Genomic DNA, 461,373 nt, shown 5'->3' with positions numbered 1-461,373 from the left:
CTATGTGATCGCCGGTTTCACCGCATCACTGGAAGGGTTACGCCAGATTTTGCCGGATACGGCGACACCTTCGGACCTTGTGGATGCTCTTTTCTCGGAAGACATCGGAACCGATCCGCGGTTGATGCTGGCCTATCAGGCGCTGGTCACGACAGTCCCGGATCGCCCGGACTTGCGGCAGGGACTGATGGACAGCCTCACCGAGTTTTTCGACGTAGTCGAAGCGATCCTGCGTCGCGCGGCGCCCATGGCCCCGGACACAAGCATTCACGCCGTGACACAGGGCATTTCGGCCATCTTTGTCAGTATGGACGCCCTTTCCCCACTGGACCCACCCGAAGCTTGGCGGGCTGAATTGAAACTGGCAGCTTCTCTGTTGGCTTCGACGTTGGAGGCCAGATCATGAGCCCGACGCGAACAGCCAACTACATTGCCCTGCCCATCCTATTGGTAGCGACAGCGCTTGGTCTCTACTGGGTTTGGGGGATGCTTTTTGTCTGGTGGATCGTCCCAACCATCATGAACGGACAAGCCTTTCTGGTGTTCGAAATCAACCGCGACGACGACCCGGTTCTGTACTGGGCCATCGTCGGCCTCTGGGCTGTGTTGGGCCTAATGATGATCGCCGCCAGCCTGTTTCCCCAATATGCCCATCTTCTTGCCTGAGGTACTCTGATGACCAAAATGTATCACCACCTACCGGTCGAGGCTTACACCTCGCGGGACTGGTTTGACCGCGAACAACGCCAGATTTTTTCACGAACCTGGCGTTTCGCCGGGCTGGTCGAAGATATCGAGGGGCCGGGGCATTACCTGTCGGTTCAGGCCGGGCTGAACAATCTGTTCATCGTCATGGGGCGCGATCACCGGCTGCGCGCCTTTCACAACATTTGCCGTCACCGCGGCACCCAGTTGATCCGCGCGGTCGGCAAGACACAAAAAGCGCTGACCTGCCCCTATCACGACTGGACCTATGATCTTGAGGGCAACCTGATCTCGGTCCCGGATGAGGCATCTGAATTTCCCGGCGGCGTCGATAAATCCTGTCTTGGCCTCAAACCGGCCAGCGTGGATGTCTGGCGCGGCATGCTGTTCGTGCATCCGGACCCTGACGCCCCCACCCTTGCCGAATGGTTCGGAGAGGTCGATCCCCTGTTGGGCCCGCACAAGCCCGAGGAACTGGTCGAGTATACCGACGGGCACAACAATTATGAAATCAAGGCCAACTGGAAGATCGTTGTCGAGAACTACATCGACGTCTACCACCTGAGCCATCTGCATTCGAATACACTGCACATGTATGACCATGCCAAGGCCGAATACGGATGGAAGGGGCCGCATTACCACTTTTGGGAACCCCCGTCCCAGGCCTATGCGAAGGATCACGAAGCCAATATTCCAATGCCCCGCACGATACCCGAACCCCATACTGGTGCATGGGTTCCGATGCTGTTTCCCGGAATTGGTATTGGGGCCAGCGAAGAAAGCTGGAATCTGTTCATCATCACTCCGCTGGCCCCCGATCTGACCCGGATCGAGAACCGCACAAAACTCGCCAATGCATCGGACTGGGCCTTTCAGAAACAACAGTGGAAAAGCTGGGGCTTCTGGAAGGATTTCGGCGGTCCGAAATATCAAGGCGACGATGCCGCAGGCGCAGATGATCCGATGGCCTCGGGCGATTTCACGACCGAGGATATCTATGCCTGCGAGCAACAGCAGAAGTCGCTGAAAAGCCCGTATCTGGAAATCGGCCCGGCCGGAATTGGCGAAAGCCCGATCACCCAGCACCAAAAGGCGGTGCTGGATTTCATGCAAGACAGCTGAACGCCGCGGAGGTTGATCATGAAACCAGTTCAAGCCACCCTGATCGGCGTCGCGCTTGCATCGGCTCTGGTGCTGACGGCGCAAGCTGACGCGCCAGAAGACATCGCCGCGCGTATCCTACAAGCGCAGGATGAACAAAGCCTGCTTGCCACCTGGAGCGATTGGCACCCCGACGCCACGCATCAGATCATCCTCAAATACGGGATGGGGCAGCCGGACGACGTGTTCTCGTACCGTGTCGGGGATGACACCGACGCGGAAGACCCCGAGATCGCGAGGGCGTTGGAAGGTTACTCGGAAACCGCCCGATCGGCGCCAGTGATTTCATCGCGCACCGAGGATGGCGTGTCGCACGTCACCGCCGTGACCGATGTCGACTATGATTGGCAGGGATACAGCGGCAGAATGCGTCAGACAGACGCCTTTGTCTTTGCGCCCTATCTTGGCGGGACGGTGATCCAGTCCTTGACCACGACCTATGATTACCGATGACGGGACCTTTTTATGCAACGTGACTTTCATACCCTGACCGTGTCTGACACCCGTCAAGAAATCGGCGGCGCGGCCACCAGTGTCATTTTCAACGTCCCGCCCGATCTGACCGACCTGTTTCAATGGACGGCCGGGCAACATCTGACAGTCAGATTCCAGATGGCCGGTGCGGAGCAAAGGCGCAGCTACACCATCTCAAATCCTCCGGGGTCTGCGCTTCGCATCACGGTCAAACGTGTGAAGGATGGGATCGTTTCCAACCACATAGGGGATACCTTGTCACCGGGTGACTCAGTTGAGGTTATGCCCCCATTCGGACATTTCACATTACAGCCCGGAGCCCTGAAACGCCGCACCCACTATTTCTTTGGAGCCGGCAGCGGTATCACGCCGCTTTACGCGATGATCAAAGCAGTTCTGGCCGATGAACCTCATTCCTCGGCGCATCTGATCTTTGGCAATGCCAATGCGAACAGCATCATTTTCCGAGATGAGCTTGAGCAGATGCAGGCGCAATATCCGAACCGGTTCACCCTGCGCCATGTCCTGTCGCACCCCTCCGTGCTCAGCTGGTTTTCACCGTGGCGCACGGGGCGGTTGGACGCAGATACCATTCAGGCGGCAATCACTGAAACGCCCCCCGTGGCGCAAGACACTCATTATTGGATCTGCGGCCCCGGCAGTATGAATACGGACATCCGGACGGCGCTGCGGAATCTGGATGTGCCAGACGATCGCATCCACATGGAAAGCTTCGGCGGAGACGCCCAAGACGACCTGAGCGAACCCGGCATGGCCGCAACCGCCCGGATCAGGCTTGGCGGCAAGGTCTCGGAAGTGCCTGTCGCTGCAGGGCAAACCATCCTCGAAGCGGCCATTGCGGCCGGACTGAACCCACCGTTCAGTTGTCAATCTGGTGTGTGCGGTGCTTGTGCCGCCCAGCTTGAGGGCGGCACCGTTCATATGCGCAATCGGATCGCTCTGGAGGATCGTGACGTCGAGAAAGGGTTGATCCTGTGCTGTCAAAGCGTCGCGACACAAAAGGAGCTGTCACTGCGGTTCGAAGATTAGGTTAAGTCAGGGCGTTTTGACGGAACCCATCTTATTGGAAGGTCAGATCAGGTGCGCCGCGTGTGACGTCTTGCGTGCGGCTTTTGCCAGCTTGATCAACCCGAACAGCCAGCTTTTCAGCCGTCGGGAATCGTTCGAAATATGCAAAGTGGATGGCCTCAATCACGTCGATATTCTTGCATCTTATCAGGTATTCAGCCTGAAATTCGTTTGTGTCATCACCATCCGTCCGCGTGGTGTCTGTGTCTTGCCCCAAACCTATGGCTGAAAGTGTGACATTGGCCATCGCGGCAAAACACTCGGCCTCTTCGGGCACAACAAACAACTCCAGAGGTTTGGACAAGTCGGAAATGGCGACGGCAATAGACTCCCGCCCTTCATCGTTTTGTGCAGGCTTCTCGGTGCCAAGAATGCCGGCGGCGGGGACTGCCAGTGACAAGGTGAACTCGGCCCCGGAAACCGCAATGTCCAGATCACCTGCGGCATGATCCTGCGCGACAGCGGTATGAGCCTGCGACACAAAAACCGCAGAGATCAGGATCAGGACGAAAGCTGCGCTTTTCATAAACAGGCACCACTAACCAAAGAATCACACGGATTATTCTAATATGTTTCAAATCCCGCGCAATCTTGGCCCCACGCATCGCGCCCCACCAATATTGGGGAGTATCGGGGCGACCAATATTATCCGACTATAAAACTCAGGTTGACATAGGTGACTAATTCACTCAGTTAATACATCATACGCGCCACATAACCGGCGTATGAAAACTTTTTTTCTGACTGGAAAGTGTCACCCCCATGACCCGATTTTTCACCGCCACCAGCATCCTTACAATTGGTGCTGCCACCGCAGCTTTTGGAGCTGACGCACCCTCGAGAGCCGATGTTCTGAATACCTACGCAAACATCGCCGAAGCCAAATATGACGACAGCCTGATCGCGGCCAAAGCGCTGCAAGAGGCCGTATACGCCCTGATCGCCGAACCGTCCGATGCCACCCTGAACGCGGCCCGCGCCGCCTGGGTCGCCGCGCGCGTGCCCTATCAACAGACCGAGGTCTACCGTTTTGGAAACGCTATCGTTGATGACTGGGAAGGCAAAGTGAACGCCTGGCCGCTGGACGAAGGCCTGATCGATTATGTCGATGCCTCCTATGGCGGACCCACTGATGAAAACGAATTTGCCGCGCTGAACGTGATCGCCAATCCAAGCTTTGAGTTGTCGGGCGAGGCCATCGACGCCAGCGAAATCACCCCCGAACTGCTGGGCGAAACCCTGCATGAGGCTGACGGGATCGAGGCAAACGTCGCCACCGGCTACCACGCCATCGAATTCTTACTGTGGGGTCAGGACCTAAACGGTCACGGTTCCGGCGCGGGCAACCGCCCGTATACCGATTATGTTCAAGGTGACGCCTGCACCGGCGGCAATTGTGATCGCCGCGCCCAATACCTGAGCGCTGCAACCGCCCTGCTAGTCAGCGATCTGGAATGGATGGCCGCACAATGGGCCGAAGGTGGTGAGGCGCGCGCTGCACTGAACGCGAATGAAACCGCTGGCGTCAGCGCGATCCTAACCGGCATGGGTTCGCTGTCTTATGGCGAGCAAGCAGGTGAACGTATGCGCCTTGGCCTGATGCTGAACGACCCCGAGGAAGAGCATGATTGCTTCTCTGACAATACCCACAACAGCCACTACTATGATGGCTTGGGCATTCAGAACGTGTATCTGGGCAGCTATACCCGCATCGACGGCACCCCGGTTTCGGGCGCTTCGCTATCGGACTTGGTGATCTCCTCCGATCCGTCGCTGGACGCCGAGATGAAGGTCAAGCTGGCCAATACCATGCAGGCCCTGGGCCGTCTGAAGTCGACCGCCGAGGCCGGTTTCGCCTATGACCAGATGCTGGAACGCGGCAACGAGGGTGGCGAGCAATTGATCATGGGCGGCGTCAACGGTCTGGTCGATCAGACCAAGACGATCGAGCGTATCGTGACCACTCTGGAACTGGATCAGATCGAGTTCGAAGGCTCCGACAGCCTGGATAACCCTGACGCGGTTTTCCATTAAGCAAACCCGGATCGGGGGCGTGTGCAAATTCACGCCCCCGGCTTTCCTGTCAAGCAAAATTGTGATTTGCAGCTGGACCCGGAACAAATAACTTACTAATTAAGTAAGAAATTTATCGAGCACAGATTCGCTATGATCGTATGTCACTGCACAAACATAACTGACCATGATATCCGCACCGCGATCGATTGGATGCGGACAGCAGATGCGCACACGATCATCACCCCCGGCAAGGTCTATCATGCCCTTGGAAAATCGGCGGATTGTGGCGGCTGCATGCCGCTTTTTCTGGACACAATGCGATCGAACGATAATCTGGAAGTCCCCATGCAGCTCCGTGCCCTACGCACCAGAGCAACTCAGGAGAAAGCAGATGAAGGGCGACCCCAAGGTAATAGAATACCTCAACAAATCTCTGCGGCATGAACTGACAGCCGTCAGCCAATACTGGCTCCATTACCGCTTGCAGGAAGATTGGGGCCTTGGCCACATGGCCAAGAAAAGCCGTGAAGAATCCATCGAAGAGATGGAGCATGCCGACAAGCTGATTGAACGGATCATTTTTCTGGAAGGCCATCCCAACCTGCAGAAACTGGACCCGCTGAGAATTGGTCAGAACCCCAAGGAAACACTGGAATGCGACCTGGCAGCTGAGCAGGACGCGCGCGCGTTGTACGTAGAGGCGCGGGATTACTGCAGAGAGGCACAAGACTATGCCTCTATGTCACTGTTCGAAGAATTGATCCGCGATGAGGAAAGTCATATCGACTTTTTGGAAACGCAGCTCGACCTGTACGAAAGGATTGGCGACGCCAATTATGCGCAACTCAACGCATCGAAAATGGACGAGGGCGAGTAGCCTTTTCATCCTGTCGGTGGCCGCCCTTGCGGCCACCCAAACCCCAGCCGCCGAGCTGCGGGACTATCACCTGAATTTCGAACCCAGAACCAAGGATGAGCGTACGCGTATCGACCGTGTCACTGCTGCGCCCACTGATTTCAGCGCGCCCCAAAGGTTCGAGGAATTGCCCGCCGGGGCGGCCACCGTTCGCGCCCGTGCCGACGCCGACGCATTTTCGCAGCCCTCGGGCAACCTGAGCTTTGAACAAGAGCTGGATTTTAAGGTTGGAAACGGGCTGTTCAAGAAAATCTGGGTATCTTCGCCGGCCTCTACGCTGGCCTCGGATGGGCTGGGGCCGCTGTATAACGCCCGTTCGTGCCAGCGCTGCCATATCAAGGACGGGCGCGGGCACACGCCCAACGGTCCGGATGACAATGCAATTTCGATGTTCCTACGTGTCTCGATCCCCGGCGGCGGTGGATATGATGAGATCGAGGATTACATCGCCACCCAGCCTGAACCGAATTACGGCGGCCAGATGCAGGATTTGGCACTGCCCGGTCATCCGGCTGAATATCGCCTGGATATCACCTACGAAGCCGTCCCAGTCACTTTGTCGGATGGCGAAACCGTCACTTTACGCAAACCGACCTACGCGGCGGCTGACCTTGGATACGGGCCGCTGCATCCAGAGGCGATGCTCAGTCCGCGTGTGGCGCCGCAAATGATCGGCCTTGGATTGCTCGAGGCGATCCCGGTCGAAGATCTGCTGGCCAATGCAGATCCCGAAGATGCAGATGGCGATGGGATTTCCGGGCGTCCCAATATCGTCTGGGCGATGGAATATGGCGCCCCGATGATGGGTCGGTTCGGACACAAAGCCGGTATGCCCACGATCATGGAACAATCGGCGGCAGCCTTTGCCGGTGATATAGGCATATCAAGCCCACTTTACCCCACCAGCCACGGCGATTGCACGGACGCTCAGGTTGGCTGTGTGACTGCCCCGCATGGGGACGGTGACGTGCGCGAGCTCGAGATCGACCAGATCGGCATGGACCTTGTTGCCTTTTACAGCCGCAACCTGGGCGTTCCCGCCCGGCGGGACGTGGACGACCCTCAGGTGCTGCACGGTAAGCAGATGTTTCACGACACTGGCTGCGCGTCCTGCCACACGCCTGCCTTTGTCACCCATCGCATGTCAGACCGGCCCGAACAGAGTTTTCAGCTGATCTGGCCCTATTCCGACCTGTTGCTGCACGATATGGGCGAAGGGCTGGCTGACAACCGCCCCGAGGGCCGCGCCACAGGGCGCGAATGGCGCACGCCACCGCTTTGGGGGGTCGGGCTGACCGAACAGGTTTCAGGCCGCACCCAGTACCTGCATGACGGTCGCGCGCAATCCTTGCTGGAAGCCATCCTCTGGCATGGGGGTGAGGCACAGGCCGCCCGCGATACGGTCGTTGCCATGCCCAAACCCGACCGCGATGCCCTGATCCGTTTTCTGGAAAGCCTCTGACCCATGCGTATCCTTGTTGCTGCTGTTGCATTGACGCTGCCCCTAACTGCGCTGGCGCAGGACCGTGGGCCGATCTTGTCGGATGCGGTCGAAGGGCACATCCTTCCCGGCTTTGCCTCGCTGGCTGAAACGACCGGAGTGTTGGCGCAGACAGCACAAACCGATTGCACCCCGACCTCACCCGAATTGCGGGCCGCCTATCACGCGGCCTTTGACGGCTGGATCTCGGTCAGCCATCTGCGCTTTGGCCCTTCCGAGGTGAACGACCGCGCCTTTGCGTTGGCCTTCTGGCCCGACACCAAAGGGTTCACCCCCAAAGCCTTGTCTAGCCTGATCGCGGCCGAGGATGCGGCTGTGGAAAGCCCCGAAAGATTCGCCGAGACATCCGTCGCCGGGCGTGGCTTCTTTGCGTTAGAACAGATGCTTTATGAGCCCAAGTTTGCGGATCAGGGCAGCCACACCTATCGCTGCGCGTTGATACGGGCCATCACCACCGATATCGACGGCAATGCCCGCGCGACAAACGCGGATTGGAGCAGCTTTGCAACCGCCCTGACGCAACCGGGCGACAACAGCCCCTACCGGTCCGACGATGAGGCCATGCAAGAGCTCTACAAGGCGTTGGTCACAGGCCTTGAATTCACCGGAGACACGCGTCTTGGTCGACCGATGGGCACCTTCGACCGCCCACGCCCCAACCGGGCCGAGGCACGCCGGTCGGAACGCTCACTGCGCCATGTGGAACTGTCCCTGATCACCCTGCGCGATCTGGCTGCGCGCCTATCGGCTGATCACCCCGAGATTGCCGCTGATCTAGCCAGCGCCTTTGACAAGGCCATCATCCGCGCGCAATCGCTGGACGACGCGGCGCTGGCCGGGGTCGCCACCCCTCAGGGCCGCCTCCGGGTCGAGGCGTTGCAGCAGGCAATCAACGATATCCGTGCGATTGCCTCGGCCGAGCTGGGTCCGACGCTAGGCATCAGCGCCGGGTTCAATTCATTGGACGGGGACTGACCCGTTGCCCAGCCGTCGTCATTTTCTGGCCGGTCTGGCCGCCACCAGCCTTTCGCCGTTACAAGGCTGGGCCGCAGTTGGTTCGCCCGACTATCTCGCCGCTGCCCTGTTCCCGGATGGCAGCTATCGGCTGGCCGGTCTGGAAACGGGCGGAAACATCCTGTTTTCCATACCTCTACCTGCGCGCGGCCACGCGGCTGCAGCCCATCCGCACCGCGCGCAGGCTGTGGCTTTTGCCCGCCGCCCCGGGACCTTTGCGGTGGTCATTGACTGTGCCTCCGGCACCGAAGTCACCCGATTGAACGCCCCCGCTGGCCGCCATTTCTTTGGCCATGGCGTCTTTTCCCGCGACGGTTCCCAGTTGTACACCACCGAAAACGACTATGAATCCGGAGCCGGCGTTATCGGCGTGTGGAACACAGACAATTATGCACGCCGGGGTGAGTTCCCCTCGGGCGGGATCGGCCCCCATGACATACGGTTGATGCCCGATGGTCAGACGCTGGTCATCGCCAATGGCGGCATCGAAACCCATCCCGAGACAGGGCGCACCAAGCTGAACTTGCCAACCATGCAGCCGCGGCTGACCTATCTGGATTTGTCCGGCACGGTTTTGGAGCAGGCGGCACTGCCACACGCGCTGCATAAGAATTCGATCCGCCATCTGGCGGTACGGCGAGACGGGCTGGTGGCATTTGCGATGCAGTGGCAGGGAGACAAGACGCAACACCCCCCACTGCTGGGCCTGCACCGTCGGGGGGAGGCTCCACTTCTGCTTTCCGCCTCTGAGGCCGCGCAAAGCACATTGCAAGGTTATGCCGGCAGCGTTGCCTTTGCCGGCGATGGGAGCACGGTTGCCATCACCTGTCCGCGCGGCAACGCCTTGCACCGGTTCAACGTCTCGAGCGCCCAACTAACTGGCAATTTCCCGTTGGAAGACGTCTGTGGCCTTGGCCCTGGTCCTAAAGGGTTTGTCTTTACCACTGGCACCGGGATAGTCGGAGAACTGATATCTGCCCCCAGCATTTCGGCCCGGCCGGACTGTCATTGGGACAATCACCTGATCCCAATTCGCAAGCCTGCATAAACTCGGCAAATCCCATCGCATAGATTACACTTGGAAGAATCAAACTGCTGCCGTATTGGCGGGCGCTAAACCGGCACTTAACCGCAAGGACTGACCTGATTGAAACAGACGCCCGACGCACCGCATTCTATCTACGGGGTTGAGAAATGGGGCAAAGGCCTCATTGAGGTGACGGAGCAGGGCGAGATCGGTCTGCGCAATCCCCTGGTGCCCGAGGCGGCGGCAATCAGCCTGCCCGGCATTCTGCACGATCTGGACGAACGCGGTATCAAGGCCCCGATGTTGCTGCGCATCAGCTCGTATCTGGAAAACGAGATCGCGCATATCAACGAAAGCTTCCGCGATGCGATTGCACGTGTCGGCTACAAAGGCAGCTATCGCGGCGTCTTCCCGATCAAGGTGAACCAGCAGGCTCAGGTGGTCGACCGGATCGTCGAGTTCGGTAAAAAGTACAACTACGGGCTCGAGGCTGGGTCCAAGCCCGAATTGGTCGTCGCATTGGCGCACCGTCTGGCCCGCGAGGCGCTGATTGTCTGCAATGGCGTCAAGGATGCCGAGTTCATCCAACTGGCCATCCTCAGCCGCAAGATCGGGTTCAACACGGTCATCGTTCTGGAAAGCCCCAAAGAGGCGGACACGGTGATCGAGGTCTATAACGAGCTGGGCATCGAACCCCTGATCGGTGTGCGGGTCAAACTGACCAATCAGATCAGCGGCAAGTGGGAAGAAAGCTCGGGCGACCGGTCTGCTTTTGGCATGAACACCGACCAACTGGTCGCCACGGTAGACAAGCTACAAGCGGCTGGCCTGCTGCACTGTCTGAAGCTGCAGCATTCGCATCTGGGCAGCCAGGTACAGGACGTTAACGACGTGCGCCGTGCCGTGGGCGAGGCATGCCGGTACTACACCGAACTGACGCGCGAGGGCGTGCCGCTGACCCATCTGGACCTCGGCGGCGGCATGGGTGTGGACTATACGGGTGAGAAAAAGGCCGCCGAGAACTCGATCAACTACACGGTCGAAGAATACTGCGCCAACGTGGTTGAAACCGTGGCCTACGCGATGGACGAGGCCGAGGTCGAACATCCAACGCTGGTGACCGAAAGCGGCCGTGCCGTGGTGGCGACGTCGTCGATGCTGGTATTCAACGTGCTGGAAAGCACTTTGTATGACGCACCGAACGGCCCCGAGGTCGAAGCGGACGATCACCATCTGGTCTCAGACCTTGCCGCGATAAACGGGTATCTCAGCACCGAGCGTTTGCAGGAATGCTGGAACGACGCCAATTTTTACCGCAACGAGCTGCGCGCGCTGTTCCGCCGCGGCTATGTCGACCTGCGCCAAATGGCCCGCGCCGAACGCATCTATCTGTCGCTGATGGCCCGCCTCAAGGCGCTGGCAGCAAGCGATGGTCTGGAAACGGATGTGGATGACCAGCTTGAGAAAGTGGCCGATATCTACCACTGCAATTTCTCGCTGTTCCAGTCGCTGCCCGATGTCTGGGCCATTGACCAGTTGCACCCAATCGTGCCTCTGCAAGGTCTGAACCAAACTCCGGACCGCCGCGCGGTCCTGTCCGACATCACTTGCGACAGCGACGGCAAGATTGACCGGTTCATTCTGGCCGACGGTGTCTCACCCAGCTTGCCGGTACATTCCCTGCCCGAGGACCAGGAATACCTGATGGGCGTGTTCTTTGTCGGTGCTTATCAGGAAACACTGGGCGATCTGCACAACCTGTTCGGGGACACCAATGTCGTGACCATCGACCTGCGCGCTGACGGTGGCTTTGACCTGCTGCACGAACAAGAGGGCGACACCATCAGCCAGGTCCTGTCCTATGTCGAGTTCGACCCCAATGATTGCGTCGCCGCCTTCCGCAAAATGGTGGACGAGGCGATCTCGACCGGTACTCTGATGGCCAAGGACCGCAAAACCCTGATGAGTGCCTATCGCGACTCGATCAACGGCTACACCTATTACGAATAACCCCAGAGAGGAGATTACCCCCATGGGAACTTTGAGTGGCAAAACACTGGTTGTCGGCGCGGGCGGCGTATCCCACGCTGCCGTGCATAAGATGGCGATGAATTCGGATATCTTCACCGAAATCACTCTGGCCAGCCGGACCAAATCGAAATGCGACGCCATCGCCAAAGCGGTGAAAGAGCGTGTGGGCGTTGATATCGCCACGGCGGAACTGGATGCCTACAAGGTTGAAGACACGGTCAAACTGATCAAGGAAACAGGGGCCGAGATTCTGGTGAACCTCGCCCTGCCCTATCAGGATCTGGTGCTGATGGACGCCTGCCTTGAGGCCGGGATCCACTACCTCGACACAGCGAACTATGAGCCCGAGGATGAGGCCAAGTTCGAATACCACTGGCAATGGGCCTATCAGGAACGGTTCAAAGAGGCTGGCCTGACCGCCATTCTTGGTTCGGGCTTCGATCCGGGCGTGACCAGCGTCTTCGCCAAATGGCTGAAGAAGCACAAGCTGGACACCATACGCCAGATCGACGTGTTGGACGCCAATGGCGGCTCGAACGAGCAGGAGTTTGCCACCAACTTCAACCCCGAGATCAACCTGCGCGAAGTGCTGGCCGAAGTGCGCCATTGGGAAAACGGCGAATGGCACCACAGCCCGGCGCTGACCAACAAGGTTGAATACGACTTCCCCGCCATCGGGCGGAAAAACATGTACCAGATGTATCACGAGGAACTGGAATCGCTCTCGACCCACTTCCCCGAGATCGAACGCGCACGCTTCTGGATGACCTTCGGCGACGCCTATATCAAACACGCGACCGTACTGCAGAACGTCGGCATGACCCGCATCGACCCGGTGATGCATGACGGCAAGGAAATCATCCCGATCCAGTTCCTGAAAACCCTGCTGCCTGATCCCGGCGATCTGGGCGCGGAAACCAAAGGCAAGGCTTGCATCGGTGACATCGCCACGGGTCAGGCCAAGGACGGCTCGGGCGAGAAGACCTATTACATCTACAACATCTGCGACCACGAAGAATGCTATGCCGAGGTCGGCAGCCAGGCCGTCAGCTACACCACCGGCGTCCCCGCCATGATCGGCGCGGCGCAGGTGATCAAAGGCAATTGGTCCGAGCCCGGCGTGTGGAACATGGAACAGCTCGAACCGGATAACTTCATGGACATGCTGAACGAGCACGGCTTGCCGTGGCAGGTCCACGAACTAGACGGCCCTGTCGAGTTCTGATCCGCATAGCTTCATCTGGCTACAAATACCTTGGGGGTCCGGGGGCAAAGCACCCGGCCTCTCGACTCAACGGAGACGCCGGACATGTCCGAAATGATGACAACCCAAGCCGGAGACGCCGGAGCTTTCCGCAATTTTGATCTCAGCCGCGTACCGACCCCCTGCTTCGTAGTCGATGAAAAAGCGGTCGAGCGAAACCTGACCATCCTGTCAGATATTGGGACCCAATCCGGCGCACACATCCTCAGCGCGCTCAAGGCGTTCTCGATGTTCTCGCTGGCCCCGCTGGTGCGCGAACACCTTGGCGGCACCTGCGCCAGTGGCATTTTTGAGGCTCGCCTTGGCCGCGAAGAATATGGCGGCGAGGTCGCTACTTTCTGCGCTGGTTATAGGGACGCAGACATGGACGAAATCCTGTCGCTGTCCGATCACATCATCTTTAATAGCCCGGCGCAAAAAGATCGGTTTCTGGCCAGGGCACAGGCCGCGGGCGTGCGGGTCGGACTGCGCATCAATCCCGAACATTCCGAAGGCGAAGTTCCAAAATACGACCCTTGTGCGCCGTGCTCTCGTCTGGGCACCCCCGTCAGTCAGCTGAGCGCAGGGGTCCTGAAAGGTGTCGATGGCCTGCACATGCACACGCTCTGCGAACAAGGCTTCGACCCCTTACAGCGTACATGGGCTGCCGTAGAACCAAAAATTGCGCCCTATATAAGTCAGCTTAAGTGGCTGAATTTCGGCGGTGGCCACCACATTACCCGCGACGATTATGACCGCGAGGGGCTGATCGCTTTCATTAAGAACATCCGTGAAACCTATGGCATCGACGTCTATCTCGAACCCGGCGAGGCAATCGCCCTGGATGCGGGGGTTCTAGTCGGAGAAATCCTCGACCTGCCAACCAACGGCATGGATCTTGCCATCACCGATATCTCGGCCACTTGCCACATGCCCGACGTGATCGAAGCCCCCTATCGTCCCGCGTTGATGGACGAGGCCGCGGCAGGGCACACCTACCGTCTGGGCGGGCCGTCCTGTTTGGCCGGTGACGTGATCGGAGACTACACATGGGACAAACCGCTGGAGATCGGCCAGCGTTTTGCCTTCCTCGATCAGGCGCATTACTCGATGGTCAAAACCAACACCTTCAACGGTGTGCCCCTGCCCACCATCGCGCTTTGGAACAGCGAAACGGACGAACTGAAGATCATCAAACAGTTCGGCTACGACGACTTTAAGGACCGACTCTCATGAGCATTTTCCTCGAAAGTGAATTGACCGTATCTGAGCGCACTGAGGATGCCCGGTTCCGCGTGATCCCCGTGCCGCTGGAGCGCACGGTGTCCTACGGGTCGGGCACAGCCAAAGGCCCCGAGGCCATCATCGAGGCCAGCAATGAGCTGGAGCGTATCACCGGCCACGCCGAACCCTGCGTCGAAGGCATCTACACCGAAGACCCCGTCGACTGCTATGCGTCGCTGTCCGAGATCATGGAGCGCCTTGCCAAACGCACCGAGGCCGCCATTCGCGCGGGCAAGGTGCCGGTCACTTTGGGGGGCGAGCATTCGCTGAGTTACGGCGCTGTGATGGGTGTGGCTCGCGCCTTGGGTCAACCCATCGGCATTGTCCAGATCGATGCCCATGCCGACCTGCGCAACGCCTACCAAGGGGAAAAACACTCCCACGCATCGGTCATGCATTTGCTGGCAGAAGAAGGTATCCGATTGGCCCAGTTTGGCGTTCGCGCCTTTTCGACCGAAGAGGCGCAAAGCCGCCTGAAAAATCACGTCTTCCACGTGGATGCCGAGGAGTTGGTCACCGGCAATATCCACGCCGTCGACCTGCCCGAGGATTTCCCCGAACTGGTCTATGTCAGTTTTGACGTGGACGGGCTGGATCCCGCCATCATGCCCGCCACCGGGACACCGGTGCCCGGCGGGCTGGGCTACTATCAAGCGCTGCGGTTGGTCGAACATACCCTGAAAGGCCGCAAATGCGTGGGCTTTGACGTGGTCGAACTGGCCCCCAACGGCAATGCCGCCTGGGACTTTACCGCCGCGCAAATCGTCTATCGCCTGATGGCCGCCTGTTAACCCTCGGACGTTTCGTTCAACTCCATATGTCCTTCGCCCTTGTTCAGGACGCGGCGCAGCATGGGCTCGAAAAACTCGAGCGGTCTGGTGGGGTAATCCGGATCGAACGCCTTTTGATCGTATTCATGGCAGAAATAGCGGCAGTCCTCCCAATAGGGGCTGTCTCGATACTTGTCGCGGGCGTTGCGGTCGCCGCCTAGATGATGGTTATAGTAATAGCCCTGAAACACACAGTGATGTTTAAGAATCCAATAGGTTTTCTCACTGACATATGGCTTCATCATCGCCGCTGACAGCTCACCATGATTGTAGGGGGAAAGGATATCGCCGGTGTCGTGGATCAGTGCTGCGACCACGATTTCCTCATCCGCGCCGTCTTCATATGCGCGCGTTGCAGCCTGCAGGCTATGCTGATAGCGGTTCACCGGATAAGGCGTCCAGTCTTCGTCCAGTGACCGGATCGCATCCAGAATGCGATCGGGCAAGGCGGCATTATACGCCTCTTCATACTCCATGACGGCATCCCAGTCGGCCTTGGTGGCCTCTTCGAAACTGGTCCAGGTGGGTTTGTGGCTTTTGTCCAGCATAGCGCGGTCCTTTGGCTGATCTGTTGGGACCAGAGTAACCCATGCCTTCTACTCAAAAAAATGAATTGATTTTATCATTCCGATGAAAAAATACTATCGTCATGCAACTCAAAGCAATCGAGACCTTTCTATGCGTGGCCGAGACTGGGGGCTTCCATGCCGCCGCGCGCAAACTGAACGTGACACAAACCGCCGTCAGCGCCCGTATCCGGCTGATCGAAGAAGAAACCGGCAAGGCGTTATTCACCCGCGGTGCAGGCGGCACCAGCCTGACTGAATTCGGGCAACAGTTCCGACCATATGCCGAACAGATGCTGTCGCTTTGGTCATTTGCATCGCGCGAACTGCCAGCCCAAACGCAGAACCGGATCGCGCTGCGTCTTGGTGCGCAGTTGAGCATCTGGGACCCGTTGCTGGTCGATCTGGCGGTTCAGTTCGAACAGCTCCTCGGGCAGCTTTTATTGACGTTGAATTATGACCACGATCTGAACATGGTCGACGCGGTCGCCACCCATGTTCTGGACGCTGCACTGACCCACGAGACGCCCAACGATCCGCGCGTGCAATCGCGCGAGTTAAACCCCGAGCGCCTGTTGCTTGTCAAAACTCCGGAAACGGATGATCCGGTTTTCGTCAATCTGGAACTGGGCGAGGTCTATCAGGATCACGTCCGCTCGGCCGCGCGGCAGGCCACGGGACAAACGGTGTTTCTGGGCAATTGCCTGATGGCCCTGCGCTATGTCCTGCGGCGGGGTGGAACCGGGTATTTCCCGGAATACGTTATCCGGGATCATCTGTCCGCGGGCCAACTGACCCCAGTGACCGGCGCCATTGACCTGCTGCTGCCGCTGTATCTGGTGACCCGACGTGACAGCACAACCAGCGACGATGTCCTGACCTGCCTGACCGAATTGCGCGCAGCTTAAGCCTGAGAGATCCCGCCCGACGCATCCCTGTGGCGCCTGCGTAGTAATGGCCGCCCAGCAACCAGCAAGAACAGACAAGCAACCGCGATGCCGATGACCGCCGGCAGATACAACAGTATCCACAGCTTCGGTTCTTCGATTACAACGGGCGAAACAAAGCCCCGCACACCTTCAAGCACGACCAGAATCGAAAAGGCCCCCAGGATCTGCGGCCACAGGCCAAATCGCGAAAAACTACCCAACATCAAAGTGGCATACCCCGCCAGGGCCACGGCGATACAAATGGCAACCCAGGAAAATCGCTGATGCAATTCGTCGACCAATTCTCCGATGGGAAAACCTTCGGCGACGCTGATGGCAGTGCGGTCTCGCAAAAGTTCAATGGTGGGAATGGCTTCGAGGCTACGCTCGGCCATGATGTTCGAATTCGTCAGCGCGGAAATGTCATATGAGGCGTCCTCGAACAGCGTCGAAGACAAGGTTCCGCCCTCTTGATCCAACCGCAGCGCGATACCGTCCAACATCACCAGGTGAATACCGTTTTCATTGTTGACCAGATAGGCAGTCTTCGAGGAATAGCTGACAGGGTTCAGCGCATCCCGCCGGTCAGAGACGAAGACCTCGGACAGCGTGCCGTCCAGATCAATCTTGCCGATATAGACCGTGACGCCATGCGCCGGATGCAGGAACTCGCCCTCATTCAGCAATTGCGCGGTGACGTCTCCTGCAACCTCGGCCTGGCGCTGCTCAAGCTGTTCCACCGAGGCGGGGCGCAAAAAGACGCTGATGACTGCCATCATCAACCCGGCGACCAACCCAAACAGGAATACGGCACGGGCCAGCCGCCACGGGCTGGAGCCAGTGGCCAGCATCACCGTCATCTCGCTTTCGCGGCTCAGGCGGTTGGTGGCATAAACAGCCGCTGCAAACACCGCCATCGGCATCACCGTGCGGATCAGCGTTGGTAATGTCAGCGCCGAGAATTCCAGAAACACCATGGCCGATTGGCCACCGCTGATGACCCGGTCAAACAGGCTAACCGATCGGGTGATCCAGAACACACCGACCAGAACCAGGGTGAAAAAGCCGAACAGAATCAGCAATTGCCGCAGGAAATATCCATCAAAGCGCGACATGGGTCCTCTTACGTGTGTTCGTGGTGGTCGGACATTATGTCATTCCGTCGCTGTAGGAAACCGGGATTGGCCAATTGTCACCACCACGAAAAGCGCGGCAATGGCGTGGCTTGCTGAACCCTAGACTGTGACGTGGCCGATTCACGCGGACTATGCCTCTGGAAACTCTTATATTCGGGTCAAGGTGTGTCCTCCTTACCCGCCTGTCCCGCTGTATCTCGGCGCTGTGTATCTACCTCTTCGAATTCTTGCTAAACATAAACAAAACAAAAAACACCCTTGAGCAGACGAGCAGATGAGAGGTCTAATCGCAGCGTTGGCTGCGCTCATACTGATGAGCGCGCCATTGTCATCGAAAGAGATACAGGTTGGTAACGATCCAGGCGGGCGGATTCTGGACCGCAAGGTTCAGATCGAAATCGCCAACAGGACCAACGCGCGCATCCACATTGTCGGGGATTACTGTAACTCCAGCTGCACCATGCTGTTGGGGGCGGACGATGTGTGTGTATCCTCTGAAACCCTTTTCGGGTTTCACGGCCCGTACCAGGTGAACCGGACAAAGATGACCGAAAAGGAATTCGACCAGAAAAGCTCTTCGCTTTCCACGTACTACCCGCGTCCGATAAGAAACTGGTTCATGTCCAAGGCAAGGTATGTGGGCCCGGATGAGTTTCTGTATGTGTCCGGCGCATATCTGATAAGTATCGGCGTGCAAGAGTGCGCGTAAGACTTCTGCAGTCTGTCACTTTTCCTGTCATCCAATCGGCAAAACGCACGACGTTTGACGTCATTTGCGCATCCATTGAAACAGCGATTTGAGTGGAATGGCAGGGGCAGCAGGGTTCGAACCCGCGACCTACGGTTTTGGAGACCGTCGCTCTACCAACTGAGCTATACCCCTAAGGTGCGCCTCAGATATGCCAGCCGCGCGGCGGACTCAAGAGGCTTTTTCAGATTCTGCGCGACTTATGCATCCGACAAACAAGTTGCGTGCAGCGTTGAGTTCTATAAGACACGGTTTGGTCAGTACGAGGGACCCCATCCGTGAGTATCCGCAAAAAGATCGCCGACAGCGAAGCCGTTCTGAACTGGGCTGCGCGCCGCATCGCAAGCTATATCCGGATGGTCAACCGCAACACCAAATGGCAACGCATCGGATACGACGAACTGGACCAGTTGGTCGAACAGGGTGAGCCGGTGATCGTGGTGCTATGGCACCAAAGGCTGGCGCAATCCCCCTATTTCTTTCCCTTGGAGAAGGGACGGATCTGTTCGATCACCTCATCCGCAAGGGCGGGTAGTATGGTGGGCCGAGTGCAAAAGCTGTTCGGCATGGATACCATCGCCATGACCAGCAAAAACGCAAATAACATTGCGATATCGCGCCAGGTGATCGGCAAGATCAAGCAGGGCATTTCCATTGGCATCGCTGCTGACGGTCCGCGTGGTCCCGAACGGGTACTGTCCACAGTGCCTTTGGTGTGGGCACGCACCTCGGGCAAGCGGGTGTTCGGCATCACCTTTTCGGCAGAACATGGCCGCGAGGCGGGCACATGGGATCGTCTTTTGATGCCACGCCCCTGGCGGAATAAGGGTGTCTTTCTGTGCCGGGAATGGACTGAAACCGTGCCGCGCAAAGCCTCGGAAGAACAGATCGAAACCCTGCGCCAAAGCCTTGAGCAACACATGAACGACATCACCGCCGAAGCCGACCACATGGTCGGGCGCGAGCCGTGGTCGCCTAAGGGTTAACCGCCCCTCAGCCGTTGCATCAGATAGATTTCGCTGCCTTCGGGGATCGGTTCGGTCAGTCCGCTGGCAATGACCCGCCCGTCGATGGCGATGGACACCCCGGCATCAATCGGGGCTTGCAATTGCGGATGGACCTTCACCAGTTCTCGCAGCAACTCGCCTGTGGTCTTGGCCTCAACCTCCACCACCTGTTGGCCCCCGGTCAGTGACCGGAGGCCGGACCAGAGATGAACCTCAACCATTGTCCTTAAGCGCCGCCAGAATGCGGGGCGGTGACATCGGCAATTGCTTCATCCGAACGCCCGCCGCGTGCGACACCGCATTTGCGATGGCGGCCAAAGGCGGCACGATGCCTGTCTCACCCACACCACGCACGCCAAACGGATGGCCGGGGTTGGGCACTTCGACAATCACCGTGTCGATCATCGGCAAGTCACTGGCGACCGGGATGCGGTAATCGAGAAAGATCGAGTTCTGCAGGCGACCGTCATCGCCATAGATGTACTCCTCATTCAACGCCCAGCCGATGCCTTGTGCGGCACCGCCCTGATATTGGCCTTCCACATAGGTAGGATGGATCGCCTTACCGGCGTCCTGAATGACCGTATAGCGGGTAACCGCAGTCTTTCCGGTTTCCGGGTCGACCTCAGCATCAACGATATGGGTCCCGAACGAAACGCCTGCGCCTTCGGGCGTGGCCTCGAAATGGCCCGAAATAGGCCCGCCGGTCTGCCCCATATGGGCGGTGATATCGGCCAGTGGGCGCGGGTCAAAGTCGCCTGCATTGGGGCCCGAAGGCACAGCACAGCCGTTTTCCCATTTCACCGCATCCGCCGGAATCCCCCAGCTGGCCGCGGCCCGTTCGCACAGCTTTTCAACCGCATGTTTCGCCGCCTTGATGGTCGCCAGACCGCTGGCATAAGTCACGCGCGATCCGTGCGAAACGTCGTTATAGCCCAGCGTCGCAGTATCGGCGATGGTCACACGGATGTTCTCGTACGGAATACCCAGAACCTCGGCCGCCATCAGCGCCATCGACGCCCGCGAGCCGCCGATATCGGGCGTTCCCACCATCAATTGTGCCGAGCCATCCTCGGACAGCGCCAGCGACACTGACGTTTCACCCCCGTGGTTGAACCAGAACCCGCAGGAAATCCCACGGCCCTGCCCCGGCTTCAGCGGGGCCGAGTAATGCGGGTGGGCCTTCGCCGCCTCAAGCGTTTCCACCAAACCGATCCGCTCATACGTCGGGCCATAGCTGGCCTTGGTACCTTCATGGGCGGCGTTTTTTAGACGAACTTCTATCGGATCGAGGCCCAGCTTCTTGCACAGCTCGTCAATAACGGATTCAACCGCAAAGGCTCCCATCGGGGCGCCCGGCGCGCGGTAAGCGGCCTGTTTCGGTCGGTTCGCCATAACGTCAAACCCAATTTGGCTGACATTGGTCAGGTTATAGGGTGCAAAAGCACACATGGCGGTCATATCGCCCGGTGCACCTGGAAACGCCCCACCCTGCAGGCGGAACACGCCCTGGGCCGCCGAGATGGTGCCGTCCTTCTTCATCCCGATCTTGATGTCCATCGACGCCGAGGATGTCGGACCAGTGGCCCGGAATACTTCGGACCGGGTCATCACTACCTTGACCGGCCGGTTCGCCTTGCGGCTGAGCGCCAGCGCGACAGGTTCGATGAACACGGTGGTTTTACCACCAAACCCACCGCCGATTTCCGACGCGGTGACGCGCAGCTGCGAGGTTTCGATGCCCAGCAACGCCGCGCAGGTCTTCTGTGCGATCCAGTGGCCTTGAGTGGTACACCACAATTCGCCTTTGCCGTCGTTGCCCAGCATGCCAAGACAAGCATGCGGCTCGATATAACCCTGATGGGTCGCTTCTGTAACAAAGCTGTCTTCGATGACCAAATCGGCCTCGGCAAAGCCAGCCTCGACATCACCGTGCCCACTTTCGTGATACCGTACGACGTTCGGGTGCATCCCTTCCGGGACGGAGTAATCCGCAGCACCTTCGCGTATGACCGGCGCATCCGGCTCCATCGCCTTATCCACGTCGGTGACGTGTGGCAGCACCTCGTATTCAACCTCGATCAGCTTGAGCGCATCGCGGGCCGCCAAGGCCGAGGTGGCCGCTACGGCTGCTACAGCGTGACCGTCATACAGGGCCTTTTCACCCGCCATAACGTTTTCCAGAACGTTCCAGAATTCGCCCTCAAGCCCCGGTTCGAACGGCACATCGGCAAAATCCGCGCGGGTGACGACGGCTTTGACGTCCTTGTGCGCTTCGGCCTGCGAGGTATCGATCTTCACGATCCGCGCGTGGGCATGGGGCGAGCGCAGGATCGCGCCGTGCAGCATGCCCGGTGCGGAAATGTCCGCCCCAAACTTGGCGCGGCCAGTGACCTTGTCCAGACCATCGGGCCGATCCGGGCGCGTTCCAACGAAGGTGAATTGTGTTTTACGATCGTCGAGTGCCATTACGAAGCCTCCCGCAGTTCTTCGGCCGTTTCCATCACAGCGCGAATGATCTTGTCATACCCCGTACACCGGCAAAGGTTACCCGCCAGCCAATACCGGGTCTCTTCCTCGGTTGGGTTGGGGTTCTTTTCCAGCAGCGATTTGGCCGCCACCAAAATGCCCGGCGTGCAGATACCGCATTGCAACGCGGCGTGTTCGATGAACTTCTTCTGCAGCGGATGCAAAACGTCACCCTCCGCGATGCCTTCGACGGTTTCGATCTGCTTGCCTTCAGCCTCGACCCCCAGCATCAGACAGGCACAGACCAAACGGCCATCAACAGTGACAGAACACGCACCGCAATCGCCGGTGCCACAGCCCTCTTTCGCGCCGGTCAGGTTCAGCTTGTCGCGCAGACAATCCAACAGGGTCTCGCGCGGATCGCAGAGGTATTCGACCGTGTCCCCGTTGACGGTGGTGGATACGTGGAACTTGCTCATGCTTGCTCTCCCTTGGCGCGGGCAAAGGCGATTATCGCGGCGCGCTTGGCCAGAACGCCAGCGACTTCGGTGCGGAATGCGATAGTGCCGCGCTTGTCGTCAATCGGGTTACAGGCGGCGGACGCCGCAGCGGCCAACGCGTCCAGCGAGGCCTCGTCCAGCGCGCTGCCAATGATGGCTTTGGCGCAGTCCTCAACCAGCAGCACGGTCGGCGCGACAGCACCCAGTGAAACGCGCGCCTCGGTGATGATGCCCCCATCCAGACGCAGGCTGACACCGACGCCAACCACGGCAATGTCCATTTCAGTGCGCGGAATGAAACGCAGGTATGCGTCCCCGCCATTCTCGCCCCGTGCGGGGATGTGGACGGCCGAGATCACCTCGCCCTTCGCCAGTAACGTTCTGCCGGGTCCGGTTGGAATGTCTTCAACCGCTACCTCACGGTCACCGTCCGGGCCGGTCACCGTGACGGTTACACCCGCCGCGACCATCGCCGGCACCGAATCCGCCGCCGGAGAGCCATTGCAAAGGTTCCCGGTCAGCGTCGCGCGCCCCTGAACCTGGGTCGATCCGATCAGGTCCATCGCCTCAACCACACCAGGCCAGTCGCGGCCCAGGTCGGGGTGTTCGCTCATCTCGGCGCCGGTGGCGGCGACGCCCAGCGTCCAACTGCCGTCGGCGTTGCTTTTGATATCGCGCACGCCGTCGATCTTCTTGATGTCAATCAGCGTATCGGGCGTCACAAGTTCTGATCGCAGTTGCACCAGAACATCGGTGCCACCTGCCAGAAACCGTGTGATGCCCGTCGCGTTTGCGGCCAGTGCCGAAGCTTCGGCAAAGCTGGCGGGGCTGTGATAATCCATGAAATACCTCGCACCTGTTGATCAGGATTCACTGGGTTCAGAGGGGACGTTAGTGCAGCAGCATGGCCGCGTCCATGGCAGGAGCGACCAAATTTCATGTTACCCGATGTCGTTTCCAGACCTGAGGTCAGAGGTCGATCTCAATCACACCGTCTGGCTGCGCCGCGCGACTTTGGCAAAGGATCATCGCATCCGCGCGCTGCTGGTTCGACAGAACGAAATCGCGGTGTTCAATGTCACCCGAAATCACACCGCATTTGCAGACCCCGCAAATCCCGTCCGAGCATTTGACGTCCACGTGAATTCCCGCCTCGGTCAACACCTGTGCGGCGTCCTTTTCTACAGGTACGATCAATTCCCGGCCCGATTTTGCCAGCCGTAAGGTGAACGGATGGTTTTCATATTCAGGCTGTTCAGGGACCGAGAAATATTCCAGATGCCGCGCGTCTTCGGGAAAACCCTGCGCTTCGGCGGCTTGTATCACACCGTCCATATAGCGGTCCGGCCCACAGGTGTAAACGTGCCAACCCGGGTGATAGCCCGACAGAATCGCGTCCAGATCGGCGCGCGTGCCTTCGTCCGTGAAATGAAAGTGCACGTGTTCTGCCCAGGGCATCGCGGCCAACTCGTCCAGAAACCCCGCACTGGCGCGGGTGCTGGCGGAATAATGCAGCGCGAACGGCTTGCCCAGCGCGTGCAGGCGATGGGCAAAGGCGATCATGGGGGTAACACCGATCCCGCCACCCATCAGGAAGGTCTTGGTGGCCGTCTCATCCAGTTCGAAATGGTTGATGGGTTTCGAAATGAAGACTTTGCGCCCTTCGTTGAAAATGCGGTGCAACAGGGCGGAGCCGCCGCGCCCTTCATCCTCGCGCAGCACGCCGATCTGATAGACAGACGGATCAGACGGGTCGCCCGACATTGAATACTGTCGCAGGAATTCCGGCGCGACCAGAACGTCCAGATGCGCACCCGCGGTCCAGTCGGGCAAGGGTGCGCCATCGAGGGCTGAGAATTCGTATTTGGTCACATCCGCGGTCATCTTATCGACCTTACTTAAGGCAACGCGCATCACCGGTGCGTCGCCCGCGATGGTATAGCGGTGAATCACCGACATATCCCCGGCTGCCTTACGGGTCTTGTATTCCTCGGCCGTGACCATGGCCCGATAGGCGGCAATTCCGGCCTCACGGTCCATGGCAAAAGGATAAGGCCAGGGGTGCGGCGCCAGATAGGCGGGGTATACCGCCAAAGTCTGATCTTCGTATTTCAGGTCCAGATCTGTTTGCAGACCACGGCGGTTCAGCGGGTGAACGGTGGGGCGATAGGCGCCGTCAGCCTGCAATTCGATATCCCACCACCATTTCTTGGTGTCGTTCAAACCGCCATTTCCGACCGCATCATCCAGTTTTGCCAATACAGGCGCTGCTTTCGGCAGGTTGATCGCGGCCCAGCGAAAGGGGCGCTCCTGGAAAATACCCTCAAGGTTCCACGGGCAGGTTTTCATGCACCGTCCACACATGGCCCCACCGGACGTGCCGATCCGGTACGTTGCACATTTCTGGCTGTCGGATTTCCAGATTTCATAGCCGTTGAACATCAGCTTCGGCCCGGCCGTGATCGCCCCCGAAGGACATTCCCGCGCGCATTTTTTGCATGCCTCACAAAATCTCTGCAGGCCGAAATCAATGGGCTTGTCGTGGCTGACAGGCATATCCGTTGTCACCACACCGGATTTCAGGCGCGGACCCAGATAAGGGTTCAGGATCACCTCTCCAATCCGGCTAACTTCGCCCAGCCCAGACAACAGCAACAGCGGCGGTTGCAGCACTTCGCCGTCCATGACGGTATGCGCTTTGGCCTTGTATCCGAGGTTACGGATTTGCTGCGCGATCACGCCGCCAAGAAGGGAAAACCGCAAGTAAGCCCGCATGGACTGACTGACTGCGATCCAGTCGTCACCACTGGACCCTTCCATGGTTTCACGCCCCTGGTCGATGATCATACTGATCGCCTGATCATGCGGGGGGTTGATTTCCTCACCAGCAGCGTCGTGGGAATACCAGCTCCATTCAGGGCACCGGCTAAGGCCGACGGCATCGGCACTTAAAAAATAGCTTGCTGCCTTGATATTCGCGGTGTTGCGCGCTGCATCGGTGGGCTGCGGTACCTCAGCGCTTTCACCATCCTGTAACAGCACAAAGGCCCCAAGCGCCCGGCGCTGCGCAAAGCTGGGGGCAGACTTTCGAACATAATGCCCGCCCTTTGCCGCATCCTGCAGCGGCTTGCCCATATCGCCAAACAGCGCACGGGCGAACATGTCAGCACGCTTTGGGACGCGGGCGACGTTTTCTTCGTCGATGTAAGTTGTTGGGCTTTCAACGCGTTTGAGTTTTTCGAATGGATGTGCGCCGTCCACATAGCGCCGTTTGGCGTATACATCGCGGTTCAAGGCGTTCTTGGCAAACCCTGCACCCAACCACCAGGCCGGACCCTGTGTGTGAAACCACGGCTGTTGCGCCATGGGCAACAGAGGCTGGTCATGCGTGATCTCCATTTCGGTCGTCACAGCGGCCAAACCGAACCGTCTGCCCAGCCACGGGGCCACTATGTCGTCGCCCTCAACCGTGGCTAGACCCGCCGCCACTGCCACCCGCCCCAAATAAACCTCGGACGACATCGCGGTGTGCGCCCGTGCGTCATAACCCAGCAAGCGGATGTAATTGGCGATCACCACCGCGTTCTCGGTGGCCAGCAGACAGGCGCGGTGATCCTGCGCGTCTATGATCCACTCGGCCCCCGGCTCGGCAGGGTCTGGGTCACGGTTGTGTTCATACAGAAAGACGATGGCATGACGATGCGTGTCCATCGGTTTGGGCGCGGTCTCCATGCTTTCCTTCAGGTCGGCCATGATCAGGTCGATCCCCGAGGCCAGCGTCTTGGTCTGCCGCGTCTTCAGCGCATTGGCCAGCCGGTCGATATCGGGGTTGCGACTTGGCTCTGGCAACAGCGCCTCAGACGGCAACGGGCCGCAGCCCATCATCGAGGCATCATTGAAATAGCCAAATGCCTTAAGGTGATTGGCGCGCTCGGACGGGTCCGCCGGAATCTCTGATCTCACCGGATTCACGAACCCATCGCGGATGGCGTCCATCATCGCCTGAAACTCACCCATCGCGTTGACGATGCTTTCGGGCTGGTCCGGTCGGCGAAAACTCAGCTTTGGCATCGGGGGCACCACGGACAGGTCCGACATCTTGGTCTGCCGCTCCAACCGCTCCAGCGGAAACCGGCCCATATGGACCGGTCTGTTCTTATCCGAGAAAAAGCGGATTCCCATTGCGCGCCTCCTGTTGCTGAGTGTCACCTAATGCGCGGTAGACAGCAAATCCATTCATGAATAGTCATAGATGATATGAGCAAAACTGATTTCATCGACCTGGACGGCAAGGTCCTGCGCACCTTTCTGACGATCCTCGAGGAAAGCTCGGTCTCAAAGGCCGCCGACCGGTTGGGGGTGACGCAATCGGCAATCAGCCACACGCTGGCCAAGCTGCGGCAGGTTCTAGGCGATCCGTTGTTCGTGCGCTCGGGTCAGGGCCTGACCCCGACCGAGCGCGCCTTGTCGCTGAAAGAACCGGTACAACAGGTGCTGGACGGCATGCGGTCGCTGACTGACGAGCGCCCGTTTGATCCGCTGGCCGATGAGATCAGCATCCAGATCGCCACCAACGACATGCCGCGCGACCTGATCTTTCCGCCGTTGCTGCGCGCGCTTCGAACCGAAGGCGTTCGCTTGCGGCTGGGTTTCATCCCGTCCGGCGTCCCCGACCCCGACCTGCTGCGCACCGACCGGTGTCAGTTGATGCTGACCCCGCTGCCGCCCGATGGGCCGGATATTTTTCAAAAACGTGTACTGATCAGCCCGCTGATGGTTTTCTACGATGCCGATCAGCGCAATCCGCCAGACAGTTGGCAGGCCTATTGCCAGTCTGAGCATATCGAGGTGCGATTTACCGACGGGCGCAGTTCCCGCGCTGTGATGCGTGGCGTGGATCAAAGCCAAATCCGGCCACCAACCGTCACCCTGCCGCATTTCCACGCGATTCCGTCCTTTGTGAAAGGCAGCGACCTGATTTCAACCGACACTGTGCTGATGAAACACGGGCCGTTGGCGGCACTGGACTGCGCGCCATTGCCGTTCGAGTGCGCGCCGGTCTCAATCTACATGGTCTGGCATCAACGTTCGGCGAACGACCCGGCCCATCGCTGGTTGCGCGCACGGATCGAGGCCATCGCCACAGCGTTGCAGAATTGATCATCGGGGCGGTCCGGGATCAGAACCGTGCCTTGATCAGATGCATCAACGTCGCGCCAGTTTCGAAATAAGCACGGCGCAGGCCCGTCCAGCTTTCGCGGTATTCAGGCACCGCGGGGACAGGCAGAAGGTCAGGGTCGTCCTGCAGCAGGCTTTCTACCATCAAGCGGCCAAAAACCGTACCCGGACCGATGCCCCGTCCAGAATATCCGTGTGCTGAAAGGGCATTGGGACCGATCTGCGTGATCTTGGGGATGTGGTCCGAGGTCATGGCGATGCGCCCATGCCATCCTTCGGTCAACGACTGACCGGAAAGTTGTGGAAACAGCTCGGCCAGCTTGCGCCTGCACCAAGCCGCGTGAACCGTACGGCCTGCCTGACCCAGATCGCCCATGCCCCCAATAATCAGCCGCCCTTCGGCATCCATACGGAATGAAGTCATGACTAACCCGGTGTCCCAGCACCCCTCCCCGCCCGGCAGAATGCTGGCCCGCAGATTGTCCGACAACGGCGCGGTGAAGAACTGGAAATAATAGACCGGCACATAGTCCGGGGCCGTAGCTTGCAGACCCTGATGATAGGCATTGGTGGCCTGGATTACCAATTTCGCCCGCACCAAGCCATGTGGGGTTTTCAGCACCCATTGACCGTTGTCGTACTGCATCGACTGCACCGAGCATTGGGTGACAATCCGCGCCCCGGCCTCGGCAGCGGCACGGGCCAGACCCCGCACATAGCCCAATGGCTGAATCGTTCCCGCGCGCGGATCAAACAGCGCGCCATGGAACGCCGCGCTGCCGGTCCTACGTGTTGCTTGATCAGCCGATAACAATTCAACTGGGGCGCTGGTGGCGGTCAGCTGTGCGTGACGCCTTTGCAAATCCTGCAGGCCCGAGGCAGAATGCGCGCAGTGCAACGTCCCATTGCGCACAGGATCACAGTCGATGCCATGCCGTTCGATCAGGTCAAACACATCCGCGGGTGCTGCGGCCAATAGATCGATCAACCGATCCCCGGCCTGCCTGCCCAGATGCGCGCGGATATCCTCGGGCGGCAACCACAGTCCGGCATTCGCCAAACCAACGTTACGGCCTGAACCACCGTGGCCAATGCCTTGTGCCTCAAGCAGGCAGACCGACGCCCCGGCCTGCGCTGCCGTCAATGCCGCGGAACAGCCGGTATAGCCACCGCCGATCACGGCCAGATCAACCGTTAGATCACCGTTTAGGGGGTGGTCTTCCAAATGTTCGCGGCAGGTTTTCAACCACAGGGATTGGTCGCGGTCACTCACGCTGGGCTCCAGAATTTTGCGCGGATCATTGCGGCGGACTCAGCCGGTTGCAAGTGCCCTTTGATCATCACGACCCATGGCGATCAGAAAAGGATCAGCCTGTTGTTGCGCCTGAAACGCCGCCTTGTCCGACATACCCTTCCAATCGGCCAGAACCAGCGACTGCGCCACGGCACCCCCCAGTGTCGCGCCCGGGCCTGTTACAATGAACAGGTCCGGGGCGAACTCACGCGCGGCTGTCTGAATGGCGCGGGTAAAGTCATAGGTCTCGGTCACCTGATGGCCCAGGGTATAATCCCACAGTGCCTGCGTATCGGTCGCGCCAGGCCACCAGATTTTGCCGCGCCCATCGATCAGCGGGAGATCGGGCTGCGCAAACAGATCCGGTGCCAGTCGCGCACACCCTTCCGCAGCAACCGGCGCCTGCAAGGATGTATGAAACGCCGCGTGGTTCGCCAGCCGCATCGGAAAGCGTTCCTGAACAACGGGCTGAGAAGCTTCGAACGCCTTCAACCCCGCTTCGTTCCCGGCCAGCACCAACATCCCGCCCAGATCGATGGACAGCGCCAGATCGCACCCGTCGGTTGCGTTGATCCGCGCCACATCCGCCAGCAATTCGGCCTTGCGCGCCGGAGCGTCCCGCCAATCGTCGCCCGTGTAGGGATAGACAAGCTGCCCGCCGATAAGCTGTTCCTGCATCAGCGTGCCCATCGTGTTCACCACACGAAACCCATTCTGCGGCGACAGCGCACCACCAGCGCCCAGGGCAATATACCAGCCCATCGAATTGCCGGTGACCGCGACAACCTCGATATCATCGGCCAAAGCCTGCGCATCGGCCAACGAGGCTGCGTAGATCAAGGGCGAAGCCACATCCCCCCGTGAATACTTGGACATCGTGTAGCGGACTGCACCATCCAAGGCGGTCACGGCGTCCTGTCCCGTCTCGGCACGGATGGCGTCGAAACTGTGGAAAAGGTCCATCCGCTGCGCGTGACAGCGATGCAGATAGCCCAGCTCGGGCTTGTTATAGGTGCCCCGACCGGGGCAGATGACGACGGCTGTGCGGGTCATTGGCGGCCTCCGGTCAGTTTCAGCGCGGCGGCAACGATACCGTCCTTGGATGGCAGCGGGGCGGCATAGGCCGGACCGGTTGCGATAAAGCAATCCTCGGCCACAACGCGTGCGGTTGGCGCTGCGGAGCTTTCTTCGGTGAAGAACGCCATCAGCGCCTCGGACTGGCTGCCTGTGCGGCGGCATTCATCCACGACCAGAACATGTGCGCAGGGTTTGGTGGCCTCGCGCAGGGCCTCGACTGGCAAAGGCGCTAGCCAGCGCATGTCGATGATGCGCGTCTTTATCCCGGCGGCCTCCAATTCCGGGACCGCCTGTTGCGACAGATAATGCCCGTTGCCATAGGTCACGATGGCCAGATCGGTGCCATCCCCATACACGCCAACCTCACCCAGCGCGATACGTTGATCCGGCGATGGATAAGTGGTCATCCATCCCCCGTCCTGCGCCCCGTGCAAATCGCGCATCGGATAGAGCGCGATGGGCTCCAGAAACACCACCACCCGCTGCTCTTCCCGCGCCAGCCGCACGCATTCGCGCAGCATTTGTGCCGCATCCGCGCCCGAGGACGGGCAGGCAATGATTATGCCCGGAATGTCGCGCAGCACTGCCAGGGAATTGTCGTTGTGGAAATGCCCACCGAACCCTTTCTGATACCCCAGCCCCGCAATTCGCAGCACCATCGGGTTCGTAAACTGCCCGTTCGAGAAGAACGGCAGGGTCGCGGCCTCGCCCCTAATCTGATCCTCGGCATTGTGCAGATAGGCCAGGAACTGAATCTCGGGGATCGGAACAAAACCGTTGTGCCCCATGCCGATGGCTAACCCCAGAATGGATTGTTCATCCAACAACGTGTCGATCACCCGATCCGGGCCAAACCGCTGTTGCAATTTCTGCGTCACACCATAGACGCCCCCCTTGCGGCCCACGTCTTCGCCCATGCAGACGATTTCACCATGTTCCAGCATCAGATCCGTCAGCGCCCAGTTGATCAGACGGCTCATGGGCTGAGGATCACTCATCGCCCGCAGATCCCCTCCAAAGGCCTTGGCGCGCGCCTCGGCGCCCGGACCGTTGGTGGGTTTGCAAGAACGTTTCGGCGGGATCAGGCTGGCCATTACCTCGGCGGCGTCGGACAGGTGCGGTCGAGTGGCAGCCTCGGCGGCGACGCGATCTGTGCGGGCGCAGGTGTCATTGTAAATCTTCAACGCCTGATCCGGCGGCAACGCGCCCGCTTGATCCAACAAACGCACAGTATGCAGCAGGGGATCATTGGCCTCATCAGCTTCAACCTCGGTTTTCGGCAGGTAGGTGGTCGGCACATCCGCCCCGGCGTGACCGTACAGGCGTACGGTTTTCAGGTGCAAAAAGGCGGGTTTACGGCGCATGCGCACATAATCAGCGGCTGCCTTCGACACGGCGTAGGTCTCAAAGATGTCTAACCCATTGGCCTGAAAATACTTGACGCCCGGTCGATGCTCCATCGACGATTGAATCCAGCCCTTCGGCGTCTTCACCGAGATTCCAATCCCGTTATCCTCGCACACGAACAACAGCGGCAATGGCGTCGACTGTACACTGGTCCAACCAGCCGTGTTAAACGCCCCTTGCGCGGTGGAGTGATTGGCCGAGGCATCCCCAAAAGAACAAACGGCAATCCCGTCCAAGGGCAATTCGCGGTGTTCCGGGTCATGCCGCCGCGCCGCGCCCAGGCTATAGGCCGCGCCCACCGCTTTGGGCAGATGGCTGGCAATGGTCGAGGTCTGCGGCGGGATCGTCAGCGCCTTGGATCCCAGCACCTTGTGCCGCCCGCCCGAAATCGGGTCGTCTTTTGAACAGGCAAAGCTAAGCAGCATGTCCCAGGCGATCTGCTGGCCCGGCACCTGCTCGGCCCGAGCAATCTGAAACGCTGCATCGCGGTAGTGCAGAAAGGCAATGTCAGTCGGACGCAGCGCATGGGCGACGGCCGCCATCCCCTCATGCCCCGAAGAGCCAATCGTATAGAACCCCTGCCCCGCCTTTTGCATCGCACGGCTGGTGCGATCCAGCGCCCGGCTGAGGACTTGCGACCGAAACAACGAAACTGCGTCTGTATTGCTCAGACCCGGTCTGGGGGCGGCCCCGTCGGGTAAATCGCGCTGTGAGACTCGGGTCAGGAAATTCTCGTGAACGATCTGAGCGCGATCCATGGCCTTTTCCCTGATCCTGAGTGACTTAATCCGGAGTGTTGCCGCAGCAGCACCCCCCTTTCTTGCAGGCTTTCGAGGGCAGAGGCAAAAGAAAGCCGCAAGCACCCCGGAACTAAACCTCCGATCCGATGCACAGGCTTACAGGCGCATACCCTGAAGAAATACCTGCATTTGTATCGGGCTGGCGCGCGGCAAAAGCCAGTGATATTCCTTTCGAAAGGTATGAGGATTTGTCATATGATCGCCCCGCGCCGCTTTTTGCCCTCAATCCCCTCTTTGCTGGCGCTCGAAGCCGTTGACCGCCTTGGCAGCGCCTCTGCCGCCGCCGAAGAGCTGTCGCTGACCCAAAGCGCGATCAGCCGTCAGCTCAAGACGATGGAGGAACAACTTGGCGTCGCCCTGATCCAACGCAGCCAGATGCGGTTGCATCTGACGCCTGCGGCAAAGGAATACGTGCAAGTCGCCCGCACGGCGCTGAACCAGCTGGCGCAGGCGTCGCTGAAGCTCAAGGCCAATCCGACCGGCGGTTCGCTTAACCTGTCGATCCTGCCTGCATTTGGCATGCACTGGCTGGCGCCGCGCCTGCAGGACTTCGCCCGCCGCCATCCAGAAGTCACTGTAAATCTGAATACGCGGCTGCGGCCATTTGATTTCGATACGGAACAATTCGACGCTGCGATCCACTTTGGTCAACGCGACTGGGCCGGTGTGAATTACCTGCCCATCATGCGTGAAGACGTGGTGCCCGTTTGCGCACCTGATATGTTGCCCGATAACAGCGATGATATCGAGTGGCTGATCAAAGCGCCCCTGTTGCATTTGGAAACGCGCCCCGAAGCCTGGGAAAAATGGTTCACCGCACAAGGCCGCGCGGTTTCCGGGATACAGGGAATGCTATTCGATCAATTCTCGACCATGGGACAGGCCACTATCCATGGGTTGGGCGTGGCATTGCTCCCAAGCTATCTGGTCGAGGCTGATCTGGCAGCGGGGCGGCTTGTCCTAGCGTGGCACGGTCCGGGCGTTAGCCTTGGGAATTTCTATCTGGTCTGGCCACAATCGCGGGCGGAATCCGAACCACTCAGATCATTCCGATCATGGCTGCAAGGCCAGATTGATCAGACCCCCAACACGTAAGCCAGAGGTGCAATGCGGCTCTGCGCGGCCTTCGGCCTTGCGTCCAGCGGAAGGCGGGGGGGCCAGGCAGGCGCGGGCTATGCCCGCGCCTGCCTGGCCCAACGGGAGGAGAAGTTTCGTCAGAAACATTGACGACGGGCGGGAGTACCCGGTCCGGCTAGGTATCCAGGGATCGGGCAATGAGTTCCTTCATGATTTCATTGGTGCCGCCATAGATCATCTGAACACGGGCGTCCGCGTAAAGGCGGGCAATCGGGTATTCCATCATGAACCCATACCCACCAAACAGCTGCAAGCATTCGTGCATGATTTCGTTTTGGACTTCCGACCCCCAGTATTTCACCATCGAAGCCGTCGCCGCATCCAGCGTGCCGGCTTCAAGCCGCGCAATGCAATCATTGACGAAGCTGCGCAAAACCTCGGCCTTGGTCTTGCACTCGGCCAGCTTGAAGCGGGTGTTCTGGAAATCCATCACCCGCTGACCAAATGCCTTGCGCTCTTGCGTGTACTTCACCGTTTCGGCGATGGCGAAATCTATTGCGCCCAGCGCCCCAATGCCAATCGTCAGACGTTCCCAGGGCAATTGGTTCATCATTTGGTAGAACCCCTGCCCCTCTTCCGCGCCCAGAAGGTTTGTCATGGGCACCTTAACGTCTTCAAAGAACAGCTCGGCCGTGTCGTTGGCCTTCATCCCCAGCTTCTTGAGGTTACGCCCCTTGCGAAAGCCCTCTGCGCCCTCGGTCTCGACCCCAATCAGTGAAACACCTTTTGAGCCCAGCGCCTTGTCCGTCTTGCACGCCACAAGGATCAGGTCTGCCGATTGCCCGTTGGTGATGAATATCTTGGATCCGTTCAAACGGTAAGAATTCCCATCCTTGTCGGCAGTCGTGCGAATGGCTTGCACATCCGACCCGGTTCCGGGCTCGGTCATGGCAAGCGCACCGACCATCTCGCCCGACGCCAGTTTCGGTAGCCAGTTTTGCTTTTGATCCTCGCTGCCATAGGCGCTGATATAGTGGATAACGATAGATTGGATCGCATACCCCCACCCGGAATCCCCGTGCGAGGACTGCGCGTACATCGTAACCGCGTCAAAGCCTATGCCGCCACCCACACCGCCATGAACTTCGGGGATCGCGCCTGCCATCAGACCCACTTCCCCTGCCTTTCGCCACAGGTCGCGATCCACGACACCGTCTTCGATCCAGCGGTCCACGTTTGGCGCCAATTCATCGTCCATGAACCGATCTGCCATTTCAGCAAACATCCGGTGTTCTTCGGTTACCCAACCGGCGGTCGTAGTAAATAGCGGCATGCGGTGTCCTCCCCAAATCTTCCTTTCATCAAGGTAACTTTGGCGACATCGCAATCCAATCCATCCAACGCTTTGCAACGCAACGTTCTTTTGACAAATTAAGCCCGTTCAGGCCAGCTCCGTGTCCAGCAGGACCCGAGCAGCTGCCTTGGCATCCCCTGCCGGGTCACAGGACTTCAGGAACACAGCCGTCACAATCGCGCCTTCCTGCAACAGAACGATCTGGCAGGCCAGATGTTCCGGGTCCTGGGCACCAGCCTTCCGTGCCAGATCGATAAAATGATCCAACAAAATGCGCTTGTGCTCAGCGGCTTGCTTGTGGATTGGGTGATCAATTTCCTGATACTCCGCCCCCGCTTTGATGAACATGCAGCCGCGGTATTCTTTCTCATCGAACCACTCGCCCAGCGCGTCAAAACTGGCAAGCAATTGACCGGCGGGGGTATCTGCAAGCTCCTCAATTCGAGAAAAGAAGTCTTTTCGGAAGTTCTCATCCCGCAACTGTAAGGCAGCCAGAATCAGCTCTTCCTTGGTGCGAAAGTGTTTGTACATCGAGGTTTTTGAAACACCCGTTTCCACCACCAGCTTGTCCATTCCGGTGGCGTGAAATCCGTCACGATAAAAGACCTGCAAAGACTTGCGGACCAGTTCATCGCGTTTGTTTGGGCGCATGTGTCACCTCCTCGTGTACAGATCAGTACATAATGCTGCACAGCCCCTACGGCAACCGCAGAGTGCGCAGTGGTGAAACTTCGAAATAAGACTTGCAAAAGTTTACAGATCGGTACACATTGCCAATAAGATGTACCGATCAGTAAACCTTGGAGCGCTCAGATGAGACACCATGCCAGTCTTTTCCCACCCCAGTACGTCCCTGTTTTTTTGACCTTGGCAATGCTTGCAGCCCTATTGACATGAAAGACCACGCAATGAGCCGACCCCCGCTGCCCCCGTTCACATTGGAAACCGCCAAACAGAAAGTCCGAATGGCGGAAAACGCTTGGAACAGCCGCGACCCGGATGTGGTCACTCCGGCCTATACTGATGACAGCCAATGGCGGAACAGGGCAGAGTTCCTGAACGGTCACGCCGAAATCCACGCCTTTTTGACCCGAAAATGGGGCAAGGAACTGGACTATCGTTTGATCAAGGAACTGTGGGCCTTTTCCGGCAACCGTATCGCAGTGCGCTATGCATACGAATGGCGGGATGACAGCGGGCAGTGGTTTCGGTCCTATGGCAACGAGAACTGGGAATTTGCAGAAGATGGGCGGATGGCCAAACGCTACACCTCACTAAACGACTTACCAATTTCCGAGGATGACCGCCTGTTTCATTGGCCACATGGGCCCCGTCCCGATGATCACGCCGGGCTATCTGACCTGGGTTTGTAAAAGGGTAAAAACATGCCACGCGCCTTTTCCGAGCTGACATTTACTCCTGCCGTCCGTGCGCATCAGGAAAGGATCGGCTCAGCCAAGACTTACGCCAAGTTTGTTGACGGCGGTCAGCAGCAAGGCCATCAGATCGGACCGGTCGAAAAGGCCTTTATCGAAGCGCGCGACGGGTTCTATCAGTCCACTGTTTCCGAAACCGGTTGGCCTTACGTTCAATATCGCGGCGGACCGATTGGGTTTCTGAAGGTTCTGGGCCCCCAGACCATCGGATATGCCGATTTCACTGGGAATAAACAGTATATTTCGCGCGGGAACCTGGATGGAAACGACCGCACCGCCCTGATCCTGATGGATTATGCCAACCAAAGGCGTCTCAAGGTTTTGGGTCGGGTGGAGTTTGCCGAAGGCGCGGCCGCCGCCGCCGACCTTTATCCCGAAGGTGCAAAAGCCCCCGCCGAACGCGCCGTCCTAATTCGGGTCGAGGCGCTGGACTGGAACTGCCCCAGCAACATCACACCCCGCTTTACCGAAGCCGAGTTGCGCCCGCATCTTAACGCGCTGGGCCAGCAACTGGCTCAGTTACAGGCCGAGAACGAAAAACTAAGACAGCAACTAGCGCAACGGTCCTGACCCCGTTGCACCCAAAATTCGCAAACTAAATCAGATAATAGGGTCCACAACCATGCTACGCTTTGCCTTGAATGTTGTTCATCTCGGCCTGATTGGGGCACTGTTGCTGGCTATGGGCCTTGCGTTGGCGTTTTTTGCCTCGCCTGAATCCGTGCGTTCCCCTCTTCCCTTTTCGCACGATTCCCTTTTGCTTGATCAGCTATCGAACAATTGATCTGCGCTGCGGAATTCTTCGGAAATCTGACATGGCCCCTTGACCTTCCCGTGACTGGAACCCTCATTTGGAGGGTAAAAGTGACTATAGGATGAGTCGGATGGCTGCGCCACAAACAACTCAGTTGAAAATCTCTGGCATGGAATGTGCCTCTTGCGTCGGTCGGGTGGAAAGCGCCTTGCGGGAAGTGCAGGGTGTGTCTGACGCATCGGTCAATTTTGCGACGGAAACCGCGCAGGTTACCTATGACGGTCAGGTCAGCGGTTTGATCAACGCACTGTCGCATGCCGGATATCCCGCTGCGACCCGGCAAACGACTCTGAAGATCGCCGGTATGAGCTGTGCCTCGTGCGTCTCTAAAATCGAGCGCGCGCTGAAAGCTGATCCGGCAGTGGTCGACGCTCAGGTCAACATGGCCACGGAAAGCGCGCAAATCACCTTTGTCGACGGCGTGACCGATCCGCAGATGCTGGCGAAACGCTGCGAAGAGGCCGGGTATCCGGCGCGTGTGGCAGACACTGCCAATCCCCAGGTGGACCAGGGCAAAGCCGAAGAAGCCCATGCGCTGACCCGCGCCACCATGTTTGCCGCCATCCTGGCCCTGCCCGTGTTCGTGTTAGAGATGGGCGGGCATATGATCCCGGCCTTCCATCACTGGGTACATGGCACCGTCGGCACGCAAACCAGCCATCTGATCCAATTCGCGCTGACCTCAGTGATTTTGCTGGGCCCCGGGCGGGTTTTCTACGCAAAGGGCATCCCCTCGCTGCTGCGCGGATCGCCGGATATGAATGCGCTTGTAGCTTTGGGCACGGGTGCGGCGTACTTGTTCTCGGCCACGGCCACCTTTGCGCCGCAAATCTTGCCGCAGGGCAGCGCAAACGTGTATTTTGAGGCCGCCTCGGTCATCGTGGTTTTGATCTTGCTGGGTCGCGTGATGGAAGCCCGCGCGAAGGGCCGCACCGGGGCCGCAATCCGCAAACTGGTAGGCTTGCAGCCCAAAACCGCGCGGGTCGAAATGGACGGTCGTTTCATTGACCGTCCGATCGCCGACATTACTGTTGGGGACATCTTGCAGATTCGCCCGGGTGAGCGGGTTCCTGTGGACGCAGATGTGCTTGAGGGCACCTCCTACGTGGATGAAAGCATGATCACCGGTGAGCCCGTTCCTGTGGGCAAATCCCCAACCGATCAGGTTGTTGGCGGAACGGTCAACGGAACCGGCGCGCTGCGTCTGCGCGCCACGCGGGTCGGGGCTGATACGGTTCTGGCGCAGGTCATTCGGATGGTCGAACAGGCGCAAGGGGCCAAGCTGCCAATTCAAGGGCTGGTCGACCGCATCACCGTGTGGTTCGTGCCGGTGGTTATCGCTGTTGCACTGCTGACGATTGTCGTCTGGCTGATCTTTGGCCCCGCGCCTGCGCTGCCGATGGCACTGGTCACCGGGGTCTCGGTCCTGATCATTGCCTGTCCCTGCGCCATGGGGCTGGCGACGCCGACCTCGATCATGGTAGGAACCGGGCGCGCGGCAGAGTTGGGTGTGTTGTTTCGCAAAGGCGATGCGCTGCAGCAATTGCAGCAGGCTAAGGTCATCGCGCTGGACAAGACCGGAACCCTGACGTTGGGGCGGCCCGAACTGGAAAGCGTCACCACCACGAACGGCTTTGACCGCGACACCGTTCTGCGATTGGCCGCAGCGGTAGAGGCACAGTCAGAACACCCCATTGCCACCGCAATCACCCGCGCGGGCCCGGACGATCTGCCCGCAATATCCGCGTTTGAATCCCTAACCGGGCTGGGCGTTCAGGCGACGGTCGAAGGACACGATCTGTTGATCGGGTCGCCGCGGCTGATGGCGCAGAACGGGGTGGATTTAAGCACACTGACTGTCGAGGCTGGTCTGCGCGCCAGCGAAGGTGCCACGCCCCTTTTCGTCGCCATTGACGGTCAGGCGGCAGCGCTATTGGCGGTCTCTGACCCGGTGAAGCCTGGCACGCAGGACGCGTTGGAAAGACTACACGCAATGGGCGTGACGCTGGCGATGGTAACCGGCGACAATGCCCGCACCGCACAAGCGCTGGCCGGAAGGCTTGGCATCGACCATGTCACGGCCGAGGTTTTGCCGGACGGTAAACTGGCCGCAATCACTGCGCTGCGTGAACAATTCGGCACGCTGGCTTTTGTCGGCGACGGTATTAACGACGCACCAGCGTTGGCGGCGGCGGATATCGGCGTGGCCATCGGAACCGGCACTGACGTGGCGATTGAAACGGCAGATGTGGTGTTGATGTCCGGTGACCTGCGCGGTGTGGCCAATGCGGTCGAGATCAGCCGCCGCACCATGCGCAACATCCGCCAGAACCTTGGCTGGGCCTTTGGTTACAACATCCTGCTGATCCCGGTGGCCGCTGGGGTGCTGTTCCCGTTCAGCGGGCATCTGCTATCCCCTGCCCTCGCAGCCGGGGCGATGGCGTTGTCCAGCGTCTTCGTGGTCGCCAATGCGCTGCGCCTGCGCCGTGTCCGTGCTGCGCTGCCCGAAACATCTCAAGCCCACACATCCCAAACGGTGACGCTATGAATATTGGAGACGTTGCAACCCAGACCGGCCTGCCCGCCAAGACGATCCGGTATTACGAGGATATCGGTCTGATCAAGCCTATGCGGGACGACAACGGCTATCGCCGGTTCCGTGAACAGGATGTGCATAAGCTGAACTTTCTGGGCCGCGCCCGCGCGCTGGGGTTCACGATTGAGGATTGCCGCACGCTGATGGCTCTATACGAGGATGAAACCCGCGCCAGTGCCGATGTCAAAAAGGTTGCCCGCACGCATCTGGCGCAGATCGAAACCAAGATCGCCGATCTTAACGCGATGCGCGATACGCTGGGCCACCTGATCGACGCCTGTGCCGGAGATGACCGGCCTGATTGTCCGATCCTGCAGGATTTGGGTGGCAAACCCTGACACGGGGTTGCTCTTTGCGCGCGGCTTTGCTTTGTCTCTGCCTGGCAATCCGGCCCGCCAAATGAAATGGCCCGGACAACAGAGAGGATCACAATATGGCAAACGTTGCGTTTCTGGGTTTGGGCGTCATGGGCTATCCAATGGCCGGTCACCTGCAGGCGGCGGGTCACGAAGTAACCGTATACAATCGCACTGCCGCAAAGGCCGAAGCCTGGGTTGCCCAGCACGGTGGCGCGATGGCAACCACCCCGAAAGAGGCCGCCCAAGGCGCGGATTTCGTCATGGCTTGCGTCGGCAACGATGATGACCTGCGGGTGGTCTGCACGGGTGAAGATGGTGCCTTTGACGGAATGGCCGACGGCACAACTTTCGTCGATCACACCACCGTTTCCGCCAAGGTGACCCGTGAGCTTTATGCGGCGGGCCAAGGCAAGGGTATCGCATTTGTGGACGCACCGATCTCGGGCGGTCAGGCGGGGGCTGAGAATGGCGTTTTGTCGATCATGTGCGGTGGTGATCAGGCCGCCTATGACGCGGCTGAACCGATCATGCAGGTCTATTCCAAGATCTGCCGTCGGATCGGCGACAGCGGCGCAGGGCAGATGACCAAGATGTGCAACCAGATCGCCATTGCCGGTCTGGTTCAGGGTCTCAGCGAAGCGTTGCACTTTGCCGAGAAAGCCGGTCTGGACGGGCGTTCTGTCGTCGAGGTGATCAGCCAGGGCGCTGCGGGCAGCTGGCAGATGGCGAACCGCTTTGAAACCATGCTGGACGATCATTTCGAGCATGGTTTCGCGGTTGACTGGATGCGCAAGGATCTGGGGATTTGCCTTGAGACGGCGGACGACACCGGGGCGTCTCTGCCGGTAACGGCGTTGGTGGATCAGTTTTACAAGGATGTGCAAAAGCTGGGTGGCGGACGGTGGGATACGTCTTCGCTGTTCAAGCGGCTGCGCGCGTTGGACTGATGGCATTTGGCGGGCGGTCTGCCCCCCATCGCGCTATGGCGCGATTCCCCCCGAAGATATTTTTAGCCAGATGAAGGGGATCCTGGTGACAAGACAGCAAGGCATCGGATGAGCGACTTGACCGTATTCTGGGCGGATGCCCTGCGCGCCCATTGGGGGCTGGACGCCAAGCTGACGCGGCTGGATGGCGAATATGATCTGAACTTTATGGTGCGGGCCACCAATGGTCAGGATTATGTGCTGAAAGTCATGCGCCCCGGATGCGAAGCAGAGTTCGTTGATCTGCAGGTCAAGGCATTGGCCCATATCGCGGGTGAGGCGCCGGGGCTGCCATTCCCTCAGGTATATCCCGACCTGACCGGGGTGCAGCTGCCAGAGATTGCCGATCAGCAAGCGCAGATGCGGCTGGCCTGGTTGCTCGAATGCCTGCCGGGGCAATGTTACGCCAAGGCCGCGCCCAAATCCGAGGCGTTGATCCTGAAATTGGGCCGCGCGCTGGGTGCGACCGACAAAGCGTTGGAGCGGTTTACCCATGACGGGCTGCATCGCACAGATTTCAAATGGGACCTGACGCAAGCCGGTTGGATCGCCGATCGGCTGGATGCGATCACTGATCCTGCTCGTCGGGTTTTGTTGTCCGAGATATGTGACCACTTCGCGGCGATCTCGGGTCCGTTGGCGGAGCTGCCGAAACAAGCCATCCATAATGACGTCAACGACTACAACATTCTGGTTGAGGGCGAACTGGGTCAGCGTCAGAGTATCTCGGGCCTGATTGATCTGGGCGATATGTGCGCTGCGCCGCGTATCTGTGATCTGGCGATTGCGGGGGCCTATATCGTTCTGGATCACCCTAAGCCGGAACGCGCACTTGCCGCTCTTGTACAGGGCTATCACGCGGCTAATCGGCTGCGCCCCGATGAGATTGATTTGATCTGGCCTTTGCTGCGGATGCGGCTGGCGGTGTCCGTAGTAAACTCGACCCTCATGGCGATCGAGAACCCGGACGATCCTTATGTGACGATCAGTCAGGCCCCCGCATGGCGCTTCCTTGAGAATGCAGGCGTGAACGGTGACCTGATGGCGGCGCGGCTACGAACGGCCTGCGGTTTGCCCGTCACTGACGGGGCCGAACGCATCCACGCCTATCTGTCTGAGCATCGCGGCCAGTTCGCCCTGATGTTCGATCAGGACCTGAGCGATGCGCCCATGGGCTCGCTGTCGGTTGAGAACTCGACCTGGCCGCAGAACCCGTTCCACATGCCACTGGAAGAAGCCGCGCGGGTGGGTGAGGAATTTGGCCAAGGCCTGTGGCTGGGCTATTACAACGAACCGCGCCTGATCTATGCCGAACCTGGGTTCCGCAAGGGGCCGTGGAAAGCCTCGGACCGGCGCACCGTGCATCTGGCGGTGGACGTATTTGCGCCAGCAGGCACCGTACTGCATGCACCGATGAGCGGTCGGGTCGAGGCAGTCGAGAACCGCGACGCCCATCTGGATTATGGCGGCGTGGTGATCCTGCATCATGAAACGCCTGAAGGTGACCCATTCTATACGCTTTATGGTCATCTGGACCCCGAGGTTTGCGACCGGCTGAAACCCGGCGATCCGGTGGCGCAGGGTGCGGCCTTTGCCCGGCTGGGGGACGCCAGCCAGAACGGCGGCTGGGCCCCGCATGTGCATTTCCAGCTGGCCCTGACCACAGATGGAATGCAGACCGACTGGCCCGGTGTTGGTGATCCGGATGAGATGGAGCTGTGGCATGCCGTCTGCCCCAACCCTGCAGCGTTGCTAAACTTGCCGGACGAAAAGGTGTTCTATCGCCCCACCGACAAGCAAGCGATCCTGCAGGGGCGGCACGATCATTTCGGCGGCAACCTCAGCCTGACCTATGATGATCCGGTCATGCTGGTGCGCGGTTGGAAACATCACCTGTTCGACGAATGGGGGCGACCCTATCTGGACGCCTACAACAACGTGCCCCATGTGGGCCACGCGCATCCGCGAATTCAGGCGGTGGCGGCGGATCAGCTGAAGCGGATGAATTCAAACACCCGTTATCTGCACCCCGCCCAGACGGCCTTTGCCAATAAGATCCTGTCAAAACTGCCCGATCAATTCGAGGTCTGTTTCTTCGTCAACTCTGGTACCGAGGCGAACGAGCTGGCGGTGCGTCTGGCGCGTGCGCATACCGGGGCAAAGGGCATCGTTACTCCGGATCATGGCTATCACGGCAACACCAACGCGGCTGTTGCGATCTCGGCCTATAAGTTCAACAAACCCGGTGGCATCGGTCAGGCAGATTGGGTCGAGCTGGTCGAGGTGGCCGACGACTATCGCGGGTCGTTCAAGCGCGACGACCCGGAGCGCGCTACAAAATTCGCGAATTTTGTAGACCCTGCAATCGCTGCTCTGCAAGACAAGGGGCACGGGATCGCAGGTTTCATCGCCGAAACTTTCCCCTCGGTCGGGGGGCAGATCATTCCGCCCAAAGGTTATCTGCCAGAGGTTTATGAGAAAATCCGCGCAGCGGGCGGCGTTTGTATCGCGGATGAGGTGCAAACAGGACTTGGGCGACTGGGCGACTACTATTTCGGCTTTGAACATCAGGGCGCGCTGCCGGACATCGTTGTCATGGGCAAACCCATCGGTAACGGCCATCCGCTGGGTGTGCTGGTCACGACAAAGGAAGTCGCCCAGAGCTTTGACAACGGGATCGAGTTCTTTTCAACCTTTGGCGGCTCGACCCTGTCGTGCCGCATCGGCAAAGAGGTGCTGGACATCGTCGATGACGAGGGCCTGCAGAACAACGCCCGCGATATGGGCACGCGCCTGATGGATGGTCTGCGTCAGCTTGAATCCGATTTCGGATGCGTTGGCGATGTACGCGGAATGGGCCTGTTTCTTGGGGTTGAGCTGATCAACCCGGATGGGTCCGAGAGCACCGATATCTGCAAATACGTCAAGAACCGGATGCGCGATCATCGTATTCTGATTGGCAGCGAAGGCCCCAAGGACAACATCCTGAAAATCCGCCCACCGCTGACGATCGAGGCCGAGGACGTCGACATGATCCTCTGGGCGCTGCGGGATGTTCTGACCGAGGTGGGTGATTTCACCCCTGCCCCGGCCTGCGATCACGAGCATCACCATGCTGGGTGCGGGTGCTGCTAAAAAATAAACCCCGGCCTAGGGAGGGCCGGGGTTCTGCGCCACGCTGCTGCTTAATGCAGCAGGGCTGCGGGGGGTTGGTGCCCGGTTGTGGGCAGCGGAATCGACGCGGTCATACGACGCAGCGCCAGTCCAAGTTCTTCGGACAATGAAGCCAGCGCGGGGGCAAAATCCGGCCGCACGATAAGGGACGCCATCATCATCGCGTCTTCACGGGACCCTTCAGAGGCCGCCGCGATCATCTGCGCAAAGCAATTTTCGTCAGCGCCCAAACAAGAACACCCCAATCCGTGACGGATCAACGGGCGGCGTCCGTGATGCGCGCACAGCGAACACAGACGGTCCAGCGACATCATCGCAGCACGCCCGCAATCTGCGCCCAGCGCTATTTCAAAATCACTGGCAGCATCTGCACGGCCCTGCGCCCCGTCGGCCCAAAGCCGCAAATACATCACTGCTCCGGCTTCGACGGGGCCAAGGTCTTTCAGACGACCAACAGCCGCCCCACCCCGAGAAGAAGAAGTGCTCATTTCGTCAGGATCAATTTGCCAGCGCGGGTGATGCGCAGCGTGTACAGCTGGTCGCCCAGTTCGATATGGGCCAGGTTGCCGCCATTGGTCAGTTCTTCGGCCTTATGCGATGGCAGCATGGATACAGCATAGGATTGGCTGGGATTCGGGGTCTGCATATTCATCAGGAAAACTCCAGAGGGGGCTGGGGCGAAATGCCTTAATCTGTTCGCGTTTCACTTGATCTGGCTGACCCTGACAGGGGTTGGCTATGGACTTGAATAATAATCTGATTAAAATAGTCAGGTATGTCAAGGCCCGTTCTTGCAAATTCTCCAAACCTGCACGATTGCACCGGAAATTCAGGCAGGGTACGACTTTCGCAGAATACCAAACCAAGGGGGCAGCCAATGGCCGCGACTATCATGTTTGACCTGGACGGAACGCTGGTAGACAGCCTTCCTGACCTTGCCGCGGCCACGAACAATATGTTGCGTGACACCGGCGTGTCGCCCTTGTCACAGGACCAAATCCAACAATTTGTGGGCAATGGGCTACCCAAACTGGTCGAGCGCGTGATCAAGCATTGCGACCTGCCGATGGACCAGCACGAAGATCTGACCCGGTTGACGCTTGCCCATTACAACGCCGCCTCCAGCGATAAAACCGTGGTCTATCCTGGTGTGCTGCAGGCGCTGGAGCATTTGCGTGACATGGGTTGCGTTCTGGGGGTCTGCACCAACAAACCCGAAGCCCCTGCTCGCCATGTGCTTGAGGCGATGGGGATTGCCCCCCATTTCGATGCCGTCCTTGGCGGTGACAGCCTGAACACCCGCAAACCCGACCCAACCCATCTAAAGGCCAGCTTTGCCTCCGTCACCCCAGCCGGTCCGCAACTGTTTGTCGGAGACAGCGAGGTAGACGCCGAAACCGCCCAACGCGCGCAAGTGCCATTTCTTCTGTTCACCGAAGGTTACCGCAAATCATCGGTCGCAGACATTCCGCACACCGCCAGCTATGTCCAATCGTCCGAATTGCCCGCATTGGTCACGCAAGTGCTGCAATCTCTGGAGCAAAGCGCCTGAGAGCCTTTTTCTAGGGGGGATCGAAACGGGTCGCGGCCAGTGACTGAGGGGCCGGCCGAGGGGGTAAGTAGCCAGCCCCTCACAGGGGAAAAGTGGTATCGTCCGATATGACCCGTTCGATAAAACACAGTTAACGAATCGGCCTGAATTTCGATATAGGGGGTTTCCCGTAGCCCCCCGGACTGTGTTGAAATTACAGTAAATTTTTTTGCCCATTTCGGGGTAACCGGGTCTTTTATCCTGAAAACAGTCAAACAAGCGAACCCTTACCTCGCTTGTAAGGCAGGACCGTGCCGCTGTCTGTCCTACCGGAGCAAAGGAAGTTGGATGGTACAGTTCACCACCCTGGCGTTGACCTGGAAGATACGCTGGATTCACAGGCTTGTTTGGACCACCGCGCGGCTGTGGTCGAAATATCCGCCGGTTCAGCGGCCATTCATCTTCCACTCTATACATCCGGTTCGTCTCTCGGTAAGGAGCGTGCTTCGACGATGATCCGTGTGTTGGACGCTCTGAGGGTGACCGCATCACCCAAGAGAGCCGAGCTATGAAACAGACAATCGCAGATGCGCTGAAGCGCAAAGGATATGACACCCTGACCCCGGTCCAAGAGGCCGTGTCCGCGCCAGAATTGCAGGGAAAAGACCTGCTGGTGTCGGCCCAAACCGGATCGGGGAAAACCATCGGGTTCGGCCTGGCCATCGCGCCGACCATTTTAGGCGAAGCGCAGGTTTTCGACGCCGCGGATGCGCCCTTGGCGCTGGTGATCGCGCCAACGCGAGAATTGGCGATGCAGGTCAAACGCGAATTGGGATGGCTTTACACCGACGCCGGGGTTTTCATTGCCTCATGTGTTGGCGGAATGGATATGCGCGACGAACGCCGGGCTCTGTCACGTGGGGCGCATATCGTGGTCGCGACACCGGGGCGCTTGCGCGATCATATCATGCGCGGGTCGATTGATCTGACGGCCGTGCGCGCCGTGGTTTTGGATGAAGCCGACGAAATGCTTGACCTTGGGTTCCGCGAGGATCTGGAGTTCATTCTGGATGAAACGCCCACAGACCGCCAAACGCTGTTGTTTTCCGCCACGGTTCCGCGCGCTATTGCCACCCTCGCCACCCGGTATCAACGGGACGCCGAGCGTGTAAGCACCGTCAGTGAACGGGCGCAACACGCCGATATCGAATACCGTGCGATGAATGTGGCCCCGCGCGATGGTGAAAACGCGATCATCAACGTGCTGCGCTATTACGAGGCCCCGAACGCCATCGTCTTCTGCAACACACGTGCGATGGTTGCGCGCCTGACTGCCCGCTTGTCGAACCGTGGGTTCTCGGTTGTGGCTTTGTCCGGTGAACTGACCCAAAGCGAGCGCTCAAATGCCCTGCAGGCCATGCGCGACGGGCGTGCCCGCGTCTGTGTGGCGACCGATGTGGCCGCGCGCGGGATTGACCTTCCGAACCTGGATCTGGTGATCCATGCCGAACTGCCCAACAGTCACGAAACTCTTCTGCACCGGTCAGGTCGAACTGGACGCGCAGGGCGCAAGGGGGTCAGCGCCCTGATCGTCGCGTCGGCTTCGTTCAAAAAGGCCCAACGGCTGTTAAAATTCGCCAAACTGACGGCTGATTGGGGCGCAGCACCTTCCGCAGACGCGGTCAACGCACAGGATCTGCAGCGGATGTTCGGCTCGGGCGACTGGCAGGTGGATCTCGTCGAAAGCGAGCGCACATCGGTCGACGAGCTGGTGGCCAGATTCTCGCCGGAACAACTCGCCGCAGCCTATGTCCGTCAATACAAACGTCAGCATTCTGCTCCGGAAGAGTTAAGCGACGTCAAAACCGCAGGACCAAAGTCAGAGGTACCTTTTGGCCCGAGTGTATGGTTTTCGCTGTCGGAAGGACGCAACGATAACGCGTCTCCGCGCTATGTTCTTCCCATGGTGTGCAAGGCCGGGAACATCACCAAATCCGATATCGGCGCGATCCGTATCGCTGACGATGTGACCTATATCGAAATTCGCGAAAGCAGCGTTTCCGGATTTTTGGACGCAATCGGACCTGAGATGAAGGTCGATGGCACAAAAGACATCGTGCGGTTGGACACAGCCCCCGACTTACCGAAACCGACAAAAACAGGGCCAAAACGAGCTGTGAAAGGCAAGAGGGGTCCGGATAAGACCGGGCAAAGACCGCCTCGCCTTGTCGATCCACAGCCTGCGAAGGCGCGAAAAAAGACGGCATCAAAGCCGCCTGAGAAAACCAAAGTCGACACTAAGCCCAAGCGCGATGGCGATAGCCTCAGCAGTAAAGGCAAAAAACCAAACCGCGGCCCAAAGGGCCCGCCGCCGCCCAAGGGTAAGCCAAACAGCAAGAAAAATCGCGCACGCGCTGCCGCAGCAAAGGGCGGCAATTCTGTACCGAGACGTTCTAAGTAAGCTGAAACGTTCCCTCGGCCCGAATTCGCCTGGGTCCGTTTTTGGGTGGCAAACAAGCCGCACTGAAAAAGCAGCTTTCCTCGTTCTGTCAGAAAAGGTTTAATCCACCCGTTCGAAGCTTTTGCTGAATGGGTCAATGGCATGAATATTGCAGACATCGTCGACTTGGGGCGTTACCCCCTGGGAAATGCAGATTTCGGTACGAAGGCAAGATCGTCACTGAATGAAAACGGTGTCTTGGTCCTTGAGGAATTCATCCGCCCCGAGGCGCTTGCAATGATGCAAGCTGAGGCTCTGACTGGACAAGACCAGGCATATTTCTGCACCCAAAGCCACTCGGTCTACCTAACGCCGCCGAATCCAGAGTTTGACGCATCACATCCGACAAATCGGCAAGTGGAGTCGTCCAAGGGATGTATCTGCGACGACGTGGTATCGCCGACATCGCCCCTGCGCATTCTGTATAACGACCCATCCTTTCAAAGCTTCATCAAGCAGGTCACGGGCGAGGCTGAATTGCACCCTTATGTCGATCCGCTGTCGTCTATCAACATTCACTACGCAACCCGAGGGCAAGAACTCGGCTGGCATTTCGACAATTCCTCGTTCGCAATCACGTTGCTGATCCAGAAACCCGACGCAGGCAGCCGTTTCGAATATGTAAAGGACCTGCGGGACGCGAGCGCGGGCGACATGAACTATGAGGGTGTCAGGGCCGTTCTGGACAAAGAATTAAGGCCACAAGTTTTGAACATGGATCAAGGAACGCTGGTTTTGTTTCGCGGTCGAAACTCTATTCACCGTGTTTCTCCGAATGAGAGTGACAAGACAAGAATGCTCGCCGTTTTGGCCTATAACTCGGAACCTGATGTGCAGCTGTCAGAGAGTGCCCGCATGACATTTTACGGTCGATTGAACTGACGTTGGCTTACTGCAATGCAGTACAAACATGCGCGGGATGGGACCTAAAAGGCCGCCAGTTTTTCCACTGAGTCCAATTCTGAAGTGGCTCTCGGATGTGCCGTCTCGAAATTTAAGATATTGATTTAAAATCAAAATGACGTGGGAACATTGACTGCAATACAAACAAGCAGATTTTCAAAGCCTCTTGGGGTTTGAAGATATCTGAGTGCAAATGGAAGTCGGTCCAGAGCCCTTCCAGCAAAGCAATCAATGCATCTGTTGCAAGTTTGGCATCTACGTCTTTGTACCCACCTTCGCTTATGATTTGCTGCAACAGCTCAAGGATCACTGCCCGGAAACTTTTGTCCCGTGAGTCGATGAAAGGAAATATGTCGGGATTCGAGAGCGCTTCGGCCCGAAATGAAAACCAGATCGCAACGTCCCGTGCGTTCAGGACCAAAGGGTCGAAATCCGCCTTGAGGATTGAGATCAGCTTGTCCGCAGGGCCTAATTCCGGACTGTCCGCGATAGATTTCCACTGCCCTGCATAGCGCGCCGACAACTCCTCGGCCACGGCAAGCAGCAGCTTCTCTTTGGAGCCAAAATGGAGGTTCACCATCCCCCGCGACAGCCCGGACAATTCCTGGATTCTGGCCGAGGTCGTGCCGCGAATACCGTATTTGTGAATGGCGTCCGCAGCCGCCTGAATCAGCTGCTGTCGGTTCTGCAACTTACTCAGATCGCGGGCATTGGTCGGAGTATCGGCCTCGAGAGTAATCTTGTTTTTCCTTCGCTGGGTTACTCGCCTTTGCTTTCTCGCATCTAGTGAAGCGGAAGTTCAAGGATTGACATTGAATGAATGTTCGTTCATTTTGTGATGTATGTTACACTTAGGTGCCCCATGACACTTTTCAACTCCGACTTTCCATCCGTACGTGACTGGGACAACGAACACTTCCTGCATCCCTGGGAGGGGATGTCATCCTTGGGTCAAAATGAACGAACCTTCGCCGAAAGTGGCCAAGGCGTTCACATCGTGACAGAGGACGGAAAACGCTTGATGGATGGGCCTGCGGGGATGTGGTGCGTTCAACTGGGCTATGGAAACGCCGAAATTGCCGATGCAATGGCCCAGCAAGCGAAAGAGATGGCATATTTTTCGCCCTTCAACAATGCCAACTCAGCCCCGGCCCGGTTGGCACATGAGATTGCCAAAAGAACACCGGGTGACCTGAACCATGTGTTCTTTACAACCGGCGGCTCAACAGCCGTTGATAGCGCCCTGCGGTTTGTACAGTTCCGCAATAACCTGCTTGGCAAACCTGAAAAAAAGATCGTGATATCGCGGCAGAAAGCTTATCACGGATCGACTTATTTAGCGGCCACAGTATCTGGAAAAGAGCGCGACAAAGGGTGGTTGGACCAGGCCTCTCACCTGACGCGTTTTCTGCCGAATGTGAACCCATACACGCGCCGCGCCGATCAAACGGTTGAAGATTTTCTAGACGAAAAAATCGCTGATCTAGAGAACATGATCCTGGAAACCGGCCCTGACAAGGTCGCGGCGTTCATCGCTGAACCGATCCTATGTTCTGGTGGGGTCATCGTGCCGCCGCAAGGGTATCATCAGCGCTGCTTAGACATCTGCCGGAAATACGATGTCCTGTATATTTCAGATGAGGTTGTGACTGGTTTCGGGCGGCTTGGGCATTGGTTTGCCTCCGAAGACGTATTTGGCATTCAACCCGATATCATCACTTGCGCCAAAGGAATGACGTCTGGCTACGTCCCCATGGGGGCCTGCATCATCTCTGACCGTCTGATCGCAGAAGTCAGTGGTGAAAACGCGCAGGACGCTACGTTTTCAAACGGGTTCACCTATTCGGGCCACCCGGTAAGCGCCGCGGCCGGTTTGAAGACCATCGAAATCATGGAGCGCGACGGTATTCTGGAACATGTCCGCGCGCTCACGCCGCTGTTCGAAGAACGCCTTCAGGCTCTGGTGGCCTTGCCGTTAGTCGGTGACGCCCGTGGTATGGGGTTGGTTGGCTGCGTCGAATGCGTTGCCGATGCCAATGCTGATAATCTTTTGGACCTTGATAAGTCTGTTGGCGCATTGATTGACCAGCATTGCCAGGAAAACGGGCTGATCCTGCGACCGATCATCAATATGTGTGTGTTTTCCCCACCGCTGATCATCACCGAAGGCGAGTTGAACCAGATGTTCGATATACTTGAGAAAGGCATCCGGGCAGCGACTGAAGACCTGACACGGCAGGGTGCGTTTAAGGCTTAGGAATCGTCTTGATGCGGCATCGTAATTTTGCAGGTTGCGATGCCGCATCGCCGTCCGCTGTCCTCAACCCGCTCGCATCGCCTCAGGCGGCAATTTTATCGGAAACTTGGCCCGCACCTCTGCATCCGCCTTGCTGCCAAAGTAGTTCGGATAGTGGTTGGATAGGATATCGTTGACCACCGACCGGCTGCGCTCAAACATGTCCTGTCGACCTGCCTTTTCCCAAGTATCGGTCAGTTCCCGATCCAGGAGGGTCGGGTAGACATATTCCGTCTCCATGTATTGCAAGGTCTGCGCGTTGCCGAGGAAGTGGCCGGGGTCAATAGCGCATTCATGGATAACGTCGATCGAAAGCGTGTCGTCGCTCACCTCGATCCCGCGCAACGTGCGCGAGATCATGCCCGCAGCCTCGTTGTCGATGACCATAGACTCAAAGCTGCAGCCCATCAGACTGCCAAGCATACCGCCAAATTCACAGAGCCTGTTGGCACCGGCATGGGCCGCCAAGGCAAAGGTCAGCGCCTTTTCCAAACCGTATTGCGCATCCGGGATTTTGGAATCCGTCATACCGCACCCAACGCTGGTTGGCAGGTTATAGAAATTGCCCATCTGGATGGCCGCAGCTGAAATTAACGCCTGTTCGCCACTGCCGCCAGTAAAGGACCCAGTACGCAAGTCGGTGATGAAAGGCCAAGCTGCGAAGACGACCGGAGTGCCCGGATTGATGAGGTTCGCAATAGCGACGCAAGACAAAGTCTCAGCGACCGCTTGCGCCAAGGTTCCTGCCAAGGGCGCCGGCGAAGTCGCCCCGGCCTGTGGGGGAACGGCAAGATCGCAGACCAGACCCATCTTTGCGGTATCGATCAGGATCTCCAGATTTTCGCGCCCGAACCTAAGCGGGGATACGATGGGACAGCCTCCAAAGATGACCGAGGGCTTTTCAAGGAACTTCCCCTCGCCACCCGATGCCAGATCGAACAGATGGATCGCATCCTGAATGTGCTCGCGGGTTCTGAAGGTCAGGCAGGAAGGTTTTTCGCTGCCTGCCAGAATGGCATAGAGCATGCTCATGTCATGCTCATAATCCTGCGGCACATCCGTCGCCAACACCGTGTCGCCGGTCATGTGAATATTGTCGAGCCGGTCGACCAAGCGGGTGAAGTCGTAAATATCCTTGAGCGTTGATGGCCTGTAACTGCGGGTTTCGGCATCAAAGGTCGTCACAGCCGTGCCCGAATTTGCGTAATACACCTTGTCCTTGGTGCAGTGCATGTCATCTTTACCGGCCCGCGATCCGCGTGCGTGGACATAGAATTCACTGGCGGCTTTGGCCAACAAATCTTCCATCAAGGCGCGTGGAAAGCACAACCTGCCATGCGCGTTCAGTGTCGCCCCTTTTGGCACCACAAGATCGAGAACTTCCTGCGTTGGGTCCCCTACGCCTGTGCGCTCCAGAATGCTAAGCGCGGCCTCGTGAATACGCGACATGTCCGCGTCTGATAGGGGCTTGTATCGCCCACCCGAAATGCCCGGCCAGATTGCTTGCGAGGCCGCATTGCTGGTTCGCACGGCTGCGCGTGCCTCACGCCCGCCCCCGCGCCGTCTTGATCTGCGCTGCGTTAGCTCTGTCATGTTTCTTCTCCGAATTTTGCGCGTCTCAGATCATGCTGAAGTAATTGCGATAGAAGCCCGAAATGCTCCATTCCATCTCGGACAGCGGTCCGGGGACGAAATGGTGCGAGTTCACGCCTACCTGATTGTGTCGGATGATCCGTTCGTCATCGAGCGACGTTACATGCCATAGCCAAGTCAGGGCATCCTTGTCATAATCGCGCCCTTCTTCGGCATCGCCTCGCACGTACCAGACGATCTGAATATCGGTGTCTTGCAAGGCGCGCGGCACGAACCGATACCCGACAACGTGATCGGCATAGACGAGGAAATAGTTTAGCGTACCGATCCCCAGATCGGTGGCCCCGCCGTCCTGCCCTTTGAGTTCACCCAATGGCGGCGCCAAGGGCGCGCCATCCTTGCTGCCGGTCTGGTAGCCGGGGAACAGTGGGTAGCGCCGCCAATAGAGATCTGCGCCCGGTGCGACTGCGTTTTCTCCAGTCAGATCAAGCTCCTCAAGGGGAACCCCGGCTTCTTTCATCCGCTCGTGCAGTGCCCCGCTGAACTCAAGAACCTGGGCCGGATCTTTCAAGGAATGGCTGCGCGAATAGTCCTGATGAGACGGCGCGCAGTGATAGCATTCCAAGTAATTCTCCAGAGCAAGCTTCCAGTTCGCAGGAACCGGGTATGAGGCCTCATGTGCAATCTTCAGATTCTCAAAACCGAACGGCTTTGACAGCGGGGCCAGCCTATCCAAAGCGGCGTCCAGCGGCGGCGCGTCTTCGGCCGCGCAAACAAAGATCAGACCCTGAAATATCTTTACCTGAACCGGGAACAACCCGTACTGGCCCGGGTCAAAATCCGCCCCCATTGACCGCCCGTTTCTGAGTTTACCGCTCAGGTCAAAGGTCCACGCGTGATAGGGACAGATGAAGTTTCGCGCCTTGCCTTTCTGTTCAATGCAAACGCGCGATCCCCGATGGCGGCAAACGTTGAGATGCGCGCGCACCTCACCCTCGCGATCCCGAACGATGATGATGGATTCAGGCCCGTAATCGAACAGGAAATAGTCGCCCGGCTCGGCAATCTGGCTAACATGTCCGACCCAGATCCAGTTGCGGTTCCAGAACGTGCTGATATCGTTTTCATATACCGCCTGAGACGTATAGAAATGACGCGGCAAGGCGAACCCTTCCCGCTGCGCTTCCATCAAGTCGCGCATTACTTGCAAGTCATCTTTTGGCATAGCGCACCTCACACAGTTTCAAGGGAAACGATTTCCCGACGGAAAAATTCACGGTCGATATCGCCCGCGTCACGTTCAAAATTCCGGGCTGCCATGTGACCCGAATATACAGCGTCAGCGATCAAACCGGGGTTTGCCGCATCACCGATCAGTTCCAGACTTGTCAGCGGGTTGTCAGGCAAATTACGCAGTTCCTCATAAAGGGCAGTCTCTCTCGCGCGCTGCGTGACCAAAACAACTGATGCGCACTCGACGCTTTGTTCGCGTCCCGTATAAGCGCATTGAACTTTCGCCAATCCGGGCGTGATTTTGACAAGGGTCTGGGACAACACCAGCCGAACACCTTTTTCCAGCAAGCTGCGTTGCACTTTGACCTGTTCCAGCGTCAGTTCAGTGAAAGGCGAAACCATCGAGGCCGGGGTTACAAAGACAACCTCTTGCCCGGCTTGAACCAAATGATCCGCCAGCACACCGCCCAGATAGGCCTGATCATCGTCATAGACCAAAATCGGACCATCCCCGGGAATTACCCCTGACATGATGTCGTCTGGAGTAAATACCTGCGAACCTGAACCTATTGATATGCCGCGAAAGGCAGACTTCCCGCGACCATCTCGCCGCCATATTGCGCCGGTGGCCAGAAAGACATTCGGAATACCTAGCTCGACAACCTCGCTTGCTGACAAGCGACTGTCGGTGAACAGTTGAACGTTCCCGCGTTGCTGCAAGTCATAGATCCTGTGATCTGTCACGCGCTTCCATGCAGATAGCCCGGCCAGACCGGATTCCAGCAACACGCGACCACCAAGCTCTTGCCTGCCTTCGGCCAGGGTCACGTCATAGCCCCGACGCGCCAATTGCATGGCGCATTCAAGCCCGGCGGGACCGCTGCCGACAACAAGCGCGGCTTCTTCTTTTCCCCTGCCCTCTATGACTTCAGGATGCCATTTCCGGCGCCACTCCTCCCCCATCGTCGGGTTTTGCGTACACCGGATAGGAACGCCCAGCGCGTCGGAGGACACGCAGATGTTGCAGCCAATACACTCGCGAATTTCCTCGATCCGACCTTCCTTTATTTTGTTGGGAAGAAACGGGTCGGCGATGGATGGTCGCGCTGCGCCGATGAAATCAAGGATACCTTTCCTGACAAGTGACACCATCAAGTCCGGAGAGGTAAGACGCCCGACACCCACAACAGGCTTGGACGTCACCTGTTTGACGAATTCGATATATGAAGTTTGGAAACCGTCACGGGGCTCAAACCGTGTTGTCGCCGAGTCATTGCTCCAATCCGCGACGTTGACGTCCCAAAGGTCTGGTAGGTCTGCCAGCAATTCGACTACGGCACGGCCTTCTTCCTGCGCCTGCATCCCGTCTGATCCCAGCATTTCATCGACTGCGAAACGCAAGGCGATAGCACACTCATCCCCAATCTCTTCTCTGGTTTCTTCCAGAAGCTCTCGGGTTAAGCGCACCCGGTTCTCCAACGAGCCTCCGTATTCATCCGTTCGATCATTGAACTGAGGCAGCAGAAAATGATGCGGCAGGGTCATGTGATGACCGGCATAAACATATACGATGTCAAAGCCCGCCTCGCGCGACCGCCGCGCCGCCGCGCGGTGCCATTTGCGAAATTCGCGAATGTCCGCCTTGTCCATCGCCCGAGCTTGTTTGGGATACGCTGTTTGCAAGGCAAGTTCTGACGGGCCTAGCAAAGGCGCGCGGCTCAGGTGGTTCTGCGCATGGTGGCCGTTATGTGCCAATTCAATGGCCGCCAACGAATCCTTGGCATGAACAGCATCGGTCATCAGGCGCAGCGCTGGAATATCCCGTTCGTCCCAAAGCCGGTTTTCGGCAAAGGGGGACAGGTCAGACGTTGGGTGAATTTCCGTCTCTTGATTGGACACAACGGCCCAACCGCCTTCGGCCTTCATTGCCCGCATGGCAGCTTCGGCCTGCGGTCGCAGATGCCCCATGCCGTTGCAGTGGGGCACCTGATAGAACCGGTTTCGCGCCCTCACGGGCCCGATCTGAACCGGTTCAAAGAGAACAGAGTATCCGTCAGCGCCTGACATTGCCGCGCTTCCTCCAGAAAATTTGGAATTGGTTCTGTGGGATCGGCAGGGTTTCTACAGACCCACCAATCCCAGTTGTGTCGTTAGATGGTTTTAAAAGCCCGCTTTGATGCGCTCGAACTCCTTCAACATCTTGGCTTCAAGCTCTGGGTTGACCGCATCAAAAAACAGGCTGCCGTCAAAGAAGCTATCCACATCCGAGAACCCGTAGGTTTCGATCAGTGCCGGGTCGGCTTGCGCAAACGCGTCTTCGTTGGCATGGGCGTATCCCCAGCTTTCGATGATGTACTTACCGCTTGCGGCAGAGCTGAGCGCGTTGAGCATGTCATAGACCTGCTCATCCGATTGCTTGGCGGACTTCAGATGCACATACCCGCAGACCCAGGTGGCGATGCCCTTGTCCACATCCCGCATCATGACCGCCGGAGTTTCATTCCAGATCAGGTTCAGTTCCGATTGGTTCCAGCCCCAGCCGAGCGTCACCTCACCGCTGGCAATGGCCTGATCCAGTTGACCCGCATCAGACCAGTAAAAGCGCACATTCGGATGAATTGCGCGCAGGTAATCCGCCGCTTTTTGGAATTCTTCGTCGCTCATATCTGTATAACTCGAGGCACCGGTCGCCAGTGCAGCCATGGCAAAGGCACTGGACGCCGCATCCGGGACCGCAACCTTGCCCTGATAGGCCGGATCTGCCAGCAGTTGCAGCGAGACATCGTCTGCCGAAACCATATCGGTGCGATAGATCAGGCCGGTGTTGCCCCACTCAAACGGTACCATATAGGTCTGCCCGTCGATCGTTATGCCATCGACCTCTTTGATCTTAGGCATCAGCTTGTCCCAGTTTTCCAGCTTGCTGGTGTCGATCGGCTTGATCATATCCGCCGCAACCCATTTCCTTAGGGCGTCTGTGCAGGGATGGGCCAGATCGGCCTCAAACCCGGATTGAAGCTTGGTAAAGGCCTCTTCCACGCTGCCGAAATAGGTGTAGCTGGGTGCGCCGCCATACTTTTCGACATAGTCGCCGTAAAAGCCCTGATCCTCATACCCTGACCAGTCAAAAACGGTCAGATCAGCTGCATTGGCCAGCGCTTGGCTGGCGGCAAAGGTGGCAACCACTGCTGCCGTAAGTGATGCTGTTTTATTCATGTGTCTCCTCCCAAAGATTCACGTTTGCCCAAGTCGATCACCGAGGCGCTTTGAACGCCGAGCCAGACAGTATCGCCCCGGCTGTGATCAACTGTGTGAAAGTAGTTTGGCACCGCAACGGCGATGCTTTCCGGTAACCCGTCGACGCGCACATAATAGTGGACGCTTTCGCCATAGAAGGCGACGTCCGACACCTTGCCCTGAACATGCGCGTCGTACCCATCCGGTTTTTCTGCGCTGATTTCCAACTGCTCAGGCCGAACGCCGACCAGCAGATCTTTGTCATGCACCTGAACATTCGGGTTCACCCCGATTGTCATCGGCCCAAACCCTTGAACATTCACGTCCAGCGTGTCGGCGTTCTCAGCAGTCACTTCGGCCTTCAGAAAGTTCATCCCGCCGATGAAAGAGGCCACTTCCCGGTTGCAGGGTTGGGAATACAGAACCTCGGGCTTGTCGACTTGCTTGAGCTGCCCAGCAAACATGACCCCAATGCGGTCGGACATGGTCATCGCCTCGTACTGGTCATGCGTGACCATGACGAAGGTAATGCCAAGCTTTTGCTGCAGGCGGCGCATTTCCAATTGCATCGCTTCGCGCAGGTTTTTGTCCAGCGCGGACAAGGGTTCATCCAGCAGTAACACCTTGGGCCGCATGACCAGTGCGCGGGCAAGCGCCACACGCTGCCGTTGCCCGCCTGACAACTCATTGGCCTTGCGGTCTTGCAAGCCGCCGAGTTCCACCATCTCAAGCGCCTCGGCTATGCGTTCCTTGATTTCATTTCGGGACAGCTTTGTCTTACGCAAGCCGAACCCGACATTGTCACCCACATTCAGGTGCGGAAAGATCGCATAGCTTTGGAACACCATGTTGGTGGGCCGTTTGTTGGCAGGCACCTCGCCCATCGTCCGACCATCAATCCGTATTTCACCCTCTTCGTGATCCTGAAACCCCGCAATGATGCGCAAAGCCGTTGTCTTTCCACAGCCCGAAGGCCCAAGCAGCGAAAAGAACTCTCCCTCTTTTAAGGTCAAGTTCAAGTCGGACACGGCCACAAAGGAACCAAAGCGTTTTTCGACGCCCTGTATTTCGATGATGTTCTGTTCGCTCATCAGGTTGGTTTCCTTTGGCTTCAATCTGAGGATTGGATGGAACGGCGGCGGAAATATTCGGCAATCAACAGCAGCAGAACCGAGGACAGCAAAAGCAGCGACCCCAGCGCCAGTGTATTAGGCAGCTTTGCCGGAAAGCGGATCTGGCTCCAGATATAGACCGGCAATGTCGGGCTGTTGCCGGACAGGAAGAAGGCCAGAACAAACTCGTCGAATGACACCGTGAACGTGACCAAAAGACTGGCGATGATGCCCGGTGCAACGATTGGCAGAGTGACACGCCAAAAGGTTCCCACAACGCTTTCGCCCAGATCAAACGCGGCCTCTTCCAACGACTGGTCGAAATCGTCAAAGGCCGATTTCATGATCGACACGGCAAAGGGCAAGGCCACAAAGACATGGCCAAGGATCACTGTCGTCAGCGATGGCTTCAGCCCGACGCTGATGAACAGCACCAGCATGGAACTGGCGACAATGATACCGGGAACGACCAGCGGAAGCATGACCAGACCTTCGGAGAATTCCCGCCCTCTGAAACGGTACCGAACATAGGCGCGCGCGGCGAACAGACCCAGAGACGTCGCCATCAAGGCAGTCACACTGCCGACGATTAACGAGTTCACCATGGCTTGAAGCAGCGTGTCTTGCTGACCCAGTTGCGCGTACCACTTCAACGTGAACCCCTTGAGCGGGAAGGCCACGATGGTTCCATCATTGAACGAAAACAGCGGCAAAAGCAGAACCGGCAGGTAGAGAAACACCAGGTAGGCGATCGCGTAAACAAGCAACCATGGGATACGAATGGCCTTGGTCATCTGATCCTCCGCCCCAGAGCGGTGACGACCATCACGAACAGGATCGCGACGCAGCCGACCGAAAGCATGGCAAGCAGAGACAGGGTTGCACCCAAGGGCCAGTTGTTGGCAGCGCCAAACTGAACCTGGATTAAATTGGCCACCATTTTCCCCTGCGATCCACCGACCAGGGCCGGCGTGACGTAGTCGCCCACCGTGGGGATGAAGATGATCAAGCAGGCGGCGATGATCCCCGGCACCGTCAGGGGCAAAGTCACGCGCACAAACCGTTCCAGCTTGCTGCACCCAAGGTCGGTTGCGGCCTCTAACAGGCTGCGGTCGATCTTTTGTAGCGACACATAAATCGGCAGGATCGCAAACGGCGCCCAGGCATGTGCAAGTGTAAGGACAACGGCAAATTCATTGTAGAGCAGGAAGGTCAGTGGTTCCTGTATCAGCCCCAGCGAAATAAGGGCCGAATTCATCACCCCATTAAAGCCTAGGATCAGTTTCCAACTGAACACCCGCAGCAGGTAGCTGCTCCAGAAGGGAATGGTGATCAGCAATAGCCAGAGGGTCTTTTTCTGCGTCCGAAATGCGATGAAGTAAGCAATCGGATAGGCCAGACCGACTGTCGCCAGCGTCACCGCCCCCGCTATCGCAACCGATCGGATCATAAGATGCCGGACCAACGGATCGGTGAACGCCTCTTGGTAATTCGCCCATGTCAGCGTGCGGTCAATCTCGACATAGGTCTGGGTCCAAAAGCTGTAGGCGACAAGAATGCAAAGGGGCACGGCCACAAGCAGACCGACATAGAGCGTCGCAGGCGCACTCAGTGCCAGGCCCTTGCCCGTTTCACTTCTAATGACTCCAGCCATGCTTCCCTGCTGAACTTTGCTTTCGGTGGCGCGACAATATCGATCACAAAATGGACAATCGTCCATTTAAATCTGGAATTTTAGGGCTAGCTGTGTCAACTGATATTTTCACAACGGGAGCTGGCCAATTTCCCATAGGCCATTAGTAGAACCCGCAAGAGGCTGAAAACAAACAGAACCACCTGATCAAATGACTGGAAGACGACAAGAAATTCGAGAACGAAACCGCCTATCACTGATCGAGGCGGTACTCGACTCGGTCGCAGAAAAGGGGATTTCCGAGACGTCGGTCAGCGAAATCATTCAACGCGCCGATTTATCCCGTGGCATGATTCACCTTCATTTCGGGGGTAAGGACAACCTTGTCGACGAAGCAGCGCGCTATTCTTCCGAGCAATATTACAACGGCATCTATGCCATGCTGGAAACGACCGGACAGACAGGCCAGGAACATATTGAGATGATTGTTCGGGGTGACTTGAGCGAAGCCATTCTCAATAAGAAAAACGTCGCAATTTGGTACGCGTTTCGAGGTGAGGCCAGGAACAGAGCGGCAATCGCTGCGTTTTCAGATACCCGCGATGCTAAGCTTCGTAATTTGGTTTTCAATTCTTTCGCCCGCATAGCGAAAGAGGCCGAAATCGAACACCCAAATCAAGTTGCGCGCGACGCCACCCACGGCACGCTCGCCATGTTGGAAGGCATGTGGACTGACTACCTGCTTCACCCGGATTCATTTGATCGCGACGAAGCAATGCGAATTGTCTTTCGGTTCCTGAGGGCAATGTTCCCCAAACATTTCGACCTTAGTGGCGCCCGGTTATATCACTGAAGCTTGCGACACAGTGCCTGTCTGGCCACTTTAGCTTGGGATGCCCGACAAGGTTTGCGCTTTCCTTGTTGTGTTGCAGTCGCAAGACTGACTGAACGCGCCAGGTTTCCATACATAAGATTGCCTACAGCAATAAGCGTCCTACGGTGGTTCGTCCCTGCCCTCATCAGGATTCAGTCGGCGCATAGCTTCCGTCTTTGCGATGCACTTCGCGCCCGCTGAGCGGCGGATTGAAGACGCAGACAAGCCGCAAATCAGCGTCTGTGGCGCGAACGATGTGCCGGTCATGTTGATCCAATGCATAGAGAGTAAATGGCTCAAGGGAATGCCAAGTTTCATCACCCGACGCCCTGATCTGACCCTTACCTTCAATACAATAACACGCCTCTAGATGATGGGTGTATTCAAGCTCAAGCATTTCACCCTTTTTGATGATCGTATCCGTAAGCGAAAACCCCATGCCATCAGACGCCAGCAACAGTCGTCTGCTATTCCAGCCCGGACCGGAAACATCCCGATCTGTACCTAGGATTTCTTTGAGTGCCCTAACAATCATATTTCTGCCTCGTTGCTACCGAACCGCGCGGTTCATCCCGCCGTCGGACAATATACTCTGACCGTTAATATACCGGGCTCCTTCGCTGGCAAGAAAGACACAAGCCTGTCCAATTTCTTCAAATGTTGCTGGCCGCTGAGCGGGGATTTCGCGGCGGGCCCGTTCGGACAGGTTTACGTTCTCGCAGAAGCCGGGCAGCAGGTTATTCATGCGAATATTGTAACGTGCATAGCGATCCCCATAGAGCTTTGAGAAACTGTGCAAAGCGCCGCGCAGCATGCTCATGGGATAGGGCGCACGTGGTTCGATTGTGTTCATGGACGAAATATTTACGAAAGCGCCCCCGCCTTGTTCAATCAAGATGGGCGTAACGATACGAGCAATCTTGACGACGTTTAGCACATACATGTCCAGACTTTCGTGCCACAACTCATCGCTCAGCTCCAAAAGCGGTCCGTCAAAGTCGGGGTCGAATCCCACTGTCTTAATGGCTTCGGGCACCGTTCCGCCGTGACCCATGTTGCTGACGATTGCATCAATCCGCCCAAATTTGCTCATGGTGTCGTCGATCATTGCTTGCAGATCATCGACATCCAATACAGAGCCGCGTCGGCCAATACCCCCAAGCTCCTCGGCCAGTTCGATCGAGCGATTGGACGGGGACATCAGCGAGACCTTGTAGCCTGCTTTTGCCATTTCGACCGCACAGCCCCGGCCAATGCCTTGTCCTGTACCTGTCATCAGCGCGACTTTGGATTCGGGCATGGGAATTCCCTTCTTTAGGCAAGCAAAGTGTGAGATTTTTTGTGTTTAGATCAGTCTAACTTCTTACAATTAAGCGCACCTATCGAATTTTTGGCACGTTACTGTTAGATTTTCTCACATGATGGAAAATCTCAGACACCTTCGTGCCCTTCAGGCGTTTGACGAAACTGCAACACATTCCAGCCTGACCAAGGCAGCGGGTGTGCTGAACGTCACCCACGGAGCGATCAGCCGACAAATAAAGTTGCTGGAACTGCACCTTGGGGTGACACTCTTTCATCGCCGCCCCAACGGCGTTGAATTGACCAAAGCCGGCGAACGCCTGCACCAATCAACACGCGGGGCATTTTCTGCATTGCAGTTGGGCGTGATGGAGGTGAAGCGATTACATCACCGCCAGTCGATTACAGTGTCTTTATCCACATCATTGGCGCTCAAATGGCTTGTGCCGTTACTAAGTTCGTTTCAACAAGAACATCCGGGTATCGCGCTATTGCTGGACACAAATGATGCCTTTGCCGATTTCGATACGTCCGAGGTTGATGTAGCCCTGCGATTTGGAGAACCGGGTTGGGACGGACTTTATCACGAGCAAATAAGACAGGAGGAGCTGGTCGTCGTGGCCGCGCCATCGCTTGTCGAGAATACACAACTGCCAATGCGTGCCGCTGACATCGCCGATCTTCCATTGTTGCACGATGCCTTCAACGTCGGCTGGGAAAGCTGGGCCGCGCAAGTTGGTCTGAACGCGGATCAGATCAACTCGCAGAGCATCAAATACGTGGATAGCGCTGTGCTTTTGGAGGCCGCGATTGACGGACAGGGCGTGGCCTTGGCAAGACACCTCTTGGCGGCGCGAGACTTGGGATTTGGTCGTCTGATCCGTCTGGACGAAAGCCATGTTCCGCTGGATCGTGGGCTCTACTTTGTCTGTCGACCCAGCGATCAGGATCGTGTTTCAGTGAGAATTTTCAAGAAATGGCTCATGTCGAATTGTCGTGCGGATTTCATCAAAGCCCCTTAGACTGATACGGCCTGCAACACCTGATCACGTGAAAGGTTATCTCTTGTGCCTTTGATCATGACTTCGCCACGTCGTAACACGACAAGCCTGTCAGCAAGGTCATAGGCAAAGTCGAAATACTGCTCGACCAGAACAATTGCCATTCCACTTGTCGTTCTGAGGTGCCGGATCACTTCGCCAATCTGTTGGATGATGTTCGGTTGAATGCCTTCGGTTGGCTCGTCAAGCAGCAACAGGTTCGGCTTTGTGATCAGTGCCCGCGCGATGGCCAGCTGTTGCTGCTGGCCGCCGGAAAGGTCACCGCCGAGCCGGTTCTGCATCTGTTTGAGGACCGGGAACAGGTCGAATATCTCATCCGGGACGAAATGCTCACTGACAGGCAGGCAAGAGAACCCCGTTTCCAGATTCTCGCGAACTGTCAGCAAAGGGAATATCTCGCGCCCTTGCGGGACATAGGCCACACCTTTCCAGGCCATCCGATGCGCAGGTAAGACACCCAATTGTTCCCCGTTAAGCTCCAATTTTCCACCGGAACGCGGATGCGTGCCCGAGATTGCCTTCATCAGGCTGGTTTTCCCGACACCGTTGGTTCCCATGACGCAGGTCACTTCACCTTGCCTGGCTTCCATGGAAATCCCGTTAAGGATTTGTGAGTGCCCATAGTGCAAAGTCAGATCGGTCAGCTTCAGCATTGTTTAGCGCCCCAGATAGACATCGATGACGTCCTGATTAGATGTCACGTGATCAAGACTGCCCTCGGCCAAAACTGATCCTTCGTGCAAAACCGTGACCTTGCAGTTCAGGCGCCGCACAAATTCCATGTCATGCTCAACAACCACAACAGCGCGGGTTTTTGCAGCCTGAACAAGCAAGTCTGTGGTGTGTTCACGCTCTTGCGGCGTCATGCCTGCGGCGGGTTCGTCAACCAAGAGCAGGCGTGGGTCTTGCGCAAGCAGCATGCCAATTTCCAACCACTGTTTCTGCCCGTGGCTCAACTCACCGGATTTGCGGCTTAGTTCCTCATGTAGACCAATTTCGGTGGCCAGATCTTTGACTTTCTGCAGATCATATGTCGAAGGGTGATAAAGCAGCACACCCAGCCAACCACGTTTGTTTTTAAGTGCCATCAGCAGGTTTTCCTGTACGGTCTGATCTTCGAAGACGGTTGGTTTCTGAAACTTCCGCCCGATCCCTGCCTGCGCGATTTTTGCCTCGGTCATGTCCAACAAAGAAATGGACTTCTTTCCCCAGATAACCCGCCCCTCATCAGGTCGTGTCTTACCTGTGATGATGTCCATGAACGTGGTCTTGCCTGCACCGTTAGGGCCGATTACAGCGCGCAATTCGGCATCACCAATTTGGAACGACAAGTTATTGATCGCGCGGAAACCGTCAAAAGTGACCGAGACGCCGCTCACCTCTAGCAGAGTACTCATTCAATGGCCTCCTTTTCACGCAACGCACCGTCATCGGGGCCCAGGTTGGCACCGTGGCGATCCGGGTGTCCCCGGTCGCTCCATAAGTCGAATAATCCGCCTATACCTTGCGGAGCGAACAGAGTGACCAGCACGAACGAGGCGCCCAGCAGCACCTGCCACCAGTCGACCCATTTGATGGTGTAGAAACCCAACGGAATGTTGGGCGCTTGCCCGCCGGTGAACCAGGTGCTGAGCAGGCTTACAAACGCCGCACCGATCACGGCACCATAGAGACGCCCGCGCCCACCGATGGCGACCCAGACGGCCAGATAGATAGACGCGATGGGGGCCATCTCCTCGGGGTTGATGATGCCTGCCTGTGGGTAATAAAGCGCACCCGCGATGGCGGCTATGCAGGCGGTAAGAGTAAAGACGGTCAGCTTGTAAACCTCGACCGAATATCCAAGAAACCGCACCCGCGCCTCGTTATCGCGGATCCCGCGGATGACCGAGCCAAACTTACCCGAAACGATCCACGCCGCCAGCATGTAACCCAGTCCCAGCGCCAATGCCGAAGCCCAGAGGAACCAGATCGACACCACGTCCTGCGAGGTGGTCACGCCGGGCAAGTTCTGCAAGCCCGACAGCCCATTGTTGCCACGCAAACCGCTGTCGTTTTGGAACAGATACAGCGCCAAGGCCAATGTCATCGCCTGAGTCAGGATCGACAGGTACACACCAGTAACGCGACTGCGGAAAGCCAACCAGCCAAAAATCAGCGCCAGCAGACCGGGCACCAGCACGATCAGCGCCAACTGCAAAACCAAACTGTGCGAAAATGCCCAGATCAGCGGGAATTCCGATGATCCGACGACGCCGAAAATCTGCGTCCCGATGGCGTCCACGACCTCGGACGGTGTTGGCGGGATGTCGGCCTGCGACAACGACTCGACCACGATCAGGCGGGTGCGTTCGTACATCAGCCACATGCCGATCATGTAGCCGCCCAGCCCGAAGAAGGCGAAGTGGCCCAGCGACAGGATACCGGTGAATCCCCAGACCAGATCCATCGCCACTGCGATCAGGCACAGGCATAGGGTCTTGCCCAATGTCTTGACGAAACTGGTTGAGATTACTCCGATCCCGAACCCTTCGGACAGGATTGTCACGCCCAATGTGAACAATGACAGGATGGCCAGAAAGACCAGCACGGACGGGTTCTTGGCGACGAAGCTGCGTTCCATGTCTCAATCCCCCGCCGCGCGACCTTTGAGGGCGATGATGCCCCTTGGTCGGAACTGGATGAAAACAATGATGAAGACGATCATGTAGGTTTGTGCCGCAAGGGTGTTCGAGGGGTTCATCCACTCGATCCCTTTTTGCAGGAAGCCGATCATCCCCGCCCCGGCCAGTGCCCCCCAGATGTTGCCGACGCCGCCTACGACCACGGTCATGAAGCTTTGAACGATATAGTCGCTGCCCAGATCCGACGTGACCTTGGCAAAAAGGCCAATGGCGACCCCTGCAATCCCGGCGATGCCGGAACCCAAGCCAAAAGTCAGCATATTCACCCGCCCGGGATTGATACCCATTGATCCAGCCATGCGTGGGTTCTGCGTAACCGCGCGCATCTCAAGCCCCAGCCGTGTGCGTTTCATGATGTACAGGAACAGCCCCAGAAAGATCAAAGCCAGCACGAAGATCGCGATGCGGATATAGCTGATCGAAACCACATCATTCAGCACCCACGCCCCATCCAGCCAACCCGGCGCTGTCAGTGGACGGGCTTGCGTGCCAAAAATGTTCTTGGCCAGTTGTTGCAGGGCAATTGAGATGCCGAATGTCGCAAGAAGCGTCTCGAGCGGGCGGGCATAAAGCCAGCGGATCACCAACCGCTCCATCGCGACACCCATGGCGAAGGTGACGGCAAAGGCCATCGGGATCGCGACGATAATCGACAGAGTGTGGTCGGGGATGAATTGCTGAACGACATAGCCCGTATAGGCGCCCATCATGATGAATTCGCCATGGGCCATATTGATCACGCCCATCACCCCAAAAGTGATGGCCAAACCGATGGCCGCCAGAAAATAGATTGATGCCAGTGAGATCGCGTCCAGCGACAGGTCGAGTGTCTGGTTCAACCCGACCTTGAATTCAATATGATCCAAAGCCTTCTCGGCAGCGGCAGTTACCGCAGGCGAGGCCTCGCGATAGGTTTCAAAGAAAACATGTTTGCCCAGCGCGTCATCGATATCCGCCTCTGTTACCGACGTGGAAACCGCCCCCGTTTCAGCCAAGGCGGCATATGCTTGAGTGCGAGCGGTTTCGTTGTTCAATTGTGCAACCGGGACGCCACCGACGCGACCTCGGTCGATATTCGCTGACAAAGCAGTGCGGATGTCGTCCTGAGACACACGCGGAGCTGCAAGGTTGCTGGCGACCAGCAAGTCATATGCTTCGTCCCGCGACAAGGCCTCTGATCCGGGTTCTAGAAGGACAGCGATATTCTCATCCGTCGGCAGATTCGGCGCGACCATTCGTGTGGTCACCACCAAAGGGCTCAGCGCCGCGCGCACGTCGACACCCAAGTCGTTTGACATTTCCTCAACCGCAGCCACGCGAGCCGCGGTGTCTGCGTCGTACCCAATGGTCAGCAATCGTTCGAGCCGCTGTTTCTGCGCCTTCAAATCTGCATCCGTTTCATCCTCGATCGAGGCGCGCAAAGGTTCAAGCAGAGCGCCTTCGGGGTCACGTTGAATAGATTGCAGAGCGGCCAGGCGCCTTTTTCGATCCTGATCGGTCAGTTGGTACTGCACCAGAGCGGTCCCGATCATGGCGCGGACGCCGCTGTTGGGTTTCAATTGTTTCAGATCGGATTTCTCGTAGGTGCCGATTACCTCGCCTGTGTCGAAATCGGTCAGCTCGTATGACCGCCCTTCAACCTTTTTTCCCGCAAAGAACAAACCATCGGATTTGCGCATCCACATGTCCTTGGCGGCCCATGTTTCAAGCATCACCTGCGCTTGTGGTAACCCACTGGCCGTAATCGCATCAATCGCCGGTTTGATCGTCTTGCGCGAGCTTTTGACGATGATCTCCTGATGGTTTTGCAAAATCGGCTCCAGGCCAGCCTCTTGCGCGTTGGCGGGCAGGCAGGCGAATAGAATTGCGAGGCCCGCAAGGAATAGTCGAAACATGTGGTGAAACCCGTGTGTCTTGGCGGCAAGGCGGGCGATTACGCCCGCCTTGCTTGCAGATTAGTAGTTCGACAGGGTCTGAACGCACGTCTTGGTTTCGGTGTTGTACATGCCGCAACCAAGATCTTTCCAATCCGATTTCAGGACTGCCGATTCCGGCAGGTAATCGGTCCAGGCGTCGCCTGGCACAACATCTGTCTCGCTAATGATGTCGAACTGGCCGTCTTCCTGAATCTCGCCAATCAGAACCGGCTTGGCGAGGTGGTGGTTCGGCAGCATGACAGCAGTACCACCGGTCAAGTTCGGGAATTCCTGCCCGTACATCGCGGCGCGCACAGCGTCGACTTCGGTTGAACCGGCCGCGGTCGCGGCGTTCACCCACATGTTAAAGCCGATGTAATGCGCCTCCATCGGATCGTTCGTCACGCGCCCGTCACCCATGGTGGCTTTCCAGGTGTCAACGAATTCGGCGTTCTCATCGGTATCGGCCGACTGAAAGTAGTTCCAAGCCGCTAGATGGCCGACAAGGTTGGCGGTATCGAGACCCGACAATTCCTCTTCCCCGACCGAGAAGGCCACAACCGGGATGTCATCCGCCGATACGCCGGACGCGGCCAGTTCCTTGTAAAAGCCGATATTTGCATCACCATTGATGGTCGAGATCACGCCAACCTTCTTCCCTTCTGCGCCCAGCGCAACCACGTCAGCCACGATCTTGGACCAGTCGGAATGGCCGAAGGGCGTGTAGTTGACGAAGATATCGTCATCCGCGATGCCCTTCTGCTTCAGATAGCTTTCCAAAATATTGTTCGTGGTTCTGGGATAGACATAATCGGTGCCCAGCAACGCAAACTTCTCGACCCCCAGTTCATCCAGGAAATAGTCGGTCGCAGGGATTGCCTGTTGGTTTGGCGCGGCGCCGGTATAGAACACGTTTTTCGAGCTTTCTTCGCCCTCGTACTGAACCGGGTAAAACAAAAGACCGTTGAGTTCTTCGATCACCGGCAGAACCGACTTGCGACTGACCGATGTCCAGTTGCCAAAGATCACATCCACCTCGTGAACAGTCAGCAACTCACGTGCTTTTTCCGCGAACAAGGGCCAGTCCGATGCGGGGTCCACGACGACCGCTTCAAGTTGTTTACCCAACAGACCGCCCTTGGCGTTTTGCTGATCGATCAGCATGAGCATGGTGTCTTTCAGCGTCGTTTCCGAGATTGCCATCGTGCCCGAAAGCGAATGCAGCACTCCGACCTTGATTGTATCTTCGGCCGACAATGCAGCAGTAGCCATGGCCGCAAAGACAACCGATCCGGCGAGCGTGGATTTGAGCGATTTCATGTAACCCTCCTGGCGGGGCCGGGAGAGAGGGCTTGCGCAAAGGCACGTTTCTCTTCTACCTGATCCCCGCAACTGTTGTTGCGTTTACGTGTGGCGGTTGTGTTCGAGGTCCAATTCGCGCAACCGTCACACACCCCCGAGTCATCTCCGCGGTGGCACCTATACGGTTTCTGCATTGCAGCAAGATTGGCAACTTACCTCTAACCCAATTTGCGAAATCAGCCAGAAGCGCCCAATTTTTCATCCAAGACTAAGGTCACTGTCTAAAAATTAGACGCACGATATGGAAACAAGCAGTTTCCGACACTACAAGTTAGTGTTCTGACCCTTCAACAGAGAAACAAGAGGCACCAAACCACGCGCTAAAGGTGCCTTATTACCCAAGTTTCAGCCATATTACCCACGCTCAGTGCGGTGCCGCCGCGTGCTGCTGGCACCGTCAGTTTGAGCACCAAGAAATTGGGCGACAGAACGGTTCTGGACAAGTTTCGCCACTCGGGGTCCTTTAAGTGCCTGTTTCCCAGAACCACGACGCCTGATCTTGATGCCGTTTTGTTGAACACAGCAGGTGGCGTGACCGGAGGCGACACATTCCGGTTTTCCGGCAAGGCAGCGGAAGGCACGGCGCTGACATTGACAACACAAGCCTGCGAACGCGCTTACAAGGCTCAGCCCGAAGAATGCGGCCAGATCACCAACCGTCTGACAGTCGAGACAGGCGCCCGGCTGAAATGGTTGCCGCAAGAAACCATTCTGTTCAATGGCTGCACTTTGGACCGACGCCTCAGGATCGACCTGTGCCCGGATGCCGAGACGCTGATGGTAGAGCCGCTGGTCTTTGGGCGCGCGGCCATGGGCGAAACACTGACCGATATCCGCCTAAGTGATCGGATCGAGATACGGCGCGAAGGGGTGCCGGTGTTTCTGGATGCAATCCGGTTCTCTGGCGATTGGCACGCGCATATGTCCAAGCCGCATATCGCAAATGGCGCAGGGGCGATGGCGCTGATCGTCTTTGCCTCAAGGTCCGCCGCAGGTCAGTTGGACCCTGTTCGCGAAATGCTGCCCGAAACCGCCGGTGCAACCCTTATCCGGGACGACCTGCTGGTTATCCGTGTTCTGGCCAAAAGCAGCTTTGCCCTTCGCCGCGCATTGATGCCGCTTTTGCGCAGACTGAACAAAGACACGTTACCCCGATGCTGGATGCTCTGACATGAACCTGACCCCTCGTGAAAAAGACAAGCTGCTGGTCGCCATGGCAGCCGAGGTCGCCCGAAAACGGTTGGCCCGCGGCGTCAAGCTGAACCACCCCGAGGCTATCGCCCTGATCACCGATGCCGTGGTCGAGGGCGCGCGCGATGGTCGTTCGGTCGCCGATATGATGCAAGCCGGGGCCGAAGTGATCACCCGAGGCCAATGCATGGAAGGCGTGCCCGAGATGATCCACGAGGTACAGGTCGAAGCCACCTTCCCGGATGGCACCAAGCTTGTAACAGTCCACAACCCCATTCGCTAATTACCAAAGGAGATACAAATGAACCGCATGCTCTTTCCCGCTCTTATTCTGGCTGGTCCGGCCATGGCCCATACGGACACTCATGTTCATGCCCACGGCAGCGATTACGCCGCATTGGCAGCTGGGCTGGCCTTGATCGCCGTCATCGCCATCACCGTGATCTTGAAGCTGCTGAAATGATCCCAGGTGAGATCATACCTGCCGAAGGGTCACTGACGCTCAACGCCGGTCGCAGCAGCCGTCTTGTTGTTGTCGCCAATACTGGTGATCGACCAGTTCAGGTCGGTAGCCACTACCACTTTGCCGAAGCAAACTCTGCCTTGGATTTCGACCGCTACGCGGCCTTAGGGATGCGGTTGGACATCCCAGCAGGCACCGCTGTGCGATTTGAGCCGGGTCAAATTCGCGAAGTTATGTTGGTGCCATTTGAGGGGCGCCGGCACATCTACGGTTTCAATATGCACATCATGGGGGCTTTGAAAGATGCCGGGCAAGATCAGCCGGAGTGACTATGCCTCTATGTTCGGCCCAACGGTCGGCGACAAAGTACGATTGGCGGATACCGATCTGATCATAGAGGTTGAAAAAGATCTGATTGTGGAACGCGCAACAGCTGCACGGTTCAGCGAAACCGGGCACCGCGAAGATGTGTATGGAGAAGAGGTCAAGTTCGGCGGTGGCAAAGTCATTCGCGACGGGATGGGCCAATCTCAGGCCACACGCGCCGAGGGGGCCGTTGACACGGTCATCACCAACGCGCTGATCGTTGATCATTCCGGAATTTACAAAGCGGATGTGGGGCTGACGGACGGGCGTATCGCCAAGATCGGCAAAGCCGGAAACCCGGATACGCAGCCTGGCGTGGACATTATCATTGGCCCTGGAACCGAGGCAATTGCAGGCGAGGGCCGCATCCTGACGGCGGGCGGGTTCGACAGCCATATCCACTTTATCTGCCCACAACAGATCGAAGACGCCTTGCATTCTGGCCTGACGACAATGCTTGGCGGTGGTACCGGCCCGGCACATGGTACTTTGGCGACTACTTGCACCCCCGGCCCTTGGCATATCGGTCGGATGTTGCAAGCTGCGGATGCCTTTCCGATGAACCTTGCCTTTGCGGGCAAGGGCAATGCCTCACTACCCTCGGCGCTGGAGGAACAGGTCAAGGCCGGGGCCTGCGCGCTGAAACTGCACGAGGATTGGGGAACGACCCCTGCCGCCATCGACTGCTGCCTGTCAGTGGCCGATGCGATGGATGTTCAGGTGATGATCCACACCGATACGCTGAACGAATCCGGATTTGTCGAGAATACCGTGGCTGCCATGAAAGGTCGCACCATCCACGCCTTCCACACCGAAGGCGCAGGTGGTGGTCACGCCCCAGATATCATCAAAATCTGCGGTGAGAACCATGTTCTGCCGTCCTCGACCAACCCGACGCGACCGTTCACCGTGAATACGGTCGAAGAGCATCTGGATATGCTGATGGTCTGCCATCACCTCGACAAATCGATCCCCGAGGACGTGGCCTTTGCCGAAAGCCGCATCCGGCGCGAGACCATTGCCGCCGAAGATATCCTGCACGACATGGGGGCGTTCAGCATCATCGCCTCCGACAGTCAGGCCATGGGCCGTGTGGGCGAGGTGCTGATCCGTACATGGCAAACGGCTGATAAGATGAAGAAACAACGGGGCCGGCTGCCCGAGGAAACCGGGGACAACGACAACCTGCGCGTCCGCCGGTACATCGCGAAATACACCATCAACCCGGCTATCGCCCATGGGCTCAGCCATCAGATCGGCAGTATCGAAGAAGGCAAACGCGCTGACCTGGTGCTGTGGAACCCGGCGTTTTTCGGCGTGAAACCCGAAATGGTTCTGCTGGGCGGCACGATTGCCTGCGCGCAGATGGGCGATCCCAATGCCTCAATCCCGACACCGCAGCCGGTCTATAGCCGTCCGATGTTCGGGGCCTATGGCCGCTCGGTCGAGCATTCGGCGATCACATTTGTTTCTGAGGCCGCACAGACCGACGGGATTGGTGATTCACTGGGCTTGGCGAAGCAAACTGTCGCCGTGTACAACACGCGGAATATCGGCAAACGCGATCTGTTGCTGAACAACGCAACACCCCAGATCGATGTCGACCCGGAAACCTACGAGGTCCGCGCGGATGGTGAATTGCTAACCTGTCAGCCAGCCGAAGTTCTACCGATGGCACAGCGATACTTCATGTTCTGATTAAAAATTACGCTGCAATGCAGCAAGCGCATCCCGGGCATGACCAATTGCCCACTACTAAGCGAGTGCAATATGACAGATATTATCACGCAAGGGAGGACCAACGTCTCGCAAGCATACGAGGGTCCCAATGGCACACACAGAAAATCAACCGCATTCCGGTTTTTCCGTATTCGGTCTGTTCTCGACGATTGGTTCGTCGATCTATTCGGCTCTTGCTCGATTGGCCGAAGCACGATCGCGCAGCGATCAAATCCAGTTCCTGCAATCGCTGAGCGACGAAGAACTGCGCAAACGCGGCCTGTCCCGCGACCGTATCGTACAACACGTTTTCGCGGGTTCTATCTGGTAACAGCTGCCCGTTCCACAGAGGGGGCGTTGGCATGACCATCCTCCTTTGTACAGCACGGCAATATTCTGATCATTTACTCGGCGAGCCTGCGGACGCCCTGTCACTGACCTATGATGACCGTTTTTTGCGCCGCAAGGTTCTGACCTGCGAAAGTGGCGAACAGATTCTTGTCGATCTGGTGCAAACGACGTCGTTGAACCACGGCGGCGCTTTGGTTCTGGATGACGGCCGCGAAGTAGAAATACAAGCTGCACCCGAAGCGTTGCTGGAAATAACAGCCCCGGACCTGACGCGCGTCGCTTGGCATATCGGCAACCGCCACACGCCTTGTCAGATCGAAAAGGATCATCTGCTGATCCAAGTCGATCACGTCATCCAAGACATGCTTTTGAAAATCGGGGCTTCGGTGCGGGAAGTGCATGAACCGTTCACCCCCGAAGGCGGGGCCTATGGCCATGGCAGGACTCATGGCCACGCCCACTGACGCCGATATCCTGACGTTGGCGCAATGGTTGTCCCCGGCATATCCAGTGGGAGGCTTTGCCTATTCTCACGGGCTAGAGACCGCAATTGACGAAGGGACCGTCACCGATTCACGAGACACCCAAGCCTGGATCTCAGATGTGCTGGAACATGGTTCTGGTTGGAACGACGCTCTGTTCGTTGTTTCGGCATACAACGCGCAGGATAAAGATGAACTTATCGGCGTCGACGTTACTGCACGGGCCTTTTGCGCGTCATCCGAAAGAAAAATGGAAACCGAGTTGCTTGGACAGGCATTCGGGACAGTGACTGGAAATGTCTGGGATTTAGACCTTCGAAAGTACTCCTATCCCGTCTCACTAGGCCACGCCGCGCGTTTGCAAGGCCTTCCCCTGTTGCTGACGACAAAGATGTTTCTGCAAGCCTTTGCAAGCAACCTGGCCTCTTGCGCAACACGCCTTGTGCCGTTGGGCCAGACCGCGTCTCAGAAAGTGATCCGAGAATTGACACCGCTATGCGCCCGTATTGCCGAAACGGCGCAAAAGGCCAGCCTGGATGATTTGAACTCGACCGCGTTCCTGACAGACATCGCGTCGATGAAACACGAAACACAGTATTCAAGGATGTTCCGAACATGAGCAGTATGAACGGCCCCCTTCGCGTTGGCATCGGTGGTCCGGTGGGCGCCGGAAAGACCACTTTGACCGCAGCGTTATCCGAAGCCCTGCGCGATGTCTGCTCAGTGGGCGTTATCACCAATGACATTTACACGCAGGAGGATGCCGAAGCGCTGATGCGCATGCAGATCCTGCCGCAGGACAGGATCATTGGCGTGGAAACCGGTGGGTGCCCACACACAGCGATCCGCGAGGACGCCTCGATTAACTTGGCTGCAGTCGCTGAAATGCAAGACCGCCATCCCGATCTTGATGTGGTTCTGATCGAAAGCGGCGGGGACAATTTGTCGGCTACGTTCAGTCCGGAACTCGCAGACCTTACAATCTATGTTATCGACGTCGCCGCCGGAGAGGAAATTCCACGCAAAGGTGGACCGGCGATTACGAAATCGGACATTCTTGTCATCAACAAAACCGACTTGGCGCCGCATGTTGGTGCTTCGTTAGAAGTTATGGAACGTGATGCGCAAAGAATGCGCAAAGGACGGCCGTTTTTGTTCTCGTCCCTTCGTCGCAGAAAAGGGGTCGACGCAATTGTAGACCTGCTTGTGAAAGGCGGAGGTCTAAGGATTTCGCAAGCGCGTTAGGTCGCCAGCAAAGATGGTAAGTTGTCGCCACACAAAGCCGATGCTGGACATCGAGTGAAGGGGTCAAAAGAACAATCGTATTTTTCGCGCTATTCTGGAAGCGACCTAAGATTGGTGCGCACGATCATCGGGTGCGCACCAAACTCAACAGGTGCGGACTACAACTCTACAACCACTTTCCCGACCGCAGCACCGTTTGTCAGGTGCGCATAGGCTGCGCCGACATCGGCCCACCCAAACTTGTGTTCGTCAACAATAGGTTTGAGGCCTCCTGCATCCGCCAGATCCGCCAATGTCTTGAGGATGTCACCATGGGTTTGCCGCCCGACATCATGCATCATCGGGATCAGCATGAAGACGACGTGCAGGGACAGACCTTTGAAATGCGCGGGCGTCAAATCAATCTCGACCATCGCAACGGTTGAGGCGACATGGCCGTTGAGCTTGGCCGCTGCGAACGAGTTTGTCATGTTCGGCCCACCAACGCTGTCGAACACCACATCAAAGCCCACGCCATCAGTGTGCGCAGCCACGTAGTCTTCAACCTTTTGCGTTGTGAAATCCAATGGACGCGCACCCAGCCCCTCAATCAGAGCCATCTGATCCGCACCGCGACCTGTTGCGGACACGCTTGCGCCAAGGTGACGGGCGATTTGCACGGCGACATGGCCAACGCCTCCGGCGCCGCCCTGTACCAGCACGGTCTGCCCATCGCCTACACCAGCACGGGTCAACCCTTCGTAGGCGGTGATACCGACGAGGGGCAGCGCTGCGGCTTCCCGCATGCTCAGCGATTTGGGTTTGTGTGCAATCAGGCGGGCATCAGCGTTTATGTACTCAGCCAGAGTGCCAGGAAGGTCCATCAGACCACCGGCGCAACCGTACACCTCATCACCTAGGGCGAAGTTTGTCACTCCGTCGCCCAATGCAACGACTGTACCTGCAAAATCCATGCCAAGTACGGCAGGCAGCGCGGGGGACAGGGGCAGTTCTGCCCCCATGCTTCGGATCATCGTGTCGACTGTGTTGACGTTGGTGGCCGCCACCTTGACCACCACATGTCCGGGTGCCGCAACCGGGTCTGGCATTTCTGCGGGCTCAAACTGTGCGTCGGGACCATAGGTATTCAGAACCATTGCTTTCATTGGGAAATTCCTTTTCTAGCACCACGCTGGGGCGCGCATCGAGATATCGGGCGCCTGGACGTAATTATTTTGATGGGGGTTCAGTTGATATCTTGCACCTGCATAACCAGGTCGCCCCACTTACGCTGATTTTCGATGTCGTGTTCCAAACCTTGTTCATCCGCGATGGCAAACCGTTTGACAGCCGGGGTTCTGCTGGTGGCCTGATAAAGCCAATAGGCTTCGGCCTTCAGTGCCTCATGAATGGGTTTGTCGATGGATTCATAGACCATCTGCTTGCAGGCGTTGATCGACTCTGCCGGAAATTGCGCGATCCGTTCGGCCAGCGCGGTCACATATGGGCCAATCTCATCCGGCTCCAAAGCCTTGTTGATCGTGCTCAGACGCTCTGCATCATCCGCGTCATAATCCTGCGCGCTCAGGATGATCTCAAGCGCTTTGCCAAGGCCGGTTTGACGTGCCATCCGCGACGCGCCACCCCCGCAGGGCAGGATGCCCATACCGACCTCCATCTGCATGAACTTGTACTTTCCCCGCGCGGCAAAACGCATGTCGAGCGCCAGTGCCAATTCGTGCCCGCCACCGCGTGCGAACCCTTCCAGCTTAGCAATAGTGGCCTGCGGCACCTTGCTGATCCGTTCGCAAACCGATTGCAGGTCCAACAGCTGTGCATCCTCGCGGGATACCGCCTCGGTCGACATGTCTTTGAGAAGATCGGTGTCGTAGTGGCAAACCCAGATTTCTGGGTTGGCGGATTGGAAGATCACTACTTTGGTGTCGCGGTCGCGCTCTAGCCGCATAGCCAGGCTGTTGAGGTCGGCCAACATTTCCTGGCCTTGCACGTTCACGGAACCGAAATTGAATGTCACCGTGGCGATACCTTTTTCAACGGCAACCTCAAAAGTTTGGAAGTTTTCGTATTTCATCAGGCAGTCCTTTCTTGGGCCTCGACGCGGCACGCGTGAGGGGTGATAGGAGGTAAAGGTGGATGTGTGTTTGGGGCGGCCGCGCCGCCCGGATCAGCCTGTCTTTCTGATCAAGCCCTTGATTGTGTTCATGACGTCGGCCGCGTGATCATTGTCGAGCGCTGCGGCATGTGGATCAGCGAAGGCCCCACTGTCATTGTCAAAATAGGCACCTGACGCGTCAGCAAACCGCCCGCCCAGGGCCGCATCCATCAGTATATCAGCGCCAATGCTCATATCGTTCCCAGAAACGCCAAAGCCCTCTTTCACCATCTTCGAGGCCAAAAGGGACCCGGGATTCACCGCCACCATCACCGGCCCATTAGGTAGTAATTTGGCCCATTCCTTGGTCCAGATAGTGATGGCCAATTTGCTTTGGGCATAGGCGTCCATGTCTGTCAGCGGCACCTTACCCTGCATGGCCTTGACGTTTACCGGGGCCTGCGCCGCCGATGACAGGTTCACAACGCGCCCATCGGAGGGAATGATCGGCAACAACAATTCGGTCAGCAGATAGGGCGCAAGTGTGTTCACGACAAAGCGAATGTCCTGCCCATTCCCAAGCACCGTTTGCGGGGCTTTCAGCACACCGGCGTTATTGATCAACACGTCCAGTTGGTCATATTTGGCACGTATGGTTTCGGCCAGTTTTCGAACCGCGGTCAGATCGCTTAGATCAGCGGTATAGGTTTCGACATTGCCACCGACTTCGGCGGCGGCGCTCTCCAATTTGGGTGCGCTGCGCCCGTGCAAAAGCACTTGGTGCCCGTCAGCAGCCAGTTTCTTTGCTGTCAGCAAGCCAATGCCGTCAGTTGAACCGGTGATAAGAACAGTCTTGGTCATCAGTTTTATCCTTTAGGAAAAGTCAGGCAGCACAACGTCCGCCAGACGTTCAAGTGTTGTGTCGATGGGTGCTTGATTGAACCTTAAGTTCAGCGCCACGTGATTGACCCCAAGGGTTTCAATCTCGCGCAGATAATTGCACAGGAAGTCAGTTCCGGACTGAAACCCAAGGTGGATCGGGCGCGCAGGTGCAGCCGGATCGGCAACGACATCGACATAAAGCGATTGCATCACCGGCTTGTCCGGTTGCCCCGCCGCATTCGTGCGTGTTCGAAATTCCGCAATGACCCGCCCTTGGGTTGCGGCGTTGCGTGGATAAGTTATCCAACCGTCCCCGTTCTGTGCCAGCCAATCGGGGGTTTGCTGGCTGCCGCCAGTGATAAGCAACGGCAAACGCGTGCCATGCGGCTTTGGCAACAGATCAATGTCGCCAGACAATGTGCCCTGCCCGCTTTCATGCGTGGGATAGTCCGATCCGACCGCGCGGATGTACTCAACACTATCGCGGAACCGTGCCCCCCGATCGTCAAAGCCCTGGCTCATCGCCGGGTACTCCTCGGGCCGGTCACCGGATGCAACACCCAAGAGCAACCGCCCGCCCGATAGCACGTCAGCCGTCGCGGCCGCCTTGGCCACATGGGCGGGGTGACGCAATGGCAGGATCACACTCGACGTTCCCAGCGCAATCCGCTCTGTCACCGTTGCCAGCGCACCCAGATAGACAAATGGGTCGAAAATCTGTCCGGCATCACCGAAGCTTGGGACATTGAAGGGCACGTCACGCAGCCATAGTGCTGCAAACCCAAGATCCTCCGCCCTACGTGCGGCCTCCAGATGGCCCCGCATCGTCGGCTCAGCGCCCACTGCATAGGATTCAAGCGGCAACACAAGGCCGACACTCAGCCGTCCCGGGCGAAACACCCGGTTGTAGGCTATATTTATCTGGGCAAACTCGGTGGGCTGTATTCTGTTCAACATATCTGGGCACCCCATTAATAGCGCACCAAAGTGCGGCTCTCGATGCTTTTGCGAATGGTGGTGACGTTTGGATCCTCGACCATATCAAGCGCACTATGTGCCACCGACGGCAGCCCGTGACTGTCGTAGATGTTGAAAAACGCAACCTCGTCCGGCGTCATCTTGGATTGATAGACCCATTCATGTTCAGGGTTTCCCACCAGCCCCATGATTTGCCCTTTGCGGTCGGGATAGATCAGGTCCAGCAGAATCCAGTCAGACGGGTCAACTGAAGACGGCCGAACAAAGCCCAGCGGGGCGGAATTGATCGGATGTCCCACAGGACGCCACACATTGACAAAGGCAAAGTGACCTTGCGCCCATTCAGCTGCGGTCTCGGCCTCCAGCAGATCGACTAGGCGCTGCTCAGCCCCCTCCTTGCTGTAGTCACTGTGGACGTTACGGGCGGGCTTGCGCGTGGCATAGGGGTCGTCCACCCGAACGGTGTGATCAAAAATTACAACTTCTTGCGCACTCAGCCTGTCCAGAAGCATCCCGGTCAGTTCCGCATCATATGTCTGTTTCCAGGCGTCACCCGCAAAGTCCCGGACCTGCGATTTCAGCGATGTGAATTCTACGGCATCAGATGCAAATGTGACTGACGTTGCCCTCGTGCGGGTATCCGCCAGCGCAACAGTCGTTGGCGCCAGTTCCGGGGAAATCAGGTTGCCCGCAACCCCACCTGAATCAAGTTCAAAGGCTTGCCGATAGGGCTTGTGAACATGGTAGTTGACTGTGGCTGTCCGTGTCATCTGCGCCTCCTGCCTAGGCCCTTTTGCGTCTACGAAAGGGATTTAATGTCGATCAAATTGCAGATAAACTGCCAATATCAGGATTTATAATTCGGGTTTTGAATATAATGAGCCTTGATACAGATGCGCTCCGATTGTTTGTAAGGGCGGCAGAAATGCTCAACATCAGCGCTGCCGGGCGCGCGTTGGGTATGGCCCCGGCAGTCTCCAGCGCAAAACTTGCCAAGTTGGAACAGAGCCTGGGCTCTGAACTTTTGCACCGCACGACCCGCAAAGTGTCGCTGTCTGTCGAAGGGGCCGATTTCCTGCCTTTTGCCCGCGAGATCATCGCGCAGGAAGAGGCCGCGCTTGCGGCCCTGGGCAAGCAGACGACAACGATCCGGGGCACATTGCGCTTTGCTGCGCCAAGCAGCTTTGCCCAACTCTATATCGCGCCGATCCTACCGACGTTTCTTAAACAGCACCCCGACCTCACGCTGGACTTGCGCCTTTCGGATGTTCAGTTCGACCTGATCGAAGGCAGCTTTGACCTTGCACTTAGGAACGCGCCGCTTGTCGACACCAGCCTTAAAGGCCGCAAATTGGCCGATGACCAGCGCATCCTTTGCGCCGCGCCGCACTATCTCGACACGCACGGAACCCCCAATACGCCCGCCGAACTGGCAAACCACCGTCTGATCGCCTTCCAAAACCGTCAACCGCGCCCGCTGACAGGCCCGGCAGGCGAACGTGCTATATTCGACCCCGCATCTGCCAAAGGTCAATTGATTATCGACGACGGCCAAAGCCAAGTCTGCGCCACGCTGGCCGGGGCCGGAATTTCCTTGAACGCTTTATGGAGTGTGCATGACCAACTAAAGTCTGGCAGGCTGACGCGGGTTCTGCCGAACTTTGAGGCCGCAGAGGACAATGTCTTGTGGTTGATCTATCCCAAGTCCAACGTGCTATCCCCCAAAGTGCGGGTGTTCATGGATTTTCTGATCGCAGAGATTGGCGCTAAACCACCGTGGGAAAAATGATTCTTAAAAGATCGGTCGCCGGCGTGTGGGCGCAGATCGGGTTCTAAAGCATCATGCCCTGCTGGATTTGCCAAAACCGCCAACTTGGGCCGGGTGTTGCCGTGCACGGCTTAACGTCGAACGAACCAATGAAGTCCTTGACCTACTATGAAACAGAGTTCTTCATTGAGCGGAACACAATCAGAAAGTTCTACAAAAACAACAATTGTACGACGGGTCAAACCAACAAGGAGACGCATGCTGGTAGGGCGCAGGCGATAGTTCTGCTAAGACGGCAAGCAAAAATGTAGATGTCCGATATAGCATCTTGGCTAAAAAAACATGGTTTGTCCAAGTATGCTGCTGCCTTTGCAGAACACGAAATCGAACATGGTGATCTTTCTGAGTTAACGGACGATGACCTTGTAACAATCGGCCTCCCCCTCGGACCAAGGCGGCGTTTCATGAAGGCTGTGCGCTTCGATGCAGAGGCAGACCTTGACCCACACAACACCGGTACCGGCCCCGAGATCATCGCGGAACGGCGACAGCTTACCGTCATGTTCATTGATTTGGTCGGATCAACGGAAATTTCACAACGCGTCGATCCGGAAGATCTGGCCGATGTTCTTCGGCTCTTCAAAGAAACATGTGCTGCGTCGGTTGCTGCGTTTGATGGCCATATTGCCAGCTATTATGGCGATGGGATTATGGTCTTTTTTGGATTTCCCCATGCGCATGAAGATGATCCAGAGCGGGCAATTCGGGCGGGCCTGCGCATCATGAATGAAATGCCGAATATTCGCACCCACGCGAAACTTAACGTCCGCATCGGGGTTGCGACCGGATTGGTTGTCGTCGGCGATCTGCGTGGCGAAAACATGTTTGAGGACGGGACGGCGATGGGTGAGACGCCGAACCTGGCCGCGCGCCTTCAGGCAATGGCGGATCCAGGAACAATGATCGTCGCCCCCAGCACGCATCAGTTGGCCTGTGATACCTTCGAATACGTTCTGCGAGGCGCGTTCAAGCTCAAGGGTTTTGCTAAAGAAGTCGAAGCTTGGCAGGTGACGGGTGAGCGGCAAACTGTCAGCCGTTTTTTGGCAATAGACGATGTGTTGCTTAAACCGTTGGTGGGTCGCTCCGCAGAATTAGAGACACTCAATGACAAATGGACGCTTGCCAGCGGTGGTCAGGGACAGGTTGTGTTGGTGTCGGGCGAGCCTGGAATTGGCAAGTCGCGGCTGGTGGAAGAATTCAGGCAAAATTCTTCGGATCTGCCCGGCATCCAGATGCGATATCAGTGTTCTCCGTACCATTTTGCGACTGCGTTCTATCCTGTCATTCGACAACTTGAGAATGTCGCCAAGCTCCGTTCCGAAGACTCAAACGAGACAAAGCTTGAAAAAGTCCGCGCTGTTCTGGACGATCATTCCAACGATGCATTGAAGCTGGCCGCGTCCCTTCTGTCCATCCCCTTCGAGGATCAATTGGGCCCCCTGAACCTGACGCCTCAGCAGCTCATGGATCAGTCATTAGACCTGCTGCTAGGCAATCTCACGTCTGAAGCAAGGGAGCAGCCGGTTCTATTCTTGTTTGAAGATGCGCATTGGATTGATCCAACGACCAAGCTGCTTTTGGACCGAATAGTGGAGCGAATTCGCGACCTTCCGGTTCTGGTAGCCATGACATTCAGGCCCGAGTACGACCCGGGCTGGACGCTGCAATCGAACCTCACGAAAGTTGTTTTGAAGCAGTTGGATTTTCAAGAGGTGAAGAGCATTGTGGACGAAGTCGCCAAAGGTGAGGTGATCTCGGACGAGATGTACGACGCGGTCGCGGCGAGATCTGACGGAGTGCCGTTATACATAGAGGAAGTGACCAAAGATCTCCTTGAATCGGGTATTCTGACCAAAGGCAGAGACACTTACACGTTGGGTGGGGCCTCTCCGGCCAACTCGGTCCCCAGCACGTTACATGATGCACTTATGGCGCGCCTTGATCGTTTGAGTTCTGCCAAGGAGGTGGCCCAGATAGGGGCCGTAATCGGGCCGCAATTCAGCTATCCTTTGATCTCTAAAGTGGCCGGTATAGGCGATAGAGCGCTGCGCGCGAATCTAGAACTATTGCTAGAGGCAGGCATTGTTACCGTTTCTCGCTCTGAAGATTTTGAAACCTTCAGCTACTGTCATGCCCTCATTCGTGACACTGCCTACAACAGCCTATTGAAGCGGGAACGTCGCGTTCTGCACTCTCGCGTAGCGCAACAACTTGATGACACTTCGACGCACACAGGTGATGCCAGCCCAGAAGTTCTGGCCCATCATTACACTATGGCTGGCATGCGTAAGGAGGCCGTCAATTACCGGTATCTTGCCGGTCAACGTGCTGTCCAACGATCCGCGAATACAGAGGCAAACACGCAGCTTTCCCTGGCGATCGAACAGTTGAGTGAACTGGAACAAAGCACTGAGCGAGACCGCAAAGAAATTGAGATTCAGGTTCTGAAAGCAGGCGTTCTACGATCAACCGCGGGGATTGCAGCGGATGAGACCGGCTCGGTCTACTCAAGGATCCGCGACCTGTGCGAACGCGTTGAAGAAACCGATCATCTGTTCCCGGTTCTGAACGGTTTGTACTCCTTTCATTTGGTGCGCGCCGAGTATGATTTGGCCAAGAACGTTGCCAAGCAATTGCTGGAATTGGCGACTACGACACGCGAGACGCAGCACCAAATGGTGGCACATCGCGCCATGGGCGCCGTGTTGTTTCATATCGGGGAATTGGGTTCAGCATACGAGCATTTGAACAAGGCGTTAGAACTCTACAGCCGGAAACGTGATGGCCATCTCGCGTACATTTACGGGTCCGACCATGCAGCCATCACTTCGTGCTTTTTAAGTTTGGCCATGTGGATGCGCGGAGATCCAGACAATGCTCTTGAAGTTCAGACGCAAGCGGTGGCGGGCGCAGAAGAACTTGAGCATGCCCACAGCATTGCGCAATCGCTGACCTATCTGTGCATGCTTTTCCTACTGCGACGTGAACCTGAAAACGTCCTCGCGGCTGTTGAAAAGCTTGAGGCGCTTTCAGTCAAACACTCATTCACGTTCATGTCCTTGACTGCGACCCTCTGGCGAAGCTGGGTGAATGCGTATCTTTCGCCAAACCAGGAAACGATCCTTGTGTTACTGAAAGCTTCAGAAGCTTGGTGGGCAAGCGGGGCGGGAAACTATAAGCCGTTCTTTCTTACTCTGATTGCCGAACTCACACTCAAAACCGGTGATCGGGAAGGTGCCTTAAGCTTTTTGGCCCAGGCACGTGGATTCCAAAATCAAACCAATGAAGGATGGGCCCAATCTGAGACGGATCGGGTCTATGCAATTGCGCGGTGCGAGAATGAAGTGGCCGAACAAGAGTTTCGTGAGGCTTTGAAATCTGCGGGGCGGCAGAAGGCAAGAATGCTCGAGCTTCGCGTGTCGGTAGATTACATCAAGCAATGCAATCGATTTGGACAGGCGCAATGTACCGCTTTTGATCTGCGCACTGTATTGGAGGAGATCACAGGCGGTGAACATACGACCGACGTGAGTGATGCTTTGAAGCTACTTTCTGGTTCCACCACCCGTAACCCACAAAGTTTCTGATTCAGAACGACAGGAATGGGCCGCGCTTTCTTTCCAAATGATGGCCAGTCAGGAATTGGGTCTTTGTTCCGAAGATCCTGCGGGCTCATCCAGATCCAACACTGCGGGGTCGATCATGCGTTCATTCGCGCTCATCCGGACAGATTTCCGCATTGCCTCACTGCGCCGGAGCAATCGCCGGAAACGCGCTTCGTCGAGCATTAGGAGTGTCGAGGGGGCCAACGCCCGCACGTTTACGCGACGGGGCCGTTTCATTAGCATGGCCAATTGCCCAAACATTTCACCACGGCCTAACCGCGTAGTATGTCTGCCAAGCTCAACTTCGACGGCCCCAGAGGCGATAAAGAAAACACTCCCCGCGAATTCGTCTTTGGATATGATCGTGTCACCTGCGTTGGCATATCGGGTGCGCAACGCTCTGCTGAGTTTCCTCAAAGACGCTTTGTCGAGATCAGAAAATAGTGGAAATTGCCGGACCAGATCCCGTCCTTTAAGGGCAATGTCCAATACTGGACGCCCTTCGGACAAAGCACGTCGCGCCGCCACTTCCTGCATCAGCACCGAATAGAGCTCTTCGCCCACAAGCCCGTCCTCGCGCATGACCGCGTATTCACGCTCTTCCAGCCGCAGCGCTGTCCGCCGGATGAAGCGTCGCTCCAGCTTTTCGGCATAGCCAGGATATTGGAGCCGCAACCCGTCAAGCGCTGCCTCAACCGCCTCGGATCGGCGTGCCAACAGGTCGTCAAGCAATTCCGCAACCCTGCGGCCATGGATTCGACGTATGCGGCCCCGGACAAATCCATCGAGATCCCGCAGGATCAGGCGCTGCATGAGCAGTCTTTCAAACCGATCCGTTGTAATACGCGTGAGTGGAAACGAGATCCGAAGCCGGTTGTGCAAAAAAACCGCGATCCGGAAAGACCTGCCGTATACGACAGATCGATTTGACGCACGCTGATAGCCGAGCCGCCCTCCGGTCCGTGCGCCTTCAATGAGGCGATCCGCGTCGGACAGAATTTTCTCACTCAGCACAGATGACATGGTGCGCTCTCGCATCCGGGCTAGCACGGAATCCCGCTCTGCCCCAGCCAGCGCAATAAGGCCAAGTGTGATCCGGTCGCGATCAAGGATCTGCGCGCTGTCTTCAGCAGCGTTTACGGCCTCGTCAAGGCGTTCGCTGAACTGTTTGGCTTCGTTTCTGACGATATCGTGGGTCAAGTCGTAGTTTTCTGCAATGCGAGACACGTCCTCGCGCACCGATTGCAAGGCGACGGCGACCACTTGGCGTGACAGTGCCGTATCAAGCGGAGAGAGCCTATCGAGCCCCAGTTTTGTGATCACTGCGCGCAAGGTTGTTCCCTGCACAATCAGTGTAAACAGCGTAAAGCCAGTGGCCAGGATGCCGACCAGTCGCTTGGTCTCAAGCGGGATATGCGTGCTTTCGGTGACTGCCAGCGCCAGCGCCAGTGTCACGGCACCCCGCAGCCCGCCCCACAGCATCGCGGTACGATAGGGGCGTTCAACAGCTGGCGACAGACCGATTGTCGTAAGCAATGGCAACAAGCCGAACAGAACCGCCGCCCGTGCGAATGCTGCAGCAATAACCACCACGGCCAACAGGCCGAAGTCAGACGGCTGCACCCCTTCCAACAATCTTGGAATCAGCAAGGCCGCAAGAATAAAGATCAGCGCGCCTGCCCAGTGAGCCAGCAGGTCCCATACTTCTTGAAGATTTGTCCAACCAGCCGGTGACAAACGACCGGGACCCGTGAGGTTAAGCGTAAGACCTGCGGCCACCACGGCGATAACACCAGAAGCCCCAATGCTTTGTTCCGCAACGATATACGCGAGATAAGGTAGCGCAACGGAAATAGAAATTTGTGCCATATCCCAGCGGTCGACGAACGCCATCACCCAAACAGCCATGCGCGCCATGAGCCAACCGGTGAAGGCACCTCCTGCGATTAGCAGCGGAAATTGCCCCACAGCTTCGCTTAGCAATGGGTCGGGTCTTCCGAGCATGACAAAGCTCATGAACAGCCCGAAAAGAGCAATGGCAGCGGCATCGTTAAGGAGGCTTTCGCCTTCGATAATTCGCGACAGCCTGCGGGGCGCGGAAATCGATCGAAAAATGCTGACAACCGCTGAAGGGTCAGTTGTCGACACAATTGCGCCGATCAACAGACAGGCGGCCAGTGGCAGCGTACTTACCCAACTGAGCGCATAGCCAATGGAAAGTGTAGCCACGATCACTGCGACAACCGCCATCATCAGGATGGGCATCCAATCGTCCAGCATCCTGCGCAGGTTCATGCCAAGTGTCGCCTGAAAGAGCAATGTTGGCAGGAAAACATAGAGAAAGACGTTAGACCGGATCGGCAGGTCAATAATCGCTTGCGCTCCCGGGTTCAGCGCATCCGTCAGGTCGGTGTTAAGGAAGAATGCCGCGCCAAGCCCAATCACTATCCCAAGAACGGCGAGGATAACACTGTAAGGCAAGCGCAATCGCGCGGCCAGTGGTTCCGCCACGCCGATTACAACAAAAAGAGAAGTGATGATGGTCGTAATGACGACGATATCCATCCATACGTATTACCTGAGAACTCAACCTAATGGAATCCACCCTTAACACCGCATCGATCACATCGGATTAAAGTGTGAAATTACTCTGGCCCAGGCTGTGCAGTTGCAGCTCATGCCAGGAATGACGGGTACTTATTGCCTCTAATGCTGAACGTCCGGAATGTGCGTGTCGCAGGGTGGCAACCCGGAGCGCGTTTTTATCCGACACTCCGACGTCACGGTTCAGCGTACGAAAAGGCAAAGGTAAGGCCAGCACCCCACTTTCTGTGCCTTTTCGTCAGTTACAAGCCGACTGGCCTGCATACATTCCAAGCCCGGCACCAGCCGCCGTTGCAAGGGTCTGGCCCGTGCCCGAACCAACCTGATTGCCTAAGACGCCACCCAAGGCTGCACCCCCCAAAATCCCAGCGGCACATCGGGCGTCGTTTTGTGCTTGAGCCTGAGTTGGTGTTGTCGGGGCTCCACATGCTGCCAAGAGCAACGTGCCACCAAGCAGGCATACTACTGCTGTCTTCTTCATGTCGGTTTCCTTACGTTCACGCGTATGTCTTAGATGCTTGTTTCTGGACATGTAGGGTCTGCCCAACTGCTCTCCAACCCGTGGCCGATTCAGACGCGAAAACCCGCCTAGTGGCGCGGTGTTTCGCCAATTGAGCATTCTCGTCGCACAGCACTGGGGTGAACCACGCAGTTCATCAAGGCTTCCGGATTTGTTCCACTTTAGCCGTCGTGGGCCGTTGTGAAGCACATCGGCAATCTGTCACTGACCTGCCCCGTCTGGGTGCAGGGTTGAGGAGACGTCTTTAACCACATCTACAAACTCCTCCACCATTTTCGAGTTCGCCGTCGCCCGTCGCGCGACGTAGAGTTCGATGCGTTGGCTGTCCGTCTGATACGGGATGCAGATCAAACCCGCAGGTGCCAGGGCGCGGATCCAGGCCGGTGCCAGCCCGATGCCAACCCCGTGCGCCACCAGCTGCAACATGGTGGATTTGTCGATGACTTCGCAGGCGATGTCCGGTTGCCATCCTTGGGCGCGAAAGCTGTTCCACAGCAGGTCATGCAGGATCGGGCGCGCGCGTTTGGGAAACCCGATAATCGGGTGATCCCGGATATCCGCCGCTGACAGCAATGCTCGGCCCGCTAGCTCGGATGCGGAGGGCAGCACCACAACGGCACCCTGGTGATACAAAAGATCTGCCTGCAGAAACTCGGCCTCAGGGGGTTTGCGGACAAAAGCAATGTCGGTCCGGTGTTTTGCAAGTTCTTGCGTATGGTAGTCCGAAGACGAAATCTCAAGAATATCCACATGCACCGAAGGTTGCCGTTTGCGGAATTCTATCAGCGCCGGCGGCAACAGCATCGAGATTGCTTCGTCAACGCCGCTGACCCGCAGCGTTTTCAGCCCGCTGTCGGCCGTGTGTCGGGCTTTGGAAACGGATTTGTCGATATCCGCCAGAATACGTTTGGCGTCGCGCAGAAACTCAGACCCCGCTTGCGTCAGGCTGACCTGTCGGGTCGTCCGAAAGAACAGGGCTAATCCCAACTCGTGTTCCAGCGCAGATATACGGTCGGACAAGGCAGGCTGGCTGAGACCAAGGCGTTCGCCCGCCTTTCGAAAATGCAACTCTTCGGCGACCGCCACAAAGCACTGAAGTTGGCGAAGTTCCAAGTCAACCTGTCCTGACTACTGTATGACACGCACTCTTTGCTGATCGCCCAGCCTGCTTTCATATTTGCGGATCGCATCGGCAAATTCCAGCGAATTCAGGGTGTCGTCGCGCCCCTCAAGATGGGCGGCCTGCGTCGCGTCGTCCATTTCAAATGGCAGCTTTTCCTCGCCGTGTCTGATGACCCGGTTTTCGATATCAATCGTATAGCTGGCACCATCCTCATGCGTCGCCGCCTGCATCAACTGATCCCGCACCTTGGGACTGACAATGGGCAAGGCAAGGCCGTTTTTGCGCGCATTGTCATAAAAGATGCCTGCAAAGCTGGTGCCGATGATGCCCTGAATGCCCAATTGAACCAGTCCCCAGACCGCGTGTTCCCGGCTGGATCCGCAGCCGAAATTGTCGCCGACAATCAGAATTCTGGCCTCGTGCCAGGGATGAGTGTTCAGCACAAAATCCGCGCGCGGCGTATCATCGTCGTGAAAACGCAGGTCGGCGAATGTACCATCCGCCAGCCCTTCGCGCGTGATGGTGATCAAAAAACGTTTGGGCATGATCACATCGGTATCGACATTGGCAAGTGGCAGGGCGGCAGCCAGCCCGTGAACAGTTTTTGGCATCTATTCCACTCCTTCGCTCAGAAACTCACGCACATCCGCTATACGACCATGGATGGCGGCGGCGGCCACCATTTCCGGGCTCATCAAATGGGTGCGTGCCCCGCGGCCCTGCCGACCTTCAAAATTGCGGTTGGTCGAGGACGCAATCCGCTCGCCATCCATGGCGATATCGTCATTCATCGCAAGGCACATCGAACAGCCGCTTTCCGGGCGCCAGTCAAAGCCCGCCTCGATAAACACCCGGTCGATCCCCTCAGCCTCGGCCTGCAGGCGGGTAAAGGTCGAGCCCGGAACGACGATGGCATTCACCGACGTGGCAACCTTTTTGCCTTTCAGGATTGTGGCGGCGGCGCGCAGATCCTCGATACGGCTGTTGGTGCAAGATCCGATAAAGGCGCTGTCGATTTCAATATCGGTCATCGCCTGCCCCGCTTTCAGGTCCATATAGCCCAGCGCCCGGTTCAGCGCTTCGCGAGCCTTGGGTGTCATCCCTTCGGTCTCGGCGGGGATTGAGCCGTCGACCGGCACCGACTGATCCGGGCTGGTGCCCCAGCTGACAAGCGGGGCAATATCGGCGGCGTCAATCTCGAACACCGTGTCATACTCTGCGCCGGGGTCCGCTTTCCACTCCAAACCGCCAAAATCCAGCGTATCGCTATGCGCGCGGCCCTTAATCTTCTCAAGGGCCTTTTCGTCGGCACCGATCAGGGCGGCCCGTCCGCCCAACTCGACCGCCATGTTGCAGATGGTCATCCGCCCGAACATTTCCTGCGCACGGATGGCCGACCCGGAAAACTCGACGGCATACCCATTGGCGCCGCCTGCGCCGACCACCTGGACAACCTTCATGATGATGTCCTTGGCTGTCACACCGGGGGCAAGATCGCCATCGATATTGACCAACATGGTTTTCAGCCGCTTATAGCGCAGGGTCTGCGTCGCCAGCACATGTTCGACCTCGGATGTGCCGATACCAAAACCCAGCGCCCCAAAGGCGCCGTAGGTCGTGGTATGGCTGTCGCCGCAGGCGATTAACATCCCCGGTGCGACAAGCCCCTGTTCGGGGACGACAACATGCTCAATCCCCTGCCGGCGGTCGCCCAGACCATAGAAGGCGATGTTGTGCTTTTTGCAATTGGCTTCCAGATTGTCGATCAGCAGCTTAGACGCCGCATCATGCGGATCACGCTGCCGCGTGGCATTCACGTGGTCGACCACCGACAAATGGGCCTCGGGCCGCCAGACAGAGAGCCCTTTCTGATCAAGCCCCGAAAAGGCCTGCGGGCTGGTGTATTCATTCATGATATGGAAATCGACATAGATCAGCATGTCGCCGTCCGGCAGATCGCAGACTTTATGTGCGTCCACCAGTTTGTCGTAAAGCGTCCTGCTCATTCGGCAGCATCCTTCCGTTCGGTATGGCACCGGAAAAATGCGCGCATTCGGCTGGCTATTTCGTCTGGTATTTCTTCGGCCATGTAATGCGTGGCATCAACGGCCTCGCCCTCAACGCGGTGCGCTCGCTCCTGCCACAGCGCCATCGCATCAAAGCAGGTTTCGATCACCCCGCGCTTGGCCCATAGAACCATGAGCGGTTGTTCTATCTTCCGCCCGTCGTCCTGATCGTCGTGTTCGATATCGATGGTCGCCGCGGCACGGTAATCTTCGCAAGTGGCATGGATGGCCTCGGGTGTGCTGAAGGCCGCGATGTATTCGTCGAGCGCCTCGGCGGTAAAAGAATTTTCACCCTTGGCCTGATTGAAGCATTTGAGTTTCCAGAACTGCGCGGGATCATTGCCGATGATCTGTTCCGGGACGGGGTGTTTCTGAATCAGAAAGAACCAGTGCCAATAGGCGGTGGCAAATTCCTTTGAGGTATCGCGATACATTTCGCGCGTCGGCGCAATATCCAGCAGGACCATCGCCCGGACATTCTGCGGGTGATCCAGAGCCATCCGATGGGTGACCCGTGCGCCGCGATCATGGGCACCGACCAGAAACGACTCATGCCCCATCTGAGACATGGCCGAGACCATATCCTTTGCCATTTCGCGTTTCGAATAGGGCGTATGCCGATCATCTGAGGTGGGTTTGGACGACCGACCATATCCGCGCAGGTCAGCGCAGATGACATGGAATTGGTCTATGAGCTGCGGGGCAACGGCATGCCACATAGCCGACGTCTGTGGATAGCCATGCAACAGCAAAAGGCCCGGACTGCTGGGGTCGCCACCGTGGCGAGCAAAGATCATCTGCTCATCGACGTTCAGTGTCAGTTCCTCGAAATCCTGAAACATACCGGGCGCTCCGCGAAATGGGTTTGCTATTCAGGATACCCGACTTTTAAACCTAGATTGATCGAAATTACTGATCAATTGTTCCGAAAAATCATCACCTTCAAAGCAAGCACTCTCGCTCAGCATATTTGAACGGATCAGACCGGCCTGACAAAAAGGGCGGAGGCAGCAAGGCTCTGAATCTTCGAGCAGCCGTTCCCGTTAAAGAAAATCGAGGCGGTCGATGCGTTCCAGGCCTCGGACGGCCCGCCTTTGGATAGCCCATCACGCCCAGGCTGAGAAAAGCAGTTTTTGCCCTTACAGTTTCCTGGTCTACAAAAGGTCGCGTGGTGTTTTTCCGGCAAAGAAAGCGTCTAAATTGTCCAAAGCGCGAAAGCCCATAGCGTCCCGGGTTTTAGTCGTGGCGCTACCTATATGAGGCAACATGAAGATGTTTTCGTGCGCTGCGAACTTTGGATTGCCGCCCGGTTCTGTTTTGAAACAATCAAGCCCTGCGGCAGCCAGTTTTCCACTTTCAATGGCTTGCAGCAGCGCGTCTTCGTCAACGAGAGCACCGCGAGCTGAGTTGACGAGTATTGCATCGTCAGGCAGCGCAGCCAGCCGTTCGGCATTCATAAGGTCCAGAGTTTCGGGCGTCGCAGGACAGTGAAGCGATAAAAAGTCGGCCACTGGCAAAAGAGTGTCGATGCTTGCGTGATAAATTGCCCCCTGCTCCTTATCAGGCGACAGGCGGGTGCGGTTGAAATAGTGAATTTCCATATCAAACCCGCGTGCTTTTGTTGCAAATGCCCGACCCACGCGCCCCATTCCTACAATGCCCAGGCGCGCACCCGTGAGTTGCTTGCCAACCATGAAAGACGGGCTCCAACTGTCCCAGGTGCCTGTACGCATAAGGCGATCGCCTCGAACAGTGTGTCGCGCCGCGCCGAGCATAAGCAGCATTGCAAGTTCCGCCGTAGCGTCAGAAAGGACATCGGGTGTGTTTGTCACCACGATCCCTCTTGCTGCCAAGGCCGGCAGGTCACAGTGATCTACACCGACAGAGTGGTTCGCGACAATTTTTAAACGCGGGTCAAGCTTTGACACAACCTCTGCCGAAAAGTGTTCCGAATGGCAGGGCATGATTGCGTCCACCTTGGAACTCATCTCAATGATCTCTTCTGACGTGCCCGGAGTATCGGCTTCGTTCAGGATCACGTCATAATCCCTTCGCGCACGGGCAATGGTTGCGTCGGACACGCGGCGCGGCAGCCAAAGGACTGGTCTGTCACTCATGCGTTCAGTCCTTTTTGACGGCGTCTTCCCAGAAATTATAAAGCGCAAGCGCAATTACAAAGACCGCAATACACAGGAAAGGCAAACCACCCCAAAACCCGGCAAAGCCGGTTGAAATGCTGTGTGCAAGGCCAAGAACAAAAACCATCATCAGGCCGGTGCCGATAATGCCCATAAGAATGTTTGTAAGTCGCGACATCGTTTAATTTCCTTACTGTTCCTGTTCAGCGAGCCTGCGTTGGACCCATGATGCGGTGCGCAGAAGCCGGTCATCTTCCTCGACCGCGCCAATCAATTGCACACCGATTGGCAGGTCATTCTGTCCAACCAGCAAGGGCAAGGTAAGGCACGGCAATCCCGCCAGCGTCCAAGTCAGGCAAAAGACTGAATCGCCAGTATGCCCTTCTGTCAGTGGCACGGCCTCTCCTGAAGCCGCAGGGGCTAGGATTGCATCGAATTCGGTGAAGTATTCTGCGAAAAAGCTTTGAGCAGAGGTCATGACAGCCAAGGCATCTTCATACTGCGCCAGGCTTATTTCTGTTCCTCGGCTGATTGCTGACTGCATCTCAATACTGAGTTCCGACCAGTGGCCTTTGGATATCTCAGCCATGTTCTGGCGAATTTCGTAATCGTAGATCGTTTTGTGAACGTTGATGAGATCAGCCATTTGAGGGGATGCCGAAAATCGCTCGACCCGGCCGCCCAAGCCATCGATAACGGCATTAAGGCCTTCGACGGTATCCACATCCAAACGATCATCGAACGGAAAATCCAGCCAGGCGATGTTCGGTTCGACAGGCACCTCTGCCCGCGCGCCTTTCAGCATGTTAGCCCGCGGTCTGGCAAAGCTGGCGGGATCGGCTTGGTCATAGCTAGACAGGACGTCTGTCAACAACGCGATGTCTTCCAGAGAATTCGCAAATCCACCGACGTGATCTAGCGACGCAGATGTGCGGAAGACACCGCTGCGCGAGATTGTTCCGCGAGAGGGTTTGAAACCGTATACGCCACAATACGAGGCCGGGCGTATCACCGAACCACCGGTCTGGGTTCCAATCGCCAATGGAACGTGCCTAGCCGCAACTGCAGCGGCAGATCCGCTGGATGACCCGCCCGGAGTTCGGCTCTGGTCCAAAGGGTTGGTGGTGTCGGCTGGATTCATGAAGGCAAATTCAGTGGTCTTGGTCTTGCCCATGATCACCGCTCCGGCTTCACGAAGATGCTCAACCAATCTAGCGTCCGTCTTAGGTTGGCGGCCTGAAAAAATTACCGATCCGCGTTGCGTAGGCATGTCTTTCGTATCGACAATGTCTTTCAGTCCGACCGGTAAACCATGCAGCGCCCCTATCGCCCGCCCTGCCTTGCGAATACGATCCAGCTCACGCGCCTGATCGAGTGCCACGCCAGCGTCCAGGTATACCCATGCCCGAACCTTGTCATCCGTTTCCTCAATTCGCGCCAAGCAGGCCTCAACCAATGCTTCGGATGAAATGCGTCCGGTTCGGATAGCCTCGGCAGATTGAACCGCCGAGAACAGTGACAGATCATGCTTGGTCATGGCACCCAAACCCCAAACAGATAATCAGGCAGCCACAGGGCGATCCCCGGGAACTGATACATCAGCACCATGCACAGGATCACAATAGCCAAGTAAGGCATCAGACCTTTGAAGATCTCCATCAACTGGATCTGGTTCTTCAGAACCCCTTTCAGGTAGTAGGCCGACATGGCCATGGGTGGCGTCAGGAATGAGGTCTGTAAGTTCAGTGCAACCAGCATCGCGAAGAAATACGGATTGACCCCAAACGTATCCAGCATCGGCAGAAAGATCGGCACAAAGATGATCAAGATCTCGGACCACTCAAGCGGCCATCCGAGCAGAAAGATAATCAGCTGAGCAAGGACCAAGAACTGCCAGGGTTGAAGGTTCATGCCGACGACCCAATGCTCGATCACATCGTGCCCGCCAAGATAGGAAAAGATCGAGGCGAAGGTCCAAGAGCCGACGAACAACCAGCACACCATGGCAGTTGCCTTGGCCGTGAGGAAGACACTCTGCTTGACTTTGTCCCAGGTGAGCGATCGATACAGCACCGCCAGAACCAAACCGCCCAATGCGCCCATTGCAGCCGCTTCAGCAGGAGTGGCCAGACCACCAAGGATGGAGCCAAGCACCAACATGATCAAAACGGTCAAAGGCACAAACGAAACCAGCAAATCCATATAAATCTGCCGTTTCGGAGGGATGTCTTCCTCTTGCGGCTTCGGTGCCAGCGACGGGTTGATCCAGACGCGCACCATCACATAGACGATGTATAACCCCGCCAACAAAAGACCCGGGAAAACAGCCGCAGCATACAGGCGCAACGGTGATAGCTCTGCAATGGCGGCATAGACGATCAGCATAATCGACGGTGGGATCAGAATTCCCAAAGTTCCGCCCGCACAGATAACGCCAGAGGCGAAGCTGCGCTGATACCCGGCATTCGCCATCGCAGGATAGGCAAGCAGACCCATCAGAGTAACAACCGCACCAACAATACCAGACGCGGTCGAGAAAACTGCGCAGGTCAGCAGCGCCGCAATGGCCAACGAGCCCGGCAGATTTCGCGCCGCCATGTAGAGCGAGAAGAACAGGCGATCGACGATATTCGCCCTCTCGACCACGTATCCCATAAATAGGAATAATGGGATGGCAACTAACGTATCATTCTCCATCACCGAGTAGGTGTTTTGGTTCAGAAGGTAGAAGATGTTGTTATTGAAGATGTCCGCAATGGTCTCGGGCGCGGACTGGTAGTAGGCGTAGTACCCAAACCCAACCCCCATAGCCAGCAACGTGAACGCAATGGGAAAGCCCAGCAGCACCAAGAGAATGAAGAGGCTGAGCATCAGGATGGCGACTTGTGGATCAGTCATCGCTGCGACCTCCTTCTTGAGTGCCAGTTGTTCGAATTTTGTCGATGGTATTTTCCATCAACATGTCTTCGGTTTCGCGTACGTCATCGAGCCGCTCGAGCCAGACGCCGTTTCGCATCGCCAACCAGCACCGGGCCATTTCGGCAAGGCCTTGAAGCATCAGCAGGAAACCAGCGACCGGGATCAGGGTTTTGAAAAAATAAATCTGGATGCGCGCGGGGCTGTTCCAGCTGACCTCTTCATAACGCCAGCTGTCTTTTGCGATCTCCCACCCGTACCAAAACAAAGCGAACATGCCGGGAAAGAAGAACAGAATGTATAGGACAAAATCGACCCGAGCCTGCCAGCGGACAGAGAACAGCCGGTACAGAACATCGCCGCGGACGTGCGCGTCTTGCGCCAACGCATAGGCCCCGGCCATCAGAAACAACGCGCCATACATCTGGACCATCATGTCGAACGCCCAGACGGTTGGCTTGTTCAGCACATACCGGACGAACACTTCGTAAGACACAGAAAGTGTCAGAATTAGGATGCACCATCCAAAGGCTTTGCCGACCCATTGGCTTAGCCCTTCGATGGCGTGGATTGTCTTGATCAAGGTCAGTTCCTCGCCTGTTCTGCCCGGAGTTCAAGAGGCCGCGCCACAACGCGACCTCCTCATTTCAAAGGTATTCAGGCCTCAACCGAAGTAGTGCTTGTACGCAAGCTTGTAGTCCGGTTGGTTCAGGTTGAGATAATTCATCACGGTCTTCGCATAGGCCTTCTGGCTTTCGATTACCTTTGCGAAAAACGGATCCTCGTTGGCAATCCGTTCAACGACCACATCCCAAGCATTCAGCTGTGCCTGCATCACGCTGTCAGGAGTGCGATAGACGTTGACGCCCTGCTCCTCTGCCAGTGTGACCAGGTCCTCGGAATACCGCTTGGTGTTGTTCCAGTAGAAGTTGGAGTTTTCGGCTTCTGACGCATACTTCAAAATAGCCTGAAGCTCTGGCGCAAGGGCGTTGTATTTGTCCTTGTTGAACGTGACCTCGAAGAACTCCTGGCTCTGGTGGAACGACGCAAGGTGATAATGCTTGGACACATCCTGCATCCCAAAGTCGCGGTCCGACGTTGGATTGTTGAATTCTGCCGCGTCGATCAAACCTGACTTCATTGCAGGCTGAATTTCACCACCCGGCAGCTGTACGACCGACATTCCCATCTCAAGCAAGACATCTGCCGCAAGTCCAACGGTGCGGTACTTCAGACCATTCATTTGGTCTGCGCTTGTTATTTCTTCTTTGAACCAGCCAAGCGGTTGAGCCGGCATTGGTGAGTTGAAGAATGACACGACGTTGAGGCCCAGAATCCCCATCAGTTCGTCGAATAATTCCTGTCCGCCACCATAGTTCACCCAACCCAGAACTTCCTGACTGGACCAGCCAAAGCAGGGGCCAGTTCCAAAGAGCGACGCTGTCTTCGACTTAGAGTACCAATAGGCAGGCACGTAGTGCGCGGCATCCAGAACGCCGCGGTGTACAGCATCTTGCATCTGGCTTGTTTTTACGACGGAGTTCACGGGCAACAGTTCGATCGTAAGTTTCCCGCCGGACATTTCGTTCACGCGGTTAACATATGACTGCGCGTTTTCCAGAAAAATACCGCCTCCCCAGGCGGCCTGCATCTTAAGGTTGGTTCCTTCCTGAGCATGGACAGCCGGAGCTGCAAGCGCGCCTGCGCCCACAACGGCAGAGCCACGCAGAAAATTTCTGCGGTTCAAAGATTTTGTCATGTTTCCTCCCTTAACTGGGCCTTGACCGATTTTGCCTCGGCATTGGCACCAATCCGCTCTCCAGCGGATAAGAGTAACGATAAGACAGTTTCCGAATATTTCAAAATATTTTGGAAAACTCTTGAAACCTGGACAACAAATCCAATCAAACCATTGATTATTCTATATTTTTATTTTTCATTTTTTTACTTCGCCGAACGAGCTAGAATCTTTCAGCAAGAAACTGAGCATTGGTTGCCCTGAGTATGAATGAACAAAAAACCCCGCTTCGCCGAGGACGCCCGCGTCTAAAAGCGAATGAGGAGAAAGCCGAAACATCGCCCGTTGTTGCGCTGGATCGTGGCATTCGCGTGCTGATCGCTCTTTCGGATACGCGCTGCGCGACACTTGCGGAGCTGGCCAGAGTCACGGCAATCCCAGTTGCGACGGTACACAGGCTTCTGACCACGTTGCAGCAGCGAGGCATGGTTGTTCATTATGCCGAGCAAGGCAAATGGCGAATTGGACCGCAGGCCTATCGGATCGGCAGCACGTTTGAAGATGGATCAAATTTGCTCGAAGTCGCGCCGTCAGTGATGCGCATTCTGTCAGAAGACACTGGTGAGACAGCAAATCTGGCAATCGAAGAGTGCGGACAGCTACTGTTTCTCATTCAGGTCGAATCCGATAATCCAATCAGGGCTTCTTTTAAAAACGGAACTGCGGCGTACTTTCACACATCCGGTGTGGGAAAAGCTATGATGGCATTTATGGAAGAGGCCGCGGTAGAGACCCTTTTGGCTCCACAAACACTAGTCCGCCAGACGCCCAATTCCATTACAGACCTGCAAGAACTTAAGTCAGAACTCCGCAAGTCCAGACAGCGTGGATGGGCCTTGGACGATGAAGAACGATTTTTGGGTATGCGTTGTATTGCTGCGCCTATCTTCGACTCGCTGGGCAAAGTTGTTGCGGGCGTTTCGGTCTCTGGTCCAGTTACAAGATTTCCCGAAAACAAGCTTGAAGTTTTGGCGGCATCGGTTGTCCAAGCTGCCAAAACCATTTCAGAAAGGCTCCAAAATTCACCAATTGGAAGCTGATTGCATAAACGCCGCAGGTGTTTGAAACTTGTTGCGACTTTTGAATTTTCGGTGGAACGCCGCAGCACTGGATGGGTTTTTTTAGGGACAGTGCCGCAAAAAATGCTGTGGAATGCGCTAAATCTCGGCTTGGGACAACGATTGACATTGTGACCCTCAACCAATGGCTCTGGCCATTACAACGTCAATACAAAAGATAAATTCTCTGTGATGTGATACAATAAGCCCGAAAAACCTGAGGGGGGCAACGTGGATCAACGGTTGCGTGCCTGGCTGAGTCGCCTAGGATTGGAGAGCTATGCTTCGTTGTTGGAAGAAAACGACGTCGACATTGAGACTCTGCGCCATCTGAATGACGAAGACTTGAAAGACCTTGGCTTCAGCCTTGGACACCGTCGTCGCCTACTTGCGGCTATTTCGCCAGCTGCTCAGGCCGTAAAGAAAGACGCGATTGACAATGCAGCACCCGAGCGGCGGCTGCTTACTGTTTTGTTCGTTGATATTGTGGATTCCGTTGTCCTCTCAAGACAGCTGGATCCCGAAGAGATGCGGAATCTGGTCACAAAGTACCAGTCGGCAGTTGTATCAGCTGTTCTTCGGTATCAAGGCTATGTCGCCAAGTTTCTCGGAGATGGCGTTTTGGCCTATTTTGGGTGGCCCGAAGCCCATGAAGATGAAGCTGAACGAGCCGTTAAGGCAGCAAAAGATGCCTTTGCAGCAATCCAGGAAATTCACTCGCAAGACGGACGGCAACTCCAAGCGCGTGCAGGTGCAGCTAGCGGAGAAGTTGTTATTGGAACAATAGTAGGCGATGTCATGAATGATGACGCCGCCGTCATCGGGGCAACCCCCGGCTTGGCTGACCGGCTTCAACGCTTGGCGAGGCCATACGAAATTGTTGTTGGCCCACTAACCCGTCAACTCTTGGGCCGCCGTTTTGAAGTGGAAGACATTGGCCAACATGAATTGAAAGGGTTTGACGAGCCTGTTCAAGCCTGGCGCGTGGGCACGGAAACAACCGTCGAAACACGTTTTGAAGCATCCCGGTTCCAAGGTTCAACGCCATTGGTTGGCCGAGCTTCGGACCTGCAGACTATTCGTGAAGCATGGCAGCAAGCAAAAGCAGGATCCGGTCAGGTTGTTTCATTGACCGGAGATCCGGGCATCGGCAAATCGCGATTGGTGGAAGAAATGCGGCACGAAATCTCTGGAGACAGGCGTTTCGGCTATCGTTATCAATGCTCTCCTCATCACACCAACGATGCCTTTTACCCACTGGTCACTGGAATGCGGAGAGCCGCCGGGATTGCAGAACAGGACTCGGTAGCGGCGCAACTTGAAAAACTAGAGAACATACTGGGGCTGACGGATATCCCGTTGACCGAAAGTGTACCTTTGATCGCGTCACTTTTAAGGGTTGAAACTAAAGGGCGCTACGATGCCCCCGATCTCCCTCCGGTGCAATTGCGCCGCGCGATTATTCGGTGCCTGATAGATCAAGTGCTGCGTATGAGCGCGCAGCACCCGATCATAATAGTTATTGAAGACATCCATTGGGCCGATCCGTCGACGCTGGAACTGCTGCAAAACATGATTTCTGAGGCCGCCGAAGCGCCAATCATGTTATTGCTAACGTACCGACCGGAATTTCAGCCTGATTGGAGCGACTGCGGCTATTGGCGTGAGATTGTCCTTAGTCGGGTCGGTCGTCGGCAATCTTTGCGGATTTTAACCTCCGTTTCAGGGGGAGACATGAGTGAGGAAGCCGCCGCGCAAATTGTCAAACGCGCCGATGGCGTGCCGCTCTACATCGAGGAACTGACCAAGGCATTTCAAGAGGCGGGGTTGAGCAGTGGGGATGTGGTTCCCGCCACGCTTCACACATCGCTTTCAGCACGCCTGGATCGGCTTGGGTCGGCAAAGGCGATTGCTCAGATTGGGTCCGTCATTGGGCGTGAGTTCGATCACAAAGACATTGTGGACTTGTCGGTTGAGATCGACATGGACTGCCTGCAAGCGCTTGAAAAGCTTGTTGAATCAGGATTGATACTGCGCATGGGCGTTCCGCCAACGGCAAGCTACATGTTCAAGCATGCTCTCGTCCAAGATGCTGCCTATTCCACCCTGTTAAAGAGCCGACGCCACGAGTTGCACTCAGCATTTGCCGATCTACTTGAAAGAAAAAGTTCTGATAACAATGGCGAAATCGCAGGAATTGTGGCCCATCACGCCTTTCTTGGCGAGGATTGGCCGCGTGCTTTCCGAGAGTTTCGCAGAGCAGGCGAAGACGCGGTTGAACGCTCGGCGCTGCGCGAAGCAGCAGGCCAGTTCCGCAGGGCGCTCGAGGCTCGCAAAAAATTTGAAATGGATGCCGAAACTGCGACCGCAGCAATAGATACGAAATTTGCTCTGCGGAATGTTCTTTGGGCACTGGGCCAGTTCGCCGCTATTCTGGAGCCACTTGACGAAGCCGAGAAGTTATCGCTCACGTTGGAAGATGATGTGCGTCTCGGTTGGGTTTCCGTTTATCGTGGCGCAAGTTTGTGGCAAGTCGGACGCTCGGCGGACTCCAAGGCGGCCGCCGAACGCGGGCGCGATATTGCTCGGAATTCCGGTGATCGGTCGTTGGAAGTTGCGGCTGATTTTTACCTTGGTTGCACATTTGTCACCTCTGGTGAGTTGCGCACAGCCGAGAGGTACTTTGAACGTGTTGTTTCAAGTCTGCCAGGCGATGCTGCGCTTGAAAAGTGCGGGCTGCCTTTTGCACCTGCGATTATCGCCCGGTCCTGGCTGGTCTGGTCTTACGCCGAGCGTGGCGAATTTGAACGTTCTTCACATCATGCAGAACAAGCCGTCGCGCTTGCGGATCTTCAAGACAATCCTTTCAACCGCGCGCATATCGGGTACGATATTGGCTATTATCAGATTGTACGTGGTGACATCGCAGATGCGCTTGCGACTCTTGGCAACGCGAGTTCGATCATTGACGTTTGGGGCCTCACCTATCTATCCCCCTTCACCAACGGGTTTCTTGGGTTTGCAGAAATCCTGACCGGAGAGGTTGAGAAGGGCCTAGCAAGGCTTGAACAGTCTTGTCAGTTGTATGATGACATCGGGCTTGGTTTGTTCAAGTCCCTGGTATTTACTCAGCTGGCCTTCGGATATCTTAAAGCTGGTCGCATCGAAGACGCATCCAAACGTCTCGGTCGCGCACTCGAAATAGCGCGCAGTCGTGGTGAACGCGGTCACGAAGCCTTTGGTTTGTTTGTGATGGGCGAAGTCTTAAGTAACGCAGGCGCAGGTGAGGAATACGACGCGATGAAATGCTATGAGCGTGCCTTGGAGATTTCCAGTGAGCTGGAAATGCGCCCATTAGCGGCACAATGCGGACGCGGGCTGAGCCGAATTAAATCCAAGATGGGGCATACCGATGCCCAAGATCATATGAGCCGAGAAAATAAGTTTTTTGATGGACTTGGTCATCCCAAGCACAAACGAACCTAGGCGAATGTTGAACAACGGTGTGAGGCTGGAAGAAGCCACTCACCTTCTGGGGCATGCATCCATTGTCCAGACTCAGAAATTCGCCAAGCTCGCCAAGAAGGAAGTGGCTGATAGAGCGCGGCAAATGCTCAACAAACGCAACGCTGCCTGGACAAAAAGACGTGGCACACTGTCGGGATTATTTTGGTGCTACTGTACAGCTAATGGCACACGAAGCGTCGCATAAGCTGGTGATTTTGATGGATATGTGGAACGTCACTGATCTTTGACTCAATCGACAGTCAAATTCTCAACAAATCAGTGAAACACGTCGTTCAATTCTGACCCAAACGTCAGGCACATCTGACCCAATAACGGTAACGGTCATTTATAACGCTGCGGCCAAGACCCTTATTAAACCCATTCCGCAAAATGACGCGCGTATGCCGAATAACCAAAGTGTGTTCAAGGATGGCATGGCTATTGTGCAAGTATCGCCTCGTTAGGCTCTCCCTTGCCGAACCCCCTCCGCTTTGCCAATCTGGCTGGGGCCGTCCAAAATGTTCCCGCTTACTTCCGGACTTAGAAATTGCCTTTAAAATACTCTGACATCTATCCCTCTGAACCGCTTCTCAACAGCGAAGCGATGGACCGTCCTTCGGCGGCAGGGCTTATGTCAGTGCGATACTTTCAAGCCGAACCGGACCGGATGCCAGAAGAGGTGTTTGAAGAACATCACGTGCTTCTGAACCTTAATCCCAATCCGCATCGCGTGCAGAATTGGCGGGATGATGAGTTGCGCGATTTCACGTTCCTGATGGACGAGATTGTTGTTACACCGGCTGGGATGCGATCCGGCTGGCGATGGCATGACAAGTCGGATGTGATCGTAATCACACTAGACCCCGCTAAGGTCGCACAGTTTGCGCAGTCCGAGCTTGGCATGTTGCTGGACCCCCAGCAATTTCGGGATTTACCGCAGTTTTCCGACCCTGATCTCTGTGCCGCCGGGGTCATTCTGCGGGACGCGCTTGAGGCGGATGATATGTCTTCGGCCGTGATGTTCGAGGCGATGAGCCGTGTGTTTCTGGTTAAGTTGCTTCAGAAGTACGGGAAACGCCGCACGAACGAGGTCGAATTGTCGGCGCGCTTCACATCCCGGCACTATCAACGGGTTCTGTCCTATGTACAAAACCGGCTGGATCAGACGATTACGGTGGATCAACTGGCCGCAGAAGTTGGCATGAGCCAGTCTCATTTCGCCCGCGTGTTCAAAGAAACGCTGGGGTCAACGCCCATGCAGTATGTTATGGCGTACCGGATCGAGCAGGCCATCAAAATGATGGAAGACGCAGAGCGTCCGCTCGGTGACATCGCCCTGGCTTGTGGCTTTGCCGATCAAGCGCATTTCACACGCAGTTTCAAGCAGGCCGTGGGCCAAACCCCTCGGGCGTATCGGGCAGCAAAACCCGCCTGAAGCAGAATCTTTCAAAAACTCGGCAGTCAGGTGCAATTAATCCTGGCAGGGGCGTCGTATCTCTTTGGTCATCGGGCTTGAGCCCAAAGTGAACAACGGAGATTTGACTATGAAACTGACTTCTCTGACCGCCGCCGCCGGGCTACTGGCCTCTACCGCCGCCATCGCTCAGGTTGAAACCCGCACCGTGACGTTTGAAAACGAAGGTGCCATCCTGTCTGGCACGCTTTACCTGCCGGAAGAACGCGGCGACGCGCCGCTGCCAACTGTCGTTGTGACCGGCGCCTGGACTTCTGTTCAGGAACAGATGCCTGCCAACTATGCCCGTGAAATGGCCGAACGTGGTTTTGCCGCCTTTACTTTCGATTTCCGCGGCTGGGGCAAATCGGGCGGTCTTCCCAACAACGTGCGTTTCGTAGAAAGCCCCGAAGCCAAGACCTCGGACATCATGGCTGCATTTGAATTTGTCGCAACCCTGCCCGAGGTCGACGCCGATCACATCAACGGTTTGGGAATCTGCGCCTCGGCGGGCTACATGGTGGACGCTGTGGCAGGCAACCCGTTGGTCCAACGTCTTGGCTTGGTGGCCCCTTGGCTACAGAACCAGGAGATTGTTGAGGCCGTTTACGGTGGTGAAGACGGCGTTGCGGGCCTGATCGAAGTCTCGCATGCCGCCGGCGCCGAGGGGGGCGAAATCATCCCCGCTGCGGGACCCGAAGGCGCTAAAGGCGTGTTGATGCCGATCGGTGGCTACTACTATGAAGCCGACCGCGGTGCGATCCCGGAATATGACAACAAGTGGAACAATGCAGGCTGGGAAGGCTGGCTGACCTATTACCCCGCCGACAACCCACAGCGTTTGGATAAGCCGCTGGCCATCGTGCATTCGCAAAGCGCGGCCATCCCGCAAGGTGTGCAAACCTTTCTGGCAGGCTTTGCAGGAGAGGCAACTGCGCAGTGGCTGGAAGGCGTGACGCAGTTCGACTTCTACGACAACTCTGACGACGTGACCCGCGCCGCCGACACCGTGGCTGACCATTTCCGCATTGGCCTTGACGGCTGAACCGAACCTGTAGGTACCGGGCCACCCTGCCCGGCTCCCCCTTATCCCGAAGGAAACCCAGTGACCCGCAAAACTCTCGCAACCCTTGCAACCGCAACCCTGATCGGAGGCTCCGCCATGGCCGAAACACCCAAGGATAACATGAAGGTCGTCCAGGACTTCTTTGCCGCTTACGGCGCCAATAATCTCGATGAGATTGCCGCCGTTATGGACGAAAATGTGAAATGGCACATTCCGGGCCGACACCCCCTCAGCGGCACCAAGAATGGCCGAGACGAGGTTTTGGCGTTTTTTGCACAGCTCGGCGTGGCCGGATTTCAGGCCGATCCGATCTATTTCGGTGCTGACGATACCCATGTGGTGGACATCCACCGGGGCTGGTCCAATGCCGAGGGCAAACCGAATGTCGATACGATCTGGGCGCTGGTCTACCGGATCGAGAATGGCAAGATCGTCGAAGCAACCAACCTCAGCGCCGATCAAGATGCAGCCAACACCTTTTTCTGGTCGCAATACCAATTGGCTCCCGTGCCCGAGCGCTTGGCCAGCGAATAAGCAACGCTCGTCACCCGCCGCGAACAATCGCCCTCTCATTCGATGAAAGGACACTGAAATGACCCGTGGATTTATCACAATCTTTGCTGCCGCAACCCTAATCGGAGGAGCCGCCCTGGCTGACCAAACCGAGATCACTCGTACCCTCACCGACATCGCTGCTGGCGCAGACCGACACGATTGGGTGCGAGTGCGCGATGCTTTGGCCGATACAGTCACCACCGATTACACCGGACTGTGGGGCGGTGAACCCGTCACCCAGTCTGCCGATGAACTGATCGCCGGGTGGGCTGCCTTCCTACCGGGCTTCGATGTCACCCACCACATGGTGACCAATCACACAGTGACCGAGTTGACCGACACAACCGCCAAGGCCGAGGCTGACTTTACAGCAACTCACCGGATCGAGGACGGGTTCTGGGTGCTGGGCGGGCGCTACAGCTATGACATGGTGAAATCGGATGACCGCTGGCTTGTTACATCCATGACCATGACAGCACTTTGGGAAACCGGAGACCGCGCCCTTGTCGCACAGGCTGGCGAACGCGCAGCCGCAAAGTGAAAGAACACCCAATGACCTACCAACCTATTGCCCTTGTGACCGGCGCCAATCGCGGGATTGGGAAAGAGGTCGCTCGCCTACTGGCCGCTGACCACGGAATGAAAGTGCTTGTCAGCTCACGCGATCTGAAGAAGGGAGAAGCTGCGGCGCAACAAATTGGGCGAGGTGCAGAAGCCCTACAACTGGATGTGTGTGAACAGGCCTCGGTCACAGCCGCCTTTGCTAAGATCGAAGCGGAACATGGTCGGCTGGACATACTCGTGAACAATGCAGGCGTGGACTACGACACCGACCAACAGGCGCATACTGCCGATCTTGCTCGCGTTCACCGCGCGTTTGAGACCAACCTCTTTGGTCCTTGGGCCATGACAATCGCGGCGGTGCCACTTCTGAAACGGGGTGAAAGCGCCCGGATCGTGAACGTGTCTTCCGGCGCTGGGTCGATCAACAGCATGTCCTCGGGCAACCCGGGTTACGGTATCTCGAAGGCGGCGTTAAATGCGCTGACCTTAAAGACCGCAGCGGAGTTGAAGCCGCAACGCATCCTCGTTAATGCGGTTTGCCCCGGTTGGGTAGCAACCGACATGGGGCGCGGTGGCCGTCCGGTGTCCGAAGGCGCCGAAGGGGTTGTTTGGGCCGCAACCCTGCCCGATGCGGGTCCGACAGGCGGGTTCTTTCGCGACGGGAAGCTGATCGACTGGTAACCTCAGCCGGACGCCATGTGATCGATCAGCCTTCTGACCCGCTCCGGCAAGGCATCGTCAAATGTCGCTCCTTGTCAGAAACAGAAGAACAAGCGGTCATTGACTAATGCATTGCCAAACAGGCCGAATATCTCGACGCCTCAGCATGGTAGAAGGCCCACGACCTATTCATCTACCTGAGACGCTCGGGTCCCAAACGTGTGACGCGACTGCAAAGAGAGCACCACCCCAATTCGAGTGAACTTCGGTTCAACTTTTGCGGATAAAATTAAACCATCTTTTGTCAGTCTGCCTTTGGTAAGCAGCAGTTTTGATCAGCTTTTTTCTTCAGCCATGCGGGTGTGGCAATGTGAAGAAGTATCCCCCATCAGTGCCAATACCCAGCGAGGAAGTTTCACGTGTTCGCTAATCACTTCGTCCAGCGACATCCAGCGTCCCCCGCCGAAGACGAAACTGAGGATTAGAACAGACCAGAGCACCGGGTACTCCCATCCTCCTCCGGGTGACGCCCAGATGAAACCCAGTAAGAAATGGTGTCCCATTATTGTAGCGACTATCAAATAAACCACCGTCAGAACGGCCGCGAGGCGTGTGAACAGTCCAAGTCCAACGCCAATGGCAGCCGAGAACTCAATAACCCCGGCCAGCAAAACAAATTGCAGAGCGTCGGGTACGCCAAGCGCCTGAAAGGAATGCACGTCCCCACTTCGAACTGCTGGTCCAGCAAAGAGCTTTTCAGTGCAATGCGGAACTAGATCCAACCCGATATAGAGCCTTATGAAGGCAAGTTGGACACTCGAGTAGCTGGTCTGAGGACGACCCCCTGTTGCCGGCGTACGCAATCCGTGAAGAACCAAAACCGCGAATATAGCGAGAAAACCGACAAACGCGCAGGCACATAGAATGTTGATGGCTCCCATCCCCGTCAGCGCCGAGATACGCCAGCCGACCAAAAGGGGAAACAACCCCAGCAGAAAAACCAACCTCGGTATCGCGATAGGTGCCAACAAAGTCAGCGCAACGGACAGGCAAAGAAAACCGATCAGAAAGTAAATTGCAGATGAACTCTTGATCGCCGAAACTGCTTCATCACTTACTCCAAAATGCGACAAACCTAACCAGATGAGAATGGCGAGCAACGCTGCAATACCGGTAAGCACGGCAGACGAAACGCGAAGCGTCTGTATCATTCGAGGATAGGTCAAAACCGCGCCTCCAAGTCAGATCATCTTTTGTCGAACGAGCGATCAGGTTCTCCAACCAGACAGTTCAATACCCACGGGTAGATTGTCGTGACATAGTATCCGTACTGGCCATCCACAGTCATACCATTGCACTTATCTAGATCGCCAGCCCCAGTGAATTCATAGTCGTCGATATATGTCCCGTCCGGAGTACCACCCGGCCCGTTAGGCGGCGCAGGCCGAGGCGTAGTTTTGAGTTGGTAGCCGGAAATCGCAGGTCTTATCGTACCATCCCTGTCTTTGAATATCGTCCCGTAGATCGGAAAGCCGTCAGCGGCGAAGCCAATAACTGGTGACGGCTTATCAAGGTCGTGATCCAAAAACAGAGCATTTGGATTGGAATGGTAATGATACCTGCCATCGGGCTGGGCATGGGCATTGTGCAGATCTACACCAAAATACTGATCGTAGGACGGCGGATCGAGCAACCATGGATCAGTATCTCGACACCCCGCCAATACATTGCCGTTCTTGTCTGCTCGCGGGCCGCTCGGGCGATAACACCCAGCCGAAAGCAAATCGACCGGCACGCCATTCAACAAAATGGCATCATAACTTCGTTGCGACAGCTCGGTTTGGTTGCGGGCCTTTTCCGGATTTCTGGGAATCCGAAAAGTGCCAGGCAATTCGCGTACATTGTTAGCGAAGTTGGCTGTAGGCCCGTTGAAATCATGGTTGGGAATGCCATTGGTCTTGAGGGTGCAGTGCTGGCTATTTGCCGAGATTTCGATTTCGGAGTTAAACCGTTGTTGACGCGTGACGTCCTCCACTGAAGCGGAATACACTCCTGCATAATCCGCGCAGTCTCCAGATCGGTTGCTGAGCAAAAGGTTGGTGATGTCCTGGGCTTCGTTTTGCGCATGAGCCTGAACGGTAACAAAACCCAGCAAAAGCGCGCTGATTGCCAAATATACCAATCGCATGGTTCAATCTCCTAAGGGTTTTCGAAATTCCAAAAATAAGTCACTCGATGAAAGGTTAGGCCAAGCGTCCAATCGTCAGAAGGCGACGCGGTCTCCCCCTTTCAAATCAAGAATTTCCCTGGCTTCATCAGGCGTCGCCACCTGACTGCCCAGATCTTCTACGATACGCCGAATTTTGGCGACTTGCTGAGCGTTGCTTTCGGCCAACTTTCCACGCGAGATGAACAAGCTGTCTTCCAGGCCAACGCGAAGGTTGCCGCCCATCTGACTTGCAGTGGTAGCAAGCGACATTTGCGCACCGCCGGCTCCGAGAACGGACCAGCGGTAGTCATCGCCAAACAGGCGATCTGCAGTGCGTTTCATGAAGATCAGGTTGTCGACCTCGGACCCGATGCCGCCGAGTATACCAAAGATGAACTGAATAAAGATCGGCGCTTTGAACAGCCCGATATCCATGCAGAATTTCAGGTTATACAAATGGCTCACATCGTAGCATTCATGTTCGAACTTGATGTCATGCGGCGCAAGTGTTTCCGCCGCCTCGCGAATGTCCCGGAACGTGTTGCGAAAGATGTTCTGATCGGAGTTCGCGACATAGTCCTTCTCCCAATCAAATTTCCAATCGTCATCGCCATACCGGTTGGCCAATGGGTGAAACGAGAAGTTCATCGAACCCATATTCATTGAGCACATTTCGGGGCTGAAAGTCTTGGCCGGGTTGATCCGGTCCTGAATGGACAAAGTCAGCGATCCACCGGTCGATAGATTCACAACAGCGTCAGTCGCCTGTTTTATGCGGGGCAGGAAAGGCGCAAAGTCATTCGGGTCGACCGATGGCGACCCATCCTCAGGGTTTCGCGCATGCAGATGTAGTATCGACGCTCCGGCCTCGGCGGCCTCGATTGCCTGCCGTGCGATGTCATCATAGTTGTACGGAAGTGCATCCGACATGGTGGGCGTGTGGATTGCTCCTGTCACAGCGCATGTGATGATCGTTTTTTTCTGGCTGGCCATTGGTTCAGTTTTCCTTGGATTGTCCGATGTGCTTTACGCGATAGCCCAACGGGAACAGTTGCAGATCATAGCGGCTGCGGATCACGCCCCAGATGCCTTTCGGTGCCTTGAGCATGACAACGATTGCGACCACACCGAGCACGATCAGGTAAGTAGTGCCAAGGTCCGCCAGCGTTTCGCGGAGCGCAAAGAAGACGAGAGTGCCGATGATCGGCCCCTCGATGGTTCCGATACCGCCGATTACCACGATGAAGATAACGAAAGCAGTCCAGTCATTGACGCTGAACGCCGCATCCGGTGATATGCGCAGCTTTTGCAAGAAGATCAGCGCGCCGATCATTGCCGTGAATGCCGATGTGACAACGTACACGATGAACTTTGTGCGCCAGATATCGATGCCGAGGCTTCCGGCAGCCAGTTCGTTGTCGCGAATTGCCGTCAGCGCCAACCCTTGGCGCGAGCGCAGAAAGAGATATACGGCCGTCACCACCAGCACAGCGGCTCCGAGCGCCAGCCAATAGCTCAGCGCCTCTCGCATCGCGCGACCGGACGCCAAAGATTTGACGATGGCGACGGGTAGCGAAGATCCCGATCCCCCGCCAAGCGCAGAAATTTGTGCGAAGCTCAGCCGAAAGACTTCAGCGATGACCCAGGTACCTATTGCAAAGTAAGCGCCGCGAAGTCTGAAGATCAGAACAGCCACCGGAATCGAGATCAAAGCCCCCAGCACGCCTGCGGCTGCAATGGCAACCAGTGGGTGCAGACCGCCCAGCATCGTAAGTGCGAAGAGCATATAGCCGCCAAAGCCCACGTAAGCCTGTTGACCAACCGAGACGAGGCCGGCATAGCCCGCCATGAGGTTCCAAAGGGTGGCGAGGGACAGGTAGAGAAACAGCTCGCCCATCAAGCGCATGTCGGCGCGGCCTGCCCACCAGGGCGCTGCAATCAGAACAAGCAAACCGATTGCGGCCAGGATTGCAGCAATCCGCGCTGCTTTTGATGATCGAGATACAGAGTAGTCCTGCAGGTTCATCCGGAAACCCTCGGGAAGAGGCCGTTCGGACGAACGGCAAGAATGACAAGGAAAGCGATATGTCCGGCAAGCACCTGCCAGCCCGGATCAATCTTGGCTCCGATGGTTTGCGCGACCCCAAGGATGACGCCGCCAATCAACGTGCCCCAAAGGTTGCCAAGCCCACCGATAATGACGGCCTCAAAGCCAAAGATCAGGCGACCGCCACCGATGGAAGGATCAAAGCTTGTCCGAATGCCAAGCAGGATACCGGCGATTGCTGTTACGCCCAGCGCCAGAGCCATAGCCAGCCCAAAGATGTGCCGACGATTAAGGCCCATGAGCTGCGCGATGTCTTGATTGTCGGACACGGCCCGAAACGCGCGACCAAGCGCGGTGTGATAAAAGGTCCATTGCAGCCCCCAGATCACAGCGATGGCGATCCCGAAGGTCAGTAGCGGTAAGATCCCGAGGGTCACACCGCCTACCGCAACGCTGGCTGTTTCCAGCGAACCAGCATTCAATGTTTGGGGGTCGGCCGTGTAGACCTCCAGCAACCCGTTCTGGATAATCACACTCAGTCCGAAGGTGACAAGCAGCGGTGGAAGAATATCATCGCCCAGAGTTTGGTTCAGTAGGCCGCGTTGAAGGGCATACCCAATCAGCGCCATGGCGGGAACGACGATCACCAATGCGGCCATCGGATGCATCCCCGTCGCGGTTGTCACGGTCAGCCCCAGATAGGCCGCCAAAACTATCAGATCACCGTGGGCAATATTGACGAGCCGCATGACTCCAAAAATCAACGACAGACCTGCGGCAAACAGCGCGTATAGCCCACCCAGTAAAGTTCCCTGCACGATAGCGTTCAGCCATTCCATATTATTCGATCCCGAAATACGCGCGCGAAATATCTTCGCGCGAAACGGTTTCAGACGCGCTTTCTAGCGAAACGCGGCCTTCCTGCAGACAGTAGACCCGGCTCGAGACCGACAGTGCCTTGGTGATGTCCTGTTCGACGATAATCGCGCTCATACCCTCGCCGATGATGCCGGGCAGAGCCTCGTAGATGTCTTTGATGATGATCGGCGCCAGTCCGAGGCTGATTTCGTCGAAGAGGATGAGATCTGGATTGGCCATCAGTGCACGTCCGATGGCGACCATCTGCTGCTGACCGCCCGAAAGCGATGTAGAGGCCTGATCTTTGCGCTCCTCAAGGATCGGAAACAGATCATAGACAGCTTTCAGATCCCAAGGACCTGCGCGACCAACTTGGGCCCCGATCATCAGGTTTTCTTTGACCGACAAAGACGGGAACAATTGACGACCTTCCGGAACCATAGCGAGGCCAAGTTCTGCAACCTCGTCTGCGCGAAGCCGGCTGATATCCTGACCTCGGTAGTGAATCTGAGCCGCTCCGTTCGTTAGCAACCCGGTGATAGACCGCATCAGGGTCGTCTTGCCTGCGCCGTTCGCACCGATGATGGCAAGAACTTCGCCTTCGCCAACCTCCAATTCGACATCGTACAGTGCTTGGAAGTCGCCATAGTGCGCGTTCAGCCCGCGTGTCTGCAGAATTGGATCAGGCATCGGCTTCGATCCCCAGATAGATTTCTTTAACTTCAGCGCTTTCCATGATTGCCTGCGGCTCGCCCTCGGCGATCTTCTTTCCGAAGTCGATAACGATCAGCCGGTCGACAACAGCCAGAAGCGCATGAACGACATGTTCGATCCAGATAATGGTGACGCCAGACGCGTGGATGTCCCTGATGGTCTGAACCAGTGACTTGCACTCAGCTTCGGTCAAGCCACCTGCAATCTCATCCAACAGCAGCAGTTTGGGCTTAGCGCAAAGCGCGCGTGTCAATTCTAGGCGTTTGCGTTCCAACAAAGTCAGACTGCCCGCTAAAACGTTTGCCTTGGGCAGCAGCTCCGTTTGATCCAGAACCTCCAGACAAAAGCGCTCAGCCTGGTGTCCATGCATGTCGGCTGATTGCGTGGCGGCGATCATTGCATTCTCAAAAACCGTCATACCAGAAAACGGCTGCGGAACTTGAAAAGAACGCGCAATGCCTGCGTGGCTGCGCTTTGCAGCGCTCCATTTGGTGACGTTTCGCCCATTGAATTCTATCACCCCGGAGTTCGATCTAAGCGTCCCTGTGATCAGATTGAACATCGAGGTTTTACCGGCACCGTTGGGGCCTATTACCCCAAGTGCCTCGCCTTGCTGGACCTCATAGCTCATAGCATCGGCGACCGTGACCGCGCCAAATGCTTTGCTCAGGTCTTGGAGTCTCAAGATTGTCGTCATGCTTCTCTCGGATGGAGGGATCGGCGCCAAGATCGGCGCCGAACGTCTGGTCAACCCAGCAGTTTCATGTCTGCCGTCACCGGAACTTCAGGCGCTGTGCTGTTTGCAACGATCTGCAGCTCGTACGCGTCACCTGACTTCTGCCACTGGCCACCGACCAGCGGTGTTTTCGTGACATTGTTCATTGGCCCATCACCCCAGTTCACCGGCCCGACGATTGTGTTCAGGTTGGTGGACGTGATTGCCGAAATGATCGAAGACGGGTCTTCCAGGTCATCAGCCCGTTTGATGACATCTGCGACGACCTCAAACAGGGCATGTTTAAAGCCAAGGGGTTGAGTCCAAGGTCGACCCGACTCGGCGGTATAGCCTTCGGCTAGGTCTTTCGAGGAAATGCCGGTCAACGAGGACGCGAACGGATGATGCGGGGACCACCAGACCTCGGTCGACAACCCGTCACCACGGTCGCCCAGTGATTCAATGACGGATGGGAACAGAAGTGCTTTGCCAATGGTCACGACCTTCGGGTTGAACCCTTGCTGGGCAGCCTGGCTCCAAAACGTAGCAAAATCTGGTGGGATCATGTTGCCAGTGACGATTTCGCAACCAGCAGCCTTGAACGCTGCGATTTGGTTTGAGAAGTCGTCGGACAGAGGCTGATAGCGACCGGGATCTGTCAGCGTGTACCCGGCGGCAGCGAGCGGTTTAGGCAGGCCCAGCTCCGCATCACCCCAAGCATTACCGTCGGCATCGTTGGGGAAAAGACCGCCAACAGTCTTGGTCACGCCAGTCTTGTCCCACATATCGAGGAACGCTGCGATCACATCCTCCAAACCCCAGAAGAAGTGATAGGTCGTTTCAAAACCCTCACCCGGAACGCCGTTGCGGCCAAAGAAATAGGGCTGCCAAGGACAGTCGGTCGTGATGCAGGGAACTTCGTTGATCTCTGCCTGATCAGCGACAGGGTTCACCGTGTCCGGTGTTGAAGCCGCAACGATGATATCGACCTCATCGCCCAAGATCAGGTCAGCGGCGACCTCGGCTGCGCGGTTGGGGTTGGACTGGCTGTCTTTTGAGATGATCTCGACATCCCATGTTTTGCCGTTGTTTTCCAAACCCGCCGAAAAGACCTGCTGAATGGCTTGAAGCACGTACTCGTCAGCCTCCGCGAAACCGGCCAGTGGACCGGTGCGTGGGCTGACATTGCCTATCCTTAGCGTCGGGTTTGCCGCATAGGCACGCGTTGCCCGGAGGATGGCCGGAGCAGCGATTGCTGCTGTTGCCCCGGCAATAAAACTGCGCCTCGTGGCCGTCTTAAAAGTCTTTGTCATTGCGTCCTCCCTTCACCGGCCTCCCGCCAGTGTTTGATTGATCTTACAAAGTCTTCTCGAGATTTTTCAGATGTTTCGCGACACGTTGACGAACCTGATCCGCCTCGCCCTCGGCCCATTTCCTGAAACCTTCGCCGGATTTCATGCCAAGCTTACCTGCATCAACAAGCGACTTGAGATAAGATGAAGGTCCCTTATGCGCTTCGAGATCGTGCAGTACGTTTTCGTGGATATCGAGCGTCAGGTCGGTGCCAACCAGATCTGCGTTCTCCAAAGGCCCGAGGACTGCCAGCCGGCGCCCAAAGCTGGACTTGATCACAGTATCGACGGCTTCCGCGTCGCAAATACCGTTTTCCACCAGACTGACCGCTTCGCGCCACAGCGCATGCTGAAGGCGGTTGCCAATAAAGCCGGGCACGTCCTTCTCGACCATCACCGGAGTCTTTCCGGCATCCTTCAACAGATCGAACATTGTCTGTGCAATCTCAGGGTCTGTCCACTCAGTCTTGATGACTTCGACCAGCGGGATCATATGCGGGGGATTCCACCAATGTGTTCCCAAAGCTCGGTTTTTCAGCCGCAAACCGGACATAATCTGAGTGATCGGCATGACCGACGTATTTGAAGCGAGTATGCAGGTCTCTGGCGCATGCGCCTCAATCTCAGCAAAGATCGCTTGCTTGAGCTCCAGCTTCTCCGGTGCCGCTTCGAAAACAGCATCGGCGTTTCGAACCGCACCTTCAGTCGTCGCAAAGATCTCAATCATCTTGAGAGTTTTTGTGATTTTGACCTCTTCGTCCCCCATCGCGGCCAAGCTGGCGCGGATGCGGTCAGTCACGGTGGCTCGCGCCTCTTCAACGGGGTCTGTGATGGCGACGTATTGACCTGCTTTTGCCAAGGTCAGGGCGATACCGTGCCCCATAAGCCCCGCGCCAATTACTGCTATCTGCTGTTTCTTGCGCACCATTCTTTAACCCGCCGTATATCCGCCGTCGGCATGAAGGATATGCCCGGTGTAAAAATCAGATGCCCGCGACGCGAGAAACAGGAGCGGACCTGCCAGGTCTTCCGGCTCACCCAGTCGTCCTTTGGGAACACGGGTTAGGAAGCCATCGCGCACCGCCTTCGCTTCGTCGGTTTCTTCGAACATCCAAGCGGTCAAAGGCGAACGGAATACTGTGGGCGCAATCGCGTTGACGGTAATCCCTGTTGGACCCAGCTCACATCCCAAGGCTTTAGTAATACCGTTCACGGCCGCCTTTGACGCGCAATATGCTGTGTAGCCGGCAGGGTGCCCCAAGATGCTGCGCGCAGAACTGACGAAAATGATCTTGCCATATTCGCTTTGCTTCATGTGTACCGCCGCCGCGCGCGCCAACAACCAGCTTTGGTTCACGTTGGCATCCATCACTGCGTCAAAGGTTTCCGGCGCCATTTCGTTGATCGGCGCAACTTTGTTCATACCGGACGCGACAACGAGAATGTCGAGCTTACCAAAGTTGTTGACGGCTTCGTCGACCAATGCCTCACATGACGCTTCATCAGTCGGACGTGTGTTTATTGCTAGGACGGTGGCACCAAGTGCCTCGCACTCTTTGGCAATCTCATCGAGCGCATCTTGGTTTCCCGCCGCCAGAACGAGGTTGCAACCAGCTCCGGCCAAGACGCGGGCAGCAACCATTCCAAACGCACCCGAGGCTCCGGTGATCAGCGCGACGTTTCCATTAACGTCAAACATCTTGAGTGGATCAGACATTCTTTTCGTCCTTAGCTTTCTGGCGGATACGGAATGACCACCAGCATTTTGCAGGTGTAGTTGGTGCGGTTTTCAATTTTGCGTATTTCGCCCGGCGCGATCGTGCAGCTATCCATGGGCCCAAGAATGGCTTCTATGCCGTCAACGATGACGGTCAGTTCACCTTCCAGAACGACGTAGACTTTTTCAAAAGGGGTAGAGTCCGGCCCTGCGCCACCGCCCGGTAGGAACTGGCTGAAGCCGATCCACTGATTTGTCGGCCCACCCTCTTCGAACCCTTGCAAGCGAAGCCCATGACATCCAAAATGGTTCGGTGCTTCGTAGGGTTGGGCGTCTTGAAAACGCTTCAGATGCATGTTCGTCTCCGCTCAGATCCAATGGCGGCCACCGGAGAACCGGCGATCGGTCCGTGAGTGTTCAGAAATCTTCGCCAGCCTCGATGCGGTAGGACTGGTTCTTGTCGATCATCGCAACCAATCGGATAATGCAGCCGTCGCCACGGTCCCAATTCCAAGGGAAGAACGCGAAGGTACACCGTTTGCCGGTCACCGCATCCAGGTCACCACCGACGTTTTCGATACCGAGAATGCCCTTTGAGAAAAGCATGTTGTGAACTGGCTCCCACTCGGGGAAATCAACCTCCCACGGCGTCCCGCCTGACCACTCAAGATACTCTTTTTCAAGATGAGGCAGGATCGGACCGTTTCGCTGCGGACCGATGGCGGTTGCCAGCGGGTGATCGTTCGCCTGGGTATCGTGGCCAACGACTTTCACACCTTTCTCGATCATCCACTCAGCAGCGGAAGGAACGAGACCCGGGCAATAAGCAAAGTAGTCACCGTCTTCATATTGCTTGTGCCAACCGGTGTTGATGATCAGCACATCTCCTTTGCGGATTGCATGGCCACAGGCCTTTTCCAGATCATCTCCGGTGATTTGCTCCCATTTCTTTTTGGGCACGGAAACCACCAGGCCAGAGCCGAAAAAATGGGGGAGCGGGACCTCGTCGATAAACGGCGTTCCCTGAACAACATGCGCTGGCGCATCAATATGCGTGGTCACGTGCATCGTCGTGGTAATCGTCTGAGACAATACGCCGGACTTGGCCATATAGTGCTTTCGGTCGATCTGGACGTCCTTGAAATACGGCCAGTTGGGGCACTGAAACCCGTATCTGTGGCTCAGGTTGTAAAACTCAAGCCCCATGTCATTGTCGGTGTTTGCCTGAAACTCAATGCCGCGGATTTCGACCATTGGGCATATCTCCTCTGTTCGCCGACAACGCGGCGGTGTTCGCTTTTCAATTGTCTGGGGGCTTCCCCATCTGTCCCGTATGATGATGCATACGCACCGCATTACGGTCAACTAAAAACTCACTATACGGTTGACTTGCACCGCATTGTGGTACATCACTAATAAATTACCAGGTATCCGAATTTACGATGCCAGGACAGGATGAGGTAGGTTAAATGTCTGAAAAAGCGGATAAAGGTGGCATTCAGGTCATTTCCAGAGCGGCCTCGATTTTGCGTGTTCTGAAAGAAAATCAATCCGGAATGAGCTTGGGGAAAATTGCCGAGCGTGTTGACCTGCCCCGCTCTACGGTACAGAGAATCACAAGCGCGCTTGCTGAAGAAAAACTTGTCATAGCAGATGCAAACGGAGGTGGCTTGAGGCTCGGCCCCGAACTAAGCGCTCTCGCGGGCGCCGCACAGTACAGCATCGTCGAACACTGCCGGCTGCTTTTGACGGAACTGACCCAAAAGACCGGGGAAACCACAGACCTCGCCGTCATGCGCGGTATCGGCATGGTTTTCTTAGATCAGGTCCCAGGCGTTTATCGATTGACTACGGTTTCGCAAGTGGGAGAGGTTTTTCCGTTGACCACCACTGCAAATGGCAAAGCTTGTCTAGCTCAACTTGGTAGAGAAGCAGCGACTAAACTCATCCAGAACGAATGGGAACGGAATGGTATCCAAAGGAATTTGGATGAGTTCCTTTCCGAACTGAATACGGTCCGCGAACAGGGCCTTGCATATGATTTGGACGAGCATTCTGCCGGTGTCTCAGCTATCGGCTTTTCTTTCGTAGACTGGGTCGGAGACCTGCACGCGATCTCAATTCCAGTGCCAACGACGCGATTTGTGCGACAAAGAGCAACCATCGAACAAGCGCTTATCGAGACATCCACAAATATACATCAAACCTTCCAATAAGCTTGTGAAGCTGACTTGAGGCAGATTGGGTCTCACGACCGACCTTGTCTGGCAGCCCGCGCTTCCAACGGAAAAAGTCCATACATTGCACTCAACGGATTGCGGCTAGTTCCGCATGGTCGCGAAGGTTGACATTCGTGTTGAATCGCAAGTTTTGCATTCATTGGATGTTTGTCGACATCGTAACGAACCGCGAACATCGCAGTATGGGTGTTATGTGAACCGACTTCTGGTTGTATCACCACCCACCCTGGCTCTCATCACTCCAACGACCCATATCATAGATTCCCTGTTTCTTCATACGACGTATAAAAGCAAGGTAGTTAATCACCCGGTCGACCTCATCCATGTCTCCAGTGGCGTATGCGTCCGCAATCATTTTGAACTGGGCTTGAGGATCTTCCGCAACTTTTTCGTCACGCCGATCCGGGCTATTTTCGACCCCCAATGAAGCGGTACGTGTTCTGCCTTCTTCGCCACAGATATCATCTAGATAGGCCTTCACATTGAGCTCAGGATTGTTCTCAGCTAGCTCGCCCACGGCCTCCCATATTGGTTTGAGCCGTTCAAAAATATCCTTTCGACCGTTGGTCATATCTCTTTTCCTCGCAGATTAGTAATTCCATGTAGTTGGCCCGAACGAGACCCCACCACTACTATTGGTGAGAATGCGCGGCGGAGCGTTCGCTTGGTCCAGCGCACGTATTGGTTCAACTAAATGATGAGCTTAGTGGGGTGGGTTGCCCTGTTTCGACTATCGCCAGGTCACGAACCAGGTTCCGAGTCATTTTCGGGTACGCAAAGGTTAAATTCAACTGATGTCCAACGTTGGGGGCGCCTTCTGATGTCGAACGTTCACTGCTTTTCTGGTCCAACTGTGACGGTTGGGTCAGGCTCGTGTGACGTTAAACAGGTGTAGGGCGACACATAGTTTTGCCATTCAACGACAGCTAAGTCTTTGATTTTGAGTCATTCGATTTTTCATGGGTGCACGGGTTTTGCCATTTGCGACTCAAAGGTTTTCCATCGCGTTGGAGCAGCCGAAAAAGTCTATTCTGGTTTTTAATCACCCTCATCCGTACAGATCGTATCTAATTCACTCAAAATTCCAGCCAGTTCTTCTCTGACAAGCTTTAGCCGTGCTACCGATATCGCTTCGCTCCGTCCCGCCAATTCGAGCACGACCGCAAAAACTGTGTCTGAATGCTTCATCAATGCTATCAGGTTCTCGCCTGTTGGTCCGTATAAGCCAGATATCCAGTTCTTAGCCGTTCGTTCACTTGCTCCAATCCACCGCATCGTTGATTTTGTAGCTCGCCCTGCCCCACCCCGCTCTTGAGACAGAGCGTCGCTGATCGCCTACCTGTATTCTGACGCCGATACGCGCTCGTCGCACTTTCGATGAAACGTGTTGCCCTTTTTATGAAACATGTTTCCGGACCTCTCCCTTTAAGATTGAGAAAGGAATCGCAAAGTTCCCGTACAGGTTTACAAATTTGAGTGGTGGGAGCCGCAGCATTGAGTTGGCCGAAGAACAAGACAGACAGGGAAAACCGCCGGAACGCTGCACAGTACGTTCGTATGTCGACAGAACATCAGCGCTACTCGACCGAAAACCAGGCCGACGCCATCCAGCGCTAGGCCGATGAACGCGACTACAGAATTATCCGGACTTATTCTGATGCAGGAAAAAGCGGATTGAGAATTCAAGGCGGCGCAGCTGGGTTCGGCTTCGGTCGCCTTAACCGTTTTGCGGCGCGTCAGAGGAGACATTCGCCGCAAACGCGAAACTGGGACGCGAGTGTTGGTCTGGAGCACGGACGAAGCCATCGTCTGACCAAGTTGTTCGAACCGGTTAGGAAGGCCCAATTTGATCTGATCTATAGATGAATGGAACCTGCGCTGGCTTTGAAACCAATCATAGCGGACCGCAGTACCGTTCAAAAGAACCTTGAATCTACGCGGATTGTTCTTGCCGGCAGTTCTTCTGTTTGTTGCGGATTGATTTCGAATGCTCGGTGAGCAAGTCTGCCAACTCTGGCCGGCAAGACCCGCAATTCGTTCCAGCCTGAAGGGCATCTCCGATATCGTCCACACTGATCATATGTTGGTCATGAATGGCACGGATGATGGTTTTTAGCCCGACTTCGAAACAGGAACAGACAATTGGTCCGCAATCTTCTGAAGACGCAGAGGAACGGCCAGACAAAATCTGCTGAGGCGTCACCTTGGGAAAGCTTGCCAAATAGTCTCGCATCAGTGTGATAGGTTGGCGCGAGACGAAGAGCGCTGCCAATACGCGCTGCCCGTCTGTCAGCGCTATTCTGTACGAGCCCCTCTTTGGATCTTCTACTACGGTGGCCTCGGCATCCGGTAGCCCAAACCATTCGCGGGCAGTGCTTTCCCAATTGTCTATGATCTGCATGCCTGCCAACTCCATCCTGTAGCCGTTGGGTGTTTTGGCAGTTGCCCAGTACTCTGAGCCAGGGGCCGCCGCGTCAACTGAAACGGCAAAGCCGTACCACGCGGCATGCATAGGTTTTACAGATACCGCTGTTGACTTACTTTCCGGCTGTCCTGAAATCGGATCAGTCACACTTGGAACAAGCGCATCCACACAGGCTGATGGGGCCGTTTCGGCCGTCCAGTGAATTGGCGCAAACACTTGACCTGGTGCCACAGACTCCGTGATGCGAAGCCGAAATATACCGCTTCCAACTGAGCTGTTGAGTTCAACCAAATCTGCGGCACTAAGGCCCAATCGATCAACGTCGTTGGGGTTAACGTCAACATAAGGCTCGGCAAGATGAGCAGACAGGCGCGGCGACAACCCGGACCTTGTCATGGTGTGCCACTGGTCCCTGTTTCGTCCCGTGTTCAAAAGAAACGGAAATTGTTCAGAAGTCGTCGCCTTAGGTGGACGATGGGTAACAGGCACAAAACGTGCTTTACCATCAGGATGAAAAAACTGCCCATCGCCGAAAAAACGGCCATCTGATTTACGAGATGTCGTCGGCCACCGTGTTGCGCTCAGCGCTTCATAGTCTTCGTCATCAAGGTCCGAAAAATTTGTAATATCCAAATCCTTGCCAAATGATACGGCGAGCGAAGTCATCTTAGCGTATTCTCGAAAAACCTGTGCTGGGGTTTTATAGCTGAATGCTTCTTTCCAGCCCATGCGGCGGCCCACTTCGGCCAAAATATCCCAATCCGCGCGCGCTTGTCCCGGAGGCGCCAAAACGGCGCGTTGTCTGCTGATCGTGCGGTCTGAATTGGTCACTGTACCACTTTTTTCGCCCCAACCCGCTGCTGGCAGCAATATGTCTGCGACACGCGCGGTATCTGTTCTGGCGGTCAGGTCGCTGACAACTGTGAATGGACAGTTTTCGATGGCCGCCTTCACGCGGTCTGCATCTGGCATAGTGGCCGCCGGATTAGTGTGGATGACCCACAGTGCTTTGATCTGGCCGCTTTCGACAGCGCGAAACAAGTCGACCGCTTTGAGCCCCTGCTTCTGTGGCATATTGGGTGCCTTCCAGAAATTCCGGACGGCTGCATTGTGGGCTTTATTCTCGATATCCAAATGGCACGCGAGCATATTGGCTAAGCCGCCCACCTCTCGACCACCCATGGCGTTTGGCTGACCCGTGACTGAAAACGGACCCATTCCCGCACGACCGATCCGTCCGGTGGCTAAATGGCAGTTCAGGATCGCGTTGACTTTGTCGGTTCCGCTGGAAGACTGGTTCACACCCTGACTAAAGATCGTCACAACGCGCTCAGTCCCGATCCACGTATCGCAGAAAGCTTCAATCTCATCAGGGCTCAGCCCCGTCTCATCAGGATCGTCAAGCTGTGCCAGCTCAACCGCTTCATTGAACCCAACACTGCGATCCAGAAAATCCGCTGACACATGCCCCGTTTGGTGAATTCTAGCCAACAAGCGGTTGAACAATGCGACGTCGCTGCCCGGTTGAAGCGCCAGATGGAGGTCGGCTTGATCGCAGCTCGCTGTTCGACGCGGGTCAATCACCACAATCTTCGCGCCGCGCGCCTTACGCGCAGCTATGACCCGTTGATAGAGAACGGGATGGCACCAAGCGAGATTCGAGCCGACCAGCACAACCAAGTCAGCCTGATCCAGATCCTCATAGGTTCCAGGAACCGTATCGGTACCAAAAGCGCGTTTGTGTCCGGCCACGGTCGAGGCCATACAAAGCCGAGAGTTGGTGTCGATATTCGCCGAGCCCATAAAGCCCTTCATTAGCTTGTTGGCGACATAGTAATCCTCGGTCAGCAACTGCCCCGAGACGTAAAACGCGACGCTGTCCGGCCCGTGTTCAGCTATCGCGGCAGAGAACCGGTCTGCGACCAGTTGCAACGCGTTATCCCAGTTGGTGTCGTGACCAAAGGCGCGAGGAGCCAGCAACCGGTGTTCCAACCCCACGGTTTCACCCAAAGCCAACCCTTTCGAGCACAAACGACCATGGTTCGCTGGATGATCCGGGTCGCCCCGGACAGTCAGCCCTCCAACTCCATCAGGTCGCAAAAGCACACCGCAGCCAACGCCGCAATACGCGCAGGTCGAGCGAACTTCGGGCAGACCGCTTCCGTCCATCAGGCCGCGCTCCGCCGGGAAACCGCGCTGTCGTCCAGTAGGATACGACCGCCTTCAAGACGCACCGGATAGGTCGTGATGCGGCCATCATCCGCGCCTTTAGCTTCGCCCGTGTTCAGGTCAAAGACCCAGTTGTGTAGCGGACAGGTGACTGACTGGCCGTGGACGATGCCCTCGGACAATGGGCCGCCCTTATGCGGACAGCTGTTGGTCGCGGCGAATACTTCCGCCTCGGCGGTGCGGAAGACGGCGATACAGCCGATATGGGTTTTCACCAGACGCGCTCCGCGCACCGGCACCTCATCAATATGCCCGATGTCGATCCAGCTCATTCCGCGGCCTCCAATGTAAAATCTGCAATCGGCGCGTAGGTCTGCGCTTTTTCTTTGACGTGTTCGGCCCACGGGTCTTTGCGGTAGATGCTTTGCGACAGTTCGAACCGGGCGACCAAAGCAGCGCGGTTTTCAAGATCGTCCACGACCTGAGCTTTGACCCAGTCCATGCCAACCTTACCCAACCATTTATACAGGCGATCCAAATACTTGCCGCCCTCGCGGTAGGCCTGGGTCACGGCCATCACGACCTCGATCGCGTCGTCTTCGGTGGGGACCTGACACAGTAGTTCGGTTTCTTTGACATCCATACCGGCGGCCCCGCCGATGCTGATCTGATAGCCTGAATCCACGCAAACCACTCCAATATCCTTGCACGTCGCCTCGGCGCAGTTGCGCGGGCACCCGGATACGGCCAGCTTAAGCTTATGGGGCGTCCACGACCCCCACAGGATTTTCTCCAGCTTGATCCCCAGGCCTGTACTGTCCTGTGTGCCAAACCGGCAATGATCGGTGCCCACACAGGTTTTGACCGTGCGCAGACCCTTGGAATAGGCATGGCCCGAGACCAGACCGGCCTGGTTCAGATCCGACCAGATGGCGGGCAGGTCCTCGCCCTTCACCCCCAGCAGGTCGATCCGCTGCCCACCCGTGACCTTGACGGTCGGCACGTCATACTTGTCGGCCGCATCTGCGATGGCGCGCAGTTCTTCGGGGGTGGTGATGCCGCCCCACATGCGCGGCACAACGCTGAAGGTGCCGTCTTTCTGGATGTTGGCGTGTTTGCGTTCGTTGACGAACCGACTTTGTGGGTCGTCCTGATAGTCCAGTGGCCAATCCGCCAGCAGGTAATAGTTGATCGCCGGACGGCAGACATGGCAGCCGTTAGGCGTGGACCAGCCGAGTTCCTGCCAAACAGCCGCCTGGCTTTTCAGCCCCTGCCCCTTGATCAGACGACGTACATCCTCATGCGTCAGATCGGTGCAACCGCAGATCGATTGCGCGGCAGGCATTTGAAAGTCGTCGCCCAAAGTGACCTGCAATACCTGTTCCACCAGTCCAGTACAGGTGCCGCAGGACGCACTGGCCTTGGTGCCTGCACGAACCGCGCCCAGATCGTCGGCCCCTGCGTTGATCGCCTCAATGATATCTCCCTTGCATACGCCGTTGCAGCCGCAAATCTCCGCCTCAGGCGGCAATGCTGCAACGGCTGAGAGAGGGTCCGCAGTGTCGCCTCCCTGATAGGCGGGTCCGAAGATCAGCGTCTCACGCATCTCGTCGATGCTGGTGCCGTCCTTGATCAACCCGAAGAACCAGCTGCCATCGGCGGTGTCGCCATACATGACAGCACCAACCAGCCGATCCTCTTCGATAACGAGGCGCTTGTAGACGCCGCGCGAAGGGTCGCGAAACACGATATCTTCACGCCCCGGCCCGTCAGCGAAATCGCCGGCACTGAACAGATCGCAGCCCGTGACCTTCAGCTTGGTCAAGAGGGTTTTCCGCGCGAATGCGGCGTCTTCTTCCAACAGAGCACGCGCCGCCACTTTCGCTTGATCGTAGAGCGGAGCGACAAGGCCAAAGATCTCTCCGCCATGTTCGACGCATTCACCCACGGCATAGACATCCGGGTCCGAGGTCAGCATTTGATCGTCCACATGGATGCCGCGACCGGTGGCCAGCCCGGCCTCATGCGCCAGCGCCGTGTTGGGACGGATACCCACCGCCATAACCAGCAGGTCACAGGGCAGTTCGGTCCCGTCATCCAGCAGCAGTGCGCGAACCTTGCCATCTTGCCCCAGAACTTCCTTGGAATTCGCCTGCAGGCAGATCTTGATGCCTTTGTCTTCCAGCGATTTCTTCAGCAAGTAGCCTGCGGCCTCGTCCAACTGACGCTCCATCAGGTGGCCCATGATATGCACGACGGTGACGTCAACACCATGCGCGGCCATCCCCGCAGCGGCCTCGAGCCCCAGCAAACCGCCGCCGATTACGACGACCTGGTTTCCCGAACCCATGCCCATCATCTGCTGCGTGTCTTCCAAATCGCGATAGGCGATCACACCATCCAGATCATGCCCTGGCAAAGGGATGATGAACGGGTTCGACCCGGTCGCGACGACCAGCTTGTCGTATGGAACATGTCCGTTCTCGCCCTCGACCACCTTCATCTCACGGTCGATCTTGGCCACCTTCTCACCAAATCGGCAGGAGATGCCCCGCTCGGCATACCAAGTGTCGTCATGGGTGACGATCTCTTCATAGGTCTTCTCACCCGACAGAACCGGGCTGAGCATGATGCGGTTGTAGTTCCCGCGCGGCTCAGCGTTGAACAGGGTGATTTCGAATGCATCCGGTGCGGCGTCGGTCAGGTGTTCCAGCACCCGACCCGAGGCCATGCCTGCGCCTATAACAACTAGTCTTTGCTTCATGATTTCACTCCGCTGCAATCGCCTTTGGGGCGGGTGTTTTGGGCTTGGCGCCATGTTCGTATTCTTCAAGGAAATCGAGAACCTCCTGCCGGTAGGCGTAGTAATCTGGGTGCTCCAACAAAGCTTTGCGCGTGCGTGGCCGCGGCAGATCAACCTTGGTGATCTTACCGATGGTCGCTTGCGGGCCGTTGGTCATCATCACCACGCGGTCGGCCAGCAGGATCGCCTCATCCACGTCATGGGTGACGCAGATCGCGGTCACTTTGGTGCGGGACCATACCTCCATCAGCACTTCCTGCAATTCCCAGCGCGTCAGGCTGTCGAGCATGCCAAAGGGTTCATCCAGCAGCAGCAGTTTGGGGGACAGGGCAAAGGCGCGGGCGATGCCGACTCGTTGCTTCATGCCGTTCGAAAGATCGCTGGCGGATTTGTCCATCGCGTCAGCCAGACCGACGCGTTCCAGATAATATTCAACGACATCCTGCCGCTCGGCGACGCTGGCCTTGGGATAGACCTTATCGACCCCGATCGCGACGTTTTCCTTGGCACTGAGCCAAGGGAACAGGTTGGGCGATTGGAACACCACGGCACGTTCAGGGTCAGCGCCTTCGACGTGGCGGCCATCCAATTTGATCGCACCTTTAGATATCTCATTCAGCCCTGCCGCCATGGTCAGAACCGTGGATTTGCCGCAACCGGAATGGCCAATCAGCGAGATAAACTCACCTTTGTCGATCTTCAGATCAAAGTCCTCTACTACGGTCAACGACCCCTTGGGGGTCGGGTAGATCTTGTGCAATTGCGAGAAGTTGAGGAAGCGGTTCTGAATCATCCCCTTCTGAGCCTTAGCAACCGCTGTTGGCACGCCGTGCATTGGCGTTACGTTGGGCAGGATGCGTGAACCTTCGACCTTGGCCTCGATCCCCACATCCATCAGGTATTTGGTGACGTCCGCGCGCAGGCGTTTGAAGGTTTCATCATTATTCATTGCCCCTCGATCACGCGGTCGAGGGATCGAAACGCGGAACTCCTGCCCCAACGTGCCATCCGGGTTAAGGGCAATGATGCGGTCGGCCAGAATGATCGCCTCATCCACATCATTGGTGATCAGCACGCAAGTCTTTTTGTCGGCTTCCCAGATATGTTCGATCTCATCCGCCAGATTGGCGCGGGTCAATGCGTCTAGCGCAGAGAGTGGTTCATCCAGTAACAAAACCTCTGGGTTCATCGACAGCGCACGGGCCACATTGACCCGCTGGCGCATGCCGCCGGACAGTTCGGCCGGGCGACGCGTTGCAGCGTGGCTGAGGCCAACCATCTTGATGTAATGTGCAACCTTCTCGGCTTTCTCGGCCTTGCTGAGACCCGGAAAGACAGTATCAACCGCCAGCCCCACATTGCAGCTGACTGTCAACCACGGCATCAGCGAGTAGTTCTGGAAGATCACGCCTCGTTCCGGGCCCGGGCCCTTGATCGGGACGCCCTTGAACCTGACCTCTCCGCCGGTCGGGGAGTCCAGCCCAGCCATCAGGTTGATCAGGGTGGTCTTTCCGGAGCCCGAAAAGCCCAGGATCACCAGAAACTCGCCTTCCTGCACGTCCAGATCGATGCCTTTCAGCACTTCGGTGCAAGCGGTGCCTTCTCCGAAGGATTTGGAGGCGTTATTGAAGCTCAGAATACTCATCGCGCTCACCGATTGTTTGTAAAGGTGAAGAGGGATTGCAGCGCATACATCACCCGGTCCAGCAGGAAGCCGATAATGCCTATGGTGAAGACCGCAACCATGATCTTGGCAAGTGAACTGGATGAGCCGTTCTGGAATTCATCCCAGACAAACTTGCCCAGACCGGGGTTTTGCGCCAGCATTTCAGCCGCAATCAGAACCATCCAGCCAACGCCTAGAGAAAGGCGCAAACCGGTGAAGATCAGCGGCAAAGCCGAGGGGAGCACCAGCTTGGTGATCTTGGTATAGGTGTTCATTTTCAGAACTTTGGAGACATTCACGAGGTCCTTGTCGATGGACGCCACACCGAGCGCCGTGTTGATCAATGTGGGCCACAGCGAACACAAAGTTACGGTGATGGCCGAGATCAAAAAGGATTTCGCGAACCAGCCATCATTGGTGACGTAAACGGCCGAGACGATCATGGTCACAATCGGCAGCCACGCCAGTGGCGAGACCGGTTTGAATATCTGGATCAGTGGGTTCAGCGCGGCATTTGCCGTTGGCGAAAGACCTGCGGCGATGCCCAGCGGGACCGCAAGGGCAGTGGCGATCAGAAAGCCAAAAAACACAGTTTTGATCGAGGTCCAGATCTGTTGGTAGTAGGTCGGAGCCCCGGTGAAAGCGACGTCTTTCACCTTCTCCGGCTGGCCGGCATCAATAAACTTTTGATTGCGCGTCTCGACCATGGCTTCGAACTTGGCGCGTTTTGCCGCTTTAGCTTTGGCGTCCTCATTCAGGCTGACCATCTCCGCCCAAACCTGCGCTGGCCCGGGGACCGCGCCCAGCGAGGTCTGTACCTTGGGCGCCAGCGTGCCCCACAGAAGCAGAAAGGCGAAGATCGACAGCAATGGCACGATCAGCAAGCGCCAGATCTCGGCCATCTGAGCGCGGGGATTGTCTCCGGCGGCGGCCTTCAGAACAGGCGTGGCCCAGCTGAGGCCCAACACTTGGAACCATTTGTCGGCTGCATTGATGCGGGTGAAAAGGCGGGTGCGACGCTCCTGGCGAGCGGCGTCTGCGTTGAATTCGGGGTCGACGGTCGTCATCTGATGTGTCCTTGCGATGGCGGGGCACTTGTGAAGCCCACGCCCGACCGTGGCCGGACGTGGAGCTGAGGAATTAGCCTTGAACGTCCGAGCCGACGATCTTCTGCTCGCCCTTCAGGCCAATGGACATGCTTTCGAGATAGGCGTTGGGTGTGCGGCCGTCATAGGCGATCCCGTCAATTATATCCTCGGCAGGCGTTGGTGCCTTGTAGCCGTCACTGTCCCAGGGGAAATCGGCCTCATCCGCCAGACCTTCGTCAACCAGCAGACGGGCAGCCTCCAGGTAGATCTCGGGCTTGTAGACCGACTTGGCCACTTCGTCATACCAGCTGTCCGGCTTCGCGTCTGCGATCTGACCCCAACGACGCATCTGGGTCAGGTACCAGACAGCGTCCGAATAGAACGGATAGGTCGCGTTATAGCGGAAGAACACGTTGAAATCGGGAACCTCGCGCTTGTCGCCTTTCTCGTATTCAAACGTGCCGGTCATCGAGTTGGCGATAACGTCATAATCCGCGCCAACATATTCCGCGCGGCTCAGAATTTCGACGGCTTCGGGACGGTTGGCGTTGTCGTTTTCATCCAACCACTGCGCGGCACGGATCAGCGCTTTGGTCACTGCCAGAGTGGTATTCGGATATTCCTCGGCAAACTCGGCAGTGATGCCGAAAACCTTCTCGGGGTTGTTCTTCCATAGCTCGTAATCGGTGACCACGGGAACGCCGATGCCCTTGAACACGGCCTGCTGGTTCCACGGCTCACCCACGCAGTAGCCATAGATCGTACCGGCCTCCAATGTGGCGGGCATCTGCGGCGGAGGTGTCACCGACAGGAACACATCCGCCCCGATCTGACCGGTGACGTTGTCCGGGCTGTAGAACCCCGGATGCAGCCCTCCAGCGGCCAGCCAATAGCGCAGTTCGTAATTATGGGTCGAAACCGGGAAGACCATGCCCATGTTAAAGGGCTTGCCTTCGGATTTGTATTTCTCAACAACCGGCGCCAGCGCTTCGGCGCTGATCGGATGTTGGGGGCGGCCATCATCCATCACCGGGATATTCGGCTTCATCTCTTCCCAAATCTCGTTGGACACGGTGATGCCGTTCCCGTTCAGATCCATTGAGAAGGGCGTGACGATGTGCGCTTCGGTTCCGTATCCGATTGTGGCGGCCAAAGGCTGCCCGGCCAGCATGTGCGCCCCGTCAAGCTGCCCGTCAATCACGCCATCCAATAGGATTTTCCAGTTGGCTTGTGCTTCCAGCGTCACGAACAGGCCTTCGTCCAGAAAGTACCCATTCTCATAGGCGACAGCCAGCGGTGCCATATCGGTCAGTTTGATAAAGCCAAAGGTCAGTTCGTCTTTTTCCAGTTCCAGTTCGGCCAGTGCCGGAGACACAAGCGCCGTCGTTGCGGCCAGGCCTAATAGTAGCTTTTTCATCTCGATCCCTTTCGGTTCAGCCCAACCCCTTGGGCAAACAAAAAAGCCGCCGACACAGTCCGCCGGGAGGAGGTGGCGGATGGTCGAGCGGCTTTGCTCTTGTAAGGTGCCCTGAAGTTATGGGCGAATTCCGTCGGTGGGCGTCGTTGCCTTCCGATGACCCGATTAAGTCAGTCTCGCAGCGGGACGTCATCAATTTTCGGCGTTCTCACCCTGATAATTCTGCGATGCAGCGAAAATGAATGCTGCGCTGCAAAATTTTTGTGCAAACTTACCCCGTAGGGTCGAAAATGCGTCGGTCGAAAAACACGTTCCGAGACAGAATCAGGCTGCCATTGGCAGAGGCAACCGCCGTCGACTCAGGCAAAGCGCCTTCTAGTTTCTCGGATGCGCCGGGTGTTTCGACCTCCAGCCCCTGCAATTCACGGCGATAGAGATCACTGCGAAAGACCTTGGCGGCCTGTCGTTCCGCAGTCCCAGCGTCCAGTCCGTTTCTCTGCGCCAATTGATGCGCGACCCATTTCGCCTGACTGCGCCATGGGAAGGTGGCAGCGCCGTCAAAGAACTCGACAAACCCATCCACGTGGCGTTGCTCGCCGCGCGCCGAGATCGTGAATTCGCCCATCAATGCTCGGTCGATTAGTTCGGGTGAGACGTTGAGGTAGCTTTTGCGCGATAGCATCTCGGACGCGGTTGTTCGGCTGTCCGTGTTTGAAAGCCAACGCCCCGCGCGCCAAACGGCTCGCATGAGGCTGCCCAGCAGGTGCGGCTCGGTTTCGGCCCAGTCGTTTCTAACCGCCAACACCTTTTCAGGTGCGCAGGTCCAGATCGCCTTACCGGGCAGCAGCAAAGTGCCAACATTGTCATCCACGGCGAATGAGCCCCAAGGCTCGCCCACGCAGAAAGCATCGATCTCGCCACCCGCAAGCGCCTGCGCCATAAGAGGCGGCGGAACAGTGCGGATTTCGACCTGTTTCGACGCCAGTTCGGTTCCCGCAACCCAATAGCGCAGCAGTTCAACATGCATCGAAAACGGAAACGGCACGCCGAACACCAAAACGTCACCAGCAGCCTTTGCCAGTGCAGCCCCAGCCGCAGCGGCATCAGTGAAATCGAAGCCATAGCCCTGATCGGTCAGACGCCCGGCCAATTGAGTTCCAACACCTATGACGTTGCCATTCAGGGAAAGGACGGACACCGCAGAAAGCGGCGTCGCGATACCGCCCAAACCCAAGGCCATTGCGACGGGTATAGGTGACAGCAGATGCGCAGCGTCCACATGCCCAAAAGCCAGCATATCGCGCAAAGATGACCATGACGGGGCCGGTCGCAGATCCAAAGAAACGCCTTCGGCATGGTCAAACCCCATCTCGCGCGCGACAATCAACGGGGCCGCGTCAACCAAAGGCATATAGGCGACAGGCAAGGTTACAGTTCTCATGACAACAAACCCGAAGCCGTGACCAAGGCTTCAGCCACATCTGCAACCCGGCGGTTCTGATTCATCGCTGTTTTGCGCAGAAGTGCGTAGGCCTCGTCTTCAGACACACCCTTGGCTTTCATCAACAACCCTTTGGCGCGATCAATCACTTTGCGTTCTTCCAACGCACGGCGGGTCTCGGCCAGTTCGGTCCTCATCTGGCGTAGTACCTGAAACCGGGCGACGGCGGTATCGATCACGGGTTTGATGCGCTCGGCTTGCAATCCATCGACCACATAAGCTGATACCCCGGCCTCAACCGCGGCTTTCGCTAATCCGCCCGCAGCGCCCGAGACGAACATGGCCACCGGTCGCTCCATCGGGCCGGAGGCAACGGTCAACTCTTCCAGCATATCCCGCGATGGATTGTCTATGTCGATCAGAACTATGTCTGGGCTATGCATTGCGATTTTACGTGCCAGCCCAGAGACATTGCCGATTACAGAAACGTCTACGTCCCCAGACTCTTTCAAAGCATCCACAATTGCAATAGCACGTTCTTGATTCTGCTCGACGACAACGACGGTAAGGTGTTGTTTCATAGGCACCCAAGTGAGCCCAAGCTTCATCGATCGCAACTCCAAGGCCACTAAGCGTTTCATCAAGCTGCCAGTTTGCCTATTTTATCAGCATATTTTTACATGCAACGGAATGCCTGCACAGTTTTTCTACATGCCATCAAAGAAATCTGGCATTAGCGCTGGCGTGGCGCAATTGTTCGGCCCTTTGGATTTTCATTTGGGCCAATCTCTGGATCTGGGTGGTCGAAATGTAATTTCCTCGTCGATGCGAAATCGAAGGTCCGCTTTGACGGCAAGAACCACGTGATTCCGCGATCGCTGCGAAAGTCCGTTTTCCGCCCGATTCATTAGAATAACAACGCGTTCTGGCGCAAAAAGTACCGGCGCGGCCTGCACCGCCGCACTTGTTTCGGGGGCCGCGGGATTTGGACAAGCCAAACGCCCCTGGCCATCAGGGGTAAGACGTTGCCTTCCCCCTCGGGCAACCCCAGTAGACAACACCGTGTCCTCGGCTGAGCCTGCGGGCCGCACCACTATTGTCGAATAGCATTGCCTCGCCCCCATCCGCGTTCGCCACGTGGCAGATCAGCAGGAACAGGCGCCTTCGGCGTCTGATCTGCAAATCAGCCCTAATTTTCCCAAAAAGGGAAGTCAGGATCATTGAAATCGGTCTAGGTGCTGGATGAAGGAAGTGAGGCGAAAATGGCAAGGTTCTGTCGCTGGTGGCAGAACTATGTGTCGCCTGACATCAAAGGTGTGGAACGTCACTGATCTTTGACTCTTTCGGCAGCCAAAACCTAAATAAATCGGTGAATCACGTCATTCAATTCTGACCCAAACGTCAAGCCTTTCTGACCCAATATAAATGGCGGCCGTTCATCGACGCTGCAGCCAATATCTCAAGGAAAGCACTACAACACCAAGAGACCCCACAGTGCTCTGGGCTATCGCCCACCAGCCCCGTAAACCATCATCCCAATGGATCAAAGGCCAACAAAGCACTAACAATCAAACTGGACCAGTCAGATGAGGCTGCTCGGAAATCCACGCATTGAGCCACTCGTTCTTTCAGCCGTCGCCGCTTAGGACTTGGTTGGGATCACCACCCGACCACTTAAACCTCCTAACGCGGCAGATTTTCCCAAGTCGAAGTGCGCACCGTATGCATTGAGAAGATCAACCGCGATTGCCAGCCCCAGCCCGCTGCCTCTCACCGAAGTGTCAAGCCGTCCACCAGAGCGTAGCGCTTCGCGTATTGCGTCCTCTGGGATACCTGGGCCATCATCTTCGATACAGATCTCGACACAATCTTTGTGACGTTTTGCGGTCAGTCTTACTTTGCCACGACACCATTTGACTGCGTTATCCAGTAAGTTCCCAAGAACCTCTTCGATATCCTGAGTATCCATGCGCACCCAAAGCTCAGGGTCGCTTTTGACTTCCAGTATTTTATCCTCTCTCTCAGCGATCGTTGTAAACAACCGTGCGAGACGTTCGACTGAGTGTGAAACATCCGTGCGCGAATGGGTCAACTCAGCCGTATTTAGAGCCCGGATTCGCGCGAGTGACCGACCGAGTTGAGAGTCGATCCGATCCAAAGCTTCGTCAGCGATATCTGTGTCGACACCGGACTGTGACATAGCCTGTAGTTCATTTCTCAGAATAGTAGCTGGCGTTTTTAAAGCATGTGCCAGATCAGCGGCTTGCCTGCGCGAGCCGGATACAATGTCCCGATTGCGATGCAAAAGCTGATTCAGATCATCGACCAAAGGCGCCACTTCGTCCGGGTAATCCGTGGGAGTCAGATTGTCGTCCGTGTCCCAACGATGGGCGACATCCGCACGCAATTTACGAAGAGGACCCAGAATTGCGGACATCAGCATCAATGAACTTGCAACGCCGATCAAGCCAACCAACCCAAACACCGGTAGAAGACTGCGCTGTGCCGCCCGTCTTTCATTGACCAACTGCGCCTGGCTTTCCGCGACACTTATTCCCCAGACAGTTCCATCTTCGAAGGAAATTTTTTGGTATGCGCTGCGCAACGCTTCCCCCTCGGGGCCGGCAGTGTTCCAAAGGGTTGTGTCTTCAGAGATGTCGGGTGGTTCTGCGATTGTTTCGTCAAACAAAGACGCCGACGTGTAAACCTCGCCGTTGCCGGTGGTAACCTGCCAGTATCTGCCGGAATATGGCGCGCTGTATGCCGGATCAAACATGAGATCGCGCAGGGCATCCGGCTCTTGTGTCGTAACGCTCAACCCAACAACAAGCTGAGTGTGGCGATCTCGAAGCGTAGCGTCGAACCTGTTTGAAATTCGGGCATCGATAAACGAAAAAACAGCCAGAGTGCCCACGGCAACAGACAAGGCCCCGGACGCAATCCCCCCAAGCAATGCCCGTTGACGCAATGACAACATCAGAGTGAATCGATCATGTATCCGCGACCCCGAACCGTCGTGATCAGGTCAGGTCCCAACTTGTTACGCAGCCGGTTTATGAAAACCGCGATGGTATTCGAGTCCCGGTCACCATTGTATTCGTAGATATGCTCTGAAAGCTCGGATCTGGGGATCAGGCGACCGGCGTTATGCGCCAGGTAAGTAAGAACAGCAATCTCCTGGGCGGTTAAGTCGATCGGAACACCATCAACAGTCACCCGTCCATTGCGTGTATCAAGAATGACGTTGCCCATCTCGATAATGGGGTTCAGCTGCCCACTCTGACGGCGCAAGATGGCGCGGACACGCGCGGCCAGCTCGGGCAAATGGAATGGTTTGGTCATGTAATCATCCGCACCAGCATCCAACCCATCGACCCGTTCGCTCCACCCATCACGTGCCGTCAGTATCAATACCGGAGTTTTTACGCCTGCGCTGCGCCAGTCGCGCAAAACCGAGATGCCATCTCGTTCCGGAAGCCCGAGATCGAGGATGATCATATCATATGGTTCGGTAGTTCCCAGATGCTGGGCATCAATGCCATTGTGGACGATATCGACCACTCGGCCTTCAGCGTTCAGCAGCTTTTTGATCTGTTCGCAAAGGTGCGGTTCGTCTTCTGCGAGTAATACTCTCATACTTTGTTTCTATAGGCCTGCTAATAATTTTTTAACCACTATTTTCTGCCACCGCCATTACCGCCGGAGTTGCCGTTACCGTTGCCGCCGGAGTTGCCATTCCCATTGCCACCGGAATTGCCGTTACCATTACCACCGGAGTTGCCGTTACCGTTGCCACCGGAGTTGCCGTTACCGTTGCCGCCGGAGTTGCCGTTGCCGTTGCCGCCGGAGTTGCCGTTGCCGTTGCCGCCGGAGTTGCCGTTGCCGCCACTATTGTTACTCTGATTGCCCTTACTGCTGGTCTGGCCTTGTGAGTTGGATTTGGCAGAATTGCCCGGTGTCGATTTGGCCGCATTGGAAATCTGGCGTCCGATATTTGAACGATTGGGCACAACTACGCCGGTTTGGGCATTAACAATAACGCTGATAATCCTACCATTGGGTTTCTTCACAAGGATCCGATAGTAGACCTTGTCAGTCTGGAACGCGCGCGCATCAACCGGCTTTCCACCAAAGACTTTTTCAACGCCTTTTAGAACCCTCTTTAACCTGATGGTGCTGCCCGACGTTGTCACTTTGCGCAATTCGGATTGCTTTAATTCGCGCACGGCAGCGTGCCCTTCCCCAACCTGGAGAAAGGCGAACAGACAAGCGATGATAAAAAGCTTTCTCATCCTCTGTACTCAATATCGCGTAATCGCGCCTCAATTCTACAGATTTTAAGATGAACTGGCGATGAACGGTCGGTTCGTCGCAGGTTCAACGATAATGGGCTTAAATCTGTCAGTTAGTTCCCGATTCCGACACGCGCACTCGTGCTGTCAAGTTTCCACGCATTGCCCTGTGTGCCGAAATGCGCGTTCAACAAACGAGGACCGTCATGAAGATCAAAACGACCGGCCTAATGAAAGCTTCAGCAATCGCAATCGCCTTGCTGGGATCCACGGCAATTGTTGGCGCATTCACGTTCCCCGATGCCGCCTATGCCAAGCAAGGCAAAGGAAACGGCGGTGGCAACGGTAATGGCGGCGGCAACGGTAATGGGGGCGGCAATGGAAATGGGGGCGACAAAGGCAACAGCGGTGGTAAAGGCAATGGCAACAGCGCGAGTAGCGGAAAAGATAAAAACAAGGGTAGCGGGTCAGCCGCATCCACGAGCGGAGCAAACAAAGCTGCCGGAAAATCTGGCCACAAGTCAAAAGGCTCCGCTGGGGTCAATTCGAGATCTTCCAAAAAGGGTCAATTCTCTCTGAAAGGCTTGCTTGGCGGCAATAAAAAGCAAACTGCCAAAAAAACGCAAAGGAAGGGAATTGTTGGCCTGTTCAAAGGTGGCAAGCCAGTAGCCACCACAAAACGCACAAAGACTACTTCGGTCAAGCGGTCCTTGCGCCCGCCGAGCAGAAAAGCAGCGGTTTTGGAAGATAATACGCTTGCGCTTGAACCGCGCAATCTCGGCAAGCTAAACGGCGCCATTAATTCCAGCCCCAAAGCAAAGCTCGCGCATATTGCAAACGGTCAGTATAAGAAAGGTACCGGGCCGGTCAGCCTTGCAGCAGGCCTTGCCGTCGCGGACGCCGAATTCAATCACATCATGGGTGAAAACAACACGTTAAGCCCCAAAGACGTGAAAGAAATCAACGCAGCGCTGGACTATTTGGACGAAGCCCCTTTGTCCCTGGAAGAAGCTGAGGATGTCCTCGCCAATGAGGAAGCCAATCCCGGGTCGACTGATCCTAGTACACTGGATGACGCGCAGGCGGTCAAAGATGCGCACGACTTAACGACGGATGACGATGGAAATCCGATTGATCGCCCTACAAAAGATCAGTTGGCCGCAGCTGAAGCCGTACATCAGGCAGAAGCCGACATTTTGGGTCATCACAAGGGTGGTTTTTCAGAAGATGAAGCCATCGCGGCGGAACAGCAAGACAATGTTCTCGGCGCTGTACGAGCATCCAATCCGGACGAAGAAGCCGTCAAAACCGCGCTTGGCAGTTCGTATGGCGAAGACAAGTATGATGACGACGATCACGATGAGGATGAAGCCAGTACAGACCCGGTCGATGGCGATCAGACGCCTGAGGGAGAACAAGAGGAAGAACTTGTTAGCAATGGCTAAGTTTTCTGCCAACGTGATTCCTGGCGTCGCTTTTGCTTTGCATTCGTTTACCAAGAACCAGAAAAGTACCTTAGCCCTGAACCCTAACTCCGCACTCAAAAAAGCCCGCTCGGATTGGAGCGGGCTTTTGCATTTGTGTTTTCCCGGGTAGGACGTTTCCCGGGAAAACTACAGACGTCAAGATGTAGGGTCAGACGTCCTTCTTGCTCTTTCAAGCTGCTCATTCCTTGCGATAGCTTTCAGAGCAATTTCGACAGGCGGGAAACGCCCGCTTCTGGATTTCGTGCTGTTAGACAAGTGTTTGCGCGCGGTGGAACGTGATGGTTCCAAGTGTACAGGAACCTGGTCCATAGCGCTTTCAGTGGCAGACTTAATCATGCAGTTCCCCTTCCAGGGAGCCAAGCACCCTTAACTGTCTCGGCTCGGTGGAAGGAGTATGCGTGATGCCTGTTGAACACCACGAGAACACATTGTTCACCTTTGGTTAAAGTTGTCGCCGAAGCGTAAACAATGTGTTGAATTGCTCTTCGCCGCTTGTAACCCAACTATAAATTTGGGTTGCTCTAAATTTTATTCGAACAACATTAGCCATGCTCGGCTTTGTGCCATAGTTTAGCCGTCGAACAGACCGAGGGCGACTTGCTCGGTTTTATAGCTAACCAGGCGCGTTGCAGAACTGGCATTCCATTACTGTCAACCGAAGTGAGCTGTTTCAGCGTCTCTGGACCTGCGGCCTGCTAGAATTTTTCGGTTTAACAAGTGCAACAGTTCGACTTGATTAGAGGTGCCCGTCTTCGAAAATACCGAACTGAGATGCGAACGAACAGTTGTTGGGCAGACAGTCAGGGCTTCTGAAACCTTTTTAACTGTCATTCCCTCCTTCAGCATAGCGCAAACCCGAAACTCGCACCGGCTAAGCCCTGCTGGATTTTGAGGGCCCAGGATCGGAACACGCTCGGTATCAGAAACTTCTCTCAGGTTATGATTGCGACCCTTTTCCAAATACGAGGAGATTGAACCAGGCGTTCGCTTGCACCAACCTGACGCCAGTGTCGGCGCCAACATGACTAGTAGGTCCAGCTCATATTGGGCAGGTTTGTGCCTGAAATGCAGCTCGATGTGATCCACATGCCCGCCGGTTGTATCAAGCGGAACCACGATCACCTCGCCCAACGCCTTTAAGTTGCCCTCAAAATGACGAGGTGTTGCTGTGTTCCCCGCAACCAATGCGTCTGACAACGTCCAAACTGAGCCCACCCGTGCCGTCAGAAAACTATCACCCAGAACCCGTTCCACCAGAGTTTGAGGTTGAGAGGGCCAAACCTTTCCTTCCTCGCTGCAACACCGGGCAACATATTTTACTTTTCGTTCCACCTTAAGTGTACGTGCAATTAATGCGGCATCCGCATTAACCAACTTTATTAGCTTATTTAAAACCTGTGGAATGGAGTTTTCGCTTGTTAAAGCATGCGTCCATTCCATAACAAATTTGAAACTATTTTGCGCCTGGGCGCTCTTGGAGAAACTGATACTCATTACTCTACTAACCAAAACAACAAACGTTGCGAGGCAGAACTTCCTGCCGCGGCCCCCACCGCAATTACAAACTTGTTCAGGGTTGATGGGTTCAGCAACTGATTTTAAGGTCACGCTTAGAGATTCAAAAAAGGGCGGGCGATTTCCAGTGTTCATCTAACCATTTGTAATTATGATATAAAACTTAGACACCAAAAGACAAAATCCCGACACTTGGATGCCTCAAAGGAAAGATTTAGTGACGAATTTTACTTAGCTTTTCAGCTACAGTTGCGCATCGAATCGCCACATTGTTTCCAGATTGACTGATTCGATTGAAGTTTAAAGCCTTGTTAATGCAGAGTTTATTTTTATCTCCTTTAAGGGGTTTATTCTATAATCTAATCAATCTTAACGTGTATTCTTCCTATTTTTTGCGGAAGGCGGAAGTTTTTATCACCGCTACCGTTATTTCAGAGCCAATGCGAAATGCCTGGCTTGCGCTGTGACAAATGCAGCGTGGATTTCAATTTAACCTTTCGGGGGAAATATGACCAAATTTATGAAGAAGTTTGTCAAAGAAGAAAGCGGCGCGGCAATTGTTGAATATGGCCTTGCCCTTTTGGTTGTCGCGTCAATTGCGGTTGGTGCGTTCTCTTATCTTGGCACCACTACAAACACAAACGTAACGGGTGCTTGCGCAGCTCTGGGCAGCGCAACCTGCTGAGCCGTTGGTTCCTTGCGATTTGCAAACCACAACAAAATTCTGTGCCGTCTCATTCGTGTAACGGCGCAGAATATACCGCCGGGAATTTCGAAATCACAGTTACGAAGTTTCGATTTTTTTGAGCGTAACCTTTGGAGACAGAGATGCGTATCAGACCAGTTATTACCACACTATTTGGAATTGCGATTGCTTCAGGCTCTGTGTTCCTGGCGAAAGATTACATCCAATTTAACACGACTGCACCCAGTGCTACGACGAACGCCGATCTCGTTGAGATCTACGTTGCGCGCTCAGAAATCGCATTTGGTCAAACAATAGAAAGTCATCACGTCACAACTCATCTATGGCCACGCGAAGCGCTACCTAACGGGGTTTTTACCGAGTTAGACGTACTTGTTCCGGATAGTCGCCAACAGCTGCGTCGCGCTAAGGGGCGGTTCTATCCCGGTGAAGTCATGCTTCTTTCGAAAGTTTCGAATTTTGGCGAAAAGGTCACGCTGGTTCAAAAGCTGGGTGAAAACACGCGCGCCATGGCGATCGAAGTCGATGCCGTTACCGCGGTTGGTGGATTTGTTACTCCGGGTGATTGGGTAGACATCGTTTTGACACAAGGCGCGAAAATGGATTTGCGCGCTGTGACCATTTTACAGAAAATTCGCGTTATTGGTGTGGATCAGCAGTCCGAAGAACTGAGTGATCAGCCCGAAATTGCCCGTACGATCACAGTAGAAGTGACCCCTCAGCAAGGTCAGCGCCTGGCTTTGGCCCAAAAGGCCGGCACCTTGAGCCTCACACTCAGAACGTTGGACGGCGTCGAGGATGAACCGATGGAAATGGTTCGCCTGCGCGATCTTCTGCAAGAGGAAGGTCCGGTTGAAAAAGTCGAAGCGCAACCGACAATCATCGTAAATCGCGGCACCGAATCCGAGGTTGAAGTCATACAGAGAAGCTCTCGTGGAGCCGACGACGCGACAGAAGTGGAAGCGGCTCCAAATGCAGAGTCCCGCGATCAAACGGACGCCCAGTCGACACCGGCAGCCATCAACTCTGGCACCAAGCCGAAAGCCCGCTCGCTCAAAGTCAGCCAGAACACTGCACAGTAAGTCTGCGCCATGTATTTGAAAGCCAACATATCATTCTTTGCTAAGGACGAGCGCGGTACGGTCGCGATCCTTTGGGGCACTGCATTTGTTGCATTTCTCGGGTTCTTTGCGATCACGCTGGATGTAGGCCGATTGAACTCGACCCACGCAGAGTTCCAATCCTTCGCGGACAACGTAGCCTTGGCAGCCGCTGGTGAGCTGGACGGACAACCTGACGCCATCACCCGCGCAACCAATGCGGCGGCCAACTTGATCAGTGACAGCCAGACATTTGCCAATGGGTCCGCCACGCTCTCAGGATCGTCGGATTATTCGCTTTCGTTTCATTCCGCCCTGCCGGTTTCGGACCTCACGCCGTTGGGCGCAGATGTCACGACCAACCCAAGAGAAGCCAAGTTTGCGCAGGTCGTGCTAACGCCCAAATCCCTTAGCATGAACCTTGCTTCGGCTTTGGACCGGATGCTTGGCGGAAGCGGCATATCGGCCAGCGTTTCGGCCGAGGCCGTCGCAGGGTATTCCAAAGCGGCCTGCGATATCTCGCCTTTGATGTTCTGTCTGCCGCCGAACTGGGAAACTACGCTGACCGTCGGCGACCAAATCCTGCTGCGCAGCGGAGGCAATGGAACTGCCTGGGGGCCGGGTAATTTTGGTTTTATCGACCTGGCGACCTTTGAAGATGCCTCTGGCGTATGTGCGGATGAAGGCGGGAATAAACTTGCCTGCCTTATCGCGGCACAAAGCCAGATCACGCAATGCGTGCTGACCAATGGTTTGGACACCGAGCCGGGTCAAAAGGTCGGGATCACCAATGCGGCGTTCAATGTCCGCTTTGATATTTTCCGTAGTGTACTTAACGGTGAGAAAAACAACCCCGACTTTGCGCCAGCCCCTAATGTCATCAAAGGGATACAGAAAAAGGGTGGTGGTTCCTGCATTCAGGGAAACGAAGAAGTCACGCCTGATACGATCGCACTTGGTCGCGACACTTGCATGGCTGCGGGAACCTGCGGTGGGAACAACCGGTTTGGGGACGGTGTCTGGGATCGCGAGGGGTATCTTAACCGGAACCACGATGTTTCCCATTTAGATAACTTGGCAGATGGAATTGGCACCGATGCACACCTGCCGCCTTTGACCGGAACGAATACGGTTTTCGCTAATACTCGGTACGGAATGTACCTGAGGGAGATCGCTTACGGAAACTCTCTTACAAATACCAATGCGCCAGATATCCTAGATTCGAGCCTCGCCGAAACCGGTCGCCCGATGTGTTCGAACCAAATGTCGACTAACCCGGCGCGTCGCGTCGTCACCGCGGCAGGCATCGATTGCGCTCAAAACCCGGTCTCCGGCTCGACCACAGGTGTTCCGGTCACAAAGTTTGTTGCTGTCTTTCTGACCGAACCGGTCGGGGATGATGGCGGCTCACCGCCCAGCTTTGACATCCATGGCGAAATTGTCGGCTTCCCTGACGTTTCAGGTGTCGGCAGCGGTGGCAATGGGTTCGGCGGTATCTTTCGCGACCTCGTACAGTTGTACCGTTGAGGGGGCGCAGGATCATGAAAACCCGCCTGGCAGGACCCCTAAGACGCTTTATAAAAAAAGATGATGGCGCGATCCTTGTGGAATTTGGCCTGGTCATGCCACTCATGCTGTTGCTGCTGGCTGTTACGCTGGAATCGGCGCGCATGATGTGGTCATACCAATCGGTCATAGCAGGCGTGCGTGATGCCAGTCGCTATCTGTCCAGAGTGACACCCGCAGATATCTGCACCTCTGGTGGTTCTGTCGCGGGGCTCACGACTACATTGAAAGGCATCGTCGAGGACGACAAAAATGCCAACAGCCTGTTCCCGCCCAGCATAACGGTCAATTCGGTGACACCCAGCCTGTCCTGTGTATCAGGAACATATCGAGTCAACCCGGCGCCCGTCGGTACGGTCAGCGCGAACATTACCATCCAATTTCCTTTGGGCGGAATACTGTCTCTCTTTGGCAACGGGCTGTCGTCGGTGACGACTGACGTCTCGGACACGTCTCGGATTTTCGGGCAATGAGGGCTCATCTGCATATCCGTGCGCAGCTGCGCCGTTTGGCATGCAACGTTAAGCGGGATCAAAGCGGCGGTGTTCTTGTCGAGTTCGCCATTGTCGTTTCCCTGTTTCTGTTTCTCTTCATGGCGTTACTGGATTTCGGCCGCATGTCCTATAGCGTTGCGAATGCTCAAAAAGCCTCGCAACTTGCTGCGCGCATTGCAGTCGTTCGACCGCCTGCATGCCCCGGAGTGCCCACGACGCATCAGCGAGGCACATCTACTTCGTCGCCGCGATTTGGCACGTCCTGCAGTGCCTCGGCCGGGGTTTGTGCGGATCCGCTTACGCCCACGTGTGCGGGTGTCGCGACCAATGCCACGGCATCGGAGATCTGGACCCGGATCAGCCCACTTTTGCCCCCGGATGCCACAATAGACAACTTACAATTTCACTATGACTTCAATCCAAATTTAGGCTTCCTGGGTGGCCCATATACACCCATGGTCACAGTCGAATTGAATCTTAACGATTTTCAATTCGTGTCACCGCTGACCGCGCTGGCAAACGCCGCGGGTGCGACGAACAGCACAATATCTTCGACAGTCGGTTACTCAAATTTCAGCGTCTCGCTGCCTGCTGAAGACCTTGCATTAGGAGAGTCAGGATGAGAGATCAGAATGTTTTCACACCGAAATCACACGCAATTATGCTGGTATCGGAAAATGAAGAGATCGCGCAGCTGGTTGCTGACGTCTTTCCCGCAAATGAGGACAATAAAGTCACCAGGAACGGGACGTCGTTTCAGGTATTGAACGGTACTGCCCTTGATCTTGCGTTCAAGCATGATCTGGTGATCTTTGAAATTGACCCCGATGACACAGGAGAGCTTCTTGCCATCGAATCCGTCCTGACGCACCGCGACGATGGCACTTTGTTTGTTGCGCTCACTCAGAATGACCTGTCGATCACCAAAGCGCGTGAATTGTACAAGATCGGCATTGATGAGGTTTTGCCGCTGTCGATAGATGGCGAAGGTCTGAAAGCCGCTGTCAGTGAAAAGCTTAATGCACGCGCGGTTTCACGAACCACTATTTCAGATGGTTCTTCGGCGTTGGGCAAGGTTGTACCGGTCGCAAAGGCGCGCGGCGGCATCGGGGCTTCAACAGTTGCTGTCAACCTTGCGTGCGCGCTTGTCGGTGGCAAGGGATCTTTCTTCAGGAAGTCCACAAAAAACCGAGTAGCCCTTTTGGATTTTGACCTTCAGTTCGGAAACTCGAATGTCTTTCTGGACATCGAAGACAACGGCGGTTTCCTTCAGCTAATTGAAAACTCCGAAATTCCTGATGATCACCTTTTGTCTTCAATCCTGCAAGAACATGGGCTTGGCGTCGACGTGTTGTGTGCACCTGCGCCAATGGTGCCGCTGCAATCGATGCGGCCTGATCTGATCGAAGGGATGCTGGACCTTCTGCAACGGCGCTATGATTATATAATCATCGACCTTCCCTGCGCCGTTGTTGAATGGGTTGAACCGATTTTCAAACGGGCCACCCAATTGGTTTTGGCTACCGATACCACAGTTCCCTGCGTGCGGCAGGCACGGCGATTGATTGATTTCTACCGCGAGGCAAATGTCGGCCTTCCAGTTGAGATTGTGGTCAATAGAGAGCGGAACACTTTGATCAAGCCTTCGCATGTCCGCGAGGCCGAGAAGGTATTGGAAAAAAGCCTGAAACATTGGCTACCAGACAACCCGAAAGTTGCCAGAAATTCCGTAGATCTTGGACGGCCGGTTGTGGACATGAAACCGCAATCGGATCTTGGAAAAGCCTTGGCAAAACTGGCCGCTGCCGTTTCGGCTGACACTCAGCCCATGGCAACGAAGAAAGCATAAAAGGAGATCACCGTGTTCAACGAATTCAGATCACGCAAGGTTGCTTCCAAATCGAATGTACTGACTTTGGATCGCCCCATCGACCTACCCACCAAATCCAAGGTGACTCCTGATCCAGTGGACACCGACCTGCAGGCGCATCTGGAACTCAAAAGTCGCCTGCATGGCGAGCTTCTAGACCGGCTCAATCTTTCAGTCATCGACAAGGTCGAACGGTCGGAATTGAAACGCCAGATCGCATCTCTGGTCACCAGTCTGATCGAAGCCGAAAACCTACATATGCGATCCGAAGCTTTCACGGCGCTGGTGGACGAACTGATCCACGAGGTTATGGGGTTGGGGCCATTAGAGCCGTTGTTGGCGGACCCCACCATCAACGACATTCTCGTAAATTCCTATGACAAGGTTTACGTCGAACGTTTCGGCTTGCTGGAGCATTCAAACGTGCGGTTCCGTGACGAGCGCCATCTGCTGAGGATCATTGACAAGATCGTCAGCAAGGTGGGCCGGCGCATCGACGAATCCCAACCCTGGGTCGATGCGCGCTTGGAAGATGGAAGCCGTGTCAACGCAATCATTCGACCATGTTCGGTCGATGGACCCGCTTTGTCGATCCGAAAATTCTCTCGCAACCCACTGACAATAAGTAAGCTTGTTGATCAGGAAAGCATGAATGGTCAGGCGGCAAAACTCCTTGAGGCACTTGTCGAAGCAAGACTGAATATTCTTATTTCGGGCGGCACCGGCACGGGTAAAACGACAATGCTGAATGCGGTGTCATCCTTTATCGACGGCAAGCAACGTATTGTTACCATCGAAGATGCTGCCGAGCTTCAGCTTCAGCAAAGCCATGTGGTTCGTCTGGAAACCCGCCCCCCAAATTCGGAAGGACAAGGTGTAATCACCCAACGCGATCTGGTTCGCAACGCTCTGAGGATGCGACCCGACCGCATCATCGTCGGCGAGGTTCGTGGTTCTGAATGTTTTGACATGCTTCAAGCCATGAACACGGGTCATGACGGGTCGATGACAACAGTTCACGCGAACTCGGCGCGGGATGCCCTAAGCCGGGTCGAGCAGATGGTGACAATGCTTGGTGCTGACTTGCCGATCAGAACCATCCGGTCGCAGATAGCTTCGGCCATACAAATCGTACTCCAACTCAGCCGCCTTAGCGACGGCACCCGCAGAGTCGTTAGCATTTCCGAGATTACCGGCATGGAAGATGACACGATCACGATGCAGGACATTTTTGTTTTCAAACGTCGCGGCAAGTCAGAGGACGGACAGGTACTGGGAGAGTTCTTGCCTACCGGCATTCGTCCAAAATGCTTCGATCAGCTGATCGCCGCCGGGATCGATGTAGACACCAACATGTTTATTCGCGGGGTCATGCCGTCATGATTGACCTGCAACCAAACACCTTGAACATTCTGTTCTACATTTCGATTTTCCTTGGAATCCTTCTTGCTTACGAGGGTTTACAGCAACTTTTCCTGCGCAAGGAATCTATCAGCGAGGCCAGAAATCGCCGTATGAAGCTGATCCAAGGGGGGGCCTCAACCGACCAGGTTTTGCAATTGCTACGTGACCCTGCGATGACGGCCCCTGGCGAAAAACCCAGTTTGATCGCCCGCTTTCGTCGTCTGCTTGTCCAGGCCGGACTGACGATCAGCCCGATCTGGGTGGTCCTTGCAGCCACCTGTCTGGCCATGGCGGCCTTCGTCGCAATATCCCGGTTCCTTGCCCCGGAAATTGCCGCAGCTCTAGGCGTCCTTCTGGCTGTCGTCCTGCCGCTGCTGGTACTGATCGCCATGAAGGATACCCGGGCCAAAAAACTGACGAAACAGTTACCGGATGCATTGGACCTTATGGCCCGTGGCCTGAAAGTCGGGCACCCCGTGGCTGTAACTGTCGGGAACGTGGCAACAGATCTTCCGGACCCGATAGGCAGTGAGTTCGGCATTATTCAAGACCAGATTAACTATGGCGACGACGTTGCAACGGCGTTTCAGGATTTTGCAAAACGTGTAGGAACAGAGGATGCGAACTATCTTGCCGTCAGCATCGGTATTCAGCACGGCACCGGCGGCAACCTTGCCCGTGTCCTAAGCATTCTGTCCCAGGTCATCCGTGACCGGCAAACCATGCAAAAAAAGATCAAGGCCATCTCTGCCGAAGGGCGTCTTAGCAGTCTAATTCTCACAGTCTTGCCGGTGTTCATCTACTTCTCAATCGAGATGTCCACACCTTCGTTCTACGGCGATGTTCGAAACGATCCGCTGTTCCCATATTTTGCGAGTGCGATAGTCGGTCTGACGATTGCCCAAGGACTTATCCTGAAGCGGCTCGTCAAATTCAAATTCTGATTGGGAGCGAAAAAATGGAATTTATTCAAAATGTTCTAAACGGCCAAGACCTTCCCCTTCAGTATCTTGTGCTAGGTGGGATTGCCGTAAGTGTTTTCTTTGTAATCCTCGGAATCTCTGGCATGACCGCAACCGATGACACGGCCGCGCGCCGGATGCGGGTCGGATCAATTTCTCGGGGGCACGGAACAGATTTTGACCTCATACAGGGGGATGACAGCGACCCGCACGGACTGCTTAAGGCATTTGTGCCCTCGTCGAAACGCGAACGTTCCCGAATTGGCAGAATGCTTAAGCAAGCTGGTATTCAGCGCAAACATGCCGTCCGATCATTTTATCTTTTCCGTTTGGTGATGGGTTTTGTGCTTCCAGCCGCTTTCGTAGTGGCTTTGTCGTTGCCGCTTGAAACTCAGGTTCAGCTTGGGATTGCTGGCCTATTGCAAAGCATCACCTGGGTGAACGCATTGCAGATTGTCACCGCTTTGATGGTAACCGGTTTCTACGGTCCAGCACTCTGGCTGCGGCACCGTATAAGAAAGCGCCGCCAGGCCATCGAACACAGCCTTCCAAATGCGCTGGACCTGTTACAGGTGGCGATTGAGGCTGGGCTCGGATTTGACGCCGCAATGGTGCGAGTGGCGAATGAGATGGCGCATGCGGCACCGGAGATTTCGCAAGAGTTCACGATACTCCAACTGGAACTGCAAGCCGGCAAAGAACGTCAGGCCGCCTTTATGGACATGGCGGAACGCGTCGGCATTGACGAGGTCAACTCTTTCGCGAACGCCTTCCTGCAATCCAATCAATACGGCACCAGCATTTCTGCTTCTCTACGGAGGTTTGCCACCGACATGCGAGTGGATCGCGAACTTCGGGCACAGGAAAAGGCCAACAGGCTGCCAGTGCAGATGTCAGCTGTTATGGCCATGTGTATGATGCCCGTTCTTCTGCTGATCTGCCTTTCACCGATGGTGATCCGATGGATCAACATGTTTGGGTGATGGTTGGGTGTAGTCTGAGAGGATGTCGGGCGACACATAGTTTTACCATTCAATGACAAATAAGTCTTTGATTTTGAGTCATTCAACTTTTCATGGGCGCACAAGATTTGCCATTTGCGACTCAAAAGACTTCCATTGCAATTCAGCATTCGAACCGTAACCTTGGCTACCAAATGCCGTAGCTTTGCTTTGCCGGGGTTTACCTTCCTCCATTCACATTCAAGAAAACTGAATAGAGCGAGCTGGTCGCCGTTACAAAGAGCCGATTGAGCTTCGCGCCACCAAAGCAGACATTCGAGACAATCTCAGGAATATGCACTTTCCCGATCAAAGCTCCTTGGGAATTGATGCAATGCACGCCATCAGCGGCTGAGCTCCAAATACGGCCATCGCGGTCCAGCCGGAACCCGTCAAAAAAACCGTTTGTACATTCGGCAAAAACATCGCCTCCGGAAAGGGTTTTCCCATCTTCGCTAACCGAGAACTTGCGGACATGCGCCGGACCACCCGGTGTATGAGTACCCCCAGTATCCGCCACAAAGAGTGTCTTGCCGTCACGTGAAAAGGCCAGACCGTTTGGTTTCACAAAATCCGTCGCGACCGCTGTCACCTCTCTCGTGTCGGGATCGACACGATAAACATGGCAGGCACCAATCTCGCTTTCGGCGCGCTCTCCTTCATAGTCCATCATGATCCCGTAAGACGGGTCGGTGAACCAGATTGAGCCATCTGATCTGACAACGACGTCATTCGGAGAATTGAGCCGCTTGCCTTCCCAAGCATCTGCTAGAACGGTGATCGATCCATCATGTTCTGTGCGGGTCAACCGGCGGGTCAAATGCTCGCAGGAAACCAAACGTCCCTGCCCATCAACCGTATGGCCATTGGAGTTGTTTGCAGGCTCGCGGAACACCGACACCGAACCATCCGTATCATCCCAGCGCATCATCCGATTGTTGGGAATATCGGACCATACGAGATAGCGTCCAGCAGCAAACCAGGCAGGCCCTTCAGTCCAGCGCGCACCTGTCCACAGCCTTTCAACGCGGGCATGGCCGATGAAACAGCTTTCAAACTCTTTTTCGATGACCTCGAACCCGGTGCCTTCCAAAACGCCAAACACTATTCTGCTCCTTCGCTTGAGGGGTTTTCCAATTGGTCGCCGGGCCGGACAGTACCCCATCCCATTTTTGCTCTTCTGTTACCTGGCAATGATGGGTCCGGCCCCCAAATTGCCTGATATGTATCATGCGCCCTTCCAGAGCGTTGCAGGAAAATGGCAACGGCAATCAAAAGAAGCCAATATCCGGTGATCACAATCCACATCCAACGCGGAGCGTTCGTCGACCAAAACCCGCTGAGGATCGCGAGCGCCGCCAAAAGCAGCGCAAGATATCCCAAAACGCGGTGAATATGCTCAAACGCGACCCGCCACGCTGTCATATCGTAGTGATCACCCGACAGGCTGCCATCGCATGCAGGTGCCGTGGGGCCGCCCTTGCTGCCTCGGAAAACACCGAGAACAACCTGTGCGGTTCCCAGACCAAGAACCGTATAGCCCAGAGCCTTATGCAACCACGCATCAGAGCGTGCTCCGGCACTCGCAAGGATCAGCCCCAGCCCGACAAGTGACAGCACATAAGCAAAGGTCTGTCCCTTCCAATGGCACAACCACCAGAACCGGTTGTCTAGCTCATGCGGCCAGTTCTGGCCCGGCAGGATTTTGAAGTACCGCGCGGCCAAGATCGCGGCCGGGCAGATCACGCCCCAGGCAATCACCATAGATCGGGCATGCCAGGAAACCAGAACACCGACGTCATGCCCTCGGGTCGGATCAATTGGTGAAAGCAGCCACTCGATCATCAGCCCTTCACGGCCCCCGCTGTCATGCCCGTGATGATCTGCCGTGATGCAACGAATGTGAAAATGATCGGTGGCACGGCTAGCAACATGCCCGTGGCCATGATCACACCCCAGTCGATGTCATATTCGGTGATTGAGTTCACGATGGTGACAGGCACCGTCCGCGTCGATCTGCCAAGCAGAGCATTGGCCAAAAGGAACTCGTTCCAGGCGATGCGGAAGGTGAAGATCGCCGCAGCAGCGAGGCCGGGTTTGATGATCGGCAGAACAACCAGATAGAACACCTGAAACGGATTGGCGCCATCCATGCGCGCCGCCTCTTCCAGCTGTATGGGAACCTGTACGATGAAGCTCTGCAAGATCCAGATGACAAAGGGCAGGTTCATCGCCGTGTAGACCAGAATGATCCCGGCATAGGATTGATCGAGGTGGTACTGAAAGGTCCAGATGCCAAACACAGGAACCAGCAAGACGGCGGGCGGGACCATCCGCATCATCAGTGTTGTCATCGAAACGGCACCACGGCCCATGAAGCGAAACCGGACCAGCGCATAGGCCGCCATACAGCCAATCAGAAGCGTAATACCTGTCGAGATTGTCGCCACGATCAGAGAGTTACGCAGAGCCCGCCCGAAGGTGGGATCGCAATATTGCACGTGACCCGGATCGTACCACAGCACGTCGCACAAGACCGTTTCGTAGTTTCTGATTGTCGGGGTGAAGAAAAAGGCTGACACGCTTTCATCATATATGTCGACATTCATTTTGAAGGACGTCGCCAGCATCAAAAGGATTGGCCCCGCTGACATGACAACCAGGGCCGCCAGCAAAGCATAGAAAGCCGGATTTTGTTTTTCGGTCTGACTAGCCATGATCTTCAGCTTTCCGTTTGTTCGGCGGCGGCACGCATTCTGGCGGCCCGCGCCTCTTGAACCTTGGTGTACATGAACATCCCCACGGTCAGCCCCATCAGCATCAGCAACAGGACATTCGACATCGCTGCGGCCTCACCCAGTTCCTGAAACTCCTGAGCGGTGCGGAAGATACGCAAGGCGATGATCTCGGTAGACAGGCCAGGGCCGCCATTGGTCAGAACCAGAATGACCTCAAGCACTTTGAACGCATCAATCAGGCGCAACAGCAGGGTCACAATCAAAACCGGCATCATCAGCGGTATCTTGATCATTGTGATCTTCTGCCATTCGCTTGCACCGTCGATCTCGGCAGCTTCCAATGCGGACCGTGGCAGCGACTGCATGGCCGCCAGAGCGAGAATGAAAATAAAGGGTGTCCACTGCCAGACATCGGCAATCACGACCGCAATAAACGACCACGTGCTGTCCGACAGCCATGGGATACCTTCGTCAAACCCCAGACTTTTGATTGTGCGGTTAAAGATGCCGACTGTCGGGTGATACATATAGCGCCACATCAGGCCGACCACGATGGGGGCGATCATCATGGGCAGAATGAAAACAGTCCGCAGCATGGACATGCCGCGTATGTTTCGATCCAGCAGCAAAGCCAGACCAACACCCAGAGCCATCTCCAGCGTCACCACGATGAAAGCAAATTTGATCGTAACCCAGAAGCTTTCGTGGAACGCACTGTCATGCAGAAGATTGATATAGTTCTTTAGTCCAACAAACTCGGCCTGACCAATGCGCTGGCTGGGACTCCAGTCAAGGAAACTGGCGTAGATCATATACCCGATCGGATAAAGCAACGCGAAGATCAGCACGATCGCTGCAGGCGCAAGAAACAGATATGGGGTGAGCCGATTGGCCCGTGCGACAGCGCTCATGACTGCGGCCCTTTGACTTGTTGGAGTAACGTCTTGGGAGGCAGTGCCCGAGCAAAAACTCCGGCACTACCTCAGTGGAGAACCTATTGCTGCCAGGTGTAGTAGCCGGCGTCATCCATGATCGCTTTGCTGCGTTCAGCCACACCATCCAGCGCTATCTGAATATCCAGGTCTTCGGTTAGAACCTGGCTGAGCGTTGTCCCCAGATCAGCATTGATCTTACCCCAGACCGGGATGATCGGTCGCCAGTCAGGATCTGCATGTTTGAGCGCCTCGCCAAACACCTCAAGATGCGGTTGCTCGGCCAGTACATCCGGATCGGAATGGGTCGAGAACCGAGATGGGTTACCTCCGGCAATCGCGATTGCCTTATCCGCCTCTTTCGACGTCAGCCATTGCATCAGCAGGAAAGCTGCATCCTTGTTCTGGGCGTTTGTCGGGATACCAATGCCAAACCCACCGGTCTGGCTGCCACGGCGCGCGCCTTCGGGATGCGGAGCCCAGCCGATTTGACCCACAACCTTTGATCTCTCCGGATTGTTGACCTGACCGGCAAAGACGGTGGAGTCGAGAAACATCGCCGAATTGCCCTGCAGGAAAGATGCGCCCGCTTCAGCGAACCCGAAGGTCTCGGCCCCCTCTGCGCCACAATCGACAATTGTCTTCAACGCTTCGGCGGCTTTGACCCCCTCAGCGTTGTTCATAATCGGGTTCCAGTTCTCGTCGAAGATGCGACCGCCCAGAGGAGCAAGATGCAGCAGGTAGGCGTGCGATGCGTGATGCCCCGAGGCCGCGCGCGATGCCAAGCCACCCATGCCGGGTTCCAGCTCAGGAATCTTACACGCCAATTCCAGCAGCTCGTCGTAGGTTTTGGGAACCTCAAGCCCATGCTTTTCGAAAATGTCCTTGCGGTACCCAAGGATTGATGTCTCTGATCCAAAAGGGACGCCGAACAGCGACCCGGTTGGTCCCGGCAGATATCCTTTGCTGCCGCCCGCGACGCCAATGTTGCCAACATAACCATCAATCAGATCATCCGCGTCATAGGCCGGATCTGCGAGCGCGGGATTCATGAAATATTTGGCAAGGTTCTCCAACTGGTCGGCATAGACATAGTCAGCTTTGGAAAACACCACATAGGCGATCAGGTCATAATCACCTTTGTTTTTGGTCAGTTCCAGTGTCTGCTTCTCGCGCATTTTCAGGTACTGAAGCTGATCGACTTCCACGCGAATTCCGGTTTCTTCCGTGAATTTCGGCAACACCTGCATGACCGCATCAAAGTGCGGATGGGCTGGGAAGTTAACAACCAAAGTTGTGCCTTCGTAGGGTTCGTACGGATTGGCGATGGCCAACCCGGCCGTCAGTGTCAGGGCCGCGACGCCCGCACCGGTTTGTTTGAGTAAGTTCAGCATTTGCTCCTCCCATGCTGGTCTTGGGCCGCTGTTACAGGGCGACCTCCCTCTCGCGATCAAAGAGATGAATTGCGTCTGCGTTGACTTCGAACCGAAGAGTTTCACCCAAGGCGATGGGTGTGTCTGACTTCAGTTCGACTTCGACTTTCTGACCTGCACAGTCGCAGATCAGAACCGACTGCGCGCCGATGTATTCAGACACCACAACTTTCAGGTCCAAACTGGCAGCTTCCGGGGCATCCGGGTTGTAGCTCAGGTCAGAAGGTCGGATACCAAGGATGACGTTGCTCAGGTCAGCGCTCGACAGGGTTTTCTGACGTTCCTGACTGAGACCGATGGCGAAGCCTGCCCCGGTTACAAACAACTGGCCACTTCGATCTTCGACCGTTGCATCCAGAAAGTTCATTGGGGGCGATCCGAGGAACCCGGCGACAAACTTGTTGGCCGGGCGCTTATACAGTTCTTCCGGTGTGCCTTGCTGCTGAATGTACCCGCCATGCATCACGACGATCCTGTCCGCGAGTGTCATCGCCTCGATCTGATCGTGGGTGACGTAGATCATGTTTTTCTGCACCTGTTGACGCATCAGCGCCAGCTCAGCCCGCATCTGCCCGCGCAATTTGGCGTCCAGATTGGATAGCGGTTCGTCGAACAGAAAGGTGCTGCTGTCGCGCGTCAGCGCCCGCCCCATTGCAACACGCTGGCGCTGTCCCCCTGACAACTCGCCCGGCTTGCGATGCAGATACTCGGTGAGGCCCAGCATCTTGGCGACCTCGCCCACCTTCCTGTCAATCTCCGCCTTTGGAACTTTCTGCAGCCGCAACGCGAAGGACATGTTCCGCGCCACGTCGAGATGCGGATAGAGCGCATAGTCCTGAAACACCATTGCCAGATCGCGGGCCTTGGGCTCCAAATGGCTGACCGGTTTATCATCAATGAAAATCTCACCGTCCGAGACCGTCTCAAGCCCGGCGATCATGCGAAGTGTCGTGGACTTCCCGCAGCCGGACGGCCCGACAAAGACCGTGAACTCGTTCTCCTCCATCTCGAGGTCAATTCCATGCAGAACCTCAAAGTCCCCGTACCGTTTCACGAGGCCTTCCAACCGTATCCGGGGCATTGTTCCTCCACCCTTTGTTACCGGTCACAATATCACCCATGTGACCGGTCACATAGTAAATTATATTTATTCTCATCAAGGGTTTATAAATTTAAAGGGGCTTGCAGCTTTCGCGAAACTCGACGCGCGGTGTCAGCGTTACGTGGCAAGGCGAATCTGTTGAGCTTTCATCCTCGTCCAAAAGGCGCGAAATAAGCTTGCCGGTTTGCCGCCCGATCTCGGTCGGATCGACAACAACGGTGGAAATCGAGGGGGAACTGAACCGCGAAACTTCAAAGTTCCCGAACCCAACGACAGAGATATCTTCGGGCACGGATTTACCAATTTGCAGAAGACGGCTCTGAACGCCAAAGGCCGCCATGTCCGATACGCAAAACACGCATTCCACCTGCGGATATTGCTCCAAGATAACGTCTACAGCAGCGGCACCATTTTCGATGGTTAGCGGCGGCGTTCCCAACATGATCTGCGCTTTTGAGTCCAGCCCCGCACTACGCATGGCCTGCTCAAAACCGTCCCGGCGTGCTGCGCCTCGGGTCCAGTCATCCTGGCCCTCGCCAAGAAAAACAATGTTCTTGAAGCCACGCTCAATTAGCGCCTTCGTCATGTCATAGGCGGCTTTGGAGTTCGAAAACCCAACCGTGTGGGCAATGGGATGTTTTGGTTTTTCCCAGATTTCCACAATGGGCACCGATACGTCGGCCAGCAAATCAAGCGTGCGCTGTGTATGACCGTCGTAGGAGAGAACGATCGCTTCCGGGCGGCGGCGCAACATGGTTTCGACCAACTGCTCCTCGCGCTCGGCCGAATAGTCCGTGTGCCCAAGCAGCAATTGCAGACCCACCTTTTCCAACTCTTCCGTCAGGCTTTGAACCGTCAACGCGAAGTGCAAGTTATTCAGAGAGGGCAATAGCACCGCAACAAAGCCGGATTTCTTGGTCGTCAGAGAACCCGCCATCTGGTCAGGCACATAATTCATCTGCTTGACGACTTGCAGGATATAGTCCCGGGTTTCTTTGGAAATAGGGCTGTTTTTCTTCAGTGCCCGACTGACTGTCATCCGCGAAACGCCTGCCGCTTTGGCGACGTCTCGCATCGTAACATGCGTGCGACCGGGAATCTTGTTCGTCATGCAACCACCGCCTTTGGGCAGAAGTTAGACCACCTTGTTCCCGGTCACAATCTTAGAACGTCAGCCCTGCAATTCGCTGGGCAAAAGCGCCGCAGGCATATTCTGATAGCTTACAGGTCGCAGCCAGCGCACGATGGCCAGGGTACCAACCGATGTGGCGCGAACATCCGTGCTTGCCGGATAAGGCCCGCCATGCATCATCGCGGAACACACCTCGACGCCGGTCGGGAAACCGTTGGCCAGCAAACGGCCTGCCTTTTCTTCCAGCACCGGCATCAGGTTGCTGGCAAGTTCTGCGTCTGCGTCATCCAGGTGCAAGGTCAATGTCAGCTGACCCTCAATGCACTCAGCAACCGCCCGCATCTCGTCAATGTCGTCACAGCGGACGAGTATGCCCGCCGCCCCAAAGACTTCGTGCTGCAGCTTTGGATTTGCCATCCATTCCTTGGCACTGACTTTGAACAGCGCCGGAACAGCCGCGCGATTGCCGGTTGCCGCCCCGCAAGACGTGACCTCGACCATCAGGTCGCGGAATTCCCTAACGCCTTGTTCAAAAGCCCCGTGGATGCCGTCGGTCAGCATTTTCTGTTCAGCCGTATCATTCAGCGCAGTCGCACAAGCCAATTCCAGCGCGTCAGACTCAGGCCCGGCCAGCATGACGGCGACGCCGGGATTGGTGCAGAATTGACCCGCGCCCATTGTCAGGGACGCGGCCCAACCTGTCCCGATTTCAACGGCGCGGGCGGCCATTGCGGCAGGCAAGCAAAACATTGGATTGACCGAGCCCAACTCACCATAGAATGGGATTGGCTGCGGTCGCGCATGGCACTGATCATAGAGAGCACGCCCCCCGGCCAGCGATCCGGTAAAGCCAACCGCCCGAATTTCAGGATGCTGAACAAGCGCAGACCCAACCTCACGGCCGGAGCCTTGTACCATCTGGAACGTGCCCGAGGGCATGCCGCAAATCTCGATCGCTTTTGCAATTGCTTGCGCCACAAGCTCGGCGGTTCCCGCATGGGCGCTGTGGCCCTTGACGATCACAGGGCATCCAGCGGCCAAAGCCGAGGCTGTATCCCCGCCCGCCGTAGAAAAGGCGAGCGGGAAGTTCGACGCACCAAAGACGGCTACTGGGCCGATGGCTTTGTGCGTCAGGCGCAGATCAGGACGGGGGAGTGGCGTCCTGTCAGGAAGTGCGCCGTCTTTGCGGATATCAAGATATCCGGTCTCTTCGATCAGGTCAGCGAACATGCGCAATTGTCCGGTGGTGCGCCCACGCTCACCCACCAGACGCGCTTCGGGCAGGCCGGTTTCGGCCATCCCGGTCTGGGTGATTTCATCCCCCAACACATCCATTTGGTCCGCAATCGTGCGCAGAAACGCGGCACGCTCGGCCCGCGACTTGCCGGAATACGCACGGAAATCGCGGCGTGCGGCCTTGCAGGCCTCGTCCACCTGCGTCGCTGTCGCTTGTGCAAAGCTCTGCCCGTCCAGATCGTCTGAAGCACGCGAATTGGCTGATCCGACCCATTTGCCGTCGATCAGGTTTTGTCCAAGGATCATCTTATTTTCCCCATTTCAGGACCATCGGGTCCAACGGTTTCAAAAGGTCTATCAAACGGTCGCGAATGGCCGGTTGCAGCGGATCAATCGGGTGGCGGCAAATCTCGGATCGGATGACTCCGCCTTCGACCATTGCGGCTTTGCACGATTGCCAACCGCATTGGCGGTTTTCATGATTGATCACCATCGCCACACGCCCATAGGCCACAGTTGCGTCTGCCACGCGACCCGCATGGTGATGTGTAAGGACCGGCTTGATCTGATCAACAATCATGCCCGAGGTCATCGATCCTGTGGCGCCTGCATCCAGATCGGCCAAAAGGGTAATGCCCTCTTCACCATCAAAGGGTGCTTCGATGGCGTCACCGCCTTCCGCGATCAGCGCGCGCAGCTTGTTGGCGGCGCGCGGGCATTCGATCTTGAACAGTTTCACCATGTCGATCTCTTGCGCCATGCGCACCAGCAGCGGCACCGGCAGATCGACGCCCGACAATGGCGCGTCCTGCACCATGATCGGAATGCCAACCTCGCCCACGGCTGCAAACTGTTCGAATGTCTGCTGAGCGTTCCCTTTCAGAAGCGCCCCATGATAGGGCGGCATCATCATCACAATGTCCGCGCCCAGATCCTTGGCGAATTTCGCGCGCTCTACCGCGATCTGTGTGGCAAAATGGCTGATCGTCACGATCATCGGGACACGACCGGCGACATGCTCAAGGCTCAGCCGCGTCAGGATTGCACGTTCTTCGTCTGAAATAAGGAATTGTTCCGAGAAGTTGGCCAGAACGCAAATCCCGTCCGCGCCCTGATCGATCAGACAATCCAGTACGCGCTTCATCCCCTCAAGATCGAGCGAGCCGTCTTCATTGAATGGCGTCGGCGCGACGGGCCAGATACCGGTGTAAGTCATGGTTTACTCCGTTATCTCAAAATGTTTCAGGTGCTTGTCAGTGATCTCGATTCCCAGACCGGGCTTGTTGTCATCCAGGTCCAGCATTCCGTCTACGGCATCCGGATCGCCTTCGAAGATGTAGTAGAACAGCTCATTTCCGACCTCGACATCGAAGACCGGAAAGTATTCGCTGATCATGCAGTTCGCGTTGGCCATGGTCAGATGGTAGTTATGCATCTGGCCCGCATGCGGGATGACCGGCACCTGAAAAGCCTCGGCGATGGCGTTGATCTTTTGCGCCGCCGTGATGCCTCCGACGCGATTGGTGTCATATTGAAGGACACTGACGGCTTTTTTCTCGATCAGGTCCTTGCAGCCGATGACCGAAAACTCGTGCTCACCCCCCGAGATCGGCACGATGTTCATCGCGTTGAGTTCGCGGTACCCTTCAACGTCATCAGCAATGACCGGTTCCTCCAGCCAACGCGGTTCATATTGGACCAGCTTTGGCAGCATCCGCTTGGTGTAGTCGAGGTTCCAGCCCTGGTAGCATTCCAGCATAAGGTCCACATCGTAGCCGATCACCTCGCGCACCGCTTCAACCCGTTTGAGGTTCTCGCGCATACCCGCCATGCCGTCCTTTGGCCCCCAGCCAAAGCGCATCTTGTATCCGGGATAGTTGTTTTTCTTGGCCTCTTCCGCCTCGGCCTGCATAGCCTCAATAGGGCCGGAATAGAGCTTGGAGTAATAGACCGGAATCTTTTCCTTGGTGCGACCGCCCAGCAATTTGAACACTGGTTTGCCAGCCAGTTTGCCCATCAAATCCCAGATCGCCAGATCCACGGCCGAGATCGCCGTCATACCAATGCCTTTGCGGCCCCAGGCGTGACTGCGCCGGTACATCTTTTCCCACAGATAGGCATAGTCGAACGGGTCTTCGCCGATGACCATAGGCCCGAACCAGTCATCAATCGCCTTCTTGACCACCGTGGGCGCAAGCGCAGCATTGCCGATGCCGATGGTGCCGTCCTCGGTCTCAATTTCGCAGGTCAGCCACTGGTGGAACCGGAACGATGACATTGCATCGCCCTTATCCCAAAGGACATCCGATGCATTGGTGCAGAAATTGCCGGTGGGTGGCACAGTCGGCCCGGTCCAGTTCCAGACGCGGGTGCGCACGGATTTGATTTTGGTCATCTTGGTCTCCTCAGTCCGCGCAGCGTTCTGCGCGATGCGTCTTTGCCATACGCACCAACAGGTCGAACGCCTGCCGTGTTGCGCCCGGATTGGCCTTGTTCTGTCCGGCAATATCGAAAGCGGTGCCATGGGCCGGGGTCGCCACCGGAATGGGCAACCCACCGGCAACGGTCACGCCGCGCTCAAACCCCAAGAGCTTGATCGCGATCTGACCCTGGTCGTGATACATGGTCACAACCGCATCGACCTCACCGCGCTGCGCCTTCAGAAACACCGTGTCAGACGGCCATGGCCCCGTCACGTTCAACTGTTTCTGTTGTGCTTTGCGCACGGCGGGCTCCAGAATGTCGATCTCTTCCCGCCCGAATTTTCCGTTGTCGCCGGCATGGGGATTCAGCGCGGCTACCGCGATGTTGGGGCGGGCTTTCCCGGCCTTTCGCAGCGTGTCATTGGCCAAATTAACAGCTTTCAGTATTCCGTCTTCGGTGATATTGGCGGCGACATCTTTGAGACCAATGTGAGAGGTGACACGTGTTGTCATCAACTCGTCCAGAACGTTGAGTTCCGAGTGGTATCCATCATGGCCCATATAGCGCGCCATATAGCGGTGTTCATCCTCGGCATTCAGGCCTGCCGCTGTCATCGCGGCCTTGTTGAACGGTCCAAACAGGATGCCATCGACCTGTCCGGCCATCGCCAGATCCATCGCTTGGTCGAGACAGCGAAGCGATGTGGTTCCGCCCTCAACGGTGACCTCTGCGATCTTCACGTCCTCGGATGCGATCGTATCGAGCTCAAGATGCGACAGACCCGGTTGATCTGCCACCGCATCCACTGTGTTTAGCGGCACATCCAGTTCGGCCTGTTCCGCGCCGCGCTGCCAGAGGTGACTGTCACCCACCAGAACAATATCTGCGGCCTCCTGCACGCCGTTCTGATTCAGCAATTTGGCAATCAGTTCTGGCCCGATCCCGGACGGGTCGCCAGGTACGATAGCGATACGCGGTTTCGTCATGCCGCAGTCTCCCAATAATTTGAATATCCATCGGGCAGGATCACCATCACATCCGGTTCCTTGCCCGTATCAAAGGTCTGCACCACCTCGAACGTGTCGAGGTTGAACCGCAGCACCTGTTCGCAATCAATGGCGATATAGGCGAATGCGGCCTCGTCATCGATACACAGCGCCAGCGGGTTCGCAGGTGTTTTCTGTTCGTGCAGCATTTCCCCCGTTGCCTCGTCAAAGACGGAAAACGAGCCGCCGAAATGGTTCATCGTGACCAGCCGATTTCGTTTCGCATCGTAGTAGATGCGGCAGGGGTCATCCGGCGTCGGAAAGCTGCGCTCGATATCCAACGTGTCCGTGTTGATCACGGCCACCGTGTTGGAAATTCGCTGAGACGTGTAAAGCGTATGCGCCTCTTCGCGCAGGCAACGTCCTTCGGGCTTTTGTCCGGTTTTTATCGAAATCGGAACAACGGATACATCATAGGGGTTGAACACCGTCACATCGCCCGAGTTCAGGTTCATCGAATAGGCCGTGTGCCCGTCCTTGGTCAGAGCAAACAGATGGCATTTGGTGCCGCCGGTGGGGGTAATGTGATCCCAGCCCTGATCGAAGGCGCGCGGGTTTTCCTTGACCAGTAGATGTCCGGTCCATTCCGAAAGCACATAAAGCCGGCCCTGTCCGTCAAGACCGATCCCATGCGGGCGGGCGTGCTCGCCCAGATCATAGGTGTGAACGATTTCCTGCTTGCAGATATCAATCACTATGACCGAGCGGCCATCGGTGCCGTCGATGCCTGAATTCTGAACACCGTAGTGACCGACATAGGCATAGTGAAAGTCGTCATCGACCACGAATTCATGGGGAAAATGCGGCAGATCCAAGCGGCCCTGACGGGCCCCTGTTTCAATATCGTACCAGCTTACGCAATGGCTGCATTTTTCGATCAGCATCATGGATTGCGCCATCTTGGATCCCTTTCCACATCATCTTTTCACCCTATGTGACCGGTCACATCGTTATTAACCGCAGAAGCAATCGTCAATCCCAATTCGGCTTGAACCAGGTGGGTTTGGGCGGGAAAGCCCCGCCCAGCCCGTTCAACGCTCCAGTGCACCAACGCCCGAGAACCGGAACGCTTCCTGTTCCAACGCGTCCAGTTCTTCAGCACTCATCTGGTCATGAGCGACAGTGATCCGACCAAGGAAGACAAACGGCAGTTCGTCCTGGCGGCCTTCCATATGCGCCTTGATCGCCTCAGCTGTGGCGGCGCCGACGTCATCACCCATGCGCATAGGGGTTGCATCCAGCTCGCCGCGACGGATTGCATCCAGCTCAAGGCCCGTGCCGCCCCAACCGGTCGAGAACACATCCTTTTCCTTACCGACGGCAACCTGTGCTTCGACCGACCCCATGGCCATCGCGGTGTTGGCGTTGTGGATGATCGTAGCTTCGGGATAGGCCTGCAGGATCAGACTGGTGCCTTCGAAGCCGCCTTCACGCTGGTACTCGCCATAATGTTCATAGGCAGTGGTCCAGTTTCCCTTCTCCTCAACGCAGGCTTTGAAATCGCCCGAGCGCTGATCGTCGGTGATCCCCGGAATTCCGCGGTTCATCGCCATGGTCACATCACTGCCCAGACGTTCCAGCATATAGTCGCACATGGTTAGTGCTCCGGCGGCCGAGCTGAAATCGAACCAAGCATCCGGCTGGTTTGCCAGTTCCTTGGGTGGCGTATGGAAGGCCCAGACAAAGGTCGCAAACCCCTCGTTGCCCGCCATCTTGTCGATGTTATCCGCCTGAATTGCCAGTTCCGACGGGCCGAAGATGACAAAGTCATAAAGGTCCGAATCCTGCACCACCTGATTGGCATAGGTCGATTGCAGGCTGTGTTCGATCTGACGGCTGGCGAACTCGGTGGTCTCGTATTCGATACCCAACTCGTCCAGACGCTTAGTCATCGCCAGATAGTTGCGCGCCCAGAAATCCGACGTGTCGGCGGAGGGGTAAATCAGCGCGATCTGCAGCGGCCCGTCCTGCGCGCCCGAGTACTTGACCGCCTCGGCCCCCGTCATGGCTTGCAATGCTTCCAGCTTGCCATCGGCATTCACCTCACCGGGAACCCAATAGTCGCGCTCTTCGATGCCCGGCAGCTCTTTCAGCGGCAGTTTTCCGTGCCCGTCGGCAAAGGCCGCAGTGGCACACATGCAAAACGCGCTTGTCGTCAGTAGTGCTTTGTTGAATTGTCTCACGGTAAGTCCTCCCTTTCGCGAACATTGTGGGGTCTTGCAGGTGCGCCGGGACTCCTACCTCCCGGCGCACCACCTTTATTGCCTTAGCCGCTTGGCGCAGGCTCGGTTGCCAGCCCGGCCCCAAGGGCCAGCAACAGGATGAGTGCTCCGATCAGCGCTGCGGAAAAACGGATCAGTTTCTGCGCCTCTTTGGTGCGTAGCCCGGCCAACAGGCTGCGTGCGCCATCGCGATCTTTCTTTTGCATCCACGTGTAGAGCGCAACCGAGCTGACAATCACCACGCCCGACGCGACGGATTGCCAGAAGAACTCGATCCGTAGCGTGACCAGCGCGTTGATCATCATCGAAAGCAAAAGCACACCGGCTAGCGAGCCGAGCATTGAGGCGCGCCCGCCAAACAGCGAGGTGCCGCCCACCACAACTGCCGCAATGACGTGCAGGTTGAAATACGGGGCCGAGGTCGCCTGAATGGCATTCAGCTTACCGGTCAGCATGACACCCGCCATCGCTGCCGCAGCACCCATCAGCACATAGGCGTAGATTTTATGGCGATCGACGGCCACGCCTGTCATTTCACTGGCCTCCGGGTTGGAGCCGATCGCAATCGTATAACGGCCAAAATAGGTTCGGGTCAGGACCACATAGCCAATGGCCATCGTGATCAGGCCCAAGACCACTGGAACCGGGATAAAGCCGGGAATCTGGCCGCGCCCGATCTCGGTTATCAGCTCGGGAAAACGCGCCAGAACCAAACCTTTTGCAATGACCAACGCCAGTCCGCGATAGACAAGGTCCATCGCCAGTGTGCCTATCAGATCCGGCACCTTGAACCGGGTGATGACCAGCCCGTTGATCAGGCCCATGATCGCGCCAAGGACAATCGCCAGGGGCACGGCCACCCAGGCCGGGAAACCATATTGCTTGACCAGAAAGGCCATCAGGATCGCGGACAGGGCCGCAATCGAGCCAATCGACAGGTCAATCCCACGCTGTGTGATGACAAAGGTCATCGCCATTGCCATCGGCATGTACAGCGCTGCATCCAGCAGGATCAGGTTCAGGTTGGTGAGGCGGAAATACCGCGCCGGTTCCGCAATCCCCATGAAGATGAGGATTGCCAGGATCATGACCATGGGGCCGATGAATGCCAGATATGGTTCAAGCCGCTCCATGAATGTCTTGTGTTCGGGGTTTGTTGTTGCTGCGCTCATGTCTATTTCTCCTTCACGCAGCCGCATCCTGGGCACCGACAATCAGGCCCAGAACATCTTGGACGGAACTCTCCGCAGTTTTGACAACGCCAACGGCGCGACCCCGGCGTTGCACATGCACGCGGTCCGCGACCTCAAAGACGTCATCCAGCGAATGCGAAATCAGGATCACGGCAAGACCCTGTTCGCGCAGCGTCTTGATCAGTTTCAGCGTCCGCGCGGTTTCCTGCGGACCCAAAGCTGCCGTGGGTTCGTCCATGACCAACAAGCGCAGATCTTCGTGATAGACCGCGCGCGAAATCGCGACCGCCTGCCGCTGGCCGCCTGACAGGCTTTCGGTCATCACATCCATCGACCGAAGCCGGACGCCCAGGCGATCTTCCAAAACCCGGGCGGCCTCGGTTTTCATACGCTTGTTGTCCAGAAACGGAATTCCAAAAACGTTCTTGGTCAGCTCATTGCCCAGAAACATATTGGCCGCTGGTGACAGGTGATCAGCAAGTGCGAGGGTCTGGTAAACCGCATCAATCCCGTTTGCGATTGCGTCAGAGTGGCTGGCCATCTCCAACGGTTTTCCATCCATCAGGATGTGACCTTCGGTGGGTTGATACACTCCGGTCAGGATCTTGATCAGGGTGGATTTACCCGCCCCGTTGTCCCCGACGATGGCGAGTACTTCTCCTGCATGGGCCGTCAGATCGACGTCCTGCAGCGCGGTCACCCCACCGAAGCGTTTGGTTATTCCCAGCATTTGAACCAATGGCTGTTCGCTCATGGTTTCCTCCTTTGCGCAAAGCTCCGCCATGGCGGTCGAAAGACCGCTGAGGTGGGTTTGCGCTGTGTCATCTTTTCGAGCGGGGCCTTTGCCAACTCAGGCAAGGACCACCGGATCGGTTACTTGCCCCAGATCTTTGCGTAGGCTTCGCGATAGGGGCTGTCAGGGTCAAATTGGTTGCTGTCGCCCAGCTTGGCCAGACCTTCTTCGGTCACCAGTGCCGGTGACGTGACATAGCCCGAGCATGCCTCGCCCTGAATGGCGCGGTTCAATTCGTCCACCAGTTGCCAGCCTTGCAGGTTGAGTGGCTCGGCCACGGTGATGGTCTGGTAACTGCCGCTGCGGATACGCTGGAATGCGGCCTCGGACCCGTCTCCGGCGGACCCCGCTTGCGGGCCATCTGCCGAGGAAATACCAGCCGCTGCAAGCGCCGGTCCCATGAAGTCGAAATACAGATCGTTGATCGCAAGCGCGTGCGTCCACTGATCGCCATACTTCTGCAACAGGCTGGTGGTCAGCGGGCCCATTCGGGCCGAGGTATCAGCGATGGGTGTGTCGACATATTCCAGCACCGTGCCGCCTGCAGCTTCGATGGTTTCTTTGATCCGGTCCGCCTTGTCGATAGCGATCTGATAGGTTGAGTCGGTGAAGATAATCGCTCCCACACCGTTGCCGCCATCATCCATCGCCCATTCCGCAGCCACCTCAGAGACGGTCATTGCGTCGGTTGAGACATTGGCAAAGATACCCCCGGGCGCGTCACATCCGATCTTAGGACCGGAATGCCAGGCCACCATCGGGATGCCCGCGTTTACCACGCCTTCCAGCGCGGCCTGCTGTTCGATGGCGTCAAAACCGTTGATGATGATCCCGTCTGGCTGCAGAGCCAGCGCCTGACCAATTGCCCCGGTCCGCCCCTGAATGGAGCCGGCACCGTCAAGTACGCGCACGTCCCAACCAATTGTACCGACCGCTTCTTCGACACCGTTGGTAACCCCAAGAATGCCGCCGTTCTTCAGATCACCTGCCACGACAACTATGGATTTGCCTTCGACGGCCTTTGGTCCGCTAGTGGGCCCGTCAAACGCGGTCTCGGCAGTCGCCGACACACCTAAACCCGTCAAAAGTGCGGCGGCGGATACCGTCATGAAAGTCCGTTTCAGCATAATCTCCTCCCTTATGCTGTTTACTTTTTGGCGCCTTTGCGACGCTGGGCGTAACCGGCAATACCGATTGCGATCAGCAGCGTGACACCGTTGAACATCGGCTCGACCCAGAAGGATCCACCGAATTGCTGAATGCCCGAGATACCAACAGCCAGGATCGCGACACCCACGACTGTTCCCCAAACATTCACGCGTCCCGGCTTGATGGTCGTGGACCCAAGGAAGGCTCCGACCAAAGCAGGTAACAGGAATTCAAGACCGACCGAGGCTTGGCCGATCCGCAATTTCGACGCCAGCAACACGCCCGCAAAGGCGGTGATCAGTCCCGATGACATGAACGCACCGATGACGAATTTTCGTGTCGGAATACCGTTCAGCTGCGCGGCGCGCTGGTTTGCACCTATCGCATAGAGATACCGGCCAATCGGCGTGTACTCCAGGATCAGCCACATCGCGACAGTGATCGCCAGCACATAGAACCCGGTGATTGGCAGGCCGAAGACAAAGGTGCCGTTGATCGCATAAAAGCTGTCAGGCAATGCCCCGACCATCTGACGCCCACCTGTGTGCCACAGCGCCAGCGCATAGAGCACCGTACCCGTCCCCAAGGTGGCGATGAAGCTGTCGATCTTGGCAACCTCGACCAGCAATCCGTTCAGGAATCCCGTCAGCAGACCCAGCGACAGGACGATAGCCACCGCGATAGGCCACGGGATGCCATAGATTGTCTGCAATGAGATCGCCAGAATATGCCACAGCACGATCCCGTACCCGACCGTCAGGTCGATACGCCCTGCGGCCATCGGGATCATCGCCCCCAAGGACAGCAACGCTATGATAGCCTTGTCCGAGATAATCGCCCGCAGGTTCAGAAGCGTTGGAAACGTGTTCGGCAGAAGGATTGAAAACAGGATGATCAGAAAGCCTGTCAGCAGGACCAGACCATAAACCGGCAGAAACCGCAGAATACGTGTTTTGACCGAGGCACCTTTCAACTCGGCCTTGGTGGGTTCCAGCGCGTTGGATTCAAGCGATTGCATAGTCGTATTCCTTAACTCGCCACTGCGTTCGACGCCGAAGCAGCCTGTATCAGGTTTTCAGTTGTCAGTTCGGTGCCCGTCAGTTCGCGTACGATCTGACCCTGACTGAAGACAATAGCGCGATGACAGATGGCCGCGACTTCCTCAAAGTCTGTCGAGACGACAATGATGCCAACACCGTCCTCCATGGCGCGGTTCAGCAGGGCGTAGATTTCCGCCTTGGCACCAACATCCACACCCGCGGTCGGATCTTCACAGATCAACAGCTTGCGTTTGGTTTCAAGCCAACGCCCGATGACAACCTTTTGCTGGTTCCCACCCGACAAGCTTTCGATCGCCATGCTTTGATCATTGGGAGACAGAGCCACATCCGCACCAATACGCGCGGCACTTTCCGTTTCAACCCGATGGCTCATGAAGGACAGCAACGACCGCCCTATAGCCGCAGGGTTCAGGAACGTGTTCTCGCGGATCGTCAGCGACATGGCTACAGATTCCTCGGTTCTGTCCCGCGCGACCAAGCCGATCCCGGACGCCATTGCGGTTTGTGGAGAGCTCAGGTCAGGCGTCTCACCATGCAACGAAATCTGACCGCTAAACGCTTCCGACCCGAATAGCGCACGCGATACGTTCTCGTGCCCTGCGCCGCGAAGGCCCACAAGACCGACGATCTCATTGGTCTGCAGTTGAAAGCTGACATTATGCGCTGCTTCCATATTCAAGCCGAACACCTCAAGCAGCGTATCGCCCGGCGGGATGTCCGGCTTCATCACCTGCCGAGTCTTGCGACCGACAATCATATAAACCAGCTCTTCCGGCGTCGTATGGTCAATGCTGCGAAGACCAACCATCTCGCCGTCCCGCAGAACAGCCACCCGGTCGGCAATCTGAAAAATCTCATCCAGCCGGTGAGACACATAGATCATGCCGACGCCCTGTTCCTTCAAAGGACGTAGCGCCTCAAACAACCTCTCAACTTCATCGGCCGGAAGCGACGCCGTCGGCTCATCCAAAACCAGATAGTCGCAATCCACCGCCAACGCGCGCGCGATTGCGACCAGAGATTTCTCGGTGCGTGACAAGTCCTGCACCCGCGTGGTCGGATCAAACTCGCACCCCACCTTATCCAGGGCATCCTGCGCAAAGCTGTCGACGGACTTCCAGTTGATCAGCCCGCTTTTGCGTGAGTAGCCGAGGGCCAGCGCAATATTCTCGGCCACCGTCATCCATTCGATCATGCCCAGATCCTGGTGGATGAAAGCAACGGACTGACGCTCTCCAAATCCGCCTGGACGATGTTCGTAAGGCCGACCATTGATCAGAACCCGACCTTCGTCAGCTTTGTGTATGCCGCCAAGGATTTTGATGAGGGTCGATTTGCCTGCCCCGTTTTCGCCCAGCAGGGCGACAATCTCACCGCGTTCGACATTCAGAGACACGTCGCGCAACGCATAGGTGCCTCCAAAATGCTTCTTTATCCCGTCGAAGAATAAATTGTTTTGCGCAGTGCTAGGCACAGCCGCCTCCTCCCAGACCTAGGAAACCCCAATGCTCCTCAACATCGTATTGAGTTACCCGTAACGTTACGCTAGCATTCGCACAGGTCAGCCTATTGTCAACAAAAAAGAGTTACCCGTAACGTAAATGAGCAGTGACCCTGATAAAACAAGTAAAAACAATAAGGTGAGCCTCGCAGAAGTGGCAAAGGCTGCAGGCGTTTCCAAGATGACGGCCAGTCGAGTCTTGCGCGATGAAGGCGGGTTTTCGGAAAAAACGCGTGCCAAGGTTATGGCCGAAGTGGATAGGTTGGGCTACCTGCCGAATCGCTTGGCGACTGTTTTCGCGGGCGACAAGAAGTCTACTTTTGTCGGCGTAAGCATCCCGGAACTGGGCAATGAAATCTTCGCGCAGGTTCTGGAAGGCATCGACCGCAAGCTTGGTGCGTTCAGCCATCAAACCGTGCTGGGTTTGACCGAGCATGAAATCGACCATGAGGAAAAATGGATCGAGACCGTTCTGTCTTGGCAACCTGCCGGGCTGATCATCACGGGACGCTCGCATAGCCAGAAGGCAATCCAAATGCTGCGCGGTGCGGGCATTCCTTTGGTCGAAATCTGGGATTTCAATTCCAGTCCCCTTGATATGTGTGTTGGGCTGAACCACTTTGACAGCGGCTATAGCATGGGCCGCTATCTTGCCGGAATGGAGTACCAAAAGTTTGGCTACGTCGGCACGTCTCATGATGTGGCAAATGCTGCTACCGCGCGGCTTCATGGGTTCTCGAAGGCTATTGAAGACGCAAACGGGCGACTTGAAAAACAGCTTCTTCTCAAAGACACGCCAGGTTTTTACACCGGGTTTTACGGCACCGAACAATTGCTGGCGGCGCATCGCGACGTTGAAGTCATTTTCTATCAAAATGACAATATGGCAATCGGCGGACTGCAATACGCTCAGAAAATCGGCCTGAGCGTCCCCAGCGACATCGGCATCGCAGGATGGGGCGACCTACCAATTTCGGCGATACAACCCTATCGGCTGACATCAATCGCGGTCCCTCACCTCAGAATTGGCCAGATCGCTGCCGAGATGGTGCTGGCACAGATCAATGGTGAACCGACAAAATCCACAAAGGACGTCGGGTTTCGGCTCATTCCCGGAAGTACAGTGAGGAAAGCCAGGTCGAATGAATAGCCAGGCTTCTTGCCTTCACCAGCTTCATTTTTCATACCAAACTCTTCAGAGAGTTTGCGAGGTGGAGCAACTAGCCTCAATTCCTTAAAACTCTGCAAAAGACAATCGATGCACGTTGTTATACAACCTCGGGTGTTCACTACTGCCAAACCAAACTGTGAACATCCTTGAAGCGGTGTTATGTGACGCGATCTCTGGTTGAGTGATGGCCGTTCAGTGGAACAAGTAAGAAAGGCTGTCTCGGGGACTTTGCTGCCGTTGACTGGAGTGATGACGATAGCCGCTGCCAGCCCGAAGCTGACATTCGGGGAATCCTAATTGCAAGGCCCGGTAGGGTTCGGAATCGAGTTGCGAAGAGAAAGAAATCTCATATCCGTGCCCTTGATCAGTTGTCCGATCTGAGGTTGGATGTGAAGAATAACAGCCAACTGCGGCACAAAAAAAGCAATGAGTGCGTTAAATGGGAAAGCAGTTTGTCGTGATCACAGTACCAAAGATGTGGTTGCTTGAGCGTGCGTTAATCCAAATTAAATCTATCAAAGATAGGCGACCAATCCACGAATCCTAATGAGAATTTTTGCAAGGATTTCGAAGGGCCCTGCTTCAGGGCTGTAAACCGTGGCCGAGCCAACCATGCCAAGCTGCGCGGCGTGGTCGGGCAAGTCCTCAGGCCAGTCCAGAATAACCAGAACTTCGGAAGTCGAGCCTATGGACGCCGCTGAGAGCAGATCCGAGCTCACCGGGATCTGCCCGCCTGATGTGCCTGGTGAGATTTGAGAAACTCTGGAGGTCAGGATTTTTCCCGGCGCCGCATCCAGCACAATTTCTGCTGGCATCCCCGCCGTTAGGGCGACCGACCCGTTCTGGCTGAACACACCGACCAGACGCAATGAATCCGTTTCGATGAACGGCATCACGCCAGCCGAAGAAGTGACCTGATTGCCGGGTGACAGGTTTACGGCTGTGACGATCCCGTCCATTGGTGCAACCACGGTAGTGTCTTCGAGGTCGATTTGTGCGGATTGTAGCCGCGCCTCGGTGGCCTCCAGCGCCGCGCGACTTTCGTCCAGATCCTGCTGCGAGACCGACAGTCCTGGATTTTTGTCAAATACGGTTTGCTGCCGCCGTAGAGTCAGGGATGCAATTTCCACAGATGCCTTGGCCTCGTCGACAGCGGCCTGATACGGAGCTGGATCTATTTGGAAAAGCACTTCTCCGGCTGCCACAGACTGGTTGGGTGTCACTTGAACCGCCGTAACTTCTCCGCGCACCGATGGTGCAATTTCCACGACCACGCCCATGACGGCAATCCGACCCGAAGGCGTCGTTGTGTTTAGCTGGGCAATGACGTACAGGCAAATTCCCAGACCGACCAGGGCGGACATGGCCTTGCTGGGCCGGTTCCATGGCAGCAGCTTCAGCTTGAAAAAAACGAGCCATAGAAGTCCAAAATAGATCAGAAGAATAATTATCACTTTGTGCTCCTGGTTATCTGAGTTTCATAAATCTTGATCATACTATTTGAACAAACTCTGCCCGCCTGACCACCCAGACCTTCGTCCCAAACAGGAGCAGTACGTTTGGCGGCGTCGCAGGATCTGGACATTTTTCGTAGTTGCAAACCATTCAGGTTGCGGAGGCAAATGCCGAACTTTGCAAGTCGCGAAATCGAAGCCCAACTCCGACCACCACACGGCGGCTTGGAGCGCATACTTTCCAATGCTGCGGAACAACAGAAAGTCCACGTTCTTTCACAGGCATTCGTCACTTCATGCGTCATTGCAATGACCTCAAGCCAGCGTGAAATAAACTTCGGCAATTCGCTGAAAGGTCCAAAAGCAGGCGATAGCCGCACATCCACCAGCTAAACCGACTCGTATAGACATCCACAAACTGGAATTCACGCGCCGACAGATTATCAAGGCAGGCCAGAGCGCCAGAATAATGGCGACCTGGCCAAGCTCGACGCCAAGATTGAATGCAAGCAAGCTCTGCCAGATGTTTGGCGATGTAACCTGCAAGATCTTGTGCAACACAAAGCTAAACCCAAGCCCGTGCAAGAGACCAATCAGCGTTGTCAGAAGCACCATCGTGACCTCAGAACGCGCGTTGTCCTTAGAAGTCAAAAACGCCGCTGCGGCTGCAAAAATGATAGAAAGCGCGATCCCGGTTTCAACGGCAGGAACAAACCAAGCGCCCGATGGCACAAACCCGAAAAAGCCCAGCGACAGCGTTACACTATGCCCAACGGTAAAACCGGTTGCACGCAGCAATAGCGCCCTGAGTGTCTGTGCTCCAATGACCAAACACACAACAAAAAGAACATGATCTAAGCCTTCGAGGATATGTCGTATGCCTTCCCAGACAAAACTCAGGAATCCTCCATACCCCTCTTGCTGAACCACCAATGGTTCAGTCATCAGACCCCGAGATCGGAATATCTGCGGTGTGTCCGACGCGTAGTCGAGAATGAGGTTGGCCGTTTGGTCCTGATCCGGCAAGCCGGGGTCTAGCACGTTAGAAATGCTGTACGATTGGACCGGGCCGTCAGTGTCGTAATACAGGACGAGATCGATAATTGTGTCACCAACAAAAAGCGGCGGCATGAGGGCCGTTTCGGTGTCCACGGCCTGTTGAGCTTCGGCCAAAGTTGCAAATCCGGGCTCATTTCCAACTCGATGCAAGCGAACGGCCTGAACTGTTCCTCTTAAGCGCTGATTGTCGACCAACAGATGCAACCCACCTTCGGCGATTTGCCCTAGCCCATTGGGATCGCTCATGACAGCCTGCAAGTCGACAAAGTGGACCAACTGACCGTCGCTCATGGCATTAGTCGTGAATGGTGCAGCTTTCGGCAAGGCATCACCATCCTGATCACCGACCTTGTCTGCAACCAGATAAGGCATGGGCGTACGGATGTAGACACGCAGACCGTCTTCGGAATGCTCGACATGCGAAATTCGAACGTTGAGGTTAAGCAAAAAATGTGCCGAGGCTGACAGCGTCAGTGACAAAAACACACCGACAAACATAGTGCCGAAAGCAAAAACCTTTGGTCTTAAACACTTACGCATTTGGATCGCGAGCCTCGATTACAGTTAATCCATCCAGCTTCCATCGCCCTGACTCAGGTATGACCTCGGCCAGCACCCTAAACGTAACGGCGCGTATGTGGGCGTGCCCCCAATGACCGCCTTGGGCTTTCACTGTCCATTTGGCCAGAGTGCTAAATCCACCCGGTTTGAGGGTCGGGTCAACGCGCTCTAAATTCAGGTCTCTAATTTCGGTAACTGTAGCAAGACTGCCTCCTGGCGTTCGGATCACGAGACCACGTTCAACCTCTGTTGCGATGTCACTCAGAGACGCTTCCGTTACAATGTGTGCCAGCTCTGACTTTCTTGCGGCCGGTGAAATTTCCAGAGACACCGTGCTCAAATTCTCGACCATTGAGCGCAGTATATCTTCCGCAGCCTGCAGCTCAGGGGGATCAGACTTCTTCCAAGGCAAGTCCGGCAAATATCCCGAAAATGCGACTGTTTCCGATGTTGCGGCAATCATTGTTACGCAACTGATGCGCTTTGCAACTTTGCCCCTGCACAGCAGGAAGAAACCAAGTGAGGCGGCACTGATAATCCCGAAGATCAAAGCCATTGCCGGGTTCTGTCTTGTCTGCTGCTCAACTGGAATCTGAGTAACAGATGCTCTTTCGTATTGGAGCAAGCGGTTCTGCCAATGAAATTGAGGGTCTGCCGGTGTCACAGCTCCAAAGAATGGCCCGGCGATATCGTTTGAAATGGTCGCAACGCGAGAAATTTCCTCGTCAAACATATCCCATGTGACCGTCACCTGATCGGGAAGGTCTGCCGATGAGAAAGACAGGATAGCCCCGATAAACGCGTTGTTCACGGACACTTCCTTTCCAGGCTCGACAACCTGAAAACCCTGCGATGTCAGCTCCAGGAGTTTGGCTGTCGCGTTCGACGGTTGCACTAATTTGCCATCAATTGACACCGGGTTACGAGAAGCCAGGAAGACCGCTGCTTGGTTTACGATCAAGGCGCTACGCTGTGGCGAAAGTGTTTGACTGACTTCGGTAGTTTCACCAATCCAAGGCGCCAGTTCACGCAAACGGATCAACGTCTCATGCCGAACTTCACGAGGTTCGATGTAGAGAAAGGTGGATGTCCCGTCCTGAGCTTTTCGATTCAGGCTTTCAGCAGAAAAGCGGCTATCCCACGGATCAGGCCAGTGAATCTTTAACTCTGCGGGCTTTGCCAAGAAACTGAAATCCGTGACCGGAACCTCTCGGTCAAAAACCTGCATCCCGATTGTCACCAGTGGTTCGCCATCCTGCGATGGAGGCATTATGGTCAGCTCGTTGGGAACTGAGTTTTGAAACGGAAAGAACACTTCGACGAACAGAACACGCGGATCTTTTGGCGGGCTGGGAACAATTTGACCCGAGAATGGATCGCGCTGACCTGCAAGCGGCGAGGCCCGGTCGATGCGCGTTCGGTATTCTAACTTTCTGATTTCAGCGTGTAGGGGCTGTTCGTCCCTTGCAACAATAGACAGCGCCCGACTTTTGGCTTGGGCAGAACCTTGATCGGACTCTTGTTCAAATTCAGGCCCACCCTCGACGAAATCGGATGACAATCCGATTGGCAGCATATCCGCAAACAAAGGAATATCTTCGACATAGACCTCAAGGTCGACGTAAACCCCATCATCTTTGACATGAAGGACAGCAATATTGGGTGCGACTTCCGAACCGTTTGTCAAAACGACATCTGCTGAAACGGCCTGTGCACCCGAGGCCATCACGCTCAGCATCAAGAATAGTCGGCACAGATACCGCCAAATTGGAATTTTGTTCACCCCTGAACGTTAATTTTCCGGCATTGGCGGTGGCGTGTAACCATCCCATTTGCCGGCTTGAACCTTTTCAGAAGGCTCTTTTTCTTTTGAACGCGGTGCATTGATGTATTCGTCGCTCACAGCTGGTGGCAGCGCATAGTCGTCAACACTCGCTTCCCGAACAACGATCTGATTCTTGGTTACGTTTATCACCTGTAGATCTCGCGCCAGCGTAAGCGGTCCATCGTATGTCGAACGAACACCTTCCAGGATTGCCTGATAGTTTTCGGGCGAAAGAACAGAGTGATACCCTAGGGCCATGCGTGGCTCGACAGCGGACATAACTTTGCCGAAAGCCGCAGGTTCCGTATGAACGCGCGTAGCTACGTAAGTCGCCTGTTTCATGTCCCAGCCAAAATAAGGGGCTAGCGCATCCGGTGGTAGAAACGCCTCGTGAGAAGCGAGGTCCGCCCCTTTGGCATATTCGACATACCATTTGTTCGGGTATGTATCGCCACCAAAGACGTATTTCAGCCCATTCCATTCTAGAGAGTAGCTTACCGAGCCATCTAGACTGTGGATCGCAGGCCAAGAACGGATAGTTACGTCGTTCTCCTCATAAACGATCTCGTTTTCCTGCATGTAATCGAATTCAGTGACTTCGAGCTTGGCGCCATCATCCGGCAGCGCCCCCGTACGTGTGGCCAAATCCCAAGCATAGGCTTTGGACATGCCATCAACATAGGCTTTGGTGCCCAGTTCATCTTCTGATCCGGACGGGCCGAAGATGCGGAGCGGGGTATACCTGCCTGAAAGCCACCCCCCAACGTGGAGGCCCATGAAATCTCCAACGTGGTCAACATGTAAATGGCTGAAAAAGACCTTATCGACCTTTGCAAAGTCCGGTCGCAGCGAGAACAGGTTGCCCGTTGCGCCAGTTCCTACGTCAAACAGAAAGACGTCCCCATTCCCAAGTTCCACATAAAACGAAATCGAAACGGCTGCCTTGGTTTGGTTTGGCATCCCCGTACCCAATGCCGTGATACGCATCTCATCCTCGCCGAGGATTTCAGTGTTGGGAAAGTAAGACGCGGGATATACACCGTTTTCGATTTCAGTGGCACTCCGACCCGTCGGCAAGGCGTTTTGGGCCGTGGCAGTGCCAGCCAGTGTCACGCCTAGTGCCATCAATGTACCAGCTGCGGTTTTCATTAAGTTATTCATTGATCCCCCCTTCAAAGCGAAGCCTCGTAAGAGAACACGAAACCGTGAACCTCTCGTTCACCATAGACATCTCTACGGTAAGTCCATAGACTGCTCTATGTCAAATAAAGAATGCTGTAATCTGAATGTCAGAATCTATCGCTCGAAACTCACCAAAAAACGCCGCGACCAAGGAAGACTGGATATTGCTGGCCTACAAAGTACTCAATGAGGGCGGCGTTTCCGCGATAAAGGTCGTGCCAATGGCAAAGCGACTGAACCTGACAAGCGGCAGCTTTTACTGGCATTTCAAGAACGTCCGTGAGCTTTTGGATGAGGTTCTCAGATATTGGGAGCAGGAACTGACTGACAAAGTGATCGCAAAGGCAAAGACATTTGGCGGCCCCCCGGAAGACCGCATTCTTCTTCTTATGAAAAAGGTCATTGAAGAGGACGCCGCCTTGCCAGATCACGCTGTCTCAGTGTGGGCGAATACCGATGAGAAGGTAAGAGAAGCGTATCAAAGAACCATCGGCAAACGATTCCAGTTCGCCGCCTGGATGTTTGAGCAGGCCGGGTTTTCGAAAGAAGAAGCGAAAGCGCGTGGAAGACTGATGGTTACTTCGCTAATGGGAGACTCTTCGACCGGTCTGAAAGCGCAAGGCGATTGGGAAAAGGTTATAGAGCGGGAACATGCAATTCTTGTCGGACAGTAGAAGATAGAAGAAGAATGTTGCCCGGCATTGTAAGTTTGCTCGAAACGGACTGCCAGTTTTCAATCGCCCTGTAGAAACAGCTTACGCAACAATGCCAGAAGCCGACGTTCAGTCTGTGACCATCAAGGTCCGCTTCGTCCGCACAGCTGACTTTGAGCGGTTTCTCCCAAATGACCGATGTGCGGACAAAGCGGCCCTTTATCACAAGTCTGCGAATGACGCTTTGTCACTTTTTGGCGAAGCGCGATAGCGTGCGCTAACGTAACTGTAGCCCCCCGATACTCTCCCATTTGCAAGTGGCATCCTTCAAGCAGGCGTGTACCGCAGCTTTGGTTTGCGGATCGTAAACATCGGTCCTGTCACCCGCAAAGTGACCTGCATTCTTCATTAATTCTTGAATATCCCAGATCACACTGTTGTCGGCTACCGCCAAGGCTTCATCCCATATAACCTGCGCTTCAACCAACCTGCCTTTTTCCTCATAGATGGCGGCAAGGCGAAACAGCGCTTCAATGAACGGTGGGGAAGTTGCATGGCCTGCATCGTAGTTTTCTGGCCGCGCCAATCGGATGGCTTCCTTGTAGCTCGCCTCTGCTTCCTCCAAACGATCTAATTGTTCGAGAATTTCGCCTTTCGTGGTCCAAGGCATATGCTCCTGGCGCCCATTTTCTATTAGCCTGTCCACTGAAGTTAAGGCGCCCGCCCAATCCTCCACTTCCATTTGTGCGTTCACTTTGAGTCGCAACCCATCGCTGTAAACAAAATAGAAGTTTGAATTGTGCCCACTAAACACATCGGCCGCACATTCATTTCCGGCGGCCCTTAATTCAGATATTTGCGCTCTGAATCCCTCACCTAATTGCTCGTAGAGTTCCGGGCCTTGTGTCAAATACGACAGCTCCTCTAACGCTGCCTCGTATTGCTCAATCTGCATGTTCTGTCTTGCGCGCAACAGCATCAGGTACTCGGGACGATCAGTTGATTGTATCAACAGGTCCAGCGCATTCAGCGCCCCCGCTTGCGGTCCATCCGCATAGTTGGCCAAATGGTTTACGAAAGCCATATCCGGGTTGTTGGGACTCTTGCCTTGTTCTCTTTTTAGGATCTTGTCCAGTGCCGAAGGGTCACGCCCCCCAACCTTCCAGATCACCCACGTCATATACCCAAGTCTCCGGCTTGGTGCGCAATAAAGAGGGTCTAATACCAGAGCCTGCCGGTAGTCAGAAATCGCGGATTCCAAATTCCCAGCCGGCATGCTCAGTCGTCCTCGCCAATACCAAGCCCAAGCCGAGTTCGGATTGAGCTCTAGAGCTTTGTTGATATCCGACATGGAACCCGCGTAATCACCCATAATCCCTTTGAGCCACGCTTGGTCCTGCCAAGTATGATCAATGTGATCGTCAGTTGGGTATTTCGAAATCGCCTTGTCGTGCGCAGCCAGCGCCTCGGCGCAGATTTCGACCTGCTTGTCCGTATGGCGGGCGCTCTTGCAAGCAGCCAGCGTGGAATCGACGCGCTCAAACGCCATAGTTTTGAATGATTTGTAGACGATCAACCCAACTCCAGACGCAGCCACAATAATGGCGAGCAACCGAATTCTATTACGCAAAATCATTTTGTATGGGCATCAGTTTTTTATGAGAAATGCAGCTTTTTGTGTACTGATGCGCGGAATGTATGGCTGAATTAAGGCAATTTGTTTGAAGCGTCTCGCCATCGGACGTTTGTCCAAAGTGCAGCATCGGTTAAAATGGGCTCGATACAGGCGTTCGGCAGAATTCAGTGAATGTCTGATACGCGGACGAAACGGACATTCCTGGCGATTGTATGTGGTTGTCATTTTCCTGCATAAGATCACCTGAGCGGACAATCAAATCGTTCGCCGTGTAGCAGAAAGCCGTCACATAACTCGCATTTATCTGACATGCGATCTGTCTGCAAATTGTCGAAACGGCTCCCAACATTTGTTGGGAGCCGCACTTGTTGAAAATGAACGGAGTTGGAAAGTCAGGCGTGTCCACCACCGATCAAGCCGATACCCGAAGTCAGACCGAACCAAGCTTTGACCCGCAGACCAACCGCCTTGATGATACCCATTGCCTGGATCCCGTGGGCGACAAGTGTTCCTTCCATGTCACCTTCAAAACTGGTGGTGTAGGATTGGACGATGCAACCACTCCCTGGAACCAAAAGTTCGCGGTGTTCTGGGTGCACCAGATCGAGATGCACAACGATCTGACCCCGTTTCGCCTTTTCACTGGGCTCAATCAGGCGACCGCTGGGCGCAAGCTGACCGGAAGAAATCTGCTCCTGAATACGTACAATCCTTGCAGGGAGAACGGTATTGCGCATCGAGATGTTGAAGTTGCTTTCGCAAGCCACCTCTGCGGCCATACCTTCGTACAATTCAGTGCGAGAAACCTGCGAGAAACCGGCAACGATACGTCCTTTCTCAGCATCTTTCCGATCGGGCACGATCAGCATGGCGGGGCTCATTGCGGCTTGTGCTGCGCGCGATCCGACATTCAGGGTAACTTGTTCAACTACACCATCGACAGAGCTGAGCGTCAGGGTCTTTGAGAGTTCCACCTGAGCCTGCTGTAACGATGCACGCGCCGATGCAAGTTGGGCGGGCAGAACAGCCGTTGCCTGAACTTGCGCCACACCAAGTTGCGTTTCAGCAGCCTCAACCTCAGCTTCCCGAGTGCTCAAGGTTGCTTGAGCGCGCTCCAGCTGGCTCACTTGAAATGCTGCAGAGCCCTTTGCTTGAAGCGCCTCGTGATCCATCAGCACCAGCTCAGCCTGTTCTCTAGCGGTAACTGCGGCATCCACCACGGCCTGCGCGGTCTGGACCTGCAACTCAGCGGCCAGTTTCGCGCTTTCAATCTCTTCAACTTTGCGCATCGCGAGGTCTACAGCGGCTTGTTCCGACGCGTTCTCGACGGCAAAAAGCGGATCGCCCGGTTCTACACGATCACCGCCCTTTACATAGACATCGGTCACTGTTCCGCCGTTCTCAGCGACGACTGGAACGGTTCTGAAGGGCACAAGACCTGTGTAGGATTTTGGGTAGTAGTAGAACACGGCAAAGAAAACGATCAGTGCCAGGACGAACCACATGAAAAGCGCCCGGTGAACATTGTACAGGGTGACTGGCAGCCCGCGCCATTTCAGGTAAATAACGCGCAAGACAAACGGAAAAGATGTGACGAGCAGCTCGATCATTTTACAAACTCCTCTTTCGAAGGACGCCACCAAAGCATGAAGTCGCGGGCGATTGCGGTCAGGATTAGGGCGCCCGGCAGTAGGCTGCTGAAGTGACTCAGGGCTGGCATCAGCTCATACGCCAAGGCTACGGTGAGCATCGTCGGAATAGTTGTACGCAGCGGAGTACCGATTGATTTGTGTTCGGTGTAGCGTTCAAAACGCGCATAGAGATGTACGACTAACAGGATCGCAAGGGCGAGAACGACCAAGCCGACCCATGCATAAGTGTCGGTTTGATTGGGAGCGACCCACCATCTGGGATCACCGCCAGCAGCAAAGGCAGGAGTTGAGATGAGGCCAAGTATAGGCACCATCAGGAACGCGGGTGGTTTCATTTTCATGTCCTTTTGTTGCGCAGCCAAGCTGCGCGCGTAGATTTTGAGTCTCTTGAGAACGTCAATTCTCGGTTGGTTGTTGTGCAGGTTCTGAGGGCTGTTCCTGCGGGGAGTAGGGTGGATCCCAACGACGCCCGTTCGGTGTTTTCTCGCCAAGTGGCGAAGTGCGCAGACCGCGAATGTTCCCCCCGGACCACTCTTGTTTGGCGGAGTTTTGGATTGCCCTCAGTACACGGTAGTACCTTGCGAAGTAGATCATGGTCGTTTCCTTTCTGATGACCCGGACCTAACCGTCATCGCGCCTACGATCCTGAGGGTTCTGGACATTTGTTATTGGCTTCTGGACAATTGCAGGGACTGCAGGGAGTTGCGTGCAAGTCAGGGGAGGACGTAACAGTGCCACGCATTAGCGCTTACAGACTGCAAAATGTCGGGCTGCGTTATTCGCAAGAACCCGACGCGCGCATTCCGTTTCCTGAAGTCTTGGAAATGGCAGGGGCACCCATTGATATCGGCGGCAGCCCCGACGCCACTGTCGAGCTGCTACACGAGGCGGGTGCAGTTGAAACTGCGTGCCGGGTTTTGGAAGATAAAACCTTTGCCGCGCGCGTCGGGCTATCGGCGCAAGGTCCCGGAACGCTTCTGGCTTACATCGTGCGGGCGGCCGAAACAGTCGAAGACGCGCTGGCCTTGACGCAGCGCTTTTATGCTATGCAAGATCCTGACTTGCGTCTTGACGTATTGGGGGCGCCCGAAGAGCCAAAGATCACTCTGGAGAGCAGTGTGATCCCGGCGCATCAATATCCTCGCCACCGTGAAATGCTGATATTCGGTCTTTATAAGCGAGTTCAACAAATCACCTCTGGCGGGCTTGCCCCGATCTCTATCGAGTTGGAAACGGACGATGCCGAGCACTGCCGGCTGCTGGCGGATTTGGCGGGATGTGAAGTCTTAGGTTTCAAGTCCGGATACGCCTTGGCCCTGCCCACAAACGGCATGAGTTTTAAGATACCAACGGCAGACCCCACCTTATTGGGACATTTACGAAGGCACGGAGAAGAGCAACTGAAGGCGCAGCCTGATGCAGTCCGTAGTCTGTCCGACCGCATAATGGATATGCTCGGCGAACGTCTTCCCGGACCGATACCAAACGGCGACGATATAGCCGGAGAACTTGGCCTGACGCGTCGGACCATGACACGGCACCTGTCGGCCGAGGGAACAAGCTTTAAGGCTCTTCTGGAAGGTGTGCTGTGCGACCTGTCCAAACGCATGCTGCGTAGCGGTGAGGGTGTTGCCCGTGTTGCCTTCATGCTTGGATTTGCGGATCAGGCCGCCTTTTCGGTGGCGTTCAAGCGCTGGACAGGTGAAACGCCTGCCAGATTCCGTAAAGCTGGCCGCTAGAGGGACTGGCACCGGGGATCGAAAGATGTCCAAGATCCACAAAACCTTGTCCCGTCTCCAAAAGAAAGCGGGCCATCGGGGCACCTAGTTCAATGGCACACAGCAGCCACGGTGGTTGCTGACCCAGAACAAGGATGAACCCTATGAAGACCTCGAAGAAATTCATTATCGCCCCGATCTCAGGCGCACTTCTGATCACCATGGCGGCAACAGCTCATGCTGACTACGTCACCGACAAAGCGATCAAAGGCGCAGTTGTCGGCGCCACTGTCGCCGGTATCGCAGGCGAAAGCATCGTAGGTGGCGCGGCCGCTGGTGCCGCAGTCGGAGCCGTAGGCGGTGCGATTCAGAAGGACAATTTTGAAGATGCGCAGGACGAAGCTCAAGAGCGTCGCGACGACTTCAAAGAAGAACACAAAGACTGGAACGACTAAACCTCGGCCGTCAGCGAAACAGAAATAGGAGAAACACAGCCGAACAAACCCGACCGGTCAGCATGCGCTGTTAGCATCCAGACGCAGTTTGACTGACCATCCCGCACAGAACTCGCACAGTTTCTGATAGGTTGCCATTCGGCTCGGGAAACGAGCCGGGTGGCAACTTTGTTTTGGACCCCCAAACGTCGCACGTTTGCGGTAGCAGCGGTTCCGAACTTCAGTCGCCAATCTCGCCCCCGGTTTTGTCCAAAACCCAAAAACAACCGTCCAGAAACCAAACGAACTGTAACCGGCAACAACCCAAATCGGGCTCACCTGAATGACATCGACGAGCCGGCAGCCGAGGTACTTCTGTTCACTGCCGCACTTTGCAACCCAATGCCAAAGGAAACGGCAATGAACCTATTCGCAAACTTCGACGCAGAGACCCTGGCACGCATCCAGTTTGCCTTTACTGTGTCGTTTCACATTATCTTCCCGGCCTTTTCCATTGGCTTGGCAAGCTTCTTGGCCGTTCTCAATGGCCTCTGGCTATGGCGCAAGGACAAGGTCTACCTCAAACTCTTCAACTACTGGAAAAAGATCTTCGCCGTAGGCTTTGCCATGGGCGTCGTGTCCGGCATCGTGATGTCTTACCAGTTCGGCACGAACTGGAGCCTATTCTCGGACACCGCGGGCCCTGTGATTGGTCCCTTGATGGCCTACGAGGTCATGACCGCCTTCTTTCTTGAGGCTGGGTTCCTCGGCATCATGCTCTTTGGTCGCGAACGCGTCGGTCCCAGCTTGCACATGGCGGCGACGGCGATGGTCGCACTAGGTACGCTGATATCGGCCACGTGGATCCTGTCGGTCAATTCCTGGATGCAGACGCCGGCCGGGTTCGACATCAACGAGCTGGGGCAGTTCATTCCCGTCGACTGGTGGTCGATAGTCTTCAACCCATCCTTCCCCTACCGCCTGACACATATGGTCCTTGCCGCATATCTCACCACTGCTTTTGTGGTGGCCGGGGTTGCGGCCTGGCACTTGCTGCGACGCAATCGCACGGCTGAGGTCACCCGAATGTTCTCAATGGCGATGTGGATGGCCGTTCTGGTCACCCCTGTGCAGATCGTTGCCGGCGACCTTCATGGTTTGAACACGCTGGAGCATCAGCCGCAGAAAGTGATGGCGATGGAAGGTCACTTCGACAGCCATCCCGGAGGTGCACCGCTGATCCTTTTCGGCATTCCGAACGAGGATGAAAAGCGCGTGGACTATGCCATCGAAATCCCGAAACTATCTTCGCTGATCCTGAAGCATGATCCCAATGCGCCGCTTGACGGGCTGGACACTATCCCCGACGACGAAGAGCCTCCGGTCGCGATCGTATTCTACAGCTTCCGCATCATGCTCGCCGTCGGCTTTGCCATGCTGGGTATCGGCTTGTGGTCTCTTGTTCAGCGGGTTCGCGGCCGCCTCAACGACGATCGCTGGTTGCACCGGACCTCCGTCCTGTTGGCGCCCAGCGGGTTTGTGGCGGTACTGGCTGGTTGGATCACCACCGAAGTGGGGCGCCAGCCGTACACGGTGTACGGGCTGATGCGGACATCGGACTCACTGTCACAAGTGGATGCACCTACTGTTGCCGCGTCTTTGGTAGCCTTCATCGTAGTGTATTTCGCCGTGTTCGGAGCGGGCACGTTCTACATGCTGTGCCTCATGGGGAAACCACCTGTCGAAGGTTCCCAGCAAAGTCACAAACCCCTTGAAATCTCTACTTTGGCGGAGGCAGCGTAATGCTTGAACTCTCGACAATCTGGGCAGGTATCATTGCCCTTGCTGTTCTGACTTATGTGATTCTGGACGGGTTCGATCTTGGAATTGGTATCCTATTTCCATTCGTGAAAACCGACAAAGATCGCGATGTCATGATGAACTCGGTCACGCCTATATGGGACGGGAACGAGACCTGGCTGGTCATGGGAGGCGGAGGTTTGTTTGCTGTTTTCCCGCTGGCTTATTCCGTGGTGATGCCAGCTATCTATTTGCCCGTTATCGTGATGCTTCTTGCGCTTGTCTTCCGCGGTGTTGCCTTCGAATACCGCTGGCGAACCGTGCACGGGCGCTGGCTGTGGGATGTCGCGTTTCACGGTGGTTCAACCGTGGCTACCTTCTGCCAAGGCGTCGCGCTTGGCGCGCTGGTCCAGGGTATCCCGGTAGAAGATCGGCTGTACGCAGGTGGACAATGGGATTGGTTGACGCCGTTCTCTGTCATGACGGGTGTGGCCTTGGTGATCGGGTATGCCTTGCTGGGAGCAACCTGGCTCAATATGAAAACCACGGGCGAGATACAGCGCCGGATGCGTTCTTATGCCCGCCCGCTGATGCTGATGACGGTTGCGTTGATCGGTCTGGTCAGTCTTTTGACCCCATTCCAAGACCCCATCTATCTGATCAGATGGTTTTCGTGGCCCGGTATTGTTTTCTCTGTACTAGTGCCGGCTATCGTTGCTGTCATTGCATGGATGCTTGATCGCAGCCTGAGGGAACAGCGAGACTATCAACCCTTCTTCTGCGCCATTGCCTTGTTCGTCGTCTGCTTCATCGGCATTGGGATCAGCTTCTATCCCTATATGCTACCCCCAAGCCTCACGATTGCTGAAGCTGCAGCGCCGGACAGCAGTTTGGCTTTCGCTCTGGTCGGAGCCGTCATTCTGCTGCCTGTGATCCTGACTTACACCGCCTACACGTACTGGGTTTTCCGCGGGAAGATCGATCCAGAGGAGAGCTACCATTGACACTACTAAAGCAAGTTTTCTGGTTCGGTGCGATCTGGCTCGGCAGCGTCTTGTGCCTAGCGACTGTCGCTTACGTGATCAGGTTGTTCATCAGCTGAAATGGCAAGGATACCAATGCTCGCCCGTCAGCATGTCTAGCTCGCGAAAACACTAGTCCAAGCGCCGAAAGAAACCCCGTTCCAGCTTACCAGATTGCCAATAACTCGCGGCTGGCTGGGTCGCCTCAAATTTAACAATTCAAGGGGGCTGTTATGCTTTCTCGTACAAAACCAATGCCCGTGCACTGGGATCAGATTGATCCGGCTCTACCCACTCTACCTAAGCAACCAAACCGGGGCCGCAGCCACTCGTCCGGCATGTTGTCCAAGTTGTTCACAGGGCTCCTTGCTGCAGGGCTTGCGACCTTCGTTCTATTGCCCTTCACTTCGGCCCTTGCAGGGACTGTCACGAAAGACCTGTCCCCAATTGTGGACATATTGCTCGTTCTTCTCTCTGCACTTGTCGTTTTTGCTGCCACAGCCGCAATAGTACTAAAAGGATCAACACTGCGGGCCGTCCTCGGGCGAGGGTTGGCCTCCCTCGGCGCAGCGCTAATCATCTCACCCGTAGGGCTTTCGATCCTGTTCGCATTATACCTGAAAGACTGGGTATCGATCGTAGTAGACACGTCTATCGAGCAGGCGGGAAGAACCGCGATATCCCTGTTTGGCGGTATCTTCGTTGCCAATGCCCTCGCTATGGGATTGGCGTTTGGATGTTTGTCTCTGCTACTTGGGATCAGGCTAATGCAAAATCGTCCTAAACCACTCGTTTCGCATTAGGCGAGTGAACTTACATTTTGGGCTCGAACCGAACCACTGCTGCGGTGCGGCCTTAGGTCTGGTCTGGATTGGCGAACGGCAAATGCTACCCGCCAACATGGTTCAAATGTCGATCTGCTCAGCGATGCTCAACGCATCTTCAAGTTCGACGCCAAGATATCTGACAGTGCTGTCAACCTTTGTGTGTCCGAGCAGCAGTTGAACAGCCCTGAGATTTCCGTTCTTCCGGTAGATCTCCGCCGCCTTGGTCCGTTGCAGCGAATGGGTGCCGTAGCCGCTGGGCTCCAACCCAATCGCAGCAACCCAATCACGCACAAGTCGGCCATATTGGCGAGTCGAGATATGCGGGCGGTCATGAAATCGGCTGGGAAACATGAAACGACAGCTGATCATTTCCGGCGACTTGATCCATTCGGCAATGGTATCCCGCATATTTTCAGAGAGTTCGAACTGAACGGGTCGCCGGGTTTAGCTCTGGATCACGGACACCCTCTCGCGAACGAGGTCATCTCTGACCGAATCGCTGACGGACAGTTTCACCAAGTCGCATCCGCGAAGCTTGCTATCAATCGCCACGTTGAACAGCGTGAGATCACGCAGATTTCTGGCCAATTCGAGCCGCGCGCGGATTGCCCACACTTGTTTCGCCAACAGTGGCCTTTTCTGGCCGACGATCCGACCCTTGTTCTAGGCTCTTCGTTTCGGGGTGACAGCGGGAAGTTGAACTCTTGGCATATTGGGCCCTCCAATCCTCCCGCCCTCCCAGACATCAGCACCGCGCTGACACCTGAATTTTACCGTTGGTTTGAATGGCCGTTGGCCGATTGCTTGTTCTTCGAAAAACGCTGCGGGTGCATTGGGCTGCTCTGAGCCGAGGGTGTGTGAAAACTCCGGCCCATGAGTTCTCTCGTCGCGCTCGTTTTCGGCACTTGTGCAAAAGCTCTCTCAGAAGTGCGAGAGAACGCACATATAGGCTGTTTTCGGCATATTGCGCTGGACAGTCAGAGTTTTCACACAGCCTCAGCCCAATGCAGACATTCAAAAACGAACTTTGCAATTCCGACTTTTCGAAGCAATGCACCCTGACAGACGGCTACATTGACGGTTGCTTCTAGCCCAGTCGAACCTTGCACAAATGCTTCACAGAACAAACTTGCAATCACCCGTCTCTGCGTAGTCATCTAGGATACGGGGATGGAGGAAGCTGATGACGCGATGGCAGCTAGTGGTCTGTATTTTGTGCACGGTGACCCTTGTCGCTTGCGCTCCAAAAACTCGCACATATGAAAAGACCGTATCAGCTGCGCTGCCGGTAAATTCGGGCACAGGTCTGGGTCAGGCCGCCAATCGCCTTGGGGACCCCAAAGACGGTCGGTCGGGTGTCAAGCTGATCAGTGACGGCGAAGAAGCTCTTGTATCAAGGCTATTACTTGCTGCTGCGGCCGAGCGAACGATAGACGCGCAATACTACCTTCTGCACGACGACCCAACGGGCCACCTATTCGCTGCCAGTCTTTTGCAGGCAGCAGATCGGGGTGTTCGTGTCCGATTGTTGCTTGATGACATGGATACGTCCAGCTATGACGCGATGACGGCCGCATTGGACAATCACAAAAATATTGAGATCCGGCTGTTCAATCCGTTCTGGCGGGAACAAAGCCTTCTGATCGCAGGTTTGACAGATTTCAAGCGCATCAATCGCCGAATGCACAACAAATCCATGACCGCCGACAATGTGTTCACGATTGTGGGTGGGAGAAACATCGGCGCCGAGTATTTTCTCGCACGGGAAGAAATGAACTACGCTGATCTGGATGTTCTGGCCGCAGGCCCGGTTGTCCGCGAAGTGTCGCGAAGCTTTGACACTTACTGGAACAGCGAATTCGCCGTTCCAGCTCGGGTGGTTGTTGGAGAACCTCAGGAATTTGACCTTGGTGATGCGCGAGTCAGGTTGAACGAACTGGTCGAGGAAGCGAAGCAAACGCAGTATGGCGCAGCTCTCAGAAAGTCAGCACAAGAGAACTTCACAGATGGAGCCCTGTCACTGGATTGGCTGCCAGCGAAGCTTTATGCTGATCCGCCGTCAAAAGCCGCCGGTCTCGAGAACTCAGGTCCCGTCCTGGCATCTCAATTGCTTCCGTACTTTGAGAATGCCAGCAGTGAGGTGAACATCGTCTCCGCCTATTTCGTGCCGCGTGACAACGGAGTGAAATGGTTGACCGAATTGGAAAGCCGCGGCGTCGACGTAAAGGTTGTAACCAATTCACTTGCGTCTAACGACGTCGCACCCGTCTACGCGCACTACGCCAAGAAACGCCGCGCACTTCTACGCGGTGGAGTAGAACTCTATGAGCTGCGACCGGACGCCTATCAGGTCCAACGCCGCGGTATTAACTGGGCTCAGTCCAGGTCAGGCCTGCATTCCAAGGCATTTGCAGTTGATGACCGATACTTGTTCGTAGGGTCGTTCAATTGGGACCCGCGATCTGTCAACATCAACACCGAGATGGGAATTCTGATTGACTCGCCAGCATTGACTATACAGACCATGGGTGCCTTGGACGACGCACTACCCGCATACACATATAACGTGACGCTCGAGAAAGCCGGTCAGCTTAAATGGACGACAAGAGGCGATGATGGCAACGTTCTTGAGTACAAATTCGAGCCGACAGGATCGGCTTGGGATCACTTAGTTGCTGGTTTTCTAAGTATTTTGCCAATTGGGTCCCAGCTTTAGGTTTTTTTACACATAGCTCGCGCTACCAGAAAACTCAGGCCTACAAAACGGCAGCCTTGGGGCGAAAATGTCTGCGGATCGTTTCCAGCCGGTCGTTTGGTTTGTCCGCTAGCCAGAATTTGCAAACGCCGCTTTCAGCGCATTGCCGACGTTCTTAAATCCGGATGCTGCGTGGCAGCGAATTGGAGTTCTGTCCCGCGACTTTAGCCTCGCCCTCTAAGTGCTAGCTGCGCCATGAACGAATGGCAGGTTTTTCCGCTGCCTAGCAACGCCGAGAACCACGCAAACGCAGCAATTCTCGTGCTGCGAGCGCGCGCTGCGAAAAAACTACACTCACAGGTTGGGCTCAGGGCGGTCATTCGCAGTATTTTCGTGAGCGTCTGCCACGCGGACTTGGCAAACCTTTGAACTCAGTCAAAATAACTTCCCGAGCAGAGTTATGCTATGGTGCCTTCAATTGTGGAGGAAAAATTGTTTCGCTATGTTTTGCCAGCAGCTCTCATTCTGGGGAGCCCAGTCTTAGCTCAGGACGCAATAAATCCGTCAGGCCTTTCCGGCCCTTCCGGTCGACCTTATTCACCTTACGCTGAACGCGCATATCCAACTCAAGTCTATTTTGGTGACACTCACGTTCATACTGGTCTTTCCGGGGATGCTGGTGGAGGCGGTACGCGCCTAATGCCGCGTGATGCCTATCGGTTTGCGCGTGGAGAAGAAGTTGTGTCGAACACGGGGCAACCTGTAAAGTTGTCGATGCCTCTCGATTTCTTCATGATTACAGATCATTCGGATGCGATGGGTGCTATCACCGACATCATTGGGGGTGCTCCCAACATATTGGCGGATGAGCAAGGCAGGTATTTCCATGAACAGTTCAATAAAGGCGGGGAATCCGCCTTAGCGGCTGCGCTTGAACTTACTGCGGCGTTTGCTCAAGGGCAGGTTTCGCCAGCGTTAAATTATCAACCAGGCAATCCCGCGTACGCGCGTGTTTGGGACGACATTATCGATGCTGCGGAAGAATACAATGATCCGGGCGTGTTCAGCACCTTTATCGCCTATGAATGGACCTCTCTCGTTGCAGGGAACAATTTGCACCGAAACGTGGTCTTTCGCGACGGCCCTGAGCTCGCAAGACAGATACTGCCTTATACAACAACGCCACCTGTGGGTTCACCTAACCCTCGTGATCTTTGGAAGTGGTTGGAGCGCTATGAACAAACGACAGGCGGGCGTGTTCTTGCTATTCCACATAATGGGAACTTGTCTAACGGCTGGATGTTCCCGTTGGTCGATGACTTCGCGGATGGGGTGCCGTTAGATCCCGCATACGCAGAAGCGCGAAACAAATGGGAAAGACTATACGAACCAACGCAGATTAAGGGAGATGGTGAGACCCACCCGTTCCTATCACCTGATGATGAATTTGCTGACTTCGAAACATGGGATTACGGCAATCTGGATGCTTCGGTTCCGAAAGAGCCAGCAATGTTGCACGGTGAATACGCTCGATCCGGGTTACTTCGAGGCTTATCTTTGGAAAAGGCTTTGGGAGTAAACCCGTTCAAGTTTGGCCTGGGTGGGGCCAGTGACACACACACAGGTTTAACGGCTCCAAATAACGACAATTTCTTCGGGAAGTTCACCGGTTACGAGCCCAGCGAAGAGCGCAGCCAACATGTCAGTAAGACCTATGCTGACGGGGCTGTTGCGCTGCTTTCGTCGCAATACATTACTGGCGGTCTGACCGCAGTATGGGCGCAGGAGAATTCCCGAGAAGCCATTTGGGATGCGATGCATCGGCGTGAAACCTACGCAACAACAGGGCCCAGAATGCGCGTCCGTATGTTTGGAGGATATTCTTTTACCAAAGAAGATGCCTTACGGCGCGACTTGGCGCTTGTGGGATACACCAAAGGTGTGCCGATGGGTGGCGATCTTGACCCTAGTGAAAGCGCACCTTCCTTTCTGGTATATGCGCTTCGTGATCCGATGGGAGCAAACCTGGATCGAATCCAGATCGTAAAGGGCTGGTTAGATGCAGAAGGAGAGCAACGGGAAAAAGTCTACGACGTGGCCTGGTCTGGTTCTCGCGAACCAGATACCGCTGGTAAGTTGCCGTCAGTAGGCACCACAGTGGACCTCTCTATCCCCTCGTGGACCAACACAATTGGAGCCTCTGAGCTCGGAACCGTGTGGGAAGACCCGGATTTCGATCCCTCGGAAAGCGCATTTTATTATGCCCGGGTTATAGAAATTCCGACCCCTCGCTGGACGGCGTATGATGCAGTGAAGTTCGGAATAGACATGCCGGATGGCGTCAGTTTAACAACGCAGGAACGCGCCTACACTTCGCCGATTTGGTACTCGACACAACAGTAGTTCGATTTACGGTGTCGGTCCGTTATAGGCTCGAAGCGGTCATCCGACTGGTTCGGTCGAACGACTGTTTTGTTTCGGTGAGTAGTCGGTGCCCAATCAATGGATCAAATTCTGTAGCTCCCTATCGGTGCGGATTATGTCGTTAGGGTCAATATTCATAACCAATAGATGACGGTTGCTGCGAGGGCGATGGCAGAAAGGAAGACTTTGGGGCAGCGGTCATAGCGGGTTGCGACGCGCCTCCAGTCCTTGAGTCTGCCGAACATGATCTCGATCCTGTTGCGGCGTTTGTAGCGGCGTTTGTCGTATTTGACTGGGGTCTTGCGTTGCTTACGGCCGGGGATGCAGGCGCGTATCCCTTTGTCTTTTAACGCGTCTCGGAACCAGTCAGCATCATAGCCGCGATCCCCGAGCAGCCAGTCCGCATTTGGAATACTGCTGAGCAGAGCCCGAGCACCGATGTAATTGCTGACCTGCCCGGCGGTAACGAACAGGTTGAGCGGACGCCCTTGGCTATCACAGATGGCGTGCAGCTTGGTGTTCATGCCCCCCTTGGTTCTACCGATCAGGCGGCCACGCCCCCCTTTTTTGCGGCCATACTGGTCGCGGTGCGGTGTGCCTTGAGATAGGTCGCGTCGATCATTACCGTCTTTTTCTCGCCGTGCTCAGCGGCTAAACCGACCATCATCCGAGCGAAGATACCCTTCTCACTCCAACGCTTCCACCGACTATAAAGCGTCTTGTGCGGTCCGTATTCAGAAGGTGCGTCCCGCCAGCGCAAACCATTGCGGTTGATGAAGATAGTCCCACTCAACACCCGCTTATCATCAACCCGAGCCTTGCCGTGCGACTTCGGGAAAAATGGGGTAAGCTTGGCCATCTGTTCGTCGGTTAGCCAATAAAGGTCGCTCATGTCATCGCTCCGTTTTCGGAGCCGTGAATCACGCAGCGCGGTGGAAATCAATGCATCCTGACCCTAGCCGCACCAACGCGTTTGTCAAAACTTTGCAACAGATCGGATCGAACTGCATCTGCCATACTCAAGCGGTAGATTTGAACCGTCTAGCGGGTGGATGTATCGCGAGTTTGACAGTGTGATGGTCTGCTTGACCCCAGACTATGGCAACGGAGGTTGGGGCGAGAGCACTCCCTGAAACCCCAACTACATCTCGGCCGCGACACCCGGCGGAGAGCCGAGCTCATTCATGCCGGATGGTATCGCAGTTGAACAAGACCACCGTAAAAAAGTGGCGGGTTCGTCCAATACTCTGATTGGGGAGACCCAACCATCTCCTGGTGATGCGGCACGCTGCCGCGTGTCGCCGGAGGAAAAGTTTTTAACGATCTACCGGAGAAAGCCCGCTTCTTTCAGCTGTCATGTACGGTTCCCGGTAAATCAAGTATTCGCGCAAACTTTTCTACCCGACCCTCCATTTATGATTGAACAATAAGTCATCCGATCTTATTTTTTTGCAGATGAGGGGTAACCCCAAAATGCGCGCGGTACACTCTCGCGAAATGGCCTGGATTCTCGAAACCGCAAGCAAATGCGACTTCTGTGACCGAAGCTTCTGTCTGCAACAGCAGCTTGCGCGCTCGGTCAAGGCGCATATCCATAAAGTACTTCTTGGGGGACGCGTTCAGATACTTGCCAAACAAACGTTCCAGTTGACGCGTTGATATCCCGATTTCCGTTGCGATTTTGGACGGTGAAACTGGCGCTTCAATAGACTTTTCCATAATATGGATCGCCTTGGCCAAATGGGCATTGCGCATTCCGTTTCGAGACTGGATCGACACGCGTTGTTCCGCAGAAGCATTGCGAACGGCATTATAGACCATCTGGTCGGAGACCGAGACGGTAAGATCATGACCGTGGTGCTGCTCAATGAGATGAAGCATCAGGTCCGCTGTGGCCGTTCCTCCGGACGCAGTTATGAATTTCCCATCAACTGTAAACACGCTGCGCACCAGATTGACCTCGGGAAAAGCCTCCATGAAACTGTCGTGATACTCCCAGTGGATTGCCGCGTCGGAGCCGTCCAGAAACCCCGCTTCCGCCAGCAGCCAAGCACCAGAACACAGCGCTCCGATCTGAGTGCCACCGGCACGTTCACGCCTGAGCCCAGCTAGCAGTGAACGCGATACGTGCGCTTGCATGTTAATGCCTGACAGAACAAACAGGCGGTCACATTTGGGGATACTCGAAATACCGCCATCCACCACTGTTTTAATGCCATTGGAACAGGTGACGGTTTTCCCGTCTTCCGACAGAATTGACCATCTGTATAGCTCTTCACCTTGCACAAGGTTTGCAATGCGAAGAGGCTCAATCGCGCAGGAAAACGCCAGATGAGAGAACTCTTCAATGAGCAGGAAGACAAAGTGCTGTGGGTTGGACATGGTGGCCTACGTTTTAAAAGCAAAACTGCGCGGGACGAACCGCGCAGTCTCAAGTGCAGGGATATTCCCTAGAGGTTACTGCGCAGCACTGCGAGCAGCGTCCAGCCAGCTATCATAGGCAGCCTGATTTGCCGCAATCCACTCATCGACATGCCGGTCGATGTCATCTGAGCTGTCTTCGCCGTCCGCGATCTTCTTGTTTTGTGCCGAAATGTCATTGATGTCAATTTTGGCGACTTCAAACAGTTTGGCAGCGGCCGGATTTGCCCCCAGGAACTCATCAGTTGCGACAACCCGGATGCTGTCGACAGCAAAGCCCAAATCCTTGCCTTCAAAGGTGGTCTCAGCTGCGGCGTCATCCGGCAGCGACGAATAGGGAACAGCCAGGAATTCAACATTCTCGCCCGGAACCAGAACACCAGATACCCAGTACGGGGTCCAAGTGTAATACAACACGTTCTCGCCGCCTTCGCTGCGGGCGATAGTGTCAGCGATGATCGCGTTATATTCACCTTGGTTGTGATTCACCGTGTCACGCAGACCGAACTCATCCAGTTGATGCTCGATCACACGCTCGCAGCCCCAGCCGGGCACACACCCCGCGAGATCCGCTTTGCCGTCACCATCGGCATCAAACAGTGCAGCCTTCTCGGGGTCTTTCAGATCGCCCAGATTCTGAACGCCTGCGTCATATGCGGCCTTGTTGATCAAATAGCCTTGCAGCGCACCATCAATCAGCGTGCCGACTTTTTCCAAAACTTCATCACCGCCCGATTCCTGAAAGAAGGTATCGTGCAGGCCGTTCCAATGTACCGCTGTGAAATCCGCATCTCCGGTGCCCAAGGCCAGATGCAGCGTCTGTGCCTGTACCTCTTCGGGCTCAGCCACGTCATAGCCCAGATCGTTCAGCGCCCGGAACAGGATACGGTGCTGGAAAATCTCTTCCGCAATAGGTTGGATAACCGGGCGGACAGTAACGCCTTCACCAGGTTTGTCACTGGCAGCAAGGGCCGATGTGGCCAGGATTGTTGTGGCGGCAAACGCGGCCAGAGTTGATTTGACGAACATTATGAATGGTCCTCCCAATAGATCAGTTCGCTTTTTGAGGTTCGGGTGTTTCTTCGGATCGAGGTTTTTTGATCAGGCGCAGAACGGCACCGACCGGCCCGCCTTCGTACCAATGTCGGTGTCCGCGTTCGCGACCCGACTGGCCCATGCCTTGAGTGATACGGTCCAGCACGATAGCCAGGATCACGATGCCGAGGCCGCCCACCAGCGCCTTGCCTGCGTCCAGACGGCCCATTGCGCGCAGTACCTCGTTTCCAAGCCCTTTGACTGAGATCATCGAGGCGATCACAACCATCGACAGCGACAACATGATCGTCTGGTTAACCCCAGCCAGAATGGTGGGAGTTGCCAACGGCAGCTCGACCTTGAACAACACCTGCCGGGGGTTGGCTCCAAAAGCACGGGCGGCCTCAACCACCGAAGGGTTCACCCCCCGGATGCCCAACGAGGTCAAGCGGATCAACGGCGGCAGCGCGAAGATGATCGTGACAACAACACCCGAGACATTACCGATGCCGATCAGCATGACGACCGGAACCAGATAAACGAAGGCTGGAATAGTCTGCATCGTGTCCAAGATCGGGCGAATGGCGGCTTCGAACCGATCATTCTTGCCCGCCAGAATGCCCAGCGGCAGACCGATGAAGAAGGACAAGATCACCGCCGAGACAACGATGGCCAATGTGGTCATCGCCAGCCCCCAAGCGTTTGGCGACAAAAAGCCCAGAGCGGTCATCAAGATGCCGACCAGAATGGCAGTACGACGCCCTGCCGCCTGCCACGCGATCAAGATCAGAATGACCAGCATGATCAACGGCGGTACCGCGTTCAGTGCTGTGTCGATCCCAACGATCATTTCGTTGAAAAAATTCTTGATGGGTTGAATGATACCCCGGTTCGCGATGGCCCAGCCCTTTACGCCATCAGCGCTTTCGGCGATGCCCAGATCCACAGACGAAAAGGGATCGAGAATGCTGAATTCAGTGTCTGCCATGATGCCCTCTCAGTGTTTCATTGACGCGGGGTCGTCGACCTCGCCCTGAATGCCGCGCAACAGCGCATTCTTGGTGACGATGCCGATTGGCTTACCATCGGCTTTCACCACAACGGGGTGCTGAGTAGCGATCGAGAGGTTTACCAAGTCGTCCAGCGAATGATCGGGGTGTGCTTCGGGCCATTGGTCGTGATCGACCGGGCCTTGGCGCTGCTCAAAGGCCTCGACCGGCTCCATGATTTTGCCAGCTGAGATCAGCTCTAGCTTGGATATGCCCGCAACGAAGTCTGCCACGTAGTCATCAACCGGGTTGGTTACGATGTCTTCGGGCGTACCGACCTGAACCAGCGCACCGTCCTTCATAATGGCGATGCGGTCGCCTATGCGGATCGCCTCATCCAGATCGTGGGTAATGAAAAGGGTGGTTTTCTTCATCTCGGCCGACAGCGACATGAACTTGTCCTGCAATTGGCGACGGATCAGTGGATCAAGGGCTGAAAACGGCTCGTCCATCAGCAGGATCGACGGATCCGCCGCAATCGCCCGGGCCAGACCGACACGCTGCTGCATACCGCCGGACAATTCGTCGGGGTACTTTTGATCCCAGCCATTCAAGTCCACCGCATCAATAGCGCGCATAGCGTTTTCATGACGCTCGTTCACGTCATGACCGCGCACTTCCTGACTGAATGAGACATTGTCCAGAACGGTGCGATGAGGCATCAGAGCCATGTTCTGGAAAACCATACCGATCTTCTCGGCCCGAACCTCCCGCAGGTCGCGTGCGTTCAGCTTGTTGACGTCCTGACCTTCGATAAATAGCTGACCGGATGTCGGCTCGATCAGGCGGTTTACGTGACGAATCAGTGTGGATTTGCCCGAGCCGGACAAGCCCATGATGCAGAAGATTTCACCCCGCCCAACGGTAAACGTAGCGTCCTGAACACCTACGACGCAATCAAAGCGATCGCGCACTTCGAGCTTTCCAAGCCCCTGTTCCTGCACGGCTTTCATGGCTTCTGCGGAACGCTTTCCGAAGATCTTCCATAAATTCCGGCAATCGATGACGGCGTCATCTTGAAAGTTTTTCACCGGCTCCTCCCAACCCAAAATTCTCGTTGCATACTGCACATTTTTTTATTGTGTACAATTTGTATTTTTTTATTATATGTCCAATCAGTGGATTCACAGCGGTGATTCAGTCATCTCTATGGCGCGAAGGATCCAACAGGAGATCAAACATGAAAGACGCGTCACGACGCAGAAAACAGCAACTCTATGAACACCTGAAGGTGGCGGTCATGACCCTTGAGTTGCGCCCAGGTGTCGATTTGGACGAGGCGACTCTGTCGGAAGAATTCGAGTTGTCGCGCACGCCGTTGCGCGAAGTGTTCCGCCAGCTGGCAGGTGAGGGCTATCTTGACCTGCGAGAGAACCGCGGCGCGCGCGTGTCAGAGATGTCTTACACCACGCTGCGAGATTTCTTTTTGGCGGCGCCGATGATCTACGGCGCCATTCTTCAGTTGGCTGCCAAGAATTCCAAACCTGCACAGATTGCGCGCTTGAAAGAAGCGCAAGAGGCATTCAAAGCCGCGTTGCGGTCGGGTTCGAGTGCGGATCGGGCGATGGCCAACAACCTTTTCCACGAGATTACCGGCGATATGGCCGATAACATCTATCTGCTGCCGTCGTTCAAACGGCTGCTGATCGACCATGCCCGAATTGGCATGACCTTCTATCGGCCCAAGGATCAAGTCATGGCCGACAATCTGTCTGTTGCCAGCGCTCAACACGACGCCATTATCGCCGCTATAGAGGCGGGTGATGAAGCGGCTTCAATGCAGCTGGCCATCGATCATTGGAACTTGTCCCGCGACCAAATCGAGCTGTTTGTCACGCCCACTGGGCTTGACCTGCCGCTGGGAACTATGGCGCGAAAAACCCCAGCATGAGGACCTAAATGAACCCCCTGTTCAATTTTGATGGGATCTATACCCCGGTAGTGACCCCTTATCACGACGATGGCAGCGTCAATTTCGATGCCCTGTCGGACGTGATTGAATACCTGATCGAAAACGGTGTGCACGGGCTCATCTCTGGCGGCTCGACGGGCGAGAACTATGCCCAGACGGTAACTGAACGCCTGGAGCTGGCCAAATTCACCCACGAACGGTTAAAGGGACGCCTGCCGTTGGTTGTGGGCACAGGCGCATTGATGACGCCGGATTCGATTGCGTTGGCCTCTGGTGCACGTGAGATCGGGGCAGATTCAATTCTACTGGCCAGCCCGGCCTATTCGGTTCCTACAGACCGCGAAAACGCGTTGAACGCACTGGCCATCGACAAGGCGGCTGATCTGCCGGTGATGCTGTACAACTATCCGCACCGTACCGGCACCATGATGGGCGAGGAATTTTTGAATCGCGTTGGCCGCAGCCGCAACTTCTGCGGCATCAAGGAAAGCTCGGGCGATATTAACCGTGTACATCTGCTAGCCCGCGACTATCCGCATATCCAGCTGGGCTGTGGCATGGACGACCAAGCGCTTGAATTCTTCGCCTGGGGTGCTCCGTTCTGGGTTTGTGGTGGATCGAACTTCCTGCCGGCCGAGCATGTAGCACTGTACAACGCCTGCGTCGTCGAAGGCGATTTCAACAAGGGCCGCCGTATCATGTCGGCCATGCTGCCGCTGATGCATGTGCTGGAACAGGGCGGCAAGTTCATCCAGACCATCAAACACGGCGTCACCATGAACGGGATTGACGCGGGCATCATGCGCCCTCCGCTGAAGGGCCTGAACAAGGACGACAAACGCACGCTGGAACAGGTGACGCGCGTGCTGAAGACAACAATCGCTGAAATTGTGGCGGAGGGCTAAGGCATGGAATTACTGACACAAGACGAATACCAATCCATCGCCGCGGGTCTGACCTTGCCGACCGGAGCTTTTATCGACGGGGCATTCCGTCCAGCGATCTCGGGTAACACCTTCACCACCCTGAACCCTGCCACCGGTGAGACACTGACTGACATCGCAGCCTGCGGCGCGGCCGATGTGGATTTTGCTGTTGAAAAGGCGCGTGAGGCCTTCGACGACGGGCGGTGGAGCAAAATGCATCCATCCGAACGCAAGGATGTGCTTATCCGATTGTGTAAGCTGATGACCCGAAATGCCCGCGAACTGGCCGTGATGGAGAGCATCGACAGCGGCAAGACCATCTATGACTGCGAAACCGTGGACGTGCCCGAAACCATCCACTGCCTGAAATGGCACGCCGAGGCGATTGACAAAATCTATGATCAGGTCTCGCCGGCCAGCGATGATCACATCGCCATGGTGGTGCGTGAACCCATCGGGGTTGTCGGGCTGGTGCTGCCTTGGAACTTTCCCCTATTGATGCTGGCGTGGAAGATCGGGCCTGCTCTGGCGGCGGGCTGTTCCGTGGTCGTGAAACCGGCGGCTGAGACGACGATAACCGCATTGCGCCTGGCCGAACTGGCAATGGAAGCCGGCCTACCACGCGGCGTGTTGAACGTCGTGCCCGGTGGCGGCGCGGACGTGGGCGAGCCGATTGGCCGTCACATGGATATCGATATGGTGTCCTTTACCGGCTCGACTGTCACCGGCAAACGGTTCCTGACCTACTCGGCGGAAAGCAACGCCAAGGAAGTGGTGCTGGAGATGGGCGGAAAGAACCCCGCCATCGTAATGGACGATGCCGAAAACCTCGACCGTGTGGCTGCGCACGTGGTGAACGGAGCGTTCTGGAACATGGGCGAGAACTGCTCAGCCTCGTCCCGGTTGATCGTGCATAAAGATGTGAAGGCGGAGCTGCTGAAACGGGTGGCGCATCACGCCAAACAATGGAACATCGGCGATCCTCTGAATCCAGAAACCCGCATGGGTGCGTTGGTCAGCGAAAGCCATTTCAAAAAAGTTTGCGGTTATCTAGATCAGGCCGAGAATGTGCTGATCGGCGGCAAGGCCGAAAAAGGCTTTGTCGAGGCCACGGTCGTCGAAGTGCAGGGCAACGACGCCACCTTGGCCCGGGAAGAAATCTTTGGTCCCGTCCTGTCGGTCATCGAGGTTTCGGGCTTTGACGAAGCAATCAAGATCGCCAATGAAACCGAGTACGGCCTCTGCGCCTCGATCTTCACCGCAAACGCCAAACGCGCAATTCGCGGTGCGCGGGCGATCCGAGCGGGCACGGTGACAGTGAACAGCTTTGGCGAGGGCGATATCACAACACCCTTCGGAGGCTACAAACAGTCCGGATTCGGCGGGCGCGACAATTCGGTTCACGCCCATGATCAATACACCCAATTGAAAACCATCTGGATTGATCTGACCGATGACGCTGACGAGGCCGTCGATTGACGTCCTATGCCGCAAAGCGCCTGCCGGTCCATCGCGGACCGGCCGCCTGGAGCGCCATTCTTGGCGCCCAGCCCCCTGCGGTTGTACTAAACAATAAAACCACCGCGGACTTCGTAATCGTTGGCGCGGGCTTTGCTGGCCTGTCGGCCGCGCGGCGTTTGAAACAGCTGCAGCCTGACGCAAAGGTGGTGGTGCTGGAGGCAGGGCGCGTCGCCGAAGGCGCAGCCGGGCGCAATTCGGGCTTCATGATCGACCTGCCCCATGACCTGGCCTCTGATGACTATGCGGGGTCCGGCGATGACCGAGTGATGATCAATCTGAACCGTCAGGCGATCGATTTTGCGCGATCCGCTGTCGAAGAATTTGATATCGATCGAAACTTCTTTGATCCCGCGGGCAAAGTGAACGGTGCCGCCAGCACAACGGCGGAGGCTAATAACCATAGCTACGCAAAGCACTTGGCCTCGTTGGGTGAAGATAGTCAGGTGCTTGACCCGCAACAGATGTATGAACTGACGGGGTCGCGCCACTATAACTCGGGACTTTATACCCCCGGAACCGTCATGTTGCAGCCTGCCGGGTATATCCGCGGGATTGCTGCGGGGCTGTGGGCACAAGATTCTCCGGTTTACGAATGCAGCCCCGTAACCGGCTTTGAGCGCGATGGTCTCAGCTGGACTGTGCGCACCGAACAAGGGTCTGTCAGTACCGGCACAGTGATCCTTACGGTCAACGGCCACTTGGAAAGCTTCGGGATCGAGCGCGGACGCCTGATGCAACTGTTCCTATTTGCAACGATGACGCCGGAATTGGACGTCGGAGCATTGGCCAAACTGGGCGGCCAACCCCGTTGGGGGATTACCCCGTCCGATCCGATGGGTACCACGATGCGACGGATAGATACCGCTCAAGGCGGCAATCGTATCATTACGCGAACTTGCGCGGCGCTGCGCCCTGGCATGACAGCGACGGCACACGACCTGGCGCGAGCCTCTCGAGTGATGCAGCGCAAGTTCGATCAGCGTTTTCCGCAATTGGCGGGAATGGAAATGCAGCATCACTGGGCAGGCCACCTGTGTTTGAGCCTGAATGGTGTCTCGGTGACGCGCGAAGTCGAACAAGGTGTCTATTCCGGCTGCGTCCAGAACGGTCTTGGCACCACGCGTGGCACATTGACTGGCATCGCAGCAGCGGAGCTGGCCTGTGGTCACAGTTCGGAAATCACCCGCCACTTCGAGGCGGAGGATCAACCAAAACGTCTTCCACCACAACCCTTCCGCGAAATCGGCGCAAACACGGTCCTGCGTTGGAAAGAGTGGAAAGCATCCGAAGAATAAACCCGAATTCTACGAACTGACCAATAAGAACAGCCAAAAAATGGCGAAGGACAGCGACACGGAGGTTAACTATGTCGATCAAAGAACCATTTACAAACTTAGAGATAGAAACGGCCGAAGCCGGTTTCTACGAGAACTACAGTGTGCCCATTGCGCTGATCAGTAAGGGCATCATGGTTGCCCTGGTGCTATGGGCTTTGGTCTTTCCGGCCAATGCCAACAGCACCCTCGGCAGCTGGAACTTCAAGCTTTTAGAAGTGTTCAACAGCTTCTACATCATTATTGTCGGCCTATTTTTCTACTTTCTAGCGGTTGTGGCCATCATTCCATCAACCGGCAGAAGAGTAATGGGAACGCCAGGCGAAAAACCCGAGTTTTCAAACTTCTCGTGGTTCTCGATGATGTTCGGCGCCGGTCTGGGCGTGGGCCTGATGGTATTCGCCACCGCCGAACCGCTCGGTTTGTGGGGATCCAACCCTGTCGTGGTGTCTGGCGAAGTCGAAGCTAACGCGCCCGAAGCGGTACAATCGGCGTATCGATACACCTATCTGCATTATGGTTTCCACGCTTGGGCAATCTATGTGGTGACGGGCCTTTCGCTGGCCTACTACGCCTATACTCGGAATATGCCGCTGACCATTCGTTCGGCACTGACACCATTGTTTGGAAAACTGATGAACGGTTTTCTAGGCCATGTGGTTGACGTTCTGGGCGTAGTAGCGACGATTTTGGGTGTTTCCGTCACAATCGGTTATGGCATTAGTCAATTTATCGACGGTGTTTACGCCATCACCGGAGTTGAGTGGATCATGGATTTGGGAGGTGACGTCCCTGCGCCCAGTAAAGTAGGTCTGATAGCCGGGTTGGTCGTGATCATGGGGCTGTCGATCATTTCAGCGGTGTCTGGTGTGGGACGGGGTGTAAAATACCTCTCCAACCTGAACCTTGTCCTTTCAATCATCCTGCTTGGAACATTTGTCGTGTTCGGGTCGTTCGTCTTCGCAATGACCACATATGGCTCAGCGATGATCGACTATATCTTGCACTATATCTCGCTCAGCTTCGTGTCCTTTGGCCCACTGTCTGTAGAAGCATTTGCCGCAGCGCTGCCAGCGGAAGCGCAGGCCCATGCGGCTGACTTGATGGGAGGCGCAACCAACGCCTGGGGCAGTTTTGACGGCTTCAAGAGTGGGCTGGAAGGTGCAGCGGCCGAGCTGGACGAAGCAACCCTAGCTGCAGCCTATACAGCGGGTGAACAAGGTCGACAGTTTGGGTGGCAAGCTGGCTGGACCACCTTCTACTGGGCCTGGTGGATTGCGTTCTCACCGTTTGTGGGCCTGTTTCTGGCGCGCATCTCAAAGGGCCGCACCGTGCGCGAATTCATCCTGGGCTGCGTGTTCGCACCGGCGCTGGTCTGCTTTGCGTGGATGACCGTTCTGGGTGGTACCGCAATTGATCTCGAGCTGGCAGGAACCGCCGAGGGTGCGATCATCGGCGCATCCAATACCAACAAGTTGTTCGTGACGCTGTCTTACATGTTGGACGGCGGTCTACTTTCGATGCTGAACGTGATGTGCGTGATCTTGATCATGACCTTCTTGGTGACTTCAGCGGACTCGGGCATTCTGGTGATGAACACGATCATGTCGGGCGGCAGCCAGGAGACGGGTATCAAACATCGTATTATCTGGGGTGTGATCCTGACAGCCGTGATCGGTGCGCTGATCCTAGCGGCGGGTGAGAACAACCCGATGGACGCGCTTCGCAACGCCATGATCATCGGGGCCCTACCCTTCACGATGGTCATGGGCCTGATGTGCATTGCCCTTGGCAAAGCTCTTTTTCGGGATGGCTTACGCGATAAGCATGGAGACACAAGCGCGCAGGCCGCCGAATAACCAAACTTGCAAACTCAATGAACCAAACGCCGCCCTTTTTGGGCGGTGTTTTCGTTTGACAGTTTACATTGCGGGCAAGCTTAGCTGGGCCATTCTTCCCCCATCAACTGTGTAGACCTGACCGGTGATGAAAGTGGCATCCCCCGAGGCCAGAAAAGCTACCAGAGAAGCCACTTCCTCAGGTCGACCTGTTCGTGCAACCGGATGGATATTGGCGATGTCGCGGCGAAATGCGGCAGAATCTTCCATGCTTTCAATGAAATTCAGGTTTAGATCGGTGTCGATCCAGCCGGGGGCCACTGCGTTGCAGCGTATCCCTTCGTGGCCGTGGTCTACGGCCACCGCTCGGGTTAGGCCGTGCAACCCGGCTTTGGACGCACAATAGGCCGCGTGGCCAGGATTGCTGCCCAAACCTTCGATAGATCCGGTATTGACAATACTTCCCCCGGTCCGGCGCAGATGCGGCAAGGCGGCTTGGATTAACAAGAATGGTGCAGTCAGATTGACAGACAGGTTGCGCTGCCAATCTTCAAGGCTCATATCCTCGACACTGGCTTCCTGCATCATCCCAGCGTTGTTTACCAGAACGTCCAGTTTTCCTGCCCGGTTCAAGACCGTTTCCACTACTTGCGCCGGGCTGGTAGGATCGGTGAAATTCGCCGTAACCCCCTGAAACTCTGGGTCTTCACCGCGTTGCGCGGTAAAGACCTGCGCACCTTCCTCCCGCAACCGCCGGGCAATCGCCTGCCCAATCCCGCTGCGCCCGCCAGTAACCAGCGCGACCTTGCCATCGAACCGCATCATGACACAGGCTTTCCGCCGTTGACCTCAACAAGTGTGCCGCAGACGTAGCGCGACGCGTCCGAGATTAGAAACATGATTACATCAACAATATCCTCAGGCTCGGCAATGCGGCCCAGAGGAACGGTATGACCCAACTCTTTAACGGCTGAGTCCGGGTCGAACCCGCGCTTGGCAAAGCCTGAACGTAGCATCGGTGTGTTCACTTCGTTCGGGCAGACCGCGTTGATACGGATGCCCTGATAGGCGTGGTCCATACCCATGCATTGCGTCAGCGATGCAATTGCCGCCTTGGTCATACAATAGAGCGCATGATCTGGACCCGGGCGCAGACCCCAGCACGAGGCAGTGTTCACGATGGCTCCGCCGCCATTGTTGGCCATAATCGGGATCGCAGCACGGCAGATTCGGAATGGAGCCTCGACATTCACGCCAAGTGAAAGGGACCAATCGTCATCCGAGGTCTCGGTTACTGCCCCGCGAGTTATCACGCCCGCGTTGTTGACAATGATATCCAAACCGCCCAGCTGATCAGCCGCTGCCCTTGGCAACGCATCGGCATAGGCGGCATTACACAGATCACCGGCTAGATATGCTTCAGCCTCTAGGCCGCTGACATCACGATCAGCAACCGCGACGCGAATACCCTCTGCGCGCAGACGCGTCACAAGTGCTGCACCGATACCGCCCGCTGCTCCGGTGACCAATGCTGTTTTTCCGTTCAGATCCATTGTGTCCTCTCTTCACTTCAAAATGATGCAACCGGAGCACCAAAGCGGCCCTCATCCGGAAGAATGCCCAGCCCCGGACCAGTGGGCAGGTCGATATGGCCATCCGTGATTTGAATACCGTTCTCGGGGTCGTAGTTCCCTTCGATATACGGTGCAGCCAGCCAGACACCTTCCAGCAGATTAGGTCGAACCGTTGCACCGATATGGGTGCAAGCGGCTGCAATGATGTCACCGCCCCAGCTGTCATCGCAGGTATGCGGCAGGTTTCGGGCCTCGCAAATGTCCCTGAAAGCGCGCATCGGATGCAAACCACCAATCCTGGTTACCTTCATGCCGAAACCATCCACCAGACCGGTGCCCGCTGCCGAAATGACGGTGTTCAAGCTGGTGCTGTTCTCATCCATGTAGATGCCATGGCTGACCTGTGGCCGTATCTTCTGCAAGTCCTCGATCGTGTTGCAGGGTTGTTCCATGATGAAAGGAACATCGGTGCATTCGCGGCTGACGCGCAGGGCGTCACGGGTTGTCCAACCCCGGTTGCCGTCCACTGCCAAACGCATGCCTGATCCTTTGACGACCTCCCAGGCCTTTCGGATGGTTTCGATGTCAATCTCAACCGGGCGACCACCAACCTTGATCTGCAAACGGGGATATCCCTCGGCCAGCTTCTCTCGGGCCAGACGGGCGATTTCGTCCGGCTCACCGACACCGGTAGCATAGTAGGATGGTACCTTGTCAGTAGCCGCCCCGCCTAACAGGCTACAAACTGGAACACCCAGATATTTGCCGAGCAGATCATGTACTGCGATATCGACGGCAGCCTTCGCGTAATTATGACCGTTCAGCAGCCCCTCCATCCGACGATGCAGAGGCAGCGGCAACGCCTCAGTCCCGATCAGGCCCGGAGCCATCTGAGATAGTGCCGCACGGGCCCCTGCAGAATGAGACTCGGCATAAGTGGGGCCAACCGGACAAGTTTCACCCCACCCCACCAGACCGTTATCAGCAACCAGCTTGACCAAAGTGCTGTCCAAAGCCCAGACCTGCGCATTGGCCATGGTATAGGGGCCATTCTTGACAGGCAGATCATGCTGATAGATGTGGATTTCGGTTAATTTCATCGGTTGCCCCATCAAGTTATCGAGAGTGAGTGAGCCGCTGGGTCATTCGATCCCGGCGGCCAATAGAACGCTGCGGCCGCTCCGCAGGGCGGATTGAGTCGCAGTTTTTTGTCCAAACAAACGCGCTGCTTCAGTCAGGCCTTCGTGCAGCAGCATCATCTCATTGGCCAACGTAGTCGCATCGCAGTCCGGGGCCACGTGGTGCAAACGCACTATGAAATGATTTCGCAGATTAAGTTTATGTTGCAGGACGGCGTCTTGGATTGCAGTGCTTTCCGGATAGGCCGACAGTGCATTCATGAAGAGGCACCCTGTGTTGGCCACCTGATTTAGCCAGTCCCCCAGGCGGAGCAACGGGTAAAGCACATGGTCTGCGCCCTTTTCTGGACCTCCATCAATCCACTCGGAATAAGCTTGATCACGGTGGTCGAGAGCACCAACCACCATCGCTTCGCGACTTGGGAAATACTTGTATAGAGTACGCAACGAAACGTCGGCCCCTGCACGCAAAGCTTCAACCCCTTGCGTGGCAAACCCCATCTCGGCGAACTGTCTTTCCAGGCTTTCAGCTATGCGCTGTTGAATCGGTATCATGGCAACAAAGTAGAGTGATCACTCTACCTACTTCATACACGACTCCGACCTCCGACTTGTCAATTGGCGACAAAAAAGCCCGCCTGTACGGCGAGCCAGTCGGGGAGGGAAAAGGTGATTAGTAGGATTGGTTTAGTTCGTCCGCGGCGGGGATCTCACGCTCACGTCGGGCAATGTAATCCAGAAGCGCTTCATTCTTGCCTTCGTCCAGCTTGGGCTCTTCGTATTCGGCCAGAAGCTTACGCGCATGTTTCAGGGCACGTTCAGTGATTTCAACACTTCCTTCGGCCTGCCATTGCTCGATCGAGTTATTGTCGAAGAGTTCCGGCATAAAGAAGGCACTTTGGAAGTTTTCTTGAGTGTGCGGGTGGCCCAGATAGTGACCGCCCGGCCCAACATCGGGAACCGCAGCGATGGCTTGATCGAAATCGCCCCATTTTGGACCTTCGGCCATGCGATATGCCATTGCACATTGTTCTGCATCCACAATGAACTTGGCGACCGAGCAATGCATACCCGCTTCGTTCCAGCCCGCTGAGTGCCAAATATAATTTGCACCCGCGTGCACAACCGCACTCAGTGTGGTCGCCGATTCATAACCCGCCTGAGCGTCAAAGGTCTTGGCCCCGCCTAAAGTGTTCGAGGTGCGCCAAGGCACATCGTAGAACCGTGCCATTTGGCCGATCATGAAGTTCATCAAACTGATCTCGGGCGTACCTGCCATAGGCGCACCGGACTTCATCGAAACGGTGGACAAGTAGTGCCCCCAAATCGCGGGCGCGCCCTTGCGGATGACCTGCGTGTAGGCAAGCGCAGACAGCGCCTCGGCGGTCAACTGCGCCACTGTGGCGGGTACTGACGCGGGCGTGTTCGCGCCACCAAGAACGAAGGGTGAGCACAGTACCGGTTGGTTGCGACGGCAAAAGGCGCGCATTGCACCCAGCATAGTTTCATCCCAGACCAAAGGGCTGTTTCCGTTACAGTTACCTGTGGTAACCGGATGGTCGTCGATGAACCCTTTACCAAACAGGATGTCACACATATCCATGACATCTTCGGCGTTTTTGGGTGAGGTGGTCATACCCATGAACATCTTGTCCGAGTACTTTATCGACGAGTACGTAATGCGCAGATGCCGCTGGCTGATCGGATGATCGTAGGGCTCGACGATGTGGTGAGCCGAGCTGTGCAGAGCAGGCATCATGTGGCTCAGCTTGTGGAACATCGCCAGATCTTCCAACAGCGGGTTCCTACGCACATCGTCCAAATCACGCAGAAACGGCGCGCCAGTCATCGGTACGAAGACTGAGTGCTTACCACCTAGCTTGAGGTTGTTGTTGGGGTTTCGAGCGTGATAGGTGAACTGAGACGGTATGGTCGAGATCAGTTCTCGCACCAAGTTGCGGTCTAGGTAGACCAATTCTCCGTTCACCTTGGCACCGGCTTTCTTCCAGTCTTCCAGGGCGATCGGGTCGCGAAACTGGACGCCGACATTCTCAAGAATGTCCATGGCTGCATTGTCGATGCGTTCAACCTGCGCGTGGTCCATCACTTCACACAAGGGAATGCCTCGTGTCAGGCCAGGCAACATTTCAAAGTTCGGGGCAGTGCGCTTGGCACGGCGCGCCGAGCGTCCACCTGAGCGCGAAGCAGTGCGAGTGTTCATCTGACGTGTCTCCTGTTTTCTAGATCTGAATGCAGGATTCGATCAAAGGCCACGTCTCTAATTGCGATATCTCCTTGCAGGAAACGACATCGTTCAAAATGGCTCTTCGCAAACTTATCCCGATCTGGGAGCTTATGTTTTTGACCGCTTTCTTAAAGCACCAGACCGCGCGCTATCAGAGTCGCGGCGGGAAAGACGATTAGGAATAAATTTTGCGACAGAACCGCTGATCTTTGTTGCGCATTGCAATTGGCAATCCCGCCAGACGTAAGTTTGAAACTCTCTCATAGTTGGCTGATCTGAGCGTCCGGCTTTTGGAAATCGACGTTCCAATTGGCAACGGCAGCGAATGTCAGCTCCGTGCCCCATGACGTCCCAAAGTAGTAACGGCCTATTGCGGACATTGGCAGTGCGTTAGCATGACGCAGTGCAGCATGCCGAAAGTCGCCTTTCCTGTAGATCGTACAGTAGCCAAGGCGTTCGGTAAGAGTCCGCATTCGAATGTGACTTCGAACATCAACAAGATCTAAGACGTTACCTGATCACGTGAACGGCGCAGTGTGCGTGCCGGACAACACGTGCCGCAGTAGATCCAAGCAGATAATCCTGCAGACCAGGTTGATGGCTTGCGATCACAATGCATTCGGCACCGTTAGATGCCGCATAGTCGATGATACCGCGGCCTGCGTGACCTTCGACGATCTCGATCCGGGCATTCGTCAAGCCATTTAACAAAGGCGTCAGCTTTTCCGAAGCGACGGCTTTGACACGTTCCAAATGATCAATGGGAAGAAAGTTATTCGTGTATTGAGGCAGATGTTCGACGACATGCAAGAAGGTGATTTGACCATCGTCGGAATTGAGCGCACGCGCAACGTCAACAGAGCGCGCCGTGTCGCGGTCATCATCCAGCGAGATCGGAACGAGGATATTTGGATACATTTAAGTTCAAGCTCCTGAAGTAATAAAAAAATCAACGACTTAATAGTAAAGCAATCGTACCTTCAGGCCGTTGAAGTTTGGCCCGCAGCATTGTCGAGAAGAGGGCTGACAGACCGGGGAGTGTCATCTTACGCGGCCACGAACAGGTCCTTGTATTGGTCACGCAGGATGTTCTTTTGAACCTTGCCCATGGTGTTGCGGGGCAGTTCATCCAGCACGATCAACTGCCGGGGATGTTTGAAACGCGCAAGGCTGTTGCACACCGCGATCTTCATCTCTTCAAGGTTCGGGGTCTCACCTGGTTCAGCGACGACCACACCCAACACTGTTTCGCCAAAATCGGGATGCGGCACACCCACCACGGCGCTTTCCAGCACCCCGGGCTGTTCATCCAGCAAAAGCTCGATTTCTTTTGGATAGATATTATAGCCACCCGAGATGATAAGGTCCTTGTTGCGGCCAACGATATGGACATAGCCATCCTCGTCGATCCGGCCCAGATCACCGGTGATAAAGAACCCGTTCTCACGCAGTTCGGCGGCGGTTTTTTCGGGCATCTGCCAGTAGCCCTTGAACACGTTGGGTCCGCGCACCTCGATCTCTCCGATCTCGCCCTGCGGAAGGGCATTGCCATCAGAGTCGCAGATTTTCAGTTCAACCCCCGGCAGTGGAAAGCCCACCGTGCCCGCGCGGCGGTCGCCATCATAAGGGTTCGAGGTGTTCATGTTGGTCTCGGTCATGCCATAGCGTTCAAGGATGCGATGGCCAGTACGCTCCTCGAACTGCACATGCGTTTCCGCCAGCAGAGGCGCGGAACCGGAAACAAACAGGCGCATTTGTTCGGCCAGTTCCTTTGTGAGCCGATCATCATCCAGCAGACGGGTATAGAAAGTCGGTACACCCATCATAGTCGTAGCTTGTGGCATCCGCCCGATGATTTCATCCAGATCGAACTTGGGCATGAATATGATGCTGCCGCCCGCAGCCAGTGTGACATTGGTTGCCACAAACAGTCCGTGAGTGTGAAAGATGGGAAGCGCGTGCAGCAGCACGTCGTCGGATGTGAAACGCCATTCCGCAACCAGCGTTTGTGCATTCGACAACAGGTTGTTCTGGGTCAGCATTGCGCCTTTCGACCGGCCCGTCGTGCCCGAGGTATAGAGAAACGCCGCCAGATCATCGCCATCGCGGTCAACGGTTTCAAAACTGGCTGGCATGACTGCGGCCTGATCCATCAGGCTGCCGCTGCCATCAGCATTCAGGGTCTCCAACTGCACTCCCAGCTGCGCCCCGACGGGGGTGAGTTTCTCCTCACTTCTGGCGTCACAGACGATCAGCGAAGCCCCGCTGTTTTCAATGAAATATGTCAATTCATCGACCGTGTAGGCCGTATTGAGCGGGAGAAACACGAGACCTGCCTGCGCGCAGGCCGCATAGAGCGCCAGCGCTTCGGGTGACTTTTCGATCTGCGCCGCGACCCGGTCACCGGGTTTCAGACCCAGTTGGGTTGCGACATGCGCGATCTGCGCAGCTCTGCGCAAAAAGTCGTGATGCGTAACGGTCGCCCCGCCAAGCAGATGCAAAAAAGGCGTGTCTCTACCAGCATGATTGCCGAACAAACCGTCATAGAGAGGATTGGCCATAAGGGTTACCTTTCCTGTGTCGTGGTGAGAGAGGCCGACGCTGCAAGCGATTTAGCCTCGGGCGAGGCGATGACCTCGCGAGAATTGGCGAATTTCTCGTGGTTTTGGGCAACGCGGGCCAGGTCATAGAGGTAGTTGACCATGGTGCCGCCGGACTGGGTGCGCCCCTTGTCCGACGTGTCAGCATCGGCGTGAACCGCATGGACCATCGCACCATTGCCAAGGTGGAACCGCGCCACCGGATCGAATGGCATGTTGCCCCGGCCCTTGGCGTTCAGCAGGTATCGTGCCGCCAGCGCCTTCATCCGATCGGGTTCTTCGATGTCCCACTCGATGCCTTCCTGCACCAACCAATTGGTCAGGCCCGGAATGGGTGACAGGGTGACAAAGGTCTTCAGCCCAGTTAGTTCCGCCGCCAGATCCGAGGCCACCTGCTTGATCAGTGAATTGCCAAAAGAGATGCTGGCGAGCCCCGCCTGACAGTTCGAGATCGAATAAAACACAGCAGTATCTACCTTTTCTTCTGGCATAGGGTCGCGGTCCTCGGCAAGCAGAGCCTGAACCGATCCTGGAATTCCGCTGTTCAGCGCAACTTCGACAAAGATCAGTGGCTCGTCCGGCATAGAGGGGTGGAAGAAGGCAAAGCAGCGCCGATCGGTGGGCTCCAACCTGCGGCGCAGGTCATCCCAACTGTCGATGGCATGTACCGCCTCGTAGGCGATGATCTTCTCAAGAATATGGGCCGGGCTTTCCCAATTGATCGGGCGCAGGACCAGAAAGCCACGGTTGAACCAACTGGCAAACAGGTGACGGAAATCCAGATCCAGCGCTTGCAGCTCCGGCTCTTTACCTCCCAACCGCAGCAGGTCGGCACGCATCTGAACAAGCGTACCTGTGGCACCGGGTACACGGTTCAGGCGGCGGATCATCTCCTGCCGCGCGGGTTCAGCTGCAGCCGCGAAAGTGCGGTAAGTCGCTTTTGAAGGCGCGTTTTCGTACGCGTCCAGCGATGAGCGCACCGCTTCGGGATCGATATTCATGGCGGTGGCGAGATACCGGAAGAACTCCAGCTTTTCGTCATCTTCCATTTTTTCGAAACGGGTCAATATCTCTTCCGCCAAAGCCAACCCCGAGGTCTCCCCCGCTGACCCAACCAACGCGTTGGCCAGTTCAGTTAGCGGGCGGCCATCTGAGGCCGCTGCGCTGTCGCGGCGATAGCGCCGCTCGAACACGGTTGAGAGAAGATCGGCAAGCAGGGTCATACCGCTGCCCCCATCACCAGATCAGGAAGCCATGTCGCCAGACCCGGAAACAGGCACAGCAGGACAATCGCGATCACCATGCAGGCCACGAACGGCAGCGAGCCGGTCAGGATGGTTTTCAGCGAGATGTCCGGCGCGATGCCGTTGATCACGTAGAGGTTCAGCCCGACAGGGGGGGAGATCAGACCGATTTCCATGTTGATGGTCAGCACAACCGCGAACCAGATCGGGTCAAAACCAGCGGTGGTGATGATTGGTAGCAGGATCGGTGCGGCCATCAGGATCACTGCCACGGGCGGCAGGAAGAACCCGGCGATCAGCAAGAACACGTTAACCGCACCCATCAGCACCCAGCGGTTCACATCAAGTGTACCGATCCATTCGGCAATCGCCTGCGTGATGAACAGAGAGCTGAGCATGTACGAGAACACACCGGCGGCGGCGATGATGAACAGGATCATCACGCTCTCCTTGGTGCTGTCGCGCAGTACGACCCAGATGTCCTTGGGGTTCCAAAGCTTGTAGATGATCATCGCTATCATCAGGCACAGCAGCGCACCCACGGCTGCCGTTTCCGACGGCGTGGCGATACCACCATACATTGCGTAGAGAACGCCCAGAATGATGCCAAGGAAGGGCAGAACACGCGGCAGGATTTCGAACCGCTCACCCCAAGTGTAGCTGCCAGAACCAAGACGGGTGGCGTCGCCGGACTTCCAAGTGGAATAGAGCGACCAGGCCATGAACAAGCCAACCAGCATCAGGCCCGGAATCACACCGGCCAGGAATAGACGGCCAATCGAGGTCTCGGTGGCGATGCCATAAACGATCATGGTGACCGAGGGCGGGATCAGGATGCCCAGCGTACCACCTGCGGCGATGGAACCGGCGGCAACGCCATCCGGGTAACCACGCTTGCGCATCTCAGGGATGCCCATTTTACCGATGGCAGCACAGGTTGCGGGTGAGGAGCCCGACATGGCCGCAAACAGGGCGCAGGCGCCAAGGTTTGATACGACCAACCCACCGGGGACGCGGGTCAGCCAGCGTTCAAGAGCTTCGTACAGGTCTGCCCCTGCCCTTGTCGAGGCTATCGAAGCCCCCATGATTATGAACATCGGGATCGACAGAAGGGCAAAGTTGTCCAGTTTGCCGAACAGGATTTCCGGCATCAGTTCCAGCGAACGTGGGCCGTCGAAGACGATCAGGAAACCGGCCGAGACGATCAGCAAACCGATGGCAACCGATACACCCGAGAACAGAACAAGGATGGTAGCGATGGCGACAATAGCGCCGAGCAGAAGGGGATCCATCGGCTTTACTCCAGTCCGAAGGGTTTATCGATGCCAAGCAGGACGGCGACGAGGTCAGCGATTAACTGCAACAGCAGCAGTCCAAAGCCGACCGGAATTGACAGGTAGGGAATCCACAGGCGCACACCCCATACGGTGTCGGATTTCCAGCCACGCTCCCACGCGAAGTGCCAATACTCGTAGCCGTAGAACAGCATGACCGAGACGATGGCGATGGACAGGACCGAAGTCAGGATCGCCATGAAAAAACGCGCCCGCGGTGCCAGCGAGATCGGGATCAGGTCGACATTCACATGACCGCGCAGGCGCTGCACATAAGGCAACCCAACCAGTGTAGCGGCGATGACCAGATAGATGACCGCTTCGGTCTGCCAGATGGTCGAGCCGTTCAGGACAAAGCGCACAACGATCATCTGGCAGGTGATGGCGACGGCGGCGACGATCATGCCTGCGGAACACCATCCGGCCAGAGTTGAAAGCGCAGCGACAATGCGAAGAAAGGGATTGTTCCCGGTGTGGGAAGCAACGGCAGAGCTATGGCCGGCCATTTGCGCCTCCTGTGATTGAGATGCAATTGAATCTGAAGATCAGAACTGAGATCAGGTGCCGGGCGGCAGCAGGGCCGCCCAGGCAAGGGAGGGTCACTCGACCGCCAAAGCCTTGTCCAGCAGGGCCTGCCCGTCAGAAACCTCTTCCACGAAGGCTTTGTAAGAGGTTTCCATCGCAAGCGCGCGCCAGGCTTCGAAATCCTCTGGTGTCATTTCGGCGATTTCGACGCCAGCCTCTTCAAACACCTTGGCGGAGTTGGCATCCTGCTTCTTGGCCTCTTCCAGATAGTAGGCCTGCGCCTTCTCAGACGCGGCCAGCAGTGCGGCCTGCTGATCTTCGCTCAACCCGTCGAAAGTGGATTTATTCATAAGCAGCGGCTGATACATGAACCACAGTGCCACATCTCCTGCCGGGGTATAGCAGCTGACCTGTTCGTAGATGCGATAACTGACAAAGGACGAGGACGAGGTATTGGCAGCCTGAAGAACACCAGTCTGCATCGCGTTGTAGATTTCCGAAGATGCCATTGACGCGATCGAGGCTTCAGCTCCGGCCAGCATCTGTTCGAACGACTTGCCTGCCGCTCGGGTTTGTAGACCGGCTACGTCTTCTGGCTTGGTGATGCACTTATCTTTGCCCGCGAAGCCACCGGCCAGGTAACCGTGGACCAGCACCATCACGTCATCTTCGGCCATCTTCTCTTCCAACGCTTCCATGAACGGAGAGTCGGCCAAACGGGCAGCGTGATCATGGTTTTTCACCAGACCAGGCATCAAAGTCAGGTTATAGGCGGGCTGTTGGCCTCCGGCATAGCTGAGCGGCAAAACGGTCATATCCAGTTGCCCTCGGCTAAGCGGCTTGTACTGCTCGCGCGGTTTAAACAACGATTTCGAGCCGAAAATCTTAATTTCCAGATCGACATCCGCCGCAGCAACTTCATCGGCCACGATCTGTGCGACCTGATGACGGATGTCTTTGTTCGACCACTGATGAGACAGGCGCAGTTCTTCTGCGGAACCCAGTGTGCCCGCGGATGCAAGCGCCAATGCAGCTACAGCTGTTTTGAACATGGCTTTCATTTTCTCCTCCCTTTTTCAAACCCGGGCTTGCCGGGGATGAACAGAAGCATAGGGCCGTTATGTTTTTCAAGTCAATATTTTTGTATACAAGATTTGAATTCTTGAGTTCCCACCCAATCGTGAGTAAAACAGAACGTCATGGACCAACGACTTGCCGATACCATCGCTCAGGATCTGGAAGAGCTGATCTTTGACGGGACATTTTCGGATGGTGACCGTCTGGATGAAGTCAAACTGGCCGAGCAATTTGGCGTATCCAGAACGCCACTTCGAGAAGCATTTCAGCGGCTTGCCCTGTCGGGGCTGGTTGACCTCATACCGCGCAGGGGTGCTTTTGTCCGGCAGCCTGGCCCTGTAGAGCTTATGGAGATGTTCGAGGTCATGGCCGAACTCGAAGCCGTTTGCGGCCGACTTGCCGCTATGCGCATCTCAGATCAAGCATTGAAAGAGCTAACTGACGCCAACACAAGATGTCAGGAGGCTGTCGATGCTGGAGACCCTGACACGTACTACGTGGAAAACGAGCGGTTTCATCGAATCATATATAACCAGTCCGGCAATTCATTTTTGGAACAGGAAGCGTCCAAGCTGCACAGACGGCTCAAACCTTTCCGGCGGCAACAGCTTCGTTTTCGGGGCCGCATGGCACAGTCGATGTCCGAGCACGAAGACATTGTGCGTGCTCTCGACAATGGCAATCCCGAGGAAACGGCAAATGCGTTGCGCTCACATGTCGCTGTGCAGGGGGAAAAGTTCCACAACCTGATGGCGTCATTAAAGAACGCACCCGCGTAACACTTCGGACTGCGGATTATCAGAAATCCCCAATAGCTTCGATCGGCGCAAAAAAAGCCGCCGCACAAGATATCTGCGCGGCGGCCGGTTTTGCTTATTCGATGATCTCGCTGTAGTCACCGCGGACCTGTACCATCACTGATACATCACCCGAGTCGCGGTTGCGCCAAAACCAGCCGTGCTCACCTGCAAAGGCCGCTTCAATGTTACCTTCGGCTCCGGTCGAGCCACGCCCCTTCTCATAGGTGATCGACTGCCCGCCACCGTGACCGTGCAGGTCAAAGTTCACCCGGCCGCCTGTCACAACCATACGATACTCAGCTGTCGCGCCTTCTTCCATGAGCAGCTTCCACTCAGCCGACTCTCCCGGAGTGAGGATAAAGCTGGTTTCATCCTGCCAGACCTCGGCCTCTTGCGCATGTGCCGATCCGATAAAGAGGCCAAGGACATCGTTCATCAAGCTCGACTGATCCTGGTTTTCAAGTTCTCGATCTGCTTCGGCCTCGTCCGCAAGCTGTGTTTTGATTTCACCCATCTCCTGCAGCCCCAGCACACGGCCCACACCGGTCGGGTCGATCCCGTATTCGGCCGGCAGAACCACCGTGACAAGTATCACGGCAGCGGACGCACCTGCGATGATGGTCGAGCGGATAAGCTGTGCCGAGCTTGGAAGTTCCTCAAGACTTGGTCTTTCTGTGTTGAACATTTTCTGAACTCCGTTATGCGGCGACAAAATAGCCGGTGATCTGATAGCCCATCAGGATGAACCCGAGGGTCATCATGACGACGTTTACGCTGTAAGCTTGTTGGAAGAAGTACGGGCTTTTCCGCCAGAACCCCATGACGATAAGGATGATCGCAAGGGCCGTAAGCTGGCCAAGCTCCACACCCACATTGAACGCCAACAGATTGGCAAGAAGCCCTTCCGGAGCGATATCGTAGTCGAGGATCTTGGTTGCGAGCCCCATGCCGTGAAACAGACCAAAAATCAGCGTCGCTGCTTTGGTATTTGGCTGGAATCCCAGCCAGCGCTGGAACGCGCCAAGATTGTCGAGCGCCTTGTAGACGACTGAAAGTCCAACAATGGCGTCGACGATATAGGCGTTTACGCCCCAACCGAACCACACTCCCAACAGCATTGTCGTCGAGTGACCGAACGCAAAGAGACTGACATAGATGCCGACATCCTTGGCTCGGTAGAGAAAAAAAACTACGCCAAGCAAGAACAGGATGTGATCGTATCCTGTGACCATATGCTTGGCCCCAAGATACATGAAGGGGATGATGTTCACTCCCCAGATTTCCTGGATATAGCCTGCGTCGCCTTCGGTGACGTTATGAGCCAGCACCTGAGACGTGCTCAGCGCCAGACTGGTTGTGACAAGAGCCAGCAGGAGCGTCGCGCGCCTGTCCAGACCCCGAATAGTAAGATTCATGGATGATCTCCGTTGTTATGTGATGTCGAAAACCCCAAAATGGGGCGACGTCACACGCGCGGAGGTCGCTCTATACCGTTGTTTTTGAACGGGCCGCCCGGCACCCGGTCGAACGTCCAGTCATCTGGGAGTGACGCCAGTGAAAGGGCATCGCCCAATTCCGGCATAACCATTTGGCTGTGGTCATGATCGGCACCGTCATGACTGTGCCCGTGCATCGCCCACATTAAATCTTCTTCAAAGCCGTGGGTATGCCCGTGCTCTGCAACAATCTGCAAATGCTCCTGCACGGTTTCGATCAATGTCGGAACATGGTCCGAGTTTGGCTGAAGCGACCAGACGATCAAAGACAGGCAGACCAAAGCTGCCATCGCATTTTGCGCATATCTCTGAACTGCTCTCACGCTTACAGGTGCCTCTGCGACCTTGTTATATCCTCCCCGGGGGGTTATCTCGGCTTATATGACAAAATCACAAATTCACGCAAGCCATCCGGCACTCATAGCCCGGCTAAAACGCGCCGAGGGGCATCTGCGATCTGTTATTGCGATGATTGAAGACGGTAAACCTTGCGTTGAAGTCGCCCAACAACTGCACGCCGTCGAAAAAGCCGTGACCAATGCCAAGCGGGTATTAATACACGACCATATGGATCATTGTTTGGGCAACGGCAGTTCCCATGATCTGGACGAGTTGCGCGCCATTTCCCGGTACCTCTAAAATGTTTGACATCCTGAAAGATCGCACCTTTCGCCACCTTTTCGCGGCGCAAGCCGTGGCACTACTGGGAACAGGGCTGGCCACCGTGGCACTTGGCCTGCTTGCCTTCGATTTAGCCGGGGATCAGGCCGCCATGGTGCTTGGAACAGTCTATACGATCAAGATGATCGCCTATGTTGGCGTGGCACCGATAGCTGCAGCTTTTGTGAACCAGTTCCCCCGCCGTGCAGTGTTGGTCGCGCTTGACTTGGTGCGCGCGGGGGCAGCTTTGTGTTTACCCTTTGTAACGGAGGTCTGGCAGGTCTACGTGTTGATTTTCCTGCTACAATCAGCCTCGGCGGCATTTACTCCGGCATTTCAGGCCACGATCCCAAGTGTGTTGCCGGACGAGGCGCGCTATACCCGCGCATTGTCGCTGTCGCGGCTGGCCTATGATTTAGAGAACATCATTAGCCCAACCCTTGCAGCTTTGCTGCTTGCCGTATTGAGCTACAACACGCTCTTTTTCGGGACGGTTTTTGGCTTTATTGCCTCAGCTCTGCTGGTGGTTTCGATCCTGTTACCCAATCCCGAAACTGCCGAACGCAAAGGTATCTACGACCGCACCACACGGGGCATCCGTATTTATCTTGCGACACCACGATTGCGCGGATTGCTCGCTTTGAACCTCACTGCTGCCGCTGCTGGGGCGATGGTACTTGTGAATTCGGTTGTGCTGGTACGCGGCACGTTAGGCCTGTCAGAAAGCGCGTTGGCCTGGGCCATGTTTGCATTTGGGGCAGGTTCCATGTTGTCCGCCCTTGTCTTACCGCGCCTGCTTGATCGCATAGCTGATCGCCCTGTGATGATTGCGGGAGCTACCATGGCGATTGCTACACTTATGGTACTGGCGATACTGGTGATGAGTTTCGGCGTAACATGGCCCATCCTACTCGGGGCGTGGCTCCTTGTTGGCATCGGCTATTCTGCGGTACTAACACCCTCTGGCCGCTTGTTGCGACGATCGTCTCACGAAGCCGACCGCCCCGCCTTGTTCGCCGCGCAATTCGCACTTAGCCACGTTTGCTGGCTGGTCGCCTACCCTTTGTCGGGATGGCTGATGACCTGGCACGGTACCGTTGAAGCGTTGCTTGCTCTTGCTTTGACTGGTGCCATTGGCATTTTTTGCGCCCTGCGCCTTTGGCCTCGTGACGACCCTGAAACGCTTACGCACACTCACGGAAATCTTCCACTGGACCACCCACACTTGCGGGGGGAACGGACGCACACGCACGCCTTCGTCGTTGACGACGAACATCCGCGTTGGTCGCCAACTCTTTGATCTGAAGCCGTGGATTTAAAGACCGGCCCGAAGAGAAATTTTTGATGCCATTGGCTCTGGTTGCAGTCCTCCGAAATTTGGAGTCGATGAAGAGAAAAGACGACACATAAACTCTAGCGGAGGGAGCTGAGACTTGTATGAATGCCTGCTTTTCGTCCCAAGCGCAGCAGTCACAGTTTGACCACATTGGACCAGTAACCACCCGTTGTATGAGGAAAATTGTATTACCTCTTGTTGTTGCCTCAGCCGCGTTTGCGGCATGGCAGTACAAGCTGATGAGAACTGCAAACCAACAGCTTGTTGTAGCCGAGCAGCGGGTTACAGATGCAATTTCTGCCGGAACCAATAACCTAAATTTCAGCGACCTTGTCGAGCTTCGGAAGTTGCCAGTCAACATCGGCGATGTTCCAAACTTAAAATACCTGAATGCACGGGGAACCAGCTTAAGCGATCTGACCGGGTTGGAAGGTAACGCGACGCTCGAACATCTTGACGTTAACATGACACGGGTTTCCGATCTCAAACCGCTTCAGGGCTTGCCGAACCTGAAGCTGGTTTACCTTCATGATACCAGGGTGTCTGATGTGTCGCCCATCGCAACAATACCTTCACTTGAGCGCCTTGATATTGGCACGACACAAATTGACACGCTGCGGCCTGTTACACAGATTGAAAGTTTGGCCTGGTTGAATCTTCATAACAGCCACGCGCTTGATGGGTCGCGTGAGCACTTTGCCATCCTGGAGGGGCGTCCATTTCTTGAGTTGTCAGGTGGGAGCGCCTACCGCCAAGATTATCGACCAGGTTGGCAGTACAACGCTATGCAGCGCCTGTCGCGTCTGAGAGAAGAACTTGGACTCTGATCACCGTCCGTTCAAAGGCAACGGAATCTTCTCTAAAAGCGAAAGCGGTACTTCACAAATCTGCAGACAATTTCCGCTCAATCCGCACATCGGGCATTTGCCACCTAGCCCTGAATGTCCGGAAGCTGAAAAAACCGGCGCGGCTGTGCTGCGCAAAACCAAACCGTGCGTTCACTTTAGAGCGAGGATATTAGCCAGGGCTCAATTTAAAAACTATAGGCTTTGGCTTGGAGGTTTATTCTTGCTGGTTGCAAACCACCCGAAGGGCAAGTTGTGAATCACGGTCTCGTGACTGCGCCAGTACTTCGTCTGATAAAACGAGAAATTCAAACTAACCTGTTTCAGGCAGCATGTTCTTAAGTCGCGAAATTGTCGATCTGCTCACGCCCAACATCCGGCCTATTTCCGCGGCGGTCTTGCCCATGGACAGCAATGAAAGCGCTTCCTCGCGCTCCGTTGCCGTCAGTTTCTTGGGGCGGCCTTTGTTCAGACCGAAGGATCTGGGGCGATCCTCCACGGTGCGGCTTTCCAGATCAGCGAGCCCGAGCTCATAGTCGATGACACCAGACAAGATCTCCAGAACTGTTTCAGCCCGCCCGCCTTCAGTATTGATCCAAGGCTCGGCCATGGATCGAAAGTCCGCCCCTTTTTCGTGGATCAGCCGCAACAAATTGACCAGTTCAGCAATGGAGTCAGCAATCGCTGAAAGACGCGATACCACAATGACATCTCCGGCAGAAACGTCCAACAGGAAGGCTTCCAGAGTTTCCTCCCTGTCATTTCCCTCCTGCGCCGTGTCGCTCCAGACACGATCACATCCCTGTCGCTTCAGCTCGCTCAGTTGAACCTCGCTTCGGTACCATTTTGAAGATACCCGCGCATATCCGATTTTTACCATTCTAAATCAAGCTCATAGAATTAGGTTCATAGTAAGTTCTTGACTTTTGCACGCCATTATGAACGATTATTTGCACGCAGTTCTGCACGAATATAGCGCTGAACCTGTGCAATGACAATCGACTCAACGAGTGACCGGGACTCAATGCAGCATTCTTTTACAGAAGCGCCCAGAGATGCCAGCCTCTATAATGAGGACTTGGCGCCGGTTCCCGCTGAAAAGCGTGATTGGGGCTGGTTTGAGTTGTTCAATGTCTGGGCCAATGATGTGCAATCCTTGTTCGGATACACATTGGCCGCCTCTCTGTTTTTGACTTACGGGCTGAATGGCTGGGCCGTGTTCGCAGGCATCGTGCTGGCCGGGTTCATCGTCATGGGATTGGTCAATCTGATCGGCAAGCCCAGCGTGAGATATGGTATCCCCTTCCCGGTCATGGCCCGTGCAAGTATGGGCGTGCGGGGCGCGAATTTCCCGGCTTTGATCCGCGCCGTCGTGGCCATCTTCTGGTATGGCGTGCAAACCTATTTCGCCTCGACTGCGCTTGCCTTGGCCATGGTCGCATTGATCGGAACACAAGGGCCTCCGGTCTTTCTGGGTCTCAGCGCAATAGAATGGGTTGCCTTTCTGGCTGTCTGGTCCTTTCAGATTGCCCTGTTCTGGAACGGGATAGATCCGATTGTGGGTTTCCTCAACTTCGCGGGGCCATTCGTCTATGCGGTGATGGTGGCGCTAGCCGTTATGATCTGGATTGAGGCAGGTAATGATCTATGGCGCGAGCTTGGAACGATCTTTCGCGGAACCGGTAGCTATCAAGGCAGTCAGCTGGGCGCATTCGCAGCCGTGGTCGGCACGATGATCGCCTATTTTGCCGCCGTCGTGATCAATTTCGGGGATTTCTCACGGTTCGTGCGTTCGGAGCATGAAATGCGCAAGGGCAACCTGCTGGGATTGCCAATCAATATCGCGTTCTTTTCACTGATCGCCCTGATCGTGACCGCAGGAACCGTCGCGATCTGGGGCGAGGCATTGACCAATCCCACCGAGATCATCGCGCGGATCGATTCATTGCCGTTGACGATCTTGGCGGCAGTAACCTTTTTTGCGGCCACCGTTGGGATCAACCTTGTGGCTAACTTTATTCCGCCCGCTTACGATCTTGCTAACCTGATGCCCAGCCGGATCAATTTCCGTGTCGCAGGTATCATCACATCGGCCTATGCGCTGGTGATCGGCGGTTTGTGGGTGTCGACCATAAGTCAGATCGGCATTCTGGGCTTTGTCAATACGCTGGGGGCCGTTCTAGCCCCGGTCTACGGCATCATCATCGCTGATTACTATCTGGTCAAATCCGGCAAGCTGGATGTTGATCAAATGTTCTCAGCGGCGCGCGACGGGCCTTACTTTTACAGCAATGGCTGGAACATGGCGGCAATCGTGTCGTTCATCCTTCCGGCCATATTTTCCGTTCTCACAGTCTGGGTCCCCTTGCTGAGCACACTTTCAGGCTTTGCATGGGTGATCGGCGCAGGATTTGGAGGTGTGTTCTACTGGGCAATTGCAAAGCGCTGACCGGCTGAGACCTTAGCCATTTCGATGCCTGAAGGCAGCGAAACCGATCACCACTAGGCGTGGTCGGCCAGGGAGGATTTGTCTCAGTGGCAGGCTGAAATGTGAATGAACGTCGCAACCCTGCGACGGCAACGGTTCGGGCCACACGCCCGAAGCGAAAGGCGGCTTTTGTCGCAAACTTCGGGGGCATACCCCGGGCATCAAAACGGGAGGACCATTATGGTAACCGCAGCAACATCTGCCGAAAGTGCAGGCACAACAGATCCGGAAGACGATACGCTTAATCCGGTGTCACCCAACGAAAAAACATGGGGCGCGTTTGCGATATTCAACATCTGGGCAAACGACGTCCAGTCATTGTTCGGTTATTCGCTCGTCGCGTCGCTGTTCATCTCATACGGCGTTGGCGGCTGGACCGCCTTTCTGGCGCTTATTGTGGCCGGTTTGTTCGTCATGTGGATGGTGAACCTGTCCGGCGCGCCGGGCGAAAAATACGGCATTCCTTACCCGGTTCTGGCACGCGCCAGCATGGGCACAGCAGGGTCCAAGCTACCAGCGGTGTTACGCGCCACGGTCGCCGTGTTCTGGTACGGCGTTCAGGTTTATTTCGCCTCAACCGCGCTGTCACTTCTGATCCGTTCGATCACCGGCGCGGAAGGCGGGGCCGAGATGCTGGGCCTATCTGGCATCGACTGGTTCGCCTTCTTCATCGTTTGGGTGTTTCACATCGTCATTTTCTGGCGCGGCATGGGCTGGGTCGAAACGTTCCTCAACTTCGCTGGGCCTTTCGTTTATGCGGTGATGATCGGCCTTGTTATTGTTCTCTGGCAGCGTTCGGACGGGCAGCTTCTGAGCGCAACTGCAACGATCTTCGCCAACCCAGAAGGTACTTTTGGCTCTGAGGTCAAAGGCTTTATCGCCATCTTTGGCACCATGGTTGCCTACTTCTCGGCTGTGATGATCAACTTCTCGGATTTCTCACGCTATTCCCGCGACAAGGCGTCCATGAAGGCGGGCAACCTCGCTGGTTTGCCGTTGAACATGATCCTGTTCTCGGCTTTGGCGCTGCTGACAACCGGTGGTGCGGCCGTAGTCTTCGGTGAGGAGATCATCAACCCGACCGAGATCGTTGAAAAGACCGATAGCGTTTTGCTGGGCATCATCGCCGCCATCACTTTCTTCGCCGCTACGGTTGGTATCAATCTTGTCGCGAACTTCATCCCTGCGGTGAACGGCATCGCAAACCTCGCCCCTGGGAAAATCAGCTTCCGTCAGGCAGGCCTGGCCACATCAGTCTTTGCACTGATCATCGGTGGCCTGTGGACGGCCATAATCTCAAATATTGGCATCGCCGGGTTCGTGAATACGCTGGGCGCAACACTGGCACCGATCTTCGGGATCATGATCGTGGACTATTTCATGATCCGCAAAGAAGAACTGAACCGCGACGACCTCTACAACATGGAGGGGGGTGAGTATCATTATGGCAATGGTTGGAACGACTCGGCACTAATCGCGTTCGGCATTGCATCGGTATTCTCTGTCGCCACAGTCTGGGTCCCGGCCCTTGGAATTCTGTCTGGTTATGCTTGGATCATCGGTGCAATCCTCGGCGGCGTTGTCTATAACGCCATGGCCAAGAAGAAGATCTAAGCGTTTTGAAGCAAGTGGTGGGCAATCCGCCCACCACGACATCCCTAGCAAGCAATTTGGACGACTTGGGCCACAAAGCTGCGAAGAGTTCGTGGCAGACCTATGCACTTTCCGCGTCAGCGAATGCTGCAAGTGCAATGGTAGGCATTCGCCACGTGGCAGATCAGCAGGAACAGGCGCCTTCGGCGCCTGATCTGCAAATCAGCCCTGATTTTCCCAATTCCGCATTTCGCACATGCAGCGGACCGCAATCCGAACAAAGCTGCCATTGTGAAAATCAGGTCGCTTCCCCATCTACTAATATCCGGCTGGGTCGTTCGGGGTGTGTAGCAATGTGCCTTCAAACGCGTCGAGATCGTCCGTCATTTGCAGCCAAAGCAACTTGCTTTGCTTGTTGACGTGAAAAGTCGGTTTGAAATCTTCCGGGTTTTCGAGCGACGCAGCGTAGAGGTGCATGCCACCCGGATAGTGATCGGCTTCAAATCCAATCGGTGACCCGCACGTCCCGCAAAAGTGCCTGAAAACGCCTTTGGAACTTTCATAAGTACGGGGTTTATCACCGGTCCACTCAAAGTTCTCTATTGGCACACCGAACCACGCAACCACCGGCGCGGCACAATTCCGACGGCAGTCATCACAGTGGCAATAGCATGCCCATGTTTGATCACTATGGTAGACCCAGCTTGTTTTTTTACACAGACAATACCCACGCGTCGCCATTCAATTTTCCTCCAAACCTCCGGAAATATAGGACGCAGGCGGTTTTTGAGATGGATATTTTGGGACGTTTCATCAGCGGAAAACGTCGGAATTTACGGTCGATTTGGGCTCGACGCTGCTGTTGTCTGCGATGTGCTCTGACTGGTCGAAAGAGCCCCAACCTGCCGTTGATCCTATTTCCACCTTTCGCACATGCAGCGGACCGCAAACCGCATAAAGCGGTCGTTCACAGTCCAGGGCTGGATGGCTTGTGAGCGGACAATGCCGACGATCATCAAAGACTGGTGAACGGCCACCTAGGCCTGAGATTGCAACCAATCAGAAAACACTTGGGCGGGTTCTGTGGTGGTGGAACGTTGCGGGCGGACAATGAAATAGCCGTAGTCAGGGAGTTCGACATCCGAAAGGCGGTACAATTTGTTGCTCTCCAGTTCGCTTTTGACAAGATCATCCATCAAAGCAATGCCTTGACCGTCAATCACAGCCTGCACGCGAACATTCGGATCAGCCACGATCAGTGCATCTCTTCGTGTTTGTTGCGGAAGGTTGGCGACGTCCAGCCAACAAGACCATGCGTTGCTGTCGTCACGATCGCGGAGCAATGTAAAGTGCGAGAGCGCCGCCTTCACTCCGTGCCTTTCTATCTGCTCAACCGCGTGAGCGCCGCCAACAGGATAGGAGCGCAGGGGCAAAAACGGTGTCGCGACGTCGTCCCCGAAACGGCCATCGCCCCATCTGATCGCAAGATCAACGTCTTGCATTTCGTATTCCGAGAACTGGATCATAGGCTGAATGCGCAGTTGCACGTCCGGGTAGCTTAGCATGAAAGACATCAGTCGCGGCGACAGCCAGCGGGCGGCGAAATAGGTTGAAACACCGACTGTCAAGGTTTGAGAGGACATTCCCTTTAACTCTTGAATGTCGGCTTCGATCTCTTCGTATCGGGTCTGGCAGGCCGCCAACAGCTTCAGGCCTTCGCCTGTCAGGACAACCCCCCGGCTCGTTCTCTTGAATAGCGACATCCCAAGATCAACCTCTAGCGTCTTGATCTGATAGCTGATCGCACCCTTGGTCATGTTGAGCGCTTCTGCCGAAGCTGAAAAACTGGAATGCTTGGCGATTTCGGCAAACAAGCGAAGCAGATCATGATGGTGAAACAGAGTGGGCATAAAAAACCGTACAAATTTTTTGAACACAATGAAAAGAAAATTTCGATTTTCAGACCTGCAATCGTGCCCAATATAAGATTCAGCTTTGAAGGTTGGAGATGTAACGTTGGGAGAATTGAACGCAGGTATAACGGGTAGCGCGTCAACCATTCAGCGTACCAAGGCACGTCGAGGGCGCTTGACGCGTCACAATACACCTGTGGAAAGCGTAATCTTCTCTGGCCGCAAGATACCTGCGTACAACTTGCTGAGCGAAGCTGCTTTGTCCCGGATCGAAGATCAGGCGGACTGGATATTGCGCGAAATAGGCGTCGAATTTCATGGTGACGCCACAGCGTTGGAGTTGCTCGCGGCTGCAGGCGCCAAGATCAACGGCAAGCGGGTGCGGTTCGAGCCGGGCCATGCCCGCGAGCTCTGCGCCACCTCCCCCAGCGAATTCCAGTTGCATGGCCGGGACCCGACCAGAACAGTGACGCTTGGGGGCGATAACGTCGTGCTGATGCCCGGGTATGGTTCTCCCTTTGTCAGTGATCTGAAGAATGGTCGGCGATACGCCACGCTCAAAGACTTCCACAACTTTGTGAAGCTGGCCTATAGCACGCCAGCGCTTCACCATTCTGGCGGGACAGTTGTTGAACCGACGGATGTGCCTGTGAACAAACGACATCTGGACATGATGCTGGCGCATCTGACCCTGTCGGCCAAGCCTTTCATGGGATCTGTTACCGCCCCTGAACGGGCGCGTGACAGTATCGAAATGGCAAGGCTGGTCTTTGGTCGCGACTTCATGGATCGCAACGCGGTGATGCAGGCGAACATCAACGTCAATTCGCCACTGATCTATGACGATACCATGACGCGCGCTTTGCGCATCTATGCTGAAGCGAACCAATGCGTCTGTATTTCGCCTGCCATATTTGCTGGGGCGATGGGCCCGCTTTCGCCCGCTGCTGTAGCCGCGCAGACCCTGGCCGAGGCGATGGTCGGAATCGCGCTTTCGCAACTGGTCCAACCTGGCTGTCCGGTGGTGTTCGGATCCTTCCATTCCAGCATGAACCTGCGCACCGGCGCACTGACCTTTGGCTCGCCCGAGGCCAACATGACCACAATGGCGCTGACTCAACTGGGCCGTCGACTTGGCGTCCCCGTGCGTTCTGGCGGCGGGCAGATCACATCTTCCAACGCACCGGACGGTCAGGCGATGCAGGACAGCGCGGGTGCTTTATGGTCCACGCTTTTGTCCGGTGCGCATCAGGTTTGGCATGCGGCAGGCTGGCTCGAAGGCGGATTGGTCATGTCATATGAAAAATTCATTCTGGATCTCGACCATTGCGGAGCAATGCTAAAGCTCTTGCAGGGGTTTGACACCGACGACGAATCCTTCGGCCGCGATGCCTATCGCGAAACAGGTCCGGGACAAAATTTCCTGTCCACCAGCCATACACTTCGCCACTACACAACCGCGAACTTCGAACCCCGGATATCCGACGCAGGCCCTTACGAAACCTGGTCGGAAAACGGATCGCTCAGAGCCGATCAACGCGCCACCGCACAATGGCGGCAGATGTTGGACAGCTATCAACAACCCGAAATGAAACCCGGCCTAGCAGTTGCACTCGAAGACTTCGTGTCAGAGCGCAAAGCCGCGATGCCGGACGAATGGTACTAGAAAGGAACGCCATGACCGAAGATCTCAGCCGCACTTCTGCCCTTGCCTCGCGCCACACGGCCCTGGGATCGGGGCTTGAGGATTGGAACGGGATGGGCACGGCCTGGACATACAACACCGATCCAAACGATGAACATGACGCGGTCCGGGAACGGGCTGGCATGTTCGACATGTCGCCGCTGAAAAAGGTGATGGTGCGGGGCGCAGAAGCGCAGGAGGTGCTGGATCATCTGACCACGCGCGACCTTTCGAAACTCGCTCCGGGGAAGGCGGCTTATCTCTGCGTACTGACCGAACAGGGTGGGATCGCGGATGACGCCATTGTTTCGAACAATGGGGGTAACGAATGGATGATCGTGCATGGTTCAGGCGACACCATGGCGCTGCTTGAGGCATCGGCGGAAAGCCGTGATGTCGAAGTTCAGTTTACCGATGATCTGCACGATCTGTCGGTACAGGGACCAGCCGCGCTGGAAATCCTAAACGCAAATGCGGATATCGACCTGGCCGATCTGGCTTATTTCGAGCACGCGCCCGTGACGCTGTTCGGCCATGCCTGTCGCATTTCGCGCACCGGTTATTCAGGCGAACGCGGGTACGAGATCTTTGCCGATGGGTCCGTGATCACCGACATTTGGGACAAACTGGTCGCAGCGGGCGTCATGCCCTGTTCCTTTACCGCGCTCGACAAGGTGCGGATCGAAGCAGGCCTTTTGTTCTACGGTTACGACATGACCGAGGACAACACCCCTTGGGAAGTGGGCCTGGGCTTTACCATCAGCAAGTCCAAGCCTGACTTTCGTGGCAAATCCGCAGTATTGGCCGCGCTAGGCAGTGAAAAGATCACCAATGTATGCCTCGATATCGACCATTCGGACATGGTCGAAGGTGGCGAAACGCTGTCCTTGAACGGAGAAAGCGTTGGGCTGATCAACAGCCCCAGCTATTCGCACCGCCTGGGCAAGTCGCTGGCATTGGCCCATGTTCAGACCGGATTGACCGTCGGTACAACCTTGAGCGTTAAGAGCGAAGGACTAGAAACAACAGCGACAATCGCCGCTAACCCAATCTATGATCCTGAAAAGTCACGCACTCATAGCTAAAGCCGTGGAGACGAGCGCAAAGAGCGGCCACAACGGTCGCCTTTGCACAATTTGACTGTATTCGATCAAACCTCCACCAAAGCAGCCGTTCATGACTTCCGCAGCATAAGTAACAATGAGCTCAGAGCAGCCGTTCGTTGTGCGGACAAAGTAGCCGTGCGGTTTCAACACCCAGTGACTACCTTTTGATGAAATTAGTCTAATACCATTGGTGCCTTTCAGTTCTCGGGCGTATACCAAATTGGCGAAGTGTACGCGCGTTCCTGCGTTGACGTCGGAACCTCCGCGGGTAGTTCGTCTCCGAACCGAACGGAGTCGTAAATTGTCCACCTCGGTGTGGGAATTTCCAAGACACGGGCATAGTAGAAAGCCCTAACTGAAGGATCGAAATTAGGATCCTTCCAAACAGTGATCAGCTCTGGAGACCCTATAGAATTGGTAAATGTGCCCGTTGCAACATCCACGGTGTTCCCCACCGCTGGCAGGTTGCCGTCCGCATCAGGTTCTCGGTCTCCCGACCAAGCCACGTCATAGACCCGCTCTTCAGTTTCGCCGCTGGAATTTAGCCAACCTTTCACAATCTGAACGCGGTCGAGATTGCCGGAGAACGGATCTTTCAGCGCAGCAACCAAGAAGGTTGGGGCGTCCGCGCCTTCTGTCGCGTCTGCGAGGTCCCCACCCATCGGAACGCCTTTTTCATATCCTATTTCTGCGGGCAAACGAGACCTTGCATCAGCTTCCGTAAAGTCCCAACCACCAAAGAAACGAACCGCGATGCGACTACCGGTTGTCCCGTAAACTTCTTTCCGTTCCATGGCGTCGAATATGGCTTCGCGTGTGTTGTCCTGAGCCCAGACCGCTGCATAGCCAGAGGCTGCCATTTCCCACCCGAGAATCCTCAAGGCATCGAACTCACCAACGACATGCTGCCAACGGCCAGGTTCCGGCTCGACACCGGAGTGTTTGCCAAAGAAATTGTCTTCTTCCGCCGTTGCCAAAGCCGTATGGCTGTCAGTCGAGCCCACTACTCCGAACTTGTATGGATTGGTGCCGAGCTGAGCCTCTAGTTTGAGACCATTCTTCAAAGCCTCGCGCGCGTATTCGTACTGAAGCATCCAGTCTTCTTTGGGCGTCGGACCCAGATTGGATTTATCCCAGGTTTCATAGTCGGCAAACTCATCGTTCGGGCTGAGAAAAGGGTGAGTTTCTCCGTCACCCTTGATCTGGGTGATCTCATACATCGGCTCCCACTTAGCACGCCGCACTGCGTAGTCTTCGGTCAAAGGCTCGCCCGTTTCCGGGTTGGTTTCCACCGGAAACATCAGGCCGTTTGAGACGTTGCCGTTGTGGGCAAGGGCAAGTACACGGCCGCCGGTCTCTAGTTCATAAGTTTCCATCCAGTCCCACAAACGTTCGGGATTAAAAGTTTCTGCGGTTGTGAATGGCAGCATCTGCCGTGCGCGAATGGCATCATCTCGGTAGATCACGTTGCGGTGGAGGTTGTTGCCTCCTTCTGTGGACGTCCATTCGTACCCGATGAACGCAGTGAATGCGCCGGGGTCGTTGTGATGATCCGCAGTTTGCGTGAATTCGTCCCAAACGGATTGTACGAACCTGCGATCTGAAACAGCCTCGGGAAGAGCATCACCGGTTATACCCGCAAAGGTTTCTATGACTTCCATTGTTGCGCCGAGAGCAACATCTCCACCGGCGTTTAGACGTTCGTTCCAGTCTCGAAGTGTTGGATCACGCATCAGGGTAGAATTCCCTGCGACGATCTCATTCATGGCGCCCATGGCGTCCGAGTGATCGGATACGACAAGCCAGTCGAGGGGACGCGATAACTGCACCCGAAGGCCGTGCGACGTAGTGACTTCCTCACCGCGTGCAAATCTATAAGCATCGTCTGGGCTCAGGATGACGCCAAACCCTCGCGCGTCGAGCGAATTTGACGTGTGCAAGTGAGTGTCACCCCACAGAGGTCGTGTAGGAAAGTCTCGACCTGCATAAGGTGAGAAATCAGCGGGCGCGGGTTCGCGCATATCATCAACCGATATGGTCATCTCTCCGACTTGCCCGCCTTGTACGGCCTCTTGAGCATTTGAAGAACTTGATATGAATGCTGCGGAAACTATTGCTGTCGATGTCGTCAGAAAAAACTTCATTTGAACCTCCCAGACGCGCTTAATGCCAGCCTATGGCAACATCTGAGCCGACTGTTCGTCAAGGAAAACAACGGTTTTTCTTAGATGAGCTCAAAAGATCTCAGGAGAGGTTCGACTAGTCCGGGGCCGCAGCTTCGCCCTTACCTCTGGTGCTCAGCCGCGGTGAAAAAGTACAGCAATGAGACGACGTTATTGACGACTGGTGACTTGGTTCGTCAGTCTTGAGTCCGTGATCTTGATTGGAGACGTTGTTATGAAGTGGTTATCGCGAACATTCCTGCTGTCCTTGTCTCTTCTATTTGCCACGGGCGCTTCAGCTCAAGATAAACCCAACATCGTATTCATATTTCTAGATAATTTTGGTTGGGGCGAACCTGGGTTCAATGGAGGCGGCATAATCCGAGGTACAGCGACCCCCGAGATGGACGCCCTCGCTGCGGAGGGGCTACGACTCACAAACTTCAACGTGGAAAGCCAGTGCACGCCGTCCCGTGCAGCGACCATGACAGGACGATACGGTATCCGAAGCGGCAACCACACAGTCCCACTGGGCGGCGGCGTCTACGGCCTAACTCAGTGGGAAATCACGATGGCGGAGATGCTAAAGGATGTGGGATACAACACGGCCATGTACGGCAAGTGGCACCTTGGCTGGACCGAAGGACGCTATCCAACGAATCAAGGATTCGACGAATTTTACGGAGTTGAGACCACTGACGTTACAGTCTGGCGCACGCTTCCGGGATTTGCTGAAGCCAACTTGGAAGAGCCTGTTGTGATGCAGGGTGTTGCAGGCGAGCCAGCAACCATCGCGCGGGACTACGATCTCGACTATCGCGGCGAGATAGACGGCGAACTGACGAAAAAGGCTATCGACTTTATCGAAGCGAAGAGTTCCGAAGACGCGCCGTTTTTCATCTATCTTGCATATACGCAGACCCACTATCCAAATATCGCGTCCGAGGAGTTTGATGGCGCCACTGGAAACGGCGTCTGGGCAGACATTCTGCTTCAAACAGATAGCTATATCGGACGCATCGTTGATGCGATTGAAGCGGCAGGCGTTTCCGACAACACCGTGGTGATATTCACCGCTGACAACGGCCCCGAAGCTCTTCCGGTTGGAAATGCCAACGTCTCGCCGGTTCCTGCTGTACATGGTACAGCCGGGCCTTGGCGCGGCACTCTGTTCACCAGCCTCGAAGGAAGCATGCGTGTACCCTTTGCAATCAAGTGGCCGGGAAAGATCCCTGCCGGTTCAGAAAGCAACGATGTTGTCCACTCAATGGATCTCTATCCGACACTTGCAGCTTTTGCAGGGGGCAAGGTGCCTGATGACAGGGCCTTTGATGGTGTCGACCAGTCAAAGTTCTTCCTTGGTGCCCAACCAAACTCAAACCGAGAAGGCGTGATCGTCTACATGGGTGAGCAGGTATTCGGAGTAAAGTGGAAGGATTGGAAAGTTCTTTTCAAAGAGAATACGACTGCTTTTGGTGCAACGGAGTCTTTCGACACACCACGGGTCTACAACCTTTTGAATGATCCACACGAGCGTGAAAGCGTACTTTTCCCGCACACATGGGCAGCCGAAAAGGCGCTGCCGCAGTTGCAGGAGCACATTGCAACTTTCGAGGAACACCCTCCAATCCCACCGGGAACGCCTGATCCGTACGAACCACCCAAAAACTGAACGGCGGCTTTGTCCGCAAAGCCGTCATTTGTCACCTAGCTCTGAATGTCCGGAATATGCGGTTCGCGACGTGCCGCACATGCAAAGGAAGGAAGCTAGGTCGACGGCGGCTTAGGGCTCATCTGCTTGTCCGAACTCGCCGCAGAGAAAGTCGGTAGTGAGCCCAAAGATACAGCGGTTATTGGCCGTTATTTTGAGCTTTGGTTAGATCTCGCGCGTGCTTTCAATCATCCACTCAAGATATTCACCGTTGGCTTGGTCAACATCAATCGAGAGAATACTGGGCGTCTCATAAGGGTGCATCCTGCGGATCGCTTCAACGACAACGTCAAAAAGCTCTTTTCGGGTCTTCAGCAGAAGTGGGACCTCCCGCGCGGTTACGATTTTTCCCTTCCAGAGGTATTTACTGCTAGTTGCAGTGTAGCGGTTCGATGAGGAAACCAAACGCTCTTCAAGAAGCCTGTCAGCGATCTGGTCAGCGACTTTCTCGGATGGGCAGTTGACCCAAATTTTGACTATCATCTGCAATCTCACAAACGCCAAACCTGAGTTCTTAGTCTAACACGGGACCATTCCGACGCCATTGCACTCCTACAACGTATCACCGCCATCTGCGTACCACTCAGAGAATGTCCGGTTTACGTGGTTCGCGACTTGCCGCATGAACAAAAGACCCAGGTGTGATCAAGGTCGGTAAGGGCTCTTACGTCCAATCGGCGCCAACCGAAGCAAATGGCAGCAGTGAGCCCTGAGCAGACATTTCCGTCGAATTGGGATGCTGCCCGTGCACTAGGCAGCTTGCGACGCAATGCAGCCATTCAGAGTGCCATTTTCCGGGGTTTAGAATTGTCCTTTCGCCGCACTTAGGTTCGGCATTCGAGAATGCGCAACTTTCCCTTTATTCCCAATACAGCCCGAACTAATGTCAACGGCCCATAGCTGCCGGGTAGCCGGTGATTGCAGTGCTGCAGCGCGGTCCGTCGGGCCGGTCATTCGCGGCAACAGCGGAATCAAGGAATGCTCGAACTTTAGCTTCGCGGTTTAGTGAAGACCTGAACTTCAAGTTAATCAACCTCCGATCTGGGCCATTGTAGCTTGAACCGCGTAGTATCTTTGAGCGTTAGGTGGGTGCGTCCCTAGAAAGCGATCACCAGGATCGGGAACTCGTGCGAAGTAGAGCGCACCTTTGATGGGATCATATCCTGCTTTGTAAGCTATCACCGTGCCTAGCCGATCAGCTTCCAGCTCAAAGTCCTTTGAGTAGCTGCGCCCACCAACAAAGGCTCCAAGATCCTGTGCTGCGGCAATGTCATTCGTTCCAGTTCCGGCGATTGTTGCCAGACCGGCAAAAATGATCGCACCAGCGGCCGCGTTTTGAGCACGGCGCGCCAAGTGCCCTTGAATGTGGTGAGCAGCTTCATGCGACATAACAAATGCGAGTTCATCGGTATTGTTCACATCTTTTATGAGAGCCTGGGTCATTGTTATTACCGGGCGCCCCGACTTGCTTAGACTCTGATAGGCGTTAGAGGGTGCTTGCGTGTTTGAATGAATGCGGATCAGGAAATCGCAATTCACGCCCTGAGTGCGGCGGCGACATTCTCGCTCTGCCGCGGGCTCAACTCGAGAGGCTACTTGACGAAATCTCACTTGTGCCTGCTGTGAATTGACCGGGGTGCTTACGTGATCTGGTTTTGGGATGGGTGCTGAGGGAGGAGGCGCAGTTGACACGCATCCCGCCAGCATCAAAATGGCCAATACCAATACAGTTCGCGTCATTAACACGCCTTTCCAACAAATTAGAGCACTAAAACAGAGTCGGTAATTTTCGATACACCAACATCCAACTCCGAGATTAAGGCCTGTGTGAATTGATATTCAATAACAGAGGAGATTGTCCGTAGTGGCACCCCGATTCAGCCGTCGCCAAAATTGAAAGCACCGCAATTGGCCTTGAAACGAACGGGCCAATTGATCCGCGAACCTGTCACCAGCGACCTGAGCCGCGTTGAACAACGCATCAACCGCCGCTATTCCCGCTGCCCCACGGCTTGAAACCTGTCTGCCTCGCGGCAAAGGGAATGCTCAGGTCGGCGACCGCATCCAACCAAAAACGATCATTAGAAGCGGTTGCAAAAATGGGAAACTGACCTGAGTTTCATAATTGCACCCTTGTTTACTTGATCTGGCGAACACGATCTTCAGCCCAACAATTTTGCATGTGCCAGTCTTCAAAAAGTTTGGGTACTGCGCAGAAACGTTGGGTTGGTTCGTTTGGTGGATACCGGCACCGAGGCAAATAACTTCACAACATGAGTGTCGGCGTTGCGCAAGCCAACAGCGAATAATGCTGCAAAATTAACGTGTTTCTGATACGCCTATTTTGATTTTTACTAATTTGTTTTTGGTAGGCTGGCACAGCCGAAATCGTAGTGGGGAGAATTCTATGTCTGCAACTGCCCGACGCGCCAAAGCAGCCGCGCGATCAATCCGGAAAGTCGAATCCTTCTTTACAACTTACCATGCAGCGGTGAGAGAAACACCTGCGGTCGCTGATTTCACATTTGGCAACCCGCACGAAATGCCTTTACCCAAACTCATCGATGCGCTGAAGACACACGCCGAACCTCAGAGCGTCGATTGGTTCGCGTACAAGACCAATGAAGCAGACCCGTGTGCGTTTCTGGCGGACGCGTTATCTGAGGAGTTGGGTCTACCTTTCCAGACGGAAGACATTGCGTTGACCAAAGGCGCCTTTGGGGCGATCAAGATGTGTTTCACCATGCTTCTTGAGCCCGGAGACGAATGCATCGTGCCATTGCCGGGCTGGTTCTGCTATGGGCCGATGCTGGCCGCTGCCGACGCCAAAGAGGTACAGGTGCCTCTGGATCCAGACAATTTTGACCTCGACCTTGAGGCGATTGCCAGTGCCATTACGCCACGTACCAGGATCTTGGTTGTCAATACGCCGCACAATCCGACAGGTCGCATATATTCGCGTTCTGATCTGCAACAGCTGGCCGACCTACTCGAGGTCAAGTCTGCCGAGATCGGTCATCGAATTTGGATACTATCCGACGAACCTTATCGCCGCATTCGGTTTGACGGCATGGGCTTTACGACTCCTGCTGCTGTCTACCCGCACACGCTGATCGACTATTCTTACGGGAAGATTCTCCTCGCACCGGGGCTGCGCCTTGGGTACCTTGCGATCTCTCCAACCTTACCTGAAGCGGAACGAAAAGAGCTTCAAGCTCTGCGGTTTGCCGTACAGATGGCGGATGGATGGAATGTTCCAGACGCTCCATTGATCTATGCGCTGCCGGATCTTGAAAACGTCTCAATCGACATTTCTGCACTAGCTCGTCGCCGCGAGCGAATGCTTGGTGCATTGGGTCAATGGGGATACAGGATGACGCAGCCAGAGGGTACCTTCTATCTGTGGGGGCAGGCCCCGGGTGGAGACAGCGGTGCTTTCGCCGAATTTCTTCAAAAAAGTGGAATCTACGTGATGCCCGGAACAGTCTTTGACCGCCCAACGGACTTTCGTATTTGTCTTACCGCTACTGACGAAATGATAGAAAACGCATTGCCCGCATTTCAGGTGGCCATAACTCAAATGCAGGAATGAGAATTGGTGTCAGCTCGAGTTTTTGGCGTTTCCATTGAATGACAGCATATTGAGCATTGCTGTCGTTAGATAAGATCAACAATGCAACCGCAGCGAATGGCGGCTTCGTGGCCCCTTTTGCTTTTTGCGGTTTGACAAAATGGTTCAATCGCAAATGGCGGCAGGCCTTCTTCCCCTCACTTTCCCTTCGTGGGCCCGCGGGATTTGGACAAGCCAAACGCCCCTGGCCGTCAGGGTGAGGGCGCGGCCCTCCCCCTCGGGCAACCCTCTTAGACAGGGCCGTGTCCTCGGCTGTGCCTGCGGGCCGCACCACCCCTATCGAATAGCATTGCCTCGCCCCCTCCCGCGTTCGCCACGTGGCAGATCGGCAGAAACAGGCAGCTTCGCTGTCTGATCTGCAAATCAGCCCTGATTTTCCAAAAGGGAAGCCAGATCAAACGAAATTCTCTGCGGGAGTATTAAAATGGGAAATTTGAGTCAGTTTAAGACGCGAAGGCCAAAATCAATTGATGTCCAACATCGAGGGTGCCTTCCGATGTCGAACGTTCACCCCGTTTCTGGTCCAACTGTGACGGTTGGGTCAAGTTCGTGTGACGTTCAACAGGATATGTGGAACGTCACTGATATTTGACTCAATCGACAGACAAAACCTCAATAAATCGGCCAATCACGTCATTCATTTCTGACCCAATCGTCAAGCATTTCTGACCCAACACAAAATAAGCGACCCTTCATTCAAGTTACGGCAAATGTCTCGAATGAGCCCACAGGAAAAGTGCCTGTTTTTCGCTGCGCGCGCTTGCAGCACGAAAAACGCTGCACCGCCGTGTAAATTTCATTTGCAACGCGGTAAAGATTGCGCCATTCGCGTCGGCCACAGTGAATCTGAAAACGCGGTTTCACAAGCCGGAGATTCACGCAAGGTCGAAGAGGTCGACCGTTTCGCCCATTTCCGAACATGCAGAGTGATCCTCTAAACTTGTAACAACGCTGCCTCGACCCCTAGAGCAATGCCAAGCAATGCGTGGTCTTCGCCAGGGCGTCCGTCGATCTCAAGTCCAACGGGTAGATGGTTGCTATCCGGCCCCTTTAAGGGAAGCGATATCCCGGGGGCACCGTATACACCGGCCGCGGCGACATTCCGCATGAAGATCGGCAATGTGGGCACACGCTCACCATTCAATAAGACGGTTTCATCTGAGCCCACAATTGGCGGCGCTTCTAGTGGTGCAGTGGGAAACACCAGAGCATCCAGACGGTGTTCAACCAAGAGCTTTAGATACTCGCTCCGAATGCCGTCAATCCTTGCGATTGCATTGCGATATGCGTCTTCTGTCGGCGCATCGTTGCCCAGGACAGCGTTGAGGTAAGTGTCCTTCACGTCCTTGCTTGCAATTCTGGCGACAACATTCTCAAAGCTTGGGCCAGGCTTGTGGTGCAAGAGAAAAGTTGTCATCGCGCTTTTCATTTCATGGAAGCCGACTGGAAATCCAACTTCAAAAGCTGCTGCGCTGATCGCTGACATGTCGACTGCAACAAGGGCGGCGCCAGCCCGCTCGATCCTTTTGAGACCACCCTGTTCAGCAGTGGCAACACTGGCCGACAGGTTTTCCATGTAGGAATTTGGCATCCCCAGTCGAAGTCCGCTTATCTGGCGGGCGACCGGCATGTGTCGATCCGTCATCACGGCGTAGAGAAGCGCAACGTCCTCAACCGTGTTTGCCATTGGTCCTGCAACGTCAAAGGTTGGGACAGAAGGTACAATGCCCCGTTGATCCACGAGCCAGGTCGTTGGCCTAAAGCCGACGACGCCGGTCAGAGCGGCCGGGACCCGAACCGATCCGGCCGTATCTGTGCCAAGCCCTCCTGATACGATGCCGGCGGCGACCGCAGCCGCAGTTCCGCCCGAAGACCCGCCGGGGATGCGCGTCAGATCAGCCGGATTTCGCACGGCTCCAAACGCAGTGTTGTTGGAGGTCACGCCAAAGGCAAGCTCGTGCATGTTTGCCTTGCCGATAATGATTGCGCCCTCAGACATCAGGTGAGAAACAACCGTGGAGGATTCTGTCGCGACATAATCGATCCCCGGGGTTCCGGCCGTGGTACGAAGCCCTGCAACATCGATATTATCCTTGATAATTAGGGGAACACCGGCCAACCGCCCCGCGCTATCGCCATGGGCAACCAATTCATCGACCCGGCGCGCGTGGGCCATCGCGCTGTCTCGGTTGAGCGAAATAAAGGCATTAACGTCGCGATATTTCTCCGCACTGTCAAATGCCGCGTCCACAAGCGATTGCGCTGTCATCGTACCATCTTGCACGTCGTTTGCTGTTCTGGTGATCGAGAGTGCCATCTGCTTCCCCTTGCACCGGGCGCGTCAAGCATACAACTACTTGGCCGGTCGGACCAATTGTAGAACCCAATTAGGTGTCCGTGCATTTAATGGTTAACGGGACCCTTTTGAGCAAACGCTGCATGGTCAACCAATCGTCATGATCCGCAAGCACCAACAAGACCGGCGCATACGCGTCAAAGAGTTCTGCACTGAGAAGTCAGCCAAATGCAACTGGTCCGCGCTTGATGACTTTCTCCGAGCTGAAAGACGTGCTTGCGGACGCTACAGGACGGACTATCCGGCGAAGTTGGCAACTTTTCATTGTGTCTCTATCGGTGCCATCAGGACAAGGCGCCTCTGCTTCGCTTCCGGGCCGGAATTAGCACCCGACTGTCAATCATCTCAAAACGTGGTCTGTTTGGTCTAATTGGACTCAGAACATCTTAGCTAATAGGATAGGTTAGACCGGAGGGAGGATGAGCGAACGGTTAGTTGCCGGGCAAAACCGCTGGAATTTCGGCGTTCTTTTGACGCAGAGCGTCACCCGCGAAATTGGCTATGAACTGAGCAGCGAAAAACTGGTGCTGCCCTTCATATATGCATCTTTGGGCGGCCCGCTCCTTTTCGCGGGGTTACTGCTGTCGACAGTCGAGTTTTGCAAATTTCTTTCGCAAATATCCGGCGCACCGCTGGTCGCGCTTGTATCGCGGACAAAGTGGATTGTTGCCCTTACTACTACCGCCAGTGCTGCTGCGCTGTTCGTCATTTCCCTTTTGATCCTGGACGTATCTTCAGGTGCTTTAGTTGTCATCTTTTTACTGACGGCGGCCGTCATCGGGTTGAGCAAAGGGATCAACAACCTCGCCTTTCAGGATTTGCTGGGTCGATCACTAATCAAAAGTTCGCGCGCCCGACTGCTGTTTTTCAGTGGTTCCGTCACAGGTTTCCTTGTCATTTTTCTGGTTCTTGGCTCAATGCTGTTCTTCGAGGTTGAGACACCACGTGAAGCCCAAACCGAGCTCATCTTGATCGGTATCGGAATGCTGCTGATTGCCTCTCTTGCAATTGCTTTCCTGCGTGAGCCCGCAAAATCACGGCAGGCCTATGCCGCCATGGATGACCAGTCGAACCCGCTCCGAAACTACTTCGACGAACTGCGTATAGGCTTGCAGACAGTGTCGAAACTAAGCTGGTTTCGCAAGTATCTCAAAGCCCGCGTGCTGCTTGTTACGATTGAAGTGGCAATGCCATTCTTTGCAGTTCACGCCTCCACCTTGCACCCTCATACTGCTCCCAGCCTTGCTGTATTTGTGATCGCGGGAAGCTTTGGAATGATCGTCGGTGGAGTGGTCTGGCCTCGGATCAGCAAAAACTCGAATAGACTGACGATGACCCTATCGGGGCTTTTTGCCTGTCTTGCTGCGATTGGGGCGTTGACATTGCAGTTCTACGCACCGTTGCGGATGCCGCTTACCCACTCCGGGGTTTTCTTCTTGCTGGCTGTCGCAACGCAAGGGGTAATCGTGAGTAGAACGGTCTATATCGTCAACGCGACCTCGGACGCTGAACGCCCGTATTGCATTACGCTGGCCAACCTTGCAGGCGGTGCCTTCGGTCTTGTTCTAGCAGTAATTGTGGGCAGCATTACTCAACTGCAGGGTGCCGTTGCTGCCTTAGTGGTTATGGTCCCGCTGAATCTTGCGGGAGCATTTTATGCCATGAAGCTACCCGCCTTCGGTTCAACCAGAACGTGCTCTGAACGTTGAGCCTGCGCAAGGTTACGATCCGCAAGGTTCGCGTACCCGTCTCTGGTTTGCGGTGTTTTAATGCCCAACAAACTGCCTGCGACCTGTGTTTTCAGGATCTGTGCGGTTCCACCGCCGATGGTGAACATACGCACGTCGCGATACATGCGCTCGATCGGTTCCTGCGCGCCATATCCGCGCGCACCAAAAATCTGCAGGGAATCGTTGACAACTTTGATCGCCTGTTCAGACGCAAAGGCCTTTGCCCGAGCTGCCATTGTCATGTCGGGAAACCCAGTCGAACCAAGGGTTCCAGCGGCTTCGTGCAACATCAGACGGGACGCATGGACCGCCGTGTCCATGTCTGCAAACATCCATTGAAGACCCTGAAACTCCTGCAAGGGGCGACCGAACTGATGACGCTCGCGCAGGTATCTTTTCGCATGCTCTAGCGCGCCCGCTGCAATTCCCATGGCCACCGTTCCCGCCCCGACACGCTGACTGTTATAAGCGGTCATCAGATCGGCAAAGCCACGTTTTATTCCCGATGGGGTGACCAGCGCGAAACGCTCATCAACTTCCAGATCGGTAAAACGAAGCTCAGTTTCCGGCATTCCGCACAGTCCCATGGTCCGTTCGCGACCGACCACATCGAACCCTTTGGGGGCGATACCGTTTTCGGGATCGTAGTGAACCAGAAAACCGGTGATCCCCAGATCGGTTCCGTCCTCATCCAGAACACGCGCAAAAATTAGGTAAAGCTTCGAAACGCCGCCGCCCGTGATCCAGTGTTTGCTGCCGTTGATCAGATATTTCCCGTCAATGCGCCGGGCTGTTGTCTGCATCTCGGTCGCCGCGCTACCGGCGTTGGGTTCAGTTATGCAGATTGCAGGCTTGTCCCCCGACAGGACCAGCGGGGCCACAAAATCTCGTTGCTCATCTGTGCCATAGGCCATGATCGCGCTGATGCCACCCATATTGGCCTCGACGACGATCCTGGCACTCAACGCGCAGGCTTTGGCGATTTCTTCGACGGCCAAAACCACGTCAAGGTATGAGGCGCCGAGCCCTCCGAACTTGGGCGGGATTGTCATGCCCATAAGTCCGGCGTCGGTCAGTTCACGTACGTTTTCCCAGCAATAGGTTCGGGTTTCGTCCCAGTGACCGGCCCGGTCCGCAAATCCTGGAGCAAGTTCGCGGGCGATTTCCTGATACGTCTTTGTTCCCTGATCAAGCATTGGGTCATCCTCTCTACTCACAATTATGTGAGAGTCCGCATGTTATTTTCAATCGAATTTACATTGTGATTAAATTAAGTTTTATTGAACTTATGCAGATTTCAGCTTTTGAAACACTGGTTGCGATTGCGCAGCACAGCTCATTTTCTCGAACCGCAGAAGTGCGCAACATGACACTGTCTGCTGTCAGCATGCAGATGAAATCGCTGGAAGAAGAGCTTGGCACAGCGTTGTTTGATCGCCGGTATCGGCCGCCCAAACTGACGCCACTCGGAGTGAGGGTTGCTCAGGACGCCAAGACAATAGTTGATGCCTACTCAGTACTGAAATCAAGATGTGTGCCTACCGATCAACTGACCGGAACGTACCGGGTCGGGTTTGTCCCCTCTGCTGCTGCTCGCATTCTGCCCCTGTTTCTTGGAACGGCTGAACAGCTGGCTCCAAAAACAATGTTGAGCACCAGCACCGGATTGTCAGAGACTTTGTGCGAGCAGGTCCGAAACGGTCAATTGGATGCCGCTATCGTAACTGAAATCGCAGATGCGACATTTGATCTTTGCTGCGAAACGTTGATCCGTGAGGAAATGGTGATCGCGGCACCGTTGAACAGCAAGGTAAAAGGACTGAGCGGACTTTCCGGATCACACCCTTTTTTACATTTCATTCCATCGTCAGGCGTCGGCAAGCTGATCGCCCAATACCGCGATCAGATGCAATTGAAGTCGAAGGAAGTGATTATCCTCGACAGTATCGAGGCAATCGTAAACTGCGTAAAAAGCGGCATCGGATACGCGCTTTTGCCAAAAACAGACGTATTGCGGTATGGCGCTGATAAGGTTCTTATCCTACCTTGTAAGCCGCAGCCGTTGTTTCGCAACATCTCACTGGTGACACGCGAAGACGCCCTGACTGAAATATGGCGCCCAAAGCTAAAGACATTGCTTGAGGCCAGCATAACCGGTCTGGAAAACGCGGAAATTTAAGTTGTTCAAACCGTTTGGTTCATCGCCTGCAAGACCCAAACAAGAAACCTGCGGATGACAAATGCCAGATGTTTGCCCTAATCTGACACAAGGCGCAGCCATGAATGCTGCGTTGAGATATCGTCGGGATTGTTACGCCGAGGGTTGGTTTAATGCAGGAGCTTCAGGTCCAGTCGGTCCGTTCCCGTTGGCGTGTATTCCTGTCGCTATTGTCCGGCCCGATACTGTTTTTCCTCGTTCGTTCGTTTGATCCACCGCCCGGAATGTCCGAGGCGGGCTGGACATTGCTGGCCTTGCTGGCGCGGATGGTTGCATGGTGGCTTAGTGAGGCAATACCCCTAGCCGCCACTGCACTACTGCCGGTTGTCGTCATGCCTCTCGCTGGAGTTGCCGAGATTGGTGCGGTCACGCAGGCCTATGGCCATCCCCTCATTTTCCTGTTTCTGGGTGGGTTCATGCTGGCCATGGCGATTGAAGCTGTCGGCCTTCATCGGCGCATCGCGCTTGCAATCGTTTCAAGGGCTGGTACGGGGCCGCGCAATCTGACCATGGGCTTCATGATTGCCACGGCATTCCTTTCGATGTGGATCACGAATACGGCCGCAACAATCATGATGTATGCCGTTGCACTGTCTGTCCTCGACTTCATTAAAAGCAAAGTTGCGCCCTCGGGTGAACTGCGCCGGTTTTCTGTCGGCCTTATGCTTGCCGTGGCCTACAGCGCATCGATTGGGGGAATGGCCACGTTAATCGGATCACCCGTCAATGCTTTACTGGCGACAATCATGTCCGGCGAATACGGCATAACGGTCGAGTTCGTTGACTGGCTGATGATCGGTCTTCCGGTGACAATGGTTATGTTGTTCATCGCCTGGGCCTTGTTGAGCTTTGTCTTGTTTCGGTGCGACGGCTTGGCGGAAAACGACCTTGCCGACGCGGTTCACATTGAGCGGGAACGGCTTCCGCCGATGGGCCGCGCGGAAAAGACCGTTGCAGTGGTCTTTGTTCTGGCTGCAACCGGTTGGATTTTCGGGGACCAGATTACACATTTCACCGGATTACCAATCACGGACACCGGCGTAGCGTTGATCGCAGCTTTGTTGCTTTTCACGATCCCGGTGAACGCAGATATGACGAAATTTGCGCTGGATTGGGAAACCGCTGTGAAATTGCCGTGGAGCGTATTGATCCTGATCGGAGGTGGGCTGGCCGTGGCTTTGGCGTTTCAAATCACCGGGCTGGCGGATTGGATCGGAGAACAGGTATCTGCAATTGACATCTCGGTTTTTGCCATGGTGTTTCTAGTCGTTGTGATGATGGTCTTTCTGACCGAGATCATGTCAAACCCAGCCTCGGCGGCAACGATACTTCCGGTGGTTTCTGCCGTTGCCGTCGGGTTCGATTGGAGCCCGCTTTTGTTGGCCGTACCGGCCGCCCTTGCAGCCAACATGTCTTTCATGATGCCAGTCGCAACGGCTCCAAATGCAATTGTGTTTTCGAACCCTGATCTTAAAATCACCGACATGGCGCGGGCAGGGTTTTGTCTTAATTTGTGCGCCATTGCCCTGTGCACTCTAGCGGTCAACTTCGTGTATCAACCCATTTTTGATTGGTAGTAACTCAGGAAAATAACGGCCCATACCAGTCATTAAGCTTAACCATCCGACGCTGCGACGCGGCCCGTCAAGCCTGCCATTCGCTGCGAGCACAAAATCAGAGGCTTGCTGAACCAGCGCAATGCAGACAAAGCGAGCTTTCGCTTCCTATCAACCATCGTCCGCTTTGGGCGCCATTATACTATTGCGAACGGCGGCTATGGCGAGAATCTGTTCTGTAGACGCTCCGTGCATGGTCAATGGTTTTACGCTCAATTCGCAGGAAACTGATATCAATTGTTCCGTTTGCGCACCCATGAGATGGCCGCATCTCGCAACATTCCAATCGCAAATGCAGCACTGTGTCGAACACAGAGTGCAATGTGACGGGCAAGCAATTTTAGGTTCCCTGGGTTTACCAAATACTCCGCGATCCAAGCTGAACTGATCGGTCGTCGCCAAGTGTACCGTTGGACAAAGCGAAAATGTCGGAATGTGATGCTTCATAGGACCGGGGAGTCATTTCTTGATAAATTTTCGAAGGGGTGTATCGTTTTGATATCGAACAATATGCATGGGAACTAAGTCCCAGCACAAAGACTATGCACCGCTGCGGTGCCAGGGAGGAACAATGCAAAAATCATTTCTCGGCGCTCTCGCCATTACCACAATGCTGTCGCCAGTTGCGGCCATCGCACAGACCGAAGTGCAATTCTGGCACGCATTTACCGGCCGCTTGGGTGAGCTGGTCGCAGCACAGGTTGAAGAGTTCAATGCAAGCCAAAACGACTATGTCGTCGTGCAAAGCCACAAGGGCAACTACTCCGAAACGCTCAACTCTGGAATCGCTGCATTCCGCGCCGGTGAGCAACCGCATATCCTCATGGTATTTGAAGTCGGAACAGCTACGATGATGTCCGCAAAAGGGGCGACCAAGCCTGTTTTCGAGGTAATGGCTGAAAGCGGCGCCACGTTTGATCCAAACGCCTACATCGGATCTGTCAAAGGGTACTATACGACCACCGACGGTGAAATGCTGTCGCTGCCGTTTAACTCGTCCACGCCGGTATTGTGGGTGAACCGGGATGCTTTTGAAGCCGCAGGTGTTGATCCGGACACGGATCTGTCGACGTGGCAGAAAGTGGGTGAAACGCTGGAGGCCCTCAAGGCTGGTGGGTCTCAATGCCCGTTGGTAACAGCGTGGCAAAGCTGGATTCACCTCGAGAACTTCTCGGCTTATCATGACGTGCCATTCGCTAGTCAGGACAACGGCTTTGCCGGACTTGATACAGAACTGATGTTGAACGGTGAAGCTCAGGTCGCACATCTGACAGCCATGGGTGACTGGGCGAAAGACGGCAAGTTCATCTATACTGGGCGCCGCAATGAAGGTGGCGCTAACTTCCGGTCTGGTGAATGTGCGCTGTTCACCGAAAGCTCGGCTGGTTATGCCGGGATCAAGGCGGAAGCAGAGTTTGATTTCGACGTACGGCCGTTGCCCTATTGGGAAGGCGTCGGAAACGGTCCGCAGAATACCATCATCGGTGGTGCATCTCTTTGGGTCATGGAAGGCCATGAAGACGCTGAATACGCAGGTGTTGGCGAATTCCTGAGCTTCTTGTCGTCCAGTGACGTGCAAGCGCAATGGCATCAGGACACCGGCTATCTACCCATCACTGCAGAAGCGGGCGAAGCAACCCGCGACGCCGGATTCTACGAAGCAAACCCCGGTACCGATGTGGCTGTGATCCAGATGACTGCGAAGGAGCCGACGGCGAACTCCAAAGGCTTGCGTCTTGGGTCCTTCGATCAAATCCGCGGCATCATCGACGAAGAGCTTGAGGCCATCTGGGCAGGTGACAAGACCGCTCAGGAAGCGATGGACAGCGCCAAGGAACGCGGCGACGCATTGCTACGCCGGTTCGAGTCGGCAAACAACTAAGGCAATACGAAGGATGGGCCAATCGGCCCACCTTTTTTAGCCAAGGGGTCTGATGGAAAAACGGGTTAAGTTTCGCGGTTGGGTGCTGCCGCTGCTGCTGATTGCGCCGCAAGTCGTAATCTCGGCAGTGTTCTTCTTCTATCCGGCGGGCCAAGCGATCTGGCAATCGTTGTTCATTCCCGACCCCTTTGGCCTGTCCATGCAGTATGTGGGCCTTGGTAATTTTGAATACCTACTGTCGGACAAATTCTACCGAGCATCTTTTGCGACCACTGCGATCTTTTCGATCCTTGTTACGTTGTGCTCGATGATTCCGGCATTGTTTCTTGCCGTCATTGCGGATCGTTTGATCAAAGGGTCCGGCGTTTACCGCACACTACTGATCTGGCCCTATGCTGTGGCACCTGCAGTCGCGGGTGTGCTCTGGCTGTTCATGTTCAACACCCGCGTCGGCGTGGTATCCTGGTATCTGGGACAATTGGGATACGACTGGAACCATGTACTGAACGGGACAGAGGCAATGGGCCTTGTTGTCGTTGCATCTGCATGGGGACGGATCAGCTATAACTTCCTGTTTTTTTTCGCTGCCCTGCAAGCCGTGCCAAAATCGGTTATCGAGGCCGCAGCAATTGATGGAGCGCATTTCTGGCGGCGGTTCTGGACAATTGTGCTGCCGCTTTTGTCGCCCACGACCTTCTTCCTGCTTGTGGTCAATATCGTCTACTCCTTCTTCGAAACTTTCGGCGTGATTCACACGATCACCGGAGGTGGGCCGCAACAGGCAACTACAATCCTCGTCTACAAAGTCTACTCCGACGGGTTCGTCAGTCAGGATCTCGGATCTTCTTCTGCTCAATCAGTCATCTTGCTGATCGTGGTGGGGCTGCTGACGATCCTGCAGTTCAAGTTTATTGAAAAACGGGTGCATTACTGATGGCACGCGAAATTCACGGCATGGTCGAAAAGCGAGGCACTGGGCTGTGGCTCACCCATGTGTTTATGATCATCGGTGTGCTGGTGATCTTCTTTCCGATCTGGCTGGCATTCGTAGCCTCAACGGTGACCCAGTCAGACATCATCCGCCCACCCATGCCGGTCTGGCCGGGTGATCAACTCTGGATCAACTATAAGAACGCACTCTTCTCGGGTATCAACGTGCCGGTCGGGACAATGCTGTTCAACAGTCTGGTCATGGCCATCGGGATCGCAGTGGGCAAAATTGTCATTTCCCTTCTTTCGGCATTTGCCATTGTCTACTTCAAGTTTCCCGGTCGGAGCATCTTTTTCTGGCTGATCTTCCTGACGCTGATGCTGCCTGTTGAGGTGCGTATCGTACCCACTTATGAGGTGGTGGCCGGCTTCGGTATGCTGAACTCATATTCCGGCCTGATATTTCCTCTGATCGCCTCGGCCACGGCGACGTTTTTGTTTCGGCAATTCTTTCTGACCATCCCGGATGAACTGGCAGAGGCTGCACGCGTGGACGGTGCCCGTCCGATGCGGTTCTTTTGGGATATCGTTGTCCCGATGAGCCGCACAAACATCGCTGCTCTTTTTGTGATCCTCTTTATCTATGGCTGGAACCAATACCTCTGGCCGCTACTGATCACGACGGACCCGGAGATGAACACAATCGTGATGGGCATCAAGCAGATGTTCCCAAGCGGAGATGACTTTGCGCACTGGCCAACGATCATGGCGACCTCAATTCTGGCGATGATCCCACCAGTGATCGTTGTCGTGGGCATGCAACGGCTGTTTATTCGCGGCCTTGTCGATAGTGAGAAATAGCGAATGGCAACAGTTTCCCTACAAGATATCAAGAAAAGCTTTGGCCCTACTGAGGTGATCCACGATGTCTCTGTGGACATTTCTGATGGCGAATTCATAGTCATCGTCGGACCGTCAGGCTGTGGAAAATCCACTTTATTGCGCATGGTTGCAGGATTGGAAACGGTGACCGCTGGAGACGTATTAATCGGGGGAGAGCGCGCCAACGACAAAGAGCCGATGGACCGCGACATCGCGATGGTGTTTCAGAACTACGCTCTCTACCCGCATATGTCTGTGCGTCAAAACATGGGCTACGGGCTCAAGATAGCCAAGCTGCCGAAAAGTGAGATTGAAGCCAAGGTGCTGGAAGCCGCCAGATTGCTGCAACTTGAACCGCTGTTGGATCGGAAACCCCGAGAACTTTCTGGCGGGCAGCGTCAGCGCGTCGCGATGGGGCGCGCCATCGTACGTGAACCGGCGGTGTTTCTCTTTGATGAACCACTGTCGAACCTCGACGCCAAACTGCGCGTTCAAATGCGCCTTGAGATCAAAGAGCTTCAGTCGAAGCTGGGTATAACGGCACTATACGTTACTCATGATCAGGTCGAGGCGATGACCATGGCGGACCGGATGATCGTGATGAATGGTGGCGTTGCCGAACAGATCGGCACCCCACTCGAGGTTTATGAAACCCCGCGCACCCTTTTTGCAGCACAGTTCATTGGCAGCCCGGCGATGAATATCCTGGATGCGGAAATCAAAGACGGATGGGTCACTTTGGGCGATCAACGCATTGCTGAGGCTAGTGGGCCCAACGGCCCAGTCAAATTGGGTGTCCGCCCGGAGCATCTGATCGCCGAAGACGCCGGAGCCATCCGCGTGCGCCCCAAATTGGCTGAACCGCTTGGCGCAAATACTCTCCTGCATTGTGAACTTGTTGACACAAACGAAAGCTTCACAGCCAGCCTGCCGGGTGTTCATATCCTGAGCGTTGAGAACTCTATCATGCAGTTTTCGATCCAGCCGGCTAAATCGCATCTCTTCAATATTGAAACAGGCCTACGTCGTACGGGCTAAAAATCTTGTGTTTCTCTGAAGTTTTCCAAGTCGTCAAATACGCTAAGCCGGAACGATGCGATTAACTAGAAGCCTCGGTGATTTCAGATTAACTATCGCGAATGACGGTTTTGAATTGTCTAAGCCGACTCCAATGACAGCTTTAACCCGGTTTGTGGTCGTTGACACAGAGCGCAGCAATTGGTGGTTAGTGCTCACAGCTGCCATTGGAGCAAACGCAGTATCCTGTGATATTGTATTGCGTCAATGTCGGGTTGTTGTAGTGGGCGGGCATGGCGGATTGGAGGGTCAGCCATGGAAACCCCATACTTACCTGCCATTCGTGCTCTTCGCCCAGCCTGGAACAAAGGACGCATCGTCAGCCAGAAGCGACCACTGAAACCAAAACATGTCTGGGCAATCCGAGTTCGCCTCGAGCTTGCTGAAAACCATCGCGATCTTGCGCTCTCCAACATGGCAATCGACAGTAAGCTCCGCGGCCGCGATTTGGTGAAGATGAAGGTCGCCGATGTCATGTCATCGGGTCAGATCAAGGAACGGGATTCAGTAATTCAAAGCAAGACGCAGAAACCTGTGCGCTTTGAGATATCCGAAGGCGCACGAGCCTCTGTTGAGAAGTGGATGGAAGACGAGCTGATGGTCGGGCCGATTTCCGGAACGTCTGCACATCTCGACACGCCAATACGCTTGGATTGTCCGTGAATGGGTCATGTCCATTGGTCTCGAGGCGAGCGCATACGGCACCCGTTCAATGAGGACAACCAAGGTCAATAAGATCTACAAGAAGACCGGAAACCTACGCGCTGTTCAGCTTCTTCTTGGCCATACTAAGATGGACAGTACAGCCCGGTATCTCGGCGTCGAACTCGAGGATGCCTAGGCCATCTCCTAAGATATTGAAATTTAATAATAACGAGCCGTTCGACCCTGGTCACCTTCTCTTCGGTGCGGCCCGCCAAAGCCGTTCGCTGCAATTGCAAAGCAGGAAGTTAGTCGAAGATCTTGAGCACGGCTTTAGGCAGAGATGCAATGGTAACCATCGATGTTGCAGATCAGCCCAACAGACATACCGTTTATGGATTGTGGTTTCGTTAGGACCCAAGAGCGGGTGGTGATTTGGATGGCCTCTACCTACTATGAAGTTCTCACGTGCAAACCATCATCCCGGCTCGAACATCTGATCAGCCGGACTTGGTGATCTCCAATGCTTGTTCCCTCAACCAATTAACCGCTGGATTAAAGCGGCTACGCTCGTGGCGGATCAGGTAATAGGGGAAACCGCAATCCGGCTAAAACGGCGCTGAACAAAGTGGGGTCAATTTCTGGACTTGCTTTGCCAGCCGCTTGGGGACAGCCGCAACCGCATCCGTCTGCCCTACCAGGAAAGGCAGCGTGGTGAAGTAGGGCTGCTGGAATACGGCATTCGAAGCGTCCCCGTCATCCCGCATGATCGTGTCCGGTTGCAAACTTGTTATGCCAGCCATTCCCCACCGCGCGCAGCCGCAAACCGGTGCGTGTTTGGCCGTGCGAAATACCGATCGATGGTACGCCGACGGATGTGCATGACATTGTAAGTGCTTATAGTCGCTGGCTGGGTGAGACCCAAATCCCGATGCTGATCTTCCACGCCACGCCCGGAGGCACCATCGGGCCAAAAGAGGTTGAATGGTGCCGCCAGACCATCCGGAATCTCGAAGTGGTGGATATTGGTAAGGGTATTCACTTCCCGCAGGAAGAAAATCCCCATCTGATCGGACAAAAGCTGGAAGAGTGGCTGGCGCGCCTGCCTGCGTAGACCGCTCCAACCTCGTGTAGTGGCCAGTCGATATATACAAATTGGATTTCCTGATTGTATGGTTCAACGACCAGCCCAACCCATTCATGGGCCAGAAACCGGAGGGTAGCCTTGCTGAATATGACAATCCCCATACCCTTGATACTGGTGGCGGCATTGCCTGCCTTTCTGGACCGGTGCTCTGGGTCCGATACCAGCGTTGCCTTGGGCGTATTGGCCCGCGACCGGGTGGCCTTGACCGCGACGGCCAGCGAAATCGTGGTCGATTTGCCGGTTGCAGAAGGAACCATAGTCAAGGCCGGCGATACGCTGGTTCAGCTTGATCCAACGCTGCAAAGCGCAAAGCTGGCTCTGGCGCAGGCCGAACTTGAAAAAGAACAGGCCACGCTTTTGAAGCTGCAGGTCGGACCGCGGGAGGAAGAGATTGCAATTGCTGAGGCCAAAGTCGCAGGCGCAGTCGCGCGCCTCGCCGACGCTGAAGCCATCTATGATCGAAACGCCACGCTGGTGGAAAATTCGGTCGTTACCGAAGCACAGGTTGCAAATGACTTAGCACTTCGCGATTCCGCTCGGGCCGAATTGGCCAGCGCCCAGGAGTCTCTGAAAGAGTTGCGAAACGGCACCCGCCCAGAAGACCTCGCTGTCGCCGAGGCCAACGTGCGTGCAGCAGAAGCCTCGGTTGCCGCCGAACAAACCGTGTTGGATGACCTGACGGTAGTTGCAACCCGCGACGGCGTACTGGATTCACTGCCCTGGAATCTGGGCGAGCGTGTGACGTCCGGCAGCCCGGTTGCCGTTATGGTCACCGGACAAACGCCCTATGCGCGCGTCTATGTCCCCGAACCGCATCGCGTCAATCTGAAACCCGGCGATACGCTCGAAGTACGCGTTGACGGGCTTATCGAGCCGCTGGCCGGTGTGATCCGATGGATCAGCGACGACGCGTCGTTCACACCTTACTACGGGTTGAACAAGGACGACCGCACGCGGCTTGTGTATCTGGCCGAGATTGATCTGCCCGCTGCATCCCCGGACCTGCCTGCCGGAGTGCCCGTGCAGGTCCCCATGCCATGAGCGACGTAGTCGTCTCGACGAAAGGTCTGACCCGAGTGTTCGGGGACAATACTGCCGTTAACAATCTGGACCTCGAAATCCGAACCGGCCAAATTTATGGGTTTCTTGGTCCCAATGGCTGCGGCAAGACCACGACCATGCGCATGCTGACCGGGCTGCTGACCCCCAGTAGTGGTGTGATCTCGGTTTTGGGTCGGTCGATGCCCGAGGCGGCAGAGCCGCTGAAGAATGAGATCGGATATATGACCCAGATCTTCTCGTATTACCGGGACCTGACGGTGCTGGAAAACCTCCGGTTCGCGGCGGAAATCTACGGCATTCCAGTGAAATCCGCCAAGGATCGGATTGATGAACTGCTGCATACCTATGACCTGACGACCAATGTCCATCAGTTAAGTGGAAGCATGAGCGGCGGTCAGCGGCAAAAGCTGGCCCTCGCCGCCACCGTCATGCATCGCCCAAAGCTTCTGTTTCTGGATGAACCGACATCGGCCGTTGACCCAGAAACACGTCGGACGTTCTGGGAACAATTGTTTGATCTGGTCGATCAGGGTGCGACAATGATCGTATCCACGCATTTCATGGATGAGGCAGAGCGCTGTCACCGGCTGGCCATCCTGCAACACGGGGTGAAAAAGGCGGATGGATCCCCGCGCCAGTTGATGGACGATTTGCAGGCCGATGTGGTCGAAGTCGAGGGGCCGGACCTGCGAAAGGTCAAACATGAGTTGGACGGCAAGCCCAAGGTTCTTTCGACAGCACAAGTGGGCTCGCGACTACGCGTGCTGGTCGACAAGTCCGAGCCTCGGCCCGTCGATATGCTACGCGCCCAGCTTGGCGCGTTCCCGGACCTGTCCCTGACACCACAAAGGCCAAACCTGGAAGATGTGTTTGTCAGCGCTACACGAGGGCCTGAACAGTGATTTCCCCACGTCGCATCGCCGCCGTCCTCAAGAAAGAACTGCTTCAGTTGCGACGGGACAGAATGACTTTTGCCATGGTGGTCATGATCCCGCTGATCCAGCTGCTGCTGTTTGGCTATGCGATCAACACCAACCTGCGGCACGTGCCTGTCGCCCTGGTGGATGAAGCCAGAACCGAACTGTCTCGTACGCTTGCTCAGATCGTTCAGGCCACGCAAGTCGTGACAATCACCGAAGAGCTGGCCACACCATTTGAGGCGGAGCGCGCTATCACCGAATCCCGAGTACGCGCCGCGCTGATCATTCCTAAGGACGTGAGCCAACGCCTTGCGCGCAGCCCGTCCGTCGGGCTGGGACTGCCCAACGCGACAGATCAGACCAGCAGTCGGCCTGTTGCCCATTGGATCGTCGATGGCTCGGACACGATGGTCGCCAGCGCAATCAAGTCTCTGCGATCAATGCCGCTGACCGAACTTCTGAAGCAGCCACCAAACCGACAAGTGCCCACGTTTGAGGTCACGCTCTACTTCAACCCCGAACAGCGGTCAGCGGTGAATATCGTGCCAGGTCTTGTCGGAGTCATCCTCACGATGACGATGATCCTTTTCACCTCGGCTGCCATCGTCCGAGAACGCGAACGGGGCAATATGGAGATGCTGATCAACACCCCTATCAAATCAATCGAACTGATGATAGGCAAGATCATCCCCTACATCTTTCTGGGCCTGCTACAGGTCGCAATCATCCTCGGCCTCGGGCATGTCCTGTTCGATGTCCCGATCAATGGTGGGCTGGGTGTATTGCTGGTAGTAACGCTGCTGTTCATTGTTGCCAGCCTTTCTCTGGGACTGGTCATTTCCACTCTGGCCCAGAACCAGCTTCAGTCGATGCAGATGACCATCTTTGTCCTGCTGCCCTCAATCCTGATGTCGGGCTTTATGTTTCCATTCGACGGCATGCCACAACCAGTCCAGATGATTGCTCAGGTCCTGCCCGCCACTCATTTCATGGACATGATCCGCGGCGTGGTCCTGCGAGATGCTTCGCTATACGAGTTACGCTGGGGAATTCTCTGGATGATCGGATTTGCAGCATTCGGATTGTTGGCGGCCACTCTGAGGTTCACGAAACGGCTGGGATAAAGACGGCCCAAACCTATCGTTCACCCTACTCCCTGTTCACCATCCGTCACTTGCCACGGCAACGGTATTCACCTGCGCGCTGATATCTGCGCTGCGAGCAGGCATTTGGGCCTTGTTGATGCCGGCTATTTTGATGGACGGGATCTATTCGGGCTATTTCTCACCGACCGAAGCGGCCGCCGTGGCGCCGGCCTATGCCATTCTGGTCGAGTGCGTGATCTACCATGAACTGACTCTGGCGGACCTGCGCGACACAGCTATCGAAACTTCAATCACGCTGGGTACCATCTTTCCGATCCTCGCCATCGCACTCAGCATGAACCTGCTTTTGATCTCACACCAGGTCCCTGCCCAGTTGGCAGATTGGGTGCGGTCGGCGATCACGTCGAAAATCACCTTTCTGTTGGCGATGAACGCGCTGCTGCTGATTGTCGGCTGCCTAAGGGGCATGATGTCCGCCATCGCGATTCTGGCTCCGCTTCTGGTGTCGCTGGGGCGGGTCTATGGCATCGAGCCCGTGCATCTGGGCATCGTGATGATCATCAACCTCGAGATCGGGCTACTTACCCCCCCCGATAGGCATCAACCTGATCGTCGCCATGAGCGCTTTCCGCGAGAGGTTCGGGTTGATCGTTCTAGGCGCCCTACCCTTCATCGCCCTAATGCTAGTTGGTCTACTGGTTGTGACGTTTGTGCCAGCGCTATCGCGTGGTTTCGTTCAATAGTTTATTGCCCAGACGTATTTTCACAGAGTGACACAGGTGTTTAAGGGTCGACAGAAATTCTAATAACTCGTCCCATTGCTGCACAGGATCTTCAAAACATCAGAAAACCTGCCTTGAGAAACCTTCGCAGTTTCCAGCGCCACTATGGTCGGGTTCCCGCAACCCCTCCAGCCTCTAACGGCCCAGAGCCGACTTTGAGCAGATTGGTTGATATCTGCTATCGTACCCGCAATCCAAACATTCAGAACTAGAATGCGAAAGGCGGATGAGCGGGACTTTGCGGCCATCCGCATTTTTACTCCAAAGGACCGCAGTCAGCCCAAACCGAACCTTCATCGTCGGGTATTTCAAACTCCGAAATGCGGACAAAGCCACCGTTCCCCGCGACTGCGCTTTAGCAATTTGTAAACGGCTTGCAGGTGCTCAAGAAAAATATGCAGTTTGCGAACCCTGACCAGCAAGGCATAATCGAAGCCAATGTTGTTTCGAGTTCGTATTCGAGGAACAATTCTTACAATGTCCGAAAAGCCCAACATTCTAACTCGAGGCGTTGCGTCGATTGGGCTGTCTGTTCGCACCAAATTGCTAATCGCGTTTTTAGGAATAACGTGCTTGCTTGTTGGGCTTGCGCTCTTTGGCCTGAACTCTCTGCAACAGGCCAACACCCGTACCGAATCTATGATCCGAAACCAGGAACGCATCGAATTTTTCAACCAGATCCACGCGTATGTCGGCGACCTCATCGTCCTGACGATAGGCCATTACATGCCCCAATCAGTCGTTGGACGTGGTCCAGGAGCCTTCTTTGGAATTCCTGTTGATGACCGGGTTGACGACCTTCTGCTATTCGTGAACAGAGGTGTGCGAAATTTTGGCCAACCAGGTATGCCAGACGCTGAACTCATTGCGCGTTTTCAGGCAGGGCTTAAAAATCTCGCCCCCACATGCTGCAGAGACCCAACGCTTACGCGAAGACGAGGGGGAACTGGTCGCCGCACCTTACGCTATGGAAAACCTCTTTGAGCCGCTGCGTGCGATCCAAAGAGACGTATACACCGTTGTGCAAGATATCGAAAGGGAGATGGCCGCCAGCGCTAGGACGACGGCCCAAGCCTTCTTGGTCTCTCGTCAAAATGTCCTTACAGCTGCGCTCATTGCCGTGGGCATAGCGTTGCTTCTTGGATATTCCCTGTCTTCCTCGCTGATTTGGCCAGTCCGGCGTATTGTTCAGGCTCTCGGTATTGTTGCAGGTGGAAACTTTGACGCGCGCGTCACAGTCCCCAATCGCGACGAACTCAGTGAACTTGCCAACAATGTAAACGTCGCCAGTGAGCGTCTGGGAAATCTCTACGGCAAGGTGGAGGCTCAACGAGTGGAGCTGGAAGCCGAATATGCTAGGTCTGAGGCGCTATTGTATAACCTATTGCCTGAAGACATCGCAGCGCGGCTAAAGGTGGAACCCAGTGGCACAATCGCAGATAAACTGCCGCAGGTAGCCATACTGTTCGCTGACATTGTGGACTTCACCCCAAGGGCCGCAAAGCTACCGCCGGTAGACGTCGTTGCGTTCCTAAACAAGATATTTAGTGCATTTGATTCACTTGCTGAAAAGCACGGTTTGGGGAAAGTCAAAACGATTGGAGATGCATACATGGCGGCGGCGGGAATGCCGAACCCTTGCAACGATCCCGTGCACCGGGTCGCCGAGATGGCCTTGGATGTGCAAATAACTGTGGCCCAGATGTCGCCCGACTTCGCAAAGGGGCTACAGATACGCATCGGTCTGCATGCGGGACCCGTGGTTGCGGGCGTTATAGGGAATAGAAAACCGTTCTACGACGTCTGGGGAGACACGGTTAATTCGGCGTCAAGGATGGAAAGCAACGGCGAGCCCGGCCGTATTCAGGTAACGTCGGCGGTTATGTAAGAGCTTGCGGGTGAATATGAGTTCGAACCACGAGGAACCGTCGCAGTTAAGGGAATGGGCGAGGTGGAGACGTGGTGGTTGAATGGAAAACTAATGTCAGCTTAGGGCTCTTTCGGGCCGTTCTCAGCGCGTCAAATGATGGACTGCCTTTTTATTTGTTCGGTTAGAAAATAGTGGTTTCTAGAGTCTCAAAAATTCAAACCTCTAAGTGGCTAATTTTGTTGCAACCGCAGTCTCACCGTTAAGGTGATCCGACACCGAATATGCCCCCGCGAGGCCCCCAAAGGCTTAACGAGGTCTTTTTTGACATACTCGGAACAATCCTGACCTGAGCGTAGAATTGTTTTGTCCAGTTCAAGTAACTGGTTCTGAAACATGGCTCATACAACCGGAAACCACAAAAACCGCATAGCGCGCATATTTATCCTTCGTCCCCTCCCAAATTTCGTGTAGCCTCAACCGCGATGTACATACTGAGTGCAGGCGCTCAATATTGCAGCCGAATTCTTTGTTTTATTCGTTTGTAGTGCCTGATCGTTTTAGAAAACCGACGCGAAGCAATACCGGTCGGATTATAACTGCAGAGAGCGCTGATGAACGCGTCTGATTTTGATCCCAACGACATGCATCTAACCGCTAAGCGGATTCTGGTTACGGGTGGCGCAGGCTTTCTTGGCTCGCACCTGTGCGAGGCCCTGCTGAAACAAGGCCACGAGGTTTTGTGTGTTGACAACTTTTTCACAGGTCGGCGCGGAAACCTGCACCACCTGCTGCAAAATCCCCGCTTCGAGGTCATGCGCCATGACGTAACCTTTCCGCTGTATGTCGAAGTGGATGAGATTTACAATCTGGCCTGCCCGGCCTCTCCGTTCCATTACCAGCACGATCCGGTCCAGACGACCAAGACGGCTGTGCATGGTGCGATCAATATGCTGGGGCTGGCCAAGCGGGTGGGCGCACGAATTCTGCAGGCTTCGACATCCGAGATTTACGGCGATCCGCAAATTCACCCGCAAACCGAGGATTATGTCGGCCACGTCAATCCGATCGGACCGCGTTCGTGTTATGACGAGGGCAAGCGCTGTGCCGAGACGTTGTTCTTTGACTATTACCGCCAGCACAACCTGCCGATCAAAGTGGCGCGGATCTTCAACACCTACGGGCCGAACATGCATCCAGATGATGGGCGTGTCGTATCCAATTTTATCATGCAGGCCCTGAACGGAGAACCCATCACCATTTATGGTGACGGCAGTCAGACCCGGTCCTTCTGCTTCGTTTCCGATCTGATCGACGGGCTGATCAAGCTGATGGAGTCCTCTGATGACGTGACCGGGCCAATTAACCTGGGCAACCCGGTGGAATTGAGCATCCGTGAACTGGCCGAGTCCGTGATCCGTCAGACCGGCTCGAAATCTGAACTGGTGCAGCGCCCGTTGCCGCCGGACGACCCAATCCAGCGCCAACCTGACATCACCCGGGCCCAAGAACAGCTGGGGTGGTCACCCCACGTACCGCTGGAAGAAGGGCTGGAAGCAACAATCGCCTATTTCCGGCGCATAGCTGTGGCGGCGGAGAGCGCTGTAGAACGGATATGAACGTATCGGTTTCCTCTGATAGGCCATCTTGGCGAGTTGGAGGATTTCTGCTGCTTGCCGCGGCGGTGCTGGCCTGTTTGTCCGCGCTTTTGATCAATGGCGGGCCTCTCTACTACTTCGACACTGGCAGCTATATTCGACAGGGCAACGTGGCGCTGAACAGTTTGCTGCCAACGATAAGCGAGGGTGGCGGCGCAGGTGGAGGTGGCGCTGCGGATCAGGACAATACCGCAACCGGGTCCCGGTCGCTGATCTATGGTATTGTCATGGCTATATTTTTTCGCGCCGGAGCCCTTATTGCCGTTCCGATCTTTCATCTGGCGGGCATATTTCTGGTTGTTTGGTTGCTGGCACGGACGACCAACCGGTCCTTGGAAGAGTCCCACAGCACATCTTTGTTGACCTCTGTGCCGCTTCTGGCCGCGGCCCTTTCCTCATTGCCGTTTTACATCGCCTATATGATGCCGGACATATTCGCACCGGTTTTGCTGATCGTGATCGCTGCGCTGACGGCGGTCGGTCGCACAATGCGAGGCTGGGAACTGTTTGTGATGTCAGGTCTGGCGGTGTTCTCGGTCGTTTCACACCCGTCACATCTGGCAATCGCTGGGCTTATGGTGCCTTTTGTGATCCTGGCCGCCTTATTCATGAAAGCACGGGGGCGATGGCGGGCGGTGATATTGCTTGTGATCGTGCTTGCGGTTGCAGTGGCCGAGCGCAAAGCCTTTCAGATCGCCGTGGAAACCAAAACAAACAAAGAGGTCGTCTATACGCCTCATATCACCGCGCGGCTGATTGTGGATGGGCCGGGCATGGATTACCTGAATGACGCCTGCCCCGACGCGAACGTACCGACCTGCGCCCTGCACGAGGCCCTTTCATGGTCTGATGATCCCTATCGGATGACAGTATCGCATATCATTTTCGAGCGCTCGCCCAAGCTTGGATCCTTCCGGCTTATGTCAGCGGAAGACCAGAAAAAGGTGGCGCGCTCCCAGCGTGACTTCGCCCAGGCCGTTTTTCTTTCCCGGCCTATTGCCACATCTTGGGCGCTGGCCAAAAACGGTTATCGCCAAATTTTGCGCGACAGCGTTTGGATGACAATCCCGACAGAGCAGGCGCTGGACAATGCCCGTCATCTAGCACGACTGGACGACTCTCAGCTGCATCTGATTCAAGGCGGCCGGTTGTCCAAGTATCGCGGCTGGCTTACGCCGGTTAATGCGCTGCACGGCTTTGTCTATGCCGTTTCATTTGCGATCATTGTGGTTTTGTTGCTGACCCCGCGCAGCGTGCCGCGTGATGTAAAACTGTTTGCCCTGTTCATTCTGATTGGAATTGCGGTCAATGCGCTAGTTTGTGGCGGGGTGTCACAGCCGGCAGACCGATATGGAGCGCGCGTGATGTGGCTGCTTCCGTTCACGGCAGCCTTTCTACTTGTCATAAAGTGGCCCGCTGTCCCGCGCGTCGCCACCAAAGGGGATTTATGATGTCGGATCATTCTTCGTCCATCAGTGTCGTTATGCCCGCCTACAATGCCGAGCATCTGTTGCCCCGCGTTCTGACACCTCTGATTGAGCTGCTGAATGCCGGTCAAGTTCAGCAGGTTCTGGTTGTGGATGACCAATCCCCGGATAGCACGGCCGCGCTTGCGCGCGAGATGGGGGCGACGGTCCTGACAACGCCTGTAAATGGTGGGCCGGGCGCGGCCCGCAATCTGGCTGCGCAGCACGCGACGGGCGACATACTATGGTTCGTAGATTCCGACGTCATCGCTTGGCCTGACGGTCCGGAACATATCCGCCGTGCCATGTCCGAAGACAATGTCGCGGCCGTTTTCGGCTCGTATGACGATGCACCAGACGGGCAGTCCTGGTTTTCGCGCTACAAAAACCTATTGCACCGTTATCACCACCAACGCGCACGGCGCGAGGCGCGGACCTTCTGGGCTGGGTGCGGTGCCATCCGGCGCGACGTTTTCCTTGAGGTCGGTGGATTCGACGTGAAAACCTATGAGGTCCCGTCGATTGAAGATATCGAGCTGGGGTATCGAATTGCCACTGCCGGATACCGCATCCTTGTCGAGCCGCAGTTGCAGGGCAAACATCTGAAGGTCTGGACCATGCGCAACAGCCTGAGCACCGACATCTATTGCCGCGCACTGCCCTGGGCCCGGCTGATGATTTCACGCGAAGGGCTGACAGACGATCTGAACACCTCGATGGCCGAACGGGTCCGGGCCGCGATTGCTGGTTTGCTGTTGCTGTCGGTTCTGGCCCTGCTCTTCTGGCCGGGTGCATGGGCCCTGCCCTTGCTGTTGCTTGTGGCCGCTTTGGTCGCCAATTTCGATCTGGTGCGCACGATGGCCGGGCATGGCGGGGCGTGGTTTGCCTTTAAATGCCTATTGTATCACCAAGTATATTACGTCTATTCAGCCACGATCTATGTCTGGTGCCTGTTCGAGTATCACGTTCTGGGGCAAAAGCAGAAACTCCATGTCACCCGAAACTGAAATTTCGGGCCCTGAGGCACGGATGCCGGATTTCCTGATCCTTGGCGCCGCGCGGGCCGGTACAACGGCGCTGTACAGCCATCTGCGGCAAAACCCGAGTATCTTCATGCCGTCAGCCAAAGAGCCAAACTTCTTTGCTTTCGAGGGCGAAACCTTGAATTTCTCTGGCCCGGGCGCGGACTATGTCAACAATTCTGTCACGCAGATCGCTGACTATCATGCCCTGTTTTCCGATGCGCAATCAGGCGTGGTCTGCGGTGAAGCTTCCCCGCTTTATCTTTACGCACCCAAAGCGCCCGAACGCATTCACCAACGTATTCCCCGGGTGCGCATGGTGGTTATTCTGCGCAATCCAATTGACCAGGCCTTGTCCCATTACCTTTATGCGGTAAAGCAACGGATCGAACCGCTCGAGGATTTTTCCGCCGCTTTGGACGCCGAAGACGAACGGCTTGCCGCAGGCTGGCAGCCCCTGTTCGGATATTCGCGCTTTCCCTTATATGCACAGCAATTGTCACGCTATTTCAAACTGTTCGACCGCGAGCAATTCCTGATCCGTACCTACGAAGAATTCCAGGAAGACCCCAAAGACGTCATCGACAGCATCACCACTTTCATCCGTGCCGATACAAGTTTCCAACCCGATCTGTCATCGCGGGTAAATGCAGGTGGTGTTCCGCGCAGCCGTCTGTTTCAGGATTTCCTGATGAAACCAAACCCGATCACCGGAATGATCGCCCGTGTCATGTCACAGGAACTGCGCTGGAAAATCAGGGACCGCCTGTCCCAATTCAACCTCAAACGCGAGGTGGAAATGCCAGACCGGGCACGCGCGATCCTGCGTGAAAGGTTGCTGCCGGAAATCGAAAATCTGGAACATCTGTTGGACCGCGATCTAAGCTCCTGGCGGGCCTGATCGCGCTTCTGTCAACAATTCCCCCAAATCCAGCAGAATGTGCATGCTGCACTTGACGTTTTGCATTTCTACCAAGGTGCAACCATCAATACTTTGATTTTGAGCAGCATGCTTTAGGATAGGCCTGTGTTTTATAGGCCTGTTGTCTGGTTGATCACAATTAATACCGGACGACGGTGATTTAATGGTGACAGTTTTTTATGGACGACATTGACAGAGCAACAGCCTCGTCGCGAATGACACCGGACGGCAATGCGCGACGATTGTTCATCAGCCCCGTTATTGCACGGCGCGTCACCCTTTGTCTTTCGTTGCTTATGTGTGCCTTGGCATTGGCTTATCTGCTGCTGAAGATCACGCAACTGTCTGCCCTTCCCGCAGGGTATGATTTCCGGTTCATCTGGGTGGCGGGTGACATGTGGCACGGTGGCGTAAACCCCTACGGGCCAACGTTTTTGGAGCATGGCGAAGCCAATATTGAGGTCGGACATGTCCCGGTTCTATGGCCATACCCACCGACTTGGTGGATTTTTGCGGCGCCTTTGGGGGCGCTGGATCTGAACACAGCGAGTGTCGTCTGGAATATCTTCGGTCTGGTGATCGTCATCGCAATTTGCGGCATGTTGACCAGCGCCTTTACCACCGCATTTCCAGGGCGCGCCCAGATGATCGACGAGTTCACGGGAGGCCAGGTTTTTTTCCCGCTTTTCAGTGTGGTGTTCTTTCTTATGGCGATCCTCGAAGCAACCGCGATCCTGTTTTCCGTTGGTCAGACGACGCTGATTGCAGGGCTTGGCATTGCCGTTATGCTGTGGAGCCGCGTCAGCGGACGCCTCTTTTTCGAAGCCGTCGGTTTGACGCTGGTACTGCTCAAACCGCAGATCGGAGCGCCATTTGTGGTCCTGTACCTGTTGTTTGATGCGCACTCTCGGAAAGTGGTTTTGATGGCCCTGTTTCTTTCCGCCCTGCTGACAGTGCCGTCGCTTTTGGTCGCTCCAAGTACCATTTTGGATTTCTTTCGAAATCTGGCCGCTTATGACGGTTTTACAATTGCCAACCTTCCACAATCCATGACGGGTCTGCGGCTGATCATTTGGGAAGTTACGGATCGTGATATTGGCAGCTCTGTGGCAACGATCATCACACTCGTGATCATTGTGGTGCTGTGTCATGGCCCTGCCCGGCTGACGCGCGCCTGCGACGCCAACAAATATACCTGGCAGGTCTTCGGATTGGCTTGCACAGCTATCGTCGCGCTGGCGCCGCTGCATATTTATGATTTTGTGCTGTTGGCCGCCCCGCTTACACTGCTGTTCAGGGGGCGGATCGTCAGCACTCTGTTCGCCGGGCTTGGCGCCTTGCTAATCTGGCGATCAGAGAACCTTGTCAATATCTGGGCCTTCCATGTGGACGGGGTCGAGATCTTTCCAAGCTCGCGTTTGGCAACCATCGGCGCCCTGCTGTTTCTAATAGCGGTCGTTGATACAGTTCTGCAACTGAACAGACAGAAGGCCAACGCTTCAAACCAATCTTCACGCGCATGACTGTTTTTCTGAAATCTTCGCCTGCGCCGTCTCGTCCTTGGCGCATTGCTCTTGCTGGGTTTGCCGGGCTGGTCGCAGTGCTGATACTTGTCATTTTAGCACAGGGCACCCTGCCCGGCATCCGCGATCTGGCGCAATGGTGGATGCTGATGGTGGCACTGGCGCTAATTATCTTTTCCGTTTTTGTTTTGTGGGATCTGACGGTACCGGGTTTGATGCTGCTGCTTTTGTTTGTAGGCGGGGCATCGCAGCTTTATGTGACACAACCGCTTTGGTACCCGGCGCTACGCCTGCCGCCCAGAACGGCCATCGAAATGGCGATGTATGCTATAATTTTCGGACAGGGTGCCCTTTCGGCTTTTGTGTTGTTCAGAAATTCCGGTAACAGCAAACTCTCTCAGGTTATCAGCGATTTGGGCGTAAAAGGCACTACTCTGTTCCTTTTGCTCAGCGGTGCGTTCAGCATACCGATCCTCGACCATCTTCGCCAAAACGAAATCGACGTCTATTTCGTTCAGCTTGCGGCGGGGCTGATCCTTGTGGTCATCAACCTGGTGACGGTGATCGCATTGGCTGCCACCTTGCCCAAAGGGGTTACTCTGCCCGCGGGCTGGCGATGGGCAGGCTGCATGGCCGCTGTTTTTCTGATTGCGACATTGGTGCTGGAATGGTTCGCCTTTGAACGGGTGCCGCATGTTCAGGATGAACTTGCCTATATGTTTCAGGCCAAGACCTATGCGAGTGGCGCCCTGTATGTGCCCGCTATGCCGGAAGGCCCCCGAGAGGCCTTCGAACACTATCTGCTTGATCACCATAACGGGCGGTGGATATCGGTCTTCACGCCTGGCTGGCCTGCGTTTCTGGCAGTGGGAGTTCTTTTCGGGGCGCCCTGGCTGGTTAATCCGATCCTGGGCACCGCTTCCATCTTTCTGGCGCAGGGCGTGATGCAAAGGTTAACAAACATGCGCACGGCCAGCATCAGCACCTTGATCCTGGCGACCTCCCCTTGGTTCATCGCGATGTCGGCGACCTTGATGGCCCATACATTCGCGCTGTTTCTGCTTTTACTGGCGTGGCTTCTGATCCTGCGCGCTGAAGAAGGCGGATTGAAAGGGGCTATATTGTCGGTCTTCGTTGCCGGCTTGGCGCTGGGATGGTTGTTCCTGACCCGCAATCTCGACGGCCTCTTACTTGGAGTTCTAACGGGTTTGTTTTTGTTATGGCGCGGGGGTGTCTTACGCCATCCCCTGACCGTGATCAGCTACAGCGTGGGATGTGTGGCAACCGGAAGCCTGATCTTTTTCTACAATTTCTACTTCACTGGCGACCCGCTGCTGACAACATTGTCGGACTATTATCACCGGACCTGGATTGATGGGTCTAACGCCTTTGGGTTTGGCCAAAATATCGGCTCCCCACAAGGTTGGGGCGACATGGAGTTGCGACCACATGAGCATTCGTTGTTTGAGGGGATCATAAACACGCTAACAACCATCAGCGCGCTTCATACTGATTTCATGGGCTGGGGTGTCGGATCGCTTGTATTTGTCTGGGCGTTACTGATCTATAGCCGCACTAACGAAACAGATCGGATGATGCTTGCGATCATTATCGTGGTTGCTTTGGCGCACACCCTGTATTGGTTTGTCTCCATTTTCTATGTCGGTCCCCGATATTGGTTCATGATGATCATTCCTTTGGCGCTTCTAAGCGCCAGGGGATTTCTGGAATCCGGCAACCAATTGAAAACTGTTGGCCTTGCATCCGCACCAGACAAACTAAACGTCGTGCTTCTTGTTTTGTGCTTGTTTTCTGTGACGGTCTTTCTGTCCTACCGGGGCGTCACAAGATATCACGACCACCGTGCTTATGACGATCACTATCGTTATCTGGTTTTGCCCGAAACAGAAGGCACCGCCCAACCGCTTGTCTTTATCACTCCCAAAGGCCAGCCCGCTTCGGCTCAGTTCTTCAATGATCCGTGGTTTCCTTTGGACGAACCAGTTTTTGCAAAGGATCTGGGGGACACAGTGAATGATGCCGTGGTCAAGGCCTTTCCTGGCCGCCCCGTGCTTTACTACGACGAACACCAAGAAACATTTTATCGGAAATAGGAGGGCACCTCGGCGGGCGGCCTGTTTGCAGGCCCATCACCCAAGGTTTTTGACTATCTGAGGCCGGCTATTTTTGCGAGATCCCAAACCTGACGTGGCGCGCCCGGAGCTTCGCGCCCAAAGATTCTGTCGAATGGCACGTGATAGGCAGGCGCAATACTGATCGGGGCGTCTGTATTATGGATATCTTTTTCGTATGCAGACATACGGTCCGTCACTAAGACCCTGCCCTCTACGGCCTCGCCCAGTTGTGTTTCATTGGCACCCAAAGGTTCCGAGGCCATGCGAACGAAATAATCCGTTCTGACATCGGTAGGGGCAGGCATGCGCGCATGCACGTAGACCGAAATAACGCCAGCCACATATTGATCCTGCAGTTTTTCCTCGGACCAGGCTGGAGGAAAAGCGCCTCTGATCAGAGCCGACACAATTCGGATTTCGTCCAAGTCGAAAAACGGATCAGACTCGGTTTCAATGGCGATGCGATGCCCCAGATCCCGTGTCACAGTGAATGGGCGCATTGTCTCGGGCCAGCTGCTCCAGGTACTCAAGACCAGCCCGACCAACGCCATAGCGAAAGCAGGGGCCGGAGCGGCCTGAACCGGCCGCAATCGCCAAAAAACGATCAACGGCAGCAAGGTGGCCGGGGCAAAGTGATGCGGTAGAATACGATAGGCTTGAACATAAAAAAACAAAACATACACCACGGTTGTCAGTGTCAGCGCTCTGGACAGCGTATCCTGCCAGCGCCACGCCAACAGCGCCAGTCCCGGCAAAATCCCACAAGGTAGCAACCAAAACAAAAAGCGCTGTGTATCAAAAAGCGTGACAAATCGCAGTCGGCGTAGAATGGCACCCGAACTAAACTCATCAGAGGATCCGGTTAATCCGGCCTTTTCCAGCGCAAACCCCATCAGGGAACTTAGCGCAACAACGCCAACGGCAATCAGCCCAGCCAAAAACACCTGACGGATCGGCTGAAATCGCTCAACAAGAAGGTATGCAATAAGAAAGAAGCCAATCAGCAAAATACCGTTCGGTGCCGTGAATAACGCGAGTGTCGAAACAACCGCCATCCAGCCAATTTTGGCTTCCAAGAAGAACAGTATGAAGCCCAACACCCCCAGAATGATCAAAGGTTCCCGCATCATTGGCATGGCAATATCGGCGAAATACGGATTGTAGGTTGGGTTAAACGCCATCACGAAAGAGAACAAAAGCAGGGCTGCACCCAGCCCGAAAACAGACCACACATCTGTGCGGTTGTTTGATGAACGGACAAAAGCCAACATCACCCCAAATACAATTGAGATGCCTGGTAGGTATGCAAATCGGATAATAGCTTCGGACGGGCCAAGTAGCCGCATGAACCCGGTCTGCAAGATCACTTCGTTCATCATCTTCGGCGATGGGTAACTGCCCAGCGGACCGATTTCCGGAGGCCAGAAGGGCACGCCACGGGTTATAAATAATGCTGCGCTCAGAAAGCCGTGCGCGCCGTCATCATTCAAGGCCTCCCAATAGAATTTCGGTGCCAGCACGAGCAGAACCAGCAAAGGCAGCAGGATCATACCGGCAATATCCCAGCCCCTGCCCTTAAAGATATTAGGTGCCGGCCTGCGCGATATCAAAACGAGTCCGGGCAAGCACAGCAGCAAAATCAGCAGGATAAATGTTGGTCCCATTAGTGACAGACCGCTGATGGCCTGTACCGCGGCCGAAGTTGTGGACACGCCGAAAAGAGAGAACGTAAATCCCTTTAACAACCAAAACTCGAAACGTTCGTCTGGCGCCGCAATACCCAAAGCCAAAAGCAGGCCTGGCGCAATCAGAAGGGCCGACGCCGACAGCGCCACCAACGGCACCCAAACATACAGGAACAACGCATCTTCTGCGATGAAATAGGGAGAGGTTCCGTCCGCCAGCGCAGCTTTTGCCGCAATCTGAGGGGCGATACCCTGCCCGGCCAGGACAATACCGACCAGAATTGCCAGCAAGATAAAATATCGAAATTGCTTCACGGTTCTGGTCAACCTGTCAATTCGAACTCAAAAAGCTGTTCGCCCAAAAGCTCCTGTACAATCAGGCGGGTTCAAAGCCTATCCGCTCATTCGAGTACGGTTTCCTTTCTCAAACGCGGTTTCAGACCTTTTTTTTCGAGGCTTTGACTCGAATTCTTCGTGATAGGACCGTTCGACATTAACATCCCAAACGTCGTTTTCCTCACCCAGAATATTGCGCGCCGCATACATGGCGGACAACATCGAATGGTCCTGATTGTTATAACGATGCAGGCCGTTGCGGCCGACGGTCTGGAAATTCTCAAACGTCTTCAGCCAATCACTGACAATATCCAGCGCTTCTTTGTAATCACCATCATAAACCGGATAGGCCTTGGGTTGCCGGATCACGGTAAAATCGATGACATCGCTAGCCTTGGCCAAACCCAACTGTTCCAGTTCTTGGCCAGCCAATTCTTTGAGGTCCGCGTCTGAAGACGACCAAAGCCCGTCACCCTTCTGGCAGAAATACTCCATTCCGATGGACGAGGTGTCCTGGTTGGGCAGCATTTCCTTGGACCAGGCGCGGAAATTCTGGATGCGCCCGACCTTTACCTTGGGACTATGGATGTAAATCCAGTTGTCTGGGAATGGATCGGCGTGATCAAGCATCAAAGTCACAATCAAGAAATCGCGATATCTCAGGCGATCGGCAGCCTCGACAACCTCTGGCGGCGGCGGCGGATCAAATGCATGGATCAGGTCGCGCACGGCCATTGAGTTGATGAACTCATCGCCCTCTACCCGTTCGGTCGTTTTGTCGCCGTTTTCGTCCCAATGACGCACATCAATCGACGTCACACGGGTGCCGTCGCGATTGACCTGCACCACTTCGGAATGTGTCTCAACACTGCCACCCCTTTCCCGGATCAGATCGCGGGTCTTTTCCCACATCATACCGGGGCCAAGGCGGGGATACTGAAACTCTTCGATCAGGCTGGCGGTGTCATTGGCACCGGAAATCGCGTTCCAGACTGCCTTGGGCAAAGACAGGTTCTTGATCCGCTGCGCAGCCCAGTCCGCCCGAATTTCTGACGGCGGAATTCCCCAGACCTTTTTGGTGTAGCTGTGGAAGAAATGTAAATATAGCCGCCCGCCAAAACGGTTGATGACCCATTCTTCAAAGGTATCTTCTTGTTTTTTAGGGCGGATCTTCCATTTCACGAAGCTGCCGATGATCTTATAGGTCTCATAGGGGCCTATATTGCCAAGGGCATTGAAGATACGCAGCGGGTAATCATAAAACTTGCCGCGATAGAAAATGCGGCTCAGGCGTTGCACGGTGATGAAATCATCTCCCATCACCTCGTGCCACATATCTTCAACCTCGCGCACCTTGGTAAAAAACCGGTGCCCTCCGATATCAAAACGGTAACCATTGAAAGTTTCGGTGCGTGAAATGCCGCCAACCATGTCCGAGGCCTCAAAGACCTGGGGAACATGCGTTTCACTAAGTTTCTGAAGCTCGTGGGCTGCAGTCAACCCGGCAGGCCCGCCACCGATAATTACGACAGGAACGGTATCTTTTTGCAAATGACTAACACCCGTATACTCGAAAAAAACTGACTACAAACTACTAGAGCTTATCACCATTTCATAACAAATTCCTAATGATCGGCCCAAATAATATGCCCAGGCTTTTCACGGACCCAATCCGTACCCGGCAAAATGCAATCTGTCCTGCCATGATATTGGGCTGCTGATCCCACAGGCAGGCACTGCGCCAGATCGCGTGCATTAACAGCAGACCTCTCGGAAAAATGCCTCCCGATTTCAGGATGGGTGTCGCGTAAAACGATCGACGCCACCTTCCAACAGGTTGAGTTACATGAACTATTTCGTCAGGCCCTGATCGACACATGAATTTCTTTCGCCTGTGCTGGGAAAAACTTTAGGTCTGGTCGCAACTAAGCGCGCCATCCTACGGCATCAAGAGAACAGCCCGAGCGGAGAAAAGGACAAGAGTGGTGGTGTCGTAACTTCGCTTCCGCCCAAAATTCTGAATCAACAATACACCCCATTTGTCTTCATTGTGTGCTTTTGAGGGTCAGTTGTGGTGCGATGGCCAAGTGCCGAACCTGACTATCCACTGAATCTTGACACGGGCAAGGTGCTCCCGCCTACTGCATGTAGGTGTTTATTGAGAACGAGGTCGTGGCCGACTGACGTTCGTAGTTAACGATTGATGGCTGACCCCTTATTGGAGAGGGAGCAATTTTATGAAGTGCGTTATTCTGGCTGGTGGTTTCGGAACAAGGCTCAGCGAAGAGACCGTCAGGATACCAAAGCCTATGGTCGAGATCGGGGACAAACCGATCATCTGGCATATCATGAAGATCTACGCCGCCCATGGGGTCACGGATTTCATCGTCTGTCTTGGCTACAAGGGTTATGTGATCAAGGAATACTTTGCGAACTTCTTTCTGCACAGTTCGGACGTCACCATTGATCTGGCCAATGGTGGCCTTGAGATCGCGAACAGCAAATCGGAACCTTGGCGCGTGACCCTGGTCAATACCGGCCAGGACAGCCAGACTGGCGGGCGGCTTCGCCGGGTCATGCATCTGCTTAAGGATGAAGAGGCCTTTTGCATGACCTATGGGGACGGGGTCGGAAACGTCGATATCAGCGCACTGATCGCGTTTCACAAAAACCACGGAAAACGTGCAACACTGACTGCGGTGATCCCGCCGGGACGCTTTGGGGCGTTGGAACTGGACGGCAACCGGATCGACCGTTTCGCCGAAAAGCCGGGCGGCGATGGCGGGTTTATCAATGGCGGGTTCTTCGTTTTGAATCCGTCGGTCGGCGAATTGCTGCATGGGGATAGTGAGATTTGGGAACGCGATCCGCTTGAGTCCCTGGCTGCAGACGGCGATCTGATGGCGTTCCGCCACAAAGGGTTCTGGCAACCAATGGATACACTCCGCGATCGCCGCCAGCTTGAAGAGCGTTGGCAGGAAGACAATGCCCCATGGAAGGTCTGGGAATGACGCTAAGGCCTTCTCCGAAAATCATCCTGCTGGGCAATCTGGGCTATATCGGTCCTATTGTGGCCGCCACTTTGCGGAAATCCTGGCCCAACGCCAACTTAGTCGGGGTCGATCCCGGGTTTTTCTCGGACCGGCTGACCACACATAATGCGTGGCCCGAACGGTTTCTGAACCAGCAGATCATTGCTGATATCCGCGACATCGATTCCTCGTTGTTCCAAGGGGCCGACGCAGTTGTTGCGTTGGCGGCGGTTTCAAATGATCCGATGGGTGCGCGGTTTGAAACCGTTACCACGGAAATCAATCAGGACGCCATTGTACAGGCCGCACACCTGGCAGCCGAAGCCGGGGTATCGCGGTTTGTCTTTGCCTCCAGCTGCTCCGTATATGGATTTGCCGAGGGCGACGCGCGATCCGAGGATGCGCCATTGAATCCACTGACCGCCTATGCCCGCAGCAAAATCGGAACCGAGCGGGCGCTTGAGGCCATGAACACGCCGGGAATGCTGCGCACTGCGCTGCGCTTTGCCACCGCTTGCGGGCCGTCGCCCCGGTTGCGGCTTGATTTGGTATTGAACGATTTTGCGGCCTGCGCCGTCACCGCTGGCAAGATCACCGTACTGAGTGACGGCAGCCCGTGGCGGCCGCTCATCGACGTGCGCGACATGGCCCGAGCCATCGACTGGGCGATCACTCGGACCGAAGATGCCGGGGGCCAATGGTTGGCAGTCAATGCGGGATCGGATGCGTGGAATTATCAGATCCGCGATCTGGCGCAGGCTGTGGCTGAAGCCGTGCCAGGGGCCAGCTATTCGATCAATCCCGATGCTGCCCCTGACAACCGTTCGTATAAGGTCGACTTTTCGCTGTATAAGCAACTGGCGCCTGAACATCTGCCCGTCCAAACGCTTACGGATACAATTGCCGATCTGCTGCACTTGTTGAGTGAAATCCATTTCAAAGACCCCGATTTCAGATCCTCACCGCTGATGCGACTGAAAGCGCTGGAAGAACATATCCACAATGGCGTGCTGAGCGAGGACCTGCGCTGGAGGATGCCGCAATGACACAACCTGCTTGCAGACACTGCGGCGCACCGCTGAGCCAAACACTGGTCGATCTCGGGCTGTCGCCACTGGCCAATTCCTATGTTCCGCCCGAACGCGCGAACACGGCATGCCCGCGTTACCCGCTGCATGCCTGGGTTTGCAACGATTGCTATCTGGTGCAGGTCGAAGATGCGGTGCCCGCTGACGAGATATTCAATGGCGATTACGCGTATTTCTCTAGTTATTCAGACAGTTGGCTGGCCCATGCCAGATCTTATGTAGACAAGATGGTCGAGCGTCTTCAACTGGGTTCGGATGATCTGGTGATCGAAATCGCCTCGAATGACGGGTACCTGCTGCAGTATTTTGTCGAAAAGGGCATTCCGGTGCTGGGCATCGAACCTTCGGGCAGCGTGGCAGCCGCCGCCGAACAGAAAGGCGTGCGCACATTGGTCGATTATTTCGGCGAAACACTAGCCCAGAAGGTCGCCGCAGCCGAGAAACCGCCATCGCTGATCGCCTCGGCCAATGTTCTGGCCCATGTGCCCGATATCAATGATTTCGTCGCCGGAATTGCCACTTTGCTAACCGGTGAGGCGGTTTATACGGTCGAATTTCCGCATCTTCTGAATCTGATCAACGAAGTGCAGTTCGACACGATTTATCACGAACATTATTCCTATCTGTCGCTGTTGGCGGTCGAAAAGATTTTCGCCAAAGCCGGCCTGCGCGTGTTCGATGTCGAGGAACTGCCCACTCATGGCGGTTCGTTGCGGGTATTTGCCTGTCTTGAAGGGGCCAATCACCCTGAAGGACCCGGCCTTGCCAAGGTCCGCGCCGATGAGGCGGCGGCGCAGTTCAACCGCCCCGAAGGCTATATGAACTTTACTGGTCAGGTCGAGGCGGTACGCGACGGGCTGCTTGCCTTCCTGCGCGAGGTCGCGGCCCGCGGTGATACTATCGCCGCGTATGGGGCGGCTGCCAAAGGCAATACATTGCTGAACTATGCTGAGATCGGGCCTGATCTGATTTCATATTGTGTGGATCGCAATCCGGCCAAGCAGAACACGCTTTTGCCCGGCAGCCACATTCCTGTACACGGGGTCGAGGCGCTGCGCGAGACACCACCCAATTATGTTCTGATCCTGCCCTGGAACATCCGGGACGAAGTCATCGATCAGCTGGCCGACCTCAAGGCCTGCGGCACTCGGTTCGCAACGGCCGTGCCAGAGGTCAGGATCAGCTGATGGCACGGGTTCTGCTGACCGGAGCGGCCGGTTTGATCGGCCGTGCGACAGCATCGGTTTTGGCGGGGGCAGGCCATGAAGTCGTGACACTGGGCCGGAACCCGGGCAGCGACATCATCTGCAATCTGCTGAACCCCATCGCCACAACAACAGCCCTTGAAACAGCCCAAACCAGCCATCTGGTTCATCTGGCATGGCATGACGGGCCGCGCGATCGCTGGGCTTCTCCGGTCAATCTGGACTGGATGGCAGCCACGTTGCATCTGGTGCAGGAATTTGCACGCATAGGCGGCCAACGCGCGGTCTGCGCAGGAAGCTGTGCCGAATATGACTGGTCTGAGGCGACCCTGACAGAAACAAGCCCCTTGCGACCCCGCACGCTTTACGGGGCAGCCAAGGCCGGGACCGGTCTGGCGCTGTGCAAAGGGCAGGACGCGCTTGGCCTTTCGCTGGCCTGGGCCCGCATCTTTTTCGTTTACGGGCCGGGCGAGCCGCCAGGGCGGCTGCTTGGGGATCTGATTTCAAACCTGCGTGCGGGTCAGCCAGTGAAATGTACCGACGGGCTGCAAAAGCGTGACTTTCTGCATGTCGACGATCTGGCCCGCGCGTTGTCAAGCCTGCTGGATACCGATGAGGTCGGCGCGGTCAATGTTGCCAGCGGCACCGCAATCGCGGTGCGGGACCTGATTGCAGAGGTCGCAACCCAAATGCATCACCCCGATCTGATCCAATTGGGCGCAATTGCGCGAGCGCCGGACGATCCGGACCTGTTAGAGGCGGACGTGACCCGGTTGCGCGACAAGGTCGGTTTTAGACCGCAGCATAACTTGAATTCGGGGGTGGCAGATATCCTGCGCGCCGAAGGAAGGGCATTGTGAAAAAATGGCTTGCACCCCGTCGGAATTCTTTCATGCGCTTTGTGTTGGTCGGAATATTGAACACTGCGTTCGGCTACATACTTTTTGCCATCCTCAGCCTGTCCGGCCTACCGCCGCAGGTCGCGTTGGTAATCTCGTTTTCTGTTGGGGTTTTATGGAATTTCATTACCCATGCCCGGCTTGTATTCGACTCTAAGGGCCTGAATCGATTGCCACACTATATTCTGTCCTATGTGATGGTTTACGCTTTCAATGCGTTATCGTTAGAAGGCTTGCTGTCACTTGGATTGCAGCCGATCATTGCACAGGGACTGATAGTGCTGCCGGCGGCCATCCTGGCATTCATCGCCATTTCCCGGGCGCTGACCGATCGCTTTCCCTGGCAACAGAAAATCTGACACGTCGGCCATGTGTCAAATTTCGCAGCCCTCGGCGAACGCACCCCGGGCTAGTTGGCATCCCCGAGATAGATAACTTCGCGCCCGGGGAAGGCTTCGATCACAGCCGCGTTCTGCTCGGCCCCCAGATCGCGCAGGAAGATCGGTTTATCCAATGGGAGAAACGGATCGTTGAGGTAAAGCGCAGACCCGATGTTATGGTGTGCGGACACAAATACCAGCGCATTTCCGATATCGCCGGCCTGCGCCATCCGCCTTATGTCGCCGGAATAGTTACCATAGTTCTGATATTTCGAAACCCCGCGCCAGGACGTGAAACTCACAACTGAAACCGCACACAACAACAAGACAACGTTGCCCAGGCGGCCTCGGTGCTTTTCCGGCAGGCGGCGGTTGATCTCTTCAATTCCGGCCGCGGCCAGAACTAGCGCGGGCAGCGCCGCAGTGTACCAGTAACGCGGGCCGATATAGAACCCGCCGATAAACCAGTAAAAGAACAGCGCGCCGATGATGGTCAAGAAAGCCAAAAGCATCGCCCAATCGAACTTTGTCAAGCTGTTGCGCCAGAGCAAGGCAACCCAAACCGGGATGAGTGAGCCAAAAACCCAGCCCAGAAGTTCCATGTTGAGCGCCGCAAACCCGTGCAACATGTTCACCAGCCCCTCCAGCGGGCTGTGACCGGGCCACATATCAAGCGCACCAAAGTTTTTCTCGGGCGGGCCGACGGTTGGGCCGAACCCAAAGGCGTTGCCGGTGTCACCCCAGATGCGGACAAAGTAGTCGGCTTGCGGCGTCAGCAAAAACTGTTCCGTAAAGGCGTAGTTGAACAACAAAAAGGCCGACCCGGACAGAACCCCGCCCGCCGTATAGGTTGCAACCTGCCCACCCCCGGTGGGAAGACGACGAAGCAGCCACAAGCCCGCCAATCCACCCACGATAACTCCATCAAGCGGCCGGATCACAAACACCCAACCCAGGGCCAACCCGGCGACAAACGCGAGTGCAATGTCCCGCAATGTCGATCCCGAACCTGCCCGAAGCAGACACCACAGGCCAACAAGCACCATGAAGACCGTTGCCGAATGCGCCATCAATGACGCGCCGACCGCCAGAACCCACGGAGACGTTGCCATTAGCAGGGCAACCAGATCAGCGCGTTCCCGGCTGACCGTACGCCGCAGGATGTCATGGGTCAGCCAAACCGAAGCCCCGGTCAGCAGCGGGTTGACCAGCCAGGGCGCCCCAATAAGCACCCCGAGGGACAGGACTGCCGACCAGCCCGGCGCAAAGACAGAAAGCCACCGGTCGTCACGGATATCGAGCAGAAAGTAGTCCAGCGCGGGTTGGGCGGCCTCGGGTGGTGCCGGGCTCCATAAAGCGCCGCTGGCAAAGATACGGGCCTGGAAAAGATAGCACAGCTCATCTTCCACATGCGGCACGCGATCAAAGGCCGTCCAGGCGAGGGTTGCACTGACCAAAGTTGCAAAGATGGCAAGGCCAGATACAGGAAGGCGCGGGGCATGATCAGGACCAGAGACGGTAAAAACCGCAACCAGCGTGGCAATCTGGACAAGGGATAATACACCTCCGACGCCGATCTGCAGCCCAAATGCGGTATAGTAGCCATAGTTGATGTAGGGCGTTGCGGAAATGCTGAAGGCGGCGATCAGAACCACCAGCAGGGCTAGGCGCAATCCCCCTGCCTGTGCAAAAAGACAGCGTATTGCCGCCCGACCGGCAGGACGCATCAGGACGAAAAACGTCAGGCCCGCCTGTGCGGCCAGTATCGCCAGCATGATCAGGTTTTCTGGCGGGTCTGTCGAAATCTCGAGCCTAGGAAACCAAAGCGGCTGCGTCAGCCACAGCCTGGCCGCGCTGCCCAAAAGCACCGCGCCCCCCAAAAGACCAAAAAGCAATTGCCTACGAGACCAGAAAACTGCCAGCAAAAGCACCGCTGCCGCAGTCATCGCGGCAAACCAGATACGCATCTCGGTCAGCGTGGCATTCGTAACCGTAGGCTCCTCGGCCCAGACCGGTCCTGCGCAGGCCCACAGGGCAAAAGCAACACCGCACCATCGCAGCGGCACCAAACAAGCCCTCATGCCGTATGCTCATCTTTGAGCATTGCTGGATCGCGGGCTGGGCCTTCGATGTTGATACGTTCCTGTTCGGTAACAATCGGGCCGCCTCGGACCTGATTGTGGATCGAGGTGATGTATTCCCCCAGCATGCCGATAAACAGCATCTGAATCCCCGAAAGGAAAAACAGCGCCACGATAATGGTCGTGGTCCCGCGCGGCGCCTGATCCGGGTCGACGAAATAGAGCAACGTGGAAAAGATCGAAAACAGGATGCAGCTGATCGCAATCACCAGCCCGCTGAGCGTACAGAACCGCATCGGTGCCCGCGTGAATGAGAAGATTGCATTCAGCGCCTGATCGGTCAGGGCCATCAGGCTGTGTTTGGACAAACCTTTTTTCCGAGCCTTCCAGACATAGGGAAGGATGATCCTGCGGAAGCCGCAGCTGGCGATGATGCCGCGGATATAAGGGTAGTGATCGTTATGGGACAGCACCGCCTTCAAAACCTTACGGTCGATCAGTTGAAACTCGCCCACCGACGGCTCCAACCATACATCTGACAACCCATTGACAATAGAATAAAAAACACCACGTGCGCTGCGCATCAGGAACCCTTCCTCTCGGGTGCTGCGCGCGCCGGCCACCACGTCATAGCCGCTTTCCCAAAGCTCGACAAATTCGGGGATCATTTCGGGGGGATCCTGCAGATCAACCGGCAGCATGACAACAATACCGTCGCCGCTGGCGTAACGCAGCCCGTTGAACGTCGACCGGAACACCCCAAAATTGCGGGCATTCACCACGACCTTCACATCCTGATCTTTTTCAGCAATCTCCCGCAGAATTTCTACGGTTCTGTCGCTTGAGGCATTGTCGATGAAGATGTGTTCTCGCCTGTAACCAGGCAAATTTTTGTCGAAAATCTCTTTGACGGTTTTGTAGCAATCCGCAACGTTGCTTTCTTCGTTAAAGCACGGCGAGACAATTGAAATGGTTTTCATATCATATCTTTGCTTAACAACTACAATCTCCGGTTACCCACCGCCGGTTCGGTCACACTTATATCATCCCGCGCCCTTGCAGATTCGCGCAACAGGCAATCCGCAGAAATGTTTTAAAATGCAGTGTGTTTAACGCCACAGACCTAAATCCATTTCCCTGGACCCGAGTGCGGATTTATCCAGGAAACCTGCATCAATTTTGTTCCAACTAGTAGTCACATACGAACTACACACTCAGAGGTTCTGCGTGTCTGAACTTCGGGTGATGTGCGCTGTCACACTGGCGTCCGACTAAGTGATAATCGCCGCCAAAACCTCTCTTTGGTATAAGCGTTCTGACGGACGATGCCTCCGCGCCCCTAGAAGACTGCGAAGATCATGCCGTCAGTGGTGTTCTTGAACTGGCACCGAGACAGACGGTTCACGAGACGATTTGGAGTTCAATTTCGCCGCAGAAGCGCCTTCAACGTCAAGCCGCAACTGACCGGAAATCAGGGCCTGATCTTAGTTGCACCGTATCCGTGATAGACGTGGTTTCAATGTTTCCAGGGACCATCCGAAATTGCAGGGCTCTCAATGAAATCCTATCAACCCTTGCTGTTCAAAACTGCCAAAATCGGCGCTTTATAACACAATTTCAGCAGCTTGAATGCTATTCAAGACAAGCCAATTGAGTTATCATATTTGGGTCTCATCGGAGCTTGACTTCATATGACTCGTAAATTTCGTAACCAGTTGTTCAGGCTTCACACTTGGATTGGACTATTTCTTTCCGCCTTTTTCACCTTCATGTTTCTGACAGGTACGTTGCTTGTGGCAGGGTTCGAGATCGAATCCATAGGTCGGCCGGAGATCTGGACGACCCTGCAAGAAGACGAGCGTACAGCAAGTTTCGGCCAAATCTATGATGGGATCAAATCCGCACATCCCGAAGGCAAGGCGTTTGTTATCCTCAAGCATCCAAAGTCTTGGCTGGTGGATCGCACATTTGGGCACACAGGATGGGGTGAGCGCGTCAGTTACTGGACAGACCCCGCCACAGGCACCGTCGTTTATGAGACAGGCGATCCAGGATTCAGCACCATTCTTGCGGGGCTTCACGATACATTCCTGATCGACAACAGATTTGTGTTCATTCTCATTAGCGCGATGTCCATCCCATTGCTTTTTCAGATGGTCAGTGGGCTAATCACCTACCGGCGCTTTTGGAAAGGATTTTTCAGATGGCCCAGCAGCGCGGGCGGCTTTAGAATGTGGGCCGGCGGCGCCCATCGGCTGACGGCTCTCTGGGCGGCACCGCTGGTCTTTTTGATTGCCATAACAAGCTTCTTTTTTCTGCTGGGGGGCCTGGGGATTGAAGGGGGAAAACTGAAATTCCAACCCACCGCCCCACGCGAAGCTGCCCTGCCCGATGGGTTTGACGGAACCGTCATCAATGCGGCCGAAGCAAAAGCTCGGGCCGCGCTTCCAGGCTTTCATCCGGTCACCCTGACGCTTCCCGGTGGCAAGGCCGGCAGTTTAAAGTTTATCGGGCAACATGAGGACTTCTCACATTTTCGCGGCGAGACCACCGTAGCCGTTGATCCGCTGACGCTGGAGGTTCTTGACATCTACACGCCAGCTGACTTCCGGGGGCTTGCTCGTGTGAACTTGTTGATGGAGATGCTGCACTACGGAACTTGGGGTGGACCATTTTCCATGGCGCTGTGGATTGTTCTGGGGTTAGTGGCCACAGGCCTCGCCTTTACCGGTTCGTTGATCTATGCGGCCCGTCTGGCCCCGCCTTCCCAAGCAGAGGGGTCTTTTAAGCGCGTCTGGCGCGGGATGGGGTTTGTACGCTGGATCTATCTGCTGTTGCTGATGGGTATTCTTGCGGTTGTATATTGGCGCGTGAACCCGGACGCATATGTCCCGTCCCGCGTGCATCCGGTTGATGCCAACGGCGCGGTGGCACAGCTGGTCCTACATGAACCGCTGCGGCGCGATACCCTGATCGAGATTGAATTGCGTATCGGCGCACCGGATGTCAGTGCGGCCCTGGTTGAGGTCAACGGGACCACAGCACAATCTGTTGATCTGGCCCGGGATGGGGACAAAGCCTTGGGCCGTTTCAGGTTTGAGCCCCTCGAGTCCGGAAACGAGGTCATTGCCTACCTGAAAAAACCCGATGGTACGGAACAGAAAGTCACGTTCCGAATGGGCAATCCTATTTGGTAATCTCAGACCCGAGCGGCCAGATCCTTAAGCACCGCAAACCGGTCTCGCATCGTTACAAATGAAAGGCAGGTGTAGATCGCCACACCCGCCACGACGCCCACAATCAGACGCAAGATGTTTGCCTGATCCCCCAAAACCGCCTGACATCCCGCAACCCCCGCCGCCATGATCCCCGCCGAGATCAGAGGCCGGACATGCAGTGAGGCCAATCTGGAAACAGGCTGATCTGAAATCACGGCCAGATTGGCGAATTTGAACGGCCACATAATCAGAAAGACGGTGGTAAAGGCGGCGGTGACTACCGGCACGCCATACGGGGCGGCAACCGTGATCGCAATGGTCGCAAGCACCACCTCGATCCACGACAGCACGGCTAATCTGCCGGGTTGGCCTGATGCCAGGCAAAAGGTCTGCTGTACCCTTTCTGTGCAGAGATACATTCCGAAAACGGACATCAGACTTAGAACCGGCGCTGCGGGGCTCCATTTCTCACCAAACAAAAACACCAGTACCGGCTCGGACAAGACGGCCAATCCGGCGAAGGCCGGAAAGGTCACAAACCCGGTCAGGCGCATGACGTCCAATAGCATCTCAGACGCGCGCCCTCCGCCGCGCGTTACCGCCGCAAAAGCGGGCTGCGAGACCATGCGCAGCGGCGTGATAGTCAGAAATGAGGCCGTCTCCACAACCCGCCAGGCAATCGCATAGTACCCGGCTGCAACCGGGCCCAGCATCGCGCCGATCAAAACCGCAGGTGACTGTACCGCCGCCAGTTCAGCCGCGCGCAGGCCGATGACCCGGTGACTGAAATGAAGAACCTGCCGCATCTGGTGACCTGACACGTGAAAGGTGGGACGCCACGAGACGGCGCCCCAGGCCATCAGGATATTCGTGGCGGTCATCGCTACCCGCTGACCGACCAGGCTCCAGACTCCGTATCCTGCAAGGGCCATACCGATCCCGACAGCCCCGCCAACGATTGCACCAAGAGCCGCGCGCACAGCGAGAACACGAAACCGCATCTCGCGCCGCAAAAGCGCCACCGGCACCGCCGTGAGCGAGATCATCAGCACCGTTGGCGACAACCCGATCAGCAATTGCCCGGCAATAGCTTCGTCATAAAAGGTCGATACCGGCCCCGCACCCAGAATAATCAACGCGGTCAGGCAAGCGCCCAGAAGCCCCAAAAGCCAAAAGACCGAATTCAGCCGTTCAGGTGTCAGCGTGTCCTGAGTCAGCAAAATCTCGGATATGGTTTCGCGTACCAGAAACTCGGAAAACAAAACAAAGGCAGCAGCCATTGCCAATAGGCCGAAGGCCTCGGCCCCAAGCAACCGCGCCAGAATGGCTATTATAATGAAATTGAATGCCTGTTCTGCCCAGACGCCGAAAGACATCCAGGCAACGCCGCTGGTGAAACGTCGCCCCCGCGACATCAAAACCCTTCCCACTGACTTATTGCCCCGCGAAACCGCGGGCATTCTGTATCAAAGCGTAGCGGTTTGGAAACACTGCTGTCGAGATCACCCGTCGCTTCTTGGTACTGCGGCCAGCCTGCTCCCATTCTCAAAACCCCTCGGACAATAGTCGTGGACACTGGGCATATCCTGCCAACGTCTCAACATTCCGCCAAGGACGCATGTGTTGCATTGCATGACTTTCCAAGCATTCTGAGATCAAAGCGCCGCATAGCTTTGCATAGGTTCCTATTTGGAAACACTCCAGACATTATGCCCCTCATCAAAAATGACCGAATATCATGGTAAACTTACACCGAGGCCTAAGGGCTCATCGGGGTATAATTGAAACCATCACTGGCTTTTTTACATTACAGGGTAAGCGCATGCATTGGTCAATTCCGGCAACCAGACCCCGGAAAGACCGAATTTTGTCAAAATTATTGTCTATATCCAGCCTGTCTGTGTTTGAATACTATAAGCAGCGATGGGAATTGAGCCCGTCGCGCTCTGAACAGCATGCATGCCAAGCAGGGCGCAATACACATTAAGTACGCAAAGGGATTTCATTTTCATGAACAAGGTTGCCGAGCAGATCACCCCGGACAACATCCCAACCGGCGCGCCGGATACATCTGGCATGAGCCTGAGCGTGGTCATCCCTGCCTATAACGAAGAAAACGCCGTCCGTGGCACTGTTGAAGATGTGCGGGCCCATCTCGAACCGCTGGGTATTCCGTACGAAATCATCGTGGTCGACGATGCCAGCCAGGACAACACCCGCGCCGAGGCCGAGGCCAGCGGCGCCACCGTCACCTTCAACGACGTCAATTCCGGCTACGGCGCCAGCCTCAAGCGTGGGGTGCGGATGGCACAGTATGAATATGTGGCCATCTTGGATGCCGACAGCACCTATCCGGCGCGCTATCTGCCGGGCATGCTGGCCATGTGCCGCGATCAGGACATGGTGGTGGGCGATCGGGGCGCCGCAATGAAGAACGTGCCGCTGCTGAGGCGACCGGCCAAGAAATTCTTGTTCGCCTTTGCCTCATTCCTGGCCGAGCGCAAGATCAATGACCTCAATTCCGGGCTGCGTGTGTTCCGCAAATCCGAGCTGATCCCGTTCCTGCCGCTGCTGCCGCAGAATTTCTCGTTCACCACCACGATCACACTGTGCATGACCTCGAATAGCAAGCGGATGATCTATACGCCGATCGAATATGGCAAACGGGTGGGCAAATCGAAAATCCGGCCGATCGACTTTCTGAACTTCATCATCCTGATCCTGCGTATCAGCACGTTGTTCAACCCGCTGCGGGTGTTCATCCCGCTGGGTCTGGCGTTTTTCACGCTGGGCACGGTGAAGTTCATTATCGACATGTTCTACTGGAACCTCAGCGAAACGGCGGTGTTTTCCTTCCTGGCGGCGATCATGATCTGGTCGCTGGGGCTGATCGCCGACATGATTTCGCGGCTACACCTCAGACCCTGACATGAGCCGCGGCATGCTTTCCGATCCCAATCAACGGCGCTGGCTGATCCGGCTGGCCGGATCGGCGCTGGTGCTGGCGATCCTGTTTTTGGTCCTTCCAGCCGAGGCCATCGTGGCAGCATTCAAGGCGATCCCGATCTGGGTTTTCCTAAGCGTGCTGGTCCTGTTCCTGCTGGCCCATGTGGGGGCGGCGCTGAAATGGTGGCTGCTGCTGGGCCGCAGGTTTCCGCCCCTGCTGTCCATCCGGGCGCATTTTGCCGGGCTGGCTGCCAATCTGTGCCTGCCCGGCGCGATTGGGGGCGATACGGTGCGTGCCGGGATGGCACAAGCGGCGATGAAAGACGGGGCACGGGTCGTCGCGGGCGCAACCGTTGACCGGCTGATCGACATGGTGGCCCTGTTGACCTTGTCCTGCCTGGGTCTGGTTCTGACATGGGAACGTGCCGAGGGCGGGCATATGATCTGGCCGGTGGCGCTGGTCCTGCTTGCGGCGCTGGCGGGCATGATCGCACTGCCGCGCCTGCTGCCCCTGCCCTGGCGCTATATCCCATCTCTGCCTGGTAAGGGCTTTGCCCATCGCCTGGCTGATGCGCTGGCCGGATTGGGCCGCAAACCGGGCACACTGGCCATCGCCTTTATTGCGTCGGTTTTGATCCAGCTGTTGCTGGTCATGCTGGCCTGGTGGCTGGCCATCGCGGCAGGTGTCAATGTGGACGCGGGGCCGTGGATATTTGCCTGGCCGCTGGCCAAGATCATCGCAGTTCTGCCGGTGTCGCTGAACGGGCTGGGCCTACGCGAGGCCACGTTGGCGGGCTTTCTGGCCCCTTTTGGTGCCAGCGCGCCTGCCGTCGTAGCCGCCGGGCTGGTCTGGCAGGTTGTTCTGTTTACAGCGGGCGGGTTTGGCGCGCTGGTTCTGACAATGTCCGGAATGCGGTTCAGCACTCCGGCAAATTCCCAAAAGGAAGAGTGCAAGTGACGGATGTTTCCCGACCATCAGGCGAGGACAAGCCTGAAATCATCATACTCGGTGCCGGACCCGCAGGTCTGGCCGCCGCATACGCCCTGACCGGACAGGCCAAGGTGACCGTGATCGAACGGGCCCCCATTGCAGGCGGCAATTCAGCCTCATTCCCGGTCGAAGGCGTGATCTGCGACTATGGCTCCCACCGGTTTCATCCGGCGGCAGAGCCTGAGGTTCTGCAAGATGTGAAAACCCTTTTGGGTGACGATCTGCAGCTGCGCCCACGGCATGGGCGTATCCGGCTGGGCGGTAAATGGATTCACTTCCCGCTGAAACTGACCGACGCGCTGATGCGCCTGCCCAAGCCCTTTGCCGCGTCACTGATCGGGGACATGGTGCTGAAGCCGTTCCGCAAGAAAAGCACGGGCCCCGAGACATTCTCCACCGTGCTTTATGATGGGTTGGGGCCGACGATTTCGGACAATTTCTATTTCCCCTACGTGCGTAAGCTCTGGGGGCTGGATCCGGAAAAGCTGGCCGTCAAGCTGGCCGAGCGCCGGGTCGGCAGCGGATCGGTTGGCAAGATCCTGATGAAGATGCTGCGCCTGGTGCCGGGGCTGCGCAGCGAAACAGCGGGGCGGTTTTTCTATCCACGCAAAGGGTTCGGACAAATCTCAGACGCGATGCAGGAGAGTGCGCGCGCAAATGGTGCCACCTTCATGTTCAACACCGAGATCACCGGGATTGACCGCGACGGCGACCGTATCACCGGCCTGACGATCCGCGACGGCGACAGCGATCGGCATGTGACCGGCGATCTGATCCTGTCGACCATTCCGCTGACCGGGTTGACGCGCTTGATCGACGCCCCTCCGCCGGAAGTGGTCGAGGCCGCCCGCGCCATCCGGTTTAGGGGCATGATCCTGCTGTATCTGGTGCTCGAGACAGACCAATTCACCGAGTTCGACGCGCATTACTTTCCGGAATTGTCGATCCCGATCAGCCGGATGTCGGAACCCAAGAACTATAACGCCAGTGGCGCACCGAAGGGCGTGACCGTGCTGTGCGCCGAGCTGCCCTGTGATCCGGATGAAAAGTGGTGGTCCATGTCCGACGAAGAATTGGGGCAGGAGTTCACCAAATGGCTGGACCAGCTGGGCCTGCCGGTTACCGTTCCGGTCCGCCGTTGCGAAACCCGGCGGCTGAGCCACGCCTATCCGGTTTACGACGTGGGGTACGAGGCGCGGTTTGATACGGTTGATCAGTGGCTTTCAGATCTGGACGGATTGCTCGTATTTGGACGTCAGGGATTGTTCGCCCATGACAACACCCACCACGCCTTTGCCATGGCCTATGGCGCGGCGGATTGCATCAATGGCAAAGGTCAGGTCGACCGCGCGAAATGGAATAAATATCGCGAGGTCTTTGCCACTCATGTGGTGGAAGACTGACCCATGACCGCCTGGCAGGCCGATATCCTGATGTATCATTCGATCTCGGATGCGCTGGGGCCGACCTCAATCGCGCCCGAGGTGTTCAAGGCCCAGATGCAGGCGCTGGCGGCATCCGGCCTGCCGGTGGTCACACCCGATGCGTTGGCCAACCCGCCCGGCCCGCGTGTGGTCATCATCAGTTTCGATGACGGGTTTGAAGATTTCGCCGATACAGCCTGGCCCATCCTGCGTGAACATGGCTTCTGCCCCATCGTTTATCTGCCCTCGGGTCTGATGGGCGGTATGGACCATTGGGCCGGAGGCAACATCCCGCCCCGACCCCTGATGGGTTGGGACAAGATCGAAGCCCTGGCGGGTGAAGGGGTCTGTTTTGGCGCGCATAGTGTCAGCCATCCTGATCTCACCACGCTGGATACGCTCATGCTGGAAGAGGAAGTAAGCGGATCCGGTCAGGACATTGCCGCGAGGCTGGGCCAACCTGTCCGGCATTTCGCACCGCCTTACGGCGCGTCGAACAACAGCGTGCTCAGACAGATCGCGCAGCATTACGACACTTCGGTCGGCACCCGGTTGGGCGTGGCCAAAGCAGGGGACGATATCCACGATCTACCCCGGCTCGAGATGTTCTATTTTACTGACATCACCCGCTGGAAAGCCCATCTGGAGGGGCACGGAAAAACCTATCTGGCGGCGCGCAAGACACTGCGGGGGGTGCGCGCGGCCATACGCGGGCAACCGTGGTGAACAGATTTTTCCGCCTGCGACTATAGCCGGATACGCAGCGCGGGTTGTACGATCCGGTAAATTGGTTTTCAACAAGTAACAGGTACGAACAAATGCATATTCTGGTTACCGGTGGCGCCGGGTTTATAGGCTCTCATCTGACGGAACGACTGATCCGGGATGGCCACACGGTCACGGTCTTTGATGATCTTTCGACCGGACGGCTGGCAAATCTGACCTCGGTTGCGGACCACCCGAATTTCACATTCACCGAAGGCTCAATTCTGGATCGCCAGATGGTCACCGATCTGGTTCGTCCGGCTGATGTTGTTTTTCATCTGGCCGCCGCCGTTGGCGTCAAACTGATCATGGATGAACCCAGCCGCTCGATCCTGACCAATGTTGCGGGCACCGAGAACGTTCTGGATGCGGCCTTGCCGAGCAAGACCTATACATTTGTTGCGTCTACGTCCGAGGTTTACGGGAAAAGTACAAAATTCCCATTTCAAGAAGACGACGATCTGACCATCGGTGCCACGCGCAACCTGCGCTGGTCTTATGCCTGTGCCAAGACGCTGGATGAATTTCTTGCGCTGGCCCATGCGCGCGAATCCGGTCTACCGGTCACGGTTCTGCGGTTTTTCAACACCACCGGTCCGCGACAGACGGGACGCTATGGCATGGTGTTGCCGAATTTCGTGAAAGCCGCGCTGGAGGGCGCGCCCCTGATGGTGCATGGCAGTGGAGAGCAATCGCGTTGCTTCGGTCATGTGGCCGATGTGGTCAAGGCACTGGGGCTGCTGATGAGTGCACCGCAGGCAAAAGGCGAAGTGTTCAATATCGGCTCGAACGAAGAAATCACAATCCGCGCCTTGGCTGAAAAGGTCATTGAGATCACCGGGTCCAGCTCGGAAATCCGCTATGTTCCCTATGACGCAGTATATCCCGAGGGGTTCGAGGATATGCAGCGCCGCCTGCCCGATGTTTCAAAGCTGGAGCGCGTCACCGGATTCCGCCCAATGCGCACGCTGCAGCAGACTATCGAAGATATCATCACCGAAATGCAGTCCCCGGTTTCTGCATGAGCCGTCAGGTTCTCACCTGTGACTGATCTGGTGATCGGCTCCGGGCTTTCCGGCGTGTCTGTGGCCATGGCTCTGCTGAACCGGGGGCGTCAGGTTCTGATGCTGGACCCGGGTGGCAGGCTGGAGGCCTCGGCGCAAGACCGCCGTGACAAGCTGGCGGCTTCGGATCCCGACACCTGGTCTGTTGATGACCAAAAAATCTGGCAGGCTCCGCAATTCGACACGCCGCCGGGACAGGTGCGCCGGTTCGGGTCGGATTTTGCCATGGTGCCGGGCGCCAAGACACTGGTGTCGCCGGATCAAATCGGCTTGCGGGCCTCGCATGCCACTGGCGGGTTGTCCAACCTTTGGGGGTCGGCGGTTCTGCCCAACCGCGCCGAAGATATCGCCGACTGGCCGATCAGCATTGAGGACCTGTCACCGCATTACCGGGCCGTCGCCCAGTTCCTTCCGATAAGCGGTCGACAGGACGATTTGCAGGCTTTGTTTCCCGTGCTTGCGATGCGGGATCGGGTGCCGCTGAACCCGTCCCCACAGGCGCAGCAGATGTTGCAGATGCTGGAGCAACAGGAAAGCGGTCTGTCAGACTTTGGGGCCACTATCGGGATGTCCCGATTGGCCGTTGATCCCGGCTGCCAGTATTGCGGCCAGTGTCTGCATGGATGCCCTTGGGGGTACATTTATTCCGCCCAAAAAACATTGGATGACTTGCGCCATCACTCTGCGTTTCAAATCCGCACCGGTCTGGTCCACCGGTTCGAAGAACATACCGACCACGTCACAGTTACGCTGGACAATGGCGAAACCCTGAAAGCGACCCGTGTCTTTGTCGCCGCCGGGGTTCTGGAAACGGCGCGTTTGCTTCTGGCCTCTTCGCCAGAGCCAACCACCAGTTTGCAGTTACAGGACAGCCAGCATTTCTTTCTGCCCAGCCTGCATCGCTGGCGCGTGCCGCGCCGTCCGGATCAAAGGCCCTATCACACCCTGCCGCAGATATTCATAGAACTAGACGACCCCAAGGTCTCGCCCCATCTGGTCCACACACAGGTCTATACCTGGAACGAGTTCTACGCCCATGACCTGATCAACAGTTATGGTTCAAAACTGCCCGGTTCTGCCCCTTTATGGCGGATGCTCGCGCGGCGGTTGATCGTAGCGCAAGCGTTCCTGCATTCGGCCCATTCTGCCAGGATCAACCTGACTCTGGCCACCGACGGGCGGCTTGCCTCAACAGTGAACCCCAATGACGAAACCGAAACGGTCATGGCGCGGGCTACCTCTCGACTTGCACAGGTCATGAAGCTGGCAGGGCTTGCACCGCTGACCTTTGCCCGCCGTCCGGGTGATGTGGGGTCAAGCTTTCACGTCGGTGGCTCGGTTCCCATGGCCAAAGTGCCCAGTTCGGGGCAATCCGACATCCTCGGGCGACCCAAAGGGTTGTCACGGGTGCATCTTGTTGACGCCTCAAGCCTGCCCAGCATCCCAGCCACAACCATCACCTTCTCGGTCATGGCCAATGCCCATCGAATTGGCACGCTGACCCTCTAGCGCTCTGTTCATGCAAGTGATGCTGCACGCGCTCCGTTCTCGAACGCACCGGCCTCCAGCGCCGCAGAAAGCGCCCGATCACCTTTTCCATGCGCCGCACGCGCCAGCGCCGCACCATAGGCTTCAAGCACCGAGGTCTCATGCCAAATGTCCAGAAAGGCCTTGCGCGCCGCAGTTCCCTGCACCCCGCGCTGGTCCGGCTGGTGCTGCAATTCACGCATCGCCTCGATCAAATCATCCTCGGTTTCAAACAGCGATCCACCCCCGGCCCGTTCCACGATCTCGGGGAATGGGCCCAACCTACGGGCAATCACCGGCGTGCCCAGACGGAAGCTTTCAATCAGGATGATGCCGAACGTCTCATAGCAAACCGACGGAACGATCAACCCGATCGCACCGCGGTAATAGGCGTTAAGCTCCTCAAGGGTTTTGCGGCCCAGGAATTGAATCCGGTCATTGCCTGCGGTTTGGCTCTTTAACTCATCCGCATAGTCACCGTCGCCCAGGATCAGCAGATCGGCATCCGGATAGCGGTCAAAAGCCGGAAACACGTCTTGAAGCCCTTTGATCTTTTCCAGCCTCCCGACGAACAGGAAATAAGGACGATCATGGGCCGCTGGTTCCGGCAGGGCATTCTGGTCGAGATCGGGCAGGAAATAGGGCAGCACCTGCATGTCCTGACGTAATCCGAATTCGCGATGTTTGGCGCGACTGAATTCGCTTTTTGCAATGATCAGATCCATATGATCCAGCGCCCGGTCCAGCGCGCCGGTATAGCGCCACAGCTGCGGCGGACGTTTGTGATTTAGCACGCAGCGTAGGCATTGGCGCGCGTCGCACAGCTCGCGCCCGTACCGCCACAGAACATGGGTGGGGCAGACCAGCCAATGCTCATGCGCCTCATATACTTTTAACCCCTCCCCCATCGGCAACAGGCCGGGCCCGCCAATCAGAGAGGTGTTGTTGTGCCAGATGATATCCGGTTTCCGTTCAGCCAGTATCTCGCGGATGCGGGCGGCGTGTACAACGGGTCGGCCCAGCTGCTGGGTCAGCAGGTTCGACATCATGCCATTGCGGCTGCGCAGCCCGATCCGCCGCACCCCATCGGGGTCGCCCTCGGCCTGCGGCTTGCCGCCCAGGATCAAATAGCTGTCTTCGTCATGCACCACCGTCACATCGTGACCGCGCGCCACAAGCGCCCGGGCCATGCGCTGAATCCCTATGGCGTCACCGCCAAAGGAATAGGGCGGGTAAAATGTGGTGAACATCAGAATGCGCAGCGACTGCATGTGAATTGTACCAAACAACCAATAACTTTAAGGTATGAAACACGATCCCTGCGACAATCGAAAGGAACAAGCCATACGGACACTCAGATAGCCACCGGTGTTGCGGACATGCTGCAAACATACGCAGGCTGTCACGGGCCATGACCTCAGCATGTGCAAATGCTGTGCGCATGCTATGATCTGGGAATAGTTCAGAAAATTGGCTCGATCCCGCTTAAGATGCAGACCTCTTCCTCTTCAGACCCCCTTCATGTTGTCGAAATGGGCACCCAGTTCGGTATGGGCGGCATCACCCGGCATATCCTAGGGCTGAGCGAGTGGCTGCAGGCAAACGATCATCGCGTCACGCTGGCAGGCACCGCCGATATCTGGGCCGGGCCTGATCAGCAGCCGGGTTTCCTTGACCTGCCCACCCGCTTTGTCGCTGGCGATGGCGGCAGCATCGCCAACCGGCTGCGTCATACGGCAGTTGCGGCCTGGCGTTTGCGGCGCTGGCTGGCGAACAATCCGGTCGATCTGATCCACTGCCATGAATCTGCCCCCGCGCTGGTTGCCAATCTGGCCCGCACCGGGCGGCGTATCCCCCTTGCCGTCACCTATCACGGGTCCGAGCCCGAGCGAATTGCCGCATTCGGAGGGATTGCCGCGAAATGCGATCTGGTGATCACGCCCAGTCACCGCTCGGCCGAGGATCTGGCCACCATCGGCAAGGTACCACAGGACAAGCTGAAAGTTATCGGTCTGGGCGTCACACCCCCGCCTCAGGACAGCGCAGAAGACATTGCCAGCCTGCGCGCCGAACTGCTTGGGGATGGTGACCGGGTGATCGTCACACTGGCCCGCCTGCTGCCGCAGAAAGGGATCGACATTCTGATCGACTGCGTCGCGCGGATGAAAGGCACCCATCCAGGTTTTCGTTTCATCGTTGCGGGTGACGGGCCGGACGAAACGCAATTGCATGCGCTGGCGCAGGAAAAGGGGTTGGGCAAGCACCTGCGTTTCATTGGCCGCACGGACAAGCCGATCCGGCATTTGCGCGCGGCAGACCTGTTCCTGCTGACCTCGCGGTGGGAGGCCCTGCCCTTCACCATCGCCGAGGCGTTTCAGGCCGGAACCCCGGCGGTCGCCACCGCCTGTTCCGGGGTAGTCGAGCTGATTGACGACAGTGTTGGCGCGGTTGTACCCATCGGCGATATCAATGCGATCTGCGCAGCCGTGGCGGATGTCCTGTCAGACGAAGACCGCCGCCGCACCCTTGCGGAAAACGCCCTGAAACGCAGCCGCGAAGACCGGTTCAACCCGGATTGGGTGCATCGCCAATTCGAAAAGACCTATTACGATCTGGCAGGTCGCCAAAAGTGACCGCAGATCAGGGGCGTTTGGTGATGTAGCCCCAGACCTCGCCAAGCGTCCATGCCGTCGACAGCAGCATGACGTAAGGCAATGCCTTGAGGTACCGCATCCCTCGCCCCTTGCTGGCCTGCAGCTTATAGTGACGCACCCAAAGCAGCGGCGGGATCAGCGGCCCCGCCAGGATCAGCATCAACCGCTTTGCATTACTTTGATTGCGCACCCGAATTTCACCGAACAGACGACCCCAGTCAAAGCGTTCGGGCAGCAATTCTCGGAAAGTTGCCTTGGGCCGATGGTGATGCACGACCACCTCGTTCGACAGCCATAGCTCCTCACCCTGTTCGATCAGGTGCCAGTGCACGATCGGTTCGTGATAGCGGTCTTTCCACAGGTGCTGCGTCTCATCCAGCGCCTTGCGGCTATAGGTCAAGTTCACGTCCGATACCCAATCTGCCGGGCCGGTTTCAAACGGTCGCCCGTAGCGGCCGAAATCGGTGACATAAAAAGCCCAGTTCAAGGGGCTGACCGGCTCCATGCATTCAATCGCGCCGCCGATTACGTTCTTTCCGGTCTCTGCATAAAGCCGCACGATGGTGCGCGCCCAGTCGGATTGCGGCAGACCCCGGTCTTCGAGAATGCCGATGATGTCGCCCGTGGCTGCGGCCAGCCCGGCTGAACGGCGGCGATCATAAAGCTCGTGCTTGCCCGCCTCAGAGGTGATCGGGCGGATCGGGTCGATCACGCCCAGATCCAGAAACCGCACTTCGGGATAGTCATCGGCGTATTGAGCCACATCGGCGACGCTGGCGTCATAGGGAATGATCACATCCAGCGGCGGTGGGTCGTCGAAACTGCGCACGGCTTCTAGAAAATCCCGCACATAGCTGCCGCCTTGCACGATGGTCAGAACGATGGAAAGGGTCGGATCGCTGCTCATTGGATTGTCATGTCCCCAAGATTGTCCAGTTCAACCGGCTGACAGCTGCGCGTGCTTTCCGGCACGGCGGCGGCGATTTCGACCGCGCGCAGGCCTGCATGACCGTCGGCGCAGTTCAGACCAGTTTCACCACGGGTCAGACGGATGAAGTCGGCCAGTTCGTCGCCAAAAGACAGGATAGCGGTCGATTTCCAGGATTTCAGTTTCTCGCGCACCATGATTTCCGGATAAAACTTGCGCACCCGTTTGGGCGCGCCACCCGGCTTATCCATGGTGATGACAAGGTTCTGCATTGGCGCATAGGCCCCGCGCACCATGCCGCGCGATCCGTAAACCTCGATCACGCTCTGATAACCTTTCCAGTCATTCCAGCAGGCCTGATAGATCGCCGGAATACCATCGGGGTTCTTGAAGATCGCCACCGCGTTATCCTCGGACCCCGGCACGTTCCAGACCGTGTTGGTGGCCACACCGTAAACGCTGGTGATTTCACCCAGAATGAAACGCGCCATGTCGGTCATGTGGATGCCCACATCCCACAGGGCACCGCCGCCGGAAAATTCAGCCTGATATTCCCAATCATGGGTGAAATGGCCCAACCCGTCATGGCCGCCATATACGCGGACATGGTCGATCTCTCCGATCTCGCCCGAGGTTGCGACCTCTTTCACATGGGCGAAGGACGGGTAATAGCGCATGTTGAACCCGGCCCCCAAAGCCTTGCCAGCCTTTTTCGCCGCATCGACGATCCGCCTTGCCCCTTCCACGGTCGGGGACAGCGGCTTTTCGGTCAGCACATGCAGGCCTTCGGCAAAGGCCCGCAGGCAGAGCGGTTCACGTATATGCGCCGGAGTCGAGATCACCACCGCATCCATCGGCGTGGCAAAAAACCGGTCGAGATCGGTAAAGGCAGGCGCGCCATCCGCCACAGCCACGGCGCGATGAAACTCCAAGTCCAGAACCGCCGCCAATTCAGCGTCAGGAGACTCAAGAATGTTCTGAACCCGCATTTGGCCGATCTTTCCGGCCGCCCCGATCACACCGATCTTCATTCAATTCCTCATTAACAATCACGGGTGCGCAACAGGGTTACACCCGGCATCTTTAACAACAATTCACCTATAAGCGGAGTAGCACAGACGCTGCCTCCACGCTAGGTTTCTGAAAGATGACATTTGCCGACAAAACGGGATCACAGGGGATTTGAAGTTGTGAGCATCACCGGATTGGACCGCCTGAATGGCAATTCGGTCTTCGTGACCGGAGCAACCGGTTTTGTCGGTAAACGGCTTGTTCCGGCCTTGCTGGATGCGGGTGCCAAGGTCACCGTTCTGTTGCGCAGCCGCCATGGCGCGCACGCACTTGCGGCAATGGGCGCAAAGGTCGTGACAGGATCGCTTGGCGATGGGGCTGCGATGAAATCCGCCCTGCGCGATCAGGACGTACTGTTTCATCTGGCCTATGACATGCGCGCGCCTGCAGCCGAAAACCTTGCAACCTTCGACACCCTCAGACAGGTCGCCGAAGCTGCTAAGGTCGGACGGATCATCCATATCAGTTCCATTGTCGTCTATGACGGCTGGCCACAGGAAAATCTGACCGAAGACAGCCCCCTGTCCCAAGCCGGAGGCACACCGTACAGCCAAGCCAAAATGGCGATGGAACAGGCCTTGCTACAAGGGAATTTCCCGGTTGCGATCCTGCAACCAACGTTGGTGTATGGCCCCGGCAGCATGCTCTGGACAGACCGGCTGGCCGATTGGATGGCCGCAGGCAGTGTGGTGCTGCCCGAACCCGAGGGGCTGTGCAACGCAGTGTTCGTCGACGATCTGGTTCAGGCCATGCTGCGCGCCGCAGTGCTGGAGGGGCTTGGACAAGAACGGTTCATCATTTCAGGCGCGCGCCCGTTTTCATGGTCCTCTCTGTTGACCGGCTATGCCAACATCATCGGTCGGGGCAGCATTCGTTATGTTCCGCTGGCCGATCTCGCAGAAGGGTTGCCACCCGAGGAACCCGGCGCAATCCCCGACACACCGCCGCTGGCTGCCCGGATCAGTGCCGCTGCCCGAGGCTGGATCGGTCGCGAGAGGTTTGAGGGGATAGTGCAAATGGTGAAACAACGGCTGCCGCAACAGGGCGAGGTTTACCCAGATCGCTATATGCTGGATCTGTTCTCGACCAAGGGGCATTGCCAGATCAACCATGCGCGGGCCAGACTGGGTTATGCACCGGAATACGACCTCGACTCCGGGTTGGAGGCCACTCAGGCTTATCTGCGCAACAGGTATGGAAAATAGTTTAATTTTAACCAGTTACTGCATGTTATCAGGAACCAAGACCTTTGACCCACATCGCCATTGACGTAACACCCTGGGACAATGAACGCGGTTTTGGCCGGTTCACCCGGAATCTGGTCGCTGCTCTGGCCGCCCGCAATAGCGGCTTTCGCTATACGCTCCTGTTTGATCAGGAACCGACACGCCCCGTGCCGGAAGGTGTCGAAACTCGCATTGCAGGCTCTGAATTATCGATGTCCGAGGCCTCATCAGGGGCCAAAGCGCGGGGCGGGGCCGATCTGCTGACAATGGCCAGGGCGGCCCGGCGCATCGACTGCGACGTGTTCTTTTACCCGGCGGTTTATTCCTATTTTCCGCTGCCGTCCCGACGCCCCACGGTGGTCTGTTATCACGACACGATCCCTGAACGCTTTCCCGACCTGATCTTTCCAAAACGCCTGAATTTCCGGCTGTGGCAGGCCAAATGCTGGTTGGCCAAGATGCAGGCAACACGGGTGATGACGATCTCGGACGCCTCGGCAAACGACCTGACAAGTATTCTGCGCATTCCTCGCGCGCGAATTGACACGATCACCGAAGGGGCCGAGGATATCTTTCAGCCTATTCAGGACAATAGGGTTTTGATGAAAGCCCGAGAGGCCTATGGCATCCCCGCGGGCGCACCGCTTTTGGTCTATCTGGGCGGGTTCAACCGTCATAAAAACGTATTGCGCCTAATTGAAGCCATGCCTCAGATCCTTCGGAAAGCACCGGACACACGCCTAGCTATTGTCGGGCGCACCACAGGGGCGCGGTTCTGGGACAATATCGAGGACCTCAAGGCCAGTGCCGCCGCTGATGCCTCCCGGTCCGAGCGCATCATTTTCACCGGAGAGATTGATGACCCCGAACTTGCCGCCCTGCTCAATACCGCTGATGCGCTGGTCTTCCCCTCGCTTTGGGAGGGGTTCGGCCTGCCCGCGCTCGAGGCGATGTCATGCGGCACCCCCGTTCTGTCCTCGGATCGCGGCAGCCTGCCCGAGGTGGTGGGCGATGGCGGGCTTTATTTCGACCCCCTATCCAGCCAGGCCCTTGCGGATCAAACCATCCGCTTACTGACTGAACCCGGGCTGCAAAAAGACCTGTCGCAAAAGGCGCTGGCACAAGCCTCAAACTTTAGCTGGGACAAAGGTGCGGAACTGGCCGAGGCATCGTTTCGGAGGGCGCTAAGCCCGGAGTAACAAATTTTTTCCCTGGTGCGCCTATTTCAAAATTCCCGCAACAATTCTGTGTCCGCCTAAGAATTGAACCCTTATTGGAAACGCGGTACGGCAGTCTGGAACCAGGCTGACAAATTTGTTGGATTCGCACCCCCTTCCTCCTATCCGTGGAAGAGGTTAGAATTTCCGACAGCCATACCGTGAATTGATTTCAGTCTGACTTTGTAAGATCAGGGTAAATTATGAACTACGAAACCTCGCACCATCAGTCCCTCGGGCAGCTTATCGCCACGCGCGACGCGCGGGTTGCTGTGGTTGGTTTGGGCTATGTCGGCCTGCCACTGGCGCTGACCGCCTATGATGAGGGGTTCGACACAACCGGCGTTGACCTCAACCCAGACCGGGTGGCGCGGATCAATCAGGGCGATCAGGTCATATCGTACCTGGCCTCAGACCGGATCGCGCAGGCGGTGGACAGCGGCCGGTTCCGCGCCACGCAGGACCCTGCGGCACTGGCCGATGCAGATATCGTGTTGATCTGCGTGCCGACCCCACTGACCGATGCGCAGGACCCGGATATGCGCTATGTCGCTGCCGCCGCCCAAACCATCGCGCAACAATTGCGCCCCGGTCAGATGGTGGTGCTGGAAAGCAGCGTCTGGCCCGGTGCCACAACAACTCTGGTCCAGCCCATCCTCGAAGCAGGTGGTTTGCGCGCGGGCAGTGATTTCTTTCTGGCTTTCTCGCCCGAGCGTGAAGACCCCGGCAATGACAAGTTCGACACACACAGCATTCCCAAAGTGGTCGGGGCCGATGATCCGCTGTCGCGGCAACTGGTCGAGGATTTCTATCGCGCCATCGTCACCAGCGCCGTGCCGGTCAGTTCGGCCGCTACTGCCGAGGCGGTGAAACTGGTCGAGAACAGCTTTCGCACCGTAAACATCGCCCTGGTCAACGAACTGAAAACCGCGCTTGAAGCGATGGATGTTGATGTCTGGGAGGTGATCGAGGCTGCAGCCACAAAGCCCTTTGGCTTTATGCCCTTCTATCCCGGCCCCGGCATCGGAGGCGCCTGCATTCCTGTGTCCCCGGCCTATCTGGCCTGGCGCGCCGCAGATGCGGGATCGGATACGCCGATCATCAACCTAGCACGCAGCAGTAATGACGCGGTCCCGCAGATGCTGGCCGCGCGGATCGCTGCGGAACTGACGGCTCGCAACGGTTCTGCGCTGGCGGAAACCGGTCAACCACTGACTGGACAGAAGATTTTGCTGATGGGTATCGCCTATAAGCGGGATGTCGAAGACACCCGCCGCAGCCCGGCTTTGGTTCTGCTGGACGAGCTGGAAAAGCTGGGGGCCGAGGTGGATTATCACGATCCCTATTTCCCACGCCTGCCCGAAGGCGGGGAATTCCCGCAGCTTGCAGGACGAACATCCCAGCCGCTGACAGCCGAAAACCTGAAACGCTATGCGGCAGTAGCCGTTATCACCGACCACAGTGCCCCGGACTACGATCTGGTTGCCCAAGAGGCGGCTCTTGTCTTCGACACACGCAACGTTTTTGAAAAAGCAGGGATACCGGCCACGGGAGGAAGACTCGTCAAGCTTTGAAACTGTCAATCGCCTGCATCGCATTCGGCATTTTCAGAACAGTAACAAAGTAAATTAAATTACATTCTTTCAATGAGGTAACAATTAAAAGTAGAATTCTGGTAATGAGTGACAAGCCCAAGAAAATTTTTGTTGATCTGGACGGGACCCTGATCAGAACTGATCTTTTTGTTGAGGCTATCCTTCAATTTCTGAAGAATAACCCGCTTAACATCTTTCCCGTCATCCTATGGCTGTTCAAAGGTATTCCCTACGCCAAAGAGCGGATCGCGCACGAGGTCGGCCTCAAGGCCGAGGCGCTTCCGTACGAAACCTCGCTGCTTGAGTACCTGAAACAGCAAAAAGCGGATGGCAGGCAGCTGGTTCTCGCCACGGCCTCGCACCGCATCTATGCCGACAAGGTGGCCGCGCATCTGGGAATATTCGACACGGTTCTGGCAACAGATACTGACCACAATCTGAAAGGCGCCAACAAGCTGGCCGCCATACGCGATGATGCCGGGGACGAGACCTTTGCATATGCCGGAGACAGTACAGCCGACAGCCCGATCTGGGCCGCCTCTGCGTCAGGCATATTCGTCAATGCACCGAAATCCGACGTGGCAATAGCGCAGGCGGCAGGCACAGCCGAGAAAGTCATCACATCACGTCCGCCGCTGTGGCGGGCCTTTCTCAAATCCATGCGGCCCCATCAATATGCAAAAAACGCCCTGATCTTTGCGCCTATCTTCACCTCTCAGCAGCATCTGCCTTTTTCATCGGTTCTTGCATCCCTTCTCGCCTTCATCTGTTTCAGCCTTTGTGCGTCGGGGGTGTATTTCCTAAACGATCTGGTCGATCTGGCGGCTGATCGCCAGCACACAAGCAAACGGCACCGTCCGCTGCCATCCGGTGATCTGTCTTTGCATGCAGGCGTGGTCGGCGCGATCGCCCTGCCCTTAATCGCCTTTGCCCTGACATTGGCTTTTCTGCCGCCTGTCTTTGCAGTTGTGCTGATCGCCTATCTGATCATCACCATGGCCTATTCCTTCTGGCTCAAACAGATCGCGACGGCGGATGTGATGGTGCTGGCATCGCTTTACACGCTGCGAGTCATTGCCGGGTCTGCGGCCACCGGAATCGTGCTGTCGTCCTGGTTTCTGGCGTTCTCGATGTTCGTCTTTGTCAGCCTCGGCTACCTGAAGCGCTATATCGAGGTGGCTGCAGCACCCGAAGAAGACGGCAATGTCCATGGCCGGGATTATTCTTATACCGACAGCGAAACCATGTTCAGCCTGGGTGTGGCCAATATCACCGCGGCCGTTGTCATTCTGGCGCTTTATATCAACAGCCCCGAGGTAAAAGAGATTTACCGGACACCCGAAATCCTGTGGCTACTGTGTCTGTTGTTGCTGTACTGGGGCAACCGCATCTGGGTCGGTGCCCGGCGCGGGCGGGTCGCGGACGATCCGGTCCTGTTTGCCCTGCGCGACAGGATCAGTCTTATGGTCGGCGGCGCGTTTGTTTTGGTGACCCTGACTGCGAAATACCTGACCCTTTGATGATGGCCGCGAAAACGAAGGAGAATACAATGTCGTTATACTGGTCTGCCTTACTATTTGCGGTCTGCGCGAACATTTGCACAAACGTCTCGTTCAAACTGGCTGTGCAACAGCTTTCAGGACCTTTCGATATTCGCGCCCTTGTGGTTTCGCCCTGGGCCTGGGCTGGTTTGATCAGTGGCTTGCTGTTGCTGAGCAGCTTTATTGTCGCCATCCGCGGCCTTGAGCTGAGTATCGCCTACCCGGCCGTCACCGGATTGGCGATGGTCGGCATTCTTGTCGTCGGCTATTTCTTGTTTTCCGAGACGCTGAACCTGCAAAAAATCGTTGGCATCGGGCTGGTCATCGCTGGTGTTTTTGTCCTGTCACAGGTGAAACAAGCCTGAGGCCCGGGCTAAGCATGCGCAGTGCGACTGGTCCAATCCCGCAACAGATCTATATGATGTCAAGCAAACCTTCGCACATTTTTCCAAGTCTTTTTCAGAAAGCATTGCCGCAGCACGGAATTTAAGGAATAATTGGGTCAGGCTTCTTTTGGCCTCAAAAAATACGCAGTGTCGAACGAGTAGTGGGGCGTTGCCCCGTCAGGTAACAATAATCAAATTTTAACCCAAGGTGGTTCACAGTTTTGCCATGATTTAGGCGCGGAATCATCGTGGGCACTCGCTCCAAGGCACCACTCTTGCCAGTTTGGAGGGGGACACGACCAAGGTCACAGCCGGAGGGCCGAAAGAAATGATGGGAATTTTCGGAATAGCCATCCTTGTTGGCCTATGTGCTGGCGGATTTGCCTTATATTCCGGTTCTTCTATCCTGATGGCATTGGGGGCCTATATCCTGTTTGGTTGGCTGTTCATTCTGGCTGCACTCATCGTGATTGGCGTGGCCAAATTGTTGCACAATCGACTCCGCAAACACGATCACGCCTATTCCGGCTAAGCGTCGCTGGGCGATTTCCATGTTTCTTAGTGTCCTGTTGCACTGAAACTTCCCTCATCCCAGTGTAGAAGTTATCCATATTCGAACTTCGTGTTTCTCGCGCCTGCCTTTATGCAATGAAATTCAAAGATGCGTCTCATCCCGCTCGTTGGGGCTTGCCTTTGACGATGCGTGAAAAAAGTCGACCGTCGGTCACGGCAAAGCCCAAAGTAATGATGGCGAACCCAATCCACGCGCTCGGCTCCATCCTTTCACCAAGGAATGTCACGCCAAGACCGATAGCAAACGGTGGGATCAGCAGCGTCACCAAAAGAAGATTGGCCGCACCCGCACGCGCAAGAATTGCAAAATAAAGAACATAGGCCAATGCCGTTGACAGCGCGGCCATCCCAAGAAGCGCAGCCCAAACGCCTAAAGACAGAGCAAAATTCGGGGCGCCATCCATCACAAGAACAATTGGGATCATAAGCACGGTGCTGCCAATCAGCATACCAAGCGCATTCACAAGCGGCGGTTGGCCTGAAAGGGCAGTTCTGCCCCAGACACCGGCAAAAGCATAGGAAAGTGTCGCCCCAAGGATAGCCAACTGCGCCAGGTTGCTGGGATTGAACTCAGTCAACGCACTTGGCCCCATGATAAAGGCCACACCCAATATACCTAGCGCAGCACCTGCTATCTTCTTTGGCGTCAACGGCTCATCCTTGAGAAGCAGACCAGCCACAACTGCTGCGAACACTGCCGTCGTTGCGTTTAAAATTGACGCAAGTCCACTGTCGATCTGCGTTTGCCCCCAGAAGATCAGCGAGAATGGGATGGCATTGTTGAGCGCGCCCATAACAAGGTAAGCGCCCCATATCCGAGGGGTGCGTGGCACGCTCAATCCTTTGAATATGACGATCAGTGCAAGAAAAGGAACCGCCCAGATCACCCTGTGCAGCGTAATCGTCAGTGGCGGCACTTCGGTCAGGGCAACCTCGCCGAAGAAGAACGACCCGCCCCAAACGGCCGCAAGCAACAGCAGCATGGCAGTGGCCTTCAAATCCATCGATGGCATGGGCTGCGGAGTCATTTGTTGCCGGTTCCTCGTTAATGCTTCTCCCAAAAAACTAGTCCGCGCGCCCCCAGCACCGCGACCCGTTTCTTGCGGAAAGCTCTCTAATACAGGTCACTCGACCAAAACCGCGACTTCCAAAAAGGCGATGAATTACCCTGTTGCGCATAGCCAGGCATTTGCGAGATATCGCACGTTCGCGCTTCTACTTCTCTACTCGCCTGAAATTGAGAGATATTTCGGGGGTTTTAATCCTGATCCGCAAGACGCAGAGGCTTATATTCCCCGATCCATGCCATGCTAAAACAGGAAATTATTCCGCCGCCTCAAGCAATCTTTCTAAGGGCACCTGGATTTTCCGTTGAACGCCCTGCGGCCATCAACGACGCTTCATAAGATCTCAAAACCGGGCGCGCAGCCTCAAGACCCCGCCCTGATGGCAAATCAAGTTCTGGAAACAACGTCTGGATTTCCGAAACATCCTCTTCATCCAGCGTGGCTGTCCCCGCTTTGCCAAGAAGAAGGCTTTCTGACGCGACGCCATTGGCCCAGACAATCTGGTGATCATCAAAAAGCAGATGGAAATATTCGACTTCGCCACCGATGCGCACAGATATTCCGTCACCGTCGACCAGATACTTTGCTGCTGCCAAAACCTGTGGGCTGGCAAACTGCAACTCGATATCGGCGCCTTGTAACAGAAGGCGATGTTGCGGGCTGACCTCGAATGTGTCCTCGGCGCCCAAAACACCCGCGCGGATTCGGATGGGTGCGAATTTTCCAATAGCCGCCATCGTGCGTCGACCGATCCAACGAATTGGTTGTGCGCCGCTATCCATGGTCAGCACCTGATCTCCCGCTTTCAGGGACTCGATGGGCCTGGGCCCGTCCGGGCAGGCAATCAACGCCCCCCGCACAAAACACAACGGATCGGAATCGGCCCTATCCCCGAACAGCGAGTATCCGGTATTGAAGCCGTTCGCATAGATCGGCGAGACCAATTGAATCGACTCGATCGCGCTTGCGTCGATCGCGTCCTGATCCGCGTTATCCTGAAATTCCGGTGCCCAATAGGTGTTGCCGTTGGTATCTTGAAAAACAACAGCTGTAATACTTACGGTCGAGCCATCGGTATATGTAATGACAGCATCGAATTGCATTGCTGCATCAAACGACTGCGGCGACCCACCGTCGATGCTGAACTGATCGTTCGAGACGTTGTTGTCCAGATCATAGGCCGTAGAATCCCCGCCGCTGAAACCAGACCCTGCCTCGGCGAAAGTCTGTCTGCTGTCAAACAGAGGATTTCCCGCAGACCCATAGGTGCCAAGGGACGAATTCACTGCGCCGGTTGAAAGGGTTTGGTTGCCTTCAGCCGTGTCCCAGATTTGCTGGTTGCCAAGGGAAAAGACGGTAAATGCTGTCGGCATGGAAAACTCGTAAAAAACAAAAAACGAACGTACAGCAGGCAAATAACCTTCGATTTCTTAACAATTCAAGAATTTTTATTTGTAGATCGGGTTTGGTGGTCAAAACAAATACCGAAACGTGTCTTATTGGTATCTGGGTCGGGCTGGCCAATCATCAGCAGAGTACTGGTCTTTATCGTGTAGTGATGCGCAAAAGAACCGAAGCCGTGTGGCACATCAATTACTTACGGTGCAAATCCTTGATGGTCTGTTTTCTCATGTTAGGATCGCGTTCATGCTCAACTTGGTGCAAGTGAAGATCGCATTCGAAAGAGCTAACAAATACACTGTTGATAGAAAGCAGTATGTTGGGCCAAATACCTGCAACTGTACTGTTTTTCGATACAGCAAACAAAAAAGGCCAAAATGGCCAGTCCACCAACGGAGGTCACACAATGACTATTTCAAACACTCTGAAGCCTGCTTTGCTGGCTTCAGCAGCACTGCTGTTAAGCCAGGGCGCTGCTCTGGCCGATCCCATTAAGATTGCTGTCAACGAATGGACCGGTCAGCATATCTCGGCCCATTTTGCAGGGGCGCTGTTCGAACAACTAGGCCACGAGGTCGAGTACGTGACCGCCGGTGCCGTGCCGCAGCTGGCCGCCATTGCCGAAGGCAGCCTGCATTATCAGCCTGAGCTTTGGACCAACAATGTCGGCGACATCTACCCCAAGGCTGTTGAGGCCGGGGATATCATTGTTGTTGGCGGCCTGGGGCTTGAGCCGCAGGAAGGTTGGATTTATCCGCCATACATGGCCGAAAAATGCCCGGGTCTACCGGCCTATGAGGCGCTGTATGACTGCGCGCAGGCCTTTGCCGCCGCGGATACCTTCCCGGATGGTCGTCTGATCACCTACCCGGCAGACTGGGGCACTCGGTCAGCCGATCTGGTTGAGCTGATCGACCTGCCGTTCAAGCCGGTTCCGGGCGGCTCCGAAGGGGCGATGCTGGCCGAACTGAAAAGCGCCGTGGCCGCCGAGCAGCCGATCCTGATGATGATGTGGCAGCCGCACTGGGTCTTTGCCGAAACCGATGTGAACTGGGTCGAATGGGACACGCCGCATGGCACTTGCGACGAGTCCAGCCAGAAACGCGGCGAGGCGTGCGGCTTCCAGCAGGCGACTGTCGACAAGATCGTCTCGAAAGATTTCGCGTCGACCTATCCGGATGCGATGAAGATGGTTGAGCAGATGAACCTGACCAACGACGTACAGAACGTACTGATCCTGGAAGTGGATCAGAACGGGCGCGAAGTCAAAGAAGTCGTGGCCGAGTGGATGGGTGCAAACGAAGACGTCTGGCAGCCCTGGGTTGCAGCGGCAAAACAGTAACCCGTCTCTGACCATGGTGGAGCGTGACATATGTGCTCCACCCATTTTAAGGCTGCTTAAATGACTGCATCTTCCCTAACCAGCACCCCGAAACTGTCCTGCAAACATGTTTGGAAACTTTACGGTAAAGGGGCGGATCAACATCTGCGCAACATCGATGTGGCAGGTCAGGACCCAAGCGAGGCCAAGGCCCTGGCTCAACACATTCGCGATGACGGCGGCATTGTCGCCTCGACCGATGTCAGCTTTGATGTCATGCCGGGCGAGATTTTTGTGATCATGGGGCTTTCAGGTTCGGGCAAGTCCACCATCGTGCGCTGCCTGTCCCGTCTGGTCGAACCCACCGCCGGGGAAATATTGCTGGATGGTGAGGATCTGCTAAAGGTCTCGGCGAAGGAACTGATAGACATTCGCCGTCACAAGATGGGGATGGTGTTCCAAAGCTTTGGCCTGATGCCGCACCTGAACGTTCTGGAAAACGTGGCCTTTCCCCTGAAGTTGCAAGGGTTGGACGACAAAGAGCGTCTGGAGCGCGCCGAGCGCGTGATCTCATTGGTCGGTTTGGAAGGGCGCGAAAGCAGTTTTCCCAGCCAATTGTCGGGCGGGCAGCAACAGCGTGTCGGCATTGCACGGTCATTGGCCGTGGAGCCCGAGGTCTGGTTTCTGGACGAACCATTCAGCGCGCTCGACCCATTGATCCGACGCCAGATGCAGGACGAGTTTCTGCGGCTACAGCAAGAGCTGCACAAATCCATCGTCTTCATCACCCATGATTTTCTTGAAGCGCTGCGCATTGCCGATCGAATGGCAATCATGAAGGACGGCGCGGTGGTACAAATCGGACGCCCGGTCGATCTGATCCTGAACCCCGTCGACGATTATGTACGTGAATTCACCAATGACGTCCCGTGGGAACTGATCCTGACGGCGGGCGATGTGGCCTCGGACAACGCGCCGCCGAGCGGGATCAAAGAGGTTCCGGCCTCAACCAATGTGGCCGATCTGCTGCCCTATCTTGCCTCACACGACAACGGGGTGGCCGTGCGCAAGGACAACGACGCGCTGGTACACATGACCAGCCAGAATGTGATTGCCGCTTTGGCCAGCGGTGTATCCGACGCCTCAGCGGTCAAGGACTGACCTAATGGATGCAGTTTCGAACAGATCGCTGGTGGTCTGGCTTGCGGTCACAGTGCTTGTGGCCATTTGCGTCGTCTTTGCCAAAAGCCTTGGGCCACTGGTCACCTATCCTGATGCATTGGTTCTGCCGGTAACCGACCCGATGAATATCGCGATGCGGTGGTTTGTGGTGACCTTCGGCTGGTTCTTCAAAGCCATTTCCTGGTTGTTGGATTGGCCCATCCTTCTGGCCAAGTCGGTTCTGCATGCGGTGCCATGGGTGGCGTGGTTTGTGTTGTGGGTCTATTTGGCCCTTCGTGCAGGGGGTCGGGGGCTTGCGATCTTTACCGCCCTCAGCCTTTTATACATGGTCACGTTTGGGTTCTGGACACAGTCCATGAACTCTTTCGCGCTTGTGGTTGTTTCGATTCCAATGGCGGTGGCACTGGGCTTTGCGCTGGGAACCTGGGGGTTTCTTTCTGACCGAGCCTATCGGATCATCATGCCAGTCCTGGACCTGATGCAGACAGTTCCGGCCTTTGCTTATCTGCTGCCGATCCTGCTGTTGTTCGGATTTGGCACTACGGTCGGTTTGGTCGCCTCGATCCTGTTCGCCTTCCCGCCGATGGTGCGCAACACCATTGTTGGCCTGCGCGGCGTTCCGGACGAAGTGATCGAGTCCGGCCTGATGAGCGGCGCCACCCCAACCCAGCTTTTCTGGGGCGTGCGTGTTCCAACAGCGCAGCGGCAAATCCTGCTGGGAGTAAACCAGACAACGATGGCATCATTGTCCATGGTGATCATCGCATCGATCATCGGCGGCACCAATGATATCGGCTGGGAGGTGCTGTCGACTATGCGCAAAGCGCAGTTCGGTGAGAGCCTTTTGGCCGGGATCGTGATTGCGCTGATGGCCATGGTGCTGGACCGGATCACCTGGGGATTCGCGGTGCAGTCCAGTTCAGCTAAACGCGGGGCCAAGGGCTGGATCATCTGCGCCGTGCTGTTTGGCGTTGCTTGGCTGCTGGCTTTGGTTTTCCCACCCCTCAAGGACTGGCCCGAAGCGTGGCTGTTGAACCCCGCCCCGGCTATGAACGCGGGGCTTGAGTGGATCTTTGTCGAATTCCGTACCACGCTTGAGGCAATCAAACGGGTCGCGCTGTTCTACCTGATGCTGCCGATCAAGATCGGGCTGTCTCAGGCCGTCAGCCCGTTTACCTGGGGTTTTGCCATGACACCCGCCGTGACCACGGGGTATGCACTGATCGTCGTGGCAATAGCTGGGTATTTCGCGTTCAAAGGCAAGCAGTTGCAAGCTCTTTGGGTGATCCTGTTCGGGCTGGTTCTGTATTCCGGCCTGACCGGGCTGGCCTGGATTGCGCTTTGCGCCGTTATCCTGGCCCTGGCCTGGCAGGCCGGAGGGAAGAACCTCGCGCTCTGGGCGTTGGCCGGGGTGGCCTTTCTGCTTCTGACCGGAATTTGGGAACCGTCGGTCATTTCCTTGTACCTCTGCGGCGTAGGCGTTCTGCTGTCATTTCTGTTCGGCAGCGCCATCGGCATCTGGGCGTCCGAGAATGACACAGTGTCCCGCATAGTACGGCCCGTTATCGACACGCTGCAGACCATGCCGCTATTCGTGATCCTCATTCCCTTTGTAATGGTGTTCAAGATTGGTGAATTCACGGCTCTTCTGGCCATCATCGTCTATGCGATTGTTCCGGCGATCCGATACACCGAACATGGGCTTCGCAACCTACCGCATGACGTAATCGAGGCGGCAACAGCCATCGGAACGACGCCCCGGCAGTTGCTGTGGCAGGTGAAATTGCCACTTGCGGTGCCATCAATCATGCTGGGCCTAAACCAGACAATCATGTTCGGGATTTCAATGTTGGTGATTACCGCCCTGGTGGGAACTGACGATCTGGGCCAGCAGATTTATATCGGCCTCGGAGATGGCGATTTCGGGGTCGGGATGACTGCCGGGATAGGCATGGCCATCATCGCAATGATCGCCGACCGCATCACGCAGGGGTTCAGCCAGCAAATTCAGGCACGTTTGGGCGTGAAACTGGACAACGCACTTTAATCTCCAGCGGCACGACATACAGGACACACGGCCAGACAAAATTACGCGGCAGCTCCCGACAGGTCCAAAGGCCGCAGCGGTTGACCGATAGGGTATGATCTATCATCCTGCGCCGTAACGGACTGGCCCGGCGCAGTTATTTTCACGTCGAGCGTAAATTTCAGACAAGGCTTGTAACATGCCCGATGGATCGCAGAAGCAATATGTGCTGGACACACATCGGCTGCGCGATCCTGAGCACACTCTGCAAATTGTTAAACCTCATCTAAAGGATATGGGCATCACCCGGATCGCAAACCTGACTGGCCTGGACCGGATCGGATTGCCCACCGTGATGGTTGCCCGGCCCAATTCTCGGTCGGTCGCGGTGTCACTGGGCAAAGGGTTGTCACTGCGCGCGGCTCAAGCTTCGGGCGTGATGGAAGCGATTGAATCCTGGCATGCCGAACGGGTGCAATTGCCTCAGCGTCTGGCCAGATATGCCGAACTGGCCCAAGAAGCGACTGTGGTTGAGGTGACAAAGCTACCGCGTGTGACCGGCGGGCATTTCGATCCGCATACCAACATGTTGTGGGTTTTAGGCCAGGATCTGGGTACGGGTCACGCGTGCTGGGTTCCGCTTGAGATGGTCGATACCGACTATACCACTGCCCCGGTTGGTGGTCAGGCTGCATTTCCTCGCACGACCAACGGTCTGGCGTCGGGCAACAACGTGGCCGAGGCCAGCTGTCACGCCATCTGCGAGTTGATCGAACGGGACGCCACAACATTGTGGCATCACCGTGCGAGCGCCCCCCGCCTTGATCCAGACACTGTGGATGACCCGCGCTGTCGTCAGGCCATCGAAATGATTGCCACCGCCGGGCTTGAGATCGGGTTGTGGAACACGACTTCAGATATAGGTATTGCCAGTTTCCGCTGTGTGGTTTGCGAAGGAGGCGGACAGCCCGGCCATATCGGTATTGGTGATGGTTGCCACCCAGACCGTGCGATCGCCTTGCTGCGGGCCCTGACCGAGGCGGCACAGACGCGACTTACCTATATCTCTGGCGCACGGGATGATCTGGATCCAGAGGAATTCACCAATCAGGCCAAGATGGATCGGGGGCGCTATGTGCGTGACTTAATTGATAGTGCCGCAGCGGATCAAAGATTTGACGATTGTCCGTCTCATGTGACCGGGTCCTTTGACGAAGACCTGGAATTGCTGCTGCAACGGCTTGCCGCTGTAGGCATTTTACAGGTGGTGACGGTTGATCTGTCGCGGCCTGAAATTGATATCGCCGTGATCCGGGCTGTGATCCCCGGGCTGGAGGCTCCGCATGACGATCCGGATTATGTGCCCGGCCCCCGGGCACAGCGCATAATGGATGGTTTGGCATGACGGCAGTTGTTTTTGTGGGACCAACCCTGACGTCTGACGTAGTGGCCGAACATCTGGATGCAACCATTCTGCCACCCGTTCGACAAGGCGACGTCTACCGCGTCGCGCGCGAAAAACCGACCGCAATCGGGATCATAGACGGATTTTTCGAAGGGGTTCCATCGGTATGGCACAAGGAAATCCTATGGGCGATCGAACAGGGTATTCCGGTCTTTGGCAGCGCCAGTATGGGCGCGTTGCGAGCGGCTGAACTGGCTGATTTCGGAATGATCGGGGTTGGTCAGATCTTTCAGGACTACTACGACGATGTCCTGCAGGATGACGATGAGGTTGCCGTGCTACACAGCCCGGCCGAGCTGGGGTTCCAACCTCTCAGCGAACCGATGGTGTCGATCCGCGCAACTGTGGCGCAAGCAGAAGCCGCAGGCGTTCTGTCGCCGGATACGGCGTCTGAAGTTTTGCAACGTGCCAAGGCATTGCACTATCGACAGCGCATATGGGCAGACATTATCGCTGCGGCGCTGGATCTTCCCGGTGTCTCTGATTTCTCCGATTGGCTGCCAACGGGCCGTATCGACGCCAAGGCGGATGACGCCCGCGCCATGTTGGCCCAAATGTCAAAGCATCTGGCCCAAACACCCCACCCCCCACCCCAGGCGACACGCACCGAACCAACCCTGATGTGGAAAGCACTGCGCGCGCGTGTGGATGCCGGAGAGCCAAGCACAGACCGCGCCATTGTTGACGAGCTGCGGCTGAACCCTGACTTATACGCGCAATTGAAAGACCGCGCCGCGTTGGCGCTGTTGTCGCGCGAAGATGCCTTTAGGCGGGATCGTACTCCTGCACGCGCTGATTTGGTTCGGCAGATGGACGGTCATAGGGCGGCAACAGGTTTATCACGGCGGTCTGACCTGATGGCGTGGATTGAGGCGAACGATCTGAACCCCGAAAGCTATGAGGCTATGCTGGCCGACGCTGCGCGGATCGACGCCGCCGTCGCATCGCGCGCGAGCTATTTGGACACACAATTGCTGTCGGAACTACGTCGCGCGGGTCAATATACCCAGTTGCGGGATCGGGCCGCCAACAAGGGACAAAGCGCCATCCCGGCGGGCGCTTCCGGGGTGGATCGTCTGCGGGTGCTGATGTGGTATTTTGAATCTCGTCTTGACCAAGAGGTGCCTGATGATCTTGACTCCTACGCAGTGGCGCTTGGTCTGGCCGGGCGCGACGCGTTTTATGACCTGATAGAAGCCGAGTTTTTATATTGCCATAAAGGTGCCGACACCGGAGCCGCCGAATAGCAGGTCGCCGGATTTGACCGGGCACAACACGGGAGGGCATTTTGTGAACTACCCCGAACAGATCGAAGACGAAGAGCCCGGCACCCGGTTTCTGCTGTATCCACAGTCGCCCTTTCTTGAGCCTGACGCCCCGCTGGAACTGGTCGAAATCTCTGCCCCTCAGGGCAGTGTCGGTCCCGGACCGTCTGGGCCACGCATGTACACGGTGAACCCGGTGGGAAAAACCACGCCGTATGGCGCGATTGTACCGGGGCCTAACGGGCCCGGCATGTATCTGCCCCCTTGGGATGGCTATATCCAACCGCCCGCCATGCCAGATGAGTTCGGAAATTTCATCCATATCGATCCTACCGACCCCTCCTTCGAAGCAGCGCATCTTTATGGGTCGGCCCATTTCACCATGGATGTTTGGCAGGGGTATTTCGACCGTCCGATCCCATGGCACTTTGCCCGCGACTTCGACCGTCTGGAACTGTCACTTCTGCCCAGCCTCGACAACGCGCATATCGGTTGGGGTTTTCTGGAAACTGGCGGCACCCATGAACACGGGGATGAATACCGTCCCTACAGTCTGAATTTCGACGTGGTCGCGCATGAAATCGGCCATGCCATTATCTATAGCGTGATCGGGATGCCGACGGATGGCGATGCTTCGGGCGAGTATTACGGGTTCCACGAATCCGCAGCTGATCTGGTGGCCTTGTTGGCGTCACTGCATTTCGGGTCGGTGGTGGACACGTTACTCGAAAACACCCGAGGTAATCTTTATACCTTCAACCGCCTCAGCCGTTTTGCCGAACTGTCGGACAACGCACAGATCCGGATTGCCGCCAATGATCGCTCTTTGTCGGAATTCGCTGCCGGTTGGTCCAGCGAACATGCCCTGTCGGAACCCCTGACCGGCGCGATGTTTGATGTCTTTGTCGATATCTATCACGAGAGGTTGCTGGTACACGGCCTGATCTCGGCCGAAGAGGAAAACCTGTCAGATCAACTGGAAGGCACACCCGAGTACAGCCAGGTGATGCAAGGAATTTTTGACAAACGATACGCCCAAAACCCCGAAGGGTTCCGCACCGCCCTGCTTGAGGCGCGCGATTATCTGGGCACCTACTTGGCCGACGCATGGGAGCGGCTGGACGCCGATATGCTAAGCTATTTCGGAGTGGAAAAGGCGCTTTTGGCTGTCGACCAAGAGATTACCGGTGGCGCCTTCCGCCGTATCATCGAAGGCAATTTCCGCATGCGCGACATAGGATTGACAACGGCCGGCCCCCACCTACCAGACCCGGGAGAAGACAGCCATTCGCATTCCGTGCGCACGCAGGTGCCGGGTTAGCGTCTAAAACTCTTTATTTTTACAAGGATTTATGGCATGCAATCATGGGATGATTTTTGGAAGCATTTTCGGTTCAGACTTTTACGGACCGTGTAGAGGGGGAGATGTGGTCTGTGACACCATATATCCCGAAATTGGGAGATAGTTTCATGCCGGAGACTTTATTGAGTTTTTCTGAAGTGCTGATATTTGGAAGAGTCCTTGATGACCTAGAATACGATGCCAAACCCAAAAATGGTAAAGGCAATAATAAACATTTGGACGCACAGTTCGCCGATGCGGGCAACGACAAAGCCCAGTTCGCAAAAATTTACGGCTTCGCCTACGAGGGAACCTACTATGACCTTCCTGAGCCCGTGATTTTTCTTGTCCACGGAAACGGTACGCCGGTGAACGGTGCGAACAACCTGCCGGGTAATCTTGCTTCCCGAGCGCCCACTGAACCATCCGTCGGCGGCGTTGCCGCCGCAGATTTTCAAATCGCAAACGATATCAAAGTCTGGAATTACGACAAAGCCGATCAGACCATGCGCATGGACGTGATGACGGGTCAGTTCGAACAGGTTCTGCTGGATATCTATTTCGGCTTCGACAGCCCGGCGATCAGCGGGGCGAAGGTTTCCGGTGCCAAGGTTAGCGGGGCGAAAGTCTCGGGTGCAAAGGTTAGCGGTGCCAAGGTTAGCGGAGCAAAAGTCAGCGGTGCAAAAGCGCGCGGTGGCGATTGAGTCCCAACTTCAAGCCAGCAAACAAGGGCGCGCAATGAACGCGCCCTTTTTCATGGCCGATCAGAACCCGGCCTTTTTCAGACCTTCAACAAAATGCTGGGTGTCTTCTTCCAGCTTGTCCGGTTGAACGGTTCCCCAACGCGCCAATGAAAAATTTGGATGTGCTGCGCGATGCTTATCCGCGATCTGACGGGCCATATCGAATTGGCCAAGCTGGGCATAGCTTGCCGCCAGCATCCGTTGCCCCTCGGTCGGGTTGTTCATCTTGTTGACGACGTCGATGACATCTTCATACCTGCGCAGGTTGTAATACGCGCCCCCCAGATGCCACAGATATTGATCCGGGAAGTATGGGTTCAAGCGCATCGCCTGCTGAAGATGTGTAATCGCCGTTTGGTTGTCCCCCGAATGCGCCAGCGCATCAGCAAAATCGGAATGCATATCTGCGTCGTTTGGGTTCAATGCCAACGCGCGCTGATAAGATTGCAGCGCTGCGTCGTGTTCCTTGCGGTATAGGTGGACATACCCCAATTCACCAAACCCGCGCGCGTCCGTGGGGTCCAGTTCAATCGCGCGCTGCGCGAAAGTCAGCGCCTGATCCAGCGCTTGCGTAGGATCTTCGGACCAGGAATAGCGCCAGTCGATATTCAACGTCCGCGACAACGCGGCAGCGGCGCGGGCATAGCCCCCATCCCGTTCCAGCGCATTCTGATAGAAGTTTTGCGCCTTCCGGTTGTCATTCCTGGTGTATTTGAAGATGTGATACTGGCCCTGCAAAACAGAGCCATAGGCCTCGAGGTCGGATGGGACCGACTGGATCATCCGCTGCTTTTCATGCGACTCGATCATCACCGCAGTAGCGGCCACAATGCATTCGGTCACCTCATCCAGAATGTCGAAAATATCGTCGATTTTACGATCAAACCGCTCACCCCAGATGGTGCGTTCGGTTGAGGCATCGATCAGTTCCGCCGAGATCCGGATACGGCTGGCCGAACGGCGCACGCTGCCCCGCGCGATATACCGCACGTTCAGCTTTTGCGCGGCCTCTTTCGGCGGCATCCCCTGCGTCTTGAAGAAAAAGGACGAGTTCCGCGCGATTACGAACAGATTGCGGAACTTGGACAGGTTCATGATGATGTCGTCGGTCAGCCCTTCGGCAATCCAGCTGTCGGATTCGTCCCCTTCATTGCTGCTGAAGGGCAGAACCGCCACCGAGGGCGTGTCGGGACGTTCCAGAATATTCCCGGGCATATCCGGCCGCATCGTTCCGGCCATAGTTGCGCCAGCGACTTCGCTGCGGACACAATAGGTCGAGACGGGCGCAAGGATGTTTTTCAGGTGCTGGGGGCCGAGGAATTCATAGCCATAGCGCAGCCGGTTGCAGACCTGATCGTAAACGGCAGAGCTTACATAAACCCTTTCAGGTTCGGCAATTTCCTGAAGGCGCGCCGCGATATTGACATTGTCGCCATGAATGCCGCGATCGTCGATCAGGATTTCGCCAAGATGGACGCCAGCGCGAAAATTGATTCGTTGATTTTCCGCACGATCCTGATTGTGCTGGCTGGCGATGCGGTGCAGTTCGACCCCGAATTCAACGGCACTGGTGGCGGTTTCGAACAAGGCCAGAATACCATCGCCGCGCACCTCGACCACCCGGCCCTGAAAACGTGCGCAGGTCTCTTCAAGATGAGAAATCAACGATTTCAACGCGTTATACGTGTCCATCTCGTTCTCGCTCATCAGGCGTGAATACCCGACGACATCGGCAAACAAGACTGCACCCAGCTTCTGCGTTATGGAAGAGTTTGGACCCGTGGTGTTCACATTCATAACTCGTATTAGGGGCTGCGTTCGAACCCTATGGTCACCTTATAGCAAAATGTGCCTCTGCGCTTGCAGAGCAATTGCACACCCCGTTAGTCACACTTATCAACCTGTGGTGGCCAAGACCAGCTTGGGCACCCGTTCGCTCCGAAAGTCACAACTGTTTCTGAGCTAATGCTTTTTGCCAGTGTCTGACGAGTATTCATCCAGTCCTGACGGAGAAGTCCAACCACAATCATGTCATGAAACGTTCCGTCTGAAAACCAGGCTTGCCGCATGGTTCCTTCGACCTGACACCCCAGCCTTTCAACAAGGTCGCGGCTGATATGATTATCCTGCCGGTAATATGAGGTCAGCCTGTTCAAGCCAAGTTGACGGAATGCAAAATCCGCCACCAGAGCAGTTGCTCTGATGGCAAGGCCCAGGCGCCGCACCGATTTTTCGACAAACATGGCGATAATCGCGTCGCGGTTGACCAGGGAAATCGCTTCGAGCCCAACAATTCCCACCACTTGTCCGCTATTGGATTCGACAACGAACCAACACTTCCCGCTGTTGCCTGACGCACTGAATGCATCGCGCCAAACGTCTTCGGTCTGCGCAAGATTTAACGGAATCCGCGATGTACGGTCAAATCGGCCGAGGTCCTCGATATCCTGAAACCAGGGTGTGATTACCTCCAGATCTGTTTTTTCAAGTGGGCGCAGTTTGAATACGCTGTCGGACTTGTCTGACAATGGATCAACTACCTTTAACTAATATCAGAAAATATACACCCCAGAGCCTAACATACATAGGCAGAAAATACGAAATGAGAAAAAAGCAGCCCGGCGTAAATATACCTATGGTTGCGAAGATCAGAGCCCGGCGCGCCGAAGAACAACATGCCCTTGGTCGCACGTTCCTGAAGTATGCCCCGCGCCGGTTTGTCATTTGCACGCCCAAGGCGGCGGTGATTTGGTTGCATCGAACAGCCTATTGCCGTCGTCGGCGGCTGGACCAACTGAGTTGAAAGGGAACAGGATATGAAGCTGTTACGCTATGGGCCGGGTGGCGCGGAAAAGCCAGGTATTCTGGATGAGGCCGGTAAAATCCGCGATCTGTCGGGGATTGTTGACGATGTAACTGGCGCGATGCTTGGCGATGAAAGCATGGCGCGTCTGCGTGGGCTCGACCTTGGAACATTGCCTGTCGTCGACGGTGATCCGCGGATTGGGGCGTGTGTTGGGAATGTTGGCAAATTCATCTGTATCGGCCTGAACTATGCCGATCACGCAGCTGAAAGCGGTCTGGACCTGCCCGCTGAACCGGTGGTCTTTTTCAAGGCAACCTCGGCGATCATGGGGCCGAACGACACGGTCGAAATCCCGCGCGGTTCGCTCAAGACCGATTGGGAGGTTGAACTGGGCGTCGTCATCGGCAAGCACACTAAATACGTTTCCGAAGCCGAGGCGCTGGACCACGTAGCCGGATATTGTGTGATCAACGATCTGTCCGAGCGGGATTTTCAGCTCCACCGCTCGGGACAGTGGGTCAAAGGTAAGTCGGCCGACACGTTCGGCCCCATCGGACCCTGGCTGGTCACCCGGGATGAGATCGCCGATCCGCAGAACCTGCCGATGTATCTTGAGGTGAATGGGCATCGCTATCAGGATGGTTCGACCAACACGATGCATTTCAGCGTGGCCACAGTCATTTCGCACCTGTCGCAGTTCATGTCACTGCAGCCGGGGGATGTGATTTCAACCGGAACACCACCGGGTGTGGGTATGGGAAGGACTCCTCAGGTCTATCTGAAACCCGGTGACAAGATGGAACTAGGCATCCAAGGGCTGGGCGTGCAGCGTCAGGACGTGGTGCAGGGTTGAACACTCTTACTCTGGCCAGGGCAAGGAATAGGTCTTGACGTTGGTGAAGAATTTCATCGCCTCGATGACCCCTTCTTTGACCCCGTTGCCGCTGTCTTTGATGCCACCAAAAGGCGACATTTCGATCCGGTACCCGGGTTGTTCCCAGATATTGCAAGTCCCGACATTCAGGCCATTGATATAGGCAATCGCGCGGTTCAGATCGTTGGTGCAGACGCCCGAGGATAGGCCAAACGCAGTTCCGTTTGAGATTTCCATGACCTTGGCGTCATCATCCGGCACGCGGACGATGGGTATGATGGGACCGAAAGTTTCCTCCATTAACAGCTCACTGGTGTGGGGAACCTTGTCGACGACAATCGGCGGCAACAGCGCGCCCTGACGACCGGGGTGATAGAGGATTTCCGCGCCCTCACCTTCAGCCATGTAAACACGTTTTTCGAACAGTTCCGCAGCCTCGGAATGGATCACGCAGCCCAGTTGCGTTTCAGGGTCCTGGGGATCGCCAAAGCGAATGGCCTTGGCCTTTTCCAGAACCAACGGCACAAATCTATCCGCCACGCTGTCCTGTACGAGAATACGTTTGATCGCGGTGCAACGCTGCCCGGAATTGCCAGTGGCCCCTGTCACGGCGATGGCTGCGGCTCGGTCCAGATCGGCCTCGCTCAGATCATTCAGGACGATCAGGGGATCGTTGCCGCCCAACTCTAGCGCTTGCCGTTTAAACCCCGCTTTTTCGGCAATCATCTTGCCCACCGGCACCCCACCCGTGAAGGTGATGATGTCAATGTTTTCATTGGTGACCATCTCATCACCAATGTCCTGTGGCCAGCCGGTAACTACCTGGAACATCTCGGACGGCAACCCTGCCTCGTACAGGATGTCAGCCAGTGCCAGCGCCGTCAGCGGGGTAAGTTCGGTCGGTTTGCAGACCATGCAATTGTTGGTGGCAATCGACGGAGCAACCTTGTGGCTGACCATGTTCAGGGGGTGGTTGAAGGGGGTGATCGCGCTGATAGCTTTGACCGGTTCGCGTTTGGTGAAAATCTTCCGCTGTTTGCCATTATGGGTCAGATCGCACGAAAACACCTCACCATCATCCTGCAGCGCTTCGGCTGCGGCGAACTGAAAAACATCCTGCGCCCGCTTGGTTTCGTAAATCGCATGCTGATGACAGATGCCAAGTTCCAGCGTCAGCCACTTCGCCAGATCGTCGCGTTTTTCACCGATCAATTCACCTGCGCGCTGCAGAATCTGGCTGCGTTCGTACCGGGTCAGCTTGGGGGTATAACTTGCAGCGACCTCAAAAGCGTTTCGTGCGTGTTCGGCGGTGCCTGCTGGCACCGTGCCGATAACCTCGTTGGTATAGGGGTAGTGAACGGGAACCGTAGCCTCGGTAAAAACGATCTGCCCCCCGATGCGCATGCCTTCGTTGCGGATGTCGGATGTATTCATGATCCCGTCCATTTTTCTTAAGCGCCGCCGTTGTTTCATAGATAAATACGTCAATAATTCTGTATATCGTCTCGTACCGTCAGACAGCCATTTTCGTACCAAAGAAATCCCCGCTCATGGTCCGTCAGAATCTGTGCGACACCTAATTGTTATCCTTATTGCAAAGGGCTTGGAAATTGTGCAGGCATTTTGTATTTTGGATACAAGTTTCCAGTACCCGAGACGATGTGAATGCCCAGAACGCGTGCGATCCCCCGACAAAGCCTGCCCGACGTCATCACCAATGATCTGCGCGAGCGGATTCTGAGTGGTGAAATCGCCGAAGGTGAAACCATTCGTCAAGAGGCACTGGCCGAGGATTACGACGTCTCGCGCATGCCGATCCGCGAGGCGCTGAAACGGCTGGATGCCGAGGGCCTCGTGCAGCTAACCAACAACCGAGGTGCAGCGGTTACATCGCATTCCCTGTCCGAAATCGGAGAGATTTTCGACCTGCGCGTCTTGCTTGAGGTGGATCTTTTCAAACGCGCCATTCAGCAGATGACCACCGCCGATTTCAACGAATGCGATCGGATTCTGGACGCGATGGAAAAGTCCTATGACGCCTATGATGTGGGCCGCTGGGGCAGCTTGAACAATGAATATCACATGGCGCTTTACGCCGCTGCCGGCCGCGGGCTGAGCAACGAAATCCTTCAGCGGGTGAACGTGCAGTCAGACCGTTATGTGCGCATGCATCTAAGCGTCATGGAGCAACGCGAACCCGCCAAGAAAGACCACCGCGAGCTTTTGTCGCTGGCCCGTGCGGGCCGGGTCGATGATGCCTGCAATCTGCTGACCCGGCATATCCAGCGCACCAAAGAACAATTGCTAGCCATGATTACGGCGACGCGCAAAACCGATTAAGCGGGTTTAGTCCAACGGGTGCAGGCAAGCGACCTGATGCGTGTCTCCGCTCAACTCGGGCGGCGCAGCGCGGCATTCTTCGGTGGCCAACCAGCACCGCTGCGCAAAAGCGCAGCCCTTGGGGATATTCATCGGGGACGGCAATTCACCTTCCAACTTGATCCGCTCTTTACGGGCCTCAGGGTCGGCACGGGGGGTCGTCGACAGCAGTGCCTTGGAATAGGGATGACGGGGCGCGGCGAACAGCAGCTCTTTTGGGGCTTTTTCAACCGCGCGGCCCAAATACATTACGATCACGTCATCAGCGAAATGTTTTACCACCGACAGGTCGTGCGAAATGAACAGATAGGCTAGGTTCAAACGCTCCTGCAACTCGACCAGAAGGTTCAGAATCTGTGATTGAATCGACACGTCCAGCGCCGAGACCGGTTCGTCCAACACCAGCACTTTGGGGTTCAACATCAGTGCGCGGGCAATGGCGATGCGCTGACGTTGACCGCCCGAGAACATGTGCGGATAGCGGTCGTAGTGCTCAGGGCGCAGACCAACAAGGTCAATCATCTCACGCGCACGGGCCTCACGATCAGCGGCGGACATGTCGGGGCGGTTGATAACCAGCGGTTCCTGCAGAATCTGCCCGATCCGCTGACGCGGGTTGAGCGAACCATAGGGGTCCTGAAACACGATCTGCACCGTCTCGCGCATTTGCGCCCATTTCGAAGGGGTGATGTCGACCCCATCAATGGTCAGGCTGCCAGAGGTCGGTTCTTCGATCATCGTTACCACGCGTGCCAGAGTGGATTTTCCGCAGCCGGATTCTCCGACAATCGCCAGTGTTTTACCGGGTTGCAGGTCAAAATCCACACCTGACAGCGCCTTGACCGTTGCCGGTTTCGACAGCAACCCGCCCTTGACAGAATAGAATCTGGCCAATGCGCTGGCCTGAACGATGGGGGCGGTCATGCCAGTTCTCCGGCGGTTATCTTTTCAACATAATGGCAACGGGCCCTGCCAAATTCCGCGCTGTGCGGGGTTGGTGGCAAAGATCGGCAGAGGTCGTCCGCATATTGGCATCTGGGGCTGAACAGGCAGCCTTTGGGCCGGTCAAACTGACCGGGTACCACGCCCGGTATCGTTGGCAACAGCTTCGAGGTCGCCCGTTCCGGCAATGCACTCAGCAAGGCCGCCGTATAGGGGTGGCGCGGGGTTCGGAACAGGTCTTTGACCGGCTGCTCCTCGACCTTTTGGCCGGCATATTGCACCTGAACCCGTTCAGCGGTTTCGGCGACCACGCCCATATCGTGCGTGATCAGCACCAGCCCCATCCCTTGTTCGTCCCGCAGCCGAACCAGAAGGTCCAAAATTTGTGCCTGAATGGTCACGTCCAGCGCTGTTGTCGGCTCATCCGCGATCAGCAGCTTGGGATTGCAGGCAATGGCCATGGCGATCATGACACGCTGGTTCATCCCGCCCGACATCTGGTGCGGAAACGTGTTCAACCGGCTCTCCGGAGCTGGGATGCCAACCTGATCGAACAGCTCAATAGCGCGCTGGTGGCGATCCTTGCGGTTCAGACCCAAGTGAATCCGCAAGGCTTCCTTGATCTGGAAACCAACCGTGAAACAGGGGTTCAGCGACGACATCGGCTCTTGAAAGATCATGGCGATGTCTTTGCCGATGATTTTACGGCGATCACGGGCCGAAATTTTGGTGAGGTCGATGCCTTCGAAACTCAGTTGATCAGCGGTAATCGTGGCCGTCCATGGCAGCAGGCCCATCAACGCCAGCATCGACACGGATTTACCCGAGCCGCTTTCGCCGACGATGGCCATAAGCTCACCCTTGTCGACGGACAGATCTACGCCATCCACGGCGCGGAATTTCCCCGAAGCGGTGGCGAATTCGACGGTGAGGTTTCGGATGTCCAACAGGCTCATGTCGTCAGCTCCGCTTTAGTTTCGGGTCCAGCGCGTCGCGCAGACCGTCGCCCATCAGGTTGATGGCCAGCACGGTGACCAGAATGGCTAGGCCGGGGAATGTCACGACCCACCATGCACGCAGAATGAACTCTCGCGCTTCGGCCAGCATGGTGCCCCATTCCGGCGTGGGCGGCTGCGCGCCCATGCCCAGGAATCCAAGGGCTGCAGCATCCAGAATAGCGGTCGAGAAGGACAGCGCCGCCTGCACGATGATTGGGGCCAGGCAATTGGGCAGCACGGTCTTAAACATCAGCCGCGCTTTGCTGGCACCAGCCACGCGGGCCGAGGTAACATAGTCCTTTTGCCGCTCTGACAGCACCGAGGCGCGGGTCAAACGCACGTAGTGCGGCTGAAACACGATGGCGATGGCGATCATGGCGTTGGTCAGCGAGGGCCCGAGGATGGCCACCAGAACCAGTGCCAGCAGCAGTGACGGGAAGGACAGAATGATATCCATTACCCGCATGATCAGCGTATCGACCCATTTCGGAGCGAAGCCGGACAGTAGCCCGATGATCACACCCCCGGTCACAGCCACACAGACCACAACAATGCCGACAAAGAAGGAATAGCGTGATCCCATGATCAGGCGCGACAGCATATCCCGGCCCAACGGATCGGTCCCCAATGGGAACGCCCAGCTGCCGCCCTCTTGCCAAGCGGGGGGCTGTAAGATGTGGTTTCGGAACTGTTCTGTCGGATCGTAGGGCGCTAGCAAGGGCGCGAAGGCGGCGCAAAAGACAAATGCGGCAAAGATCCAAAGACCCATAACTGCGCCGCGGTTTTCACTGAAATAATACCAGAATTCGCGCAATGCACTGGGGCGGTCTTCGGTTTTGGGTGGGGTTGCGGATAGTTCAGCCATCACCGCCTCCGGATTTTGGGGTTGATGACGCCGTAAAGGACATCGACCAGCAGGTTCACCAGCATGACGATCACAGCGATCATCAACAGGCCACCCTGCACCACCGGATAGTCACGGCGGAAAATACTGTCGACCATCCACTTGCCGATGCCGGGCCAGCTAAAGATCGTCTCGGTCAGGATCGCCCCGGCAAGCAAGGTACCGACCGACAGGCCGATCACCGTAATCACCGGGATCAACGCATTGCGCAGTGCGTGCAGCCCATTGATCCGTGTCGGCGCAAGACCCTTGGCGCGGGCGGTGCGGATGTAATCCTCACCCAAAACCTCAAGCATGGCCGAGCGTGTCTGACGTGCGATCACCGCCAGTGGGATGGTGCCCAGTACGATCGTCGGCAGGATCAGGTGCCGTACGGCCGATCCAAACGCCCCCGCCTGCCCTGACAACAGACTGTCGATCAGCATGAACCCGGTGACACTGGGGAAATAATACAGCAGGTCGATCCGACCCGAGACAGGCGTCCAGCCCAGATTGCCCGAAAACACGATGATCAGCAGCAACGCCCACCAGAAGATCGGCATCGAATACCCGACCAGGGCTGACGACATCAGCGCCCGATCAAAGAACTTGCCCCGGTTCACCGCCGCGATCACGCCAGCAGGCAATCCCAGTGCCACCGCAAAGATCATCGCACAAAGCGACAGCTCCAGCGTGGCCGGGAACAAGGCAAAAAACTCATCCCAGACCGGCTTTTTGGTGACAAAGCTTTCGCCCAGATCGCCATGCAGGACGCCGACAAGGTAGTCCCAGTATTGCTGCAGGACCGGCTTGTCGAAGCCCAGCTTCTCGACCATCTCCTGATAGCGTTCCTCGGTCATGCCGCGTTCACCGGCCATGACGATGATGGGATCACCGGGCAGGACCCGGATGAACATGAAGGAAATCAGCGTCACGCCCAGAAATGTCGGAACGAACATGCCAAGGCGTGTGAGTAAGTAGCCAAACATCAGCGACCTATGATTGTGAGATCTTTGGGAAAGCGGGTCAGCGACCGGCAGCCATCCCGTGTAACAAGCACGTCATCTTCTATGCGAACGCCGAAATTGTCCAGATCATAAAGGCCCGGTTCGTTGGTCCAAACCATTCCGGGCAAGATTTTCTGGTCATTCCCGCGCATGATATACGGCGCCTCGTGCACGTCCCGGCCCAGACCATGTCCGGTCTTGGTGCGGATGCGGTCGGCATATGGCGAAGCCTCAAGCACACTAATCACCGCATCGTCGATTTCGTGCGCGGTCACGCCGGGGCGGCAGGCCTCGAAACCGGCGAGATTGGCGCGCAGGACTGTATCGTAAACCGCCCTGCCCTCGTCCGAGACCTCTTTGACGAAAAAGGTCCGGGTAATATCGGCGGCAAAGCCGTGTTTGCGGGCACCGAAATCAAACAGCAGCGCATCGCCAGGTTTGATCCTGTAATCTGCCCGCGCCTTACCATGCGGCTGCGCCGAGTTATCGCCCGCGGCCACAATCGGCGCAAAAGCCAGCGAGGCAGCACCTTCTGCAAACAACGCCTGGATCAGGGCCTGTTCGATCTGAACCTCGGTCTGGCCGACACGCACGTCTTCGATAACCCGCTGCAATGCCCGTTCCGAGATATCAATTGCCGCCTGCAGCGCCGCGATGTCTTCATCTGTCTTGATGATACGCAGGCCGGAAATCTCACGCTCGCCATCCACAATGCGCAAGTTGGGCAGCGCGCGGCTCAGCGCCTTGGATACGAAGACCCGCATCACCTGCCCTTCCACCGCCAGGGACGACAGGGGCATATGCGCAGCCAGCGCGGCAAAGGCATCGTCATAGCCTGCCTGATCGCGCCAATCGAAGACAGCGCCGTCGAACCCGACCAGCGCCCATGACCCCAGCTCAAGATTTGGCACAATCGCGGCCGGGGCACCTTCGGCTGGGATTACGACCACGAAAGGCCGTTCGTGGCTCATGAAGGGTTTTCCCAAAGCGCGGGTGAAATTCGGGCCAGGCACCAGCGCCACGGCGTCTACTGACATGTCCTTTGCCAGTTGACGGTACTCGGACAAATCCGGCATTCGCGCCGACCTCCAGAAATAGAAAACCGGAGCCACCAATTGGGCGGCTCCGGTCAGTGAGTGGTGATTTATTCGACGCTCACGCCATAGAAGATGTGGCCACCCAGCGGATGCACCTTGTAGCCCTGCACCTTATTGCTCATCGGCATGTAAACGACCGAGTGTGCGATGGTGGCCCATGGCGCCTGCTCTTTAAAGACGACCTGAGCATCCTCATACAGCTTGGTGCGTTCAGCCTGATCGGTGGTTTGCTTGGCTTTCAGGATCAGATCTTCGAACGGCTCGTGGCACCATTGTGCGCGGTTCGATGCTTCGCGACCGTCACAGCCCAGAAGCACGGCCAGGAAGTTGTCTGGATCGCCGTTGTCACCGGTCCATCCCAGCAGAACAGCGCCATCGCGGTTCAGTTCCTTCGAGCGCGACAGATACTCGCCCCACTCATAGGATACGATCTCAACATCCACACCGACCTTGGCAAAATCCGCCTGGATCAACTCCGCCATGCGGCGTGCGTTCGGGTTGTACGGACGCTGTACCGGCATCGCCCAGATCTTCATCGACAGATCGGAAACACCTTCGGCTTCCAGAGCAGCCTTGGCTGCTTCGGGATCATAGGCGTCGTCGGTGATGGCGTCGTTATAGCCCCACATGGTCGGCGGGATCGGGTTCTTGGCCACCTGGCCCGAGCCCTGGAACACCACGTCGATGATGGCGTTCTTGTCGATCGCCATGTTCAACGCCTTGCGGACGTTCGGATTGTCGAACGGCTCCATTGTGGTGTTGTAGGCCAGATAACCGACGTTCAGGCCTTCCTGCTCCATCATGTTGATGTCGCCGTCATCCTTCATCGCCTGAATGTCAGCCGGGTTCGGATACGGCATGATGTGGCATTCGCCGGCCTTCAGCTTTTGATAACGCACCGAAGCGTCTGGGGTGATCGCAAAGATCAGGTTTTCCACGTCCGCCGGGTCTTTCCAGTAATCGGCATTCTGCGCATAACGGATCACGGCGTCTTTCTGATAGGCCACGAACGAGAACGGGCCAGTGCCGATGGGCGCGGTATTCAGCTTTTCAGGTGTACCTGCCGCCATCATCGCATCGGCATATTCAGCCGACAGGATCGAGGCAAAGTCCATCGCCATGTTGGCCACAAACGGCGCCTCGGGCTTGGTCAGAGTGAACTTTACCGTATAGTCATCGACCTTTTCGATGGACTCGACCAAATCTGGCATGCCCATACCCTGGAAGTATTCCCAGGTGCCGCCGGATACCTGATTGAACGGGTGACCTTCGTCCTTCTGACGCATGAACGAAAAGATCACGTCATCGGCGTTAAAATCACGGGTCGGGGTGAATTCGTCGTTGGAATGGAACTTGACGCCCTGACGCAGTTTGAACGTGTACTCCAGACCGTCATCGCTGGCTTCGACGCTTTCGGCCAGGCCGGGAATGACGTTGGTCGTTCCGGTTTCGAATTCCAGCAGGCGGTTGTAGATCGGGTGCGAAGACGCATCAAAAGTCGTCCCGGCGGTGAACAGGGCCGGATCGAACCCTTCGGGCGATCCTTCAGAGCAATACACCAGAGTGTTTGCCTGTGCCGCGGCAGCCGACAAGGCGATCGCAGCAGTTGCGGCCATCAATTTCAGTTTCATGTGGGTCTCCCAGAAATGAATTTATTCAGACATTCGCGTTGCTCTTTGTGGTCAGAGCATTCCTAGACGACTCGTGTCATAGCGATATCTCTGCCCAATGTATCCAAAATACAAAATCCATTGTCAACTGACTTGCACACGCTAATTTGAGCAACCCGTTAACAAGGCGGATACCCCCAAAAGTTCGGCCTTTTGGGTCGTTCGGGCAAGAGGATAATCACCATGACCTAACGGCCCATGTCTTGCTACATGACAGCGTGCCGGCCGCCATCGCAGGTCAAGATACAAGAGATCAGTTGACGGTCACTGCGAAAAAGTGGGCGTAACCCCGACAGGAGGCCGTTCATTGATATAGGCCCCGATACGGTCCAAAAGCGGTCGGCGGGGACAGCCCGGACGCGTTGCTGCGCCCAAATTACGCAGATTTCCCGGACCTTCGAACGGGACAAAGCACAAAGGCCACTTATCCCGTTTGAACTGTTCCGCCGCCAACGCCGAGACGATGGTGCAATCGTCCGAGTGGCAAATATGGCGGCAGATCGTCTCGAACCGAAGCGCACTTAGATCAAACCGCTTGCTGGCCCGGTTCAAGGGGTCGGATTCAGGCAACCGGTCTTCCAGTTCATAACCAAAACTATGGGGAAGCCGGATAAAATCATGCACCGGCACGTCTTCTGGCACGATAGACGGCAACATGCACAGCGGATGACTCTCGCGCACGGCCAGAAACAGGGGTTCAGACCAGATCGAGGTAAAATCCAGCGCTGCACTGTTGTTGACCTTTGCCACCAACGCGACGTCCAGCGTGTGATCTTCGACCATCTGCAACATGTTCTGTGGCAGGTCTTCGACCATGGTGACACGCATGTTTGGAAAAAGCGCGCTGAACAGCTCGGAAAAATACTGCGTCAGATAGGGGGCCAGTGTCGGTGTCATTCCGATATTGAAAGGCACCGCCTCGGGGTTGCGAAACTGGGTCGCGGTATCGCGGATGTTCTGAGCGTCTTTCAGGATGCGTTCGGCAATGGCGATCACGCGAATACCACAGGCAGTGGGGCGCACTTCATTATTCAGGCGCAGGAACAGATCCGTTCCCAATTCCTGTTCCAGCTTCTTTACCTGATTGGACAAAGCAGGCTGCGAGACATTGCAGGCTACGGCCGCCTGACTGAACTGGCCGTGTCTGGCAATGGCAAGCACATATTCCAGGTCTCTGAAGTTCATGGTTTTGGGTCCGTGATCCGTTTCCCGATCCCGCTGGGGATGCACTTTACATACGCCAACCGGCGCGCCGCTGCAGGAAATCGGCATCACAATCACTGACAAAACCGTCAATCCGCGCCATTGAATAAGTACATTCAGCAACACCACGATCCGCAACCTGTTGAAATAAAACACATCTCGGTGGCCAGGTATCACGCCATCCGTGACTATTTGCATTGGTTATACCGCCAATTCGAAGGATGAATTTTAGCTGCGCCGTGGTGGTGACTACCCCTTTGCTACGTGGAATGCCCAGACCAACGGGCGGACCGCATAACGCAAACCCATGATGGAGTCCCCCATGCTGTCCCAACTTATGGAAAGCTTACGCGCACGTCTTTTGACCACGTCCACACTGGCGCAAGAGACCAGCCGCGATGGCCAAACCCTTTTGAACAACTTTTTCCAAAGCACGGTTGTCGATGACACTCCGGCATTTGTGCTGGCCAACGATTTCTCGCGCTTGCTGAATTTTGGCGAGATTGTCACCAACAACGCCGTGGCCGCCGTGCAGGCGCAGGGTGAAGATGTCGACATCTTCAACTTTGCCTCGGGCCGGATCGAGGCAAATAACGGTCCCGAAGTTCTGGCCACCGGTGTGCAAGTGACCGGCAGCGCCGCAGTCCGAAACTTCGGAGAGATTGCCGGGGAATTTAACGGGGTGCAGTTTGCCGGGCCTGACAGCTCTGGCAGCCTGGATAATTTCCGCGGCGGCGTGATCAGTTCGGACAGTCGTGCGGTTGATATTCAGGGTCAGGGCATTGATGTCCGCAATTTTGGCGACATCATCGGCACCGGCGATCAGCGCAACGGCACGATCTATACCAACAGCACCGCCGAGGATGTTTCGATCTCGAACTTCTCGGGCGCCACGATTGACGCCGGTGAGGGCAATCAGGGCGCGGGTATTTCGCTGCAGGTCGGTGATGAGGTCGGAGACCGCGTGGAAACCGACGTGTTCAATGGCTTTGGCGCGACCATTCAGGGCCGCGGTCAGGCGGCGGCAAATACAGGTCTGGCCGGAGACGGTATCCGCATCGATGACGGTGCCGAAGGTGCCATTCTTGAAACCGAGATCATCAACAGCGGTCTGATTTCGACCGAAAGCAACCAAGGCACCGCTGCCGGCATTCGTATTGTCAATGGCGCAAATGCCGAAGGTGAGATTCTGAACACCTCGACCGGCGTGATCGAAGGCCCACGCAACGGTCTCTATATCGGTGAAGGCGAACATGATCTGGATGTACTGAACTTTGGCACCATCCAATCAGGCAGCCGCGCGGTGAATATCGACGGCTCGGGTGTTGATCTGGTCAATGGCGGTGACATTCTGGGCACTGGCGATCAGCGCAACGGTACAATCTACGCCGACGACACCGCGTTTGATTTCTCGATCAACAACCTGGCAACGGGCTCGATCGATGCAGGCGAAGGCAACCAAGGCGCTGGCGTTTCACTGTCCCTATCTGCCGAAGGCAAGAGCGAGGTCGAGGTGACCAACGCAGGCTCGATTGCCGGTCGCGGCAATGCAGGCGCTGGTCTGGGCACCGCCGGAGATGGCATCCGTCTGGAAGGTGCCCGGCTGGAAGGCGGCGGCTTTGGCCCTGCCCTGTTCACCGGCACAATCACCAACACCGGCTCGGTCACGTCCGAGGGCGCGAATGGAACAGTTGGTGCATTCCGCGCAGTGAACAACGTCAATTTTCAGGGCCAGTTGGTCAACGAAGAAACCGGCGTCTTTGCGGGTGGTCAGAACGGTGTCTACTTTGGCACGGGTGATCATTCAGGCGGGTCTTTCGTCAACCGGGGCACTGTCACCTCGGACAGCCGCGCGCTGAACATCGACGGTGAAGGGCTCGAGGTCATCAACGAAGGTGCCATTCTGGGCACCGGTAACCAGCGCAATGGCACCGTGTACGCCGATGGTACCGCCGACAACTATACCTTTACCAACACCGGTCTGGTTGACGCAGGCGAAGGCAATAACGGCTCGGCCGTCTCGCTGCAAACCGGTGATGTGTCTGGGGATGTGGTCTCGGCCGCTGTCGTGAACGAAGGCACGCTGCAAGGTCGCGGAGACGCCACAGAGGGCAACCAGGTGGGCGACGGCTTGCGCCTGTTCACCAGCCAGGATGACGCGTCCTTTGCCGGAGTTGTCGTCAACGAAGGTCTGATCGCGGGGTCCGAGGACTCGGACGCTGCGGCGGGCTTGCGCGTTGATGGCGGGTTGAACCTTGTCGGTGCCGTCCTGAACGAGGGCGAAATCCGCGGCACGGTCAACGCAATCGACGCCTCGGATGCCGGTACCGTCACCATCGTCAACGACGATGAAGGCGTGATCAACGGTAACGTTCTGCTGAGCGATGGCGACGATATCTTTGTCGATCTGGGCACCACCAATGGTGACATCGACGGTGGCGCAGGTAATGACGTTCTGATTGCCGGCGATGCCGATAATGTTCTGACCGGCGGCCTGGGCAATGACTTCATCGACGGTGGAGACGGCATCGACACGGCCGACTTCTCGGATCTGGACGTCGCGGTCGAGGTTCGTCTGGACGCCAACGGCGATGGCACCGCCACCCGCGATACCGGGTTCAACATCTCGGTCACCGATGCGGTTGTCGCGGCACCGGATCAGTTCGGGTCCAACATTGCCGATGGTGCCGGTTTTGTTGAGCAGGCGGTTCAAGGCAACCTCTACTACAACATCCACACCAACCAGTTCCCAGCGGGTGAAATCCGCGGGCAGCTATCGGTCGACAGCGACGTGACCGAAAACGGTATCCGCACCGTTAGCCTGAGTGGCGGTCTAGACGCGGCGCAAGAGCCAGGGCCGCTGTCAAACAGCGAAGCGACCGGAGAGGCCACCGTTGTCATCACGCAGAACCTGAACACTGGTGAGGTCACCTATTCCAGTGAACTGAGCGTTGTTGGCATCAGCGAGGCAGAGCTGGGCACCCCAATCCCGGGCACTGTTTCGGCAATCCATCTGCACAATGCTCCGGCGGGCGTGAACGGCCCGGTGGTGCAGGACACTCTGGTCGACGCAGGTGCAACGCTGGATGTGAATGCGACCGGGGGCACCGGTGTCATCGGTCAGGACGTTGTCGAAAACCAGTTCGAGACTGACGTGCTGCAGTCCATCGAAAACGTCATCGGCTCAGATGACGGCGACGTCATCGTCGGGAGCGATCTGTCCAACGTGCTGAATGGTGGCGCGGGCGGAGATCTGATCTCGGGCGAAGGCGGTGATGACATCCTCATCGGCGGGCTGGGACGAGACACGTTCTCGTTCGGTGAAGACTTCGGCAATGACGTGATCCAGGACTTTGAGATCGGTCGCGATCAACTGCAGTTCGGCGACCTCGGCCCCGATTTCGGCGGTGCGGTGAATGTTGCGCAGGATGGCAATGACACCCTGATCACCTTTGGCAACGAAGGCTCGGTCCGTCTGGCCGGCATCAACAGCGCAGACCTGACCGAAGACGACTTCGTCGCCTAAGCGATCCACAGCGGGGCGGTCTTGTGGCCGCCCCGCTTGCCAAACCGGAAAGGGCTATCCGATGTTCCAGAAATCCAATCCCATCAAAACCGCCTGGGGATCGCTGCGCAAAGGCTTTGTTGCGGTTGCGGTCTTCAGCCTGTTCCTGAACCTCTTGATGCTGGCCGGGCCGCTATACATGCTGCAGGTGTATGACCGGGTTCTGACCAGCCAGAACATAGACACATTGATCGCCTTGTCCGTGTTGCTGGCGGGGGTATTCATCGTCATTGCGTGCCTCGACCTGATGCGGATGCGCATTCTGGGCCGCCTGGCCGCCCGGTTCGAACTCAGCGTCGGCGCGCCCGTCCTGGGGGCCGCCATGCGCCGCCGGGTCCAAGGAGAAGCTGAGGCAGGCGAAAACCTGGTCGGGGATGTGAACGGGTTCCGCGAATTCATTTCCGGCACCACCCTGACCGCCTTTTTCGATGCTCCGTGGATACCCATCTATCTGATGGTTCTTTATGTGCTGCACCCGTTTCTGGGTCTGTTGGGTCTGGCCGGCGCGCTGACCTTGACATTGATGGCGCTGATCAACAACGCCCGATCCCGAGGCCCGATGCAGCAGGCCGCGCAGGCACGGGGGCGGTCAGACGCGCTGTTCAAGATCAGCGACAAGAATGCCGAATTGGTCCATGCGCTGGGTATGAAATCCGATCTTGTGCGCCGCTGGACCGCCCTTCAGACCGATGCGCACCAGCACAAAACCCGCGCCGCTGATCGGGTCGCCAGCTTTTCCGTTTTGTCCAAGACCATACGCATGGGTCTGCAATCGGCGGTTCTGGGGATGGGCGCGGCGCTGGCCGTGATCGGCGAGTCCACCGCAGGCGTCATGATTGCCGCCACGATTGTTCTAGCCCGTGCACTTGCACCGATTGATCAGTTGATCGGCCAGTGGCGTACGTTTTTGGCTGCGCGCGGGTCCTATAGCAAGATCAAACAATTGACCGAAGACTTCGCCGAGGCGCCTCCAAACCTGAACCTTCCCCGCGCGTTCAAATCGATGGACGTCCGCATCGCTCAGGCAGGACCGCCACTTGCGATCAATGCCACCATCAGGGCGATTGATATCAGCCTCAAGGCCGGGGACATTCTGGCTGTGATCGGCCAAAGCGGCTCGGGCAAGACCACGCTGGGCAAGATGCTTGCGGGTATCTGGCATCCGCAACGGGGAGAGGTTTTGCTCGACGGTAGTCCGATGTCGAAGTGGAACCCGGAAGACCTGGGCAAACAGATTGGATACCTGCCGCAGGATGTCGAGCTGTTCGATGGCACAATCCGCGAGAACATTGCCCGGTTCTCAACTGCGATCGACGATGCCGAGGTCTTGCGTGCCGCGCGCGAAGCAGGGGTTCACGAACTGGTCAGCGGTTTGCCTGACGGATACGAAACCAGGCTTGGCCGCGGTTTTTTCCTGTCTGGCGGTCAGCGTCAGAGGCTGGCTCTGGCCCGCGCGCTATACGGTGATCCGTTTGTTCTCGTTTTGGATGAACCCAACTCGGACCTGGATGCCGAGGGCGAACAGGCCCTGCGGGATGCATTGCTGGCCGTACAGGAGCGCGGTGGGATTGCCATTGTTATGACCCATCGCCCAGCCACGCTGCAGGCGGCGAACAAGGTGATGGTGCTGCGCAACGGCAATCAAACCCAGTTCGGCGACAAGCAGGACGTTCTGAAAGTCAATCGCCGCAACGTTCTGGACAAACCAACACAACCGGCACCCAGCCGGAAGGATGAAACTCAGATCACAGGAGCGGCCCAATGACTGACCTGGTTAAATATTCAGCCCCTCGCACTGCGGTGGGATTTCACGAGGCACAGCTGAAAGAGATTTCAGACAGTTCCCCTGGCATCGCCCGCTATGTCCTGTTCGGCCTGTTCACCTTGGCGGTTTTTGTCGGCGGCAGCGCCTATTGGGCCTTTGCCTCGAAACTGGACGGGGCCGTGGTTGCACCTGCATCCTTTGTGGTAGAGGGCCAACGCAAAACGGTCGAGCATCTGGACGGCGGCATTATTCAGTCGATCCTGGTCACAGACGGCCAATTTGTGCAGGCAGGGCAACCTCTGGTTCAGCTCGACAGCACCGAGATTAACGTGGATCTTAGCGTTCAGGGTAGCCAGTTGGGTGAGCTGTCGGTTCGCCGCGCGCGCCTGCTGGCGCAAATGAGCGGGCAGAGCCAGTTTGAAGAAACCACCGCCTTGGCTGGGTTCCGCGAAGGAATGGACCGCCTGCACTGGGTCTCACCCTACCTGACCCAGAAACAACTATTTGACGCCGAAGCCCGCGCCCGCCGGACCGAAGCGCAGATCAACGCGCAACGCATCACGGGCCTACGCAACCAGATCTCGGGTCTGGCTGAACAGCGCCACGCGGCCCGCAACCAGATCAAGATTACGCAGGTTGAGTTGTCCAACCTGGAGACACTGTTAGACAAGGGTCTTGTCGCCGTTACGCGGGTCAGCGCACGGCAGATCGAGTTGGAACGCCTGGCCGGCGTTGACGCATCGTTGCGCACCCAGATCGCCCAGGCCGAAGATCAGGTGCAGGAGTTGGAGCTGTCCCTGCTCAGCCAGCAAAAACTGCGGGATGAGGTCCTCGCCGGGGAGCTGGCTGTTGTTGAGGCACAGCTGGATCTGGTCCGACCGCAATTCGCAGGCACGCTGGCGCGCCTGAAGCGAACACAGGTTCTGGCCCCGACCAGCGGACGCGTGGTGAATTTGGAAGTGTCAACCAATGGCGGGGTGATCCGCCCGGGTGCGCCAATCATGGATATCGTCCCCGCCGATCAGGCACTGATCGTCGAGGCACGGGTCAAGACCGGCGACATCGATAAGCTGCGGATCGGTCAATCAACGCGCATCCGCCTGTCGGCCTTTGCGCAAGCGGACGTGCCCGAAGCTGTGGGGCAGATCTTCGACATCTCAGCCGATGTGCTTGAGGATGAACGCACCGGCGAAGCCTATTACAAGGCGCGGGTAAAGCTGGATGCCGAACAACCGCGCGACGTGGCCGCATTAGAACTGGTGCCCGGCATGCCCGCAGATTTGTTCGTCAATACCGGCGAACGCGCCGTCATAAGCTATCTGTCGCAACCCATCAGCGATCGGTTGGCAAAGACCTTTATCGAGTGATTACGGCTGCCTGCGCCCGCGATTTGGGCGCAGGTATTTCTAAGATCGTTGTCCCGATCCATCCAGCATCAATACGTGCTTAAGTGTCAGACGCCGTAACGCGCCATGAACATGTCCACTGCGTGCAACGCGATCTCATCAATCTCGGATTGTTTGAAATTGGTCTGAATGCCCAACGCGGCTTTGGTCCAGAAGCGAACCTTGCACAGTTCAGAGAACTGTTCGGCTGCAATCTGAACATCTTCGATAACCAATTCGCCTTTTTGTACGGCCTTTTCCAAATATTCGACCATATGACGCTGGCCATTCTGAGGCCCGGATTCGTAAAACGCCTGGCCCAATTCAGGGAACCGATCCCGCTCGGCCACGCAGATACGAAACACCTGCTGCGCGAAATCGGACACAAGAAATGCGGTTAGCTGTGTTGCCGTGATCGTCAACACTTCGCGCGCGGGTTTGGAGTCATCGATCATCGAAATGACTTTTTCAGCCATACGCTTGCATTCGGTCTGGGCGACTTCCATGAACAGCAGACGCTTGTCAGGGAAATAGCTGTAGAGCGTTGCCTTGGACACGCCCGCCGCCCGCGCGATGTCATCGACGCTGGCACCTTCGAACCCATCCGCCATGAAAACTTCTCGGGCTCCGCGCAAAACCTGATCGAATTTGCGGCCCGTGCGAAGGATGGCGGCTGTCTGAGTCATGAGCTCTCCTAGGGTTAGTGTTCCCCTCAAATTATAAACCGATCAGTACAGATACAACGATTCGCGCGTCCCGTTGCGTAACGGAATGTGAATTCTGAATGCTTTTGCCCCGCAAACACGTGGCTTCCGGTCGTTGTCGTTCAGGGCTTGCTGCGCGGTCAAACGATGCTAACACTTTGGGCATGGTCGAAATATTTCTGCGCACACTTCCGTTTTTCGCGATCATCGGCCTGGGATACTGGGCCGGGCGCAGCCGCTTTTTCACGGAAGACGCAACAGCCTATCTGACAAAGTTCGTGTTCTATTTCGCACTGTCGGCGATGCTGTTCCGCTTTGCTGCCACCCTGCCCTTTGCCGACATTTTCAACGGTCGGCTGATGGCGGGCTATCTGCTGGGCACCCTCGCCGTGTATGGTCTGGCAACTGGTGTGGCCTGGGTTCGCAGGCTTGATATTCCTACCGCAGCGGTCGAGGCCCAATGTGCCGCCATCGGAAATGTCGGCTTTCTGGGACTACCGATGCTGGCGCTGTTGTTGTCCGAGGCCGCCATTGGGCCAGTCATGCTGGTTCTGACCGTTGATCTGGTGGTGTTTTCGTCCTTGATCGTGATTTTGATCAACGCGGGACGCGACGGGCGTCTGACCCCGGCAACGTTGCGCCTGATTGGGTTGGGATTGTTGAAGAACCCAATGATCGTTTCGATTTCCGCAGGGCTTCTGTGGTCGGCTGTGCAAGTGCCCGTTCCGGCGGCACTCAATGATTTTCTGACCATTCTGGGCGGGGCGGCCACACCGGGGGCTTTGTTTGCAATTGGGGCTTCTTTGGCGTCCAAGTCCGCTGAACGCATTCAGGTTGCAGCGTGGCTGAGTTTTTGCAAGTTGGTCATTCACCCGGCTTGTGTGGCCGTGGTGCTGTTGTGGCTGATGCCAGTCGATGCCTTTTCCGCCACGGTCGCAATTGCCGCCGCGGCACTGCCGGTGGCCGGAAATGTATACATGCTGGCCGCCCATTACCGCGTCGCACCGCACCGGGCCTCAGCAGCGATCCTGCTGTCGACTGCGGTCAGTATCCTGACCGTGCCGGTGGTCATCGCCTGGGTTGGGACACTCTAAACTAGGGCGTTCAAAAAAGTGCGTGCCGTAGTCGCGTGGCCTTTACGCGGCGCTCTTGGATCGTTAGCCATAACGCGATCTAGAATTAAGGACACTGCTTGATGGAAACCCTTTCGGAAAACGCCTGTTTCGGTGGCGTGCAGGGCGTCTACCGCCATGCGTCGTCAGCCTGCCAATGCGACATGACCTTTGGTCTGTTTCTACCCGTCGAGGCCAAGGACGGCCCGGTTCCGGTTCTGTGGTATTTGTCCGGCCTGACCTGCACCCACGAAAATGCCATGACGAAGGCCGGCGCGCAGGCCTGGGCGGCTGAACAAGGCATTGCCGTCGTGTTCCCTGACACTTCGCCCCGGGGTGAAGGTGTGGCCGATCATGAGGATTACGATCTGGGCCAAGGCGCCGGGTTCTATGTGAATGCAACGCAAGGCCCCTGGGCACCGCATTTCAACATGTGGGATTACGTGGCCGAAGAACTACCTGCCCTGCTGGCGCAAAACTTCACCATCGACATGGAGCGTCAGGCGATCACCGGTCATTCAATGGGCGGCCACGGGGCGCTGACGCTCGCGATGAACCTGCCGGGTCGGTTCCGGTCGGTTTCGGCCTTCGCGCCGATTTCGAACCCGACCGGCGCGGATTGGGGACGCAAACAGCTGAGCGCATATCTGGGCGATGACGAAACAGCCTGGGCCAAGCACGATGCCTCATTGACGATGAAAGAGGTTGGCTTCGACGGTCCAATCCTGATCGACACCGGTGCCAATGATCAGTTCATCGACCTTCTGCGCCCTGAGGCGCTGGCGACAGCCATCGCGGAACGACGCCAGCAGGCAACCTATCGTTTGCAGCCGGGCTATGATCACTCGTATTTCTTTGTATCGACCTTCATGGAGGATCACATCACCTTCCACGCCGAAGCGCTGTACGGGGACTGACGGATGAGCAAATTTGACTATGACCTGATCATCATCGGGTCAGGGCCATCAGGACGTTCCGCAGCGATCCAGGCTGGCAAACTGAAACGGCGTGTGCTGGTGATTGACCGCAAGGACCGGTTTGGCGGCGTGTCGGTTCATACCGGTACCATCCCCTCGAAAACCCTGCGTGAAACGGTGCTGAACCTGTCCGGCTGGCGCGAGCGCAGCTTTTACGGGCGTTCGTACCGGGTCAAGGATCAGATCCGCGCCGAGGACCTCAAGGCGCGCCTGCACATGACGCTGGATCACGAAGTCGACGTGCTGGAACATCAGTTCAACCGCAACCACGTGGAAACCCTGAACGGTTTGGCCAAGTTCGTCGGGCCGCATGAAGTTGAGGTTGCCACCGATGCCGGCGAGACCACACGACTGACCGCGGCTAAATTCCTGATTGCCACCGGGACTAAGACCTACCGCCCCGATTACGTGCCCTTCAACGGCAAGACCGTGGTCGACGGCGATGACTTTCTGGAAATGGCCGAGATTCCGCGCTCGCTTGTCGTGATCGGCGCGGGGGTAATCGGCGTTGAATATGCCACGATGTTCTCGGCACTGGATGTGCGTGTAACCCTGATCGAGCCGCGCGAGACGTTCCTGGATTTCATCGACAAGCGGCTGATCCATGATTTTACTCATCAGATCCGTGAAAACGGCGTTGATCTGCGGTTGGGATCTGCGGTGGAAAAGATTGAGGACGCGGGCGACCATGTCGAAGTCTCGCTGGACAACGGTCGTCATGTCCGTGGCGAGATGCTGCTGTTTGCGGCCGGGCGGATGGGGGCGACCTCGGCGTTGAATTTGGATTCCGTTGGTTTGGAAACGGATCACCGCAACCGCATCAAGGTGGATCGCAAGACCTATCAGACCACCGTGCCGCATATCTACGCCACCGGCGATGTGATCGGGCATCCTTCACTGGCTTCAACCTCACTGCAACAGGGTCGCGTGGCGGCTTGTCATGCACTGGACACCCCCACCCTGCCGGAGAGCCCGTGGTATCCATATGGCATCTATTCGGTGCCTGAGATTTCCACCTGCGGCATGTCAGAAGAAGAGCTACAGGAACGAGAAATTCCATATGAGGTTGGCGTGGCGCGGTTCCGCGAAACCTCGCGCGGGCATATCATGGGGCTGGAGCATGGCATGCTGAAAATGCTGTTCTCGCTGAAAACCCGCCGGGTGCTGGGCGTGCAGATCGTGGGCGAAGGGGCGACTGAGCTGATTCATATCGCGCAAGCGGTGCTGAACCTGAAAGGCACGGTGGACTACTTCGTGCAGAATACGTTCAACTACCCGACCCTGGCCGAAGCCTACAAGATCGCCGGTCTGGACGCGTTCAACCGAATGCCGATCCCGGAGGAATTCAAGGTGCGCAAGAAACCCGCAGAACCCGCCAAGAAACAGGCCAAGAAGGCGTGACCACGCTGTATGTAGATGGCGATGCCTGTCCCGTGAAGCCCGAAGCCGAGCGGGTCACAACACGCCACAAGGTGCCGATGGTGCTGGTCTCGAATGGCGGGCTGCGGCCATCGGCCAATCCCCTGGTGCAGGTCGTCATCGTTGCGGAAGGCGCGGACGAGGCCGACAAGTGGATCGCCGAGCGTTGTGGGCCTGGGGATGTGGTGGTGACCTCGGATATCCCTTTGGCCGCCAAATGCGTTGAAGCCGGGGCACGGGTGCTGCGCCCAAATGGTGAAGCGTTTACGGCGGCCAATATCGGCCAGCAGCTGGCGATGCGCGATCTGATGGCCGACTTGCGGGCGGCCAACCCGCTGGGGGCTGGTGGCGGAGGCAAACCCTTTGGCAAAGCAGACCGATCCCGGTTTCTGGATGCGTTGGAACGTGAGTTGCGCGCGGCACTGCGCCGTTAGCTCTCCCGCCCGTCGGCGACGCATCAATGATGCGCCTTCTCCCGTTGGGCTGGGCAGCGCTGCGCGCTGCGGTTCCGCCTTGTAAATTTGGGCTGAGGTTGGTTCAGTCGGGAACAAGCAGAGATTGATTTGACAGGGGCGTAACATGCCGATTGAAGCCGTAATTTTCGACATTGGAAATGTTCTGATCGAATGGCAGCCAGAGCGTTACTATGACAAGGCCATTGGAGAAGACCGTCGCCGCGCCATGTTTGCCGAGGTCGATCTGCACGGGATGAACGATCTGGTCGATCAGGGTCACCACTTCACCGACACGATCTATGACTGGGCCGAGAAATACCCCGAATGGCGCGACGAAATCCGTATGTGGCACGACAAGTGGATTGAACTGGCCACGCCAGAAATCCCGCATTCCGTTCGCCTGCAACGGGCCCTGCGCGCAAAGAAAATCCCTGTTTTCGCGCTCACTAATTTTGGGGTGCAGAATTTCGACTATGCCACCACGGTTTATCCGTTCCTGAACGAATTTGACCGCCAATACGTCTCGGGCCGGATGCAAACGGTCAAGCCGCACGCCCCGATTTATGAGATGGTCGAGGACGATTGTGGCCTACCGCCCAGCAGTCTGCTGTTTGCCGATGACCGGATCGACAATATCGAAACGGCGCGCGCGCGGGGCTGGCAGACGCATCACTTCACTGGCCCTCAGGGTTGGGCGGAAAGGTTGGTGGCCGAAGGTCTGCTGACCCCGGACGAAGCCAAGTAGATCAGGCCGGAACCGGCGTCGCGCTGCGGTTTTCGCGAATGGGCAGGTGGACAATGGCGCTGAAGGCACCAACCGCCACCCCGATCCACCAGACCATTGTGTAATCACCATAGACGTCATACATGCGCCCGCCCAGCCAAACGCCGAGGAAGCCGCCAATCTGGTGGCTGAGGAAGATAAAACCGTACAGTGTACCCATATAGCGCAATCCGTACAGATGCGCGACCAATCCCGAGGTCAGAGGCACCGTGGCCAGCCAGAGCGAGCCCATGACAATCGAAAATACGATGACAGACATTGGTGTGATCGGCATGAGGATAAAGATCGCAGCCGCCAATGTGCGGGCGGCATAGATCGACGCCAGCAGGTATTTCTTGGGGAAGTGGTTACCGGCCCAACCAGCCAGCAAGGTGCCGCCAATATTCGCCAGCCCCACCAGCGAGATTGCCACGGCCCCCAGGGCCGAAGTGGTGGTGATGCCCAGCGAATGCAGCACACCTCCGGGTTGGATCGGACCGCACATCTCGGTCACGAAGGCAGGGAAATGTGCGGTGATGAACGCCAGCTGATAGCCGCAGCTGAAGAACCCCAGAAAGATCATCGCATAAGAAGGATCGCGGAAGGCGCGGCCCAGAATCTGGCTCATGCTCTCTTCCAGCTCGGCTTTGCTGACCGTTTGCGGTGCGCGCATGAATGGCAGCGTTAGCACGAGGGCTAGAATCGCAGCTGCAAAGACAAGAAACACCTGCTGCCAGGGCAGGAAGCTGAGCAACCATTCTGCCGTTGGTGCGCCAATCACCTGTCCGAAACTGCCCGCCGCCGTGACGATGGCCAAAGACATCGAGCGGTTCTTGTCAGACGACGCACGCCCGACCACCGCCAGCACGACACCGAAACCCGTGCCCGCGATGCCAAATCCAACCAGCCACGCATACATCTGATGCCCGAACGGCGTTATAGACCAGGCCGACAACACCATACCGGCCGCATAGGTTAATGCGCCGAGAATGATGGCTTTTCGATCGCCAATCTTTTCGGCCATTGCGGCAAAGATCGGCTGTCCAATCCCCCAGGCCAGGTTCTGAATCGCGATGGCCAGCGAGAAATCAGTGCGCAGCCAGCCAAACTCGCTGGCGATTGGAATCTGGAACACCCCGAACGACGCGCGCACGGCAAAGCTGACCGTGATGATGATACATCCGACGATCAGGATCGGGTTCAGCAGGCGTGCAGAGTGCGGCATGGGGACCTCGGGGGTATTGGTTCGGTGGACGTTAGCGAATTTGAGCAGACGGTCAAATCAGCAGATTTGCGGTCACGGATAAGGAAATTTGATGGGTCGTGGGAAATGGCCGCTTTTCAAGGCTAATCGTGGGCGCTATGGCTCGACTCCATGACGGATCTGATTTCGATTTACAACGCCCGCATTGCCGAGGGCGGCCTGACCCGGGACGATGCGCAAGAGGCCGTCCTACCCCATTTTGAACGTATTCGCGCGGCGCTGTCCGCCCCGGTTAAACGCGGGTTGTTCCGCAAGGCTCCGCCCCCGCCCGAGGGCTTGTATCTTTGGGGCGGCGTGGGGCGCGGAAAATCCATGTTGATGGATATGTTTGTCGATGCGTTGGGGGACATTCCCGCACGTCGGGTGCATTTCCATGCGTTTATGCAGGAAATTCACGCTGGTATGCACAAGGCCCGTCAGGACGGAGTCGAGGATGCCTTAGCTCCGGTGGCGAAAGAGGTCGTGAATTCGGTCAGGCTGCTGGCTTTTGACGAGATGCAGATTACCGATATCACCGATGCGATGATCGTCGGGCGACTGTTCGACCTGCTTTATGAAGACGGCGTTGTGGTTGTGACCACGTCAAACCGGCACCCTGACGATTTGTACAAAGACGGGCTGAATAGGCAGTTGTTCCTGCCCTTTATCGCCCGCATCAAGGAACAGCTTCAGGTATGGGAGCTGGTATCCCCCACCGATTACCGCCAAAACCGGCTAGAAGGCGCACCGGTCTACTTCACCCCAATCGGACCTGAGGCACGGCAGAACATTCGTGACGTCTGGACCGATCTGTCGGGCGGTGCGGCAGAACCGCTAGTCTTGCAAGTCAAAGGCCGGTCGGTCGAGCTGCCGGCCTTTCGGAACGGAGTTGCCCGGGCCACGTTCTACGATCTGTGTGGTCGCATGTTGGGCCCGGCGGATTATCTGGCAATTGCGGATGAGTTGAAGGTTCTGGTGCTGGAGGACATCCCGCGCCTGTCGCGTAACAATTTTAACGAGGCTAAACGGTTCGTCACGCTGATTGACGCCTTATATGAGGCCAAGGTCAGGCTAATTTGCTCCGCCGCTGCTGAACCCGAGATGCTGTATGTCGAAGGCGAAGGGACGTTCGAGTTTGAACGCACTGCCTCGCGACTGCGGGAAATGCAGGATCAGGACTGGGGGAAATAGGGGGCTCTGCCCCCGCCGCGCTTTGCGCGCCTCCCCCGAGGTATTTTTGGCCAGATGAAGCCCCTGCGGGCGGAGATTTTAGCCGTTTTCGCGCAAGATGTTTCCCGCCAGATACAGCGAGCCGCAGATCAGAACGCGGGCTTGTGGGTTTTCCCTGACAATTGCTTTCAGAGCGTCAGCAACACTGTCGGCGGATGTGGCAAATAGGTTGACTTTAGCCGCGGCAGCGGCCGTGTCTTCGGCACTCAGCGTTGCGGCCTCGCCAGGGATCGATACTGCGGTCAGGCTTTGGGCCTGTTTCGCGAGCGGTGCGAGGTAACCTGTCACGTCTTTGGTGTTAAGCATACCGCAGATCATATGCGTCGGGCGTTCTGGCAGTTTGGCCAAAAGATCAGCCAGTGCTACTCCGGCGGCGGCATTGTGACCGCCATCCAGCCAAAGCTCGGCTTGTGGTGCGGCCTCGACCAGGGGACCTGATTTCAAGCGCTGCATACGGGCGGGCCATTCGGCACGGGACACAGCGGACTCATAAGCGTCATCGCCCAGTTCAAGGTGCCGCAGAACAGCCAGCGCAGCGCCAGCGTTTTGCATTTGATGCGCACCCAGCAGGTTGGGCAATGGCAGGTCACGCAATCCGGTTTCGTCCTGATAGATCAGGCGCCCGTTTTCCTCATGTACATGCCAGTGCTGACCGTGGACCAATAGCGGAGCACCCAGACGTGCGGCGGTGTATTCGATGACCTCTAGCGCCTCGTCCTGTTGCGGGCCGACGATACAGGGCACACCGGGTTTGATAATGCCCGCCTTTTCGGCTGCGATCTTGCCCAGCGTATCTCCCAGAAACTGTTCGTGGTCGATTGAAACTGGCGTGATCACCGTTACGGCCGGTTCATGTATGACATTCGTGGCATCCAGACGACCACCCAACCCGACCTCAAGCAGCGTGTAATCTGCCTGCGTCCGCGCAAAAGCCAGAAGGGCTGCGCAGGTCGTGATCTCAAAATAAGTGATGTTCTCGCCATCATTGGCGGCGTAACATTCATCCAGAACCGCGGTCAAAGCGGGTTCCGAAATCAGCTCTCCGGCCAAGCGGATGCGTTCGTGAAACCGCGCAAGATGCGGCGAGGTATAAGCGTGGGCAGACAGCCCTGCGCCCTCCAACCCGGCACGGATCATCGCCTGGGTCGAGCCCTTGCCATTGGTTCCGGCGATATGGATCACCGGTGGCAGCTTGACCTGCGGATTGTCCAAAGCTGCTAGCAAACGCCAGACACGGTCCAAGGTCAGGTCAATGATCTTGGGATGCAGCGCCATCATCCGATCGAGGATGACGTCAGATGTCGGGCTGGTCATTCTTCGACCGTTTCCTCGGCTGGGGTTTCGGCCTTAGCCTCTTCGGGTTGGGGCGCGGGCAGATCGCCTTTGACCGCTGGCGGCTGGTTCATCAGCATCCGGGTAATGGTGATCAGTTCTTCACGCATCTCGGTCCGCTTGGTCACGCGGTCCAACATGCCATGATCCAGCAGGTATTCCGCGCGCTGGAACCCTTCGGGCAGTTTTTCACGGATGGTCTGTTCAATCACGCGCGGCCCTGCAAAGCAGATCAGCGCATTGGGTTCCGAAATATGAACATCACCCAGCATCGCATAAGACGCGGTCACGCCACCAGTAGTAGGGTGCGTCAGCACAACAATATAGGGCAGGTTTGCCTCTTTCAGCATTTCAACAGCCACGGTTGTACGCGGCATCTGCATCAGGCTGAGGATGCCTTCTTGCATCCGTGCGCCGCCTGCGGCTGAGAACAGAATCAACGGGCGCTTCAGTTTCACCGCCTCTTGTGCGGCGGCGATGATGGCGTTGCCGACATACATGCCCATAGACCCGCCCATGAACGAGAAGTCCTGCGCGGCGGCCACAATCGGGGTGCGTCCGATTTCGCCCCGGGCAACCAGCATTGCCTCAGACTCGCCGGTCTTTTTCTGGGCTGCTTTCATGCGATCCGGGTATTTCTTCTGATCCCGGAACTGCAGCGGATCGGTGGTTGGTGCGGGAACTTCGACCTCGGTGAAAATACCACCGTCAAACAGGTGTGCGAAACGGTCCCGCGGGGTGATTGCCATGTGGTGATCACATTGGGTGCATACATTCTGGTTTTCCGCCAGTTCACGGTGGAACAGCATCGTGCCGCATTCATCGCACTTGTGCCAAAGGTTTTCGGGCACTTCCCGGCGCGAGAAGATCGAATTGATCCGGGGACGGACGTAGTTTGTGATCCAGTTCATGTCGGAACCTTGTTTTGCGGCATTGACGTCAAATAAGACGCAACGGAAGGAAATGCAATCAACGCCTAAGCGCAAGACGTGCAGTTAACCAGCTGACGGTCATTACTGCGAAATCCACAAACAGCCATTGCCGCAATGTGCCGGTTTCAGACATGTCGTAGGGCAGCAGATACAATGCCAGCCCGCTGAGCGTTTCAGGCAGCGAAATGAACAAAAGCGCGACCGCATTGTTCAGGAAATGCAACGCGATAGCAGGTCCCAATGTTCCGGACCTTGCGGTCAAATCCGCCGCCAACAAGCCGAAGATACACGCCCAAATGGCCACCAACAGGGCATTCTCGCCGGTGACACCGGGCGCATAATGCCCCGCTGCGAACAGTACCGAAGGTACTCCCATCCAGATCACCGGAGATCGGAATCTAGCCGCCAAGCATTGCTGGATATAGCCGCGAAACAGCACTTCTTCGGCGCTGGTCTGAATCAGGACCGCAATCACCGACACCGGCAGCAAAAGCAACCATGTGGACAGAGCCAGGTTTTGCGTCAGCGTCTCACCCATGCCATAGGGTGGCAGGGCCGCCATGATCAGGCCCAGAATCACCAAGCCCCGCAGGACCATCCAGAATTGTTGCAATAACAGGCGGCGCGGGCCAAGGATAGCGGCCAGTGACCGGTGCTGCATTTGACGGGCGGCGATAGCCACGCCCAATGTCAGGAAACCGAAGCTAAGCAGCAGAATCAGCGCGGCCGACGTTGAGGTTCCGTGCAAAAGACCCTGCGCCTGATCTGGTTGAAGCAATTGCCCGATAAAGGCAAACAACACTGCGTTCAACGTCACATAGAGAACAAGGACAATACCCAGACCCGCCGCAAGGCGCCACAGTTCGGGCCGGGCGCGCGCGTCGCCCACAAGCCCTTCGTGGGCGGCATATGCGTCCGGGTCAGGCATTGTTGCCAGAGCTTTCACCTTCGACAGATTGTGGGATTTCAGGGAACACGTCAGATGCATGCTTGATTGTGTTGATCCTTGTGGACAACGTGGTCAGATACCCGGCAACGGTTTGCAACAACTGAACCGCCACCGACGCATCGCTTTCGATCACGGCGCGCAATTCCTCTGCCCCGATGCGCAGGAACGTACAATCTGTGGCCGCTGTCAGATCCAATTGACGGACATCGCCGGTGATAATTGACAGATCGCCGATCAACCGACCGGGTTCAATGATCGATATGGTGCGCGTGCCACCGCTTTCATCGGTCCAGTCCAGATTGGCCTGCCCTTTAATGCACAGATACGCCGCGTCGGGTGCTTGCCCACGGGAAAAGATCATCTGCCCCGACGCAGCCTCGTACCATTGTGCCGAAAATGCCAGCAGCCGCTGATTGCGCGCATCCAGCCCCGAAAACAGCTCGGTCGAGGATATGATCTGCAGCTTGCGGCTCAGATCAGCTGAGGCCCCGTCTTCGTGGTGGGTTTGGGTGCGCGATACCCCATCAATTCGGCCATCCTTGATTTCAATGAACAGGTCATAGGCCTCGGGGTGGGCAAAATGATCTTCCATGAAGATCATGATCGAGTCGGGCAGCAATTCACGCAGCCGCAGGCGTGTGCGCAGACGGCTTTGGGAATCGTGGCTGGCAAGGGCTTTGTCGAGGATCAGGATATCCGGACGTTTGATCCCCGCGCGGGAAAACGCCGCGCGCTCTTGAAACACGGTTGGCAGGTTGTTCCCGCCCAGCCCGGTCGGCAGATCGTACAAGGTTGACGCGGCCCGACGGCGCAGACCGGCCTCGTTCACGGCCTGGGCTACAACGTCTTCGATCTCATCGGCATGAGCACCAGCCATCAGGGATACCCGGCCATAAATCGCATTCTCCATCACCGTCAGGCGCGGGATGTAGCTGTCGGGCGACAACGGCACGAACATGCCATCCAATGCGCCGCGCAGCCGTTCGGCCTGATCCTTGCGGATGGACAGAATCTTGTCCTTGTATTCCTCGGGGAAATCCGGGCCAATCTGCTCAGCCGTCAGCAGGAACGGCAGCGTCAGCAGCAACGCGCGCTCATCCTCGGAAATCCCGGCTTCTCCTTTCGACTTACGCCGATCCTTGATGTCGAGCAGACGGTGATACATGTCCTTGGACATCCCCAGACGCAGGAACAGCGGGTGATCGGTGCCGTCGCGGCCAAAGGCCTGATCCAATGTTTCCATCACGGCGCTGGCCATGGACATGGCGTCATCGGCAAGATCATGCATTCCAAGCATGTTCTTGAACCGCCGGTCGTCGGCCATGGACTCTGGCGTGATATCCCGAGACGGGGTTGCATAGAGCAGGTTACCACCAAGGGGAACAGCCGGGTTGAAGCGATCCGGGTCGAACCGGTAAACGTGTTGGTCCAGCTCTTTTTCCCGCAGCTTTTCCGCAATCGTACCCCGCAGGTTAACCACGTCCTGCGCCAGATCCGGATGCAGATTGGGATCGAATTGTGTGCGCAGGGTGCGACGCAGCATAAGTTCGTCAGTACCCATCGCTTCGACCAGCTGGAACCACCAGGCGCGAATGTCATCAACATCGTCCAGCCCGGCAAGCCCCGGATCAATCCATTCATCCGTCAGCGAATCCGTCGGGTTTCCGGACCGGGCAGCTTCGATCTGCCAGCGGGTCGGTGCCGTGGCTGCATCGGCCTCATGCTGAGGATGCGGGCGCAAAGGCATCAACAGATTGTCGCCCAGCGTACCGTCGAACAGATAGGGCCGCGAATAGGCATAGCCGATCCGGGCCGCTATCACGACCTGATGCAAGTCTTTCAGATTGTGACCCGCCATGATCACATCGCCCTGCACCGGCAGGACCTCGCGAGTCAACACCTGCGCCAGCGCATTTCGTTCCGCAGCGTGGGTCGACTGGATGGCTACCCTCGCGCCCTTGGGAATGGTCAGGTCGATATCTTCCAGAATGGTCTTGCCGTCATCGTCGCGCACGGTGACATTTCGCAACTCAATATCGCCAGTCAGATGCGGGATGGTCTCGGGCTCACCCACGAACAGCTTTTCGGGAATCATGTTTGACGGCGCAAAGCGTTCTGTCACAACCTCCCAACGCAGGGACATGTCCTGTACTTGATTGTAATAGGTCAGCAGATCCTTCCAAGGGCCGCTCAGATCCTTATAGGCCCCAAGTGCTGCAACCAGCGCCCCGACTGTCACCTCACCCGTGATCGCCAGATAGCCACCTACCGAATAGAACAGGAACGGCGTCATTTGCGTAATCAGGTTGTTAAGGAACTTCATGAAGAACTTCTTGTTGTAGATCTTGAATCGGATCTCGAACAAACGCCCCAAACGATGACTGAACTGCGCCTGCCGATACCGCCAGCCGCCATTGGTGCGCAGGTCACTGATTCCAGCCGCGCTTTCCCCAATCTCTGAACTGAGGTTGCGGACCTCCTGAATACGTTCCTTGTTCAACAGGTTGATCTGGCGTTGCAACTTTGGAATCAGCCAGGCCTGCAGAGGGATCAGAGCCACACTGGCGAGGCCAAACCAAACGCTCTGCATGAACAAGAATGTGACGATGGTCATCATCTGCCCGAACTGGAACACCGGCTGCGCGATCGCGTCGCCCATCAGGCCACCCATCGGTTCGGCCTCAGAAGTAATCATCGACACCAGCTCACCCTGGCTGGTGGTCGCGAAATAGGATTTCGGAAACCGCATGGTGCGATGGATCAAAGTGAACCGCAAACGGCGTAGCATGCGTTCAGCCAGAATGCCCTTCATCGTATTGATGCGCATTTTCATCAACCCGCTGGCAATCACGGTGGCCAAAAAGGCGAAACACAGGATCATCAAATACTGCACCTGCGTTACCGAGAATCCCAGGATCGTTACGGTATTACCTGGCGCGCCAATGGCCCCGTTGATAATCTGCTTGGGCAACTCAAGCGAGGCATAGAGGAACGGGAATGACAGAACCGTCAGAAACAGCAGCACAAGCTGTTGTTTTTTCGAATGTTTCCATATGAAAGCGAATAGAGTGGGTTCCATGCCCCGGCCTTGCCTCAAATCTATTGGATGCGTTTTCGGATGATCCACTGCAATCAGGTATCAGACGGTACGCACTGACCTTTACGATTGCAAGAATGGCTGGGCTAACAGGTTTCAAATCGATTGCCTATCCGCCCCATCAGTCACAAATTCGCGAGATTTGCCCCCCAGTATCGTCTATTCTCCTTTAAACCCTGCGTTGTCTTTGACTAAACAGGGTCACACTCTGAATGATGGGGCCATGGGCAGACTTCTAGATCGCTATATTCAACGCCGCGCCGTCGAACGCTGGCGTCAGGCCCTGCGTGGCGCACCTACTGCACCTGAACCGCAACTGCGGCAACAGCGTGATGATGCGCGCAAACTGCGCACGCATCTGCAGATGCTGATTCATGAGGCCGACAGCCGTCTGGCCCGACCTCGAATTGGGTCGACCCAATTCCCCAAACCCCTTGGCACCGATTGGTGCTGGCGACCGGATCTGTGGCGCGGGCCTTTGGCGCGTCCGGGTGTGGCCTCGGCTGCCCGTAAGGCACAGATGGACCGGCAGGTGACCTTGTTCCACGACTGTTCACTGGCCGAAATCGCAATGCGGCAGACCCGGAATTCCCGCGACAAGGATCTGGCCGCATATGGGATGACAGTTGAGGTGTTCGGGTTTTCGGGTTCTTTCCTGTCCCTGTCTGTGGAATTGCCGTACGAGGCTGCTCAGGGCCTGACCAAACAGCATCTCATGCGTGTGGATACCCTGATCGAGGCCGAGCAGCCGCTTGAGATATTCGCCCGTCTGAACATACAGCACGGGCCCAACGCAGAACAGGTTCTGCGCAAGCTGGACCTGTCTGCAAGCACCTGCTCAGTCGATTTCGATCTGGCACATCTGCCCTTGAATGAGTCGCGGATCGAGAAGATCTGGCTGGATCTAATCTTTGAAAACCCGCAGATGAATCGCGTTTCGCTGCGCGATCTGACCTTCTGCCGCCACCATCGCGCCGATTTGTAAGAGGTCCGGCCATGACGCAATCGACACTGACACCTATCCGGTTCGAAAACGGCCTCTGGCAGGGGCACTTGCAGTCCGAGGTGACTGTTGAGGTTCTGTATCTGGGCGAACCTTTGGAAGACGTACGCGTGACACCAGCAGATGACGGATGGGCACTGACTGTCCCTGTACCCGTGAAGGCACTGTCCGATGGCGTGCATTGCTTTGTCATCGTGGACGCAGGCACGTCCGAAAAACTCGGCGATTTTACCATTATCGCAGGCGTACCGGCAGCGGATGATCTTCGCGCCGAGGTCGAGTTATTGCGCGCGGAACTGGATATGCTGAAACGGGCATTTCGACGGGCACAGAGCATGGGCGAATAGCCTGCTTAGGGCCAAGTCCCTATCTTTTCATCAGAATCCCGTGCATCCTTAAGCGACCCGCAGCAACTTGGGCAAGCTCATGGACCGCAGCAGCATCATTAAACTCATCGCGCTGATGGTGACGGGGTTCGGGATCGGCATCGACTTTACCGGCGCGTTGATCCTGGTTCCGGCTATCGAAAACAGCTTCGACACCGATATCACCAGCACCCAATGGGTTTTGAACATCTATGCCCTGTTCTTTGCCATGACGATGGTCGCCGGGGGACGGCTTGGCGACATGTACGGGCACCGCAAGATGATGCTGATCGGCCTGTCGATCTTTCTGTTTTCCTCCGTGATGTGTTTTGTATCGCCTAGCCTGGATTTCCTGATTGTCTCACGCGCATTACAGGGGATCGGCGCGGGATGTGTCTGGCCCTGCACGCTGGCCTTCGGCGCCACCAAAGTCTCGCGCCCTGAACATCGCGCCATGATCATGGGGCTTATTCTGGCGGGCGTCACATGCGGTAACGTCATCGGCCCGCTGATCAGCGGTACGGTCGTGAACCTGGGGGATTGGCGGCTGTTCTTCCTTGCAAATGTGGTGTTTGCGACCATTTCGATGGTCACCGCCCTGGTGCTGATGGAGCGCGAAACCCAGCACAAACAAGGCGAACACATCGACGTTGCAGGCATGGGTGTACTGTCATTGGCTGTTCTGCTGTTGCTTTATGGGTTGGACGTGGGTGCAGATTGGGGCTGGACCTCATCGCCGTTGCTGATGCTGTTCTTCGTCTGCGCTGTTCTGTTCGTCTTGTTCCCACAGGTGGAAAAACGGGTGAAAGAGCCCCTGTTGCTGCCGCAGATGATGGCGAACCGAGAGTTTCGCATCACGCTGGGCCTAAACATGTTCAACGTCTCGGCAGCGTTCGTTGGGTTGATGTATTTCCCCCAATACATGCAAAAGGTACTGGGCTGGTCAACTTTGCAATCTGCATTCGGGTTGGCCCCGCTTACTGTTCTGCTTGCCGTGGGGTCCATCTTGTCGGGCAAGCTGTACAACGATTTCGGCCCCAAACGGCTTTTGTTCTGGGGTTACCTTTGCGCCACTATCGGCGCGGCCAGCGTTGTCGTGATGCCCGCAGGGCTGGGCTATTTTCAGATTCTGCCCGGTATGGCGATGATTGGGTTGGGGGCGACGCTGACGGTTGGCCCATCTGGCACCGCTGCGGTTTGCGCGGTGAAACCGGAACGGGCCGGGTTGGTCGGCGGGCTAAGTTTTATGACTCACCTCGTCTATGGTGCCATCTCGGTGGCCTGCGCGACCGCGATCATGTATCTGGCCAGTCTGCGCAGCCTGGGCGAACGTCTTACGGCTGCCGGGATTGATATGTCGGAATCGGATCAGCGGGCCATCAACGGCGGGACGCTGACCACATCCTCGGCACGCGCGATTATGGACAAACTGAGCACGGCCGAGGCCGAAAAGGTCAAAACCGCCATCACCGCGGCCTTTGACACCGGCATGAACATGGCGTTCATTTTTGCCACTGTGTCAGTATCTGTTGGCGTCTTATTGGCGATTCTGCTGGATGAGGAAAAGCTGCACAAAGTGGAAAGCTGACCCACCAAAGAAAAAGGGCCGCCAGATTGGCGGCCCCGTTGGTTTACTGCGACGGCCCGTTCGGGTTGAAGGCCGACAGACCTTTGAGGATATCGATGGCATAGGCCATTTGGTAATCCTCTTCCCGTAGCTCGGCTGTGGCTTCGGCCCGGGCGCGGTCTTCCTCGATCTGGCGAATCTCATCTTCGCTGAGGCTGTCATTGTTCAGGCTGCCGCGCAGGTCGGCTTCGGAACGGGCGGGACGGTTCGAGTCTTCTTCTTCCGAATCCGGCACCGGGCGCGGTTGCTCGACAATAATGTCGGGGCTGACGCCAAGTGCCTGGATCGAACGGCCTGACGGCGTGTAATACCGCGACGTGGTCAAGCGCATGGCCCCGTCGCCACGCAGCGGCATGACCGTCTGAACAGAGCCTTTGCCAAAACTCTTGGTGCCAACAACGATGGCGCGGCGGTGATCCTGCAAGGCACCGGCAACAATCTCGGACGCCGAGGCCGAACCACCATTGATTAGAACCACAATCGGCTTGCCTTCTGCCAAATCGCCTGGGGAGGCGTTGAACCGCTCGCCCTCGCCCGGGTCGCGGCCACGGGTAGACACGATCTCGCCCTCGTTCAGGAAGGCATCGGAAACCTTGATCGCCTGCGTCAGCAGACCGCCCGGATTGTTGCGCAGGTCCAGAACAAAGCCGTTGACCTTTTCGATGCCACCAGCTTCTTCGATCTGTTCGTTCAGTCCTTCCTGAAGGTTGGGGAAGGTCTGGTCGTTAAAGGTGGTCACTCGCAGCACAACGCTGGTGCCTTCGGTGCGGGCACGCACGGCGGTCAGTTTGATCGTGTCGCGAATGATCGTGACATCAAAGGGTTCCTGTTCCCCTTCGCGCACGACCGTAATCACGATTTCCGAGCCCACAGGTCCGCGCATCAGGTCCACCGCCTTGTCCAGCGTCAGGCCCAGAATGCTTTCGCCATCGACATGAGTGATGAAATCTCCGGCCTCGATCCCCGCGGCATCCGCCGGGGTGTCGTCGATCGGAGAGACGACTTTCACAAAGCCCTCTTCCTGCGTGACCTCGATACCCAACCCGCCAAATTCGCCGCGTGTCTGCACACGCATCTGTTCAGCATCGTCAGGTGACAGATAGCTGGAATGCGGGTCCAATGAGGTCAGCATGCCATCAATCGCAGCTTCGATCAGCTCCTCGGGCTCGACCTCTTCAACATATTGCGCACGGATGCGTTCGAAAATGTCACCGAACAGATCAAGCTGCTCATAGACGCTGGCCTTGTTCTCGGCCTCTTGCGCGAGCAGAGGGCCAGCGATCTGAGTGGTTGCCAATATTCCTGCCACGGTTCCGGCCAGACCGGCCATCACAAATTTCTTCATATGTATTTATCCATCCTTGCTGGTCCGAAACCACGATTCCGGGTCCACGGGGCTGTTATCCTGTCTTACCTCTATATAGAGCGTTTCTGACCGGTCAGTTCCAGTGCCATCACTGCTTGTTGACAAAATAGCGCCGATTTCGGGCGTTTCACCAGGCATCAAGCCGACCGGAGTGCCCTCGGGGATCACCTGACCGGGGTTGCCGTAGACCTCTTGCAGCCCCGAAAATACGAATAAAAGCCCCGGTTGAGGCTCAAGGATCACCAGATTCCCCAAATCCAGCAGCGGCCCGCGATAACGGATCGTGGCAGCTGTCGGCGAAGTCACAATCGCGCGTGGACGTGTGCCCAGCACCACACCCGGGCGCTTGACCCCTGCCGCATCCGTGTCACCAGCGCGGTGCAGCACAACACCCTGAGCGGGCAAGGCAATTTCACCCTTGCGCTGGGAAATATCCGCACTGGTTTCTGCAATCTCCCCTTCCGAGATTTCCGACAACCCGCTGGCAAACCCCTCCAGCGTTTCTGTAGACGAGATCAGGATCGCCGTTCGAACCGGATCTTCGACAAAACGTACCGGCAGATCAGTCCGATCTGCAATGGCGGTACTCAGCTTCGTGCGCGCGGTTTGAACGCCGGTCAGACCTTCGGTCAGAGTATCAGCGGCGCTTTGCTGTAGCTGCCGCAGGGTCCGGACCTCTTGCAGGTCGTGGGCCAGTTTTTGCGCGCGGGCGTTCAAACCGGGCGTGACCTCGGACAGCATCATACCTGCGCGGGCCGATCCCAACGGGCCAGAGGGGTGCAGCATCAGAACCGGTGGCGCGGTCGTTTCGATGGTTTGCAACACGCCCAGCAACTGCGCGATTTCGTCCTCGCGGCTCCGCAATTCAGTGGTCAATTGTGCCTCACGCGTGGCGGCGCGGCGCAGGCCGTCGCGCATTGCGGTCAGACCGGCCTCATAGGCTTGAATGGTTTCGGTCAGGGCACGCACACGGTCACGGGCGCTGTCGGCCTCGGTCAAGGCGACGGATGCGTCTTCCAGCATCTGCGCCGCATTCAGCGCGGCTGTGGACGGGTCGGTCTGGGCGTGGACCGGCGTCGCAAACAGCACTGCCAAAAGAAGCGCTCGCAAGGTCATGATAACAGGCTCTTGCCAGTCATTTCGGGCGGTTGTTCTAAGCCCATCAACTGCAACAGGGTCGGTGCCAGATCGGACAGACGCCCATTGCGCAACGTGGCACCGTTTGGCCCACCCACCAGCGCCACAGGAACCGGATTCAAGGTATGCGCGGTGTGCGGCCCGCCGGTTTCGGGATCCACCATCATTTCACAATTGCCGTGATCGGCAGTGACGATCATCGCACCGCCTGCCTTTTTCAGCGCGGCAACCACCTGTGCCAACCCTTGATCCACCGCCTCACAGGCTTTGATTGCAGCTTGCAGATCGCCGGTGTGACCCACCATATCGGGGTTGGCATAATTGGTGACGATCAGGTCGTACCCAGCCTCGATCGCCTCGACAAACTTGGCGGTGACCTGGGCCGAGGACATCTCGGGCTGCAAATCATATGTCGCCACTTTGGGCGATTTCGGCATATAGCGGTCTTCACCCACTTCCGGTGTTTCCTTGCCACCGTTGAGGAAGAACGTGACGTGTGGGTATTTCTCGGTCTCGGCCAAACGGAACTGGCGCAGCCCTTGCTTGGCGACCCATTCGCCCAGCGTGTTCACGATATCGCGCTTTGGGAACACGGTTGTCATATAGGCATTGTGACCGTCCGAGTATTCCACCATCCCCAATAGTGCAGACAGGTGCGGGCGCGGACCGGTGTCGAAATCAGCAAAATCCGGCTCGCCAATCGCGCGCAAAATCTCCCGCGCCCGATCAGCGCGAAAGTTGAGGCAGAAGACTCCGTCGCCATCTTTGACACCATCATAACCTGTCAGAACCGTCGGCACGATGAACTCATCAGTTTCTGACTGGTTATAGGCGTGATCAACCGCCCCATGGGCCGTGGCCGCAGCCCGTCCCTGCCCTTTAATCATTGCCTCATACGCTTCGCTGACGCGTTCCCAGCGATTGTCACGGTCCATCGCGAAATAGCGCCCGCTGACAGTCACAACGCGCGCACCTTCGGGCAGTCGGTCCTCAAGCTCGGCAATGTAGGTGAAAGCCGATTTCGGGGCCACATCGCGCCCATCCGTGATCGCGTGCAGCGCAACAGGAACGCCCGCATCGGTGATGGCTTTGGTCGCTGCGATGATGTGGTTCAGATGCCCATGCACCCCGCCATCCGAAACCAGACCCATCAGATGTGCTGTACCACTCGCGGCTTTCACCTTGGCGATGAAGTCCTGCAAGGCATCGTTGCCAAAGAATGAGCCATCTTCGATCGCCAGATCAATCTGACCCAGATCCATGGCCACGATGCGGCCCGCGCCAATATTGGTATGGCCGACCTCGGAATTGCCCATCTGACCGCTGGGCAGGCCAACATCGGGCCCGTGCGTGATCAAAGTGGCATGCGGCCCGTTGGCCATGATTGCGTCGAACGTCGGGGTATTGGCCAAATACGGCGCGTTGGCTTTGGTGTCTTCGGACAGGCCCCACCCATCGAGAATGCACAGGACAACGGGTTTGGGGGCGGTCATTATAGCTCTCCGGATTTCTGCTCTTGGTCGATCTTTTACCGCCTGACCTTCGGCGGGTGAACCGCCTTTTGGCCTGTGGCGGTCAGATTTAATGCCGGGGCGGTTTTTCCTTGCCGATATATTCGGTGAATGGCCGAGCCTTGCGCCCCCGGTACTTGACGGTCAGGTCCAGCGGAGCATCGTTTTCGTCATAAACCCCGACAACAACACCCCTGCCGCGGCTTTTGGTCCGCATATCGATCAGTTGCTGTTCCGAGCGCGTGGTCCGTTGCGAGGCGCGGCGCGTCCACGCGAAAAGGTAATCGTACATACGGTCGATAACTTCGACATGATCCGCGCTTTCACCAAGATCGAGCAGCTCGTCCGGGTCGTTTTCCAGATCAAACAGGATCGGCCGGTGACCGCCTTCACAATGGATCAGCTTCCACTTTTTATCGGCAACCATGAACATCACCGCATCCCGGACCGAGGCGTTCAGCGTATCGGCAATCGGTGAGGCCGAATAGTCATATTCACAGATCACCACATCGCGCGCGGTCTCTTCCTGCTGCCCGTGCAGGATCGGCAGCAAGGAATGCCCTTCGAGGATGTGCGAGGGTACATCGCCCCCCGCAACTTCCACAAAGGTCGGGGCAAGGTCGATGGATTCGACTAGCGCATCACTGACAGTACCGCGTGTGGCGTCGGCCTCGGCTGACGGGTCGTAGATGATCAGGGGCACTTTGGTCGAGGCATCGTGGAAGAAGGTCTTCTCTCCCATCCAGTGATCGCCCAGAAAATCCCCATGGTCCGAGGTCAACACGATCATCGTATCGTCCATCCGGCCGGTTTTCTCCATCCAGTCGAACAGGCGGCCCATCTGGTCGTCAGCTTGTTTGATCAGGCCCATATAGGCGGGGATCACCGCCTCGCGCACATCCTGGCGCGAGAATGTTTGGCCGATCTTCGTGCCCATAAAGGCCCGCAGCACCGGATGGGCATTCTGGCGTTCGGCCTCGGAGCGCACCACAGGCAGCACATGTTCGGGACCGTACATCGAGGCATAGGGCTCGGGCACGATATAAGGCCAATGCGGCTTGATGAAACTCAGGTGACAACACCACGGGCCGTCCTGCGTTTCCATGAATTCGATACCGCGGCCCGTCAGATATGGGGTTTCGCTGTCTTCTTCGGCTATATTCGCGGGCTCGTGGGAATTCTTCAGGAACCAGCCAGACAGGACGTTGCCATCCGCATCCAGCCCCGAGTTGGCAAAGTCGTGCCAGGGGTTGTCGCTGTCATATCCCTTGGCGCTGAGGTATTTGTTGTATTCTCTGGCCCCGTCCGGATCGTAAAACCCGTCCGGCCCCTCGGGGCGCATGCCATCATCGCGCTCGAACACGTCAAAGCCGCATTCCGCCACGCGGGTGCCGATCAGACTGTCGGGTTCCAACCCCAGCCGCGCCATACCTTCGGCATCCGCACGCATATGGGTTTTACCGACCAGCCAGCACTCCATCCCCGCCTTGCGCAGATGGTCGCCCATCGTCATCTCGCCCACTTTCAACGGGATGCCATTCCACGACGCGCCATGTGAATGCACATAACGCCCGGTATAGGTCGACATGCGTGAACTGCCGCAAATTGGCGACTGGATATAAGCCCGGTTAAACCGCACACCCCGCGCGGCCAAACGATCAATGTTCGGAGTGTGCAGGTGTGGGTGGCCGTAGCAACTCAGGTAATCCCAGCGCAGCTGGTCGAACATGATGAACAGAATGTTTTTGGCTTTGGCCAACGCGGTGCCTCCCCGATAGTCAGGGACCTAGTTAGCCAATTCCCGGCCCGCAGCGAAGCGTAATTTACGCTTCGGCCTGCCGTTCCATCTGTTCCAGCATCTTCTTGGCGCGTTTGCACTGCAACTGATCACGCAACGGGCTGTCGGGATCGATGTCCTTGTGGCAAACCACGCATTTATCCGCGCCCGAGATTGCGTTCAGACCCCCACAGCTGCCTTTGATGGTTTTGCCCATCAGCATAACACCCAGCGACATACCCACCATCACAAGGGCAAGCAGAATAAAGGCCAGAATAAAGGTGCTCATTGTGGTTCCTACCAGTCAGTTGGTCTCAAGCGCGTTTTTGAACGCGGTGCTGTGTACCGTGATATAGGCATCTTCGCCACCCGTCACATCCCGCGAGATGAAATACACAGCAAGTTTATGTTCTTCGGCCAGCTCAAGGCCCTTTTCCTGCCCCAGCGCCAGCATCGCAGTTGCCCATGCATCCGCCATCATAGCGTTTTCAGCCAGAACAGTCACCGATGTTGTCCGATGCGTGATCGGGCGCCCGGTTGTTGGATCGATGATATGCGAATACCGCACACCGTCTTGTTCAAAGAAGTTCTTATAATCGCCCGAGCTGGCCATGCCCAGATCGCTGACCGACACGATCAGCTGCGGGGTCTGCGCCCCGGCCTGCGGCTTTTCGATACCGATGCGCCAGTCCTCGCCCTTATCGTTCTGGCCCATGGTGACCAGATCGCCGCCAATCTCGACCAGATAATCCTCGATGCCAGCGCCGCGCAGGGTCTCGGCCACCGCGTCTATACCATAGCCCTTGGCAATAGCGGACAGATTGATCCCAACACCGGGTTCGGATTTAGTCAGCGTTCCCGCCTCGGTGTCCAATGTTAACAACCGCTTCTGTCCGACGCCATTCAGGGCTTCCAGAACCTCGACATTCGAAGGAACCGGGTCCTCTGGCTCGCGTGGACCAAAACCCCACAGTTCGATCAAAGGTCCAAGGGTTACATCAAACGTGCCGCCTGTTTTTTCATGCACGTCATTCGCGGCCGCCATCACCTGAGCGAATTCAGCGGATACTGGCATTGGATCAGTGCTGGTCGCGGCAGAAAAGGTCGAAACCTCGGAATTCGGATCCCAATTGGACATCTTGGCGTTGACCTCGGCCAGAGTCTCTTCGACTGCCACCGCCAGAGCGTTTTCGTCTAGATCCTCGCCAATTGCGGTGATGTTGAAGGTCGTTCCCATTGTCTCGCCCGACAGGCGAACCACTTCGGGTTCTTTGTCGAACAGGCAACCGGACAACAAAGTGGCGAAGGCCAATACAGGCACAAGACGCATGGGCGGTCTCCTGGAAAATCAGTGCCCGGCATATGCCAGCCACCCCCGACAGAGTCAAATTGACATCACATCTTCAGCGGTAAAAAGCCAAGCACCAAAAGGCCAATTCCCGCCGGCACACCAAACAGCCAGGCCCGTTTCTGCCATCCCGGCGGCTGTTGTTTCCACGTCTTGCGAAAATTATGGCCGCACACGACCACCACAAAGAAAATCAAGGCAGCCACCGGTGGGGTAAGATACAGGTCGGTCAAAGGCTTAAGCGTCCTTTTATGGCGGGGGTTTCTGCCGATCAGCGCAATTGCACCCTATACAGGTCGTTTAGCTGCGCTAAGGTAAAAGGGAAAGACTTTGCAGTACCACGAAGGAGATTGCCCATGGCCCCAACCTCTTACCAGGCCCCCAAGCGCGGCGACAAAGCTGACAAGACCACGTACAGCCAATCGACGGAATCGAACCTGTCGCACGCGCAGACCACCGTGGCTAAGCTGATGGAAGGTAAAGGGGATGCGGTGTTTTCGGTCCGCCCGAACGATACGATCCATTCGGTGGTTAATACGCTGAAGGAAAAGCATATTGGTGCAGTGCTTGTGACTGACCAGAACGGCGCATTGCAAGGCATCCTGTCGGAACGCGATATCGTGCGGCGCATGGCGGATACACCCGGCCAGACGTTGCCTCAAGCGGTCGAGGATCTTATGACGCACGAGGTCAAGACATGTTCGCCGGACGATCTGCTGGATGATGTTCTCAAAACCATGACCGATGGTCGGTTCCGCCACATGCCAGTCCTGCGCGACGGCAACTTGTGCGGCGTGATCACCATTGGAGACGTTGTGCATTTCCGCCTCAAAGAGCTGGAATACGAGGCGCTTCGCATGAAGCAGATGATCGTCGGATAATTGCTTTGATTTAGAAGGCCAGCAACCTTACGGATTTAAAAAAACCGGCGCTGAGTGCGCCGGTTTTTCGTTTATTACCCGCCGAAATCGTCGAGCATAATGTCTTCGCGGTCCACACCCAAATCCAGCAGCATGTTGATGACCGACTGGTTCATGATTGGCGGGCCACACATGTAGAACTCGCAATCCTCGGGCGCGGGGTGGTTTTTGAGGTATTCCTCGAACAGCACATTGTGGATGAAGCCGGTATAGCCTTTCCAGTCATCCTCAGGCTGCGCGTCGGACAGGGCCACGTGCCATTCGAAATTGTCAAATTCCTTGGCCAGCGTGTCGAAATCCTCGACAAAGAACATCTCTTTCTTTGACCGCGCGCCGTACCAGAAGCTGATCTTACGGTCGCGGTTTTCAAGACGTTTGAGCTGGTCAAAGATATGGCTGCGCATCGGCGCCATACCAGCACCACCACCGATGAAGACCATCTCTTTTTGCGTGTCGCGGGCGAAGAATTCGCCGAACGGACCCGAAATGGTGACTTTGTCGCCTGGTTTCAGATTGAAGATGTACGACGACATCTGACCCGCCGGAATACCTTCGGAACCTGGAGGCGGCGAAGCGACCCGGACGTTCAGCATGATCATGCCCTTCTCATCCGGATAGTTAGCCATCGAATAGGCGCGCTCGATCGGTTCGCTTACCACGGAGTCGTACTGCCACAGATTGAAGCGATCCCAATCTTCGCGGTATTCCTCTTCGACGTCGAAATCGGTGTATTTCAACTGGTGTGCGGGGGCTTCGATCTGGATGTAACCACCGGCCCGGAAGTTCACGTCCTCACCCTCGGGCAGGTCCAGCGTCAGCGCCTTGATGAAGGTTGCCACGTTCTCGTTCGAGCGAACGGTGCATTCCCATTTCTTGACACCAAAGACCTCTTCGGGGACTTCGATGTCCATGTCCTGTTTGACCGCAACCTGACAGGACAAACGGTCGCCACAAGCGGCCTCACGTTTTGTGATGTGGCTTTCTTCGGTCGGCAGGATCGAACCACCACCCGAATGCACCTTGACCCGACATTGCGCGCAGGTGCCGCCGCCGCCACAGGCCGACGGGACAAAGAGTTTCTCAGCCGCCAGCGTTTGCAGCAACTTGCCGCCCGCAGGCACCGAGATTGTTTTTTCGCCATTGATAGTGATGTTCACATCACCGGTGGATACAAGTCTGGAGCGTGCCGCCAGAATGATCGTTACCAGTGCGATAACGATCAGGGTAAAGAGGACGACGCCAAGGCTAAAAGTTTCCATTCGTCCCTCCTTACAGTTTCACGCCCGAGAAGGACATAAAGGCCAGCGCCATCAGTCCTGCGGTGATGAAGGTGATCCCCAGACCCTGCAGACCGTCAGGAATATCCGAGTATTTCAGTTTTTCCCGAACCCCGGCCATCGCAGTGATCGCCAGCGCCCAGCCAAAACCCGAAGACAGACCATAGGTCGTGGCTTCGGCAAAGTTATAGTCGCGTTCCACCATGAACAGCGAACCACCTAGAATGGCGCAGTTTACCGTAATCAGCGGCAGGAAGATCCCCAGCGCGTTGTAGAGCGGAGGAAAATACTTATCCAGGATCATCTCAAGGATCTGCACCATCGCCGCAATCACACCGATATACGAGATCAGACCAAGGAAAGTCAGGTCCACATCCGGGAACCCAGCCCAAGCCAACGCGCCCGGTTTAAGCAGGTAGGTCAGCAGCAGGTTGTTGGTGGGCACGGTGATCGCCTGCACCAGCATCACCGAAATACCCAGCCCCAGCGCGGTCGAAATCTTCTTGGAAACGGCGATGAAGGTACACATCCCCAGAAAGAAGCTCAGCGCAAGGTTTTCGACAAAGATGGCCTTTACGGCCAGTGAAATCAGACCTTCCATTAGTGGGCCTCTACCTGCTGAATTTTGTATTCACGTTCTTCCACCTGGCTCGGCTTCCACGTGCGGAAGGCCCAGATGATCAGACCGATGATGAAGAACGCCGATGGCGGCAGCAGCAGCATGCCGTTCGGCACGTACCAACCACCATTGTTGACGGTTTGCAGAATGGTCACGCCAAACAGCGACCCCGCCCCGAACAGCTCACGGAAGAAACCGACCAGCAGCAGGATCAGGCCATAGCCCATCCCGTTGCCCAATCCATCGATGAACGACGCGACCGGAGGGTTCTTCATCGCAAACGCCTCGGCGCGGCCCATCACGATACAGTTGGTGATGATCAGACCGACAAACACCGACAGGGTTTTCGAAATCTCAAAGGCATAGGCCTTGAGAACCTGATCCACCAGGATCACCAGCGAGGCGATGATCACCATCTGCACGATGATCCGGATCGAGCTGGGGATCTGGTTGCGCAGGCACGAGATAAAGAAGGACGAGAACGACGTCACAAAGGTCACCGCCAGTGCCATCACGAACGACACCTGCAGCGACGAGGTCACCGCCAAAGCCGAACAGATACCCAGAACCTGCAAGGTGATCGGGTTGTTGTCGACAAGCGGGTCGACCAGCATTTCTTTCTTGGTCTGGGACATCAAATCTCTCCTGCTTGCAGTTTGGCCAGGAACGGAGCGAAGCCCGCATCACCCATCCAGAATTTCACCAGGTTATCGACACCAACCGAGGTCAGTGTGGCACCGGCCAGCGCGTCGACATAAAAGTCGGGGCCAGCTGCTGGTTGCGATTTCGCAACGGTAATCTGCAGATCACCCGCGTCATCACGCAGTTTCTTGCCGCTCCACAACGCTTTCCAGCGGGGGTTGTCCACCTCGGCCCCAAGGCCCGGCGTTTCACCATGCTGGTAGAATTGCAGGCCGTAGATATCGTTGCCGTTGTTTTCCAGCGCGATAAAGCCATAGAGCGTGGACCACAGACCATAGCCGTGCAGCGGCAGGATCACCTTGTCCAGATCGCCCGCATCATCACGCAGCAGGTAGATCACGCGATACTTGGCCTTGCGGCCGATCCCGGCAGGGTCGTCGTCCAGCGCAACGCTCAATTCGGGGTCGCTTGCTGCAGCGATGTCATCGAAAGTGGCCGGATCAAACTGGTCATCGACGAATTCGCCGGTGGACAGTTCTACAACATGCGGCTCAAACGCAGCGAAGGCTTCGGTCACGTCCACGCCGGGTTCATAAACACCCGCGACTTGCAGGACGTTGATCTGCTTATCCTTCAGCTTGTTCGCCTCTTGCACGGGGCGCAGGCTGACAGCAGCCGAGGACACGACCATCGAGGCGACAAGGCAGACAGCGACAGCGATAAAGATCGTCTTGCCGACCGAATCCGGCGAGGCCGCCAGAAACTTGGCAATCGCGCCCTTGGGTGCCTCGTTGTTGTCTGGGGATTGCGTATCAGACATGGCGACGCGCCCTCCGTTTGATGTTGGCCTGAACGACGAAATAGTCGATCAGCGGTGCAAAGACGTTGCCGAACAGAATGGCCAGCATCATGCCTTCGGGGAAAGCCGGGTTGATCACACGGATCATCACAACCATAACACCGATCAGCGCGCCATAGATGTAGCGGCCCAGATTGGTGTGGCTGGCCGAAACCGGTTCGGTGACCATGAAGGCCAGACCAAAGGCATAGCCACCAACGACCAGGTGCCAGTACCACGGCATCGCGAACATCGGGTTGGTGTCCGAACCGATCAGGTTCAGCAGCAGGGAAAAGACAATCATGCCCCCCAGACAACCAACGATCAGGCGGAAGTTTGCAATACGTGTCACCAACAGGAAGCCCAGACCAATCAGACAGGCCAGTGTGGAAGTTTCGCCAAAGCTGCCCTGCATGAAGCCCAAGAAGGCATTCCACCAGGTCAGACCCTCAGCCGCCAGCGCCTGATAGCCTTCGGATGCCGACACGGACAGAGCCGTTGCACCTGAAAATCCGTCAACCGGGGTCCAGACTGTATCGCCCGACATATTTGCCGGATAGGCAAAATACAGAAAAGCACGTCCGACCAGAGCGGGGTTAAGGAAGTTCTTACCGGTGCCGCCAAACACCTCTTTGCCGATGACCACACCGAAGATGATGCCCAACGCCACCTGCCACAACGGGGCAGATGCAGGCATAATCAAAGTGTAAAGCATTGAGGTTACAAGGAAACCTTCATTGACTTCGTGCCCACGCACAGTGGCGAAGATCACCTCGAAAATACCGCCTGCAACCAGTGTGACGATGTAAATCGGCAAGAAATACATCAATCCGTGCATCACGTTGGCGAAGATGCTGGACGGGTCCAGCGAGATGCCAAATGCCTGCAGGATGGCGATACGCCAGCCAGTTGCCGCATCCGGGCCAAGCGCCGCAATCGCGCTGTTGGCCTGATAGCCGGTATTCCACATCCCCCACAGGATACAGGGGATCGTCGCGATCACGACATAAGTCATGATCCGCTTCATATCTATGTAGGACCGCGCGTGCGGGGCGACGGTGGTGACGGATTTCGGAGTGTAGATAAAGCTCTCTACCATCTCGTAGATGGGGAAATACTTCTCGTACTTGCCGCCCTTGGTAAAGTTCGGCTCGATCCGATCGAAGAAGCTGCGCAAACCCATTTGGATCAGCCCTCCTTTTCAATCTTGGTCAGGCAGTCGCGCAGCGCCAGCCCGTATTCATATTTCGCGGGACAGGCAAAGCCGACAAGGCCCAAATCCTCTTCGTCCAACTCCATCGCACCCAACGCCTGGGCGCTATCAGTGTCCATCACGAGCAGCGCGCGCAGCAGCTGCGTTGGCAGATAATCCTGCGGCATCAGACGCTCGAACACACCCGTGGGCACCATCGCGCGGCGACCGCCGTTCAGGTTGCTGGTCAGCTTATACAGCTTGTGCGAGAACGCCGAGCCCAACACCGGCTGGACCGAATATTTCGACGGCATCGGACGAATCCAGCCCATCGGAATCTGGTCGTGATCTTCGCGGATGATGCTGATCTGACGCGCGAAACGTCCCAGGTAGGAGGTCGGTCCTTCGGCCTGCGTGCCCGACAGGATCGACCCCGAAATGATGCGCGGAGTGCCGTCCACGTCGATCTCGTCGTTGGTCAGATCGTCGATCGAAGCGCCCATGACGGTGCGGATCAAGCGCGGATGACGCGCCCCCGGGCCGCTGAGTGCAATTACAATGTTCGGATCCAGATGACCGGACTGCATCAAGCGACCAATGGCGATCACGTCCTGATAACCGATGGTCCAGACCTGCTTGTCCCCCGCCAGGGGTTCAAGGAAATGAATATGCGTCCCGGCCAATCCGGCGGGATGTGGGCCCGAGAAAGCCGCAGCTTCGACCCCTGGCGTATCCGCGCCCGGAATGGCGTCGCCTTCCTTGTGGCACAGATAGGTCTTGCCTTCGGTCAGCTTGGTGATTGCGACCAAACCGGCTGCAAAGGCCTCACCGGCATCGGCAATGATCACGGCCGCGTCTGCCGCCAACGGTTCACTGTCCATAGCGGTGACGAAAATCGCGGCCGGAGCAGTACCCGGAACCGGCATTTTCGAATAGGGCCGGGTACGGAAGGCGGTCCAAAGACCGGCCGCACACAACTTTTCCGTCACGCCTTTGGCACTGTCCGCATTGCCCACGCCCGAGAAATCAATCCCCGTATCGTTCGGGTCCGAAACCTCGATCACGACGCTTTGCAATACACGGCGCGCACCGCGATTGATGGCCACGATTTTACCACTCAGCGGGGCGACCATCATCGCCTCGGGCGCATCCTTGTGACAGAACAACGGCGTACCGCGTTGAACCGCGTCACCTTCCTGCACCAGCATGCGTGGTTTCAGGCCCAGGTAATCCCCGCCCAATACCCCAACGGATTTAAATTCAGGTCCCGGCTGGATGGTTTGATCCGGCGCGCCTTGCACCGGCAGCTCCAACCCTTTTTTCAGTTTGAAAGTTTGCATGTTGCTACTGTCTTCCAAGCCTCTTTATCTGCGCCGGTTAGACCAACACTGTAACAGTGTCGGACAATAACGCAGGATTTTTTAACAGTCGTCGCAAAAGCGTCGAAATGCGTCCAAATTCCGCGGGCGTAATTCCGATTTGGGCTCCTTTACGCGGGGATGATGCTAAAAGCAAACCCGTTGCCGCCAAAATCACACAATGATTTTCACTTTCCTTTGAAAAGTTTCCTTTTTAGCTCTCAAAAATTGCCGGTCGCGCCCTGTGCCCTTCCAGTGTAAGCACGCCCAATGGAACATACGCGCGAATTTGAAATTTTTCTGGTGGCCACCCCGGGGCTTGAGGCACCATTGAAGGCCGAAGCCGTCGAAAAGGGATTCGCAGATGCCAAAATTGTGCCCGGCGGGATCAGCTGCCATGGCGGTTGGCCCGAGGTTTGGCGAGCAAACCTGTGTCTGCGCGGGGCAAATAAGGTGCTGGTGCGGATGGGTACTTTTCCGGCGGTGCATCTGGCACAACTCGACAAACGGGCGCGCAAGTTCCCCTGGTCCGACTTTCTGCGCCCCGACATCCCGATCAAGGTTGAAGCGACAAGCCGGAAATCCCGCATCTATCATGCCGGGGCCGCCCGCCAAAGAGTCGAGCGGGCAATCACCGAAACGCTAGGCGCGCCGATTTCGCCCGATGCCGGGCTGCGCGTGTTGCTTCGCATCGAAAAAGACATTTGCACCTTCTCGGTCGATACCTCTGGCGAGCCCTTGCACAAGCGTGGCCACAAACCGGCGGTGGCCAAGGCCCCGATGCGCGAAACCATGGCTGCTATGTTTTTGCGCGAATGTGGTTTCGACGGGGCTGAGCCTGTTCTGGACCCGATGTGCGGTTCGGGTACTTTCGTTATCGAAGCGGCTGAGATCGCAGCCGGGCTAAATCCAGGCCGATCCCGCCGTTTTGCCTTCGAAGACCTGCATGGATTCGATTCGCACACTTGGGCCGAACTGCGCAATGACGGACCATCGGCAGACTTTGGCACGGTCTTTTACGGCTCGGACCGGAATGCCGGGGCCGCCGAGGCCGCCACCACCAATGCCGATCGTGCTGGGGTTGCCGCACACACCCGGTTTCAGTGCCGGTCGGTCAGTGACATCAAGCCGCCACCGGGCGCCACGGGTCTGGTCATCGTCAACCCGCCCTACGGTGCAAGAATCGGCGACGAAAAACGCCTGCGCTCGCTGTACGGCAGCCTGGGCAAGGTTCTGATGTCGCGGTTCAGCGGCTGGCGGGCGGGTATCGTGACCAGCAATCAGTCACTAGCCCGGGCCACGCGCTTGCCTTTGCTCCCTGCCGGGCCAGTCGTCGATCACGGTGGCACGAAAATCCGGCTGTACCGCACGGATCCCCTACCCTAATTGCTAATGCAGCGGTGGCGCAAAGGACAGTTTCTGCTGGGCACGAAATCCTGCATTTGGCCCCATAATCCCCTTGCACATCCGATTCCTCGGGTATAGATCACGCGCCACGGTCGGAGTGTAGCTCAGCCTGGTAGAGCACTGTCTTCGGGAGGCAGGGGTCGGAGGTTCGAATCCTCTCACTCCGACCAATAAAACAAGGTGCCCAAGGGCGCCTTTATTGTTTTCTGCAGATCGGCCGCAACGATATCCACAACGTTTCATTCGCTAGATGTGCTCAGTTCGTTCGCAACCGGCATCCACCAACTACCGCAGTTTCATTTCAGATCTTCCAGTCCATAATCTCCGTTGCGTTCTTCAGCGCATCTGGGCTGTAGGACCGATAGACGTTTTCCAGGGTTTCGCGCGAGGTCGCAAAATAGGCCGTGGCGTCCACCAGTGTCATGCCGCGCATGAACGCCCAGGCAGGGCAGCCAGTGGAACCACGTGATCATAGAGGACGATAGTCACATCTTCGACAAATATGCGAGGAATTGGCTCTATACCGCCGTTACACGGGCTTCTGAATGCGTGACCCTGGTTACACGCCTTTAGAAGCATTTTCATACGAGAGGCATCATTGGACAGACACTTTCTGCCCAATGATGTTGCTCCCTGACGCTATGTCCATGGGAGCATTGAACCTCAAAATCTCCGTTGGTGCCAGAACGCATCCTCTTCACATCGACAGGCGATTTCTATGACATCGGTGGAACTCACCCCGTTTTGCGTCCGTACTTCATGCGAGCTAAGCCATTCACATGGTACCTGCCAATCGCACAGCAGGCTTCAAGCTACCGGTTTTCTGAGCCGAAAAGGCGTCCGCCCTGCTCGTCAATCACTAGCTTCGCCTTTGCGATGCTGAAGCTTTCAGCCTGATCCCGGCTTTCAAAGACATCCGCCCTGATCACCGTGTGGGTCTTGCGATCTCCGTCTATGATCTTTTCGATACGGGCCAGTAGGCGGTATTTACCGCCTTCGGGCATCGGGTTGGGGAAAATCTCGAACCCTTTGTACGAAACCGGTTCCAGCTCAGACTTTTCGCTGACACCGAAGAGTTTAGAAAAGAGGGACATTGGGCGGCTCCTTTCAATGTTGCTCGGACCGGAGACTAACGCCGCCAAGGGCTAGAGAGAAGCGGATCGTGAGATTAGATCACCGGTCGTCGATCCGATAGCACGCTCCGCGCATGCTCTGAAGGTCCCGATCCACGGCGAGAGCCCGGTCCTGCGTACCACTCTCCCTTGTACATAACGGCCGATTCCCGACCTTCGCCGAGCATTCAAGATGCTGCAGTCGCAATCCGCATAGCCGTCGTTCGCTGCGCTGGTTCGATATTTTCAAAGGCGGACGAAGCTGCATTCGAACTTCATTTGATCAATGTCGACTTCGATAGATTGCAAATCGAATGTCGCCCATCTGTTAAAGAGCGCGCAGGCCTGTCCTTAGCAGGTTTTCTGGCGATGTTTGCACTGGCCATTCAGCCAATCATTTGGGACGTTTTCCAACGCAGCTCAAATTAGTTTCTTCACGCGGCGCCGTTCGGTACCCTCTCTGAGCAGATGTTTTCAAGGATGTTGGTGATGCACGGCAAAGGTGGCGGGATTCTATGACGGCGATTTTGCGCATAGCAAGACGCGCCGCTCTGCTCGCCGCTCTCGTTTTCGTGCTTATCTGGTCCGTTTTGGCTTTGCCTATTTTCTCCGGGCTTCGAACTCCAATTTTGGAGAAGATACTTTCAGAACAAATCGGTCAGGCGTTGTATATTAAAGGGGATGTCAGCATCATTCTGGGTGCGACAAGTCACGTTCGCGCAACCAAAGTCGAAGTGCCCTCCGAGACTATTGAAAATATGAACCTGGCAGCTTTGGAGGTTCTGGAACTGGAATTCAACTTCCCAGCGTTGATATCGGGGCAGATTGATTTCGACAACTTGATCATCGACGGTCTTAACGTTCAGCTGCTGACCGACACAGCTGGAACGCAAAGCTGGGTAGCGACCGATCGGCCTGAGGTCAGTGTGACAGCGTTGGGGATACAGAATGACACGGATGGTATTCTGGATTTCTTGAGCGACAAAACTGTGACTTTCTCTTCGGTTGACCTGATCGTGGACAATGAGACAACAGGTTTCGAATTCGATTTCAAATTGACAAACCTGCACTTGGATCAACTGGGCGATAATTCTGGTGCAACGGTAACAAGCCGCGGAACCGTGAACGGGCAGAGCTTTCAGATCAAAGGCGACTATCCACGAGGCCAACCGTTCACGACAGATGCGAACTTCGGTGCGACGACTCTCGGTTTCAACGGACGCCCAATCACTTCGCAGAATGGTGGCGGTTTCGAAGGCAAACTGACGTTGGATACTGGTGAAATTGGCGATCTACTCGAGCTTCTCCGACTCGACCGCGATATTGAAGGTCAGGCAACTTTGGCGGCCGATGTAAAAAACCAAAACCCAATACTGAAGGTCTCGGATTTCAGCACAGCATTGAACCTTTCGAACGGTCAATTGCTAACTGCGACGGGCTCTGTCGATGACCTGATCGGTTTCGAAGGCATCGATATTGCTATCGACGGGCGCTTTTATCCGCAGGGCGATCCACCCGAAACAGCCACGGATCTGAAGGATTTAAAACTGACCGGCCTTTCGACCCACATCGTCGGTGCAGACGACGCGCTGGAATTTCAGGATCTGACCCTCACGACCAACGCGTTTGACAACGAGCTAAAGCAGATCGGTCCGGTTCGTTTTGGCCGCTTGTTTCGTGCTGACAAAGGTAACCTGATGCTGGAAAACATCGCGTTGCAGGCAGGACCGCTGGATCGACCCTATTTCATTGCCAATGGCAACATCAAAGACCTGTTGCGCCTGAAAGAGATCGACTTCAGCGGCACTATGTCGATACCGTCATCGTTGTTTTTCCGAGACCTTAGTGCAGCGTCTCTAGGCAGCGTCGAAGGCAGCTTTTCTGTGGATGATTTACAGGGGTTCCTCAGTCTCAACGAATTCGATGCGCAGACAGTTGATACCGAAATTTGGGAACTGAGAACCAAGGCCAAACTCGGCAATGTAAACAACTTTGAAAACCTGTCCTTCGATTTCAATCTGGCTGTCAAAGACAGCGCCGAATTCCTTGCGGCTATCGGCCAGAAATCAGTGATTGCCGGACCGTTGAAGGTCAGCATAACCGCGAGCGGAAAACAAAACGGCCTCTCAAGTGTAATTGCGCTGATATCTGGCAAGTCGGAGCTGAGCGCCAATCTTGAAACATCCACCGCTGGTGCGCGCGCGCTAACGAAAGGCAAGATTTCCAGCCAAAGCATCGCATTGCAGGACATCAAAAACGCTGTTGCCGTTGGTTCGCGTATCGCGACAAGCTTTCGCCAACCCGGCACCCGGAGCGCAAAACGCAGCGGGTCAAAAGGGAATCCTACCGATCTAATTGAGGCAGAAGATTTTCTGCTCGATCAGGATGTCGATGTGTCCATTGACATCAAGAAAATCAAGGGCGAACAGGCGATAACCAGTTTATCCAGCCACCTGAAAGCAAAGGACGGCCTCGCCCAGCTTGGACCCGTCGATGTCGCCTATGATGGCGGTCATTTCTCCGCTACGGCAAAAATGAATATGGTGAAGAGCCCGCAGTTGCTTTCACTTCAGGGCACAATAAAGGACTGGAATCTAGCAACCTTGTTCAAAGAGTTCGATACCAAATATTCGGCTGTCGGGCGGCTGCATGGAAGTTTTGAGCTCTCCGGAAACAGGCGCTCGTTGAACTCCTATATTAACTCGATGAAAGGCTCGGCATCTATCCTGATGTCAAATGGCGGAATATCAACCAGTCTTCTCGAATTGTCCGGTCTTGGCATCTTTCCCTGGTTGATTTCCGAAGAGCTGAGAAAAGGGTACAGCAAGATCACCTGCCTCGCCGTGCCCATCAAAATCGATGCTGGCAACGTTTCATTCAGCTCGTTTGTTGCGGAGACCCAAAAGGTACAGCTAGTTGCCCACGGCGATCTGGATTGGATAAAAAATACGATTTCAGTTCAGGCCGAGGCTCGAAAACTCGGCAGGCCCTTATCGCGGAGCGCATGGCCGTTCGAAGTCGTAGGGACGTTGACCCATCCAAAAATCAAACTTCTTCATCACAACATCTTTCAAAAGCGCGCGGATGGATCCACAGAGTTACCCGAACACCGAAAGTCCTGCGTTCCGGATATTAATCAGCTAAGAAAGTAGACTATGGTTACCGCGCCCTCAGGCCGAATGGATGATGTGCTGATCCGATCTCACAGAGAGGCCCGTCCAGCCGGGACCCTGGTGTTAGCTGCCAGGGCCCGGTGTCGATTGGCGGCGCATAGCGGTTCTCTGGGAAAACTTGTCTGGATCAACTTAAGGCTACCGGTCGTAAATCCAGGTTGCCTGATCTGTCAGGTTGTCACCTGCCGTGGTGCCACCAAGGAGGCCCTACTGGAATGATTGTGAATTCAGAAGTTGAACCATTCGATCCCGTGATGACTGATACACTGGGTAGTTCCGAGTTCCAGCTCGTGCCATATGTGCTCTGCTGCCGAGTCGAGGAGAGGTTGGATTGACCCAGATCGTACTTCGCCAACGCATCGAAACCGCAGTCAGTCCGTGTACTGCTCTGGAGGTCAGTGGCCTTTCTGTAAGTGTGGTCGAATGCTTGCGAAACTGACGACCGCGCATCAGATGTAAAACCGCCGTGGCCGTGGTCACGCAACGGACCGGCCACGGCCATTCCAGCGCTCAAAACAATGGCGAACGCGGTGATGGATGTAATCAGTGTCTTTTTCATTTCTTGGTCCCTTTCGGTTTTGCGCTGTTGATGCGCTGTGTGTGGAACCAATCTGGCAATCTGTGGTTCAAATTTATTGCGCTGGCACGTCAAGGTTTTGAGAAATGCCATCAAGTTGACGCCCGTTTGCGGCATCGTCCGTAGTACGGCGGCCTCAGTCAGGTGAACATTGGATTCGCTACAGCCGTCCGCGAAACTGAATAGGTGGAAATCAACACTGCGCAAACAGCCGACATCTGGGCCAAGTGCAGCATCGAACAGAAAGGGCTCAAACCAGCCATTCTTCCCGCTGCGGCTACCATGTGAGCGTCCTTCAGGCCCTGGTGGCGAGGCCGGCCCAGTCCAGCCGTTGGCCAAGGCTGGATTATGCTGTGGCGCGGTTCGTCGAACCTGCCATTCGTTGCGCCCGCAAGCTCAACACTTGCCGAAAGTCGCGAGGCGGACGAATCTGTCGTTCGTTACGAGAACCGCAATGTCTGTTTTTTTGAGGAATTGCTAAGGCCGGACGCCTTCGGAGAGGCCATAAAGTATCGGATGAGGTCGGGCAATCGAGCTAGCTGTAGTATAGGTTGCAGAGTTCGGCTTTTAGGTTTGCCGAGCGGTTGCGCTAAGCTTATTGTCATAGCAACTAACCGCGGTACGGCGGAGGGCCCATATTGAAAACGCGGCTGACAGACCTGACAGGATGCAAATATCCAATTGTCTCGGCTCCAATGTCAGAAGACAGCGGTGGCGATCTCGCGGGAGCAGTATCAGCGGCAGGCGGTCTCGGTACCTTCGGCGCGATTTTCTCAGGCGATGCGAACGGGTATTTGCACGACAACATCGAGCGTGCCCGCGCGGTGACCGACCGGGCCTTTGGTGTCGGGTTCATCACACCCTACCTCCAGGACCAGGCCCGGCTGCTTGACACGGTCATCGAAGCCGGAGTGCAAGTCGTGACCCTGTCTTTCGCCGATCCTCGACCTTGGCTGGGGAAGATCAAGGCGGCCGGGCGCATCGCGATCTGCCAAGTTCATAGTTTCGAGTTGGCGCGTATCGCCGTGGAAGAAGGGGCTGACGTGATTGCCATTCAGGGGTGCGAGGCAGGCGGACACTCAGGCGACCAAAGCCTGCCTGCTGCCGTCACTTGCCCGAGCGCTCGACGCCTTCCCCGACACACCGTTGATTGCTGCGGGCGGTATCGCCGACGGTCCCACCCTCGCCGCTGTATTGGCAGCGGGGGCGGATGGGGCATGGATCGGCACAGGCTTCCGCGCAGTCACCGAGTGCCGCGAGATCAGCAAAGAAGAGCGTGCGGCAATCCTAGCTACCGACGGGCTGAACACGATCAGAAGCCGCGTCACAGACATCATCAGTCATGGGACGCAGGGCGGGCATCCGTGGCCCGAGGTCATCGCCAACCGAACGGCCCGCACCCCCACGGTGGCACGCTGGCACGGCCGTGAAGACGCGTTACAGGCGGCAATCGCAGAAGACAGCGCGGCCTTTGTCGAACCACCCGCCGGAGAAACGCCCTATCTCTACAGCGAAGCCGCAGGGTTTGTGCGCGAGGAAGAAACAGCGGCGGCATTTATGGCGCGCATTTGCGCGGATGCGGAAGAATACTTGCAGGTGGCCGCCGAACAGATCGGTTAAGCTTGCCCGTCGAGATCTTACACTCCCTGCAGACATCATTGCGGCGAGCTGCGACAGCCCCAAAAGTTCATGAAACCCATCATGGAACACCCAGTCAACGACTCCGCGCTACAACCGGCTCTGGTTTTGTCATGTACTCCGCATTGAGGTAAAGCCGACTATTGTGCGAGACGCAGCATCAGCCGCTTTGGGCTCATCGCGGACCTCGGAAGCAGCGCAGCATGCTGTGATAAAACTTTTCCGGTCAATGTCGGGTTGTTGTAGTGGTTGGGCATGGCGGATTGGAGGGTCAGCCATGGAAGCCCCAAACTTACCTGCCATTCGTGCTTTTCGCCCAGCCTGGAACAAAGGACGCATCGTCAGCCAGAAGCGACCGCTGAAACCAAAGCATGTCTGGGCAATCCGAGTTCGCCTCGAGCTTGCCGAAAACCATCGCGATCTTGCGCTCTTCAACTTGGCAATCGACAGTAAGCTCGGCGGCTGCGATCTGGCGAAGATGAAGGTCGCCGATGTCATGTCATCGGGTCAGATTAAGGAACGGGCTTCGGTCCTTCAAAGCAAGACGCAGAAACCTGTGCGCTTTGAGATATCCGAAGGCACACGGGCCTCTGTTGAGAAGTGGATGGAAGACGAGCTGATGGTCGGGCCGATTTCCGGAACGTCTGCACATCTCGACACGCCAATACGCTTGGATTGTCCGTGAATGGGTCACGTCGATCGGCCTCGAAGCAAGCGCTTACGGAACCCATTCAATGAGGAGAACCAAGGTCACTCAGATCTACAAGAAGACCGGAAACCTACGCGCTGATCAGCTTCTTCTTGGCCATACTAAGATGGACAGTACAGCCCGGTATCTCGGCGTCGAACTTGAGGGTGCCTTGGCCATCGCCGAAGCCATTGAGATTTAACGCTCACGGGTCGCTCTCGCGGGCGGCCCTTTCCGGACCTCCACCTCATAGTCTCCATACTGCGGCGCGGCCCCTCGAACCTGCCGTTCGCTGCGAGCGCAATATCCAAAGGCTGCCAGAATTCGCGAAATGCGGACAAAGCCGCCTCAGGCCGACGCTGCAGATTTCGCATTTCCACCGACAACCCACATGCAAAGTAAAGCAAGAAAAACCTCTATCGCAAATGCGGCAAGAATGCCGTCGGATGGCAAGCCATCAAGGACGAAACTAATTGTCCTACCGAGGGCAAAAGCAGAAAATACCGTGCCTCCAAGCAAGGCTGAGGTCTGGACCAACTTTTGGTAACATGCACCGCACAAGATGATCAGGCCAAGAACCGCGAGATTGGCAGCAGGTGCGCGCAACTCGCTCATCAGGTTTGGCTGCGGCGAGAGTACGATGCCGTAGTTGGCGTAGAAAGACTGTGGGTCCAGTGTGATGGCCAGACCTATGGCGAATGCCGTTAAACCGGACATGCCCAAGATAAGTCTGGATTTAAGTTCAAGTTTCATGATTGTCTCCAATGTCCTTTGGCCTGGCTCAAGCGGCTCTGGTCCACGCACCAGACATTGCAGCCTTGTTTGCGAAGTCGGCGAAGTCGCGTGGCGCACGTCCAAGCGCACGCTGGACACCGTCCGCGAGGTTCGCATTGCGCCCGTCCAGCGTTTCACGCGCGATGTCCGTGATCACATCAGCAATCATCTCGCCATTCGCGTGCGCGATTTCCGCGTGGAAGTCTTCGAATGAAATTGGCAGGTATTGCACAGTCCTGCCCATGGCGCGCGAAAGCTCTGCAGCCATGTCTTCAAACGTCATGAGACGTGGTCCCGTCACCTCGTACAGTTCACCGTCGTGTCCTTCTTCTGTCAAAGCAGCTACGGCAACATCGGCGATGTCGTCCACGTCGATGATCGGTTCGCGTACATCGCCGGCGGGCATCGGCAAGACACCTGCCTTCACCGGACCAAGCAATGCCCCTTCAGAGAAGTTTTGTGCAAACCATGCTGCACGAACGATAGTGAACGGAACTCCGGAATTGCGTACGACTGCTTCCGCTCGTTCCGCATGAAACTCGCCACGCCCGGTCAGCAGCACAAGACGCTGTAATCCCTTTTCACGAGCCAATGTTGTGAAGGCTTCGACCTGCTCGACCGCGCCCGGAAATGCGATGTCAGGAAAGTAAGAAATATAGGCAGCCGAAACGCCTTCCAGGATTGCGGGCCAGGTCTGCGGTTGTTCCCAGTCAAATGGCGTTTCACTGTTCCGCGATCCGCGCCGGACTGTCCGCCCTTTTTCTTCCAGACGTGTCGCGATCCGCGATCCGGTTTTGCCTGTTGCGCCAAGTACGAGAATGGATTGCTGTGTCATTGGTCATCTCCATGAGTTCAGTTGATGACCCGAAATTAAGCAAACAAAAGAGATGTTCTATTCTTTAATATCCAGAATTCTTATCTAATCGTCCAGAATTAATAGACGAACAGGTGAATTTAGGCCAATCTCATGACATGAACCAGTTTGACCCTCATGTCCCCGACCCCGATGCGCTGGCGCAGCCGATTGGCGATCCGCTGGGGGAAATCCTTCATCTTCTGAAGCTCACCGGCACATTCTACTGCCAGTCGCGCATGTCCGCTCCTTGGGGCGTGTCCATACCAAGCTTTCCCGACATACTGAGCTTTGCGGTCATTACGCACGGGCGTTGCTTCATGAAGGTCGGACAAGATGACCCCTTTGAGGTCGAAAAAGGCGACCTGGTCTTGACGACCAACGGTGCGCCCATCGGTTTTTTCAGCTCAGAAGACACGCCGCTTTTGACGCTGGAAGAGTTGCCCATTCGCAAGGTGACCGAGCTCTATGAAACACTGGAATACGGTGGTGGTGGAGCGGAGACGGGCATCATGTACGGCCTCGTCCGGATCGATCACGCCGCCAGTGGTATGTTGATGGGCTTGCTTCCGGATGTGCTCAAAATCGACCCGTGGGAAGAGGATGCCGGAAGCTGGCTACAGGCAACTTTGCAATTCATCGCAAAAGAGGCGCGGGAATTGAGACCGGGTGGCGAAACCGTGATTACGCGCCTGGCAGATGTCGTTGTCATCGAGGCCATTCGTCGTTGGTTGAACAGCGCACCAGACGCAAATCGCGGCTGGCTGAAAGCGGCGCGAGACCCGCAGATCGGGCGCACGATAGTCGCCATTCACCGTACGCCTGCTGTGGCTTGGACAGTCGAGTCTCTCGCGGAGGTTGCTGGTATGTCCAGATCCGCGTTCGCGGCGCGGTTTACTGAGTTGGTAGGCGTTCCAGCAATCCAGTATCTTGCAACGTGGCGTATGCACCTGGCCAGCGAAAGGTTGGTGTCCACCGATCAACCTATCTCGCAGATTGCCGCTGACATCGGATACTTGTCAGAGCCTGCGTTCAACAAAGCCTTCAAACGGGTATTTGGCGCACCACCGGGAAAAATCAGGAAGAACGGAGTTCACTCCGTATCCAGGCGAAACTTGAGAAACTGAGCATCTTCGTATTCGATCTCGCCGATGTGTTTGGCACCGAGTTTCCGGAGTGCACCCAGGTTTTTTCTACTTGGTGGCAGCAGAAACGTGACAAAGGGGATACGTTTGTCAGCGATCGCAAAGTCGATTGCCATTTTGGAAATCCGTTTCCCAAGGCCAAAGGCGTCGGGCCGCAAAACCAACCCAAAATCCCACTCGTCACCTTCTTTTTGAAAGCCCCCCCAACCAACATACCGACCGCCAGACAAAAACGCCCAATGTCCAAGACCGTCCCGCGCCCAGTAGCCTTCCTTTTTGGCGATAAATTCTCTTGCGACCTCAACATTCCATTTGAAAGTCAAAAGCGGCAAATGCTCTGCTACCCGGGGGTCGGACATATGAACCGAAATGTCATTCGGATCGATTTCCGAAAGGCGCGCAAATGAAATCCCATTTTTCATCATTATACTCATTTGATGGCCCGAGCTGCCCCTTGCATGCAAAGTAATTATGGCGCGAATACTGTTTCACAGCTTTCTCGCGACAATGTACCGGCTCGGCAATAACCCGGCTTGATCCGCTGTCTCGACGATATCGAAGCCCGCAAGTTCAATGGCGTGCTGGAGTTCAGCTATGGATACAAAATTTACGAACGGAGCTTTCCCGAGCACCTGCATAATCGGGATCGCTATTCGGCTGATTATGCCATATTTGAACCCTCCACTCTCTGGAGCGCAGACGGTCTTGGAAATGAATACCCCACCGGGTTTTGTAAGGGTCGCAATGTGTTCGAGTGCATGGCCCATATCGGGTACAAGGTGCAGTAGATTATGTGCGAGGACAGCGTCGTAAGAACCGTCGTCAGGATCGTGCTGCAGAACCTCGGCCACTTTGAAAGTGACATTCTCCAGCTCTTCTTCAGCGAGTTTCTCGTTTGCGATTTCGATCATCCCCGGTGCGAGATCGGAGGCAGTGACTTGAGCCACATGCGGTGCCAGTAGCAACGCGGTTGACCCCGTCCCACAACCGATTTCCAACACACTGTCTTCGGCTTGCAGGTAGGACTTTGAACGTTCGAGCGTGTTCAGATACCCTTCCATGTTCCGGATAGGATCAGCCGCATATTTGCGCGAAATCTTGCTCCAGAACTCGGCATCATTGGACAATGCAGCCATCTTTAATCTCTCTTTCAAACTTTTCACAGCAGCCAGTAAATTAAAACACGATTTTATAGAATTGCCAGATATTGCAGAACTGTTATGCATTAATGCATGAATTGGAACGCTATCAATTTCGATTGGAACCAGGCTCGGTCCTTTCTTGCAACGGCAGAAGAAGGTTCGTTTTCCGCGGCGGCGCGCGTGCTTGGGCAGACCCAGCCAACCGTCGGTCGGCAAGTCGCCGCGCTGGAACAGGCGCTCGGCGTCACCTTGTTTGAAAGGGTTGGCAAGTCGCTTAATCTGACAACCGCTGGTGCTGAGCTGTTGGTGCATGTCAGTGAAATGGCAAATGTTGCGAACAGGATTTCTCTGACCGCGACAAGCCAGTCGCAAGCCATTGAAGGGCAAGTCAGGATCACTGCCTCCGACGTGATGTCAGCTTATCAGCTGCCGCCCATTCTTAAGCAAATCAGGCTCGCGGCACCGCGGCTTGAGATCGACGTAGTCGCAGCAAATGACATACGGGACATACAGCGGCGCGAGGCAGATATCGCCATTCGGCATGTACGCCCAACACAGCCCGACCTGATTGCAAAGCTGGTGGCAGAAGCGACGGCACATTTTTACGCTGCCCCTTCGTACCTCGAACGCGTTGGACGACCAAGAAATGAAGACGAACTTGCCAAGTTGGATTTCGTCGGTTTTGGCGACATTGACACGATGATTGGATTTCTCAATCCGGCTGGCATCGAAGTAACCCGCAAGAATTTCCGCGTTGGATCGCAGAGCGGGATAGTGTCATGGGAGCTTGTGCGCCAAGGCTTCGGCATTAGTGTTATGTCAGACGATGTGGCGGCCCTGACACCCGGTGTGGAGCGTGTTCTGCCCAAACGCGAGCCATTCAAGTTTCCTATCTGGTTGGCCACTCACTCTGAGTTACAAACAGCGCGAAGGATCAGGTTGGTATTCGATCAGCTTGCAGACCATCTCGGCACGAGAACAATTCTCTGAACCTAAGGTCGTCTGATGTCACGAACTGGAGTCTGCTTCGGGCTCATTTCTGAGCTCGGTGCCGTTGCAGCAGAAACCCCTGCCCCGCTGCCATCTGATCACGCAGACGGTCCTAACCAGCCGTTGGCCTCACCACTCGAAGCCGCAGAGCAGCCTGCGCATTGCTGCCGTTCGTGCACCTTGCAGTATTGTCGAATAGCGGGTGACGGCAAATTCTCGGAATACTCTGCCGCAGTCAGAACCTTAGTTAGGACCTTTCTTTCGGCCAATAATCCTGAAGCAAACCTATGGCTGTGCGCCCTGCCTCCAGCGCTCGGTCTGCCTTTTCTTCGGATTCCGTCAGACGAGCCAAGGTAATCGTGCCCATCAAGAGCGCCATCGCGGCCAGGCCCTGACCCGAACGGATTTCCGACGTGTCCTGCAAAAGGGCCGCCATGCGATCTAACGCCTGTGCGCCCGCCTGATGGGGCGCGCCCGTTGTGCGAGCAAGCTCTGTTCCCATCGCCGCCAAGGGGCATCCGTTCCTACTATCTTGAGCGTGAGCTTGGGAAAGATACTTGGCTATGTAGTCTTGGCGCTTCTTCTTTCGCCCTTCGCTGGTTTCTTCGCGCTCCATGTCGGCAACCACATCGTCGACTGCGTGCCGGAAGGATGCCGCGGTCAAATCCTCTTTCGAATCGAAGTGTCGGTAGAAACCGCCATGTGTCATTCCGGCTGTCTTCATGACGTCCGCGACGCTGGTCGCTTCGACACCGCGTTCGCGGAACAACTGCGCTGCAGCATCCAGTATCCTACTGTGACTGCGTTGTTTTTCCGCTTCCGACATTCTTGGCATACTCGCGCTCCCTGGTGGGGTTGACAATTAAGATTATGTCTATCATCTATATTATAGATTGCAAGTATCATCTAAAAGGAGCGTGCCTATGCCTGCCAAGCCTAGGATTCTCGTCACAAGCGCAAGCGGTAAAACCGGGCTCCAAGTCGCGCTTCAGCTCAGAGCTAAGGCTTATCCTGTCCGCGCGTTCATACGGCAGAGAGATTATCGCTCTGACCTACTTGAGCGTGCGGGTGCCGAATTATTCGTGGGTGACCAGTATTCCCTGAGTGACATGCGCAATGCCTTGAAAGGCGTGCAGCGGGCTTATCAATGCGCACCAACGGCACCCAATGGTCTGCACTTCAATGCGATCTTCACTGTTGCGGCTTACGAAGCTAAGATTGAGCACGTTGTTACGCTAAGCCAATGGCTTTCAAGCGTAGAGCACCCATCACTGTTTACACGCGAAGTCTACCTGAGCGACATCCTGATCGGCATGCGCCCCGAAATGTCTGTGACTACAGTGAATGTCGGCTGGTTTGCTGAAAACTACCTAATGGTACTGGGTATGGCGGCCCATCTTGGGCAGTTCACAATGCCTCTTGGCGACGGCGGCGTGAAGAAGAATGCGGCCCCCTCGAACGAAGACATTGCCCGTGTGGCGGTCGGTGCCTTGACGGATCCGGCACACCATGCGGGAAAGACCTACCGCCCAACAGGTCCAATGCTGCTGTCACCCATCGAGATCGCCGACGCAATGGGCCGCGCGCTGGGGCGGCGGGTACGCTATGTCGACATTTCCGAACGGATGATGGTCAAGGCCCTGAAAGCCCTGCGCCCTGCAAACTATTCGGAAGCGGCTGTCACCCAGCTAGCGATTTATTTAGAAGAGTACAGGCGAGGTACCTTCGCGGTAAACGCCCCGACCGAGGATGTGTTCCAAGTCAGCGGGCACGCACCTGAAGCCTTTGAAAGCATCGTACGGCGCAAGGTCGCTGAACAACCCGATCTGGTGCGCAGCATGTCCGGCAGCCTCAATGCGATCGGCAACTTCCTGAAGATTCTCACTATGCGCCCCTTCGACCTCGACCGTGCCCAGGCGCAACGCGATTACGTGCGGCTTTCGTCCCCTTCGTACTGCCAGGACGATGCGGCTTGGTCGGAAAAGCACCAACCCACCGCCAGTAAGACCGCTTCGATACGTGTCGCTTGATATTGCGTACTACGAAGGATTGAGCCTGCAGACGAAAGGACCTCCGAATGAACGTTCAAAACGAACTCATCTCTCGAAACCAAGAATTCGCGGCGGGCTTTGACAGTGCTGACCTACCGATCCTGCCAAAGTTGCGAACGGTTGTTCTGACCTGCGGCGACGCCCGGGTCGATCCCGCGCGCATCTTCGGACTTGAGCTAGGCGACGCGGTTGTGATCCGAAACAATGGCGGACGGGTTACACGCGCCGCAATCGAAGAAATCGCCACCCTCGCCTTTCTAATGAGCGCTATGACGGAGGGCCGCGAACAGGGGTTCAACGTCATCCTTATGCAGCACACACAATGTGGAGCCGAGCGGCTGTCCAATCCGGACCTTCAGGACGCGCTGCAGAAAAAGCTCGGGATCGACGTATCCGAATACGCGATCACGGATCAGGTAAGCGACCTTTCAACAGATATCAATCGCTTAGCGGCGGCACAGGAGGTGCCGGACGCAATAATCGTCTCGGCCTTGCTTTACGATGTCGCTACTGGAACAGCCCATAAGATCGCTCCGTCCGCTTCACTGGGGACCATCCGGGCCGAGGCGAGCGAATCGCAAACTGCGGCTCGAGGATGAAGGCCTGCCACCCACATCTCACGTAAACAGACGCATATCGAAAGGATCGATCAGATGACCCCCACAGTAATATTCCTTCTTCAATTCGCGATGAGTCTCTTTGTCTTTGCTCTGATCGCGGCGTGGTACGTTGCACCCTGGCTTGCACGGCTGTCGGCGGCGGCGGCGCTCTCAATCCTGCTGCTGCCGCATGCTTTCCGACACATTGGAATGAGCTTCTTGGTACCAAATCTCAACAACGGAGGGTTGCCCGAGGCGTTTGCAACCAGCGCCAGCTATGGCGATTTGCTCTCGGCGTTTCTGGCAATCGTCGCGCTTATCGCTTTGCGATGGAGATCAGTGGCCGCCTTTCCGTTGGTATGGGGTTTCAACCTCCTTGGTACTGTCGATCTGGTGAACGCCTTGCGCCAAGCCGAGGCGATTGCCTACTTTGGACCCACATGGTTCATACCAACATTCTTTGTGCCGGTACTCTTGGTAACGCACGTGATGATCTTTGCGCGACTGCTGAAGGCAGATAGGCCCCAAATCGCATCGGCGTGAATAGTCACGTATCCTTGCAGGGCAGGCAGCGCCAATGCCTACCTACTGGGTCTCACGGCCCTGACCGAACCATTCTCATCATAATAGATGCCTCGACGTGGCCCTTCAAAGACGACGTTCGCTGCAACCGCGTAAACAGGTGTCACAGCAGGTTCAGCACAGTGAGAGTTCCTTTTTCCCGCCCCAAAGGGATAGGCGGCAGCAACCGTGCTACCGCCTACTCCAACTCAAGTGTTTCTGGCTCTTCCCGGATCACCGCGCTATGCAGCCGCCCCTGCCAGACACCGCTGCGCGCCCGCCATGAGCCTCGCAAGAATATCGCCGGCAGGTGCCGCAGAGCTGATCAGACCGATGCCCTCGCCTGCAAAGGCGGTTGCAACATCAATATCTCCGGCTTCCTGAGCTGCTGCCCAATTTGCCGCTACAACGCCCGCTTCCAGCTTCAAGGCGTCTTCTGAGCCGTGCCATTTCTGAATGAACGGATTGCGCAGAACGCGGCCATTGTACCGGCCGGGCCAGTCGTAACCACGGATCACGTCCACCACACGCGTGCGGATCGTGTCGTCACCTGTCGCGGCCATCGCGCGATCAAGTATACGCGGATGTACCAGCGCCTCGTGTGAGGCCCAAAACCGCGTACCGATCACCACCCCGTCCGCCCCAAGCATTAGGGCCGCTGCCAGGCCACGCCCGTCCGTGATACCGCCAGCAGCGCAGAGCAGCACCTCGCTGTTTTGGCGCGCAATCTCATCAGCGATCTCGGGAACCAGGGCAAAGGTCCCGCGTGCCTCGCCATGGCCGCCGGCGTCCGCACCTTGGGCGACAATGATGTCCGCGCCGCAGTCCAGTGCCTGCCGCGCATCGCGCAGGGTCTGGACCTGGCAAATCAGCGGCACACCGGCTTCCGTGATCGCTGGAGCGAATGGTGCCGGATTGCCAAAGGACAGGAACAGTGCAGCGGGATCACGCGCCAGCACCCTGTCAAGCAGATGCGGCCGCTCCGCGAGCTTCCAAGTAATCAGCCCACAGCCCACGCGGGCATCTGCAGCGATATCGAACTGTTGGCCGATCCAGGCGGCATCACCGTAGGCGCCCCCAATCAGGCCCAGACCGCCTGCGCTGGAGACGGCGCTGGCGAGCGCGCCGCCTGCAGCAAATGCCATCGGCGCCTGGATCACCGGACAGGTGATCCCCAACGCCTCAGTCAGCCGCGTCTTCATAGCGTCTGTTTCCGGTACTCTTGCACTGGCAGACCGCCAACGCCCCAATCTTCCAGCGGAATTTCGTTTATCACCACAAAGGTCGTGGCCGGGTTCTTGCCCAGAACGTTGTGCAGAAGGTCCGTAACCCCCACAATCAGCTGCGCTTTTTGATCTGCACTCGGGCCGGTGCCGTCAGGGCCGCCTTCGCGGGTCACTTTGATATTCACATATGGCATAGGTCAGGCCTTTCGCGGAACATAGGAAAACACTTTTGCTACGATGCGCCATTCTGTGCCGTAGCGAACAAGGGTAAGCAGGTCATGGAAGTCTCGCCCCATCATAGTCATCCGGGCGCTGACACGGGCCAACCTGTCGCTGGCAAATGCGATTTCCAGAACCTCCTCCTCGCGCGGGTCACCGCGCCTGGCTGGTGGTTCACGCCCGTCCACGCGGCCCATGTAGGTCGCGAGATCCAGATTCAGTTCATCGCCTTCTGTGGCACAGACGTAGGCCAGCTGCGGATGAAACACTCTGCGCAGCATCGTGCTGTCGGCTTGATGGAGGCCCTCGAAATAGACCTCCATCAGTTCGCCGACCTTTTTGTGGTCGGCGGGCGTCATTGGATCAACCCCTCGGCGCGCATCGCGGCCCGAGCAGATGGACGGGCAGCACTGCGGCTTACAAACGCCGCCAGCCGGGGCCAACGAGACAGGTCGATGCCGGTGAAATTCGCCCAGTTCGCTACCACGAATAGGTATGCGTCAGCTACCGAGAACTGGTTCGAAACCAGCCACTCCCGGCCATCCTGCAGCTGCACTTCGATCAGATCGAACTTGCCCGCAACAGCGGTGCGCGCCGCGTCTTTGTCGGCCTCGGACGTGCCCTCGCGGAACAACGGGCCGAAGGCCTTGTGCAACTCGGTCCCAATCCAGTTGAGCTGTTCCTGCATCCGGGCTCGGGCCAAGGTGCCGGCTACCGGCGCCAGAGCCGCTTCGGGATGGCTGTCCGCGATATACTGAAGAACAGCCGCTCCTTCGGTGAGGACACTACCGTCGTCCAAACCCAGAGCCGGAACGTATCCTTTAGGGTTGATCGTATGATAGTCAGCACCGCTTTCAGTTTGGCCTGCCGCAGTGTCCACGGCCTCGATTTCAAACGGACGGCCGGTTTCATGCAGGGCGATGTGGCTGGCCAGCGGGCACGCGCCGGGCTTGTAGTAGAGTTTCATGACAGTCTCCTGTGTTGAGCGATGCCATCTGACTACCCGGCAATATGATTTATTGATAATATTGTCTTTTCACTATTATGATTGAAAAAGCAGATCATGTTGAGAGTCCATGAAACACGACCAACTCATTGCCATTGAGGCAATTGTCTCAACCGGTACCTTTCGCGGTGCAGCTGAGCGACTGCACAAATCACAATCCGCCATAAGCCACACTATCCGCCAATTGGAAGAGGAGCTGGAGCTGGAACTGTTCAGCCGCGAAGCCTACCGGCCCTCGCTCACACCGGCCGGTGAGATCTTCTATCGAGAAGCCTCTCGGGTGTTGCGGCAGATGCAAGGGCTCAGAACCACCGCCGCTCGGTTGCGCGCCCGAGAAGAACCAGAACTGAATATTGCGGTCAGTGCCACTATGGATCTGGATACGTTTCTGCCAGCGCTTGCCGACACCGGTCGGCGTCATCCCGCAACTCATCTTCGGCTGCGTATGGAGATGATGGGCGGCCCGATCGCGCGGCTAATGGAGGGTAAAGCGGATATCGCGCTTGCGTCGCTTGACGGGGTGCCTCTGGACGACGTGGAGGCAGAGCCGGTTGCGGAGGTGACAATCCGGCCAGTGGCCAGCCCCGATCTGAATCTGCCGACCGGTTCCCGCGCAATATCGACAACTGAGATGCAAAGCCATGTGCAGGTGATTACGGCGGGCACAGGCGGCACCGCGCATGAACAGAGCCGTGATCTGCTGCCAGGGGGCTTGAAATGGACCGTCTCCGATCTCACGGCCAAGAGAAAAGTGATCCTCGCCGGCCTTGGCTGGGGCGGCTTGCCAGATCATATGACGGAGGAGGACCGGCGGTCGGGGATATTGCTTTCCCTGAACCTGGAAGGGTTCCCATTGCGCCGGACCATGATCTTCAAGATGAGGCGCAGGGACCAGGCAATAGGCGTTGTTGCCGATGAGCTTTGGAACAAAATCGGGCTGCCAAGTCGGCCTGAAGCAAGAGTTTCCGAGGACAGTTGATCCTCTGCAACTTTGGTGATCCGTTTTCATATTGAGGCAAAATCGCGGCGGGTGCAAAGTTACGTGCGCGCCAGAGGCCGGAAGCGCAATAAGGCCGCCCTTCGAATATCTACATTCAATGACAGAAGCCCTCAGGTTTTATTGGATGGTCCAGTCGGCCTGCGTTACCACTTGAGCAAAACATTCGCGAAATGCTGAAGAACATTGCGCAGCTCGATTGAGATTCAACTGACCTTCTTACGCAACAAAACCAGATTTGTTGCTCACCCATGTCACAAACCCCAAGCTTGCTGCGTCCTGTTTCTGTACACCGCTAAAACAGGAGCGCCACATGAAATCCCGTCTCAACCATTTTGCCGTTTCCCCGCAACTGATGCAGCCAATGCTCGATATGGAGGAATGCCTCAAATCATCGGGCCTGGAGCACAGTCTCATCGAACTGGTAAAATTGCGTGTGTCGCAGATCAACGGTTGCGCATTCTGCATCCACATGCACACCCATGACGCGCGTGCGCAGGGTGAAAGTGAAGACAGGCTTCACTTGTTGAATGCCTGGCGAGAGTCGTCTCTTTATTCCGAGCGTGAACGCGCCGCTCTTGCCTGGGCCGAAACGCTGACCCGCATCGAGCAGAATGGTGCACCGGATCACATCTATAAAGAGATTGCCGCTCAGTTTTCAGATCAGGAAAAGATCGCCCTGACGTTGGTGGTGACAACGATCAATGCCTGGAACCGCATTGCTATTGGCTTTGCAACGCCACATCCTACCGCCAAGGAGGCCTCGGCCGCATGAGTCATGTGACTTCACTCGTCAACGACCAGACTTTTGTCGATCTGCGACCGCGCTTGTTTGCGGTCGCCTATCGAATGCTGGGCACCGTTAGTGACGCAGAGGATGTAGTACAGGACGCATTTTTGCGTTGGCAGAAGGTTGATCATGTCAGTGTGAGGGACACGACGGGGTTTCTAATCCGAACGGTCACACGGTTATGTCTCGATCATATGCGGGCCGCGCATACTCGGCGCGAAGCATATCCCGGTGAATGGTTGCCCGAACCACTGGTCACAGATGGTGCCACCGAGCGACTGGATCGGGACGTCTCGGTGGCACTCCTGCTGGCGCTGGAGCGGCTAACACCTCTCGAGCGGGCAGCCTTTCTACTCCACGATGTGTTCGAGCAATCATATGACGAGTTGGCAAAGGCACTGGAACGCACACCTGAATCCTGCCGCCAGCTTGTCAGCCGAGCTCGGAAACATGTGCAGCGCAATAAACCTCGAACGCAGGTTGAGCCGCAACAAGGTGAAGCCATCGCCAAGGCATTTTTCATGGCCGCTAAAAGCGGCGACACCGACGTTCTTACCAAATTGCTTGCGCAAGACGTAAGATTTGTTTCGGACGGCGGCGGCAAAGTGCTGGCGACACTCAATCCGATTTTGGGCCGAGACAAGGTGATGCGGCTATTGTCTGGATTGGCGCGTAAATACTCTGATCAATCTGTCCAGCAATGGCAATTCTGCCACCTGAACAATCTGCCATCGATCCTCAGCCACGAAACTGACGGTATTTTGCAAACAACATCGTTGGAGATCAAATGCGGCGTGATTACAGCTGTTTACGTGGTGCGCAATCCGGAAAAGACTCGTCATCTCTCTTTCGACGAACACATGCCCATCAATCTCGGTCCATCTGACTGAGCTGACAATATCGGCCCTTTCCAGACCTTCGGCCCACCCTCAAGATGCTGCAGCCGCACCCACTTTTCCGACATTCGCTGCAGGCGCAAAATCAGGCGATGACCGAACTCACAGTTCAGCGGACAATGCTGCCGTTGAGCCAAAGGTTCGATCTTCTCGGTTAATCCCGAAACCTGCCATTCTGGTTACTGGAAGGGTGCGCCACTTTCAGAAGTATCGTCGTTCGTCATGGCATTCGGATGACGCTCGACAGGGATTTTGCAGCCCGATGTAAATTCTACGGCGTTTGCTTTACACTTTCACCAGGATGCTCGGGGGAATTGAACCTCACGAATGACCGACGCAAAGCCCAAACGCCACCTTGCCGCCATTCTCGCTGCTGACGTAGAGGGATACTCCAAGTTGATGGGCGAGGACGAGGAAGGCACACTCGCTGCGATGACCGCCCATCACAAAGACCTCATCGGCCCATGCATCGCCGAGCATCGAGGTCGGCTGGTAAAGACCACCGGTGATGGACTATTGGTCGAGTTCGCGAGTGTCGTGGATGCGGCGCGGTGCGCAGTGGCGGTTCAGGAGGGCATGCGAGCCCGAAACGCCGAAATGCCCGGGGACAAGCAAATTCTGTTTCGAATTGGCATCAATCTCGGGGACGTGATCGCGCAAGATGACGACGTCTTCGGCGACGGTGTGAACGTCGCGGCACGACTGGAGGGTTTGGCCGATCCAGGTGGAGTCTGTATTTCGCGAGCGGCTCGCGATCAGCTGCGCGACAAGTTTGATTATCCTCTGCAGGACCTGGGCGAGGTCGAGGTCAAAAACATCTCTCGGCCTGTTTGGGTGTTCAAGGTGCTTTTAGACGGTAGCCCACCGGCAGCAATCAGCCGTCCTAGTCGAAAGTTGCTTTGGCGCGTGTCAGCCGCCCTTGCAATTATCGGTCTACTCATTGGCGGTAGTCTATTGTGGTGGCATCAAGCCGGGCCGACCGATCCAGCCGACGCAATGTTGGCGTTGTCCGACAAACCATCAATCGCTGTCCTTCCGTCTGACAATCTGTCTGCTGACGCGGAGCAGGAGTATTTCTCCGACGGTGTTACAGAGGACATCATTACCGATCTGTCAAAAATTTCCGGGCTTTTCGTAATCGCACCGAATTCGGCTTTCACCTATAAAGGACAGGCGATGAATGCTCGTCAGGTCGCCGCGGATCTGGGTGTGCGCTATGTGCTGCAGGGCAGCGTCAGGCGGACCATAGAGAAGATTCGGATCACAACACAGCTCATAGACGCAGCCACCGAAGAGCACCTTTGGGCCGAGCGCTATGATCTCGACGTCATAGACGTGTTTGCGGTTCAGTCCGAGGTCGCGCGGCAGGTGGCAAGAGCCCTGTCGGTAACGCTGAAAGCCAACGAGAACGAGAGGCTGTACCAGAAGTACACAACGAACATCGGCGCCTACGATGTTTTCTTGCAGGCGCGCCGCACTGTCGATGTGCCAAGCAAGGATAATATCCTGCGCGGCGAGGAACTCTTTGAGCAGGTGATCGAGCTGGACCCAAATTTTGCAGGTGGTTACGCCGGGCTCGCCTTCAACCTCTCGGTGCAGGTGCGTTTTCAATACACTGACACGCCATCAACCCACCTTTCACAGGCACTAGAAATTGCCAGAAAGGCAATTGAACTCGACAGGGATTTTGCGTGGGGGCACATTGCTCTGGGAGGCGTGTATGTCGCCAGCGGCGACGCAGATGCAGCCGTCGAAGCTGTTTATCAGGCACTTATCCTCGAACCTAACGGCTACGAGGCTAACCTCTTCATGGGTTTCTATCTCCAGTTTGCGGGTGATGCTGCAAGTGCCGTGGACTATCTGTTGATCGCCAAACGTCTTAGTCCCGTGGAGACATATCGGGATGTCTCGTTTCTGGCTCTGGCGCAATTCATGAACCGAAACTACGAAGAGGTCGTGCGCCTTTGGACGAAAACATCTAATAAGCCGAGGGGGCAGGTTCAAATTTTTTTGGCGGCGGCCTATTCGCTGCTTGACAGGCCAGAAGAAGCCGCTGCGCTCGTGGAGCAATATTTGGAAACTAATCCGGATTTCAATCTAACGGAATGGCGGTATCTTGAAACCTAGAAATCCGAGGAAAATAGAACGAGGATGTATGAAGCGGCGAAAGCCGCAGGGGTCCCGGAATTTCCCCGCGAAAACTAACCTGCCAACAGTAACGTGCGGTAGTTCATTCTCAACGGGTAGACCCTTGCGCACTGGGATGCCCTGCTCGAACAGAAAAGCGCGGATCTAATTAATCGTTGCAGTCCGGCGAGACACCAAACGTGATCTGACCCGGTGCAATGCTTGAAGATCGAGCTGTTTCTGGCTCTTCTCCGAAACGGTTTGCAGGTTACCCTGATTTACGGAGCGGCCCAAAGCCGACATTCGCCATCTTCCAGAATTCACTTGCTGGCTTCCCAAGAGCAGCCATTCGTGAAGGGCGCAGCATTTTTGATTTCTATGACAGCTCATCGGGGCGATGCTGCTTTTCCTTGTCTTCAGCGCAGAGACTAATTCATCTCAAAGCCTACAGGAGTATTCAGTAACTTGTATCGTATAACGGTTTTCTCGGTATTCATGGAAATCTGCCCCGTCATTCAATAGTCGTAGTCCGCAGCTACTCAATCGAAGCGGAGTAACCGAAGATCTCGATTAGCCGATGAAAGAGAGCACGAGATCCGTCACTTCATGCGGGGCGTCTTCAGGGCTGTAATGGCCGGCACCCGGCAGGCGCTGAATTCTACCGTTCGGAAACACCGCCTTGAACAGTGGAAGAAAGTGCTTTGCATGCAGCGTGCGATCTTCCGCACCCCAGATCGCGAGTGCTGGTTTCGCTCTGATCGCCTGTCGGGCCGCCGCGTCCGGTTCTTCGAACTTGTGCGCCCCGGTCGCAAACCCCTTGGCCCATCCAATTGCGCCGGCAGCTTCTGCCGGTGTTGGGAATGGCGCCCGATAGGCTTTGAGCCAAGCGTCCGTAACGATTGAGGCGTCTTCGAAACCATTCAGCTTCATTGTTGACAGGATCGTGTAATCAAGCTGGCCCAGAAGCGGTTCCAGAGTGCCGTCATCGTGCGCTTTCAGGATCCACTGAAACCAGGGGGCCTCGCCAGCATTCGCAACCAGCCGGTCAATGAGATCGGCTTGGCCGAACGGCGTTGGCCCGTTGACGGAGACAATCCGCTTTATCCGGTCCGGATGGCGGATGGCGAACCCCATACCCGCTGGTCCGCCGAAGTCATGCATCACAAGGGTCACGTCGCGCAAGTCGAGGGCAAGAGCGACCGCTTCCAGATTGTCGATATGGTCCTGCAGCCAGTAGGTCCGGTCGCCTGGCGTTGCGCTCTTGCCAAAGCCCATATGGTCAACCGCCACGACCCGATGATGGCGCGACCACGTGGCGATCTGGTGCCGGAAAAGATAGCTCCAGGTGGGCTCGCCATGCAGCAGAAGCAGAGTCTCGGGCCCCTCGCCGACATCAACGTAGTGGGCGGCGTAACCGGGCGCGTCGGTGTAGCGTGCGGGAAAAGGCCAGGTGCCGTCAAATGTGGCATTGGCCGGTACGGTAGGTGTCGGGTGGGTCATGTCGGGTTCTCCAAAGCTCGGGGATGGTCGCAGGCCCGCGCTGAACGCGCCAGCCACGGTCAACTGCAGCATTATGCGGCGTGTGACCTGGCTCTTGTTAGTGGAAGGGTCGCGTAGTCTCATCACTGCCTCCTTCCGGCGCACGCAAGGCAGTTGATCTCTGCGTTGAGGCTTCCAGCGCTTTGAACGGCGGTATGCCAGCGACCGTGTAACCGGCGCGCGAATTCTTCGGCCGCCTGGTCAGCGGTATCTCGGACAGTGCGATCAATATCGCTCGGTTCCAGGCCGATGTCGCGCAAACGAACGCGTTCAAGACCTTCCAGTGCCTGTCGCGTCTTACGAGTTGTCAGTACGTGGAAGCCGGCAACGACGATGCGTTGAAGCAGGCCGAGTTCGACAAGCGCGTCAAACTTGTCTGCCGCAGGCCCGTGATCGACGAGATCTGAAAACAGGTCCTTTTGGCCGTGCGTTGGGAAGTTTTCGGGTCGCGCTTTAGTCATGGAGTCCTCCTTTCGGTTACAAGGAGGAACGTAATTTGGCGCTTGATCTCTTACCAATTCGAAGGAGGCGATTAAGCGATCGATTAAATAGATCGCTTGGTGGTAAGGCTCAAAAACCTGTTTCCGCAAGAGCCACGGTAAGCCATTCAGCGAATAGCGACATTGCTCGGGTGAAAGGGCGTCCTTCTGCGCTTACCAGCCAATAGCCGAGACCTTCGTCTACTGTCTCGGGTTCTGCGAGCCAAGTGAGCCGACCTTCACGCACGAGTGTTTCAACGAGTAACTGACGACCGATCGCTACACCTCCGCCGTCGATCGCGGCTTGGATCACCACATTATAGTCGTTGAGCGGCATCCGTTTCGCGCCTGCTATATCAATTCCGCGCGACTCCGCCCAAGACTGCCATTCCTGCTCCTTGCGGCTCATGAGAAGTTGTTCGTCAGACAGGTCTGTGAGCGGAAGGGTTCGCCCAGAATGTGCAATGGGGGCAATTTTTTCGACATGCAGCAGCCGGGCATCCACACCCTTCCAAGGGCCGATTCCGAACCTCACGCCCAGATCAGCCTCGTCGCGAGCAAAGCTGACAATCTCGAGTGTGGGGTCCAGTTCAATGTCAATCCCTGGATGCACATCCGAAAAAGAGGCAAGACGCGACATGAGCCACATTGAGCAGAAGGAAGGCAGCGCCGTTACGCGGAGCGTCTCTCGCCCAGCCTCGGCCCGAAGCTCTGCGGTCGCATCCGTGATCGTACGGAATGCGGCATTGATTTCAACGAGATAACGCTCCCCTTCTGGTGTCAAAGAGATGCTGCGGGCATGCCGTACGAAAAGCGGCGTTCCGAGCATCGTTTCAAGCTGCCGAATGTGATGGCTGACCGTGCTTTGCGATATCAGCAATTCATCCGCGGCCTTTCGAAAACTTAAGAGCCTCGCAACAGCTGAAAAAGCACGAAGCGATAAAAGCGGAGGAAGGTTCGGGCTTGAGCGCAAACAGTTGGCCTCGTATTTCTCAGCGAGAGTACCTTAAAGTAGTACAGCGCGTTATGGCTAAGTCCGCAACCCCGGTGGTACTTAGCTGCTGTCGCTGTCGGCCCAAAGCGGTCACTCGACACGGTGCCGCCATTCTGCAGTCACAGCCCACATTGCGGCCGTTTGCTGCATGAGCAACGGCGCGGGTCGCTCGAACGCATAGTCTGCGCAACAACGCCGCCGATGCGCGGTGTCGAGCACAAACCCGCCTTGGGTAGACTTCAGGCCTTGAAGCACATTGCAGGGAACATCCGGATGGAGTCCACACGACATTGCCAAATTATTCAGCGAAGGATGACGGACCAAACGCTGGTAGAAAAAGCTAAGTTCGTGTCTAAATCCCTGCGGTTCCTTCACGTGTTCTATCGATCAGCCCAGCCATTTGGAATAGTCGCTGACCAACAGATGCGTCGGATCAACATCCTCCTGAACTTCGGCAAATCGGCCAATTGGGTCGCGAAAAATATTGTCGGTCTCGTCATCATTGACCGTTGAGACCTCACCAATCAACACATCCCCTCCTTCGCCCCAGAATGCGTGCCAATCACCGGGGCGCAGGGTTACGCTATCCCCCGGGGTCAGGCGCAGTTTCTCACCCGGGTTGAAGCTGTGTCGGATGCCATCCAGCCAAACCACACCACCGCGATCCTCTGCAAATCCACCTGCGTCGTCTGAGCCGAAAAGCTCGACCACCAGAGTAGCACCGCCGCGGTTGATGATATCTTCCGCCTTCAAAACATGAGTGTGCATGGGCGATAGCTGGTCTTGCCTTGAAATCAACAGCTTTTCTGCGTAGCACATGCCGCCGCCCTTGGCCAAATCACTCTGCAACCCGTTGCGCAGGGTAAAGAGGAACAAGCCTATCTTGTCAAAATCACCGCCACCGTAATCGGTGATGTCCCAACCGCACCTTGCGTCAATCACGTGACGGGCATCACTTTCACGGGCTTTAAACTCCTCGGGCGTCCAATAGGCAAAGGGCGGCAACGTGAAACCGTGAGAGCGGATCATCTCATCTGCTTGGGTCATGATGTCATTGATACGGGAGCGTTTCACGCCGGCACTCTTTTGGTCTTGAGGATTTCGATTACCATGGCTGCGGTCCAGGTAAAGCTGCCGCCCCCACAAGGTTCGCCGCTGATCGGGTCATAATATTCCGCAAAGCCACTTTTCTGAATAAGGTTCAGGCTGTCGGCGAGGATACGTTGTGCCATTCCCTCCTGCCCAGACCGGCTTAGACCTTCGGCAATTAAATAGTTCACGATCAACCATGTCGGTCCACGCCAATAGCGCAGACTGTCAAAAGCGTTATCCGCCGGGTCGTGACTGGGCACCAGATAGCCGCAACGCTCGGCCAGCAAAGCGATCCTTCGTGCCAGCTCTTCAACACGGCCCAGAGGGACATCGGCAATTGCGGCGAGCAGCCCGCCAATCGTGGGCGTGTCCTGCAGATGCCCAGCAGCGCGGTTGTAACAGGTGTATTGCCCAAGCGTCGGGTTCCAGAGGCTTTCCAATGCCGACCGACCCTTCGTGGCCATCGCGCGGGCCTCTGAGGCCATTGAGCTATCGTCCAGGAGTTCGGCCAAGTCGGCAACATCGTCGCAGGACCGTATCAGAATGGCGTTAAAGCCCGGATCAACCAGTCGGAAGGGTGAGGCATCGTGAAGTTTCGCGTTGTCCCAGCCAAGCTCACGGAAATGTTCAAGCAGCCAGATATAACATTTGTATTGCTCGTCGGAAGGGCGGTGATCGGGGTTAGCATGTGTCGTGTCACGTCGCGTGAAAGGCGCGATTCCCTCAATCGGCACATCATCCAAGCCTTCGTCCCAGTCCACTGAGTTGTCTCGACCAGATTCCCATGGATGAATGATTGCCACCAGGCCCGTGTTTTTGGGATCGCGGTCGCGGTAGAACCACTGATGCCAAGCGTGGACTTTGGGCAAATGCTTGGCCAGCCGCTTTCTTGCGGCGGCTTTGTCTTCGGCGCGGTCGTAGAGCTTGCGCAAGGCAAAGCCCACGACTGCAGGTTGGGTGATGCCGGTCGTGGGCACGGCTCGTCCGGTTTGCCAGACGTCAGGTCCGGGAAAATACCCGTCATCGGGTTCGTGGAAAATGATATGGGGCACCATACCGTCGTCCCATTGATGGGCCATAAGTGTCTCAATCTCGACCCAGGCCCGGTCCATGTCAAAATGTGAAAATCCAAGCGCAGACAATGCGCTGTCCCAGTTCCACTGGAATGGATAGAGGCCATGGGTGGGCACGGTATAGTTGCCAAGGTCATTGCCTTCCATGACCTTGCGAGCTTGATCGATCAGCGCTTGACTCATCGCGCTTCTCCTTTACGCAACAGACAGAGTGGTTTCGGAGTCGAACCAACGCCCCCGGCCCTCTTGCGGCGCCAGGGTAAGTACGTCACCAGGCTTAACGCTAAGCTCACTGTCCAATACCGCGCGGAACTGGTGACCCTCTACGTCACAGGTTACGAGCAGATGTGCACCTAAGGGCTCAACAACCTTCGCTCGTGCACCAAAACCCTGATCGGCAATGCGCAGGTCTTCTGGACGGATAGCCCACTTTAGATCCTTTCCGTTTGCCGGGCCCTCAAAGCTCTGACCGGCAACGGTCCAGCGACCGGAGCCCGCGGCTTCAGCGGGGAGGAAATTCATTGGCGGGTTGCCGATGAAACTGGCCACGAACTCGGCCGCTGGATCTCGGTACACCTCGATGGGCGAAGCTGCCTGAACAATTTTGCCCTGGTGCATGACACTAATCCGGTCAGCCATTGACATGGCCTCGACCTGATCGTGGGTCACATAGATGGCGGTGGTCTTGCTTTCGGCCAGAACGCCCTTCAGTTCAGCGCGCATCTCCATCCGCAACAGTGCGTCAAGGTTTGACAACGGCTCGTCCATCAGGATCACATCCGGCTCCATCGCCAGCGCGCGGGCGACAGCAACCCGCTGGCGTTGGCCGCCGGACAACTCGCCCGAATAGCGCTTCAAGAGCTGTTCGATATGCATCAACCCGGCGGTGCGCTCGACCCGGCGTTTGACTTCATCATCGGGCAGTTTCTGCATCCGCAAACCAAAGCCGATGTTCTCGAACACCGTCAGGTGCGGAAACACCGCATAGTTCTGGAACACCATCGAGATACCGCGATCTTTGGGCGACAGGTGATCCACGCGACGGCCACCGATCCAAACCTCGCCGGTGGTGGCGGTCTCAAGCCCCGCGATGATGCGCAAAAGCGTGGATTTACCGCAGCCGGAAGCCCCCAGAAGGACCATGAATTCCTGGTCCGCAATGGTCAGGTTGATGTCATGCAAAGCTTGGTAAGACCCAAAGTTCTTGGCAACATTCTTGATCTGTATTTCAGCCATAACAGTTTCCTTTCAGCCACCGCTCAGCGGTTGGCGATGCCCCACATGGCAAAGAGATATTTGCGCACTGCGAAGATGAAGATCAGGGCAGGCACCACGAGGATGAACCCACCTGCAAATTTCAGGTGCAACGGTGCCTCGCCCAGTGTCTGCAACAGGAATGCGGGCAACGTTCGGTTCTCGATCGTCAGCACGGCTGCTGCGAACACTTCGTTCCACGAGATCACAAAGGCGAAAATCGCCGAGGCTGTGATCCCCGGCAACACCAGAGGTAGGATCACCTTGGTGAAGGCGGTCAGCCGTGTGCAGCCCAGCGTCCAGGCTGCCTCCTCAAGTTCCAACGGAATACCCGAGAAGAGCGAAAAGGTTATAAGCACCGCGAAGGGGATCGCCAACGTCGTGTGAACCAACGCCAGACCGAAAGCCGTATCATCCAGACCTGTACGGATGAAAAGAACTGCCAAAGGCAGTGCCAGAAGCGGCAACGGAAAGGCCCGTGTCAGCAGGATCAGCAACCGGAACAGCTCTTTCCCGCGAAAGTCAAACCGCGACAGGGCGTAGCCTGCAGGGGCCCCGATGGCGATGGACATCACCATCGTCATCAAAGCCACCACAACCGAGTTCCACAGCGCCCTCAGCATTCCCTGGAACCCCATGAAGAATTCCAGTGATCCCATATTGAACTCCGGGATGAAGCTCTTTGGGAAACTGTTCACCGTATCCGGTGAAGACATTGTGTTCACGAATAGCAAGTAGAGCGGTATGATCACCCAGGCACACAGCAAGATCACGCCTGCTCGGTAGAGCCCCCTTCCCGCCTTGCGGGCGTCAGGGGCCACAACGTCTGCTACAGCCGTCATATCGTGGCTCCTTTCGGGACGCGCAGAGCGCGCATGATGATCAGAGTGAAGACGATCGAGATAATCAGAACGATGATCGCCAGCGCCGCTGCTGCTCCGCCATTTTGCAGGTCAAACTGATAGGCGTAGATCTCGCCCATGAGCACCGGGAAGATCGTGCCGCCAAGAGCTGCAACCACGGCGAAGACCTCGAAGGCCAGGATGACGCGCAGGACCAGGGCCGTTTGCAACGATGGGCGCAGAAGCGGCAAAGTGATCCGGGTGAACTGTTTCCAGCGCGAGGCGCCAAACACATCTGCAGCCTCGTAGTATTCCTTGGGGATCAGGCCGATGCCTGCGACCAGGATCACAAGCATAATCGCAGTCGCGCGCCAAATCTCGGCCAGCATGATGGCCAGGAACACGATCCACGGGGTCTGATAGCTCAGCAGACTTACTGGCTGCTCAGTGACGCCAAGCCCGACCATCATCGAATTCAGAAAGCCTGACTGTTCGAAGATCGCCAGCCAGATGATACCAGCCGCAAGGTCCGAGATGCCCAATGGGATGGTCCAGATATAAAGAACCAGATCGCGCCCCTTTTGCATTTTTGTAACCATCGTGGCCATCAGAAGCGAGAGAGCCAACTGGATCGGCACCACGGCCGCAGCAAGAAGGAAGGTGTTCTTCATCGAGATCGGGAACTTCCAGTAGTTCACAACCTCACGAAAATTATCCAGTGAAAAGCCGTTCTCGGATCCAAACGCCTGCTGCGCAACCAGCGCAAACGGGTAGAGGAAGAAGAGGCAGAGAAATAGAGTCACCGGGAGGATCAGAAAGTATGGCAATAGCCGCGCTTCCATCGGACCGCTCCTTTAAGTTGGGAAAATGCTGGGAAACCGGGCCACTATTTCAGCGGCCCAGCAGTCAGGAAGTGCCTTACTCGACCGGGCAAGCGCCTTCCGACGGTGCATCTGGTGCCCAACAGGGCGCGCCAGTTTCGGTCATGATCTTTTCAAGCTGTTTCTTTTGGTCGTCCAGAACCTGCTCGATGGGCTGTCCCGCCAGAACAATGCGCTCGAACGCATCTACATAAACGCGATTGAAGTCGCCCCCCATGCTGCCCAAACCAGCAGGCAGAAGGCCCGGGTTGGCGTCTGCCGAGCCGCTCATCTTTGCAACCGCTTCACCAGCTGCTTTGACCGAAGGCGGCAGGTCGTCAGGCAGTTCAACATCCACCACGGGGAAGAAATTGGTGGCCTTCAGGGTCGCGATCTGCGTTTCCGGTTGCATCAGATACGTCACCAAAGCTTTGGCGCCTTCGGCATCTGGCGCGGTGCGCGGAATGGCAACACCTGCCAAAACGGGCATGAAGCCACGGCCAGTCGGACCCGCAGGCGCCGGGAATGCAACGAAATCGTCGGGACGTTCATTGAATGCCTGTGCCAGACGCGAGGTATGATCGAAGACGATCCATGCGTCACCGTTCAGCAACTGTTCCTGCATGAACGAGAAGTTGGTCGAGGCCGGGTTCGTATGGCTCCAAAGCTCTTTGAACTTCTCCCAAGCTGTCACAGCCTCGGGCGAGGCAAAGGTCCGCACAACTCCGTCGGTGTAGGATGGATAGAGATATCCCTGGAAGAAGCGGTGTTTCAGCCCCTTGGGCCCTGCCGGAAAACCGAATTTCTTCTGACCTGTCGCTTCTTCGACGTTGGCAGCCCAGGCGATCAATTGATCATAGGTCAGCGCATTGATATCCGCCCCTTCAGGCAGGTACTGCAGCGCTTCCTTGTTGGCAGCCATGATGTAACTTGCTTGCATCCACGGCATGTATTGCAGGCTGTCAGTTCCAAGCTTGGCCAGCCCATTGAAGGTATCTGAGGCCGACATCACGCCAAGATCGCTAAGGTCCATCAGATCATCAGGGTTCATCGCCGAAAAATTGCCGTGCAAAGAACCCAGCAGGTCTATGCTGCCCGAGCCTGCTTGCAGCTCGGCTTGCAGGCGCGTAAGCCAAGGGCCGTCTTCGTTCGGCTGGTAGTCGACTGCGCTGTCGAAGCCACCCAAAACCTCGGTCCGCATGGCTTGTGCCTCTTCGGCGGGGCGGGCCTGGGTCGACCAGAACAGAGTTTCGGCCTGTACGGCGGCAGCACCAACAAGCATCACTACACCGGATACGGCACCCGCCAATTTCGAATGAATGGACATGTTTTCCTCCGTTTGTCTGAGGCTGGCCAAAATCAGGCAACCTCCCTCCCTCGCCGACAACCTTGGTTCAGTCTATGGGCGAATGGCGGTACTATGATATATCGTTTTATCACGAGTCAAGTTGATTGATCCGCGGCATAGATCATATTTTGCTTGAAATAATCGGATTTGCCTGCAATTTTGAATAAACGATATACCAAGAAACTGTATACATGGCGAAGAAACCCACCTTATCCAGTGTTGCTAAAGAGGCCGGCGTTTCGGTTCCCACCGTTAGTCAGGTGATGCGTGATACAGGCCGAATCTCAGAGAAGACACGTCAAAAAGTTCTGAGTGCCGCAAAGCGGCTTCGCTATGTCCCAAATCAGGCGGCGGCCACTATGCGGTCGGGTGACAATCGCGAAATCGGATTTATCCTGAACAAATTGGCAAACCCGTTCAATGCCGAGGTTGTCAGCGGCGCTGTCGATTTGCTGGAAACCGAAGGGTTCATGGTGTCGGTTCTTGATGCCCAAGGTGACCTTCAGCGCCAGAACCGCCTTTTGGAAGCTTGCATCAGATTTGGTCGCCGTGGCCTGATCTGGGTACCGGCACTCGACACGAACGAAGACGCGATGGAGCTTTTGGATGCTCATGGCGTTCCTGCGGTTACATTCATGCGCAAGGTTTCCCAGTCTCTTGATCACGTAGGCGTTCTGAATACCGAAGCTCTTGTGCAGGCCACACAGCATTTGATTGATTTGGGGCACAAACACATCGCTTACTTTGGTGGCATCGAACAAACCTCGGTACGCGAGGAACGCATTGCTGGCTACCTAAGCGCCCTTGAGAAATTGGACGGCGTGCGCCCGATTGTCTGGCCCTGTGAGGAAACAAAACGATCGGGCTTAGAGGCAATTGCCGCGCTCCGCTACCAACACCCCGAGGTGACGGGCATCGTTTGCAATGGGGATGTCGTTGCTCTTGGAGCATGCTTTGGTTTGATCCAGACCAATTTGAAACCCGGACATGATTTTTCGGTCGTGGGTTTCGATGACATCGAGGATGCCGCCGTTTCGACGCCGGGTCTTACGACCATGGCAATCAACCCAAAGAAGTTAGGCACACGATTGGCCGAAATCCTTCTGGACCGAATGCGAACACCCGAACTACCAGTCCGTCATTTCGAGTATTCTGCGACCCTGACAATTCGAGGAACATCAGGAGCAGCCCCTGGACACTAAAGTGTATTTCTCAGTTGCTATCGCTGGTATCTATTGGGGCTTGCGATGGTGAAGACGCCCCAATTTCGGTTGTTCGCAAACCCACAATGGCACGTGCTGCCGATGAGATGAGAATTCTTTACCTGCGGCAACAGCCGCGAGGCAACGGTCAAGATCGCCCCTACACTGTTGAACTGAGGGTCTGATTTGAAATGCTTAAATGCCGTTGCGGTATCATGCGGTATTTGACACTTTGGGCTCAGAGTCAAATTGCTGTGGTACAGCTCAAATTCCGAAATGCCCGCCGTTTGAGTGTCGGCCTCCTTGCTGGGGCCCAGATGGGTTCGCGCTCGCAGAGAAGGTCTGGTCTCCCGCCCTTCCTGCCGGTGATGTGAAACGGCCCATAGCCGCCATTCGTTACACTTTACTTCGCTGCAACGCAGTTTCGCGAAAGCGGACATCCACGTTTTCGAAAGAGCCAACTATCGTGAAACACTTTGACAGCAAATCGGGAAACCCTTGCCATTGCAGTCGATTCAAATCAGCGAAAGCTAACACTCCGCGTCCGAGCGCGCTATCCACCCGAAAGGAAATACACCGTTACCTCTTCCGTTCGCCCGCGAACATGGAAGCTCCCGGCGGTTGCCAAACTAAATTCGGTGTTCAGCCTTTCCGCTGTTGTACTGCTGACGAGGATTGTGACCAGCTCGTCTTATTCCACTTCTCCGGCTAGGTCTTCAATTCGGCTGCAGGTATTCACTGTGTCGCCGATCACCGTGTAGTTCAAACCTTCCTCCAAACATTTTCTAAACTTTGCTTTGAGCAAGCTGAATCATCAAAATGACATTCTCAACAGAAGCAGACGTCCGCCAGATGCAAAAAAACAGCGTGTAACCTATATGGAGCCTATGTAGGTCAGGGGCTTACGCCCCTCGTCGCGCAACAGCCAACACTTCGATCCTTCGAATACCGCAGCAGTCAGTGGTTCGCCATATCCTGCCCCGGTATCTATGTTCACACGGTTTCCATGGTGTTCAGGAGTGGCGACGTGGGTATGGCCGTGAACAACCAGCCATGGGTGAGGGTCCGGGCAGTCCAGAAACTCTTCTCGGATCCAGATCAGGTCGTTGGGGTCCTGATGACACAAGGGAACTCCGGGCCGGATACCTGCATGGACGAACAGAATGTCTTCGTGCAGATGGTAGGGCAACAGATTTGCCAGAAAATCGATATGGGCCTGCGGTACTGCGGCTTTAGCCCTGGCGTGGAGCTGATAGATTCGATCCCTTTCGCTGACCTCAACGCCATAGGAGTTCAGCGTTTCTACCCCGCCTATCCGGGGATGCAACCAATGGTACCCGACCAGAAGCCGTGCATCGCTACGAGGGTATTCCTCAAGGAACATTGCGCACATTTGGTCGTGGTTGCCGCGCAGGAACGTCCAGTTTTTGCCTTCGGCCTTGCCTTTCACCAAAAGGTCCAGAACTTCGCGGCTGTGCGCGCCGCGATCGGTATAGTCACCGATAAAGACGACTTGGGCATCGGGCCCGCCGTCCTTTTCGATACGCGCCAGCGCATCCTCCAACATGTGCAACTGACCGTGGACGTCACCGATGGCATAAATAGGTTCAGGCATTTTCAAACGCTCTTATTCAGACCAATCGATGCGGAACTCTTCCCGAAAGGCAAAGCGCACCAGGTGGGCTTCGATCACGTCTTTCCAACGCACCAAGTCGCCTCGCGGACCAGTCGCAGCGGTGAGGGTCAGGCGACTGTCATCAGCTTCAAGGGTCACGCTGTCGCCACCCGGGAAGGTCACGCTGCCATTCGTTTCGTCAAAGAAAACCTCGGCCTTATGCGACCAGTGTTTGCACAGCTGCTGCAGGTATTTGCTGGCCGCCGCGGTTTCAGCAACACCCGAGCCAGTCTGATTCGGCAACAGGCTCAACCCGGTTTTGGCGGCGTTGCGCATCGCTGCGGCAAACAATGTGACATCGATATTGGTGGCCAGGAATGTGGTGCCCAGATCCAGACATTTAGTCTGCATCGAAGGATCAAGGGTCAGGATACCTGCCGCCTTGCCCGCAGCCACGATGCGGGTCAGCGCATCCAGCACGGCTGCGACTACATCGGGGTGACCGGCATTGCCGATATGGCCCATATCGGCGGCCAGATCGGAGGGGCCAATAAACACGCCGTCCACATCGGTGGCCAGAATATCGTCCAGCGCTGCCAGACCCTTTTGATTTTCCACTTGTACCAGCAGGCAAATCTGTTCATCCGCCGTTTTCAGGTAATCCGGGATGGCCGCAAACCGCGACGCCCGCGCCAGCGCCGAGCCCACACCCCGCACGCCATGCGGCGGGTATTGCACCGCCCGCACCAGCTCCCGCGCCTGATCGCCGCTTTCAACCATGGGCACCAGAAGGTTCTGCACGCCGGCGTCCAGGTATTGCTTGATCATCCAGGTCTCGCCAATCGGCAGGCGCGCGACCGGGGTGCTGCCCGATCCTTCGATCACCTGCACCTGCTCGAGGATTGAGCGCAGATCATTCGGTGCGTGTTCACCGTCAACCAGTAGCCAGTCGAATTGCGCGGTTGCTGCTATCTCAGCCGTATAGGCGTTGGCCATCCCGATCCAGCAACCGATCTGCGGGTGCCCGGCCTTTAGCGCGGCTTTGAACGTATTCTTCGGCGCAGGCATGTGCGGCGCTCCTTTCAGGCGAAGTTGATATCGACAGAGCCGAACGGCCCGAAATCAGCATGGATTTCAGTACCGGATGGGCATTCGACGGGGCGGATAAAGCTACCGGACAGGATGATCTGACCGGGTTCAATGCATTGACCGTATTGCGCCATGCGGCGAGCTAGCCAGACAACGCTTTCGACCGGATCGTTCAGCACGCCCGCGCCCAGACCTGTTTCCTCGATTTCACCATTGCGAAAGGTCAACGCACCGACCCAGCGCAGGTCAAAGGCATCCACGGCGTGTCTTCGCGCGCCCAGCACGATGCCCGCATTCGCGGCATTGTCACTGATCGTGTCGAAGACCGTGCGTGTTTTGCCGGTCTCTGGATCAAACCGCTGAATACGGGTGTCGAGGATTTCGATTGAGGGCGCGACATAATCCGTGGCGGCAATGATATCGTCGCGGGTGACGTTTTCGTCGCCGACCGCAGATTTCATCACAAAAGCAATCTCCGCTTCAATCCGCGGCTGGATGAAACGGCCTGCAGGGACCGTTCCGCCATGTTCAAAGACCATGTCGTCGAACAGAATACCACTGTCGGGAATGTCGATGTTCAGCGCGTATTGCATGGCTTTTGAGGTCAGGCCGATCTTCCATCCGATCACTTTGCGCCCCTCGGCCAGCTTCTGGCGATAGATGGCGTTTTGAACCTCATAAGCGTCGTCCATCCCCATCTCGGGATGGCGCAGGGTCAGCAGGCCGATCTGCTCACGCGTACACTCCGCCTGCAGCAGATCAGCAGCAGCGCATGTGTGATCCTCAGGGGTCATACCTTTTCGTCCTCAACCGTGTTGCGCAACGTGCCGATGCCTTCGACCGAAACCTCAACCACATCGCCCGGTGCCAGATATTTCGGAGGATCAAACCGCGCCCCTGCCCCGGTCGGCGTGCCAGTGACGATGATATCGCCCGGCTGCAGGGTCATGAAGGTCGAGATATACTCGATCTCGCGCCGGATCGGAAACATCATGCGGTTCAGAGTATCGTTCTGACGCAGCTCGCCGTTCACATGGGTCTGAATATGGGCGTCATCCAGTTGCGCCGCGTCCGTAAAGGGCACCAGCCACGGACCGATTGCGCCAGTGCTGTCCCAATTCTTGCCTTGAGTGACGTTGAACTTGGCGTGGCGCACCCAGTCGCGGATCGTGCCTTCGTTGCACAGGGTCAGGGCAGCGATGTGGTCATAGGCGTCCTCTTGGGAAATACGGCGTCCGGTCTTGCCAATCACGATGGCAACCTCACCTTCGTAATCCAGCGTGTGGTTTTCCGGTGGACGGATCAGCGGGCGGTCATGCCCGGTGAAACCGCTGGCGAAGCGCGGGAACAGCGACATATATTCCGGCTGCGCGCTGCCATCCTTGTATTCCGCATTCCGGTCAGGAAAGTTCACCCCAACGCACAGGATGCGGCGGACGTCGGGCATCACCATCTCGTAGGTGAAGCCGGTATGGGTCACCGCTTTACCCTCTGCGGTTTTGACCAGTTCGCCAAACGCCCCGGCGGCTATCACCTCATACAGGCTGGCATGATCGGGAAAGGCGTCATTCAGCGCGATTGCACCCGCATCCGTGATTGCGCCAAAAAAGGATTCGCCATTGGCAGAGTAAGTTGCAAAGCGCATCAGGCCTCCTCGGCAGCGTCAATGCCGCCCATGCAGATGTATTTGAGTTCCATGAAGTCATCGAGCCCATGGCGGGATCCTTCGCGACCCAGACCCGACATTTTGACGCCACCAAACGGGGCTTCGGCGGTTGAGATCAGACCGGTGTTGACACCGACCATGCCGTATTCCAGTTCCTCGGACACACGCCAGACACGGGCCAGATCGCGGGAATAGAAATATGAAGCCAGCCCGAACTCGGTATCATTGGCTGCCGCTACAACCTTGCTTTCGGTGTCGAACTTGAACAAGGGCGCAACGGGGCCAAAGGTTTCCTCGGTCGCCACGGCCATGTCCGAGGTCACGCCGGTCAGTATGGTGGGTTCAAAGAAGGTTCCACCAAGCGCGTGGGGTTTGCCCCCAAGCGCCACCTTGGCACCTTTCGAGGTCGCATCCTCGACATGTTCGACCACCTTGTCCACGGCAGCCTGATCGATCAGCGGACCAAAGATGATGCCCTCGTCAAACCCGTTGCCGGTTGGAAGGGTCGCGACTTTAGCCGCCAGTTTTTCCGCAAAGGCGTCATAAACCCCCGCTTGCACATAGATACGATTGGCGCAGACGCAGGTCTGGCCGTTGTTGCGGAACTTGGCGATGACCGCCCCTTCTACCGCGGCATCTAGATCGGCGTCGTCGAACACAATGAACGGTGCGTTGCCGCCCAGCTCCAGCCCCAGTTTCTTGATCGTCGGGGCGCATTGAGCGTAGAGCATCGCGCCGATCTCAGTCGATCCGGTGAAGGTCAGTTTCTGCACGACCGGGCTCGACGTCATCTCGCCGCCGATGGCGCGTGCCGAACCGGTGATGACAGAGAACAGACCCGAGGGCAGCCCCGCGCGTTCGGCCAATATAGCCAGCGCAATGGCCGAAAACGGTGTCTGGCTGGCGGGTTTCAACACCATAGAACAGCCCGCAGCAAAGGCCGGACCGGCCTTGCGGGTGATCATGGCGTTGGGAAAGTTCCATGGTGTAATCGCGGCCACAACGCCTATGGGCTGTTTGACAGTGATGATCCGCTTGTCCGGCGCATGGCCGGGCGTGACATCGCCGTAGGCACGGCGCGCCTCTTCGGCGAACCACTCGATGAAACTGGCGCCATAGGCGATCTCACCTTTGGCCTCGGTCAGCGGCTTGCCCTGTTCGGCGGTCAGGATGGCACCCAGATCATCCTGATTTTCCATCATCAGATCGTACCATCGACGCAAAATCTGGCTACGCTCTTTGGCAGTGCGTTTGACCCAACCTTTCTGAGCACGCTGTGCGTCGGCAATCGCCTCTACTGTTTCCACTGCACCCAGATTAGGTACACGACCGATTACCTCACCGGTTGCGGGGTTGATCACGTCAATCGCGCTTTCACTGTCTGAGGCATCAACCCATATGGACCCGACCCGCGCCTTTTCGGCAAACAAGCTGGGATCGTTTAGACGCAGTTTGATCATGCGAATTTCCCTGTGTTTCGGGCTTTAGACCGAGAAGCTGATATTGGCTTGCCCCGTTCCGGAGCTTCCGAAATACGGGGTGTAGATGTCGATCTTGCCCTTGTAGCTACCCCAACCGAGGGCTCCGAAAAGCAAGGCGGTATCGTTCATGGCGCACTCACCCGCGCATTTCTTGGCGTAGTCGGGCAGAAGTTCCAGGAACTCCTCGAACCGGCCCTGTTCCCACAGATCCAGCACGCGCATGTCCATCTGGCGGTTAAACTCTCCATTGACCGAATTCAGACCATCGACCGAGCGTTCATTGGGCGTGAAATCATGGCTCAGTGACCCCGAGGCCAGGATCGAGACATTCCGATCAGACCGCTTGACAGCTTCGGCGATGGCCTCACCCCAGACCCGGTTTTCAGCGATAGATGAGAACTGGTTGACCGCCACAGGCAGGACCCGCGCATTCACGCCATCGTTGATGAAGTACATTGGCAGCAAGGTGCCGTACTCCATACCCATATCGGGGTGCGAATGCCCCAAAGCCCGCTCGCCACGTTCACGTAGAACATCAAGGATGGCTTCCCCAAGTTCGTGATCGCCGCGATAGTCGAACTCCATGTCCGCTAACATGTGCGGCAGTTCATGACTGATGAAACGGCCTTTGTGGTGCTCTTTCGTGTTCAGGTGGAACCCCTGATTGGTGATCCAGTGCGTGTCAAAAATGACAAATGTATCGACCTTGCGGTCGATCGCATCCTGACGCAGGCGCGCATAGCCATCGATGGCAGGTTGGCGGATGCCTTTGTATTTCGGCATTGTGTGGGACATCCAGATGCTTGGCACATGCGTTATCTTCGCGGCCTGTACAATCTTTCCCATGATCGTCTCCTCTCCAAAAATGCGTTGCGCGCCTGTCAGCCGGTTCAGGTTACCGGGAAGATCACATTGGTTTGCCCTGTTCCGGAAGAGGGGAAATACTCGGTAACAACCTCGCATTTCGCATCATACGAGTCCCAACCCAGCGCGCCATAAAGCATGGCGGTGTCATGCATCGAGCCTTCGCCACAGCAGAAATTGGCGTATTCACCCAGCATTTTCAGGAACGTGGCGTGATCTCCGGCTTGCCACATGTCCAGAACATGCAGATCCACCTGGCGGTTGAACTCGGAACTGATGGTGAATGTACCATTGTTTGCGGCATAGTCCTTGTTTGGCCAGATCTTATGGCTAAGCGAACCGGATGCAACCAGCAGAACCTTGCTGTCGCTGGCCTCTACTGCCTCGCGGATGGCTTCGCCGACAAGACGGCTTTCGTCGTGGTTGTGAACGGTACACCAGGCGGCAATCGAGACCACCTTGAAATCCGCCTCGCGGCTCATGAAGCGCATCGGAACAAGGGTTCCGTATTCCAGCTCAAGGCTGTCCACCTGATGGCTGAGCGTATGCACGCCCTTTTGCGTGGCGATATCGGCAATGGCACCCCCGAGCGCCGGGTCGCCGTCATATGCGTAAGGCAGATCCTTGATGAATTGCGGGAACTCATTCGAGGTAAACAGACCTTCAAAATGCTTGTTGGCGTTGATATGGAAACCCGCATTGACAACCCAATGCGTGTCGCAGATCACCACCGTATCGGCACCCAGCTCTTTTGCGCGCCGCGCAATTTCACGATGCCCGTCGATCGCGGTTTGACGCGCGCCTTTTACCGGACCTTCCTGTTCCGACATCAGCATGGTCGGCACATGGGTCATCTTGGCTGCGAGAACGATTTCTCCCATTTTCTTCTCCTGAAGGTTGAGATGCGCGCGTTTCCGGATTCTGTTGGGGTCGGCCGTTACCGCTTGCCCAACTGCATGATCTTGTGCTGGCCGGTGGCAAAGCCGATGTGCTTTTGCTCCATATAAAACTCGAACGACCAGTCGCCGCCGTCGCGCCCGATGCCGGACGCTTTGACGCCACCAAAGGGCGTGGGCAGGTGGCGCACGTTTTCCGAGTTCACCCAGATCATTCCGGCCTCGAGCTTGTCGGTAAAGCGCAGCGCCCGTGTCAGGTCGTTGGTCCAGACATAGCCGGTTAGACCGTAAGGTGTGTCATTGGCCATCTGCAGCGCCTCTTCCTCGGTCGAAAACGGGATCGAGGTCAGAACGGGGCCAAATATCTCCTCGCGCGCGATGCGCATCTGGTTGGTGGCGTTGGTGAACAGGGTCGGACGGATGAAGTACCCTTCGTCGCCCAGTTTCACACCACCGGCTGCGACGGTCGCGCCGTCCTCTGTCGCGATGTCGAAATAGCTGGTGACCTTGTTGTAGTGCTCTTCCGTCACCAGCGGGCCGATTTCGGTTGCCGGGTCCAACGGGTGGCCGACCTTAATGTTGTTCACGCGCTCGATCAGCTTGGCTTCGAACTCGTCCTTGATGCTGTCCTGCACCAGCAGGCGCGAGGACGAGGTACAGCGCTCACCATTGATCGAGTAGATCATGAAGATCACCGCATCCAGCGCCCGATCCAGATCGGCGTCGTCGAACACGATCACAGGGTTTTTGCCACCCAACTCCAGATGCATCCGCTTGAGCGTATCTGCACCCTGTTTGGTTATGATGCTGCCGGTGCGGCTTTCGCCGACAAACGCGATAGCTTTGATCAGCGGGTGCTCGGTCAGTGCCTTCCCCGCATCGGGACCAAAGCCGTTCACGGTGTTCAGCACACCCTTGGGCAGACCGGCCTCTTCGGCGATTTCGACCAACAGGCGGGCTGACAGCGGCGAATCCTCGGCGGGTTTGTGAACTACGGTGCAGCCTGCAGCCAATGCAGGTGCGATTTTCCAAGTCGACAGCATGAACGGCGTGTTCCACGGGGTGATCACGCCAACCGGACCAATCGGCGCGCGTGTGGTGACATTCATTAAGGTCGGCGATTTCAGATGCTGACCGTCGCGCGCTTGCACCACCTGATCCGCGAAAAACCGGAAGTTCTCAGCACCGCGTAGGGCCGCCTTGGACATGAAGCGCAGGGTCTGGCCCGTGTCCCAGCATTCGCACAGCGCGATTTCTTCTGCGCGCGCTTCTATGGCGTCAGCAACGTTCAGCAGGATGCGGCGGCGTTCGGTGGCAGGCATGTCGCGCCATTCGGCAAAGGCCGCATGGGCTGCTTTTGCCGCGGTATCGATGTCATCCGCCGTTCCGTGGGCAACATCGCAGATCACGGACTTGTCGAACGGCGAGGTGGATTGAAACACGCCCGCAGACCCGGCAACGTCTTCACCCGCGATACGGTTCTTGATGCCCGTCTCTTTGAACCGCGCCAAGAAGTCCGCGAGTTTTTCGATGTTTTTGTCCAGTGCGCTCATGGTTCAGGTCTCCTGCGTGGTCGCGCCAAGGTGATCGCGGATCGTACCGGTTTTGGGCGAAAGCTTCGGGTCGATGTCGCGCATTTCAAGGGAGAACGCGATAGAATGATATTGAAAGGCAGGTGCCAGATACGCTTTGACCGCCTCAAAAATACGTTGTGTAGCATCCTGTTTTATGTCGTCGGACCGACCGGCGCGCAGGCGGATCGAGATATCGATAAAGCCATGCGCCGGATTGCCGTCTGCAATGGCATAATGATCGACCCGCACAGCGCGGACACGAATGCCCGGCATCGGAAAGGTGTCGATCTCAGCAGCCGTTGCTCGGATGCATTCACACAGGCCATCCATGTCGACCTTGCCCTCTAGGTTCCCGGAGTACTCGACGTGAAAATGTGGCATGTGCTCTCCCTGATTGGTTAACATGTTTACTATTTTACAATCACGCTGTCAAGAACTTGCCTTGTTAATCTTTGCAATTTCGGAATTGGCGATTTAGAAGGCCGCATGACCACGCAAAGCCACACAAAGAGTACCACCCGATCCCTTCCGATCGCGCTGTTGCGCGCACGGGAAACCGTCATGGCACCGATCCGGGATATGCTTCATGACATCCAGCTCACCGAACAAAAGTGGCGCATCCTGAGGGTTTTGGACGAGCTGGGCGAGGTTGAACAAAGTGCAATTGCCCACGAGGCCTGCCTGCTACTGCCCAGCCTTACCCGCATTCTGCGCACGATGGAGGCCGAGGGCCAGATCACCCGTCGCCAGGACAAACAAGACAAGCGCCGCACCATGGTTCAGATCACCAAAGCAGGCCGCGCGGTTCTGGAAGACAACCTTGCCACGTCTTTGACGATTTCCAGCAATATCGAAGCACAGATGGGCCGCGAGAAGCTGGACCAATTGCTCGACCTGCTTGAAGAGTTGCAGGCGGTTAAAGTCTGACCCCGCCCGGGGCGGGCGAGGTCAGGTGAATGGTGGCTAAAGAGTCGCCAGACCGGCATCCAGTGCCGACAGGATCTTGCCCACATCCTCGGATGTGATGATCAGCGGCGGAGACAGGATGATGTTGTTGCCGGACACACGAACCATCACACCGTCTTCGTAAGCCGCCTTTTGAATCTGCAGCGGCAAGTGCTTGGCAATAGGCGCCTTCGTCGCGCGGTCCGAGACCAGTTCCAGCGCACACATCAGCCCTTCACCGCCGCGCACATCTCCGATCACGTCGTATTTCTCGGCCAGTTTTTGCAGCCCGGCAAACAGTTCATCCCCGCGCGCGGCGGCGTTTTTCCAGACGCGCAGGCGCTTGATCTCGGACAGCGCGGCCAAGGCCGCCGCAGCACCGACCGGGTGTCCGGAATAAGTATAGCCCTGGTCAACCGACGCCTCGCCGGTTGTGTCACTTTCGAACACTTCGGCGACCGCACCCGATATCATCGCCGCCCCGAACGGGAAGTAACCATTGGTGATGGCCTTGGCCGTGGTCATGATGTCTGGCTGCACACCCCAATGCCGCGCGCCGCTTTCACTGCCGGTACGCCCAAAGGCAGTGATGATCTCGTCTGAGATCAGCAGAATGCCGTGTTTCGAGCAGACCTCACGCACCATCGGCATGAAACTCTTATGCGGCGGGATTACGCCCCCTGCCCCGAGAACCGGTTCCATGATGAAAGCCGCAACCGTGTTCGCGCCCTGGAACGCAATCTCGGCCTCAAGCGCTTTGACGCAGAGCTGCGCCAGACGCTCAGGGTCGGTCTCGTCGAACGGGTTGCGATAGGTCCACGGCGCGGGCACGTGATAGCAGCCGGGCAACATCGGTTCATAGGCCGCGCGGAATTTTTGATTGCCGTTGACCGAAGCGGCGGCGAAATGGGTGCCGTGATAGCCCTGTTTCAGGCTAATGAATTTTGTGCGCCCGACCTCGCCGCGCACCTTGTGGTACTGCCGCGCCATTTTCAGCGCGATCTCGACCGAATCCGAGCCGCCCGAGGTAAAGAAAGCGCGGGTCAGGCCGTCGGACTCAAAAAACTGCGCCAGTTCATAAGACAGCTCGATTGCCTTGTCGTTGCTGGTGCCCCGGAAGGTCGAATAATAGGGCAGCGCGTTCAGTTGGTCAGCAATGGCCTGCTTCACCGGATCGCAGGAATAGCCCAGATTGACGTTCCAGAGTCCCCCGACCGCGTCCAGCGCCTTGTGACCATCGACATCGATAATGCTGACACCTTCACCGCCTTTCAGAATGGTCGGCGGATTCTTCTGACTGTCGGCGGGATGCGCCATCGGGTGCCAGAAGTAACGCGCGTTGTTTTCTTTCAGAAAGTTCGAGTCTTTCATGTCTCGGGCCTCCGGGGTTAGTGTCCACCCGCTCACGGATGGAATTCGGTTGGAAAAGTGTCGGGGAGCTGACCGCCAAAGCTTGCGGTCAGATCAGTCGAGAGGGCGTGTAAGGTGGTCAGTATTTCTGGCAGGCTTTCGTCGCTTGCGCGGCCTTCGGGAACGGCAATTGCGATGGTTCCCAGCGCCACCTGATCAATGCCGAATATGGGTGCCGCATAGCCATAGACGCCATTTTCATAGCTTCCATTGCTGTTGGCCCAACCGGTTTGGTTGATTGTCGCAACCCGCTCTTTGATTTCGGCCGGGTCGGTCAGCGTGGCGTCCGTGTATCGTGTTTGCTCTTCCTGCCCGAGACGCTCCAGCAAGAAGGACGGGCCAAAGCTGAGCATACACAGGCCCGAGGCGGTCGCATTGATCGGAAGAACCTCGCTGGGATCTAGGCTGACACGCACGCTGTGGCGGTTCGTTTCGACTACCAGCGCGGTTTGAAGCGAATCCTTTTCAAGCAGAGAAAGGTGCAAGCTTTCACCAACGTCCTGCATCGCGACCTGCATTCTCTGGCGGGCACTCTCTATGCCGGGACGGGCGATCTGGCGCAACGCTGCCAAGCGCAGTGCGGCAGGTCCGACCGCGTAGGATCTGGTCATGGGATTCTGTTCGATCAGCCCGTATTCCTCAAGCGCCCGCAAGTGGCGCAGCGCGGTGGCTTTGTTCAAACCGGACAGCCGCGCAAACTGACTCAGCCCAATCTCTGGCCGAGCGTTCGAAAAGTAGTTGAGCATTTTCAGAGCGTTCAGGGCGGTACCCATGTGATTCACATCCTCCCGTTAAGGTAATACTTGACAGAACAAACTTAACAAAGCAACATTATTCTTGTTAACACGGATCAAATAATGAACCACTAACGGGAGGTGTCAATGAAGAAAATACTAACAGCTGCAGTGTTTGTTGCTTCTGCAACGGCCGCATTCGCCGAATACCCAGAGAAGCCGGTTTCCTTTGTCGTACCGTGGCCTCCGGGTGATTTGGAAGACGTGCTGACGCGCATCATCGCGGACGAATTTCAGGCGATGTACGGTGTCCCTGCCGCAGTCGTGAACAAGCCCGGCGGCGGTGGCGGTCCGTTCCCCGGCGCGGTCGAAGTCGCAACTGCCCCGGCAGATGGCTATACCATCGGGTCCTTCGTGACCGACGTTCCCATCGGTGGTCCTCAGATCGGCATCCCCGAACTATCCCCCAACCCCTTCGAGCCGATCGGCATCTTCATGACCTATCCGTTCGTTATCGCGTCCAGCAAAGACGCCCCGTTCACAAACTGGGAAGAGCTGGTCGCCCATGGCAAGGAAAACGACGTGGCGCTGGGTCACTTCGGATCGTTCCTTCCACCCACCCAGGTGACCTTTGCCGCCGCAATCAGCTCGGGCTTTGACTTTGCCAGCGAAGCTGCATTTGATGCGCTGGACTGCAACACGCTGGCCTCCGGTGATGTCGATGTGATCAACACCACGCTGCAGCTGATCCTGCCCTGTCTGGATGACGTCAATGTTCTGGCCAGCATTGGCAACGAGCGTATTAGCCTGACCCCAGACGCGCCGACCGTCAGCGAACTGCACCCCGATCTGAATGTGGCGCTTTGGAACGGCCTGTTCGTTCACAAGGACACTCCGGCAGAGGTGCGCGAAAAAATCGCGGCCGCTGCGCAAAAGGCGTTGCAGACTGAGAAGGCTCAGAACCTGATCGGTGAGACCGGCGTTCTGATCTACTGGTTAGATGCGGACGCCTCAAACGCCCAGATCGCAAGCGACAGCGAAACGATTGGAGCTATCCAGGCCCTCGTGGGCGAATAAACAAGTCTCAGGGTCGCGCGGGCACTCCCCGCGCGGCTTTTTCATCGGTCAGGGAGGGGACTATGATAGCCAAAACACTTCAGGACATGTTCAAACGATACCGCCGTCCCGGCGATGTTGTCTTCGCTTTGGCCTTTTTGGTTTTTGCTGTTTTCCTTCTGACGCAACTGGGGGAACAGACCAAGGTCGTCAAACGCACCAAGTGGTTTGCGCAGCCCGGCTTCTGGCCAATGGTCTCACTGTGGGCAATGGCCATATTTGCCTTTCTGCATTGGCTCAGCTCAGCCATGTCAGATCGTATCCCAGGTCGCTGGCCCGAAGTAGCATTTTGGTTTCGGTCCCTTGAATACGTCGTCTATTTTCTGGTCTATGTCGCGGTTGTCCCGCTCTTAGGATACCTGCCATCGACCGTTCTGTTCGCGGTTTTTCTTGCTGTAAGGACAGGTTTTCGTAGCCCCGGGGCCATTGGCCTTGCCGCGGCGTTCGGTATCGCAGTGACGGTGATCTTCCGCGCCTTCCTACAGGTCAAAATCCCTGCAGGAGCCGCTTATGAATACCTGCCGGAATCCGTGCGCGCCTTTGCGCTGACTTATCTCTGAGGTTCGCCATGGAAACGCTTCTGTCCGGTCTTTCTATACTGACGCAATGGCAGGTGATCGTCGCCCTTCTGATTGGCTCGATCGGCGGGGTCATCATCGGCGCACTGCCCGGTGTTGGCGCTGCGGTGGCGATTGCCATCCTTTTGCCCGCCACTTTCGCCTTTGAACCCATTGTCGGCCTGACGCTGTTGCTGGGCATCTATGGTTCGTCTATGTATGGCGGGGCCATCCCCGCCATTCTGATCAACACGCCCGGCACGGCGGTGAACGCGTTGACCACCTATGACGGCTATCCCATGACCAAACGCGGTCAGGGGCATCGCGCGCTGTCACTGGCCTATTCAGCGTCGTTCTTCGGTGGTGTCTTTGCCATCATCTGCCTGATGATCCTGTCGCCGGTTCTGGCGTTGATCGCCCCGCATTTCGGCAGCCGAGAGATTTTTCTTGCCGCCCTTCTGGGCATCATTCTGGTGATCCTCGCCCACCGCGGACAAATTTTCGCCGCCGGTATGCTGGCCGCTTTCGGGATTTTCCTGAACACCGTCGGGCTTGAGCCAGTCAAATATACCCGCCGCTTCACCTTTGAACAAAGCTGGCTGGCGTCTGGCGTTGATCTGATCGTGGTCGTTCTGGGCCTGTTTGCCATCAGTCAGGCGCTGCTTTTGCTGTTGGAAAAGAACCACGCACCAGGCGAGGCGCATGTCAGCGGCAACATCTTTACCGGTCTCCAAGAGCTGTTGGGCATCAAGCGGGTCGCCACCGTGTCCTCAAGCATCGGCGTGTTCATGGGCATGGTGCCGGGCACGGGCGAATTCACTTCGCAGTTCCTGTCCTACACTTATGCGCAAAAAACTTCGAAAGACCCCGACAAGTTCGGAGATGGCTCACCCGAGGGGCTGGTGGCGTCTGAGGCCGCCAATAACGCCGTTCCAGGTGCCGCCATGATCCCGCTGCTGGCACTGGGCATCCCGGGCGAAGCGCTCACCGCGATGATGCTGTCGGTGTTCTACGTGCACAACGTCATCCCCGGTCCACAGCTGTTTGAAAACCAGATGGACTTTGTGATGGCGCTCTATATGGCGCTGATCCTGCTGAACGTCATCGTTCTGGTCTTCCTGCTGTTCTCGACCAACCTGCTGCTCAAGATCATCCAGATCCCGACCCGGTTTTTGGGCATCATGATTCTGATCCTGGCCTTTGTCGGTGTCTACAGCTTGCGCAATTCGATCACCGATTGCGCCATTGCCGCCGGGTTTGGTGTGTTCGGCCTGATCCTCAAACGGCTGGACCTGCCGATTGTGCCAATCATCCTGGGCATGGTTCTGGGCGGCATCATGGAGGTCAAGCTGCGCAGCGCCATGGCGCGGGTCAAATCCCCGCTCGATTTCGTCGACCGCCCAATTGCGGCGATCCTGACAGCGCTGATCGTATTGATCCTGCTGCTTCATCTTCGCACGCTGTATTTTGAATTCCGCAACAAGCTGAAACCCGAGCCGACCGCGCTACCGGTCGATTCCGATCACCCCAATCAGCAAGGGTAACCCTGCCATGAACCAATCCGATATTGACGCCCTGCGATCTCAGGTTCTGTCCCCTCGTTCGCACTTCATCGGGGGACGCTGGGTCTCTGCCTCGGAAGGTGGCCATCGGGACGTGCTGTCGCCGATTGATGGCACGGTTCTGACCCAGATTGCCGAAGGTACACCGGCGGATATGCAGGCAGCGATTGCCGCCGCAAGGGTAGCGTTCGAAGACGGCCGCTGGTCGCGCCGATCCCCGGCCGAGCGCAAGAAAGTGCTGTTGAAACTGGCCGATCTGATCGAAAGACACGCTCTTGAACTGGCGGTTCTGGGTGTGCGCGACAATGGTACCGAGATCACCATGGCCATGAAGGCCGAGCCGATGTCGGCAGCCGGAACGTTCCGCTATTACGCCGAGGCGATCGACAAGGTCTATGGTCAGATCGCCCCCACGGCAGAAAGCGTGCTGGGCCTGATCCATCACGCGCCGGTTGGCGTTGTCGGGGCAATTGTGCCGTGGAACATGCCGCTGATGATCGGCAGCTGGAAGCTGGCTCCGGCGCTGGCCACCGGCAATTCGGTGGTGCTGAAGCCAGCCGAAAGCGCGTCCCTTTCGCTGCTGAAACTGGCTGAACTGGCGGCCGAGGCCGGAATGCCCGACGGGGTGCTGAACGTCGTCACCGGCTCGGGCCGGGTGGTGGGTGAAACGCTGGCACTGTCGATGGATGTGGACCTCTTGGTGTTCACCGGCTCAGGCGCCACAGGTCGGCGGCTGCTTGAGTATTCGGCGCGCTCGAACATGAAACGCTGCTATCTGGAACTGGGCGGCAAATCCCCCAACATCGTCTTCAATGACGCCCCGGACCTGAGCGAGGCTGCCAAAGTTTCGGCGGGCGGCATCTTCCGCAATGCAGGCCAGATTTGTATCGCCGGATCGCGCCTGCTTGTGCAACAGGATATCCACGACGATTTTGTTGCCGAACTGGTCGAGCACGCCGAGTCGATGCGCGTGGGTAACCCTCTGGATCTGGATACGCAAATCGGTGCAGTTCATTCGCTGCCCGAACTGGATTCCAACTTGGAGTTCGTCGCAAAGGCCGAGGCCGAAGGCGCTGAGCGTCGCACAGGTGGCAGGCGAATCCTTGAGGATACCGGCGGCTATTACATGGCGCCGACCGTGATGACAGGCGTGAAATCCACCGACAACCTGTTCCAGAACGAGGTGTTCGGCCCGGTTCTGGCGGTGACCCCCTTCAAAGATGAGGACGAGGCGATCCGGCTGGCCAATGACTCGGTCTATGGTCTGTCCTCGGGCGTGTGGACGTCGAACCTGGGTCGCGCGCACCGTATGATCGCGGGTATCCGCGCAGGCATGGTGCATGTGAACACCTATGGCGGGTCTGACTTGACCGTGCCTCTGGGTGGGGTGCGCCAATCGGGCAACGGGCATGACAAGTCCCTGCACGCGTTCGAGAAATATCTCGACCTGAAAACCGCCTGGATAAAACTCTGATCAAGGGCCGACCGCATGACGCTTCCCCCGAAATCCGCCGAGCTTGTTGAACGCCGGGCCAAGCTGCTGGGCCCGAATGTCTCGACCTTTTATGATGATCCGCTTCATATCGTGAAGGGCGAAGGCGTCTGGCTGTGGGATGCGGACGGGCGCAAATATCTGGATTGCTACAACAACGTTCCGCATGTCGGCCATTGCAACCCGCGCGTGGTCGAGGCGATCTGCCGTCAGGCGTCGACGCTGAACACCCATACCCGCTATCTGCATGACGGCATTCTGGACTATGTAGAAAAGTTGACGGGGACGATGGATGCCTCGCTGGATACCGCCATTCTGACCTGCACCGGGTCGGAGGCGAATGACATCGCCCTGCGCATGGCTGAAGGCATGACCGGCAAACGCGGTATCATCGCCACGGATGCGACCTATCACGGCAACACCTCTCTGGTCAGCCAGCTGAGCAAGTCGAACGTGCCGACGGTTGGCTTTGGTCTGGATCAGTATTTCCGGTTTGTCGAGGCACCCGACAGCTATCGCAATCCGGACCCCGACGGCCGCAAGTTTGCCGATGCCGTGGCCGAACAGATTGCCGAGCATGAAAAGTCAGGCATCGGTTTTGCCGCTTTGGTCCTGTGCCCCTATTTCCTGAACGAGGGCTTCCCCGACCATCCCGACGGCTGGCTGAAACCCGTGGCCGAGGTGGTACGCAAGGCCGGTGGCTTGCTGATCTGTGATGAGGTGCAATCCGGCTTTGGCCGCACCGGCACCCATATGTGGGCGCATCAGAAAATGGGCGTGGTGCCGGACATCATGACTATGGGCAAACCAATGGCCAATGGCCATCCGGTGGGTGGTGTAGTGACACGCGGCGAAATCCTGACCACTTTCCGCAAGGGTTATCGGTACTTCAATACGTTTGGCGGCAACCCGGTCTCTTGCGCCGCGGCCATGGCGCTGCTGGAAGAGATTGAGGACAAAAACCTTGTCGCGAATGCCAAAGCGGTCGGCGATCGCGCCCGCGCGCGCATGACGGCGTTGCAGCAGAAATACGATTTCATCGGTGATGTGCGCGGCTCTGGCCTGATCTTCGGGGCCGAGATGGTGCTGGATCGTCAAAGCAAAGAACCGGCCAGCGAGTTCACCGAACGGGTAATCAACGCGATGCGGCACCGGGGGATCATTCATTCGAAACTGGGCCGCCACAAGAACACGCTCAAGATCCGGCCACCGATGCCGTTCTCGAAAGAAAATGCCGATCTGCTGTTTGACACATTGGACGAGGTTTTGGCTGAAGCCCCGCTGACACTATGACCCGGATTGTCGAGCAAGCCCTGACCCTTTGGGGCATGGACAACGCTGAGTGGTCGCTGGTCGCGGCCCGCGAAAACCATGTCTACCGGGTTCAGACCGGCGGGCACAGCTATGCCCTGCGTCTGCACCGGCAGGGATTGCATTCGGATGCCGCCTTGCGGTCCGAGCTGCAGTGGATTGCCGAGCTTGGTGCCAAGGGCGTGAGCGTGCCCACACCGGTACCGGCCACGGACGGCCACTATCTGCATCTGCTGGACGGTGTTCGGGTCGACTTGCTGGACTGGCTGCCCGGTCGCCCGCTGGGATCGACCGGAACGGGGATCGACCATGACGACCGCACCGGGATATTCCGGGCCCTCGGACGCGAGATGGCAAAGCTGCACGAGGTCAGCGATGCCTGGGTCCGCCCCGATGAGTTTGAGCGCTGGTCCTGGGACCGCGCCGGGCTGCTGGGCGACGTCCCTCTGTGGAGTCGGTTTTGGGAGAATCCCACCCTTTCGGATGAGGATCACGCCCTGTTCACCGCGTTCCGCGGGACAGCGAACAACCACTTGCAAAAGATTGAGGACCAACTGGATTACGGCCTGATCCACGCTGATCTGGTACGCGAAAACGTAATGGTCCAAGACAACAAGCTTTGGCTGATTGATTTCGACGATGCCGGGTTCGGGTTCCGACTGTTCGACGTCGCCACAACGCTGCTGAAAAACCTGCGGGAGCCTGACTATGACACCCTGCAAGAGGCCCTGCTTGAGGGCTACCGCTCGGGACGGGCGCTCGACACTAAGCATCTCGATCTGTTCATGGCCCTGCGCGCGGTGACTTATGTGGGCTGGGTTTCGTCCCGGATGGGCGAAGATGGATCAGAGGCACAAAATACGCGGTTCAAAGATACCGCCCGAGAGTTGCTAACACGCTACCTCGGATAAAACGCACGGACGGGAGGAAACCATGACCAACAAAACGATCCTGCTGATTGGGACATACGACACCAAAGACCCCGAGATGCGGTTCATCGAAGATGCCGTACGGGCGCAGGGGGCGGATGTGCTGACGATGGACGTATCCGTTCTGGGTGATCCGGAAACGCCAACCGATATCTCTAAACACGATGTCGCCACTGCCGAAGGCATGACTATCGACGAGGTGATTGCGCTGGGGGATGAGAACAAAGCATTCCGGGTCATGTCCGCCGGGGCCACCAAAGTGGTGGCGCAGGCCTATGCCGATGGCCGGTTCGACGGAATGCTGGCCACCGGCGGCACCATGGGCACCGACCTTGCGCTGGACTGCGCACAAGCGTTGCCGATGGGGGTGCCGAAATACATCGTCTCAACCGTTAGCTTCTCGCCGTTGATCCCACCACACCGGCTTGCCCCGGACATTCAGATGATCCTGTGGGCCGGGGGGCTGTATGGCATGAACTCGATCTGCCGGTCCTCACTGGCTCAGGCTGCAGGAGCCATAGTCGGTGCCACCAAAGCTGCCACCGCGCCAGATCGCAGCAAACCTCTGATCGGTATGACCAGCCTCGGGTCGTCCTGTCTGCGTTACATGAAAACCCTGAAACCAGCGCTGGAAGACCGAGGGTTCGAAGTCGCGGTGTTTCACTCCACCGGCATGGGAGGCATGGCCTTCGAAAAACTGGCTGCCGAGGGCGCCTTTGCCTGCGTGATGGATTTCTGCATGCAGGAGTTTGGCAATTTGCTGGCCGGCTCCGTTGTTTCAAGCGGAGAGGATCGTGTCACCAATGCCGGGCGCGTTGGCACGCCACAGATGGTTGCGCCGGGCGCGCTGGACCTGCTGGACTTTGCCGGATGGCAAGAGATCCCGGACCAATATGCGGACCGTCCTTTTCACGAGCATAACCGCCTGATCAAAAGCTCGGTCTTCAATGGCGACGAACGCCGCGCCTGGATTCGGGAACTGGCAAACCGGCTTGAGGCCGCGAAAGGGCACGTCCAGTTCTTCTTGCCCGTCCAAGGTGTGGAAGCGTGGGACAGGGAAGGCGAAGAGGCCCATGATCCGGCGGCCCTTGCGGACATGGTCAACGAAGCCCGCAAGGTCATGCCCGGTCGGGTGCCGATGACCGAACTGGACGCACACATCAACGACGCAGCGTTCTGCGACGCCGTTTTGGCCCAGTTTGACGCGTGGGTCGACGGTGGGATTGTCAAACGCGGTTAGGACGCGCCATCCTTGTTCAGACCTTTTGAAACAAGCGCCGATGACTTGATCGAATTCGGCGCATCAACGCTCTTTGGCATCAACGCTCTTTGTATGTTTGTCTTTCGCCATTGCCTTTCAGAGCGCCGGAATACGGGTGACGCCACCCTGACCTCACCCTACAGGTTTTGTTCTGCGGGACAGCGCTTTTCTTGGCTCGCGTTCTGCCCCCTACCCTTCGGCATGCCGACCAAAACGATTTCCTGCATCTGACATGTTCGGTCAGACACTTCTACGCGTCACCTATGGATGCGCCTGGAAATTTAGCGTCGTTAACACCCCAAGCCACCGCGATTCGACCGATCGGCGGAGCCCCGGCCCGGGTCTGAAATCTGACCCAAACATGCAGCGGGACTTGCAGGAACCCTCGGTCCATTTTGGCGGCAAGGACCTGAGCACCCTTGAGGGAATCTCGGAAGCTATTGCTAACAAATGAATAAAAAATCTCGTTACCCCAGCGTTAGGATTTTGATTGACTTTCGTTTCAAATGAAACGACTTTGTTGCAAATGCAACTATATGCCTGACTTCGGCGAAAATGATCAAGTTCGGGCGGCATCGCGTCTTTGGAGGATACACATGGCCAAGGCATTCGCGTCCCAGGGGGACATGTCAGAAAAGAACATCTCGTTCACCGAAGTCGGCGAGGGCCTGTATGCCTTTACCGCCGAAGGCGATCCGAACTCGGGCGTGATCATCGGCGATGACAGCGTTATGATCGTCGAGGCGCAAGCCACGCCGCGTCTGGCCAACAAGGTGATCGAATGCGTTCGGTCCGTCACCGACAAGCCGATCACCCATGTAGCGCTAACCCATTACCATGCGGTCCGTGTGCTGGGGGCCAGTGCCTTTGGCGCGCAGCAGGTCCTGATGTCGGACATGGCGCGTTCTATGGTCGTCGAGCGCGGCAAGGAAGATTGGGACAGCGAGTTCCAACGCTTCCCCCGCCTGTTTGAAGGGCACGAAAGCATCCCCGGCCTGACCTGGCCCACCACCACCTTCAGCGACATGATGACTGTTTATCTTGGCAACCGCCGGGTCGATCTGATGCATCTGGGCCGCGCCCACACCGCCGGCGATATCGTCATTCACGTGCCCGACCAGAACGTTATGTTCACCGGCGACATCGTCGAATATCACTCGGCCTGTTATTGCGGCGACGGGCATTTCAACGATTGGGGCGATACGCTGGACCAAATCAAATGGTTCGACGTTGACGCCATCGCACCGGGTCGCGGTGACGCTCTGGTCGGCAAGGACATGGTCAATGCCGCCATCGAAAACACCCGTGACTTCGTCGAAAGCACCTACCGCCCGGCAGCAAAGGTCGCGGCGCGCGGTGGCTCGCTGAAAGAGGCCTGGGACGCCGTGCGCGCCAAATGCGACTCCAAATTCGCCGACTACGCGATCTACGAACACTGCCTGCCCTTCAACGTCGCTCGCGCCTATGACGAGGCCCGCGGCATCGACACCCCCCGCATCTGGACCGCTCAGCGCGATCTGGAGATGTGGGAGGCCCTGCAAGGCTAAGGCAAACGGCCCGGCCGTGCGGCCGGGCTTCCTGAAAAACGTAACGCGCGCAGCCAGAGGACAAAACCGATGTTCGATGACAGATACACGCTTGCCTACAAGCGCTATCCCTACAAGAAGTCGACCGATCAAGACGCCGCTGCACCGGTCCGCCACCCGGTCGTGGTGATGGGCGGTGGCCCGATCGGCGTGGCGACCGCGCTTGATCTTGGACGTCAGTGTATTCCGACGCTGGTGCTGGACGACCACGAAGGCGTCGGCATGGGGTCCCGCGCGATCTGCTTTGCCAAACGCTGTCTCGAAGTTGCGGACCGCTATGGCTGCGGCAAACCGATGGTAGAAAAAGGCGTGGTCTGGAACCTCGGCAAGGTCTTTCACAAGGACGACAAGGTTTTCGAGTTTAACCTACTGCCAGAAGAGGGCCATGAATACCCCGCCTTCATCAACATGCAGCAGCCCTATTACGAAAGCTATCAGCTCGACCGCTTTGAAGAACTGCAGGCGCAGGGCGCACCGATTGAGATCCGCGGCAAAAACCGCGTGGATGCGGTCGAAGTCCACGACGATCACGTCACCCTGTCGATCATGACACCGGATGGCCCCTACACGCTTGAGGCCGACTGGCTAATCGGCTGCGACGGCGCCTCGTCTCCGCTGCGTGCGATGCTGGATTTGGATTTCACCGGCAAAGTCTTTCAGGACAGCTTTCTGATTGCCGACATCAAAATGAAGAACGACAGCTTCCCGACCGAACGCTGGTTCTGGTTCGAGCCAACCCACGGGTCTGGCGCATCCACCCTGCTGCACAAACAACCCGATGATGTCTGGCGCGTGGATTTCCAGATCGGCTGGGATGTCGACCGCGAAGAAGAGATGAAAGAGGAGAACATCCGCCGACGTCTCGATGCCTTCCTGGGTGAAGGCGTTGAGTATGATCTGGTCTGGTCCTCGATCTATACGTTCCAGTGCAAGCGCATGGACAGCTTTCGCCATGGTCGACTGTTCTTTGCCGGGGACGCGGCGCATCAGGTGTCACCCTTTGGTGCGCGCGGTGCAAACTCGGGCATGCAGGACGTCGACAACCTCGGCTGGAAACTGGGCATGGTTATGCGCGGCGAAGCGCCCGAAAGCCTGCTGGACACGTATAACGACGAACGTATCCACGGCGCGGATGAGAACATTCTGAACTCGACCCGTTCAACCGATTTCATTACCCCTAAATCGGAAACCAGCCGCCTTCTGCGCGACGCTGTGCTGTCGCTGTCCGAAAAGTATGAATTCGCGCGCCCGATGGTGAATTCTGGCCGCCTTTCAGTGCCTTGCACCTATGACGGCTCACCGCTCAACTCGGCAGACGCACTGGAAGGTCCCGCGCGGTCACGCCCCGGATCGGTTTGCCCAGATGCACCGCTAGGTGACGATTTCCTGCTGTCCAAACTGGGTGACAAATTCATCCTGCTGACCATTGATGCCGATGCGCCTGACATGATCGAGGAAGACGGAGTACAGGTCACGCGCCTGGCCCTTTCGGTCAAAGATGACAAAACCGGCGCGCTGAAAAAGCGGTATCTCGGCGATTCGGACAGCGCGGTCTACCTGATCCGCCCGGATCAGCACGTTGCTGCCCGCCGCCCCAGCTTTGAAGAAAACGCAATCCGCGCTTCGATCCGTCGCGCGGTCGGCAAGGAGTAAGCCCCATGACCGACTTGGTATTGACCCCAAACATTGATGGCGTCGATGATTTCTATGCCGAACTTCTGGCCGCCCATGACGGGCTGGAAAAAGAGCAAAGCGACGCACTCAGCGCTCGTCTGATCCTGATCCTTGCCAATCACATCGGCCAGCGCTCTGTTCTGAGCGCAGCCATCAAAGCCGCCGAAATCTGACACTTCATAGGGAGGAGACTATGAAACTTAACCTGAAAACCCGCGCCCTCACCTGCGTTGGCGCAACTGCCATCGCCCTGTCGTTCGCATCAAGCGCGATGGCCGATACCACTTTGGCTCTGTCCAGCTGGTTGCCGCCGCGCCACCCGATCGTGACAGGTGCGATAAAACCCTGGGCCAAGCAGGTCGAAGAGGTCACCGACGGGCGCGTGACAGTCCGTGTTCTGGCCAAACCGCTGGGCCCGCCGCCCGCGCATTACGACATGGCGGCCGACGGTATTGCCGACATCACCTATGGCCTGCACTCGTTCACCACCGACGACCGTTTCACCCGGTCGCGCATCGGCCAGTTTTCGTTCATCGGTGATGACGCCGTGGCTGGTTCCAAGGCGTTTTGGAACGTATATTCCGGCCCGCTCGAAGCGCAGAAAGAACATGAAGGCACCAAGCTTCTGGGTCTGTTCGTGCATGGCCCGGGCATGTTGCACAACAACGTCCGTCAAATTGACACCGCCGATGATTTCGCCGGTCTGAAGATCCGCGTTCCTGGAGGCTATATCTCCGATCTGATGTCGGGCATGGGCTCTACAACGCTCTTCATGTCCTCGGGCGAGGTCTATGAGAAGCTGTCGCGCGGCGTGATCGACGGGGTCACCTTCCCCTATGATGCCTTGGCCGCGTTCAAGCTGACCGAAGACGTCAAATACACGATGAAAGTGCCCGGCGGTCTCTATAACACAACCTGGTTCATGGTCATGAACGAGGACAAGTGGAACGAGATTTCCCCCGAAGACCAGGCCGCCATCGAAGCGATCTCGGGCGAGGCGTTTGCCACGCTGGTTGGCGAGGCCTGGATTGGAGCCGATGAAAAAGGCAGCGCCGCTGCTGAAAAGGCCGGGATCACGGTCTATGATGCTCCGGCTGCGGTGGTTGATGCGATCAAATCCAAGGCGGCAGACGCCGAAGTAGCATGGTCCGAGGCAATCTCGGCAGATGGCTATGACGGTGCGGCAGCCCTGCAAGAACTGCGCAAGCAGTCTGGCGTGGACTTCTGATCCATGGAGCGGCTTCGCCATCGTTTTCCCGACCAGCCCCCGGAAGAGGGGCTGGATATCGGGCGGCTGCTTGACAGGACGCTTGGTGCCGGTGCCGCTCTGATCCTGTTCTGCCTCATTCTCATCACCTGTGTGGATGTGATCGGGCGATACTTTTTGAACGCGCCGCTGGCTGGCGCGTTCGAGCTGACCGAAATTCTGCTGGCTGCTCTGGTCTTTCTGGCGCTGCCCCTGACGACAGAGCGGCGCGAACATATTGAGGTCGACTTGCTGAACATGGTCTTAGGCAAGCATTCCCAACGTCTGCTGTCGGCCTTTGCCGGGCTGTTTTCGGCTGCCCTTCTGGCCACCTTCTCGTGGCGGCTTTTTACCCATGCGGCCAAAGCGGCCCATGATGGCGCGGTCAGTAACGCGCTGGAGGTTCCACTGGCCCCCTTTGGCTATCTGGCGGGTGTGTCATGCATGGTCTCGGCCTTCATCGCATTTCTGCGCGGCCTGCAGCCGCCGAAACAACGCGACAACACTCAAACCCCGCCGGAGGCCTTGCCATGATTGAATCGCTGATCGGCTTTGCCGTCCTGCTGGGGCTGATCCTGTTGCGGGTGCCGATTGCCTTTGCCATGGCCGCGGTTGGCGGGTTCGGCTTTGCCTATATGCGTGGCTGGGAACCGGCTTGGGCGATGACCGGCCAGGTGGCATTTGACACCGCGCTGTCCTACAGCCTGTCGGTCATTCCGCTGTTTATCTTCATGGGCAATGTGCTGGCCGGTTCCGGCGTCGCGCATGGCCTGTTTGCTGGCGCTGATCGCCTATTTGGCAAGCTGCGCGGTGGCCTTGCCATGGCGTCCGTCTTTTCGTGCGGTGGCTTCTCTGCCGTATGCGGGTCCTCGCTGGCGACGGCGGCGACTATGTCCAAGGTGGCGATGCCGTCGATGCGCAAGTTTGGCTATGATGACCGGCTGGCCACCGGGTCGATCGCGGCGGGCGGTACGCTGGGCATTCTGATCCCGCCCTCGGTGATCCTGATCATCTATGGCCTGCTGACCGAAACCAACATCGCCAAGCTTTTCATCGCCGGGATCATTCCGGGCATCATCGGCGTGGTGCTGTATCTTGGCGCAGTTATGGTCGCGGTTCGCGTGAACCCTGCCCTCGCGCCCGAAGAAGAGAACACCGAACCGATGAGCCGAACCGATCTGGTTGGCGTCTTCTGTGTGCTGGGCCTGTTCCTGTTCATCATGACCGGCATCTACGGCGGGTTCTTCACGCCGACCGAAGCCGCAGGCATGGGTGCAGGCGCCTCGGTGTTGATCGCCGTGGCCCTGCGGTCGATGACCTGGAGCGGGTTCTTCGCCGCGACGATGGATTCGATCCGAGCCACTGCGATGATCTTCGCCGTCATCATCGGGGCCGAACTGTTCACCAATTTCATCAACTTTGCCGGTCTGCCCGATGCGCTGTCCAGCTTTGTGATCGACAACGAAATGCCGGTCTGGGCGGTGATCGTGTTCATCATCGTGGTCTACATGGTGCTCGGCTGTGTGCTGGAAAGCCTGTCGATGATCCTGCTGACAGTGCCGGTCTTCTATCCGCTGATGTTCGAGCTGGAATTTGCAAACGAGCTGCTGCTCGATCCAGAAAACGCACTGATCTGGTTCGCCATTGTGGTTGTTGTCGCGACCGAGATCAGCCTGATCACACCCCCGGTCGGCATGAATGTCTTTGTGCTCAAGGGTGTGCTTCAGGACGTATCTCTGGCCACCATCTTCAAGGGTGTCCTGCCCTTCTGGATCGCCGACATTCTGCGGCTGGCCCTTCTGATCCTGATCCCCTCACTGTCGCTCTGGCTTGTGGGACTCATGTGAACCGCGCTGATCTAACCCCTTCGGAAAGGAGGACACGATGAAAATCGAGAAAATTCACCACGTCGCCTATCGCTGCAAAGACGCCAAGGAAACCGTCGAATGGTACGGCAAGATGCTGAACATGGATTTCATTCTGGCCATAGCCGAGGACCACGTGCCCTCGACCCATGAGCCGGATCCCTACATGCATCTGTTTCTAGATGCAGGTGACGGCAACGTTCTGGCCTTCTTCGAATTGCCCACCAAGCCCGAGATGGGCCGCGACCCGAATACGCCGATCTGGGTGCAGCACATCGCCTTCAAGGTCAAGGATCGCGCAACCCTGCTCGAGTTCAAAGAGCATCTCGAGGTCAACGGCGTCGAGGTTCTTGGTGTGACAGACCACTCGATCTTCCACTCGATCTATTTCTTCGATCCCTCGGGCCACCGGATTGAACTGGCCTGCCCCGATCCAGAGGAAGAAGCGATGCTGGCGCGGATGGACGAAGTGAAATGGCTGATGCTCGAAGATTGGTCGAAAACCAAAAAAGCGCCGACACACGCGGATTGGCTGCACGCCAAAGAGCTCAACAAAACCACCTGATGCACTGTCCCGCGCCGGGCGTTTGTTCCGGCGCGTGACCTGATTGCTGACGGGTTTTGGCAACACGCTAAGAATTGCTGGACGAGGTCATGAAACTCTATTCCTATTGGCGTTCTACGACCTCTTACCGGGTCCGAATTGCCCTGAATCTCAAAGGTCTCAGCTATGAAACTTCCCCGGTCAATCTGGTTACCGGAGAGCAACGTGCCCCGGATTACGCCGCCCTCAATCCCGGCAAGGGGGTTCCGACCCTTGTTCTTGAGGATGGCACCGTACTGACCCAGTCGCTGGCGATCATCGAATATCTGGACGCAACGGTGCCAAAGCCGCCGCTGTTGCCGACAGAACCGCTGATGCGCGCCAGCGTTCAAGCCGCCGTGCAGACCATTGCGATGGACATCCATCCGGTGAACAACCTCAAGGTCCTGACTTACCTCAAGGCCCAAATGGGGCTTACAGCCGACGGTCAGCTTGACTGGTTCCACCATTGGATGACCGAAGGGTTTGCCGCCTATCAGACCTTGCTGCCAACGGGCAAGGCATTCAGCTTCGGAGAAACTCCCAACCTCGCCGATATTTGCCTTGTTGCCCAGCTTTACAACGCGCATCGCTGGGGCGTTGATATGTCCCCCTTCCCCCGCCTTCTCGAGATCGAGGAACGCGCCCTGTCTCGTGCGGCGTTCAACGACGCGCGCCCAGAAAACCAGCCCAACGCGGCCTAAAGGTGAAATCATGACGAAACTGCTACCCTCGTGGGTCGAAAGCGCAAATTCTGCCGCGACCGACTTCCCAATCAACAACCTGCCCTATGGTGTTTTCAGAACCGAAGCGGGCGCGCTGCACTGTGGTGTGGCCATTGGCGATATGATCCTCGACGTCACACGGATGGAGGTGGACGGCAAACTTGATCTGCCAGAGTCGGCTGTGTTTTCGAACGGATCGTGGAATAGCTTCATGGCGCTTGGCGCAGGGGTCTGGGGTGAGTTCCGCGCCAAGTTGACTGAGGCACTGGCCGCTGGCTCAACCCGTCAGGACGAACTGACCGCCTATTTGGTGCAGCTGGCCTCGGTCACGATGGCAATGCCGTTCGACGTCTCCGAGTACACAGATTTCTACGCGGGCCGCAATCATGCGTTCAACGTCGGCACCATGTTCCGTGGCCCTGAAAACGCCCTACCCCCCAACTGGTTGCATATCCCGATCGGCTATAACGGCCGGGCGTCCTCAGTCGTAGTCAGCGGCACAGATGTGCGCCGCCCGTGGGGACAGCTGAAGGGCCTCGATATGGAGGCGCCGACCTTCGCGCCGTCCCGACGGTTTGATCTGGAGCTTGAGATGGGCGCGATCGTTGGGCAACCTTCGAACGGGCCTGTATCGGTTCAAGAGGCCGATGACATGATCTTTGGCTATGTCCTGCTGAACGACTGGTCCGCGCGCGACATTCAGGCGTGGGAGTACCAGCCGCTTGGCCCGTTTCAGGCCAAGGCCACCGCGACCACGATCAGCCCGTGGATAGTGACCAAAGCGGCGCTGGAGCCCTTCCGCACCTCAACGCCCGAGCGTGAAAAGGAACTGCTTCCCTATCTGCAAGAACCCGGCCCGATGCTCTATGACATCGCGCTTGAAGTCGGGCTGGCGCCGAAAAGCACGGCAGAGACAGTCATCGCGCGCACCAACTACAACGAGATGTATTATTCCGCCGCCCAACAACTGGCCCACCATACAACCAGCGGCTGCCCGATGCGCGTGGGTGATCTGCTTGGGTCGGGTACGATTTCCGGCCCGGAAAAGGAAAACCGTGGCAGCCTGCTGGAACTCAGCTGGGGCGGCAAGGAACCTCTGACCCTGGACAGCGGCGAGGCGCGCAGCTTCCTTGAAGATGGTGATACCCTGACCCTGCGCGGCGAGGCGCAAGGCAATGGCTATCGGATCGGGTTTGGGTCCTGCACCGGCACGTTGCTTGCGGCTACCGAGCCTCAGTGACAGGAGCGGGCAGAGGTCATTTCGGCATCCGCTCTTTTAATCAGTCGGTTTTGGCCACTTTCATTAACGCTGATATACCCCGTTCCAGCGCCTCGCGATCCTCCGGGGACAGCGCGTCAAGCATACGGTTGGCACGTTCCCGGACTTTTGGCTCCAAATGCTGAAACTGGCGAAATCCTTCGGGCGTGCAACGATAGACCCGGATTCTACGATCCTCGTCTGAGGTCTCACGACGGATCAGCCCCTTTTCATCCAGGCGTTTGGCCGCCCGGCTGACCTGTACTTTGTCCAATGTTGTGCGCCGTGCGAGGTCAAGAGACGTCACGCTTGCTGCGTTCGCCAGCAGAAACAGCAATCGCCATTCCTCTCGCGAGAGACCCAGTTCGCGCTCGTAGACGTCTGTCAGGTTTCTTGAGAACGCTTCAGACGCCACAGCCAATCGGTATGGAAAAAATTCATCGAGTTGCATACATCGCGTAGAATAAGCCAATATCGTTTCACCTGCAACGATATGATCGTTTCACACTCGTTCATCTATACAAAACGCGTAGCGTCAATCACCAATAGCTTGCATCAAATCCCATTTCGGAGTGCGCGATTCCGTGTGCATTGGTTGCTTACGCCAAGCTCTTTTTTAGACTTGCGGAAAAAAGCATGGTGAAGTGTTGCGTAACCGACGCCCGCTCCGCCTCAAAACAGGACTGGCCGGCCTCGGTCAGGTTCAGATGGCGCGAGCTTCGTATGACGAGATTGACGCCCAGATCCACTTCCAACAATTGCAACTGCTTGCTGACGAAAGCTTTGCTTATGCGCAAGCGTTTTGCCGTAGCGGTTTCCCTAAACCACCGAAGCGGTCGCATCTGTACTCCGGCAGCTTTTCTGATTTCGCTGATAATGTGGCATTCAGTAAAAGGTATCTTGATCTTTATGATGTGCGCTAGAGAACCCAGACAACCCACGAAAAATTGACGTAGCGCGTTTATGGGAGGATCCAACCACCGCGACGCGGCGGCGCCAGAGCGCATCCCCTTTATCATGCGTGGGGAAACCTAGGACTTCGATATTCTAGGGATCTGGCGAACGGGTTTGAGCGAGGCGCTGAGCCATTCCTCACCCACTTGCGTGATCGGGCCCATTGTTTGCGACTTAAACCCATCAGACAGATCCAGCTGTTGCTGGTCTCCACTTTTTCAAACCCGAATTGTCCCTTCGACTCACGCTCTGGCCGACCACAACAGAACCAATAACTATGGCTGCTCCTATAGACTGAGTGAGGCTAAGCGTTTGTCCCAAGTATACCCAGCCGAGCACGACAGCTGTAACAGGACTCATCATGCCGAGCATCGAGACTGCACTGGGGTCCAGGCGCGCTATGCCACGAAACCAAAGAGCATAGGTTGCTGCAGCACCAATCAACCCAAGCCAAATCAGGCCGGTGACATTTGACGCGCTGAGCGCAGGTAGAGGCGGCTCAAGAAACAGTGCGACTGGCAGCAGTATCAAACCACCGGCTGTTAATTGCCACGCAGTGAAACTCAGCGCAGAGACCGGAGGTTGCCATTTCCGGCTGAGAACAGTGCCAGCAGCCATTGACGCGGCTCCTCCCAAACCCGCTGCTACACCGATCCAATCAAGTTGTGCTTCTGGTCCGATCAGCAGCAGAGACACACCTATTACGCCAGTCGCAGCGGCGCCAAGTGCACCAAGTCGAATTGGGGTTCCCAGCCATCCCCACGCCATCAAAATCACGATCATTGCTTGCAACGATCCTAGGGTGGCGGCCACACCACCAGGTAACCTATACGCAGCAACGAAGAGGAGCACCCAGAACAGAGCGAAATTGAGGCTGCCTAAGACGAAAGTTCGACCAAGCCATTCGCGTGGTGGAACGCAGCGCGTCACTGCAAGCAACAACAAGCCAGCAGGCAGGGCGCGTAGCGCAGCCAGGGTAATCGGATAGCCAGCCGGGAGCGCTTCCGTAGTTACCAGATAAGTGCTTCCCCATACCGCTGGGGCGAGTGAAGTGAGAAGAATATCGGTTGAGCGTGACATTGTATGTCTCCTGGCTGAGCGCGTTTGAGAATTTGAGTGAGACGTCAGAGGCGCGCGGGTTACGCTGCTTCCGCTTGCAGGTTTGATCCAGCGAGGCACGCTGTAATCCTTGCAACATGAGCACCTTGGAACCGCGCTCCGGCTAGGTCAGTTTCGGTAGGCGTGCGGGAACCATCAGCACCGGCGATCGTTCCGGCACCATATGGTGCGCCGCCAATGATTTCTTCTGATGTAGTCTGGCCAGCAAATGTGTAGGGCATTCCGGCAATCAGCATCCCAAAGTGTTGAAGCGGGACTTGCGTCGTCAGAAGGGTGGCCTCATGCCCACCGTGTTGCGAACCTGTTGATGCAAAAACCGCTCCGACCTTACCAACCAGTGCGTTCCTGGCCCAAAGCCCTCCGGCCTGGTCAAGGAAGGACTTCATTTGGCCTGCCATCATGCCAAATCGGGTCGGTGTTCCTAAAATTATTGCATCATAGTTTTCCAGATCTGCCGGCAAGGCGATAGCCGTATCATCCACGACATAGCCAGCCTGCTGGCGAACTTCTTCAGGGACGGTTTCGGGCACACGCCGAACGTCAACTTCGGTGCCGGGAACACTTCTGGCGCCTTCAGCTTCTGCATCGGCCAATGCGCGGACGTGGCCATAGCTTGAATAGTAGAGAACGAGAATACGTGACATAGGATACCTCTCAGGGCTGTGACTTGTTCCCTGAGAGAATGGAATTTGTTGCGCCGCCAATTAAGTCGCGCTCTTTGAAATCACTCTTTACCTGTATTGAACAATGTCACGACCTGAGAGCCAGGCGCAGATGATCAAGAAAGGCTGTGACCTTGGCGTCCATTCCCAAGCGAGATGCTGTAATGGCGAATACTTCTGGCGCGGGCAATTCGTGGTCAGGAAGAACTCTCACCAAGGCTCCGCTGGCTTCGGGAGCATCAGAAACGAACTCGGGCAGTGTTCCGATACCTTGCCCCGCTATCAGCAGATCCCGCAAAACGAGGCTGTTGCCGACCCGCACGCGCGGATCAAGTTCCAATGATGTGACGCCGTTGGCGGCCGAGAGCTTCCAGCTCGTCAAATGATCGGCCAGCAAAAAGCCGATGATTGCGTGGTTTTTCAGATCCGCCGGCTGGGTCGGCGTCCCGCATCGCTCCAAATAGTCTGGAGACGCAAATATTCTTTGCCGCATCATGCCGATCCGTCGGGCAACAAGTGCCGAATCCGGCATGGCAGCACGGATACGTATCGATAGATCGAACCCGCCCTCGACCATATCGATCACCTTGTCGTCCATCGAAAGAGTAAATCGCAGATCAGGATAGGTTTCCAAGAACTCTGGAAGCATCGGTGCGATAACGGTTTGGCCAAAGGAACTTGACGCATTCACCCGAAGGTGCCCACGCATCGCTTTTGAACCTTCCCTAATGGTCTGTTCCGTTTTTTCGACCGCGTCGAGAATTCCAACTGCATCTTCGTAATAAAGACTGCCGGTGTCAGTCAGTGACATGGATCGCGTCGTTCTGGTGAGGAGGACGGTTCCCAGACTTTCTTCCAGTAGCTTGATTTCTCTGCTGAGAAGCGCGGGAGAAACACCAAGGTCTTCCGCCGCACGGGCAAAACTACCGCGTTCAACGATACGGCGAAAAGCTTGCATGACTGACAGTTTGTCCAACTCCAGGCCCCCGAGCAGATTTTTTTTGAGCCGCCCAGTTGGGCGTAACGAACTGCAAGTTATACGACTGCGTCACTGGTGCGAAGGGGCGGCACACCTGTGTTGCTGGTGTTGATTTCCGGACGGTTGCCAGAAAACAATCGTCGCTCTATTTTCGGCGAGGCTAGGAGTAAGGCGCAATGGCAAAATCTAAGAATCCGCTTACACCGAAAAGTGTTCCAAGCCGGTCGAGCAATGAAAACTCGGATCGCCTCGTCAATAGCAAAGCTAAACTATTGAGCGACGCTGCTAGTGAGCCAACTCGGCAGGAAAGACTTAGGGCGATTGCAGAAGATGCGGAAAGACGTCTCAAAGGTTCAATGAAGCTTCTCTCTTGAAGTCGCCATACAAAAGTTCTGTTAAATATAAGCGCAAATCGGGTGCCGCCCCGGAGCACTCCTCCCTACGATCACCTCTTCTCTCTAGCACGCAGTTACCTTGGCAATTCTTACACTTGGTTGTCGCTCTCTAAGGCGCTGTTGCATGTTGGTGCTATCTATCGTGATTGCGATCTAGTTGCATCTATTCCCTGTCAGGATCACTTCCATTGCGCACGTCCCGGAGGAACTACAATCAGGCGCGCTCATTCATTGTTAGGACGTCTTTCTGGTCACACATGGCTCCTACCTCCCGAAGATAGTCTTGATCGCCGTCGCTGACCGACTGGTCAGCCGAGGATCTGTGTTGTTAGAGGCCTTGCAAATTGCTTTCAGCCAGCCAAGTTCATTCGACGTGACGAGTTCTCCGAACACCTCGACAACTGCCTCGGCTGCGGTCAGGCCGATCGACTGCTCAATTGCGAGGCGCATAAGGTAGGCGGCGTCGCATTCCAAGGCTTTCGCCAAAGCCGGGACGCGATCCAATGCCACCTTGGAACTACCCTGCTTGATCATCGTGATCATGTTCGGATTGACGTATCCCACCTGCGCCGCGATCTCGGCTTGGCTCTTGGTAGGTTTCAGTTCGAGCACCCTCCGTTCGACATACGTCGCCATCCGGGTGTCTCCATACGGTCTATTTGTCATCGCTATCCTCTCAGAAGTGATGCAGCACGCGCTGCATGTCTTTGATATAGCGACGATGAGAATGGGAAATTGCGGAGGGAAAAAATCAATCAACTAAAATGTTTAGCTGATTGGCAACAACTCATTCTAACTGGGTCCATCTATCCAGGCGGAAAAACAGAGGTCTTTTTTACTGTTCCATAGACAAAGCTGGTATCGATCGAGGCTATCCCGCCTATCGGATGAATTCGGTGACGAATAAACTCCTCGTAGGCCTCGAGATCCGATACCAAAACCCGCAATTGGTAGTCCATTGCCCCGGTCAGCACGTGGCATTCAAGAACTTCATCGATCATCCGAACGCGTTTCTCGAAGTTCTGAACGTCCGTTTCGTTGTGTCGCTCTAACCTGATACGCACGAAGACGGTAATAGACATCCCATACGCGGCAGCGTCTACGTCGGCGCTGTATCCCTTTATCACTCCGTTGGCTTCAAGGTTTTTGACCCGGCGCAAACACGGTGAGGGAGACAGGTTCACCTCGTCAGCAAGATCCTGGTTCGTCATGCGCCCGTCCCGCTGTAGCGCTCGAATGATCTGCCTATCCTTAGCGTCCATTTAACCCTCTTTCTTAGCAGAATATGCCAAAATCATGACTTGGGCTGGTATATTCCGCAACCAATAGCTCAAAGTAAAGGCGTAATCTGGCTCCAACATGAATCAGGAGCTTGCAATGACTCATTCAACCGGATTTGCCACCCGCGCCATTCACCACGCTTATGACCCTCTGGAAAATGACGGCGCGCTTACGCCACCCCTGCATTTGACGTCCACGTTTACCTTTGAAACGGCAGAAGCAGGTGGCGAGATGTTCGCAGGTGAGCGTGAAGGTCATATCTACAGCCGCATTTCGAACCCCACATGCGACCTTCTTGAACAACGTATTGCCGTGCTTGAGGGGGCCGAGGCCGGGCTAGCTCTCTCAAGCGGTATGGGGGCGATCACGGCAGTGCTCTGGACACTGCTGTCGCCAGGTGACGAAGTCATCGTGGACAAAACGCTCTATGGCTGCACCTTCGCCTTTATGCGCCACGGTTTGGCAAAATGGGGTGTCACGATCACACATGTCGACATGACAGACCCGGAGAACCTGAGAGCGGCCATTTCTGACAAAACCCGCGTTGTCTATTTCGAAACTCCGGCCAATCCGAACATGCGCTTGGTGGACATCTCCGCAAGCGCCGCAATTGCGCATTCGGTCGGTGCAACAGTCGTCGTCGACAACACTTATGCCAGCCCGTATCTGACCCGCCCGATCGAGCACGGCGCAGATATCGTTCTACACTCCGCTACCAAATATCTCGGCGGGCATGGCGATGTGGTTGCCGGCTTGGTTGTAGGAACCGCCGAACAGATCGCTGAGATCCGCCTTGTCGGGATGAAGGATATGACCGGCGCGGTAATGGCCCCTTTCAACGCGATGCTGATCCTGCGTGGGCTGAAAACACTGAACCTGCGTCTGGATCGTCACTGCGCGTCCGCCAAGGTCGTCGCGGACTTCCTCAAAGCACATCCGGCCGTCGGCGAGGTTTATTTCCCTGGTCTTGAGAGTTTCGCCCAGCATGATGTCGCGCAGCGCCAGATGTCTCGACCCGGCGCGATGATCGCTTTTGAAATCAAGTCCGGTCTTACAGGTGGGGTTGAGTTCATGAACCGCCTGAACATGATTCAACGCGCAGTGTCCTTGGGCGACGCGGAAACATTGATCCAGCACCCCGCATCCATGACGCATTCGACGTATACCCCGGAAGAGCGGGCCGAGCATGGGATCAGCGACGGCCTGATCCGTCTGTCCGTCGGGCTGGAGGATGTCGAAGATATCCTTGCAGACCTGGAGCAAGCTTTACCCTACCCTGCCCGCAGCGCCGCCTGAACCCGGAGACCACCATGCACATTGATCCCACCCAACTGAAGATCGTCGAACAGCGCCTGCTGTGGTTGTCTCATTGGATGATCCACCATGCCAACCATGTCCGACCAAAAGTGGATGGGATCAAAATCGGTGGCCATCAGGCTTCGTCTGCTTCGATGGTATCGATCATGACCGCGCTCTATTTCTCGGCCCTGCGTTCAGAAGACCGGGTTGCGGTCAAACCCCATGCCTCGCCAGTTTATCACGCGATGCAGTATCTCATGGGCAATCAAACGCGCGAGAAGATGGAGAATTTCCGCGGATTCGGGGGTGTGCAAAGTTATCCCAGCCGGACCAAGGATATTGACGATGTTGATTTCTCGACCGGGTCGGTGGGTCTGGGTGTCGCGATCACCTCGTTTGCCTCGATCATTCAAGACTACATCAAGGCCAAAAGCTGGGGTTCAGACGCGCCAATCGGTCGTATGGTGGCCCTGGTAGGCGATGCCGAGCTGGATGAAGGCAACATTTATGAGGCGTTGCAGGAAGGCTGGAAAAACGACTTGCGCAACACGTGGTGGATCATCGATTACAACCGACAGTCGCTGGACGGTATCGTCCGGGAAGGACTGTTCGAACGGATTGAAAAAATCTTCGATGCATTCAGTTGGGATGTCGTCCGCGTAAAATACGGAGTTCTTCAACGCGCGGCCTTTGAAGAGCCCGGCGGCAACCGCCTGCGTAATTGGATCGACGCTTGCCCCAACCAGGACTACTCGGCGTTGACTTTTATGGGCGGTGCGAATTGGCGACAGCGTCTCATGGACGATCTGGGGGATCAGGGGGATGTGACTGCCTTGATTGAAAGGCGGACGGATGCAGAGCTTGCAGCCCTTATGGAGAACCTCGGCGGCAACTGCGTCGAGACCATGGCCCAGACATTTGCCGCCATCGATCATGATCGCCCGACATGCTTCCTGGCCTACACCGTCAAAGGATGGGGCACACCCATTGCAGGCCACAAGGACAATCACGGCGGGCTGATGAACAATAGCCAGTTCGCCGTGTGGCAGTCGCATATGGGTGTGCCAGAAGGCGAAGAATGGGAGCCACTTGCGACGGTGCAAGACCCAGACGCGCTCAAGAGTTTTCTGGCCAGCACCCCGTTCTTTGCCAAAGGTCCGCGCCGCTATTTTGATGACAAGCTGGATGTGCCGACAATCGGGATCGACACCAGTCGCGAAATCTCGACACAGATGGCGTTTGGCAAGATTCTTGACAATCTATCAAAGGGCGACAGCCCATTGGCTGAACGCATAGTGACAACCTCCCCAGATGTGACAGGCACGACAAACCTTGGTCCTTGGGTGAACAGGCGCAAGCTATTTGCCCGATCCGAACAATCCGACGCCTTTATAGAACACCGAATCCCTTCGACGGCGAAATGGGAATTCACTCCGGAAGGGCAGCATATCGAGCTTGGTATCGCCGAAATGAACCTCATGTTGCTTCTGGGAGCAGCGGGACTGTCGCATTCCCTGTTCGGTAAGCGGCTAATCCCAATTGGCACCGTCTATGATCCATTTGTCAGCCGCGGCCTCGATGCGCTGAATTACGCCTGTTATCAGGACGCGCGTTTCATGCTGGTTGGCACACCTTCGGGCGTCACACTCGCCCCCGAAGGTGGAGCACACCAATCCGTTGGAACACCGCTCATCGGTATGAGCCAAGACGGTTTGGCCGCTTTTGAACCCGCCTTTGCCGACGAGCTGGCGGTGATTATGGAATGGGCCTTCGACTACCTGCAGCGCGATGGCGAAGGACAGCCCGACGAGCGCACATGGCTGCGCGATGAAACTGGAGGTTCTGTTTACCTGCGCCTGACCACCAACCCGATTGAACAGCCCGGCAAACGTGTCGACGACGAGTTCCGCCAAGGTGCCATTGATGGGGCCTATTGGTTGCGAAAACCCGGGCCCAATTGCGAAGTTGTAGTCGCCTATCAAGGAGCAGTCGCGCCGGAGGCAATCAAGGCTGCCGGTATGATTGGTGAAGGCCGTCGCGACATAGGTGTATTGGCCGTGACATCCGCAGATCGCCTGAATGCCGGATGGACCGCCGCTCAACGAGCGCGTTCTCGCGGCAACCAAGCGGCGCGCTCCCACATCGAAACCCTGATGTCCGACCTTCCGCCACACTGCAAGCTCGTCACCGTTATCGATGGTCATCCTGCAACTCTATCCTGGCTCGGGGCAGTGCTTGGACATCAGACTATCCCAATGGGTGTCGAGCATTTTGGTCAGACCGGAACAATCGGCGATCTATATCGCCACCACTGCATTGACGCAGAAGCAATCTTGGAGAAAGTGAACGGCCTGACTAATGGCAAAGCTCTTCACCGTGCATAAGTGGGCTGGATCTGGGCAATAATGTAGAGAACAAACTAGCACTGAACATACACCACGATAACTAGCGGACCATGTAGACAGTGCTCTGAGGTTCAATGAACTTGCCGAACCTAAACTTGGCTGGTTTGATTGGCGATAACGCCTGGAAAACAGGGCTCCTTTGACTAAAAATCAATAACTTGGCCCTCTGCACCGGTCTTGGGGAGGCCGGGGTCGGAGGTTCGAATCCTCTCACTCCGAACAATATCACCTAACTGTCAAATGCAGAGATATTTTGCCTTTTGACCAATTAACTTACCTTTTCGCCAACTAAAGTTGCCCCCGGTTGCCTGAAGTGTTGCCTGTTCAAGCCTTAATTTTGAACGAACGGCTCCTAACGCGGCATTCAGCCATGCCACAATATGCTGCAATGCGGCCCGTCGAACCTGCCATTCGCTGCGGGTACAACATCGCTTATTCTCATCAGCAGCGGTGCGCAAAACAAGGTTCTTGCCGTGCAGCTCTCTGCAGCACGTGTTTGGAACTAGTGCCCTGCAACAAGAGGCCGCCGCTCCTAGTTTTTTGATAATCGATTGACGGCACTCACGCGGCCACACCAAAATGGAAGGCACAGTCAGATACCTTGGCGTGGATCTTGAGGATGCCTTGGTCATTGCCGAAGCCATAGAAATCTAACACTTCTGGGCCTCCTTAGTCGGACAGCCCAAAGTCGACCTTGAGCGCGATGTTCGAGTGCTGCGGTTGCATCTCGCATTACTGCCGTTCGCTGCGCCCTCCACGAAAAGGTAGCGCGCGCTACTTTATTTCCCGCCACTCATCCTTCGCAGCGGTTTTGCCTATCCTTTAAAAGCTGTTGTATTTTTTGAGGACCTTTAATCGAGACAATGTAACCAAAGACGCCCATTCTGGGCCTTCAAAATACACCCGCTGCCGCCCGAAAACTCAGTCACGTATGAGTTGAAATACAGGGCTCAGACACGTCCAAATCCAAATCTGAACGACCGACCGAAGGTCAATTGAACCAGGCACCGAGACAGATATGTGTAGATGTGGTAATGCTTTAGCATCGTTCTAGTACCCACGAGATCGAATTGATTGGTCGGGAAGCACCTATGGCGCATTTGTTCAAAGCTTTTCTTGGAATTGTCATCTGCGCAGTGGCATTGATCGTTCTTTTCTTCTGGTTGTGGGCCGTCCCCAGTGTCGAGAACCACCCGATTGCAACCGATGCTGAAACCATCGCACGGGGGGAATATTTAACCGCTGCCGGAGATTGCACGTCTTGCCACACCACCGAGGGCGGAGCTGCGTTCGCAGGCGGACTTAAACTTGATACCCCGTTCGGTGGCATTTATTCCGCCAACATCACCCCGTCGGATGAGGGCATCAAAGGCATAAGCTCAGCCGAATTCTACCAAGTCCTCGCTTATGGCTCTTACAAGACTTTTCAGCCGCTCTATCCTGCAATGCCCTATCCATCATACCACTTGGTGACGCGCCAAGATTCCGATGCGATGCTTGCCTATTTGATGACCCAGACGCCAGTCGGCAAAAGCGTTCCAAAAAACGAATTGAGCTTTCCCTTTAATATTCGGCAGCTTGTGCTTTTTTGGAATGTACTCTTTGCGAAACGGGGCGTTTACGAACCGGACACGTCCCGAGATGCGGTTTGGAACCGTGGTGCCTATCTGGTCGAAGGACTGGGCCATTGCGGTGCCTGCCACACGCCACATAACACCTTTGGCGCCGCCGAGCATAGCCGGGCGTTGGCTGGGGCACCGCTTGCAGACTATGAAGCACCCGATATTCGGCCCAAGGCTCTGAAACAGCGCGGCTGGACTGCTGAATATCTGACCGAATTCTTCAAAACGGGTAAAGGACCCAAAGGGACCGCATTCAAGGAAATGTATCTGGTGGTGGAGAATTCATTGTCGCAGTTGACCGATGAAGATCGGATCGCGATGGCAACCTATCTTCTGGATCTGCCATCAGCCCCAAGGGTCAACGACAACGTCGCTTCGGCCGATGCTGGGGGCGAGACTGCAGCTTCATTTCCCGAGGGGCGGGCCTTGTATTTGAACAATTGTTCGATGTGCCATGGCCCGCGCGGCAAGGGCGTGAAAGATGGGGCACCGCCATTGGCAGGCAACTCTACGCTCGCGCAGCTTGGGGGCCGCAACATGCTTTACGCAATCGCTAACGGTTTTCCCGATCCCAGATCTGTTCCCAACTCCAGCCCGATGCCTGCCTTCAAGGATCGTATGACACCGACGCAAATCGCGGAGTTGGCCAATTTCCTACGGCACACTTTTGCGGCTGGAACACCAGACCTGCCCAAATTTACCGAGACCGACATTGAGGCAATTTTGAAATAGGTGGCACCGGCCCAGAAGGGAAAAGTGGTATTTGACATGAGTGATGATCAAGACAAGCAGGCCAAAAGCTATACCAACGTCACACGGCGCAGCATGCTGACGGGCGGTGTCGGTGTGGCCACCGGCACGGCGGCCACTTTGGTCGCCGGTCTTGGAGCCGAAGGGGCAGCGGCGGGTCCTTTGCAACGCCCCTGGGCGACCGAGTTGGGTGATCCGGTCGGTACAAATCCCTATGGCCACCCGTCCTCGTTCGAAAGGACGGTGATCCGTCGCCCGACACCGTCCGAGTATGCACCAAAGGGTTACGTTCCGCCCATGAACGAATCCTCTTGGACCGGCACGCCGCTTCAGGATTTGCGCGGGATCATCACCCCCAACGGGCTGTTCTATGAACGATCCCACGGCGGCTATGCAGACATGGACCCGGCCAAGCACAAAGTGGTCATTCACGGGCTTGTCGACCGCAATCTTGAACTCAGCATGGAGGATCTGCGCCGCTTTCCCACCGTCACCACGTTCAGATTTCTCGAATGCTCGGGTAACAGCGATCTGATCTGGGGCAAAGCAACCTATGGCGGGCAGGAAACGTCTCCATATTTGACCGCACAGGATATTCACGGCCTGCTCAGCTGTGCGGAATGGACTGGCGTTCGACTGTCCGACCTTTTGCGTGAGGCAGGGGCTGATACTGAAAGGGCCAAGTGGCTGATCGTCGAAGGCGCAGATTCCGGCGCGTTAGCGCGCAGCTTGCCGATGGCTCGGGCGCTGGACGATTGCATCCTCGCCTTTGCACAAAACGGTGAAATGCTGCGCCCGGAACAGGGGTATCCGGTACGGCTTCTGGTTCCGGGGTGCGAAGGCAATCTGAACATCAAATGGGTGCAGCGGATTGAGGTGACGGACCAACCCCTGTTTGCCACCTTCGAAACCGCTCAATACACCGATCTGCAAAAGTCCGGCAAAGCGAGGATATCCTCGCTGGTGATGGAGGCCAAATCGATCATCACCTTCCCGTCGGGCGGTCAGTCCCTGCCGGAAAAAGGGTTCTACCAGATCCGAGGCATCGCTTGGTCTGGGCGCGGGAAGATTTCACATGTGGATGTGTCACTGGATGGCGGGCGCAATTGGACCCCGGCGCAACTGACAGAGCCGGTGATGTCAAAATGCCTGACCGAATTCACCATGCCTTGGAAATGGGACGGGCGTGAGACGCTGTTGATGAGCCGTGCCACTGACGAAACCGGCTATACGCAGCCTTTCGTTCAGCAACTCGTCGAAGCACGCGGCAAGTTTTCATCCTACCACAACAACGGCATTCAGACGTGGCGGATCGAAAGCAATGGCGAGGTGTATAATGCGCAGGGCTAACCTGGTTTTCTTTGCCGTTCTATTGCTAACAGCCTCTGGGTCTGCCGTTGCACAGACTGCCGACTGCGGTGATCGCCCCTTGTGTCTTGGGCAGACAATCTCCGACGCCGATCTGGAGGTTTGGTCCCTTAACGTTTTCCCCGATGGAACCGGGCTTCCCGATGGAACGGGCAATGCTGAAGAGGGTCAGCAAATTTATAGGGACAAATGCTCGGCCTGCCATGGCGAAAAAGGCGTTGGGGTGAAGGTTCTGCTGGATCGCGGAGCATTTCCCACCCTTGTCGGGTCGACGCCGCCTTTGACCGATACCGAACAACAGCCTGCGCAAACAGTGGGCAGCTACTGGCCGTATGCCACGACTTTCTTTGATTACGTTCGCCGTGCCATGCCCTTTGCAACGGCCCATTCACTAAGCAATGACGAAGTCTATGCCGTCACCGCGCATATCCTGGTGTTGAACGACATCCTACCTGCCGGAGCAAACCTGGATCGAGACAGTCTGATGCAGGTGACAATGCCCAACGTCGATGGATTCATTTGCGACGCACGCCCAGATGTGTACGCCCCCCGATGCATGTCAAATTGTTCGGTACCTGGCGATGCTGGCGAATTGATCGGATCTGGCGAGGACTATGGCATACCAGTTCCTGTAACGGATTGCATGGTTCGATAGTGGTCGGCAGAGGGTTTTTACCAGACTATTGACGCTCTGGAGGTTGGCCCGCGCACAACCCGCTTGTGAAACTGGTGGCGTTGGTTGCGGTGTGCTCTGTCAGTATATTGCTGGCACAGCACGACGCTGCTCTTTTGTACCCGGTGCTTTTGTCCGCTGCCGCAGGGCTTCTCTGGGCAATCCAGAATAGGATGAACAAGGCGAACATTCGAAGCAGCCCGCGTAGTATGAGCTGTCGAAAATCACCTAGAAGGCTTCCTGATGTGACGTAGGCCGACACAAATTGGACCCGGTTGTTGTGCCGGGTCTTCTTTTACTTCAGCCCTGCCGCATCAGAATCTAGAGGCTCGCGGCAATGTGCCACAATGAACGTTTTGCACAGCGGTCATCGAATGTATCACGGCCAATGGCCGTTTTGTCCGCAGTGCAGCCAAAAAGTTTCCAACAATTGAACGGCTGCATTGTAGTTGGCTTGTCAAGAATTGCGGATCACTATCCTGAGCTGGGCCACAAAAGACAACTTATCTTGGTGGTGAGGGCACGTTCGTAAAAGAAACTAAAAGAATTGTCTATATCCACAATGAGTTAGTCTTTCCGGAAACGCATGAATTCTCTGCACTTCACACTAACAGAAAAACAGATCTAAACGGTGCAAGCGTCTCAATCAATGATGCGTCTGTTGTTCGGTAAGTAATTTGGCCGAAAGCGATCTGCGCATCGCGCCCGTATCGAAAACCAGATTTTTCAACATCCGTTCCGACCACTGCAATGCGCCCGAGGTCAGAAGAAACGTCTCGGGCACCGTCACCCATTCAGCAACCCACACGCCACCGGATCGTTCGTGTTCATGCAGGGTCAGTTCGCCTATTTGCTCGGCGCGTTGGCGCCCAAGGCGGGCAACGGCTTCGCCGAATTCCGATGCACGTTGGTTTCGTTTGTGGGCCATTGCAGAAGACGCACCTTGACCAGGTTCCTGAACCTCAAGAAATTCTCCGATGTCAGACGAGGACAGCTGATTGACGTTATGGGCAATTTTACAAAGCGCCCCGCACAACGCACCTAGGGCAGTGATGATATCAGCCACCCCGTCCCGCGCATTCTGCCAATGAGGCTCGACCACATTCAGTCCAAGAGATGCGGCGATACCTTGTTTGATGCGCTGACCGGTCCCGTTTTCATAGCCACGCAAATCGCCAACAGGTCCACCAATCTGGACATTTAACCCACGTCCTGACGCATCTTTCAGCGCCTGTGAACGGCGTTCAAGTTCCGAACGCCAAACCAAAAACTTTGTGGCCAGTTGCATCGGCACTGCGAATTGCCCGTTTGTGCGACCCATCATCATTGTGTCGGGATGAGAAGAAATATGATGATCAATGGCCACGAAAACGCCATCCAGAGCGTCTTGAACAAACTCTAGCCCCAGCTTCATCTGCAAGGCCATCGCAGTATCCATAACGTCCTGGGTGGTTGCACGGAAATGCACATAGGCGGCGTATTCCGGAAGGAGGATGCGCATCTGTTTGACCAATCCAACAATCGGACGACCGACAAGCATCATGTCCTCTTGCAGTTCGGATTTATTGAGATCGCAAATTGACAGGGAGTTTATTGCCTTCGCCGCCTCGGTCGGGATCAGGCCGGCCATTGCCTGATGCTCGGCAAGCACCTGCTCCACGCGTAACCAGGCCGAGATGACTGTATGTTCCGACCAGATGGACCGCATATCGGCGCTGGAAAAACAATCCCGGTAGATACCATAATCAAGCATCTCCTAGCCCTCCTTGTGCGATCCGGCGTTCCTTGACGATACCGCGAATTCGGAACGCCATCGCCGCAAGCCCGACCAGCAGGAACGCAAGCGCGATGGGGCGTTCCACAAAGACCAGCGCCCCGCCTTCGGACATCAGCAACGACTGGCGAAAGGTTTCTTCCGCGCCCTTGGCCAACACAAAAGAGATGACGAATGCGGCAACATTGAAGTCAAATTTACGCATCAGCCAACCGGCGAAACCTGCAACTGTCATAACTGTGACGTCAAACATCGACCCACGTGCGGAATAGGCTGCAACAAACGAGGTCAGAAAGATCAGCGGATAAAGAACATTGGTCGGAATCTTCAGGATCAGCCGGGCAACTTGCGTAGCCCCAAAATAGCCGATCAGACCATAGGCGAGGATGCCAAGCATTCCACAGGCGAACAGTTTATAGACCAGTTCCTTATCCGTGAGGAACAGGGTCGGGCCAACCTGAATGCCGTGGATCAGGAATACACCCAGCAGGATCGCACCGATGGTCGAACCCGGAATGCCAAGCGTCAGCAGAGGTGCCATTGAGGGGCCGGAAACCGCGTTATTGGCGGCCTCGGGCGCGGCTACGCCTTCCAGCGCGCCCTTGCCCCACATCTCGGGGTTTTTGGCGCGGCGCTTGCCTTCACCGTATGAGATGAACGCGGCAATGGCTGAACCCAGACCAGGCAGAACGCCGATGCCCGCACCAATGAACCCGCCTCGGAAAGCGTGCGGCAGGCAGGGTTTGTATTCCTCCCAGGTCAGAGCGTTTCCGTCTACCGTGCTTTCGTTCTCTTTGGTGTCACCGGTGGCTTTGCGCCGGGTTTCAAGCTGTGCAAAGACCTCACCCAGAACGAATACGCCGATCATCAGAGGCACAAGACCAATTCCGTTGGACAGCTCGAATGAGCCGAATGTATAGCGTTCTTCGCTTGAGATCGGGTCCAGTCCGACCATTGCAATCAGGATGCCCATCAGCGCCGACGCCAACCCTTTGACGATGGAATTTCCGATAACCGATCCGATCACAACGAAGGCTGCAAAATAGACGGCGAAGGTTTCCGGCGGTCCCAGTTTCAAGGCAATGGCCGCAATGAAACCGACGCCGATGACCAACAGAATGTCCCCCATCAAATCCCCGATGATGGATGAGATCGTGGCCACCTTCATCGCTTTGCCCGCCTTGCCGGCGCGTGCCAGCGGATAGCCGTCAATCTGGGTCGCCGCGCTGGCCGCAGTACCGGGCGTGTTGAACAAGATCGCCGCAATCGACCCGCCATAGCGCCCGGATTTTCCGATCACATACAGAAAGGCGAGCGCAAAAATCGGCGACATGTAAAAGGTAATGGGCAGCAGCATGGCAATCGCCGCCGATGCCGTGAGGCCGGGCGTGGCACCCACGATCATGCCAACAACAGCAGCAAGGACAATTGCAAACAGCAGCGTGGGGTCTGTGATGACCGAAAGAAGTGCGGGAAAGATTTCCATGGCGGTTACCCCTGAATCCAGCTCAGCAGATCGAAAACCTCGCCATAGGGGGGGTAGACACCAAGCAGGACAAAAAAGATGAAATGGAAGATCAGCGGGCAGAGGATGACAGACACGGCCAGCCCTATTCGGCTGCGCACCCCGAAAAAGTAAAGGACAAGCGGTGCGACAATGGCCGTTGGCAGTAAGTAGCCGAACCAGCGGAAGGATTGTTGATAGATCAGCGCAATGATGAACAAGCCAATGATCTGCAAGGTCGCGCCATTATCTTGTGCGTGGCTCGCGCCACCCGCCGTCTGACGTGCTGCACCCGCCAGCATCAGGCCCGAGAGAAACAGCAGGGCAACTGCGGCAGAGAACGGCACAATCCCGGCCCATGTATCCCCCGGAGATGCCGCAGGCACCTGCCAGGCGCCCCAGATGGCAAAAATCGAAATGAGGGCAAGCACCAGACCTTCTGCATAGGCACGCATGACGATCCTCTCTATTTTCCGCGTTAGAATTAGGCCGGGGGATGATCCACCCGGCCCAGGGGCTTTAGTTGGTCAGGCTTTGAACCAAGGGGGTGGCGTCTTCTTTCATCGCCGAAAGCGCCGCCTTGGCCTCCGCACCGCTTTGATAGACCGGGCCGGTCCCACGTGAGGCGAGAAGCTCGGCGAATTCGGGCTTGGCAGCGATCTGCTCAAGCGCGGCCTCCATCGCGGCGACCACCTCGGCAGGTGTCCCTTTCGGAGCAAACACGATTACAGGCGAGGATACTGCAGCAAAGGGAATGCCCAGTTCCCCAAAAGAGGGCACCTCATTCATAATGCCGTCACGGTCCTGACTGTTGACCGCCAGCGCGCGCAGTTGCTCTTCAAAGCCTGCCAGTTGCTGAACACCAAGGAAGCCAAAATCAGCCTGTTCACCGATCAGCGCGGCACGGGTCGGCCCGCCCCCTTTGAACGGCACATCCTGTGCTTCGATACCGCTATTGGCCAGAAACCCCATACCGCCAACGTGATGGAAACCACCGCGACCCGAATGGGCCCACCGCAATTGGCCGGGGTTGGCCTTGGCAGCATCGATCACGTCCTGAACGGATTGGAACGGGCTATTGACCGGAACCATTAGCGAGGTCTGCAACTGGCCAACCTGTGCAACGAAGTCAAAACTTTCCAATGCGTCGATATCGGTATCGCGGGTCATGGTCGACAGCAGGAACGATCCTCCCGATGTCATCATCATAGTGTACCCGTCAGGACGCGCGCCAACGACTGCGTTGGCCCCGTTCAGACCACCCGAACCGGGTTTGTTCACAACAACAACAGGCACGTCCAGAATACCTTCGGCAGCGGCCGAAATGGCACGCGCATAGGCATCTGTGCCACCGCCCGCCTTGTAGGGGACAACAAGGTTGATCGGACGTTTCGGCCAATCTGCTGCAAATCCTGCAGTGGCCGTAGCGGTGGCGGCAACTGCCGCGATTGCAATACTCAGTAGAGTTCTGCGTTTCATGAGTAACCTCCCAATTTCACTTGGGATCAAATTACGCGATATCTTCAATTGTAAAAAATGCAAATGTGTTATCTACTCTTGCAAATATTGAAAGCGTGAAAAGATGAACATCAAGGCCTTGCGCGCGTTTCGCGCTACGTTGTCTGAAGGATCTCTTGTTGCCGCCTCTGAGATACTTCATCTCAGCCAGCCCGCGGTCAGCCGGTTAATTACGGGGCTTGAGGCCGAACTGAAGCTGACACTATTTGATCGCAGTGGCCGCAACCTGACACCGACGCCGGAAGGGTTGGCCTTTTACAAAGAGGCCGGCAGGATTCTGGACAATCTTGACGAAGTTCCGCGTATCGCAGCCGAGATCAAAGCGGGGCGCACCGAAACACTCCGCATTGTGACGATGCCCCGAATTGCACAATCCCTGTCCGCCCCCGCGGTGGCACGGTTCATGCAAGAAAACCCGAACACCAATGTAAACCTGGATGTCCGGGCAAGACGCGAGGCGGGAAAATGGCTGGCCGGGCGGGAATACGATATTGGAATTGGGGCGTTGCCCGTCGATCATCCCGGCATCGTCTCCAAACCCCTATTCCGAGTAAAAGCGCAGGCGGTGTTGCCCGCAGGCCATCCGCTTTCATCCCGAAGTCATTTGACGGCGGACGATCTTGCCGGGGAACCCGTTATACGTCTGATGCATGGTCTGCTGTTGCGGGATCAGCTGGACGATTTCTTTCGTTCCGCCGGTGTGACGCCCAGACAAACCTGCGAAGTCGCCGCTTCGCAGCTTGCTTGCGCGCTGGTGGCAGAGGGCGCGGGTATCACGATCGCAGATGAGTTGGTGGCCGCTCAGGTCGCGTCCGCAAACCTTACGCTTGTTCCCGTGGCCCCCGAGCGGTGGATGACCTTTGGGCTGCTCTATCCGATATCCGAAACAGGATCCAAAACTCTGCCGTTATTCGAAAAAGCCTTGTTCGATGTTGTCAAAGAGTTGGCGCAGCGGAGTGAAACACTTGAACCCACGACTTAGAGCAACCTCAGTGGTCGAGCATTGGTAACAGAGGATCGTCTTATATGTTCAATGCATACCGGTAACTTTATGGCCCGACTACCGCGGAATTTCCGCTGGCCCGGTCTTTTTTGGCACAGCAACTGAACCCTGCATAGCAACCGCATGAGCGTATGCGCGCCCACCAGCGGTCCTTTGCCTTGACTGCAAGTAGCTTTCCGCCGATCCACCAATTCTCGCATTTTCACCGTTGTGCCATAGTTTAAGATACGGCTCATCGCCACCACTCTGGTCCGGCAGAGAATCAGTTACCAAAGGCCCTGTACGTGAATATTGAAAACCGCATGACAATGCCGCCCCGCCATGAGCTGCGAAATGTGCGCAATCGGGGCATTACTTTTCTGGCCTTGGCGTTTCTGTTCAGCATCTTCGTAAACCTTCTGATGCTAACCGGGCCTTTGTTCATGCTGCAGGTTTACGATCGGGTCTTGGGCTCGCGCGCAGTGGAAACGCTGACAGCACTGTTTTTGCTGGTAGCCCTGCTATATGGCCTTATGGCGATGCTGGACTATGCCCGCGGGCGGATCGTGGCCAGGTTCGGTGCCCGTTTCCAATCGGAACTGGATGAACGTGTGTTCGATGCCACCCTGCGCCGATCACTGTATCCGCAGGCGCGATCCGCTCCGGCCACGGCGCTGCGCGATCTTGAGTCGATTCAGAACCTGTGTGCCTCGCCCGTTCTTTTGGCAGTAATGGATATCCCGTGGACACCGATTTTTCTGGCAGCAATCTTCCTGTTTCACCCGCTGCTAGGCTGGTTGGCCGTGGCGGGCGGGAGCTTGCTTATCCTGATCGCCTTGTTGAACCAGTGGTTAACCCACCGCAAAGTGGCCGCGGCACAAAGGGCTTCAGCCCAGGCCAACGCTTTTTCCGAACACGCAAGACAAGCGGCCGAAGTGGTGCGGTCCCAAGGCATGCAAGAGGACATAACCAAGCGCTGGCAGCGGCAGCGCACCAATGCCCTGCGTCAGACCATAGCCGCCAGTGACTGGACCGGCAGCTTTACCTCACTGACCAAATCACTGCGGTTGTTTCTGCAATCGGCCATGCTGGCGCTTGGCGCTTGGCTAGTGCTGCGTAACGAACTGACGCCTGGGGCGATGATTGCCGGGTCTATCTTGTTGGGTCGGGCGTTGGCACCCGTGGAACAGGCGGTTGGTCAATGGAGCATGGTTGAACGGGCCCGCACGGCCTGGAGTTCGCTTAACCGGTTTTTGGATGCGACCCCACCTGAAAAACCCCGCACCAAGCTGCCTGTCCCCGAGGCCCGGCTGACCGCAAAAAGCCTAACTGTCATTCCACCGGGTGCGGACAAGCCGACACTGCGCAATGTCGCGTTGCGGCTAGAACCAGGCAAAGCGCTTGGAGTTATCGGTAAAAGCGGCTCGGGGAAATCGACGCTGGCCAAAGCCCTGTTGGGCCTGTGGCAACCCGCCGCCGGGGAAATACGGTTGGGTGGTGCAACACTGGATCAATATGATCCCGACGATCTGGGCCAGCATATTGGTTACCTGCCGCAGGAAGTTACTCTGTTCAACGGATCCGTGGCAGAAAATATTGCCCGCATGTCGGAAAATCCCGACCCCGACGCGGTTGTAGCCGCAGCAAAAATGGCCAACGCGCATGATCTGATCCTGTCATTGAGCAAAGGATATGACACGTTTCTGGAAGGCAATGACAGCCAATTGTCGGGCGGGCAAAAGCAACGTATCGCACTGGCCCGCGCCCTTTACGGCAACCCTGTTTTGTTGATTCTGGATGAGCCGAACTCGGCCTTGGATGCTGATGGGACCGAAGCGCTGAACGCCGCTGTTCGAGGTCTTAAAGAGGCCGGGAAATCAACCATCATCATGACCCATCGCCCTCAGGCAATTTCGGAATGTGACGATCTGGCCGTTGTCGAAAACGGGCAAGTTGTGAAATCCGGCACTCGGGATGAGGTGCTGGGTGCAATGGTACAAAACGCTGGCGCCATCAAACGCGGCCTCAGTCAGGTGAAAAAAGATGCAGGATAAGACGGGTAAAGACACGCGCCCGGTGTGGCACATCACGATACCAGCCTTGGTCGGTTTTGCGGCTTTGCTGATTTTGGTTGGCGGGCTTGGCATCTGGTCCGTGCAGACCCGACTGGCCGGGGCGATCATATCGCAGGGAACCATCGAGGTTCAAAGTAGCCGGCAGGTGGTGGAACATCCCGATGGAGGTGTTGTCGGCGAGATTTTCGTGCGTGACGGTGACGAAGTCGCTGAAGGAGATATGCTGGTCCGTTTAGATGATACGTTTTTGTCTTCGGAGAGAACCATCGTTGAATCTCAGCTTTTCGAACTGTTGGCGCGTAGAGCCCGATTGGTGGCAGAACGCGACGGTGGCGATGCCCCAGCCTTGGCAGCTCTGCTTGATGAGATTCAAAAGCAGGACGATATAGATGCAGAACTGATTGCCGGGCAGCAACGCCTGTTCGAGGCCCGTCTGGAAACACTGGACCAACAGACCCAACAATTGGGCAAACAGCGGGTTCAGATCGACAGTGAAATCGAAGGAACCGAAGCACAGCTTGTGTCCCTGCGTCGTCAGGTGGAATTGATTCAAAATGAGCTGAAGGACCAACAAGACCTGTTACAACGCGGATTGACCCAGGCCAGTCGAGTGTCCGCCCTGCAGCGGGAAGAGGCCAGCCTGACGGGCGAAATTGGTCGGCTTGAAGCTGCTGTGGCTCGCTTGAAAGGTCAGATATCAGCAACCGAGATTGAGATTGTCGAATTGACGGCCACGCGGCGGGAAGAGGCTATTACCGAACTGCGGGACGTTCAGACGCAGATCGCTGAATTGGCTGAGCGACGTCTCTCTCTGGAAGAACGGCTGTCGAGGTTGGACATTCGCGCACCCGTTGGGGGTACGGTCTATGGCAGTCAAGTTTTCGCCCTGCAATCGGTGATCCAACCCGCCGAGCCGATGATGTATGTTGTACCGCAAGACACGCCTTTGCTGGTGGCAGCGCGCGTTGATGCCATCCACGTAGATCAATTGCATATTGGGCAACCAGTGGCGTTACGGTTCCCCGCATTTAATCAACGTGAGACGCCCGAGATTGACGGACGGGTCATCACCGTCTCGGCGGATACGTTCACTGATGATGCAACTGGTCAGACATTCTACCGCGCCGAAGTCGCCCCCGAAGACAATCAGATCGAACGGCTGAACGGGCAGGCCCTTTTGCCGGGCATGCCGGTGGAGACCATGATCAAGACCGACGAAAGAACCCCTTTGTCCTATATGGTCAAACCCATGGCCGACTATTTCAACCGGGCTTTCCGTGAATAACGGGCTGCGGTTTCAGACCGGTTCGAGGTTACCCAGAAGGATCGAGGTCATATCGGTGCTAATCACATTGTCGACCACAGTGACATCCACACCGGTTTCATAACTGACATTGTTCTCGGTAATCCCGGACAGGTCTGCGTCATCATCAAGGAAAACCCATTCCGCTTCATGCGCGGTGGGCAGACCAACGGCAATTTGCAAGATGGCCAGCGCATCCAACGCATTGACCATTCCGTCCTGTGTAATATCGGCCGCAATCAGGTTCTCGGGCGTGGCCGGACCCCAGGTCGGGTCCAACCCGACCGACATGCGCAAGACCTGCAACGCATCCAGCGCCGTGATCTCATAGCTGGCCGTTGAATAGGTTTTGATGATTTCCAACTCCCCCTCGAATGTGCCTGACGGCAAATCCAGATCGAACCGCCCCTCGTCATCCGCCCTGACGCTGATGGTTCCGCCGCCATCCGGTGTAAATCGAATCTCAGCGTCCGACAGGCCCGGATTCGCGGTTTCAGAGTTGACAGCCACAGTGCCCTGCACCCCATCCGAGCTGCCAGGATCCAACCCACCAAAATCGCCAAAATCGACAGGGATATGATCCGGCCCGCCAAAGCCCGCGCCAAACACTTCGGCGCTGGTCAGGGGCCCTCCGGTTGAAGAGTTAATCACAATAACCTCGTCGAGAAATTTGATCTGCGCCCCCTGCGCCGTGGCTGTGAATGTCAGTTGCCCCGGCGTGCGCAGCAGCGGATAGTCGAATAAATCCAACCGGTCGGTTCCGGCCTGAAAGCCGTTAATCGTTGTGGGATCACTGCCGTATTGCATGACAAAGATATCCGCGCCGGCACCACCATGCATGGTTGTTGCGCCGAGACCTGCGATCAGAATGTCGTCACCTGCGCCACCCATCAGGGTTGTTTCGAGGATACTGCCGCTGAGCATGTCATTCTGCGCAGTTCCGGTCACCGCACCAAAGCCATCGCGCACAATCCCCAAATCCGCAACCGAAACGCTGAGTTGTGTCAAGCCTCCATCCTGTTGCGCGCCGACAAGAATCTGAAGCTCGTCCCCGACATGGGCAACACTCAATGTTTCGACATTCTGCAACCCGCTGTGAATAGTGTCGGCAAAGCTGTCCAGATGCACCAATTGCCCGCCAGGTGTCAGCGTGAAAAGGGAAACGCCATCATCGCCGCCACCAGCAACAACAAACACATGTCCCTCAACCTCGATCACGGCCAAATCCTGAACCGTTTCGAACCGTGTATGCAAGGAATCCAAAACATGATCCGTGGGGATCAATCGCCCGTCACCCGTTAACTCCATAACGCTTAGCGAGTTGCTGCCCGCCCCTGCCACAACGACCCAGGACTGGCCATAGGCTTGCACAACTTCGACCGCTGTCGGTGAAGCAATCCCCAAAGTCGCCAGCGCGTCGCTGTTGTCAACCACTGTCAGCGCACCTGTGTTTTGATCGACATTGTAGGTGCTGATCGTGCCGGTGGTCGCGTCGGCTGCAATCACAAAATGATCCGCCCCGGTTTGCAGAACTTGCATCGAATCAGCCTGCCCCGCGATCGACGCCGACAGGCTCAATGTGGCGTCCCCGGTCACGGTATAGGTTGCAACCTGCCCTGTCGATTCGTGCGCGATGGTCAGGATATCGCCGAATTGCACTAGGGCCGTGATATCACCGCCGCCGGTCAGTGTCCCCGTTTCCTGAAGCGGGCCTACGGTTCCATCTGGGTTCAGGTCATACCCGATCAAACCAGTCGCCGCACGTACATCCAGAACAAGCTGATCGTCTCCGGCCAGCGTTACAGGCATACCGATACCGCCAACCTGAAACGTGATCGTTTCACTGAAATATTCGGTGTCTTGCAATTGCGGCAGGGCACCTTCGACCAGCTTCCAAACCGCGATTCCGCCGCCCGGACCGGTCACGCTGTACAGATACGTGACGCCATTAAGCGTTTTTAAAGCCGTATGGCCGATACCTGAATCGAGCGCTGCGCTCCCCGTTGCAACCACTCCTTCGAACTGAAGCATCATATCCAATCACCCCACGCCACACCCGGCACCGATTACAGGATGATCCGATGCCCAGTCCGAAACCAAAGCTGGAATGTGGAGAAAACGAGGAGTTCGGCTTCAGTTTAACTCAATTTTTTCTGGTCCGACCGCATGAGTCACTGAAGGGAAAGACAGATGAACAGAACCTGGATCCTTCGGGCGGATGCGGAAACCACATGTGAGGGCAAGATGACCAAAGAACCTGAATCCAAGATCAACCCGGCCGATGCTCAGCCTGATACCGAACACAAGCGAAACATCCGCCAGTGGATTGACGGTAAGATGCGCCGTTGGGCCGGACGTGGCATTGTCGGCGGGCTCGGGTCAACGATACTCGCGCTGCCCGCCCTGGCGCAGGCCACAATCGAAGAGCTTTATGCGTTCCAATTCGCGGAAACGATTCCTGGCGTAAGATCCGTCAAGCTGTTGGACAATGGCGACGTTCTTTTGAAATTAGCCGATGGTCGCAAGATGGTTATCGCCGCCGAAAACGTTCAGGTGCTGGATAGCGGTGCAATCATGATCGCCGAAGACGTCGTGTCCGAGATTGCCCAGTTCAGCCTGGCAGAGGCCGGGGGCGTCGCAGCGGCAGGAGGTCTTAGCGGCGCAACCGCGGCGCTGGGTGGTCTTGGCCTGGCGGGTGCTGCAGCAGCTGCCGGGGGTGGTGGCGGCGGTGGCGGAGACGACGATACCGCGCCGTCACCTGCACCTGCGCCTGCACCGACACCCAGCTATCCGGTTCTCAACTTGGCAGGTTCGCAGGGCGATATGCTAAGCACGGCCCGCACTGGACTGACTGCACCAGAGGGTACTGAAACCGTCGAAGTGACGATCGGATCGCTCACCAAAACCGTGACGCCCGAAGATGATGGAAGCTGGAGCCTTTCGCTGACCCCTGCCGAAGCCGCAACCCTGCCACAGGGCGTGCAAACCGTAACGGTCCGCAATCTCGACGCCGAGGGTGCGGAATTGTCAGCAGAAACAGTGACATTTGCCGTGGATACCATCCCCCCGACCCTGACCATTACAGGGTTTTCTGACGGGGCGGTGATGAATGCCTCGGAACAGACCACCGATCTCAACGTAGTCGGGACAACGAATGCCCAGGACGGGCAAACCGTAGTCGTTACGATCAACGGACAAACCTTCACCGGTACTGTTGCTGGCGGACAATGGAGCGTATCGGTCCCTGCCGCCAATCTGGCGACCCTGCCGGACGGTGCCGCGATTGCGGTCACTGCAGATGTCAACGATCAGGCAGGCAACTCGGCAACGCAAGCCGATGCCAGCTTTGATACAGACTTTACCGCTCCGACGATTACACTGGACCCTGTTGCCGGTGGGTCTATCGAATTGATCGATGTCAGCGCCGACCTGACCCTGACGGGGTCAACCACAGCCGTCGACGGTCAGACAGTTTCCGTCACATTTGACGGACAAACCTATTCAACCACGGCCACGGGTGGCGCATGGAGCGTAACAGTCCCAAGCGCCGATCTGACTGGGCTAACAACGGGTGTTCCATCAACCGTCAATGTCACGGTCAGCGATGCAGCCGGCAACTTTTCGGTCCCGGCTTCGGCATCTATTCCTGTTGATTTGACGGGCCCGTCTATTTCCGTTTCTCCCCTATCCGTTGGCGGGGTTCTCAACGCGGTCGAGGTTGGGACCGATCTGACAATCTCGGGATCGACGGCCAATGTTGAAGACGGCCAGCAGGTCACCGTTACCTTGAACGGCCAAACCTATATTGACACGGTCTCGGGTGGAAGTTGGAGCGTGACAGTTCCGGCCGCTGATCTGGCAGCCCTGGCTGATGGAGGAAGCTTTGCGGTGACTGCCGATGTTTCCGATACCAATGGGTTGGCAGCACCGCAAGCCAGTGTTCCACTTGCCAAAGATGCCACCGCCCCGAGCCTGTCAATTGACAGCTTTTCGGACGGTGCTGTTTTGAACGCAACCGAGCAGGGAACAGACTTGACCATCACCGGTTCGACCACGGCGGAAGATGGGCAGCTCGTGACGGTTTCGATGAACGGTCAAACCTATACCGGGGCGGCCTCGGGTGGCGCATGGTCTGTCACCGTTCCTGCAGCGGATCTTGCCGCCTTGTCTGACGGAGTCACCGTCCCGGTCACTGCAGACGTGTCCGACACGGCGGGAAATCCGGCGATCCAGGCCAGCAACAGCTTTGATACAGACTTTACCGCCCCTGCGATCAGCGTCACAGGCTTGTCGGATGGCGCCGTCATGAATGCCGTGGAACAAGGCACATACCTGACTGTCAGCGGTAACTCTGACGCCGCAGACGGCACGGTTGTCACGGTCGAAATCGCCCGACCCGACGGAACCGTGGATGTCACGGGCACCGCTACGGTCAATAGCGGCAGTTGGAGCTATACAGCCTCGGCTGCAGATCTTAGCGCTTTGCAGGATGGCGTATCATATGATGTAGATGCTTCGTTATCCGACGCGGCAGGCAACAGCGCGCAGGACACCGCAAACTTTGCCACCGATTTCACCGTTCCGACAGTGACTCTCGACCCCTTGCCGGTTGGAACCGAATTGGACGTGACCGAGCAAGGCAGCGACCTCACGATCTCGGGCACGACCAGTGCCGAGGATGGGCAAAACGTCTCCGTCAGCCTGAATGGCCAAACATATACCGGCACCGCGTCGAGTGGTTTCTGGTCTGCAACCGTTCCTTCCGCTGATCTGGCGGCCCTTGCAGACAGTACGGGCTATCCGATTTCAGCCAGCGTAACCGATCAGGCCGGAAACCCGGCCACTTCGGCGACCATCACATTGACCACTGACCTCCGGCCGGTATTGACCATGAACCCTGTCGGTTCAAACGGCGCTGTGTCTTTGGCTGACGCGCAGGCATCAGGTGTAACCGTATCGGGCACATCTGCCGGACTAAGTGCAGGTCAGGCGGTGGACGTCACCCTGAACGGCAGCCCCGTCGGTTCTGCGACGGTCGCCGCGGATGGAAGCTGGTCTCTGGCTGTACCTGCCTCGGATTTTTCGGGGATTAACGCAAGTGACGACCTTGATTTTGCAGCGGACGCAACTGTTTCCGGTGGTCCTGATCCCCTAACCGCAAACGATGACAATACGGCCCATGAACCAGCCGCTTACGTCATTACACAGGCCGGAATCAGCGGGAACACCGTGACATTCGAGATCTATGCAGATGCTGATCGGGATATCTCAAGCGGTCTTGCCATGACGGCAGAACTCGGCTTTGACCCATCCGTCGTAACCTTCGACACTGGGTCGGATGTGGGCAACGGGGCATTCGATTTCTTCGTGTCCAACCCGATCGGAGGCAACGTGATCCGCTTTGCCGGTGCAGCGACCACCTTCACGGATCTGAACCAGCCTCTGGTTACATTCGAGATGACTGTTGTCGACCCGAACCAGCCCATCGAGTTGACGATCACAACCCCGGATGGCGGTCCAAGCGTCTACCAGATTGGCACCAGCGGTGACGACACGTTGATGGCCTCTGATGTGGATAATTTTATCCGCGGTCAAGACGGTGATGATGCGATTGACGTTTCGGACGCTGGGCGCGACGTCATCATCTTCGAAGCTGATCCAGCCGCAAACGGTGTCGATACAGTGACAGGCTTTACAATTGGCACCGCGGCCGAAGTGTCCGATGCCGTGATGTTCAGTGGCCTAAGCTTCGGAACACTTCGCGGAGATGGCACCGGTGTCGAGACACTGGCCGTCGGTGACGCAATCGGCGCAGATACCGGGGTCGTCGGTTTGACTACGGTTTTGGGCGACCTGTCTGAGAACACGATCGAGACTGCCGTTGAAAGCCTAACCGGGATTCAAGCTGGCGACGAGATTTACGTGATGGCGACAGATGGCACCGACAGCGTGCTGGTCAAAGTCGACTATACCGCCCCGAACTCTGCGGCGGTTGAAACCGTCGCGCAGTTCTCCGGTTTGGATGACTTTAGCGGTCTGAGTGCGGACAACATCCTGCACACCGACCCCACCGGGGCCACAGCCTGATCAGAAATTCGGCTGCCGCCGTTTCAGGCGGCAGCAGTCAACCAAATCACGGGGTAAAAATGGCGCAGAATGGCCTGGTTCCAGTTACCTTTTCCCGGCATGGGCAGCGTTACTGGACACGTTTCACGTCTTACCAATTCGCGGCCAATCGCGCTGAATGCGCAATTGTCTTGCAAGAAGCTCAACAAGTGGCCGCCACTTTTCCCATTTTGTTCAAGAAAACAGCCAGAGGTTATGAGCCAACCGGTATATTGTCCGTTCTGAAAGATAGGCCTACCCCATTTGTATCGCAGGAGGGCCGGTGGCTTGCCACCTGTGTGCCCTCAGCTTTGCGTTGCTATCCTTTTCAGGCCAAACCCACCGGTCGCAAAACAGCAGACCAGACACCTCTGTTTCAATTAAATGTGGATGAATCCTCCGGGTTGCTAAGCGACGACCCAAAGGACGAAGCATTTTTTGACAATACCGGTGCCGTATCACCTGCGTTGCGCGAGGTGAAAATCTTTCTTCAAGCCCGCGCCGCGGCACATGAGGCAACCCTGGCCCTGTGTCAGATCATCAATAGTCTTGGGTTGTTTGAACCAATTGCGTCACATGATGGGATACCCCTGCCGCCCGACAAGTTTGGGGTGTCGGTCCAGCGGATCAAAACATTGTCGCAGGTTAAAAAGCTGAAACTGGTCGATTCCGGCGCTCTTTTCTTGATCCACGCGCATCAGATTTCGCTGTCACATTGCGGGTGGTTGGCTCGGGCTCATCAACAGCTTGCACAGCAAAACCCGCAAAAAAAATACACGGAAAATTCAGAAATTTCCGGTTTCCTCTACGCCATGGCCAACGCTCAGAATGACGACTTTCTCGGAACCAGTGGGGTGTGAAACACCTATGCCAAAATATGAACGCAGAACAAAATTTGCAGCTCTAATCTGTCTCGCCGCGCATTCGTCGGCTTGCACGCCCGCGCCTGATCTGACGGGGGTTGAAAGGTCGCTTTCCCGTGGCTCGGTGGGCGCGGGCGCGAACGCTCCTTCCCCACGGCTTGCGCAAAGTGCTTTTGGTCAAAAGGTCCGGGTCGCTGTCGAATCCAACCCCGACTTGGCGCAAAGCGCAACTCGACTTGAAGTTGCTGCTGCCAATGAGGACGCCGCCAAAGGGGCGTTCTTGCCGCAAGTGTCCATCGGCGTAAACGCACGATCCGAGCGCATTGAATCGGATATTGCTGATGTTACCCCCTACTTGCGAATTTCGCAGCTAGTCTATGATGGCGGCGCGGCCTCGAATGATCTGGCTGCCGCAAAAGCCCGCGTGTTTCAAAGCCGGGGCGACCAGCTGCAAACCGCGGCGGCAATCGCACTTTCGGCAATCGAAGCCTATGTTGTGGTTCTTGACAGGCGAAAAATCCTGGACATATCGGAACAGAACGTGTCGGCACACGAAGAGTTGCTTCGCCAGATCGCCGAGCGAACCGAACAGGGTGTAGGTTCAAATGCGGATGTTCTGGCGGCGCGCTCTCGCATGGCTGACGCACAGACAAGAATGGCGGATGCTGAGGCCAGACTAGATCGAGCGGACGCTCAATTTCGCGAGTTTTTCGGCACTGCGCCCGGGGTATTGCCCCCTCCGATTGCGGCCCCAAAATTGTCGCGGACCGATGCTCAGATCGTGATGGACAGCCCACAGGTTCGGCGTGCGGATGCAGCGCTGCTATCCGCAAAGGCCGAGCAGGCTGCTGCTCAATCCCGGCGCCAGCCTGGCGTTCAGGTTGCAGCCTTTGCCGATCGGGATGACAGCAATGACGCGAATTTTGGCGTCGATCTGTCATTCAACTACGAGATCGACAGCACAGGACAGCGCCGCGCTGCAATCGCGGCGGCGGAGGCACAGGTCAAAGAGGCTGAATTCACGCGCGAATCCGTAATCCGGGACATACGGCGAGAGTTGGAGTTTGTTCGCTCGGATCAGCAAGCTGGCGCAGTACGACTGCAGGCCGCCCGCATAGCAGTGCAGGCCAACGCCGACAGTGTCTCAGCAGCACACGAGCAATTCACAATAGGACGGCGCAGTCTGATTGAAATCCTGGACGCGCAAAGAGATTATGTGAACGCTCAGGAAAGGTTGATCCTGGCAGAACAGAACTTCTTCCTGACCAACTATGCTGCGCTCAGCCTCACTGGTGACATTCTGGACCTTCTGGGGATTTCATCGGTCAAATGGGGTGAGGGTCTATGACACAACTGCTGCCAATTTCACGAGACCCCGAGCTTACGCCTTTGGAGAATTGCCTGTTGCACGTCGCGGCTCAACTAGATCGGCCAATGACAAGTGCCACTTTGTATGCCGCGCAATCAGGAACGGCCGGGGAACTAACCCTCCGTGACGCTATCGAAGTGGCACAAAGGGCAGGTTTGCAGGCCGGATATGGCAAACGAAAACTGCAGGATTTCGATGCCAATCTGGCACCGGCGCTTTTGCTGTTGCAGGACAATAAGGCCGTTGTTTACCACGGCCGTTCATCCGATGGGCATCTCTTGATTTTCGACCCGGAGGTTGGGGCTGGTATCGGTGAAGTGTCAGAAGACAAGCTGCGGCAAACATACACCGGGTACGCCATGCTGTTTCGCCGCAATCATCGCGACGAAGTATCAAACAGCGATGCCTCGTATTCCGGGCACTGGTTTTGGTCGGCAATGGCCGCGAACCGATGGTCTTACACACAGGTTATTCTGGCGGCAGCGCTCGCCAATCTGCTTGGCCTTTCGACATCTATCTTCATCATGGTGGTGTATGACCGCGTTCTACCCAACGAAGCGACAGAATCCCTGATTGCGCTGACCGCAGGCGTTGGCCTCGCACTGGGCTTCGATTTCATCCTAAAGCTGTTGCGCGCCGGGTTCATTGATCGCGCCGGGCAAAAGGCCGACATGCTGATGGGGCGCCGTGTGTTTGATCAGGTTCTGAACATCCGCATGAAATCGCGTACCGGCTCGACCGGTGCCATGGCCAGCACCGTTCGTGAGTTCGAAACTCTACGTGAGTTCTTTACTTCGGCCACGCTGGTTGCTCTGGTTGATCTGCCGTTTATCGCGCTGTTCATCTTTGTCATCCACTTGGTGGGTGGACCATTGGCGCTTATCCCGGCCCTCGCGGTTCCAATTGTGTTGCTTGCGGGAATTGCCGTTCAACCAGTGTTGGCACGCCTGGCAGAGAAAAGCTTTTCAGACGGGCAATCCAAGCAATCCGTTCTGGTGGAAACGGTATCAGGGCTTGAGACCATAAAAACCACTGCAGCGGCCAGGCAAATGCGAACCCGTTGGGAAAGTGCGATAGAACGGCAATCGTCACACGGCGCGCGAAGCCGTACGGTGACGCAGTTTGCCCTGAATCTGACCGGTTTCACCCAACAGGCTGCACAGGTTTTGATCGTCTTCTATGGTGTGTTTCTGATCACCGACGGTCAGGCTAGCATGGGGGCACTGGTTGCCTCGGTCATGCTAACGGGGCGCGCTTTGGCCCCGTTGGGGCAGCTTGCCCAAACCTTGACCCGCGTCAACCAGGCCCGAAGCGCTTACCGCAGTCTGGATGCCTTGATGCAGGCCGAAAGCGAAAGGCCACAGGGACGCAATTGGGTAAGTCGAAACGGTTTCGAAGGCCGGATCTGCTTCAAGGATGTTCACTTCGCCTATCCAGATCAGACCGAGGACACTTTGGCCGGCGTGTCATTTACAATCGAACCGGGTGAGAAGGTCGCGATTTTGGGGCCAATTGGCTCGGGTAAAAGTACTGTGGCCCGGCTGTTGCTTGGACTTTACCAGCCGCGCTCTGGGTCGGTTCTGCTGGACGGGGCAGATATCCGGCAGATCGACCCTGGTGATCTGCGTCGGAACGTCGGGTCGATCCTGCAGGATATCTGGCTGTTTTCTGGCACGGTACGCGAGAACATAAACAGCGGCACCGTCAGGCCACGCGATCAGGACTTGATCCATGCTGGGAAGGTGGCCGGGGTCGAGGATTTTATTGCCCATACCCCCAATGGATATGACCTGAAACTGGCGGAGCGGGGCGAAGGTTTGTCCGGCGGTCAGCGGCAAGCCATTGCTTTGGCCAGGGCACTGGTCGGACGACCTCCGGTCCTGTTGCTGGATGAACCGACCAGCGCGATGGATGTAAAAACCGAGGCCGAAGTGATCCGTCGCCTTAAGCAGGCAACGCAGGACACAACGATGGTCATCGTCACGCATCGCACCAGCCTTCTGGAACTGGTGGATAGGGTCATTGTGATCGAAAGCGGGCGCGTGGGCGCAGACGGCCCGAAAAGCTTGCTTGCCCAACACGCCCGCAAAACACGGAGACACCTGAATGTCGCGGCATCCTGACCTGGCCACTCTCGCGCGTGAAATGCATGGACGCTCACCGTTACGTGGATCTCTGCTTTTGTTGGCGATTGCGTCCTGTCTTGTCGCGCTGGGTCTGTGGGCACATCTCACCGAATTGGACGACGTGACGCGCGTCGACGGTCGGATCGTGCCTTCGGCTGACATTCAGATGATCGAAGCCACCGAACCCGGCGTAATGCAATCCCTGAAAATTCGGGAAGGACAAGTGGTTGAAAAAGGGACGCTGCTGATGGAGTTCGAAACCACCCAAATCGACAGTCAACTGAACCAGGAACAACAGCGTGCATTCGGGCTGATGGCGCGCACCCAACGTTTGCAGGCAGAAATTGACGGGACCGAACTGAGGTTTTCGCCGAACCTGATCAAAGGGTCCCCCGAGGTCGTGCATTCGGAAACCGCGCTGTATCAAGGGCGCCAATCCGAATTACGGGCTGAAATCGCAATTCTTGAAAGGCAGCGCCAGCAACGCCAACAGGAATACGAGGAAGGGCTGGTGGATCGTGTGACAGCAGATCAGACGCTTAAGTTGCTGGCCGAAGAACGCGCGATGATGCAGCCATTGGTGGAAAAGAAAATGGAGCCAGCCACAACGCTTTTGACGCTTCGCCGTGGTGAGGCTGAATGGGAAGGCCGCAGATCGCGGGCCATGGCCGCGACCAATAGGCTGAAAACCGGGCTAGACGAAATAGACGACCGCATCCTCGCAACTCGCAGCCGGTTTCGCAGCGCCGCGCTGACTGATCTGGCGCTGGCGACCACAGAGCTCGCGGCGTTGCAGCCTATTCTGCCAGCGCTGCGCAACCGGGCCGATCGAGCACAGGTGCGATCGCCGGTTCGGGGTATCGTGAACCGGGTGCATCGCAGCACAATCGGGGGATTGGCCCGCAGTGGAGAAGAACTGATCGAAATCGTGCCCTTGAACGACACCTTGCTTGTCGAAGCCTATGTGCGGCCAGAGGACATTGCCTTTCTTCACTCAGGGCAGCCGGTCAAGGTCAAGATCACAGCCTATGACTTTGCCCGTTATGGGGCTTTGAACGGTCAAATCACGCGCATCGGTGCAGACACGATCACACGGTCCGAGCGTAATGACGAAGAAGTTTTTGTCGTAGAAATTGAGACCAGCAACTCAATGCTAGATGCCAATGGTCTGGCCGTTGAAATCATCCCTGGCATGATTGCAGAGGTAGACATTCTGTCGGGCAAAAAGACGGTACTGGAATACCTTCTGCAACCTGTGGTCAAAGTCAAAGACAGGGCACTGCGCGAATAGGTCAAAACGGGCAAAGCCCGTTTTTAGGCCCAAGTTACCGGCCAGATCTTATAGAATGGGCGGCTGTCAGGACACCGGTTGTTTGAACTGCTGGTCAAACAATTTCCGGAACACCCCGTCATTCTCGACCAGAGTGTTCAGATTGCCTTCCTCTATGACCTCACCGTCCTGAATGACAATGATCTTGTCCGCTTCAAGCACGGTAGACAGCCTGTGGGCGATGACAATCGTTGTGACATTCTTGGTCAGCTTGTCCAGCGCGGTTTTCACCAGAGTTTCAGATTCCGCATCAAGTGCACTGGTGGCTTCGTCCAGCAACAAGATTTCAGATTTTCGCAGAATCGCGCGTGCAATGGCCAACCTCTGTTTTTGCCCGCCAGACAAAAACGCGCCATTCTCGCCAACTTGCGTGTCGTATCCGAACTGCATCTTGCTGATAAATTCATGCGCATGGGCCGCCCGCGCGGCTTCGGTCACCTCTTCGTCGGTGGCATCGGGGCGCGCAAATCTGAGGTTCTCCATAATCGAGGCAGAAAACAGGAATGTTTCCTGGCCGACATACGAGATCTTTTGACGCAAGGAGGCAAAACTTGCCCCTTGCAGGTCCTGCCCGTCTATTTCGACCGTTCCGCCATCCGGATCATAAAACCGCATGATCAGGCCAAAGATTGTAGATTTTCCGCCACCGGACTGACCAACAAGAGCCGTTGTCTTGCCAGCCTCAAATGTCACATTCATATCCGAAATGACATTGGGGTTTCCTTTGTACCCAAAATTCAGGTCCCTAAGCCGTATTTCACCCGGTCCAGACGCCAGCGGTTTGGCATCGGGGCTTTCGCGCATGGGCTCTTCTTCGTCCAGCAAATCAAACATCAGGCCGATCGGAACCAGCGCCGTTTCGATGACAACGCGCATTTTCGACAACCGTTTTGCCGGCTCGTAGGCCATCAACAGCGCCGTGATGAACGACATCAGCTGACCTGCGGTGGTTGGGCCGCTTCCTGCGATACCTATGGTGCTGATCACCAGAACCCCGGCTATAGCAAGGCCCGCCAGAAATTCCATCAGCGGGCTGGCGACCGATTGCAGTTTCGAAATCGAGTTCGCCCGTTTTTCAACCGATCTGATCGCCCCATTCATCCGTCCGACCATATGATCTTCGAGAGCAAAGACCTTGATGATCGTTATGCCACCGGAGGTTTCCTGAAGAACCTTGATGATCTCGGACAGCGCCGCCATCTCGGACTGCATGATCGAGCGAACGCGCTTGAGCAGGAAACGAACACTCACCAATGCAACCGGGCCCACAACA

At 56.3% G+C, this 461,373-nt stretch carries 396 protein-coding genes, 2 tRNA genes and 8 pseudogenes (2 of these 406 only partly in view); 194 read left to right on the top strand and 212 right to left on the bottom strand.

Going from position 1 to position 461,373, the window contains the following annotated elements:
* The 5 genes in view from AB1A64_RS03650 to AB1A64_RS03630 are tightly spaced (at most 18 nt apart) and all read left to right on the top strand, a layout consistent with a single transcriptional unit that may run on beyond the window.
* Positions 1-406, top strand: the 3' portion of a protein-coding gene (locus tag AB1A64_RS03650; RefSeq protein WP_366550162.1) for a TetR/AcrR family transcriptional regulator. 185 nt of this gene lie to the left of the window's left edge; only the last 406 of its 591 coding nucleotides appear in the window; its start codon lies off the left edge, out of view; its stop codon occupies positions 404-406.
* Positions 403-666: a hypothetical protein gene (locus AB1A64_RS03645; RefSeq protein WP_366550161.1), complete on the top strand. Its 264-nt coding sequence runs from the start codon at positions 403-405 to the stop codon at positions 664-666. Before AB1A64_RS03650 ends, AB1A64_RS03645 begins: the two co-directional genes overlap by 4 nt.
* A 9-nt stretch (positions 667-675) precedes the next feature.
* Entirely contained in the window at positions 676-1,827 is a 1,152-nt protein-coding gene (locus AB1A64_RS03640; protein ID WP_366550160.1) for an SRPBCC family protein, read from the top strand.
* Between the two features lie 18 nt (positions 1,828-1,845).
* Positions 1,846-2,319 carry a hypothetical protein gene (locus AB1A64_RS03635; RefSeq protein ID WP_366550159.1) on the top strand — a complete coding sequence of 158 codons (474 nt, stop codon included), beginning with the start codon at positions 1,846-1,848 and terminating at the stop codon, positions 2,317-2,319.
* A 12-nt stretch (positions 2,320-2,331) separates the two neighbouring features.
* Positions 2,332-3,390: a ferredoxin--NADP reductase gene (locus tag AB1A64_RS03630; RefSeq protein ID WP_366550158.1), complete on the top strand. Its 1,059-nt coding sequence runs from the start codon at positions 2,332-2,334 to the stop codon at positions 3,388-3,390.
* A 31-nt stretch (positions 3,391-3,421) separates the two neighbouring features.
* On the opposite strand, the gene AB1A64_RS03625 is transcribed toward AB1A64_RS03630, so the two are convergent.
* Complete coding sequence (locus AB1A64_RS03625) at positions 3,422-3,955, bottom strand: DUF2796 domain-containing protein (protein WP_366550157.1); 534 nt, start codon at positions 3,953-3,955, stop codon at positions 3,422-3,424.
* 236 nt (positions 3,956-4,191) lie between these two features.
* Between AB1A64_RS03625 and AB1A64_RS03620 the strand changes: the two genes are divergently transcribed.
* The 10 genes from AB1A64_RS03620 (at position 4,192) to speB (ending at position 15,252) form a co-directional block, all read left to right on the top strand.
* On the top strand, positions 4,192-5,463 hold the full coding sequence (locus tag AB1A64_RS03620; protein WP_366550156.1) for an imelysin family protein: 1,272 nt from the start codon (positions 4,192-4,194) through the stop codon (positions 5,461-5,463).
* Positions 5,464-5,595: 132 nt separating this feature from the next.
* Positions 5,596-5,889 (top strand): (2Fe-2S)-binding protein, encoded by a 294-nt coding sequence (locus AB1A64_RS03615; RefSeq protein ID WP_366550155.1) that lies wholly within the window; start codon positions 5,596-5,598, stop codon positions 5,887-5,889.
* Positions 5,837-6,322 (top strand): bacterioferritin, encoded by a 486-nt coding sequence (bfr, locus tag AB1A64_RS03610; protein WP_366550154.1) that lies wholly within the window; start codon positions 5,837-5,839, stop codon positions 6,320-6,322. Before AB1A64_RS03615 ends, bfr begins: the two co-directional genes overlap by 53 nt.
* Positions 6,282-7,823 carry a di-heme oxidoredictase family protein gene (locus tag AB1A64_RS03605; RefSeq protein ID WP_366550153.1) on the top strand — a complete coding sequence of 514 codons (1,542 nt, stop codon included), beginning with the start codon at positions 6,282-6,284 and terminating at the stop codon, positions 7,821-7,823. The genes bfr and AB1A64_RS03605 overlap by 41 nt, the downstream gene beginning before the upstream one ends.
* A 3-nt stretch (positions 7,824-7,826) precedes the next feature.
* Entirely contained in the window at positions 7,827-8,837 is a 1,011-nt protein-coding gene (locus tag AB1A64_RS03600; RefSeq protein WP_366550152.1) for an imelysin family protein, read from the top strand.
* 4 nt (positions 8,838-8,841) lie between these two features.
* Complete coding sequence (locus tag AB1A64_RS03595) at positions 8,842-9,924, top strand: DUF1513 domain-containing protein (protein ID WP_366550151.1); 1,083 nt, start codon at positions 8,842-8,844, stop codon at positions 9,922-9,924.
* 99 nt (positions 9,925-10,023) lie between these two features.
* Positions 10,024-11,913 carry a biosynthetic arginine decarboxylase gene (gene speA / locus AB1A64_RS03590; protein ID WP_366550150.1) on the top strand — a complete coding sequence of 630 codons (1,890 nt, stop codon included), beginning with the start codon at positions 10,024-10,026 and terminating at the stop codon, positions 11,911-11,913.
* A 22-nt stretch (positions 11,914-11,935) separates the two neighbouring features.
* Positions 11,936-13,159, top strand: a complete 1,224-nt coding sequence (locus tag AB1A64_RS03585) for a saccharopine dehydrogenase family protein (protein WP_366550149.1) — start codon at positions 11,936-11,938, stop codon at positions 13,157-13,159.
* Between the two features lie 84 nt (positions 13,160-13,243).
* Positions 13,244-14,413 carry a carboxynorspermidine decarboxylase gene (nspC, locus tag AB1A64_RS03580; RefSeq protein ID WP_366550148.1) on the top strand — a complete coding sequence of 390 codons (1,170 nt, stop codon included), beginning with the start codon at positions 13,244-13,246 and terminating at the stop codon, positions 14,411-14,413.
* Positions 14,410-15,252 carry an agmatinase gene (gene speB, locus AB1A64_RS03575; protein ID WP_366550147.1) on the top strand — a complete coding sequence of 281 codons (843 nt, stop codon included), beginning with the start codon at positions 14,410-14,412 and terminating at the stop codon, positions 15,250-15,252. Before nspC ends, speB begins: the two co-directional genes overlap by 4 nt.
* Here the strand turns inward: speB and AB1A64_RS03570 are convergent.
* The gene (locus AB1A64_RS03570) at positions 15,249-15,839 is read right to left on the bottom strand and encodes an HD domain-containing protein (protein WP_366550146.1); all 591 of its coding nucleotides are present in this window, start codon (positions 15,837-15,839) and stop codon (positions 15,249-15,251) included. The genes speB and AB1A64_RS03570 overlap by 4 nt on opposite strands.
* Positions 15,840-15,940: 101 nt before the next feature.
* Here AB1A64_RS03570 and AB1A64_RS03565 point away from each other — a divergent pair, with 101 nt between their 5' ends.
* Positions 15,941-16,765, top strand: coding sequence for a LysR family transcriptional regulator (locus tag AB1A64_RS03565; RefSeq protein ID WP_366550145.1), 825 nt, complete (start codon positions 15,941-15,943; stop codon positions 16,763-16,765).
* Here AB1A64_RS03565 and lptF read toward each other — a convergent pair.
* The gene (gene lptF / locus AB1A64_RS03560; RefSeq protein ID WP_366550144.1) at positions 16,762-17,901 is read right to left on the bottom strand and encodes an LPS export ABC transporter permease LptF; all 1,140 of its coding nucleotides are present in this window, start codon (positions 17,899-17,901) and stop codon (positions 16,762-16,764) included. The genes AB1A64_RS03565 and lptF overlap by 4 nt on opposite strands.
* A gap of 295 nt (positions 17,902-18,196) precedes the next feature.
* On the opposite strand from lptF, the gene AB1A64_RS03555 reads away from it, so the two are divergent.
* Complete coding sequence (locus tag AB1A64_RS03555) at positions 18,197-18,631, top strand: hypothetical protein (protein WP_366550143.1); 435 nt, start codon at positions 18,197-18,199, stop codon at positions 18,629-18,631.
* Positions 18,632-18,729: 98 nt separating this feature from the next.
* Here AB1A64_RS03555 and AB1A64_RS03550 read toward each other — a convergent pair.
* Positions 18,730-18,805 (bottom strand) — tRNA-Trp (locus AB1A64_RS03550).
* A gap of 143 nt (positions 18,806-18,948) precedes the next feature.
* Here AB1A64_RS03550 and AB1A64_RS03545 point away from each other — a divergent pair.
* Positions 18,949-19,656 (top strand): DUF374 domain-containing protein, encoded by a 708-nt coding sequence (locus AB1A64_RS03545; RefSeq protein ID WP_366550142.1) that lies wholly within the window; start codon positions 18,949-18,951, stop codon positions 19,654-19,656.
* On the opposite strand, the gene AB1A64_RS03540 is transcribed toward AB1A64_RS03545, so the two are convergent.
* The 5 genes from AB1A64_RS03540 to AB1A64_RS03520 form a co-directional block, all read right to left on the bottom strand.
* Entirely contained in the window at positions 19,653-19,898 is a 246-nt protein-coding gene (locus AB1A64_RS03540) for a MoaD/ThiS family protein (protein WP_366550141.1), read from the bottom strand. The two genes, AB1A64_RS03545 and AB1A64_RS03540, sit on opposite strands and share 4 nt — an antisense overlap.
* The gene (locus AB1A64_RS03535; RefSeq protein ID WP_366550140.1) at positions 19,891-22,146 is read right to left on the bottom strand and encodes a xanthine dehydrogenase family protein molybdopterin-binding subunit; all 2,256 of its coding nucleotides are present in this window, start codon (positions 22,144-22,146) and stop codon (positions 19,891-19,893) included. Before AB1A64_RS03535 ends, AB1A64_RS03540 begins: the two co-directional genes overlap by 8 nt.
* On the bottom strand, positions 22,146-22,625 hold the full coding sequence (locus tag AB1A64_RS03530) for a (2Fe-2S)-binding protein (RefSeq protein WP_366550139.1): 480 nt from the start codon (positions 22,623-22,625) through the stop codon (positions 22,146-22,148). The genes AB1A64_RS03535 and AB1A64_RS03530 overlap by 1 nt, the downstream gene beginning before the upstream one ends.
* The gene (locus AB1A64_RS03525) at positions 22,622-23,488 is read right to left on the bottom strand and encodes a xanthine dehydrogenase family protein subunit M (protein ID WP_366550138.1); all 867 of its coding nucleotides are present in this window, start codon (positions 23,486-23,488) and stop codon (positions 22,622-22,624) included. The genes AB1A64_RS03530 and AB1A64_RS03525 overlap by 4 nt, the downstream gene beginning before the upstream one ends.
* 127 nt (positions 23,489-23,615) lie before the next feature.
* The gene (locus AB1A64_RS03520) at positions 23,616-26,828 is read right to left on the bottom strand and encodes a reductive dehalogenase (RefSeq protein ID WP_366550137.1); all 3,213 of its coding nucleotides are present in this window, start codon (positions 26,826-26,828) and stop codon (positions 23,616-23,618) included.
* Between the two features lie 75 nt (positions 26,829-26,903).
* Here AB1A64_RS03520 and AB1A64_RS03515 point away from each other — a divergent pair, with 75 nt between their 5' ends.
* Positions 26,904-27,806, top strand: coding sequence for a LysR family transcriptional regulator (locus tag AB1A64_RS03515; protein WP_366550136.1), 903 nt, complete (start codon positions 26,904-26,906; stop codon positions 27,804-27,806).
* 19 nt (positions 27,807-27,825) lie between these two features.
* Here AB1A64_RS03515 and AB1A64_RS03510 read toward each other — a convergent pair whose 3' ends face one another.
* Genes AB1A64_RS03510 through AB1A64_RS03500 form a run of 3 tightly spaced genes read right to left on the bottom strand, consistent with a single transcriptional unit; the run spans position 27,826 to position 32,360 of the window.
* The gene (locus tag AB1A64_RS03510; protein ID WP_366550135.1) at positions 27,826-29,097 is read right to left on the bottom strand and encodes an FAD-binding oxidoreductase; all 1,272 of its coding nucleotides are present in this window, start codon (positions 29,095-29,097) and stop codon (positions 27,826-27,828) included.
* 39 nt (positions 29,098-29,136) lie between these two features.
* Entirely contained in the window at positions 29,137-30,171 is a 1,035-nt protein-coding gene (locus AB1A64_RS03505; RefSeq protein WP_366550134.1) for an ACP S-malonyltransferase, read from the bottom strand.
* Entirely contained in the window at positions 30,168-32,360 is a 2,193-nt protein-coding gene (locus AB1A64_RS03500; protein WP_366550133.1) for a thiamine pyrophosphate-dependent enzyme, read from the bottom strand. The genes AB1A64_RS03505 and AB1A64_RS03500 overlap by 4 nt, the downstream gene beginning before the upstream one ends.
* 237 nt (positions 32,361-32,597) lie before the next feature.
* On the opposite strand from AB1A64_RS03500, the gene AB1A64_RS03495 reads away from it, so the two are divergent.
* Positions 32,598-33,497, top strand: a complete 900-nt coding sequence (locus tag AB1A64_RS03495) for a LysR substrate-binding domain-containing protein (RefSeq protein WP_366550132.1) — start codon at positions 32,598-32,600, stop codon at positions 33,495-33,497.
* A 157-nt stretch (positions 33,498-33,654) separates the two neighbouring features.
* Here AB1A64_RS03495 and AB1A64_RS03490 read toward each other — a convergent pair whose 3' ends face one another.
* Complete coding sequence (locus tag AB1A64_RS03490) at positions 33,655-34,812, bottom strand: acyl-CoA dehydrogenase family protein (RefSeq protein WP_366550131.1); 1,158 nt, start codon at positions 34,810-34,812, stop codon at positions 33,655-33,657.
* A gap of 108 nt (positions 34,813-34,920) precedes the next feature.
* Positions 34,921-35,484, bottom strand: a complete 564-nt coding sequence (locus AB1A64_RS03485) for a TetR family transcriptional regulator (RefSeq protein WP_366550130.1) — start codon at positions 35,482-35,484, stop codon at positions 34,921-34,923.
* Between the two features lie 257 nt (positions 35,485-35,741).
* Between AB1A64_RS03485 and AB1A64_RS03480 the strand changes: the two genes are divergently transcribed.
* The 6 genes from AB1A64_RS03480 to AB1A64_RS03455 all read left to right on the top strand — a co-directional run bounded on the left by AB1A64_RS03480 (position 35,742) and on the right by AB1A64_RS03455 (position 44,159).
* Entirely contained in the window at positions 35,742-36,206 is a 465-nt protein-coding gene (locus AB1A64_RS03480; RefSeq protein WP_366550129.1) for a nuclear transport factor 2 family protein, read from the top strand.
* A 12-nt stretch (positions 36,207-36,218) separates the two neighbouring features.
* Entirely contained in the window at positions 36,219-36,839 is a 621-nt protein-coding gene (locus AB1A64_RS03475) for a pyridoxamine 5'-phosphate oxidase family protein (protein ID WP_366550128.1), read from the top strand.
* A gap of 314 nt (positions 36,840-37,153) precedes the next feature.
* Positions 37,154-39,631, top strand: coding sequence for a heavy metal translocating P-type ATPase (locus AB1A64_RS03470; protein ID WP_366550127.1), 2,478 nt, complete (start codon positions 37,154-37,156; stop codon positions 39,629-39,631).
* A complete protein-coding gene (gene cueR / locus AB1A64_RS03465; RefSeq protein WP_366550126.1) occupies positions 39,628-40,017 on the top strand; it encodes a Cu(I)-responsive transcriptional regulator in 390 nt (129 codons plus the stop codon). Before AB1A64_RS03470 ends, cueR begins: the two co-directional genes overlap by 4 nt.
* 95 nt (positions 40,018-40,112) lie before the next feature.
* A complete protein-coding gene (locus AB1A64_RS03460; RefSeq protein WP_366550125.1) occupies positions 40,113-40,985 on the top strand; it encodes an NAD(P)-dependent oxidoreductase in 873 nt (290 codons plus the stop codon).
* A gap of 108 nt (positions 40,986-41,093) precedes the next feature.
* A complete protein-coding gene (locus AB1A64_RS03455) occupies positions 41,094-44,159 on the top strand; it encodes an aminotransferase class III-fold pyridoxal phosphate-dependent enzyme (protein WP_366550124.1) in 3,066 nt (1,021 codons plus the stop codon).
* Between the two features lie 50 nt (positions 44,160-44,209).
* On the opposite strand, the gene AB1A64_RS03450 is transcribed toward AB1A64_RS03455, so the two are convergent.
* On the bottom strand, positions 44,210-44,686 hold the full coding sequence (locus tag AB1A64_RS03450; RefSeq protein WP_366550123.1) for a hypothetical protein: 477 nt from the start codon (positions 44,684-44,686) through the stop codon (positions 44,210-44,212).
* Positions 44,683-44,850, bottom strand: coding sequence for a hemin uptake protein HemP (locus AB1A64_RS03445; protein ID WP_170350842.1), 168 nt, complete (start codon positions 44,848-44,850; stop codon positions 44,683-44,685). The genes AB1A64_RS03450 and AB1A64_RS03445 overlap by 4 nt, the downstream gene beginning before the upstream one ends.
* Positions 44,851-45,075: 225 nt before the next feature.
* On the opposite strand from AB1A64_RS03445, the gene gph reads away from it, so the two are divergent.
* The 3 genes from gph (at position 45,076) to AB1A64_RS03430 (ending at position 49,111) form a co-directional block, all read left to right on the top strand.
* The gene (gene gph / locus AB1A64_RS03440) at positions 45,076-45,750 is read left to right on the top strand and encodes a phosphoglycolate phosphatase (protein ID WP_366550122.1); all 675 of its coding nucleotides are present in this window, start codon (positions 45,076-45,078) and stop codon (positions 45,748-45,750) included.
* Between the two features lie 547 nt (positions 45,751-46,297).
* Entirely contained in the window at positions 46,298-48,190 is a 1,893-nt protein-coding gene (locus AB1A64_RS03435; protein WP_366550121.1) for a DEAD/DEAH box helicase, read from the top strand.
* 141 nt (positions 48,191-48,331) lie between these two features.
* Positions 48,332-49,111, top strand: coding sequence for a 2OG-Fe(II) oxygenase (locus tag AB1A64_RS03430; RefSeq protein WP_366550120.1), 780 nt, complete (start codon positions 48,332-48,334; stop codon positions 49,109-49,111).
* 112 nt (positions 49,112-49,223) lie between these two features.
* Here the strand turns inward: AB1A64_RS03430 and AB1A64_RS03425 are convergent, their stop codons facing one another.
* A complete protein-coding gene (locus AB1A64_RS03425; protein ID WP_366550119.1) occupies positions 49,224-49,823 on the bottom strand; it encodes a TetR/AcrR family transcriptional regulator in 600 nt (199 codons plus the stop codon).
* A gap of 171 nt (positions 49,824-49,994) precedes the next feature.
* Between AB1A64_RS03425 and AB1A64_RS03420 the strand changes: the two genes are divergently transcribed.
* Positions 49,995-51,389, top strand: coding sequence for an aminotransferase (locus tag AB1A64_RS03420; RefSeq protein ID WP_366550118.1), 1,395 nt, complete (start codon positions 49,995-49,997; stop codon positions 51,387-51,389).
* Between the two features lie 63 nt (positions 51,390-51,452).
* Here the strand turns inward: AB1A64_RS03420 and AB1A64_RS03415 are convergent, their stop codons facing one another.
* From AB1A64_RS03415 to AB1A64_RS03385, 7 genes are all read right to left on the bottom strand, one after another.
* Positions 51,453-53,021 carry a trimethylamine methyltransferase family protein gene (locus AB1A64_RS03415; protein WP_366550117.1) on the bottom strand — a complete coding sequence of 523 codons (1,569 nt, stop codon included), beginning with the start codon at positions 53,019-53,021 and terminating at the stop codon, positions 51,453-51,455.
* Positions 53,022-53,046: 25 nt separating this feature from the next.
* Complete coding sequence (locus tag AB1A64_RS03410; protein WP_366550116.1) at positions 53,047-54,246, bottom strand: aromatic ring-hydroxylating dioxygenase subunit alpha; 1,200 nt, start codon at positions 54,244-54,246, stop codon at positions 53,047-53,049.
* An 8-nt stretch (positions 54,247-54,254) separates the two neighbouring features.
* A complete protein-coding gene (locus AB1A64_RS03405; protein ID WP_366550115.1) occupies positions 54,255-56,321 on the bottom strand; it encodes an FAD-dependent oxidoreductase in 2,067 nt (688 codons plus the stop codon).
* A 93-nt stretch (positions 56,322-56,414) separates the two neighbouring features.
* Positions 56,415-57,470 (bottom strand): extracellular solute-binding protein, encoded by a 1,056-nt coding sequence (locus tag AB1A64_RS03400; protein WP_366550114.1) that lies wholly within the window; start codon positions 57,468-57,470, stop codon positions 56,415-56,417.
* On the bottom strand, positions 57,467-58,582 hold the full coding sequence (locus AB1A64_RS03395) for an ABC transporter ATP-binding protein (protein WP_366550113.1): 1,116 nt from the start codon (positions 58,580-58,582) through the stop codon (positions 57,467-57,469). Before AB1A64_RS03395 ends, AB1A64_RS03400 begins: the two co-directional genes overlap by 4 nt.
* Positions 58,583-58,602: 20 nt before the next feature.
* Positions 58,603-59,397 (bottom strand): ABC transporter permease, encoded by a 795-nt coding sequence (locus AB1A64_RS03390; protein WP_366550112.1) that lies wholly within the window; start codon positions 59,395-59,397, stop codon positions 58,603-58,605.
* Positions 59,394-60,257, bottom strand: a complete 864-nt coding sequence (locus tag AB1A64_RS03385) for an ABC transporter permease (RefSeq protein ID WP_366550111.1) — start codon at positions 60,255-60,257, stop codon at positions 59,394-59,396. The genes AB1A64_RS03390 and AB1A64_RS03385 overlap by 4 nt, the downstream gene beginning before the upstream one ends.
* A 190-nt stretch (positions 60,258-60,447) precedes the next feature.
* Here AB1A64_RS03385 and AB1A64_RS03380 point away from each other — a divergent pair, with 190 nt between their 5' ends.
* On the top strand, positions 60,448-61,089 hold the full coding sequence (locus AB1A64_RS03380) for a TetR family transcriptional regulator C-terminal domain-containing protein (protein ID WP_366550110.1): 642 nt from the start codon (positions 60,448-60,450) through the stop codon (positions 61,087-61,089).
* 166 nt (positions 61,090-61,255) lie between these two features.
* Here the strand turns inward: AB1A64_RS03380 and AB1A64_RS03375 are convergent, their stop codons facing one another.
* Both AB1A64_RS03375 and AB1A64_RS03370 read right to left on the bottom strand, forming a co-directional pair.
* Positions 61,256-61,645, bottom strand: coding sequence for an ectoine synthase (locus AB1A64_RS03375; RefSeq protein WP_366550109.1), 390 nt, complete (start codon positions 61,643-61,645; stop codon positions 61,256-61,258).
* A gap of 15 nt (positions 61,646-61,660) precedes the next feature.
* Complete coding sequence (locus AB1A64_RS03370; protein WP_366550108.1) at positions 61,661-62,410, bottom strand: SDR family oxidoreductase; 750 nt, start codon at positions 62,408-62,410, stop codon at positions 61,661-61,663.
* A 118-nt stretch (positions 62,411-62,528) separates the two neighbouring features.
* Here AB1A64_RS03370 and AB1A64_RS03365 point away from each other — a divergent pair, with 118 nt between their 5' ends.
* Entirely contained in the window at positions 62,529-63,434 is a 906-nt protein-coding gene (locus AB1A64_RS03365; RefSeq protein ID WP_366550107.1) for a LysR substrate-binding domain-containing protein, read from the top strand.
* Here AB1A64_RS03365 and urtE read toward each other — a convergent pair.
* Genes urtE through urtA form a run of 5 tightly spaced genes read right to left on the bottom strand, consistent with a single transcriptional unit; the run spans position 63,431 to position 69,393 of the window.
* A complete protein-coding gene (gene urtE / locus AB1A64_RS03360; protein ID WP_366550106.1) occupies positions 63,431-64,126 on the bottom strand; it encodes an urea ABC transporter ATP-binding subunit UrtE in 696 nt (231 codons plus the stop codon). The two genes, AB1A64_RS03365 and urtE, sit on opposite strands and share 4 nt — an antisense overlap.
* A gap of 3 nt (positions 64,127-64,129) precedes the next feature.
* Positions 64,130-64,870, bottom strand: a complete 741-nt coding sequence (urtD, locus tag AB1A64_RS03355; protein ID WP_366550105.1) for an urea ABC transporter ATP-binding protein UrtD — start codon at positions 64,868-64,870, stop codon at positions 64,130-64,132.
* The gene (gene urtC / locus AB1A64_RS03350; RefSeq protein WP_366550104.1) at positions 64,867-66,096 is read right to left on the bottom strand and encodes an urea ABC transporter permease subunit UrtC; all 1,230 of its coding nucleotides are present in this window, start codon (positions 66,094-66,096) and stop codon (positions 64,867-64,869) included. Before urtC ends, urtD begins: the two co-directional genes overlap by 4 nt.
* Before the next feature lie 3 nt (positions 66,097-66,099).
* The gene (gene urtB, locus AB1A64_RS03345; RefSeq protein WP_366550103.1) at positions 66,100-68,052 is read right to left on the bottom strand and encodes an urea ABC transporter permease subunit UrtB; all 1,953 of its coding nucleotides are present in this window, start codon (positions 68,050-68,052) and stop codon (positions 66,100-66,102) included.
* A 60-nt stretch (positions 68,053-68,112) separates the two neighbouring features.
* Complete coding sequence (gene urtA, locus AB1A64_RS03340) at positions 68,113-69,393, bottom strand: urea ABC transporter substrate-binding protein (protein WP_366550102.1); 1,281 nt, start codon at positions 69,391-69,393, stop codon at positions 68,113-68,115.
* 444 nt (positions 69,394-69,837) lie between these two features.
* On the opposite strand from urtA, the gene AB1A64_RS03335 reads away from it, so the two are divergent.
* From AB1A64_RS03335 to ureG, 9 genes are all read left to right on the top strand, one after another.
* Positions 69,838-70,605 carry an urease accessory protein UreD gene (locus AB1A64_RS03335; protein WP_366550101.1) on the top strand — a complete coding sequence of 256 codons (768 nt, stop codon included), beginning with the start codon at positions 69,838-69,840 and terminating at the stop codon, positions 70,603-70,605.
* A gap of 1 nt (position 70,606) precedes the next feature.
* On the top strand, positions 70,607-70,909 hold the full coding sequence (locus AB1A64_RS03330; RefSeq protein WP_170350819.1) for an urease subunit gamma: 303 nt from the start codon (positions 70,607-70,609) through the stop codon (positions 70,907-70,909).
* A gap of 18 nt (positions 70,910-70,927) precedes the next feature.
* Positions 70,928-71,089 (top strand): hypothetical protein, encoded by a 162-nt coding sequence (locus AB1A64_RS03325; RefSeq protein ID WP_366550100.1) that lies wholly within the window; start codon positions 70,928-70,930, stop codon positions 71,087-71,089.
* On the top strand, positions 71,086-71,418 hold the full coding sequence (locus AB1A64_RS03320) for an urease subunit beta (protein ID WP_366550099.1): 333 nt from the start codon (positions 71,086-71,088) through the stop codon (positions 71,416-71,418). The genes AB1A64_RS03325 and AB1A64_RS03320 overlap by 4 nt, the downstream gene beginning before the upstream one ends.
* Positions 71,393-73,153, top strand: coding sequence for an urease subunit alpha (gene ureC, locus AB1A64_RS03315; protein WP_366550098.1), 1,761 nt, complete (start codon positions 71,393-71,395; stop codon positions 73,151-73,153). The genes AB1A64_RS03320 and ureC overlap by 26 nt, the downstream gene beginning before the upstream one ends.
* 130 nt (positions 73,154-73,283) lie before the next feature.
* A complete protein-coding gene (locus tag AB1A64_RS03310; protein ID WP_366550097.1) occupies positions 73,284-73,505 on the top strand; it encodes a DUF1127 domain-containing protein in 222 nt (73 codons plus the stop codon).
* 31 nt (positions 73,506-73,536) lie between these two features.
* On the top strand, positions 73,537-73,989 hold the full coding sequence (locus AB1A64_RS03305; protein WP_366550096.1) for an urease accessory protein UreE: 453 nt from the start codon (positions 73,537-73,539) through the stop codon (positions 73,987-73,989).
* Complete coding sequence (locus tag AB1A64_RS03300) at positions 73,961-74,626, top strand: urease accessory protein UreF (protein ID WP_366550095.1); 666 nt, start codon at positions 73,961-73,963, stop codon at positions 74,624-74,626. Before AB1A64_RS03305 ends, AB1A64_RS03300 begins: the two co-directional genes overlap by 29 nt.
* A complete protein-coding gene (gene ureG, locus AB1A64_RS03295) occupies positions 74,623-75,252 on the top strand; it encodes an urease accessory protein UreG (RefSeq protein WP_170350812.1) in 630 nt (209 codons plus the stop codon). Before AB1A64_RS03300 ends, ureG begins: the two co-directional genes overlap by 4 nt.
* 158 nt (positions 75,253-75,410) lie before the next feature.
* On the opposite strand, the gene AB1A64_RS03290 is transcribed toward ureG, so the two are convergent.
* From AB1A64_RS03290 to AB1A64_RS03270, 5 genes are all read right to left on the bottom strand, one after another.
* Entirely contained in the window at positions 75,411-76,397 is a 987-nt protein-coding gene (locus AB1A64_RS03290) for a zinc-dependent alcohol dehydrogenase family protein (RefSeq protein ID WP_366550094.1), read from the bottom strand.
* Between the two features lie 80 nt (positions 76,398-76,477).
* A complete protein-coding gene (locus AB1A64_RS03285) occupies positions 76,478-77,323 on the bottom strand; it encodes an enoyl-CoA hydratase/isomerase family protein (protein WP_366550093.1) in 846 nt (281 codons plus the stop codon).
* 93 nt (positions 77,324-77,416) lie between these two features.
* On the bottom strand, positions 77,417-78,205 hold the full coding sequence (locus AB1A64_RS03280) for an SDR family NAD(P)-dependent oxidoreductase (protein WP_366550092.1): 789 nt from the start codon (positions 78,203-78,205) through the stop codon (positions 77,417-77,419).
* 12 nt (positions 78,206-78,217) lie between these two features.
* The gene (locus AB1A64_RS03275; RefSeq protein WP_366550091.1) at positions 78,218-79,183 is read right to left on the bottom strand and encodes an LLM class oxidoreductase; all 966 of its coding nucleotides are present in this window, start codon (positions 79,181-79,183) and stop codon (positions 78,218-78,220) included.
* Positions 79,184-79,197: 14 nt separating this feature from the next.
* Positions 79,198-79,974 (bottom strand): CmcJ/NvfI family oxidoreductase, encoded by a 777-nt coding sequence (locus AB1A64_RS03270; RefSeq protein WP_366550090.1) that lies wholly within the window; start codon positions 79,972-79,974, stop codon positions 79,198-79,200.
* 107 nt (positions 79,975-80,081) lie between these two features.
* Between AB1A64_RS03270 and AB1A64_RS03265 the strand changes: the two genes are divergently transcribed.
* Together AB1A64_RS03265 and AB1A64_RS03260 are read left to right on the top strand one after the other, a co-directional pair.
* Positions 80,082-80,993: a LysR family transcriptional regulator gene (locus AB1A64_RS03265; RefSeq protein WP_366550089.1), complete on the top strand. Its 912-nt coding sequence runs from the start codon at positions 80,082-80,084 to the stop codon at positions 80,991-80,993.
* Positions 80,994-81,283: 290 nt separating this feature from the next.
* A complete protein-coding gene (locus AB1A64_RS03260; RefSeq protein ID WP_366550088.1) occupies positions 81,284-84,619 on the top strand; it encodes an adenylate/guanylate cyclase domain-containing protein in 3,336 nt (1,111 codons plus the stop codon).
* A 48-nt stretch (positions 84,620-84,667) separates the two neighbouring features.
* Here the strand turns inward: AB1A64_RS03260 and AB1A64_RS03255 are convergent, their stop codons facing one another.
* The 12 genes from AB1A64_RS03255 to AB1A64_RS03200 form a co-directional block, all read right to left on the bottom strand.
* Positions 84,668-87,202, bottom strand: a complete 2,535-nt coding sequence (locus tag AB1A64_RS03255; RefSeq protein ID WP_366550087.1) for a cation:proton antiporter — start codon at positions 87,200-87,202, stop codon at positions 84,668-84,670.
* Between the two features lie 277 nt (positions 87,203-87,479).
* Complete coding sequence (locus AB1A64_RS03250; protein ID WP_170350802.1) at positions 87,480-87,722, bottom strand: glycine zipper 2TM domain-containing protein; 243 nt, start codon at positions 87,720-87,722, stop codon at positions 87,480-87,482.
* A 240-nt stretch (positions 87,723-87,962) separates the two neighbouring features.
* On the bottom strand, positions 87,963-88,874 hold the full coding sequence (locus AB1A64_RS03245; protein WP_366550086.1) for a LysR family transcriptional regulator: 912 nt from the start codon (positions 88,872-88,874) through the stop codon (positions 87,963-87,965).
* A gap of 15 nt (positions 88,875-88,889) precedes the next feature.
* Entirely contained in the window at positions 88,890-89,495 is a 606-nt protein-coding gene (gene leuD, locus AB1A64_RS03240; protein ID WP_366550085.1) for a 3-isopropylmalate dehydratase small subunit, read from the bottom strand.
* Positions 89,496-90,890 carry a 3-isopropylmalate dehydratase large subunit gene (gene leuC / locus AB1A64_RS03235; protein ID WP_366550084.1) on the bottom strand — a complete coding sequence of 465 codons (1,395 nt, stop codon included), beginning with the start codon at positions 90,888-90,890 and terminating at the stop codon, positions 89,496-89,498. It lies immediately after the preceding gene.
* Positions 90,887-91,792: an alpha/beta hydrolase gene (locus AB1A64_RS03230; protein WP_366550083.1), complete on the bottom strand. Its 906-nt coding sequence runs from the start codon at positions 91,790-91,792 to the stop codon at positions 90,887-90,889. Before AB1A64_RS03230 ends, leuC begins: the two co-directional genes overlap by 4 nt.
* 312 nt (positions 91,793-92,104) lie before the next feature.
* Complete coding sequence (locus AB1A64_RS03225) at positions 92,105-93,067, bottom strand: D-glycerate dehydrogenase (protein WP_366550082.1); 963 nt, start codon at positions 93,065-93,067, stop codon at positions 92,105-92,107.
* Positions 93,068-93,071: 4 nt separating this feature from the next.
* Positions 93,072-93,266 carry a hypothetical protein gene (locus AB1A64_RS03220; RefSeq protein ID WP_170350800.1) on the bottom strand — a complete coding sequence of 65 codons (195 nt, stop codon included), beginning with the start codon at positions 93,264-93,266 and terminating at the stop codon, positions 93,072-93,074.
* Positions 93,267-93,278: 12 nt separating this feature from the next.
* Complete coding sequence (locus AB1A64_RS03215) at positions 93,279-94,625, bottom strand: amidase (protein WP_366550081.1); 1,347 nt, start codon at positions 94,623-94,625, stop codon at positions 93,279-93,281.
* Positions 94,622-95,986, bottom strand: a complete 1,365-nt coding sequence (locus tag AB1A64_RS03210; protein ID WP_366550080.1) for a TRAP transporter large permease subunit — start codon at positions 95,984-95,986, stop codon at positions 94,622-94,624. Before AB1A64_RS03210 ends, AB1A64_RS03215 begins: the two co-directional genes overlap by 4 nt.
* A complete protein-coding gene (locus AB1A64_RS03205; protein WP_170350797.1) occupies positions 95,979-96,587 on the bottom strand; it encodes a TRAP transporter small permease subunit in 609 nt (202 codons plus the stop codon). The genes AB1A64_RS03210 and AB1A64_RS03205 overlap by 8 nt, the downstream gene beginning before the upstream one ends.
* Positions 96,588-96,668: 81 nt before the next feature.
* Positions 96,669-97,763, bottom strand: coding sequence for a TRAP transporter substrate-binding protein (locus AB1A64_RS03200; RefSeq protein ID WP_170350796.1), 1,095 nt, complete (start codon positions 97,761-97,763; stop codon positions 96,669-96,671).
* Between the two features lie 245 nt (positions 97,764-98,008).
* Here AB1A64_RS03200 and AB1A64_RS03195 point away from each other — a divergent pair, with 245 nt between their 5' ends.
* The 7 genes from AB1A64_RS03195 to AB1A64_RS03165 all read left to right on the top strand — a co-directional run bounded on the left by AB1A64_RS03195 (position 98,009) and on the right by AB1A64_RS03165 (position 106,686).
* Positions 98,009-98,842 (top strand): IclR family transcriptional regulator, encoded by an 834-nt coding sequence (locus tag AB1A64_RS03195; RefSeq protein ID WP_366550079.1) that lies wholly within the window; start codon positions 98,009-98,011, stop codon positions 98,840-98,842.
* Positions 98,843-99,091: 249 nt separating this feature from the next.
* Positions 99,092-102,346, top strand: coding sequence for an AAA family ATPase (locus AB1A64_RS03190; RefSeq protein WP_366550078.1), 3,255 nt, complete (start codon positions 99,092-99,094; stop codon positions 102,344-102,346).
* Positions 102,347-102,998: 652 nt separating this feature from the next.
* Positions 102,999-103,802 (top strand): AraC family transcriptional regulator, encoded by an 804-nt coding sequence (locus tag AB1A64_RS03185; RefSeq protein ID WP_366550251.1) that lies wholly within the window; start codon positions 102,999-103,001, stop codon positions 103,800-103,802.
* An 88-nt stretch (positions 103,803-103,890) separates the two neighbouring features.
* Positions 103,891-104,865 (top strand): alpha/beta hydrolase, encoded by a 975-nt coding sequence (locus tag AB1A64_RS03180; protein WP_366550077.1) that lies wholly within the window; start codon positions 103,891-103,893, stop codon positions 104,863-104,865.
* A gap of 60 nt (positions 104,866-104,925) precedes the next feature.
* On the top strand, positions 104,926-105,420 hold the full coding sequence (locus AB1A64_RS03175; RefSeq protein WP_366550076.1) for a nuclear transport factor 2 family protein: 495 nt from the start codon (positions 104,926-104,928) through the stop codon (positions 105,418-105,420).
* A gap of 58 nt (positions 105,421-105,478) precedes the next feature.
* Complete coding sequence (locus AB1A64_RS03170; protein WP_366550075.1) at positions 105,479-105,982, top strand: nuclear transport factor 2 family protein; 504 nt, start codon at positions 105,479-105,481, stop codon at positions 105,980-105,982.
* Between the two features lie 11 nt (positions 105,983-105,993).
* A complete protein-coding gene (locus tag AB1A64_RS03165; protein ID WP_366550074.1) occupies positions 105,994-106,686 on the top strand; it encodes an SDR family oxidoreductase in 693 nt (230 codons plus the stop codon).
* A 314-nt stretch (positions 106,687-107,000) separates the two neighbouring features.
* On the opposite strand, the gene AB1A64_RS03160 is transcribed toward AB1A64_RS03165, so the two are convergent.
* From AB1A64_RS03160 to AB1A64_RS03105, 12 genes are all read right to left on the bottom strand, one after another.
* Positions 107,001-107,891 (bottom strand): DoxX family protein, encoded by an 891-nt coding sequence (locus AB1A64_RS03160; RefSeq protein WP_366550073.1) that lies wholly within the window; start codon positions 107,889-107,891, stop codon positions 107,001-107,003.
* 20 nt (positions 107,892-107,911) lie between these two features.
* The gene (locus AB1A64_RS03155; RefSeq protein ID WP_366550072.1) at positions 107,912-108,853 is read right to left on the bottom strand and encodes a YHYH protein; all 942 of its coding nucleotides are present in this window, start codon (positions 108,851-108,853) and stop codon (positions 107,912-107,914) included.
* 75 nt (positions 108,854-108,928) lie between these two features.
* Positions 108,929-109,867 carry a 3-keto-5-aminohexanoate cleavage protein gene (locus AB1A64_RS03150; RefSeq protein WP_366550071.1) on the bottom strand — a complete coding sequence of 313 codons (939 nt, stop codon included), beginning with the start codon at positions 109,865-109,867 and terminating at the stop codon, positions 108,929-108,931.
* A gap of 4 nt (positions 109,868-109,871) precedes the next feature.
* Positions 109,872-110,900: a branched-chain amino acid ABC transporter permease gene (locus AB1A64_RS03145; protein ID WP_366550070.1), complete on the bottom strand. Its 1,029-nt coding sequence runs from the start codon at positions 110,898-110,900 to the stop codon at positions 109,872-109,874.
* Positions 110,897-111,760, bottom strand: coding sequence for a branched-chain amino acid ABC transporter permease (locus AB1A64_RS03140; protein ID WP_366550069.1), 864 nt, complete (start codon positions 111,758-111,760; stop codon positions 110,897-110,899). The genes AB1A64_RS03145 and AB1A64_RS03140 overlap by 4 nt, the downstream gene beginning before the upstream one ends.
* 1 nt (position 111,761) lies before the next feature.
* Positions 111,762-112,469, bottom strand: coding sequence for an ABC transporter ATP-binding protein (locus AB1A64_RS03135; protein ID WP_366550068.1), 708 nt, complete (start codon positions 112,467-112,469; stop codon positions 111,762-111,764).
* Positions 112,462-113,178, bottom strand: a complete 717-nt coding sequence (locus AB1A64_RS03130) for an ABC transporter ATP-binding protein (protein ID WP_366550067.1) — start codon at positions 113,176-113,178, stop codon at positions 112,462-112,464. Before AB1A64_RS03130 ends, AB1A64_RS03135 begins: the two co-directional genes overlap by 8 nt.
* Positions 113,179-113,240: 62 nt before the next feature.
* Positions 113,241-114,521: an ABC transporter substrate-binding protein gene (locus tag AB1A64_RS03125; protein WP_366550066.1), complete on the bottom strand. Its 1,281-nt coding sequence runs from the start codon at positions 114,519-114,521 to the stop codon at positions 113,241-113,243.
* 43 nt (positions 114,522-114,564) lie between these two features.
* Positions 114,565-115,488 (bottom strand): 3-hydroxyacyl-CoA dehydrogenase family protein, encoded by a 924-nt coding sequence (locus AB1A64_RS03120; protein WP_366550065.1) that lies wholly within the window; start codon positions 115,486-115,488, stop codon positions 114,565-114,567.
* 3 nt (positions 115,489-115,491) lie between these two features.
* Positions 115,492-116,277 carry an SDR family oxidoreductase gene (locus tag AB1A64_RS03115; RefSeq protein ID WP_366550064.1) on the bottom strand — a complete coding sequence of 262 codons (786 nt, stop codon included), beginning with the start codon at positions 116,275-116,277 and terminating at the stop codon, positions 115,492-115,494.
* 11 nt (positions 116,278-116,288) lie between these two features.
* A complete protein-coding gene (locus AB1A64_RS03110; RefSeq protein ID WP_366550063.1) occupies positions 116,289-116,633 on the bottom strand; it encodes a cupin domain-containing protein in 345 nt (114 codons plus the stop codon).
* A 61-nt stretch (positions 116,634-116,694) separates the two neighbouring features.
* Entirely contained in the window at positions 116,695-117,531 is an 837-nt protein-coding gene (locus tag AB1A64_RS03105) for a cyclase family protein (RefSeq protein ID WP_117870087.1), read from the bottom strand.
* Positions 117,532-117,746: 215 nt separating this feature from the next.
* Here AB1A64_RS03105 and AB1A64_RS03100 point away from each other — a divergent pair, with 215 nt between their 5' ends.
* Positions 117,747-118,493 carry an IclR family transcriptional regulator gene (locus tag AB1A64_RS03100; RefSeq protein ID WP_366550062.1) on the top strand — a complete coding sequence of 249 codons (747 nt, stop codon included), beginning with the start codon at positions 117,747-117,749 and terminating at the stop codon, positions 118,491-118,493.
* Positions 118,494-118,731: 238 nt separating this feature from the next.
* Here AB1A64_RS03100 and AB1A64_RS03095 read toward each other — a convergent pair whose 3' ends face one another.
* The 9 genes from AB1A64_RS03095 to AB1A64_RS03055 all read right to left on the bottom strand — a co-directional run bounded on the left by AB1A64_RS03095 (position 118,732) and on the right by AB1A64_RS03055 (position 132,107).
* Complete coding sequence (locus AB1A64_RS03095) at positions 118,732-119,088, bottom strand: hypothetical protein (protein ID WP_366550061.1); 357 nt, start codon at positions 119,086-119,088, stop codon at positions 118,732-118,734.
* A 1,362-nt stretch (positions 119,089-120,450) separates the two neighbouring features.
* Positions 120,451-123,111: a molybdopterin-dependent oxidoreductase gene (locus AB1A64_RS03090; RefSeq protein WP_366550060.1), complete on the bottom strand. Its 2,661-nt coding sequence runs from the start codon at positions 123,109-123,111 to the stop codon at positions 120,451-120,453.
* Complete coding sequence (nirD, locus tag AB1A64_RS03085) at positions 123,111-123,443, bottom strand: nitrite reductase small subunit NirD (protein ID WP_170519566.1); 333 nt, start codon at positions 123,441-123,443, stop codon at positions 123,111-123,113. Before nirD ends, AB1A64_RS03090 begins: the two co-directional genes overlap by 1 nt.
* On the bottom strand, positions 123,440-125,875 hold the full coding sequence (gene nirB / locus AB1A64_RS03080) for a nitrite reductase large subunit NirB (RefSeq protein ID WP_366550059.1): 2,436 nt from the start codon (positions 125,873-125,875) through the stop codon (positions 123,440-123,442). Before nirB ends, nirD begins: the two co-directional genes overlap by 4 nt.
* A 4-nt stretch (positions 125,876-125,879) precedes the next feature.
* Complete coding sequence (locus AB1A64_RS03075; RefSeq protein ID WP_366550058.1) at positions 125,880-127,559, bottom strand: ABC transporter ATP-binding protein; 1,680 nt, start codon at positions 127,557-127,559, stop codon at positions 125,880-125,882.
* A 5-nt stretch (positions 127,560-127,564) separates the two neighbouring features.
* The gene (locus AB1A64_RS03070) at positions 127,565-128,647 is read right to left on the bottom strand and encodes an ABC transporter permease (protein ID WP_366550057.1); all 1,083 of its coding nucleotides are present in this window, start codon (positions 128,645-128,647) and stop codon (positions 127,565-127,567) included.
* 73 nt (positions 128,648-128,720) lie between these two features.
* Positions 128,721-130,085, bottom strand: coding sequence for a CmpA/NrtA family ABC transporter substrate-binding protein (locus AB1A64_RS03065; RefSeq protein WP_366550056.1), 1,365 nt, complete (start codon positions 130,083-130,085; stop codon positions 128,721-128,723).
* Positions 130,086-130,356: 271 nt separating this feature from the next.
* Positions 130,357-131,526, bottom strand: coding sequence for an ABC transporter substrate-binding protein (locus AB1A64_RS03060; protein WP_366550055.1), 1,170 nt, complete (start codon positions 131,524-131,526; stop codon positions 130,357-130,359).
* Positions 131,523-132,107, bottom strand: coding sequence for an ANTAR domain-containing protein (locus AB1A64_RS03055; protein WP_366550054.1), 585 nt, complete (start codon positions 132,105-132,107; stop codon positions 131,523-131,525). Before AB1A64_RS03055 ends, AB1A64_RS03060 begins: the two co-directional genes overlap by 4 nt.
* An 873-nt stretch (positions 132,108-132,980) precedes the next feature.
* Between AB1A64_RS03055 and AB1A64_RS03050 the strand changes: the two are divergent.
* Positions 132,981-133,052 (top strand): annotated as a pseudogene (locus AB1A64_RS03050) (integrase core domain-containing protein); the annotation flags it as partial.
* A gap of 116 nt (positions 133,053-133,168) precedes the next feature.
* Here the strand turns inward: AB1A64_RS03050 and AB1A64_RS03045 are convergent.
* The 3 genes from AB1A64_RS03045 to AB1A64_RS03035 are packed head-to-tail and all read right to left on the bottom strand — an operon-like array spanning position 133,169 to position 135,818.
* Positions 133,169-134,452 carry a HAMP domain-containing sensor histidine kinase gene (locus AB1A64_RS03045; RefSeq protein ID WP_366550053.1) on the bottom strand — a complete coding sequence of 428 codons (1,284 nt, stop codon included), beginning with the start codon at positions 134,450-134,452 and terminating at the stop codon, positions 133,169-133,171.
* A 50-nt stretch (positions 134,453-134,502) separates the two neighbouring features.
* Positions 134,503-135,162 (bottom strand): response regulator transcription factor, encoded by a 660-nt coding sequence (locus AB1A64_RS03040; RefSeq protein WP_366550052.1) that lies wholly within the window; start codon positions 135,160-135,162, stop codon positions 134,503-134,505.
* Between the two features lie 38 nt (positions 135,163-135,200).
* Positions 135,201-135,818 (bottom strand): hypothetical protein, encoded by a 618-nt coding sequence (locus AB1A64_RS03035; protein WP_366550051.1) that lies wholly within the window; start codon positions 135,816-135,818, stop codon positions 135,201-135,203.
* 206 nt (positions 135,819-136,024) lie between these two features.
* Between AB1A64_RS03035 and AB1A64_RS03030 the strand changes: the two genes are divergently transcribed.
* Positions 136,025-137,263, top strand: coding sequence for a hypothetical protein (locus tag AB1A64_RS03030; RefSeq protein ID WP_366550050.1), 1,239 nt, complete (start codon positions 136,025-136,027; stop codon positions 137,261-137,263).
* A gap of 693 nt (positions 137,264-137,956) precedes the next feature.
* Here AB1A64_RS03030 and AB1A64_RS03025 read toward each other — a convergent pair.
* The gene (locus AB1A64_RS03025; RefSeq protein WP_366550049.1) at positions 137,957-138,955 is read right to left on the bottom strand and encodes a helix-turn-helix transcriptional regulator; all 999 of its coding nucleotides are present in this window, start codon (positions 138,953-138,955) and stop codon (positions 137,957-137,959) included.
* A gap of 373 nt (positions 138,956-139,328) precedes the next feature.
* Between AB1A64_RS03025 and AB1A64_RS03020 the strand changes: the two genes are divergently transcribed.
* From AB1A64_RS03020 to AB1A64_RS02980, 9 genes are all read left to right on the top strand, one after another.
* Positions 139,329-139,505 (top strand): Flp family type IVb pilin, encoded by a 177-nt coding sequence (locus AB1A64_RS03020; protein WP_145975006.1) that lies wholly within the window; start codon positions 139,329-139,331, stop codon positions 139,503-139,505.
* A 131-nt stretch (positions 139,506-139,636) separates the two neighbouring features.
* Positions 139,637-140,608: a Flp pilus assembly protein CpaB gene (cpaB, locus tag AB1A64_RS03015; protein ID WP_366550048.1), complete on the top strand. Its 972-nt coding sequence runs from the start codon at positions 139,637-139,639 to the stop codon at positions 140,606-140,608.
* Positions 140,609-140,617: 9 nt separating this feature from the next.
* Positions 140,618-142,153 (top strand): pilus assembly protein TadG-related protein, encoded by a 1,536-nt coding sequence (locus tag AB1A64_RS03010; RefSeq protein ID WP_366550047.1) that lies wholly within the window; start codon positions 140,618-140,620, stop codon positions 142,151-142,153.
* Between the two features lie 14 nt (positions 142,154-142,167).
* The gene (locus AB1A64_RS03005; RefSeq protein ID WP_366550046.1) at positions 142,168-142,665 is read left to right on the top strand and encodes a TadE/TadG family type IV pilus assembly protein; all 498 of its coding nucleotides are present in this window, start codon (positions 142,168-142,170) and stop codon (positions 142,663-142,665) included.
* Positions 142,662-143,309: a TadE/TadG family type IV pilus assembly protein gene (locus tag AB1A64_RS03000; RefSeq protein ID WP_366550045.1), complete on the top strand. Its 648-nt coding sequence runs from the start codon at positions 142,662-142,664 to the stop codon at positions 143,307-143,309. Before AB1A64_RS03005 ends, AB1A64_RS03000 begins: the two co-directional genes overlap by 4 nt.
* Positions 143,306-144,535 carry a P-loop NTPase gene (locus AB1A64_RS02995; protein ID WP_366550044.1) on the top strand — a complete coding sequence of 410 codons (1,230 nt, stop codon included), beginning with the start codon at positions 143,306-143,308 and terminating at the stop codon, positions 144,533-144,535. The genes AB1A64_RS03000 and AB1A64_RS02995 overlap by 4 nt, the downstream gene beginning before the upstream one ends.
* A gap of 12 nt (positions 144,536-144,547) precedes the next feature.
* Complete coding sequence (locus AB1A64_RS02990) at positions 144,548-145,939, top strand: CpaF family protein (protein WP_366550043.1); 1,392 nt, start codon at positions 144,548-144,550, stop codon at positions 145,937-145,939.
* Positions 145,936-146,904 carry a type II secretion system F family protein gene (locus tag AB1A64_RS02985; RefSeq protein WP_366550042.1) on the top strand — a complete coding sequence of 323 codons (969 nt, stop codon included), beginning with the start codon at positions 145,936-145,938 and terminating at the stop codon, positions 146,902-146,904. The genes AB1A64_RS02990 and AB1A64_RS02985 overlap by 4 nt, the downstream gene beginning before the upstream one ends.
* Positions 146,905-146,918: 14 nt before the next feature.
* Complete coding sequence (locus tag AB1A64_RS02980; RefSeq protein WP_366550041.1) at positions 146,919-147,905, top strand: type II secretion system F family protein; 987 nt, start codon at positions 146,919-146,921, stop codon at positions 147,903-147,905.
* 199 nt (positions 147,906-148,104) lie between these two features.
* Here AB1A64_RS02980 and AB1A64_RS02975 read toward each other — a convergent pair whose 3' ends face one another.
* The 18 genes from AB1A64_RS02975 to AB1A64_RS02890 form a co-directional block, all read right to left on the bottom strand.
* The gene (locus tag AB1A64_RS02975; protein ID WP_366550040.1) at positions 148,105-149,028 is read right to left on the bottom strand and encodes an SMP-30/gluconolactonase/LRE family protein; all 924 of its coding nucleotides are present in this window, start codon (positions 149,026-149,028) and stop codon (positions 148,105-148,107) included.
* Positions 149,028-149,768 carry a cytochrome b561 domain-containing protein gene (locus AB1A64_RS02970; RefSeq protein ID WP_366550039.1) on the bottom strand — a complete coding sequence of 247 codons (741 nt, stop codon included), beginning with the start codon at positions 149,766-149,768 and terminating at the stop codon, positions 149,028-149,030. The genes AB1A64_RS02975 and AB1A64_RS02970 overlap by 1 nt, the downstream gene beginning before the upstream one ends.
* The gene (locus tag AB1A64_RS02965) at positions 149,768-150,640 is read right to left on the bottom strand and encodes a carbohydrate ABC transporter permease (protein ID WP_366550038.1); all 873 of its coding nucleotides are present in this window, start codon (positions 150,638-150,640) and stop codon (positions 149,768-149,770) included. The genes AB1A64_RS02970 and AB1A64_RS02965 overlap by 1 nt, the downstream gene beginning before the upstream one ends.
* 5 nt (positions 150,641-150,645) lie before the next feature.
* Positions 150,646-151,572, bottom strand: coding sequence for a sugar ABC transporter permease (locus AB1A64_RS02960; protein ID WP_353012822.1), 927 nt, complete (start codon positions 151,570-151,572; stop codon positions 150,646-150,648).
* A gap of 83 nt (positions 151,573-151,655) precedes the next feature.
* A complete protein-coding gene (locus tag AB1A64_RS02955; RefSeq protein ID WP_366550037.1) occupies positions 151,656-152,987 on the bottom strand; it encodes an extracellular solute-binding protein in 1,332 nt (443 codons plus the stop codon).
* A gap of 31 nt (positions 152,988-153,018) precedes the next feature.
* A complete protein-coding gene (locus tag AB1A64_RS02950) occupies positions 153,019-154,107 on the bottom strand; it encodes an ABC transporter ATP-binding protein (protein ID WP_366550036.1) in 1,089 nt (362 codons plus the stop codon).
* A gap of 91 nt (positions 154,108-154,198) precedes the next feature.
* Entirely contained in the window at positions 154,199-155,239 is a 1,041-nt protein-coding gene (locus AB1A64_RS02945; RefSeq protein WP_366550035.1) for a LacI family DNA-binding transcriptional regulator, read from the bottom strand.
* 60 nt (positions 155,240-155,299) lie between these two features.
* Positions 155,300-156,802: an aldehyde dehydrogenase (NADP(+)) gene (locus AB1A64_RS02940; RefSeq protein WP_366550034.1), complete on the bottom strand. Its 1,503-nt coding sequence runs from the start codon at positions 156,800-156,802 to the stop codon at positions 155,300-155,302.
* A 1-nt stretch (position 156,803) separates the two neighbouring features.
* Complete coding sequence (locus tag AB1A64_RS02935; RefSeq protein ID WP_366550033.1) at positions 156,804-157,712, bottom strand: dihydrodipicolinate synthase family protein; 909 nt, start codon at positions 157,710-157,712, stop codon at positions 156,804-156,806.
* A 3-nt stretch (positions 157,713-157,715) separates the two neighbouring features.
* Positions 157,716-158,891, bottom strand: a complete 1,176-nt coding sequence (locus tag AB1A64_RS02930; RefSeq protein ID WP_366550032.1) for an L-rhamnonate dehydratase — start codon at positions 158,889-158,891, stop codon at positions 157,716-157,718.
* A 10-nt stretch (positions 158,892-158,901) separates the two neighbouring features.
* Entirely contained in the window at positions 158,902-159,906 is a 1,005-nt protein-coding gene (locus AB1A64_RS02925) for a 4-hydroxythreonine-4-phosphate dehydrogenase PdxA (RefSeq protein ID WP_366550031.1), read from the bottom strand.
* Complete coding sequence (locus AB1A64_RS02920; RefSeq protein WP_366550030.1) at positions 159,903-160,865, bottom strand: YncE family protein; 963 nt, start codon at positions 160,863-160,865, stop codon at positions 159,903-159,905. The genes AB1A64_RS02925 and AB1A64_RS02920 overlap by 4 nt, the downstream gene beginning before the upstream one ends.
* A gap of 132 nt (positions 160,866-160,997) precedes the next feature.
* Positions 160,998-162,149: a substrate-binding domain-containing protein gene (locus AB1A64_RS02915; RefSeq protein WP_366550029.1), complete on the bottom strand. Its 1,152-nt coding sequence runs from the start codon at positions 162,147-162,149 to the stop codon at positions 160,998-161,000.
* An 83-nt stretch (positions 162,150-162,232) separates the two neighbouring features.
* Complete coding sequence (locus tag AB1A64_RS02910) at positions 162,233-163,360, bottom strand: ABC transporter permease (protein ID WP_366550028.1); 1,128 nt, start codon at positions 163,358-163,360, stop codon at positions 162,233-162,235.
* A gap of 13 nt (positions 163,361-163,373) precedes the next feature.
* Positions 163,374-164,135: an ATP-binding cassette domain-containing protein gene (locus AB1A64_RS02905; RefSeq protein WP_366550027.1), complete on the bottom strand. Its 762-nt coding sequence runs from the start codon at positions 164,133-164,135 to the stop codon at positions 163,374-163,376.
* Between the two features lie 119 nt (positions 164,136-164,254).
* The gene (locus tag AB1A64_RS02900; protein ID WP_366550026.1) at positions 164,255-165,301 is read right to left on the bottom strand and encodes a substrate-binding domain-containing protein; all 1,047 of its coding nucleotides are present in this window, start codon (positions 165,299-165,301) and stop codon (positions 164,255-164,257) included.
* 20 nt (positions 165,302-165,321) lie between these two features.
* Positions 165,322-166,341, bottom strand: coding sequence for an ABC transporter permease (locus tag AB1A64_RS02895; protein ID WP_366550025.1), 1,020 nt, complete (start codon positions 166,339-166,341; stop codon positions 165,322-165,324).
* A gap of 11 nt (positions 166,342-166,352) precedes the next feature.
* Positions 166,353-167,858 carry a sugar ABC transporter ATP-binding protein gene (locus AB1A64_RS02890; protein ID WP_366550024.1) on the bottom strand — a complete coding sequence of 502 codons (1,506 nt, stop codon included), beginning with the start codon at positions 167,856-167,858 and terminating at the stop codon, positions 166,353-166,355.
* Positions 167,859-167,985: 127 nt separating this feature from the next.
* Here AB1A64_RS02890 and AB1A64_RS02885 point away from each other — a divergent pair, with 127 nt between their 5' ends.
* The gene (locus AB1A64_RS02885) at positions 167,986-169,035 is read left to right on the top strand and encodes a LacI family DNA-binding transcriptional regulator (RefSeq protein WP_366550023.1); all 1,050 of its coding nucleotides are present in this window, start codon (positions 167,986-167,988) and stop codon (positions 169,033-169,035) included.
* Between the two features lie 536 nt (positions 169,036-169,571).
* On the opposite strand, the gene AB1A64_RS02880 is transcribed toward AB1A64_RS02885, so the two are convergent.
* From AB1A64_RS02880 to gntH, 4 genes are all read right to left on the bottom strand, one after another.
* On the bottom strand, positions 169,572-170,510 hold the full coding sequence (locus tag AB1A64_RS02880) for an efflux RND transporter periplasmic adaptor subunit (RefSeq protein WP_366550022.1): 939 nt from the start codon (positions 170,508-170,510) through the stop codon (positions 169,572-169,574).
* Positions 170,511-170,825: 315 nt separating this feature from the next.
* Positions 170,826-172,049: a HupE/UreJ family protein gene (locus AB1A64_RS02875; protein WP_366550021.1), complete on the bottom strand. Its 1,224-nt coding sequence runs from the start codon at positions 172,047-172,049 to the stop codon at positions 170,826-170,828.
* A 52-nt stretch (positions 172,050-172,101) separates the two neighbouring features.
* A complete protein-coding gene (locus tag AB1A64_RS02870; protein ID WP_366550020.1) occupies positions 172,102-173,868 on the bottom strand; it encodes a hypothetical protein in 1,767 nt (588 codons plus the stop codon).
* Positions 173,869-173,922: 54 nt separating this feature from the next.
* A complete protein-coding gene (gene gntH, locus AB1A64_RS02865) occupies positions 173,923-175,116 on the bottom strand; it encodes a guanitoxin biosynthesis MBL fold metallo-hydrolase GntH (protein WP_366550019.1) in 1,194 nt (397 codons plus the stop codon).
* A gap of 125 nt (positions 175,117-175,241) precedes the next feature.
* Here gntH and AB1A64_RS02860 point away from each other — a divergent pair, with 125 nt between their 5' ends.
* A complete protein-coding gene (locus AB1A64_RS02860; RefSeq protein WP_366550018.1) occupies positions 175,242-175,811 on the top strand; it encodes a TetR/AcrR family transcriptional regulator in 570 nt (189 codons plus the stop codon).
* A 256-nt stretch (positions 175,812-176,067) separates the two neighbouring features.
* On the opposite strand, the gene AB1A64_RS02855 is transcribed toward AB1A64_RS02860, so the two are convergent.
* From AB1A64_RS02855 to AB1A64_RS02845, 3 genes are all read right to left on the bottom strand, one after another.
* Positions 176,068-177,366: a tetratricopeptide repeat protein gene (locus AB1A64_RS02855; RefSeq protein WP_366550017.1), complete on the bottom strand. Its 1,299-nt coding sequence runs from the start codon at positions 177,364-177,366 to the stop codon at positions 176,068-176,070.
* A 452-nt stretch (positions 177,367-177,818) separates the two neighbouring features.
* Complete coding sequence (locus tag AB1A64_RS02850) at positions 177,819-179,036, bottom strand: biotin/lipoyl-binding protein (protein ID WP_366550016.1); 1,218 nt, start codon at positions 179,034-179,036, stop codon at positions 177,819-177,821.
* Positions 179,033-179,413: a hypothetical protein gene (locus AB1A64_RS02845; RefSeq protein WP_366550015.1), complete on the bottom strand. Its 381-nt coding sequence runs from the start codon at positions 179,411-179,413 to the stop codon at positions 179,033-179,035. Before AB1A64_RS02845 ends, AB1A64_RS02850 begins: the two co-directional genes overlap by 4 nt.
* Before the next feature lie 396 nt (positions 179,414-179,809).
* On the opposite strand from AB1A64_RS02845, the gene AB1A64_RS02840 reads away from it, so the two are divergent.
* From AB1A64_RS02840 to AB1A64_RS02820, 5 genes are all read left to right on the top strand, one after another.
* The gene (locus tag AB1A64_RS02840) at positions 179,810-180,817 is read left to right on the top strand and encodes a helix-turn-helix domain-containing protein (protein ID WP_366550014.1); all 1,008 of its coding nucleotides are present in this window, start codon (positions 179,810-179,812) and stop codon (positions 180,815-180,817) included.
* Positions 180,818-180,960: 143 nt separating this feature from the next.
* Positions 180,961-181,251, top strand: coding sequence for a glycine zipper domain-containing protein (locus AB1A64_RS02835; protein WP_058283947.1), 291 nt, complete (start codon positions 180,961-180,963; stop codon positions 181,249-181,251).
* Between the two features lie 399 nt (positions 181,252-181,650).
* A complete protein-coding gene (locus tag AB1A64_RS02830) occupies positions 181,651-183,033 on the top strand; it encodes a cytochrome ubiquinol oxidase subunit I (RefSeq protein WP_366550013.1) in 1,383 nt (460 codons plus the stop codon).
* The gene (gene cydB / locus AB1A64_RS02825) at positions 183,033-184,034 is read left to right on the top strand and encodes a cytochrome d ubiquinol oxidase subunit II (RefSeq protein ID WP_366550012.1); all 1,002 of its coding nucleotides are present in this window, start codon (positions 183,033-183,035) and stop codon (positions 184,032-184,034) included. Before AB1A64_RS02830 ends, cydB begins: the two co-directional genes overlap by 1 nt.
* Complete coding sequence (locus AB1A64_RS02820) at positions 184,031-184,132, top strand: DUF2474 family protein (RefSeq protein ID WP_171672839.1); 102 nt, start codon at positions 184,031-184,033, stop codon at positions 184,130-184,132. The genes cydB and AB1A64_RS02820 overlap by 4 nt, the downstream gene beginning before the upstream one ends.
* Before the next feature lie 825 nt (positions 184,133-184,957).
* On the opposite strand, the pseudogene AB1A64_RS02815 reads toward AB1A64_RS02820, so the two are convergent.
* A pseudogene (locus AB1A64_RS02815) lies at positions 184,958-185,530 on the bottom strand (tyrosine-type recombinase/integrase).
* A 532-nt stretch (positions 185,531-186,062) separates the two neighbouring features.
* Between AB1A64_RS02815 and AB1A64_RS02810 the strand changes: the two are divergent.
* A complete protein-coding gene (locus AB1A64_RS02810) occupies positions 186,063-187,595 on the top strand; it encodes a phospholipase D family protein (protein WP_366550011.1) in 1,533 nt (510 codons plus the stop codon).
* Positions 187,596-188,039: 444 nt separating this feature from the next.
* Positions 188,040-189,977, top strand: a complete 1,938-nt coding sequence (locus tag AB1A64_RS02805) for a DUF3604 domain-containing protein (RefSeq protein WP_366550010.1) — start codon at positions 188,040-188,042, stop codon at positions 189,975-189,977.
* A 155-nt stretch (positions 189,978-190,132) separates the two neighbouring features.
* Here the strand turns inward: AB1A64_RS02805 and AB1A64_RS02800 are convergent.
* From AB1A64_RS02800 to AB1A64_RS02780, 5 genes are all read right to left on the bottom strand, one after another.
* A protein-coding gene (locus tag AB1A64_RS02800) for an IS5 family transposase (RefSeq protein WP_366550009.1) occupies positions 190,133-190,890 on the bottom strand; the annotation gives its coding sequence in 2 pieces (ribosomal slippage) (positions 190,133-190,569 and positions 190,569-190,890; 759 coding nt in all).
* Between the two features lie 539 nt (positions 190,891-191,429).
* Positions 191,430-192,380, bottom strand: a complete 951-nt coding sequence (locus tag AB1A64_RS02795; RefSeq protein ID WP_366550008.1) for a GlxA family transcriptional regulator — start codon at positions 192,378-192,380, stop codon at positions 191,430-191,432.
* A gap of 75 nt (positions 192,381-192,455) precedes the next feature.
* The gene (proX, locus tag AB1A64_RS02790; protein WP_366550007.1) at positions 192,456-193,448 is read right to left on the bottom strand and encodes a glycine betaine/L-proline ABC transporter substrate-binding protein ProX; all 993 of its coding nucleotides are present in this window, start codon (positions 193,446-193,448) and stop codon (positions 192,456-192,458) included.
* 22 nt (positions 193,449-193,470) lie between these two features.
* On the bottom strand, positions 193,471-194,442 hold the full coding sequence (locus tag AB1A64_RS02785) for an ABC transporter permease subunit (RefSeq protein WP_366550006.1): 972 nt from the start codon (positions 194,440-194,442) through the stop codon (positions 193,471-193,473).
* Positions 194,443-194,451: 9 nt separating this feature from the next.
* Positions 194,452-195,534, bottom strand: a complete 1,083-nt coding sequence (locus tag AB1A64_RS02780; RefSeq protein WP_366550005.1) for a glycine betaine/L-proline ABC transporter ATP-binding protein — start codon at positions 195,532-195,534, stop codon at positions 194,452-194,454.
* A 149-nt stretch (positions 195,535-195,683) separates the two neighbouring features.
* Here AB1A64_RS02780 and AB1A64_RS02775 point away from each other — a divergent pair, with 149 nt between their 5' ends.
* From AB1A64_RS02775 to AB1A64_RS02755, 5 genes are all read left to right on the top strand, one after another.
* Positions 195,684-196,394, top strand: coding sequence for a GntR family transcriptional regulator (locus AB1A64_RS02775; RefSeq protein WP_366550004.1), 711 nt, complete (start codon positions 195,684-195,686; stop codon positions 196,392-196,394).
* An 8-nt stretch (positions 196,395-196,402) separates the two neighbouring features.
* Entirely contained in the window at positions 196,403-197,320 is a 918-nt protein-coding gene (locus AB1A64_RS02770) for a dihydrodipicolinate synthase family protein (RefSeq protein WP_366550003.1), read from the top strand.
* Positions 197,321-197,323: 3 nt separating this feature from the next.
* The gene (locus AB1A64_RS02765; RefSeq protein ID WP_366550002.1) at positions 197,324-198,820 is read left to right on the top strand and encodes an aldehyde dehydrogenase; all 1,497 of its coding nucleotides are present in this window, start codon (positions 197,324-197,326) and stop codon (positions 198,818-198,820) included.
* Complete coding sequence (locus tag AB1A64_RS02760) at positions 198,817-200,157, top strand: FAD-binding oxidoreductase (protein ID WP_366550001.1); 1,341 nt, start codon at positions 198,817-198,819, stop codon at positions 200,155-200,157. The genes AB1A64_RS02765 and AB1A64_RS02760 overlap by 4 nt, the downstream gene beginning before the upstream one ends.
* Before the next feature lie 71 nt (positions 200,158-200,228).
* Complete coding sequence (locus AB1A64_RS02755; protein WP_366550000.1) at positions 200,229-202,055, top strand: BCCT family transporter; 1,827 nt, start codon at positions 200,229-200,231, stop codon at positions 202,053-202,055.
* 63 nt (positions 202,056-202,118) lie between these two features.
* Here AB1A64_RS02755 and AB1A64_RS02750 read toward each other — a convergent pair whose 3' ends face one another.
* From AB1A64_RS02750 to dctP, 11 genes are all read right to left on the bottom strand, one after another.
* Entirely contained in the window at positions 202,119-202,859 is a 741-nt protein-coding gene (locus AB1A64_RS02750; RefSeq protein WP_366549999.1) for an SDR family oxidoreductase, read from the bottom strand.
* Positions 202,856-203,587 carry an SDR family oxidoreductase gene (locus tag AB1A64_RS02745; protein WP_366549998.1) on the bottom strand — a complete coding sequence of 244 codons (732 nt, stop codon included), beginning with the start codon at positions 203,585-203,587 and terminating at the stop codon, positions 202,856-202,858. Before AB1A64_RS02745 ends, AB1A64_RS02750 begins: the two co-directional genes overlap by 4 nt.
* A 17-nt stretch (positions 203,588-203,604) precedes the next feature.
* Positions 203,605-204,708: a mandelate racemase/muconate lactonizing enzyme family protein gene (locus AB1A64_RS02740; RefSeq protein WP_366549997.1), complete on the bottom strand. Its 1,104-nt coding sequence runs from the start codon at positions 204,706-204,708 to the stop codon at positions 203,605-203,607.
* Between the two features lie 42 nt (positions 204,709-204,750).
* The gene (locus AB1A64_RS02735; protein WP_366549996.1) at positions 204,751-205,302 is read right to left on the bottom strand and encodes a TetR/AcrR family transcriptional regulator; all 552 of its coding nucleotides are present in this window, start codon (positions 205,300-205,302) and stop codon (positions 204,751-204,753) included.
* 118 nt (positions 205,303-205,420) lie between these two features.
* Positions 205,421-206,968, bottom strand: coding sequence for a trimethylamine methyltransferase family protein (locus tag AB1A64_RS02730; protein ID WP_366549995.1), 1,548 nt, complete (start codon positions 206,966-206,968; stop codon positions 205,421-205,423).
* 534 nt (positions 206,969-207,502) lie between these two features.
* A complete protein-coding gene (locus AB1A64_RS02725) occupies positions 207,503-207,910 on the bottom strand; it encodes a universal stress protein (protein ID WP_366549994.1) in 408 nt (135 codons plus the stop codon).
* A gap of 128 nt (positions 207,911-208,038) precedes the next feature.
* Positions 208,039-209,553 carry a malonyl-CoA synthase gene (locus AB1A64_RS02720; protein ID WP_366549993.1) on the bottom strand — a complete coding sequence of 505 codons (1,515 nt, stop codon included), beginning with the start codon at positions 209,551-209,553 and terminating at the stop codon, positions 208,039-208,041.
* 5 nt (positions 209,554-209,558) lie between these two features.
* Positions 209,559-210,815, bottom strand: coding sequence for a malonyl-CoA decarboxylase (locus tag AB1A64_RS02715; protein WP_366549992.1), 1,257 nt, complete (start codon positions 210,813-210,815; stop codon positions 209,559-209,561).
* Positions 210,812-212,128: a TRAP transporter large permease gene (locus AB1A64_RS02710; RefSeq protein ID WP_170334000.1), complete on the bottom strand. Its 1,317-nt coding sequence runs from the start codon at positions 212,126-212,128 to the stop codon at positions 210,812-210,814. Before AB1A64_RS02710 ends, AB1A64_RS02715 begins: the two co-directional genes overlap by 4 nt.
* Positions 212,129-212,133: 5 nt before the next feature.
* Entirely contained in the window at positions 212,134-212,676 is a 543-nt protein-coding gene (locus tag AB1A64_RS02705; RefSeq protein WP_366549991.1) for a TRAP transporter small permease, read from the bottom strand.
* A 93-nt stretch (positions 212,677-212,769) separates the two neighbouring features.
* Positions 212,770-213,756 carry a TRAP transporter substrate-binding protein DctP gene (gene dctP, locus AB1A64_RS02700; protein WP_366549990.1) on the bottom strand — a complete coding sequence of 329 codons (987 nt, stop codon included), beginning with the start codon at positions 213,754-213,756 and terminating at the stop codon, positions 212,770-212,772.
* Positions 213,757-213,894: 138 nt separating this feature from the next.
* Between dctP and AB1A64_RS02695 the strand changes: the two genes are divergently transcribed.
* Positions 213,895-214,551: a GntR family transcriptional regulator gene (locus AB1A64_RS02695; protein ID WP_366549989.1), complete on the top strand. Its 657-nt coding sequence runs from the start codon at positions 213,895-213,897 to the stop codon at positions 214,549-214,551.
* A gap of 94 nt (positions 214,552-214,645) precedes the next feature.
* Here AB1A64_RS02695 and AB1A64_RS02690 read toward each other — a convergent pair whose 3' ends face one another.
* Genes AB1A64_RS02690 through AB1A64_RS02680 form a run of 3 tightly spaced genes read right to left on the bottom strand, consistent with a single transcriptional unit; the run spans position 214,646 to position 216,358 of the window.
* A complete protein-coding gene (locus tag AB1A64_RS02690) occupies positions 214,646-215,257 on the bottom strand; it encodes a transmembrane anchor protein (RefSeq protein ID WP_366549988.1) in 612 nt (203 codons plus the stop codon).
* Between the two features lie 13 nt (positions 215,258-215,270).
* Positions 215,271-215,987 (bottom strand): HupE/UreJ family protein, encoded by a 717-nt coding sequence (locus AB1A64_RS02685; protein WP_366549987.1) that lies wholly within the window; start codon positions 215,985-215,987, stop codon positions 215,271-215,273.
* Positions 215,988-216,037: 50 nt separating this feature from the next.
* Entirely contained in the window at positions 216,038-216,358 is a 321-nt protein-coding gene (locus AB1A64_RS02680; protein ID WP_366549986.1) for a hypothetical protein, read from the bottom strand.
* 91 nt (positions 216,359-216,449) lie between these two features.
* On the opposite strand from AB1A64_RS02680, the gene AB1A64_RS02675 reads away from it, so the two are divergent.
* From AB1A64_RS02675 to AB1A64_RS02665, 3 genes are all read left to right on the top strand, one after another.
* Positions 216,450-216,707, top strand: coding sequence for a metal-sensing transcriptional repressor (locus AB1A64_RS02675; RefSeq protein ID WP_366549985.1), 258 nt, complete (start codon positions 216,450-216,452; stop codon positions 216,705-216,707).
* A gap of 1 nt (position 216,708) precedes the next feature.
* Positions 216,709-218,028 carry an MFS transporter gene (locus AB1A64_RS02670; RefSeq protein ID WP_366549984.1) on the top strand — a complete coding sequence of 440 codons (1,320 nt, stop codon included), beginning with the start codon at positions 216,709-216,711 and terminating at the stop codon, positions 218,026-218,028.
* A gap of 137 nt (positions 218,029-218,165) precedes the next feature.
* On the top strand, positions 218,166-218,891 hold the full coding sequence (locus tag AB1A64_RS02665) for a leucine-rich repeat domain-containing protein (RefSeq protein WP_366549983.1): 726 nt from the start codon (positions 218,166-218,168) through the stop codon (positions 218,889-218,891).
* Positions 218,892-219,222: 331 nt separating this feature from the next.
* Here the strand turns inward: AB1A64_RS02665 and AB1A64_RS02660 are convergent, their stop codons facing one another.
* Positions 219,223-219,789, bottom strand: a complete 567-nt coding sequence (locus AB1A64_RS02660) for a recombinase family protein (RefSeq protein ID WP_366549982.1) — start codon at positions 219,787-219,789, stop codon at positions 219,223-219,225.
* 144 nt (positions 219,790-219,933) lie between these two features.
* Here AB1A64_RS02660 and AB1A64_RS02655 point away from each other — a divergent pair, with 144 nt between their 5' ends.
* Both AB1A64_RS02655 and AB1A64_RS02650 read left to right on the top strand, forming a co-directional pair.
* Positions 219,934-221,358: an NCS1 family nucleobase:cation symporter-1 gene (locus AB1A64_RS02655; protein WP_366549981.1), complete on the top strand. Its 1,425-nt coding sequence runs from the start codon at positions 219,934-219,936 to the stop codon at positions 221,356-221,358.
* A gap of 219 nt (positions 221,359-221,577) precedes the next feature.
* Positions 221,578-223,011 (top strand): NCS1 family nucleobase:cation symporter-1, encoded by a 1,434-nt coding sequence (locus tag AB1A64_RS02650; RefSeq protein WP_366549980.1) that lies wholly within the window; start codon positions 221,578-221,580, stop codon positions 223,009-223,011.
* 297 nt (positions 223,012-223,308) lie between these two features.
* Here the strand turns inward: AB1A64_RS02650 and AB1A64_RS02645 are convergent, their stop codons facing one another.
* Both AB1A64_RS02645 and AB1A64_RS02640 read right to left on the bottom strand, forming a co-directional pair.
* The gene (locus tag AB1A64_RS02645) at positions 223,309-223,731 is read right to left on the bottom strand and encodes a GFA family protein (protein WP_366549979.1); all 423 of its coding nucleotides are present in this window, start codon (positions 223,729-223,731) and stop codon (positions 223,309-223,311) included.
* 296 nt (positions 223,732-224,027) lie between these two features.
* Entirely contained in the window at positions 224,028-225,050 is a 1,023-nt protein-coding gene (locus tag AB1A64_RS02640; protein ID WP_366549978.1) for a LysR substrate-binding domain-containing protein, read from the bottom strand.
* A 28-nt stretch (positions 225,051-225,078) separates the two neighbouring features.
* Between AB1A64_RS02640 and AB1A64_RS02635 the strand changes: the two genes are divergently transcribed.
* A complete protein-coding gene (locus tag AB1A64_RS02635) occupies positions 225,079-226,569 on the top strand; it encodes a trimethylamine methyltransferase family protein (RefSeq protein WP_366549977.1) in 1,491 nt (496 codons plus the stop codon).
* 11 nt (positions 226,570-226,580) lie between these two features.
* Positions 226,581-227,672, top strand: coding sequence for an aminomethyltransferase family protein (locus tag AB1A64_RS02630; RefSeq protein ID WP_366549976.1), 1,092 nt, complete (start codon positions 226,581-226,583; stop codon positions 227,670-227,672).
* 218 nt (positions 227,673-227,890) lie between these two features.
* On the opposite strand, the gene AB1A64_RS02625 is transcribed toward AB1A64_RS02630, so the two are convergent.
* Complete coding sequence (locus tag AB1A64_RS02625; protein ID WP_366549975.1) at positions 227,891-229,837, bottom strand: DUF3604 domain-containing protein; 1,947 nt, start codon at positions 229,835-229,837, stop codon at positions 227,891-227,893.
* Positions 229,838-230,090: 253 nt separating this feature from the next.
* On the opposite strand from AB1A64_RS02625, the gene AB1A64_RS02620 reads away from it, so the two are divergent.
* Entirely contained in the window at positions 230,091-231,527 is a 1,437-nt protein-coding gene (locus AB1A64_RS02620; RefSeq protein WP_366549974.1) for an arylsulfatase, read from the top strand.
* A 204-nt stretch (positions 231,528-231,731) separates the two neighbouring features.
* Here the strand turns inward: AB1A64_RS02620 and cutA are convergent, their stop codons facing one another.
* Complete coding sequence (gene cutA / locus AB1A64_RS02615) at positions 231,732-232,049, bottom strand: divalent-cation tolerance protein CutA (protein ID WP_366549973.1); 318 nt, start codon at positions 232,047-232,049, stop codon at positions 231,732-231,734.
* A 546-nt stretch (positions 232,050-232,595) separates the two neighbouring features.
* Positions 232,596-233,273 carry a M48 family metalloprotease gene (locus AB1A64_RS02610; protein ID WP_366550250.1) on the bottom strand — a complete coding sequence of 226 codons (678 nt, stop codon included), beginning with the start codon at positions 233,271-233,273 and terminating at the stop codon, positions 232,596-232,598.
* Between the two features lie 637 nt (positions 233,274-233,910).
* Between AB1A64_RS02610 and AB1A64_RS02605 the strand changes: the two genes are divergently transcribed.
* Entirely contained in the window at positions 233,911-235,158 is a 1,248-nt protein-coding gene (locus AB1A64_RS02605) for an aminotransferase class I/II-fold pyridoxal phosphate-dependent enzyme (protein WP_366549972.1), read from the top strand.
* 973 nt (positions 235,159-236,131) lie between these two features.
* On the opposite strand, the gene AB1A64_RS02600 is transcribed toward AB1A64_RS02605, so the two are convergent.
* Complete coding sequence (locus AB1A64_RS02600; RefSeq protein WP_366549971.1) at positions 236,132-237,514, bottom strand: amidase family protein; 1,383 nt, start codon at positions 237,512-237,514, stop codon at positions 236,132-236,134.
* 458 nt (positions 237,515-237,972) lie between these two features.
* On the opposite strand from AB1A64_RS02600, the gene AB1A64_RS02595 reads away from it, so the two are divergent.
* Positions 237,973-239,262, top strand: coding sequence for a hypothetical protein (locus tag AB1A64_RS02595; RefSeq protein ID WP_366549970.1), 1,290 nt, complete (start codon positions 237,973-237,975; stop codon positions 239,260-239,262).
* Here AB1A64_RS02595 and acdA read toward each other — a convergent pair.
* A complete protein-coding gene (gene acdA, locus AB1A64_RS02590; RefSeq protein WP_366549969.1) occupies positions 239,208-240,479 on the bottom strand; it encodes a 3-sulfinopropanoyl-CoA desulfinase in 1,272 nt (423 codons plus the stop codon). The genes AB1A64_RS02595 and acdA overlap by 55 nt on opposite strands.
* Between acdA and AB1A64_RS02585 the strand changes: the two genes are divergently transcribed.
* The 12 genes and pseudogenes from AB1A64_RS02585 to AB1A64_RS02530 all read left to right on the top strand — a co-directional run bounded on the left by AB1A64_RS02585 (position 240,461) and on the right by AB1A64_RS02530 (position 253,552).
* Positions 240,461-241,462: a LysR family transcriptional regulator gene (locus AB1A64_RS02585; RefSeq protein ID WP_366549968.1), complete on the top strand. Its 1,002-nt coding sequence runs from the start codon at positions 240,461-240,463 to the stop codon at positions 241,460-241,462. The two genes, acdA and AB1A64_RS02585, sit on opposite strands and share 19 nt — an antisense overlap.
* A 152-nt stretch (positions 241,463-241,614) precedes the next feature.
* Positions 241,615-243,078, top strand: a complete 1,464-nt coding sequence (locus AB1A64_RS02580) for a DASS family sodium-coupled anion symporter (protein ID WP_366549967.1) — start codon at positions 241,615-241,617, stop codon at positions 243,076-243,078.
* A gap of 610 nt (positions 243,079-243,688) precedes the next feature.
* Positions 243,689-244,999, top strand: a complete 1,311-nt coding sequence (gene ugpB, locus AB1A64_RS02575) for a sn-glycerol-3-phosphate ABC transporter substrate-binding protein UgpB (RefSeq protein ID WP_366549966.1) — start codon at positions 243,689-243,691, stop codon at positions 244,997-244,999.
* A gap of 52 nt (positions 245,000-245,051) precedes the next feature.
* Positions 245,052-245,933, top strand: a complete 882-nt coding sequence (gene ugpA / locus AB1A64_RS02570) for a sn-glycerol-3-phosphate ABC transporter permease UgpA (RefSeq protein WP_366549965.1) — start codon at positions 245,052-245,054, stop codon at positions 245,931-245,933.
* 20 nt (positions 245,934-245,953) lie between these two features.
* Positions 245,954-246,790 carry a sn-glycerol-3-phosphate ABC transporter permease UgpE gene (gene ugpE, locus AB1A64_RS02565; protein ID WP_366550249.1) on the top strand — a complete coding sequence of 279 codons (837 nt, stop codon included), beginning with the start codon at positions 245,954-245,956 and terminating at the stop codon, positions 246,788-246,790.
* A 3-nt stretch (positions 246,791-246,793) separates the two neighbouring features.
* Complete coding sequence (gene ugpC / locus AB1A64_RS02560) at positions 246,794-247,849, top strand: sn-glycerol-3-phosphate ABC transporter ATP-binding protein UgpC (protein ID WP_366549964.1); 1,056 nt, start codon at positions 246,794-246,796, stop codon at positions 247,847-247,849.
* Positions 247,850-248,143: 294 nt separating this feature from the next.
* Positions 248,144-248,729: pseudogene (locus tag AB1A64_RS02555) on the top strand (tyrosine-type recombinase/integrase).
* A 630-nt stretch (positions 248,730-249,359) separates the two neighbouring features.
* Positions 249,360-249,644 (top strand): hypothetical protein, encoded by a 285-nt coding sequence (locus AB1A64_RS02550; RefSeq protein WP_366549963.1) that lies wholly within the window; start codon positions 249,360-249,362, stop codon positions 249,642-249,644.
* A 120-nt stretch (positions 249,645-249,764) separates the two neighbouring features.
* The gene (locus AB1A64_RS02545; RefSeq protein ID WP_366550248.1) at positions 249,765-250,718 is read left to right on the top strand and encodes an HlyD family efflux transporter periplasmic adaptor subunit; all 954 of its coding nucleotides are present in this window, start codon (positions 249,765-249,767) and stop codon (positions 250,716-250,718) included.
* Positions 250,715-251,641 (top strand): ABC transporter ATP-binding protein, encoded by a 927-nt coding sequence (locus tag AB1A64_RS02540; RefSeq protein ID WP_366549962.1) that lies wholly within the window; start codon positions 250,715-250,717, stop codon positions 251,639-251,641. The genes AB1A64_RS02545 and AB1A64_RS02540 overlap by 4 nt, the downstream gene beginning before the upstream one ends.
* Positions 251,638-252,783, top strand: a complete 1,146-nt coding sequence (locus AB1A64_RS02535; protein ID WP_366549961.1) for an ABC transporter permease — start codon at positions 251,638-251,640, stop codon at positions 252,781-252,783. Before AB1A64_RS02540 ends, AB1A64_RS02535 begins: the two co-directional genes overlap by 4 nt.
* A gap of 79 nt (positions 252,784-252,862) precedes the next feature.
* A complete protein-coding gene (locus AB1A64_RS02530; RefSeq protein ID WP_366550247.1) occupies positions 252,863-253,552 on the top strand; it encodes a TRAP transporter large permease subunit in 690 nt (229 codons plus the stop codon).
* Positions 253,553-254,105: 553 nt separating this feature from the next.
* On the opposite strand, the gene AB1A64_RS02525 is transcribed toward AB1A64_RS02530, so the two are convergent.
* The gene (locus tag AB1A64_RS02525) at positions 254,106-254,270 is read right to left on the bottom strand and encodes a hypothetical protein (protein ID WP_366549960.1); all 165 of its coding nucleotides are present in this window, start codon (positions 254,268-254,270) and stop codon (positions 254,106-254,108) included.
* 109 nt (positions 254,271-254,379) lie between these two features.
* On the opposite strand from AB1A64_RS02525, the gene AB1A64_RS02520 reads away from it, so the two are divergent.
* From AB1A64_RS02520 to AB1A64_RS02490, 7 genes are all read left to right on the top strand, one after another.
* The gene (locus AB1A64_RS02520; protein ID WP_366549959.1) at positions 254,380-255,435 is read left to right on the top strand and encodes an adenylate/guanylate cyclase domain-containing protein; all 1,056 of its coding nucleotides are present in this window, start codon (positions 254,380-254,382) and stop codon (positions 255,433-255,435) included.
* 623 nt (positions 255,436-256,058) lie between these two features.
* Positions 256,059-257,033 carry a UDP-glucuronic acid decarboxylase family protein gene (locus tag AB1A64_RS02515; protein ID WP_366550246.1) on the top strand — a complete coding sequence of 325 codons (975 nt, stop codon included), beginning with the start codon at positions 256,059-256,061 and terminating at the stop codon, positions 257,031-257,033.
* Positions 257,030-258,523 carry a hypothetical protein gene (locus AB1A64_RS02510; protein WP_366549958.1) on the top strand — a complete coding sequence of 498 codons (1,494 nt, stop codon included), beginning with the start codon at positions 257,030-257,032 and terminating at the stop codon, positions 258,521-258,523. Before AB1A64_RS02515 ends, AB1A64_RS02510 begins: the two co-directional genes overlap by 4 nt.
* Positions 258,523-259,545, top strand: coding sequence for a glycosyltransferase family 2 protein (locus AB1A64_RS02505; protein ID WP_366549957.1), 1,023 nt, complete (start codon positions 258,523-258,525; stop codon positions 259,543-259,545). The genes AB1A64_RS02510 and AB1A64_RS02505 overlap by 1 nt, the downstream gene beginning before the upstream one ends.
* The gene (locus tag AB1A64_RS02500) at positions 259,529-260,461 is read left to right on the top strand and encodes a sulfotransferase domain-containing protein (RefSeq protein ID WP_366549956.1); all 933 of its coding nucleotides are present in this window, start codon (positions 259,529-259,531) and stop codon (positions 260,459-260,461) included. Before AB1A64_RS02505 ends, AB1A64_RS02500 begins: the two co-directional genes overlap by 17 nt.
* 200 nt (positions 260,462-260,661) lie before the next feature.
* Positions 260,662-262,005 carry a glycosyltransferase family 87 protein gene (locus AB1A64_RS02495; protein ID WP_366549955.1) on the top strand — a complete coding sequence of 448 codons (1,344 nt, stop codon included), beginning with the start codon at positions 260,662-260,664 and terminating at the stop codon, positions 262,003-262,005.
* The gene (locus AB1A64_RS02490; RefSeq protein ID WP_366549954.1) at positions 262,002-264,119 is read left to right on the top strand and encodes a glycosyltransferase family 39 protein; all 2,118 of its coding nucleotides are present in this window, start codon (positions 262,002-262,004) and stop codon (positions 264,117-264,119) included. Before AB1A64_RS02495 ends, AB1A64_RS02490 begins: the two co-directional genes overlap by 4 nt.
* 53 nt (positions 264,120-264,172) lie before the next feature.
* Here the strand turns inward: AB1A64_RS02490 and AB1A64_RS02485 are convergent, their stop codons facing one another.
* Positions 264,173-266,140: a hypothetical protein gene (locus AB1A64_RS02485; RefSeq protein WP_366549953.1), complete on the bottom strand. Its 1,968-nt coding sequence runs from the start codon at positions 266,138-266,140 to the stop codon at positions 264,173-264,175.
* Positions 266,141-266,218: 78 nt separating this feature from the next.
* Complete coding sequence (locus AB1A64_RS02480) at positions 266,219-267,712, bottom strand: NAD(P)/FAD-dependent oxidoreductase (RefSeq protein WP_366549952.1); 1,494 nt, start codon at positions 267,710-267,712, stop codon at positions 266,219-266,221.
* Between the two features lie 686 nt (positions 267,713-268,398).
* On the opposite strand from AB1A64_RS02480, the gene rfbF reads away from it, so the two are divergent.
* From rfbF to AB1A64_RS02455, 5 genes are read left to right on the top strand one after another with little or no spacing between them, the layout of a single operon-like run.
* Positions 268,399-269,172 carry a glucose-1-phosphate cytidylyltransferase gene (rfbF, locus tag AB1A64_RS02475; RefSeq protein ID WP_366549951.1) on the top strand — a complete coding sequence of 258 codons (774 nt, stop codon included), beginning with the start codon at positions 268,399-268,401 and terminating at the stop codon, positions 269,170-269,172.
* The gene (locus tag AB1A64_RS02470) at positions 269,154-270,239 is read left to right on the top strand and encodes an NAD-dependent epimerase/dehydratase family protein (protein ID WP_366549950.1); all 1,086 of its coding nucleotides are present in this window, start codon (positions 269,154-269,156) and stop codon (positions 270,237-270,239) included. The genes rfbF and AB1A64_RS02470 overlap by 19 nt, the downstream gene beginning before the upstream one ends.
* Positions 270,236-271,468 (top strand): class I SAM-dependent methyltransferase, encoded by a 1,233-nt coding sequence (locus AB1A64_RS02465; protein ID WP_366549949.1) that lies wholly within the window; start codon positions 270,236-270,238, stop codon positions 271,466-271,468. Before AB1A64_RS02470 ends, AB1A64_RS02465 begins: the two co-directional genes overlap by 4 nt.
* Positions 271,468-272,346 carry an NAD(P)-dependent oxidoreductase gene (locus tag AB1A64_RS02460; RefSeq protein WP_366549948.1) on the top strand — a complete coding sequence of 293 codons (879 nt, stop codon included), beginning with the start codon at positions 271,468-271,470 and terminating at the stop codon, positions 272,344-272,346. The genes AB1A64_RS02465 and AB1A64_RS02460 overlap by 1 nt, the downstream gene beginning before the upstream one ends.
* Positions 272,347-272,378: 32 nt before the next feature.
* On the top strand, positions 272,379-272,744 hold the full coding sequence (locus AB1A64_RS02455) for a GtrA family protein (protein WP_170516152.1): 366 nt from the start codon (positions 272,379-272,381) through the stop codon (positions 272,742-272,744).
* A gap of 50 nt (positions 272,745-272,794) precedes the next feature.
* Here AB1A64_RS02455 and AB1A64_RS02450 read toward each other — a convergent pair whose 3' ends face one another.
* On the bottom strand, positions 272,795-274,846 hold the full coding sequence (locus tag AB1A64_RS02450) for a hypothetical protein (RefSeq protein ID WP_366549947.1): 2,052 nt from the start codon (positions 274,844-274,846) through the stop codon (positions 272,795-272,797).
* Positions 274,843-275,826, bottom strand: a complete 984-nt coding sequence (locus AB1A64_RS02445; protein ID WP_366549946.1) for a glycosyltransferase family 2 protein — start codon at positions 275,824-275,826, stop codon at positions 274,843-274,845. Before AB1A64_RS02445 ends, AB1A64_RS02450 begins: the two co-directional genes overlap by 4 nt.
* A 711-nt stretch (positions 275,827-276,537) precedes the next feature.
* Here AB1A64_RS02445 and AB1A64_RS02440 point away from each other — a divergent pair.
* Positions 276,538-278,043 (top strand): PepSY-associated TM helix domain-containing protein, encoded by a 1,506-nt coding sequence (locus AB1A64_RS02440; RefSeq protein ID WP_366549945.1) that lies wholly within the window; start codon positions 276,538-276,540, stop codon positions 278,041-278,043.
* Positions 278,044-278,045: 2 nt separating this feature from the next.
* On the opposite strand, the gene AB1A64_RS02435 is transcribed toward AB1A64_RS02440, so the two are convergent.
* Positions 278,046-279,479 (bottom strand): lipopolysaccharide biosynthesis protein, encoded by a 1,434-nt coding sequence (locus AB1A64_RS02435; RefSeq protein ID WP_366549944.1) that lies wholly within the window; start codon positions 279,477-279,479, stop codon positions 278,046-278,048.
* Between the two features lie 595 nt (positions 279,480-280,074).
* Here AB1A64_RS02435 and AB1A64_RS02430 point away from each other — a divergent pair.
* The 6 genes from AB1A64_RS02430 to AB1A64_RS02405 all read left to right on the top strand — a co-directional run bounded on the left by AB1A64_RS02430 (position 280,075) and on the right by AB1A64_RS02405 (position 286,763).
* On the top strand, positions 280,075-280,992 hold the full coding sequence (locus AB1A64_RS02430) for a glycosyltransferase family 2 protein (protein ID WP_366549943.1): 918 nt from the start codon (positions 280,075-280,077) through the stop codon (positions 280,990-280,992).
* 1 nt (position 280,993) lies between these two features.
* The gene (locus AB1A64_RS02425; protein WP_366549942.1) at positions 280,994-281,968 is read left to right on the top strand and encodes a lysylphosphatidylglycerol synthase transmembrane domain-containing protein; all 975 of its coding nucleotides are present in this window, start codon (positions 280,994-280,996) and stop codon (positions 281,966-281,968) included.
* Positions 281,965-283,404 (top strand): FAD-dependent oxidoreductase, encoded by a 1,440-nt coding sequence (locus tag AB1A64_RS02420; protein ID WP_366549941.1) that lies wholly within the window; start codon positions 281,965-281,967, stop codon positions 283,402-283,404. The genes AB1A64_RS02425 and AB1A64_RS02420 overlap by 4 nt, the downstream gene beginning before the upstream one ends.
* 3 nt (positions 283,405-283,407) lie before the next feature.
* On the top strand, positions 283,408-284,151 hold the full coding sequence (locus tag AB1A64_RS02415) for a polysaccharide deacetylase family protein (RefSeq protein ID WP_366549940.1): 744 nt from the start codon (positions 283,408-283,410) through the stop codon (positions 284,149-284,151).
* A gap of 92 nt (positions 284,152-284,243) precedes the next feature.
* The gene (locus AB1A64_RS02410; RefSeq protein ID WP_366549939.1) at positions 284,244-285,215 is read left to right on the top strand and encodes an NAD-dependent epimerase/dehydratase family protein; all 972 of its coding nucleotides are present in this window, start codon (positions 284,244-284,246) and stop codon (positions 285,213-285,215) included.
* Positions 285,216-285,233: 18 nt separating this feature from the next.
* Positions 285,234-286,763 (top strand): GMC oxidoreductase, encoded by a 1,530-nt coding sequence (locus AB1A64_RS02405; RefSeq protein ID WP_366549938.1) that lies wholly within the window; start codon positions 285,234-285,236, stop codon positions 286,761-286,763.
* A gap of 8 nt (positions 286,764-286,771) precedes the next feature.
* Here the strand turns inward: AB1A64_RS02405 and AB1A64_RS02400 are convergent, their stop codons facing one another.
* Positions 286,772-288,052: a glycosyltransferase family 4 protein gene (locus AB1A64_RS02400; protein ID WP_366549937.1), complete on the bottom strand. Its 1,281-nt coding sequence runs from the start codon at positions 288,050-288,052 to the stop codon at positions 286,772-286,774.
* Positions 288,053-288,211: 159 nt separating this feature from the next.
* Between AB1A64_RS02400 and AB1A64_RS02395 the strand changes: the two genes are divergently transcribed.
* Entirely contained in the window at positions 288,212-289,414 is a 1,203-nt protein-coding gene (locus tag AB1A64_RS02395; protein WP_366549936.1) for a glycosyltransferase family 4 protein, read from the top strand.
* Positions 289,415-289,421: 7 nt separating this feature from the next.
* On the opposite strand, the gene AB1A64_RS02390 is transcribed toward AB1A64_RS02395, so the two are convergent.
* Entirely contained in the window at positions 289,422-290,342 is a 921-nt protein-coding gene (locus tag AB1A64_RS02390; RefSeq protein ID WP_366549935.1) for a glycosyltransferase, read from the bottom strand.
* Positions 290,339-291,394, bottom strand: a complete 1,056-nt coding sequence (locus AB1A64_RS02385; protein WP_366549934.1) for a Gfo/Idh/MocA family oxidoreductase — start codon at positions 291,392-291,394, stop codon at positions 290,339-290,341. The genes AB1A64_RS02390 and AB1A64_RS02385 overlap by 4 nt, the downstream gene beginning before the upstream one ends.
* Positions 291,395-291,553: 159 nt before the next feature.
* Here AB1A64_RS02385 and AB1A64_RS02380 point away from each other — a divergent pair, with 159 nt between their 5' ends.
* The 6 genes from AB1A64_RS02380 (at position 291,554) to AB1A64_RS02355 (ending at position 297,931) form a co-directional block, all read left to right on the top strand.
* Positions 291,554-292,639: an NAD-dependent epimerase/dehydratase family protein gene (locus AB1A64_RS02380; RefSeq protein WP_366549933.1), complete on the top strand. Its 1,086-nt coding sequence runs from the start codon at positions 291,554-291,556 to the stop codon at positions 292,637-292,639.
* A gap of 44 nt (positions 292,640-292,683) precedes the next feature.
* The gene (locus AB1A64_RS02375; RefSeq protein ID WP_366549932.1) at positions 292,684-293,859 is read left to right on the top strand and encodes a glycosyltransferase family 1 protein; all 1,176 of its coding nucleotides are present in this window, start codon (positions 292,684-292,686) and stop codon (positions 293,857-293,859) included.
* Between the two features lie 221 nt (positions 293,860-294,080).
* Positions 294,081-295,451 carry a nucleotide sugar dehydrogenase gene (locus AB1A64_RS02370; RefSeq protein WP_366549931.1) on the top strand — a complete coding sequence of 457 codons (1,371 nt, stop codon included), beginning with the start codon at positions 294,081-294,083 and terminating at the stop codon, positions 295,449-295,451.
* 104 nt (positions 295,452-295,555) lie between these two features.
* Positions 295,556-296,992, top strand: a complete 1,437-nt coding sequence (locus AB1A64_RS02365; RefSeq protein WP_366549930.1) for a UbiA family prenyltransferase — start codon at positions 295,556-295,558, stop codon at positions 296,990-296,992.
* Positions 296,993-297,021: 29 nt separating this feature from the next.
* On the top strand, positions 297,022-297,378 hold the full coding sequence (locus AB1A64_RS02360; protein WP_170350077.1) for an SMR family transporter: 357 nt from the start codon (positions 297,022-297,024) through the stop codon (positions 297,376-297,378).
* 349 nt (positions 297,379-297,727) lie between these two features.
* Complete coding sequence (locus AB1A64_RS02355; protein WP_170350076.1) at positions 297,728-297,931, top strand: hypothetical protein; 204 nt, start codon at positions 297,728-297,730, stop codon at positions 297,929-297,931.
* A 136-nt stretch (positions 297,932-298,067) separates the two neighbouring features.
* On the opposite strand, the gene AB1A64_RS02350 is transcribed toward AB1A64_RS02355, so the two are convergent.
* Positions 298,068-299,000, bottom strand: coding sequence for a DMT family transporter (locus tag AB1A64_RS02350; RefSeq protein WP_366549929.1), 933 nt, complete (start codon positions 298,998-299,000; stop codon positions 298,068-298,070).
* 308 nt (positions 299,001-299,308) lie between these two features.
* A complete protein-coding gene (locus tag AB1A64_RS02345; protein WP_366549928.1) occupies positions 299,309-300,412 on the bottom strand; it encodes a Hint domain-containing protein in 1,104 nt (367 codons plus the stop codon).
* A 434-nt stretch (positions 300,413-300,846) separates the two neighbouring features.
* On the opposite strand from AB1A64_RS02345, the gene AB1A64_RS02340 reads away from it, so the two are divergent.
* The 7 genes from AB1A64_RS02340 to AB1A64_RS02310 all read left to right on the top strand — a co-directional run bounded on the left by AB1A64_RS02340 (position 300,847) and on the right by AB1A64_RS02310 (position 309,745).
* Complete coding sequence (locus AB1A64_RS02340; RefSeq protein WP_366549927.1) at positions 300,847-301,782, top strand: ABC transporter substrate-binding protein; 936 nt, start codon at positions 300,847-300,849, stop codon at positions 301,780-301,782.
* A 60-nt stretch (positions 301,783-301,842) separates the two neighbouring features.
* A complete protein-coding gene (locus AB1A64_RS02335) occupies positions 301,843-302,922 on the top strand; it encodes a betaine/proline/choline family ABC transporter ATP-binding protein (RefSeq protein ID WP_366549926.1) in 1,080 nt (359 codons plus the stop codon).
* Between the two features lie 4 nt (positions 302,923-302,926).
* Positions 302,927-304,990, top strand: a complete 2,064-nt coding sequence (locus AB1A64_RS02330; protein ID WP_366549925.1) for an ABC transporter permease subunit — start codon at positions 302,927-302,929, stop codon at positions 304,988-304,990.
* A 178-nt stretch (positions 304,991-305,168) separates the two neighbouring features.
* Positions 305,169-306,374 carry a YcaO-like family protein gene (locus AB1A64_RS02325; RefSeq protein WP_366549924.1) on the top strand — a complete coding sequence of 402 codons (1,206 nt, stop codon included), beginning with the start codon at positions 305,169-305,171 and terminating at the stop codon, positions 306,372-306,374.
* Positions 306,371-307,681: a TfuA-like protein gene (locus AB1A64_RS02320; protein ID WP_366549923.1), complete on the top strand. Its 1,311-nt coding sequence runs from the start codon at positions 306,371-306,373 to the stop codon at positions 307,679-307,681. Before AB1A64_RS02325 ends, AB1A64_RS02320 begins: the two co-directional genes overlap by 4 nt.
* A gap of 43 nt (positions 307,682-307,724) precedes the next feature.
* On the top strand, positions 307,725-309,020 hold the full coding sequence (locus tag AB1A64_RS02315) for a hypothetical protein (RefSeq protein WP_366549922.1): 1,296 nt from the start codon (positions 307,725-307,727) through the stop codon (positions 309,018-309,020).
* Between the two features lie 149 nt (positions 309,021-309,169).
* The gene (locus AB1A64_RS02310; RefSeq protein ID WP_366549921.1) at positions 309,170-309,745 is read left to right on the top strand and encodes a hypothetical protein; all 576 of its coding nucleotides are present in this window, start codon (positions 309,170-309,172) and stop codon (positions 309,743-309,745) included.
* A gap of 60 nt (positions 309,746-309,805) precedes the next feature.
* On the opposite strand, the gene AB1A64_RS02305 is transcribed toward AB1A64_RS02310, so the two are convergent.
* Positions 309,806-311,524 carry a tetratricopeptide repeat protein gene (locus AB1A64_RS02305; RefSeq protein WP_366549920.1) on the bottom strand — a complete coding sequence of 573 codons (1,719 nt, stop codon included), beginning with the start codon at positions 311,522-311,524 and terminating at the stop codon, positions 309,806-309,808.
* Positions 311,525-311,667: 143 nt separating this feature from the next.
* Positions 311,668-312,312: a GNAT family protein gene (locus tag AB1A64_RS02300; RefSeq protein ID WP_366549919.1), complete on the bottom strand. Its 645-nt coding sequence runs from the start codon at positions 312,310-312,312 to the stop codon at positions 311,668-311,670.
* Between the two features lie 288 nt (positions 312,313-312,600).
* Here AB1A64_RS02300 and AB1A64_RS02295 point away from each other — a divergent pair, with 288 nt between their 5' ends.
* Positions 312,601-313,443, top strand: a complete 843-nt coding sequence (locus tag AB1A64_RS02295; RefSeq protein ID WP_366549918.1) for a fumarylacetoacetate hydrolase family protein — start codon at positions 312,601-312,603, stop codon at positions 313,441-313,443.
* Positions 313,444-313,449: 6 nt separating this feature from the next.
* On the opposite strand, the gene phnY is transcribed toward AB1A64_RS02295, so the two are convergent.
* Positions 313,450-314,898 (bottom strand): phosphonoacetaldehyde dehydrogenase, encoded by a 1,449-nt coding sequence (gene phnY / locus AB1A64_RS02290; RefSeq protein ID WP_366549917.1) that lies wholly within the window; start codon positions 314,896-314,898, stop codon positions 313,450-313,452.
* 231 nt (positions 314,899-315,129) lie between these two features.
* Here phnY and AB1A64_RS02285 point away from each other — a divergent pair, with 231 nt between their 5' ends.
* A complete protein-coding gene (locus AB1A64_RS02285) occupies positions 315,130-315,804 on the top strand; it encodes a GntR family transcriptional regulator (RefSeq protein WP_366549916.1) in 675 nt (224 codons plus the stop codon).
* 6 nt (positions 315,805-315,810) lie between these two features.
* Here AB1A64_RS02285 and AB1A64_RS02280 read toward each other — a convergent pair whose 3' ends face one another.
* From AB1A64_RS02280 to AB1A64_RS02250, 7 genes are all read right to left on the bottom strand, one after another.
* On the bottom strand, positions 315,811-316,767 hold the full coding sequence (locus AB1A64_RS02280) for a dipeptide ABC transporter ATP-binding protein (protein WP_366549915.1): 957 nt from the start codon (positions 316,765-316,767) through the stop codon (positions 315,811-315,813).
* Positions 316,764-317,741, bottom strand: a complete 978-nt coding sequence (locus AB1A64_RS02275) for an ABC transporter ATP-binding protein (protein ID WP_366549914.1) — start codon at positions 317,739-317,741, stop codon at positions 316,764-316,766. Before AB1A64_RS02275 ends, AB1A64_RS02280 begins: the two co-directional genes overlap by 4 nt.
* Before the next feature lie 4 nt (positions 317,742-317,745).
* A complete protein-coding gene (locus AB1A64_RS02270; protein WP_366549913.1) occupies positions 317,746-318,648 on the bottom strand; it encodes an ABC transporter permease subunit in 903 nt (300 codons plus the stop codon).
* Positions 318,648-319,655, bottom strand: coding sequence for an ABC transporter permease subunit (locus AB1A64_RS02265; RefSeq protein WP_366549912.1), 1,008 nt, complete (start codon positions 319,653-319,655; stop codon positions 318,648-318,650). Before AB1A64_RS02265 ends, AB1A64_RS02270 begins: the two co-directional genes overlap by 1 nt.
* Positions 319,655-320,749, bottom strand: coding sequence for a Xaa-Pro peptidase family protein (locus tag AB1A64_RS02260; RefSeq protein ID WP_366549911.1), 1,095 nt, complete (start codon positions 320,747-320,749; stop codon positions 319,655-319,657). Before AB1A64_RS02260 ends, AB1A64_RS02265 begins: the two co-directional genes overlap by 1 nt.
* A gap of 68 nt (positions 320,750-320,817) precedes the next feature.
* On the bottom strand, positions 320,818-322,401 hold the full coding sequence (locus AB1A64_RS02255; protein ID WP_366549910.1) for an ABC transporter substrate-binding protein: 1,584 nt from the start codon (positions 322,399-322,401) through the stop codon (positions 320,818-320,820).
* Between the two features lie 303 nt (positions 322,402-322,704).
* Positions 322,705-323,625, bottom strand: coding sequence for a LysR substrate-binding domain-containing protein (locus AB1A64_RS02250; RefSeq protein WP_366549909.1), 921 nt, complete (start codon positions 323,623-323,625; stop codon positions 322,705-322,707).
* 340 nt (positions 323,626-323,965) lie between these two features.
* Here AB1A64_RS02250 and AB1A64_RS02245 point away from each other — a divergent pair, with 340 nt between their 5' ends.
* From AB1A64_RS02245 to AB1A64_RS02235, 3 genes are all read left to right on the top strand, one after another.
* Positions 323,966-327,169, top strand: a complete 3,204-nt coding sequence (locus AB1A64_RS02245; RefSeq protein ID WP_366549908.1) for a CHRD domain-containing protein — start codon at positions 323,966-323,968, stop codon at positions 327,167-327,169.
* A gap of 61 nt (positions 327,170-327,230) precedes the next feature.
* The gene (locus AB1A64_RS02240; protein WP_366549907.1) at positions 327,231-328,973 is read left to right on the top strand and encodes a type I secretion system permease/ATPase; all 1,743 of its coding nucleotides are present in this window, start codon (positions 327,231-327,233) and stop codon (positions 328,971-328,973) included.
* Complete coding sequence (locus AB1A64_RS02235) at positions 328,970-330,340, top strand: HlyD family type I secretion periplasmic adaptor subunit (RefSeq protein WP_366549906.1); 1,371 nt, start codon at positions 328,970-328,972, stop codon at positions 330,338-330,340. Before AB1A64_RS02240 ends, AB1A64_RS02235 begins: the two co-directional genes overlap by 4 nt.
* A gap of 86 nt (positions 330,341-330,426) precedes the next feature.
* Here AB1A64_RS02235 and AB1A64_RS02230 read toward each other — a convergent pair whose 3' ends face one another.
* Complete coding sequence (locus tag AB1A64_RS02230) at positions 330,427-331,044, bottom strand: TetR/AcrR family transcriptional regulator (protein ID WP_366549905.1); 618 nt, start codon at positions 331,042-331,044, stop codon at positions 330,427-330,429.
* Between the two features lie 182 nt (positions 331,045-331,226).
* Between AB1A64_RS02230 and AB1A64_RS02225 the strand changes: the two genes are divergently transcribed.
* From AB1A64_RS02225 to AB1A64_RS02205, 5 genes are all read left to right on the top strand, one after another.
* The gene (locus AB1A64_RS02225) at positions 331,227-332,156 is read left to right on the top strand and encodes an AEC family transporter (protein ID WP_170350052.1); all 930 of its coding nucleotides are present in this window, start codon (positions 331,227-331,229) and stop codon (positions 332,154-332,156) included.
* A gap of 101 nt (positions 332,157-332,257) precedes the next feature.
* On the top strand, positions 332,258-333,091 hold the full coding sequence (gene fghA, locus AB1A64_RS02220) for an S-formylglutathione hydrolase (RefSeq protein WP_366549904.1): 834 nt from the start codon (positions 332,258-332,260) through the stop codon (positions 333,089-333,091).
* Positions 333,092-333,094: 3 nt separating this feature from the next.
* Entirely contained in the window at positions 333,095-334,552 is a 1,458-nt protein-coding gene (sthA, locus tag AB1A64_RS02215; protein WP_366549903.1) for a Si-specific NAD(P)(+) transhydrogenase, read from the top strand.
* Positions 334,549-335,004: a YaiI/YqxD family protein gene (locus AB1A64_RS02210; protein WP_366549902.1), complete on the top strand. Its 456-nt coding sequence runs from the start codon at positions 334,549-334,551 to the stop codon at positions 335,002-335,004. The genes sthA and AB1A64_RS02210 overlap by 4 nt, the downstream gene beginning before the upstream one ends.
* 145 nt (positions 335,005-335,149) lie before the next feature.
* A complete protein-coding gene (locus AB1A64_RS02205) occupies positions 335,150-335,770 on the top strand; it encodes an HAD family phosphatase (RefSeq protein ID WP_366549901.1) in 621 nt (206 codons plus the stop codon).
* A 1-nt stretch (position 335,771) separates the two neighbouring features.
* Here the strand turns inward: AB1A64_RS02205 and AB1A64_RS02200 are convergent, their stop codons facing one another.
* Positions 335,772-337,013, bottom strand: a complete 1,242-nt coding sequence (locus tag AB1A64_RS02200) for an MFS transporter (protein ID WP_366549900.1) — start codon at positions 337,011-337,013, stop codon at positions 335,772-335,774.
* Between the two features lie 150 nt (positions 337,014-337,163).
* Here AB1A64_RS02200 and zapE point away from each other — a divergent pair, with 150 nt between their 5' ends.
* Positions 337,164-338,222, top strand: coding sequence for a cell division protein ZapE (gene zapE, locus AB1A64_RS02195; RefSeq protein ID WP_366549899.1), 1,059 nt, complete (start codon positions 337,164-337,166; stop codon positions 338,220-338,222).
* 78 nt (positions 338,223-338,300) lie between these two features.
* Here zapE and AB1A64_RS02190 read toward each other — a convergent pair whose 3' ends face one another.
* The 4 genes from AB1A64_RS02190 to AB1A64_RS02175 are packed head-to-tail and all read right to left on the bottom strand — an operon-like array spanning position 338,301 to position 344,553.
* Positions 338,301-339,575, bottom strand: a complete 1,275-nt coding sequence (locus tag AB1A64_RS02190) for a folylpolyglutamate synthase/dihydrofolate synthase family protein (RefSeq protein ID WP_366549898.1) — start codon at positions 339,573-339,575, stop codon at positions 338,301-338,303.
* Entirely contained in the window at positions 339,572-340,504 is a 933-nt protein-coding gene (gene accD / locus AB1A64_RS02185; protein WP_170394651.1) for an acetyl-CoA carboxylase, carboxyltransferase subunit beta, read from the bottom strand. Before accD ends, AB1A64_RS02190 begins: the two co-directional genes overlap by 4 nt.
* Positions 340,505-340,562: 58 nt before the next feature.
* On the bottom strand, positions 340,563-341,453 hold the full coding sequence (locus tag AB1A64_RS02180) for a type II CAAX endopeptidase family protein (RefSeq protein ID WP_366549897.1): 891 nt from the start codon (positions 341,451-341,453) through the stop codon (positions 340,563-340,565).
* Positions 341,446-344,553: an ABC transporter transmembrane domain-containing protein gene (locus AB1A64_RS02175; protein WP_366549896.1), complete on the bottom strand. Its 3,108-nt coding sequence runs from the start codon at positions 344,551-344,553 to the stop codon at positions 341,446-341,448. The genes AB1A64_RS02180 and AB1A64_RS02175 overlap by 8 nt, the downstream gene beginning before the upstream one ends.
* Before the next feature lie 241 nt (positions 344,554-344,794).
* Here AB1A64_RS02175 and AB1A64_RS02170 point away from each other — a divergent pair, with 241 nt between their 5' ends.
* From AB1A64_RS02170 to AB1A64_RS02160, 3 genes are all read left to right on the top strand, one after another.
* Positions 344,795-345,556 (top strand): DUF6478 family protein, encoded by a 762-nt coding sequence (locus tag AB1A64_RS02170; RefSeq protein ID WP_366549895.1) that lies wholly within the window; start codon positions 344,795-344,797, stop codon positions 345,554-345,556.
* Positions 345,557-345,567: 11 nt separating this feature from the next.
* Positions 345,568-345,921, top strand: a complete 354-nt coding sequence (locus AB1A64_RS02165) for a hypothetical protein (protein ID WP_366549894.1) — start codon at positions 345,568-345,570, stop codon at positions 345,919-345,921.
* A 79-nt stretch (positions 345,922-346,000) separates the two neighbouring features.
* Complete coding sequence (locus AB1A64_RS02160) at positions 346,001-347,527, top strand: MFS transporter (protein WP_366549893.1); 1,527 nt, start codon at positions 346,001-346,003, stop codon at positions 347,525-347,527.
* Positions 347,528-347,570: 43 nt separating this feature from the next.
* Here the strand turns inward: AB1A64_RS02160 and AB1A64_RS02155 are convergent, their stop codons facing one another.
* From AB1A64_RS02155 to AB1A64_RS02125, 7 genes are all read right to left on the bottom strand, one after another.
* Positions 347,571-348,911, bottom strand: coding sequence for a S41 family peptidase (locus AB1A64_RS02155; protein ID WP_170394663.1), 1,341 nt, complete (start codon positions 348,909-348,911; stop codon positions 347,571-347,573).
* A 6-nt stretch (positions 348,912-348,917) separates the two neighbouring features.
* Positions 348,918-350,048, bottom strand: coding sequence for a peptidase M23 (locus AB1A64_RS02150; protein ID WP_366549892.1), 1,131 nt, complete (start codon positions 350,046-350,048; stop codon positions 348,918-348,920).
* Positions 350,045-351,562 carry a 2,3-bisphosphoglycerate-independent phosphoglycerate mutase gene (gpmI, locus tag AB1A64_RS02145; protein WP_366549891.1) on the bottom strand — a complete coding sequence of 506 codons (1,518 nt, stop codon included), beginning with the start codon at positions 351,560-351,562 and terminating at the stop codon, positions 350,045-350,047. The genes AB1A64_RS02150 and gpmI overlap by 4 nt, the downstream gene beginning before the upstream one ends.
* Positions 351,563-351,650: 88 nt before the next feature.
* The gene (locus AB1A64_RS02140) at positions 351,651-353,339 is read right to left on the bottom strand and encodes a sulfatase-like hydrolase/transferase (RefSeq protein WP_366549890.1); all 1,689 of its coding nucleotides are present in this window, start codon (positions 353,337-353,339) and stop codon (positions 351,651-351,653) included.
* 64 nt (positions 353,340-353,403) lie between these two features.
* Positions 353,404-353,646 (bottom strand): (Na+)-NQR maturation NqrM, encoded by a 243-nt coding sequence (nqrM, locus tag AB1A64_RS02135; RefSeq protein ID WP_170350034.1) that lies wholly within the window; start codon positions 353,644-353,646, stop codon positions 353,404-353,406.
* 15 nt (positions 353,647-353,661) lie between these two features.
* On the bottom strand, positions 353,662-354,687 hold the full coding sequence (locus AB1A64_RS02130; RefSeq protein WP_366549889.1) for an FAD:protein FMN transferase: 1,026 nt from the start codon (positions 354,685-354,687) through the stop codon (positions 353,662-353,664).
* A 65-nt stretch (positions 354,688-354,752) separates the two neighbouring features.
* Entirely contained in the window at positions 354,753-354,938 is a 186-nt protein-coding gene (locus AB1A64_RS02125; RefSeq protein WP_366549887.1) for a hypothetical protein, read from the bottom strand.
* 123 nt (positions 354,939-355,061) lie between these two features.
* Here AB1A64_RS02125 and AB1A64_RS02120 point away from each other — a divergent pair, with 123 nt between their 5' ends.
* Positions 355,062-355,586, top strand: coding sequence for a CBS domain-containing protein (locus AB1A64_RS02120; RefSeq protein WP_366549886.1), 525 nt, complete (start codon positions 355,062-355,064; stop codon positions 355,584-355,586).
* Between the two features lie 74 nt (positions 355,587-355,660).
* On the opposite strand, the gene nqrF is transcribed toward AB1A64_RS02120, so the two are convergent.
* The 6 genes from nqrF to AB1A64_RS02090 are packed head-to-tail and all read right to left on the bottom strand — an operon-like array spanning position 355,661 to position 361,533.
* Entirely contained in the window at positions 355,661-356,884 is a 1,224-nt protein-coding gene (gene nqrF / locus AB1A64_RS02115) for an NADH:ubiquinone reductase (Na(+)-transporting) subunit F (RefSeq protein ID WP_366549885.1), read from the bottom strand.
* A gap of 10 nt (positions 356,885-356,894) precedes the next feature.
* A complete protein-coding gene (gene nqrE, locus AB1A64_RS02110) occupies positions 356,895-357,503 on the bottom strand; it encodes an NADH:ubiquinone reductase (Na(+)-transporting) subunit E (RefSeq protein WP_366549884.1) in 609 nt (202 codons plus the stop codon).
* Complete coding sequence (locus AB1A64_RS02105; RefSeq protein WP_170350028.1) at positions 357,503-358,156, bottom strand: NADH:ubiquinone reductase (Na(+)-transporting) subunit D; 654 nt, start codon at positions 358,154-358,156, stop codon at positions 357,503-357,505. Before AB1A64_RS02105 ends, nqrE begins: the two co-directional genes overlap by 1 nt.
* Positions 358,156-358,983: a Na(+)-translocating NADH-quinone reductase subunit C gene (locus AB1A64_RS02100; protein WP_170412109.1), complete on the bottom strand. Its 828-nt coding sequence runs from the start codon at positions 358,981-358,983 to the stop codon at positions 358,156-358,158. Before AB1A64_RS02100 ends, AB1A64_RS02105 begins: the two co-directional genes overlap by 1 nt.
* Complete coding sequence (locus AB1A64_RS02095; protein ID WP_366549883.1) at positions 358,976-360,184, bottom strand: NADH:ubiquinone reductase (Na(+)-transporting) subunit B; 1,209 nt, start codon at positions 360,182-360,184, stop codon at positions 358,976-358,978. The genes AB1A64_RS02100 and AB1A64_RS02095 overlap by 8 nt, the downstream gene beginning before the upstream one ends.
* A 5-nt stretch (positions 360,185-360,189) precedes the next feature.
* Positions 360,190-361,533, bottom strand: a complete 1,344-nt coding sequence (locus AB1A64_RS02090; RefSeq protein ID WP_366549882.1) for a Na(+)-translocating NADH-quinone reductase subunit A — start codon at positions 361,531-361,533, stop codon at positions 360,190-360,192.
* Between the two features lie 288 nt (positions 361,534-361,821).
* Between AB1A64_RS02090 and AB1A64_RS02085 the strand changes: the two genes are divergently transcribed.
* Both AB1A64_RS02085 and AB1A64_RS02080 read left to right on the top strand, forming a co-directional pair.
* Complete coding sequence (locus tag AB1A64_RS02085) at positions 361,822-362,937, top strand: class I SAM-dependent RNA methyltransferase (protein WP_366549881.1); 1,116 nt, start codon at positions 361,822-361,824, stop codon at positions 362,935-362,937.
* Between the two features lie 114 nt (positions 362,938-363,051).
* Positions 363,052-363,128, top strand: a tRNA-Pro gene (locus AB1A64_RS02080).
* Between the two features lie 131 nt (positions 363,129-363,259).
* Here AB1A64_RS02080 and AB1A64_RS02075 read toward each other — a convergent pair.
* Positions 363,260-363,391, bottom strand: coding sequence for a hypothetical protein (locus tag AB1A64_RS02075; RefSeq protein WP_366549880.1), 132 nt, complete (start codon positions 363,389-363,391; stop codon positions 363,260-363,262).
* 23 nt (positions 363,392-363,414) lie between these two features.
* Here AB1A64_RS02075 and AB1A64_RS02070 point away from each other — a divergent pair.
* A pseudogene (locus AB1A64_RS02070) lies at positions 363,415-363,531 on the top strand (ATP-binding domain-containing protein); the annotation flags it as partial.
* A 239-nt stretch (positions 363,532-363,770) separates the two neighbouring features.
* Here the strand turns inward: AB1A64_RS02070 and AB1A64_RS02065 are convergent.
* Positions 363,771-364,052 (bottom strand): HlyU family transcriptional regulator, encoded by a 282-nt coding sequence (locus AB1A64_RS02065; protein WP_366549879.1) that lies wholly within the window; start codon positions 364,050-364,052, stop codon positions 363,771-363,773.
* 533 nt (positions 364,053-364,585) lie between these two features.
* On the opposite strand from AB1A64_RS02065, the gene AB1A64_RS02060 reads away from it, so the two are divergent.
* Positions 364,586-367,222, top strand: coding sequence for an AsmA family protein (locus tag AB1A64_RS02060; protein ID WP_366549878.1), 2,637 nt, complete (start codon positions 364,586-364,588; stop codon positions 367,220-367,222).
* A gap of 199 nt (positions 367,223-367,421) precedes the next feature.
* Here AB1A64_RS02060 and AB1A64_RS02055 read toward each other — a convergent pair whose 3' ends face one another.
* On the bottom strand, positions 367,422-367,802 hold the full coding sequence (locus AB1A64_RS02055) for a hypothetical protein (RefSeq protein ID WP_366549877.1): 381 nt from the start codon (positions 367,800-367,802) through the stop codon (positions 367,422-367,424).
* A 713-nt stretch (positions 367,803-368,515) separates the two neighbouring features.
* On the opposite strand from AB1A64_RS02055, the pseudogene AB1A64_RS02050 reads away from it, so the two are divergent.
* Together AB1A64_RS02050 and AB1A64_RS02045 are read left to right on the top strand one after the other, a co-directional pair.
* Positions 368,516-369,440 (top strand): annotated as a pseudogene (locus AB1A64_RS02050) (nitronate monooxygenase).
* A gap of 295 nt (positions 369,441-369,735) precedes the next feature.
* Positions 369,736-370,348, top strand: a pseudogene (locus AB1A64_RS02045) (tyrosine-type recombinase/integrase).
* A 146-nt stretch (positions 370,349-370,494) separates the two neighbouring features.
* Here AB1A64_RS02045 and AB1A64_RS02040 read toward each other — a convergent pair.
* Positions 370,495-370,899 (bottom strand): DUF4345 domain-containing protein, encoded by a 405-nt coding sequence (locus AB1A64_RS02040; protein ID WP_366549876.1) that lies wholly within the window; start codon positions 370,897-370,899, stop codon positions 370,495-370,497.
* Between the two features lie 28 nt (positions 370,900-370,927).
* Positions 370,928-371,755, bottom strand: a complete 828-nt coding sequence (locus AB1A64_RS02035; RefSeq protein ID WP_366549875.1) for an NmrA family NAD(P)-binding protein — start codon at positions 371,753-371,755, stop codon at positions 370,928-370,930.
* A gap of 137 nt (positions 371,756-371,892) precedes the next feature.
* On the opposite strand from AB1A64_RS02035, the gene AB1A64_RS02030 reads away from it, so the two are divergent.
* On the top strand, positions 371,893-372,900 hold the full coding sequence (locus AB1A64_RS02030) for an AraC family transcriptional regulator (RefSeq protein ID WP_366549874.1): 1,008 nt from the start codon (positions 371,893-371,895) through the stop codon (positions 372,898-372,900).
* On the opposite strand, the gene AB1A64_RS02025 is transcribed toward AB1A64_RS02030, so the two are convergent.
* Both AB1A64_RS02025 and AB1A64_RS02020 read right to left on the bottom strand, forming a co-directional pair.
* Positions 372,867-373,340, bottom strand: coding sequence for a GNAT family N-acetyltransferase (locus tag AB1A64_RS02025; protein WP_366549873.1), 474 nt, complete (start codon positions 373,338-373,340; stop codon positions 372,867-372,869). The two genes, AB1A64_RS02030 and AB1A64_RS02025, sit on opposite strands and share 34 nt — an antisense overlap.
* A gap of 66 nt (positions 373,341-373,406) precedes the next feature.
* Positions 373,407-374,054, bottom strand: coding sequence for a class I SAM-dependent methyltransferase (locus AB1A64_RS02020; RefSeq protein ID WP_366549872.1), 648 nt, complete (start codon positions 374,052-374,054; stop codon positions 373,407-373,409).
* Between the two features lie 96 nt (positions 374,055-374,150).
* On the opposite strand from AB1A64_RS02020, the gene AB1A64_RS02015 reads away from it, so the two are divergent.
* On the top strand, positions 374,151-375,050 hold the full coding sequence (locus tag AB1A64_RS02015; RefSeq protein ID WP_366549871.1) for a LysR family transcriptional regulator: 900 nt from the start codon (positions 374,151-374,153) through the stop codon (positions 375,048-375,050).
* Between the two features lie 247 nt (positions 375,051-375,297).
* On the opposite strand, the gene AB1A64_RS02010 is transcribed toward AB1A64_RS02015, so the two are convergent.
* Positions 375,298-375,885 (bottom strand): helix-turn-helix domain-containing protein, encoded by a 588-nt coding sequence (locus AB1A64_RS02010; RefSeq protein ID WP_366549870.1) that lies wholly within the window; start codon positions 375,883-375,885, stop codon positions 375,298-375,300.
* 88 nt (positions 375,886-375,973) lie between these two features.
* Between AB1A64_RS02010 and AB1A64_RS02005 the strand changes: the two genes are divergently transcribed.
* From AB1A64_RS02005 to AB1A64_RS01995, 3 genes are read left to right on the top strand one after another with little or no spacing between them, the layout of a single operon-like run.
* On the top strand, positions 375,974-377,080 hold the full coding sequence (locus AB1A64_RS02005) for an NmrA family NAD(P)-binding protein (RefSeq protein WP_366549869.1): 1,107 nt from the start codon (positions 375,974-375,976) through the stop codon (positions 377,078-377,080).
* Between the two features lie 47 nt (positions 377,081-377,127).
* Complete coding sequence (locus AB1A64_RS02000; protein WP_366549868.1) at positions 377,128-377,700, top strand: carbonic anhydrase; 573 nt, start codon at positions 377,128-377,130, stop codon at positions 377,698-377,700.
* Positions 377,701-377,754: 54 nt separating this feature from the next.
* A complete protein-coding gene (locus AB1A64_RS01995) occupies positions 377,755-378,243 on the top strand; it encodes a hypothetical protein (protein WP_366549867.1) in 489 nt (162 codons plus the stop codon).
* Positions 378,244-378,503: 260 nt separating this feature from the next.
* Here the strand turns inward: AB1A64_RS01995 and AB1A64_RS01990 are convergent, their stop codons facing one another.
* From AB1A64_RS01990 to gstA, 4 genes are read right to left on the bottom strand one after another with little or no spacing between them, the layout of a single operon-like run.
* A complete protein-coding gene (locus tag AB1A64_RS01990; protein WP_366549866.1) occupies positions 378,504-379,463 on the bottom strand; it encodes a nitronate monooxygenase in 960 nt (319 codons plus the stop codon).
* Positions 379,460-379,681 (bottom strand): 4-oxalocrotonate tautomerase family protein, encoded by a 222-nt coding sequence (locus AB1A64_RS01985; protein WP_170657467.1) that lies wholly within the window; start codon positions 379,679-379,681, stop codon positions 379,460-379,462. Before AB1A64_RS01985 ends, AB1A64_RS01990 begins: the two co-directional genes overlap by 4 nt.
* Positions 379,682-379,684: 3 nt before the next feature.
* Positions 379,685-380,065: a nuclear transport factor 2 family protein gene (locus AB1A64_RS01980; RefSeq protein WP_366549865.1), complete on the bottom strand. Its 381-nt coding sequence runs from the start codon at positions 380,063-380,065 to the stop codon at positions 379,685-379,687.
* Positions 380,062-380,673 (bottom strand): glutathione transferase GstA, encoded by a 612-nt coding sequence (gstA, locus tag AB1A64_RS01975; protein WP_366549864.1) that lies wholly within the window; start codon positions 380,671-380,673, stop codon positions 380,062-380,064. The genes AB1A64_RS01980 and gstA overlap by 4 nt, the downstream gene beginning before the upstream one ends.
* A 109-nt stretch (positions 380,674-380,782) precedes the next feature.
* Between gstA and AB1A64_RS01970 the strand changes: the two genes are divergently transcribed.
* From AB1A64_RS01970 to AB1A64_RS01955, 4 genes are all read left to right on the top strand, one after another.
* The gene (locus AB1A64_RS01970) at positions 380,783-381,691 is read left to right on the top strand and encodes a LysR family transcriptional regulator (RefSeq protein WP_366549863.1); all 909 of its coding nucleotides are present in this window, start codon (positions 380,783-380,785) and stop codon (positions 381,689-381,691) included.
* A gap of 331 nt (positions 381,692-382,022) precedes the next feature.
* Positions 382,023-382,484: a carboxymuconolactone decarboxylase family protein gene (locus AB1A64_RS01965; protein ID WP_366549862.1), complete on the top strand. Its 462-nt coding sequence runs from the start codon at positions 382,023-382,025 to the stop codon at positions 382,482-382,484.
* Complete coding sequence (locus tag AB1A64_RS01960) at positions 382,481-383,389, top strand: sigma-70 family RNA polymerase sigma factor (RefSeq protein ID WP_366549861.1); 909 nt, start codon at positions 382,481-382,483, stop codon at positions 383,387-383,389. The genes AB1A64_RS01965 and AB1A64_RS01960 overlap by 4 nt, the downstream gene beginning before the upstream one ends.
* 333 nt (positions 383,390-383,722) lie before the next feature.
* Complete coding sequence (locus AB1A64_RS01955) at positions 383,723-385,522, top strand: adenylate/guanylate cyclase domain-containing protein (RefSeq protein ID WP_366549860.1); 1,800 nt, start codon at positions 383,723-383,725, stop codon at positions 385,520-385,522.
* Between the two features lie 168 nt (positions 385,523-385,690).
* Here the strand turns inward: AB1A64_RS01955 and AB1A64_RS01950 are convergent.
* The 10 genes and pseudogenes from AB1A64_RS01950 to AB1A64_RS01905 form a co-directional block, all read right to left on the bottom strand.
* Positions 385,691-385,798 (bottom strand): annotated as a pseudogene (locus tag AB1A64_RS01950) (IS110 family transposase); the annotation flags it as partial.
* Between the two features lie 294 nt (positions 385,799-386,092).
* Entirely contained in the window at positions 386,093-387,022 is a 930-nt protein-coding gene (locus AB1A64_RS01945) for an alpha/beta fold hydrolase (RefSeq protein WP_366549859.1), read from the bottom strand.
* 122 nt (positions 387,023-387,144) lie between these two features.
* Positions 387,145-387,522: a hypothetical protein gene (locus AB1A64_RS01940; protein ID WP_366549858.1), complete on the bottom strand. Its 378-nt coding sequence runs from the start codon at positions 387,520-387,522 to the stop codon at positions 387,145-387,147.
* A 109-nt stretch (positions 387,523-387,631) separates the two neighbouring features.
* Positions 387,632-388,513, bottom strand: a complete 882-nt coding sequence (locus tag AB1A64_RS01935) for a LysR substrate-binding domain-containing protein (protein WP_366549857.1) — start codon at positions 388,511-388,513, stop codon at positions 387,632-387,634.
* Between the two features lie 408 nt (positions 388,514-388,921).
* On the bottom strand, positions 388,922-389,608 hold the full coding sequence (locus tag AB1A64_RS01930) for a D-lyxose/D-mannose family sugar isomerase (RefSeq protein WP_366549856.1): 687 nt from the start codon (positions 389,606-389,608) through the stop codon (positions 388,922-388,924).
* Entirely contained in the window at positions 389,605-390,882 is a 1,278-nt protein-coding gene (locus AB1A64_RS01925) for a trehalase family glycosidase (RefSeq protein ID WP_366549855.1), read from the bottom strand. Before AB1A64_RS01925 ends, AB1A64_RS01930 begins: the two co-directional genes overlap by 4 nt.
* Positions 390,883-390,894: 12 nt before the next feature.
* Positions 390,895-391,935: an ABC transporter ATP-binding protein gene (locus AB1A64_RS01920; protein WP_366549854.1), complete on the bottom strand. Its 1,041-nt coding sequence runs from the start codon at positions 391,933-391,935 to the stop codon at positions 390,895-390,897.
* A 23-nt stretch (positions 391,936-391,958) separates the two neighbouring features.
* Positions 391,959-392,795 (bottom strand): carbohydrate ABC transporter permease, encoded by an 837-nt coding sequence (locus AB1A64_RS01915; RefSeq protein WP_117871523.1) that lies wholly within the window; start codon positions 392,793-392,795, stop codon positions 391,959-391,961.
* Positions 392,792-393,637, bottom strand: coding sequence for a sugar ABC transporter permease (locus tag AB1A64_RS01910; protein WP_366549853.1), 846 nt, complete (start codon positions 393,635-393,637; stop codon positions 392,792-392,794). The genes AB1A64_RS01915 and AB1A64_RS01910 overlap by 4 nt, the downstream gene beginning before the upstream one ends.
* A 76-nt stretch (positions 393,638-393,713) precedes the next feature.
* Entirely contained in the window at positions 393,714-394,982 is a 1,269-nt protein-coding gene (locus AB1A64_RS01905; RefSeq protein ID WP_366549852.1) for an ABC transporter substrate-binding protein, read from the bottom strand.
* Between the two features lie 212 nt (positions 394,983-395,194).
* Here AB1A64_RS01905 and AB1A64_RS01900 point away from each other — a divergent pair, with 212 nt between their 5' ends.
* The gene (locus tag AB1A64_RS01900) at positions 395,195-396,205 is read left to right on the top strand and encodes a LacI family DNA-binding transcriptional regulator (protein ID WP_366549851.1); all 1,011 of its coding nucleotides are present in this window, start codon (positions 395,195-395,197) and stop codon (positions 396,203-396,205) included.
* 874 nt (positions 396,206-397,079) lie between these two features.
* Here the strand turns inward: AB1A64_RS01900 and AB1A64_RS01895 are convergent.
* Genes AB1A64_RS01895 through AB1A64_RS01855 form a run of 9 tightly spaced genes read right to left on the bottom strand, consistent with a single transcriptional unit; the run spans position 397,080 to position 405,771 of the window.
* On the bottom strand, positions 397,080-397,820 hold the full coding sequence (locus AB1A64_RS01895; protein WP_366549850.1) for a metallophosphoesterase family protein: 741 nt from the start codon (positions 397,818-397,820) through the stop codon (positions 397,080-397,082).
* Between the two features lie 12 nt (positions 397,821-397,832).
* Positions 397,833-398,888: an aldolase/citrate lyase family protein gene (locus tag AB1A64_RS01890; RefSeq protein ID WP_366549849.1), complete on the bottom strand. Its 1,056-nt coding sequence runs from the start codon at positions 398,886-398,888 to the stop codon at positions 397,833-397,835.
* A gap of 14 nt (positions 398,889-398,902) precedes the next feature.
* Positions 398,903-399,703, bottom strand: a complete 801-nt coding sequence (hpaH, locus tag AB1A64_RS01885) for a 2-oxo-hept-4-ene-1,7-dioate hydratase (protein ID WP_366549848.1) — start codon at positions 399,701-399,703, stop codon at positions 398,903-398,905.
* Positions 399,700-400,554 carry a fumarylacetoacetate hydrolase family protein gene (locus AB1A64_RS01880; RefSeq protein ID WP_366549847.1) on the bottom strand — a complete coding sequence of 285 codons (855 nt, stop codon included), beginning with the start codon at positions 400,552-400,554 and terminating at the stop codon, positions 399,700-399,702. Before AB1A64_RS01880 ends, hpaH begins: the two co-directional genes overlap by 4 nt.
* On the bottom strand, positions 400,554-402,035 hold the full coding sequence (locus AB1A64_RS01875; protein WP_366549846.1) for an NAD-dependent succinate-semialdehyde dehydrogenase: 1,482 nt from the start codon (positions 402,033-402,035) through the stop codon (positions 400,554-400,556). The genes AB1A64_RS01880 and AB1A64_RS01875 overlap by 1 nt, the downstream gene beginning before the upstream one ends.
* 24 nt (positions 402,036-402,059) lie before the next feature.
* Entirely contained in the window at positions 402,060-402,902 is an 843-nt protein-coding gene (hpaD, locus tag AB1A64_RS01870) for a 3,4-dihydroxyphenylacetate 2,3-dioxygenase (RefSeq protein WP_366549845.1), read from the bottom strand.
* A 44-nt stretch (positions 402,903-402,946) separates the two neighbouring features.
* Positions 402,947-403,801, bottom strand: a complete 855-nt coding sequence (gene hpaD / locus AB1A64_RS01865; protein WP_366549844.1) for a 3,4-dihydroxyphenylacetate 2,3-dioxygenase — start codon at positions 403,799-403,801, stop codon at positions 402,947-402,949.
* A 56-nt stretch (positions 403,802-403,857) separates the two neighbouring features.
* Entirely contained in the window at positions 403,858-405,369 is a 1,512-nt protein-coding gene (hpaE, locus tag AB1A64_RS01860) for a 5-carboxymethyl-2-hydroxymuconate semialdehyde dehydrogenase (RefSeq protein ID WP_366549843.1), read from the bottom strand.
* Positions 405,370-405,372: 3 nt separating this feature from the next.
* Complete coding sequence (locus AB1A64_RS01855) at positions 405,373-405,771, bottom strand: 5-carboxymethyl-2-hydroxymuconate Delta-isomerase (RefSeq protein WP_366549842.1); 399 nt, start codon at positions 405,769-405,771, stop codon at positions 405,373-405,375.
* Between the two features lie 105 nt (positions 405,772-405,876).
* On the opposite strand from AB1A64_RS01855, the gene hpaR reads away from it, so the two are divergent.
* Positions 405,877-406,317, top strand: a complete 441-nt coding sequence (gene hpaR / locus AB1A64_RS01850; protein ID WP_366549841.1) for a homoprotocatechuate degradation operon regulator HpaR — start codon at positions 405,877-405,879, stop codon at positions 406,315-406,317.
* A gap of 36 nt (positions 406,318-406,353) precedes the next feature.
* On the opposite strand, the gene AB1A64_RS01845 is transcribed toward hpaR, so the two are convergent.
* Together AB1A64_RS01845 and AB1A64_RS01840 are read right to left on the bottom strand one after the other, a co-directional pair.
* Positions 406,354-407,706, bottom strand: a complete 1,353-nt coding sequence (locus tag AB1A64_RS01845) for an aminotransferase class III-fold pyridoxal phosphate-dependent enzyme (RefSeq protein ID WP_366549840.1) — start codon at positions 407,704-407,706, stop codon at positions 406,354-406,356.
* A 32-nt stretch (positions 407,707-407,738) separates the two neighbouring features.
* Positions 407,739-408,518 carry an IclR family transcriptional regulator gene (locus AB1A64_RS01840; RefSeq protein WP_366549839.1) on the bottom strand — a complete coding sequence of 260 codons (780 nt, stop codon included), beginning with the start codon at positions 408,516-408,518 and terminating at the stop codon, positions 407,739-407,741.
* Positions 408,519-408,626: 108 nt separating this feature from the next.
* On the opposite strand from AB1A64_RS01840, the gene AB1A64_RS01835 reads away from it, so the two are divergent.
* The 16 genes from AB1A64_RS01835 to fahA all read left to right on the top strand — a co-directional run bounded on the left by AB1A64_RS01835 (position 408,627) and on the right by fahA (position 425,626).
* On the top strand, positions 408,627-409,556 hold the full coding sequence (locus AB1A64_RS01835) for a tripartite tricarboxylate transporter substrate binding protein (RefSeq protein ID WP_366549838.1): 930 nt from the start codon (positions 408,627-408,629) through the stop codon (positions 409,554-409,556).
* 62 nt (positions 409,557-409,618) lie between these two features.
* Positions 409,619-410,155, top strand: a complete 537-nt coding sequence (locus AB1A64_RS01830; RefSeq protein WP_366549837.1) for a tripartite tricarboxylate transporter TctB family protein — start codon at positions 409,619-409,621, stop codon at positions 410,153-410,155.
* A gap of 8 nt (positions 410,156-410,163) precedes the next feature.
* Positions 410,164-411,696, top strand: coding sequence for a tripartite tricarboxylate transporter permease (locus tag AB1A64_RS01825; protein WP_366549836.1), 1,533 nt, complete (start codon positions 410,164-410,166; stop codon positions 411,694-411,696).
* Positions 411,697-411,703: 7 nt separating this feature from the next.
* Positions 411,704-413,188, top strand: coding sequence for an aldehyde dehydrogenase (locus AB1A64_RS01820; protein WP_366549835.1), 1,485 nt, complete (start codon positions 411,704-411,706; stop codon positions 413,186-413,188).
* Positions 413,189-413,203: 15 nt separating this feature from the next.
* On the top strand, positions 413,204-414,499 hold the full coding sequence (locus AB1A64_RS01815) for an aminotransferase class III-fold pyridoxal phosphate-dependent enzyme (protein WP_366549834.1): 1,296 nt from the start codon (positions 413,204-413,206) through the stop codon (positions 414,497-414,499).
* Positions 414,496-415,428, top strand: a complete 933-nt coding sequence (locus AB1A64_RS01810; RefSeq protein ID WP_366549833.1) for a homoserine kinase — start codon at positions 414,496-414,498, stop codon at positions 415,426-415,428. The genes AB1A64_RS01815 and AB1A64_RS01810 overlap by 4 nt, the downstream gene beginning before the upstream one ends.
* Positions 415,429-415,450: 22 nt before the next feature.
* Positions 415,451-416,686: a Tm-1-like ATP-binding domain-containing protein gene (locus AB1A64_RS01805; RefSeq protein ID WP_366549832.1), complete on the top strand. Its 1,236-nt coding sequence runs from the start codon at positions 415,451-415,453 to the stop codon at positions 416,684-416,686.
* Positions 416,687-417,303: 617 nt separating this feature from the next.
* On the top strand, positions 417,304-418,254 hold the full coding sequence (locus AB1A64_RS01800) for an MBL fold metallo-hydrolase (protein WP_366549831.1): 951 nt from the start codon (positions 417,304-417,306) through the stop codon (positions 418,252-418,254).
* 69 nt (positions 418,255-418,323) lie between these two features.
* Positions 418,324-419,946 carry an FAD-dependent oxidoreductase gene (locus AB1A64_RS01795; RefSeq protein WP_366549830.1) on the top strand — a complete coding sequence of 541 codons (1,623 nt, stop codon included), beginning with the start codon at positions 418,324-418,326 and terminating at the stop codon, positions 419,944-419,946.
* Positions 419,947-419,951: 5 nt separating this feature from the next.
* Positions 419,952-420,140 carry a DUF2783 domain-containing protein gene (locus AB1A64_RS01790; RefSeq protein WP_366549829.1) on the top strand — a complete coding sequence of 63 codons (189 nt, stop codon included), beginning with the start codon at positions 419,952-419,954 and terminating at the stop codon, positions 420,138-420,140.
* A gap of 20 nt (positions 420,141-420,160) precedes the next feature.
* Entirely contained in the window at positions 420,161-421,195 is a 1,035-nt protein-coding gene (locus AB1A64_RS01785; protein ID WP_366549828.1) for a TRAP transporter substrate-binding protein, read from the top strand.
* A 3-nt stretch (positions 421,196-421,198) separates the two neighbouring features.
* Positions 421,199-421,747 carry a TRAP transporter small permease gene (locus AB1A64_RS01780; RefSeq protein ID WP_366549827.1) on the top strand — a complete coding sequence of 183 codons (549 nt, stop codon included), beginning with the start codon at positions 421,199-421,201 and terminating at the stop codon, positions 421,745-421,747.
* On the top strand, positions 421,744-423,060 hold the full coding sequence (locus AB1A64_RS01775) for a TRAP transporter large permease (protein ID WP_366549826.1): 1,317 nt from the start codon (positions 421,744-421,746) through the stop codon (positions 423,058-423,060). Before AB1A64_RS01780 ends, AB1A64_RS01775 begins: the two co-directional genes overlap by 4 nt.
* Before the next feature lie 37 nt (positions 423,061-423,097).
* Positions 423,098-423,643, top strand: coding sequence for a VOC family protein (locus AB1A64_RS01770; protein WP_366549825.1), 546 nt, complete (start codon positions 423,098-423,100; stop codon positions 423,641-423,643).
* An 89-nt stretch (positions 423,644-423,732) separates the two neighbouring features.
* The gene (gene maiA, locus AB1A64_RS01765) at positions 423,733-424,365 is read left to right on the top strand and encodes a maleylacetoacetate isomerase (protein ID WP_366549824.1); all 633 of its coding nucleotides are present in this window, start codon (positions 423,733-423,735) and stop codon (positions 424,363-424,365) included.
* A gap of 10 nt (positions 424,366-424,375) precedes the next feature.
* Entirely contained in the window at positions 424,376-425,626 is a 1,251-nt protein-coding gene (gene fahA / locus AB1A64_RS01760) for a fumarylacetoacetase (protein WP_366549823.1), read from the top strand.
* A gap of 40 nt (positions 425,627-425,666) precedes the next feature.
* On the opposite strand, the gene AB1A64_RS01755 is transcribed toward fahA, so the two are convergent.
* The 7 genes from AB1A64_RS01755 to AB1A64_RS01725 form a co-directional block, all read right to left on the bottom strand.
* Entirely contained in the window at positions 425,667-426,095 is a 429-nt protein-coding gene (locus tag AB1A64_RS01755; RefSeq protein ID WP_366549822.1) for a MarR family transcriptional regulator, read from the bottom strand.
* Positions 426,096-426,243: 148 nt separating this feature from the next.
* A complete protein-coding gene (locus AB1A64_RS01750; RefSeq protein ID WP_366549821.1) occupies positions 426,244-426,651 on the bottom strand; it encodes a LysR family transcriptional regulator in 408 nt (135 codons plus the stop codon).
* A gap of 130 nt (positions 426,652-426,781) precedes the next feature.
* A complete protein-coding gene (locus AB1A64_RS01745) occupies positions 426,782-427,678 on the bottom strand; it encodes an EamA family transporter (RefSeq protein ID WP_366549820.1) in 897 nt (298 codons plus the stop codon).
* A 59-nt stretch (positions 427,679-427,737) separates the two neighbouring features.
* Positions 427,738-428,361, bottom strand: a complete 624-nt coding sequence (wrbA, locus tag AB1A64_RS01740) for an NAD(P)H:quinone oxidoreductase (protein WP_366549819.1) — start codon at positions 428,359-428,361, stop codon at positions 427,738-427,740.
* A gap of 106 nt (positions 428,362-428,467) precedes the next feature.
* Positions 428,468-429,355, bottom strand: a complete 888-nt coding sequence (locus tag AB1A64_RS01735) for a LysR family transcriptional regulator (RefSeq protein WP_366549818.1) — start codon at positions 429,353-429,355, stop codon at positions 428,468-428,470.
* A 662-nt stretch (positions 429,356-430,017) separates the two neighbouring features.
* Positions 430,018-430,389: a helix-turn-helix transcriptional regulator gene (locus AB1A64_RS01730; protein WP_366549817.1), complete on the bottom strand. Its 372-nt coding sequence runs from the start codon at positions 430,387-430,389 to the stop codon at positions 430,018-430,020.
* 170 nt (positions 430,390-430,559) lie between these two features.
* The gene (locus AB1A64_RS01725; protein WP_366549816.1) at positions 430,560-431,015 is read right to left on the bottom strand and encodes an Lrp/AsnC family transcriptional regulator; all 456 of its coding nucleotides are present in this window, start codon (positions 431,013-431,015) and stop codon (positions 430,560-430,562) included.
* 115 nt (positions 431,016-431,130) lie between these two features.
* On the opposite strand from AB1A64_RS01725, the gene AB1A64_RS01720 reads away from it, so the two are divergent.
* The 6 genes and pseudogenes from AB1A64_RS01720 (at position 431,131) to AB1A64_RS01695 (ending at position 439,133) form a co-directional block, all read left to right on the top strand.
* On the top strand, positions 431,131-432,330 hold the full coding sequence (locus AB1A64_RS01720) for a methionine gamma-lyase (protein WP_366549815.1): 1,200 nt from the start codon (positions 431,131-431,133) through the stop codon (positions 432,328-432,330).
* 14 nt (positions 432,331-432,344) lie between these two features.
* Positions 432,345-434,717, top strand: coding sequence for a transketolase (locus tag AB1A64_RS01715; RefSeq protein ID WP_366549814.1), 2,373 nt, complete (start codon positions 432,345-432,347; stop codon positions 434,715-434,717).
* 588 nt (positions 434,718-435,305) lie between these two features.
* Positions 435,306-435,392 (top strand): annotated as a pseudogene (locus AB1A64_RS01710) (integrase); the annotation flags it as partial.
* Positions 435,393-435,829: 437 nt separating this feature from the next.
* The gene (locus AB1A64_RS01705) at positions 435,830-437,092 is read left to right on the top strand and encodes a cytochrome c (protein WP_366549813.1); all 1,263 of its coding nucleotides are present in this window, start codon (positions 435,830-435,832) and stop codon (positions 437,090-437,092) included.
* Between the two features lie 36 nt (positions 437,093-437,128).
* On the top strand, positions 437,129-438,460 hold the full coding sequence (gene soxC, locus AB1A64_RS01700) for a sulfite dehydrogenase (protein WP_366549812.1): 1,332 nt from the start codon (positions 437,129-437,131) through the stop codon (positions 438,458-438,460).
* Positions 438,447-439,133 carry a cytochrome c gene (locus tag AB1A64_RS01695; protein WP_366549811.1) on the top strand — a complete coding sequence of 229 codons (687 nt, stop codon included), beginning with the start codon at positions 438,447-438,449 and terminating at the stop codon, positions 439,131-439,133. Before soxC ends, AB1A64_RS01695 begins: the two co-directional genes overlap by 14 nt.
* Before the next feature lie 664 nt (positions 439,134-439,797).
* On the opposite strand, the gene AB1A64_RS01690 is transcribed toward AB1A64_RS01695, so the two are convergent.
* From AB1A64_RS01690 to AB1A64_RS01675, 4 genes are all read right to left on the bottom strand, one after another.
* The gene (locus AB1A64_RS01690; protein WP_366549810.1) at positions 439,798-440,904 is read right to left on the bottom strand and encodes a lyase family protein; all 1,107 of its coding nucleotides are present in this window, start codon (positions 440,902-440,904) and stop codon (positions 439,798-439,800) included.
* The gene (locus tag AB1A64_RS01685; protein ID WP_366549809.1) at positions 440,897-442,411 is read right to left on the bottom strand and encodes a tripartite tricarboxylate transporter permease; all 1,515 of its coding nucleotides are present in this window, start codon (positions 442,409-442,411) and stop codon (positions 440,897-440,899) included. The genes AB1A64_RS01690 and AB1A64_RS01685 overlap by 8 nt, the downstream gene beginning before the upstream one ends.
* A gap of 5 nt (positions 442,412-442,416) precedes the next feature.
* Positions 442,417-442,884 (bottom strand): tripartite tricarboxylate transporter TctB family protein, encoded by a 468-nt coding sequence (locus AB1A64_RS01680; protein ID WP_366549808.1) that lies wholly within the window; start codon positions 442,882-442,884, stop codon positions 442,417-442,419.
* Between the two features lie 64 nt (positions 442,885-442,948).
* A complete protein-coding gene (locus AB1A64_RS01675) occupies positions 442,949-443,908 on the bottom strand; it encodes a tripartite tricarboxylate transporter substrate binding protein (RefSeq protein WP_366549807.1) in 960 nt (319 codons plus the stop codon).
* 103 nt (positions 443,909-444,011) lie between these two features.
* On the opposite strand from AB1A64_RS01675, the gene AB1A64_RS01670 reads away from it, so the two are divergent.
* The 3 genes from AB1A64_RS01670 to AB1A64_RS01660 all read left to right on the top strand — a co-directional run bounded on the left by AB1A64_RS01670 (position 444,012) and on the right by AB1A64_RS01660 (position 448,289).
* A complete protein-coding gene (locus AB1A64_RS01670) occupies positions 444,012-444,929 on the top strand; it encodes a LysR family transcriptional regulator (RefSeq protein WP_366549806.1) in 918 nt (305 codons plus the stop codon).
* Between the two features lie 329 nt (positions 444,930-445,258).
* The gene (locus tag AB1A64_RS01665) at positions 445,259-446,983 is read left to right on the top strand and encodes a type I secretion system permease/ATPase (RefSeq protein ID WP_366550245.1); all 1,725 of its coding nucleotides are present in this window, start codon (positions 445,259-445,261) and stop codon (positions 446,981-446,983) included.
* Complete coding sequence (locus AB1A64_RS01660) at positions 446,973-448,289, top strand: HlyD family type I secretion periplasmic adaptor subunit (protein WP_366549805.1); 1,317 nt, start codon at positions 446,973-446,975, stop codon at positions 448,287-448,289. The genes AB1A64_RS01665 and AB1A64_RS01660 overlap by 11 nt, the downstream gene beginning before the upstream one ends.
* Positions 448,290-448,301: 12 nt before the next feature.
* On the opposite strand, the gene AB1A64_RS01655 is transcribed toward AB1A64_RS01660, so the two are convergent.
* A complete protein-coding gene (locus AB1A64_RS01655; protein ID WP_366549804.1) occupies positions 448,302-450,341 on the bottom strand; it encodes a hcalcium-binding protein in 2,040 nt (679 codons plus the stop codon).
* A 156-nt stretch (positions 450,342-450,497) separates the two neighbouring features.
* Here AB1A64_RS01655 and AB1A64_RS01650 point away from each other — a divergent pair, with 156 nt between their 5' ends.
* Genes AB1A64_RS01650 through AB1A64_RS01630 form a run of 5 tightly spaced genes read left to right on the top strand, consistent with a single transcriptional unit; the run spans position 450,498 to position 460,061 of the window.
* On the top strand, positions 450,498-454,394 hold the full coding sequence (locus tag AB1A64_RS01650) for an Ig-like domain-containing protein (protein ID WP_366549803.1): 3,897 nt from the start codon (positions 450,498-450,500) through the stop codon (positions 454,392-454,394).
* A gap of 59 nt (positions 454,395-454,453) precedes the next feature.
* Entirely contained in the window at positions 454,454-455,272 is an 819-nt protein-coding gene (locus tag AB1A64_RS01645) for a SapC family protein (RefSeq protein ID WP_366549802.1), read from the top strand.
* A 7-nt stretch (positions 455,273-455,279) separates the two neighbouring features.
* Entirely contained in the window at positions 455,280-456,623 is a 1,344-nt protein-coding gene (locus AB1A64_RS01640) for a TolC family protein (RefSeq protein ID WP_366549801.1), read from the top strand.
* The gene (locus AB1A64_RS01635; RefSeq protein ID WP_366549800.1) at positions 456,620-458,767 is read left to right on the top strand and encodes a type I secretion system permease/ATPase; all 2,148 of its coding nucleotides are present in this window, start codon (positions 456,620-456,622) and stop codon (positions 458,765-458,767) included. The genes AB1A64_RS01640 and AB1A64_RS01635 overlap by 4 nt, the downstream gene beginning before the upstream one ends.
* On the top strand, positions 458,751-460,061 hold the full coding sequence (locus tag AB1A64_RS01630; RefSeq protein ID WP_366549799.1) for an HlyD family type I secretion periplasmic adaptor subunit: 1,311 nt from the start codon (positions 458,751-458,753) through the stop codon (positions 460,059-460,061). Before AB1A64_RS01635 ends, AB1A64_RS01630 begins: the two co-directional genes overlap by 17 nt.
* A gap of 66 nt (positions 460,062-460,127) precedes the next feature.
* On the opposite strand, the gene AB1A64_RS01625 is transcribed toward AB1A64_RS01630, so the two are convergent.
* On the bottom strand, positions 460,128-461,373 hold the 3' portion of the coding sequence (locus AB1A64_RS01625) for an ABC transporter ATP-binding protein (protein WP_366549798.1). The gene runs 521 nt beyond the window's last position; only the last 1,246 of its 1,767 coding nucleotides appear in the window; the start codon falls outside the window, past its right edge — the gene reads right to left on this strand; its stop codon occupies positions 460,128-460,130.

It is taken from the genome of Ruegeria sp. ANG10 (assembly GCF_040705255.1).
In the GTDB taxonomy this organism is placed as follows: Bacteria; Pseudomonadota; Alphaproteobacteria; order Rhodobacterales; family Rhodobacteraceae; genus Ruegeria.
The sequence above is the reverse complement of the archived record's forward strand: the minus strand, read 5'-3'. Positions and strand labels throughout refer to the sequence as shown.

Coding starts and splice junctions, on each gene's coding strand:
- AB1A64_RS03645 (WP_366550161.1), top strand. CDS start 403: ATGAGCCCGACGCGAACAGCCAACTACATTGCCCTGCCCATCCTATTG.
- AB1A64_RS03640 (WP_366550160.1), top strand. CDS start 676: ATGACCAAAATGTATCACCACCTACCGGTCGAGGCTTACACCTCGCGG.
- AB1A64_RS03635 (WP_366550159.1), top strand. CDS start 1,846: ATGAAACCAGTTCAAGCCACCCTGATCGGCGTCGCGCTTGCATCGGCT.
- AB1A64_RS03630 (WP_366550158.1), top strand. CDS start 2,332: ATGCAACGTGACTTTCATACCCTGACCGTGTCTGACACCCGTCAAGAA.
- AB1A64_RS03625 (WP_366550157.1), bottom strand. CDS start 3,955: ATGAAAAGCGCAGCTTTCGTCCTGATCCTGATCTCTGCGGTTTTTGTG.
- AB1A64_RS03620 (WP_366550156.1), top strand. CDS start 4,192: ATGACCCGATTTTTCACCGCCACCAGCATCCTTACAATTGGTGCTGCC.
- AB1A64_RS03615 (WP_366550155.1), top strand. CDS start 5,596: ATGATCGTATGTCACTGCACAAACATAACTGACCATGATATCCGCACC.
- bfr (WP_366550154.1), top strand. CDS start 5,837: ATGAAGGGCGACCCCAAGGTAATAGAATACCTCAACAAATCTCTGCGG.
- AB1A64_RS03605 (WP_366550153.1), top strand. CDS start 6,282: ATGCGCAACTCAACGCATCGAAAATGGACGAGGGCGAGTAGCCTTTTC.
- AB1A64_RS03600 (WP_366550152.1), top strand. CDS start 7,827: ATGCGTATCCTTGTTGCTGCTGTTGCATTGACGCTGCCCCTAACTGCG.
- AB1A64_RS03585 (WP_366550149.1), top strand. CDS start 11,936: ATGGGAACTTTGAGTGGCAAAACACTGGTTGTCGGCGCGGGCGGCGTA.
- nspC (WP_366550148.1), top strand. CDS start 13,244: ATGTCCGAAATGATGACAACCCAAGCCGGAGACGCCGGAGCTTTCCGC.
- speB (WP_366550147.1), top strand. CDS start 14,410: ATGAGCATTTTCCTCGAAAGTGAATTGACCGTATCTGAGCGCACTGAG.
- AB1A64_RS03570 (WP_366550146.1), bottom strand. CDS start 15,839: ATGCTGGACAAAAGCCACAAACCCACCTGGACCAGTTTCGAAGAGGCC.
- AB1A64_RS03565 (WP_366550145.1), top strand. CDS start 15,941: ATGCAACTCAAAGCAATCGAGACCTTTCTATGCGTGGCCGAGACTGGG.
- lptF (WP_366550144.1), bottom strand. CDS start 17,901: ATGTCGCGCTTTGATGGATATTTCCTGCGGCAATTGCTGATTCTGTTC.
- AB1A64_RS03555 (WP_366550143.1), top strand. CDS start 18,197: ATGAGAGGTCTAATCGCAGCGTTGGCTGCGCTCATACTGATGAGCGCG.
- AB1A64_RS03540 (WP_366550141.1), bottom strand. CDS start 19,898: ATGGTTGAGGTTCATCTCTGGTCCGGCCTCCGGTCACTGACCGGGGGC.
- AB1A64_RS03535 (WP_366550140.1), bottom strand. CDS start 22,146: ATGGCACTCGACGATCGTAAAACACAATTCACCTTCGTTGGAACGCGC.
- AB1A64_RS03530 (WP_366550139.1), bottom strand. CDS start 22,625: ATGAGCAAGTTCCACGTATCCACCACCGTCAACGGGGACACGGTCGAA.
- AB1A64_RS03525 (WP_366550138.1), bottom strand. CDS start 23,488: ATGGATTATCACAGCCCCGCCAGCTTTGCCGAAGCTTCGGCACTGGCC.
- AB1A64_RS03520 (WP_366550137.1), bottom strand. CDS start 26,828: ATGGGAATCCGCTTTTTCTCGGATAAGAACAGACCGGTCCATATGGGC.
- AB1A64_RS03515 (WP_366550136.1), top strand. CDS start 26,904: ATGAGCAAAACTGATTTCATCGACCTGGACGGCAAGGTCCTGCGCACC.
- AB1A64_RS03505 (WP_366550134.1), bottom strand. CDS start 30,171: ATGACCCGCACAGCCGTCGTCATCTGCCCCGGTCGGGGCACCTATAAC.
- AB1A64_RS03500 (WP_366550133.1), bottom strand. CDS start 32,360: ATGGATCGCGCTCAGATCGTTCACGAGAATTTCCTGACCCGAGTCTCA.
- AB1A64_RS03495 (WP_366550132.1), top strand. CDS start 32,598: ATGATCGCCCCGCGCCGCTTTTTGCCCTCAATCCCCTCTTTGCTGGCG.
- AB1A64_RS03490 (WP_366550131.1), bottom strand. CDS start 34,812: ATGCCGCTATTTACTACGACCGCCGGTTGGGTAACCGAAGAACACCGG.
- AB1A64_RS03485 (WP_366550130.1), bottom strand. CDS start 35,484: ATGCGCCCAAACAAACGCGATGAACTGGTCCGCAAGTCTTTGCAGGTC.
- AB1A64_RS03480 (WP_366550129.1), top strand. CDS start 35,742: ATGAGCCGACCCCCGCTGCCCCCGTTCACATTGGAAACCGCCAAACAG.
- AB1A64_RS03475 (WP_366550128.1), top strand. CDS start 36,219: ATGCCACGCGCCTTTTCCGAGCTGACATTTACTCCTGCCGTCCGTGCG.
- AB1A64_RS03470 (WP_366550127.1), top strand. CDS start 37,154: ATGGCTGCGCCACAAACAACTCAGTTGAAAATCTCTGGCATGGAATGT.
- cueR (WP_366550126.1), top strand. CDS start 39,628: ATGAATATTGGAGACGTTGCAACCCAGACCGGCCTGCCCGCCAAGACG.
- AB1A64_RS03460 (WP_366550125.1), top strand. CDS start 40,113: ATGGCAAACGTTGCGTTTCTGGGTTTGGGCGTCATGGGCTATCCAATG.
- AB1A64_RS03455 (WP_366550124.1), top strand. CDS start 41,094: ATGAGCGACTTGACCGTATTCTGGGCGGATGCCCTGCGCGCCCATTGG.
- AB1A64_RS03450 (WP_366550123.1), bottom strand. CDS start 44,686: ATGAGCACTTCTTCTTCTCGGGGTGGGGCGGCTGTTGGTCGTCTGAAA.
- AB1A64_RS03445 (WP_170350842.1), bottom strand. CDS start 44,850: ATGAATATGCAGACCCCGAATCCCAGCCAATCCTATGCTGTATCCATG.
- gph (WP_366550122.1), top strand. CDS start 45,076: ATGGCCGCGACTATCATGTTTGACCTGGACGGAACGCTGGTAGACAGC.
- AB1A64_RS03435 (WP_366550121.1), top strand. CDS start 46,298: ATGAAACAGACAATCGCAGATGCGCTGAAGCGCAAAGGATATGACACC.
- AB1A64_RS03430 (WP_366550120.1), top strand. CDS start 48,332: ATGAATATTGCAGACATCGTCGACTTGGGGCGTTACCCCCTGGGAAAT.
- AB1A64_RS03420 (WP_366550118.1), top strand. CDS start 49,995: ATGACACTTTTCAACTCCGACTTTCCATCCGTACGTGACTGGGACAAC.
- AB1A64_RS03415 (WP_366550117.1), bottom strand. CDS start 53,021: ATGACAGAGCTAACGCAGCGCAGATCAAGACGGCGCGGGGGCGGGCGT.
- AB1A64_RS03410 (WP_366550116.1), bottom strand. CDS start 54,246: ATGCCAAAAGATGACTTGCAAGTAATGCGCGACTTGATGGAAGCGCAG.
- AB1A64_RS03405 (WP_366550115.1), bottom strand. CDS start 56,321: ATGTCAGGCGCTGACGGATACTCTGTTCTCTTTGAACCGGTTCAGATC.
- AB1A64_RS03400 (WP_366550114.1), bottom strand. CDS start 57,470: ATGAATAAAACAGCATCACTTACGGCAGCAGTGGTTGCCACCTTTGCC.
- AB1A64_RS03395 (WP_366550113.1), bottom strand. CDS start 58,582: ATGAGCGAACAGAACATCATCGAAATACAGGGCGTCGAAAAACGCTTT.
- AB1A64_RS03390 (WP_366550112.1), bottom strand. CDS start 59,397: ATGACCAAGGCCATTCGTATCCCATGGTTGCTTGTTTACGCGATCGCC.
- AB1A64_RS03385 (WP_366550111.1), bottom strand. CDS start 60,257: ATGGCTGGAGTCATTAGAAGTGAAACGGGCAAGGGCCTGGCACTGAGT.
- AB1A64_RS03380 (WP_366550110.1), top strand. CDS start 60,448: ATGACTGGAAGACGACAAGAAATTCGAGAACGAAACCGCCTATCACTG.
- AB1A64_RS03375 (WP_366550109.1), bottom strand. CDS start 61,645: ATGATTGTTAGGGCACTCAAAGAAATCCTAGGTACAGATCGGGATGTT.
- AB1A64_RS03370 (WP_366550108.1), bottom strand. CDS start 62,410: ATGCCCGAATCCAAAGTCGCGCTGATGACAGGTACAGGACAAGGCATT.
- AB1A64_RS03365 (WP_366550107.1), top strand. CDS start 62,529: ATGATGGAAAATCTCAGACACCTTCGTGCCCTTCAGGCGTTTGACGAA.
- urtE (WP_366550106.1), bottom strand. CDS start 64,126: ATGCTGAAGCTGACCGATCTGACTTTGCACTATGGGCACTCACAAATC.
- urtD (WP_366550105.1), bottom strand. CDS start 64,870: ATGAGTACTCTGCTAGAGGTGAGCGGCGTCTCGGTCACTTTTGACGGT.
- urtC (WP_366550104.1), bottom strand. CDS start 66,096: ATGGAACGCAGCTTCGTCGCCAAGAACCCGTCCGTGCTGGTCTTTCTG.
- urtB (WP_366550103.1), bottom strand. CDS start 68,052: ATGTTTCGACTATTCCTTGCGGGCCTCGCAATTCTATTCGCCTGCCTG.
- urtA (WP_366550102.1), bottom strand. CDS start 69,393: ATGAAATCGCTCAAATCCACGCTCGCCGGATCGGTTGTCTTTGCGGCC.
- AB1A64_RS03330 (WP_170350819.1), top strand. CDS start 70,607: ATGAACCTGACCCCTCGTGAAAAAGACAAGCTGCTGGTCGCCATGGCA.
- AB1A64_RS03325 (WP_366550100.1), top strand. CDS start 70,928: ATGAACCGCATGCTCTTTCCCGCTCTTATTCTGGCTGGTCCGGCCATG.
- AB1A64_RS03320 (WP_366550099.1), top strand. CDS start 71,086: ATGATCCCAGGTGAGATCATACCTGCCGAAGGGTCACTGACGCTCAAC.
- ureC (WP_366550098.1), top strand. CDS start 71,393: ATGCCGGGCAAGATCAGCCGGAGTGACTATGCCTCTATGTTCGGCCCA.
- AB1A64_RS03310 (WP_366550097.1), top strand. CDS start 73,284: ATGGCACACACAGAAAATCAACCGCATTCCGGTTTTTCCGTATTCGGT.
- AB1A64_RS03305 (WP_366550096.1), top strand. CDS start 73,537: ATGACCATCCTCCTTTGTACAGCACGGCAATATTCTGATCATTTACTC.
- AB1A64_RS03300 (WP_366550095.1), top strand. CDS start 73,961: ATGGCAGGACTCATGGCCACGCCCACTGACGCCGATATCCTGACGTTG.
- ureG (WP_170350812.1), top strand. CDS start 74,623: ATGAGCAGTATGAACGGCCCCCTTCGCGTTGGCATCGGTGGTCCGGTG.
- AB1A64_RS03290 (WP_366550094.1), bottom strand. CDS start 76,397: ATGAAAGCAATGGTTCTGAATACCTATGGTCCCGACGCACAGTTTGAG.
- AB1A64_RS03285 (WP_366550093.1), bottom strand. CDS start 77,323: ATGAAATACGAAAACTTCCAAACTTTTGAGGTTGCCGTTGAAAAAGGT.
- AB1A64_RS03280 (WP_366550092.1), bottom strand. CDS start 78,205: ATGACCAAGACTGTTCTTATCACCGGTTCAACTGACGGCATTGGCTTG.
- AB1A64_RS03275 (WP_366550091.1), bottom strand. CDS start 79,183: ATGTTGAACAGAATACAGCCCACCGAGTTTGCCCAGATAAATATAGCC.
- AB1A64_RS03270 (WP_366550090.1), bottom strand. CDS start 79,974: ATGACACGGACAGCCACAGTCAACTACCATGTTCACAAGCCCTATCGG.
- AB1A64_RS03265 (WP_366550089.1), top strand. CDS start 80,082: ATGAGCCTTGATACAGATGCGCTCCGATTGTTTGTAAGGGCGGCAGAA.
- AB1A64_RS03260 (WP_366550088.1), top strand. CDS start 81,284: ATGTCCGATATAGCATCTTGGCTAAAAAAACATGGTTTGTCCAAGTAT.
- AB1A64_RS03255 (WP_366550087.1), bottom strand. CDS start 87,202: ATGGATATCGTCGTCATTACGACCATCATCACTTCTCTTTTTGTTGTA.
- AB1A64_RS03250 (WP_170350802.1), bottom strand. CDS start 87,722: ATGAAGAAGACAGCAGTAGTATGCCTGCTTGGTGGCACGTTGCTCTTG.
- leuD (WP_366550085.1), bottom strand. CDS start 89,495: ATGCCAAAAACTGTTCACGGGCTGGCTGCCGCCCTGCCACTTGCCAAT.
- leuC (WP_366550084.1), bottom strand. CDS start 90,890: ATGAGCAGGACGCTTTACGACAAACTGGTGGACGCACATAAAGTCTGC.
- AB1A64_RS03230 (WP_366550083.1), bottom strand. CDS start 91,792: ATGTTTCAGGATTTCGAGGAACTGACACTGAACGTCGATGAGCAGATG.
- AB1A64_RS03225 (WP_366550082.1), bottom strand. CDS start 93,067: ATGAGTGACAGACCAGTCCTTTGGCTGCCGCGCCGCGTGTCCGACGCA.
- AB1A64_RS03220 (WP_170350800.1), bottom strand. CDS start 93,266: ATGTCGCGACTTACAAACATTCTTATGGGCATTATCGGCACCGGCCTG.
- AB1A64_RS03215 (WP_366550081.1), bottom strand. CDS start 94,625: ATGACCAAGCATGATCTGTCACTGTTCTCGGCGGTTCAATCTGCCGAG.
- AB1A64_RS03210 (WP_366550080.1), bottom strand. CDS start 95,986: ATGACTGATCCACAAGTCGCCATCCTGATGCTCAGCCTCTTCATTCTC.
- AB1A64_RS03200 (WP_170350796.1), bottom strand. CDS start 97,763: ATGACAAAATCTTTGAACCGCAGAAATTTTCTGCGTGGCTCTGCCGTT.
- AB1A64_RS03195 (WP_366550079.1), top strand. CDS start 98,009: ATGAATGAACAAAAAACCCCGCTTCGCCGAGGACGCCCGCGTCTAAAA.
- AB1A64_RS03185 (WP_366550251.1), top strand. CDS start 102,999: ATGTCAGTGCGATACTTTCAAGCCGAACCGGACCGGATGCCAGAAGAG.
- AB1A64_RS03170 (WP_366550075.1), top strand. CDS start 105,479: ATGACCCGTGGATTTATCACAATCTTTGCTGCCGCAACCCTAATCGGA.
- AB1A64_RS03165 (WP_366550074.1), top strand. CDS start 105,994: ATGACCTACCAACCTATTGCCCTTGTGACCGGCGCCAATCGCGGGATT.
- AB1A64_RS03155 (WP_366550072.1), bottom strand. CDS start 108,853: ATGCGATTGGTATATTTGGCAATCAGCGCGCTTTTGCTGGGTTTTGTT.
- AB1A64_RS03150 (WP_366550071.1), bottom strand. CDS start 109,867: ATGGCCAGCCAGAAAAAAACGATCATCACATGCGCTGTGACAGGAGCA.
- AB1A64_RS03145 (WP_366550070.1), bottom strand. CDS start 110,900: ATGAACCTGCAGGACTACTCTGTATCTCGATCATCAAAAGCAGCGCGG.
- AB1A64_RS03140 (WP_366550069.1), bottom strand. CDS start 111,760: ATGGAATGGCTGAACGCTATCGTGCAGGGAACTTTACTGGGTGGGCTA.
- AB1A64_RS03135 (WP_366550068.1), bottom strand. CDS start 112,469: ATGCCTGATCCAATTCTGCAGACACGCGGGCTGAACGCGCACTATGGC.
- AB1A64_RS03125 (WP_366550066.1), bottom strand. CDS start 114,521: ATGACAAAGACTTTTAAGACGGCCACGAGGCGCAGTTTTATTGCCGGG.
- AB1A64_RS03120 (WP_366550065.1), bottom strand. CDS start 115,488: ATGGTGCGCAAGAAACAGCAGATAGCAGTAATTGGCGCGGGGCTTATG.
- AB1A64_RS03115 (WP_366550064.1), bottom strand. CDS start 116,277: ATGTCTGATCCACTCAAGATGTTTGACGTTAATGGAAACGTCGCGCTG.
- AB1A64_RS03110 (WP_366550063.1), bottom strand. CDS start 116,633: ATGCATCTGAAGCGTTTTCAAGACGCCCAACCCTACGAAGCACCGAAC.
- AB1A64_RS03105 (WP_117870087.1), bottom strand. CDS start 117,531: ATGGTCGAAATCCGCGGCATTGAGTTTCAGGCAAACACCGACAATGAC.
- AB1A64_RS03100 (WP_366550062.1), top strand. CDS start 117,747: ATGTCTGAAAAAGCGGATAAAGGTGGCATTCAGGTCATTTCCAGAGCG.
- AB1A64_RS03095 (WP_366550061.1), bottom strand. CDS start 119,088: ATGACCAACGGTCGAAAGGATATTTTTGAACGGCTCAAACCAATATGG.
- AB1A64_RS03090 (WP_366550060.1), bottom strand. CDS start 123,111: ATGGACGGAAGCGGTCTGCCCGAAGTTCGCTCGACCTGCGCGTATTGC.
- nirD (WP_170519566.1), bottom strand. CDS start 123,443: ATGAGCTGGATCGACATCGGGCATATTGATGAGGTGCCGGTGCGCGGA.
- nirB (WP_366550059.1), bottom strand. CDS start 125,875: ATGAAGCAAAGACTAGTTGTTATAGGCGCAGGCATGGCCTCGGGTCGG.
- AB1A64_RS03075 (WP_366550058.1), bottom strand. CDS start 127,559: ATGAGTATTCTGAGCTTCAATAACGCCTCCAAATCCTTCGGAGAAGGC.
- AB1A64_RS03070 (WP_366550057.1), bottom strand. CDS start 128,647: ATGACGACCGTCGACCCCGAATTCAACGCAGACGCCGCTCGCCAGGAG.
- AB1A64_RS03065 (WP_366550056.1), bottom strand. CDS start 130,085: ATGAAAAAGCTACTATTAGGCCTGGCCGCAACGACGGCGCTTGTGTCT.
- AB1A64_RS03060 (WP_366550055.1), bottom strand. CDS start 131,526: ATGAGAACTGTAACCTTGCCTGTCGCCTATATGCCTTTGGTTGACGCG.
- AB1A64_RS03055 (WP_366550054.1), bottom strand. CDS start 132,107: ATGAAACAACACCTTACCGTCGTTGTCGTCGAGCAGAATCAAGAACGT.
- AB1A64_RS03040 (WP_366550052.1), bottom strand. CDS start 135,162: ATGAGAGTATTACTCGCAGAAGACGAACCGCACCTTTGCGAACAGATC.
- AB1A64_RS03035 (WP_366550051.1), bottom strand. CDS start 135,818: ATGAGAAAGCTTTTTATCATCGCTTGTCTGTTCGCCTTTCTCCAGGTT.
- AB1A64_RS03030 (WP_366550050.1), top strand. CDS start 136,025: ATGAAGATCAAAACGACCGGCCTAATGAAAGCTTCAGCAATCGCAATC.
- AB1A64_RS03025 (WP_366550049.1), bottom strand. CDS start 138,955: ATGAACACTGGAAATCGCCCGCCCTTTTTTGAATCTCTAAGCGTGACC.
- AB1A64_RS03020 (WP_145975006.1), top strand. CDS start 139,329: ATGACCAAATTTATGAAGAAGTTTGTCAAAGAAGAAAGCGGCGCGGCA.
- AB1A64_RS03010 (WP_366550047.1), top strand. CDS start 140,618: ATGTATTTGAAAGCCAACATATCATTCTTTGCTAAGGACGAGCGCGGT.
- AB1A64_RS03005 (WP_366550046.1), top strand. CDS start 142,168: ATGAAAACCCGCCTGGCAGGACCCCTAAGACGCTTTATAAAAAAAGAT.
- AB1A64_RS03000 (WP_366550045.1), top strand. CDS start 142,662: ATGAGGGCTCATCTGCATATCCGTGCGCAGCTGCGCCGTTTGGCATGC.
- AB1A64_RS02995 (WP_366550044.1), top strand. CDS start 143,306: ATGAGAGATCAGAATGTTTTCACACCGAAATCACACGCAATTATGCTG.
- AB1A64_RS02985 (WP_366550042.1), top strand. CDS start 145,936: ATGATTGACCTGCAACCAAACACCTTGAACATTCTGTTCTACATTTCG.
- AB1A64_RS02980 (WP_366550041.1), top strand. CDS start 146,919: ATGGAATTTATTCAAAATGTTCTAAACGGCCAAGACCTTCCCCTTCAG.
- AB1A64_RS02970 (WP_366550039.1), bottom strand. CDS start 149,768: ATGATCGAGTGGCTGCTTTCACCAATTGATCCGACCCGAGGGCATGAC.
- AB1A64_RS02965 (WP_366550038.1), bottom strand. CDS start 150,640: ATGGCTAGTCAGACCGAAAAACAAAATCCGGCTTTCTATGCTTTGCTG.
- AB1A64_RS02960 (WP_353012822.1), bottom strand. CDS start 151,572: ATGAGCGCTGTCGCACGGGCCAATCGGCTCACCCCATATCTGTTTCTT.
- AB1A64_RS02955 (WP_366550037.1), bottom strand. CDS start 152,987: ATGCTGAACTTACTCAAACAAACCGGTGCGGGCGTCGCGGCCCTGACA.
- AB1A64_RS02950 (WP_366550036.1), bottom strand. CDS start 154,107: ATGCCCCGGATACGGTTGGAAGGCCTCGTGAAACGGTACGGGGACTTT.
- AB1A64_RS02945 (WP_366550035.1), bottom strand. CDS start 155,239: ATGACGAACAAGATTCCCGGTCGCACGCATGTTACGATGCGAGACGTC.
- AB1A64_RS02940 (WP_366550034.1), bottom strand. CDS start 156,802: ATGATCCTTGGACAAAACCTGATCGACGGCAAATGGGTCGGATCAGCC.
- AB1A64_RS02935 (WP_366550033.1), bottom strand. CDS start 157,712: ATGACTTACACCGGTATCTGGCCCGTCGCGCCGACGCCATTCAATGAA.
- AB1A64_RS02930 (WP_366550032.1), bottom strand. CDS start 158,891: ATGACCAAAATCAAATCCGTGCGCACCCGCGTCTGGAACTGGACCGGG.
- AB1A64_RS02925 (WP_366550031.1), bottom strand. CDS start 159,906: ATGACGAAACCGCGTATCGCTATCGTACCTGGCGACCCGTCCGGGATC.
- AB1A64_RS02920 (WP_366550030.1), bottom strand. CDS start 160,865: ATGGCGCAATCCATGATGCTGATCGAAAAATGCAGCCATTGCGTAAGC.
- AB1A64_RS02910 (WP_366550028.1), bottom strand. CDS start 163,360: ATGAGCGCAGCAACAACAAACCCCGAACACAAGACATTCATGGAGCGG.
- AB1A64_RS02905 (WP_366550027.1), bottom strand. CDS start 164,135: ATGAGCGAACAGCCATTGGTTCAAATGCTGGGAATAACCAAACGCTTC.
- AB1A64_RS02900 (WP_366550026.1), bottom strand. CDS start 165,301: ATGCTGAAACGGACTTTCATGACGGTATCCGCCGCCGCACTTTTGACG.
- AB1A64_RS02895 (WP_366550025.1), bottom strand. CDS start 166,341: ATGCAATCGCTTGAATCCAACGCGCTGGAACCCACCAAGGCCGAGTTG.
- AB1A64_RS02885 (WP_366550023.1), top strand. CDS start 167,986: ATGAGCAGTGACCCTGATAAAACAAGTAAAAACAATAAGGTGAGCCTC.
- AB1A64_RS02870 (WP_366550020.1), bottom strand. CDS start 173,868: ATGCTGAGCGTGATGGCCTCGGGTGCACAGGCCGTTTCAGCAGATGTC.
- gntH (WP_366550019.1), bottom strand. CDS start 175,116: ATGAATAACTTAATGAAAACCGCAGCTGGTACATTGATGGCACTAGGC.
- AB1A64_RS02860 (WP_366550018.1), top strand. CDS start 175,242: ATGTCAGAATCTATCGCTCGAAACTCACCAAAAAACGCCGCGACCAAG.
- AB1A64_RS02850 (WP_366550016.1), bottom strand. CDS start 179,036: ATGATCGAGCTGCTCGTCACATCTTTTCCGTTTGTCTTGCGCGTTATT.
- AB1A64_RS02845 (WP_366550015.1), bottom strand. CDS start 179,413: ATGAAACCACCCGCGTTCCTGATGGTGCCTATACTTGGCCTCATCTCA.
- AB1A64_RS02835 (WP_058283947.1), top strand. CDS start 180,961: ATGAAGACCTCGAAGAAATTCATTATCGCCCCGATCTCAGGCGCACTT.
- AB1A64_RS02830 (WP_366550013.1), top strand. CDS start 181,651: ATGAACCTATTCGCAAACTTCGACGCAGAGACCCTGGCACGCATCCAG.
- cydB (WP_366550012.1), top strand. CDS start 183,033: ATGCTTGAACTCTCGACAATCTGGGCAGGTATCATTGCCCTTGCTGTT.
- AB1A64_RS02810 (WP_366550011.1), top strand. CDS start 186,063: ATGACGCGATGGCAGCTAGTGGTCTGTATTTTGTGCACGGTGACCCTT.
- AB1A64_RS02805 (WP_366550010.1), top strand. CDS start 188,040: ATGGTGCCTTCAATTGTGGAGGAAAAATTGTTTCGCTATGTTTTGCCA.
- AB1A64_RS02795 (WP_366550008.1), bottom strand. CDS start 192,380: ATGTCCAACCCACAGCACTTTGTCTTCCTGCTCATTGAAGAGTTCTCT.
- proX (WP_366550007.1), bottom strand. CDS start 193,448: ATGTTCGTCAAATCAACTCTGGCCGCGTTTGCCGCCACAACAATCCTG.
- AB1A64_RS02785 (WP_366550006.1), bottom strand. CDS start 194,442: ATGGCAGACACTGAATTCAGCATTCTCGATCCCTTTTCGTCTGTGGAT.
- AB1A64_RS02775 (WP_366550004.1), top strand. CDS start 195,684: ATGAAAGACGCGTCACGACGCAGAAAACAGCAACTCTATGAACACCTG.
- AB1A64_RS02770 (WP_366550003.1), top strand. CDS start 196,403: ATGAACCCCCTGTTCAATTTTGATGGGATCTATACCCCGGTAGTGACC.
- AB1A64_RS02765 (WP_366550002.1), top strand. CDS start 197,324: ATGGAATTACTGACACAAGACGAATACCAATCCATCGCCGCGGGTCTG.
- AB1A64_RS02755 (WP_366550000.1), top strand. CDS start 200,229: ATGTCGATCAAAGAACCATTTACAAACTTAGAGATAGAAACGGCCGAA.
- AB1A64_RS02750 (WP_366549999.1), bottom strand. CDS start 202,859: ATGATGCGGTTCGATGGCAAGGTCGCGCTGGTTACTGGCGGGCGCAGC.
- AB1A64_RS02745 (WP_366549998.1), bottom strand. CDS start 203,587: ATGGATCTGAACGGAAAAACAGCATTGGTCACCGGAGCAGCGGGCGGT.
- AB1A64_RS02740 (WP_366549997.1), bottom strand. CDS start 204,708: ATGAAATTAACCGAAATCCACATCTATCAGCATGATCTGCCTGTCAAG.
- AB1A64_RS02735 (WP_366549996.1), bottom strand. CDS start 205,302: ATGATACCGATTCAACAGCGCATAGCTGAAAGCCTGGAAAGACAGTTC.
- AB1A64_RS02730 (WP_366549995.1), bottom strand. CDS start 206,968: ATGAACACTCGCACTGCTTCGCGCTCAGGTGGACGCTCGGCGCGCCGT.
- AB1A64_RS02725 (WP_366549994.1), bottom strand. CDS start 207,910: ATGTATCCAAATATCCTCGTTCCGATCTCGCTGGATGATGACCGCGAC.
- AB1A64_RS02720 (WP_366549993.1), bottom strand. CDS start 209,553: ATGGCCAATCCTCTCTATGACGGTTTGTTCGGCAATCATGCTGGTAGA.
- AB1A64_RS02715 (WP_366549992.1), bottom strand. CDS start 210,815: ATGACCCTGCTTGCCGATCTTCTCTCAACCGTGTTCGAGCGGCGCTAT.
- AB1A64_RS02710 (WP_170334000.1), bottom strand. CDS start 212,128: ATGGATCCCCTTCTGCTCGGCGCTATTGTCGCCATCGCTACCATCCTT.
- AB1A64_RS02705 (WP_366549991.1), bottom strand. CDS start 212,676: ATGGCCGGCCATAGCTCTGCCGTTGCTTCCCACACCGGGAACAATCCC.
- dctP (WP_366549990.1), bottom strand. CDS start 213,756: ATGAAAGCCATGTTCAAAACAGCTGTAGCTGCATTGGCGCTTGCATCC.
- AB1A64_RS02695 (WP_366549989.1), top strand. CDS start 213,895: ATGGACCAACGACTTGCCGATACCATCGCTCAGGATCTGGAAGAGCTG.
- AB1A64_RS02690 (WP_366549988.1), bottom strand. CDS start 215,257: ATGTTCAACACAGAAAGACCAAGTCTTGAGGAACTTCCAAGCTCGGCA.
- AB1A64_RS02685 (WP_366549987.1), bottom strand. CDS start 215,987: ATGAATCTTACTATTCGGGGTCTGGACAGGCGCGCGACGCTCCTGCTG.
- AB1A64_RS02680 (WP_366549986.1), bottom strand. CDS start 216,358: ATGGCAGCTTTGGTCTGCCTGTCTTTGATCGTCTGGTCGCTTCAGCCA.
- AB1A64_RS02675 (WP_366549985.1), top strand. CDS start 216,450: ATGACAAAATCACAAATTCACGCAAGCCATCCGGCACTCATAGCCCGG.
- AB1A64_RS02670 (WP_366549984.1), top strand. CDS start 216,709: ATGTTTGACATCCTGAAAGATCGCACCTTTCGCCACCTTTTCGCGGCG.
- AB1A64_RS02665 (WP_366549983.1), top strand. CDS start 218,166: ATGAATGCCTGCTTTTCGTCCCAAGCGCAGCAGTCACAGTTTGACCAC.
- AB1A64_RS02660 (WP_366549982.1), bottom strand. CDS start 219,789: ATGGTAAAAATCGGATATGCGCGGGTATCTTCAAAATGGTACCGAAGC.
- AB1A64_RS02655 (WP_366549981.1), top strand. CDS start 219,934: ATGCAGCATTCTTTTACAGAAGCGCCCAGAGATGCCAGCCTCTATAAT.
- AB1A64_RS02650 (WP_366549980.1), top strand. CDS start 221,578: ATGGTAACCGCAGCAACATCTGCCGAAAGTGCAGGCACAACAGATCCG.
- AB1A64_RS02645 (WP_366549979.1), bottom strand. CDS start 223,731: ATGGCGACGCGTGGGTATTGTCTGTGTAAAAAAACAAGCTGGGTCTAC.
- AB1A64_RS02640 (WP_366549978.1), bottom strand. CDS start 225,050: ATGGTTGACGCGCTACCCGTTATACCTGCGTTCAATTCTCCCAACGTT.
- AB1A64_RS02630 (WP_366549976.1), top strand. CDS start 226,581: ATGACCGAAGATCTCAGCCGCACTTCTGCCCTTGCCTCGCGCCACACG.
- AB1A64_RS02625 (WP_366549975.1), bottom strand. CDS start 229,837: ATGAAGTTTTTTCTGACGACATCGACAGCAATAGTTTCCGCAGCATTC.
- AB1A64_RS02620 (WP_366549974.1), top strand. CDS start 230,091: ATGAAGTGGTTATCGCGAACATTCCTGCTGTCCTTGTCTCTTCTATTT.
- cutA (WP_366549973.1), bottom strand. CDS start 232,049: ATGATAGTCAAAATTTGGGTCAACTGCCCATCCGAGAAAGTCGCTGAC.
- AB1A64_RS02610 (WP_366550250.1), bottom strand. CDS start 233,273: ATGCTGGCGGGATGCGTGTCAACTGCGCCTCCTCCCTCAGCACCCATC.
- AB1A64_RS02600 (WP_366549971.1), bottom strand. CDS start 237,514: ATGGCACTCTCGATCACCAGAACAGCAAACGACGTGCAAGATGGTACG.
- AB1A64_RS02595 (WP_366549970.1), top strand. CDS start 237,973: ATGAGCGAACGGTTAGTTGCCGGGCAAAACCGCTGGAATTTCGGCGTT.
- acdA (WP_366549969.1), bottom strand. CDS start 240,479: ATGCTTGATCAGGGAACAAAGACGTATCAGGAAATCGCCCGCGAACTT.
- AB1A64_RS02580 (WP_366549967.1), top strand. CDS start 241,615: ATGCAGGAGCTTCAGGTCCAGTCGGTCCGTTCCCGTTGGCGTGTATTC.
- ugpB (WP_366549966.1), top strand. CDS start 243,689: ATGCAAAAATCATTTCTCGGCGCTCTCGCCATTACCACAATGCTGTCG.
- ugpA (WP_366549965.1), top strand. CDS start 245,052: ATGGAAAAACGGGTTAAGTTTCGCGGTTGGGTGCTGCCGCTGCTGCTG.
- ugpE (WP_366550249.1), top strand. CDS start 245,954: ATGGTCGAAAAGCGAGGCACTGGGCTGTGGCTCACCCATGTGTTTATG.
- ugpC (WP_366549964.1), top strand. CDS start 246,794: ATGGCAACAGTTTCCCTACAAGATATCAAGAAAAGCTTTGGCCCTACT.
- AB1A64_RS02545 (WP_366550248.1), top strand. CDS start 249,765: ATGACAATCCCCATACCCTTGATACTGGTGGCGGCATTGCCTGCCTTT.
- AB1A64_RS02540 (WP_366549962.1), top strand. CDS start 250,715: ATGAGCGACGTAGTCGTCTCGACGAAAGGTCTGACCCGAGTGTTCGGG.
- AB1A64_RS02525 (WP_366549960.1), bottom strand. CDS start 254,270: ATGGCCTATCGTCAGGACGATGAGGTCGCCGACATACGCGTGGATCTG.
- AB1A64_RS02515 (WP_366550246.1), top strand. CDS start 256,059: ATGCATCTAACCGCTAAGCGGATTCTGGTTACGGGTGGCGCAGGCTTT.
- AB1A64_RS02510 (WP_366549958.1), top strand. CDS start 257,030: ATGAACGTATCGGTTTCCTCTGATAGGCCATCTTGGCGAGTTGGAGGA.
- AB1A64_RS02505 (WP_366549957.1), top strand. CDS start 258,523: ATGTCGGATCATTCTTCGTCCATCAGTGTCGTTATGCCCGCCTACAAT.
- AB1A64_RS02500 (WP_366549956.1), top strand. CDS start 259,529: ATGTCACCCGAAACTGAAATTTCGGGCCCTGAGGCACGGATGCCGGAT.
- AB1A64_RS02495 (WP_366549955.1), top strand. CDS start 260,662: ATGGACGACATTGACAGAGCAACAGCCTCGTCGCGAATGACACCGGAC.
- AB1A64_RS02490 (WP_366549954.1), top strand. CDS start 262,002: ATGACTGTTTTTCTGAAATCTTCGCCTGCGCCGTCTCGTCCTTGGCGC.
- rfbF (WP_366549951.1), top strand. CDS start 268,399: ATGAAGTGCGTTATTCTGGCTGGTGGTTTCGGAACAAGGCTCAGCGAA.
- AB1A64_RS02470 (WP_366549950.1), top strand. CDS start 269,154: ATGGAAGGTCTGGGAATGACGCTAAGGCCTTCTCCGAAAATCATCCTG.
- AB1A64_RS02465 (WP_366549949.1), top strand. CDS start 270,236: ATGACACAACCTGCTTGCAGACACTGCGGCGCACCGCTGAGCCAAACA.
- AB1A64_RS02460 (WP_366549948.1), top strand. CDS start 271,468: ATGGCACGGGTTCTGCTGACCGGAGCGGCCGGTTTGATCGGCCGTGCG.
- AB1A64_RS02455 (WP_170516152.1), top strand. CDS start 272,379: ATGCGCTTTGTGTTGGTCGGAATATTGAACACTGCGTTCGGCTACATA.
- AB1A64_RS02450 (WP_366549947.1), bottom strand. CDS start 274,846: ATGAGGGCTTGTTTGGTGCCGCTGCGATGGTGCGGTGTTGCTTTTGCC.
- AB1A64_RS02445 (WP_366549946.1), bottom strand. CDS start 275,826: ATGAAAACCATTTCAATTGTCTCGCCGTGCTTTAACGAAGAAAGCAAC.
- AB1A64_RS02440 (WP_366549945.1), top strand. CDS start 276,538: ATGACTCGTAAATTTCGTAACCAGTTGTTCAGGCTTCACACTTGGATT.
- AB1A64_RS02435 (WP_366549944.1), bottom strand. CDS start 279,479: ATGTCGCGGGGGCGACGTTTCACCAGCGGCGTTGCCTGGATGTCTTTC.
- AB1A64_RS02430 (WP_366549943.1), top strand. CDS start 280,075: ATGAACAAGGTTGCCGAGCAGATCACCCCGGACAACATCCCAACCGGC.
- AB1A64_RS02425 (WP_366549942.1), top strand. CDS start 280,994: ATGAGCCGCGGCATGCTTTCCGATCCCAATCAACGGCGCTGGCTGATC.
- AB1A64_RS02415 (WP_366549940.1), top strand. CDS start 283,408: ATGACCGCCTGGCAGGCCGATATCCTGATGTATCATTCGATCTCGGAT.
- AB1A64_RS02410 (WP_366549939.1), top strand. CDS start 284,244: ATGCATATTCTGGTTACCGGTGGCGCCGGGTTTATAGGCTCTCATCTG.
- AB1A64_RS02400 (WP_366549937.1), bottom strand. CDS start 288,052: ATGCAGTCGCTGCGCATTCTGATGTTCACCACATTTTACCCGCCCTAT.
- AB1A64_RS02395 (WP_366549936.1), top strand. CDS start 288,212: ATGCTGTGCGCATGCTATGATCTGGGAATAGTTCAGAAAATTGGCTCG.
- AB1A64_RS02390 (WP_366549935.1), bottom strand. CDS start 290,342: ATGAGCAGCGATCCGACCCTTTCCATCGTTCTGACCATCGTGCAAGGC.
- AB1A64_RS02385 (WP_366549934.1), bottom strand. CDS start 291,394: ATGAAGATCGGTGTGATCGGGGCGGCCGGAAAGATCGGCCAAATGCGG.
- AB1A64_RS02370 (WP_366549931.1), top strand. CDS start 294,081: ATGAACTACGAAACCTCGCACCATCAGTCCCTCGGGCAGCTTATCGCC.
- AB1A64_RS02365 (WP_366549930.1), top strand. CDS start 295,556: ATGAGTGACAAGCCCAAGAAAATTTTTGTTGATCTGGACGGGACCCTG.
- AB1A64_RS02360 (WP_170350077.1), top strand. CDS start 297,022: ATGTCGTTATACTGGTCTGCCTTACTATTTGCGGTCTGCGCGAACATT.
- AB1A64_RS02355 (WP_170350076.1), top strand. CDS start 297,728: ATGATGGGAATTTTCGGAATAGCCATCCTTGTTGGCCTATGTGCTGGC.
- AB1A64_RS02350 (WP_366549929.1), bottom strand. CDS start 299,000: ATGACTCCGCAGCCCATGCCATCGATGGATTTGAAGGCCACTGCCATG.
- AB1A64_RS02345 (WP_366549928.1), bottom strand. CDS start 300,412: ATGCCGACAGCATTTACCGTCTTTTCCCTTGGCAACCAGCAAATCTGG.
- AB1A64_RS02340 (WP_366549927.1), top strand. CDS start 300,847: ATGACTATTTCAAACACTCTGAAGCCTGCTTTGCTGGCTTCAGCAGCA.
- AB1A64_RS02335 (WP_366549926.1), top strand. CDS start 301,843: ATGACTGCATCTTCCCTAACCAGCACCCCGAAACTGTCCTGCAAACAT.
- AB1A64_RS02330 (WP_366549925.1), top strand. CDS start 302,927: ATGGATGCAGTTTCGAACAGATCGCTGGTGGTCTGGCTTGCGGTCACA.
- AB1A64_RS02325 (WP_366549924.1), top strand. CDS start 305,169: ATGCCCGATGGATCGCAGAAGCAATATGTGCTGGACACACATCGGCTG.
- AB1A64_RS02320 (WP_366549923.1), top strand. CDS start 306,371: ATGACGGCAGTTGTTTTTGTGGGACCAACCCTGACGTCTGACGTAGTG.
- AB1A64_RS02310 (WP_366549921.1), top strand. CDS start 309,170: ATGCCGGAGACTTTATTGAGTTTTTCTGAAGTGCTGATATTTGGAAGA.
- AB1A64_RS02295 (WP_366549918.1), top strand. CDS start 312,601: ATGAAGCTGTTACGCTATGGGCCGGGTGGCGCGGAAAAGCCAGGTATT.
- phnY (WP_366549917.1), bottom strand. CDS start 314,898: ATGAATACATCCGACATCCGCAACGAAGGCATGCGCATCGGGGGGCAG.
- AB1A64_RS02285 (WP_366549916.1), top strand. CDS start 315,130: ATGCCCAGAACGCGTGCGATCCCCCGACAAAGCCTGCCCGACGTCATC.
- AB1A64_RS02280 (WP_366549915.1), bottom strand. CDS start 316,767: ATGACCGCCCCCATCGTTCAGGCCAGCGCATTGGCCAGATTCTATTCT.
- AB1A64_RS02275 (WP_366549914.1), bottom strand. CDS start 317,741: ATGAGCCTGTTGGACATCCGAAACCTCACCGTCGAATTCGCCACCGCT.
- AB1A64_RS02270 (WP_366549913.1), bottom strand. CDS start 318,648: ATGGCTGAACTATCCGCAACCCCACCCAAAACCGAAGACCGCCCCAGT.
- AB1A64_RS02265 (WP_366549912.1), bottom strand. CDS start 319,655: ATGTTTGGCTACTTACTCACACGCCTTGGCATGTTCGTTCCGACATTT.
- AB1A64_RS02260 (WP_366549911.1), bottom strand. CDS start 320,749: ATGCCGGATTTGTCCGAGTACCGTCAACTGGCAAAGGACATGTCAGTA.
- AB1A64_RS02255 (WP_366549910.1), bottom strand. CDS start 322,401: ATGAAACTGAAATTGATGGCCGCAACTGCTGCGATCGCCTTGTCGGCT.
- AB1A64_RS02250 (WP_366549909.1), bottom strand. CDS start 323,625: ATGAACTTCAGAGACCTGGAATATGTGCTTGCCATTGCCAGACACGGC.
- AB1A64_RS02245 (WP_366549908.1), top strand. CDS start 323,966: ATGCTGTCCCAACTTATGGAAAGCTTACGCGCACGTCTTTTGACCACG.
- AB1A64_RS02240 (WP_366549907.1), top strand. CDS start 327,231: ATGTTCCAGAAATCCAATCCCATCAAAACCGCCTGGGGATCGCTGCGC.
- AB1A64_RS02235 (WP_366549906.1), top strand. CDS start 328,970: ATGACTGACCTGGTTAAATATTCAGCCCCTCGCACTGCGGTGGGATTT.
- AB1A64_RS02230 (WP_366549905.1), bottom strand. CDS start 331,044: ATGACTCAGACAGCCGCCATCCTTCGCACGGGCCGCAAATTCGATCAG.
- AB1A64_RS02225 (WP_170350052.1), top strand. CDS start 331,227: ATGGTCGAAATATTTCTGCGCACACTTCCGTTTTTCGCGATCATCGGC.
- fghA (WP_366549904.1), top strand. CDS start 332,258: ATGGAAACCCTTTCGGAAAACGCCTGTTTCGGTGGCGTGCAGGGCGTC.
- sthA (WP_366549903.1), top strand. CDS start 333,095: ATGAGCAAATTTGACTATGACCTGATCATCATCGGGTCAGGGCCATCA.
- AB1A64_RS02205 (WP_366549901.1), top strand. CDS start 335,150: ATGCCGATTGAAGCCGTAATTTTCGACATTGGAAATGTTCTGATCGAA.
- AB1A64_RS02200 (WP_366549900.1), bottom strand. CDS start 337,013: ATGCCGCACTCTGCACGCCTGCTGAACCCGATCCTGATCGTCGGATGT.
- zapE (WP_366549899.1), top strand. CDS start 337,164: ATGACGGATCTGATTTCGATTTACAACGCCCGCATTGCCGAGGGCGGC.
- AB1A64_RS02190 (WP_366549898.1), bottom strand. CDS start 339,575: ATGACCAGCCCGACATCTGACGTCATCCTCGATCGGATGATGGCGCTG.
- accD (WP_170394651.1), bottom strand. CDS start 340,504: ATGAACTGGATCACAAACTACGTCCGTCCCCGGATCAATTCGATCTTC.
- AB1A64_RS02180 (WP_366549897.1), bottom strand. CDS start 341,453: ATGCCTGACCCGGACGCATATGCCGCCCACGAAGGGCTTGTGGGCGAC.
- AB1A64_RS02175 (WP_366549896.1), bottom strand. CDS start 344,553: ATGGAACCCACTCTATTCGCTTTCATATGGAAACATTCGAAAAAACAA.
- AB1A64_RS02170 (WP_366549895.1), top strand. CDS start 344,795: ATGGGCAGACTTCTAGATCGCTATATTCAACGCCGCGCCGTCGAACGC.
- AB1A64_RS02165 (WP_366549894.1), top strand. CDS start 345,568: ATGACGCAATCGACACTGACACCTATCCGGTTCGAAAACGGCCTCTGG.
- AB1A64_RS02160 (WP_366549893.1), top strand. CDS start 346,001: ATGGACCGCAGCAGCATCATTAAACTCATCGCGCTGATGGTGACGGGG.
- AB1A64_RS02155 (WP_170394663.1), bottom strand. CDS start 348,911: ATGAAGAAATTTGTGATGGCCGGTCTGGCCGGAACCGTGGCAGGAATA.
- AB1A64_RS02150 (WP_366549892.1), bottom strand. CDS start 350,048: ATGACCTTGCGAGCGCTTCTTTTGGCAGTGCTGTTTGCGACGCCGGTC.
- gpmI (WP_366549891.1), bottom strand. CDS start 351,562: ATGACCGCCCCCAAACCCGTTGTCCTGTGCATTCTCGATGGGTGGGGC.
- nqrM (WP_170350034.1), bottom strand. CDS start 353,646: ATGAGCACCTTTATTCTGGCCTTTATTCTGCTTGCCCTTGTGATGGTG.
- AB1A64_RS02130 (WP_366549889.1), bottom strand. CDS start 354,687: ATGCGTCTTGTGCCTGTATTGGCCTTCGCCACTTTGTTGTCCGGTTGC.
- AB1A64_RS02120 (WP_366549886.1), top strand. CDS start 355,062: ATGGCCCCAACCTCTTACCAGGCCCCCAAGCGCGGCGACAAAGCTGAC.
- nqrF (WP_366549885.1), bottom strand. CDS start 356,884: ATGGAAACTTTTAGCCTTGGCGTCGTCCTCTTTACCCTGATCGTTATC.
- nqrE (WP_366549884.1), bottom strand. CDS start 357,503: ATGGAAGGTCTGATTTCACTGGCCGTAAAGGCCATCTTTGTCGAAAAC.
- AB1A64_RS02105 (WP_170350028.1), bottom strand. CDS start 358,156: ATGTCCCAGACCAAGAAAGAAATGCTGGTCGACCCGCTTGTCGACAAC.
- AB1A64_RS02100 (WP_170412109.1), bottom strand. CDS start 358,983: ATGTCTGATACGCAATCCCCAGACAACAACGAGGCACCCAAGGGCGCG.
- AB1A64_RS02095 (WP_366549883.1), bottom strand. CDS start 360,184: ATGGGTTTGCGCAGCTTCTTCGATCGGATCGAGCCGAACTTTACCAAG.
- AB1A64_RS02090 (WP_366549882.1), bottom strand. CDS start 361,533: ATGCAAACTTTCAAACTGAAAAAAGGGTTGGAGCTGCCGGTGCAAGGC.
- AB1A64_RS02085 (WP_366549881.1), top strand. CDS start 361,822: ATGGAACATACGCGCGAATTTGAAATTTTTCTGGTGGCCACCCCGGGG.
- AB1A64_RS02075 (WP_366549880.1), bottom strand. CDS start 363,391: ATGCGCGGCATGACACTGGTGGACGCCACGGCCTATTTTGCGACCTCG.
- AB1A64_RS02065 (WP_366549879.1), bottom strand. CDS start 364,052: ATGTCCCTCTTTTCTAAACTCTTCGGTGTCAGCGAAAAGTCTGAGCTG.
- AB1A64_RS02060 (WP_366549878.1), top strand. CDS start 364,586: ATGACGGCGATTTTGCGCATAGCAAGACGCGCCGCTCTGCTCGCCGCT.
- AB1A64_RS02055 (WP_366549877.1), bottom strand. CDS start 367,802: ATGAAAAAGACACTGATTACATCCATCACCGCGTTCGCCATTGTTTTG.
- AB1A64_RS02040 (WP_366549876.1), bottom strand. CDS start 370,899: ATGAAACTTGAACTTAAATCCAGACTTATCTTGGGCATGTCCGGTTTA.
- AB1A64_RS02035 (WP_366549875.1), bottom strand. CDS start 371,755: ATGACACAGCAATCCATTCTCGTACTTGGCGCAACAGGCAAAACCGGA.
- AB1A64_RS02030 (WP_366549874.1), top strand. CDS start 371,893: ATGAACCAGTTTGACCCTCATGTCCCCGACCCCGATGCGCTGGCGCAG.
- AB1A64_RS02025 (WP_366549873.1), bottom strand. CDS start 373,340: ATGAAAAATGGGATTTCATTTGCGCGCCTTTCGGAAATCGATCCGAAT.
- AB1A64_RS02020 (WP_366549872.1), bottom strand. CDS start 374,054: ATGGCTGCATTGTCCAATGATGCCGAGTTCTGGAGCAAGATTTCGCGC.
- AB1A64_RS02015 (WP_366549871.1), top strand. CDS start 374,151: ATGAATTGGAACGCTATCAATTTCGATTGGAACCAGGCTCGGTCCTTT.
- AB1A64_RS02010 (WP_366549870.1), bottom strand. CDS start 375,885: ATGCCAAGAATGTCGGAAGCGGAAAAACAACGCAGTCACAGTAGGATA.
- AB1A64_RS02005 (WP_366549869.1), top strand. CDS start 375,974: ATGCCTGCCAAGCCTAGGATTCTCGTCACAAGCGCAAGCGGTAAAACC.
- AB1A64_RS02000 (WP_366549868.1), top strand. CDS start 377,128: ATGAACGTTCAAAACGAACTCATCTCTCGAAACCAAGAATTCGCGGCG.
- AB1A64_RS01995 (WP_366549867.1), top strand. CDS start 377,755: ATGACCCCCACAGTAATATTCCTTCTTCAATTCGCGATGAGTCTCTTT.
- AB1A64_RS01990 (WP_366549866.1), bottom strand. CDS start 379,463: ATGAAGACGCGGCTGACTGAGGCGTTGGGGATCACCTGTCCGGTGATC.
- AB1A64_RS01985 (WP_170657467.1), bottom strand. CDS start 379,681: ATGCCATATGTGAATATCAAAGTGACCCGCGAAGGCGGCCCTGACGGC.
- AB1A64_RS01980 (WP_366549865.1), bottom strand. CDS start 380,065: ATGACGCCCGCCGACCACAAAAAGGTCGGCGAACTGATGGAGGTCTAT.
- gstA (WP_366549864.1), bottom strand. CDS start 380,673: ATGAAACTCTACTACAAGCCCGGCGCGTGCCCGCTGGCCAGCCACATC.
- AB1A64_RS01970 (WP_366549863.1), top strand. CDS start 380,783: ATGAAACACGACCAACTCATTGCCATTGAGGCAATTGTCTCAACCGGT.
- AB1A64_RS01965 (WP_366549862.1), top strand. CDS start 382,023: ATGAAATCCCGTCTCAACCATTTTGCCGTTTCCCCGCAACTGATGCAG.
- AB1A64_RS01960 (WP_366549861.1), top strand. CDS start 382,481: ATGAGTCATGTGACTTCACTCGTCAACGACCAGACTTTTGTCGATCTG.
- AB1A64_RS01955 (WP_366549860.1), top strand. CDS start 383,723: ATGACCGACGCAAAGCCCAAACGCCACCTTGCCGCCATTCTCGCTGCT.
- AB1A64_RS01945 (WP_366549859.1), bottom strand. CDS start 387,022: ATGACCCACCCGACACCTACCGTACCGGCCAATGCCACATTTGACGGC.
- AB1A64_RS01940 (WP_366549858.1), bottom strand. CDS start 387,522: ATGACTAAAGCGCGACCCGAAAACTTCCCAACGCACGGCCAAAAGGAC.
- AB1A64_RS01925 (WP_366549855.1), bottom strand. CDS start 390,882: ATGAGTCAAGCGCTGATCGATCAAGCTCGCAAGGTCATGGAAGGCAAT.
- AB1A64_RS01920 (WP_366549854.1), bottom strand. CDS start 391,935: ATGGCTGAAATACAGATCAAGAATGTTGCCAAGAACTTTGGGTCTTAC.
- AB1A64_RS01915 (WP_117871523.1), bottom strand. CDS start 392,795: ATGACGGCTGTAGCAGACGTTGTGGCCCCTGACGCCCGCAAGGCGGGA.
- AB1A64_RS01910 (WP_366549853.1), bottom strand. CDS start 393,637: ATGGAAGCGCGGCTATTGCCATACTTTCTGATCCTCCCGGTGACTCTA.
- AB1A64_RS01905 (WP_366549852.1), bottom strand. CDS start 394,982: ATGTCCATTCATTCGAAATTGGCGGGTGCCGTATCCGGTGTAGTGATG.
- AB1A64_RS01900 (WP_366549851.1), top strand. CDS start 395,195: ATGGCGAAGAAACCCACCTTATCCAGTGTTGCTAAAGAGGCCGGCGTT.
- AB1A64_RS01895 (WP_366549850.1), bottom strand. CDS start 397,820: ATGCCTGAACCTATTTATGCCATCGGTGACGTCCACGGTCAGTTGCAC.
- AB1A64_RS01890 (WP_366549849.1), bottom strand. CDS start 398,888: ATGCCTGCGCCGAAGAATACGTTCAAAGCCGCGCTAAAGGCCGGGCAC.
- hpaH (WP_366549848.1), bottom strand. CDS start 399,703: ATGACCCCTGAGGATCACACATGCGCTGCTGCTGATCTGCTGCAGGCG.
- AB1A64_RS01880 (WP_366549847.1), bottom strand. CDS start 400,554: ATGCGCTTTGCAACTTACTCTGCCAATGGCGAATCCTTTTTTGGCGCA.
- AB1A64_RS01875 (WP_366549846.1), bottom strand. CDS start 402,035: ATGATCAAACTGCGTCTAAACGATCCCAGCTTGTTTGCCGAAAAGGCG.
- hpaD (WP_366549845.1), bottom strand. CDS start 402,902: ATGGGAAAGATTGTACAGGCCGCGAAGATAACGCATGTGCCAAGCATC.
- hpaD (WP_366549844.1), bottom strand. CDS start 403,801: ATGGGAGAAATCGTTCTCGCAGCCAAGATGACCCATGTGCCGACCATG.
- hpaE (WP_366549843.1), bottom strand. CDS start 405,369: ATGAGCGCACTGGACAAAAACATCGAAAAACTCGCGGACTTCTTGGCG.
- AB1A64_RS01855 (WP_366549842.1), bottom strand. CDS start 405,771: ATGCCACATTTTCACGTCGAGTACTCCGGGAACCTAGAGGGCAAGGTC.
- hpaR (WP_366549841.1), top strand. CDS start 405,877: ATGACCACGCAAAGCCACACAAAGAGTACCACCCGATCCCTTCCGATC.
- AB1A64_RS01845 (WP_366549840.1), bottom strand. CDS start 407,706: ATGAAAGACTCGAACTTTCTGAAAGAAAACAACGCGCGTTACTTCTGG.
- AB1A64_RS01840 (WP_366549839.1), bottom strand. CDS start 408,518: ATGGGTACCGCCCTGAACGCTCTGAAAATGCTCAACTACTTTTCGAAC.
- AB1A64_RS01835 (WP_366549838.1), top strand. CDS start 408,627: ATGAAGAAAATACTAACAGCTGCAGTGTTTGTTGCTTCTGCAACGGCC.
- AB1A64_RS01830 (WP_366549837.1), top strand. CDS start 409,619: ATGATAGCCAAAACACTTCAGGACATGTTCAAACGATACCGCCGTCCC.
- AB1A64_RS01825 (WP_366549836.1), top strand. CDS start 410,164: ATGGAAACGCTTCTGTCCGGTCTTTCTATACTGACGCAATGGCAGGTG.
- AB1A64_RS01820 (WP_366549835.1), top strand. CDS start 411,704: ATGAACCAATCCGATATTGACGCCCTGCGATCTCAGGTTCTGTCCCCT.
- AB1A64_RS01815 (WP_366549834.1), top strand. CDS start 413,204: ATGACGCTTCCCCCGAAATCCGCCGAGCTTGTTGAACGCCGGGCCAAG.
- AB1A64_RS01810 (WP_366549833.1), top strand. CDS start 414,496: ATGACCCGGATTGTCGAGCAAGCCCTGACCCTTTGGGGCATGGACAAC.
- AB1A64_RS01805 (WP_366549832.1), top strand. CDS start 415,451: ATGACCAACAAAACGATCCTGCTGATTGGGACATACGACACCAAAGAC.
- AB1A64_RS01800 (WP_366549831.1), top strand. CDS start 417,304: ATGGCCAAGGCATTCGCGTCCCAGGGGGACATGTCAGAAAAGAACATC.
- AB1A64_RS01795 (WP_366549830.1), top strand. CDS start 418,324: ATGTTCGATGACAGATACACGCTTGCCTACAAGCGCTATCCCTACAAG.
- AB1A64_RS01790 (WP_366549829.1), top strand. CDS start 419,952: ATGACCGACTTGGTATTGACCCCAAACATTGATGGCGTCGATGATTTC.
- AB1A64_RS01785 (WP_366549828.1), top strand. CDS start 420,161: ATGAAACTTAACCTGAAAACCCGCGCCCTCACCTGCGTTGGCGCAACT.
- AB1A64_RS01780 (WP_366549827.1), top strand. CDS start 421,199: ATGGAGCGGCTTCGCCATCGTTTTCCCGACCAGCCCCCGGAAGAGGGG.
- AB1A64_RS01775 (WP_366549826.1), top strand. CDS start 421,744: ATGATTGAATCGCTGATCGGCTTTGCCGTCCTGCTGGGGCTGATCCTG.
- AB1A64_RS01770 (WP_366549825.1), top strand. CDS start 423,098: ATGAAAATCGAGAAAATTCACCACGTCGCCTATCGCTGCAAAGACGCC.
- maiA (WP_366549824.1), top strand. CDS start 423,733: ATGAAACTCTATTCCTATTGGCGTTCTACGACCTCTTACCGGGTCCGA.
- fahA (WP_366549823.1), top strand. CDS start 424,376: ATGACGAAACTGCTACCCTCGTGGGTCGAAAGCGCAAATTCTGCCGCG.
- AB1A64_RS01755 (WP_366549822.1), bottom strand. CDS start 426,095: ATGCAACTCGATGAATTTTTTCCATACCGATTGGCTGTGGCGTCTGAA.
- AB1A64_RS01750 (WP_366549821.1), bottom strand. CDS start 426,651: ATGCGCTCTGGCGCCGCCGCGTCGCGGTGGTTGGATCCTCCCATAAAC.
- AB1A64_RS01745 (WP_366549820.1), bottom strand. CDS start 427,678: ATGTCACGCTCAACCGATATTCTTCTCACTTCACTCGCCCCAGCGGTA.
- wrbA (WP_366549819.1), bottom strand. CDS start 428,361: ATGTCACGTATTCTCGTTCTCTACTATTCAAGCTATGGCCACGTCCGC.
- AB1A64_RS01730 (WP_366549817.1), bottom strand. CDS start 430,389: ATGGCGACGTATGTCGAACGGAGGGTGCTCGAACTGAAACCTACCAAG.
- AB1A64_RS01725 (WP_366549816.1), bottom strand. CDS start 431,015: ATGGACGCTAAGGATAGGCAGATCATTCGAGCGCTACAGCGGGACGGG.
- AB1A64_RS01720 (WP_366549815.1), top strand. CDS start 431,131: ATGACTCATTCAACCGGATTTGCCACCCGCGCCATTCACCACGCTTAT.
- AB1A64_RS01715 (WP_366549814.1), top strand. CDS start 432,345: ATGCACATTGATCCCACCCAACTGAAGATCGTCGAACAGCGCCTGCTG.
- AB1A64_RS01705 (WP_366549813.1), top strand. CDS start 435,830: ATGGCGCATTTGTTCAAAGCTTTTCTTGGAATTGTCATCTGCGCAGTG.
- soxC (WP_366549812.1), top strand. CDS start 437,129: ATGAGTGATGATCAAGACAAGCAGGCCAAAAGCTATACCAACGTCACA.
- AB1A64_RS01695 (WP_366549811.1), top strand. CDS start 438,447: ATGCGCAGGGCTAACCTGGTTTTCTTTGCCGTTCTATTGCTAACAGCC.
- AB1A64_RS01690 (WP_366549810.1), bottom strand. CDS start 440,904: ATGCTTGATTATGGTATCTACCGGGATTGTTTTTCCAGCGCCGATATG.
- AB1A64_RS01685 (WP_366549809.1), bottom strand. CDS start 442,411: ATGGAAATCTTTCCCGCACTTCTTTCGGTCATCACAGACCCCACGCTG.
- AB1A64_RS01680 (WP_366549808.1), bottom strand. CDS start 442,884: ATGCGTGCCTATGCAGAAGGTCTGGTGCTTGCCCTCATTTCGATTTTT.
- AB1A64_RS01675 (WP_366549807.1), bottom strand. CDS start 443,908: ATGAAACGCAGAACTCTACTGAGTATTGCAATCGCGGCAGTTGCCGCC.
- AB1A64_RS01670 (WP_366549806.1), top strand. CDS start 444,012: ATGAACATCAAGGCCTTGCGCGCGTTTCGCGCTACGTTGTCTGAAGGA.
- AB1A64_RS01665 (WP_366550245.1), top strand. CDS start 445,259: ATGCCGCCCCGCCATGAGCTGCGAAATGTGCGCAATCGGGGCATTACT.
- AB1A64_RS01660 (WP_366549805.1), top strand. CDS start 446,973: ATGCAGGATAAGACGGGTAAAGACACGCGCCCGGTGTGGCACATCACG.
- AB1A64_RS01655 (WP_366549804.1), bottom strand. CDS start 450,341: ATGATGCTTCAGTTCGAAGGAGTGGTTGCAACGGGGAGCGCAGCGCTC.
- AB1A64_RS01650 (WP_366549803.1), top strand. CDS start 450,498: ATGAACAGAACCTGGATCCTTCGGGCGGATGCGGAAACCACATGTGAG.
- AB1A64_RS01645 (WP_366549802.1), top strand. CDS start 454,454: ATGGCGCAGAATGGCCTGGTTCCAGTTACCTTTTCCCGGCATGGGCAG.
- AB1A64_RS01640 (WP_366549801.1), top strand. CDS start 455,280: ATGCCAAAATATGAACGCAGAACAAAATTTGCAGCTCTAATCTGTCTC.
- AB1A64_RS01635 (WP_366549800.1), top strand. CDS start 456,620: ATGACACAACTGCTGCCAATTTCACGAGACCCCGAGCTTACGCCTTTG.
- AB1A64_RS01630 (WP_366549799.1), top strand. CDS start 458,751: ATGTCGCGGCATCCTGACCTGGCCACTCTCGCGCGTGAAATGCATGGA.